The 461,373-nt window shown below is 58.9% G+C and carries 346 protein-coding genes, 3 tRNA genes, 1 other RNA gene and 1 pseudogene (1 of these 351 only partly in view); 205 read left to right on the top strand and 146 right to left on the bottom strand.

Going from position 1 to position 461,373, the window contains the following annotated elements:
* The 4 genes from KQI84_01755 to KQI84_01740 form a co-directional block, all read right to left on the bottom strand.
* Positions 1–503, bottom strand: the 5' portion of a protein-coding gene (locus KQI84_01755) for a hypothetical protein (GenBank protein MCB2153584.1). 70 nt of this gene lie to the left of the window's left edge; the window shows 503 of its 573 coding nt (coding positions 1–503); the start codon lies at positions 501–503; its stop codon lies beyond the left edge, outside the window.
* An 87-nt stretch (positions 504–590) separates the two neighbouring features.
* Positions 591–1,295, bottom strand: a complete 705-nt coding sequence (locus tag KQI84_01750; GenBank protein ID MCB2153583.1) for an outer membrane lipoprotein carrier protein LolA — start codon at positions 1,293–1,295, stop codon at positions 591–593.
* A gap of 92 nt (positions 1,296–1,387) precedes the next feature.
* Positions 1,388–4,042: a hypothetical protein gene (locus KQI84_01745; protein MCB2153582.1), complete on the bottom strand. Its 2,655-nt coding sequence runs from the start codon at positions 4,040–4,042 to the stop codon at positions 1,388–1,390.
* A gap of 83 nt (positions 4,043–4,125) precedes the next feature.
* Positions 4,126–5,262 carry a glycosyltransferase family 4 protein gene (locus tag KQI84_01740; protein ID MCB2153581.1) on the bottom strand — a complete coding sequence of 379 codons (1,137 nt, stop codon included), beginning with the start codon at positions 5,260–5,262 and terminating at the stop codon, positions 4,126–4,128.
* A gap of 190 nt (positions 5,263–5,452) precedes the next feature.
* Between KQI84_01740 and KQI84_01735 the strand changes: the two genes are divergently transcribed.
* Together KQI84_01735 and KQI84_01730 are read left to right on the top strand one after the other, a co-directional pair.
* Complete coding sequence (locus tag KQI84_01735) at positions 5,453–7,204, top strand: glycosyltransferase family 39 protein (protein ID MCB2153580.1); 1,752 nt, start codon at positions 5,453–5,455, stop codon at positions 7,202–7,204.
* 125 nt (positions 7,205–7,329) lie between these two features.
* On the top strand, positions 7,330–9,162 hold the full coding sequence (locus tag KQI84_01730; protein ID MCB2153579.1) for a PQQ-dependent sugar dehydrogenase: 1,833 nt from the start codon (positions 7,330–7,332) through the stop codon (positions 9,160–9,162).
* A 102-nt stretch (positions 9,163–9,264) separates the two neighbouring features.
* Here the strand turns inward: KQI84_01730 and KQI84_01725 are convergent, their stop codons facing one another.
* Positions 9,265–12,978, bottom strand: a complete 3,714-nt coding sequence (locus KQI84_01725; GenBank protein ID MCB2153578.1) for an SBBP repeat-containing protein — start codon at positions 12,976–12,978, stop codon at positions 9,265–9,267.
* A gap of 198 nt (positions 12,979–13,176) precedes the next feature.
* Between KQI84_01725 and KQI84_01720 the strand changes: the two genes are divergently transcribed.
* Entirely contained in the window at positions 13,177–13,689 is a 513-nt protein-coding gene (locus KQI84_01720) for a ferritin (GenBank protein ID MCB2153577.1), read from the top strand.
* A 25-nt stretch (positions 13,690–13,714) separates the two neighbouring features.
* Here KQI84_01720 and KQI84_01715 read toward each other — a convergent pair whose 3' ends face one another.
* Both KQI84_01715 and KQI84_01710 read right to left on the bottom strand, forming a co-directional pair.
* Positions 13,715–14,185 carry an HD domain-containing protein gene (locus KQI84_01715; GenBank protein MCB2153576.1) on the bottom strand — a complete coding sequence of 157 codons (471 nt, stop codon included), beginning with the start codon at positions 14,183–14,185 and terminating at the stop codon, positions 13,715–13,717.
* A gap of 103 nt (positions 14,186–14,288) precedes the next feature.
* Positions 14,289–15,632 carry a hypothetical protein gene (locus KQI84_01710; GenBank protein MCB2153575.1) on the bottom strand — a complete coding sequence of 448 codons (1,344 nt, stop codon included), beginning with the start codon at positions 15,630–15,632 and terminating at the stop codon, positions 14,289–14,291.
* Between the two features lie 124 nt (positions 15,633–15,756).
* Here KQI84_01710 and KQI84_01705 point away from each other — a divergent pair, with 124 nt between their 5' ends.
* Positions 15,757–16,242: a hypothetical protein gene (locus tag KQI84_01705; protein MCB2153574.1), complete on the top strand. Its 486-nt coding sequence runs from the start codon at positions 15,757–15,759 to the stop codon at positions 16,240–16,242.
* On the opposite strand, the gene KQI84_01700 is transcribed toward KQI84_01705, so the two are convergent.
* Positions 16,243–18,681: a hypothetical protein gene (locus KQI84_01700; protein MCB2153573.1), complete on the bottom strand. Its 2,439-nt coding sequence runs from the start codon at positions 18,679–18,681 to the stop codon at positions 16,243–16,245.
* Positions 18,682–18,765: 84 nt separating this feature from the next.
* Here KQI84_01700 and KQI84_01695 point away from each other — a divergent pair, with 84 nt between their 5' ends.
* Genes KQI84_01695 through KQI84_01680 form a run of 4 tightly spaced genes read left to right on the top strand, consistent with a single transcriptional unit; the run spans position 18,766 to position 22,352 of the window.
* A complete protein-coding gene (locus tag KQI84_01695) occupies positions 18,766–19,092 on the top strand; it encodes a DUF1844 domain-containing protein (protein ID MCB2153572.1) in 327 nt (108 codons plus the stop codon).
* Between the two features lie 23 nt (positions 19,093–19,115).
* Complete coding sequence (locus KQI84_01690) at positions 19,116–19,703, top strand: RNA methyltransferase (protein MCB2153571.1); 588 nt, start codon at positions 19,116–19,118, stop codon at positions 19,701–19,703.
* 8 nt (positions 19,704–19,711) lie between these two features.
* On the top strand, positions 19,712–20,617 hold the full coding sequence (locus tag KQI84_01685; protein MCB2153570.1) for a hypothetical protein: 906 nt from the start codon (positions 19,712–19,714) through the stop codon (positions 20,615–20,617).
* A gap of 10 nt (positions 20,618–20,627) precedes the next feature.
* Positions 20,628–22,352, top strand: coding sequence for a hypothetical protein (locus KQI84_01680; GenBank protein ID MCB2153569.1), 1,725 nt, complete (start codon positions 20,628–20,630; stop codon positions 22,350–22,352).
* A 10-nt stretch (positions 22,353–22,362) separates the two neighbouring features.
* On the opposite strand, the gene rnd is transcribed toward KQI84_01680, so the two are convergent.
* From rnd to KQI84_01655, 5 genes are all read right to left on the bottom strand, one after another.
* Positions 22,363–23,583, bottom strand: coding sequence for a ribonuclease D (rnd, locus tag KQI84_01675; protein ID MCB2153568.1), 1,221 nt, complete (start codon positions 23,581–23,583; stop codon positions 22,363–22,365).
* A gap of 19 nt (positions 23,584–23,602) precedes the next feature.
* Entirely contained in the window at positions 23,603–24,091 is a 489-nt protein-coding gene (locus KQI84_01670) for an FKBP-type peptidyl-prolyl cis-trans isomerase (protein ID MCB2153567.1), read from the bottom strand.
* 116 nt (positions 24,092–24,207) lie between these two features.
* On the bottom strand, positions 24,208–24,498 hold the full coding sequence (locus KQI84_01665; GenBank protein ID MCB2153566.1) for a hypothetical protein: 291 nt from the start codon (positions 24,496–24,498) through the stop codon (positions 24,208–24,210).
* 106 nt (positions 24,499–24,604) lie between these two features.
* Complete coding sequence (locus KQI84_01660) at positions 24,605–24,901, bottom strand: hypothetical protein (GenBank protein ID MCB2153565.1); 297 nt, start codon at positions 24,899–24,901, stop codon at positions 24,605–24,607.
* A 51-nt stretch (positions 24,902–24,952) separates the two neighbouring features.
* Entirely contained in the window at positions 24,953–25,681 is a 729-nt protein-coding gene (locus tag KQI84_01655) for a hypothetical protein (GenBank protein ID MCB2153564.1), read from the bottom strand.
* A 272-nt stretch (positions 25,682–25,953) separates the two neighbouring features.
* On the opposite strand from KQI84_01655, the gene KQI84_01650 reads away from it, so the two are divergent.
* From KQI84_01650 to KQI84_01595, 12 genes are all read left to right on the top strand, one after another.
* Positions 25,954–29,106, top strand: coding sequence for a S8 family serine peptidase (locus KQI84_01650; protein ID MCB2153563.1), 3,153 nt, complete (start codon positions 25,954–25,956; stop codon positions 29,104–29,106).
* A 173-nt stretch (positions 29,107–29,279) separates the two neighbouring features.
* The gene (locus KQI84_01645; GenBank protein ID MCB2153562.1) at positions 29,280–30,224 is read left to right on the top strand and encodes a carbamate kinase; all 945 of its coding nucleotides are present in this window, start codon (positions 29,280–29,282) and stop codon (positions 30,222–30,224) included.
* 202 nt (positions 30,225–30,426) lie between these two features.
* Positions 30,427–30,502, top strand: a tRNA-Trp gene (locus tag KQI84_01640).
* Between the two features lie 141 nt (positions 30,503–30,643).
* Positions 30,644–30,796 carry a preprotein translocase subunit SecE gene (secE, locus tag KQI84_01635; protein ID MCB2153561.1) on the top strand — a complete coding sequence of 51 codons (153 nt, stop codon included), beginning with the start codon at positions 30,644–30,646 and terminating at the stop codon, positions 30,794–30,796.
* A 117-nt stretch (positions 30,797–30,913) separates the two neighbouring features.
* On the top strand, positions 30,914–31,441 hold the full coding sequence (gene nusG / locus KQI84_01630) for a transcription termination/antitermination protein NusG (protein MCB2153560.1): 528 nt from the start codon (positions 30,914–30,916) through the stop codon (positions 31,439–31,441).
* A 66-nt stretch (positions 31,442–31,507) separates the two neighbouring features.
* Positions 31,508–31,936 carry a 50S ribosomal protein L11 gene (gene rplK / locus KQI84_01625; protein ID MCB2153559.1) on the top strand — a complete coding sequence of 143 codons (429 nt, stop codon included), beginning with the start codon at positions 31,508–31,510 and terminating at the stop codon, positions 31,934–31,936.
* A 93-nt stretch (positions 31,937–32,029) separates the two neighbouring features.
* A complete protein-coding gene (gene rplA, locus KQI84_01620; GenBank protein ID MCB2153558.1) occupies positions 32,030–32,725 on the top strand; it encodes a 50S ribosomal protein L1 in 696 nt (231 codons plus the stop codon).
* A 225-nt stretch (positions 32,726–32,950) separates the two neighbouring features.
* Positions 32,951–33,523 carry a 50S ribosomal protein L10 gene (rplJ, locus tag KQI84_01615; GenBank protein ID MCB2153557.1) on the top strand — a complete coding sequence of 191 codons (573 nt, stop codon included), beginning with the start codon at positions 32,951–32,953 and terminating at the stop codon, positions 33,521–33,523.
* 75 nt (positions 33,524–33,598) lie between these two features.
* A complete protein-coding gene (gene rplL / locus KQI84_01610) occupies positions 33,599–33,979 on the top strand; it encodes a 50S ribosomal protein L7/L12 (protein MCB2153556.1) in 381 nt (126 codons plus the stop codon).
* A 347-nt stretch (positions 33,980–34,326) separates the two neighbouring features.
* Complete coding sequence (gene rpoB / locus KQI84_01605; GenBank protein ID MCB2153555.1) at positions 34,327–38,622, top strand: DNA-directed RNA polymerase subunit beta; 4,296 nt, start codon at positions 34,327–34,329, stop codon at positions 38,620–38,622.
* A 64-nt stretch (positions 38,623–38,686) separates the two neighbouring features.
* Positions 38,687–43,066, top strand: coding sequence for a DNA-directed RNA polymerase subunit beta' (gene rpoC, locus KQI84_01600; GenBank protein ID MCB2153554.1), 4,380 nt, complete (start codon positions 38,687–38,689; stop codon positions 43,064–43,066).
* Positions 43,067–43,232: 166 nt separating this feature from the next.
* Entirely contained in the window at positions 43,233–44,387 is a 1,155-nt protein-coding gene (locus tag KQI84_01595) for a hypothetical protein (protein MCB2153553.1), read from the top strand.
* Positions 44,388–44,400: 13 nt separating this feature from the next.
* Here the strand turns inward: KQI84_01595 and amrS are convergent, their stop codons facing one another.
* Together amrS and amrA are read right to left on the bottom strand one after the other, a co-directional pair.
* A complete protein-coding gene (amrS, locus tag KQI84_01590; protein ID MCB2153552.1) occupies positions 44,401–45,480 on the bottom strand; it encodes an AmmeMemoRadiSam system radical SAM enzyme in 1,080 nt (359 codons plus the stop codon).
* Positions 45,477–46,859 carry an AmmeMemoRadiSam system protein A gene (gene amrA, locus KQI84_01585; GenBank protein ID MCB2153551.1) on the bottom strand — a complete coding sequence of 461 codons (1,383 nt, stop codon included), beginning with the start codon at positions 46,857–46,859 and terminating at the stop codon, positions 45,477–45,479. The genes amrS and amrA overlap by 4 nt, the downstream gene beginning before the upstream one ends.
* A gap of 197 nt (positions 46,860–47,056) precedes the next feature.
* Between amrA and KQI84_01580 the strand changes: the two genes are divergently transcribed.
* From KQI84_01580 to KQI84_01535, 10 genes are all read left to right on the top strand, one after another.
* Positions 47,057–48,154 (top strand): MCE family protein, encoded by a 1,098-nt coding sequence (locus KQI84_01580; GenBank protein MCB2153550.1) that lies wholly within the window; start codon positions 47,057–47,059, stop codon positions 48,152–48,154.
* 9 nt (positions 48,155–48,163) lie between these two features.
* Positions 48,164–49,831, top strand: a complete 1,668-nt coding sequence (locus tag KQI84_01575; protein MCB2153549.1) for a hypothetical protein — start codon at positions 48,164–48,166, stop codon at positions 49,829–49,831.
* Between the two features lie 227 nt (positions 49,832–50,058).
* Positions 50,059–50,898, top strand: a complete 840-nt coding sequence (locus tag KQI84_01570) for a tetratricopeptide repeat protein (GenBank protein MCB2153548.1) — start codon at positions 50,059–50,061, stop codon at positions 50,896–50,898.
* A 31-nt stretch (positions 50,899–50,929) separates the two neighbouring features.
* Complete coding sequence (locus KQI84_01565) at positions 50,930–51,892, top strand: roadblock/LC7 domain-containing protein (GenBank protein ID MCB2153547.1); 963 nt, start codon at positions 50,930–50,932, stop codon at positions 51,890–51,892.
* A 43-nt stretch (positions 51,893–51,935) separates the two neighbouring features.
* Positions 51,936–52,289: a roadblock/LC7 domain-containing protein gene (locus tag KQI84_01560; protein MCB2153546.1), complete on the top strand. Its 354-nt coding sequence runs from the start codon at positions 51,936–51,938 to the stop codon at positions 52,287–52,289.
* A 74-nt stretch (positions 52,290–52,363) separates the two neighbouring features.
* Positions 52,364–53,599, top strand: a complete 1,236-nt coding sequence (locus KQI84_01555) for a GTPase domain-containing protein (GenBank protein ID MCB2153545.1) — start codon at positions 52,364–52,366, stop codon at positions 53,597–53,599.
* A 58-nt stretch (positions 53,600–53,657) separates the two neighbouring features.
* The gene (locus KQI84_01550; protein ID MCB2153544.1) at positions 53,658–54,143 is read left to right on the top strand and encodes a roadblock/LC7 domain-containing protein; all 486 of its coding nucleotides are present in this window, start codon (positions 53,658–53,660) and stop codon (positions 54,141–54,143) included.
* A 58-nt stretch (positions 54,144–54,201) separates the two neighbouring features.
* Complete coding sequence (locus KQI84_01545; GenBank protein ID MCB2153543.1) at positions 54,202–55,518, top strand: DUF4388 domain-containing protein; 1,317 nt, start codon at positions 54,202–54,204, stop codon at positions 55,516–55,518.
* A gap of 50 nt (positions 55,519–55,568) precedes the next feature.
* Complete coding sequence (locus tag KQI84_01540; protein MCB2153542.1) at positions 55,569–56,720, top strand: response regulator; 1,152 nt, start codon at positions 55,569–55,571, stop codon at positions 56,718–56,720.
* Between the two features lie 204 nt (positions 56,721–56,924).
* Complete coding sequence (locus tag KQI84_01535) at positions 56,925–58,031, top strand: hypothetical protein (protein ID MCB2153541.1); 1,107 nt, start codon at positions 56,925–56,927, stop codon at positions 58,029–58,031.
* A gap of 74 nt (positions 58,032–58,105) precedes the next feature.
* Here KQI84_01535 and KQI84_01530 read toward each other — a convergent pair whose 3' ends face one another.
* The 3 genes from KQI84_01530 to KQI84_01520 all read right to left on the bottom strand — a co-directional run bounded on the left by KQI84_01530 (position 58,106) and on the right by KQI84_01520 (position 64,912).
* Positions 58,106–59,143 carry a hypothetical protein gene (locus KQI84_01530; protein ID MCB2153540.1) on the bottom strand — a complete coding sequence of 346 codons (1,038 nt, stop codon included), beginning with the start codon at positions 59,141–59,143 and terminating at the stop codon, positions 58,106–58,108.
* Positions 59,144–59,145: 2 nt separating this feature from the next.
* Positions 59,146–61,167: a carboxypeptidase-like regulatory domain-containing protein gene (locus tag KQI84_01525; protein ID MCB2153539.1), complete on the bottom strand. Its 2,022-nt coding sequence runs from the start codon at positions 61,165–61,167 to the stop codon at positions 59,146–59,148.
* A 175-nt stretch (positions 61,168–61,342) separates the two neighbouring features.
* Positions 61,343–64,912, bottom strand: a complete 3,570-nt coding sequence (locus tag KQI84_01520) for a hypothetical protein (GenBank protein MCB2153538.1) — start codon at positions 64,910–64,912, stop codon at positions 61,343–61,345.
* Positions 64,913–65,460: 548 nt separating this feature from the next.
* Between KQI84_01520 and pdhA the strand changes: the two genes are divergently transcribed.
* From pdhA to KQI84_01505, 3 genes are read left to right on the top strand one after another with little or no spacing between them, the layout of a single operon-like run.
* A complete protein-coding gene (pdhA, locus tag KQI84_01515) occupies positions 65,461–66,591 on the top strand; it encodes a pyruvate dehydrogenase (acetyl-transferring) E1 component subunit alpha (protein ID MCB2153537.1) in 1,131 nt (376 codons plus the stop codon).
* A gap of 51 nt (positions 66,592–66,642) precedes the next feature.
* On the top strand, positions 66,643–67,629 hold the full coding sequence (locus KQI84_01510) for a pyruvate dehydrogenase complex E1 component subunit beta (protein MCB2153536.1): 987 nt from the start codon (positions 66,643–66,645) through the stop codon (positions 67,627–67,629).
* Positions 67,630–67,661: 32 nt separating this feature from the next.
* The gene (locus tag KQI84_01505) at positions 67,662–68,945 is read left to right on the top strand and encodes a 2-oxo acid dehydrogenase subunit E2 (protein ID MCB2153535.1); all 1,284 of its coding nucleotides are present in this window, start codon (positions 67,662–67,664) and stop codon (positions 68,943–68,945) included.
* A 154-nt stretch (positions 68,946–69,099) separates the two neighbouring features.
* Here KQI84_01505 and KQI84_01500 read toward each other — a convergent pair whose 3' ends face one another.
* Positions 69,100–70,257, bottom strand: coding sequence for an EAL domain-containing protein (locus tag KQI84_01500; GenBank protein MCB2153534.1), 1,158 nt, complete (start codon positions 70,255–70,257; stop codon positions 69,100–69,102).
* A gap of 316 nt (positions 70,258–70,573) precedes the next feature.
* Between KQI84_01500 and infC the strand changes: the two genes are divergently transcribed.
* The 6 genes from infC (at position 70,574) to KQI84_01470 (ending at position 77,902) form a co-directional block, all read left to right on the top strand.
* Complete coding sequence (gene infC / locus KQI84_01495; protein ID MCB2153533.1) at positions 70,574–71,215, top strand: translation initiation factor IF-3; 642 nt, start codon at positions 70,574–70,576, stop codon at positions 71,213–71,215.
* A 93-nt stretch (positions 71,216–71,308) separates the two neighbouring features.
* Positions 71,309–71,503, top strand: coding sequence for a 50S ribosomal protein L35 (rpmI, locus tag KQI84_01490; protein ID MCB2153532.1), 195 nt, complete (start codon positions 71,309–71,311; stop codon positions 71,501–71,503).
* Positions 71,504–71,569: 66 nt separating this feature from the next.
* A complete protein-coding gene (rplT, locus tag KQI84_01485) occupies positions 71,570–71,968 on the top strand; it encodes a 50S ribosomal protein L20 (protein ID MCB2153531.1) in 399 nt (132 codons plus the stop codon).
* A gap of 333 nt (positions 71,969–72,301) precedes the next feature.
* Entirely contained in the window at positions 72,302–74,602 is a 2,301-nt protein-coding gene (locus KQI84_01480; GenBank protein ID MCB2153530.1) for a choice-of-anchor D domain-containing protein, read from the top strand.
* A 171-nt stretch (positions 74,603–74,773) separates the two neighbouring features.
* Entirely contained in the window at positions 74,774–77,602 is a 2,829-nt protein-coding gene (locus KQI84_01475; GenBank protein ID MCB2153529.1) for a valine--tRNA ligase, read from the top strand.
* 18 nt (positions 77,603–77,620) lie between these two features.
* On the top strand, positions 77,621–77,902 hold the full coding sequence (locus KQI84_01470; protein MCB2153528.1) for a hypothetical protein: 282 nt from the start codon (positions 77,621–77,623) through the stop codon (positions 77,900–77,902).
* Here KQI84_01470 and KQI84_01465 read toward each other — a convergent pair.
* From KQI84_01465 to pepF, 4 genes are all read right to left on the bottom strand, one after another.
* On the bottom strand, positions 77,899–78,732 hold the full coding sequence (locus KQI84_01465) for a TIGR02757 family protein (protein ID MCB2153527.1): 834 nt from the start codon (positions 78,730–78,732) through the stop codon (positions 77,899–77,901). The genes KQI84_01470 and KQI84_01465 overlap by 4 nt on opposite strands.
* Positions 78,729–80,894: a diguanylate cyclase gene (locus KQI84_01460; GenBank protein MCB2153526.1), complete on the bottom strand. Its 2,166-nt coding sequence runs from the start codon at positions 80,892–80,894 to the stop codon at positions 78,729–78,731. Before KQI84_01460 ends, KQI84_01465 begins: the two co-directional genes overlap by 4 nt.
* A 1-nt stretch (position 80,895) precedes the next feature.
* Entirely contained in the window at positions 80,896–83,676 is a 2,781-nt protein-coding gene (locus tag KQI84_01455; protein MCB2153525.1) for a carboxypeptidase regulatory-like domain-containing protein, read from the bottom strand.
* Between the two features lie 156 nt (positions 83,677–83,832).
* Positions 83,833–85,641, bottom strand: coding sequence for an oligoendopeptidase F (pepF, locus tag KQI84_01450; protein MCB2153524.1), 1,809 nt, complete (start codon positions 85,639–85,641; stop codon positions 83,833–83,835).
* A gap of 177 nt (positions 85,642–85,818) precedes the next feature.
* Between pepF and KQI84_01445 the strand changes: the two genes are divergently transcribed.
* The 3 genes from KQI84_01445 to KQI84_01435 all read left to right on the top strand — a co-directional run bounded on the left by KQI84_01445 (position 85,819) and on the right by KQI84_01435 (position 90,885).
* Entirely contained in the window at positions 85,819–87,747 is a 1,929-nt protein-coding gene (locus tag KQI84_01445) for a hypothetical protein (GenBank protein MCB2153523.1), read from the top strand.
* A 162-nt stretch (positions 87,748–87,909) separates the two neighbouring features.
* Positions 87,910–88,236: a hypothetical protein gene (locus KQI84_01440; GenBank protein MCB2153522.1), complete on the top strand. Its 327-nt coding sequence runs from the start codon at positions 87,910–87,912 to the stop codon at positions 88,234–88,236.
* A gap of 144 nt (positions 88,237–88,380) precedes the next feature.
* Positions 88,381–90,885, top strand: coding sequence for a glycosyltransferase family 39 protein (locus tag KQI84_01435; GenBank protein MCB2153521.1), 2,505 nt, complete (start codon positions 88,381–88,383; stop codon positions 90,883–90,885).
* Between the two features lie 10 nt (positions 90,886–90,895).
* Here the strand turns inward: KQI84_01435 and KQI84_01430 are convergent, their stop codons facing one another.
* Complete coding sequence (locus tag KQI84_01430) at positions 90,896–91,660, bottom strand: class I SAM-dependent methyltransferase (protein ID MCB2153520.1); 765 nt, start codon at positions 91,658–91,660, stop codon at positions 90,896–90,898.
* A 256-nt stretch (positions 91,661–91,916) separates the two neighbouring features.
* Here KQI84_01430 and rpsO point away from each other — a divergent pair, with 256 nt between their 5' ends.
* The gene (gene rpsO / locus KQI84_01425) at positions 91,917–92,186 is read left to right on the top strand and encodes a 30S ribosomal protein S15 (GenBank protein MCB2153519.1); all 270 of its coding nucleotides are present in this window, start codon (positions 91,917–91,919) and stop codon (positions 92,184–92,186) included.
* A gap of 396 nt (positions 92,187–92,582) precedes the next feature.
* Positions 92,583–94,871 carry a polyribonucleotide nucleotidyltransferase gene (locus KQI84_01420; protein MCB2153518.1) on the top strand — a complete coding sequence of 763 codons (2,289 nt, stop codon included), beginning with the start codon at positions 92,583–92,585 and terminating at the stop codon, positions 94,869–94,871.
* 57 nt (positions 94,872–94,928) lie between these two features.
* Here KQI84_01420 and KQI84_01415 read toward each other — a convergent pair whose 3' ends face one another.
* Entirely contained in the window at positions 94,929–95,312 is a 384-nt protein-coding gene (locus KQI84_01415; protein MCB2153517.1) for a hypothetical protein, read from the bottom strand.
* A 149-nt stretch (positions 95,313–95,461) separates the two neighbouring features.
* On the opposite strand from KQI84_01415, the gene KQI84_01410 reads away from it, so the two are divergent.
* The 8 genes and pseudogenes from KQI84_01410 to KQI84_01375 all read left to right on the top strand — a co-directional run bounded on the left by KQI84_01410 (position 95,462) and on the right by KQI84_01375 (position 101,119).
* Positions 95,462–96,811, top strand: a complete 1,350-nt coding sequence (locus KQI84_01410; GenBank protein ID MCB2153516.1) for a sigma 54-interacting transcriptional regulator — start codon at positions 95,462–95,464, stop codon at positions 96,809–96,811.
* A gap of 171 nt (positions 96,812–96,982) precedes the next feature.
* On the top strand, positions 96,983–97,552 hold the full coding sequence (locus KQI84_01405) for a hypothetical protein (GenBank protein ID MCB2153515.1): 570 nt from the start codon (positions 96,983–96,985) through the stop codon (positions 97,550–97,552).
* Entirely contained in the window at positions 97,542–98,036 is a 495-nt protein-coding gene (gene tsaA / locus KQI84_01400; GenBank protein MCB2153514.1) for a tRNA (N6-threonylcarbamoyladenosine(37)-N6)-methyltransferase TrmO, read from the top strand. The genes KQI84_01405 and tsaA overlap by 11 nt, the downstream gene beginning before the upstream one ends.
* Positions 98,033–98,914: a DUF89 family protein gene (locus KQI84_01395; protein ID MCB2153513.1), complete on the top strand. Its 882-nt coding sequence runs from the start codon at positions 98,033–98,035 to the stop codon at positions 98,912–98,914. Before tsaA ends, KQI84_01395 begins: the two co-directional genes overlap by 4 nt.
* A 98-nt stretch (positions 98,915–99,012) precedes the next feature.
* Positions 99,013–99,405, top strand: a complete 393-nt coding sequence (locus tag KQI84_01390; protein ID MCB2153512.1) for a DUF302 domain-containing protein — start codon at positions 99,013–99,015, stop codon at positions 99,403–99,405.
* Positions 99,406–99,421: 16 nt separating this feature from the next.
* Positions 99,422–99,667 (top strand): annotated as a pseudogene (locus KQI84_01385) (zinc ribbon domain-containing protein).
* A 4-nt stretch (positions 99,668–99,671) separates the two neighbouring features.
* Positions 99,672–100,655 carry a radical SAM protein gene (locus KQI84_01380; protein ID MCB2153511.1) on the top strand — a complete coding sequence of 328 codons (984 nt, stop codon included), beginning with the start codon at positions 99,672–99,674 and terminating at the stop codon, positions 100,653–100,655.
* A 35-nt stretch (positions 100,656–100,690) separates the two neighbouring features.
* A complete protein-coding gene (locus KQI84_01375) occupies positions 100,691–101,119 on the top strand; it encodes a PaaI family thioesterase (GenBank protein ID MCB2153510.1) in 429 nt (142 codons plus the stop codon).
* Positions 101,120–101,122: 3 nt separating this feature from the next.
* On the opposite strand, the gene KQI84_01370 is transcribed toward KQI84_01375, so the two are convergent.
* Positions 101,123–101,803: a DUF4365 domain-containing protein gene (locus tag KQI84_01370; protein MCB2153509.1), complete on the bottom strand. Its 681-nt coding sequence runs from the start codon at positions 101,801–101,803 to the stop codon at positions 101,123–101,125.
* Between the two features lie 359 nt (positions 101,804–102,162).
* Here KQI84_01370 and KQI84_01365 point away from each other — a divergent pair, with 359 nt between their 5' ends.
* From KQI84_01365 to KQI84_01350, 4 genes are all read left to right on the top strand, one after another.
* The gene (locus KQI84_01365) at positions 102,163–105,462 is read left to right on the top strand and encodes an efflux RND transporter permease subunit (protein ID MCB2153508.1); all 3,300 of its coding nucleotides are present in this window, start codon (positions 102,163–102,165) and stop codon (positions 105,460–105,462) included.
* Between the two features lie 181 nt (positions 105,463–105,643).
* Positions 105,644–105,877: a ferredoxin gene (locus KQI84_01360; protein ID MCB2153507.1), complete on the top strand. Its 234-nt coding sequence runs from the start codon at positions 105,644–105,646 to the stop codon at positions 105,875–105,877.
* A 100-nt stretch (positions 105,878–105,977) separates the two neighbouring features.
* On the top strand, positions 105,978–106,754 hold the full coding sequence (locus KQI84_01355) for a hypothetical protein (GenBank protein MCB2153506.1): 777 nt from the start codon (positions 105,978–105,980) through the stop codon (positions 106,752–106,754).
* Between the two features lie 7 nt (positions 106,755–106,761).
* Positions 106,762–108,102 (top strand): YchF/TatD family DNA exonuclease, encoded by a 1,341-nt coding sequence (locus KQI84_01350; protein ID MCB2153505.1) that lies wholly within the window; start codon positions 106,762–106,764, stop codon positions 108,100–108,102.
* Here KQI84_01350 and KQI84_01345 read toward each other — a convergent pair.
* The 6 genes from KQI84_01345 to KQI84_01320 form a co-directional block, all read right to left on the bottom strand.
* Entirely contained in the window at positions 108,064–109,779 is a 1,716-nt protein-coding gene (locus KQI84_01345; GenBank protein MCB2153504.1) for a hypothetical protein, read from the bottom strand. The genes KQI84_01350 and KQI84_01345 overlap by 39 nt on opposite strands.
* Positions 109,780–109,801: 22 nt before the next feature.
* Positions 109,802–111,469: a hypothetical protein gene (locus KQI84_01340; protein ID MCB2153503.1), complete on the bottom strand. Its 1,668-nt coding sequence runs from the start codon at positions 111,467–111,469 to the stop codon at positions 109,802–109,804.
* A gap of 6 nt (positions 111,470–111,475) precedes the next feature.
* Complete coding sequence (locus tag KQI84_01335) at positions 111,476–113,152, bottom strand: hypothetical protein (protein ID MCB2153502.1); 1,677 nt, start codon at positions 113,150–113,152, stop codon at positions 111,476–111,478.
* A 6-nt stretch (positions 113,153–113,158) separates the two neighbouring features.
* Positions 113,159–114,838 (bottom strand): hypothetical protein, encoded by a 1,680-nt coding sequence (locus KQI84_01330; GenBank protein MCB2153501.1) that lies wholly within the window; start codon positions 114,836–114,838, stop codon positions 113,159–113,161.
* A gap of 104 nt (positions 114,839–114,942) precedes the next feature.
* Entirely contained in the window at positions 114,943–115,413 is a 471-nt protein-coding gene (locus tag KQI84_01325) for a hypothetical protein (GenBank protein MCB2153500.1), read from the bottom strand.
* A 28-nt stretch (positions 115,414–115,441) separates the two neighbouring features.
* Positions 115,442–116,296 (bottom strand): DUF4388 domain-containing protein, encoded by an 855-nt coding sequence (locus KQI84_01320; GenBank protein ID MCB2153499.1) that lies wholly within the window; start codon positions 116,294–116,296, stop codon positions 115,442–115,444.
* A gap of 226 nt (positions 116,297–116,522) precedes the next feature.
* On the opposite strand from KQI84_01320, the gene mqnC reads away from it, so the two are divergent.
* Positions 116,523–117,635 (top strand): dehypoxanthine futalosine cyclase, encoded by a 1,113-nt coding sequence (gene mqnC / locus KQI84_01315; protein MCB2153498.1) that lies wholly within the window; start codon positions 116,523–116,525, stop codon positions 117,633–117,635.
* On the opposite strand, the gene KQI84_01310 is transcribed toward mqnC, so the two are convergent.
* The gene (locus KQI84_01310) at positions 117,636–119,402 is read right to left on the bottom strand and encodes an SLC13 family permease (GenBank protein MCB2153497.1); all 1,767 of its coding nucleotides are present in this window, start codon (positions 119,400–119,402) and stop codon (positions 117,636–117,638) included.
* Positions 119,403–119,565: 163 nt separating this feature from the next.
* On the opposite strand from KQI84_01310, the gene KQI84_01305 reads away from it, so the two are divergent.
* The 3 genes from KQI84_01305 to KQI84_01295 are packed head-to-tail and all read left to right on the top strand — an operon-like array spanning position 119,566 to position 123,981.
* Positions 119,566–120,267, top strand: a complete 702-nt coding sequence (locus KQI84_01305; protein MCB2153496.1) for an ABC transporter ATP-binding protein — start codon at positions 119,566–119,568, stop codon at positions 120,265–120,267.
* Positions 120,264–122,645 carry an ABC transporter permease gene (locus tag KQI84_01300; protein MCB2153495.1) on the top strand — a complete coding sequence of 794 codons (2,382 nt, stop codon included), beginning with the start codon at positions 120,264–120,266 and terminating at the stop codon, positions 122,643–122,645. Before KQI84_01305 ends, KQI84_01300 begins: the two co-directional genes overlap by 4 nt.
* Positions 122,646–122,649: 4 nt before the next feature.
* On the top strand, positions 122,650–123,981 hold the full coding sequence (locus tag KQI84_01295; protein MCB2153494.1) for an efflux RND transporter periplasmic adaptor subunit: 1,332 nt from the start codon (positions 122,650–122,652) through the stop codon (positions 123,979–123,981).
* On the opposite strand, the gene KQI84_01290 is transcribed toward KQI84_01295, so the two are convergent.
* The 3 genes from KQI84_01290 to KQI84_01280 form a co-directional block, all read right to left on the bottom strand.
* Positions 123,974–124,969 (bottom strand): hypothetical protein, encoded by a 996-nt coding sequence (locus KQI84_01290; protein ID MCB2153493.1) that lies wholly within the window; start codon positions 124,967–124,969, stop codon positions 123,974–123,976. The two genes, KQI84_01295 and KQI84_01290, sit on opposite strands and share 8 nt — an antisense overlap.
* A gap of 108 nt (positions 124,970–125,077) precedes the next feature.
* The gene (locus KQI84_01285) at positions 125,078–125,458 is read right to left on the bottom strand and encodes a YkgJ family cysteine cluster protein (protein MCB2153492.1); all 381 of its coding nucleotides are present in this window, start codon (positions 125,456–125,458) and stop codon (positions 125,078–125,080) included.
* 153 nt (positions 125,459–125,611) lie between these two features.
* Complete coding sequence (locus KQI84_01280; protein MCB2153491.1) at positions 125,612–126,994, bottom strand: right-handed parallel beta-helix repeat-containing protein; 1,383 nt, start codon at positions 126,992–126,994, stop codon at positions 125,612–125,614.
* A gap of 182 nt (positions 126,995–127,176) precedes the next feature.
* On the opposite strand from KQI84_01280, the gene KQI84_01275 reads away from it, so the two are divergent.
* Positions 127,177–127,701 carry a hypothetical protein gene (locus KQI84_01275; GenBank protein ID MCB2153490.1) on the top strand — a complete coding sequence of 175 codons (525 nt, stop codon included), beginning with the start codon at positions 127,177–127,179 and terminating at the stop codon, positions 127,699–127,701.
* A 57-nt stretch (positions 127,702–127,758) separates the two neighbouring features.
* Complete coding sequence (locus tag KQI84_01270; protein ID MCB2153489.1) at positions 127,759–128,112, top strand: hypothetical protein; 354 nt, start codon at positions 127,759–127,761, stop codon at positions 128,110–128,112.
* Here KQI84_01270 and dnaB read toward each other — a convergent pair whose 3' ends face one another.
* Positions 128,113–129,516 carry a replicative DNA helicase gene (gene dnaB / locus KQI84_01265; protein ID MCB2153488.1) on the bottom strand — a complete coding sequence of 468 codons (1,404 nt, stop codon included), beginning with the start codon at positions 129,514–129,516 and terminating at the stop codon, positions 128,113–128,115.
* A 208-nt stretch (positions 129,517–129,724) separates the two neighbouring features.
* Between dnaB and folP the strand changes: the two genes are divergently transcribed.
* From folP to KQI84_01250, 3 genes are all read left to right on the top strand, one after another.
* A complete protein-coding gene (folP, locus tag KQI84_01260) occupies positions 129,725–130,597 on the top strand; it encodes a dihydropteroate synthase (GenBank protein MCB2153487.1) in 873 nt (290 codons plus the stop codon).
* Positions 130,598–130,661: 64 nt separating this feature from the next.
* On the top strand, positions 130,662–130,898 hold the full coding sequence (locus tag KQI84_01255; protein MCB2153486.1) for a CDGSH iron-sulfur domain-containing protein: 237 nt from the start codon (positions 130,662–130,664) through the stop codon (positions 130,896–130,898).
* Between the two features lie 15 nt (positions 130,899–130,913).
* Entirely contained in the window at positions 130,914–132,128 is a 1,215-nt protein-coding gene (locus KQI84_01250) for an iron-containing alcohol dehydrogenase (GenBank protein MCB2153485.1), read from the top strand.
* 36 nt (positions 132,129–132,164) lie between these two features.
* On the opposite strand, the gene KQI84_01245 is transcribed toward KQI84_01250, so the two are convergent.
* Positions 132,165–132,572, bottom strand: coding sequence for a hypothetical protein (locus KQI84_01245; protein ID MCB2153484.1), 408 nt, complete (start codon positions 132,570–132,572; stop codon positions 132,165–132,167).
* Between KQI84_01245 and KQI84_01240 the strand changes: the two genes are divergently transcribed.
* The 6 genes from KQI84_01240 to KQI84_01215 all read left to right on the top strand — a co-directional run bounded on the left by KQI84_01240 (position 132,571) and on the right by KQI84_01215 (position 139,961).
* Positions 132,571–132,888 carry a hypothetical protein gene (locus KQI84_01240; GenBank protein MCB2153483.1) on the top strand — a complete coding sequence of 106 codons (318 nt, stop codon included), beginning with the start codon at positions 132,571–132,573 and terminating at the stop codon, positions 132,886–132,888. The genes KQI84_01245 and KQI84_01240 overlap by 2 nt on opposite strands.
* 361 nt (positions 132,889–133,249) lie before the next feature.
* Complete coding sequence (locus tag KQI84_01235) at positions 133,250–134,143, top strand: hypothetical protein (GenBank protein ID MCB2153482.1); 894 nt, start codon at positions 133,250–133,252, stop codon at positions 134,141–134,143.
* A complete protein-coding gene (locus KQI84_01230) occupies positions 134,140–135,498 on the top strand; it encodes a hypothetical protein (GenBank protein ID MCB2153481.1) in 1,359 nt (452 codons plus the stop codon). Before KQI84_01235 ends, KQI84_01230 begins: the two co-directional genes overlap by 4 nt.
* A 170-nt stretch (positions 135,499–135,668) precedes the next feature.
* The gene (gene argF / locus KQI84_01225) at positions 135,669–136,613 is read left to right on the top strand and encodes an ornithine carbamoyltransferase (protein MCB2153480.1); all 945 of its coding nucleotides are present in this window, start codon (positions 135,669–135,671) and stop codon (positions 136,611–136,613) included.
* Between the two features lie 210 nt (positions 136,614–136,823).
* Positions 136,824–138,668: a glutamine--fructose-6-phosphate transaminase (isomerizing) gene (glmS, locus tag KQI84_01220; GenBank protein ID MCB2153479.1), complete on the top strand. Its 1,845-nt coding sequence runs from the start codon at positions 136,824–136,826 to the stop codon at positions 138,666–138,668.
* A 372-nt stretch (positions 138,669–139,040) separates the two neighbouring features.
* The gene (locus KQI84_01215; protein ID MCB2153478.1) at positions 139,041–139,961 is read left to right on the top strand and encodes a hypothetical protein; all 921 of its coding nucleotides are present in this window, start codon (positions 139,041–139,043) and stop codon (positions 139,959–139,961) included.
* 198 nt (positions 139,962–140,159) lie between these two features.
* Here KQI84_01215 and KQI84_01210 read toward each other — a convergent pair.
* The 6 genes from KQI84_01210 to KQI84_01185 form a co-directional block, all read right to left on the bottom strand.
* A tRNA-Glu gene (locus tag KQI84_01210) sits at positions 140,160–140,237 on the bottom strand.
* Between the two features lie 138 nt (positions 140,238–140,375).
* A complete protein-coding gene (locus KQI84_01205; GenBank protein MCB2153477.1) occupies positions 140,376–142,514 on the bottom strand; it encodes a S8 family serine peptidase in 2,139 nt (712 codons plus the stop codon).
* Positions 142,511–143,719, bottom strand: coding sequence for a hypothetical protein (locus KQI84_01200; protein ID MCB2153476.1), 1,209 nt, complete (start codon positions 143,717–143,719; stop codon positions 142,511–142,513). The genes KQI84_01205 and KQI84_01200 overlap by 4 nt, the downstream gene beginning before the upstream one ends.
* Before the next feature lie 68 nt (positions 143,720–143,787).
* Complete coding sequence (locus KQI84_01195; GenBank protein ID MCB2153475.1) at positions 143,788–145,947, bottom strand: hypothetical protein; 2,160 nt, start codon at positions 145,945–145,947, stop codon at positions 143,788–143,790.
* Between the two features lie 294 nt (positions 145,948–146,241).
* Positions 146,242–147,450 carry a tryptophan synthase subunit beta gene (trpB, locus tag KQI84_01190; GenBank protein MCB2153474.1) on the bottom strand — a complete coding sequence of 403 codons (1,209 nt, stop codon included), beginning with the start codon at positions 147,448–147,450 and terminating at the stop codon, positions 146,242–146,244.
* 23 nt (positions 147,451–147,473) lie between these two features.
* Entirely contained in the window at positions 147,474–148,601 is a 1,128-nt protein-coding gene (locus KQI84_01185) for a hypothetical protein (GenBank protein ID MCB2153473.1), read from the bottom strand.
* Positions 148,602–148,866: 265 nt separating this feature from the next.
* On the opposite strand from KQI84_01185, the gene KQI84_01180 reads away from it, so the two are divergent.
* Positions 148,867–150,084: an ammonium transporter gene (locus tag KQI84_01180; protein ID MCB2153472.1), complete on the top strand. Its 1,218-nt coding sequence runs from the start codon at positions 148,867–148,869 to the stop codon at positions 150,082–150,084.
* 14 nt (positions 150,085–150,098) lie between these two features.
* Here KQI84_01180 and KQI84_01175 read toward each other — a convergent pair whose 3' ends face one another.
* Together KQI84_01175 and KQI84_01170 are read right to left on the bottom strand one after the other, a co-directional pair.
* Complete coding sequence (locus KQI84_01175) at positions 150,099–151,820, bottom strand: hypothetical protein (protein MCB2153471.1); 1,722 nt, start codon at positions 151,818–151,820, stop codon at positions 150,099–150,101.
* A 47-nt stretch (positions 151,821–151,867) separates the two neighbouring features.
* The gene (locus KQI84_01170) at positions 151,868–153,046 is read right to left on the bottom strand and encodes a glycosyltransferase family 4 protein (GenBank protein ID MCB2153470.1); all 1,179 of its coding nucleotides are present in this window, start codon (positions 153,044–153,046) and stop codon (positions 151,868–151,870) included.
* A 196-nt stretch (positions 153,047–153,242) separates the two neighbouring features.
* On the opposite strand from KQI84_01170, the gene lepA reads away from it, so the two are divergent.
* From lepA to KQI84_01150, 4 genes are all read left to right on the top strand, one after another.
* A complete protein-coding gene (lepA, locus tag KQI84_01165; GenBank protein ID MCB2153469.1) occupies positions 153,243–155,054 on the top strand; it encodes a translation elongation factor 4 in 1,812 nt (603 codons plus the stop codon).
* Between the two features lie 126 nt (positions 155,055–155,180).
* The gene (locus KQI84_01160; GenBank protein ID MCB2153468.1) at positions 155,181–155,471 is read left to right on the top strand and encodes an HU family DNA-binding protein; all 291 of its coding nucleotides are present in this window, start codon (positions 155,181–155,183) and stop codon (positions 155,469–155,471) included.
* A gap of 20 nt (positions 155,472–155,491) precedes the next feature.
* Positions 155,492–156,328 carry a ribonuclease HII gene (locus KQI84_01155; protein ID MCB2153467.1) on the top strand — a complete coding sequence of 279 codons (837 nt, stop codon included), beginning with the start codon at positions 155,492–155,494 and terminating at the stop codon, positions 156,326–156,328.
* A gap of 66 nt (positions 156,329–156,394) precedes the next feature.
* A complete protein-coding gene (locus KQI84_01150; protein MCB2153466.1) occupies positions 156,395–157,492 on the top strand; it encodes an N-acetylmuramoyl-L-alanine amidase in 1,098 nt (365 codons plus the stop codon).
* On the opposite strand, the gene KQI84_01145 is transcribed toward KQI84_01150, so the two are convergent.
* The 4 genes from KQI84_01145 to KQI84_01130 form a co-directional block, all read right to left on the bottom strand.
* Positions 157,475–157,978: a hypothetical protein gene (locus tag KQI84_01145; protein ID MCB2153465.1), complete on the bottom strand. Its 504-nt coding sequence runs from the start codon at positions 157,976–157,978 to the stop codon at positions 157,475–157,477. The genes KQI84_01150 and KQI84_01145 overlap by 18 nt on opposite strands.
* Positions 157,975–160,497, bottom strand: a complete 2,523-nt coding sequence (locus tag KQI84_01140) for a hypothetical protein (protein ID MCB2153464.1) — start codon at positions 160,495–160,497, stop codon at positions 157,975–157,977. The genes KQI84_01145 and KQI84_01140 overlap by 4 nt, the downstream gene beginning before the upstream one ends.
* Positions 160,498–160,570: 73 nt before the next feature.
* Complete coding sequence (locus KQI84_01135) at positions 160,571–161,278, bottom strand: ComEA family DNA-binding protein (protein ID MCB2153463.1); 708 nt, start codon at positions 161,276–161,278, stop codon at positions 160,571–160,573.
* Positions 161,279–161,287: 9 nt separating this feature from the next.
* Positions 161,288–163,096, bottom strand: a complete 1,809-nt coding sequence (locus KQI84_01130) for a protein kinase (GenBank protein MCB2153462.1) — start codon at positions 163,094–163,096, stop codon at positions 161,288–161,290.
* A 450-nt stretch (positions 163,097–163,546) separates the two neighbouring features.
* On the opposite strand from KQI84_01130, the gene KQI84_01125 reads away from it, so the two are divergent.
* Complete coding sequence (locus tag KQI84_01125) at positions 163,547–164,803, top strand: beta-lactamase family protein (GenBank protein ID MCB2153461.1); 1,257 nt, start codon at positions 163,547–163,549, stop codon at positions 164,801–164,803.
* Here KQI84_01125 and hisH read toward each other — a convergent pair.
* Entirely contained in the window at positions 164,788–165,432 is a 645-nt protein-coding gene (hisH, locus tag KQI84_01120; protein MCB2153460.1) for an imidazole glycerol phosphate synthase subunit HisH, read from the bottom strand. The genes KQI84_01125 and hisH overlap by 16 nt on opposite strands.
* Positions 165,433–165,455: 23 nt before the next feature.
* Positions 165,456–166,919, bottom strand: coding sequence for a glycosyltransferase (locus tag KQI84_01115; protein ID MCB2153459.1), 1,464 nt, complete (start codon positions 166,917–166,919; stop codon positions 165,456–165,458).
* Between the two features lie 220 nt (positions 166,920–167,139).
* Here KQI84_01115 and KQI84_01110 point away from each other — a divergent pair, with 220 nt between their 5' ends.
* Positions 167,140–168,243 (top strand): class II aldolase/adducin family protein, encoded by a 1,104-nt coding sequence (locus KQI84_01110; protein MCB2153458.1) that lies wholly within the window; start codon positions 167,140–167,142, stop codon positions 168,241–168,243.
* A gap of 11 nt (positions 168,244–168,254) precedes the next feature.
* Here KQI84_01110 and KQI84_01105 read toward each other — a convergent pair whose 3' ends face one another.
* Positions 168,255–169,181: a ribokinase gene (locus KQI84_01105; GenBank protein MCB2153457.1), complete on the bottom strand. Its 927-nt coding sequence runs from the start codon at positions 169,179–169,181 to the stop codon at positions 168,255–168,257.
* A 421-nt stretch (positions 169,182–169,602) separates the two neighbouring features.
* Here KQI84_01105 and KQI84_01100 point away from each other — a divergent pair, with 421 nt between their 5' ends.
* Positions 169,603–179,361, top strand: a complete 9,759-nt coding sequence (locus KQI84_01100) for a hypothetical protein (protein ID MCB2153456.1) — start codon at positions 169,603–169,605, stop codon at positions 179,359–179,361.
* Between the two features lie 104 nt (positions 179,362–179,465).
* On the opposite strand, the gene KQI84_01095 is transcribed toward KQI84_01100, so the two are convergent.
* The 3 genes from KQI84_01095 to KQI84_01085 all read right to left on the bottom strand — a co-directional run bounded on the left by KQI84_01095 (position 179,466) and on the right by KQI84_01085 (position 181,412).
* Positions 179,466–180,203 carry a hypothetical protein gene (locus KQI84_01095; protein ID MCB2153455.1) on the bottom strand — a complete coding sequence of 246 codons (738 nt, stop codon included), beginning with the start codon at positions 180,201–180,203 and terminating at the stop codon, positions 179,466–179,468.
* Between the two features lie 233 nt (positions 180,204–180,436).
* Complete coding sequence (locus KQI84_01090; GenBank protein MCB2153454.1) at positions 180,437–180,952, bottom strand: DUF1697 domain-containing protein; 516 nt, start codon at positions 180,950–180,952, stop codon at positions 180,437–180,439.
* Positions 180,953–181,142: 190 nt separating this feature from the next.
* The gene (locus tag KQI84_01085) at positions 181,143–181,412 is read right to left on the bottom strand and encodes a hypothetical protein (GenBank protein ID MCB2153453.1); all 270 of its coding nucleotides are present in this window, start codon (positions 181,410–181,412) and stop codon (positions 181,143–181,145) included.
* 219 nt (positions 181,413–181,631) lie between these two features.
* Between KQI84_01085 and KQI84_01080 the strand changes: the two genes are divergently transcribed.
* From KQI84_01080 to KQI84_01070, 3 genes are all read left to right on the top strand, one after another.
* Positions 181,632–181,781 carry a hypothetical protein gene (locus KQI84_01080; GenBank protein MCB2153452.1) on the top strand — a complete coding sequence of 50 codons (150 nt, stop codon included), beginning with the start codon at positions 181,632–181,634 and terminating at the stop codon, positions 181,779–181,781.
* Between the two features lie 87 nt (positions 181,782–181,868).
* Positions 181,869–183,155 carry an AmmeMemoRadiSam system protein B gene (gene amrB, locus KQI84_01075; GenBank protein MCB2153451.1) on the top strand — a complete coding sequence of 429 codons (1,287 nt, stop codon included), beginning with the start codon at positions 181,869–181,871 and terminating at the stop codon, positions 183,153–183,155.
* 102 nt (positions 183,156–183,257) lie between these two features.
* Positions 183,258–183,980 carry a zinc metallopeptidase gene (locus KQI84_01070; protein ID MCB2153450.1) on the top strand — a complete coding sequence of 241 codons (723 nt, stop codon included), beginning with the start codon at positions 183,258–183,260 and terminating at the stop codon, positions 183,978–183,980.
* Positions 183,981–183,986: 6 nt separating this feature from the next.
* On the opposite strand, the gene KQI84_01065 is transcribed toward KQI84_01070, so the two are convergent.
* Positions 183,987–185,804: a carboxypeptidase-like regulatory domain-containing protein gene (locus KQI84_01065; protein MCB2153449.1), complete on the bottom strand. Its 1,818-nt coding sequence runs from the start codon at positions 185,802–185,804 to the stop codon at positions 183,987–183,989.
* 256 nt (positions 185,805–186,060) lie between these two features.
* Here KQI84_01065 and KQI84_01060 point away from each other — a divergent pair, with 256 nt between their 5' ends.
* Entirely contained in the window at positions 186,061–187,626 is a 1,566-nt protein-coding gene (locus KQI84_01060; protein ID MCB2153448.1) for a Sapep family Mn(2+)-dependent dipeptidase, read from the top strand.
* Positions 187,627–187,641: 15 nt separating this feature from the next.
* Here the strand turns inward: KQI84_01060 and KQI84_01055 are convergent, their stop codons facing one another.
* Positions 187,642–188,094 (bottom strand): DUF2203 domain-containing protein, encoded by a 453-nt coding sequence (locus tag KQI84_01055; GenBank protein ID MCB2153447.1) that lies wholly within the window; start codon positions 188,092–188,094, stop codon positions 187,642–187,644.
* 131 nt (positions 188,095–188,225) lie between these two features.
* On the opposite strand from KQI84_01055, the gene KQI84_01050 reads away from it, so the two are divergent.
* The 5 genes from KQI84_01050 to hflC all read left to right on the top strand — a co-directional run bounded on the left by KQI84_01050 (position 188,226) and on the right by hflC (position 192,925).
* Entirely contained in the window at positions 188,226–189,041 is an 816-nt protein-coding gene (locus tag KQI84_01050; GenBank protein MCB2153446.1) for a biotin--[acetyl-CoA-carboxylase] ligase, read from the top strand.
* Between the two features lie 7 nt (positions 189,042–189,048).
* Positions 189,049–190,338, top strand: coding sequence for a beta-lactamase family protein (locus KQI84_01045; protein ID MCB2153445.1), 1,290 nt, complete (start codon positions 189,049–189,051; stop codon positions 190,336–190,338).
* A 114-nt stretch (positions 190,339–190,452) separates the two neighbouring features.
* Positions 190,453–190,629, top strand: a non-coding RNA gene (ssrS, locus tag KQI84_01040) — 6S RNA.
* A gap of 149 nt (positions 190,630–190,778) precedes the next feature.
* Positions 190,779–191,777: an FtsH protease activity modulator HflK gene (hflK, locus tag KQI84_01035; protein ID MCB2153444.1), complete on the top strand. Its 999-nt coding sequence runs from the start codon at positions 190,779–190,781 to the stop codon at positions 191,775–191,777.
* Positions 191,777–192,925 carry a protease modulator HflC gene (hflC, locus tag KQI84_01030; GenBank protein MCB2153443.1) on the top strand — a complete coding sequence of 383 codons (1,149 nt, stop codon included), beginning with the start codon at positions 191,777–191,779 and terminating at the stop codon, positions 192,923–192,925. Before hflK ends, hflC begins: the two co-directional genes overlap by 1 nt.
* 34 nt (positions 192,926–192,959) lie before the next feature.
* Here the strand turns inward: hflC and KQI84_01025 are convergent, their stop codons facing one another.
* Genes KQI84_01025 through KQI84_00995 form a run of 7 tightly spaced genes read right to left on the bottom strand, consistent with a single transcriptional unit; the run spans position 192,960 to position 201,070 of the window.
* On the bottom strand, positions 192,960–194,324 hold the full coding sequence (locus KQI84_01025; GenBank protein ID MCB2153442.1) for an NAD-dependent succinate-semialdehyde dehydrogenase: 1,365 nt from the start codon (positions 194,322–194,324) through the stop codon (positions 192,960–192,962).
* A gap of 44 nt (positions 194,325–194,368) precedes the next feature.
* A complete protein-coding gene (gene gabT / locus KQI84_01020) occupies positions 194,369–195,664 on the bottom strand; it encodes a 4-aminobutyrate--2-oxoglutarate transaminase (GenBank protein ID MCB2153441.1) in 1,296 nt (431 codons plus the stop codon).
* A 14-nt stretch (positions 195,665–195,678) separates the two neighbouring features.
* Positions 195,679–196,860: a thiolase family protein gene (locus tag KQI84_01015; protein ID MCB2153440.1), complete on the bottom strand. Its 1,182-nt coding sequence runs from the start codon at positions 196,858–196,860 to the stop codon at positions 195,679–195,681.
* Complete coding sequence (locus KQI84_01010) at positions 196,857–198,158, bottom strand: ArgE/DapE family deacylase (GenBank protein MCB2153439.1); 1,302 nt, start codon at positions 198,156–198,158, stop codon at positions 196,857–196,859. The genes KQI84_01015 and KQI84_01010 overlap by 4 nt, the downstream gene beginning before the upstream one ends.
* 25 nt (positions 198,159–198,183) lie before the next feature.
* Positions 198,184–198,852, bottom strand: coding sequence for a hypothetical protein (locus KQI84_01005; GenBank protein ID MCB2153438.1), 669 nt, complete (start codon positions 198,850–198,852; stop codon positions 198,184–198,186).
* A complete protein-coding gene (locus tag KQI84_01000) occupies positions 198,849–199,541 on the bottom strand; it encodes a CoA transferase subunit A (protein MCB2153437.1) in 693 nt (230 codons plus the stop codon). Before KQI84_01000 ends, KQI84_01005 begins: the two co-directional genes overlap by 4 nt.
* Positions 199,538–201,070 (bottom strand): aminotransferase class III-fold pyridoxal phosphate-dependent enzyme, encoded by a 1,533-nt coding sequence (locus KQI84_00995; protein MCB2153436.1) that lies wholly within the window; start codon positions 201,068–201,070, stop codon positions 199,538–199,540. The genes KQI84_01000 and KQI84_00995 overlap by 4 nt, the downstream gene beginning before the upstream one ends.
* A gap of 471 nt (positions 201,071–201,541) precedes the next feature.
* Between KQI84_00995 and KQI84_00990 the strand changes: the two genes are divergently transcribed.
* Genes KQI84_00990 through KQI84_00980 form a run of 3 tightly spaced genes read left to right on the top strand, consistent with a single transcriptional unit; the run spans position 201,542 to position 204,230 of the window.
* The gene (locus tag KQI84_00990) at positions 201,542–202,009 is read left to right on the top strand and encodes a PTS sugar transporter subunit IIA (protein ID MCB2153435.1); all 468 of its coding nucleotides are present in this window, start codon (positions 201,542–201,544) and stop codon (positions 202,007–202,009) included.
* Positions 202,006–203,094 (top strand): hypothetical protein, encoded by a 1,089-nt coding sequence (locus KQI84_00985; protein ID MCB2153434.1) that lies wholly within the window; start codon positions 202,006–202,008, stop codon positions 203,092–203,094. Before KQI84_00990 ends, KQI84_00985 begins: the two co-directional genes overlap by 4 nt.
* A complete protein-coding gene (locus tag KQI84_00980; GenBank protein ID MCB2153433.1) occupies positions 203,091–204,230 on the top strand; it encodes a glycosyltransferase family 4 protein in 1,140 nt (379 codons plus the stop codon). The genes KQI84_00985 and KQI84_00980 overlap by 4 nt, the downstream gene beginning before the upstream one ends.
* On the opposite strand, the gene KQI84_00975 is transcribed toward KQI84_00980, so the two are convergent.
* Positions 204,163–204,981 carry a class I SAM-dependent methyltransferase gene (locus tag KQI84_00975; protein ID MCB2153432.1) on the bottom strand — a complete coding sequence of 273 codons (819 nt, stop codon included), beginning with the start codon at positions 204,979–204,981 and terminating at the stop codon, positions 204,163–204,165. The two genes, KQI84_00980 and KQI84_00975, sit on opposite strands and share 68 nt — an antisense overlap.
* Positions 204,982–205,101: 120 nt before the next feature.
* Here KQI84_00975 and ppk1 point away from each other — a divergent pair, with 120 nt between their 5' ends.
* On the top strand, positions 205,102–207,390 hold the full coding sequence (gene ppk1, locus KQI84_00970; protein MCB2153431.1) for a polyphosphate kinase 1: 2,289 nt from the start codon (positions 205,102–205,104) through the stop codon (positions 207,388–207,390).
* Positions 207,391–207,401: 11 nt separating this feature from the next.
* Here the strand turns inward: ppk1 and KQI84_00965 are convergent, their stop codons facing one another.
* The 4 genes from KQI84_00965 to arsS form a co-directional block, all read right to left on the bottom strand.
* On the bottom strand, positions 207,402–209,144 hold the full coding sequence (locus KQI84_00965) for an NADPH-dependent assimilatory sulfite reductase hemoprotein subunit (GenBank protein ID MCB2153430.1): 1,743 nt from the start codon (positions 209,142–209,144) through the stop codon (positions 207,402–207,404).
* A gap of 94 nt (positions 209,145–209,238) precedes the next feature.
* Entirely contained in the window at positions 209,239–210,450 is a 1,212-nt protein-coding gene (locus tag KQI84_00960; GenBank protein MCB2153429.1) for an aspartate aminotransferase family protein, read from the bottom strand.
* 105 nt (positions 210,451–210,555) lie between these two features.
* On the bottom strand, positions 210,556–211,056 hold the full coding sequence (locus KQI84_00955; protein MCB2153428.1) for a hypothetical protein: 501 nt from the start codon (positions 211,054–211,056) through the stop codon (positions 210,556–210,558).
* A 19-nt stretch (positions 211,057–211,075) separates the two neighbouring features.
* Complete coding sequence (gene arsS, locus KQI84_00950) at positions 211,076–212,074, bottom strand: arsenosugar biosynthesis radical SAM protein ArsS (protein MCB2153427.1); 999 nt, start codon at positions 212,072–212,074, stop codon at positions 211,076–211,078.
* A 162-nt stretch (positions 212,075–212,236) separates the two neighbouring features.
* On the opposite strand from arsS, the gene KQI84_00945 reads away from it, so the two are divergent.
* Positions 212,237–212,713: a tryptophan-rich sensory protein gene (locus KQI84_00945; GenBank protein MCB2153426.1), complete on the top strand. Its 477-nt coding sequence runs from the start codon at positions 212,237–212,239 to the stop codon at positions 212,711–212,713.
* 3 nt (positions 212,714–212,716) lie between these two features.
* Here KQI84_00945 and KQI84_00940 read toward each other — a convergent pair whose 3' ends face one another.
* Together KQI84_00940 and KQI84_00935 are read right to left on the bottom strand one after the other, a co-directional pair.
* On the bottom strand, positions 212,717–213,691 hold the full coding sequence (locus tag KQI84_00940; protein MCB2153425.1) for a flippase-like domain-containing protein: 975 nt from the start codon (positions 213,689–213,691) through the stop codon (positions 212,717–212,719).
* A gap of 130 nt (positions 213,692–213,821) precedes the next feature.
* On the bottom strand, positions 213,822–214,931 hold the full coding sequence (locus KQI84_00935) for a DNRLRE domain-containing protein (protein MCB2153424.1): 1,110 nt from the start codon (positions 214,929–214,931) through the stop codon (positions 213,822–213,824).
* A 257-nt stretch (positions 214,932–215,188) separates the two neighbouring features.
* On the opposite strand from KQI84_00935, the gene KQI84_00930 reads away from it, so the two are divergent.
* The 18 genes from KQI84_00930 to KQI84_00845 all read left to right on the top strand — a co-directional run bounded on the left by KQI84_00930 (position 215,189) and on the right by KQI84_00845 (position 234,217).
* The gene (locus KQI84_00930; GenBank protein ID MCB2153423.1) at positions 215,189–215,395 is read left to right on the top strand and encodes a hypothetical protein; all 207 of its coding nucleotides are present in this window, start codon (positions 215,189–215,191) and stop codon (positions 215,393–215,395) included.
* A 193-nt stretch (positions 215,396–215,588) separates the two neighbouring features.
* Entirely contained in the window at positions 215,589–216,926 is a 1,338-nt protein-coding gene (locus tag KQI84_00925; GenBank protein MCB2153422.1) for a nucleotide sugar dehydrogenase, read from the top strand.
* A 4-nt stretch (positions 216,927–216,930) separates the two neighbouring features.
* Complete coding sequence (locus KQI84_00920; protein ID MCB2153421.1) at positions 216,931–217,935, top strand: GDP-mannose 4,6-dehydratase; 1,005 nt, start codon at positions 216,931–216,933, stop codon at positions 217,933–217,935.
* Between the two features lie 229 nt (positions 217,936–218,164).
* The gene (locus KQI84_00915; protein ID MCB2153420.1) at positions 218,165–218,539 is read left to right on the top strand and encodes an acyltransferase; all 375 of its coding nucleotides are present in this window, start codon (positions 218,165–218,167) and stop codon (positions 218,537–218,539) included.
* Complete coding sequence (locus KQI84_00910; GenBank protein MCB2153419.1) at positions 218,540–219,850, top strand: oligosaccharide flippase family protein; 1,311 nt, start codon at positions 218,540–218,542, stop codon at positions 219,848–219,850.
* Positions 219,851–220,129: 279 nt separating this feature from the next.
* Positions 220,130–221,317, top strand: coding sequence for an oligosaccharide repeat unit polymerase (locus tag KQI84_00905; protein MCB2153418.1), 1,188 nt, complete (start codon positions 220,130–220,132; stop codon positions 221,315–221,317).
* Positions 221,318–221,426: 109 nt separating this feature from the next.
* Complete coding sequence (locus tag KQI84_00900) at positions 221,427–222,545, top strand: glycosyltransferase (protein MCB2153417.1); 1,119 nt, start codon at positions 221,427–221,429, stop codon at positions 222,543–222,545.
* A complete protein-coding gene (locus KQI84_00895) occupies positions 222,542–223,183 on the top strand; it encodes a putative colanic acid biosynthesis acetyltransferase (GenBank protein ID MCB2153416.1) in 642 nt (213 codons plus the stop codon). Before KQI84_00900 ends, KQI84_00895 begins: the two co-directional genes overlap by 4 nt.
* Before the next feature lie 74 nt (positions 223,184–223,257).
* Entirely contained in the window at positions 223,258–224,106 is an 849-nt protein-coding gene (locus tag KQI84_00890) for a glycosyltransferase family 2 protein (protein MCB2153415.1), read from the top strand.
* Positions 224,107–224,156: 50 nt separating this feature from the next.
* Positions 224,157–225,158, top strand: a complete 1,002-nt coding sequence (locus KQI84_00885; protein MCB2153414.1) for a GDP-mannose 4,6-dehydratase — start codon at positions 224,157–224,159, stop codon at positions 225,156–225,158.
* Positions 225,159–225,173: 15 nt separating this feature from the next.
* A complete protein-coding gene (locus KQI84_00880) occupies positions 225,174–226,139 on the top strand; it encodes a glycosyltransferase family 2 protein (GenBank protein ID MCB2153413.1) in 966 nt (321 codons plus the stop codon).
* Complete coding sequence (locus KQI84_00875; protein MCB2153412.1) at positions 226,136–227,413, top strand: glycosyltransferase family 4 protein; 1,278 nt, start codon at positions 226,136–226,138, stop codon at positions 227,411–227,413. The genes KQI84_00880 and KQI84_00875 overlap by 4 nt, the downstream gene beginning before the upstream one ends.
* A gap of 15 nt (positions 227,414–227,428) precedes the next feature.
* On the top strand, positions 227,429–228,655 hold the full coding sequence (locus KQI84_00870; protein MCB2153411.1) for a glycosyltransferase: 1,227 nt from the start codon (positions 227,429–227,431) through the stop codon (positions 228,653–228,655).
* A gap of 24 nt (positions 228,656–228,679) precedes the next feature.
* Complete coding sequence (rfbF, locus tag KQI84_00865) at positions 228,680–229,453, top strand: glucose-1-phosphate cytidylyltransferase (protein MCB2153410.1); 774 nt, start codon at positions 228,680–228,682, stop codon at positions 229,451–229,453.
* The gene (gene rfbG, locus KQI84_00860; GenBank protein ID MCB2153409.1) at positions 229,453–230,532 is read left to right on the top strand and encodes a CDP-glucose 4,6-dehydratase; all 1,080 of its coding nucleotides are present in this window, start codon (positions 229,453–229,455) and stop codon (positions 230,530–230,532) included. Before rfbF ends, rfbG begins: the two co-directional genes overlap by 1 nt.
* 21 nt (positions 230,533–230,553) lie before the next feature.
* A complete protein-coding gene (locus KQI84_00855) occupies positions 230,554–231,510 on the top strand; it encodes an NAD(P)-dependent oxidoreductase (GenBank protein ID MCB2153408.1) in 957 nt (318 codons plus the stop codon).
* A 56-nt stretch (positions 231,511–231,566) separates the two neighbouring features.
* On the top strand, positions 231,567–232,883 hold the full coding sequence (gene rfbH, locus KQI84_00850) for a lipopolysaccharide biosynthesis protein RfbH (GenBank protein ID MCB2153407.1): 1,317 nt from the start codon (positions 231,567–231,569) through the stop codon (positions 232,881–232,883).
* A 41-nt stretch (positions 232,884–232,924) separates the two neighbouring features.
* A complete protein-coding gene (locus tag KQI84_00845) occupies positions 232,925–234,217 on the top strand; it encodes an NAD(P)-binding protein (GenBank protein MCB2153406.1) in 1,293 nt (430 codons plus the stop codon).
* A gap of 3 nt (positions 234,218–234,220) precedes the next feature.
* Here KQI84_00845 and KQI84_00840 read toward each other — a convergent pair whose 3' ends face one another.
* Positions 234,221–238,114: an N-acetylmuramoyl-L-alanine amidase gene (locus KQI84_00840; protein ID MCB2153405.1), complete on the bottom strand. Its 3,894-nt coding sequence runs from the start codon at positions 238,112–238,114 to the stop codon at positions 234,221–234,223.
* A 502-nt stretch (positions 238,115–238,616) separates the two neighbouring features.
* Between KQI84_00840 and KQI84_00835 the strand changes: the two genes are divergently transcribed.
* From KQI84_00835 to KQI84_00815, 5 genes are all read left to right on the top strand, one after another.
* Positions 238,617–241,988: a S8 family serine peptidase gene (locus KQI84_00835; protein ID MCB2153404.1), complete on the top strand. Its 3,372-nt coding sequence runs from the start codon at positions 238,617–238,619 to the stop codon at positions 241,986–241,988.
* A 68-nt stretch (positions 241,989–242,056) separates the two neighbouring features.
* Positions 242,057–243,925: a hypothetical protein gene (locus KQI84_00830; protein MCB2153403.1), complete on the top strand. Its 1,869-nt coding sequence runs from the start codon at positions 242,057–242,059 to the stop codon at positions 243,923–243,925.
* A gap of 98 nt (positions 243,926–244,023) precedes the next feature.
* Positions 244,024–245,103 carry a hypothetical protein gene (locus tag KQI84_00825; GenBank protein ID MCB2153402.1) on the top strand — a complete coding sequence of 360 codons (1,080 nt, stop codon included), beginning with the start codon at positions 244,024–244,026 and terminating at the stop codon, positions 245,101–245,103.
* Positions 245,104–245,358: 255 nt separating this feature from the next.
* Complete coding sequence (locus KQI84_00820) at positions 245,359–247,983, top strand: endonuclease (protein ID MCB2153401.1); 2,625 nt, start codon at positions 245,359–245,361, stop codon at positions 247,981–247,983.
* A 181-nt stretch (positions 247,984–248,164) separates the two neighbouring features.
* Positions 248,165–250,801: a hypothetical protein gene (locus KQI84_00815; protein ID MCB2153400.1), complete on the top strand. Its 2,637-nt coding sequence runs from the start codon at positions 248,165–248,167 to the stop codon at positions 250,799–250,801.
* 56 nt (positions 250,802–250,857) lie between these two features.
* Here the strand turns inward: KQI84_00815 and KQI84_00810 are convergent, their stop codons facing one another.
* Positions 250,858–253,581 (bottom strand): S8 family serine peptidase, encoded by a 2,724-nt coding sequence (locus tag KQI84_00810; protein MCB2153399.1) that lies wholly within the window; start codon positions 253,579–253,581, stop codon positions 250,858–250,860.
* Between the two features lie 178 nt (positions 253,582–253,759).
* Between KQI84_00810 and KQI84_00805 the strand changes: the two genes are divergently transcribed.
* Positions 253,760–254,245, top strand: a complete 486-nt coding sequence (locus tag KQI84_00805; GenBank protein ID MCB2153398.1) for a hypothetical protein — start codon at positions 253,760–253,762, stop codon at positions 254,243–254,245.
* Here the strand turns inward: KQI84_00805 and KQI84_00800 are convergent.
* On the bottom strand, positions 254,242–255,987 hold the full coding sequence (locus tag KQI84_00800; GenBank protein MCB2153397.1) for an ABC transporter ATP-binding protein/permease: 1,746 nt from the start codon (positions 255,985–255,987) through the stop codon (positions 254,242–254,244). The two genes, KQI84_00805 and KQI84_00800, sit on opposite strands and share 4 nt — an antisense overlap.
* A gap of 412 nt (positions 255,988–256,399) precedes the next feature.
* On the opposite strand from KQI84_00800, the gene KQI84_00795 reads away from it, so the two are divergent.
* From KQI84_00795 to KQI84_00770, 6 genes are all read left to right on the top strand, one after another.
* The gene (locus KQI84_00795) at positions 256,400–257,719 is read left to right on the top strand and encodes a glycosyltransferase family 4 protein (protein ID MCB2153396.1); all 1,320 of its coding nucleotides are present in this window, start codon (positions 256,400–256,402) and stop codon (positions 257,717–257,719) included.
* Positions 257,720–257,858: 139 nt separating this feature from the next.
* Complete coding sequence (locus tag KQI84_00790; protein ID MCB2153395.1) at positions 257,859–259,112, top strand: hypothetical protein; 1,254 nt, start codon at positions 257,859–257,861, stop codon at positions 259,110–259,112.
* Complete coding sequence (locus KQI84_00785; GenBank protein MCB2153394.1) at positions 259,109–260,599, top strand: O-antigen ligase family protein; 1,491 nt, start codon at positions 259,109–259,111, stop codon at positions 260,597–260,599. Before KQI84_00790 ends, KQI84_00785 begins: the two co-directional genes overlap by 4 nt.
* A gap of 51 nt (positions 260,600–260,650) precedes the next feature.
* Positions 260,651–261,787 carry a polysaccharide export protein gene (locus KQI84_00780; protein MCB2153393.1) on the top strand — a complete coding sequence of 379 codons (1,137 nt, stop codon included), beginning with the start codon at positions 260,651–260,653 and terminating at the stop codon, positions 261,785–261,787.
* A 54-nt stretch (positions 261,788–261,841) separates the two neighbouring features.
* A complete protein-coding gene (locus KQI84_00775) occupies positions 261,842–264,145 on the top strand; it encodes a polysaccharide biosynthesis tyrosine autokinase (protein MCB2153392.1) in 2,304 nt (767 codons plus the stop codon).
* Positions 264,146–264,162: 17 nt separating this feature from the next.
* Entirely contained in the window at positions 264,163–265,554 is a 1,392-nt protein-coding gene (locus KQI84_00770; protein MCB2153391.1) for a 1-acyl-sn-glycerol-3-phosphate acyltransferase, read from the top strand.
* On the opposite strand, the gene KQI84_00765 is transcribed toward KQI84_00770, so the two are convergent.
* The 5 genes from KQI84_00765 to KQI84_00745 all read right to left on the bottom strand — a co-directional run bounded on the left by KQI84_00765 (position 265,551) and on the right by KQI84_00745 (position 270,656).
* Positions 265,551–267,092 (bottom strand): hydantoinase B/oxoprolinase family protein, encoded by a 1,542-nt coding sequence (locus KQI84_00765; protein ID MCB2153390.1) that lies wholly within the window; start codon positions 267,090–267,092, stop codon positions 265,551–265,553. The genes KQI84_00770 and KQI84_00765 overlap by 4 nt on opposite strands.
* 2 nt (positions 267,093–267,094) lie before the next feature.
* Positions 267,095–267,904, bottom strand: coding sequence for an SDR family oxidoreductase (locus KQI84_00760; GenBank protein MCB2153389.1), 810 nt, complete (start codon positions 267,902–267,904; stop codon positions 267,095–267,097).
* On the bottom strand, positions 267,901–270,102 hold the full coding sequence (locus KQI84_00755; protein MCB2153388.1) for a hydantoinase/oxoprolinase family protein: 2,202 nt from the start codon (positions 270,100–270,102) through the stop codon (positions 267,901–267,903). Before KQI84_00755 ends, KQI84_00760 begins: the two co-directional genes overlap by 4 nt.
* Position 270,103: 1 nt before the next feature.
* Positions 270,104–270,511, bottom strand: a complete 408-nt coding sequence (locus KQI84_00750) for a secondary thiamine-phosphate synthase enzyme YjbQ (GenBank protein MCB2153387.1) — start codon at positions 270,509–270,511, stop codon at positions 270,104–270,106.
* Between the two features lie 68 nt (positions 270,512–270,579).
* A tRNA-Val gene (locus KQI84_00745) sits at positions 270,580–270,656 on the bottom strand.
* Positions 270,657–270,887: 231 nt separating this feature from the next.
* Here KQI84_00745 and KQI84_00740 point away from each other — a divergent pair.
* On the top strand, positions 270,888–274,511 hold the full coding sequence (locus tag KQI84_00740) for a hypothetical protein (GenBank protein MCB2153386.1): 3,624 nt from the start codon (positions 270,888–270,890) through the stop codon (positions 274,509–274,511).
* A 52-nt stretch (positions 274,512–274,563) separates the two neighbouring features.
* On the top strand, positions 274,564–276,231 hold the full coding sequence (locus KQI84_00735) for a glycosyltransferase family 39 protein (GenBank protein MCB2153385.1): 1,668 nt from the start codon (positions 274,564–274,566) through the stop codon (positions 276,229–276,231).
* An 87-nt stretch (positions 276,232–276,318) separates the two neighbouring features.
* Here KQI84_00735 and KQI84_00730 read toward each other — a convergent pair whose 3' ends face one another.
* Positions 276,319–277,788 (bottom strand): hypothetical protein, encoded by a 1,470-nt coding sequence (locus KQI84_00730; protein ID MCB2153384.1) that lies wholly within the window; start codon positions 277,786–277,788, stop codon positions 276,319–276,321.
* A gap of 477 nt (positions 277,789–278,265) precedes the next feature.
* Between KQI84_00730 and KQI84_00725 the strand changes: the two genes are divergently transcribed.
* Positions 278,266–279,885, top strand: coding sequence for a NupC/NupG family nucleoside CNT transporter (locus tag KQI84_00725; GenBank protein ID MCB2153383.1), 1,620 nt, complete (start codon positions 278,266–278,268; stop codon positions 279,883–279,885).
* Here KQI84_00725 and KQI84_00720 read toward each other — a convergent pair.
* Both KQI84_00720 and queA read right to left on the bottom strand, forming a co-directional pair.
* A complete protein-coding gene (locus KQI84_00720) occupies positions 279,837–280,553 on the bottom strand; it encodes a queuosine precursor transporter (GenBank protein MCB2153382.1) in 717 nt (238 codons plus the stop codon). The two genes, KQI84_00725 and KQI84_00720, sit on opposite strands and share 49 nt — an antisense overlap.
* Complete coding sequence (queA, locus tag KQI84_00715; protein MCB2153381.1) at positions 280,540–281,604, bottom strand: tRNA preQ1(34) S-adenosylmethionine ribosyltransferase-isomerase QueA; 1,065 nt, start codon at positions 281,602–281,604, stop codon at positions 280,540–280,542. Before queA ends, KQI84_00720 begins: the two co-directional genes overlap by 14 nt.
* 147 nt (positions 281,605–281,751) lie before the next feature.
* Between queA and KQI84_00710 the strand changes: the two genes are divergently transcribed.
* Genes KQI84_00710 through KQI84_00700 form a run of 3 tightly spaced genes read left to right on the top strand, consistent with a single transcriptional unit; the run spans position 281,752 to position 285,046 of the window.
* On the top strand, positions 281,752–282,837 hold the full coding sequence (locus KQI84_00710; protein ID MCB2153380.1) for a glycosyltransferase: 1,086 nt from the start codon (positions 281,752–281,754) through the stop codon (positions 282,835–282,837).
* On the top strand, positions 282,831–284,414 hold the full coding sequence (locus KQI84_00705; protein ID MCB2153379.1) for an undecaprenyl-phosphate glucose phosphotransferase: 1,584 nt from the start codon (positions 282,831–282,833) through the stop codon (positions 284,412–284,414). Before KQI84_00710 ends, KQI84_00705 begins: the two co-directional genes overlap by 7 nt.
* Complete coding sequence (locus tag KQI84_00700; protein ID MCB2153378.1) at positions 284,303–285,046, top strand: SDR family oxidoreductase; 744 nt, start codon at positions 284,303–284,305, stop codon at positions 285,044–285,046. Before KQI84_00705 ends, KQI84_00700 begins: the two co-directional genes overlap by 112 nt.
* Before the next feature lies 1 nt (position 285,047).
* Here KQI84_00700 and KQI84_00695 read toward each other — a convergent pair whose 3' ends face one another.
* From KQI84_00695 to KQI84_00670, 6 genes are all read right to left on the bottom strand, one after another.
* Positions 285,048–286,184: an undecaprenyl/decaprenyl-phosphate alpha-N-acetylglucosaminyl 1-phosphate transferase gene (locus KQI84_00695; protein ID MCB2153377.1), complete on the bottom strand. Its 1,137-nt coding sequence runs from the start codon at positions 286,182–286,184 to the stop codon at positions 285,048–285,050.
* A gap of 89 nt (positions 286,185–286,273) precedes the next feature.
* Entirely contained in the window at positions 286,274–286,588 is a 315-nt protein-coding gene (locus KQI84_00690; protein MCB2153376.1) for a hypothetical protein, read from the bottom strand.
* Positions 286,585–287,013, bottom strand: a complete 429-nt coding sequence (locus tag KQI84_00685) for a hypothetical protein (protein MCB2153375.1) — start codon at positions 287,011–287,013, stop codon at positions 286,585–286,587. Before KQI84_00685 ends, KQI84_00690 begins: the two co-directional genes overlap by 4 nt.
* A 9-nt stretch (positions 287,014–287,022) precedes the next feature.
* Positions 287,023–287,304 carry a DUF883 family protein gene (locus tag KQI84_00680; GenBank protein ID MCB2153374.1) on the bottom strand — a complete coding sequence of 94 codons (282 nt, stop codon included), beginning with the start codon at positions 287,302–287,304 and terminating at the stop codon, positions 287,023–287,025.
* Positions 287,305–287,506: 202 nt separating this feature from the next.
* The gene (locus KQI84_00675) at positions 287,507–288,637 is read right to left on the bottom strand and encodes a peptidylprolyl isomerase (GenBank protein MCB2153373.1); all 1,131 of its coding nucleotides are present in this window, start codon (positions 288,635–288,637) and stop codon (positions 287,507–287,509) included.
* Positions 288,638–288,858: 221 nt separating this feature from the next.
* Positions 288,859–290,619 carry a hypothetical protein gene (locus KQI84_00670; protein MCB2153372.1) on the bottom strand — a complete coding sequence of 587 codons (1,761 nt, stop codon included), beginning with the start codon at positions 290,617–290,619 and terminating at the stop codon, positions 288,859–288,861.
* 541 nt (positions 290,620–291,160) lie between these two features.
* Between KQI84_00670 and KQI84_00665 the strand changes: the two genes are divergently transcribed.
* A complete protein-coding gene (locus KQI84_00665; protein ID MCB2153371.1) occupies positions 291,161–293,449 on the top strand; it encodes a pre-peptidase C-terminal domain-containing protein in 2,289 nt (762 codons plus the stop codon).
* 79 nt (positions 293,450–293,528) lie between these two features.
* Here KQI84_00665 and KQI84_00660 read toward each other — a convergent pair whose 3' ends face one another.
* From KQI84_00660 to KQI84_00625, 8 genes are all read right to left on the bottom strand, one after another.
* Positions 293,529–294,500, bottom strand: coding sequence for a threonylcarbamoyl-AMP synthase (locus KQI84_00660; protein ID MCB2153370.1), 972 nt, complete (start codon positions 294,498–294,500; stop codon positions 293,529–293,531).
* Positions 294,497–297,208: a [protein-PII] uridylyltransferase gene (gene glnD / locus KQI84_00655; protein MCB2153369.1), complete on the bottom strand. Its 2,712-nt coding sequence runs from the start codon at positions 297,206–297,208 to the stop codon at positions 294,497–294,499. Before glnD ends, KQI84_00660 begins: the two co-directional genes overlap by 4 nt.
* A gap of 22 nt (positions 297,209–297,230) precedes the next feature.
* On the bottom strand, positions 297,231–298,100 hold the full coding sequence (gene lpxI, locus KQI84_00650; protein MCB2153368.1) for a UDP-2,3-diacylglucosamine diphosphatase LpxI: 870 nt from the start codon (positions 298,098–298,100) through the stop codon (positions 297,231–297,233).
* Between the two features lie 17 nt (positions 298,101–298,117).
* A complete protein-coding gene (gene fabZ / locus KQI84_00645) occupies positions 298,118–298,591 on the bottom strand; it encodes a 3-hydroxyacyl-ACP dehydratase FabZ (GenBank protein MCB2153367.1) in 474 nt (157 codons plus the stop codon).
* Positions 298,581–299,450, bottom strand: coding sequence for a UDP-3-O-acyl-N-acetylglucosamine deacetylase (lpxC, locus tag KQI84_00640; GenBank protein ID MCB2153366.1), 870 nt, complete (start codon positions 299,448–299,450; stop codon positions 298,581–298,583). Before lpxC ends, fabZ begins: the two co-directional genes overlap by 11 nt.
* A complete protein-coding gene (locus KQI84_00635; protein MCB2153365.1) occupies positions 299,447–300,085 on the bottom strand; it encodes an OmpH family outer membrane protein in 639 nt (212 codons plus the stop codon). Before KQI84_00635 ends, lpxC begins: the two co-directional genes overlap by 4 nt.
* Before the next feature lie 45 nt (positions 300,086–300,130).
* Positions 300,131–302,440 (bottom strand): BamA/TamA family outer membrane protein, encoded by a 2,310-nt coding sequence (locus tag KQI84_00630; GenBank protein ID MCB2153364.1) that lies wholly within the window; start codon positions 302,438–302,440, stop codon positions 300,131–300,133.
* A gap of 166 nt (positions 302,441–302,606) precedes the next feature.
* On the bottom strand, positions 302,607–302,936 hold the full coding sequence (locus KQI84_00625) for a hypothetical protein (GenBank protein ID MCB2153363.1): 330 nt from the start codon (positions 302,934–302,936) through the stop codon (positions 302,607–302,609).
* A 300-nt stretch (positions 302,937–303,236) separates the two neighbouring features.
* Here KQI84_00625 and KQI84_00620 point away from each other — a divergent pair, with 300 nt between their 5' ends.
* Positions 303,237–304,139, top strand: coding sequence for a hypothetical protein (locus KQI84_00620; protein ID MCB2153362.1), 903 nt, complete (start codon positions 303,237–303,239; stop codon positions 304,137–304,139).
* A gap of 44 nt (positions 304,140–304,183) precedes the next feature.
* Here KQI84_00620 and KQI84_00615 read toward each other — a convergent pair whose 3' ends face one another.
* Positions 304,184–305,152: a hypothetical protein gene (locus KQI84_00615; GenBank protein MCB2153361.1), complete on the bottom strand. Its 969-nt coding sequence runs from the start codon at positions 305,150–305,152 to the stop codon at positions 304,184–304,186.
* 162 nt (positions 305,153–305,314) lie between these two features.
* On the opposite strand from KQI84_00615, the gene KQI84_00610 reads away from it, so the two are divergent.
* Positions 305,315–305,785: a putative molybdenum carrier protein gene (locus tag KQI84_00610; protein MCB2153360.1), complete on the top strand. Its 471-nt coding sequence runs from the start codon at positions 305,315–305,317 to the stop codon at positions 305,783–305,785.
* Positions 305,786–306,049: 264 nt separating this feature from the next.
* Here the strand turns inward: KQI84_00610 and KQI84_00605 are convergent, their stop codons facing one another.
* Positions 306,050–306,658: a hypothetical protein gene (locus KQI84_00605; protein ID MCB2153359.1), complete on the bottom strand. Its 609-nt coding sequence runs from the start codon at positions 306,656–306,658 to the stop codon at positions 306,050–306,052.
* A gap of 148 nt (positions 306,659–306,806) precedes the next feature.
* On the opposite strand from KQI84_00605, the gene KQI84_00600 reads away from it, so the two are divergent.
* From KQI84_00600 to KQI84_00580, 5 genes are all read left to right on the top strand, one after another.
* On the top strand, positions 306,807–307,703 hold the full coding sequence (locus KQI84_00600; protein MCB2153358.1) for a DUF4292 domain-containing protein: 897 nt from the start codon (positions 306,807–306,809) through the stop codon (positions 307,701–307,703).
* 42 nt (positions 307,704–307,745) lie between these two features.
* Entirely contained in the window at positions 307,746–310,364 is a 2,619-nt protein-coding gene (locus KQI84_00595; protein ID MCB2153357.1) for an MMPL family transporter, read from the top strand.
* Between the two features lie 70 nt (positions 310,365–310,434).
* Positions 310,435–311,538, top strand: coding sequence for a CAP domain-containing protein (locus KQI84_00590; GenBank protein MCB2153356.1), 1,104 nt, complete (start codon positions 310,435–310,437; stop codon positions 311,536–311,538).
* 99 nt (positions 311,539–311,637) lie between these two features.
* Positions 311,638–312,960: a cyclic 2,3-diphosphoglycerate synthase gene (locus KQI84_00585; protein ID MCB2153355.1), complete on the top strand. Its 1,323-nt coding sequence runs from the start codon at positions 311,638–311,640 to the stop codon at positions 312,958–312,960.
* Positions 312,961–312,962: 2 nt separating this feature from the next.
* On the top strand, positions 312,963–313,454 hold the full coding sequence (locus tag KQI84_00580) for an AAA family ATPase (protein MCB2153354.1): 492 nt from the start codon (positions 312,963–312,965) through the stop codon (positions 313,452–313,454).
* Between the two features lie 11 nt (positions 313,455–313,465).
* On the opposite strand, the gene KQI84_00575 is transcribed toward KQI84_00580, so the two are convergent.
* Genes KQI84_00575 through KQI84_00565 form a run of 3 tightly spaced genes read right to left on the bottom strand, consistent with a single transcriptional unit; the run spans position 313,466 to position 315,878 of the window.
* Positions 313,466–314,500 (bottom strand): agmatine deiminase family protein, encoded by a 1,035-nt coding sequence (locus KQI84_00575; protein MCB2153353.1) that lies wholly within the window; start codon positions 314,498–314,500, stop codon positions 313,466–313,468.
* A gap of 57 nt (positions 314,501–314,557) precedes the next feature.
* On the bottom strand, positions 314,558–314,995 hold the full coding sequence (locus KQI84_00570) for a hypothetical protein (protein MCB2153352.1): 438 nt from the start codon (positions 314,993–314,995) through the stop codon (positions 314,558–314,560).
* A gap of 4 nt (positions 314,996–314,999) precedes the next feature.
* Positions 315,000–315,878: a carbon-nitrogen hydrolase gene (locus KQI84_00565; GenBank protein MCB2153351.1), complete on the bottom strand. Its 879-nt coding sequence runs from the start codon at positions 315,876–315,878 to the stop codon at positions 315,000–315,002.
* Positions 315,879–316,000: 122 nt separating this feature from the next.
* Between KQI84_00565 and KQI84_00560 the strand changes: the two genes are divergently transcribed.
* The 5 genes from KQI84_00560 to KQI84_00540 all read left to right on the top strand — a co-directional run bounded on the left by KQI84_00560 (position 316,001) and on the right by KQI84_00540 (position 320,874).
* Entirely contained in the window at positions 316,001–316,357 is a 357-nt protein-coding gene (locus KQI84_00560; GenBank protein MCB2153350.1) for a hypothetical protein, read from the top strand.
* 380 nt (positions 316,358–316,737) lie between these two features.
* Positions 316,738–317,325: a hypothetical protein gene (locus KQI84_00555; GenBank protein ID MCB2153349.1), complete on the top strand. Its 588-nt coding sequence runs from the start codon at positions 316,738–316,740 to the stop codon at positions 317,323–317,325.
* Between the two features lie 224 nt (positions 317,326–317,549).
* Entirely contained in the window at positions 317,550–317,993 is a 444-nt protein-coding gene (locus KQI84_00550; GenBank protein ID MCB2153348.1) for a hypothetical protein, read from the top strand.
* Complete coding sequence (locus KQI84_00545) at positions 317,990–319,144, top strand: hypothetical protein (GenBank protein MCB2153347.1); 1,155 nt, start codon at positions 317,990–317,992, stop codon at positions 319,142–319,144. Before KQI84_00550 ends, KQI84_00545 begins: the two co-directional genes overlap by 4 nt.
* Positions 319,129–320,874, top strand: coding sequence for a hypothetical protein (locus KQI84_00540; GenBank protein MCB2153346.1), 1,746 nt, complete (start codon positions 319,129–319,131; stop codon positions 320,872–320,874). Before KQI84_00545 ends, KQI84_00540 begins: the two co-directional genes overlap by 16 nt.
* On the opposite strand, the gene KQI84_00535 is transcribed toward KQI84_00540, so the two are convergent.
* The 5 genes from KQI84_00535 to KQI84_00515 form a co-directional block, all read right to left on the bottom strand.
* On the bottom strand, positions 320,819–321,181 hold the full coding sequence (locus tag KQI84_00535) for a hypothetical protein (protein ID MCB2153345.1): 363 nt from the start codon (positions 321,179–321,181) through the stop codon (positions 320,819–320,821). The two genes, KQI84_00540 and KQI84_00535, sit on opposite strands and share 56 nt — an antisense overlap.
* A gap of 94 nt (positions 321,182–321,275) precedes the next feature.
* On the bottom strand, positions 321,276–321,668 hold the full coding sequence (locus tag KQI84_00530; protein ID MCB2153344.1) for a hypothetical protein: 393 nt from the start codon (positions 321,666–321,668) through the stop codon (positions 321,276–321,278).
* Positions 321,669–321,686: 18 nt separating this feature from the next.
* Positions 321,687–322,520, bottom strand: coding sequence for a hypothetical protein (locus KQI84_00525; GenBank protein MCB2153343.1), 834 nt, complete (start codon positions 322,518–322,520; stop codon positions 321,687–321,689).
* A gap of 90 nt (positions 322,521–322,610) precedes the next feature.
* Entirely contained in the window at positions 322,611–323,753 is a 1,143-nt protein-coding gene (locus tag KQI84_00520; protein ID MCB2153342.1) for a hypothetical protein, read from the bottom strand.
* A gap of 43 nt (positions 323,754–323,796) precedes the next feature.
* Entirely contained in the window at positions 323,797–324,516 is a 720-nt protein-coding gene (locus KQI84_00515) for a hypothetical protein (GenBank protein MCB2153341.1), read from the bottom strand.
* Positions 324,517–324,954: 438 nt separating this feature from the next.
* Here KQI84_00515 and KQI84_00510 point away from each other — a divergent pair, with 438 nt between their 5' ends.
* The 6 genes from KQI84_00510 to KQI84_00485 all read left to right on the top strand — a co-directional run bounded on the left by KQI84_00510 (position 324,955) and on the right by KQI84_00485 (position 330,498).
* Positions 324,955–327,138, top strand: a complete 2,184-nt coding sequence (locus KQI84_00510; GenBank protein MCB2153340.1) for a sodium-translocating pyrophosphatase — start codon at positions 324,955–324,957, stop codon at positions 327,136–327,138.
* A gap of 125 nt (positions 327,139–327,263) precedes the next feature.
* Positions 327,264–327,533 carry a CopG family transcriptional regulator gene (locus KQI84_00505; GenBank protein MCB2153339.1) on the top strand — a complete coding sequence of 90 codons (270 nt, stop codon included), beginning with the start codon at positions 327,264–327,266 and terminating at the stop codon, positions 327,531–327,533.
* Positions 327,530–328,435 carry a zinc ABC transporter substrate-binding protein gene (locus KQI84_00500; protein ID MCB2153338.1) on the top strand — a complete coding sequence of 302 codons (906 nt, stop codon included), beginning with the start codon at positions 327,530–327,532 and terminating at the stop codon, positions 328,433–328,435. The genes KQI84_00505 and KQI84_00500 overlap by 4 nt, the downstream gene beginning before the upstream one ends.
* The gene (locus tag KQI84_00495; protein ID MCB2153337.1) at positions 328,432–328,881 is read left to right on the top strand and encodes a hypothetical protein; all 450 of its coding nucleotides are present in this window, start codon (positions 328,432–328,434) and stop codon (positions 328,879–328,881) included. The genes KQI84_00500 and KQI84_00495 overlap by 4 nt, the downstream gene beginning before the upstream one ends.
* Positions 328,874–329,605, top strand: coding sequence for a metal ABC transporter ATP-binding protein (locus KQI84_00490; GenBank protein MCB2153336.1), 732 nt, complete (start codon positions 328,874–328,876; stop codon positions 329,603–329,605). The genes KQI84_00495 and KQI84_00490 overlap by 8 nt, the downstream gene beginning before the upstream one ends.
* A complete protein-coding gene (locus KQI84_00485) occupies positions 329,602–330,498 on the top strand; it encodes a metal ABC transporter permease (GenBank protein ID MCB2153335.1) in 897 nt (298 codons plus the stop codon). The genes KQI84_00490 and KQI84_00485 overlap by 4 nt, the downstream gene beginning before the upstream one ends.
* Positions 330,499–330,510: 12 nt before the next feature.
* On the opposite strand, the gene KQI84_00480 is transcribed toward KQI84_00485, so the two are convergent.
* From KQI84_00480 to KQI84_00455, 6 genes are all read right to left on the bottom strand, one after another.
* On the bottom strand, positions 330,511–331,845 hold the full coding sequence (locus tag KQI84_00480) for a hypothetical protein (protein MCB2153334.1): 1,335 nt from the start codon (positions 331,843–331,845) through the stop codon (positions 330,511–330,513).
* 204 nt (positions 331,846–332,049) lie between these two features.
* Positions 332,050–332,613, bottom strand: coding sequence for a 2-oxoacid:acceptor oxidoreductase family protein (locus tag KQI84_00475; protein MCB2153333.1), 564 nt, complete (start codon positions 332,611–332,613; stop codon positions 332,050–332,052).
* Complete coding sequence (locus KQI84_00470) at positions 332,603–333,361, bottom strand: 2-oxoglutarate oxidoreductase (protein ID MCB2153332.1); 759 nt, start codon at positions 333,359–333,361, stop codon at positions 332,603–332,605. Before KQI84_00470 ends, KQI84_00475 begins: the two co-directional genes overlap by 11 nt.
* Positions 333,358–334,422 (bottom strand): 3-methyl-2-oxobutanoate dehydrogenase subunit VorB, encoded by a 1,065-nt coding sequence (locus KQI84_00465; protein MCB2153331.1) that lies wholly within the window; start codon positions 334,420–334,422, stop codon positions 333,358–333,360. Before KQI84_00465 ends, KQI84_00470 begins: the two co-directional genes overlap by 4 nt.
* Before the next feature lie 64 nt (positions 334,423–334,486).
* On the bottom strand, positions 334,487–334,741 hold the full coding sequence (locus KQI84_00460; GenBank protein ID MCB2153330.1) for a ferredoxin family protein: 255 nt from the start codon (positions 334,739–334,741) through the stop codon (positions 334,487–334,489).
* Positions 334,742–334,786: 45 nt separating this feature from the next.
* Positions 334,787–335,464 carry an ATP-binding protein gene (locus tag KQI84_00455; protein MCB2153329.1) on the bottom strand — a complete coding sequence of 226 codons (678 nt, stop codon included), beginning with the start codon at positions 335,462–335,464 and terminating at the stop codon, positions 334,787–334,789.
* Between the two features lie 235 nt (positions 335,465–335,699).
* Between KQI84_00455 and KQI84_00450 the strand changes: the two genes are divergently transcribed.
* Together KQI84_00450 and KQI84_00445 are read left to right on the top strand one after the other, a co-directional pair.
* Positions 335,700–336,230 (top strand): hypothetical protein, encoded by a 531-nt coding sequence (locus tag KQI84_00450; GenBank protein ID MCB2153328.1) that lies wholly within the window; start codon positions 335,700–335,702, stop codon positions 336,228–336,230.
* Positions 336,231–336,313: 83 nt separating this feature from the next.
* Complete coding sequence (locus KQI84_00445) at positions 336,314–336,748, top strand: acyltransferase (protein MCB2153327.1); 435 nt, start codon at positions 336,314–336,316, stop codon at positions 336,746–336,748.
* An 18-nt stretch (positions 336,749–336,766) separates the two neighbouring features.
* Here the strand turns inward: KQI84_00445 and KQI84_00440 are convergent, their stop codons facing one another.
* From KQI84_00440 to KQI84_00425, 4 genes are all read right to left on the bottom strand, one after another.
* Positions 336,767–337,756, bottom strand: coding sequence for a beta-lactamase family protein (locus KQI84_00440; GenBank protein MCB2153326.1), 990 nt, complete (start codon positions 337,754–337,756; stop codon positions 336,767–336,769).
* 52 nt (positions 337,757–337,808) lie between these two features.
* Positions 337,809–338,933, bottom strand: coding sequence for a D-alanine--D-alanine ligase (locus KQI84_00435; GenBank protein ID MCB2153325.1), 1,125 nt, complete (start codon positions 338,931–338,933; stop codon positions 337,809–337,811).
* 82 nt (positions 338,934–339,015) lie between these two features.
* Positions 339,016–340,425, bottom strand: a complete 1,410-nt coding sequence (locus KQI84_00430; GenBank protein ID MCB2153324.1) for an MBL fold metallo-hydrolase — start codon at positions 340,423–340,425, stop codon at positions 339,016–339,018.
* A 176-nt stretch (positions 340,426–340,601) separates the two neighbouring features.
* The gene (locus tag KQI84_00425) at positions 340,602–342,449 is read right to left on the bottom strand and encodes a hypothetical protein (protein MCB2153323.1); all 1,848 of its coding nucleotides are present in this window, start codon (positions 342,447–342,449) and stop codon (positions 340,602–340,604) included.
* Positions 342,450–342,952: 503 nt separating this feature from the next.
* Between KQI84_00425 and KQI84_00420 the strand changes: the two genes are divergently transcribed.
* Entirely contained in the window at positions 342,953–344,239 is a 1,287-nt protein-coding gene (locus tag KQI84_00420) for an aminotransferase class I/II-fold pyridoxal phosphate-dependent enzyme (GenBank protein MCB2153322.1), read from the top strand.
* Positions 344,240–344,241: 2 nt separating this feature from the next.
* Here KQI84_00420 and KQI84_00415 read toward each other — a convergent pair whose 3' ends face one another.
* Together KQI84_00415 and KQI84_00410 are read right to left on the bottom strand one after the other, a co-directional pair.
* Entirely contained in the window at positions 344,242–344,760 is a 519-nt protein-coding gene (locus KQI84_00415; GenBank protein MCB2153321.1) for a (2Fe-2S)-binding protein, read from the bottom strand.
* Positions 344,760–345,764, bottom strand: a complete 1,005-nt coding sequence (locus KQI84_00410; protein MCB2153320.1) for an FAD binding domain-containing protein — start codon at positions 345,762–345,764, stop codon at positions 344,760–344,762. Before KQI84_00410 ends, KQI84_00415 begins: the two co-directional genes overlap by 1 nt.
* A 360-nt stretch (positions 345,765–346,124) precedes the next feature.
* On the opposite strand from KQI84_00410, the gene KQI84_00405 reads away from it, so the two are divergent.
* The 5 genes from KQI84_00405 to KQI84_00385 all read left to right on the top strand — a co-directional run bounded on the left by KQI84_00405 (position 346,125) and on the right by KQI84_00385 (position 353,999).
* On the top strand, positions 346,125–349,355 hold the full coding sequence (locus KQI84_00405; GenBank protein ID MCB2153319.1) for an N-6 DNA methylase: 3,231 nt from the start codon (positions 346,125–346,127) through the stop codon (positions 349,353–349,355).
* A 3-nt stretch (positions 349,356–349,358) separates the two neighbouring features.
* Positions 349,359–350,288 (top strand): restriction endonuclease, encoded by a 930-nt coding sequence (locus KQI84_00400; GenBank protein MCB2153318.1) that lies wholly within the window; start codon positions 349,359–349,361, stop codon positions 350,286–350,288.
* Positions 350,289–350,384: 96 nt separating this feature from the next.
* The gene (locus KQI84_00395; GenBank protein ID MCB2153317.1) at positions 350,385–351,665 is read left to right on the top strand and encodes an insulinase family protein; all 1,281 of its coding nucleotides are present in this window, start codon (positions 350,385–350,387) and stop codon (positions 351,663–351,665) included.
* Positions 351,662–352,822 carry a magnesium/cobalt transporter CorA gene (gene corA / locus KQI84_00390; protein MCB2153316.1) on the top strand — a complete coding sequence of 387 codons (1,161 nt, stop codon included), beginning with the start codon at positions 351,662–351,664 and terminating at the stop codon, positions 352,820–352,822. Before KQI84_00395 ends, corA begins: the two co-directional genes overlap by 4 nt.
* 103 nt (positions 352,823–352,925) lie before the next feature.
* Positions 352,926–353,999, top strand: a complete 1,074-nt coding sequence (locus KQI84_00385; GenBank protein ID MCB2153315.1) for a pyruvate dehydrogenase kinase — start codon at positions 352,926–352,928, stop codon at positions 353,997–353,999.
* On the opposite strand, the gene KQI84_00380 is transcribed toward KQI84_00385, so the two are convergent.
* The gene (locus KQI84_00380; GenBank protein MCB2153314.1) at positions 353,996–354,376 is read right to left on the bottom strand and encodes a hypothetical protein; all 381 of its coding nucleotides are present in this window, start codon (positions 354,374–354,376) and stop codon (positions 353,996–353,998) included. The two genes, KQI84_00385 and KQI84_00380, sit on opposite strands and share 4 nt — an antisense overlap.
* 126 nt (positions 354,377–354,502) lie before the next feature.
* Between KQI84_00380 and KQI84_00375 the strand changes: the two genes are divergently transcribed.
* Genes KQI84_00375 through KQI84_00360 form a run of 4 tightly spaced genes read left to right on the top strand, consistent with a single transcriptional unit; the run spans position 354,503 to position 356,752 of the window.
* On the top strand, positions 354,503–354,751 hold the full coding sequence (locus tag KQI84_00375) for a sulfurtransferase TusA family protein (GenBank protein ID MCB2153313.1): 249 nt from the start codon (positions 354,503–354,505) through the stop codon (positions 354,749–354,751).
* A complete protein-coding gene (moeB, locus tag KQI84_00370) occupies positions 354,751–355,602 on the top strand; it encodes a molybdopterin-synthase adenylyltransferase MoeB (protein ID MCB2153312.1) in 852 nt (283 codons plus the stop codon). The genes KQI84_00375 and moeB overlap by 1 nt, the downstream gene beginning before the upstream one ends.
* A complete protein-coding gene (bshB1, locus tag KQI84_00365; GenBank protein MCB2153311.1) occupies positions 355,595–356,308 on the top strand; it encodes a bacillithiol biosynthesis deacetylase BshB1 in 714 nt (237 codons plus the stop codon). Before moeB ends, bshB1 begins: the two co-directional genes overlap by 8 nt.
* 24 nt (positions 356,309–356,332) lie before the next feature.
* Entirely contained in the window at positions 356,333–356,752 is a 420-nt protein-coding gene (locus KQI84_00360; protein ID MCB2153310.1) for a GNAT family N-acetyltransferase, read from the top strand.
* 51 nt (positions 356,753–356,803) lie between these two features.
* Here the strand turns inward: KQI84_00360 and KQI84_00355 are convergent, their stop codons facing one another.
* The 6 genes from KQI84_00355 to KQI84_00330 form a co-directional block, all read right to left on the bottom strand.
* Positions 356,804–357,688: an alpha/beta hydrolase gene (locus KQI84_00355; GenBank protein ID MCB2153309.1), complete on the bottom strand. Its 885-nt coding sequence runs from the start codon at positions 357,686–357,688 to the stop codon at positions 356,804–356,806.
* 7 nt (positions 357,689–357,695) lie between these two features.
* On the bottom strand, positions 357,696–358,751 hold the full coding sequence (locus KQI84_00350) for a KamA family radical SAM protein (protein MCB2153308.1): 1,056 nt from the start codon (positions 358,749–358,751) through the stop codon (positions 357,696–357,698).
* 446 nt (positions 358,752–359,197) lie between these two features.
* On the bottom strand, positions 359,198–359,998 hold the full coding sequence (locus KQI84_00345; GenBank protein ID MCB2153307.1) for a histidinol-phosphatase: 801 nt from the start codon (positions 359,996–359,998) through the stop codon (positions 359,198–359,200).
* A gap of 86 nt (positions 359,999–360,084) precedes the next feature.
* Positions 360,085–360,324 (bottom strand): NifU family protein, encoded by a 240-nt coding sequence (locus tag KQI84_00340; protein ID MCB2153306.1) that lies wholly within the window; start codon positions 360,322–360,324, stop codon positions 360,085–360,087.
* An 83-nt stretch (positions 360,325–360,407) separates the two neighbouring features.
* Entirely contained in the window at positions 360,408–362,528 is a 2,121-nt protein-coding gene (locus KQI84_00335; protein ID MCB2153305.1) for a hypothetical protein, read from the bottom strand.
* A 233-nt stretch (positions 362,529–362,761) separates the two neighbouring features.
* Entirely contained in the window at positions 362,762–363,919 is a 1,158-nt protein-coding gene (locus KQI84_00330; GenBank protein ID MCB2153304.1) for a DNA replication/repair protein RecF, read from the bottom strand.
* Positions 363,920–364,106: 187 nt separating this feature from the next.
* Here KQI84_00330 and KQI84_00325 point away from each other — a divergent pair, with 187 nt between their 5' ends.
* Positions 364,107–364,523 carry a BrxA/BrxB family bacilliredoxin gene (locus tag KQI84_00325; GenBank protein MCB2153303.1) on the top strand — a complete coding sequence of 139 codons (417 nt, stop codon included), beginning with the start codon at positions 364,107–364,109 and terminating at the stop codon, positions 364,521–364,523.
* Positions 364,524–364,586: 63 nt separating this feature from the next.
* Here KQI84_00325 and KQI84_00320 read toward each other — a convergent pair whose 3' ends face one another.
* Positions 364,587–365,534 carry a tetratricopeptide repeat protein gene (locus KQI84_00320; GenBank protein ID MCB2153302.1) on the bottom strand — a complete coding sequence of 316 codons (948 nt, stop codon included), beginning with the start codon at positions 365,532–365,534 and terminating at the stop codon, positions 364,587–364,589.
* A gap of 364 nt (positions 365,535–365,898) precedes the next feature.
* Here KQI84_00320 and KQI84_00315 point away from each other — a divergent pair, with 364 nt between their 5' ends.
* The 4 genes from KQI84_00315 (at position 365,899) to KQI84_00300 (ending at position 372,752) form a co-directional block, all read left to right on the top strand.
* Complete coding sequence (locus tag KQI84_00315; protein ID MCB2153301.1) at positions 365,899–368,547, top strand: hypothetical protein; 2,649 nt, start codon at positions 365,899–365,901, stop codon at positions 368,545–368,547.
* Positions 368,548–368,595: 48 nt separating this feature from the next.
* Positions 368,596–370,221 (top strand): O-antigen ligase family protein, encoded by a 1,626-nt coding sequence (locus KQI84_00310; protein MCB2153300.1) that lies wholly within the window; start codon positions 368,596–368,598, stop codon positions 370,219–370,221.
* Between the two features lie 220 nt (positions 370,222–370,441).
* The gene (locus KQI84_00305; GenBank protein MCB2153299.1) at positions 370,442–372,346 is read left to right on the top strand and encodes a GspE/PulE family protein; all 1,905 of its coding nucleotides are present in this window, start codon (positions 370,442–370,444) and stop codon (positions 372,344–372,346) included.
* Positions 372,347–372,419: 73 nt separating this feature from the next.
* Positions 372,420–372,752 (top strand): hypothetical protein, encoded by a 333-nt coding sequence (locus KQI84_00300; GenBank protein MCB2153298.1) that lies wholly within the window; start codon positions 372,420–372,422, stop codon positions 372,750–372,752.
* A 4-nt stretch (positions 372,753–372,756) separates the two neighbouring features.
* Here KQI84_00300 and KQI84_00295 read toward each other — a convergent pair whose 3' ends face one another.
* Positions 372,757–376,632 (bottom strand): protein kinase, encoded by a 3,876-nt coding sequence (locus KQI84_00295; protein ID MCB2153297.1) that lies wholly within the window; start codon positions 376,630–376,632, stop codon positions 372,757–372,759.
* A 452-nt stretch (positions 376,633–377,084) separates the two neighbouring features.
* Between KQI84_00295 and topA the strand changes: the two genes are divergently transcribed.
* Positions 377,085–379,937, top strand: a complete 2,853-nt coding sequence (gene topA, locus KQI84_00290; GenBank protein MCB2153296.1) for a type I DNA topoisomerase — start codon at positions 377,085–377,087, stop codon at positions 379,935–379,937.
* 14 nt (positions 379,938–379,951) lie between these two features.
* Positions 379,952–381,364 carry a DNA photolyase family protein gene (locus KQI84_00285; protein MCB2153295.1) on the top strand — a complete coding sequence of 471 codons (1,413 nt, stop codon included), beginning with the start codon at positions 379,952–379,954 and terminating at the stop codon, positions 381,362–381,364.
* On the opposite strand, the gene KQI84_00280 is transcribed toward KQI84_00285, so the two are convergent.
* From KQI84_00280 to KQI84_00265, 4 genes are all read right to left on the bottom strand, one after another.
* The gene (locus KQI84_00280; protein ID MCB2153294.1) at positions 381,348–382,691 is read right to left on the bottom strand and encodes a flippase-like domain-containing protein; all 1,344 of its coding nucleotides are present in this window, start codon (positions 382,689–382,691) and stop codon (positions 381,348–381,350) included. The two genes, KQI84_00285 and KQI84_00280, sit on opposite strands and share 17 nt — an antisense overlap.
* 15 nt (positions 382,692–382,706) lie before the next feature.
* Positions 382,707–383,525, bottom strand: coding sequence for a phosphatidate cytidylyltransferase (locus tag KQI84_00275; GenBank protein MCB2153293.1), 819 nt, complete (start codon positions 383,523–383,525; stop codon positions 382,707–382,709).
* Between the two features lie 90 nt (positions 383,526–383,615).
* Positions 383,616–384,449, bottom strand: a complete 834-nt coding sequence (locus tag KQI84_00270) for a LamG domain-containing protein (protein MCB2153292.1) — start codon at positions 384,447–384,449, stop codon at positions 383,616–383,618.
* Positions 384,450–384,518: 69 nt separating this feature from the next.
* On the bottom strand, positions 384,519–386,849 hold the full coding sequence (locus tag KQI84_00265) for an NAD(P)-binding domain-containing protein (protein MCB2153291.1): 2,331 nt from the start codon (positions 386,847–386,849) through the stop codon (positions 384,519–384,521).
* A gap of 188 nt (positions 386,850–387,037) precedes the next feature.
* On the opposite strand from KQI84_00265, the gene KQI84_00260 reads away from it, so the two are divergent.
* Together KQI84_00260 and KQI84_00255 are read left to right on the top strand one after the other, a co-directional pair.
* Positions 387,038–387,526, top strand: coding sequence for a low molecular weight phosphotyrosine protein phosphatase (locus tag KQI84_00260; GenBank protein MCB2153290.1), 489 nt, complete (start codon positions 387,038–387,040; stop codon positions 387,524–387,526).
* Complete coding sequence (locus KQI84_00255; GenBank protein ID MCB2153289.1) at positions 387,523–388,422, top strand: fructosamine kinase family protein; 900 nt, start codon at positions 387,523–387,525, stop codon at positions 388,420–388,422. The genes KQI84_00260 and KQI84_00255 overlap by 4 nt, the downstream gene beginning before the upstream one ends.
* A gap of 71 nt (positions 388,423–388,493) precedes the next feature.
* Here the strand turns inward: KQI84_00255 and KQI84_00250 are convergent, their stop codons facing one another.
* A complete protein-coding gene (locus tag KQI84_00250; GenBank protein ID MCB2153288.1) occupies positions 388,494–392,555 on the bottom strand; it encodes a hypothetical protein in 4,062 nt (1,353 codons plus the stop codon).
* A 275-nt stretch (positions 392,556–392,830) separates the two neighbouring features.
* On the opposite strand from KQI84_00250, the gene KQI84_00245 reads away from it, so the two are divergent.
* Positions 392,831–393,064, top strand: a complete 234-nt coding sequence (locus tag KQI84_00245) for a fructosamine kinase family protein (protein MCB2153287.1) — start codon at positions 392,831–392,833, stop codon at positions 393,062–393,064.
* A gap of 264 nt (positions 393,065–393,328) precedes the next feature.
* Here the strand turns inward: KQI84_00245 and KQI84_00240 are convergent, their stop codons facing one another.
* The 10 genes from KQI84_00240 to KQI84_00195 form a co-directional block, all read right to left on the bottom strand.
* Positions 393,329–397,468, bottom strand: a complete 4,140-nt coding sequence (locus tag KQI84_00240) for a hypothetical protein (GenBank protein MCB2153286.1) — start codon at positions 397,466–397,468, stop codon at positions 393,329–393,331.
* Between the two features lie 667 nt (positions 397,469–398,135).
* The gene (locus KQI84_00235; protein ID MCB2153285.1) at positions 398,136–398,771 is read right to left on the bottom strand and encodes a M50 family metallopeptidase; all 636 of its coding nucleotides are present in this window, start codon (positions 398,769–398,771) and stop codon (positions 398,136–398,138) included.
* 93 nt (positions 398,772–398,864) lie between these two features.
* Positions 398,865–399,209 (bottom strand): hypothetical protein, encoded by a 345-nt coding sequence (locus KQI84_00230; protein MCB2153284.1) that lies wholly within the window; start codon positions 399,207–399,209, stop codon positions 398,865–398,867.
* Between the two features lie 28 nt (positions 399,210–399,237).
* Positions 399,238–400,500: a hypothetical protein gene (locus KQI84_00225; GenBank protein ID MCB2153283.1), complete on the bottom strand. Its 1,263-nt coding sequence runs from the start codon at positions 400,498–400,500 to the stop codon at positions 399,238–399,240.
* Between the two features lie 59 nt (positions 400,501–400,559).
* Positions 400,560–403,598 (bottom strand): DUF2339 domain-containing protein, encoded by a 3,039-nt coding sequence (locus tag KQI84_00220; protein MCB2153282.1) that lies wholly within the window; start codon positions 403,596–403,598, stop codon positions 400,560–400,562.
* A gap of 144 nt (positions 403,599–403,742) precedes the next feature.
* Positions 403,743–404,618: an aldo/keto reductase gene (locus KQI84_00215; GenBank protein MCB2153281.1), complete on the bottom strand. Its 876-nt coding sequence runs from the start codon at positions 404,616–404,618 to the stop codon at positions 403,743–403,745.
* 55 nt (positions 404,619–404,673) lie between these two features.
* A complete protein-coding gene (tyrS, locus tag KQI84_00210) occupies positions 404,674–405,960 on the bottom strand; it encodes a tyrosine--tRNA ligase (GenBank protein ID MCB2153280.1) in 1,287 nt (428 codons plus the stop codon).
* A gap of 158 nt (positions 405,961–406,118) precedes the next feature.
* Positions 406,119–407,990 (bottom strand): S1 RNA-binding domain-containing protein, encoded by a 1,872-nt coding sequence (locus KQI84_00205; GenBank protein ID MCB2153279.1) that lies wholly within the window; start codon positions 407,988–407,990, stop codon positions 406,119–406,121.
* A gap of 80 nt (positions 407,991–408,070) precedes the next feature.
* Positions 408,071–408,718: a 1-acyl-sn-glycerol-3-phosphate acyltransferase gene (locus KQI84_00200; protein ID MCB2153278.1), complete on the bottom strand. Its 648-nt coding sequence runs from the start codon at positions 408,716–408,718 to the stop codon at positions 408,071–408,073.
* A 125-nt stretch (positions 408,719–408,843) separates the two neighbouring features.
* Positions 408,844–410,736: a hypothetical protein gene (locus KQI84_00195; GenBank protein MCB2153277.1), complete on the bottom strand. Its 1,893-nt coding sequence runs from the start codon at positions 410,734–410,736 to the stop codon at positions 408,844–408,846.
* A 361-nt stretch (positions 410,737–411,097) separates the two neighbouring features.
* Here KQI84_00195 and KQI84_00190 point away from each other — a divergent pair, with 361 nt between their 5' ends.
* The 12 genes from KQI84_00190 to KQI84_00135 all read left to right on the top strand — a co-directional run bounded on the left by KQI84_00190 (position 411,098) and on the right by KQI84_00135 (position 418,828).
* Positions 411,098–411,769 (top strand): hypothetical protein, encoded by a 672-nt coding sequence (locus KQI84_00190; protein ID MCB2153276.1) that lies wholly within the window; start codon positions 411,098–411,100, stop codon positions 411,767–411,769.
* Between the two features lie 44 nt (positions 411,770–411,813).
* Positions 411,814–412,152, top strand: a complete 339-nt coding sequence (locus KQI84_00185; GenBank protein ID MCB2153275.1) for a hypothetical protein — start codon at positions 411,814–411,816, stop codon at positions 412,150–412,152.
* A gap of 18 nt (positions 412,153–412,170) precedes the next feature.
* Positions 412,171–412,797 carry a hypothetical protein gene (locus tag KQI84_00180; GenBank protein MCB2153274.1) on the top strand — a complete coding sequence of 209 codons (627 nt, stop codon included), beginning with the start codon at positions 412,171–412,173 and terminating at the stop codon, positions 412,795–412,797.
* A gap of 78 nt (positions 412,798–412,875) precedes the next feature.
* Positions 412,876–413,217 (top strand): hypothetical protein, encoded by a 342-nt coding sequence (locus tag KQI84_00175; protein MCB2153273.1) that lies wholly within the window; start codon positions 412,876–412,878, stop codon positions 413,215–413,217.
* Between the two features lie 212 nt (positions 413,218–413,429).
* Positions 413,430–413,975, top strand: a complete 546-nt coding sequence (locus KQI84_00170) for a hypothetical protein (GenBank protein MCB2153272.1) — start codon at positions 413,430–413,432, stop codon at positions 413,973–413,975.
* 86 nt (positions 413,976–414,061) lie between these two features.
* The gene (locus KQI84_00165; protein ID MCB2153271.1) at positions 414,062–414,571 is read left to right on the top strand and encodes a MafI family immunity protein; all 510 of its coding nucleotides are present in this window, start codon (positions 414,062–414,064) and stop codon (positions 414,569–414,571) included.
* Between the two features lie 61 nt (positions 414,572–414,632).
* A complete protein-coding gene (locus tag KQI84_00160; protein MCB2153270.1) occupies positions 414,633–415,592 on the top strand; it encodes a hypothetical protein in 960 nt (319 codons plus the stop codon).
* Positions 415,593–415,861: 269 nt separating this feature from the next.
* On the top strand, positions 415,862–416,332 hold the full coding sequence (locus KQI84_00155; GenBank protein MCB2153269.1) for a hypothetical protein: 471 nt from the start codon (positions 415,862–415,864) through the stop codon (positions 416,330–416,332).
* A 197-nt stretch (positions 416,333–416,529) separates the two neighbouring features.
* Entirely contained in the window at positions 416,530–416,775 is a 246-nt protein-coding gene (locus tag KQI84_00150) for a hypothetical protein (GenBank protein MCB2153268.1), read from the top strand.
* A gap of 129 nt (positions 416,776–416,904) precedes the next feature.
* Entirely contained in the window at positions 416,905–417,198 is a 294-nt protein-coding gene (locus tag KQI84_00145) for a hypothetical protein (GenBank protein ID MCB2153267.1), read from the top strand.
* A gap of 96 nt (positions 417,199–417,294) precedes the next feature.
* The gene (locus KQI84_00140) at positions 417,295–417,597 is read left to right on the top strand and encodes a hypothetical protein (protein ID MCB2153266.1); all 303 of its coding nucleotides are present in this window, start codon (positions 417,295–417,297) and stop codon (positions 417,595–417,597) included.
* Positions 417,598–417,823: 226 nt separating this feature from the next.
* Positions 417,824–418,828, top strand: coding sequence for a beta-lactamase family protein (locus KQI84_00135; GenBank protein ID MCB2153265.1), 1,005 nt, complete (start codon positions 417,824–417,826; stop codon positions 418,826–418,828).
* Between the two features lie 220 nt (positions 418,829–419,048).
* On the opposite strand, the gene KQI84_00130 is transcribed toward KQI84_00135, so the two are convergent.
* Complete coding sequence (locus KQI84_00130; protein ID MCB2153264.1) at positions 419,049–420,707, bottom strand: hypothetical protein; 1,659 nt, start codon at positions 420,705–420,707, stop codon at positions 419,049–419,051.
* 380 nt (positions 420,708–421,087) lie between these two features.
* Here KQI84_00130 and KQI84_00125 point away from each other — a divergent pair, with 380 nt between their 5' ends.
* The 13 genes from KQI84_00125 to KQI84_00065 all read left to right on the top strand — a co-directional run bounded on the left by KQI84_00125 (position 421,088) and on the right by KQI84_00065 (position 441,977).
* A complete protein-coding gene (locus tag KQI84_00125) occupies positions 421,088–425,317 on the top strand; it encodes a VCBS repeat-containing protein (GenBank protein MCB2153263.1) in 4,230 nt (1,409 codons plus the stop codon).
* Positions 425,318–425,764: 447 nt separating this feature from the next.
* Entirely contained in the window at positions 425,765–427,630 is a 1,866-nt protein-coding gene (locus tag KQI84_00120) for a 2-oxoacid:acceptor oxidoreductase subunit alpha (GenBank protein ID MCB2153262.1), read from the top strand.
* 21 nt (positions 427,631–427,651) lie between these two features.
* Positions 427,652–428,623, top strand: coding sequence for a 2-oxoglutarate oxidoreductase (locus KQI84_00115; GenBank protein ID MCB2153261.1), 972 nt, complete (start codon positions 427,652–427,654; stop codon positions 428,621–428,623).
* Positions 428,624–428,625: 2 nt separating this feature from the next.
* Positions 428,626–431,136 (top strand): ferredoxin, encoded by a 2,511-nt coding sequence (locus KQI84_00110; GenBank protein MCB2153260.1) that lies wholly within the window; start codon positions 428,626–428,628, stop codon positions 431,134–431,136.
* 8 nt (positions 431,137–431,144) lie between these two features.
* On the top strand, positions 431,145–431,993 hold the full coding sequence (locus KQI84_00105) for an RnfABCDGE type electron transport complex subunit B (GenBank protein MCB2153259.1): 849 nt from the start codon (positions 431,145–431,147) through the stop codon (positions 431,991–431,993).
* On the top strand, positions 431,974–436,404 hold the full coding sequence (locus tag KQI84_00100) for a 4Fe-4S binding protein (protein MCB2153258.1): 4,431 nt from the start codon (positions 431,974–431,976) through the stop codon (positions 436,402–436,404). The genes KQI84_00105 and KQI84_00100 overlap by 20 nt, the downstream gene beginning before the upstream one ends.
* Positions 436,401–437,744: an electron transport complex subunit RsxC gene (gene rsxC, locus KQI84_00095; GenBank protein MCB2153257.1), complete on the top strand. Its 1,344-nt coding sequence runs from the start codon at positions 436,401–436,403 to the stop codon at positions 437,742–437,744. The genes KQI84_00100 and rsxC overlap by 4 nt, the downstream gene beginning before the upstream one ends.
* Positions 437,741–438,772, top strand: a complete 1,032-nt coding sequence (locus KQI84_00090) for an RnfABCDGE type electron transport complex subunit D (protein ID MCB2153256.1) — start codon at positions 437,741–437,743, stop codon at positions 438,770–438,772. The genes rsxC and KQI84_00090 overlap by 4 nt, the downstream gene beginning before the upstream one ends.
* Positions 438,773–439,492, top strand: coding sequence for an FMN-binding protein (locus tag KQI84_00085; GenBank protein MCB2153255.1), 720 nt, complete (start codon positions 438,773–438,775; stop codon positions 439,490–439,492).
* Positions 439,479–440,111, top strand: coding sequence for an electron transport complex subunit E (locus KQI84_00080; GenBank protein MCB2153254.1), 633 nt, complete (start codon positions 439,479–439,481; stop codon positions 440,109–440,111). The genes KQI84_00085 and KQI84_00080 overlap by 14 nt, the downstream gene beginning before the upstream one ends.
* Positions 440,108–440,695, top strand: coding sequence for an RnfABCDGE type electron transport complex subunit A (locus KQI84_00075; GenBank protein MCB2153253.1), 588 nt, complete (start codon positions 440,108–440,110; stop codon positions 440,693–440,695). Before KQI84_00080 ends, KQI84_00075 begins: the two co-directional genes overlap by 4 nt.
* Entirely contained in the window at positions 440,692–440,922 is a 231-nt protein-coding gene (locus tag KQI84_00070; protein ID MCB2153252.1) for a hypothetical protein, read from the top strand. The genes KQI84_00075 and KQI84_00070 overlap by 4 nt, the downstream gene beginning before the upstream one ends.
* 167 nt (positions 440,923–441,089) lie before the next feature.
* Positions 441,090–441,977 carry an FAD:protein FMN transferase gene (locus KQI84_00065; GenBank protein ID MCB2153251.1) on the top strand — a complete coding sequence of 296 codons (888 nt, stop codon included), beginning with the start codon at positions 441,090–441,092 and terminating at the stop codon, positions 441,975–441,977.
* A gap of 53 nt (positions 441,978–442,030) precedes the next feature.
* On the opposite strand, the gene KQI84_00060 is transcribed toward KQI84_00065, so the two are convergent.
* Positions 442,031–443,614: a sigma-54 dependent transcriptional regulator gene (locus KQI84_00060; GenBank protein ID MCB2153250.1), complete on the bottom strand. Its 1,584-nt coding sequence runs from the start codon at positions 443,612–443,614 to the stop codon at positions 442,031–442,033.
* Between the two features lie 260 nt (positions 443,615–443,874).
* Here KQI84_00060 and KQI84_00055 point away from each other — a divergent pair, with 260 nt between their 5' ends.
* The 9 genes from KQI84_00055 to KQI84_00015 all read left to right on the top strand — a co-directional run bounded on the left by KQI84_00055 (position 443,875) and on the right by KQI84_00015 (position 456,352).
* A complete protein-coding gene (locus tag KQI84_00055) occupies positions 443,875–444,795 on the top strand; it encodes a sulfite exporter TauE/SafE family protein (GenBank protein MCB2153249.1) in 921 nt (306 codons plus the stop codon).
* 102 nt (positions 444,796–444,897) lie between these two features.
* Entirely contained in the window at positions 444,898–446,130 is a 1,233-nt protein-coding gene (gene coaBC, locus KQI84_00050; GenBank protein ID MCB2153248.1) for a bifunctional phosphopantothenoylcysteine decarboxylase/phosphopantothenate--cysteine ligase CoaBC, read from the top strand.
* 87 nt (positions 446,131–446,217) lie between these two features.
* Positions 446,218–446,601 (top strand): VOC family protein, encoded by a 384-nt coding sequence (locus KQI84_00045; protein ID MCB2153247.1) that lies wholly within the window; start codon positions 446,218–446,220, stop codon positions 446,599–446,601.
* Positions 446,602–446,665: 64 nt separating this feature from the next.
* Positions 446,666–447,730, top strand: coding sequence for a hypothetical protein (locus tag KQI84_00040; protein ID MCB2153246.1), 1,065 nt, complete (start codon positions 446,666–446,668; stop codon positions 447,728–447,730).
* A 93-nt stretch (positions 447,731–447,823) separates the two neighbouring features.
* Positions 447,824–448,684 carry a hypothetical protein gene (locus KQI84_00035; GenBank protein MCB2153245.1) on the top strand — a complete coding sequence of 287 codons (861 nt, stop codon included), beginning with the start codon at positions 447,824–447,826 and terminating at the stop codon, positions 448,682–448,684.
* Between the two features lie 73 nt (positions 448,685–448,757).
* Positions 448,758–450,281, top strand: a complete 1,524-nt coding sequence (locus KQI84_00030) for an oligosaccharide flippase family protein (protein ID MCB2153244.1) — start codon at positions 448,758–448,760, stop codon at positions 450,279–450,281.
* Between the two features lie 42 nt (positions 450,282–450,323).
* Positions 450,324–451,925 (top strand): hypothetical protein, encoded by a 1,602-nt coding sequence (locus KQI84_00025; GenBank protein MCB2153243.1) that lies wholly within the window; start codon positions 450,324–450,326, stop codon positions 451,923–451,925.
* A gap of 188 nt (positions 451,926–452,113) precedes the next feature.
* The gene (locus KQI84_00020; protein ID MCB2153242.1) at positions 452,114–455,623 is read left to right on the top strand and encodes an immunoglobulin domain-containing protein; all 3,510 of its coding nucleotides are present in this window, start codon (positions 452,114–452,116) and stop codon (positions 455,621–455,623) included.
* Between the two features lie 54 nt (positions 455,624–455,677).
* The gene (locus tag KQI84_00015; protein MCB2153241.1) at positions 455,678–456,352 is read left to right on the top strand and encodes a type VI secretion system tube protein Hcp; all 675 of its coding nucleotides are present in this window, start codon (positions 455,678–455,680) and stop codon (positions 456,350–456,352) included.
* A 71-nt stretch (positions 456,353–456,423) separates the two neighbouring features.
* Here KQI84_00015 and KQI84_00010 read toward each other — a convergent pair whose 3' ends face one another.
* On the bottom strand, positions 456,424–460,479 hold the full coding sequence (locus tag KQI84_00010) for a DUF11 domain-containing protein (GenBank protein MCB2153240.1): 4,056 nt from the start codon (positions 460,477–460,479) through the stop codon (positions 456,424–456,426).
* Between KQI84_00010 and KQI84_00005 the strand changes: the two genes are divergently transcribed.
* Positions 460,478–460,789 carry a hypothetical protein gene (locus tag KQI84_00005; GenBank protein MCB2153239.1) on the top strand — a complete coding sequence of 104 codons (312 nt, stop codon included), beginning with the start codon at positions 460,478–460,480 and terminating at the stop codon, positions 460,787–460,789. The two genes, KQI84_00010 and KQI84_00005, sit on opposite strands and share 2 nt — an antisense overlap.
* Positions 460,790–461,373: the final 584 nt, after the last annotated feature.

The raw sequence follows: 461,373 nt of genomic DNA, 5'->3' as shown, positions 1-461,373 counted from the left end.
ATCAGGCGAGCAAAATCACGCAGCACGCGTTCTTTCCCGACCGGCTCCGGCTCGTAGCTTACGCGGCGTTTGTCGCTATTGAAGCCCCCGTATGCAATAACCTGACGCGCACCGCCGATGACAGGCATTCCCGGGACATTGCGCTTCACTTCGACCGTTGCCGTAATTGTGTACTGCGTTGACTCGGGCAAATCGTCCGAATCCAGGTAGGGGCTCTCCTCGACGAAATCATCGATGGTCACGTCGATGATTGCATCCGCCTTCTCCGGGCGAACCAGGTCCAGGCGCCCGTCCGCGAGAAATTCTTCCTGGGTGTAGACCGTGGCGTCCTCTTCGATCTGCGGCTCTGCAGAGCGATTGATGAACATCGGCACGGACACCGAGCGAATCGACGGGGGCAGTGTGCGCTGGCGCGGAATCCGGGTACACCCGGTCATCATTGCTGCGGCCAGTACGGTCAGGATTGCCATCGTCAGCAGGGTACGGAGCGAGTGCCGTTTCATCGGGAAAAATCCTCGGTTTTCGAGAGAGTCATCACGTTCTCCGAGGCCTTTGTCGCGGGTTTAGCGGACTGGTGCCAGCGAAATCTCTCAATACGTGATCACTTCCACGTCGTCACCCCAGTCCGGCTCATAAGTCTCCGGCGGGATCTTCGCGTTGAACTTCACCTCTTGGAGGGTCACCGTGACCGTGTCCTGCTCTTCCTCGAGGAAGATCTCCTTCGGCTCCAGCTTCTTCCGATCGAACGTTACTGTGATGCGCTGGTAACCCATTGTCCGCTCCACATCGCGCGAGACAAAGGCGATGCTGACGAGATTCTCGTCCTCCGGCTGCTTTTCGGCCATCCGGACATTGAAGACATCCAGAATACGCTCTGTCTCTACGCCGAATCCTACCAGCAACTGGTTGATCGGGGCGGAATCTTCATTCTCGACCGGGTACTTCTCGACCTGCTGCAGGCTGGGCGTGTAGCTCAGAATCGCGTCTTTGAACATGTAGAAGCGAATCTCGGATGGCTCGAAGTAGTCCGCCCGGAAGTGATTCGGCTTGGTGTACCAGAATTCGCCGTTGCTCTCCACCTCTTCCATGAACATCGGGTTGACCCGAAGCTGATGGAACTTCCCCCACAGCGTCTCGATATCCTTATTCTTGGCCTCGATCTGCTTCAGGAACTCGACGGCGTCATTGCCCTTCGGGGCCGGGGTCGGCTCCGGCGTCGCCTCATCTTGCGCCAGAATCGGAACTAAGAAGAGTAAAGTCAGTGCTGTACAAAAAACCAGAGAGAGTCTGCGCATACCTGTTTATCCTTAGTCTTATCCCGTGCGCTACGGCCCCAGCGTCCACAAACTCCGTGCCGTGCTCAACCATTTCGACACGACGGCCGCGCTTAAAGTTCCTTCACCGTCTTCAATAAGACCTGTGGATGGACAGGACGTTTGGCCAACTCGTCGAATTCCGGCATCTGAACAATCCACCCGTCCGGGTCTGCCGACACGGAAATTGGCCGATCCCGCGTCACGAAGGTGATGGAAACCTCCTCGCCGGCCGTAACGTCGAATTCGCGCCGAATCTCGTCCGACTCGGTACTCAGGACAACCGGCACCGGCATACGGCCATCGCCTTCGTTCTTCAAGACCACCCGCGTCGTGTATTCCAGCTCCCGAGTCTCCGGATTCTCAGCCAGGATCACCTGCGCTTTGCTCAGATCATACTGCGGCACGACGCCGTCTCGCAGCCACTGGTCGAAGAACCAGCCTAAGTCCTTCCCGGCCGTCGCCTCGGCGGTCTGCTTTACTGCCGCCAGCGTCAGGATCTTCGCGCGATTCTGATCGATCAGCGTCCGAAGGAACTGCGCGTACTCATCGTCGCCAAGGACGCCACGCAGCATGTGATGGAAGGCCAGTCGCCGCTCCTGCGGGACAGGGACCAGATTCGGTGGGCGATCCGACTTCAACATCGGCCCGCGGAAACCCGGTTCCTGCTGCGGCGTCAGATCGAAGGGGAATCGCCCTTCTCTGTGCTGCCAGTCCCACGGTACGAAGATGAAATCGCGACCCATCCGCGTCATCAGTCGTGTCTGGCCGCGGTTGAACGCCAGGCCGTCGAGGTACTCAATCCACGCATCCCGGAGCAACTCCGGGTGCTCGAATCCGGCGAAGCTGCCAGCGAACATCCGAGTCACGGCGCCGAAATGCAGCCGTGCGAACGCCTCGTCGAACTGCCCCGCCGTGGGATTCTCGTAGTCGCTGTAGTCCTCCAGCACTTCATTCAGCCGATCCAACTCGGCGGAGCTGATCGCCATCGGATCGCGCGGATTCGCCTGGGGGACTTCGTAATAGACCAGCGGTGCCGGGGGTTGTCCAAATGCCCGCCGCAGGCGATCGAATCGTCTCGCATAGGCTACTTCCAGGCCCTCGGCCAGTTCCTTGTGTTCGGGGAAGACCACGAATTGAACATCCAGCGACCCCTCAGCCGCGCGGACGGTTACCAGTTCCGCGGCGAACAACCCACGCGGCACATCTGCCGCACGCGACTCGACCGTCTGTCGGCCGTTTTGCCGGAAGGTGACTGCTGCGCCAGCGAACCATCGCCGCGGTTCCACATCCGGCAGCGCGATCTCGAACGGCGTTCCTTGCTCGGTGATGTTGAAATTCTCGAACGCATAATCGATGGCGGCACCTTCGCCATACCAGTAGGGGAGGGACTGGAACGAGGCGAACACCGGATGGCGCGTGCGCTCCCAGAGGCGAAGTGCAGAAGGCTTGGGCTTCAGCTGGAATGTGACTTCCGTGCCCGAATCCGGAGACAGTGGGGGATCGAAACGAAGCGCGTACGCGTACATCTTCGGCGACGTTGCCGTCGGAACGACTTGTACCTCGCCGCCATCGCGGTCGATGCCGACAAGATCCACCGTTGGCCCGAACGTGACAGCCGCGAGGACCTGGGGCTGATCGTGCAGGGCGTTCAAGGTCAGGCTGACGCTGTACGGCTCGGCCGGGTTGTCGGGAATATCAATATCCCGGCGCATGATTCGGGGCGGCAGGAGCTGCCCGCGGGTGGCTGCAGAAGGCTGCGTCAGGAGCGTCCAATCCGGATCGAACTCCGGAACCGGCCGCATGGTCGCATAAGTCGCAACGGCCAACAGACCCGCCAGAATGAGCACGAACGCACCCGCGAGGCTCGGCAGTGGCGCCCTGAAACAGCGTCCAACGAAGCCTAACGCACGCCGCGCCGATGGTAGGAACGAGCCCTTTGGTGGATCGAGGCGACGCAACGGCGTTGCTGGGCGAACCCGGCGGACCGTCAGAACTGCCAGACCCAGGAACAACCCTGCGGCGAGGAGGCAAACTACGGCATCTTGGATCAGCAGCGAAGACGGGACGAGCAGCCCGAGACTTCGAGACGCTGTCGTGAGGATTTCCTCCGGGTGTGACAGCATAAGCCGGTGCCAGACGACTGGAACCAGCAGGATTCCGCCCGTAATCAGCGCCGCCCCATCGTTTGGCAGGAATGACCGCATGAACACGCCTGCAGATGCACCAGCAAGGATCAAGGGCGCCAAGACGCAGGCAAATAGGACCAAAGAGGGTTCCACCAGCAGCTTCCCATGATCGTTGAAGGGAGAGGCGAACGGGAAGATGGTGACGACGGCGGCGGGAATTAGCAGAGCAGCCGCGACGGCCAGACACCGCGCCGCTTGAACCGATAGGCCCGGCAGCGGTCGCGCGTCGAAAGCTCTCCGTGCGAAGTGCCGATCGAGTTGGCCGACCAGGTCGACGCCCAGAACCAGAGCCGCGGTCGTGAAGAAGATGGAGAACGCTCGGATGCCAATCTCACCACCGGGAAATGCCACTGCGGCGCCGGGTCCAAACGACATCCCGGAATCCATTATGTAGGCGCCAATCAGCGACACCAGCAGCGCTGCCCGCCACCGCCACGCCCGAATCAGCCGTAGCCAACACAGCTTCCACAGCCCCGCAAACGGGAAGATCGCCCGTCGCAGCGGGCTGGACTCGGGAACTTGGCTGTCCGGCGTCTGCATGAACCGATTGTCCTCAACACCTTGTACGCGCCGTGCGAGGAAACCTTGAGAGTTGATTTCGGCTGATTTCTGGCGGCGGCCCGTCAGATTAACAAGTTGTAAATATCACGAATTCGCTCGGCCGTGTCCATCCAGTCGAACCCCGTAATTCGCTCGTGCCCGGCGGAAACCAGATCCGCCCGGAGTCCCTGATCCGTCAGCAGCCGCGCCATGCCGTCGGCGATGTCGTCCAGATCGTCCGGATCGACCAGCAGCGCCGCCTCTCCTGCGACTTCGGGCAAGGAGCCGCTCCGGCCCGCCAGCACCGGAACGCCGGCGGCCATCGCTTCCAGAATGGGGAAGCCGAACCCCTCGAACTTCGTCGCGAAGGCCAGGGCCTGCGATCCGGCCAGGAGCGCGCGCTGTTCTGACTGCTCCACTTGGTCGAGGACAATCACGTCGTCCTTGATCCCCTTTTGGCGCACCGTGCGCTCGATATCGCGGAAGAAGCGATCGCGTTTCAGAATCAGTGCAAACTGCAGGTCTGCAAACTGACCATCCTCCTGTCGTTTCAGCCGCGCGAACGCCTTTAGCATCGCCGGAATGTTCTTGTTCGGACGCGTCGAACCGTAATAGAGGAGGTAGCGTTCCTTCAGGTGGAACTTGCCGCGGATCGCCTCGATCTGGCCTTCCGACGGTGGCTCCTGCTTCGACTTATCGAGCCCGGGATGGATGACGATCAGCTTCGACACGGCCCCGGGGAACAGTCGCGCCACATCGTCCCGCGTGCTGTAGCTATCGCAGATGATCCACTTCGCCTTCGACAGCGTATTCGGATAAGCCCAGCGGTAGAACATATTGTACGCCCACTGGATGTAGCGCGGCCGGCGGCTGGAGAAGTGCGGGTCGATCAGCGGCTGCACATCGTGGATCGTAACGATCAGCGCGCCGTTGTAGAAGACGGGCGCAATTGGGTATAGCGCGTGGACCACGTCCGGCTGCATGTCGCTTAGCAAGTCCTGGTAGCGGAAGTAGCTGGCAGTGCTGACCGGCCGGGCTCGGTAGGAGAGCAGTTCGAAGTTCTCGCCCAGCGTCATACTCTCCCGGAATCCGGGCCGCACGACCACCTGGTATTCGTTTTCCTCGTCCACACGCGCCAGATGCTCCACCAGCAGGCGACTATAGGTCGCAATGCCGGAGAACGTTCCATCCAGATATCGCGCGTCGATTAGAATCCGCATACCGATCCCCATGGGGCCCGAGGGCCCAAACTGGATTCGAGGCAAACACGACCACTGAATCGGCGGCAACTGAAGATGGCCCGAATCGCCTTTACGCCGTTCCAGGGCCTTGCGCATGGTTCGGCCGGAAAGCGGAACCGGACTTGCTCTGATCCGCACCTCTCCATCTGCCAGGTAGGACGCTCAGCCCATGAACCAGCATTTCAAGTCCCTCCTCCTCCTCGCCGTCGCCGGTTTGATCCTCTTCTTCATCGGATCGCCCTGGACGGGTTTCCAGGGTACCGACGAACTGCGCTACGGCCAGATCGCCAAGGAACTCGAGCCGGGGAGAGACCTGTTTCTGCTACACTTCAATGGCGAGCGTTACAGTGACAAGCCGCCGCTCTACTTCTGGACGGTGGGCCTGTCCTACGAAATCTTCGGTGGGGTCTCGGCATTTGCGCTACGTGTGCCGGGATCGCTTTCCGCAATCATGTGTGCGCTCCTTACTTATGGAATCGCGTGGTCGCTGTTCAAGCGGCGCGATGTTGCGATCCTCGCGGCGCTGACGCTGATGGTCATGGGGCGATTCGTCTGGATCGGCCGATGGGGTCGACTGGACATCATGATGTGCATGTTTGTCTATGCCGCCATGTTGTGCTTCGTCCGAATCTACTTCCACAAAGCCGGTGGCTGGGCGAAGTTCTGGTACTGGACATTCCTTGGGCTTGGATTCGCCATAAAGGGGCCCGCCGCCCTCGTTGCGGGAATCGGTGGCGTTGCAGTGTTCCTGCTGTGGCAGCGCGAATTCAAAGCCCGCGCTCGCGAACTGTGGAGTTGGAGCGGCTTCGCGGCGATGATCCTGGTAAATGCAGTCTGGATTCTGCCGATTGTGCTCTTGGGCGACTCCGCCTCCAGCCAGGACATGATCGTCGAGCAGAATCTCGGCCGAGTGATTCGTCCCGATCGCCACGTCGAACCGATCTGGTATTACCTCGAATCGACCTGGCACAACATCTTCCCGGCGACCCTATTTCTGATTGCCGGCGGAGTGTACTGGTTCCGTCGCCGCAAGACGGACGGCGGGCGTCCGTTCGGCGACTTCCATGCAGCCTGCCGATTCCTGATCGCATGGGCGCTGTTCACGTTCTTCTTCTTCTCGCTCTATCCGCCGAAGCGCCCGCAGTACCTCCTTCCAGGATTCGGAGGAGCGGCGATCTTCACCGCGTTCTTTGTCGACTTTCTCAGCAAACGCTACGAGGAGAAGCACGGCGACGCGATGCCGAACAGCAAGTACTACCTGCTGCCGGGCATTCTATCCATCATTCCGCCGATTCTTGTTGGCTTGGCGGTGATCTGGCACGAACAAATCTTCTCGCTCGCATCCCGTTTCATCTCAGCCGGCAGCGAGGCGGCTGAGAAACTCGCCGAGACGCAGGCCGAGTATGGCAGCGAAGCCCTGCACTTGCACATCGCCGTTCAGGTTGTCGGTACGCTGCTCGCGCTGGGGGCGGGAGCATTCATGGTTCGCCTGCTCCTGCGCCGCCGGATCGTTGCGGCGTACGGGACGCTCGTTGGAATCGTGTTTGCGGGCTACCTGGCGCTGTTTGGATGGATCATTCCGCCGACGCTGCAGGATGACGAAATTAAGGACGCCGACCACCGCGTCGCCGAATTCCTCAAAGAACAACCCGACCTGCGCGTAATCGTGTTCGGCGATGATAAGCCCTACTTCAATGTCTACGAGGAGTTCCTGATCACTTACTTCGACCGCCGCGAGGATGATGAGTTCGTCGCTTACATGGAGAAAGTGATGCCGCAGGAGCGACCGATCCTGCTGATCATTCGCCAGGATTACCTTGGCCGCATCGATGAGTTCGATCTCTCGCCGTTCGAGCCCACCGTCGACATGCCGATCCGTGGAGATACATTCACCTTCTACCGGCAACGCGCTCTGGACTGAGTGCTGCCCCGTGTCAAACGACACATCGCCGCTGGACCTTCTTCTTTAGAATGCGTGTGTCAGGCTGAAAGCGAAGAACCGGTTTTCGCCATGCCTGCGAAATCACGCATTCCGGAGGAACCTCCATGCATCACCACCGAATTGGATTGGGTATGTTCGCATTATGCCTGGGTCTCGCATCCAGCGCGTCGGCTGCATCCGATTATCAATGGACTTTCAATGACAATGGCTTCACGGACTACGTGTTGACCAGTGTGTCATCCGAGCAGGTCTTCAGCGGTACCCTGCCGGCCAACGACCCGACGATCAACCTGATCGTCGGAAAGCGCTATGAGGTCACGGTCGTCAACTACATGCCGCACCCTTTTGAGGTCCTGGCAATGGGCGATACGGCGGCAGGCGATACTGTGATTCTGTCCATGTCCGGCGGCGGAACGCTGCAGTCGGATGCAGCAATCAACTGGACCTACAATGGAGCCGGCGTGGCCGAATTCACCGTCACGTCTGCGCTTGTCACTGCAATGGAAGGCACGGCCAGTCAGTCGCCGGGCTACCGTTGCGAAATTCACGCGGCCGCCATGCGCGGGGACTTCGAGATCTTCGGTAACGGCTCGCCGATAGCCGATCCGATTCCCGAGGCAATCCCAATGGGCTCCGTCGCGATCGACCTTGAACCTGTGGCGACAGGACTTGCCTCTCCACTTGGAATGCTGGATCCAGGCGATGGAACCAATCGTGTCTTTGTGTACGATCAGGGAGGCACGGTAACGTTGATTCAGAACGGAACCCCCGCCGCCACGCCATTCCTGGATGTCAGCAATCGACTGATCGACCTTGGGATCGTGAATGGGGTCAATATCGGCTACGACGAGCGGGGCCTTCTCGGGATGGCCTTTCATCCGAACTTCTCATCGAACGGATTGGTCTATACGTACACCTCCGAACCGGTCGCCGGATCTGCGGATTTCAGCACCATCCCCGGTGGGGATTCTGCGAATCATCAATCCGTTATCGCTGAGTGGCAGGTCTCCGCGGGCGATGCCAACGTGATCGACGAAGGCACACGCCGCGAGATCCTTCGTGTCGACCAATCAGAGTTCAATCACAACGGCGGAGAGATCGCTTTTGGCCCGGATGGGATGCTCTACATTGCATTCGGCGACGGCGGGGGAGCGGACGATCAGGATGGAGGCAGCTCGCCGGGCGGCATTCTCACCACCGGCCACGGCGAAGGCGGCAACGGCAGCGACCCAAGCACCATCCTGGGCACGATTGTTCGCATCGATGTTGCCGGGAGCGACTCGGCGAATGGGCAGTATGGAATTCCCGGAGACAATCCGTTCGTTGGGCAGGCCGGAATGCTGGATGGAATCTACGCCTATGGCTTCCGGAATCCCTTCCGCTTCAGCTTCGATACGGCGAACGGAGACTTGTACGTCGCAGACGTCGGACAGAATCAGGTGGAGGAGATCGATCTGGTGACCGCCGGCGGCAACTACGGCTGGAGACTGAAAGAGGGCTCCTTCTATTTCGATCCCGCCGATGCATCCACGGCCGGCTTCGTGACGGATGTGCCCGCCGAACCGCTTCCTGCAGGCCTGATTGACCCCATCGCCGAGTACGACCACGACGAGGGAATTTCAATTATCGGCGGCTACGTCTACCGCGGAACAGATGTGCCGGATCTCGATGGAAAGTACATCTTCGGCGACTTCGGGACCTTCAGCACTCCCACCGGTCGGCTCTTCTATCTCGACACCGGAAACGAGATCAAAGAGCTGCAATTCAGCTCAACGCGTCGTGATATTGGAATCTGGATCAAGGGCATGGCGCAAGACAGCGCCGGCGAAGTCTATGTCCTGGGCTCCACCACACTTACTCCATTTGGCAGCACGGGCGTCGTTTACAAACTGGCGACTCCGGCCCCTGCTTCCGTAACGGGATGGATGGCTTACTGAGACCCCGGCTTTGCAACTGCCCTCGAAGCGAAACCGCGGCACGTTGGTTTGAAGCCAACGTGCCGCGGTTCTGTTTTGCTCTGGGAGGATTTGGGGGAAGTGTTACTCTTCCAGCGGCTCCCGCAAGGGCAATGGATCGTAACCCGCCTTACCGATTGCCCACTTCACAAGCACATCGGCATCGACAGAATCCACCTGGCCGTCAGCATTGATATCGTACAGCGGATCGTAGAAGACAAGCGCGTCATCGGTAGTCGCACGAGCCAACTGGATTGCGTCGGCCATATTGACGTGTCCATCGCGATTGAAGTCACCGAAGAGCGGTCGCTCTGCCGGATCCTTCGGCGATGTTCCGATCGCAAGCTCGAGCTCATCACTGAACCCATCGCCATCGGTGTCGCGCCTGCTGGTCGGATACGGGATCGTGCCGTGCACATAGGGTGAAATGAATCCGACATCGGACAGGCCCGTGTCCTCGCCGTTGTTCGCGTAGTAGCGACGCAGCGAACGCACGTACCAGCCCTTGTTGCCGGGCGTTGGCGTGTATGTGTGCTCGAACGAGATCGGAGTGCCGACGCTTTCCACCGGCTCACGATCGCGGCCGTTATCGGCAACAAGCAGTTCCGTCTGAATCGCGCGATCATCACGTGTCGTGAAGAACGACTGCTCGTACAGATAGTAGTTGTAGTCGTTGGCAGATCCCGTCGGACGCGAATCGGTGAAGCGGATCGTCCAGGAATCGTCGGGATTCCGGGTTGCGCTCACATTGTCAACCGAGGTCGACGGAACCTTCGCTGTACCAGTCTCAGTGAAGACGACGGATCCCGATCCACCGACACTATCGTATCCGGTAATCACGTAGACATAATCGCCTTCGAACGAACTCGGGTTCCCGCCGTCATTCAGTGGCAGCGAGAAGACATCCGTATAGCGGTTCTCGGGCGGACCGGCCGGGGCCCTCGGCACGGCTCCCACGTCGAAGGTCTGCGAATAGAAGGGCGCGCCCGGTGTTGCTGACTCGGCTACTGTCACGACATACGAACCGACATTGCGATCGAACTCGTCGCGGAACACGACATAAGCCTGGCCCGGCGTGTTGATAATGAAGGCGCTCACGAACTCCAGGAAGTTTGTCGCCACCACCTGAACATCGTCGATGTACCATCCGACGTAGTCGTTAATCGTATCATCGACGGTATCGAAGTCGAAGCGCAGGCGGATCTTGCGATTCGCATACGGAGTCAGGTCGACTCGTGCCTCGGTCCACTGGGGATTAGAGAGGAAATTCTCCGAGATGGGGAAGAAGGCTCCACCATCGACCGACAGCCACACGCTGTACATGTCGTAGCCCGCATAATCCTCTGTCTCCACGTAGTTCTGGTAGACGAGCTGAACACAATCGGCGCTCGGAAGCTTGATTTCGTCGATCATCTGGAGCGAACCGGCGGAGATGCCGCCGCTCTCGTAGGTACATTGTCCTTCGATGTTGAATGCGAAGGCCGAATTGCCACTCGTTGCCGGCGGAGTGATACAGACCGAGTTCTCCTGGCGATGCCACAATCCCGTCATCGACCAGTTCGTCACCGGCGATGTTTCGACATCGTCGGTGTAGATGATGTATTTCGGATCCTCGCAGGGAGGAATCGGTGTCGGCGTGGGGCTGACCCCGTACGGGTCGATTTCCGCGACAAAGGCATCAGCCGTTCCCATCAACGTGTCCTGTGCTTCGTTAACTAGCGGCAAGTCGCTGGAAGTTGTCCGGCCGCATATAAAGACCGATCCCGATGGCCCGAGGGCGATCCCCAGGCCCTCTTCGGAGAGGCTTCCTCCGTAGTAGGAACTGAAGAGGATGTCTGTGCCCTCGATGTAGTAGACCTGTGCGACGAACGCATCGGTCGGTCCGTTCAGATTGAAAAGGAATGGGTCCAATGTTGGGAAGTCTGATGATGCTGTTGTTCCGACTAAAGTGGCATATGACCCATCGAAGGCGATGCCATTCCCCTGGTCTGCGCCTGAGCCGCCAAAGAAGCCGGATGTCTGCACAAAGCTCTCTCCGCCAAAGTAATCCACGGCCGTCAGGAAGGCATCAGTGACGCCGCCGCCATAGCCCGCTTGCAATGGACTCTGAACAGGGAAGTCAAGGAACGAGCCGGTCGATCCAGTCATGCAGGCTTCGTACATTCCACCAGAGGCTACACCATTGCCTTCCTCGGGACCCGAGCCGCCGACAAACGTCGACAGGACAACCGTCGGAGTCACTGTCACATCCCCGCTGACCACGAGCATGAAGGCGTCAGACACACCCCCTCCGTAGCCTCCCTGAATCGCTGCAGTCTGTGGGAGATCAGGCGAGGACGTTGTCCCCGCAAATGCCATCACGTTACTGCCGGAATTCCAATCTACTGCATTCGCCAGGTCGGCACCCGATCCACCGAAGTAGGAGGAGAAGTAGACCTGCGCGGCAGCCCTCTTCCCGCCAGCCGGAGGGCCGAGGACGATGGCAAAGCCATCGGTGCCGCCCGTTCCGAATGTATCCTGGATCGGGAACAAAGTGGGGAAGTCGGAAGAAGCAGTCTCACCTGTGATAACAAATCGCCCAGTGTCTCCTGTGGAGACGTCTGTTCCGCGCTCTGCGCCGGAACCACCGATATACGAGGAGAAGAACAGCGTCGCTCCATCGTTGGACAAGACAACACCGACGGCGTCCGAGGCACCCTGAAGCTCCGACTGAATCTGAAGAGCAAGTGGGAAGCTGGTCGATTGGGTTGTGCCGGAGACATACACGACCCCGGTATCATCAAGATCGATCCCCGTCCCTTCGTCGATGCCACCGACCTGGCCGACATAACTGACCCAGCGCACCGCGGCGGGATCGCTGCCGTTTGGCCCCTCGATCTGGGCCACGAAGATGTCCGATGCGGACACAGAGCCGCGGCCCTGCGGCGGAGAGGGGGGAGTGACCACACCAGGACTCGTCGGGATATCGCTGGAGAACGTTGTCCCCACAACATAGGCGACATTGTTCGAATCGACCACGATGTCTTCGGCCCAGTCCACATTGGAGCCACCCAAGTATGTCGAGTAGACGAGCACCGGGTCGATGGTCAGTTTGTAGTCCGGATCGTACTCACCCAGCTCGAAACCGACTGTCGAATCGTCAAGAGTCCGATAAGCGACCCGGACCGGAACGATGTAACCGCCGATTTCCTGGAAAGCGATCGGGGCGTTGAAGTGGATCTCGCCATCGCCGAGTTGCACGGACAGCAGGCCGTCAGATTCGATGGACAGTGCGTTCGCACCGTCGAAAGCCAAGGCGATCTGGCTCGGATCGACGCCCGGGGCGATTTCGAAGTCGTATTCCAGATCTTGTCCCTTGCCGTAGAACATCACGTCGATGCCCGGATAAGCCTCGCGATAGGCAATCCGCGACCAGGTCGGAACATGCGTCTTCCATTTAGCTGAATCGTTGCCCATGAAGTAGTTCACGTGACCGCCGTGCGATTCCACGCCATCGAGACGTGGATTCGGCGCGCCATTCTGGAACCGAATCGCGACTTCCGAGAACTGTCCTTCGTCATCCCGGAGCCGGAGGATCGGCCCCTGGTCCTCGAAGAACATCATGTAGCCTGGACCACGGGCGTAGAAATCCGCCGACGAGGAGATCTGGCCTTCGTTCGCTTCGAACCAGAGGGGCGGCTCGAAGTCCTTGACGTTGGCGTCGGCAAGCACCAGCGCCCCTGGCGCACTGGCCACAATCAGGGCTAGTGCGGCCACGGCCCTGAGGATTCCTCCGAGAGAATTCATTCGAGGGGTCATCAACCATTCTCCAATCTGGTCGCGATTTCGCATAGGTTCCATATTACCGGCCGGACTGACCGGGAAAAGGGTCATTTTGATCGGTTTTGAAATTCGTCTTTCTGCACGCAAAAATCCAGCCTGTTTGCTTGATTCCTACTCGCTTACGGGCCAGCCTCTCGGCTGTACACTTCGTCCCAAATCCTTCAGGAGGTTCACATGGATCAAAAGGCACTGATTTCCGACGCCATGCAAGACTCGATTAATCAGCAGGTTGCTAATGAACTATACTCTTCGAACGCCTATCTGTCCATCGCTGGATATCTGGATTCACTCGGTTTGAGCGTGATGTCCCAGCGATTCTTCGAGCAATCCGACGAAGAGCGCGCCCACGCGATGAAATTCGTCCACTACCTTCTCGAGGTCGGTGGCGATCTCGTCATCAACGCCATTCCAGAGCCTGCGAACAAATTCAAGTCCGTCCGCGAGGCGGTGGCTGCTTCCCTGCAGCAGGAGAAGGAAGTGACTCGCCAGATCAACCAGATGATGACCCTTGCTCGAAGCGAAGACGATCACGCCACCGCGAGCTTCCTGCAGTGGTTCGTCGATGAGCAGGTCGAGGAGATCAGCACGATGAGCAACCTTCTCCAGGTCGTTGAGATGGCGGGAGACAACCTCCTTCTGGTCGAAGATCGTTTATTGAAAATTCAGACGATCGGCAACCAGACTTAATGTCGTTTCGAGGTCCGGGGGCCCGTCAGCGCATTGTCGCCAGGCGGGCCCTGGCAGCCTCGATCATATCCGGCAGAGCCGCCACCTCCGTGGCCAGCTTCCCCGGATCGATCCGATACCCCAATCTCACGAGATCCAGCCGGTCTGCGTCCCAACAGGTGCAGATCGTTCGGCTCTTGTGTGACTGCATGTCGCTATGATGGCGACAGGCTTCCACAAGAACAGCCAACCGATTCCGATCCAGCCCCATGTATTCCTCGTTGAGCTCGATCGCCAGACGAGCAGCTCGTTCCCCATGTTCGGGGTCTACATGCTCATTCTGGCGGGCCGCATCGTGCAGGTAGGCAAATGCTCGAATGACGTGCACGTCGCCTCCCGTCTCAGCAGCCAGCATCAACCCGTTGGACTCGACACGCTTCCAATGAGAGATCCCATGCAGTCCTTCGCCATTTCTGAAGTGGCGCTGACACAGGACCTCTATCAGGCGAGAGTTCATCGCACCATCCCGTAGAGATTATGAAGTTCATCGGATGTTGTCCCTGGGGGCTTCCGTCCGCAAGGGAATAGAGAACCGCGACGCAGGTTGGGCGGGGTGGTGCTCAGTTCAGCGACGGCCCATCTGACGGTGGGGGAGGCTCCGGCTGGCGGGAGAGGTCCACCTGTAGTGGCGGGAAGGTCAGCTCCGAACGCCGATAGCGCCGGTACCATTCGCACGCTCGTGCGAGCAGAAGAGTCTTCGCCAGTGCCGCGCGAGCAGGGTCGCCGGTGCGGACACGCAGAACGTGCTTCAGGACGAACCGTGGCGCCTCGTCGGGAACGATCTCGGGAGGGGCTTCCGCCAGCAGATCCATCTGAAAGCCGACTCGTTCGCCGCGTTCCGCCGCGAGGCGCTGAGCTTGTGCAAAGCGCCGGATTTGCTCCGTCAATTCGTCCATCCGCTTCAGAAGAACCGCGCAGCCCTGCTTGTCCAAATCGAACTCGAAGGCCTCGTACAACCACCGCGTTCCTTCGTCCTCGGCGCCGGAAAGATCGCTGGCGATCACAGACGACTTCCAGGACAGGACGCGCAATTCCTCGTCTGCAAAGGCCTCCGCGAACACCTCGGCGCTGAACTTGCCACTACTCAGCAGGCTGTAGCTCTTCAGGCAATCGGCCATCAGCCCCTCGGCCGCCGCGCGTGCTGCAATGCCCAGCTTTGTTTCCGGGTCGCCTTCCTGGAGCAGGAACCACTCCTGGTGGAGAGGCCGCAGGCGAGCGTCGAGAAATCGCTTTGGATCGGGAGAATGTGCGCTCAAAGCGTAGTCGCCTATCGACGTATCATGAGCAGGACCGACGTGATTCTCTTCGGCAAGACGCGCTAAGTGCAGCCACTCGAAGAAGCGCCACATCACGCCCTGCGTCAGGTCGAGCTTCGACCCGATCCGGGCGCTCCAGAGCTGTGTCCAGTCGGCCAGTTCGCGTGCGCGTTGCCGAAGCGCCTTACGCGGGAACGCCGTCAGCGATCCACGGGAGAGCGACTGAAGGTCCAGCAGCGGCAGCAACCGCTCGTCAATCTCCTCGTGATCTTCGGCGGCCAGCAGAATGTCCTCGCTCGCCCGGTCGATCAGGTGGGCGCCCTGATGCCCAAGAAGGAGCAGGTACCGGGCAGTCAGTCCCTCCTCCGCGACAGCGCGGAAGATCTGGCGATGCCGGACCGTCAAGTCCTCGTAGGCCTTGAAGCATGGCGACAGGGACGGGAGGTCCTCTTCCAGGGCCATCAGCAGTAGCGAATGCTCGTCCGGCAGCGACAGCGCCAGCCACACGGCCTGGCCCGCTATTCCGCGGCCGCCGTGCCGGAATTTCCGAGGTGCGCCGGGCGCGCTCAGGCTCCAGCCCAGGTGCGACAGCACCGAAAGGAACTGATTCAGTCTCTTCTCAGCCGTGGGGCCCGATTGGTCCGTCACCGCGCTGACTCCTGAGGGATCCGGCGGCACAGTTCGGCCGCTCTGCATACGAGTCCATATTCTTCTGTTGGCAGCGTCAAGCAGGGGCTAGCAGGATCGGCCCAGAAAGCGAAGGGGGCACGCGTTGGTTCGTCTTGTACTGTGGTCAACATTCCTGCTGCTTCTCCTGATTCTCTGGGGGCGCGAGATTCTAGTGCTCGGAGCCGCCCAGCGCGAGAAAGAGGAGACCCGCTTCGAGAATCGCCGATTCCGGCGCCGTACTACCGGGCTTTTCGTTCTGCTGCTGCTCGCCGGATGCTACGATCTCAGCAACTACCTGGATCCCTACCTGACGGCGCGCGGTGCGATTCTCTACTACGGGATGTGCTTCATCATCCTGATTTGGCTGTTGATCATCGCGACGCGAGATGTTCGCGCGGAGGCAATCCATTATATGGAAGAGCAGAATCAGGTCACGCTCCAGGCATTGCTGGAACTCGAACGTCGAGTCGCTATGCGAGACGATCCCGATTGGCAGCGCATCCCTCCGCTGGAGTTCCCCAAGAAGGACGAGGACGAAGCAGAGGAGCCCGAAGCAGAGGCCTTGGAAGAGGTGGAGCCGAAGGAGTAGTTACTCGGCAACTTCCTTGCGTTTCCTCACTGGCCAGAATCCCCCAACCAGCAATCCCAGGAAGAGCAGTGCCGAAACCGGCAGCATCGTCCGCGACATTGCGGGCAAGTGATACGTGCGCTCCACCTGCCACTCGCCCGCCGGCAAGGCCATCGATCGTCCCTCTCCCTCAACGGTCTGTCCATCCGGGCCAGTCGCCACGATTCGCCAGTTCGGGTACTCGATCTCGGCGAAGTGCACCGTCATTCCCTCGTCCGGAACGACAACGCGGAACGCAGTTCGATCCGGTGTGCGTTCCAGTTCTGCGATCTCGACAGCCGCACGATTCTCTATGCCCGGCCACTGATCGTCCGAGGATAACCACGCCCAGCCCACCGCGTGCGGATTCTCCCAAATCTGCAGACCGTACGGCATCTGCTTCTTGAACTGCAGGCCGATCCTCTCGAGTTTCTCCCGTGCCGGTTCCCCGTCCGGGAATATGCCGTATGTCAGCAGCACTGTAGCGTTGTACGCATCCAGATACGTGCGATCGTCAACTTGCGGCAGGAACATGAAAGCACTGAGTTCGCTGTCCGGCGGCACGTTCAATCGGCTCGCATCGTACAGATGGCGGAAGTCCTCGACGTAGCTCTTCAGCAGCAGCGGTTGATACCCGCGCATCGTCTCCAATCCGTAAACTGCAGGTCGTTCACAGGCGATCTCGCGCGTGTACTCGTCGACTCGGTAATCCAGCATGCTGTTCGTGTAAACGAAACGGCCCTCGGGCGAAGCTCGGAGTTCATCAACCAACGGCGTCTCGGGATAGAAGAAATCCTGGAAGTCCGCCGCAGCGATTTTGTGATACACGGCCTCCGATTCGATTTCCATTCGATCCAGCACCTGAGGAATCGGATCGCTGAACGGTCCCCAGAATCGCAACAAATCAAGCAGCACACCAGCAAAGAGTAGCCCGATCGCCACACGCCGATTCAGCTTCCGAGCGATCAGAAGTCCCCCGGCAATCGCCGTGACGACGACCATCGAGAGTCCCCATTCGAGCGAATTGCTCGCCGTCGTCAGGATGTCCTCCTTAAGGCCCGGGGGAAGTCCCGGCAGGCGATCGCTCAACCCGAGCACCTCCGCCAGGGACGGCACGATTCCTCGCGCCACTGCGAACCCAATCGCGAACACCACTGCAATTGAGGCGCCCGCGATCGCCAGGCGCTTGCGCTCTTCATCGGGCGCGTCCTCATCGGACATCTGGAGGAGCCGTTCCAGACCGAACGCTGCGAACAGAATGATCGGCCCGACAGTCCAGAGTTGCCAGCGCGCGGGCACGCGGAACAGATCGAATCCTGGGAGGATGGAATAAAGAACCTTGTAGACGAACGTATTGCGGCCTAACGCCACAAGCAGCCCGAATACCGCCAGCACCAGGCCCGTCGCAAGCCATCGACGATCCGCGGATTGCTCGAGGCTTAGATCGGTTCCTCCCAGTCGTTTCCAGCCAACAACCAGTCCCAGTGCCGCCAACATCAGCGCAGCGATCCCAACGTAGGCATTCGTTTCGTGAAAGCCGGTGCTGGAGCCCCAATAGAACATCTCGTTCGTGCCGGTCATGAAGAAATCCGGCGCCAAATCCGTGATCAATGTTCGGGGAGACAGGGAATCAGACGTCAGATAGTTCCAGGCCTGCTCGGCACCGCGGCCGACACCCAATTGCGCATACACCCAACTGGCCGCGAGTTGCGGCAGGCTGATGATCAGGGTGACCAATCCCGCGATCCCGAAATGCACGACGGTCAGCAGCCGTGTCTTCGCCGTGCCCGGCTCGGCGATGGCCCGCCCAAGCACCCAGATGCCCAGCCCCATCCAGGTGATCTGGACGAGTTGCGGCGCACCGGCCAGAAACTGCAGTGCTCCCAGCAGCGCCAGTCGCGCGGTCGCACGTTTGTTCGCCTGGCCGCACAATTCCGCCTCTGCCCACATCCATGGAAACCACGCCAACGAGTAGATGAAGATTGCGATACCGGATACGAGGCGAAGCATCAGATACCCGCCGCACATCCAGAGGATGCCCGCCAATAGGGCTGGAATCAGCGAGACGCGAAGTCTGGCCAGGCGATAGAACCCCAGGCCTCCGCCCAGCAGGTGCAGAAGCAACACCCACGTCATGGCCCGCTCCAGCGGCAGCCCCAGCCAGAACAGCCACTTGGGTGGATACAGTACGCCCGCTTGAATGTCGCCGAAATACGGAAAGCCGGACATCGTGGAGGAGAACCAGCCGGTCGAGAATCCCTGGGCCAGCCAATAGGCACGGCGCGGGAATTCATTGTTCACAATGTCTCCGCCACAGAAGACCTGAGTTCCCCACACCGTACCCCCATGGAACAGGAGCAGGCAGAAGAACAAAACTCCAAAGACAGCAAGGCCGCGTTTGACGCGGGGCCGTTGATTCATGAATAGTCTCGCCCTGGGCGGATGGCGCCCGATGAAGTTCGGCGCCTGTTTTGGCGCCCCAACCCACGCGACGGCAACGAGAAGATGGCAACTCCTGCAAACCCCGGCGAGATGAAACCTGCTTTCATCACCATTGTGCAACTCCACCAGATTCAAGGAATGCTGCACCTCGGGGTCATCGCCGATCCCGCCACGGGCAAGCCTCGGCCGGTCGACTTCGGTGCTGCGAAGTACGAAATCGGCCTCCTGCGCATCCTGCGACAGAAGACCCAGGGAAATCTGGACGAGGAAGAGGAACGCCTGTTGGACCAGGCCATCGAGGCGCTCGAGACTGCGCTCGCAGAAATCGCCGGCCCGGATGCCAAGTCCACCCGCAAGCGCCGGATCGTTCTGCCAGGCGAAGAAGAATAACACCTCCGAGAATCCCCAACGCCATGCCCCTTCACATCGCACTCGTCCATCATCCCACCGTCGACAAACGCGGCAACGTCGCCGCGACTTCCGTCACGAACCTCGACATTCACGACCTGTCTCGCATCGGTCGCACCTACGGCGCGGATGGCATCTGGATCGTTCATCCTTACGAGAACATGCAGCGTTACGTGCAGAAAGTCTTCGGCCATTGGAAGGACGGGTGGGGCGCGGCGTATAACGTCACGCGCAAGGAAGCACTCGAGGACACTTACCTGGCGACGGACTTGCCGGAACTCGAAGAGCGCATGGAAGAGCTCTATCCCGGGAAAGAAATCGTCTGGGTCGCGACAAGCGCCCGTAAGGCTGTGAATACGCTGTCCTACCAGGAAATGCGTGACTGGCTGGACGATCCGGACGATGAGCGCGTGTTCGTGCTGATCTTCGGGACGGGCTGGGGATTGCACCCCTCCGTCATCCAGGAAATGGACTACGTTCTGGAGCCCATTTACGGCCCGACTGAGTGGAATCACCTTTCGGTTCGCGCTGCGGCGGGAATCATCATCGACCGTCTGCTCGGACTCGGCAGACCGCGCCAGTCTCAAGGATAGAACTCGTCATGAAAGCCCTCGCGGTTTTGAATGGCTCGACGTTGCACAAGTTCCATCGGGGCATGCCGGAGGCCATCGATCGCGCTTTGCACGAACAACACCCCAAGAGCGAAGTTGCCATCTCGCGATCTCTGGAGCACATGCTGCAACTGATCGGCCGTGGCGTTGAGCGTGGCTTCGAGTTGATCCTCGTCGGCGGGGGAGACGGCACGCTCTACCACACGGTGAATCTGCCCGGGATCGAGCGTGTTGTCGTGGCGCCGCTTCCGCTAGGAACGGTGAATGCCTTCCTGCGGGCGGCTCGCGTCTCCGTGGACGACCCCATGGAAGCCCTTCGCCAGCTTCTGGCGGGGGATGTCGCCGAATGCTCTCCCGCAAAGGTCAATGATCGCCGCATTGCGTGCTTCGCGTCCATCGGTTACGACGCGCGGGTCGTCCATCGGAACTCGCCAAAGCTGAAACGAATGATTGGCGGCGCATCTTATGGCCTGACAGGATTGGGAGAGCTCGCGATATCGCCGCTCGCTGCGCGCTCCGGGCGCATTCGATTCGACACCGATCGGCGCGTGTTCCGCGCGGCATCCGTCGTCATTTCGAAGATTCCTGTCTACGCGGGCAGTCGCTGTTTCGCCACCACCGCTGTCGACCCCTATCTGCAGGCCGTCTGGACGCGTCATGACAACCCGGCTTCACTGCTCGCAATGGCCGGATCGTTGGCCCTGAAACTACCGGAAAAGGATCACGTACTTCCCGGAGTCGGTCGCATCGGGGCTTTCTCTCGCGCGCGCTGGCGCAGCGAAAAACCCGCCTGGGTGCAACTCGACGGAGAAGCGATCACGCTCGACGACAGCCGCGTGATCGACATTCGAATCGATCCGGTGAAGCAGAGATTCCTCATGCCGAAGCGATCTTAATCGAGGCATCATGGGCACCGAGATTCCGAATGATTCCTCTTTATCGAGTCCCGACAAAGACAAGCATGCTGCTGTTCGTTGGCTTGGCATCCTGACAGTCTGCTTCATATTGCTGTATGGCATCACATGGCGAGTGCAATTCAACGGCGATTCGCAAGCTCATCTGTACTCTGCAGCCAGTCTGGCCTGGTCTTCCGACTTCGAACTTTCCGAGTACGATTCGATGCTCCGCGATCGCAACGGCGGGGCGCTTCCGTACTTCGTCTTCGAGTCTGGTGACCATCTATTCTCCATCTTCAACTTCACGCCAGGCCTGCTGCTTGCGCCCTTCTTCAAGCTCGCTGGCCTGTTTGGGGAGACCGTTCACAACGATATCGTCATTTGGGGGCATATTGGGCGCTTCGTCGGTATGTTGTTCCTCTACTTCGCCGGGGTCTGTGTGTGGCTGCTGCTGTGGAGGCGCATTGGCCCTCTGCCGGCATCTTTGGCACTCGTTGCACTCTGGTTTGGCAGTTCGTTCTGGCCGCTTTGCGTGGATTATCTCCAGCACCAGCCCGCCGCCTTCTTCAGGGCAGCTGCACTCCTGACGATCTTCGGAATGACATCGGAATCGAAGGCCGGGATCTGGCGAAGCCTGGCGGCGGGCCTGCTGTTTGCAGTCGCCGTCCTCTGCCGTTATCAGACCGCGCCCGCAGTGGCGTTCGTGGCAATTGCCTGCGGCTGGTGGGGACTTGGCACCGCCAGGGAACGCATCGCTTTCGCAGCCGGTCTCCTCGTTCTTGTACCGTTGACGATGCTCTATCATGCCTTGGTCTTCGGCAGTGCTCTGCGCATCGGGCCGACGTTGTGGCTGCAGTTCTCATCGCCGTTTTTCTACACTCTGAGCGCGCTCCTTGTGAATCCCAGCAAGGGGATCCTGCCGCACAGCCCGTGGGTTGTTCTGCTTCTCTTCGCGTTCATCCGGCCGAAGGGCGCACTCCCACTCAATCGGCGAGATAATGCGCTTCGGCTAATCTGCCTTCTTTCCATTCTGCCAACGCTCTTTCTCTACTCGAAGCTCAATGGCTGGTTTGCCGGCTGGTCTTGGGGGTGGCGCTATCTGCTGGATGCGGGGCCGGAGATAGCGATCCTGTTTGGGATCGGCGTGGCACGGTGGTGGGGGAACCGAATCCTTCGCGCCAGCGCTCTTGCCCTCTTGACGATCGGCATTGGGATCCAGGGACTCGGCGCATTCACTTACGATGGAGATTGGCACGCAAAACACGACCTCGGCATCGGTCCCAGCCAAGCCTGGCTCTGGCAGGTTCGGGACAGTCAGATTCTCTATCAGCTTCGCCGCGGGAAGGTCTACATAACCACGAGGCCAATTCAATGGAGAGATAACCCCTATGATTCCCAGGGCCTCTACGGTCGAGAGCAGTGGGGCGAGACGTCGGTCAGTTGGACCGCGCCGCAGGCCCATTTCATGTTCCTCGCGACGGAGAATCCCGCCCGTCTCCACGTGTTCTCGCCGTCACTTCCCGATGGCGTGAATCAATCCATGACCATTTCTGTGAATGGGAAACAGTGTGGGGTATATATGCTGCAGCCGGGTAATTGGAACGACATCGAACTCCCTCAAGTCCCCTTCCAGCACAGCGCTCTTCTGGATATCGACGTGCAACCGATATTCCACGAGGATGGGCCGAGCGGACGTGCGTTGGGAGTCGCCCTTCGCCTCGAGCAGATACGCTGAGAAGGGACCATCACTTCTCGTCAATGACGAGGCGGTCGCGGTCCTTGATGCGCAGGTGCATGCGGCCGTCCAGCAGCGCCAGCAATCGTTCGCCGATCAACTCGCGCCGCCAGCCAGTCAACACAGGCAGTTCGAGCCCCTTCAGCTTGTGGCGGTTATTGATCAGCGTGGTCAGTTCGCTGGTCGTTGCCAGAAGCGGCGCCGCGATTTGCTCTTGCTCGGCCGTTGCGCGCAGAAGGGCCTGGAAGACTTCGACAAGCCCAACAGGGATGTCCGGGCGAGACGTGACGTTCTTCTTCGGCCATTTCTCCGAAGGCAGTTCCTTGGCCTTCTTGATGATTGGCAGAACCTCGTCGAGCACGCGGAAGATCTGTCCAAGCGGCGCGTGCCGAGCGTCCTTCACCTCTTGCCGCGAATCCGGCGCGATGCGCGCCAACGCAACCAGGCCGTCATCGGAGATTACCTGGCGGCGCGGCACATCGCGCTTGCGTGCCTGGGCTTCGCGCCACGCGGTCAGCTCACGCAGAATCGCCAACTTCTGCTCCGAGAGCTTCACCCAATCCTTCACCGAGCGATAGCGCTCCTCGTCCAGAACCTGCTCGTCCTCGGACGCTTCGTCGCCGCGGCGCGATTGTTCTTCGCGATACCACGCTTCGCGCCCCATCTCTTTCAGGCGCTTCAACAACTCCTCGCGCAGACCGTGGAGATACAGCACATCTTCGGCGGCGTAGCTCAATTGCGCAGCCGAAAGCGGACGGCGCGACCAGTCGCTTACCGTCTGGCTCTTCTTCAATCGCACGCCGAGCAGTTCGCGCACCAGGTTGACGTACGAAACCTGCGCGCCGATGCCGATCATCGCGGCGGCGAGTTGCGTATCAAACAAAGGACGAGGCACTTCGCCCAGATGTCGGTGCAGGATTGAAAGATCCTGTGATGCGGAGTGGAAGATCTTCTCGCGCTTCGGATCCAGAACCAGCTTTGCCAGCGGCTTGAGATCATCGATTTTGCGGGCATCGATCAGACCCGGCGGCGTACCGTTCTCGCCGGCGATCTGGATCAACTCGAGCGATGGATAGTATGACTTCTCGCCGATGAACTCCGTATCGAGCGCAAGGATCTTGCTCGCTTCCAGCTTCGAGCAATACTCGACGAGCGCGGCGTGGTCTTCGATGATCAGGTACTTCGGATTTCCTTCGGTCTTTTTCGACTTCGGTGCGTTTCGCGGGGTCATTCGCTTTTCCTGACGGGAGCTATTGGGCATCGAGCACTTCGACTTCGAACGTGAGCGTGGCATCGGGAGGAATTCGCGGTGGCATGCCGCGCTTTCCGTAGGCCATGTCGGCCGGGATTGTCAGTTTTGCTTTTGAACCGACGTGAAGTCTCGCAATTCCCTCATCCCACCCCTTGATGACCTCTCCTCTCCCAAGACGGAATTCCAGCGGGCTCCCCCAATCGTAAGAGCTATCGAACTTCTCGCCGTTCTCCAGCCAACCGGAGTAGTGCACCTTCACCGTATCGCCGGGCATCAGAATCCGATCGCTGCCCGGTTCGATAAACTCGACCTTCACGCCACCAGGGGTTGTGACATCCTGAGGCGTCGGTTCCGGAGTCGGCTCCGGCGTCGCTGTCGGGGCAGGCGTTGGCGCTGGTGTCTCGACAACTGTCGTCGTGGCGCGCTCTTTGGCGGCGGGCGCTTCCGATGCCGGCTCCTCGCCGCCCTTGCAGGCAGTTGAGCTCATCGCGGCTAAGGCAATAAGAATCAGTGCAATGTGTTTCATTGGCAATCCCAGCTTTCAGGCCCTTCTAGCCCGAATGCCGCCGAGCCGCAACGGCAAAGAGGGGGAATGCCGCCCAGTCAGTTGGGGGAGGCCAGGCACCACTCCCGGACTTGCTGATGTCGGATCAGGCGCCACGCCGACTTCTCTGGGATACCTTCATTCATGAGGATCGTCATCAACGCACCCAGCAGTTCGTCCTGCTTCACCAGATCCGTGATCCACATCAGGTACTCTATTTTGTTTCCCGGCCAAATCACCTCGACCGGCAACTTCAACACTTCGGCTAGTTGATGCCTTCTCTTCAGAATTTGGTCGCTTGAGGGAGCGGAGGGCTCAGTAATTCGATCGAGGAACTCCTCATCGCTCATCGGCCTCCTCCCTCTGATCTTCCAAAGAACAATCCTTGGGACTCCAAACCAAACTACAAGGACCGCAGCGATGAAGAACAGAAAGTGGGGGGAGCTAATTGACATCTCAATCCTCCTCCGATCGCCCATATGCCTGCCCGAGATCATGGTGGTGTAATCGCGCCTGTGCCCACACGTGGATCACTGCCTGCAACCCGATCACGAGTGGAACCGTTACAATTGGTTTCATTGCGGACCCGCCGTTCAGGAAGCCCAAGCAATAGAAAACCCAGGAGACGGCGGCGAATCCGGACTTCTTTAAGATGTAATAACCGAGCGAAGCCAGATCGAGTGCGAACCCGGCGATCATGAGTCCCCAAAGCAGCGGTTGCGGGGGATGAAGAGTCCCCAGGCAGGCGGCCAAGACCAGACCTCCGATCCAGATTGCAATCGATGCTCGCTGATTGTTCATCACTCAATGCGTGGCGCGGCCGCCCGTGCGAAAGCGGCCGGTTTGGAGGAACTGGCGGGTGAGATCCGCCGTTCGTTTCAGAAGCACCAGTTGCGTGTGGCGGGCGCGCACGAGGGCGAAGTCGCGCATTCCCGGCAGAATTGTCTCCTGCACGCCGACCGTGAAGTCGTTGTCGCCCGGGATGAGCGGATTGAAGCCCTTCGAATGGCTGATCCCGCCGGCGATGATGCCCAGGCGGGTCGCGCGGGGGAATTGGCCGGCGCGTTCGCACAGTCCCGCAGTCCCGCGGCGCAACTGCATCGCGGCGCGTCCCCAGATCAGCGGGAAGAACGGCCCCGTCTTGCTCCACAGCCAATCGGCCATGAAAGCTCCGCGATTCGGCGCGCCAATCTGCACGACAGAACCCAGGCGAGGCATTTCGTGGTGATTGACCGCCCAACGCAGCAGAATCCCCCCCAGGCTGAACGTTACCACATCGATGTCGTCCTCGCCGAGCTGCCGCAGATACGCCGCCAGTAACTCTGCATTATCCGGAATGTCGCGCCGATAGGACGCGTAGCTGAACACGCGCGTGCGATAGCCTGCGCGGCGCAGCCTCCACGCCAGCAACTGCATGATGAGGCTCGGATTGAGCAGGGGAGGCACCAGAACGACGAGACGTTTTGGGGCCTTGGAATCGGATTTCTTTGCGACGGCCCGACGCCGCCGGCGGCCGGGGAGTGGCAGGATCATGAGAGCGCCCTGTTGCGAGCAATACCAGCTTCTCGCCACCCTCTCCACACCGGTGCACAGCGGCAAGGGGGAAGTCGGTGGAGGCGTCTCGCAAGGCTCATCTGCGTCCCCATTTTGCTGGCGTGAAGATTGCCCATATCTTGTGCAGTAGTCTCAAATCAGCCGCTTGTCAGTCCGAGTCACGTGAGCGGAAGACTGGCAATGTTGAGGTTCGGCATTTTTCCTCAATGGTCGTCGGGCGGCGACAATTCTCTGTTCGGGGTACTCCCTTCATGCAGATCGGCCCAAACTTCCATGCTTTCCGCCTCACCCGATTCCTTCTGGCGGCACTGTTGGCGCTGCCTTTCGCTGTCGGATCCGCCGCTCAGTCCGAGGGTCAGGCTGCCTGGTTTGTCCAGTTGGAGAGTCCGCCGACCGTGAAGGTCTACGTGGAAGCGCTTGCTGAGGCAAAGGCGGCCGACCGGGACGATGCGGAATCTCTCGCTGTAGCCCGGGGTGTGGATGCGTTGAAGCAGATCAAGGCGGCCCAGGATCGTGTTGCCGATAAGCTACGAGCTGTTGACCCGAACCTCACCGAACTCTATCGCCTGCAACGCACGCTGAATGGCATCGCGATTTTTCCGAGCGAAGGCAACATGCCTGCACTGGAGAAAATCGATGGCGTGAAGGCAGTCCTGCGGATTGCGGCGGCCGTTCCTCACAACTCCTCGAGCGTTCCCTTCATCGGCGCCCAATCCGTTTGGGAGAGCTACGGCTATACCGGCAGTGGCATCAAGATCGGCGTAATCGACACAGGCATCGATTATCGGCATGCGGATTTTGGCGGAGATGGGAACCCGAACCCAAACGATCCGACCATTCTGGATGGAGGATTTCCCTCAGCGAAAATCCCGGGCGGGATCGACCTTGTTGGCGATGTTTACGATAATGTCAACGTCACGACCCCCAGTCCGGATCTGGATCCCGTCGATCTGTGGGATCACGGGACGCACGTCGCAGGAGCGATCGGCGGCTTCGGCGTAACGTCAACCGGTGACACTTACACAGGCACGTACGATGCCTCGACCAATCTGGCAGACATGCGAATCGGCCCAGGCGCCGCGCCGGAATCGCTTCTTTATTCCATCAAAGTCTTTGGCCCCGCCGGCAGCACTAACTTCGCGCCGGCGGGCATCGAGTGGGCAATCGATCCGGACGGTAACGGCGACTTCGCTGATCGGATGGATGTGATCTGTCTTGCTCTCGGATCTTCTGGAAGCGATCCGGAATTTGAACCGACTGCAATGGCAGCAAACGCTGCAGTGGATGCCGGCGCAATCGTCGTTGCCGCAGCCGGCGACGTGGGCGACGAGCAGTACATCGTCAGCACTCCTGCCGCGGCTCGCAAGGTCATCGCTGTAGCCAACTCACAAGATCCCGGCGTCACAAAACCGCAACTCCTCGTCGATGCTCCGCCTGCGATCGCTGGCCTTTATGAAGTGGGTGGATCGAACTTCACTCCTGCGCTGACTTCGCCCGGCATTACTGAGAGGGTGGTCTACGTCGAGCCTCACGATTCGTGTTCGTCGCCGACAAACCCCGCGGATCTGACCGGTCATATCGCACTCATCGACCGTGGCGGATGCCGTTTCGACGAGAAGGTTGCAATGGCCCAGAGCGCAGGAGCAATTGCTGCCATCATCGTGAACAACTCCGGCGATTCGCTGGTTGATATGAATGGCGAGCCGGGAATCATCACGATTCCCGCGTTTTTTCTCGGCCAGTCCGATGGCCAATTGATCAAAGATGAGTTGGCGAACGATCCGCTGAGCGTCATCGCAACGTTCTCGTCAGATTACGACATCCCGCAAACCGATCTTGTCTATTCAGGAAGTTCCCGAGGACCCGCGCGACAAGGGATCATGAAGCCCGACGTCGCCGCACCCGGGGTGAATATCACTTCCGCCGCAATGGGCACAGTAGACCAGCCCCTCGTTCGGATCGGGACGTCACAGGCCGCGGGTCTAGCAGCCGGGGCAATGGCGTTGTTGAAAGAGGCCCATCCCGATTGGACGCCGCAGGAACTGAAGGCGCTCCTGATGAACACGGCGTATCCATTCATGCCGGTCGAACTGGGCAACTCGACTCCGCGCTACGACCCCGCGCGCATTGGAGCCGGCCGGATCGACATCGCGAAGGCGCTCTCCACATCAGTCATCGCGTACGCCACCGATAACCCCGATGGAGTGCACCTTTACCAACGAAACCTCGAGGTTCCCCCCGGGACCAAGTCATGGACTCAAAGCGTAACCGTGAAGAACCTTGGCGCCTCTGCGGCTTCATTCATCGCTTCTCCGGATCTGGCGGACGATTTGCCGGGCGTGTTTGTTTCGCTTCCATCGGGTGTGGTTGTGGATGTCCCTGCTGGTGGAACAAAGACCATCGACATCCGCATCGAGGGACTCCAGAGCCAAATGTATTACCCACTGCCGGGTGCCATGTCGCCGCTAGCGGGTGGAAATCCTCGGTACTGGTTCCCGGCTGAATCCGGCAACCTTGTGATGAAGGACGCGTCGAGCGACATCCAGCTTCCGTTCTATTATCCGATCCGACCTGTCGGCGCGGTGAGGACTTCTCTAACGAACTTCCCCCTGGACGATCAGCACACAACATTCACGCTGCCTCTCACTGGGACCCCGATGTTTAACGATTCATCGATGACTCCCAATGCCGATGCGATCTCCGTGATGTCGCCGTACGAACTGACCTTCCAGAGTCCTCGGAACACAATCGATCCCCGCAAGACAAGCTGCGACCTGAAATACGTTGGCATCCAGCGTCTCAACGGTCAGGACGGCCCGAGCACCGCCTTGATTGCCTTCGGCATCGTAACTTGGGGGGATTGGGGATCACCTGCCTATTCACAGACCAGGATCTTCATCGACTCCGATCTGGACGGAACAGATGACTACATGATCAGGTGCAGCCTCTTCTCCGCAGCCCTTTTGGTCAATGAAGTCATCCGGCTTTCCGATGGCGGAAGCACATGGCTCAATTACCTCTCCGGCCAGCCAACGACAGCACTACACCTCTGGCCCTACAACACGAACGTGCTCCTGCTGGAGTGCAATGGAGCCTCGATCGGTTTGTCGGATACTCATCCGAAGTTCAACTACCGAGTAGAGATCGAGGGCTACTTGACCGGGCATTCGGATTCCACACCAACCCTGCACTACGATGCGAAGAATCCGGGACTGACCTTTCCGGACCGGTTTGTCTTTCCGAACATGACTTCCAGCATCGACGTCACATACGACCGAGCGGCATTCAAAGCGAATGCCTCGGAGGGGCTCCTGATGATTCACCATCAGAACGGAGAAGGAGCACGCGCTTTGATCCTTCAGCCCGCGCCCCCAGGTCCGGGAATCGGCTGGATGTACTACTAGTGCCGAACTGGCTCAGCAGAGCATGATTTCTGGCCCCCGTTCCGTTTTCTCAGCGAACGGGGCCCGGTTCATTTACGATTCCCTGACGAATGTTCTTGATCTCCCGCCACATGTTTTAAGACAGTCGACGACTTGATTCGCGAGTCCTGAATTTGGAGTGTCTACCGATGGGAATGAAGAAACTACTGATCGCGCTGGGCGGAAACGCCATCGTGGGCCCCGGCGAGAGGGGTACGCTGGAGGAGCAGTTCCAGCACACCGACGAGACCATGACCGAACTGGCTCAGTTGATTAAGGAGGACATGATCGAGTCCTTCATCCTGACCCACGGCAACGGCCCGCAGGTCGGAAACATCATCACGCGCAGCGAGTATTGCACGAAAATCCTGTACCCGTTGACCGTCGACGTCTGCGTCTCGGACAGCCAGGGCGGCATGGGATACATGATTCAGCAGAGTTTGCGCAACTGCCTGAATCGGCAGGGCTTGGACGCCCCCATCGCAACGATCGTCACCCAGGTCCTTGTCGATCCAGACGACCCGGCCATGAAGAACCCCACGAAGTACATCGGCTCCTTCATGACCGAGGAAGACGCCAAGAAGAAGCACGAGGAAGAGGGCTGGATCGTGAAGGAAGACCCAGGCCGCGGCTGGAGGCGCGTCATCGCCTCGCCGGAGCCCAAGGCGATCATCGAGCTCAATTCCATTCGGAAGCTCTATGATGCCGGCGCGACGGTCATCGCCTGCGGCGGGGGAGGAATTCCCGTCGTTCGGAAGGGCACCGACCTGCACGGCGTTGACGGCGTGATCGACAAGGACCTCGCCTCGGCGCTGTTGGCGAATGAACTCGGCATCGAGACCTTCCTGATCATGACCGGGGCCGACGGCATCTACACAAATTACAAGAAGCCCGACGAGAAGCACCACCCGAAGCTTTATGTGTCAGAATTGCTCGCTCTCGTTGCAGAAGGGCACTTCCCGGCCGGCTCGATGGGGCCGAAGGTCAAGGCAGCCCTCAAATTCATCGAGCGCGGTGGGAAGCGCGTCATTATCACCACGCCCGGAAATCTGGCCGCTGCCTTGCGTGGCGAGGCCGGGTCTGAGATCCTGCCCGACTGATCCTCGAGTCGGGCTCGAATCGGCAGGTCCCGTCCCTTTCGCTCCGGCGATCCGCAAAGAAGGAAAAAAAGCTGGGGATTTGGGGAGTTTCTGCTTGCGTGGGGGGGGCAGGTGCGGATAGAAAGCCGCGCCTGATCGGCTGGTGGGGAGATTTCTGCGGGGTTTGAAGCCGGTTCGATCGGGTCTGAAGTCTAAGAAATTCAGGGGTGTAGCTCAATTGGGAGAGCAACGGTCTCCAAAACCGTAGGTTGGGGGTTCGAGCCCCTCCGCCCCTGCCAAAATTCTGAATTCAAACCGTGCTCGGAGCGCCCCCGCGGCGGCCCGAGCACTTTGATGCAAAGGAAAGTCTCGTGAGCACCAAGGCGGCCGTCGGCGGATTCGAGAAAATCAAACTCTTCAGCAGCCAGGTGCGCACCGAAATGGCCAAGGTCAGTTGGCCATCGAAGGACGATTTGCGCACCTACACGATCGTTGTGATCGTTTCGACTTTCGTCATTTGTGTACTGATGGGCGTTTGGGACAAGCTGCTCTCGAAGGCTGTGGAAATCGGCTTCAAGATGCTGGGCGGCTGACGGCCCACTGATTGCAGCACTGGCGGGGGTGGGGTCTGTTTGACCGGCCCGAACGGGAAGTTTCACCAGCGGCCACCGCCGTCATCCTACGCGAAGATTAAGGACTGTGAAGTACTTATGAAGTGGTTTGCCATCCACACTTACTCGGGCTTCGAGAAGAGCGTGAAGAAGGACATCGAGCATCGCGCCTCGGTGGAAGGTCTTCGCGATAAGCTGGGCGAAGTCATCGTTCCCGAGGAAAAAATCGTTGAAATCAAAGAGGGCAAGAAGCGCGAGCACGCTCGCAACATCATGCCCGGTTACGTTTTCGTCCAGATGGAGGAGAACGAAGAGCTGTTTAAGCTGACCGAGGAAATCAAGGGTGTCTCCGGTTTCGTCGGCGCCGGCGGAGCACGCACGCCGCTGAGCGATGAAGAAGTCACGAATATCCGCGGTCTGGTCGAGGAGAAGAAGGACAAGCCTCGCGCCGAGATCAAGCACCGCCTGGGCGACCAGGTGAAGGTAATCGAGGGCCCGTTCGCGAGCTTCGTGGGCACCATCGACAATATCGATTACGACAAGGCGAAGTTGCGCGTGATGGTCTCCATCTTCGGACGCAGCACGCCGGTGGAATTGGACGTTCTCCAGGTCGAGAGCGTTTCCTGACCCGACTTTGACCGATTTTGGGCTCCCTCGAGGAGCCGCTAAACTTCAGGAAGAGATAGACCCGTCATGGCGAAGAAGAAAGCGATCGCAACCATCAAGTTGAACTGCCCGGCCGGCCAGGCCACCCCGGCTCCGCCGGTTGGTCCCGCCCTCGGTCAGCACGGCATCAACATCATGGACTTCTGCAAGCAGTACAATGCTCGCACGAAGGACAAGGCCGGCCTGGTGATCCCTGCGATCATCACCGTCTATTCGGACCGCAGCTTCAGCTTCGAGCTGAAGACCCCGCCCGCACCGACACTGCTCCTCAAGGCTGCCAAGCTCAACAAGGGCTCCGGCGTCCCCAACAAGGAGAAGGTCGGCAAGGTGACCAGCAAGCAGGTGAAGGAAATCGCCGAGCTCAAGATGGTCGACTTGAACGCCGCAAGCGTTGAAGCCGCCATGCGCATGGTCGAGGGCACTGCCCGTAGTATGGGAATCGTCGTCGAGGGCTAATTGCCCCGGCGTTCATTCTATAAATTCATTCCAACCTTCGGTGGGAGGTCGTCCGCATGACGGAGACCGCCTGGACCACGGGAGAAAGCACAAATGCCTAAGCACGGAAAGAAGTATCGCGAGAAGTTCGAGCAGTACGACAAGACCGAGCTCTGTGAAGTTCGCCCGGCTGTTGAGTTGCTCCGCAAGCTCTCTTACGCCAAGTTCGACGAATCCGTTCAGTTGGACGTTCGTCTTGGCGTCGATCCCCGAAACGCAGAACAGCAGGTTCGCGGCACCGTTGCCCTGCCCCACGGCACTGGCAAGACGGTTCGCGTCGCTGTGTTCGCGTCGGGCGACAACCTTCGCGCGGCCGAAGAAGCCGGCGCCGACGTGGTCGGTGGCGAAGACCTCGTCAAGCGTGTCCAGGAAGGCTTCCTGGATTTCGACGCTGCGATCGCAACGCCCGACATGATGCGTCACGTCGGTCGCCTCGGCAAGGTCCTCGGCCCTCGCGGCATGATGCCGAACCCGAAAGTCGGCACCGTGACCCCGAACGTGGCGGACGCCGTCCAGAACCTGAAGGCCGGCCAGGTCGAGTATCGTCTCGATCGCTACGGCATTGTCCACGTTAGCGTGGGTAAGATGAAGTTCACCGACGATCAGTTGGCGGAAAACGTCGACGCGCTGCTGGATGCTCTCCTGAAGGCGCGCCCCTCGGCCGCCAAGGGCACGTATATGCGCTCCGTGACGTTGAGCTCAACCATGAGCCCCGGCATCAAGATCCTCCCGCCGGACCGCAAGGCCTGATCGAACGACTCTGGAATTCCCCCGGCGCCTATTCCGGCGCCGGGGTCACAAACTCGCCAAGCGAGGCCTAAGACAGCAGGTGAACGCAGCGGTGCGTTCCTAAATCGGGCGACCGGCCCAAGCCTGCCGAGGCTCGGCTCCTCCTGATCCCCCATTTTGCGGGGACTGGTGTCCGGGCGTCTCAACAGAAGGCCCCGGGCATACAGAAAGGAGGTGAGAAAGAAAATGGCGAAACCTGGAAAAGCCGCGAAAAAGCGTCGAGGCCGCTCTCCAAAAGTCCGCGCAATCAGCGAACTGGAACGATTGTTCCAGGACGGCGATGGTCTGGTCTTCTTTGATAACAAAGGCCTGACCGTCGAAGAAGCGACGGAACTTCGTGCTCTCCTGCGCAAGGAGGGTGCGACCATGAAGGTGGCTAAGAACACGTTCATCAAGCGTGCCATGGCTACGGCCGGCATCGAGATGAACGGGCTGGAAGACAAGCTGACCGGGCCGACCGTCGTCGCATTTGGTCTGAAGGATGCGGTGTCGCCGGCCAAGGTCCTGAGCAAGTACGCGGAAGACCACGGCGAGCGCTTCGAGATCAAGGCCGGCCTGCTCGGCGGCGAAATTCTCGATGCCAAGGGCGTGGATGCACTATCCAAGATGCCGAGCCGCGAAGAGCTGCTCGGACGGATGCTGGGCAGCATGCAGGCCCCCGCTCAGAACGTCGTTTACGCTCTCAACCAGACGGTATCGAAGGTCGTTTACGCCGTCTCCGCCCTGCAGCGTAAGCTGGAGGAAGGCGACGCCGCGTAAGCTCCACAGAACTTTCAACAACTCGACGCAAGATATTCAAAATCAAGCTTTTGCATACATAGGAGATTGCAGAAAATGGCTATCACCAAGGAAGAAATCGTTGAGGCAATCGGCCAGATGCCTCTGATGGAAGTGGCCGAGTTGGTCACGCTTATGGAAGACAAGTTCGGCGTTTCCGCCGCTCCGGTCGCCGTTGCCGGCGCAGCCGCCCCTGGCGCTGCCGCCGCCGCCCCCGCCGAAGAGAAGACCGAGTTCACGGTCGTTCTGAAGGACGCTGGCAAAGAGAAGATCAAGGTTATCAAGGAAGTCCGCGCTATCACCCAGCTCGGCCTGAAGGAAGCCAAGGATCTCGTCGAAGGCGCCCCGAAGGAAGTGGCCAAGGACGTGTCGAAGGAAGACGCCGAGAAGTACAAGAAGCAGCTCGAGGCCGTTGGTGCGGTCATCGAACTGACCTGATGCTGTTCCGGACCGGGGGTCCGGCGGGTGTTTGGCACCCGTCGGCCCCCTGTCCATTTCGTTTGGCCGGAAATTTGCTTGATTATACGTCGGAGTACGCCCTTTGGGATTGACAGGACTTGCTTCACATCTTGTCATGATCGACGGGCTAACGCGGCACACAGTCAGTAAGGGTTCACGCTTGTCCCTTGTCAAAAAGACGTTGTTAAACAGCCAAACAGTAATCGGATAACCCGCTGATCCGCGCCTGCGAGGGTGCTGGAGCCGCGGCCTTTTTGCGTTTCAGACAGATTTTCCGCCTCGTGCGGTCCGATTGCTTTCACCTCGTCTCACCCTAGGAGCTTCACATGGCAACCGCTGTCAGCGAATCGGCGCGAAAGAACGGGCGACTTTCCTTCGCGCGCATCCCAGAAGTGATGGAAATGCCCTACCTTCTGGAAACTCAGAAGCAATCCTACTCGGATTTTCTGCAGTTTGAAGTCCCACCCGATCAGCGGGAAATGAAGGGGCTGCAGGAAGTTTTCCGCTCGGTCTATCCGATCTCGGCCCCGGGCGATCCTTCCACTCTCGATTTCGTCGAGTACACATTCGGGACTCCCAAGTACACGGTCAAGGAATCCATCGACCGTGGGATGACCTACGCTTCGCCCCTGAAGCTCAAACTTCAGCTCATTGTCCGCGAACAGAACGAAGAGACCGGTCAGGTCGAGATTCGCGACATCAAGGAGCAGGAAGTCTACATGGGTGAGATTCCCCTGATGACCGAACAGGGGACTTTCATCATCAACGGTGCCGAGCGCGTGATCGTGTCGCAGTTGCACCGTTCGCCGGGCGTGTCGTTCTCGACCGCAACGCACCCGAACGGCAAGCTCACCTACAGTGCGCGCATCATTCCGTACCGCGGCGCCTGGGTTGAGTTCGAAATCGACATCTACGGCGTCATGTACGTCATGATCGATCGCAAGCGCAAGATCCTGGCGACGACCTTCCTGCGCGCCTTTGGCTATCGCGACGACGAAAAGCTGGCTGAAGAGTTCTTCGCCACCGAGTTCGTCGACATCGAGGACTTCGTCGCCGGCTTCACCAGCGTCGAGGATCTGCAGGAGCATCTCGGCACCGAATACGCCGAGACAGTGGTCGACGATGGCGGCAAGATCGTCATCGACCACGGCCAGAAGGTCACGAAGAAGTCCCAGGAAGCCCTGCGCCAGGCGGGCGTGGACGAGGTTCAGTTGAACCTGGCCGAGGGATACGAGTCGCTCGTCGGCCGCGTGCTGGCCGCCGACGTGGTGGACGAGACCACTGGTGAGATTCTCGCCGAGACCTGGGACGTCATCACGACGTCGATGCTGCGCCGCTGCTCGCACGCCAACATCAAGGCTCTGAAGGTGCTCTTGCTCGACAACCCGGAAATGCCTGGGCCGATGCTGAGCACGATCCAGAAAGACAAGGTCCGCACCGAAGACGACGCCGTCATCGAGTTCTTCCGCAAAATGCGCCCGGGCAACCCGGTCAGCGCTCTCGCCGGAAAGCGCCTGATGGAGGAGATGTTCTTCGACGAGCGCCGCTATGATCTCGGCGCAGTGGGCCGTTACAAGATTAACAAGCGCTTCTATAACGCAGGCACCGGCACAGGCGATCTGAGCCAGCGCCTGCTGAGCATGGAAGATCTGCTTCACGTGATGAAGCACCTCTCGAAGCTGGCCGCGGAAGAGGTCGAGGTGGACGACATCGACCACCTGGGCAACCGCCGCGTCCGCTGCGTGGGCGAGCTGCTTCAGAACCAGATCCGCATGGGTCTGGCGGAGATCGAGAAGACGGCGCGCGAGCGTATGTCGATCGTCGATCTCGAGAACATGCTGCCGCAGAACTTGATCAACGCGAAGCCGCTGGTGACCGCGGTGCGCGACTTCTTCGGTCGCAGCCAGTTGAGCCAGTTCATGGACCAGACGAACCCTCTGGCCGAACTGACTCACAAGCGCCGTCTCTCGGCCCTTGGTCCTGGCGGTCTGTCGCGCGATCGCGCGGGCTTCGAAGTCCGCGACGTTCACCATACGCACTATGGACGTATCTGCCCGATCGAGACGCCGGAAGGCCCGAACATCGGTCTGATCAGTTCACTGTGTACTTACGCGCGCATCAACCCGTTCGGCTTCATTGAAACCCCCTATCGTAAGGTCGACGCCAAGCACGTCTCCAACGATGTGATCGACTACCTGACGGCGGACGTGGAGGACAGCTTCACGATCGCTCAGGCCAACGCGCCGCTCGACGACGACGGCCAGTTCGTTCTGGATCAGGTTCTCTGCCGTCGTCAGAGCGATTACCCGCGCGTCAAGCCCGACGAGGTCCAGTTCATGGACATCTCGCCGAAACAGTTGGTTTCCGTCAGCGCCGCGCTTATTCCGTTCCTGGAGCACGACGACGCGAACCGCGCGCTCATGGGCTCCAACATGCAGCGCCAGGCCGTGCCCCTTCTGTTCACGGAGTCGCCGCTTGTCGGTACGGGCATCGAACACAAGGTCGCCCAGGACTCCGGCGTGTGTCTGATCGCCCGCCGCGCTGGCGTGGCCGAGAAGGTTACCGCCGAGGAAATCATCATCCGCACCGAGACCGGTGAGACCGATACCTATCGCCTCGAGAAGTACAAGCGCTCGAACCAGAACACGTGCATGAACCAGCGCCCGATCATCCATGAGGGCATGGACATTGGCGAAGGCCAGGTGCTGGCCGACGGCCCGGGCACGGACATGGGCGAACTGGCCCTCGGCCGCAACGTGCTCGTGGCGTTCATGAGCGCCGGTGGCTACAACTTCGAGGACGCTATCCTGATCTCCGAACGCCTCGTCCACGACGACGTGTTCACCTCGATTCACATCGAAGAGTTCGAGATCGATGCCCGCGACACCAAGCTGGGCAAAGAAGAGATCACCCGCGACATTCCGAACGTTTCGGAAGAGGCGCTTTCGAAGCTCGACGAGACGGGCCTTGTTTACATCGGCGCGAAGGTCGATCCGGGCGACATCCTGGTCGGCAAGGTGACGCCGAAGGGCGAGACCGAGTTGAGCTCGGAAGAGAAGCTGCTGCGCGCTATCTTCGGCGAGAAGGCCGGCGACGTGCGTGATGCTTCGCTGAAGGTTCCGCCCGGAACCAACGGCATCGTCATCGATATCAAGACGTTCTCGCGCAAGGAGCGCGGCGCCAAGACCGAGCGTGAAGACCGCGCCCGGATTCAGGACGTCGAGCGGACGCGCGAAGAAGAAATGCAGAACCTGTGGGCGGAGTTCGACGAGCGCTTGGTCAAGCTGCTGGTTGGCCTGGACAAGGAAATCGTCAACTTCGAGACCGGCAAGGTCGAAATGAAGCCCGGCGACAAGCCGAGCCCGTCCGCGATTGCCTACATTCGCCACAGCCTTCAGACGGGTATGCTTCCCGTCGACGGCAAGGTCGGCAGCGAAATCAAGCGCCTGTACCAGGATGTTCGCGCCCGCGAGATGGATATCGACGATCGCGCGAAGAACTCGGTCGATCGCATCAAGACCGGCGACGAGTTGCCCCCGGGCGTGATCAAGCTCGTGAAGGTCTACGTTGCCAGCAAGCGCAAGATCAGCGTCGGCGACAAGATGGCCGGCCGCCACGGCAACAAGGGTGTGATTGCCAAGATTATGCCGATGGAAGACATGCCGTTCCTGCCGGATGGCACTCCCGTCGACGTCGTTCTGAACCCCCTTGGCGTTCCTTCCCGAATGAACGTGGGACAGATCCTCGAGACGCACCTTGGTTGGGCTGCTGAAGAGCTTGGCAAGCAGATCTACGACATCTGCCAGCGCTCCGGCGCTGCTGCTGCTCGCATGCAGCTCAAGGAAGCCTTCGCGATGCCGCAGGAGCTTGTCGACGACGGTGCCGACCCGAACGAGTTCTATGATCTCGGCGAGCGCCTCGACAAGATGAAGGACGAGGAAGTCCTCGCCTTCTCCGAGTCGATGAAGAAGGGCTTCCGCCTGGCGACGCCGGTGTTCGATGGCGCGAAGGAAATCGAAATCTGGTCGCTGCTCGAGCGCGCCGGCCTTCCGACCAACGGTCAGGCCACGCTGTTCGACGGCAAGACCGGCGATAAGTTCGATCGCTCCGTCACTGTCGGCCAGATTTACCTGCTGAAGCTCGCTCACTTGGTCGACGACAAGATGCACGCTCGCTCGATCGGTCCCTACTCGCTCGTCACGCAGCAGCCGCTGGGTGGTAAGGCGCAGTTCGGTGGCCAGCGCTTCGGCGAGATGGAAGTCTGGGCGCTCGAAGCGTACGGCTCGGCCTACACGCTTCAGGAACTGCTGACCGTCAAGTCCGACGACGTCAACGGCCGCACGAAGATCTACGAGGCCATCGTCAAGGGACAGCACTCGGTGACACCGGGTATTCCCGAGTCGTTCAACGTGTTGGTCAAGGAACTCCAGTCTCTCGGACTCAACCTCGAGTTGCTGGTCGAGGAAGATGAACTCGAAGAAGAGGATGTCTTCTCCGCAATGGAAGGCGTCGAAGACGACTCGTTCCTCGATGATGAGGAATTCGGCCTGGACGACGATGAAGTCCCCAGCCGTGCGGGTGGCGGAGACGACGATGACGACTCATCCGAGGAAGAAGAATGACGGGGCGCTGCTCGAAGCGAACCAGGACCTCAGACCTTGTCCCTACCTACAAGGGGGTTAAGTAATGTTGAAGCAAGATACGAACAGCGGTGGTAACGGAGCCACAGTGCCGGCGAACTACCGGACGATCCCCGTTGGCGTCGAGGGCGCCATGGACGACGTAAACCTGAACGACGTTTCTGCAGTCGCTCGGATTTCGATCGCCTCCCCGGACCAGATTCTGGATTGGGCACGTCGGCACCGTCGTCAGACGGAGCGCTCCATCGACGAACTCGAGCAGCGGTCCTTCGGCGAAGTCAAGAAGCCGGAAACGATTAACTACCGCACGTTCAAGCCCGAGAAGGACGGCTTGTTCTGCGAGCGCATCTTCGGCCCGACGAAGGACTGGGAGTGCGCCTGCGGGAAGTACAAGCGCATTAAGTACAAGGGTATCATCTGCGATCGATGCGGCGTTGAGGTGACCGAATCCAAGGTCCGCCGTATTCGCATGGGCTATATCCAGCTCGCCGCCCCCGTTTGCCATATCTGGTTCTACAAGGGCACGTCCTCGAAGATCAGCAACCTGCTGGACATCAGCGTCCGCGATCTCGGCAAGGTGATCTACTTCCAGGAGTACATCATCGTCGACGCCGACGAGGAAACCGGCCTGAAGACGAAGGAAGTCATCACGGAAGAGCAGGCTCGCAAGTACCGCGAGCAGTACGGCGACAAGGTCAAGATCATGATCGGCGCCGAGGCCGTGGTTGAATTCCTGAAGCGCATCGACGTCGAGGACCTGGCGAACCGCCTGGCCGTCGAGATGCGCGAGGCGAAGTCGGCTCAGAAGCGCAACAAGATCATCAAGCGCCTGAAGGTCGTCGAGGCGTTCCGTGGGTCCCCGAACCGTCCCGAGTGGATGGTGATGGAAGTGCTGCCGGTGATTCCGCCGGATCTGCGTCCGCTCGTCCACCTGGACGGCGGCCGCTTTGCGACCTCCGACCTCAACGACCTCTATCGTCGCGTTATCAATCGTAACAACCGCCTGAAGCGCCTGATCGAACTGCGCGCCCCAGACGTGATTCTGCGCAATGAGAAACGCATGCTGCAGGAAGCCGTCGACGCGCTGTTCGATAACAGCCGCCGCGGCCGCCCGACCAAGGGCCATAACAACCGCCCGCTGAAGTCCCTCAGCGATATGCTGAAGGGCAAGCAGGGCCGCTTCCGTCAGAACCTTCTCGGCAAGCGCGTCGACTACTCGGGCCGTTCCGTGATCGTCGTTGGTCCGGAACTGAAGTTCAACGAATGCGGTCTGCCGAAGCGAATGGCTCTCGAGTTGTTCGATCCATTCATCATTCACGAACTTGAGAAGCGTGGCTATTGCACGACGATCAAGTCTGCAAAGAAGTTGATGGAGCGCGAGGATCCCGTCGTCTACGACATCCTCGACGACATCATCAAGGACCACCCGGTCCTCCTGAACCGCGCCCCAACCCTCCACCGTCTCGGCGTCCAGGCTTTCATGCCGCGCTTGGTGGAAGGTAAGGCGATCCGTCTGCACCCGCTCGCTTGCGCGGCTTTCAACGCCGACTTCGACGGCGACCAGATGGCCGTTCACGTTCCACTTTCGATCGAGGCGCGCCTCGAATCGAAGATGTTGATGCTTGCGGAGAACAACATTCTGGCTCCGTCCAACGGACGCCCGATTGCGACTCCCAGCCAGGATATCGTCCTCGGGTCCTTCTACCTGACGAAGCTGCGTCACAACCAGCAGGCGGGCGAGTACCGCGAGGTTCGCAAGGTCAAGGGCGGCAAGACGCAGGAGTTCAATCGCTATCAGTTGACGCAGGAACGCGACAAAGATGCGAAGTTCGACGAGAAGACCGAACTGGTTAACACGTCGGGCGTCTACTCCGGTCCAGCCGAAGCCATCATGGCTTACGAGCACGGCAAGGTCACGTTGCACGCGGAAATCAAGGTTCGCTTCAAGGACTATAGCGAGCCGGGCGATACCCGCTGGGCGTTCACGTCCGTCGGCCGTCTGCTCTTTGCCGAGCACCTGCCGAAGGAAATCGACTTCCTGACCAATGCCAACGAAGTCATGACGAAGAAGACCCTCGGTCATGTTGTGGCGCTCGCGCACAAGCTTTGCGGCCCGCAGCGCTGCGGTCAGGTTCTCGACTCGATCAAGGACCTCGGCTTCTTCTTCGCCAAGGCCGGCGGTATCTCCATTTCCATCGCGGACATGGTCATCCCGGCCTCGAAGCAGGACATTCTTGCCGAAGGCCAGAAGCGCCTCGAGCAGATCAACCGCGACTACGCCGCCGGTAACCTGACGGACGAAGAGCGCTATCACAACGTGATCGCGATCTGGACGCAGGCCACGGACGACGTAACCCGCGACCTGATGAAGTCGCTGTCCTCCGACCAGGACGGATTCAACCCGGTCTACATCATGGCGCACTCCGGTGCTCGTGGTAACAAGGACCAGATTCGCCAGTTGGCCGGTATGCGCGGCCTGATGCAGCGTCCGTCGAAGAAGCTGACTGGCTCCATCGGTGAAATCATCGAGTCCCCGATTCTCGCCAACTTCCGCGAAGGCCTGACCGTGCTGGAGTACTTCATCTCCACACACGGCGCGCGAAAGGGCCTGGCGGATACGGCTCTGAAGACCTCCGACGCCGGTTACCTGACGCGTCGACTTGTCGATGTTGCCCAGGATCTGATTATCACCGAAGACGACTGCGGCACGCAGAATGGTATTCTCGCCACGCCGATCATCGACATCGACGCCAAGGGTGAGAAGATCCTCGAGCCGCTGCGCGAGCGTATCACGGGCCGTTGCCCGGTGCGCGAAGTGCGTCACCCAAATACAGACGAACTGATCTGCGCCCGCGGCCAGATGATCACCGAGCCTATCGCTCGTCAGATCGAAGACGCCGGCATCGAGCGCCTTGAGATCCGTTCCGTCCTCACGTGCGAAACCCGCCGCGGCATTTGCCGCAAGTGCTACGGCCGCGATCTGGCCGTCGGCGATATGGTCAAGTTCGGCGAGGCGGTCGGCGTTATCGCTGCCCAGTCCATCGGCGAGCCCGGCACGCAGTTGACCCTGCGTACGTTCCACACCGGCGGTGTGTCGATGGGCGTGCTCGAAGGCTGGTACCAGTCGGACGTCAATGGTCACATCCGTTTCCTCGACCTGCGCTTCATCGAGACGCAGCGCGGCGAACGCATCGTGACGAACCGTACCGGCTCAATCAAGGTCTACAACGAGCAGGGCGATGAAGTGCAGAACCTGCCGAACATCCCGTACGGTGCCCGGATCCTGAAGGCCGACAACGACCGCGTGACCCGCGATGACCGCATTGTCGAATGGGATCCGACGTCGACTCCGATTATCGCGGAAATGGACGGCGTCCTGCGCTACGAGGACATCATCGACGGTATTTCGATGCGCTACGACATCGATCCGGAAACGGAACACCGCATGATGGTGATCACCGAGCACCGCGAAGAGCGTCACCCGCGCCTCGTCATCCTCTCCAACTCGGAGAAGGACGAAGACGGCGAGCCGAAGGTGCTGGCGCACTACTCCCTGTCCTCCGGCACGATTATCGGCCGCGAGGCCTCGGATGGCTCGAAGGTCTTCGCCGGCCAGATTCTCGGCCGAGTTCCGAAGGCTCGCACGAAGAGCCGTGACATCACCGGCGGTCTGCCCCGTGTCGATGAACTCTTTGAAGCCCGCAAGCCGAAGGAATGTGCCTTCATCGCGGACATCGAAGGCATGTTCGAGATGCGCGGCGTTGCCAAGGGCATGCGTCGTTGCGCGATCATCGCAGAGAACGGCGAAGAGCACACCTACTCGGTGCCTCTGAACCGTAACTTCCTCGTTCGCGATGGCGAGCGCGTGCAGGTGGGCGATGTGCTCACCGACGGCGCGCTGTCGCCGCACGACATCCTGCGCGTGAAGGGCGAGAAGTCCGTTATGGAGTTCCTGCTGCAGGAAATCCAGGAAGTCTATCGTCTGCAGGGCGTGCACATTAACGATAAGCACATCGAGTGCATCATCCGCCAGATGCTGAAGAAGATCGTCATCGAGGATCCGGGCAACACGCGCTTCCTCTTTGGCCAGCAGGTGGACAAGTGGATGTTCCAGGAAGAGAACGACCGCGTGATCAAGAACGGCGGCGAGCCTGCCGTCGGTCGTCCGAAGATGCTTGGCCTCACCAAGGCCTCGCTTGAGACGGAGTCCTTCATCTCCGCCGCGTCCTTCCAGGAAACCACTCGCGTGCTGACCGATGCCGCGATCCGTGGCCGTCGCGATTACCTGCGCGGCCTGAAGGAGAACGTCATCATGGGTCTCCTGATCCCCGCTGGCACTGGCCTGCCGCGTTATCGTAACGTGGAAGTCCTTCCCGCCGAGGAGCCGAAGCCGGCCGAGCCGGTCGAGGCAGCGACGGAAGAATAACCCGCGTCCTCGCACAATCCGATCAACCAATCGACCGCTGGGGCATCATGCTCCGGCGGTCGTTTTTTCACAAATGACGAAGTCACCCTTTGCGTCACCGCGGGGCCTTGGCGTATACGCCGAAACTCGCGTGGAAACAGGCCCACTTTTGGAACGGAATACTTTGATGAAGCACACCGACGTGATCAAACAGGCATCCGAAGCTCTCAGCCAGGCGCTGGCAAGTCGCCAGGATCCCCCCGTGGCTTTTGCCGGCCTCGATGGATTCATCGACGAGATCGTTCAGGTTGTCGACAAGCGCACAGACTTCGAAACCTACACGGCGATCCCGACGATTTCCGATTACGCAGCTCGCCTTGCGGGCGCGGCCGGGAAGTCCACAAACATCGAGTTTGTCCTGCAGCAGGTGAAGATGGGCGGGAACGGACCGCTGATGGGCGATGCGCTGGGCCGCCTCGGCAGTCGCGTGCACTACGTCGGTGCGCTTGGCTATCCCGTGATGCACCCGGTGTTCGAGCCGCTTGGCGACTACGGTGAGGTTGTCTCTATTACGAATCCCGGCGTGACGATCGCCGCAGAATTCGAGGACGGCAAGATCATGCACGGGCGCCTCGAGAGTCTGGCCGAGATCACCTGGGATAACCTGATCGACCGCATGGGCGGCATCGAGGTGATGAATCGAATGCTCGCCGCGACGGACCTGGTTGCGATGGTCAACTGGACGATGATTCCGCACATGACAGACGTATTGCGCGAGTTCTCCTCGCACGCGAGCGGCCTCGGCGAAGCGGAGCCAAAGCTCTACTTCTTCGACCTGTGCGATCCGGCGAAACGCACGCACCAGGATATTCGCGACGCCCTGGAGGTCATCTCCGGGTTCAGCCGGGGTGCGGGCCAGACGATCCTTGGCTTGAACGAAAAGGAGAGTCTCGAAGTGTGCGACGCGCTGGAACTGCCGCACGGCGATCACGATCACGCCGGACTGCTGGATCGCGCGAAGCGCCTCTGCGACCAGACCGGTATCCCTGAGATCGTGATTCACCCCACGCATTCCGCGGTCGCCTTCGGCCCGGCGGGGGAGGGCGCAATCGATGGTCCGTTGTGCAAGAGTCCGAGATTGACCACCGGCGCCGGCGATCACTTCAACGGCGGGTATTGCTTCGCTCGCGTGCTCGGGCTGCCGCCGCAGCAGGCGATCGCGATCGGCAAGGCCGTCTCGGGCTTCTACGTTCGCGAATGCCGTGGGCCGAGTGCTGAGGAAGTTGTTAGGTTCTGCGCAAAGTGGATCGCAGAGGATCTCGATCCGTGGGTTGGAGTGTGAGGATCTACTGCGTCTACATGCCGATCCTGACGGGCTGACGTCTCCGTCCCCACTTTCCAGGACTGTCTTCGAATACGCCGGCAATCTTGTGTGAGCACTTCGCACATTGGTTGCCGGCGATTTTGAACTCTCCTAATTCATACCAGTCGCGTTCTATGACGCGCGCGCCGCAGTTCGGACAATACGTGCTGCCGCCGCGTGGATCGTGTACATTCCCTGTATAAACGTAGTGGATCCCCTTGCTCAGCGCGATCTTTCGTGCGCGCGATAGAGTCGATGCCGGCGTGGGGCCACGATCCTGCATTTTGAAGTCCGGATGAAACGCGCTGAAGTGCAACGGAACATCCGGCCCAAGATTCTCCGCAATCCAGTCCGTCATGCGATCGATCTCTTCCGAACTGTCGTTCGCATCGGGAATCAGAAGCGTTGTGATCTCGAACCAGACGTTCGTCTCGTGCTTCAGGAATTTCAGCGTATCGAGAATCGGCTGCAGCTTCGCGAAGCACACCTTCTCATAGAAATCTTCTGTGAACGCCTTCAGATCAACGTTCGCAGCGTCCATGTGCTCGTAGAATTCGCCGCGCGCTTCCTCGGTGATGTAGCCCGCTGTCACCGCCACGGTCCTGATGTTGCGCGCGTGGCATTCCCTGGCGATGTCGATGGCGTACTCGGCAAAGATGGTTGGATCGTTGTAAGTGAATGCAACCGAGCGACAGCCCAATCGAGCCGCAGTCTCGGCAATCTGATCCGGCATTGCCTCGTCGGAGAGTCGCTGCATTTCGCGAGACTTGCTGATGTCCCAGTTCTGGCAGAACTTGCACCCCAGGTTGCAGCCGGCGGTCCCGAAAGAAAGGATGCTTGTGCCGGGCAGGAAATGATTGAGCGGCTTCTTCTCGATCGGATCCACGCAGAAACCACTGCTGCGACCGTAAGTGGTCAGCACGATCTTTCCGCCATCGTTCGCTCGGACGAAGCAGAATCCTCGCTTGCCATCCGCGATCTTGCAGTATCGCGGACACAGATCGCACTGCACGCGCCCGTCCTCCAGCGCATGCCACCATCGACCCGGATAGTTGCCCTCAAGTTCCGTCACGCGGGTCGCTCCTCCTCGAACTTGTCGACCTCAAACCGCTCGATCTGGACCGACTCGCCCGGTGGAATTCCCGCTTTGCGCCGCGTTGCGCTGACTTGCTTTTCCACGGTATCCAGGGATTCAATCCCCGGCAACATCACGGCGCGGCGCCCATGCCCATCGCGGATGATGACGCCAAAGCGCTCCGGGTCGAGAGCAGCGGTTCCCTGCACAACCTCCGGCGGATGCAGCACGCTGACTTCAAAGTGGAGATTCGGAAGTTCTCCGACTTCGACTGGTGGAAAGCGATGATCGTGGACGGCGGCCGAGATGGCGCGCTCGACGGTTTCAAGGACGACATTCTCCTGCTCGCCGACAAGGCTGCCGATGCATCCGCGCAGATCGCCGTCCATCGTGTGGATCGTCACGAAGACGCCGGCGCGACTGGCCAGATAGCCGCCAATTTCAATCTCAGGATGGTAGCGCTCGCGACGTTTCAAGTAGGCCTCGACAGTGCGTCGTGCGACCGTTGGGAGAATCTGGCCTGACTGCTTGGAATCCGCATCGGTTGTTTCTTTTTCGGGATCGACGCTCGGCTCGCGGAATGCTGCCACGCAGTAACCGACCCCGAAAGGACCTTCATAGCTCAAGACCTCGCGCGCCTTCGCATCGTAGCCGATCGCCGCCATTGCAATGACGGAGGAATCTACCACGTCCTCGCCGGCCAGATCCTGCAGCTCGACGTCAAAGTCCCGCACGCCGTAGAAGTCGCCCTGGCGTACGAGCTTCACGAAACGATCATCGAATTGCTGCGCGTCCGGGTGATAGCCGCCGGGTGCATTCGGTTTCAGGCGATGGCTCATGTCGCCGCTGGCCATCACGGCCAGTCGCCGTCCCATTTCTTCCGCGACCGCAGCGATAGCCTTGCCGACGTCCTCCAGTTGATTCTCGCCGGGATAGTTCAGACTGAGTATCGTCGTTGGACCGTCCCAGCCGGCTTCCGCGATGTAGTAGAGGGGCACCATTGCCCCGTGATCCAGTTCATCTTCTGGGATTCTCCAGGTGCGCACGCCGAAGTCGTCCGCTCGATTGATCAGTCGGGCGATAAAGTGCTCGTCATTGGGCAACTCGACGGCAGATTGGGGTGTGCCAAACTGCGCCAGAGACCCGCGGAGCGTCTTGCCCGCCCAGATCCCGAACATGCCGCGTTTTCTCGGCGAGTGGGGTGAGATGAGCACCAGGCTGTCCGGCGCGGCGGCCAACAGCCGCTTCGAGAGGGCCGCCATAGCCTCCATTGTATGTCGGGCATCCTGCTGGCGGGGGCCTCCGACGCCTGGCACGATGATCGGCGGGTGCGGCATCAGGCCTGAAAACGCAATGGATGGGGCTGGGTGAGACATTGTTTCGCGCTCCTCCTCGGAAACGGGGATTCCGGCGGAATCAGATGCTCTTCAAGGCTTCTTCATGCCTTTGCTCGGGTGGAATCTCAATTCCAATCCCGCAGGAAATGGCCGCGAAACGCGTCTTGCTCTTGCGTTCGACGGACCTGTGGATGGAATCTTTTCGCCTGTATTGATTGCACAGGAGGTTTTGCACCGTGCCGAATTCGTCCGGTATAGCTGTCAAAGTTGGTATTTTCGTTGTCGTTGCGATGATTCTGCTGATCGCTTTCAGCGTTCGCGTCTCGGATGGATTATTCAAGGAAGATCGCTATCACGTCGTTGCCCACTTCGATGACGCCGTCGGCCTGGAAGTCGGGTCGGACGTTTCCCTTCGTGGCGTCCGAGTTGGCAAAGTCGAGCAGATGGGCTTTGATACGGAGCGTCGCGACGTCAAGACGCAGCTTCTGATCGATAAGAATATCGCCCTTCCGACCGATAGCGTGGCGCGCGTCGTCCGCAGCGCGTTCCTTGGCAATGCCACCATCGTGATCGGCTACGGGGAGGACACGAAGACGATCGCCGAAGGCGGTGAAATCCAAACGGAAACCGTTCCGAGCCTGGCGGATCTGGCGGAGAATTTCGCCGAGATCAGCGAGGATGCGAAGACCCTGGTGAAGTCGCTGAACGAGCAGCAGGGCGACATTCTCGCGAAGATCGAAACAGTGATCGACGAGAATCGCGAGAACATCAAGACCACCTCCGAGTCCTTCGCGCGCGTTGGTCCGAAGATGGAAGAACTCGTCGCTCGTGCCGATGAAATTGCCAGCGACATGCAGGGCGGTAAGGGAACCCTTGGTCGCCTTTACCAGGACGATCAACTCTACGAAGATCTGCGTGGGCTCTCGAATTCACTCGAGAATATCACGGCGGAAATTCGCGATGGCGACGGTACGCTTCATCGTCTTGTCTACAACGATGAGCTTGCCCAAAAGGCTCAGGAATCGTTCGAGAATCTCGGCAAAGCCGGCAACGAAATCCAAAGCCTTCTCTCCGACCAGCGCGGCGATCTTGAAGACCTGATCGCGTCGCTCTCCGATGTCGGCCCGAAGCTCGACAAGGCAATCGGAGACATCGAGATCATGACTCGCAAGATGAATAGCGACGAAGGGACGCTCGGGTTGTTGATTAACGATCCGTCTCTTTACCAGGACACGAAACGAGCTGTGAATCAGGTCGGTGAATCTTTCGAGAGCAGCGAAGAGCAGGGCGTCATTCGATCCTTCCTGGGTGTTGTTTTTGGCGCGCTGATCTGATCGACAGGAATGCAACCGGAGACGAACAACTACCGGAAAGTGCTGATCGCCGTGGGTGTACTCGCCACGGCGATTCACTTTGGTTATGTGTTGCTTGCGCCCATTCCTTTTCAGGAAGCGCGCAACATTGTCGACGATGCGTACTACTATTGGGTAATTGCACGAAAGTTCTGGGGCACAGGCTTTTTCACGTTCGACGGCATTCACCCAACAAGCGGATTCCAACCACTCTGGCAATGGATTCTGCTTCCTTTCGGCCTGCTTAACAAGACGCTGCAACTGCGGCTTTCAATGCTACTAGCCGCCGCATGTTTTCAGGCTTCCGCGTGGGCACTTGTTCTTGTCCGCGATCTGCCGGAGCGCTTTCACAAGGCAGCAGTGATTGCCGCATTGCTGCTTTGGATTAACGTGAGATTGATTTTTGAATTCGCAAGTTCGGGCATGGAGTTCGGACTCTACATGCTCGTTGCAACGTGCGCGATCTTGTCCGCGGCGAAAGTCTTGTGGACGGACGATTCGCGACGCGCATGGTTTGCCTCTCTGTGCATGACAACCGCACTTCTTCCTCTCGCAAGAGTCGATGGCCTGGGGCTCTCCGGACTGATTTGGTTGTGGGTTTTGATTCGATCGAAGAACCGATTGCCAGTCGTGATCTTCGGCGCGCTTTCGACGCTTCCTTTCATCGCGTGGCTGCTTGCTAACCAGGCCGTGTTTGGACTCGCGCTTCCAGTCAGTGGACTTGCGAAACAGATGAACCAGATGGCGGAACTTCGCGCCGACAACATCGAGCAATGGAGTGTCGCGTGGTGGGGGATGGGTATCAAGAAGACCGCCATTCTCTTTATCGGAAACGTCCTTCGATTCTTCAGCGGATTCATTCCTCCCGGTCCATGGCCAAGGGTTGTCCTGGTCGGCGGCGGCCTCTTCTTCTCCGCCGTTGCTGCCGTTGCCGGATGGATTCTGCATCGTCGAAGGAATGTCGCCTTGCCCATTTGCGATGCAGACGCACGGCGAGTAGCCGAGCCAATACTCGTGCTGCTCGCGTTCAGTCTTTGCCAAGTGCTCGTCTACAGTTTCACCATTCCGGGCAGCACCCACTATGCGCAGTGGTACTATGGGCCGTTCTATCTCGGAATTGCTCTGGCGGTGGGGTGGTGGTTGGGAACAGTGCGAGTCGACATCGCCGCAAACGCAGCGTCGGGATTGCTGATCTTCCACCTGGCGGCCATGTGCATTCTCCCGCAGCCGATCCAGATCGCCAATCCCGGTTTGCGAAAGGCCATCGCAGCGTTGGAGGCTCAAAACCCGCCGGAGGGCACTCGAATCGGCTCCTGGAATGCAGGCTTGGTGGCATTCCTGGCGCCCGACAGCGTGCAAGTCGTGAACCTTGACGGCCTGGTCAACTCCGTCGATTTTGCCCGTAAATATGTGGGGGATAAGGACTTACGTCCATATTTGAGCCAAGAATACATCCGTTACCTGGTAGACTACTCGACTGGCGAAGACGCAGAAATGTGGCGCCAAATCCTTGCGTTTCGGATGGGAACCTACAAGACTGGCGGGGAACTCAATGTCTCGATGGTCTATTTGGGAGACGTCGAGGAAGGAACGGAAGCAGAACCACGGCGATATTTCGTGCTGGAGGTGCCACCGAGCGCCACTGAGCGCGGATTTTGACACGCGGTTAGTCGACTTCGCGCCAGGGGTTTTTCCACCCCCGCGAAAACCTTTGCTTGCGTCCTTGACGGGAAGGTGGGCTTTTAGCCTACGGAAACCTTTGAAACTGGGGTATATGGACTTGTGAGAGAGTTTGGCGGTACCGGGCGGTGAAGTCCATTCGCCCGAATGTCAGCGGGTCCATAGCCCCGCTTGACGCGGCAGGCCCTTGAGAGTCGACTGAGGATATGGCGGCGAAACCGAACGACTTGGCAAAGTTGGAAGCGGACTTCCTATCCGGAAGAAACCCGCTCGCGTACATTCCGCTCTGTAATGCGTTGCGTCGGCAGCGCCAGTACTCCCAGGCGCTCGATACCTGCCAGTTGGGTCTGTCCCGCGATCCGAACTCGATTGCCGGGCGAACGCTTTTCGCTCGACTGCTGGCGGACATGGGGCGTTACTCCGACGCTTTGCAGGAAGTTCAGAAGGTCGAACCCATGGCGCCCGACGCGATGGGCCTCATGGTGGAAAAGGCGCGTTGCCTGATTAAGATGCGCCGCACGCAGGAAGCGGCGGAGACGCTCCGCATGCTGGATCAGCGCAACCCGATGGACCCGCAGGTTCAGTTGCTCAACTCTCAACTGCGCTCTCTGCAGGGCGAAGACTATCGCCAGTCGCGGGAAGTCTCGACCGCAGATGTTTCCGTGAATCTTCCGCTCGAAGATATTGTCAGTTCTCTGATGCAGCAGTTGAAGACACTCGGGGTCATCAAAATGGTTGCCGCCCTTGACCTTGATTCCGGAAAAAGCTGTGTAGAAGGTGAGTTGGATATCACTGGGGCGGCGGAGATGAATTACCAGGAGGTCGCCCTGGCCTGCGATGAGCTGGACCAGGGGACCGTTCGTTATCAGGTGTTGGAGATGGTCAAGGCGCAGGTTCTGATCGTGCGCCGCGGCCGGAGAATGATTGTGGCAGCGGCTGATCCGGAGGTCAACTTCGGCAAGCTGCACCACCGGGTGTTCTCAGCCAGTCTGCGGATGATTACCGAGTCCGCAGCGGCAGGCGCCCGACCAATTGCGCAGGACTAGACGGAGTTCCGCCTAAGGAAAGGAACAGCGAATGATTCCCGTCAATCGGCTGACTGCTCTCGTTATCATCACGTTCCTCGGACTGGTTGCCATTCCGATGGCGTTTGCCTCGACGCCCGTCCTCTTTGAGAGCGCAGCGGTCATGGTGCCCGTTGTACTGGTAGCGGAGCTGCTGATTTACTTTATTCTGACGCTCGTCACGAATCCGCGGATGACGATCCCGACCGTCGCCGTCCTGGCCGTCACCATGGCTTTGGCGCGCGCCGTCGCCTCGGTGATCGGGGCCGGGATTGCCAGTTGGATTCTCGGGACGCAAGGCACCGGGGCGGGGGCTGAAGTCAGCTACCTCGTCGCCTGGGCCGGAAATCCGATGAGCGTCATCTCGCAGGCACTGCTGCTGGTCCTGGTGACGCCTCACATTCTGGAGTCCGCGATTCCTGAACTCGTCGGTCCCGAACTGAGAGAGAAGCTCGGTTCGACGACCCCCATCGAGCGTCCCACCCAGAAGGGCGGGGGAACGGCTCATGTGGACACGATGCCCTCCGGCGGATTCATCCAGTCGTTCAGCTATGACGAACTGGCGGGCGTGATCAAGAAGAGCCATGGACTCGAGGGCTTCCTGATCTACAACAGCGAGGGACTGATTGTCTGGCGCGACTTCCCGCTGCGGATGGATCTGGATCGCCTGGTGGCGAAGATCACCTCGCTGCAGCGCCAGATGGGCGCTGTGGTGGAAGATGCCGGCTTGACCCGGATGCGAAAGGTGATGGTAGAGTCCAAGGAGCACTTGATTTTCATCACGGATCTTAATCAGAATTTCGGTCTGGTAATGGTGTATAACAGCCAGGTATCGCCCGAAGATTGTTACACCCGGTTGGCGGTGATTTCAAAATCCGCCCGGGAGTTCTTGCAGTGGAAGTACCCTTCTTTGCCGGTGACGGCTTCGCTGTTCCAAAGCGCGGAGTCTGCCGTCAAGATTACACCGGGAGCCTGACGAACCGGGAACTGCCATCTCTATTCCTTCCGGAGTTGATGCGATGGAAAGAACATTAGCGGAACTGAACAAGACCCCTGGGGTGATTGGCTCCTTTGTGGTCGCTCCCGACGGCATCATCGTCGCGTCCGATTTCGCCTCGGAGCTCAACGATGAGATGATGGGCGCTCTGACCAGCTCCATCATCAACTCGACGGAGAAAGCTACGAAAAAGATGGAACAGGGGGATCTTGTCTCGTTCATTGTCGAGACGGATCGGAACAAGCTGTTCTTCAATTCGACGCGTTCGGGTTTCCTGGTCTGTGTGGCCACGCCCGAGGCCAACCTCGGGTTGGTCCGTGTCGAAATGCGTTCGGCCTCCGAAAGGCTGAACAATCTTGGAATTGGGGTGCACTGAGAAAGCCGGGAGGCTACGTGCGCCGTATTACGTCTGGAAACGCCACCCCGTAGCGAAGGATCTTTCGAGAACAAATGGCAACACTCAATTACGCGTTCAAAGAAATCTCTTGTAAGATCGTGTATTATGGCTGCGGTCTTTGCGGGAAGACCACAAACCTGATCCACGTCCACAAGACCGTGCCGGGCAAGTTCCGCGGCGAGCTGGTCTCTCTGGCCACGGAGCAGGACCGCACGCTCTTCTTTGACTTCCTGCCCCTGGATCTTGGCGAGGTTAAGGGATTCAAGACCAAGTTCCAGCTCTACACCGTTCCGGGCCAGGTTTACTACAATGCCACGCGTAAGCTGGTTCTCCGTGGTGTGGACGGTATCGTCTTCGTCGCCGACAGTCAGCGGGATCGTCTTCAGGAGAACCTCGAGTCCCTCGAGAACCTGAAGCAGAACCTCGCCGAGTACGGCTATCACCTGCAGGACCGTCCGGGTTCCGATGATGACGGCGTGCCCTGGATTCTGCAGTTGAACAAGCGCGACATGCCGCAGATCAGTACGAAGGAAGAGATTGTCGAGGCCCTCAGTTGCGACGGCATTCCGACAGTCGAAGCCGTCGCTGTGACCGGCGTTGGCGTGAAGGAAACGCTCAAGGGCATCAGCTCTCTGGTGATTCAGAAGCTGAATACCGGTGGTGGCGCCCTTTCCGGCGGCAGTTCCTCGAAGTCTGCCGCTCCTGCCGCCTCCGCGGCGGCCTCAGCGCCGGCTGCGCAGGATGATGATGACGAGTACGGCGCGATCGAAGAATCGGATCTGACGGATGAGGCCCTTGAGGCTCCCCAGCCGCCAAAGGCTGCTCCGCCTGCCCCGGCGCCCGCTCCCGCCGCGAAGGAACCGACACCGGCGCCGACTCCGGCGGCTGCCGAGCAGCAGAAGTCCGCTGCGCCGGCATCCAGCGGCCCCCCGACCCTGAATATTTCTCAGCGCTGCGATGGTCGTTGGCGCGGGATGAAGACGGGAAGCGGCAATCTGACGATCGCCAATATTTCCGGTTCGACCGAGTACCAGCTCACTGGTGTGTTGTCCTTCATGGGCGTCTTCAAGAGGACCTGGAGCAAGAAGCTCATCTTCAAGGGCTCCGAAATGAAGAACTACGAAGGACAGGACACGAGCTTCTTCCACTTTGAATCAACGGGCGGCCAGGAAGGGCCGATGGTGAACGTTTGGGTTCAGGACAGTATTGAGAAGAGCCTCTTCGCCCGCTATCTGGGATTTGGCGGTGAAGTGGCCGTCCTTCCCGAAGGCAAGAAGGACACCCCCTGAAGATCAGCACCCGGTTTTGCGCCTTTGTAGCACGTGATGCACAGAAAGGACCCGAGAGATGGCCAAAGCTCCACTGATTCTTACCAAGACCGAGATCACGCAGATCCATCGGACTCTGCTGCAGATGCTCAAGCAGTCCGAGGCCAAGTGCGCCATTCTGGTCGACGCCGATGGTAAGTGCCTCGCCAAGAAGGGCTTCACGCAGAATATCGATACCGATGCTCTGGCTGCCCTGATCGCCGGCTCCTTTGCATCTACTCGTGCCATGGCCTCCCTTGTTGGAGAGTCGGACTTCTCCGTGCTCTTCCACCAGGGCGAAAAGGACCACATCCACAACATCCTCGTCGATGACGACACGATCTTGACCGTTATCTTCGACGATCGCACCACCATCGGCATGGTTCGCCTGTACTCGAAGGAAGGAACCAAGGCCATTCGCGAGACGCTGGATGCCGCTCGCCACAAACGCCTCCCATCCGGACGCCAAGTGGATATCGAGCGCGACGTGGAAGACCGCCTGGACGATCTGTTCAAGACCGACTGACGCTGCCATTCGCTTCATCGAGATCCGATAAGCGGGCTGAGCCCGGAGTTTCTGGACTATGCAAGGTAGTCTTAATCAAGTTCCGCTTCCCGAAGTTCTCCAGTTTATCAGTATGGGGAAATCGTCGGGAATGCTTCATCTGCGCCGCGGAAACACGGAGATCACTCTCTATATCCAGGCGGGTCGCATCATCAACTCCTCCTCGATCGAGCGCCGTCGCCGTCTCGGCGATCTGCTTGTCCATCGGGGATTGTTGAAGCGCAGCGAACTGGCCCAGCTTCTGAACCTGCAGCGCACAGTCGAATCCGACAAGCGCCTTGGCCAGATTCTGGTCGAACGCGACATCATTTCCGAAGACACGATCCGCGAGACTCTTCGTCTGCAGTTGGAGGAAGAGATCTGGAATCTGTTTGCCTGGGACGATGGCGAGTTCAAATTCGAGCAGGTCGATGAATCTCGTCTCGGCGATGCGATTGTCACGATCGAGATTGAACCGCTGATTCTGGAAGGCAGCCGCCGCAACGACGAGTGGCAGAAGATTCAGGCCGTCATTCCGCACGACGACCTGGTACTTTCGCCGGTCGAAGTCGGGGACAGCTTTCAGCGCGATCTGAATCTGCGGCCGCAGGAATGGCGGGTCCTGGCTCAGGTAAACGGGCAGTTTACCGTCAAGGCGATCGTAAATCGCTCGAATATGGGGCGCTTCGAGGTGCACCGGATCCTCAGCCAGTTCCTGAAGACTGGATTGCTTCAACACGCAGACGCTGCAAAGAAGAACGGTGCGGAAAAGAAGACTGAAGGTTCCGGCGAGGAAGTGAAGTCGGAAGCCGCACCACAGGCGGAAGAGCAGGCAGCCGGCAAGAAGGGCGGGCTGCTCGGTCTGATCGGCGGTGGCAAGAAGCAGGAAAAGAAGTCCGTGCCGCGCCAGGCGATGGATTTCATTTCTCCGATCGGCCTGATTGCTCACTTCACGAATGTTCTCGCCGAACGACTGATGGATCAGAAGGAATACTCTCCGGCGGAGAATGACGAGAAGCTCTACGAGCAAATCTGGCGCGACCTGCTGCAGACCTACACGAAGGCAGACATGGTCGAAGTCCATCGGAACACCGTGGATACGCGCCAGATTGAGACGTTCTTCAGTTACTGTGAATACACCGAGCCCGTTGATGAATGTTACGAAGACGCGCTTGAGGGCTTGTTGAATCTGCTGCAGATCGCCTTCCGCGTATTCGCCCAGCGAGTGGGGGAGCGGGCCGCTTCGCGGGTCGTGCGGGAGTTGCTCGACGAGATGGGCCCCAGGGCCACGGTTCGCTTCCGTGGTCCCTTCCCACTGGTCGAACGCGTGCAGAATATTCTGCGCCTCGTGGCCTGAGGCCTCGAAAACCGATTCCGCCCCTGTAATGGGCGAAGGAGCATCTTCCCATGCCGGGTGAACGGCTTCTCGTTGTCGACAATTCCGCTACCGTCCAGGAGGTTACCAAGGCCGTCCTGGAGGAGCATGGTTTCCGCGTTACGATCGCCAGCAACGGACTCGCTGCGCTCGCCCATCCCGAGCTCGAGCAATACGACCTCATCATGGTCGATAGCACGCTGAAGGGCATCGATGGCCTGGAAACAACCCGTCAGATCAAGACCGACAAAGAGACCTACAAGATTCCCGTTCTGCTTCTGATTCCGGAAGACAGCATCGATCTGTTGGAGAGCGTTCCGCTGAAGGGCGCGACCGGCTGGATCGCCAAGCCATTCACGCCGACTCGCCTGCTGACGAAAGTCGAGGAAATCCTCGACGAGCAGCGCCTGCGCCAGAAGTCCCGCGAGTACCTGGAAGAAGCCGCCGAGCGTCACATGCAGGCGGTTGCCGAGCAGAAGATCCAGGCCGCCGTCGAGCGCAAGATTCAGATCATCGTCGAGCGCGCCATCCAGTCGATCGTCTCCATCATTGACCAGCGCGCCCGCCGCGAGGTGGAAGCCCGCGTGACGTCCCTGACTGCCGAAAAGGAGCAGGAACTGGTCAAGATGACCGTGCAGGAAGTCGCCAAGTCGATGGTCGAGAAATTGGCCGAGCGCAAGGTGACCGAGGCCATGAGCAACATCCTGGTGGAGCAGACAGAAAAGACCGTCAAGCGCGCCGCCGATGGCATGTTGCCCGGCATGGTGCGCGAGCGTCTGAAGGAACAGATCGAGAACGTCCTGCCGCGCGAAGTCGAGAATCGCGTCCAGAAGGCGGCTGAAGAGCGTGCCGCAGAGATTGGCGAGAACATCGTCGCCATCATTCAAACTCAGGCGCAAAAGCTCGTTCCCCTCGTCGCCAAAGAGAAACTGCCGGAACTGGCCGAGAAGCAGATGGTCGACCTGGCAGAGAAGAAACTGCCGAAGATCATCCAGGACTCGGCCCGTGCAGCCGTCGGCAATGAGATGAACTCGACGTTGAAGCCCTTGATGGAGCGTGAAACAGCAAAACTCCGGAAGCAAACGCGCTCGTGGATGGTGATCTGCGTGATCATCGTCGTGTTGTCCTGTGTCGTTGGGACATTGCTGCCTCTCATCGCCCAGAGGATCCTTCCTGGCATGTAAGGGATGTACCAATCGGAGTTCGGATCGTACGTTGTGGTACGCCCTTCATCGTACACTCCGTGGTAGGTTCTCGTCTAAATCAAATAAAATCAACTGTTTCTCTCGATGCCGATACGAATTCTCGTGTCGGCATTGAACTTTCTTCATCCTGCTGCAGATGCCGCTGCTCAGTATGGCAAGCTCAAGGATCACAGGAGAAAGATCATGAAACGCGCTACCAAGACTATCACTGCCATCGCTGCTTCGCTCTGCTTGGGCTTCATTGGCTACGGCTTCGCTCAAGGTCCGGACGACGCACCGAACCAGGACGCACAGAACAACGCAGGATATGCTGCTCCCGCTCCGTGGACTCGCGGCGCAGGCCCGCAGCAGGGCAACTACCAGCAGGGCCGCCGCGGCTACTGGCAGCAGGGCGCCGGCATGCAGGGGCAGCAGAATTGTGCTCCCGGAATGCAATGCCCGCAGGGCTTTGGTCCCGGGATGCAGGGACAGCCACCTCAGGGCTTCGGCCCTGGGATGCAGGGTCAACAAGGTTTCGGACCTGGAATGCAGGGACAAGGCTTTGGGCCGGGAATGGGTGGACAGGGATTCGCGCCACCGCGCATGCAACGACCGGGATTCGCCCCTGGGATGGGCGGTTGGGGCCAGGGCCGTGGTCAGCGCGGCCAGCAAGGCGGACCGCACTTCGGAGAGCGGGCATGCTTCTGGGATGACGAGGAACTCGTCGACGCCATCGGCCTGACCGACGAGCAGGTCAACTTGCTCCAGAAGAGCTACGACGAAACCGAGAAGGCTTTGGAAGGCTTCGAAGACGAGACTCCGGCCGACTACCACAACGCGATCAAGGAAGCGTTGGACGCCGACGCCCCCGATCTGGCCGAGGTCAACGCCGCCATCGACGCCATGACCGATTCGCAGAACGCCAAAATGAAGGCGCTGCTGGGACATCGCGTGGTCGTCAAGAACGTCCTCACGGAAGAGCAGGAGCAGGAACTGCAGGACTACCGTCGCGATCGCGTCCGCGATAATCGCGACCAGATGCGCCAGGCCATCCGCGAAGTCCGCGATCTTGTTCGCGACCTGGCGAAGGACGGCCTGAGCGAAGAAGATCAGGCGGAGATCGATGCCGCTCTCGAAGATCTGGAACCGCAGGTGCGCGAACGCGTGGAGAATCGCCTGGAACGCATTGAGCAGCGGTTGCAGGGCGGCGCCCCCGCAGCGCCTCGGTTCCAGCAACAGAATAACTGGCAGCAGGGGGACAATCCTCAGGCACCCGGCGCGCCGGAAGCTCCTCGCCGCAATCGCCGTTGAAGCTTCTGCTTCTGTCCGTAGTACCCCTGGGACCTCCGCCCCCGATCACCGTCGGGGGCGGAGGTAGTTAAGCGCTACTCGCAAAGCGTGAAGGAATCGCCGATCTGAGTGGCAATCTTCTTCTGTGCTGAATCGCCAGGAGTCATCATCACCGCGAGGAAAATCAGATCGTTTCCCTTTGTTCCAGCGATCTGCAGTGTTTGCAGTGGGAACCCAAAGAGATCGCCCTCGTACCACGTCTTCTGACCGAGTCCGCAATCGAGCTTGATCGCTTCGGTACTGAGGGACTTACGGAACACGCCACCCTGAGCCAGCGATTGTTGCACGGTGCCCTTCAGCTCTTCCTGGGTCATGGGCTTCGGAACCGGGAAATGCACAACGCGAACCTGCGGAACCGGCGCCATCCTTGGTTGAAAAACCTGAATCGTTTCGCCGCGCACTTCGCCTTGATTCGCAACCCAATCGCCCGGAATTGCGAACGTGTGGGAATACTTTGCGTGCTCGATCTGCTTCCAGCCCTTGGGAATTGCACGCGGAGTCGCGGCGACAGTCGCGGCGGGTGTAGCAGCGACTGCGACCTCCGCCTCTTCCGCTTTGAGATCCGGGCCGATGTCTTCGATACTGATTCCCTCGGGCAGATCATCCGGCAGTTCGAGCGTCCGTTGCGAAAGGCCCTGCAGCTCGAAGATCGAAGATTGCATCACTTTGGCGACCTTCCAGCCATCGCCTGTGCGCGCGATGATCATCACGTAAGTCAGCTCCTGATCGAAGCTGTCCGAACCATCGGGCATCGAAACTGTCGATGGTACCGTGACCCAAAGCCCTCCCATGCTGCCGTCGTCATCGGTCTCGAAGCGTGTCGCTTCGACCCCATGTATCTTCACGTCCACCGCATCGAAGGTTGTGGTGTATCCCTGCTCCAGCTCCTCCATCGACATTCCCGCCGCGGGCTGTAGCAGAGGACGGAGTTGCTCGAAGTCCTCTGCCTCCACGGCGGCGTAGTAAGCATGTGCCAGTTGATCGAGTTCAGACGGGATGGCGCTCTCCGCGCCAATCGCGACAGGCGTCAGAGAAAGGAGGGATGCAGCAATGAGCCTGAATGAAGTCGACATGATCAATCTCCCTTCCTATAAGCCCACATCGGGGCGCGTCGCACTGCCAGGACCTTGTTCCCGTCATCATCCGAAATCACAAACCGGAAGGTTGCGCGGAATGACTCCGAGTACGAGTGCGCGATTTTCTCGTTCTCGCGATGGACTTTGTAGACGGCCTTCATGTTGGCGTAGATCACCTTGCCCACTTCCGCGGTTGGTGTGCTTTCCACGCCGAAGGTTCCCAAGACGCCATCCACGACGCCGAAGACGCTGTCGACACAGTTCACAATTTGATCGCCTGTGTGGGTTGGACTGTCCTTGGGCTTTCGACTCTCATCCTGAATCAACGCGGCAACATCGCCGGTCGTCTTGACCATCTTCACGCCATTCACGCCCATTCCCATGATTTCGCTTGGGTCGCCCTTGCCAATTTGGGTGAACAAACGACTCTTGCTTTCGCTATTACGTGCTTTTGAGACGACGCTGATCTGGTCAAAGGTCTTGCCTGCTGCAGTTTCCGTGCTCTTCTCAGCGACATACTTCAGATTTGCTTTGGCGCACTCTTTAAAGAGACTCGGTGTCTTCTTTATGTTGTCACTCAGCTCTGCGGGAGGCCTGTAGAGGAATTTCAGGTCCCCATCATAACATCGCGTCACCACCCAACCTTCATACAGGCCGGTCTCAGTCTCGAGTTTGATGTCGCCAGCAAATTGAATGGCCACTTCAAAGGCGCGTGAATCCGGATCCGTAACGATCAGGTGCGATCCGGGGCGACTTTGGAAGTCTCCCGCGTGCGTTGGTGGGATCGAAAGGCGCTTAATATGCGGGAATGGACTTTCGATTGCGATCGTCGTCCGGCAACTCTTCTGCGTCTCAACATCCATCACTGTGAGTTCAACAGAAACCGGGAATACCAGGCGATCCGCGTCTTCCATGATCGCCATACGGCGGTTCTTCCAAACCGGCATCTGCAGGTAGAGCTTCACGCGCCCATTGCCGTCGGTGTAGTAGTTCGAATCCGCCGACGTTTGCATCATGGGCGTCGTCAGCAACTCGGTGTTCTTTCCTTTGCAGTCGACGAGTGAATCCCAATTCAGTCCAACGGAGAGCTTCCGATTCTCCAGTGGCCGTCCATCTGCCGTTAGCTCCACCTCGATGAGCTGACTCTTCCCATTCGCAAACAACTCCTCCTTCGAGACCTGCTGAACCTTCATGCCGGTCATGTTGGGGGTCATCTCAAACCAATCATGAATGTGCCATTCCCCAAACCCATTCTCCAGATTGATGCGGATGGAGAATTCCCCCTCCGAATCCGTGATCCCCGTTTCCGAGTACTCGACGATCTCGATTTCAGTGCCCGGAATGGGTTCCCCCTCATCGGTCATGACACGACCTGTCACCCAGATCGATTCGGGGATCGACTTTGTCCGGTAGGTGTCTTCGTAGACTTCGTAATTCGGATGCCTCGCAACGATCGTGACTTGATCGACGGCATCATCGATCACAGCCCCGCCCATTGGGATTCGAAAGTCGCCGGATACACCGCTCTCGCCTCCGTAGTCCGGCAAATAAAATGTCCCCACAAGGATTCCTTCGATCTCATCGGCTCCCCATGTGCCCTCAAACGGAGTGAGCAGAATGCTCCCAGGACCCTCCTGGCGACTATGCCAGAGCACTTCCCCTTCGTAGCGATGCCCGGAGTTACCGGCGCGTTTGCCGATGAACTCCAGGCTTTCGTACGAGTGAAAGGTCTCGTTGCCATCTTTCCTCCGGATCATCTCCCTCTTCAGTTCGAAGATCAGTTTGTCGCCGTCAGCCTTCGCCTCGATCGGCCACGTGACTCGTATCTCGGGGTAGGGCAGCCTCGGAAGCGTCCACAACTGATCGCCGTGCCTTTCAACCCGCCAGGGCGGGGCAAAGTCGGTCAGGTAATCGCGATCGAGGCGAATGTACGTATCGGGTGGCTTCTTTACTTCTGCGATCGTGCGCCAAGGGCTGCAAAGCAGAAGCGCTGCGCCCGCCAGTGCCATCCAGATCCTCATGGGGCCCCTCCCTCCAGAGATCGAAATGGAGCTACGGACCATAGAATTCCGGATGTGGAATCGAAGGTGCAAGCTTAACAGGACCGTTGAACGGTTTGCCCGAATTGCCCCTAACCCAAAAAGGCCCTCCTGCTGGAGGGCCCTTTCGGTGTCGGGAGGGAAACGCCAAGTGCCGTCAGTGAGTCACCAACTGCGGCAGGGGCGTAGGGGTGGGCGTCGGAGTGGCTATCAACAGGAACGGATCCGCAAGATATGCGGCCCCTGTTCCGCTCACTGTGAAATGCCAGTCCTGCCCGTTGTTGTTATCCCAAGTGCCGGCGCCATTCTGGAACACGGCATCGACCTGCGATGCGTTTGAAGGCACCGTCCAGTTATACTCCCAGAAGCCATCGGCGTTCAGGGACATCAGATGATCGAACGTGTCGACTTCGGACCAGGCGTTGATTCCGATGTGTAGGTACACGTTGCTTGCGCTCGCTAGCGGACCACCCGCGGCGTCGTACAGGACGGAGATGACTTCGCCGGCCTGCGGAGGTGAAGGTACGGTCGCTGCACGGTCGGGAATCGGTGTCGGCGTCACGCCGCCGCTGGTTGTGAAGTGCCAGTCGGAACCGCCGTTGTTATCCCACGTACCGCCGGAGTGGAACACGACATCGATCACATCGGCGTCCGTCGGAACGGTGTAGGTCAGTTCGAAGAACCCACTCGCGTTCAGCGTCATCGCTTCGTCGAGCACTCCGCTCCAACCGTTGATGCCATAGTGAATGTTGACGGAGGCACTGCCATCCAAAGGACCGCCACTCGGATCGTAGAGCACCGTTACAGATTCACCGGGCACCGGGGTGGCGGGGGAGACCGCGGCGCGGCCGTCGATTGGTGTGGGTTCGGGAGTCGGCGAAGGCGTTGGGGACGGAGTCGTCGCGCCACTCGTTGAGTAGTGCCAATCGGTGCCTCCGTTGTTATCCCAGGTGCCACCCGAGTGGAAGACGAGATCGATTTGCGTCGCGGCCGTCGGGACGGTGTAGCTGTACTGCCAGAAGCCCTGAGCATTCTGAGACATGGTCAGATCCTGCACGCCAGTCCACCCGTTGTAGCCGTAGTGGATCGAAACAGAACCCATGCCTGCGAGAGGTCCGCCTGCTGCATCGTAGAGCACCGTGACGGTGGAACCGGCAACCGGCGGATTCGGGCTGACCGCCACGCGGCCATCGATTGGCGTCGGCGAAGCTGTGGGGCTAGGCGACGGAGAAGGCGAAGGCGTGGGCGTGGGGCTAGGCGAAGGTGACGGAGACGGTGATGGACTCGGCGAAGGCGTGGGCGACGGTGACGGTGACGGAGAAGGTGAAGCTGTTGGGCTTGCAGTCGGAACCGGGGACGGAGTCGGTGTCGGGCCATCGCCCGCCACGGTCGTGACATGCCAATCGGCACCACCGTTATTATCCCAGATTCCGGCGCCGTTATTGAAGACCAGATCGATCACTCCGGCATCCGTCGGAACGGTGTAGGTGACTTCCCACTTGTTATCGCCAAGCGAGCTCATCGCGGGATCGGGTGTGATGACATTCAGCCAACCGTCCTGGCCGATGTGTGCGTAGACTTCCGCCGCACCGGCAAGTGCACGGTTCGATGCATCGTAAGTAATCGTGACGCTTTGTCCGCGAACGGGAGGCTTCGGATCGGTCACGACGGCAGTCGTGCCTTCCGTCGAGCCGCTGCCATCGCCAACGTAAACGTGCTGGATGGGAGAGCGAGAAACGTTGCCCTTCGCGTCGACGGCTTCGACGTAGTAGTCGAGCAGAACGTCACGATAATCGACCACTTCGGCCGCAAAGTGATACGGCATGTGTGCGGGCAATTCGTAGTAATCGAGGCCAGGCTTGTCGTAGACGTTTTCGGCTGGGAACACGCGGCCGCTCATCGGAATGTCGACCCAGTTGCCGACTTCGTTGCCGCCGGCGAAGGTCTCATTCTGGTTGGAGCTCAACGGGTTCGAGCCGTCATTGTCGACGCGCACTTTCAGCGTCGCCGTGACCGGGCCACTCACGTCAGAGATGAACGTCCAGATGTGGAAGTCGCCGTCGTCGATCGTCTGCTTGTACTGGAATTCGACGCCGTAGTTCAGGCTGCCGGGATTGTACGGGAAGCGCTGCGGCAACCAGATGGTCGGCGGGGTCGCATCCTGAGACGCATCGCCGATGATCGGGTCGACGTGCTCGTAGACTTCATTTACGCCGATTGTGCCCTTGATTTCGAGATCCAGCGGCGTGCCGTAGTAGACGTTACCGGAATCCAACGCGCCGAGGTAGTAGTGCCACGCGCGATCGACGGCGTGCGTCGAACCGTCAGGATGCAGGATCTTGCTGAAGTCCGGCGAATGGCCGCTGATCTGTTGAGCCGTCAGCACACGGTTGAGGGCCTCGGTGAACAGCGCCATCTCGCGGGGCTTCTCGTGCCACCCGTTGACGGGATCGTGCTGGCCGTTTGCATCGAGCAACGGGAAGTTCCAGTTAATGTACATCGGGCTGCCGAAGTCGCCATCGGCGTTCACCCAGCCGCCGTCCTCGACGTGAATCACTTCCGAGGAATCGGGTGGGAAGTCCTGCAGATACTGCTGAATCGAAGTCACTTCATTGCCCTGCGACGCGGCGCCGCCGGCAAGATTCGGAACGCATTCGTTGTAATAGCTGTAACCGCCGCCGAAGGCATTGTCACCATCGTGCGCCAGCACGACGAGCGACGGTTGATTCGGATCGTTGCGGTCGTTCAAAGCCGTCAGGAATCCGGCACCGAGACATCCGTAGCCATCTTCCCAACCATAGCCCTGGTCGGATGGAACGACGATCGTCTTGTGCTCTTGCCCGGTTTCCGGATCGACGTACTTCGCGTACGCGGGCTGGTAGGACATCGGGTTCGCCTGAACCGGCGCGCAGCCGCGGCTGATCGATGTACGGATAAAGGACTCGCCGTTCGGATTGATCTGGTCGGCCGCGTTTGGCGGGGCGCAGTTGACGCCGCCGGATCCCAGTTGAAGCGGGAAATCCGGGCAGGCGCGGGCAACGTGCTCGCCGGAAACGATCGCCCAATCGATCCCCAGGTCGTTCATGACGGGGATCAAGCGCTCCGAGAAACACATTTCCGTCGGGAAGAAGCCCTTCGAGACCGCCGCGGATCCGAATTCTTCCTTCACCTTCTCCTGCGCCAGGCGAAGCTCCATATAGACGGTTTCGTCATTGTGGAGCGCCAGCAAGGCGTGGTGGTACGAGAAATTCACGATATCGAGACGGTGATGGCCGCCCGTGGTTTCCCAGTTGTTAGCTTCAGCCAGTGGATCTTTCCAGCCGGGACTGTAGCCCAACTGCCAGGCATTGCCCATACTCTCGACATTCTCCATCAGCGCTCCGGAGTAGCTCGTCGTCGCACCGGAATTGGCGTATCCCCCGATCGCCCCCAGTGCATCGCGCATCCGATACTGATATGCGGCCACGCGGTCTTCTTTGCCGAAGATCTCGCGCAGATTGTTTTCCGGATAAGCCCGGCCGGCGTCCTTGGCCTGGATCGATTCCCAGGCGTATTCATACCGATCGTCGCCGTTTTCCTGCTGATCATTCCAATAAATCGGTTGGTGCATGTGCCAGTGCCAGGTCACCTGAGGATTGGTGTTCTGGGCGGGCGCTGCGGCCGCTGCGAGGAGAATCCCGCCCGCGACTGCCATGCATTGAAGACTTGGTGCGCATCGCGTCTTCATGTTTCGGCCCCCTTTTGGTTTACAATCGAGACTTGCAACACAATCCGAGTATGCAGAATGGGCGTGGCTGGTCAATGTATTAGCCTTGGATTTCTGAAATTTATTGGAGCGGTTGGATAAAAGGTTTTATTTCCACTCCAATCTCGGATGTGCCTGGTCCATCATCAATGCGCCTGATTGTGCACGCCCCATCTGCCATCTCGGATGCAGTGTTTTGAGGCATCCCAAGCAATCCTCTTTCGCCCAGGTCGGCGTGACATCCGCAGGCCGGACGAAGGGAGAATCGGCTGCCTAATCGGTGTTTGAAGGGCACAGATCACGAGTGCTTGCAGATCGTGTCAAGTTGTCACAAACTGGTCTGAAAATCGCTGTTGCATCGGGCCTGAGGGGACTCCTACGGTACCCGCCGCGCGACGGTGAAGACCCCGGATCGCGGCGCAGTCGGTTGGCGCCGCCAGGAGAAACACGGTCGTTTTCCCGCAAGAAAGCTGAGATTTTCGCCCGGACGATCGGGCTTCAAACCAACCACTTCGATTGGTATATTGTTCATGGCTACATCTAAGACTCGTTCCACGAAGGCCAAGGGCGCCAAAGCTCCCGCGGCCAAGGGCTCTGCGAAGAAAGCTGCAAAGGCTCCGGCCAAGAAGGCAACGCGCAAGGCTTCGGCGCCGACTCCTCGGCCCCATGTCGATCTGCCCAAGGAGAAGCTGGTCGATATCTATCGCCAGATGCTTCTGATCCGTCGTTTCGAAGAGCGCACGGCCCAGCAGTACCAGATGCAGAAGATCCACGGTTTCTGCCATCTCTACATCGGCCAGGAAGCCGTTGCTGTCGGCAGCGTCGCGGCGCTCGAAGAGAAGGACCTGATCTTCACGACCTATCGCGATCACGGCCATGCCCTGATCCGCGGAATTACCCCGCGCGAAGTGATGGCCGAGCTCTTCGGCAAGGCCGCCGGCTGCAGCAAGGGCAAGGGCGGCTCCATGCACCTGTTCAACGCGAAGGCCGGCATGATGGGCGGCAACGGCATCGTCGGTGGACACGTTCCGTTGGCAACTGGTGCCGGCTGGGCAGCGCGCTACAACAAGACCGGCCAGGTGATCGTCTGCTACATGGGCGAGGCGGCGATGAACCAGGGCGTGTTCCACGAGAGCCTCAACATGGCGTCGCTGTGGAATCTGCCGGTCGTCTACATCGTAGAGAATAATCGCTACGGCATGGGCACGGCAGTGACGCGCGCGAGCGCCGAGCCGCAGCTCTATATGCGCACGGCCGGGGCATATCGCATCCGCGGAGTCCAGTGCGATGGCATGGACGTTCTGGACGTGTACCAGACGATGCAGCAGGCCGCCGACCGCGCTCGCAACACGGGACGTCCGACGTTCATCGAGGCAATCTGCTACCGCTATCGCGGCCACTCGATGTCCGACCCGGCCACAACGTATCGTACTAAGGACGAGGTGCAGGCCTGGCGTGCTAAGGATCCGATGGATCGACTGCGCGAGCAGTATCCGGATCTGATCACCGACGCGCTGGTGAAGAAGATGGAAGACGAGATCAAAGAGACCGTCATGGACGCCATCAAGTTCGCGGACGAGGCGCCTCAGCCCGACCCGAGCGAACTCTACACCGACGTCTACCTCGATTATCCGGGATACCCCGGCCCGACAGACAACTAACTCCGTCCCCGACGGGAAGCTCAATACGGTTCAGATATACTGGAGATTTCCATGGCAGAGATTACGTACCGCGAGGCGCTGAACCAGGCCCTCGCCGAGGAGATGGAGCGCGACGATCAGATCTTCCTGATGGGAGAAGAGGTCGGCCAGTACCACGGCGCTTACAAAGTTTCGCAGGGACTGCTCGATCGCTTCGGCGACCTTCGAGTCGTCGATGCGCCGATCACGGAAGCCGGCTTTGTCGGCCTCGGCATCGGTGCCGCGCACGTTGGAATGCGTCCCGTGATTGAAGTGATGACGTTCAACTTCGCAATCCTCGCACTCGACCAGATCATCAATAACCTGGCGAAGCTGCGCTATATGTCCGGCGGACAGTTCACTGTTCCGATGACGCTTCGTGGGCCGGGTGGCGCGGGCGGCGCGCTGGCCAGCCAGCACAGCCAGTCCCTCGAGCAGCAATACGTTCACATTCCAGGCATCAAGGTCGTCATGCCCGGAACGCCGCGCGATGCGAAAGGCCTTCTGAAGTCCGCCATCCGCGACAACGATCCGGTCATCTTCATCGAGGCCGAGAAGCTCTACAACTTCCGCGGCGAAGTGCCCGAAGAACCCGAATTCCTGATTCCTCTCGGCAAGGCGGACGTGAAGCGCGAAGGCGACGATGTTACGATCATTACGTGGTCACGCATGCTGACGGCTGCGGTCCTGCCTGCTGTCGAGGAATTGACAGCCAAGGGCATCGACTGTGAAGTCATCGACCTGATGACACTCAGCCCGCTCGATTGGGATACGGTCCTCGCGAGCGTGAAGAAGACGAATCGCGTTGTCGTTGTCGAAGAAGGCTGGCCGAAGGCAAGTGTCGGCGCCTGGGTGGCAGGCGAAGTTGCCAGCCGCGCGTTCGATTACCTGGATGCTCCCATCGAGCGTCTGGCGGCGAAGGATGTTCCGATGCCGTATGCCTACAACCTCGAAGAACTTGCTCTGCCGATCCCGGCCGATGTCGTCGCGGCGGTGGAGAAAGTCTGTTACGTCGACTAAGCGAATACGATCCCGGGAAGGATATCGATACGATGGCAAGTCCCATTCAGTTGCTCCAGCTTTCTCCGACAATGTCGGAAGGTACGATCGTGAAGTGGCATGTGAAGGAAGGCGATCGTGTTTCCGCTGGCGATGTTCTGGCGGAAATTGAAACCGACAAGGCTGTCATGGAGCAGGAAGCGTTCGACGACGGCACGGTGCTGAAGCTCATGGCTTCCGAGGGCCAGGCAGTTCCCGTCGGGCAGGAAATCGCCGTGATTGGCGAGGAAGGCGAGGATGTCTCTGACATCAAGCCATCGCCGACTGAGAAAAAGGAAAAGGAACCTGCTCCCAAGCAGGATGACGAGCAGCCAATCGTCAAGCAGTCGAAGGCTCCCGAAGTCGACCTGCGACGTGCGCCCGAACCCGCCAAGGAGACGCCGAAGCCCGCCGCGAAGAGCGACAACGGACGGATCGTTGCGTCGCCGCTGGCGCGCAAGATGGCCGACGATCATGGTCTTGACCTCTCGGCAATTGACGGAAGCGGACCGAACAGCCGCATTGTGAAGCGGGACATCGAAGCGGCTCTCGGCTCAGGCTCCGCGAAGGCCGCCGCGAAGGCCCCGGCGCCCAGCTTTGCCGCGGCGATCGGTGGCGAGGACGAAGAGATCGCGCTATCCGGAATGCGCAAGACCATCGCGCGTCGCCTCGTTTACTCGCGTCAGGAAGTTCCTGCATTCAACCTCACCGTCGAAGTCGACGCCGAGCCGCTCGAGAAGGCCGTCGCAGTCGTCCGCGAGCGTTACCCGGAATCGAAGGTGACGTTGACGCACTTCATCATCAAGGCAGTTGCCGCCACGTGCATGCAGCACCCGTGGGTCCGCACGCAGTGGATCGATGGCAAACTGATCCGCAAGAACACGGCAGACATTTCGGTCGCCGTTGCGATCGAGGATGGGCTTCTGACGCCGGTCATTCGCAACGCGAACATGAAGGGCGTGATCGCGCTTGCCCAGGAACTTCGTGAACTTGCGGGCCGCGCACGCGAGCGCAAACTGGGCGAAGAAGATCTGACTGGCGGCGTGCAGACGATCAGTAATCTCGGGATGTTCGGGATCGATAATTTCGACGCGATCATGAATCCCCCCGAGTCCTCAATCCTTGCGATCGGCGCGGCTATCGAGAAGCCCGTCGTGCGCAACGGCGAACTCACCGTCGGCAAAGTTTTTACTGTAACGATGGGTTGTGATCATCGTGTTGTTGACGGAGCGGTCGGAGCGTCCTATCTTCAAGACCTGAAGGCAGCTTTGCAGGACCCGCTGCTGATGCTGGTCTGAGAAGAGCAAAGCAACCCGCAAACGAAGGACATTGGAGGTGGCGCGGGCCTTCAACGGCCCCCATCTCCATTAAAGAGCAGGGGTCCTGCCCCCGCTCCGACCGGCCTCCCAGCCCGCCCCTGGGAAGCCGGTTGTTCTTGTGAGGCCCAATCGTTTAGTTCTGTAGATGCGAGCGCAGGGACTCGAGCAGCACGACTCCCTGATAAAGCCCATCCCATTGGACAAACAGGATTTCCGGTAATCGCGATTGCCCGTGCGAATCTTCGACGAGATGGCGAAGAACATCCGCCGGTTCTTCGTGCGCGCCGGCAATTGTGATCGACGCATCCAGAAGATCGCGCGCGATCGCATCGTCTTCGCGAGACTCAACATCGCAACGATGAATCAGGCCCGCCGGCCGGGCTTCGTCCAGCACGGGAATTCCTGGCAACTCTGGGTGATTCGCCAGCAGTTCCTTGATTGTCGAGAGCGGAGTCCGTCTCGTCACAACCGGCGCAGGAGTCATGAGATCGCCGATGCTCTTCCAATGGTCTCGTTTGCGAACCACTGGTGCTGAGACTTCAAGCTCGGGAAGCAGGCGGACGTCAACCTCCGGCGGGTCGCCGGGTCGACCGAACAGAAAGCCTTGGACGTACTGAGGACGCAGGGGTCGGATGGCATGAAGCTCCTCCATCGTCTCGACACCTTCAGCAATGAGCTGGATGTCAAACTCCCGGGCCTTGCTGGCAAGATCGTCCAGGTGCATGCGCTTGATTGCGCGCGAAGGAAGATCGCGGATAGCGTGGCGACCGATTTTCAAGTAGTGCAAGGCGGGGAGGCGTCGACAGACTTCCGCGAACTCGCGTGAATCGGGCAACTGATCGAAGGCGACGATCACCTCGAACGGCTGGAGGCTCTTGAGCGCCGATGAGAGGAGCGTCATCTGCGCCGGCGACAGGTCCCGCGGGAGCCTCATGATCATCTGAGTCTCGGTCGGATTTGCGCGTGTCTCGTTCAGGAGCTCGCGGACCTCATTGACAAATGTCTCATCCAGCAGGAGGTCCGATCCGGAATTGAGCCAGAGTTTGACCCCTGGGTCGTGAAAGCGGAAGCGATCCACTGCATGCCGGATGGCGGTCAGTTCGAATTCCGACTGAAGATTCTCTTCTTGAGCGGCGTGCAGCAGGGGGAAGCTGGAATCGGGAAATGCCCCTTCCGGCCCGCGGGCAAGGGCTTCCCAGGCGTGAATACAGCGGAGTTGCACGTCCAGAACAGGCAGGAAATGAGTCTCCAGTCGCCCTGAGCGTAGGATTTCACGGACCGATGTCGTCATGGCGAGCCCGTCATGCCTTGGGAGATTGGCGCAAATCGGTCTTCCGCATGAGTTGAAGGTAGCCGCGCCCAGCCCCAACCGTCAAGAAAATCGGCGTGTCACGCAAGCAGGAGAATTCGTGACGAGGAGCAAGAATCCGGGCTTGACAGGGGGCACCACCTGTCGGGAGTATCGCGCGCCCCTTCAGAGAAGAAGAGGCCGAACACAAAGTAGAAGCTCTCCGCTTCTCACCCGCACGCGCCCAGGTGGCTGCAACCGGGTTGGACAAACAAGCAGAATTCTCCCGGGTCGTGGCAAGTAGAGCGGCGCCTGGGTTATGTTTGTATGCGGAGAGCCGATCGATTCGGTGCTCCGCTTTTTTTGTTGGGATATCGCCAGTCAAACGGAGGAATCAGCCATTAAGCCTACCGCTCGCATCAATGATCAGATACGCGCAAAGTCGGTCCGCCTTATCAGCCAGGAGGGTGAACAGCTCGGCGTCGTTGCAACCGAGGATGCCCTGCAGCGCGCCAAGGAGGCCCAACTGGACCTTGTCGAGGTCGCTCCCAATGCCGACCCGCCGGTGTGCCGCATCTATGACTACCGAAAGGTGATGTACGAGCAGAAACGGCGCCTGAAAGCCTCCCGGAAGAAGGCCAAGTCGTCCGAACTGAAAGAATGCAAGATGCGCGTGACGATCGATGCCCACGATCGGGATACGAAGTTGCGCAAAGTTCGTAAGTTCCTGGAGAACGGCGACAAGGTGAAGTTCACCTTCCAGTATCGCGGGCGCGAAGTCACCAAGCCGCAGTTGGGACAGCAGCTTGTCTCGGCAGTCCTGAAAGAGCTGGAAGACATTGCAGAGATGGAAAAGCCGCCGAGCCAGACCGGCAAGTTCATGCACATGATTGTCACCCGGCGGAAGGATTGGAAGCCGGAGCAGGCAAATCAAGAAGAGGACAAAGCGGCCACCTCGTAAGAGCGAGCCGAACACCTGGCAGACCGGAATTGTCTGCCGGCCGGTTTCCCCGGAAGCCGGATAGAACGATCTACGCCAAGGGAGTTTCCCAAAATGCCGAAGATGAAAACCAAGGCCGCAATGAAGAAGCGCATCAAAGTGACTGCTTCCGGCCGGATCAAGCACAAAAAGCAGGGCCTGCGTCACATCCTGACGAAGAAGGACGCAAAGCGTAAGCGCCACCTGCGCAAGCACACCTACGTCGACGGCTCCGATGAGGGCCGCCTGAAGAGGATGTTGAACCAGTAACCCCGCACTCTCGCCCCGGTTCCCCAGGGGAATCGTTTAGACGACATATCACGGAGGCAGACTGTCATGCCCAGAGCAACAAATAACCCCGCATCGCGGAAACGTCGTAAGAAAGTTTTGAAGCAGGCCCGCGGCTTCTACAGTGGACGCCATCGGTTGTTCCGCACCGCCAATGAGAACGTCATGCGCGCGCTGCAGTACGCCTTCAACGACCGCAAGCAGAAGAAGCGCGAATACCGCCGTCTGTGGATCGCTCGCATCAACGCCGCTTGCCGCCAGAACGGCATGGCTTACTCGCGTTTGATCAATGGCCTGAACATGGCCGGTGTTGAGATCGATCGCAAGATGCTGGCTGAGATCGCCATCAACGACCCGAAGGGCTTCACGTCCCTGGTCGAGCAGGCTCGCACGGCTCTGAAGTCCTCGAAGGAACCCAGCGCCGCCCGCACAGTGCCGACCCTGTAAGAATCCGCTTCATCGCACTTGATCACCGGCCCGGGGACAGAGCGTCCCCGGGCCGGTTTGCGTTTGGCGGGCTCCGGAATCTGCTTGTTACCGATAGGAGGGACAGATAGGATAACCTACACATGGCATCAAAGGAGAGATGCATCGCACCATGGCATAAGGTGTGGACCAACGGTTGATACGATAACATTTGATAAGGGTATCACCATGCAGTGCCACCGCTTTTCACCTGCATTACTTTTGTTCCTGGCTGTTTCGATACTATCGCATCCCGCATTCGCAGCAACTTCTTCGACGTCCTATACATTCAGGGGGATTACTCCGGGAGGGACGGTGCAGGCTCACGAGAGCCGCGTGCTTCAGTTCCCTTACACCTCCCCGAATGATCGCAAGAGCTTCGTCGAAGCGACGGCCGAGCAGTACAGCGCCATCTCCTCGCCTTCGGCGAGCAATGATGACGAGTGGGTAACCGTCGATCCGACGCCTCCGGAGGCGACCTTTCTTCAACTCGATATGGTCGTTCAGGAGTCCGTCGATCAGATCACATCGATCGAGTTCACGTTCGAGGGCTATTCGAGCGGGAACCAGGATCGGCCTCACCAGATCTGGATTCAGAAGGCGGGCCAGGCAGATGCCTTTGCGGCAGACTCCTGGGTGGCCTTGGAGCCGAATCTTGTGATCGATCGGCAAACTACGACGGAACTGATTCGAGTCGTGCCACAAGCCATGACGGGTTTCACCAGCTTTGCCGATTTCATTAATTCCGAAACCGGCGTGATCCGCTGGGGCGTCTTTGCGCAACGCATCAACTCCAGTATCGGAAAGCAGATGCACGTGAACTACGTTTCCATGAAGGTCTCCTACGAGTCCGATTTGGACATGACGCGCAGTGGCCTGATTGGTTTTGGCCTGGTCCCGATCGGCCAGACGAGCATCCCGCCCGTGCACTCGAACATCATCAGCACATCGGGATCGCTTCGAATCGACAGCATCGAACTCAGCGGCCCGAACTCTGCACAGTTCATTCTCGCCCTCGATAACCCGGTCCCGATGGTTCTGCTCGAAGGCCAGCAGACTGGGATCGATTTGACGTTCGCTCCCAATGCCAGTCCTGCCATCGGCAAAGGTATTCAGACGGCGCTTGTCACGGTCACGACCGACAGCGAGATCGAACCAGAGAACATCCTGCGCCTGGAAGGCACAGGCGGAGCCCAGGAGATCCTCGTGAGTCCGGAGGTCTTGGACTTCGGCGACGTCGATGCTGTCGGAACGGATGGGAATCCCACCAAGAGCCTGGGCGTGGATATCGAGAACACGGGAGTCTTGCCGTTGACCGTCGATCAGCTCCAGATCGTCGGGCCGGATGCCAGCGAGTTCACGATCCTCAACAATGTCACCGGTCCGATTGAACCGGGCGTCATTGTGACGATCGGCATAGAGTTCGATCCCGATTCGCTCGGTCCCAAGACTGCTGAACTTATTATCACCCATGACGTTTATCCTCCACCCGAACCGCCGACGTCGGTGCCTCTCCTCGGCAACGGGGCACAGGTTTGCGATACGATCTCGACCGATCTCTTGGACTTCGGTATACGAGATATCGACGCAGGACCGACAAGCACGCAGGACGTCACTTTCGCTTACTGCAACGCGACGATTATCACCGACATCGTGATCGCAGGCCTGGCCGCCGATCAGTTCAATCTCCAGTCATTCGTTGCCCTGCCGGCCGCGTTCAATCCAGGTGACGTATTGAGCGTCAGTGTGAACTTCGATCCGGACTCAGTGGGGGAGAAACACGCAGTCCTCCAGGTGATCCCACAAGACACGATGACATCATCCGGACTTGTCGCTCTGAATGGCATCGGGATCATTCCCACACCAACCCCATCTCCGACGCCGACGCCCACTCCGTTGCCGACTCCTCAGCTTCTGATCAATGAGGTCGACGCGGATACGCTTGGAACCGTCGACCGCGCGGAGTTCATCGAGATCTTCAATGGCGGATTCCCGAACACTCCGCTGGACGGTTTCGCGGTCGTGGTTTACGCGGACAATTCCTCGTCCCCAACGGTGACTCAGACGTTCGACCTGGACGGCGAGTTTACTACCATGGATGGCTACTTTGTTTTGGGTGGAGAGAACCTTTCAGTGACGCCGGCAATTCGGCTTACCACAAATACGCTGCCGAACGATGGTGCAGCGATCGGGCTCTACCACGCCGACGCGATCGATTTCCCCGTCGGGTCGGCTCCGACAACCGCGGCACTCGTCGATGCAATCGTTTTCGTGGCTGGAACGGGAACGGTCTCGCAATCCTCGCCCATCATGAACCTCTTGAATCCGGGCCAGCCCGTTGTGGACGAATCCGCCGGCGGCGACGTCCAGGGGCATTCCAGTCAGCGATGTCCAAACGGCTGGGGCGGCACTCGGAATACAGACGCCTACTCGCAGTATCCGCCGACAGTTCGGGCACCCAACTCGTATTGCCCAACGCCCACGCCGTCTCCCACTCCATCGCCGACACCCTATGACACTCAGGGCGTGGTGGAAATGATCGTCGGAGAGCGCAATGCAGATCTGAGGGCGGACCAGAACGATGATGCGCTGATCGATTCTGCCGATATCCCATAACCACTCGTCCAGACCGTTTGTCCACGTACGCCCTCCCATTGCGGGAGGGCGTACGGCTGTTGGCCGCTCCCCAGTTGACGCCCCCACCCTTGCGCGCGTACTAATCCGATTCCGCCGGGCATTGACCGGCGCATCGACCTTCTGACAAGGAACCCCGCCGTGACTGCCGAGTTGCCGAAACATTACCAGCCTCAGGAAACCGAAGCCCGTTGGGGCGCGTTCTGGGAGGAGAATCGCTTCTTCCACGCCGACCCGAAGGCCGAAGGCGAGCCCTACTGCATCGTTATCCCGCCGCCGAATGTGACGGGTGTATTGCACATGGGCCACGGGCTGGACGAGACGATCCAGGACACCCTGATGCGTTTCGAGCGCATGCGAGGCAAGAATGCCGTCTGGGTTCCCGGGACGGATCACGCGGGCATCGCGACGCAGCACGTCGTCGTCGAGAAGCTCCGTCGCGAAGGCAAAGAGCCCTTCGAGATGGGCCGTGACGCCTTTGTCGAGGAAGTCTGGAAGTGGAAGAAAGACCACGGCGATCGAATCGTGAATCAGCTCCGCCGCCTGGGGTGTTCATGCGATTGGGACCGCGAAGCGTTCACGCTGGACGACACGCGTGCGCGTGCGGTGCGCGTTGCCTTCAAGCGCCTCTACGATCGCGGGCTGATTTTCCGCGGCGAGTACCTTGTGAACTGGGATCCCGTTCAGAAGACGGCGCTCTCCGACGACGAAGTGGAATACGAAGACGAGAAGGGCCATCTGTGGCACCTGCAGTATCCGCTCGAGGATGGTAGCGGTCATGTGACCGTTGCGACGACGCGCCCGGAAACGATGCTTGGCGACACGGCCGTGGCGGTGAATCCGACCGATGAACGTTGGACGGGCCTGATCGGCAAGAACGTGCGACTGCCGTTAGTAGATCGCCTGATTCCGGTCATTGCCGATGATTTCGTGAAGAAAGACTTCGGCTCCGGCGTCGTGAAGATCACACCGGGCCACGATCCGAACGACTTCCTATGTGGCCAGCGCCACAATCTTGAAATGATCAACGTCATGACCGATGATGCGCGCATCAACGAGAATGGCGGGAAGTACGAAGGGCTGGATCGCTACGAAGCGCGCGAAGCGATCGTGCGCGACTTCAAGGAACTCGGGTTGCTGGAGAAGATCGAAGAGCACGATCATCGCATCGGTCGCGGCTATCGCAGCAAATCCGTCATCGAACCGCGCCTTTCCAAGCAGTGGTTCGTGAAGATCAAGCCGCTGGCAGAAAAAGCCCTCGCTGCTGTTCAGCAGAAGGACATTCGCATCATCCCCGCGCACCCCTACGAGGACATTTATACGAACTGGATGACCAACGTGCGCGACTGGTGTATCAGTCGCCAGTTGTGGTGGGGGCACCGCATTCCGATCTGGTATCGCAAGGACGATCCCTCCGTCGTCGTGTGTTACGATGGCGAAGGCGATCCGCCCGAGGTCGCGGCCGAGCCGGATGCCTGGGAACAGGAATCCGACGTGCTCGATACGTGGTTCTCATCGGCGCTTTGGCCGGCAGCGGTTCTTGGTTGGCCAGAGGAAACCGACGATCTGAAGAAGTGGCATCCGACGAACGTTCTGGTCACTGGCCACGACATTCTCTTCTTCTGGGTCGCGCGCATGATCATGTTTGGCCTCGAACTGATCGGCGAGCGCCCGTTCCGCGACGTCTACATGCACGGGCTGATTTTCGGGAAGACATTCTACGAGAAGAAGGGCAGCGATTATAAGCTGATCCCGCCGATGGAAGCGCGCGAGATGGAGGCCAGCGGCAATCTGCCGAAGAATGTGTTGGCCAAGTGGGAGAAGATGTCGAAGTCGAAAGGCAATGTCATCGATCCGATCAACGTGATCGAGGAATTTGGAACCGATGCGCTGCGACTGACCGTGGGCGCTTATGCAGCGCTCGGTCGCAACATCGACCTGGATTGGACGCGCTTCGAAGGCTATCGCAACTTCGTGAACAAGCTCTGGAATGCGTCGCGTTTCGTGATGATGGTGACGGAGCCGTTGACCGGCGACGAATTCCGCGGCGGCGTGCCAAAGGAGCACCTGCGCGTCGAGGACCGCTGGATCCTCAGTCAGCTTGCGCAGACCATTGCCGGCGCCACAAAGCACCTGGAGGACTACGAGTTCGATCGCTACGTCGCGACGCTGTACGATTTCGTCTGGCGGAATTACTGCGACTGGTACCTGGAACTTGTGAAGGCGCGCGTGTACGGCGACGATCCGGATACCGCGTGTGCGGCGCGGATCGTTCTGGTAACCGTGCTGGAGCACATCTGCCGCCTTCTGCATCCCGTGATGCCGTTTGCGACGGAGGAAATCTGGCATATCCTGCGTCAGCGCTTGACCGGCAGCGAGGCCGACGAGTTGGCACCTGCAGCCCCGGGACGTTCCGTCGAGACGCTCGGCTTCCCGGATACGTTTGAATCCCTCGCCCTGGCCGTTGGCGCCTGGCCCGTGAATCACGACCAGGCCGTGGACGCGGAGGCGGATGCCACGATCCAACTGCTGCAGGAGGCCATTGGGGCCATCCGGAATATCCGCGGCGAGATGCGTATCCCGCCGGAAATGAAGGTCGAAGTTCTGATCGAGCACCGCGACGCCGTGGCCCGCCGGCGCCTGGAGCTTGGCGCGCCGGCCATCCGCCAACTGGCTTCCGTCAGCGAATGCACGATCGGCGAAACAGTCGAGCATCCCGAATTTGCCTCGACCTTCGTCAGCGGCGACCTCACAATTCTCGTGAAGCTGCCGCAGGAGCTTGTCGAGCAGGAGCGCCAGCGCCTGGAGAAGGAACTCGCCTTCTCCGAGAAGGGCTTGATCGCCTGTCGTAACAAGCTCGGGAACGAAAAGTTCACCTCGAAGGCACCCGCCGACGTGGTTCAGAAGGAACGCGACCGGCTGGCGAAGCTCGAGGCCGACGTCGACGCAATGAGAAGCAAGCTGGAATCGCTGCAGGCCTGATTCTCGGAGGAACCGCAAATGTCCGTGATGATGATGATCGCCATCTTGGTGCTGGTTATTGGAGGAGCCGTAAACGTCGGGGGTGGAGTCTGGTTTCTGGTCGAGATGTTCAAGACAAACGTCTGGTGGGGACTCGGCGGACTGTTTACATGCGGAATCGTTCCTCTGATCTGGCTGATTATGTACTGGAAACGTGCTTGGCCACCATTCGTGTTTCTAATTGGCGGCTTGATTCCAATTCTGGTCGGCTCCTTTGTCCTGGCTATTGAAACTGCCGGGCAGAGCTCTGGGACGTTCTAGCCGAATTCTTCTTCCGTCAGCTTTAAGATTCCCGGTCGCGTCAGCGCGAAATCGTAGCGGCAGGGATCATCCGGCGAGATGCGCGCGAACGCGTCCGTAATTTCCAAAGCCGTCTTCAGATCCGCGTTGGGCCGTGTCGTGATTCCCAGGACCGTCTGGGACACGCGCAAGATATGCGTATCTACCGGCATGACGAGCCGCTTCATCGACACATCCCACAATCCCAGGTCGACACCGTCTGCCGGGCGGCACACCCAGCGCAGGAACAGGTTGATGCGCTTGCAGCCGCTCTTCCCGGCGGGGGAGGTCAGCAGCATGTGCGCGCCCGAGGGGAGTTCCGAGTGGTTGCCGCCTGTGCGCTCCAACACCCGGCGTCTTGGTTGCAGTCTGCCCGTGTCTGTCGATCGCAATGCATCGACCCAGCGCTCCATCGTGGGAAGAACGTTCGGCTCGTTCTCATCGAGTGCCCGCCAAAGGTTGCCGAGTGAACCGTGCTCACGCAGCGCACATCCGATCCACGCCAGGTAGACCCGCAAGTCTTTTGCATGAACCCAGCGGTAGACGAATCCGCGATAAGCATTCCGCCAATCCGCCGGCTGGCGGTCGGCAATCGCCTTCGCCGGATGCGCTCCGAGCGGTTTGAGAATGCGATCGAGCGTGCGGAGGATCGCTGTCACATTGCCGAACGCGAACGACGCTGCGATCAATGCGGCGACCTCCTGGTCTGCAGGATCATCGTACCGATGCGCGACGCCGAGTGGATCGCGATCGAGGAACTCTGGTCTGTGGAATCGATGGTAGAGATCTTCGAGCTTGTCGTGCAGAGTCATGAGTGACGAACCGGAACAAGTGGGCGCGATTCGCAATCTTCAACCCATTGTGCTAGAAACTCGACAATTCCCGGATCGAAGGAGCGACCGGCCTCTTCGCGGATGATGGCGACGGCGGCCTCTGAAGAGATCGGTGTCGAGTACGGACGCGGCGAGGTCATCGCATCGTAACTGTCGCACAGCTTCAGCAAGCGCGCCCCGCGCGGAATGTCCTCACCGGCCAACTCGCCAGGATAGGCAGGGAATTCGCACTTCGTGTTGCCGTCCCAGCGTTCATGGTGCGAGCCCACCAGGTTCACCGTTTCGCCCATGTAGTGCACTTCCTTCAGCAAGTCCATGCCGACTTTTGTGTGGGCTTGTACGAGTTTGTACTCGCGGGACGAGAGCGGACCGGGACGTGACAGGATGGAGCCCGGAATCGAGATCTTTCCGACATCGTGCAGCAACGCCGCCAGCGCAACGCACTCAACCTCGTCGCGTTCCCAGCCGGCACGACTTGCAACGGACACGCAGAGATTCATCACGCGGAGCGCATGCGAATGATAATGCGGCTCCTTCTCGTAGAGCACGCGCAGGATCTTGCTGAGATAGTGATTCCAGTTATGCAGCTCTTCGGGCGGCGTGATCACCAACGTCTGCAGCAGCGAGCGACGAACCTGCGCTTCCTTTTGCGCATAGAGCGCCTTGTCAGCACTCTCGAGCAACTGCTCCGCTTCTTGTCCACGCGCAGAGCGCAGACCGCACGACAGGCTGTAGTGCCACTTCTCGCGATCGAGAAGCTCGGCGCGCTTGCGGGCGACTTCGATAATGCGTTCCTTGACAATACCGGCCTGCGTTGCATCCGTATTCGGCATCAGGACGACAAACTCGTCGCCGCCATAACGAGCGACGAAGTCCGTCTCGCGGATTGCTTCCTGCAGCACGTGGGCCGTGGCGATGATTGCCTGGTCGCCGGCCAGGTGGCCGTATGTGTCGTTCATGTGTTTGAAGCGATCGATATCGATCATCAGAATCGAGAGCGGCTGGTCGTAACGCGCTGCACGCAGAACCTCTCGTCGAACGGTCACGTCAAACGCGCGACGATTTGCGAGGCCTGTCAGACCATCCTGATCTGCAAGACGTCCGATTTCTTCGATCAGGCGTGCGGCTTCGATCGTGGCGCCAATGTTATTCGCGAAAAGCTGCAGGAAGATCAGGCGCTGCAGAGTGATCTGCGCGCGGTTTTCTCTGTGGTCGGCGTAGATGACCCCCTTGGGGTGATTGCCGACGATCAGCGGCAGGCAAAGCGCGTGAAAGCGCGGCCGCGCCGGGGCCTGATCGCTGCGCGGAATCGGATCGCGCTCGGAAATCTCCGTCACCCATTGCGCACTGGCCTGGCGGAATGTCTCTGCCAGGATTCCAGCATCCTCCAGGATCGGTACTTCAATCACGCGATGCAACTCATCGCAGTTATGTGAGGCAATTCCCACCAACTTGCTTGCGCGCTTGTCGAACCACAAGATGACTGAACGATCCGCACCCAACCGCTCGACCATCACCTCCGCGGCGGCTTGCGCGAGGGATTCCGCCGACTCCGTCCCCTGCAAGTACGTCGTGGCCTCGAAGATCTCCTGCATGTCGTTGCGTTCAAAGCGCACGCGCTCGAACTCGTGACAGACCGTGATGACTTTTCGCGCTGCGCGTGCGATTCGACCAAGCCGGTCCCAGCCCTTGCGCAAAGGCTCGACTTGTTCGGGGACAAGTTCCGCATGCAGGACGCCGCACGTCTCGCCACCTTCTTCGAGCGGAATCAGCAGGCTATTGTCGGGAATCGACTTTGGAGCCTTCCACTTCTTGTCGCCTTCCAGAATCTCGGCCTTGGCACCGACGAGCGTTGGGACCCCCAGGAGAAACTCCGGATGCGGGTCCGTATCTGTCACCGGATGCGGCCGATCGACGCTGACAATACCACGCTTCTGCGCCAGTTGAATCCGCACACGGCTGTTCGTCGGATGGGAGAGCGTCAGGCGAAGAATCGGCAACGACGAGCCAATGGCCTCTTCGATCGCGCGCCCCATCTGCTCCATCAGCGAGGCATAATCGTGAGCCAGGAGGATGCTTTCGTGAAGACGAAACTCCTCTTCCGAATCCAGCTTCCGGATCATTTCAGACGACTCGTTCATGCTACTCCTGGGGCACCATCTCAAAATCGTAGATCGTTGTTTCGCCTGCCGGAGCAATGAACTGCGCGGCGAATTTCTCGTGCGAATCGCCGGCAATGTTGTGAATCGCGATCATCGCGATGTCCCCCGGCGGCACCATATCGGCCCGATACTTACCTTCGCGGTCGCTGTAAACCAACCAATTATTGAAGTTAATCAGCACATTGGAGATCGGATTCCCCGAAACGGAGTCGGTCACTTTGCCCTCGATGATCGCAGCGAGCGGCAGCGCGACCTCCGCAACGTCCGACGTTTCCCCCGGTGTGATGGGGATTCCGCGCCGGCGAGTCGCTACTCGGCCGGACAGTCGGAACTGCAGATCGATCGTCGTCTCCGGCAGACCGGATAGCTCGAACTCTCCGGTCGGTCCCGTGATTGTGGAGAAGGACAGCGAATTCAGCGGATGGCTGCCCGACGATCCGTCTGGTGGCAGGGCCTGAACCGTGACGCCCTGCAACGAACCGCCGCCTTCTTCCGCCACGACGTAGCCCTTTACTGTCCCGCCCTGCGAAATCACAACCTGTCCCAGGTCAATCACCGATTCCGTCGGGGCGATATAGACGTTCGAGATCTCCTCGGTGCCACCACCGGAGACGCTGATTGTCAGGTTCGCCGTTCCGGAGATCAGGTAGGGCAACGTCATCACGCCTTCTGAGGTGCTCATCTCGGATTCGTAGCGCATCCGGATCTCATTCTTCTGTCCGCTGACCGTGGACGGCGATTGGTCGAGCACATTGATTCCCACCTGGAATCGACGGATCGGATCGCCATTTGTATCGATGAGATCGGCTTTGATGGAGTGACTCATGTCGTAGAGTAACACGACGCTTTCGCCGCCCGGCTGCGCACCAACGTATCGTTGACTGAGCGGCACCCAAAGGTTCCCTCGGAATGTCGAGCCGCTGATGTCGATCGAGTACGTTCCCTCCGTCACTTCCTCGAAACTGAATCGTCCCTGGCTGTCGGAGTTCTGCAACGCTTCCTCAGACGAGGAACAATCGAGGCACTTGATGTAGACGTTCTGGCTCGGCAGACCCTTGCCTTCATCGGTGATGATCATACCCGCCAGGCGACCTTCCTTAGGCTCACTGGAACTCTCCATTTCCACGTCGCCGATATCCATCGTCGGGCCGGAAACGATGTACTGCTCTTCCTTCGTAACGTAATCAGTAGCCGTGAAGCGCAATGTGACCGAGCCAGGTTCGATCGCGGAGAGTTCAAACACGCCGTCCGCCGTCGATTCATTCGAGGGAAGCTGATAGTTGAAGCGCTGATAGATGCCGCCCGTGTTGCTGAAGCCGCCAATGACCTCGACAAGAACGTAATCGATCGGCGTCGCATCGGCCGTAACAACACGGCCCGTGATCTTTGTGCCCGTCGGCAGGACAATATCGCCCACAACGCCATCGGAACTGGCGGGATCGATCGTTTCGCTGTAAGCCGGGACGTATCCTTCGCGATAGGCGCCTGCGCGAACATTGCCGCCGTCCTCCGGCAGCGAACTGAACAGGAAATCACCGCCGGCTCCGGTTGTCTTGAAAGGCTGCGAAGAGTACGTTCCCCCATAGACAGATCCGGGACTGAAGAGAGCAACAAGGGCGCCACTCACAGCGAACCCGTTCGCATCGACGACTCGTCCGGAAAGAGTCACGGCCGGAGTCAGACGAATCTGGATGTGATCGTTGTAGTCTGCGTTATCAGAAACCTCGAAAGACGTGTCGCCCGGGCGGAATCCATTGGCGATGACTTTCGCGGTATAGCTGCCGGGATCGAGCGGAAATAGCTCGAAGTTCCCATCCCCGTCGCCAAGGACCTCGCCCAAGCCCTTCTGTCCTTGCCAAATTGAAACCGAGGGACTCTTCACACCCTCGCCGGTCATGTCGTTGACGACCTGACCGTACATCGGCGGCAGGTCCGGGATGACGAAATCTTCGCTCGTATTTGACTCACCCGATCCCAGCGAAATGAGTCGCTGCGGATTCGGCATCGCCGGGTAGACCAGGCGCAGCGTGTAATCGCCCGGGTTCAGCGGCGGGAAGTAGTAATTCCCGTCCGAATCGCTCGTGACTTGCTTCCAGTAGTTGTCCGCCGTCAGTTGTAACTGCGCATCGGCGACGCCGGATTCCCCCCGCAGTACACGCCCGCCGAGAGTCGCTTGCTCATCCGTCGGAGTCTCCGTCGGCGTCGGTTCCGTGTCGTCTTCCGAACCAACATCGCCTTCGGCGCTACCACCCTGATCATTCGCATCGTTCCAGTCGGAGTTTCTGTGATCTCCGGTCGGAATCGTGGATGGATCGTTCTTGCTGTCGGGGCGATACTGCCCGGGCAGCGGATTCCCGTTCTTGTCCAGAGCAATCCCAGCGCCATTGCCAGTGCCGGATCCGCCTCCGCCTCCCGGCAGGGGAGAGCCGCCGCCGATTACCGGGCCGGTCTTGCTTTCTTCGCCAGGTGCTTTCTCGGTCGAACTCCCCGCATCTTCCGTCGAGGCTTGACCACCCGACTCCCGGTCTTCGGATGCCGAGCTGCCACTGTTACCGTCGCGAGAATCCCCCCGGCTGCCCCCCGATGAACTCGGGCGCTTGATCCCGGATCGCCAGTCGGACCCATCATCGGTGCTCCCGTTCGAGGCCAATTGCGCGACTGGCTGCTCTACGCCGCGAGAGCGAATGACCGCTACCACGGCAAGGCCGAGGGTGGCCACAACCAGGGCGATAACGACGTACTTGAAGTTCTGATTCTTCATACAGGCCTTTCCTGCTCCGGATCGTGCGGATTATGCGGAGCCCCATGGCCGCCGGTCAAGCCGCGCCACGGCCTCTTTTTGTCCTCGTTTGACAACAAAACCGGGGAGACGGTTCGCGCCTCCCCGGTTTCGGACAAGAGTTTTTGGGACAGCCGCTTATCCCAGCAGCAATCCGCTCAGTTCCTTCACCGACTGGCCGAAGGACTCGAAGGCGTTGGTCATGACCTTGCGATCGGTCAGATCCACGCCGCCCTTCTTGACCTGGTCGAGCGGATCGGCGCTGCCGCCGGACCGCAGGAAGTCCAGGTACATATCGCGATGCTCGGGGTTGTTCAGGATGCGCTGCGAGAAGACCTGCGAGGCGCAGAATCCGGTCGCGTACTTGTACACGTAGAAGTTGTAGTAGAAGTGCGGGATGCGCGACCACTCGTGGCTGATCCGATCATCGGCCTTGATGAGCGGGCCGTGGAACTTCGCGTTCAGGTCGTAGTACGACTTGCTGAAGTTCTCCGCCGTCAACGGTGTGCCGGAAGCATCCATCTCGTGGATCATGCGCTCGTACTCGGCGAACATGGTCTGGCGGAAAACGGTGCCGCGGAACTGCTCGCAGCGGTGGTTGAGCAGATAGGCCTTAAACTTAGGATCGTCAGTCTTCTTCAGCAGGTAGTCCAGCAGCAGGGCCTCGTTCGTGGTGGAGGCGATTTCCGCCACGAAGATCGTGTAATCGGCGTAGCGATAGGGCTGGGTCTTGTGGGCCAGCAGGCTGTGCATCGAGTGTCCGAGCTCGTGGGCCAGCGTGAACACGTGATCCAGCGTTCCCTGGTAGTTCATCAGCACATACGGGAAGGAATCGTAGCAGCCGCCCGAGTAGGCGCCGCTGCGCTTGCCCTTGTTCTCGTACACGTCGATCCAGCGATCCGTGAAGGCCGTCTTCAGGGCGTCGGTGTACTCCTTGCCGAGCGGCTCGCAGGCTTCGAGGACCCACTGGCAGGCTTCCGCCCAGTCGACCTTGATGTCGAAGTCCGGAACGATCGGAACGTACACGTCCCACATGTTTAGTTCGTCAACGCCGAGAATCTGCTTCCGAAGCTCGAGGTACTTGTGGAACTTCGGCAGGGCCTCGTGAACCGAGTCGACGAGCGTGTCGTAGAGCGAAACGGGCACATTGTCCGGATGCAGCGCAGCCTCGAGGGCCGAGTCGAAATGGCGCACCCGCGCGTTGAAGTTGTCCAGCTTCACGGAACCGGCCAGCGTCGAGGCCAGGGTGTTCTCGAAGCCGATGTAGGTGTCGTAGAATGTCTTGAAGGCGCGCTCGCGAACGCTGCGATCGCGGTTTTCCAGGAATGTGATGTAACGGCCCTGGGAAAGGGGGCGTTTCTTGCCCTTTTCGTCCTCAACATCCGGGAAAGTCATGTCCGCATTTGTCAGATAGCCGAAAGTATTGTACGGATTGCGGAAAACTTCGCCGGCGGTGGAGATCAGGGTCTCTTCCGCATTCGACAGGGTGTGCGGCTTGTCGCGTACCAGGACGTCCATCGAGCGCTGATAGGGCTTCAACGCCTCATCCTCGCGCCAGGCCTTTAGCGTCTCAAGCGACTGCGTCAGAATCTCGGGGCGAACCCATGCAGTTTTGGCGGCCACCTCGGTGTACTTGGCCATGATGCGTTGGCTGCGGCCCTGATTGGTGCTGTTGCCCGTGTCCTCGTCTTCCCGATGGTGGGCGTACGAGTAAAGGCGCTCGATCGCGCGGCCCAGGGCATCCTCGGCCTTGAAAGTCTCAGCCACAGCAGCAGGGGACGTCAGCTTGCCCTGCAGTGCCAGGATGGGCTTCAGAAGTTCATCGATTTGGGAGAACTCCTTATCCCAGTCCTCCGGTGTGGCGTACAACGCTTCGAGATTCCAGCAATTCTCGGGGGCCTGTTCTTCGCGGGTCAAAATCCGCTCTTGTTCAGGTGCAATAGTCATGATTCTTCCTTTATACGGGTGGAGTACCGGGAGGTTTTGTCATAAGGGCCTTCCCTTCTGCGAAACCCAGGGCCGATCGGGCAAGAGTTTTATCCTCACGCTATCGTGGACAGGGGTGGCTTGACCCGCACGACGTCTCGGGTTCTTTTACACGCAGCCTGCCAGGAAGAAAAACTCGTGCCTCGTCATTCTACGTTTGGCAAGTGGATCGCCTTCACCGGACTTGTCGCCGGTTTGGCATTTCTGACGATCGTGGATATCTACGATCTGGATTTCGGATTCTACCTGGCTGCGGGGCGGCAGGCGCTGTCCGGAGGGCTGGAAACAGAGTTCTATCGACTGCATGCCTATTCGGATATTCCCTGGAAGTCGCCATGGCTGCTGGCGGCTCCATTGTTCGCAATCGCCTGGAATCTCGCCGGCCCCGCCGGGCTCGTGATCCCGAAGGCCATCGGCTACTCGACCGGCTTCCTGCTGGCATTCCGTGGCGCCACAAATCGCAGAAGTGCGCCCTGGCTGGCAGCCGTGGTGACAATTCTGCTCGCTGCAGCCGTTTCCCCCCGCTTCGTCGAGCGCCCCGGTTTATTCTCTGCCGCTCTGCTTGGAGCAGTTGTTTGGATGGGCTCGTCGGATCGCTGTCGCGACTTCGCCCAGCGGCGCACCATTCTCGCCGCGGCGGGCATCGGGTTGCTATTCTCGATCTGGGCATTCCTGCACGCGGAGTGGTACATTGGACTCGGCGTGCTCGCGTTCCTCGCCATGCAGGTAGATCTGCCAGCGCGAAAGGTCATCACGCTCTGCCTCCCCGCCGCTGCGATTCCGTTCATTGCTTTCGCCTTGATTCACCCATCGGGCGTGCTGCCGCTGCTCGGCCCTTTCAAGCTCTTCATCGGCGGGGGAGTGGACTTCGGCATTGCCGAGTACCAGCTCTCTGCCTGGAAATCGATGCCGGGTGCGCTCGCGATGCTGATTGCGTTGGCCGCGACGGCGGTATGGCTCTGGCGCAGGGATCGTCGCTGGGAAGCCGCACTGATTGCTGGAATGATCGCGCTGTCCTCGGTCATCCCGCGGGCCGTCTTGCCGACTGCGATCGTGGGATTGCCGGGGTTGGTGCAGGCCATCTCTGCATTGCCCAAGATTCCCGAGAGCGTTCCGAGGCGCGCGGAGGTCCTGGTCGCCCTGCTGTGTGTCTTGATCGGTTGGGGATCCGTACAGGTGACGCCCTGGCGACAAAGCGGACTTGGGCTCGATCCAACGCTGGACGTTCGAGGGATCGGACAAGTCCTCGATGAGGTCCCGGAAAGTGAAGGGGCCGTGCTCGCCTCTTACGGCTGGACCAGTGTCCTTCTCTCCCAGCCCTCCGTTGCGCGTCTCGGAGTCGTCATGGATGGTCGCCAGGAGGCCTATTCCGAGGAATACATTCGTGACGTTTACGTTCCCCTTCTCACGCCCGGCGAGGGCTGGGTGGAGAAACTCGCAGATGCTGGGATTGGCTTTTATTGCGAGCCATTCTCCGGCAGAGCACAGGAGAAGCGCCTTGTCGGCGACTTCGAGGCCATCGGGTGGGTCCTCGTCGGCTGGGATAACTCCAGCCGATTAATTGCAAGTCCTTCAGTTGCCCAAGACTGCAAACTGCCCTCCTACAGATTCGATCCGGACCGACTCGATCAGTATGCGCCGACGCCGGCGATTATGGAAGCCGCGGCGACCGAGATCATCAGGCGAGTGCATGAGCTGGAGGAAGCAGGCTTGCCCTCAACGCGCGGGCGCCTGGCGCATGCCTATCTGGCGATCCGCCTGGGTCGTCTCGACCAGGCGGCGGATTCTCTCGATAGCGCGGGCCGGCAGGAAGGACCGCGGTACGGGCGCTACTGGGTCCTGCGAGCCGAGTTGGCGATCGCTGCCGGAGACTACGAGGCCGCCGAGCCAGCCATCGGTGAGGTCGTTCGCCTCGGCGATCCCGCCCGCGCCCACGTCCTGCGCGCAGAGATCGCCCGCCGCGAGGGGCACCTGGAAGTCGCGCGGCGTGAACTGCAGGCGGCCATTGAGTCCAATCCTGCGCTTGAACAGGAACTGACCCGGGCGGCTGATTCGCTAAATGACTAGGGTCTTTGGCAACCCTCCTATCGAGGATGCGTGACATGAAACGAGTTGGGGCAATCCTGACTATTGTGGCCTTCTGCACACTCTCAGGAGTTGTGATATTCGCATAGCAGCCAGCGACTCGGACACAAAGGTGGGCCATCGCCGGAGGAGTACAATATGTACATGAATCCGCTCGAATGCCCGGTCGTGGACTTCGAGAACTACATGGTCCTGGCCATAGTCCTGGGTAAGTCCTTCAATTGCGTAGAAATTCGGGTCGCCTCCATCGAGGAATCGGCAGACCGAGTTTCTGTAACATCCGATCCGAAGACTCACCAGACAGGCTGGATCGATAGAAAACAGCCCAAGGACGACGGCAGTGTCTATCCGTACGGGTCCTTCATCGTCCCCAGATCCCCCAAGCCCCTCATCGTCATGGAGGATGTTCAGGGAATGATCGGCGGCGAGCCAATCTGGAAGGAGCGCGCAAGACTGTCGCCTCTGTTCTGATACATTGTCTTCGAAGCATGGCTGGTCATCTGAGCCCGGTAATTGCTCTCCCTGATCCTCTGGGGCCGCAGGACGGTCCCTGGCCTCGACTAAGCGTAAAAAACATTCACGATCGGGGTCATTTGGGATGGGCAAGGTTACCCCATGATTCAAGAAAACAGGTTGCTCGCTTGGGGACGGCGGGATTGGAGGACGATCGGGCTTCTGGCCGGGATCTGTGCTCTAGTCTGGATTGGGACCGCTGGGCTCTGGGATCTGCGCGGGCCGGATGAAGGCCGCTATGTCCAGGTAGCCAAGGAAGTGGGCCAGGGCCGCAGCCCGTTTCAACTGACCATTTACGGTCAGCCCTACGACGAGAAATCGCCCCTGCCATTCTGGTTCCTCGCGGGGATGTTGAAGCTCAGTGGCGGCAAGGTCTCCACCTGGACCCTCCGAATTCCTTCGATACTCTTTGGTGTTCTGGCAGTTGTGCTCTCCTTCGTCATTGGCCGCCGGTTATTTGGCTATCGGGCCGGGCTGATGGCGGCGCTTGTGCTGATGACAACCGGTCAGGTCCTGGATGACGCACCAAAGGCCCAGTTGGACATGATGTTCACCGGGGCCTTGATGATCGCGATGGCGATCCTGCTGACGAGATCGCGCGAGAAAGTCATTCCGCTCGCCCGAGCCTTGGTGATGTGGGCTGCCCTGGTGGCCGCGACATTCATCAAGGGACCCCTGGCGCTGATTATCTTCGTTTCTCCCATCATCGCCGAATCGATCGCGGAACGGTCTCTGAGACCAGTGCGTGAGACTCGTCTGCTCGGTGGAGTGGCTGTTCTGGCTGCGGGCATCGCGCTGGTTCTCGTGATGTTGATTCACGCGAACGGATTGGAGTTCATCCTCAGTCAGATCCACGAGCAAACGGTCGAACGTTTCCTGAATGGCTCTCACGGCGCTCCATTCTACTTTTACCTTACGCACTTGTGTACGAGCATCTTCGTACCATGGGGGATCCTGTTGATTCCTGCTGGAATCATCCTGTGGCGCACACGCGGCAAATGGCCGACCGGAATGGCCGGAATTGTCGGATGGATTGTGATTCCGTTCATCGTACTCAGCATCGCGCACGGAAAACGGAACGCCTACATGCTGCCGTTGATGCCGGGAATGGCGCTCGTTGTCGGATGGTGGCTCGATCGAGCAGTTTCCGAAGGTCAACGCTTCCCGCGCGTGTCGTTTGCGATCTCCATACTGGAGATTGTAACGGGCGGGCTGCTCTTCGCGGCGGCCGTCCTTGCAGCCTTTCGCCAGGACCTCTTCTGGTCCGTGTATTTCTACCTCCGTGTGCCGAACACGATTGCAATGGCCGGGATCGGTATTGCCGCCGTTGCCGTTGGGGTTTGGTCGTTGCGGCATCGGGCACACCTGACTCATGTGATCTACGGATCGGTGGGCTTTGTACTGTTGCTCGGATTGGCGAATTACACGATCGTGAAGCCGTCCACCGATCCGCAAAGCTCGACACGCGCATTCGCAGCGCGGCTGGCTTCTCTGGCGCAAACCGAAGGTGTACCACCTGTTGTTGCCGCATTTGACGATGCTGCCAAACCGGAGTTCCATGTCTACGGCGACTACTCTGTGAAGTCCTATTCACACTTCGATCAAGCCTACCTGGACGATCCGGATTTGCCGCAGGTTGTTGTCCTTGAAGAAGACGATCGAAAGGATGTTCCCTTCGACGAACTGAAGGCGAATGGTTTCATCGAGGCCTTCCACGAAGTTTCCTCGTCCGATCTGCTGTGGGTATTCTTGCGAGACCCGAACGCAGCCGTTGAGCCTGCCAAGAGTTCAATCCAGATTGCATTTGCCGGCGACACAGCGTACGCGGAAGATGAGAACTCCAGCGTTCAGAATGAGGTCGCCGAATATCACGACGTGGAGCCGATTGATGCCTACTTCCTTCTTGGCGATATTCTCGAAGGCGACAAGGGTTTCAAGAATGTGTTGCAGGACGAGTTTCTTGTTCCCTTCAAGCCTGTTCTAGATCGCGACATTGAAACCCTCATGGTTTTGGGAAATCATGATCAGCGCGACGGAATGGAGAGGGACATCCTCGACTTTCCAGGCTTTAACATGCAGGGTCAGGATCACTACGCCAAGACATTTGGCGACGACCTGGTGACCTTCTTTGTGATCAATTCCGAACGGCTCGAACGCCATCCGGAGCAGGTTCAGTGGTTGCGAACTTCTCTCGCGAATTGCGACTCGAAGTGGAAGGTTCTGCTGATGCATCACCCGATTTCCGCGAGCAAGATCTCTCATGGAGCCGACAGGGGAAATGCGCGTATCCTGATGCCCATTCTGACGGGGGAGCACGACGTGGATTTTATTCTGTCCGGTCACGATCACATGTACGAGCGCCGCCGGGTCGAGCCGGGACTGGTACAAGTGATTGTGGGGAACGGATGCAGCACCGAGAAGGAGCCATTGCCGCCAGATCCCGAGCGCGAGGCCGGATCAACCAACAAAGTCGGCTTTGCCGTTGCGAGCATCACGCCCTATCTTTTTGAAGTCGAAGCGCTCGACACCACAGGCCAGGTTTACGACCGGGCGACGTACGTCGACATGGACGATCCGGACGATGTGATTGAGCTGTCGATGAACTGATCGCTACGGGCTACTGCTTCACGATGCACATCGAGTAGCAGCAGTAGAACGCCGGATCGATCTCCTTGTGATTCGGGTAGTACAGAAACTCGATCCGAATGTCGGCGTCGAGCTTACTCAGCACGCGATCCACAAACGACTGGTAGCTGTAGTAGCGGTGGAACTGGCAGCCGGAGACTTGATCCTGCTGAACGATTTCCTGGTGTTCTCCGCCGATGTAGAAAGGAATCACCAGGATTCTCCCGCCCGGGCGCAAGATACGCAGTGCCTCCTGCATGAATCGGCTGTCCGAATCCCCCTCAAAGTGCTCGAAGGAGCAATGCAGAGTGATGGCGTCGATGCTGTCCGATGCCAATGACATCTCCGACCCGTTGGAGCCGAGCGCCGCAATGCGCACGTCGTCCTTTGTACTCGATTGGTCGATCCGGGGATAGTCGACAAACTGCAGACCGGGCTCGTAGAAGAGATCCTGCCGAATGACCGTTGAACCGAATCGCTCGGCCACGTAGTTCGGGAAAAGACTCATGCAACTGGCGACATCCATGTAGACCGACTTCGGGCCGAACTGAATCGCCTGCATCGTCAGGTAGTATTCGAGGAGTTTCTCGCGATCGGGCAGGAAGGAATGCCACCCGCCTTTCTGCGGAATGTGGCAGTAGATCGAATCGCGCGCCTCAACAAAGGCCGCGATGTCCGCCTCGAACCTCTCGAAGTCGGCCTGGTCGATCGGCGAATCGATGTGCTGGATGGGGACGTCTGTCGGCAGGTTGATCATGGAAGTGCGCCTCTTGTGAGCGAGCTTCAACGGATGTATGAGCGCCCCGCGAGCGTATCAAGTGCGATCTGACGGAGGGCGTGGCCGAATCCTTGCTCCATCGAGCCTGGGAGAGCCCCGCACACGCGTTCACAAGACCCTTGACACGGCGGGGGAGTGCGAGGACTCTCCGGGTCGCCTGCTGCTCGGGTGTCGGCTTTCTCCGGCCGCATCCTGGGGGCATGGACAAGATTCTCACTTTGGAGACAGTGAAAAGATGTCGATTACCGCAGAACGTAAGGCCGAATTGATCAAAGAGTATGGCGTAAAGGAAAACGACACGGGTTCGCCGGAAGTCCAGGTGGCCGTGTTGACCGAGCGCATCAACAATCTGACCGAGCATCTGAAGGTCAATCAGAAGGACTTCCACAGCCGTCGCGGCCTGCTGAAGATGGTTGGTAAGCGCAAGAGCCTTCTGGACTACCTGCGCAACACCGAAATCGCGCGCTACCGCGCTCTGATTGCCCGACTTGGACTGCGTAAGTAAAAGAGCCTTGGAGTCCGCATTCCCTCCCACACCCAGCAATACAGTGCCAGTCCATCGGCACGGCGCGCGCCACGCTTTGGCGGCATGCGGAGTGGTGTCGGATTGCACATGGACGCCAGCGGCAAAGCGGAACGGATAACCGGTGCGCCTCTCCCTTCGGGGACCGAGGCGCACCTTGCTATTTTCAAGACAGGAGCATTCACCCCTAACCCTCGACACAGACTTCCGGATCGGAGCCGCTAGGGAATCGCCCGGGGAATGGTCTCGGGATTTTCATGCTCCATCGGCGAACAGATTCTTCGATGGCGAATGTAAATTCCGAGGAAGACGCCCCGTGTCGCTTGGATTCCGGCTCCTCCGATTCGGCACATTGAATCAAGGAGTGACAAAGAGCTAATGAGCGTCACAAAGATCGAACAACGCGAAGGTTTGAACTTCGTCGAGACAATCGCCCACGTCCCGTTTGGCGAGGGCACCGAGTTGGAACTGAGCACCGGTAAGGTCGCGAAGCAGGCCAACGGCGCCGTGCTGGCGAAGATCGGTGGCACGGTTGTGCTTGCCGCTGCCGTCATGAGCGACAAGCCCACGGACAAAGACTTCTTTCCGCTGATGGTCGACTATCGCGAGAAGTTCTACGCCGCGGGCCGTATTCCCGGCAGCTTCTTCAAGCGCGAAGGCCGCCCCGGCGATAAGGAGAGCTTGCGTGCTCGCCTGATCGACCGCACGCTGCGTCCCCTTTTCCCGAAGGGCTTCAAGTACGAGGTGATGGTCTTCATCACCATCCTGGCGCTTGACCAGGAACACCCCGCGGAACTCGTCGCCATGTGCGCCGCCAGTGCCGCCATTCACATCAGCGACATCCCGTTCAAGAAGCCCATCGCCGGCGTGCGTGTTGGCCGTCTTGATGGTGAATTCGTCGTGAACCCCAGCTTCGAGCAGATCGAGAAGCTGGATATGAACCTGATCGTCGCTGGCCATCGCGAGGCCATCAATATGGTCGAGGCGGGCTCGAAGGAAGTCTCCGAGGCGGACATCGTTGCCGGCCTCGAGTTGGCTCACTCGAACATCCGCACGATCACCGAAGGCATCGATGCCCTGCGCGATAAGACGGGTAAGCCGAAGATCGAATACGTCGAGCCCGAAGCGGATGCGGACCTGGTTGCGAAGGTCGAGAAGCTAGCCGCCCCGCACATCAAGGAAATCCAGGCGACGCACGAGAAGAAAGCCCGCGACAATCGCTTCAAGCAGGCCATTGAGGAGATTCTGGAAGAATTGGGCGAGGACTACGCAGAGCGCGCTGGCGAAGTCGCCTCTATCTTCGGCGAAATCGACGAGACGGCGATGCGCCGCCGCGTTCTCGCCGAAGGCATTCGTGCCGACGGCCGTAAGCCGACGGAAATCCGCCCAATCTGGTCCGAGATTGATACGCTGCCGTCCGTTCACGGCTCGGCGATTTTCACGCGTGGCCAGACCCAGGCGCTTGCCGTCTGTACCCTTGGCACCACCGATGACCAGCAGATGGTCGACGAAATGTCCGGTGTGGGCTGGAAGCGTTTCTACCTGCACTACAACTTCCCGTCGTTCTCGGTCGGCGAGGCTCGTCCTCCGCGCGGCCCGGGTCGTCGTGAAATCGGTCACGGTGCCCTCGCCGAGCGTGCCGTCGAAGCCATCCTTCCCGACAAGGAAAACTTCCCGTACACGATCCGCCTGGTTGTCGAGATTCTGGAGTCCAACGGCTCCTCCTCGATGGCAACGGTTTGCTCCAGCTCGATGGCGCTGATGGACGCCGGCGTCCCCGTCTCGCGTCCGGTCGGCGGCATTGCGATGGGCCTGATCGCGGGCGAGAGCGACGATGAGTTGGCGATCCTCAGCGACATCCAGGGCATCGAAGATCACTGCGGCGACATGGACTTCAAGGTCTGCGGTACGACCGAGGGCATCACGGCGCTGCAGATGGACATCAAGATCGATGGCGTGACCAGCGACATGCTGGCCCGCGCTCTCGACCAGGCTCGCGCCGGTCGCCTGCACATCCTGGACAAGATGAATGAGTCCATTGGCGAGCACCGCGAAGAGCTGAAGCCGCATACGCCTCGCATGACGATCCTCAAGGTCCCGACCGAGAAGATCCGCGAGATCATCGGTGGTGGTGGCTCGACGATTCGCGGCATCCAGGAAGAGACTGGTGCGCGCATCGATATCGAAGACGACGGCACGGTCTACGTGACCGCGACGAGTGGCGAGTCTTCGGACGCGGCCATTCAGATGATCGACGAGATCGTCCGCGAAATCGAGCCGGGCGAAGTCATCACGGGCAAGGTCTTCCGTGTAATCGACTCGGGCGCCATCGTGCAGCTTGGGCCGAAGAAGGACGGCATGATCCACATCAGCGAACTGGAACACCACCGCGTGGACAAGGTCGAGGACGTCGTGAACGTCGGCGACGAAGTCACCGTGAAGGTTCTGGACGTCGACAAGGCCCGCGGCCGCATTCGCCTGAGCCGCAAGGCTCTGATCGAAGCACCGGAAGGTGCCGCATCCTCTGACGAGGGCGGCAACCGAGGCCGTGGCGATCGTGGCGATCGTGGAAACCGTGGACCGCGTGGTGGCGGCAGCCGCAGCGGTGGCGACGATCGTCGCCAGCGTCGTCCGCGTCCTCCGCGCAAGGATCGCGACGGCGAATAATCGCCCCGCGAAGTAGCAGGAAAGCAATCGGCCCGGCAGATTCGTCTGCCGGGCCGTTCATTTCTCAGGAATCGGAGGATCGCTCCGCACAAGGTCCCACTGCTTCTCGCCGAAGTAGCGTTCCAGTCGGACTTTGATGCGCTTCTTCCCCTTGGGCCCTTTCGCCACCGCGACAAAATGCGTTCTCTCGGCACGCGTGCTCATGCCGGATCCTTTCGAGAAACCCATGATACCGAACGGTGAGACAGACACTTCTTGCACGATGCCAGTCTCCGGGAACTCGCGACCGACCAGCATCGCCTCCAGTTGCTTGTGGGCATCGGAGCCATCGATGGAGAAGTAAATGATGGGCCACCCTATCACCATCAGCACTCCCACAATCCCCGCAGCGATGAGGAACTTGTTGAATTGCTTATCGACGATGGAGTGGCGTGTGCTCACTTCTCGTACCTCTGAGATCACGGTTCTCCTCTGATCGCGCCTTTGGCACTTCGGAGAGCATAGGCGACTGTTATTCCCACCTGCAACGCCATTCGACTTGAATCGGAAGAGGCATTTCCGGATTCTTGGAGCACGGAGGCACGCCCTGCATGGACGATTTGACCGAAGCGATTCTCGAAAGCATCTCAGACGGGGTCTTTACCGTGGACGAGAACTGGCGGATTACGTCGTTCAATCGTGCGGCGGAGACGATTACTGGTGTCCCGCGTGAAGAGGCAATCGGGCGGTTCTGCTCCGAAGTCTTCCGCTCGAGTCTCTGTGGAGCCGATTGTGCGCTCCAGAAGACGATGATGAATGGTCGCCCAATCGTGGGGGCGTCGGCATACATCATTGATGCGGAGGGGAATCGCATTCCGATCAGCATCTCAACCGCAGTTCTTCGAGATGCTAAGGGGAGTATCTCCGGCGGCGCAGAGACGTTCCGCGACCTGACGGAAGTGGAGACGCTTCGCCAGGAATTGGAAGGCCGCTTCCATGTCGGCGACTTGTCGAGCCGCAGTCCCGCAATGCAGCGTGTCTTCGAGGTTCTCCCTGCCATCGCCGCCAGCCCGAGCACGGTACTGATTCTCGGCGAAACCGGAACGGGAAAGGAAGTCGTCGCGCGGACGATTCACTCACTCGGCCCACGGAGCAATGGCCCGTTTGTGGCCGTCAATTGTGGTGCTTTGCCGGATACGCTGCTGGAGTCCGAACTCTTTGGCTACAAGGCCGGTGCCTTCACCGGAGCGCAGCGAGACAAGCCGGGACGCTTCGCGATCGCGCGCGGCGGAACGATCTTCCTCGATGAAATCGGCGAAGTCAGCCCAGCCCTTCAGGTACGACTGCTGCGCGTCTTGCAGGAACGCACATTCGAACCGCTCGGCAGCACGCAGACCGAACGAACCGACGCGCGGATCATCGTGGCGACAAACCGCGACCTGGCTGCGCAGGTTCGCGACGAGACGTTCCGCGAGGACTTATTCTACCGCGTGAATGTCGTGAGCGTCGATCTTCCGCCGCTGCGGCATCGCAAGGAAGACATTCCGATGCTGGCCGAGGCATTCGTGCAGCGCTTCAACAGCATCCAGCAGAAGGCCATCGAAGGACTTGATGGCGAGGCGTTATCACTCCTGATGGCTTACGATTGGCCGGGCAACATCCGACAGTTGGAGAACGTCATCGAACGCGCCTTCATTCTCTGTTCGGACGGCGTGATTCGCATCGAGCACCTTCCGGAAGACCTGACGGCGCGATCGACGAAGCGCCAGGATTCGCCCGACGTTCAGACAGCGCACGATATGCTGGACGCGGAAGCGATCCGGGCGGCGCTGGAGCGAAACGACTTCAATCGTCTGGCGGCCGCGCGCGAATTGGGCATCCACAAAACGACGCTGTTCCGGCGCATCAAGCGGCTCGGGATTGAGCTTCCGACGAAGGACGGTCGCTCGAAACCACGGTAGCGATCGCGCTACTCCGGGCCTTTCCCATGGTAGCCTTTTGGCTACTCTGCGTCTGCTCTCTGAGTTTGCTATCATCAATACTTACAATCATGTACGTGATGCTGCAGGCTGCCGTTTTGTATGGTCTCATCCTTGCAGCTATCCAGGCTGCCAGCCCTGGAGGGGACACCCATGACGACGGCAGCCTTTGCCATCTGGGAGAATCGCATCGCACCCGTGTTCGACACGGCCCGACAGCTCCACATCGTTCAGATGAGTTCTGGAGATGTCGTGGCCGAGTCGCAGGAGGCACTTCGGGAGGAAGTGCCTCTTCAAAGAGCGAATCGACTGCTCGGGCTGGGTATCGAAACGTTGGTGTGCGGTGCGATCTCTCGGACTCTGTTTCAGGTGATTCAGAGCGCAGGGGTTCAGGTCATCGCGTTCATCGCGGGAGACCTGCCGGACGTCGTGGAGGCATGGCAGGAGGGGAGGCTGGAGGAGGAGCGCTTCGCTATGCCGGGTTGCTGTGGGAAACCGCAGCGTCGTCGCCTTGGAGGAGGCGAGGAGGAACCCGGCCGCGGGCGAAGGGGTTACTGGAATCGGCAGTGTGGAGATGGAGGGACTGCCGAAACGATCTGCGTGTGCACGCATTGCGGACACACGGAGCTTCACCAGCGCGGCGTCCCGCACTCTGGGCGAATGTGCCCGGAGTGCGGGATGCCAATGACCCGCATCGCAGGAGTTCTGATCGATGAGCTGTAGCGAGTACGTTTGCCAGTCGATCGGGATCATTCACAGCGAGCATAGCACTCCGGAATCCACTCCCGTGCAGCCCGCATACGCGAAAGGCTGCGTCGGAGTCGTCGAAGTCTCCGAAGAATTCGCCGAGGGACTCCGCGATCTTGATGGCTTCTCACACATCTACCTCATCTACCACTTCGACCGCGCAGACACCCCGAGACTTATCCTGAAGCCGTTTCTTCAGGACGTCGAGCGCGGCCTCTTCTCAACACGAGCCCCGGCACGCCCGAGCGGAATCGGAATCAGCATCGTTGAATTGCTCGGTCGCGACGGAAACAAACTGCACGTCGATCGACTTGATGTTCTGGATAGAACGCCCCTGCTCGACATCAAGCCCTACACCGCGAAGTTCGATTGTATTCCAAACACGCGCAACGGTTGGCAGGACGAAGTGGATGAACAAACCGCACAACTCAGGGGCAAACGAGGTTACGTCGCCACGTGAAGACTTTCCTCGACTGTATTCCCTGCTTCGTTCGCCAGACTCTGCAAGCGACCCGAGAAGTGAGCGCCGATCCTGAAACCCAGGAGCGCATGCTTCGCGAGATCCTCCGCTGGACCAGCGAGATGGATCTGAATCAATCGCCGCCGGAACTTGGACAGCGCATTCACCGTCGTCTCCGAGAACTCATCGCTCAGGACGATCCCTATCGTGAAGCGAAGGAGCGCCAGAACCGCATGGCACTTCGAATTCTCGACGAAGTCCGGGAGGATGCCTTCAGAGGCAATGCGTTCGAGTTCGCTGTTCGCCTCGCAGCGGCAGGAAACAGCATCGATCTCGCTTTCGATCCTCTGTTGTCGGATGGCGCCGTGCGCACCGCCGTGCAGCGTTCTTTGAAAGGCGTCTTTGTCGGAGACATCGATGCATTCCGACGAGTTGTTGAGAGCGCAAAGGACATCCTGTTCCTGGCAGATAATGCCGGAGAAATCGTCTTCGATCGCTTGCTGATCGAACACTTTCCGCCCGGCAAGACTACAGTTGCCGTCCGCGGCGCACCGATCATCAACGATGCAACACACGAGGACGCGAAGGCCATCGGGTTGGATCGTTTGGCGGAGATCATCGACAATGGATCGGACGCCCCGGGAACGATCCTCAGCGATTGCAGTCCACAGTTCCGCGAGAGATTCGATAGCGCGGACCTGATTATCGCCAAGGGGCAGGGAAACTACGAAACGCTGAGTGAAGAACACGGGCCGCTTTACTTCCTGTTCAAGGCGAAGTGCCCGGTCATTGCGGACCATGCGGGACTACCGCTCGGAGCCCACATTCTGGTGAAGAACAAGAATCACATGCCAAGAGGAGGCACCGTCACTCAATGAATTGCACATCAAGAAAGGGTTGGCTCATTTGCGGGGGAGTATTCTCCGCGGGAACTCTCGTTGGAATCGTTATCATCGGACTTGCCGCGTGGATGCTGATGCCGTCCATGATGCTGACCGTTCACGAAAGTCCATACAGCATCGATGAAACCTGCACGCGCCTGACAGAATCGATCGAGGCAAACGGTTGGAGTTCGCCCGCCGTCCGCAACATGAACAATGCGATGAGCAAGGAAGGCGTCCAGATGGAATCGCCCGTGCGAATTGTGGAACTCTGCAAGGCGGAGTACGCCCGCGAAGTCCTGCAAAGCAATCCCGAGGTGGCGACACTTATGCCGTGCGCCTTCGCGGTATATGAAAACCAGGGCAAAGTCTACGTCAGCGGAATGAACACGGGCTTGATGGGAAAGATGTTCGGCGGAACGATCGCCGAAGTCATGGGCGGCAGAGTCTCCGCTGACGAGGCTCGAATTCTCAGTTGCCTGGAATAAATGAAAGGAGCGCCGCGTGCCTCTCTACGAGTACAGGTGCAAGTCTTGTGGGAACGTGTTTGAGGTCAGTCACTCCATGAGCGCTTCGGGCCCCGAAAGCTGCCCGACATGCGGCGGAAAGCCCGAGCGCCTGGTCAGCGGCGGAGCCGGCATCATCATGTGAGGCTCCGCTGGGGTGGGGGAGAGCTGTTCATTCGAGCAGACAGGCCGGACTTGCTGTGGCCGGGACGAGAGGTGCGGGCATTCCTCCTGTGGAGGTTAGGATCATGCCACGCACAGAATACCGATATCTTTACGGCCCCGTGTACTCGCGGCGCCTGGGCAGTTCCCTCGGCGTCGATGTCGTGCCGCACAAGGTCTGCAATTTCGACTGCATCTACTGCCAGATCGGCCGGACGACACTCCTGACCATGGAGCGGCGCGAGTACTTGCCGATTCGCGATATCCTCGAAGAACTCGAGGAGAAACTCTCGAAGCCGATGGCGTTGGACTACGTCACGCTCTCCGGATCCGGTGAGCCGACGCTGAATTCGGGCATCGGCGAACTGATCGATGGAATCAAGAACCTTACAGACACGCTTGTGGCCGTGCTGACGAACGGCACTCTGCTGGGCGATCGCGACGTGCAGAGCGATCTGCGGCGGGCCAATTTGGTCCTGCCATCGCTCGATGCCGGAGATGAGGAGACTTTCCGCCTCGTCAATCGCCCGCACCCGGATCTCCATTTCGATGCAGTGATCGACGGGATGGCGGGGTTCGTTCAGCAGTTCAACGGCAAGACGTGGCTCGAGGTCATGCTACTTGCCGGTATCACGGGACTGCCCTCCGAGGTGAAGAAGATCGCCGAGATCGTGAATCGAATTGCACCGGATCGCGTTCAACTAAACACCGCAACGCGCCCGGCCTCGGAGAAGTCGGCGCGGCGCGTTTCCGCTATGGACCTTGAAGCGTTGAAGTCGTTCTTTGATCTGCCGACGGAAGTCATCCGCAAGGACTTCGATCATGCCCCAACGCCGGCAGAATGTTCCGCCGACTTTCGCGATGAAGTTCTGGCGCTGCTGCGCCGACGACCATGTACTTCGGATGACATCGCGGCCGGGATCGGCGTACACTTCATCGAAGTCCTGAAGATCATCGACGCGTTGATCGACGACGGCGAGATCCAGATCAAAGAAACCGACGGGCGGGCCTATTACGTCGCTGAACGGCGGCCGAGTTCCTGTGACTTGCGAAAGCCGACAGGTCAGTGAGTCCGCAACACTCCGAACCCGATGGGAGGCATCAGTTGAAGAATGGCAAAGAGACGGACGAGAGCACTTCGCTGAGTTGCAAGTTCGGTCACGACTGGTGCATCATGTGCGGAGAGAAGAATCCCTCCTCATTGCATCTGTCGTTCAAGCCGGAGTCGGTCGACTGTGTCCGAGCGGAGTTCCATTGCGAGGAACGCCTACAGGGCTACACCGGCATCCAGCACGGCGGCGTTGTTTCGGCCCTGCTGGACGCGGCCATGACTCATTGCCTCTTTCACAAGGGGATCCGCGCCGTGACAGCGGAGTTGAACGTGCGATTCCGCCACTCTATCCCCCACGATGCGATCGTAACGATCCGCGGCTGGATCACCTCCGCCAACCCGAGGCTCTATCGCCTGAGGTCCGACATCCGCATCGGCGACCGCGTGATGGCGACCGGCGAGGCGAAATTCATGAGGACCTGAACGTCACATGTCCCATTCTTGGTCATCCGACAAACCCTCTTCTACCAGCCTCCTGATCCGATGGATGAGCTCAGGGTCATCCGCCAGTTGCTCGCGGATGGAAAACAGAAGAGGTAAGTCCTCCTGCATTTGCTCCATAGATCCGTTCTTCCGCATGTATTCAATGTACGAGTCAATGTCGCCATTGTACAGGATTATCAGGTAGTGAAAGGCTATGTAGCTTCGTGTTAGCCATGCCTGATCTTCTTCCCACTTCCTCATTACTCCGGCTTGGTGCTCCAGTGCTATCTCCCTTAACTCACTGACATTGTCCGGTAGTAGGAATGAGTGTTTGAAGTCGAACGGGATTCGTGCAGCTCTCATCATCCGGTCGCCATCCAGGAACCCCTTCGCTAGAAGATACTCCCGAACATCTAGCCATCTGACTACTTGCTTGGCTTCGTCGACTTCTACCAGGATCACTGGCACGGGCGATAGTAGCCAGTAACGCACGCTCGCCGACTTGACGTGGACCACTTGCCTTTCACGAGCGCTTTTTCCCGCTGTCCCCTTGATCTGTGCCTTGATCAGCGCACCGGTCACGGACGTATCCTCGACGATTTCAATCTCACAATCGATCCCATAATCAGGTTGCAGTATCCTCAGGATCCAGTGGGGCGGAAGTGTGGACCGAAGTATCTGCACGGCATTTTCCCCTGTGACGTGACTCGCTGGACGTTTGGGCAGATCTTGGTGGGTCACAATACATCCTCCCAAGGGGGCATATACTCCAATGCTGCGATTCCTCGCATCGGGCTCCAGCTGCGTTTCACATCTATGACGCTTCTCTTCCTGTTCACAAGTCGAACTCAATGGAAATAACGCAACCATCAGCCACCCCCCGATTTAGAATGTCATGGAGAAACAATATAAGGAAATCAGTGGTCTGCGCTATGCCCGCAAAGATTAGAGTGAGCGGCGAAGGTTTCTCGCATGGCCGCGTATAACCGGGAGCAAGAGGTGCCGCCTGCGGCTCCCTTCAGTCCCGGACGCCGTGTGAACCCATGTCGCTGACCAAATTCGCTGTCGCTGCTCCCGTCAAAGTCACCATGATCTTCGTGGCCGTGCTGCTGCTCGGCTACATTTCCATGACGCGTCTGCCCACGAACCTGTTTCCGGACATTCGTGCGCCGAAGGTCACGACCACGATCCGGACTCAGGGGCTCTCCCCGGTCGAGGTCGAGCGGCGAATCAACGAGCCGCTGGAGCGCCAACTCTACACCATCCGCGGCGTCGTGGACGTCGAGACGATTGCCCGTTCAGACAGCGCCGTCATCATCACGGAGTTCACCTGGGACACGCCCCTGGATTTCGCCTTCCTGGATGTGAAGAAGGCCGTTGCGGACCTGCAGCGCGACCGCCAGCAGGAGATCGAGAGCGTCTCGGTCCTGCGTTACGATCCGAATGCGGCGCCAGTCATGACCGTCGGCCTCGTCGGGCCGAAGGGTTCCGACCTGGAAGACCTGCGGCGCCTGGCAGAACAGACTCTCAAACCCCGATTTGAACGCCTCGAAGGCGTTGCGAACGTCGTCGTCTCCGGCGGCGTGCAGCGCGAGATCCGCATCGCGCTCGATCAGACGCTCCTTTTGACTTACGGGATCGATGTCCAGACCGTGGCGAATGCGCTGCGACAATCGAATGTGAACGCTTCCGGAGGCTACGTGTCCGAGGGCACGCGCCGTTTCCTCCTCAAGACCGTCGGCGAGTTCCAAGACCTGGAGGACGTCCGCTCCGTTGTTGTTTCCCGCCAGGGTGAGACGGCGATTCTGCTCGAAGACGTTGCCCACGTGACTCTCGAGCCGAAGGAACCAAAGGGCATTGTGCTCGTGAACGGGCGCAAAGGAATCGGCCTGTCCTTCTATCGCGAGGCGGAGAGCAACACCGTCGCCGTGGCGGATCGCGTCAAGGGCGAGATTCGCACACTGCAGGGCTGGGCCACGCCCGAAGAACGCGACGCACCCAAGCAGCCGCGTCGCGGCGGGATGGGACCGGGCGGTCCCGGCATGATGGCCATGCAGCAGACCAGCACAATTCTTCCGCCGGACACGTCGCTGATTGTCTCCAACGATCAGTCGGAATTCATCCGTGCGGCCATTCGCGAAGTTCGCAACAACGCCATCCTGGGCGGTCTTCTGGCCGTCGCCGTTTTGCTGCTGTTCCTGCGCGACATTCGCACGACCCTGATTATCGCTATCGCGATCCCCGTCTCGATTATCGCTACGTTCAACCTGATGTACTTCCAGGGCCTGACGCTGAATCTGATGACGTTGGGCGGCCTCGCCTTGGGCACCGGTATGTTGGTGGACAACGCGATCGTTGTGCTGGAGAACATCTTCCGATTACGCCAGGAAGGAAAAGACGCGAAGCACTCCGCCGGCGAGGGCGCCAAGCAAGTCTCCGGCGCAATCATCGCCTCGACGCTGACAACGGTCGTTGTCTTCCTGCCGATCGTTTATGTGAAGGGCGTCGCGGGTCTGCTCTTCAAAGAGCAAGCCCTGACCGTCGCATACTCGCTGGTGGCATCGCTGATCGTGGCGCTGCTGCTGATTCCGATGCTTGCGTCGCGTTTTCTCTCGTCACCACCGAAGAACCTGATGACGTCCGATGCCGGGACAGAGGACATGCCGCAAGCCCGCCGGAACTGGTACACGGGCGTACTGAGGTTGGCGCTCAAGGTGCGATGGCTCGTGCTGCTTCTGGCATTTGGTTCGCTCGGAATTACCTGGGTGCTATTGCAGCAAATCCCGCAGGAATTCCTGCCGCGCACGGAACAGCGCCAGATTGGAATTCGCCTCGTCATGCCGAGCGGCACGCCGATCGAGGCAACCGAGCAGGTCGTTGAAAATGTTCTCGGTCAGGTTTCTCAGTACGAAGAGGCCATTCCGAACGTCTACGCCCGGGTGGGCGAAAGCGAGGGAGACGTCAACGCCAACACCGAAGATCCGGACGGCCCTAACACGGCGGACATTTACGTGACGCTGCACAATTGGGATCGCCCGACGACGGTCGCGCTGGCTGCGGGACTTGGCAATTTCCGTTCGACCGAGCTGATCGATGCCCTGAAGCCGGGTCTGGAATCGATTCCCGATCTGAAAGCCGAGTTCCGCCTGCAGCAAGGCTCTGTGTTGGACCTGATCGGCTCGTCGAAGGCGCCGCTGCTCATCGAAATCAGCGGCGAGGAAATCGAGCAGTTGACGCGTCTCGCCGAGGATGCCAAGCAGCGCCTCGAACACACTGACGGCTTGCTGAACGTCCGCACGAATATCCTGCAGGGCTCGCCGGAGGTCCGCCTGCGTTTGGACAAGACGCAGTTGGCCCGCCTGGGACTCGAGGTCGAAGGCGTTGCAGCGGCGCTGCGGCGTCGGATCGATGGTGAAGTCGCCGGCCAGATCAAGCGCGAATCCGGCGATGTGGATCTCCATGTCGAAGTCGACTACGGCACAGAAACACTCGATACGCTTGGCGACATCATTCTGAAGACGCCAACAGGCGCGACGGTACCGCTGCGGACCATCGCGGATTTCCGTATCGAGCGCGGACCGCGCGAGATCGTGCGTCGTGGCCAGGAACGCGTCGCCCAGGTTATGACGGACCTCGATAACATCAAGCTTTCCGAAGGCATCGCCCGCGCCCGCGCGGCACTCGACGATATGCATCGGCCGGTGGGCTACAGTTTGCGATTCACAGGCGAGGAGGAGCAACGCGCGGAGGCCTTCGAGCGACTCGCCTTCGCCCTGATGCTTTCGATCATGCTTGTTTACATGGTGATGGCATCGATCTTCGAGAGCTTCCTGCAACCACTGCTGATCATGTTCACCATCCCATTGGCCGGTGTCGGCGTCGTCGGCGGGTTCATCCTGACGGGCCAGACCTTGAATGTCATGGGCCTGATCGGCGTTGTCATGCTCGGCGGAATTGTCGTGAACAACGCGATCGTGTTGCTCGATTGCGTGAACCAGGTGCGCCAGCACCCCGGCATCGATTCGCGCGAGTCGTTGGTCATCGGATGTGAGCGTCGGCTGCGCCCCGTGCTGATGACGACGGCGACGACGCTGCTGGGACTTCTTCCGCTGGCGCTGGGCGTTGGCCAGGGGGCGGAGCTTCGCCAGGCGATGGCGATCGCTGTGCTCGGCGGCCTGGTTTCCTCGACGGTCTTGACGTTGATCGTGATCCCGGTATGTCAGAGCTATCTGGACTCCGCGTTGCGGATCGTTCGGGGCTGGCGCGGCCGGCATCAACTGGCAAACGGTGCTTCCAGCGCATCGGTTTCACAGCCTCCCGCCGAGCCCGAGAGCGGCGGCTGAGAACGCTAGAATCGGATCGCTTGCTCCATGTCGATTCCGGCATGGATGTCGCTCGAAACCTGTCGAAATTCCCTGTTGCCCCACATCGCCTCGGGTGGAAGGGTACGTCCGAGCGAGGCAAGGGAGCTTCGTAAGAAGGGCCAAAACCCCAATATTATGACCATATTTGGAGGCCGATCCAATGGCTGACAAGGACGCAAAACTTCCCGAAAATGCTGCGGGAAAGTTCTATGTAGATGACCAGTGCATCGATTGCGATGCGTGCCGTGCGACAGCACCTGACAACTTCGAGCGCGACGAGGAGCAGGGTTACTCCTACGTCAGCAAGCAGCCGGCGAACGACGCCGAACTGCAACTGTGCATCGAAGCCATGGAAGGCTGCCCGACCGAGGCTATCGGCGACGACGGCGAGTAAGCATCTCGATTGCCCCCTGCAAGTTGGATGACGCCCCCCGCTTCTCAGGGGGGCGTTTCCATGCTTGCAAAGACCAGACTCACGCAGGACAACGGCCGCTATGAAGCGAGCAGGACTCCTCATTCTCATTCTCATCTTTCCGCTGATCGCCAGCGCCGGCGGGTTGTTGCCGGTGGCCGTGGACGATTTTACCTCTGGGACGAATGCCGGCTTCGGTGGAGCCTACTTCCCAGGCAACGTGTTGACTGGCCCGCACGGCGGAGACCTGCCGCCTAACGTGCCGAACGATTCCGCCGAAGATCTGCTCTCTCTCGGCGATGGCGGCTCGATCGTTTTGGCCTGGCCTGCCGACAACGTGATCGTCAACGGACCGGACGAGGATTTCACGGTTTTCGAGAACGTCCTCGTGAACAACGGCGACAGCGTTCCCTTCATCGAAACCGCGACGGTCGAGGTCAGCCAGGATGGCATCAGTTGGACGCTGTTCCCGTTCAACTTTCTTCCCCCGGATGGCTTCGATTCAGGCGATCCTTTCGCGATTCCGCTGCTGGCGGAGAACTACGAAGGGCTGGCAGGCACGCAGCCGACGCTTGTGACCAACTCGAATGGGATCGATCCCGGAGATCCGAGCGTCAGCGGGGGAGACGCGTTTGACCTGGCGGATGTCGGTCTGGGCTGGGCGCGTTACGTCCGGTTGACCGACACTGGCACGCCCGGGGCTTCGTCCGAGATGTCCGGTACAAACGGCGAACCGATTTACGATTCGGGGCTGACCTTGGCCGGTCCTCCGACAGCCGGGTTCGATCTGGATACGATCGTTGCAGTAAACTACGGCGCACCCTCGGCGGCGAGCGTCTCCGACTGGAGCCTTTACTGATCCATCGATGCCATTCTTCTTCGACACGCACGCCCATGTGCAGAACGAGAAGTTTGCCGCCGATCGCGAGGCGGTTCTGGCTCGAGCGCGCATGGCCGGCGTACGAAGGATCCTGAATCTCGGGACACGACTGGCGGACAGTCGCGAGGTCGTGGAACTCGCCCACAAGCACCGTGACTGCCTCGCGGCCGTTGGCGTTCACCCAACCGATCTCGACGCGTGGTCGGAGGCTGAAGCCAAGGGCCTGATGCAACTGGCCGAAGACCCCCAAGTCGTTGTCTACGGCGAGATCGGGCTCGATTACTACTGGGACAAATTCGAGCGCAACTTCCAACGCGACATCTTCCGACGCCAGCTTGGCATGGCGCGCGAGTTGAGGCTACCCGTCTCGATGCACTGCCGCGGCGAAGGCTGCTATGCGGATCTGATCGAGGATCTGCGTGCGGAGCGCGGCGAAGAAATCGGCGGCGTTGCGCACTGCTTTGGCGGAACGATGGACGAGGCGAAAGCGCTCGTCGACATGGGATTTGCACTGGGGGTGGGCGGAACCTCGACCTTCCCGAAATCCGACGACATTCGCGCGATCCTGAGGACAATCGGCATCGATCATCTGATCATCGAGACCGATAGCCCATACCTGTCGCCGCAACCGAGACGCGGCAAACGCAATGAACCGGCGCACGTCGTTCATACGGCCCAGGGGCTGGCTGATCTTTTTGGATTGGACCTACGCGACATCGCCCACTTGACCTGGTGCAATGCCACGGGCGCATTCCGCCTGCCGAAATCCGCGCGGCTGATGCCGCTGGAAGTTCGTGGGGATGCGTTGTGCATTCACCTGACAGCAATGTGCCCGGAGAAACGCGGCCATCGCCTCGAACGTGTTCTGCGTTCGAGTGAAATCATCCCGAAGCTGGGTCGCGAAGACTTCGCTGCCTGTAGCGAAGTCGTATTCTGCGAGGCAGGAGAGCCGTTCGTTCGCATCGATACGATCGCCGAAGTCGGCAAGGCGCTCCGCGATGCCGGCAAGCGCGTCGCCGTTCGTGCCGACGGTTTGGCCGAGCAGCACCTGCGCGAACCACTCGACTTTCGAATCGCATCGGACTGCGTCGATGCTCTGCGTGTCGTGCTGAACGCCCACGACGCCGAAAGCTACGCACGCTTCTGTCACCCCGGGGAAGCCGCATCCGCCTTCGAGGCCATCCTGCAATTCATTACGCACGCGAAGCCGCACTTCGACGACATCGCAATCACCTGCCTGGACGCTGATGACGTCGATGCCGACGCCATGCGAAAACTAGGGACGGAGTTAGGCGTCGCCGTCGAATTCGAGAACGCTCTCGACTGAGTCTTCCCTGAGAATAGACAAAACCGCATGTTTTGGATGGTCGCGCAAGTGGCGATCGTGGATTGCTTGCATCCAATTCCAGAAACGAAAGCCGATGATGCTGTTCAGCGTGACTCCCGGAATGAACAACAACACCCACGCCCAGAACAGTAGCCCATCTGAATTGCTGGAGTCGCCATGAACAAGCATGGAGAGGGAGAGAACGAAAATGAGCGAGAGGCACCACCACAGGATTGCAACCCAAAGGGCACCTCGATACCGGAGCAAAACCGCGGCGCAGATAATGAGCAGTACCGCCTGACTGGAGATCGTTCCTAAGAGAGTGGCCAGCGTGACAACGATGAACTCTTCGATGTTGAAGATACTGCGAGCCAGTGAGAAACCGATAATGAGCGTCGTGGGAATGAGCGAGTATAGGAGGAATGGGAGCGCGAATCGACGAATCGTAGGGATCAGGCCGCCGGCAATGGCAGCCAATCGATCCTGTCTCGCCTGCGTGAATCCATATACGGCCAACGCCATGGCGGGCCAGATTGTCAGATTGGTGATGAAGATGACCAGGAACTCGCCATCTCGGAAATGCTCAAAGAGTTGTGTCTGCGCGAGTGCAATCAGTAGCAGGAACCCGCCCGTTCCCAGCAGGGAAGAGAAGAACGGGAAGTAAGAGCGGCCGGTGCGGGCGTGGAGTTCCTTGTTAGCCGCACGTCGCAGACCCGCTTCAACTCGACAGGCCGCTTCGTTCGCCAGCCAGGACTTCTCTTGCAACTCGACGGGCTCGAGGGATCGGAAGTATTTTTCGCCGGCCAGAAACCCTGCCCCTCGCAGTATCCGGATCGAGAGCAAGGCCACCAGAACGATTTCCACGAGCAGGGCGAAGTTCAGAGTGCCGATGAACACGTACTCCTCATGGCGATTGGCGGCATTGACAACTTCCAACAGGAAGAAGGCCGGTCCCAGGATGCAAGCAAACCCAACCATCCATGGGATGCCAAGCCACAAGGAAGCGATCATGGGAGGCAGGAAGAAGAGCCGGACAAGTTTCTTGCGCCAGCAGAGCCAGCAGCGAACGACCGCCAGAAACGTCCAGGCGCAAGTTACAGTCGCCGCAATGTAGAACATCAAAACGACCGGGATAATCGCCAGCAGGATCTCGGCATCATTGTCGAGACCTTCCTCGACGATGTACGCGATCGGAATCGAGGCGGCCGAGAGCGTCAGGCCGATCAACGGCGGAATCATCAGGATGATGAAGGCCTTTGTCCCATTCCACACGGCGCCGAATGCGATTTCATCCCGCGACATCGACGTGACGGCCAGATCGGTCAGTTGATCCGCGTCCCGACAGCCGTGCGCGAACAGAACGAGGCTCAAGTATGGCACGACCAGCGACGACCCCATGACCCCGAAGAACATGTAGACCGCAAGTGGCATCAGCGTGTTCCAGAGCTGCGAGTAGCTGCTGCCGGTGCTGAAAATCATCGCCAGAAGCCAGCCGCCCCAAGGGAGGATCAGGCCGCCCAATGCCGTTGCGCAGAAGAGAAGGAAGAAGAGCGTTCGCGATCCAAGACTGCGGCTGCGCGCGCGCCCATAGATGACCAGCGGATTGTCATGCCGGTCGCGCCAGTACCCATGCAGGCGCCGCAGGTAGGCCCTATCTTCCGCATTCGGTACGAACACTGGGATCACCCCTCGGGGACGTTCAATCGAGCGTCACAATTTCATGCCTCGGTCTGCCGCGCAAATGGAGATCATGGATGTCCTGCAGCCAATCCCACAGGCGGAAGACGAAGAGGTAGTATACCCAGGCCATCAGGATCGAAGTCGGCAACTCGATCAGGAAGGAGATCAGCCATCCGTGGCTACCTGTCGAGGAGGAGAATAACGGCATTCCCAGGAGAGGATCAGATGCGGAGGGTCCAAGTCCCGCCAGGAGAACTCCGAACCAGATTGCGACGGATTGGATATTCAGACCATTGCGATGCCACACAACGGCGGCGAGGAAGAGCAGGAGCGCCTGGGCGGCCAGGATAGCAAGCGAACAGAACACGATACGAATGATCATCCGCGGTTCATGCCACGCAGGAACGCCGTACCAGAATGCAATCCAGCAAGCTGTTGGGAAAGCCGCATAGAGCCAGTAGCGTTCGGCCCGATGGGAAATCGACGGAATCAGGCCGCCAACGAGCAGTACAGACTGTTGACCTCTCAGTTTGTTGCTAAGAGCGGAAGCCAGAAATGCCATCATCGGCGCAAGCGCGAGGCATGCGAACCAATGAGGTTTGGGCTGGCCAAACGCGTATGGATGGTAGAGGCGCATGACAAAAACCTGGAATCCTGCCAGTACTGCGAGGACTAGCATCGTGAGGATGAGTGTTCTGATTGGAGAAGGACGTGCAGGCTGGAGGATCTTCGCTAAGTCCACGCGACGCTGCTTGCGCTCTCGGCGGCCGGCGATCTCGTTGGCGATCCAGGATCGATCCTGTAGTCCCTCCGGATCTACTTGACGGAAGTACTTGCTGCCCGCATTGCGGCACGCTCCACAAACTACGCGCGGCGTAATGGCGATCGCGGGGAGGACTATCCCAATAATCGCAGGAATAAATGGCTGGAAGAATAGGCTGCTCGGATCGCGGGGGAGCAGGGCCCTTATCATCACGGAGCACGCAATGTTCAAGAAGAGCAGGAGGGAGACCCAGGCTAACATTATCGCAGATGTTGTCAGGAAAGTCACCCAGGAGCGATCACGATTTGTAGGCCAGATTCTGACAGCAATACATAGGGCCCAAATCGAACAAACTGCCCCTGCACTCCCAGAGATGATCAAGGAAAGAACGGCCGCGACCAGGGGCGATGCAATGCTGTCCTTTAGACCAAAGGCAGGCCTCAGAACAGCGCAAGATGCGATGGTTAGGAATGCTGGAAAGACCAGCACAATCAGTCTCTCGACGGCTGGCACGATCGCGCCGAATGCAAGTTCCTCCCGGGAAAATGCGGAAAGGTCCAATTCGGCCAAACCATCTTCCCGACTTATGTTGATGCCGTAGAGGGAGAGACAAAGGGGTGGCAAGAATAGGCCCGCAAGGAGCAGGAAGAGGACGGCTTTCGATTCGGCGGCGTTGACCAGAAGAACTGGCGACGGCAACCACATCGTCGGTTCGAATGTTATCGCATCATAGGCTAATCTGCCCAGCGGATACAAGAAGCCAAGCACGATCGAAAGAAGGACCAGCACGATCCCAATCACGCGAAGCCCGACCCGTCGCCCACGTATCTGACCATACATCACCATCGGATTATCGCGGCGATTGCGCCAGTATTGCCACAGGCGGCGAAAGCAGGCTCCATCTTCTTCGGAGAGAAGGCGCATGGGGACTCACTCGATCTCCACGATGGTGTGACGCGGAACCCCGCGCAGGTGCCGGTCGTGGATGTCCTGCAGGGAATCCCAGAGGCGGAAAACAGAGAGGTAGTAGATCCAGAAACCGGCCAGTGGCAGTGCCGAGAAGAGGATATTCGGCCACGGCAGCAGCCGTGGGTAGGCCATCTGGACGTCGGCTTGCGTCATTGCCAGAGTCACGAGTGTGAGTAGGATGGCGTAGGGGAGAAACCAACGGCTTTGATGGAAGCGCAGCCAGAATACCGCCGCACTGCAGGTGAGAACGAGCTGAAGTCCGAGGAAGCCGATAGCGCCTGCACCCCAGAGGATGTAGAAGTGCGTTGCCATGCCCGCGGCGGGTTCTTCCATCGAGAAGTAGGATCCAATCGCGATCAAGATAGCGATAGGCGGCATGATTGGAAGAGCAAGGCGAAGGATGGTCTGGAGAAGTCCACCGGCGATGATGGCGATAGGCTGCTTCCGGCATCTTCTCCATTCCAGAAGAAGCAGCAAAGCGACCGGCGCCCAGACTGTTTGCGCACCGTTGAGGATCTGGCGATCCGATGCCTCCAGGAGCACGAATGATTCCTTATTCACGAGCAGAGCAGGGATGAGAAGCCCCTTTCGAATCACCCAGGTGCAGAGCAGGATCAGAACGGCAGAGAGAATCACTGCAATCGTTTCAGAGCCAAACGTGATGTGGAGTCGGCGTTGGAGTTCTCTGCTGGCTGTGCGCCGTTTGAGCGGTTCGAGGCGTCCGGCGGCTTCATTCGCGAACCAGGAGGCGTCCTGGAGGTTCTCCTCACTGACCCCTCGGAAGAATTTCGCGCCCGCGTTTCTCCCGGCGCTGCGAATCATGCGGCAGGCCATGACAAGAGAAAGGATCATCAGGACGCCGGTAACAATGAGCATTGGAACGGCAACCTGGACTACATCTGTGACGTCGTAAGCAACCCGGAACGTGGTTGTCGTGGCGGAGAGAACGATGATTCCAAGCAGCCACCCAACGGATATCCATATGACTGTCACCACAGTCGAGATGAGAAGGGCTTTCCACCAGGACTGCGTCCATCCAAGCCAGCACCTGGCCGCGTTCAACAACCCCCAAGTGCATCCTACTAGTATTCCGATGGTCCACAGCAATACGCGCGTTCCATGTCTCCACATCATCCAGACATAGTAGGGATTCCCCCTGTTTGCACTGAGATGGGAAAAAGCAAGGATGGCGACGATCAGGTATCCCAGCAGAATCGGGATGAGAAGCAACACGTACGCGCGCAGCCCGTACCAGAGGGCACCGAAGGCAATCTCGTCCGCAGAGGTTCGTGTCAGGTACAACTCGGACAAAAGGGCCTTCTCATTTCGACCGGGTGAGAAGACGCGCAATATGAGAATCGGCACGAGCAGACTGAACGCAAGTACGGCCATACTCAGCAGCGCAAACCACTGGAGATAATCATAGGAACCTTTTCGCCACAGTGTTATCGATGCTGCGAACGGAAGGCACAAGCCGATCGCCGAGGTGATGCTCAGCATCTTGATGTTCAGGATGTGATGTCCAAGACGACGGCCGCGGAGTTTCGCGTACATCACCATCGGATTATCGTGGCGATCGCGCCAGTATTGCCACAGGCGACGGAAGTAGGCTCCATCTTCTTCGGAGAGAAGGCGCATGGGGACTCACTCGATCTCCGCGATGGTGTGACGCGGAACCCCGCGCAGGTGCCGATCGTGTACTTCTTGAAGCCAATCCCACAGGCGGAAGACGGAGAAGTAGAGAGCCAGCAGGCCGATCAATGTCGGTGCGGAAACGAGCATGAGGATCTCGCGATCCGAGTACCCGCCTGCGCCCACCGTAAAGAACTCGATCACTAACAGAAATGATGCGGAGAAGGATAAGAGAAAAGGCAGAAAGATCAGCGAGCTCCTCCAGCGCAGCCAGCAGAGCGACGTAAGGAGCAGGAACAGGATTTGAAAGAGAAGAGACAGAATTCCCTCGAATAGGAAGAGGAAAACTCTCCACTGGTAGGTTGGCACAACAGCGAAGATCGTGATTCCCGCGCAAAGCAGCGAGGGGATTTGCGCCCAAAGGAGGAAGCGCATGGCAAGGTTGCTTGTGCCTCCGATCAAAGCACCGGAGACGAGAGGGATGGAGCGCCCCTTGATGTGTACGGCTGCCATCGTGATTGCAAAGAACAGCGACGGGAGAACCGCCTGAACGGCGAAGGCGAAAATCGCGAGGAGTTCGTAGTCTCCAAAGGACCAGCTGCGGCCATTCGCCGACGGGACCTCGGGCGGCAAGGCGGCCTTGTGCATCAGGATGGCGAGCAGACCGATCAGGACCATCGACAGGCCAAGCGATGCGGTAATCATTGTGGGCGACAAGTGGAGTCGCTTCCCCTGCTCCTTCAGCGCGGCGCGTCTCTCGGCCTTTTCCAGTCGACTTGCGGCTTCGTTCTCCAGCCATGAACGATCCTGCAATTCGACTTGATCGACCGCGTAGAGGAATTTGGCGCCGGAGTGACGTCCCACCTCCCGCAATCCGTCGCGGATCGTGGCAGCCAGCAGGATCACCAGCACAACAATGGTTATGAATCCGCCAACCAATTCGGCAGACTCAGATGGAAAGTCCATGAATTCCTGGAGGAACACGGCAGGGCCGCTGAAGGTCGCGAATAAGACGGCAAGGCCTACAAACATGCGACAGAACGCGACGATCGGAGGAATCAGGATGCTCTCTACAAGCCGATCCTTCCATACCAGCCAGCATCGAATTGCGATCAGCAACGCCCAGATCCACATGGCGGTCGTTGCGAGCACCAGCATGACCAGTCGCTCCGTATTCATCCATCGGTCCTCGAAATAATAACGAGCGAGCATGGAATCATGAGCGCTGGAGAGGACGATCATCGCTGCCGCTGCATAGCCCAGAAAGAGCGGGAGCATGACGATCAGGTGGGACCGCAACCCCAGCCAGACAGCGCCAAATGCCAACTCGCCTGAGGATGTGTTCGTTGTACGGAGTTCCGAGAGAAGGTGTTCGCAGCGACGCCCGGGCGCGAATGTGTGCAGACTGATCGCAGGCAGGATTGATACTACAGGTGAGAGAAGGAGACTCAGAAGCGTGAAGTGCTCCAGCAGTCGGGATACTGACATGTTGATTCGGTACAGGAGGAAGACGAGCGGAATGGAGAAGCCGAGGACCGATGTAATCGTGAGCAGTTTGATATTCAGCGCACGATGGCCGAGACTTCTGCCGCTAATAACCCCATACATCACCATCGGATTATCGTGGCGATCGCGCCAGTATTGCCACAGGCGGCGGAAGTAGGCTTTGTCGCTGGCTGAGATTGCGAGCACCCCGTCCCCCGGTCGTGGTGTGGCGCGGCAAGGAATACGATTACCCTAACCGCAGCGCATCAAGCGATCCTGCGGAGCTATCTCAGCAGTGATTTTGTCGGTTGTCAATCCTGGCGCGCCTGTGGAGGAGGCGGCGGTGGGTCATCCTCGGGCGGCGGTTCCGCCCACAGGGCCTTCGAGTTCGGGAAGTACATGCTGCCCCACGTCTGGTCGGGCTTCTTCCACGGACTGACGCCCTTGGCGAAATTCGGATAGAGCGAACGGCAGGGGATGTAGTCGACGACGCCGAAAATGCCGGACAGGCCTTTGAACAGCAGGTAGCTGACATTCAGGCCGATTCCGGCGTCGAATCCTCCGCGCCAGGTCCAGCCAATGTTCGCCCCCGGCGTTGGGTTGGGGTTGCTTGCATCCGCCCACATCTCAAAGACGTTCGTGAGCGACATCAATGGCGCATCCACGATGTCGCGGACTCCGGTCAGTGGAGTCAGCGCGACCTTTCCTGCGGTTGGCATCGAGGCACAGCCTGTTGCCCAAAGCACAAGAATTCCCAGGATTGCGGTTCTCAGAATCGCCACAGTCGGCCTCCGGCGGTGGGGGTTGAAATCAGAAATCCAATTCATCGAGATCCGAGTCGAAGTCCGAGTCCACATCCGACTTTGAGACTTCGCCCGAAACGGGGATGTCGAGTTCTTCGAAAATCTCCGAGAGCGATTGGCTGACGTCTTCAGCAGTCGGCGCCTCCGGTTGGCCCATGAACTCGATGGAATCCCGCTCGACCTCATCGTTAATCCGGGCGCCCTCGAGCATGACAGACATGACCGGCTGATTCACGGTGTTCTTCGACGTCAGGCAGCCGTTGTGAACACGAATCTCGGGGGCCTTGACGGCGAACAGCCGATTGAAGGCTTTCACGCCTTCAATTTCGTCGATCGTCTCGGCATGAACAATGTTCCCATTGCGCATGTAAATCGAACCGATCACGCCTTCGCCGCAGATTCGGATCGTCTTCGGAACGCGCTTGTCGCCGTAAAGCTGCAGTAGATCCGCCAGCTCCAGCCCCAGGATGTCGGTCATGTGCATCGAGAGGATTGAGAGCAGGTTGCGGAGCTCGTCGCGACAACGGCTCAGCTCATCCTCCGGGTGGGGGATGACCTTGACCGCTCCCTGGGCCAGCAAGGCAGGCTCGTATGCCCAGATGCTCTCGGTCAGGCACACGACCACTTCCCACCAGGTCGTGCGGTCCTGGATGTAGTGAGACACCTTTGCCAGGTCGGTATTCGGGTCCATGCTCATCACGAGCAGGCCCGAGCGGCTGGTGCGCCAGGGCTGGTCTGTCAATTCCTGGACGATCCGAATATCGCCCGGCAGCCCATCGTCACCGAGCATCGAGATGATCGTGGCGGACGTCGTGGGCGTGAATCCGCTGAAAACCAGGGCTGTGAGACTGCGGTGTGCCATAGGGCGTGCTCTTCTGCCGATCGATCTTGGAAGCGAGGGCGATTCATGCCTGACGACGCACGAAATCCTGCCAGCACGGGCATCCGGCGCCAATGCGAAATTGCCTTTTCCCTGGCCTCGCTCCTGCTAGTGCCCTTAGAAAACACGGGCCCCGGCAACGGGGTCAAGGGCATGCAGCCGGAAAACCGGCCTCCAGGCAAGAATCCAGGAAGAATGGGACCTCAAAATGACGGTAGCGAGCATCCAGGCACAGATTGATGAGATTCTGGCGATCTGCAACAAGGGAGAGCGGCGGATTACGGACGAGGAAGCGCTCGTTCTGTTCCAGCACGCCCAACTTCCGGAGCTTTCCGTGGCGGCCTCGGCGGTGCGCCGGCGCATGAATCCCGATCCGATTGTCACCTACATCGTGGATCGGAATGTCAACTACACGAACGTCTGTCTGGCCGACTGCGACTTTTGCGCGTTCTTCCGCAAGCTCAACGACCCTGAAGCCTATGTCCTCTCGCACGAGGAACTCGGCCAGAAGATCGCTGAGACCCAGGACCTGGGCGGCGATCAGATTCTGCTCCAGGGCGGCATGCATCCGCGGCTCAAACTGGAGTGGTACGAGGAGATGCTGGGCTTCATCAAGAAGGAGTTCGGCATTCATCTGCACGCATTCAGTGCACCGGAGATTCATGCTTTCTCGCGCATCAACCGGATCGGCTATGAGGAAGTCCTTGGGCGCCTCCGCGAGGCGGGGCTCGACTCGATTCCCGGCGGGGGAGCGGAGATCCTGAGCGATCGCGTGCGTAACGAAATCACGCGCGGTAAGTGCAGCACCGAAGAATGGCTCGAGGTCCACCGCACCTGGCATCGCCTGGGCGGACGATCAACTGCCACGATGATGTTCGGGCACGTGGAGTCACTGGAAGAGCGCATCGAGCACTTCCGCCACGTTCGGGAACTGCAGGATGAGACGGGCGGATTCACCGCATTTATCGATTGGACGTTCCAGACGGAAAACACGAAGCTCGGCGCTGAGCGAAACATCCGCGAGGTCGGCTCCTGGGATTACCTGCGCACGACGGCCATCGCACGGCTGTATCTGGATAACATCCAGCACGTGCAGGCCTCCTGGGTCACGCAGGGTGGCCGCGTCGGACAGATCAGCCTCTTCTACGGCTGCGACGACATGGGATCGATCATGATCGAGGAAAACGTCGTCCGCGCAGCCGGTGCGGAGTTCCGCATGACGGAGGAAACGTTGCGCAATTTGATCTCGGAGGCGGGATTCACACCGCGCCGGCGCAATTTCTTCTACGAACTGCAGCCGGAGCCGACGCTAATCGGTTGATCAGAAGGCCCACCAGAACGGGATCAGGACGATCGCGAGCGCTCCGACTCCGAGGGCCAACGGCACCCCGATCTTGATGAAATCGCTGAAACGATAACCACCAGGACCAAAGACCATCAGGTTCGTCTGATAGCCGATCGGCGTGATGAAGCTGGCCGATGCCGCCACGATGATCGCCATCACAAACGGCATATGGCTGACGCCGAGACGTTCCGCCGCGGCCATCGCGATTGGGAAGACGAGCACGGCAGCCGCGTTATTCGTCAACAACTCCGTGAAGACTGCCGTCAGGACATAGATCGCAATCATCGTCAGCCACGGGCTGGATCCGCCGAGCTTGATCATAAAATCTGCGACGAGGTCGGCCGTTCCGCTGGCGTCGATCGCCTGGCCTATTCCGAAGGCAGCAGCAATTGCCAGGAGCACGGACCATTCAATGTTCTGGCGGGCATTATCCATCGACGTGCAGCCAGTGAGGAGCATCGCGGCGGCCGCGAGGAGGCTCGCTTCCAGCATCGAGAAGAAGCCAACGGTGACGCTGAGTACCATTGCGCCAAGAATCCCGAACGCCAGCCACGAGCGCTCATGTCGTGGCGGCGTGTATCCCTCGACGCGGCTGACGAGATAGAAGTCGAGAGAGTGTCGGCGCTGGTCCATGAATGACGGAAGGGCTTCCAGGAGGAGCGTGTCGCCAGGCTTCAGGATAATGTCGCCGATCTTCTTGCGGATGCGCTCGCCGTTTCTTGCGACGGCGATGACGACGGCATTGTAATGCGTGCGGAAGCGCCCTTCGCGGACACTCTGGCCGATCAATGGCGAGGTGTGTGAGATCACTGCTTCGACGAGGATTCGTTCTCGGGAATGTCCGCTCAGTTTGAAGAGCTGATTCGTGGCCGGCTTCAGGCCGGGTATCTTCTGAAGTTCCAACACAGAGTCGACCACTCCAACGAAGAACAGGCGATCGCCCTCTTCCAGGACTTCGACAGGAGCAACCGCCGGGATCGTACGGCCCTTTCGTTCGATCTCCATCAGGAACATATTCGGCAAGTGGCGGAGTCCGGCCTGCTCGATGGTCTTGCCGATCACGGGACTGCCGTGTTCGACCAGCATCTCGAGAACGTACTGACGCGGATCGTCCAGAGCGCTGACCGGGGGCTGGCGGTCCGGAAGCAGCCACCTGCTCAGTAGCAACATGAAGCAGAAGCCGATGATCGCGATGGGCAGGCCGATCTTCGTGATCGTGAACATGCCGAGGCTTTCCCCGGTTTGCTCGATTAGCAGGCCATTCACGACCAGGTTTGTGCTGGTGCCGATCAACGTGCAAAGACCACCGAGAATGGCCGCGTAGCTGAGCGGAATCAGGAGCTTCGAGACGGGAAGGCGGAGTTTCTTTGCCCAGTCCATCACGGCCGGCATCATCATCGCCACGATCGGCGTGTTGTTCAAGAAGCCGCTGAAGAAGGCGACAGGTGCCATCATGCGCACCTGTGCAGCAGGGAGCGACTTCGGCCGACCCAAGAGCCCATTGACCAGGTACCAGACCCCGCCTGTTTCGCGCATCCCTGCGGCCACGACGAAGAGCACGCCGACGGTAATCATACCCTGGTTTGCGAAGCCGGTCAGGGCCTGCTGGGGATCAACGATCCGCAAGGCCAGCAGAACCGTCAGGCCGCCAAGCAGGATCAGGTCGGGCGCAAGACGTGTGAGAGTCAACGCGCCGAAGATGGCGACGACTGTCCCGAGAGTGATGGCAATCTCGACGCTCATTGTGGATCCTTGCTGAAGTCCTATCAATGCGATAGGAGGTTGAACGACGGACGGTGTCAACGCCATGCCGAACTGCGTCATGGAGAAACCGGGATTCCGGTTGTGCCTCTTGGCCGTGCCCGGGACTATCCCTTCTACTGTAGAATCTCGGGATTGGCCTTCGATGTCATTGATATCCGTTCGCAACGCCAGCCGCGTCTATCGCATGGGCGAGGTGGATGTGCATGCCTTGAAGGATGCTTCCATCGAAATCGAGGAGGGCGAATTCCTCGTCGTGGTCGGTCCGAGCGGCTCAGGCAAAAGCACCCTCCTCAATCTCATCGGCGGGATGGACCGCCCGACCACTGGGACTGTGCATTTTCGCGACCAGGATCTGACCACTGCCGTCGACCGCGATCTGACGCTCTATCGGCGAAACCAGATCGGTTTCGTGTTCCAGTTCTACAATCTGGTCCCAACATTGACGGCCTGGGAAAATGTCGAAGTCGCCGTAGAGATTGCCCAGGAACCAATCGATCCGACCGAGGCGCTTGAGCGCGTTGGCTTGAAGGAACGGGCCGGACATTTCCCTTCACAGATGAGCGGTGGCGAGCAGCAGCGTGTTGCGATCGCCCGCGCACTGGCGAGCAATCCGCCATTGCTTCTTTGCGACGAGCCGACCGGTGCCCTTGATTTGGAAACGAGTCGCCAGGTTCTGACGCTGCTTCTTCGCCTGCGCAACGAGATGGGTAAGACGGTAGTCCTGATTACGCACAACAATGCCATCGCGGGAATTGCCGATCGTGTGGCTCACATGCGCGACGGCGGGATTTACTCGATCGAGAAGAACAAGAACCCAACGGCCCCCGAGGACGTCGTCTGGTGATCGGAATTCTCCGCAAGAAGATCAGGCGCGATCTCTTCCAGCGGAAGGGCGCCTTGATTACGTTGATCGCGATCTCGACGATCGGCGTCGCGGTCTTCATCGGCATGACGTCGGTTTGGCGCGACTTGGACGGTGCACGCGCGCGCTATTACTCCAAGTATCGTTTGACCGACTTCGTCGTGGACATGAAGCGCGCACCGGCCTCGTCAGTGAAAGCCCTCGAAAGCCTGCCGAATGTGCGCGAAGTGTACGGTCGAGTGGCCGTCGCCGCTCGCCTCGATCTTCCGAGCGTGCAGGAACCCCTCTCGGGCACGGCGATTTCTATTCCCGAGGAACCCAGGCCGGTCTTGAACGATCTGATGCTGAAGCGCGGAACGTGGTTCTCGTCGCGTGAAGCAGAGGAAGTCATTCTAAACGATGCGTTTGCCTCTGCAAACAACCTTCGCCCCGGAGATCGCTTGAAGGTTCTGCTCCTCGACAAGCAACACGATCTGCTGATTGTCGGGACCGCCATGTCGCCGGAATTCGTTTACCTGCTTCCGCCCAGTGGGGGCATTGCCCCCGATCCCGCGCGCTTCGGCGTGCTGTACCTTTCGGAGCCCCTCCTGCGCCGTGCAGCGGACATGGAAGGTGCCTACAATCAAGTTCTCGGCAAGGTACATGATACGCGCGACGTTGCGTTGGACAATACACTGGACAACATTTCTCGTCATCTCGATTCATTCGGTGTGCTGAACACGATTCGCGCAATCGACCAGCCATCCGTGCGATTTCTGGCGGATGAATTGAGAGGTCTGAAAGTCTCGGCCACGATCATGCCGAGCATTTTCCTGGGCGTGGCGGCGCTGATTTTGAACGTCATGCTGGGGCGGATGGTCGTGCAGCAGCGTTCAATCATCGGGACGCTTCGGGCCATCGGATACTCGCGATCTAGCGTCTCTCTGCACTACATGGCTTATGGCCTGACGATCGGAGCGCTGGGTGGCTTGCTCGGAGCCGCCGGAGGCGTGTTGATCCAAGCGGGAATGCTGGGGATCTATCGTGGCTTCTATAATCTGCCCGACATGCGGCTGCACGTGTACTCCGTGAATATCTGCGCCGGTGTATTGATCAGCATCGTGTTCGCGATTCTGGGGACCATTCGCGGCGTGCGGTACGCGGCTCGATTGTCGCCTGCGGAGGCAATGCGCCCTGCACCGCCCGAACGCGTGCGGCCGATCCTGATCGAGCGCATTGGGCCGCTCTGGCGGCGTTTGCCGTTCCAGACGAAGATGATGCTGCGCGATCTCTTCCGGAACCCATTCCGAAGTCTTGTCGGAATTCTTGCATCGATTATCGCGACAGCACTCATTCTCTCCACGCTCTCGATGGTCGATGCACTCGACCTCATTGTAACACGTGAGTTTGTGCAGGTCATGCACCAGGATGTCACTGCGGGATTGCGCGATCCCGTCGGACGCGAGGTCCTGGAGGAAGCACAGACCCTGCCCGGCGTCGTTCAATCCGAACCGGAGCTCGGCATCGTCTGTGACCTCTCAAATGGGCCGTTGGACAAGCGCACTTCCATCACCGGGATCTTGCCCGGAGCGCGGCTGCATACGCCGTTGGATGCACACGACAATCCGGTGCCGATCCCGGAATCGGGACTTGTACTGACAAAGAAATTGGCGGAGATCCTTGATTTGAAGGCCGGCGATCGCGTGCGTTTGCGTCCGTTGATTGGAACCCGCCAGGAAACGACTGCGCCCGTCGTGCAGATCGTGGATTCGTATCTCGGGCTTGGGGCATACGCCGATATGCGCTACCTGTCGCGACTGATTGGCGAAGAGTGGGTTTCCAACTCGCTTCTTCTGAAGACCGAGCACGGCGATGGAAGGGATGGACTCGTCCGGGAATTGCGTCGCCGTCCAGCAGTCGTGGGTATGTCCAGTCGCCTGCGTGCGCTGCACCAGATCGACGCCACATTCGCAGCCAGCATGGGAGCGATCCTGTCGATACTCGTGCTCTTCTCGGGAGCAATCGCGTTCGGGAGCGTCTTCAATGCTGCACTGGTTGCCCTCAGCGAACGCCATCGAGACATCGGCACATTCCGCGTCCTTGGGTATATGCCGAATCAGATCGCGCGCATCTTCGCGGGCGAGAGCCTTGCGCTGAACGGTGTCGGGATTGCGCTTGGACTTCTTGCTGGGGTCGGCCTGGCTCACTTGATGAGTATGGCCTATAACACCGAACTCTATCGCTTCCCTACGGTTATCTTGCCGATTCGATTCTTCGAGGGTGCTGGGCTGATGATTCTGTTCGTCAGCCTCGCACAGCTTATCATCTTCCGTCTTGTCCGGCGCTTGAACTGGCTGGAAGTGCTGAAAGTGAAGGAGTAGACCGATGAATTACCCTGCGATTCGCCGCGTATTGCTGAGTGCTCTTGCATGCGCCATCCTGCTCTGTCTGTCGGCGTGCAATCCCGGCCCTGACGTCACTGCCATCGCGCCACGGGAAGGGACGATCCGCCAGTCGTTCTCCGAACCAGCACGCACACGCCTGGAAAACCTGTATCCGATCTCGATGCCTGTCGATGGACGCATTGGCAGGATCGAACTGGAGCCCGGCGACCCGGTGCGGAAGGGAGATATTCTCGTCGAGTTCGATCGCGTGCCGCTGGAACTCGCCGTGCGCGAATCCACCGCTGCCGTTTCCGAATTAGAAGCGCGCCTCAATGTGCAGGAAGACAACAGTCTTGAAAAGACCGCAATGGTTGAGACGCAGGCGACCGTCGATGCTTCGAAGGAGATGCTGAAGGCAGCGGATGAGGAAACGGATGCGCAGCGGGCACGCCACGAGCGAGCCGCTAAACAACTGGATCGCATGAAGGCGTTGGCCGATGACCAGGCCATTTCGCAGAGCGAACTTGACGACGCGGAACTCGAAGCCGAGACGGCGCTGATTTCCTATCGCAGCGAGCAGTTCAAGCGCGCCGCGATGAATGCGCTGATGACCGCCGTGGAATCCGGCCCGCGCTACATCCGCGACTGGATGAGCCAGAAGGAACTGCGCAAGATCGAGACGACGCATCGTCTGGAGCAGGCACGCGCAAGGCTTGAGAGCGCGAAGCACACCCTGGCACTCGCCGAGATTCGCTCGCCAATCGATGGAGTCGTTCTGCAGCGCCACCAGCAGGGCGATCAGGCATTCGCGGCCGGACAAGTGCTGCTGACACTCGGCAACATGGACGACCTGGAGGTCATTGCGGATGTGCTGACGCAGGACGCGATGAAACTGGAGCCTGAAGCGAGGGTGGAACTCACGGCATCCGGACAGAAAGAAACGATCAAAGGCAAAGTCAAACGCATCGAGCCGGCGGGCTTTACGAAACTGTCATCGCTCGGCGTCGAGCAGCAGCGCGTGAACGTGATCGTCTCGCTGGAGGATGCTTCGACGAATCTTGGGGCTGGCTATCGCCTGCAGGCACGATTCTTCACGGGACAGAAGGATGGAGCTTTGATCGTGCCGCGCTACAGCGTTCTGCAGGCTGCCGATGGCAGCTACTATGTTTACCGGATTGTCGGAGGAAAACTCGCCCAGACGACCGTGGAGGTTGGGTTGCGAAATGATCTGGAAATGGAAGTCGTGAAGGGCCTCTCGGCGGATGATCGAATTGTCGAGACGCCCGATGCTTCCATGAAGGACCAGCAGTCTGTCAGCGTGATCGCTAATTGAGAACCGAGCGCTGGCGCAGGTACTCCCGGATCATTTCCATGTTGCGCGGTTCGGGCAATCCGTTCTCGTTGATGACGACCGGGTTTCCCGTCAGGCTGAGACGCTGCCGCCAATCGTTGAAGAACAGCGAAATCCCATAGCCTCGGTACAATACGTGATCCTCGATTTCTGTCGGTAGCGGATCCAGCAGCTTGCCGTTTACCTGGATCGGCTTTCCCGGATCCAGGTAGTATCCCTCCAGAGATAACCAGGGCTGCACGCGCGTCGTGTCGATATAGTGAACGCGAACGAGCGCATCGGGAGTCCCCCATTGAGAAAGAATCGCACGATGAATGCGTGAGACCTCTTCCGGGTCTTCATTGTGCAGCAGTACCTGGATGTATTGATTCGGCGTGTTCGCTTCTTCCACGTGATTCAGAATCTCGAAAGAGGCATCATCCAGAATCGCCAGACCAGTGGGCGGTGGGGGAGTCGTCTCGGGTTCTCCATTTTCGACGGCCACACCTTGCGGTTCCGGAGCCACAGGTTCCAGAATCTCAATCGTCGGCCTACGGAATGACGTCGAGCGGGGAAGCGACGCAATGGGAGTCGACTGGCGGATGTGGGCCGGGGCCGCTGCCGCCGAAGGAGAAGGCGACTCGTTCGAGAAGAGGTCCGGCCTGGAAAGGCCCAGGGTCAGAGCAACGATGAGAATAACAACCCAGCCGCCGGTTCCAAACATCAACGCAAGATACAGACATCCCATCCCGGCAGGCTGGCGTCCGGCGATGTCTTCGGCACGGCGAGCCTCGCGCAGCCAGACAAGGTTGAAGAGCAGACCCGGCAGGAAGCACAGGGCGTAAAGGAACAGGCTGGTCGCTGCAGGACCCAAATAGGATTTCTGGGCAGCGACGACCCGTTCGATTCTAGAGTCCAGGTCTTGCTCGTCTCGCTGCATCGGTCCGTCATTCGCCACGGGTATCTTCCCATTGTTGGGACTCGATTGCATGCTAGATCATAGACTCCCGTCGATACAAGCCTTTTCTACATCCGTCTATGGATAGTGCGAGCAATAACGGATTCCAATCATTCAAGTGCAACAGGGGCAACGCGATTTCTATGCCGCAGGGGTGATGTCGTCATCCGGGGCGGGGCGCCAGTCTGCAAGAGTCAGAGGAGGGAGATTGTGCGCGGCACGGGCCTGGTCGCAGCGCGGATTGTGGATACCATCCAGGAAGGATGGAGGGAAGTCGCGACAGACATTGGCCCGATTCGGATGGATCGAGCAGAACACCGCCGTTCCGATCTCGCCCTGCAAAGCGATGCATCGTGGCGAAGACTGGTTGGTGCCTTTCATCACGCGATAGACTGGCGTCAGGTCTTCGGTCATTTCCACCGGGACTCCGCCGGGCGTTTCGTCGCTGGCCTCTCGCCAATAGAATGAGGCTCTGAAATGGGCGCAGCACGCGCCGCAGGTGATGCAGGGATTGACTTCCACTGGTGGATGATGGCCTCGCCGAAATGTGAGATTCGCCCGAGAGCAATCGCGTCCGGGCGAATCGCAATGTCGACAAAGCCACTCCGCAATCAAGCGGAAAAGCACTTCGGGGGACTGACTGAGTTTACATTCGAGTTGCTGTCGATCCCGAACTCAACGCGCAAAAAGCGACGAGGAACTGTCCACATCCGTTTCGGTTCCATTGCCCTGGAATCTGACTCTGTCCCTCTGATACTCAACGCCGCTGTTGAGTTCGACGAGAATCCCAATCTTGTTGTCGACGATCGAATGGGTTCCATCCCCCAGATGGATATAGGACCCGCGTGTCGCGTAGACGCCGGCCTCGCCGTTTCCGTGGAAGTGCCCCAGAGTGACCTTTGCCTGTGAGCCCACCGAGCACGTGAGACCGCTTCCGTAAACCTTGTTCCCGTTGTTGAACAGATTGCATTCATAAAGACGAGCAGTAGAGCTCTCTAACTGGAGCCCGTGCAGCGCCGACCCCTCGATGGTTGTGTTCCGCATCATGAGCTGGCTTCCATACATGACGTTGAGCCCTGATCCCGTCGAGTCTTTGATCTTACAGTCAGCAAGGTAGCCGGAAGAACTGGTGGATACCAGGATGCTTGTTTCGTTTCCAATGAACCGGCATCGAACCACGGAGGGAGCGCTATTCCGTTCGGCCTTGATCCCGTACCGGTTTCCTTCGAACTCGCAGTCGACTACGTTCATCCGGGAGAATACTGATCGGATTGCAGACTTGCTGAATCCCTCAAAACGAAGTCCTCGGAAATTCACTCCCACGGAGACCCCCTCGAGAACAAACGCCTCGCTCTGCTCGGTGCCCGCTGGCCGCAAGACAGCTTCGCCCGTCGAATCGGGGTTCTTCTCGATATGGACGTAGATTCGATCCCCCAGGATCACGTTGTTTCGGAGCGTAACGCGCTCCTGGTAGACTCCATCTGCCAGTTGGATTCTCGTTGTCTGGCGAATGACCGGAGGGAGCGCATCCACCGCTGCCTGAATCGTCTTCTTTGCGCGATGCGGGGCTTTGCCCGTATTATTGTCATCCCCCGTGATCGGGTCTACGTAGAGGATAATATCGTCACCCTCTGCTTCCTCGAACGCACGCGGGACATGTACAGGTCGGTCCGACGGAAGTTGCTGAATCCCTTCGCCGACATCTACCCAGACACGCATTTGGAGTGGGAATTCCTCATCCGACAGAAAGCCGGGCAGCGGATTCATATTGCTCAGGGTGACATCGCCAATTTCGACAAGGAACTCCCCATCCTTCACCTCAACCGGAACTCCCTGTTCGGGGGGCAGCTCGGCGTTGGGGGCACCTGAGTTCGTCCACAGGAACGTCTGATCGGTTCCATTCTGCTGGTAGATACCGAAGTAGAATCGGGCCATCCCTGAATAGGGCTGACCGTCTTCTTCCAGGCGGCCCTGATATTCGAATGTCTCTCCAGCCCAGCCGAATGAGGCGAGAAACAGCAGCAGGATGGCGGAAATAGTGAAGCATCTGGCGGTCACGGCGATGACTCCCGGGAGTTTGCGTTGAGGGATGTAAACCTCGCAGTGGCAATTCTTTGTAGGCAAGGGTAAATGACAGGGAAATCCTGCGGATCCCCGCCTCAGCGCTTGACGGGGTAAACTGGGGGCTAAGAGACTCAGTTTTAGTCAAGTATGACGATACTCTTTTGGCGGCAATCCCGATGAATCTCGTGCATCCGGGTGTCATCCCATTCTTCCTTGGGCTGATTCTGATATGGCTCCTGGCCGGGGCCGTGTTGAGGCGGAACTACCCCAAGGCATTCCCTGATGTCTTGCTGTTGATCGCCGTCTTCGGCGCGATCCTGGGCATGGGTGCGATCAGTTCCCTTGGCGGCCCCGCGGTTTTGGTCATCATCACGTGGTGGGCGCTGATCTCCTGCACCTCCATCATCGATCTGCGCGAACTTCCGCGGGACGAGGCTGCGCGGGTAAACGGCGTTTACTTCCACAGTTGCTTCCTGATCGCCGGCATCTCTGGCGGGCTGTTGATCCGTTCCCCATTCCTCTCTTCAGCAGAAGTGTATCAGTCCTGGCTGAATTGCTTCCCCGACCTCTACCTGACGACATTGGCCGCGATGGGATTCATTTCGCTTCCATTCGCACTGTTAGCGGCGTGCGTTGTTGTCTGCCGTGTCATGAGGGCTCGCGCCGCCGAAATCGCGCTCCAGGAACAGAATCAAACTTGACGTTGTAGCCATCGTCGGGCTTTCAGGAATCAAGAATCGGATTCCGGAAGGGGCCGTATGGCTAAGCGTCGCAAACGTTCCTCAAAGACATCCTCCCGCGGGCTTTTCTTCCCCGTCATTGGTGTATTGCTGCTGATGGTTCTTGCAGTGGCGGGGGGCTATGCGTGGCGCAGTTACGCTCCGCTTCCATTGCCCGGCGACACGCCGCTGTCCGGCGACGCATCAATGCCAACGGGTGACATTGCCCTCAAAGCGGAAGTGCGCGCGGCCATGCGCCGTGCCGAGCAGGCGGAAGAAGAAACCGATCGCTTGCGGCGCGAACTGAATCGCCTCTCAAGCGAGCAGCAGCAAACCGAAGCCGAACTCGCCGATATGCAGATCAAGGATGTCCTTGGCGAAGCGGAATTCTGATCAGTCTCTCAACGCATCCACAAACAGCGTGAAGTCCGCCAGGAAGAGCACGTCAACCGTTCCGATCGGGCCGTTGCGGTTCTTGCCGATGATCAGTTCGGTGGGGATGGGAAGCGACTTGTCGGGCATCCGACCGTCCTCGTCCTTCTGCACTTCGACGCGATCGCGGTGCACGAACATGACGATGTCGGCGTCCTGCTCGATGGCGCCGGACTCGCGCAGATCGCTCAGCATCGGGCGGGCCGACTTCTCCTTGCCGCTTCGAGATTCGATGTTTCGGGAAAGCTGACTGAGCGCCAGAACCGGGACGTTCAATTCCTTCGCCAGCGCCTTCAGTCCGCGCGAGATTTCACTGACTTCCTGCTGTCGGTTCATGTCGCGACCGCGCCGCTCGGGACCTTGCATGAGCTGCAGATAGTCTACAACGATCAACGCCAGATCTGGACGCTGGGCCTTGAGACGGCGGGCTCGCGATCGCAACTGCATGATGGAAATGGCCGCCGTATCGTCGATGTAGATCGGGAGGTCCATCATATGAGACGCCGTCTCGCGCAGCGTCTCCCATTCGCGCTCCTTGATCTGTCCCTTGCGAACGCGATGGCTGGGCACGCGGGCTTCGCTGCAGAGAAGGCGCATGTTCAACTGCTCCGCGCCCATTTCGAGTGAGAACATCGCGACGGGTCGATTGCCGACCGCTGCGACGTTCCGCACGATGTTCAGCGCAAGCGCTGTCTTGCCGATGGAGGGACGGGCAGCAAGAATTGCCAAGGCGGAAGGCTCGAGCCCACCGATCAGTTTATCCAGGTCCTTGAAGTAGGTCGGCAGGCCCGCCTTGGGCTGCTTCGTCTCGTACAGGTGCATGATCTCGCCGATGGTATCTTCCATCAGCTTCTCGACCGACTGGAAGCGGCCGGAGTGTGTTTCCTGGCTGACCTCGAAGATCAGCTTCTCAGCCATCTCGATCTGCTCGAGAACCTCGCGGCGCTCCTCCGACGACTCATGCAGAATCGTATCGGCGGCGCTCATCAGACGGCGCAGGATGGACTTCTCCTGAACAAGGCGCGCGTGCTCAGGCGCGGCACTTGTCGAGAGGACAAACTGCTCGAGGTTGGCCAGATAAACGTAATTGCCGACCTGGTCGAGCTTTCCTTCGCGCCGCAGCATGTCCGCCAGCATCGTCAGTTCAACCGGCTTGCCCGCGTTGTGCAGCTCCAGCATCGAGGTGTAGATGATCTGGTGACCGGGCTGGTAGAAGTCTTCGATCTTCAGAAAGCGACTGATCTCGCCGAGTACGTCGTTATCGAGCAAGACGGCACCGAGGACCGCGCGCTCGGCATCCAGATTGTGAGGATGCTGGCGCTCGGGGCGTGGGCTGGACGAGTGGGCGGGAACAGGTTCGGACATGACCGGCAGCCTTGAAAGAGAATCTGTGATGGGAGGGCCGTTGTGTGGCGGCAGCCGTTGGGATAGGAAGTGCGAACGCGTCTCGTCAAGCCGGAGTGGGCCTCCAGTGGCAGGAAAATCCTTGTTGCCGAACCTCTCCCCAGGGATTCACCTTCGACCCACATGTTCTCCACAGAGTTTTCCCCAGAGTTATCCACAGGAGCCCCAGATGACCGCCAATACCGAGCCTGCGACGTTTCGACTCGGAACAGTTCGAATCGGGCCCAAGGACCCTGTTCGGCTGCTCGCGATTATCAACGTCAGCCCGGAGTCGTTCTATCCCGGCTCGGTGGCGCTCGGGCGCCAGGCCGTCCGCGATCGCGCCGAGCAGGCTGCGAACGAGGGAGCCGACATTCTCGACATCGGCGCGATGTCGACCGCTCCGTATAAGGAGACCTTCGTAACCGCCGAACAGGAAGCCGAGCGTCTGGTCGAGGCCATTGAAGCAGCCCGTGAGGCTTCTGGCCTGCCAATCTCAGCAGATACGGCAAGGGCGTCGGTGGCCGCAGCGGCACTCACTGCCGGTGCAACGATCATCAACGACGTCTCCGGTTTGGCAGGGGACCCTGAGATGGCGGAACTGGCTGCAAAGCGCGGCGCCGGCGTGATCCTGATGGCGAACGAAGACCGCGTCATCGAGGGACCGGATGCGGCGCCTCCTCACCAGGTTGTCCGAACGATTCTGGCCGACGCTGCCGAGCGCGCACGCAAGGCGGGGATTCCGAAGGAACATATTGTAATCGATCCGGGGATTGGGTTCTTCCGCAGTCAGCCGGTCCCCTGGTACGATTGGGATATGGATGTTCTCCAGCATCTTCGCGAACTCAATACCCTTGGTTTTCCTCAGCTTGTGTCTGTTTCGCGCAAGTCGTTTATTGGCCACCTGTTGGGCCGGAAGCAGGCATCCGATCGTCTGCCAGGGTCGCTCGCTGGGGCGATCTGGTGCGCCAACCACGGAGTGCGCGTCATCCGCACGCATGATGTTCAGGCCACTCGGGACGCGTTGCGCCTGTGGGTGATGCTTTCTCAACATCCGGCATAGCACGCGGCCTGGATTTTGCACTTCGGCAGCGGGCATGCTCATCCTCCTGGAAAGGAAGTCTCAAATGGCTCCCGAAAAAGTCCCCCAGAAAGCTCCTTACGTGATCGATGAAGAGCCCGGCCGCAAGGCCTGGTGTTCATGTGGCCTTTCCGCCAAACAGCCCTACTGCGATGGTTCCCACGCGGGAACTGGAAAGCGCCCGATGATGGTTCAACTCGACGAGGCGTGCAAGGTTGCCTGGTGCGGATGCAAGCACTCCGAGAAGGCGCCCTTCTGCGACGGCTCTCACAACAAGCTCTGACCTGGGAGGCGAGCAATGCAACCTTTTGAAGTTTACATCCCGACCCGGATCAAGTTCGGTCCGGGGCGAATCCTCGAGGTTGGCAAGATCGCAAGCGACCTCGGGAAGAAAGCCCTCATCGTGATCGGGGGCGGCTCCGTGAAGCGCATCGGCGCGCTGGACAAGGTGCAGGCCAGCCTGACGTCCGCCGGCATCGAATCGACCGTCTTCGAAGGAATCGAGCCGAACCCACGGCACACGACAGTGAACAAGGCGGGCAAGCTGGCCTACGCCGAGGGCGTTGATCTGATCGTGGCGCTGGGCGGTGGCTCCGTGATGGATGCCTCGAAGTTCGTCGCCGTCTTGGCGAAGCAGCCGGAGACCGACTCGTGGAGTCTGACCTCGCGGCAGCCAAACGAGGGAAAGGTCGGCGACCCGCTGCCGATCATCGCAATTCCAACGACCGCTGCCACTGCCAGCGAAGTGACGCCCTTTGCCGTGCTCTCGAACGAAGACATCAAGGGCAAGGCCCCGATGGCCCATGAGAAGGTCAAGCCCATGGTGGCGATTCTCGATCCGGAACTCCACACGTCGCTGCCGGAGAAGACCACGGTGGATGGTGCGGCCGACATCATGAGTCACGTCTTCGAAAACTACATCGCCGGCGGAAACGATTCGATCCTTGCTGATCGCTACACGGAATCGGTGTTGAAGACAGTGCTGGAAGCGACACCAGCCGCGATCGACGATCCGGGCGACCTGAATGCACGCGGCGATCTGCAGTGGGCCGCGACGTTGGCGCTCAACGGCATGCAGGGCGTCGGCCGTGCACCGTCCGGCTTCCCGATGCACAATATGGAACACGCCCTCTCCGGACAGGTGCCGGATCTCGCTCACGGCCGCGGGCTGGCGGTGCTGTATCCCTCTTACTTCCGTTGGATGATCGGGCACGGGCGAGCAGTCGATCGTTTCGCACGCCTGGGCCGGGAAATGTTCGATGTTGGTGCGACCGACGATCGTATCGCGGCCGCCGAGTTCATCGATTGCTTTTCTCGCTGGCTCGAATCCGTTGGCTTGTACGAATCGCTTGTCGACGCCGGTGTGCCGGAGGATGCCTTCGAACCTGCGGCGCGCTACGCGGCGGAGGCTTACGGAGACGGCGAGTCGATCTCCGCGGCCGGTCCCGTGACAGTCGACGACATGGTGGAGATTTTCCGGGGAACACGGCGGCAATCTCCTGCCGCTGTTTGAGCGAAGGCCTATCTCGAATCAGCTATGCTGGACCGGTCAGGCCTTCTGGCCGGTCCCTTCGTTGCTGGCAGGGGAGCGGCGATAGGCCACCGTCATACGAATCGGGATCGCAAGGATAAGGACGGCCCAGAACAGGAAGAAGAGACAGGACGCTCCAATTATCAGCAGTTCGCCGAAGTTCGAGATCCTTGTGCCAATGATCGTCATTCCTGCGGCACACAGGTGACCAAGCGCGAAGCCCCCGAATGAACACCAAGCCAACAGAAGCACCGGCAGGGATGGGCGTCTGGCGACAAGGCGCGAAAGGAAGAAGCCACCGGCGTGAATTCGCTTGATCGGATCGATCGTCGCGTAGGCCGTGAGCGGGGCATTGCACTTCCAGCACATATCCCGATCCGGTTCGTTCTCAGCCAGGCAGTTGTAGCAGATGGGCATATCAGCCATGCCGGACTCCCTCCGTGATTCTCTTCCGATTCATCCGCCAACACAGAAGAGCATTGTACGTCATCTTGACCGGGTACGCGATCACCAGAAGAGCGCCCAGCACCGCCATCGATCCCATCAGGAGATTGAAGGGCATATCTTTGCCGGAAGAGAGACTGTCGACAATCCCGGTGATTGCCATGTGTATCCACATACCGGCGAATGGGGTGACGAACAGCCAGGCAAGAATGATAATCCAAACGGGGTAATGCCGATTCCGGATTTCGTGGAGAAATTCGCCCTGGGCTTTGATCTGATCCAGTGGATCGACGCCTGAATAAACCCTGGCCTCTGTTTCCGCACGAAACCGGACTCTGGATTCAGCATCGCAGTCCACGGGAACGGATTCGAGCTCTATTGACTCTTGGTCTTCCATCGATCGGGCCTCTGGAGTCTCTTACGGCCGTCGACACCGGTTATTCAACCTGGAAGACGGGAATCCCCTGAGACGATGACCCGATTGCAGACTCTGTGCTTCGTTGAAATGGGCCGAAATGCGGGCAATTTGGCTTGTCATAGGAATCTGACTTGCATACCCATGCACCCTGATTAGGAAGTTGGGGAAAACGATATTCGGAACTTCAGATACTCTGCTGTTCCGCTTCCTAACCCAAAACACCCGTTTAAGGAGTCACCCAATGCGCAAGAGTTCTCTGTTAATGGGACTGGCTTTAGCCGGTCTGACACTGGGCTTCGCCGCGACCGCTTCGGCACAGTGCCCGAGCACCATGAAGGCAGAAGGCGCGGCCACCGAAACGAAGGCTGCCTGTCCCTTCACTGCCGCCCAGGCAAAGTCGGAAGCCAAATCCGGCTGTTCTATGGAAACCAAGTCGACCGCGAACTGCGACGGCCATGCCAAGGCCAAGTCTGCCTCGCACTGCGAAGGTGAAGGCAAAGCGGAAGGCGCCTGCGAAGGCCACGCCAAGGCTGGATGCGAAGGCATGGACCCCGCTAAGTGCGGCGAGCACGCTGGGCAGAAGGACTGCTCTGGCACCTGCGACGCCAGCAAGTGCACCAAGTCGACTGTCTCGCACGCTTCTGCCGGTATCTGGACGTTCGTGGATGCCGAAGGCAACGTGGCCGAGCCCTCCGCCGATCAGGTTGCTGCAATCCGCGAAGCGCTGGCCTCTGTTGAGGGCCCGCAGCTCAATTTCGCCTCCGTCGAAGCCGCCGATCCCGCCGATCTCTCCAAGGGCTTCCGCGCCCGTCCCGTGATTGCGTCGGCCGGCATGCGCGCCGCCTTCACCGAAGAGGCCGAGCAGGAGCTTCGTAAGCGCATGGGCGATGCGAAGTTCGAAGACATGATCCGCGAGGTTGCCCCGAACTGGCGCCAGTTTGGTGAAGTCGAGATCATCGAGCGTCCCGACGGCGTGATCGAGCACCGTCTTCCCGAGGGAAGTCTCGTCAACTTCGCCGTCGTCGATATCGACAAGAACGGCAACGCATCGTTCAGTTGTGTCACGAACAAGGGCGAGGCCGAGGCATACGAATGCCGCCACCAGCACACCACCACCGAGGAGAACGCCGAATGAAGACGCTGAAGAATCTCACTATTCTTGGAGCCGGTCTCCTCTGCGCGGGCGTCCTTGCCCTGCCCGCTTCCTCGTCCGCGGTGACTCTGTCCGCAGATTACTCCACGGAAGGCGCCAGCGAAGGCTTCAATGACGCTACCTATGGTGCTTCCCGCAAGACTGCATTTGAAACAGCTCTGGCCAATTGGTCTGACATTCTCGAAGGCCCGAACAACGTCTCCATCGTTGTCCAGGCTCAGTTCAATCCCCTGGGTGGCGGCGGTATTCTCGGCTACGCCACCTCCGGCAGCAGCTACTACCAGATTGCCAGCGGCGAGCCCAGCACACTCTACGGCCCGTCCCTGGCCAAAGCGATCTCCGGCTCAGACATGAATGGTAGCACTCCGGAAATCTACATTGTCTTCAACTCCGATATCGACGCCGGCGCCGTTCCTGGATTCTCCTGGTACTACGGCACCGATGGGAATCCCGCTTCCAACGAGTTTGACCTCATCACAGTCTGCATGCACGAGATCGGCCACGGTCTCGGTTTCTCGGACTTGATCAACGACACCACTGGTGCCTGGGCCGCAGGACTTCCGGGAATCTATGACCGGATGCTGACAGAGTATGATGGTGTGGACACTTACACGCCGCTGACCTCAATGACGAATGGCCAGCGTTACTCTGCCATCCGAAGCACCAACCTCTACTGGGGGGTGCCCGATGTTGACGGCAACGGAACGCCCGACCTGGCTCCCGCAATGGTGGGTTACTATGGGGTTCCCGGCGAGATGTACGCTCCCAGTTCCTTTGAACCTGGCTCGAGTGTCTCGCACTGGGATACCAGCTTCAGCCCGAACGAGATGATGGAACCCGCACTCACCAACGGCCAGGGCATCCACGATCCGGGCTATGCCGTCGAAGCCTTCGAGGACATTGGTTGGGTGCAGGCGGACAGCGCTTCGCCCGACGTCAGTTTCCCCCGCAACGTCTCTGCCCAATCCGTGGATATCTACGAAGACTCCAACGCCGGCGATACCACGGTCCAGATTCCCGTTCTCCTGGGCGCACCTCCATCCGGAACGGTGACGGTTCCATTCACAATCACCCCGACAACCACCGATGGAGCCGAAGAAGGAACGGATTTCAATGTCATCACTCCCTCGCCGTTGACATTCACCGCCGGCGATCGCGTCGAGTATATCACGGTCGAAGTGACTCCCGACACCGACTACGGAGAGAACGACGAGAGATTTGTGATCATCCTCGGAACCCCAACCGGTGGGACCCTCATTACCGCCGGATTTGCAAACATGTTCACGGTCACGATCGTCAATAGTCCGAATGACGTTGAAGACTGGTCGATCTACTGACCCGAGCTCTGCTCAGAGACAGACCCCCAAGCCCGTCGGCCAGTGCCGGCGGGCTTGGTTTTTGGGCGGAGTCCTAATCGGGGTTGCCACCGCGGCCCCTCGTCCCTCAGACCACTGCTTCCCGGCTTGACGGGGCGATTGATGAACACTATTTCGTGGAGTATCCGACCATGCGCGACTTGATTTCGATCGGCGATCTGACACGCAGCGACGTGGATGAGTTCCTGGGCGTCGCCGCCAAGCTCAAGAAGGAATGGAAAGAAGGCCTGGCCGCGGGCAGGCGCCAGCCGGCTCATCTGGACGGACGCGTCCTTGCCATGATCTTCGAGAAGCCCTCGTTGCGTACGCGATGCTCCTTCGAGGCCGGCATGTTCCAACTCGGCGGGCATGGGATCAACCTGGCTGCCACGGAAATCGGCCGCCTTGGTCAACGCGAGAGCATCAGCGATTTGGCCCGCAACCTCGAGCGCTGGTGCCAGATCATCCAGGCTCGCGTGTTCTCGCACGAAGGCGTCGTCGAACTCGCCAAGTGGGCCTCGATTCCTGTGATCAACGGCCTGTCGGATTTCGAGCATCCGACCCAGATCATGGCCGACTACCTGACGATTCTGGAGCACCGCGGTTCATTCGATGGCCTCAAGCTGGCCTGGATCGGCGACGGCAACAATGTCGCCCATTCCTTGATGATGATGGCGTGCATTCTGGGTCACGAGATGGCTCTGGCGATTCCGGAGGGCTACGACCCCGATCCGCGGGCCTGGGCGATTTGCGAGAAGCTGAATCCCAAGGCACGCGACCTGGTGAAGATCGTGCGCGATCCGAAGGAGGCTGTCCAGGGTGCCCAGATTCTGTACACGGACGTTTGGGCTTCGATGGGCCAGGAAGAAGAGAAGGCCAAGCGTGAGAAGGACTTCCAGGGCTTCCAGATCAATTCCGAACTGGTTGCTGCCGCTGCGCCGAATGCGATGGTGTTGCACGACATGCCGGCACGCCGCGGGCTGGAGATTACCGACGACGTGCTGGACGGAGATCGCTGCCTGGCTTTCGAGCAAGCTGAGAATCGCATGCACACGATCAAGGCCGCACTTTGCTGGTGTTCTGGCGTGAAGGTCTGATTCCAAAGGTTTTAGCGGGATTTGGCAAGACGGTCCAAGCAGGCCTTTTATCAGGGAGTCCGGGGGCGACCTTTGATCCCTGGAAATTCATGTTGATTTGGACCGGAACCGGCTTCCAGCCTGCGGGGGTTCGCTAGACCGGACCGGAAGCGCCCGCGCAGGATCGGGAGAGCGGCGGCGAGGCACTCTAAACGAATATGAGGTTCGAATATGTGTGGTATTGTCGGCTGCGTTGGCGTTGAGGACACGTGGAATTGCCTCATCGGCGGCCTGAAACTTCTGGAGTATCGGGGCTACGATTCTGCTGGGATGGCCATTGTCGACGAGAAGGGACTTCATGTCTCCAAGTCGGTGGGAATGGTTCGTAACCTGGAAATCAACGGCCGACGGCTGCCCGCTCACGGGTCCGTCGGTATCGCTCATACACGTTGGGCCACTCATGGTGGCGTGACCGAGAAGAATGCGCACCCGCATGTGGATGCGAAGGGCGAGTTCGCCGTCGTTCACAACGGCATCGTCGAGAATCACATGGCGCTGCGCACTGCCCTGGAATCCGAAGGCGTCGACTTCCAAACGGAAACCGATACCGAGATCATTGCTCACCTGGTCGCGCGTTTCTACGAAGGCGATCTGGTCGAAGCCGTTCGTCTTTCCTGCAAAGAACTGCGCGGCACCTACGGCATTCTTGTTGTCAGTGTGAAGGAGCCGGAGAAGATCGTGGCCGCCCGAATGGGCAGCCCGTTGGTGCTCGGCATCGGCGGCCAGGGACACTACGTGTTCGCCTCCGACGTGCCGGCAATGATTTCGCGCACCAGCCAGGTCGTTTATTTGAACGACGGCGAAGTCGTCTCCGCATCTCCCGAGGGCTATGAGATCTTCTCGCTCGACAAGACGCCGATTACGCCGAAGGTCGAAAGTCTCGACCAGAAGCTGGAGTCGATTTACCTCGGCGACTTCGAGCACTACATGCTGAAGGAGATCTTCGACCAGCCGATCGCGCTCACGAACACCATGCGCGGACGTGTTCGTCCAGAGGCCAGCGATGTCCACCTGGGCGGCGCTCGTCTGACTGTCGATGAAATCCGTAACCTGCGCCGTGTGATCATCGTTGCGTGCGGAACGTCCTGGCACGCGGCCCTGATCGGTAAGTATCTCATCGAAGAGATTCTGCGCATCCCCGTCGAGGTCGAGTACGCGTCCGAGCTGCGCTATCGCAATCCGATCGTCCGTCCTGGCGAGGATCTCGCCATCTTTATTTCGCAGTCCGGCGAGACGGCGGATACACTGGCCGCGTTGCGCGAACTGAAGCGTAAGGGCGCGCGTACGCTCGGCATTTGCAACGTCGTGAACAGCACGATCGCTCGCGAAGTTCACAGCGGCATTTACACGCACGCCGGCATCGAAATCGGTGTCGCTTCGACAAAGGCATTCACCGCCCAGGTTGTGACGCTGCTGTTGCTGACCGTACACGTCGGTCGGCAGCGCGACATGTCGAGCTACTTCGCAGATGACGTCATTCAAGACATGCTGAAGGTGCCGAATCTGATCGATCACATGTTGGCAAAAGAGTGCCTGGAGCAGATCGAGAAGATCGCCGCCGAGGTCGTCGACTCGGGCGTCCGGAACTTTCTGTACCTCGGCCGCGGCGTGAACTTCCCGGTCGCGCTCGAAGGCGCTCTCAAGATGAAGGAGATCAGCTACATCCACGCGGAGGGCTATCCCGCTGCGGAGATGAAGCACGGTCCGATTGCACTGATCGACGAGAACATGCCTGTCGTCGTGATCGCGCCGAAGGATCGCATCTACGAGAAGGTAATGAACAACATCCAGGAACTGCTGGCGCGCAAAGCGAAGATCATCGCCGTGACAACCGATGGCAACACGGAACTGGAAGACATCTGCCAGCACGTGCTCTATGTCCCATCCGTCAGCGATCCGGTGATGCCGTTGCTGACCGTCGTGCCGCTTCAGCTGCTGGCCTACTACACGGCCTGCCTGAAGGGCCTGAGCGTTGACAAGCCCCGAAACCTCGCAAAGAGCGTGACGGTGGAGTAGAGGCGCTGCTGCAGGAATCAACCACAACAAACGAAGCCCCGGACGGTTCCTCCGCTCCGGGGCTTCTTACATGGACAAAAAAAAGCGGCCCGGCTTGTGGCCGGACCGCAAATTCGGTGGTGACCCGTACGAGATTTGAACGTACCATTGGGGAGGAATAGCCTGTATTTGCAGCGCTTTTGCCACCTGAACCCATTTTAATCGGCTCAAAATGGTTCAAGTTTCCGCTCCTGATCTGCGAAAATGAGGCTCAGTCAGCATTTGCCTTGTGTCTCGTCGTTTCCTAATGGCAGAAGCAGTATGCAATCGATTCCAGCACAGCGTCAGGGATCGTGTTCACGTTGGAGAATCTTTGTTCAGAGGGGATGAGAAATGGGCGACGACAAACCTACCTGTTTCATAGTAATGCCTATCAGTGTCCCTGAGCATAGGCTAGAAGAATATGGGGGACATAAGGATCACTTCAAGCTTGTTTGTGAGTACATCCACTGCGCTGCGGTGGAGAAGGCCGGGTTCCTCCCCATACCTCCCGCTGCAGACACAACAGTCAATATCAACGCAGAAATTGTCAGGCAGCTCTGCGAGGCTGACCATTGTCTAATCGATATGTCTGCGTGGAACCCGAATGTTCATCTTGAATTGGGAATTCGGACGGCGCTGAATAAGTCGATTACTCTTCTTAAGGACGACAAGACAGAAGAGCCGCCTTTCGATGTGAAGACTATTGGATACTGTGATTACAGCAGCAACCTCCGCCCCCAAGCCCTCAAGGCCTCTGTCCAAGCAATATGCGAGAGATTGGAAAGGGACAAGGCGATTAGAAAGGAAGGAAATCCGATCTGGAAATACTATGGGATAGAGATGTCTGCCGTCCCCGCTACCGTCAAAGGAGAAGACGCTCTGGCGGCGAAATTTCAGAACGCACTAGAAGAGCTGCGTTCAGAGGTTCTTGCTTCAAGGCGAACGAGCGCTGCAGCGTTGAACGTCGAAACCTCAGAGGGACCGTGGACCAAAGAGAACGTCACTCTCTTGGGGGCGCTTCACAAATTTTTAGAATCGATTTCTGAGACGAGTGTTGTAGCCACGGGACTCACGCACAACTCAATTGGCTTCAAGATTGACTCGGATATTAGTGACCCGGATGAGGAGAAGTTGTCACGCTTACTGAATTCGTTCTTCCTTGAACATACGGTGAAGGAAATCTCGGTTGATGCTCCGCTGCATCGATACTTCTATGTATTGCAGGATGATGGTAAGTGGGTACTCTACAGACTGCCGAGACGCCATCTCTAAAGAGGGTAGGCAGGTACTGCTTACCGGCTCCAAGCATTTGGTTTAATACCCAATTACGTTCTTGAAACCGCCCTTGTGGGTCTATCGCTCGATGGAATTGGGTTCTTGCACCGAGAATCCCCCAGAGGGTCACTCTGGGGGATCGGCGGTAAATTGGCTCAAGTCTTTGTTGTAGAGAGCTGATTTTGCTAGACTTAGTGGTGACCCGTACGAGATTTGAACTCGTGTTGCCGCCGTGAAAGGGCGGTGTCCTAGACCGGGCTAGACGAACGGGTCACGGTCTTTTCCCTTGGCGAGGGCGGATAGCCGCCGCAAGGGACGGGGAATATACGAGGTACCTTGGGGCTTACGTCAAGCACGGTTTTCGACTTTTTTCTTCCCGAAATCACCGCCTTGCGGTGACGCGACATCCAGCTAGCGAAACGTCCATCCGGAAATCGCCGGCCCATCGGATTCCTGGGCACTTCCACTGATCGCAATGGCATAGCCCTGGGGCCCATAAACGATGGTTTCTGCGGTGACTTGAACGGCGAATATCCCGGGTGTCCCCGCGGGGATTGTAACCCCCTCGACGTTGTTGATGCGATCCGCATCGCCCCCGGGCTGCGATAGACCTGTTGCCGCATCGTAATTGTTGCCGCGATACGTCGTTCCGTCCGACAGGTTGATGACTGTCAGATCGAGGTCGTTGACGAGCGCGAGACTCGCCGCAGGATCGGCCGGATAATCCGACCACACGAGCATGATCCGCGTCGGAAGAACGGCAGTGCTGCTCTCATCGATATAGTATGTGTCCGCCGGGCCATCTGCGTCCGCGAAACCCCTGCGTTCATCAACAACGATCAGTTGCCGATCGTCGCCTTCGAACTGCAGCGAATTCTCCAGGTGAATGCGTCCCCAGCCCTGGTACTTGTTCGGGGGAAAGCCACCTATTGGGATGCTGGTCATGTTGACTGCGCCCGCAAGCAACGTCGCCTTGATCAATGCAGCAGAGGGCGTGAAAGCATTCTCGGGCTGCTTCGTGCCCGTGGGGTACCAGCCTTCGGTGAAGTACTGACGAACAAGCGCCGCGCTTCCAGCGGAAACGGGCGAGGCCATGCTGGTGCCCTGGGCGATGCTTGTCTCGCAATTCCCAGACACCGCATTGTCGTCGTTCAGGGCTGTGCGCGTCTGGCCTGGAGCTGTCAGATCAGGCTTGATGCGTCCATCGGATGTCGGGCCGCGACTGGACCACGTGGTTATATCCTCGTAGTCATTTCCGGACAAGGTCGGCGATTCAGTCGCTCCCGCGGCCACGACGTTCTTCGCCGTGGAGGGACTGCCAACGCTACCCGATGCGGGCCCATCGTTTCCGGCGGCGCAGAAGATCAGGAATTCCGGATTTCGCCACGTCGCGTCATCCATGTCGGCGGTCGGAAAGGTGTACGTGTTGTGCGGAGTGTAGTTCTCGCGATCGCCCCAACTATTATTGTGGATGTTGGCACCTTGGGCAACAGCCTGATCCAGGAATGGCGTGAGGTCCACGACCGGACATCCGAGTGCCTGCAGATCTCCGCAATTGTCCACCGCATAACCACCATCTTGCACGATCAACTGGGCAAGCGGCGCCATACCATTTGAGGCATTGCGCGCAAGTGGGTTATTGATCCATGCACCCAAAGCGTTTCCGGCAACCCATGTGCCATGATTCTGACTATCCCAATCGCCGTTCCCGGGATTGAAATCGCCGGAATACAGAAAGTCGTAGATGATTACAGTGCGCCGCGTCAGATCGGGAGTGCCCGTGCCCGTGCCCTCCACGGTCGGAGGAAGGCTCATGTCCGCTTCGCGGTGATAGCAATTGTCGGGATCAAGCCCCGTATCGAGAATGGCGATAATCTGACCTTCTCCGTGGATCCCGCGATCCCAGATTGGCCTCCCCCCGCTCGGCGATCCTGCCTGCGTTATAGGGGATGCGTTGTCATTCAGCAGTCGCGCGCTGCCGCCTGGTTCGATTGTATAGACCGCGCGCTCGGCGCTGACAGACGCGAGAAGCTCCGAGCGTTCCCCGGCCGGCACGGTGACTCCAAGTCGATATTTGCCCGGCGTATTTGACCGATTTGTGATCCTGCCGCCGGCGGAGAGGACCGCCTTCTCGGCTGTCGATGAATCTTCGACAAGTCCGATAACCAATTGGATCGGTAGTTCCGGATTAAGTTCGGAGAGGGCATGCAACTCCGGTTGGATCTTCCATTCCGGCTGGAGAGTCATAGCGGTACGAGTCGTGCGCAGCCATTCGTTCGCACGTGTGGGTGATGCGACGCGTACGAGGAACGCCCCCCTCGGGATGTACGCGATAACATCCAGCCCGGCGCTCTTCATGTTTGCCCGCACATCCGGAGAGACCCCGAACGAAGGCTCAACGATCAGGAGATCTCCTTCTGCGGCGGTGGCTGCTTTCGGATATGTCAAAGCGGCCTCGGAGATATCGCTGTCGTTGTAGAGCACTTCGCTCTCAGCAGGAGAGGTCGCGAGGATGGCAAGCAGGAGTGTCGCCGCAGACAATCTCATCATGTCGCATCTGCCCCTTTCTCCGCCGAGGACGGTGATTCATTGCGAAGCATTTCGGTGCAGCTAGGAGGGCCAACCTCCTTTGGAGGATGAATACGGCGCAGATGACTCAACCGCAGCCGTTCCATCTCCACTTCATCTCCGGCGAGGAAGGCTTGCACGAAGGGAATCGCGTACTCCGCCTTTCGCATGGCATCGCGCCGGTTGCGCTCCCACGATTGCTTTGCCCAGCGACCGAGCATTGCGAGCAGGAACGCCAAGCCGATCAGGAGCACACCCACGATCAACTGAGGAACACTCTGCTGCAGATGCCCCGCGATGATCTCGCCCAGCATTCCCCGTAAGTTCAACCAACCCGTGGCGTGATTGATGGGCGCGATGACGAGCTTCACAAAGAGCACGGCTCCCAGCACAAGAGCCACCAGCCAGCCAACGCTCAGCAACGTGACTCCCATCATCACGAGCAGACCGGTGAGGGCGCGTTTGCCGGCCAATTCCAGCGTCGAGAGCGTGAAGAGCTCGTGCATGCGACCGGCTACTTCTCGAGCGGCATTCCGGGCACCCATCCAATAGACGAACGGAAGGGCGGCGATCATCACAACAAGCATTGCCAGCAGCAGCACGTAGTCGCCCACTGTCAAGCCGCCGGATGCGAGAATCAAACGGACGGCGATATACAGCGCCATCACTGCGATGGCTACGATGATCCAGCAGATGCTGCCGAAACGCCAGTTGCGGTAGCGATTCTCAAGGAGCAACGCCTCCGCATATTCCGACGGCGTGGCGGGAGTCGTCGCAAGATCCAGAAGTGCCCGGCGATGAAGCGATGAACCCAGCACGCCATCGATCCAGCGGGGGAGAGCGATGCGGCGATCAACTCTCCGCTTCCGATAAATCTGGAGCGCGATCGTCAGGAACGATCCGATCAGAAGTCCGATGCAGCCAAGTGTGAAGAACATCACAATCGTTGCGACGATCATCAGGGGAACCAGGAATCCGGCCAGCCAGGGCAGCATGTCGGGGGTTCCATCATCCGCGCCGCCTCCGTCGAACTTCGGCATCCGGAATCGGGCGGCACGGCGGCGGACCAGGAACGCCTGGAATAGCCCGTTCGTTTCCGCCGCGGCCAGAAAGGGATCGCGGCGGACAAGCCATTCAGGAAAGCAGGGTTTGGGGTCGCCCGGTTCTGTCCGGTCACGATCGCTCATAAAGGGGCGCTCCGCTTGGCCAATTGTACCAAGCGGAGCGCACCGGCCGTCAAATGTCCAGCAGGGCTTTACAGGTTTGCGCGATACTCCAGCATTACCGCGTTCAACTCCGAAACGCTGATCACCCCGTTGCCGTCCGTATCGGCGGAGGGCGGAGCGGGGTCACCGTAGCGATAGGCCGCGACGACCGCGTTCAGCTCCTGGAGATCGATCACGCAGTCCCCATTCTCGTCGCCCGGGACTCCACAGCCGCCAATGGGCGTCGGTGTCGGGGACGGCGAGGGCGTCGGCGTCGGGACCGGAGTCAGCGTCGGCAGCGGGTTGCTGTAGGCATCGAGCACCGCATCCAGTTCCGCCTGGTCGATGACCCCATTGCCGTCCGTGTCGGCGCTCGGGGGCGCCGGGTAACTGACCGGATCGCGATAGGCATTCAGAACGGCGGTCATCTCATCCAGATCCACCACGCAGTCGTTATTCTCGTCTCCAGGCAGATCGCACGGACCTGCTGGAGTCGGTGCCGGTGTCGGCGACGGGGTTGGAGTAATCGAAGGCTCCGGGGTAACCGGCGGGATGTCTCCGCGGTAGTTACCGATCACCGCGTTAAGCTCATCAACGCTGACCACTCCGTTGCCATCCGTATCGACGCTGGATGGAGGCGGAATCTCGCCACGGAACGCGAGGATTGCCTGGTTGACTTCGCCCAGATCCACTGCGCAGTCGTGATTCTCATCGCCCGGCTGATCGCACACAGGCGTCGGCGTTGGAGTCGCAGTCGGAGTGTCGGTGGGCGTCAGACTTGGAGTCGGCGTGGGAGATGGACTCGGTGTTGGAGTCGGCTCGTTGTCGATAATCGTCAACGTATGTGTGTCCGGCGAACCCATGTGAGCGTTTATGGGATTCGAGAGTTGCAGAAGAACCGTCTCGGGACTTTCCAACAGAGAATCGTCGACGATGGAGAGCAGAACATCCTGCGTCACGACGCCCGGCGCGAACTCCAGTGTGCCGGTACCGAGGAGTGAGTAATCGTCCGGCGAGACGGCTGTCCCGCCCGCGATCACTGCGTAGTCCACGTAGGTCCACAGAGGGTCTGCCGGGTGATCGAGCGTCACCGTGACTGTTGTTGTTCCAATCGACTCACTCACCATCGAAGTTGTTGTGGCGAACGACACGTAGGCCACGGGCACATCGATCGCATTGATCTCGCCCTCGATGCGGTAGTCGTACCAGACCGAGAGGAGACCGGAACCTGAGAAATTCTGTTCGCCGAAAACTGCGCCGTAGACCGTGCGCTTTCCGGAGGTCTGGATTTCTCCCCACGACAGGAAGAAGCCACGGTGGTTGATGTACATTGTAGTATCGGGCGCAACGGTGCCGTCCGGCATGACGACGAATGGATTCCCATCCGCATCGAGAATATCCTGGTTCACGACAGGGTTTGCGTTGCCCTTGAATTCGACATCGTTTGCGACGAAAAGCAATCCGCGGCTGTGCGTCTGGCCGGCCTGACTCTGAACAAGCGCCATGTTCGACTTATCCGCTGCCGGGGGCTGTTGATCGATCGTATCGATGAATGCGTATTGAAGATATGGATGCCAGTAGTCCGGATCGGTTGGAAACACGCTGAACCAATCATCGAATGGCTGCAAAATAATCTGCCCATATGTCGGGCTTGCCGGATCGGGATCCGTTCCCCAGACATCGCCTGAGATGTCCGCCCAATAGTAGGGGAGATTCTTGGAAAGGAAGACGTCCTTCCAGTGAGCGTACTCATAATCAGGCAACGTGATGCTCTGGTGCTGGTAAAGGTGCTCGTAGTTTTGCGGAGCCGTTGGAATCGCATTCAGGTACGGCTGGAAGTAATGCGGTTCTGTCGACAGAATTGGCGTGGTGCTGTAGCCGGATGAATACTGGCCGTTCGCATAGCGCGTCGTATTACTGTAGTAAAGCGTCCCTTCAGTGCGAACGCGCAGCCAGGGATCTTCCAGGCTGTTTGATAACTTCCCGACCAGTGGATTGGGCAAGACGACGCTTCCCTTGGAGCTCAAATCGCCCCAGTGGATATCGAATCCACCGCCGTAGGTATTGGTGTCCCATGCTGTAATGGCTGGGAACTTCTCCTGGGCCGCCGCGTGCGATGCACCGACCGACAGGGTCGCGCCGATAATCAAGCCAGCTAACGCAAAACGAATCACTCCGGAGCAGAATCTTGAATCAGACCTTGAATTCATGGCAACAACTCCTCCGCTGAAGGACATTGTACTGTTCGGCCGATCACCTGTGCGATTCTGGGGTTGGAAACAGCGCAAATGGCTGCAAGACCCCGATATATATATGCGGCATCGACCAGATTCCCACTGCGACTACCCTACTTGCCGCTTGGCATCCACAAATCGATTGGATGGACTTTTTGTCATACTGTTAATGGCGATCGGGAGGAGGGTTTTTACAACAAAACCCCGGGGGACATAGAAAACGACCCCGCTCAGGGAGCGGGGTCATTCATCGATTGTTGGGAGTATCGCTCAAACGTCGATGTGTTTCTGAAGACTGAACATGTCCTTATCGCCTCGGCCGCTGAAGCAAATGACAACGACCTCACCGGCCTTCACTTCTGGTGCCATGCGAATGACTTGCGCAACCGCGTGTGCCGTTTCGAGGGCGGGGATAATCCCCTCCAGTTCAGAGATTCGGCGAAGAGCAACGAGGGCTGCATCATCCGTGATGCTGACATACTTTGCCCGTCCTGTATGCGCATACATACTGTGCTCGGGCCCGACGCCGGGATAGTCCAGCCCGGCGCTGATGGAATGCGCCGGCGTGATCTGGCCGTCCTCATCCTGAAGGACGAAACTGCGGGAACCGTGGAAGACACCCACTTTGCCGGAACCGATTGAAACGGCGTGCTGACCTGTTGAGAGACCAAAGCCTTCCGCTTCGACTCCCCAGAATTTCACCGCATCATCATTATAGAATGGATGGAACATTCCCATGCTGTTCGATCCGCCACCGACACACGCCACCACATGATCCGGCAGACGATCTTCGCGTTCCAGTATCTGTTCGCGCGTTTCTTCGCCGATGACCGATTGGAAGTCGCGCACCATCATCGGAAAGGGATGCGGACCGACGCACGAGCCAATGATGTAATGCGTATCGTCGCAATTGGACATCCAATCGCGCATCGCTTCGTTTGTTGCGTCTTTCAAAGTCGAACTGCCGCTGGTCACTTCGCGCACTTCGGCACCGAGCAACTTCATGCGGAAGACGTTCAATTGCTGACGCTCGATGTCCTCGGCACCCATATAAACGATGCACTGCAGACCCATCAGTGCGCATGCCGTTGCCGTGGCAACTCCGTGCTGCCCCGCGCCTGTCTCGGCAATGATACGATTTTTGCCGAGGCGCTTTGCCAACAGCGCCTGGCCCAGCGTGTTGTTGAGCTTGTGCGCGCCTGTGTGGAGCAGATCCTCGCGTTTCAGGTAAATGCGGAAGTGCCCGCCGAGAGCTTCTTCGAGCCGGCGCACGCGCGTCAGCGGAGTCGGTCGGCCGGCATACTCGGTCAGGAGTTGTTCCAGGTCCCGCTGGAACTGCGCATCGCTTGCCACCTTGGCGTACTCCGCCTCCAGATCGAGCAGCGTCTGCATCAATGTCTCGGGCACATAGCGTCCGCCGAACAGGCCGTACTTGCCGTTCGCGTCGGGGCGCGCGGGCGCCGGCGTCGTGTTGGTCATGCGGAATCCCTTTCGTTACGATCCTACTGTGTTGGCGGGGCGGTGATCACATCGCCGGCATCCGCAGTGCCATCGGTGTTTAGGTCATAGGACTCGGCGTCTCCCGGCATGATGCCGATCAGGAACATGGCGGCTTCATTGCGGGCGATCGCAGAGTGCTCGACCAGGATGTTCTGGGTTGCAGAATTGTCAAACGCCACATCGAAGACGTTGAGGCTCTGGCCGACCAACGTCGAGTTCGGAGGCGTGTTGTCGTATGCTCCCAGTTCGATGCTGAAGGTCTGGCTCATCGTCGCCGATGTTCGGAAGTCAAGATACATCGCGCGGCCCATCGAGAACGTTGTCGAGCCTGGAAGGTCCGCCGCATGCACGTAGCGATAGTCGAATCCGCCGGCATTGAACGGGGCGCTGCCGAGATCCGGTTCGAATGATGGCGCTTGATCAGGAGCCCACTCTGCCGATCTGACACCGAGGAACTCGACGGAGTTCTCTGTGGCGCTTACTTTGATGTGGGCCTCGGCGAGGTCTTCCGGCGCCTGCGACATGTCGATGGCGACGGTGAATGGCGAGTTGTTGTATGACGGATCGCCGTACACGAGGGCCGTCGCCAAAGTGACCGGGACCGAGATGTCGTAAGTCTTCTCGCCGGCTACGATCGCTTCATCGTCTTCTGTCAGATTGTAGGTGATCGCCGGCTGCTCGCCGAAATCGGGGCTGATGCGCTTGCGAGGCGTCAGGGTCACCTGTGAGTTAGCGGGGGAGTCCAGAACGCGGAATGTAATATCCGCCAGATCCTGATCGAGTTTCGTCTGAGTTCCAAAAAGATCGATGGCAGAGTACCCACGGTCGGCAGTTACGCCGGGATTTCTGGGATCGGATGTCAGGGCCGGACTGACGGTCGGAGAGAGGGAGAATCCACCCGAAACCGAACTGGCGGCAGTGACTTCAAGCGATGTGCTGTCGTAGACGATATCGAATGCGTAGCCGTAGACGGCCTCATCGGCATTCACGACGCTGGCGCGGACCGTGAATTCCTGGCCTGGCGCCAGTGACGCGTGGTCCGGCCAGGCGAAGTCGATTCGCGTCACCTGGCTCCAGCCGGACGCGGCCATCATTGCAAAGATCAGAAGAAAAGACAGACGCCTCACCATTGGATCACTCCCGGTCAATTCAGAGGGCTAACCCTCAGAGGGAGAGCGTTTCCTGTCAGCAGTGGTTTGTCAACGGGACCCTTGGCGTCGGGATGTTCTCTCCTCATCGCTCTGCGGTCGGCCTCCTCGGTTGTCGGGGCTGGCGGCCGGCTTGCGGAATTCATTGTGTCATATTTTTCCTGAATTCCATTATGTTTTGTATGGACACCCACCGCCCGCCTGGAAATCGTTTTTGTTTGTTCAATCTAAGGAGGGAGTTTCACGAATGGGATTCGATACTGGCAGTACTGCTTTCATGCTGGTTGCGACCAGCCTGGTAATGCTGATGACGCCGGGATTGGCCTTCTTCTACGGAGGGCTGGTGGGACGGAACAACGTCATCACAATCATGATGCAGAGCTTCGTCTCGCTCGGCATCACGACAATCCTTTGGTTCTCAGTCGGATATTCGCTGTGCTTCAGCGGCGATGTCGGCGGAATCATCGGCAACCTCGACATGGCCTTCCTGCAGGGCGTCAACCTTTCGGATGCACTTTCGCCGACCAATAACATCCCTCTGATCGTATTTATCGCGTACCAGATGATGTTCGCCGTCATCACGCCGGCGCTGATCACGGGAGCCTTCGCGGATCGCGTGACGTTCAAGGCCTACCTGATTTTCCAGGTTGCCTGGCTGCTCTTGGTGTACTTCCCGTTCACGCACATGGTGTGGGGTGGCGGAATCCTGGCGCAGTGGGGCGTTCTGGACTTTGCTGGCGGAATCGTCGTCCACGCGACCGCCGGTATGGCAGCTCTTGCCTCGGTCTTCTTCATCGGCAAGCGCCACGCCAAGCCCAGCGGGCCGCACAATATTCCGCTGATTGCCTCCGGCACCGCATTGCTCTGGTTCGGATGGTATGGCTTCAACGCCGGCAGCCAATTGCGCGTCGACGGGATTACGGCCCTGGCGTTCTTGAATACGGACATCGCCGCATCATTCGCCGCGATCGTTTGGTTGGCCATTGAGTGGCGTGATACGGGCAAGCCGAAGTTCATCGGACTCCTGACTGGCGCCGTAGCAGGCCTGGCGACCATCACTCCGGCGGCCGGCTTCGTCAGCATGAGTGCCGCTGCAATCATCGGTATTCTATCTGGCGTGATTTGCTACTTCGCGGTGAAGATGAAGAACAAGCTGGCGTGGGACGATGCGCTTGATGTGTGGGGCGTGCACGGCGTCGGTGGCGTTCTGGGCGTGACTTGCCTGGGCCTGTTTGCCAGTACCGCCGTCAATCCCTCGGGTGCGAACGGACTCTTCCACGGCGGGACGCACTTCTTCCTCGTGGAGATGGGCGCGATCATCTTCGCAGCCGCTTACGCGTTCTTCATCTCCTACGGCATGCTGAAGCTGATCAGCTTCATCACCCCGGTTCGCGTTTCCGATTCCGCCGAGGACTTCGGACTGGATCTGGAACTGCACGGAGAGCACGCGTACGACACAGCCTGATCGAAGCTTGAGAATCAATCTGAAGCGTTTGAATCTTCCGCCGCCTCCATCTCACGAAGGAGGCGGCGGATTTCTTCGCCCAGCATGTCCGCGCGCTGGAGGGCTCCCTCAGAGATCGCGACATCATAGTCCGGGATCTGTGTACGACGGCCTTCGAGCAACTGAATCTCGAATTGGCGCGCCACGGATGGAAGCAATGCAGCAGCTCGCTCAGCAGCCGGCGTCTCGGCGTAGTGAGTCAGGATCATGTCGATCAGATTCCAGGCTTCCTGCGGGTGGTCCATGAAGTGCGCGCGCTCTGCCTGCTGGTAGAACGCCTCGGCCTGATACGGCCGCCGCTGCTGTTCCATCGCGATCTCTTTGCGGGCGGCTTCCGCCAGTTCCACGGCCTGCTTCTGCACCGGGGTCTCGTGATCGGGATTCAGCGCGATCTTGTTTGAAATCTCGATCACATCGAACAGCAGACCCTTGTCGTAGGCCTCGATCGCCTGGTCGAGGAGTTCCATATCACGTTCGGCGCGCATGACCGAGAGTTGCTCATCCACGATCTCACGGAATTGCTCGTTCTGACGGACCTGCTCGAAGACCGGAAGGCTCAGTTCGAACAGGTCATGTTCCAGGCCCCATTGCGCCAACTCGAACAGCGCGATCGGATCGTCGGGATCGACTTCCTCCTGCTTGACTTCGAATTGGGCCGCATTGAGCAGGCGATTCAACTCCGGTGTGCGTGTGTCCTCGTCGACCGATTCCAACAGCCGCAGCGCCCATCCCGCATCGCCATCGTTGAGTGACCGCGCCGCTTCCGAGCGAATCAGACGATTGCTGGCGCTGAGCGATTCGATCGGCATGATCGGAACCAGCCACGTTTTGAGCCATCGCCGTGCATTGCGTTCCTCTTGGTGGAACTCGGCCCAGGTGGTCAGTTGGCGCAACGTAACGAGCGCACGATTGCGGGCAACCTCCGGGACCTCCGGCCAGAGATCCTGAGCGATGATCTGCAGGGCGCGTTCGTAGTCATCGCGATCGCGGGCCGCGGCCGATTCGGAGAGTGCGACGAGCGCCTTCTGCCCTTCCGCGCCCTCTGGATTGAGAAGGCGGAAACGCTCGATGTTCCCAACGGCCTTGTCGTACTGGCCGCCGTCTGCATTTGCGCGAATCTGGCGGCGGAGGAATTGCTCGGCCCAGACCAGTGCTCGCGGATTCTCGCGCAAATAGTCGATTCCAACTTCATCAAGGAGTTCCGCCGCGTCTTCTTCGGCGCCCAGTTCCGACAGAATCCGGGCGAGCGTGACGTTGCCCGGTTCTGTCAGGAATTCGGCACCGATCAACTTGCGAACCTGGAAGCGGGCCTCGACGCGGCGATCGCTTGACATTTCGGCCGCTGCGCGAACCAGCGTCGACTCGTTGTCGACGAGCGCCTTCTCCAACTGCCCCTTGTCGCCCTCCAACTCCGCGGCCTCCAGGAGTTGGATGACGCCTTGCGCCAGTTGGCCGCCATGCAGCGTCTGGGCCGCCTTCAGAACGGCGTTTGCGTTTGGATTCTCGCGATCGATGCGTTCGATGGTTGATCGAGGGAGTTGCAGCAGACTACCCGACGTGCGGATTGTCACGCGACTGTCGGTCTCTTGTGTCACCACCCCATCGACGGTCAGCCCATTCTTAAGGAAGATCGTATCAGCGTGCAGGATCGACATGAGGAGTGTGGCGCTAAGGCATGTGGGCACAATAATCCGCATCCGCCTTGCGCGGCTCCAATGCCGATCATCTCGTGTCTTCCAGTGCCTCATACAGATTTCTTTCCCATCAGTCGCTCATAGAGCTCTTCCAGGCGGTGGGCCTGCTTTTCCCGATCGTGATAATGACTGATCGCGCGCCGGTTTGTTTTGGCGATCTCAGGGCGCTCATCCCGACGAGAGAGCGAACGGCGGATTGCCTCAGCCAGCGCATCCGGATCGCGCGGGGCGACGACCTCCAACTCCATCCCGTGGCTATCGCGCAGGACAGGCCCCAGATCGGGACATCCGCCCGCGACGGCTTGCGAACCACAGGCCAGACCTTCCAGGACGGTGCAGGACAACAGATCGGTGTAGGGGACGCTCGCGAAGACATCGCTCGTGCGGTAAAGTGCGGCCATCTCCTGCGAATTCAGCCGTTGGGGAATCTCGATGACCCGCCGCGCATCGGTTCCCAAGGCCAGCTTCCGGCTTTTCCAGTCCTTCAACACGACTGGATCCGTGCGCGACGTCAGCACGGCCAGATGCAAATCGGGGATCTCCGGCGCCAGGCGCGCGAACGCATCCATCACGTCGAGGCTGCCCCAGTAGTCCTGCCCCTGATAGGCCGCGAGCCCCCTTGGGCTGAAGAGAATCGGCGCCTCTGCTGAAATCTCAAGGGCGCGGCGCCAGTCGGGATCTCCCGCTGACGGTTCAGGGCGGAAGACGTCAAGGTCTACGCCCCAGGAGAATCCCCACGCCAGTCGGGGAGTGATCCCGAGCGTTCTTGTCAGGAAGGGGCCGATCGTTGGGAGATTGCAGGTTATGGCATCGGCGCGGCGGATGGACTGGCGCACCAGGAAGGCCTCCGTTTTGCCGGCTTTCCAGCCCGTGAAGACGTCGCTTCCGAAAGGCTCGACAACCGTGCGGGCATCCGGAAGGGCTCTCACGGCCGCCCAGCCGTTGTTCAATGCATCGAATCCATGAACGATGTCCGGTTTCCAGGCCTTCAAGACCGGCCGAACAGCCCAGGGGGCAAAGAACTCCGCGGACCGGCGATGCCGGAAGAGACCGAAGGCCACGGCGTTCAAGGCCTTCGACCAGCGCGGTGGAAGCCACTCCGCACCGGGGATTGGCTCTGTCGGCTCGTCCTGCGTGACCAAGGCCAGCTCGTGTCCGCGGGCCGTCAGCCATCGCGCCCACCGTTGCAGGTGGGTATTGCTGGCGACTCCGATGAAGGCGATCCGCATGCGAATGGTCCTGGCGCAAGGTTGCGGGCCTTTCCAACACGATTCGTCCACCGGGCCAATGGGATTATGGACTCATCGGGGAGCAGTCACTAACAGAAGCCGTTGACTTTCCGCCGGGCCTGACTATTGCATAACCCGCCCCTGGGAACGGGCAGCCGCCCATCCCGCCCTAAATCCACTGAGCAGAAAGACCTCCGTGCCCGGTACGTCCTACGACAAGATTCGGAATTTCAGTATCATCGCCCATATCGATCATGGGAAGTCGACCCTTGCCGATCGCCTCCTGGAGGAGACCGGTACGTTGACCCAGCGTGAGATGCGCAGCCAGGTGCTCGATTCGATGGATCTCGAGCGCGAGCGCGGCATCACGATCAAAGCGCAGGCAGTGCGGCTCTTCCACCGGGCGAAGGATGGCGAGATCTACCAGTTGAACCTGATCGATACACCGGGGCACGTGGACTTCACATACGAGGTCTCGCGTTCGTTGGCAGCCTGCGAAGGTGCCGTGCTCGTCGTCGATGCTGCTCAGGGCGTTGAGGCGCAGACCCTCGCGAACGTGTACCTGGCGCTCGAGAACGACCTCGAAATCGTGCCGGTGATTAATAAGATCGACTTGCCCAGCGCGGACCTTGAGTCGACGCGCGAGCAAATCCGAGACACGGTTGGGCTCGATCCGGATCTCGCGATTCCGATTTCTGCGAAGACCGGCCAGGGCTGCAAGGCTCTCCTGGATGCTGTCGTCGAGTGCATTCCGCCGCCGCGTGGTAACCCGGACGCGCCATTGCGCGCGCTGATCTTCGATTCGTTGTACGATGTCTATCGAGGCGTGGTGTGCTATGTGCGTGTGATCGATGGCGCGCTGCAGGCTGGCGACAAGATTCGATTCATGCGCGGTGGGTTGGAATACGAAGTCACCGAAGTCGGTGTCATGACGCCGGCACAGGCAAAGGTCGAGTCGCTCGATTGCGGCGAAGTTGGTTATGTCGTCGCCGGCATCAAGACGATCAGCGACGTGCGCGTTGGCGACACGATCACACACGCCAGAAAGCCTGCGGCAGCGGCGCTTCCTGGCTACCGCGAAGCGCGTCCGGTCGTGTTTGCCGGCATGTATCCTTCGGCCGCGGACGATTACGATGCATTGAAGGAAGCAGTTGAGAAGCTTCAGCTCAACGACGCGGCGCTGCACGTTGAACCGGAAGTGAGTGAGGCCCTCGGCTTCGGCTTCCGTGTCGGCTTCCTTGGTCTCCTTCACATGGAGATCATCCAGGAACGCCTCGAGCGCGAGTACGATCTCGATCTCGTCTTCACCGCACCCTCCGTGAATTACCGCATCACGAAGACCAATGGCGAGACGATGTTCATTGAGAACCCCTCGAAACTGCCACCCCAGCAGGAGATCGAGACGGTCGAGGAACCATACATCACCGTGAACATCTACTTCCCGAAGGACTACATGGGGAACGTACTGCAGCTTTGCGAGGCCAAGAAAGGCACGCAGATCGAGATGCACTTCGTGACCTCGGATCGCGTGAAGCTGACCTACGAGTTGCCGCTGTCGGAAGTCGTCACGGACTTCCACGACAAGCTGAAAGCCATGACCCAGGGCTACGCGAGCTTCGACTATGAAGTCTCGGGCTACAAGAAGGGCAACATGGTGAAACTGGATGTGCTGATCAACGGCGAGCCGGTGGATGCGCTGTCGGTGATCGTTCACCGGGAAGACGCCAGCCCGCGCGGTCGGCTGCTGTGTCAGAAGTTGAGGAAGATCGTTCCTCGACAGATGTTCAAGGTCGCGATTCAGGCGGCTGTCGGCGGCAAGATCGTCGCCCGCGAGGATGTCTCGGCCATGCGCAAGGACGTGACGTCGAAGTGCTACGGCGGCGACATCACACGAAAGCGCAAGCTGCTGGAGAAGCAGAAGGAAGGCAAGAAGCGCATGAAGCAGATCGGCCGCGTGGAAATCCCGCAGGAAGCGTTCATGGCCGTTCTGAAGCTGGATGAGGAGTGACGGCGCCCCGGAAGAAAGAACTGTCCAGCTTTCTATTGACCTGACGGCGCACGAGTTATCTCCTGCATGTCGACATTCAAATCCCCGCAATTGATCCCTGGCGGGGCGACACCGGAGCGAAGATCGATGACGAAGGCCGAAGTCGCCAACCTCGTAATGAACAAGACCGGACTGGCTCGTGCAGAGGCCTATGAAGCCGTCGAAATCTTTCTGGACGCCATCAAGGATGGGCTGAAATCGGGCGAAAAAGTCTCGCTCGTTGGATTCGGAACCTTCCTGGTGAAGAGCAAGAACGCCCGTAACGGCCGGAATCCGCGGACTGGCGAGCAGATCTTCATCCCCGAGAAGAAGGTCGTGGTCTTCAAGCCGGGCAAATCCTTCCGCGAGAAGGTCAACGGCGACACCCCGACCGAATAAACCGCCCCGAGGCCGAGATTTTGGCCCCACGCGTCAAGAAAGCCACCGCCGCAAAGCGGCCCACCATTCGTCCCGAACGGGACTGGTCCTCTCAACACGGTAATTGTCTGGTCGCCGGAATCGATGAAGCCGGCCGCGGCCCCCTTGCGGGTCCTGTGGTGGCGGCCGCCGTCATCTGGGACCTGGAAGCAAAGCGCCCATCAGGGCTGAACGATTCAAAAAAGATCCCCGCTGCAACCCGCGAGAAGCTCTACGATCAGATTCAACGCCGCGCGTTAGCCTGGGGTGTGGGCATTTGCCACTCGCACGAGATCGATGTGATGAACATCCTGGAGGCGACACGAGAAGCTGCGCGTCGGGCGGTAGAAATGATGGCCACCCAGCCCGGGGCGCTTGTTACGGACGCGTTGACGTTGCCGTCAGTTCCTCTGCCCCAACTTCCGATCATCAAGGGCGACTCCAAGTCGTCCAGCATCGCCGCGGCATCCATCCTGGCAAAGGTCACACGCGACCGCATGATGGATCGCTATCACGAGGAGTTTCCCCTTTATGGTTGGGATCGGAATCGTGGCTACGCGACGGCCGATCATTACGAAGCGCTCGAGAAGTACGGGCCCACTTCGCTCCATCGAATGACCTTCAATGGAGTGGGGTTCTTCAGCCAGGAGCCGCTTCGCTCGCAGTGCTTCCATCGCCTGATGAAACTGTTGGATGCGACAGCGCCCACGCCGGACGCGTATGCGGCAATCCGAAGCCAGGTCGAGGATTCCCGGGATACATTGCCTCCGCTCGACTTCGAGGTACTCATGCAGGCGATCGCAGAGCGCGCCGAAAGATTCCTGCAGTCCGCTCGCTAACGACTTCTTGCCTTTGTAGGACCTCTCGGGATTGAATCCGTGCAATCTGCTCGGAGTATTCTCCCCGTGAAAGCCCTTTTCCTGTCCCTCTTGCTCTCCGTTTCCGCCCTTTTTCTCGTGAACTGCTTCAGCGATGGTTCGCCGGACATTCCGCTCGATCCCCGCGCCGATGAAGGATGGGCCATGTTGCCGCCAATTCCAGATGAATTGCCTCCGCAGGCGCGACTGCTGGCCGATCTGACAATCGTCCTCGACCCAGGCCATGGGGGAGATGTGGGGACGGAGTACGAGGAGAGCGGATACAAGCGCGGCCCGACGGGACTGCGGGAAGCCGTCGTGAATCTGCGCACGGCGAAGAAGCTCCAGGAATTGCTGGAGGAAGCCGGAGCGAATGTGATCCTGACGCGAGCCGACGATCGTTTCGTGAGCCTTACGCTGCGCGCCGACATCGCGAACCAGGCGAACGCCGATCTGTTTCTCTCCATTCATTTCAACGCAGGTCCGCCCGATGCGAACTACTCGTCGGTCTGGTACCATGGCGATGGAGATACGCATCCTGCGAGTCTGGATCTCGCACGTGAACTGAGCGATAGTCTCGCGTGGACGTTGCGTCCGCCGCAGGCCATGTCGTCCGGCATCTACAGCGATCTGCTGATGTACGACGACGGCTTCGGCGTCCTGCGTGAGGCGAACATGCCCGCGGTGTTGGCGGAGTGTTCGTTCCTCTCAAACCCGACCGAGGAACAGCGCCTTCGATCCGAAGAGTACACCGAGCGCGTGGCGTGGGCGCTGATGCTGGGGCTGACGCAGTGGGCCTCGAACGGCGTGCCATCGTGGCGAGTGGAGTCGATCTTCGCGGATCGGCGGCCGAGTGATCGGCGTGCGCTCATTGTGGAGTGTCTGGATGGAATGAAAGAAGGCTGGGGCAAGGAGGTCGCGCGAATTCGTGTCTCCACGATTCAAGCATCGATCAACGGCAAGCCCGTCGAGCGCACTGAGTGGCGAGGCAATCGTTTGTGGCTTTGGGACGATCTGCTGTTCGACGAGAAGATCGATCGAACGCTTTCGATTCAGTTCGAGAATCGCACGAAGAACTCCTCAATCACGCCACCCATCACGGTTCCAGCGGGGGAGCAGTGGGGAATGTCAGTCGTCGCCCAGTGACTTCTTCGCGATGATGGACGACGCGGGCGTCAGGTCCTGTCCCGACCATGAACGCAATCCGCCTCGATCCCGCGAGACGATAACACGTACATCTCCTCGCGCTTTGGCCGGCACTTGAAAACGACAAATTTCGGCGTCATCGGCGAATGCCGCGCCCGGTGAGAGTTTCTTCACACCAACTAGCAGTTGAGCTTCGTGTCCGCCTGCTTCCGGAACCGGTGTTCCCCGCCGCGGCGTACGTGAAATCTCATACCGCGGAACCACCTTGATGTTCAGTAACAGGCCCGAAGAGTCGGTTGTGCGCAGGATGAATGCGGCCTGAGCAGCCGTCGGGGTCGAGTTTTTGTCTGTGTGGTGTACCAGGACGAATTCGCGAAACGCATCGCTGCCGGGTTGCTCCTGCAATTCAAAACGGCTCTCTGCGAAGCCCCCAATCGGGAGCAGGATAAGCGTCAGCAACACAGTGGCTATCCGAGGAATGCTCACTCGCCATACCCCTGCATCCGGAATTTGACGCGAGTCACAGTCGTGGGACTCCCAATCGTCTTCTCATCGGGTTTCTTAGATTCAAGCAACGCGAAGCCGCGACCGGAATACGGCATGATGATGTTGTCGCTCCGATCCCGAATCGGCTGGCTACCGTTTGCTATCAGGAAGTTTCCGCGTTCGTTATCGTAGATCGAGACATTAAATTCTTGGCGGGTGGTGTCGTGTTCTTCACGTATGATGGGTTGCACGATCGAGCCCGCGAGCCCCCCATAATTGAAGGGCATTTCGTACGAAACGACGCCCTGGCTGTTCTGCATCTCCAGGTCGCCGTTGTCCAGGATGGTGAAGGGTGCGTTTCGCGTGTAATCGTGGAGTCGCACCTGCACGATCTCTTCCGGGACCCTGAAATCGCCCAAGGGTGGAGCGAGATTCAGTTCCACCATCACGATCTCCGAACGCATCCCAAGGTCACGTTCAAATCCGCCGATGTTGACTGTCAGGTCCTCGGACTCGGAAAGCCCGACAAACCAGAAACGTCCATCCTCCGGCGGAAAGAGCTCTCCCGTCAGGCCGGGATTGAAAATCGTGTTAAGCACCTTCTCGGCGTTCTCGCGGTTGATGGCCTCGTCGGTCTTGCCGTGACTGTAATCGGTCATGCCGGCCACTGCCGTAGAGAATCCGCGCCAGGGGGAGGTCGCCGCAGAAGGAGATGGGCTCATCCAAAGCTCCAGGTCTCTTCCTTGGAACGAACGCGATTCCTTATTCCGAAGCTCACCGATGAAATGCACGCGCCCACCAAAGAACAGACCCGCAGCGTAGAAGTCTCTTCCAGTGTTGTTGATCAGGTCGCCCTCGATCAAATAGGAATCATTCGTATCGTAGAACTGGAAGCTGCCATCAAGTGCCCCATCCAGTTTACGGGGGCCGCGGGTCTGCAGCATCGCCGTATCGAATGTCCGTAATGGCCAGCGCCGCGCATTGACTTGCGTGCCATCGTAGAAGAAATCCGGAGATTGACCCGTGAGCCCGAGATCGGCGCTGCCGGCGGCTGCCCCGAGATCAATCAGAGCCGAGCGTTCGAGGCCCTCCATTTCGAACCAACGATCCGAATCGCCGATGGCCGTCTTGGGATCGTCGGACCAGAAAGAGTAATTCCCGGCGCTGGGGACAAAGATACCAACGTACGTTTGATCGTTGAACGTGTCCTGTCCTTGAGTCCCCTGCATGATGGCCATTTCCCGGGCGATGTACTTGCCGCCCTTGGAAAGCGTACCGATCGTGTAAATCAGCCCAGAGAAGATCAGGACGATCAACGGCACGGTCAGCCATGCCCATTGGATCCAGTTGCGCTTGTTGAGGATGAAGAAATTCACGGGACCCACGATGACGGTATAGAGCACGCAGATCATGATGATCAGCGCCACGTTTGGCGGGCGAGCGGTCCCCTTTGCGATCAGGCGCAACTCGCCGAGTGTCTTTGGCAACGCGTAGCGCCAATCGACCACGTTCCGGATCGGTTGTACTCCCATCCAGTAGGGAGCAAACAGGTTTCTGACTTTCTCAGGCAAGGTCTCCAGATCGAATGCGATAAACAGTATCTGACCACGCCCGTGGGGGCGCCGTACAAGCAGGGGAATGTCCTTTCCCCCTTCGACCAGGACACTCGCACCTTCCCGGACCGTTGCCCTGCTCACGAGAACAGCGTTCTCTTCCAGCAGGCTCGTGTCTTCATCGGCTTCCACCATTCCATTCTCGCCGATGAGGAAAGGCGCGCTGCTTTCTGTCATCACAGGAAGCAGATCTTCCGGCACTCCGCTCGCGTAGGAATTGGAGTTCGATCCACCGAGGAACACGAGCGTTCCTCCCATGTTGACCCAATCGCGAATCGCATCGACGGATTGCGAGGTCAAACGACCTTCCGGCCAGCGAGGGAATACGAGGATGTCGACAGAATCGTAGCCGGCCCAGTGATCGGGGAAGTGCTGCGTGGACATATCGGCCTGCTTGATGAAGTTCACTGCGCCCGAGCGCGGAACCGGGAAGTACAACCGCGCCAATTGCTCCGAGACCGTGACCATCAACACGTCGTTCTTCAGCAAGGGTTGAACATCCAGCGGAATAACTTGAATGCGCCGGCCGCTGGATGCGCGCACTTCGAGAGAAGGGCGCTGCACGGACGTGTTCTCCGGGAACTTGGCATAGACAACAAAGCGCTGCGTCGAGAAGGCCGGCACTGTGACGTCGCGGGTGAATTGGTACTGGCCGCCGCGAGTTGAGAAACTCTGCGTCTCGATGATCAGGCGCCCCTCAAAGTCCAGACTTGTATCGCCGGGCTTGCCCTCGCGTGGGCGATTATCGATGGAGACCACAACCGGCGCCCACTTGCCGGGGCGGTAGTAGCCGCCGTATCCCGCCACCGCGTTGATGGTCAGATCGGCCGCCTGGCCGATGGAGACACCAAGTACAAACAGTAAGAGGAGGCCGAGGAGGCGAAGGTGCTCGGAGTGCCGTTGCATTGAGTGAGGATCTCCACTGCGCGGGGAATCGGCCGCCCATCATCATCAACGGCTGCCGCGGAACTCTACCGAATCAGTCGAACACAAGTCGATAGCGGTTTTTCTCAATTGTCTTCGGGCCGATCCCAGAGACTCTCATCAAGTCTTCCGGATGCCTGTAAGGTCCATTGGCTGTTCGGTCGACCAATATGTCCTGAGCGCGCTTTTCTCCAATACCCTCAAGGGTTTGCAGCTCCGCAACAGTCGCTCGATTGACATGGATGATGGGCAGGGGAGTTTCTGTCGGCACTGGCGTGGGGACAGGCGTGTATCGCGGTGCTGTCGGGGTTGGAGAGTATGCAATCTCCCGCCGGGGAGTCGGTGGCGGCTCGACATTGGACGCCAGGATCATCGGTCGGAGGCTCTCCAACGTCTTTTCACCGATCCCTGAAACCCGGCCAAGATCGTTCACAGTGCCGAACGGGCCGTTCTGCTCACGATCGGCCACGATGGCCTCCGCGCGCGTCGGCCCGATGCCGGGAAGAGCCTGCAGGACTTCCGCGCTCGCGCGATTGATGTCGATTTGCCCCTCGATGACGGAGTCGTCGATGCCTTGGCTCTCAGTCGGCTCCTCGACCGCCAACTCCCGCCAGGCAGTCGGGGAGATTTCCTGAGGACTGCCGGATATTTCGATCCGACGGTCCTGATCGACTCGAACCTGGTGATAGATGATTCCTGCGAAAATGAGAGCGATGGCGGCAAAACCGACGAAGTGCTCGTTTCTGGTGATGCCGCGGAACATAGAATCAGTTTATTCCGAGCGGAAGGAGTTTGCCGGCCGAGGAAGCGAACGATCCAGAATCTGGGCCAGGATTCGATGTGCGTGTGCGAAGGACGAGAACTCCCCGCGACGGGCGCGCTTGACCATTTCGCGAAGTTCCTCAAGCGGATCGGCAAGAATACTCGGGCGTTCCGGCGTTGAATGAGGAACCATTGCCTTTTCGATCAGGAACTCGATGACATCGGCGAACTGCGAGAGATCCATCTGGATCTCGTTTTCCTGCATGCCGGAGGGATTGCCTTCGCGGGGCGTCTGGTCTGGATTCGGACGACGAACAGGCCACGGGTGCAGGCTGAAGTCATGCACTTTGATCAACTGGTCGTGCCCGACCATGATATTCTCGGGCCGCAGGTCGCCGTGCATGATTCCGTGGCGATGTGCGGCGGCGATTCCGGAAGTCACCTGGAGCAGAATGCGCAGAATCAGCGGAAGCCCGATCTGCTCCATGCGCTGCGCCATCATGGCGAGGCTGCCCCCGGAGTGGTACTCCGTGACAACGCGAATCACGCCGCCATAGCAGTCGGCGTACGTCAGCTTCGAAACGTTCGGATGGTTGATGAGCGAGATGGCTTGCAGGCGCTGGCGAAGGACATCGCAATCGGGATGCTCTGTTGCGACGCGGGAGATCTTTACCGCAACCGGGCAGTCGAGCATCTGGTCCACGCCTTCGAACACTGCAGAGGATGCGCGTTCGCCCACCAGACGCGTCAGCGCGAGACGAGAGGCTACTGACGCAGCGGAACGCACCGAGTGGCGATACTCGCGAGTTCCACCGCCGAGAGCCAGATGACCGACGATGACCTCATGCTCCGAGAGAATCGTGGCATCATCGGAGACTCGATCGGGTTCGTTTGTCGAGGGATCTTCGAGGAAGCTTGCCTGGCTCTCGTCGAGCGCCTTTTTGATGAACTTGCTTGGCGTCCGTGTATCGGGCTTGGGCGCCGGCGCGGCGGCCAGGCGCACGATCTGGTGCAAGTACATCAGACGCACAGGCACGTCGGCCAGGATCTGTTCGCGGTTTGCTGCGATCTTGTAATACTGGAGAGCCGCTTCGAGATCGCCGTAGGCTTCGAAGGCGCGAGCAACGGCGGCGATGAACTTCGCATTGCCGGCGATTGGTGAGTCTTCCGGGGCAACGGCGTCTGCAAGAGCCTTCGCGTCCTCGGGGTGATCTTCGTCGAGCAAAGCTTCGATCAGGCGAAGGCGGAGTTTCTCTTCCGAAGGAGAAGCGGACAGCGCATCGTTCAGGCGGGGAATCGCCTGATTGTCCATCCCGAGCGCCAACTCGACTTGCGCGAGCCGCAGCGGGGCGTCCGCCTTCAGGAGGGCTGCGCGTTCACGGAGCAGATCGCCGCGGGAGCGCCAGCAATCCGCAGCCTTCATGTAATCCCCATCTGTGCTGGCCTTTTCGGCTTCTTCCGCAGAGGGGATATCGCGATGCTTCTCTTCTTCAACCGGTGCCTTCGCCCAGGGATAATCGGTCTCTGTGCTGTCGTCTGGGTCCTTCGAGGATGGCTTTGGAGTCGATTTCTTCTGTTCCTGAGTGGCAGACGCGGATTCTGCTGCGGGTTTCGCGGCCTTGGGAATTGGAGCCGTTTCGGCATCGGCTTCAACAACCCGGGAGTCCGATCCGGACTGTTGATCCGGGCGGGGTCGGGATTGCCAGATAATGAGTGCAGTCGCCACAAGCAGAAGGACAACCGCCGCACCAATCATCAATGGGGTCGCTACACCCGACGGCCACAATGCCAATAGAACTACCGGATCGGTAGCTGGCATGAGGGCTGTTGAGCTCAGGATGATCATGAATTAGTAACCATCATGGCCTGCGAACTGGCGCGGTTGGAGTGCATCAATCCCATTCTGACCATCTTCATCCGTGCAGAGTCTAACAGCACTGGTGCCCACAATTAGGGATAGTGTCAAGCCTGCGCTGTCGAATCCACAAAGCCTCCACCCGGTCCTTTTCGTGGCAATCTGCCAGAAAAGGATGGATTTCGAGGGGTGACACAGATTCTAGTCTGTCCCTGAATGCCACGGTCGCCCGGGGTTGGGCTATCGAAAAACGCCATTTCGAGAGATTTCCTGCACAGATCCATGGCGCATGACACCATCCTCAAACTCCAGAGGTCTCAATGCTTCGGCCTGTCGTTGGCCATTATCGCCATTTTGACATTGATTTTGACTGGTTGTCGATCGGTGCCTGTCCCGCTGGATACCGCCGAAGAGGTGAGCCTGAACGAACGACTGGATCAGTTGGCGCATGAAGCAGACATCCCTGGCGCAGCCTTCGCCGCAGTTGGACGCGAAGGACTCCTTTGGCACCATGAGTTCGGACTGGCAGGGGAGACCGCTGACTGCAAGCCGACCATCGACACACAATTCGCACTCGCCTCCTTCAGCAAAGTCTTCGCGGGAGTCGTGATTCTTCAACTGGTCGAGAAAGGACTGCTTTCACTCGATTCATCGGCTTCCGAGCTTCTCGGTCGCTCGCTGGAAGATCCGGAACTCACGTCTGATCCTATTACCATTCGCCATCTTCTCACCCACACATCGGGGTTGGCTGTGGACGAGGAAGGTTACCTGGTCCAACGCCTGCCGGCCGGCATTCACTACGAGTATACCAACGAGGGGTTCTCTCTCCTGGCAGAGATCATTGAACGTGTGGAGGGAAATCCCTACCAGCAAATCGTCCGCGATCGAGTCTTCTTGCCGGCCGGCATGGAACGCAGCCTCGTGCTTGCGCCGGAAGTCGCCCCGCCGAAGGAGTGCGCCGTCGCGATCGGATTCGATCGTTCAGGGCGACCTCTGGAGTCTCCGGTCGAGCGTCTGCCGCTCGGGGCAGGCCGCGCATATTCGACATCATCAGATCTTTCGGCGTTTCTGCAGTGCTTCCTGAATGGCGGCGGTGCGATTCTCTCTGCCGCAAGCAGTGAGTCGATGACCGTCCCGCAATCGGGCGGACTGGACACGCCCCGTCTTCTTGTCTGGGAGCCTCTGCTCGACCAAAAGAGACGACTGGTTGGGTATCATCACGCGGGATCTTCGGATGGAATCGGCGTCGATGTTCTCGTCTACCCGAAGAAGCAACTTGGGATCATTGTTCTCACGAATACGATGTTTCATCCGTCATTCCAGCACGCCGCGCGCAACGCGATCTACGAAGCCTTTGCGGGCGATTCGCATCCGGTGCCACCCGCGCCGCGCTGGCTCTCACCCGACGAAGCAGAAGGACACTATCAGCGTGACGACCGCAAGATCCGCGTGTTCCAACATGATGATGTTTTGCTCGTACAATTGCCGGGGCGCGCACCGCAGAGACTGGCAGCCGTGAGCGCCGTCGAGTTTACTCCAATGCCGATTCACCCCGGATCGCAGCTCGAAACTGCGCTGGCACGAGCCTCCGGCTCCATCATGGAGTTCATCCGGTTCGACGGAGAGGTGACGGGACTGGTTTGGGAAGACGAGTATTACGAACGCGAATGACTGGCGGCCATTTCCGAGAAGTTCTTGAGGATGGTGAGTCCGACGTTCTGGCTCTTCTCCGGATGGAATTGGCAGGCAAACAGGTTCGCCTTGCGAAGCGACGCAGCGATCGATCCGCCATAATCCGTCGTCGCAGCAATCACCGTCTCGTCCGTTGGTGTGACGTGGTAGCTGTGGACAAAGTACACGTATGCGTCCTTGTCCAGGCCTTCAAAGAGGGGGTTCGAAGGCTGAGTGAACTGAAGGCTATTCCATCCCATGTGTGGAATCTTCAGTCCCGGTCGCACGAGCCGAGGGCAAGTCCCGGGAATGACGCCAAGCCCTTTGATACCAGGGTCTTCCTCGCCCTCATCAACGAGAACCTGCATTCCAAGACAGATCCCCAGAAAAGGCCGACCGCCTTTTGACGCCTCGGTTGCACGATCGCGCGCGACATCGTGAATCCCGCGCGCGTTCATTTCCTTCATGGCATCGCCAAAGGCTCCGACACCGGGCAGAATCACCGCCGGCGCGGCTGCAATCGCCTCTGCGGACTCGACGATTTCCACGTCGGCGCCAAGATGCTGAAACGCCTTCTCGACGCTCCGCAGATTCCCCATTCCATAATCGATAATCGCTATGGAGGCCATTGCTCTTCCCTTGGGTGAGGTGATTACTCGGGTTTCCGGCCGACTCCGATTACGCTGTTGTGCGAATGGAACGGAATCTTCTCCAACTGGCGGATGATGGGCATTCCCATTTCAAACAGCCGCATCTGGCCGGTTGAAATGGAGTTGCGCCGCATGATCTTGCCGGAGATTCGCCAGCCCAGTCCGCCGACTCGATTGAAGCCCTTGGTCTCCACGACCTCAAATCCGGCCTCTTTCAGTCGGTCGGCCAGATGCTTCTTCGAGTAGCGCAGGAAATGGCCCAGTTCCTTGTCGATCGGCGAGTAAAGATCCGGGTCGTGCGGAACCAGGATCACCGCATAACCGCCGGGTTTCAGCACTTCATAGAAGTTGCGGAGAACGGTCAGGTCCTGCTCGATGTGCTCCATCACGTTAATGCACAGCACCGAGTCGAAGGGCTTTCCATTGGCAGCCTCGACAAGGTCTTCCTGTTTCGTCAGGTCGGCTTGGCGAACCTCGAAATTGCCGAGGTGCGAGAAGGACTGGCGCAGGCGCTCGACGTAGAAATCCTCATAATCGAGACAGACAAGGCGTTCCTTATCGAGAAGGAAATCCGTCAGGTTGCCGATGCCGCTGCCGGCTTCCAGGACTTCGTCGCCCAGGTAGTCTTCAACTTGCGACATGAGCCAGCCATTGAATTTCCGGGCACGGCGAATGGACTGCAGAATGATGAATCCCGCGTGGCGGGTGTATTGGTGATCGAAGAATCGATAACGGAGCATGGCGCGAATGGCATGCACAGCGTCCATGGGGCCGATCTTCTTGCCTTCGGCGTATGTGCGACCGCGATAGGCGATCGGGACTTCGTAAATGCGCGCGCCCCAGCGAGCAAGCTTCGCCGTCAACTCCGGTTCGAGATCGAAGCCTTTGCTGCGAATCACGAGGTGCTTGAGAATGTCGGCGCGGATCAGCTTGTAGCATGTCTCCATGTCCGTCAGATTCAGATCGTTCAGGACATTGCTCGACAGCGTCAGGAACTTGTTTGCCATGGTGTGCCAGAAGAACATCGCCCGACGATAGCGCCCGGTCAGGAAGCGCGAGCCGAAAACAGCGTCCGCGATGCCGTCTTCGACGGGAACCAGCAGCGCCTGGTAGTCGTTCGGATCGTACTCGAGATCCGCATCCTGGATAATCGCCCAATCGCCCGTCATGTGAGCAATCGCTGTTCGGATGGCTGCGCCTTTGCCGCCGTTCTTCTTGTGAAGAATCACACGCACATTGTCCTGCTGCTTCCGATAGGACTTTAGGAATTCGCGGCTGCCGTCCTTCGAGCAGTCATCGACGATGACCAGTTCGCGATCGCATGGCAGGGGGGCTTCCTGCACACGGGTGAGCAGGCGCTCCAACGTGCGAATCTCGTTGTAGACGGGGATCAAAATACTCAGCTTCCGCACACGGCTCTTGCCGGTGGCGGGCTGTTCGGGAGTCTGGGCGGGTTTCGTTTCCATGGCGGAAAAACATTCCCGGGAGTCCGCCCGAAGAGCAAGCCCGAGTTTCCAGGTGGCAGCTTTTGCGCCCGTGTCCCTCAGATTTCCCATCCCGCCTGCCTGGCCAATTCGGCTGGATGCCAACTGAAGGCACGTATGCGCTTGTGTCGCTGCCTGGAATCGGAAAGGATGACGCGTCTCGCGGGGCTTGCGGAGAAGAACCTCAATCGGGCAAAGAGAAATGCGCAAAGTCATCACTGGCCAGGAAATGGACGACCTGATCAAGGCGGGCAAGTCCTGGAAAGATTTGCCGGAGGATGCCATCCTCGCGCCCGCTGCGGAGGACTTGGCCGCAGAACTCCCGGGCTATCCCGGACGAGAGCGCCAAGTGCCTGCTGAGGCTCAGCCGACTCACTCCTGGACCCCGACCCCGCCTCCTGCTCGGAATCCGGCACCCGCGGCGGGTCCGCCCTGGGAAGCTGTGACGGGACAATACGATGCATTCTATCGATCCGACTTGAACTTCCGCCGCAGCGAGGAAATCTGCGACATCGGTCGGCGGATGTGGGCGCGCGAATATGTCGATGGCAACGGTGGCAACATCAGCATTCGTGTTGGGAAAAACCTGGCGCTCTGCACGCCGACGCTGGTCTCAAAAGGCTTCATGAAGCCCGAGCACATCTGCCTCGTCGACCTGGATGGCGAGCAGAAGGCCGGCACGCTGCGTCGCACGAGCGAGATCCTGATGCACCTGGAGATCATGAAGGCGCAGGAGAACGCCGTGGCTTGCGTGCATTGCCATCCGCCCTACGCGACGGCATTTGCAGCCGCGGGAGTGCAGCCGCCGAACAACATCCTGCCGGAATACGAGATCTTCATCGGCCAGGCGCCGATCGCAGATTATGTGACGCCCGGCACCTTGGATATGGCGAAGAAGGTTGCGGCGCTTTCCGGCGATCACAACACGATCCTGATGGCGAATCATGGCGTCGTCGCATGGAGCCACATCTCTGTCGAGGACGCCTACTTCAAGATGGAAATCCTCGAGGCCTACTGTCGTACGATCATGGTGACGACCCAACTGGGCCGCATGCCGAATCGTTTCACGCCGGAACAGATGAAGGCGCTATTGGACATCAAGCAGACGCTTGGAGTGCCCGATCCACGATTTGGGCTGCAGGTCGATCGTCTTAAGGCCGACGATGAGCAGTGGCGACCTGGAGTGACATGCATTCCCAATCCACCGGCTGACTGCAACTGCCCCCCGTCGGATGAGTTGGACCCCGAGGCGGCCGAGTTGGTGCGCGCCGTGACAGCGAAAATCATGGAACGGCTGCAGTCGTAGCCCCTCTGCCTTCAATTCCTTTGCTTTTGAATAAACTCCATCACCTCGGCACGCGTGGGGATTGATGACTGAGCGCCTCGCTTCAGAGCCGAGAGTGCCGCGGCATGATTGGCGAAGTAGATCGCCTCGCGCGCGTCCTTACCTTCTGCCAGAGCGACTGCATAGGCGCCCGCAAAGGTGTCGCCTGCACCGACCGTGTCCACCGGTTCAATCTTTGGCGCAGGAACGCTGAAGGCATCATCTTCGGTGATGCACATCGCGCCAAGAGCACCGCGCGTAAGAACCGCGCAGCGAATGTTGAACGCCAACAAATCCTTCCCGTGCTTCGCAAGTGCCGCCTCGTCCTTCGAATCGCCCCCTCCAGTGATCGAGCCGAGTTCCGTCTCGTTCAGAATGATCGTGTCGATCGGGAGCCGCCTCTGGAAGAACTCCACGTTCATCGGGGAAGGATTCAGGATCACTTTCTTACCAAATCCCCGAGCCCGTTCGATAATCGCGACATTTGCCTCTGCGGGAATCTCGAATTGCAGGAGGATGTACTCCGCCTGGCGAATGGCTTCCTCCACGCTATCACCGAGTGGTGTCAGGAATGCGCCATTTGCTCCTGGTGCCACCACGATCGTGTTGGTTCCCTGAGCGTCTACCGTAATCAAGGCGCAGCCAGTTGGGCGTGCGTGAGATGTGCGCAACCCACGCAGGCCAATGTTTTCTTTGCGCAGATGATTCGTGTACATCTGCCCGTCCGAGTCAGAGCCAACGACGCCTCCAAACTCGACTTCCCCGCCAAGACGCCTTGCCGCGACGGCCTGGTTTGCTCCCTTGCCGCCGAAATGGCGTTCCACATCGCTGCCCATCACAGTTTCGCCGGGCTTGGGAAGAGACTGCGTGGCAAGCACGATATCGATGTTTGCGGAACCGAGGACCAGGATTCGTTTCATTGATTCGATCAAACTCGCTTGAGGTTGGATTGAAGGCTGGGGAAGTCACACCGATTTGTATCAGCCCGATCATCGCGAGATGATCGCTCCATTGTGAAGCGGGCCGCAATGATCGAAACTGGAGCGGGTTCCCGTCGTCGGACCTGCTTCGCGCTGAATCTGGCTTCTTTGCTGCATATATGAACATGTTCCACTGAGCCGTGACATCAAACCCTCACAAACCATCACTTGCGGGTTTCTGGACTCTGCATCCACAAAATAAATCCGATGGACACCGATCGGTCCATCGGATAGAAGAAACCAAGTCTCGCCAAATGGGATTGGGTCCGCTTGCACCCCAACTCGCATACCTGCGGGGATGCGCTGCTTGTGGAGTAGCTGTGTCGGCGAGCGTCTTTTGTTGTCCAAACAGGAGGGAATAATGATGTCTTCCGAGACTTTCTCTGGGCGCCGTGGGGCGTTCACGTCTTGCTTTGTCAGTCGTGTACTCGCTTTGACTGCAACTCTCATCGTTATCAGCTTCGCAGGTGCCTCTGCTCAGGGAGACCTGGTCGTTGATGCCGACCAGGACTGGCCGGAGGGCACATACGCCTACGACAGCCTGACGGTGACGAACAGTGCAACGCTTCGAATCGCCGGCGGTTCCTCTGTTACCGTCGCGGGCGAATTCAGTATCGCGACCGATAGTGCCGTTGTCCTGCAAGGCAAAGACGCCAGCGCGCAAGTTGGCGGGCTCTGGGTCGGCCAGGGTGTCTCGATCGAGGCGAATACACTGGACGTCGCGACCGGGGGTTTCCTCTCTGCGGACGGGCAAGGCTACACCTGCCCCGGAATGCAGTCGGACGGCAACGGCCCCGGCGGCGGAGCTAACGGATACGGAAACACTGGTGGCGGTGGTGCCTACGGCGGCGATGGGGGCAGGACTCTTCCCGGGGTTGTGGCGGCACACTACGGATCGCCTCTCGAACCAATCGATCTTGGCTCGGCCGGTGGAACGGGAGATGAAGGAGCCCCCACCGGTCACGGCGGCGGGGCGATGCATCTCGTTGTCCACGATCTGCTCACAAACAACGGAACGATCACGGCCAATGGAAACAGCGCATCGGGCGATTGCGCGGGTGGGGCTGGCGGATCGATCTGGGTCGAGGCGGCACGTCTTGGCGGCTCGGGCATCTTCCAGGCGGAGGGTGGCGGCACCCAATGGGGCTCCGCATCCGGCGCCGGAGGACGAATCGCGGTCTACTACACCTCGAATGAAGGATTCGACGAGGCTGCCGGCTTCTCCGTTCAGCCTGGAAGTTCAAGTGGCATCAATGGCCAGGAAGGAACCGTGATCGTCATCGACGAATCGGTGACTGGAAACGCGGTGCACTTCGCACATCGCTATCTTCTGGAAGAGGATGAGACGTTCACCGCGCAAGAAATCGTGATCGATAATAGCGCTCTTGTCGAAGTCGGTGGTGGTGCCCAACTCACGGCGACGGGCGATCTCACTGTGAACGGCGCCGGAACCATCCTTTGCCGCGGAAAGAACCGAACGGCCCAGGTGGGCGGACTGTGGCAAGGCGAGGGAGTTGTGATCTCCGCGAACAATCTGACTGTTGGCGATACGGGAATCATCACGGCCGATGGCCAGGGATACACATGCCCCGGTATGCAATCGAATGGCAATGGCCCGGGGGGCGGCACCAACGGCGTTGGAAACGGCGGTGGTGGTGGCGCTTTTGGCGGCGATGGCGGCAGCAGCCACTACGGCGTGGTCGCATCGCACTACGGCTCTCCGACGATGCCGCTTGACCTGGGATCGGCCGGTGGAACCGGGGATGAAGGAAGCCCTGTCGGTCATGGTGGCGGTGCAATCCGTCTGACCGTCGGCGATCTCCTGCTGAACAATGGAACCATCAGCGCAAACGGCGCGGGCGCTTCGGGTGACTGTGCCGGCGGGTCCGGCGGGGCTATTCTTGTCGAGACGTCCAGACTCGATGGCACAGGCGTCTTCCAATCCATCGGTGGAAGCGCCCAGTGGACCACGGCCTCCGGAGCAGGCGGACGCATTGCCGTCTACTACACAACCAACGAAGGTTTTGATGAATGGGATGGCTTCAATGTGCTCCCCGGTGCGGCAAGCAGCCACCTCGGACAGGAAGGCACCGTCATCGTCGTCGATCAGTCTGTGCCCGGCGATGCCGTGCACTTCGCCCATCGGTACTTGCTCGAGGAAGGTGAGGAATTTGTCGCCGAACAGATCCTGATGGATAACGATGCACTGATCGAGATCGGCGGCGGCGGACACCTGAAGGCAAATACCGACATGGAGATCACCGAAGCCACCGTCCTGTGTCGTGGCAAGAACCGGACAGGAATGGTCGATGAAAGCTGGCAAGGCGAGGGCGTGGTGATTTCGGCCCGGAATCTCACCGTGGCCACAAGTTCGACGATTACTGCCGATGGCCAGGGTTACACCTGTCTCGGGCGCCAGACGCAGGGTAACGGCCCCGGTGGCGGGGCAAATGGAGTCGGCAACGGCGGTGGCGGCGGTGCCTACGGGGGCGATGGCGGCATCAGCAATGCCAGCGCAATAGCCGCGCATTACGGCTCGCCCACATTGCCGTTGGATCTGGGATCTGCCGGCGGTGCTGGTGATGAAGGCAGTCCCGTCGGACACGGCGGCGGAGCAATCTACCTTTCCGTTGAAGAACTTCTGAGGAACGACGGTCTCGTCACCGCAAACGGTGCGGGTGCTTCGGGAGACTGCGCGGGCGGTGCGGGCGGCTCGATTCTCGTCGAGACGAACCGCCTGAACGGCTCTGGCCTCTTCCAGGCAGTTGGTGGTGGCACGCAATGGGGGACTGGTTCCGGCGCAGGGGGCCGCATCGCAGTCTATTACGAGGTGAATGTCGGATACGATGAGAAGGCAGGATTCTCAGTCGATCCAGGTTACTCTGACTTGCATGTCGGACAAGAAGGAACCGTCATCGTTGTCGACCAATCGGTAACGGGCGATAGAATGCACTTCGCACATCGCTACCTCTTGGAACCCGATGAAGTGTTCGGCGCACAAGAAATCATCATCGACAACGAAGCGATGTTTGAAATGGGCGGCGGCTCGCAACTCGTGGCGGGAGGACCACTCTTGCTCAACGAGAATTCGACAATCTGGTGCCGCAGCAAGAACGCATCGGCCCAGGTCTTGGACCAGTGGATCGGCGAAGGCGTCACAATCTCTGCCGCAGATCTGACAATCGGAGCCGGTTCGACAATCACTGGCGATGCTCAAGGCTACACCGCCCGGCCGGCATACAACACGGCGGGCAATGGGCCGGGTGGCGGACTTGCCGGCGCAGGCAACTCAGGCGGCGGCGGAGCGTATGGTGGGGATGGCGGCGTAAATCACTTCGGGTTGTCCGTCCTGCATTACGGTTCGCCGATGGAACCGACGGATCTTGGTTCTGCAGGCGGAAATGGTGATGAAGGTGTGCCGACCGGCCATGGCGGTGGGGCAATTCACATCCTCGTTGATAGTCTCTTCACGAACGACGGCCTTGTAACGATGAATGGCGGCAGCGGCGCTGGCGATTGCGCGGGTGGTTCCGGCGGCTCGATCTGGGTTGAATCAGATGAACTCGACGGCGTTGGGCTGTTCCGCGCGGAAGGCGGAGGAACCGAGTGGGGAACGGCCTCGGGAGGCGGCGGCCGCATCGCGGTCTACTACAGTGCAAATAGCGGTTACGACGAGACCGACGGATTCTCCGTCGATCCCGGATTTTCTTCTGCGCGGGTTGGCCAGGAAGGCACCGTTATTATCGTCGATGAGACTCTGAGTGGCGGTCGTATGCACGTCGCGCACCGATTCTTCCTGGAGGAAGATGAGACATTTGCCGCGGGTGAAATGCTGATCGACAACGAAGCGACCTTTGAAATGAGCGGTGGTTCGCATCTGAAGCTCTCCCGCGGCGACATCGCAGTCGAAGGCAACGCAACGATCCTGGCACACGGGAAGAACCGCACGGCAATGGTCGGCGGAGTCTGGGCCGGAGCCGGCATTCAGATCACTGCCTACAACTTCGCAATCGATGCCGGCGCCACCATTAATGCCGACGGTGAGGGCTATACATCACCAGGCAGACAGTCCGTCGGCAATGGACCTGGCGGCGGATGCAACGGCGTCGGAAGCGGCGGCGGTGGTGGCGCATACGGTGGCGACGGAGGGCTTGGCTATTGCACGCCCGTCGCACTGCACTATGGATCGCCGCTCTATCCGATGGATCTTGGTTCCGGCGGTGGTGCCGGTGATGAGGGCACTCCGAGTGGCCACGGCGGCGGCGCCGTCTATCTCAAAGTCGTCAACACTCTCACGCTGAACGGAACAGTCAGTTGCAATGGCGCCAGCGGCACACAGGATTGTGCAGGCGGCGCGGGCGGTTCGATTCTTGTCGAGACAGACACGATCAAGGGAAGCGGCCTGATGCAGGCCGTGGGGGGAGATACGAACTGGTCCACTACCCCAGGCGGTGGCGGCGGGCGAATCGCCGTCCACTACGATCACAACACAAACTACAGCGGGAGCGCTGGCGCCGACGTGAGTGGCGGGGCGTCTCCGACACCGAGTAGATACGGCCAGCAGGGCACCGTCGTCTTCGTCGACGAGAGCGTGCCCGGCCTCGCGATGTATTTCCCGCACCGATTCTTCCTTGAGGAAGATGAGCAGTTCACGGTGTGGTCTGCTCAAATTGAGAATGCATCGGAATTCGAGATGGCGGGCGGATCTTGGCTCGATGTCCTCGATGAGACACGGATAATTAACGGCTCGACGGTGCTTGCCCGTGGCAAGAACCGCACGGCGCTCGTGAATGATGAATGGGCCGGTCAGGGCGTCAAGTTGACAGCCCGGAACTTCGAACTCGACGAGACATCACTCATTACTGCGACTGGACAAGGATACATAAGCCCTGCGCGCCAGTCCAACGGCTACGGTCCCGGCGGTGGTGGATTTGGAAATGGGAATGGCGGCGGTGGCGCGGGCCACGGTGGCTACGGCGGGGCCGGTAGTGTTGGAGTGCCCGGCCTTCCCTACGGATCGATGTACATTCCGCTGGATTTGGGATCCGGCGGCGGAACCGGAGATGAGGGAACGCCGAGCGGCCACGGCGGCGGAGCAATCGAGATCGCCACAGGCGAGACCCTCACGATCGACGGCAATGTGGAGGCCAACGGCCTTGCCGGCTCCGGCGACTGCGCCGGCGGGTCGGGCGGTTCTGTCCTTCTTAATGCCGCCAATCTGACGGGAAGCGGTTTTGTGACCGCGATTGGTGGAAATGTGGAGTGGCAGTGTGGTGCCGGTGCCGGTGGCCGAATCGCGGCCTATTCAAAGGATGGAGACTTCACTGAAACACAGTTGAACGTCTCCGGCGGCACTGGCGGGCAGAATCCAGGTGAGGAGGGTTCGATCGTCCTTTCTCCCGATCCATACATTGTGTGGACCGCGCCGAACGACTGGGTGCTCCACGATACGGAAGAAATTACCTGGAGAGTCCTTGGTACAGGCTGGGGTATCAGTTCGCGACTCCGGGCGTATCGCACGGGTTGGAGTACCACTGTTGCCAGCGGATTCTCCGACGAAGGCTCGGCGATGTGGGATACAACAAGCGTCGCCGATGGAGTGTACCAACTGCAGGTATCCGTCAGGGACACATCAGGCCACTGGGTGACCGACAGCACAATGAATGCGTTGGTCAATAACTCACTCGAGTGGCACAGTGGCAGCATATCAGGCAACGAGTTCTGGTCAGCGGACAAGGTCCATTGTGTTGAAGGAGACCTGCACCTGACCACGGGATCGGTTGTCACTCTTGCGAGCGGTGCGGTCGTGAAATTCACTCAGGATTCGGGAATCACCGTGGAGTCCGGCGCGATCCTCGATGCCTCGGCAGCTTCGCGCGCGCAGATCATTTTCACGTCCCTCAAGGATGATGAGGCGGGCGGCGATTCGAATCTGGATGGCGGCGCAAGCCGTCCGCTTCCAGGCGATTGGGTCGGTATCACTGTTGAGTCAGGCGGCCAGTTCCTGAGGAACGAAAATGTCGAACTCCGTTGGCTGCGTACGACGCACAGCGGCATTCTGGCCGACTCGGAACTCTGGAGTAAGACCTCCATCCATCACATCACGGGGGTTATCACGGTTCCGTCCGGCATCACGCTGGAGATCGCCGAAGGGGCCATCGTGAAGTTCGATCCAATGCTCGAGATCGTCGTTCAGGGTGGAGGAAACCTGATCGCCAACGGTACGCTCGTGAATCCTATAACGTTCACGTCGATTCGGGACGATTCTATTGGTGGAGACACAAACGAGGATGGCGATGCGACAACGCCTGCGCCGGGAGACTGGCGTTGGCTGCACATCGATGGAGGCACAGCCACACTTGAGCATGTCCGGATTACTTATGGCGCGGGTTCGCCCACTGGAAACTGGGATTCCACCGGCGCGATTCGATCCGACGGCAACGCTCTCATCAATGTCTCCAATAGCGAGATTCTCGATTCACTCTTCAATGCCGTCATGATCCAGGGCGGCACGGCAATCTTCGAGAATTGTCTGATCGTAAATTGCGAGCGCGGACTGCAAACTCAAATCGGCGACATTATCGCGCGGCACTGCACGATCGATGATTGCCGCCACAGCGTTCTGGCACATGGTGGAAAGATCGAACTCTACAACAGCATCATTTCCAATTCGCTCGAAGTTGGCCTCGCGGTGTGCTGTGGCTCGCCGCCAATCGATATGCGCTACTCCAACGTTTGGAGCACGCAGGGCATCAACTTCAGTGGAATGGAAGACATTGTCGGGACCAACGGTAATGTGTCCGTCGATCCGGAGTACAAGAACGCTACAAGGCGAGATTACGGCTTGTACTACGTGAGCCCAATGATCGATGCCGCGGAAGGCGATGAGGCGACTCAGCACGATTTCTACGGAAGCCCACGCTACGATGATCCGCGCACTCCAAACACGGGCACGGCGATGCTGGACGGAACGTTCCCCGATATGGGAGCGATCGAGTTCGTCGAAACGGCGCCATCCCCACTGGATCTCGTTGTGACGTCGATCATGGGACCGTCCGATGTCGTGGCCGGTACAACAACGACACTCCGCTGGACGATCTCCAATCTGGGCTCGGAACCTGTGACGGGGCCGTGGTTCGATCTCCTGGGCGTTTCCGATTCGACGAATCCGGATGATCCAGGAGTCGAGATTGGCGAAGCGCAAGTCGGCGAGGGGCTGACGCTCGCTCCCGGAAAGACGACATCGGGCATGATGAGTTTCCTGATGCCTGCGGCCATCCCGGGTGCATACCACTGGCGAGTTCGCACAAACAGCCACGCAACCGTCTTCGAGGGCGCGAACCTGGTTAATAACAATGCGCTCTCGATTGCACCTGTAAACGTTGACCTGCAGCCACTCGTTGTCGATGGCAGTGCAATCGAAAGCATCTTCACCGAAGTTGATCGCCGCGAGTGGTTCCGCGTTGATGTGCCCGGCGGAGTCGATGTGAAGGTTTCCGTGACCCGACTGGGAGATGCGACGACCGCGCTTTACGCATCGCGCTACGATATTCCGTCGTCGATTGCCTATGAAGTCGCAAGCGCAGAGTGGGGCGAGTCGTCGCCGGATCTCTTCCTGCCGAGCAGCGCAAATCCCACCACCTGGTTCATCACGATGAATCCGGAGACTCTCGCCATAGGCGTCGATGAGTACAGCATCGCAGCCGTCTCGTTGCCCTTTGGCGTGGAGGCATGTTCGCCGTCCATCGCGGGAAATCTTGGCAACACAACGTTCGATATCCGAGGCGCCGGATTTGAATCGGGCATCGGCTGCAAACTGGATCACGGCGGTGCACAGGTCGCAGCCACTTCAGTCGAGGTGCTCGATTCGACTCACCTCAGAGCGACGTTCCCGTTGGCCGGCGCGACACCGGGGGCCTACGATTTGCGAATCGAGAAACAAACAAGCCAGGACGCGCTTGCGAATGCCGTGATCGTTCAGCGCGATGGCTCTGCAGATATCTGGACCGATATATCCGGACCAGACACGATCCGGCGAGGCCGAAAAGCGACTTATACACTCCGTTACGGAAATCGTGGAAATACCAACGCCTATGGTGGTGTCATCTACCTGGCAAACATCCCGCCATCGTTTGGCCTCTCTCCGGACTCCTCGTTCGGTGGACACGGCACCTATGGAAGCCTGGGATACTACTCACCAACAATTGTCACAAACAGCGATGGGATGCAGATGGCGGGGCCGATTGTCCTTCCAATGCTTCGCCCCGGAGAAACAGGCAGTTCCTCCTTCACAATCAAGCCATCAAACAACGGTGACTTCCAATTGGCCATCTACAACCTTGCCCCATCTCTAGACGCCGCTTTCTGTCCGGCATGTCCTCCGACTCGGTCCGACAGCTACAGGGATGAATTCTGCGACTTCCCGGAGGATGAATTGGAGGCCCTCCGCGAAGCCTATCGCATTGCACAGGAACACTGGTATCAGAACAACTTCCTCATGAAGTTCTGGAACACGGCATGCGTGGGTGCTGCGGATGATCTGCGCACCAAGTTGCACACGGAGGGTTCTGTTCCCGGCAATCCACTCAATGGATGGAGTGTCACACGTATTACAAAGAACGGTCTTGGCATTGGCCACACGACCGTCATGCTCACCTCGCCCAATGGGAACTCGTACATTGTTGACAATTACGTCGAATCGACGTTATTGCCTCTCGATGACGCCGGTCCCGATGAGTGGATCGTCAACAACGACTGCTACCAGACGTGGCAGGCCAACTTCTGTGCCTTCCTGCATCTGGAGAACCTCATCATGGGGACTGATCCGGATAACACCTACACCTGGAAGCGGTTGACGCAGAACGATACGGTGACCTGCCCACTTCCCGAGAAGAAACCTAACAACAAGAGGATCAAGGTCATCTCGGCGGCCGATCCAAACGACAAATCGGCTCCCTCCGGCGTCGGAGACGAAGGGTTCATCTCCGGCAACGAGCCGCTCGTCTACACGGTGCATTTCGAAAATGTGACATCGGCGACAGCCTCGGCCCAAGAGGTCATTGTGACTGATCAGATCGACTCGGCGCTCGATTGGTCCACGCTGGAGATCGAGGAGATCGGGTTCAACGATGCGATGATCGTTCTGCCGGCAAGCGCACAGGTCTTCACAACGCAGACTCTCGTCAGCACCGATCCGAATCCAGTCGAGGTCGCGGTCTCTTTCGATCAGGTTTCGGGCATCATGACTCTCGCGATGCGTTCGATCGATCCCAACACGCGCGAGTTGGTCGAGGATCCTCTCGCGGGATTCCTTCCGCCAAACGATGAGCAGGGAACCGGTGAGGGCTACATCCGATTCCGGATCGATGCGTTGCCGGACCTGCCGGATGGAACTCAAATACTCAACCAGGCGAACATCGTCTTCGATCTCAACGATCCGATACTGACAAACCTGACGGTGAACACCATCGACAGTCAGGCGCCTGACAGCGGACTGACGGCTTTGCCTGGAGAAACGAACAGCAGCACGGTAGAACTTGAATGGACGATGGACGATGGCCCGGCCGGATCGGGAGCCGCCTTCGTCGATATCTATGTGTCAGAGGACGGCGGCGAACTCAATCTCTGGCGTCGCCGTGTATTTGGTGGGACGGCCAGTTATTCCGGCGAGCTTGGCCATACGTATGGATTCGCGACGCGTGCCTCTGACAATGTGGGCCTTCAGGAGCCGATTCCCGACACGATCGAGACATCAACTCTCTTGAATGCTCCGAGATGCGAGGTGACCCCAACCAGCATCGACTACGGCACGATGACGCACTCCGCGACGAAGCAGGAACTGCTCACGATCAAGAACACCGGGTCCGAGGAACTGCAATTCACCGGCGACGGAATCACCGTTACCGGCGCCGCGGCGGCCAGTTACACTATCATCCAACTGCCGTCACTCGATCCCATGGCCGTCGACGAGGAGCGCACGGTCTTGCTCCGCTGCAATCCTTCCGACTTCGGCCAACTCGACGCACAATTGGTTGTCACCACCAATGACCCCGACCACCCGACCGTTACCGTCGATCTCATGGCTCTCGCAAATAAGAGCAACCAGTGGGTCTTCCAGTAGCGGTGGGGGAGCAGTCCCGGAACGTTCAGAGAATTCGGCCCCCCTCGAGCAAACGAGGGGGCCAATTCTTTCTTCAGGACTGAGCAACTGAGAATGCTGAAGCTTCAGTGCCGCTTCGGGGCGCGCAGACGGCGCGCAGACATGCGATAGTGCCTGGGGGGCCGACGCAACATCTGGCTCAAAGTCGGCATCATCGCCGCATACCATGCATCGTATCCTCTTCCGCTCGGGTGCAATCCATCAACCGTAATGCCCGGGATGAGATTCCCATCGGGATCCAGGAAGATGTGGCCGATATCCAAGTACGTGACCATTGGGTCCTCGCCCAGGTGACAGATGATCTGATTCACCTCTTCCACTCGCTGACGGATCGGGTTGTCTTTTTCTTCACGAGGAAAGATCGCCAGAAGCAAGATCTTCGTCATGGGCAACTTCTGTCGGACGATCTGCACGATCTTAGCAACCCCCGCGGCCGCCCACTCCGGCTTCTCTGTTGGATACAGGCCAATGTTATTCGTGCCGATCAAGAGAACGAGAACTCGGGGATGAATTCCCTCCAGCTCACCATTTTCAATTCGCCAAAGAACGTTCTCCGTCGCGTCTCCCATGACTCCAAAGTCGGCAGGATAGTGTTGAGCGAATCTCAGCCAGGAATACTCACCGAGCTTTGGCCACAGATCCAGCATCGAGTCGCCAAGAAACAGCAGATTGATTGGGCCATCCGTCATTCGATACAGGAACTGCTGATGCCGGTCGGGGTCTTTCTCTTTCGGCGTGATGGCGTCGCTAGGAGTTCTGGGGGCTGGCGTCGCGGCATCCACAACCACCGGGTCGTTTGGCATTGCATAATCTCCAGAATCTGATTTCGTCAGGATTGAATCGTGCGCAATGCAGACCCGTTGCGTCAAGTGGATAGCTGTAATGCAAGAGTCACGTGCAGGGCGTTCTCATTGTCCCAATTTCTTCGTTGCGCTGCGGTCGGCTGCCTCGGTCACGTACTTCAGTACGTTCCCGTCGGCCACCGCCTTGCGCGCCTCGACCTTGGCACAAGCAGAAGTCTGAGAACGATCTGGAGCTACTTCAGCACGGCGGTGATCTTCTCGATCGTATTCCACGTTCTCGTTGTGGCGGGCACGCCGAAATGCTTCTCCACGACTTCGTTCGGGTAGATCAGCCTCTTCCCGATCCGCCGCCGAAGGCTCAGGACAAACGGACCGATCTGATCGACGAGCCGAACTTGCCAGTCCTCTCCCGCGGGTACATCGATTGGCAACTCTGGGCTCTTCTTCGGCTTTGCTGCCAGAATCGTTGCCGCCTTGATCCATTCATCCGGCAAGCGGCCGAATCGGTCCGCAGCAGCCAGCTTCGATAGACCCTCCGCAGAACACACAATGACCTCGGCCTCAACCGGCAGCGCCTCGCTGATCTCGGATCGCAGTTTCGCCGCTGCCAGGCGCGACCGCACCACATACGTCCCGGCCGCACCGATGCTCGTCATCTCGAGATGACTCAGTTCCTTTGTCAGTTGCGATGGGCGGAACGACTTTTTTCCACCCACATTCACGCCGCGAAGGAAGACGATCGAGGCCATGCGCTGTCCCCTCTGGGAATCCCGATTCTGAGAGCACTGCAGCAAACTCGCCCCTCGTGCGCAAGGTCGGATCATCGTGGGGAGAGAAATCATGAAACATCTGATTCTCCTAATGCTGGGCGTATTGACTTTCTTAAGCCATGGCGGGATGGTCCTGGGACAATCCCTCGCGATGGATGATGAACGCACCTCAGCCCTCATCCAGCGTCTTGCCGTGACCCCACCGATCATTATCTACACTAGAAAAGCGCCCTGTCAGATCCTCCGGACAAGAGACCGGGAGGACTGGGAACGGCAATCTCTTCGGCAAGTCTCCGTTCTCTTCGCCGCATGGGAGGACGGAACCGTAATCTGGAATGATGATCGCCTGCTTGCCTGCGGGGGATGGAGGGCCGGGTTGTTGAGCAAATCGGAACTCTGCGAACTCCAGAATCGACTCATCGACTGCCATCGTCAGCATGAGCTCTCATCGGATTCCCATCTCCTCATCGTGCCAGACGCAGCCTTTCGAATACTTGTTGTGCGTCCATCGGAAGAAGGATTTCTGCTCGCGACTTGCCACATCGAACCGGAAGCTTTGTCTGAAGAGATCGTTGGAGATCCCCGAAGTGGATTAGTCTATCTCTGCTCATCAGACTGCGCGGACCGAGAGACTTACCTTCAGCGGGAGCCGGAGGAAGTGCGGAGTTTCCACGACCTGTGGATTGAACTGACCGCAGTCCTTGATGAAGCCATTCCGAAGGATGAGCGTCTTCTTCTGTCTGGTCACGTTGGATACGATTACCGCACCCAGGGCGTTTATCTCGTCGAATTCGCGCCGAATCCATGAGTTTCCGTTGCCAGTGCCGCGCCGCGGTGCCTGCAATGGGCGCCCGCGTCCGCCGAGGCGGCGCCTGATGCCCCTGGAGGTTTTGATTTGAACGAATTCCCTGTTTTCCCACTCGATACGCCCGCCGTCCGTCCGGTGGAGATCGTTCCCGCGCAGGCCGGCGAGCAGACCGTCCTCGTAGTGCGCGACCCACTGAACGTCATTGAGGGTCTGATTGCTCTGCAGCCCGACCCGCTTCTGATCTTCTTTCTCCAGTTCGCGGACGGCCAGCACACGCTCCAGGAACTCGCGACGGTTGCCGGAAAGGAATTCGGAACGCCGATCCCGGTCGAGATCTTGCAGAACATGGCTCAACAACTGGACGAGGCGTTGTTGTTGTTCTCCGAGCGCTTTCAGCAGAAGTGGGAAGAGCGGAAGCAGCGTTACCAGGATGCACCGACGCGTCAGTCTGTCGTCTTCGTCGAGGAAGATCGCCTGAAGATGATGAAGGACCTGGGCGAGGAGTTGCGCCGACACGGGATGTCGCGGAATTCGCCTCCCGCGAAGCTGGAACTTCCCCACGCGAACGTGCGCGCGGTTCTCTCTCCGCACATCGACTACCAGCGCGGGGGAGAGGCTTATGCCTGGGCCTACAAGGCCATTGCCGAGCACACTCGCGCGACGACGTTCATCATTCTCGGAACGCTTCATTGCGACGCGACGCATCGCTTCATCGCAACGCGCAAACCGTTCGAGACGCCACTCGGCACCGTCGAGGTGGATACCGAGCTCCTCGATTCACTGGCCGAAGAGTTCGGCGGCGAGTTGTACGCGGAGGAGTATCTGCACGGCGAGGAGCATACGATTGAATTGCAGGTCGTCTACCTTCAGCATGTCCTGAAGAACCGTCCATTCAAGATTGTGCCGATTCTTGTGTCCTCGTTTGAAGACCTGTTGGTCGATGGAGGATCGCCGAAGACCGAAGCGGAAATCCAGGATTTCGTCGAGGCACTTCGCAAAGTCCTGCAGCGCGAAGGCGATCGCGTCGTTCTGATTGGCGGCGTGGATTTCTCGCACTGCGGCCCGCAGTTCGGCGATCAGGAACTGAACAGCGATGAGTTTGTCCAGGCTGTGGGGGAGCGCGATCGCAACGCGCTGAAGCACATCGAGGCCATCGAGCCCGACGCGTTCTTTGAGTTCTTCCGCGATGACGCCAACGCTACGCGAGTCTGTTCGATTGCTCCTATATATTGCCTCTTGTCCGCGCTCGATGGCGATCATCAGGCTAAGTTGCTGCGCTACGACCAGAACAACAGTTCGGACCGCACCTGCATGGTCTCGTTCGCCTCGTTCGCATTCATGCCGAAGGCCCCGAAGATCATCCTGGCCACCTGACCTGTTCGATTTTTGTTCGTATGGGCACGCCTTTCTCTAAAGAGCATGACGTGGCGGGGCAGTATGACCTCCCCCAGACCAGATTAGGCCGAGGGTTTGACAATGATATTCTTTGATCCGCTCTACATCGTTTTGGTGTTGCTGCCAGGCCTCGTGCTCGCCGGCGGGACGAGTCTCCTTGTAAAATCTCGATTTAGCAAGTATAGCAAGGTCCAAAGCTCTTCCGGCGTCACTGGGGCACAGGCGGCTCACGAGATGCTGCGCGAAGCCGGTCTTGGCGACGTGGTGGGCATCGAGCGCGTTTCCGGGTTCTTGTCGGATCATTATGACCCACGCAGCAAAGTCCTGCGGCTGTCGCCGACAGTCTATGATGGGCGCAGCGTGGCGTCGCTGGGCGTTGCCTGTCACGAAGCAGGACATGCCGTCCAGCATGCTCGCAAGTACGCCCCGCTGGCTGTGCGCAATGCGATCGTGCCGGTGGCCGCCTTTGGATCCAATCTCTCCTGGGGAGCCATCTTCATCGGGATGATCATGATGATGATGGGCATGGTTGCTTTCGGGAAGATGATCGCTCTCGTTGGCGTAGTCCTGTTTGCGGCCGTCGTCGTGTTCCAGATTGTGAATCTGCCCGTCGAGTTCGATGCTTCCTCTCGCGCAAAGAAGATGCTGCCCAAGCTCGGACTCATCTCCGGGCCCCAGGAAAGCGCGGCTGTCTCGAAGGTGTTGGGAGCAGCGGCGATGACCTACGTCGCCGGCACCGTGACCGCGATGCTGACTCTGCTGTACTTCATGATTCGGCTGGGTCTGTTGGGCGGCCGCGACTGATCTCGCTCAGTCGTCGAGCGGATCGTGCTCGCCGTCATCTCCCGCAATTAACTGCAGGTCATTTACTCCGCCTCGGGCCGGAAACGGCCCGGCGGAGTTCGCTTGTTCTTCATCATACGCGATCAGGTAGAAGACCCCCTGCGGAACGCGATTGAAATGGAACCGTCCGGCGGCTTCGATTTCAGCCCGGGGCGTGAAGACATCCGTGTCGTTCCACCTGGTCAAGAACACGTAGCCATCGATGAATGGGTGCCCGTCTTCGGTCAGCACCTGGCCGGACAATTCCTGGGCGACATCCAGCTTGAAGTCCATATTTGCAAGTCCAGTAATGAAAGGCAACTGCACGACTTCCTGGACGGGGGCGACCTTCAGTTCCGAGGCGCCGATTTCTTCTCGCAGCTCCCATTCCCCGGCCAGTCCTTCACCAAATGAACTGCGCTGGCGGAGCGTGAAGTTTCCGGATTGCATCATTCCGACGACCTCGAGCGTTCCCTCCAAGTAGCCAGACGCGCCGTCCCATGGGGCTTCGTAGTTGATCGGCGCGCCGAATCCGTGATCCCCCTTGTCGTATCGCCGCATTCGCATCGTGGTGCCATCGTACTCGATCGCGAAGGTGCTCGAGAAGCCCTTCGGCCAGAGCTCGACGTTGCCCTTGTATTTGTTCGACTCCGCGCTCGGCTGAACAACGAGGTCCGCAATGCTCCATGTCGGTTCGAAGCTGGGCGGCAGGGCGGTGAGGATCAGTTCTTCTCCCGGTGGGAATGGACCGATTTCCCATGTTCCATCTGCCGATGCCTGTGCCTGCGGCGCTCCGGCGGCTTCTTCGCCCGCCATGATGATTGAACCTGCCGCCGGCGTTCCATCCGGCAGCTTCACGGTTCCTGCAAGTGACACGCCACGATCGATCGTCCAGTCGATTGGCCTCTCGCCGATCTCGTTCGGATCCAGGGGCAACCGGGTCGGAAGGTAGCCCTTTGCCTGCAGAAGAACCTCCGCCGCGCCTTCCTCGATGACCGCCGGAATGCCCACGATCCTTGCGACGCCTTCTTCGTTGGTTACGGCGTTCTTGCCGCGGTCGCGATACTCGAAGGTCACCAGCGCCTCCGGCACGGGCTGTCCCCCCCAGTTAACCACACGCCCGATCAACTGGCGCGAGCTCTTCATCGTGATCTCGAATCCTTCGAGGACTTCCGGTTCCTGGGATCTGATCTCGAGCTGCTCGGTCGCGTAGCCATCCTTCGTGAATTGCAGCCGCGTGAATCCGGGCGGGATTCCGAAGCACTCCCAATCGCCATCCTCGTCGCTCTGTTGCGGGCGAATTCCGGGTGCCTGGATGTAGACCTCCGGCAGGGGATTGCCCTCTGTATCATGCACTGTTCCGCGCGCCATCGTGCCCGGCTGAAGGTTCAATTCCAGCGAAAGCGGCAGGTCTTCTCGATTCACGACCTCAATCTTCAGGCCCTCGATGAACCGAGGCGAGACGGTGTAGAACTCAAGGCCGAGCTGCGGGAAGTCGTACTCACTCAGATCGAAGGTGAACATTCCCTCCGTATCCGTGTGCGTCTGAAGATAGCCGACTTGGCGGCGGATGCGCATGTCGCTGACTTCCAGGTGAACCGTTACGCCTTCGGCCGGACCGGCGGGGCCGCGGACGGTTCCGTCGACGCGATAGCGCGTCTGCTCCAACTCCGGTTCGACGCCCAGGTCCATCTCCTGGGCAAAAAGGGATGTAACCGAGAGCGCGAAAATCGCACAAAAAAGCAGCGAAATCGCCGTTCCAGGTCTCTGCTGCGCGCCCAAGGTGTCTGTCATAGGATTCCGCATGCTCACCGGCCCATCCTCCCGAATTCCACGATGGACTCTATTGATGCGCACTTGTGAGACGAGGTCAAATGGCGTTTGACCCTTGAAAATGACATCTTCACCCGTGGTCTGCCCGCGGAGTACGATATCCTGGACAACTTCGGAAATCCCATCTGCAGGTTAACCTTGATCCAGCATGATCGTGGCTCCCATGATGCTTCCCTTGGTGGGTTGAGAAGCCCTCAGGACTTTTTAACGACGAGGAGAGACAGAATCCGTGGAGTCAGCCCCGCGAAGCACCGAGAACCCGGCGAACAAGGCCCTCGCCCCCCAGCAGATCAATGAGCTGGTAGCGGCCTTCATGGAAGAGCATCGCGACGAGTTGCTCGCGGACAGCACTCGGATCCTGCAGTTTGAAACGGTCAGCGGCGGCAGTCCCGAGCAGGAAGCGAAGTACCAGGAGCAGATCCCTGCGTGCTTCGAGTGGTTGGGCGAGCGCGCCCACGCTATGGGTTTCGAGTTCCGCGTCGTGGATAATCTGGCTGGCGAAATCAGTTGGCCGCACCCCGATCCGAATGCTCCCATCTACGACATCGCGACACACATCGACGTCGTAACGCCAGTGGGCGAGTGGACCTATCCGCCGTTCAGCGGCGAGATTGCGGACGGCCATTTGTGGGGACGCGGCATCCAGGATGACAAGGGGCCACTTATCCAGTCGCTCTACGGATTGTGGGCTCTGAAGGAAGCTGGGATCCAACTGCCCTGCACGGTGAATATCGTCATCGGCACCACGGAAGAAACCAGCGATTGGGGCGACATCGCCCGGTACCTGGAACTGAATCCCGCACCCAACTTCGCTTTCACGCCCGACGCGAACTTCCCGATCATCAACGGCGAGAAGGGCATGATTTCCGTCCAACTCGATGCCGACTGGACCGATGAAGGCCCACACGCCGAGACGGGGATGGAGTTTGTCAGCCTGATCGGTGGCGAACGCGAGAACATCGTGCCGAGCGTCTGCGAGTTGACTTTGCGTTTCCCCGCGGACAAGCGCGCCGAGGTCATGAAGGAACTTGTTCGCGCCACCACCGAGTACACGGTCGAACACAGCGGAGCGAATATCACGCTGCTGCCGAACAAGGAACGCGCACTGGGCGACGGGCGTTGTGAAGCCGTCGTGACGTTCCTCGGCAAAGGCACGCACTCCTCGACGCCGGAGAAGGGCCACAACGCCATTCTTGATGCGCTCGACTTCATGAAGTCCATCACCACATTCCCGGAGAGCGTTCGAAAGTACGCGGGCTTCCTCTACATCGCAGGTTCGGACCTGACCGGAACCAATCTCAATCTGCACGCCAGCCATCACTTCATCGGCGACACGACCGTCAGTCTTTCTCTGCTAGAGATGGACGCCGAAAAGGGACGCTCCGTTTTGAACGTGCGCCCGACTATGGGGCTGCTGACGGCGGAAACGCTGAAGCGCTGCGCCGAGGCCGGTGCAGAATACGGACGCGTCACGGGCCTGGAAATCAAGGCCTCCAAGCGCGGCAAGGCCAAGGACGCGATCTTCCTCGATCCCGAGAATGAAGCCGTCGCTCCGTACATCAAGGCGCTGCAGCAGGGCTATGAATTGGTGACGGGCGAGAAGGGCGAATTGAAGGCGACCGCCGGAACGACCTACGCCAAGGCGATTCCCAATTGCTGCGCTTTCGGACCGATTCTGTCTGGAGTCGAGCCCGAGTTGGCTCACCAGGCTGACGAACGGATGCCCGTGGAATCCATCATTCGCAATGCCCGGATCTACGGGACAGCGATGGGTCTGCTGGCAGCGACCGAGTAACGATCCAGAATCCAATCACTCCGCATCGAGTGGGATGGGCTGGCGCCCAGAGAAGCCGGCGTGCAGATCGTGATACCAACCGATCTCATCGCCGTCCGCTAGTTCATAGCACAGAAGAACTTCGCGTTCCCCGTACAACATATGCGGGAAATCGATCAGTCCACGGCGGACGTCCTGGATGAGGATTCCGCGCTCGACCATCGAGCGCAGGATCTTGTCCGCCTCTTCATGCCTGCCTTCGACGGTGCGGGGGAGAGGCAACTGATCGATTGGGAGGTCTGGCGCGGCGGGACCCTCGATGACCATCGAGCGGGCACGTTCCGATGCAGGGCGAACGGGGCGCATTTCCTCCATTTCGATCAGGATCGGCTGGGAAAGCAGATTGTGAATCCGGCGCAGCAGCGCCTGGACGCCCGGCAGAAGCTCCTGCGCCTCTCGAACTGTGAAGTGTTTCTTGAATTGGGTCATGCCCCGAATCCTCGTCGCAGTTTTTCCGGCCGCAGGTGAATGCATGGCTTGCCGTGGCGGCGTAACTTTGATCGAATGCAAGGAAAGCGCCGGTTCTAAGGATGCGGCGAAATGCCCCTACTGACAAGCAAATGCCCAAACCGAAGATAACAATCGACCAGCAGAATCCGCCGACTGCCGAACTTCAGGCGTTAGCGCGCTCAATACACAACCTGTTCCCGCAATGGGACTTACGCCTCCACAAGGAACTCGATTCGACCAATGCGGAAGCCCGCCGGATGGCTCTGACGTTGGGCGGAATCGCGTGGCCGCGAGTATTCCTGACTGACTTCCAAACTGCCGGCCGAGGCCGCCAGGAGCGCCAGTGGGTTGCTCCGCCGGGTTCGTCGCTGCTGGTCAGCCTCTCCGGACCTCGCAAGATCTTCCCTGAACCGACCAGCGCCCTTCCCTTGTGCGTCGGGCACTGGGTCATGGAAAGCCTTCAGAATATTGGCCTTACTGGCGCCGAGCTGAAGTGGCCCAACGATGTTCTGGTGGACGGAAAGAAGATCGCAGGGATCTTGTGCGAGACCGCCGGCGAAGGAATCGTGATTGGGTTCGGGCTGAATCTGAGGCAGACCGAGGAGGAACTTCCGAAGATCGACGACGGCAAGCCCCCAGCGACCTCGGTTCGCGCAATCTTAGGTGAGCAATTCCCCGGTTGGCTGCCGTGCGCGCTGACGATTCTCGGCTGGGTGCTGGAAGCCATTGAGCATCCGCCGCAGACTCGTGCTCTGCTCGAGGAATACTGTGAAAACTGCGCGACCCTTGGCACATCCGTGACCTATCAGGATGCCCGTCACGGTCGTCAAACCGGCGTTGCAAAGGGCATCGATCCAACCGGCGCGCTTATTGTTGATGTGGAGGGAATCGGCCGCCGATTGGTCGCAAGCCCCCTTGAGGACTGAATTCCAAATGATCCGTGCTGGCACGCTAATTACTCTCTTGATGATCTTCGTGCTCGGGGCGCGGGCGGAGGAATCCGAGTATCTCCTCGGCGGCACAGCCCCCATCGATCCGGAACTCAAGGCCCAACTCGACGAGAACAGCGACCTGATTCGCCTTGGGCTGAACACGGATCGAATGCTCGTTTCGCGCATTTCACCTCGCGAGTTCATCGAGGCCGTCCTTCTCCTGACAGATTCCGTGAAGGATAGAGAGATTCCCGGTGCAGTCCTGTACGCAGACGGGATGATGGGCGACAACATGCCGATCGGAATCGGCTATCTGATCACAGAGCCTGAGAAGCAGCCGACGGAATGGTCGACGCTGTACGAAGTCGGATCCCTGACGGGTGTCATGACGGTCGTGCCCTTTGCCTTGGGCCTAATCGAGAGCGGCGAACTGGCACTCGACGACCACGTCGAGCAGTATTTGCAGTGCTACAAGGGCACTCCCATTGGCCAGATTACGATCGAGCAACTCATGCGGCATAGCTCCGGTCTGCCCGGGTTCGTGAGATTGCCGAACAAAGTACGCGATCGAAAAGGGCTCTTGGATTTCATCCATACAATTCCACTCGCAGATGATGCCGGCCAGCGCGTCGAACACAGCGGACTGAATTTCCTTCTGCTTGGCTTGATTATCGAGAACATCATCGGCCAGCCCGTCCAGTCGTACGCGATTGACGAACTCCTCATGCCGATTGGCATGGCGAACACGGTGCACGACTTGCCCGTTCATTGGCGCGGGCGCACGGCTCCGGCGCAGTACAGCGATTGGCTGGGCCGCATGGCCTGGGGCGAGGCTGCAGACCCGACGGCTTACATCCTGGGACCGTCGGCAGGAAATGGTGGACTGATTACGACAGCAGACGACGCGGGTATATTCGCGAAGCTGATGATCCATTCTTACAAGGAAGGCCTCGACGACCTCTTCACGAGCGATACGCTGCGGATGGCGCTGACGCCCGATCCGACGTTGGAGGGCGGAGATAGTCAGGGGCTTGGGTTTGCGCTCGATGGCTTTGGAGATGGCAGCTTCGGTTGGACGGGCGACACGGGCAGCGCGATGTGGGCCGATCCCCACACAGGAACCGTTCTGGTGCTCCTCTCGAATCCAAACCACCCCAAGTGGGACGGCCCAATCGACGAGCAATATATCCGGAAGGTGCTCGGAATTGTGCGCAAGGGCGTGATGCAGCGCGGGATGATCACGAAGCTGCTGGAAGGAGCCATCCCTTGCACCATTGCAGAGTCGCCGTAACGTGACACGGTGAGGCCCGTCTGCGCTCGAATGCAAGGGAAACCGAACGCGTCGATTGCAGTTGCCAAAGGGCCCGTTTGGTCGGAGAATTCGAATGTCCCTATGGGACGGAAGAGCTTCCTGCGACGTTGGTTCGGCCCAAGGTTTTCAGAGCCAATGTATACTACTGGGGAGCCTTTTGTGATGGCGGATTGAATGCCCTCTCAGTCAGGGAATCATGAGGTTGTCATGCGGGCGCCCACCTTACCTTGAGGTTCTAAGGCCACGGCTGGACGGCGAAGCGGGACCTTTTCAACGCCCCCCGGGAGGGATGACCTCCCGGGGGCGTTTCCATTCTGGGCCGCCCGAATCCCATCCTTGCCTCCGTCCGGTGAATAAAGGCAGCCTGACCGCCGTACAGTGAAAGTAACCGCACGCTTCTCGTGTTCGGAGGTCTCTATATGCGTACACCAGGAAATCAGGACTTCCCCCAAGTGGTGGACATTGCTCGCCACGGGAGGGCGGTCGTCAAGGGTCTGGTGGCCCTGATTGTCTTGCTCATTCTGATCATCGGCGGGATCAGCTCCGTCTATACCGTCGAACCCGAAGGCCGCGCGGTCGTTCGGCGCTTCGGCAAGGTCATCGGCGTCTCCGACCCGGGGCTGCACTTCAAAATCCCCTTCGGCATCGATCGGGCCCAGTTCGTCCCGACGGAGCGTATCCTGAAGCAGGAATTTGGATTCCGCACCGTCGAGGCCGGTCAGCGCACGCAGTACTCGCAGCAGAACTTCAGCGATGAATCGCTAATGCTCACTGGCGACCTGAACGTCATCGATGTCGAATGGGTCGTTCAATACAGAATCAGCGATCCCGTGAAGTACCTGTTCCGTGGCGTTCGCGATCCGGCAGAGGCCATTCGTGATGTCTCCGAAGCCACCATGCGCCGCATCATCGGCAATCGCCTCGGCAGCGATGCGCTGACGGTCGGACGTGTTGAGATCGCCAGCAAAGCGCAGGAAGAGATGCAGGCGCTACTGAAGTCTTACGACTCAGGCATCGAAATCCTGCGCGTTGAGCTGCAGGACGTCACGCCGCCGGACCGCGTGAAGCCCTCCTTCAACGCCGTCAACGAATCGCGCCAGGAGCGCGAGAGGATGATCAACGAAGCCGAGCGACATCGGAACGAGGTGATTCCGCGCGCTCTCGGCGAAGCGCGCCAGACGATCGCCGAAGCGCAAGGCTACAGCGTGGAGCGCATCAATCGTGCGAAGGGCGAAGCCGCTCGATTCCTTTCGATTGTTCGCGAGTATCGCGGCGCACCGGAAGTCACGCGCCAGCGTCTCTATCTCGAATCCATTGATGAAGTTCTGCCGAAGGTTGGCCAGATCTACCTGATGGAAGAAGGACAGGCCGGCCCCTTGCCCATACTGAATCTCGATTCCGCCAAGGAGGTGAAGTGATGGCTGCCGTTCGTAAATCGACCCTCCTTGCCACTGTCTTCTTCGGTATTGTTGGCCTTTTCGTCCTGATTACACTGGGATCCGCAATGTACTCAGTCGACGAGAAGGAGCAGGTGATCATCCTGCAGTTTGGCGCTCCCGTCGGTGAGCCGATCGACGATCCGGGACTGCACTTCAAGAAACCATTCATCCAGGAAGTCCGCCGCTTCGACAAGCGACTGCTGACCTGGGATGGATTCCCGAATGAAATCCCGACAAAGGGTCGCGAGTTCATCTTCGTCGATACCACCGCGCGCTGGAAGATCGTGAAACCGCAGTTGTTCCTCGAAAGCGTGCGAGATGAGCAAGGCGCGCAGTCGCGCCTGGACGACATCATCGATTCTGTCGTTCGTGACGAGATCTCCAGCCTGGAACTGGTGGAGATTGTCCGCTCGACCACCTGGGATGTTGCGCGGGCAGATCTGGAGCGTGACCAGGTTGTCGTGAGCAGCGAAACCGACGAAGAGACGCTGACTCGCGAAATCCGAATCGGACGCGAAGGGCTGACAGAGCGAATCCTGGAGAAGGCGTCGGCTCAAACGCCAACTATCGGCATTGAACTCGTCGACTTCCGCATCAAGCGGCTGAATTACGTCGAGCAGGTTCGAAAGAAGGTCTATGATCGGATGATTTCGGAACGCGAACGCATCGCAACGCAGTTCCGCAGCGAAGGTGAAGGGCGCAGTGCGGAAATCCGGGGTGAGACCGAGAAGAAGCTGCGCGAGATCCAGTCTGTTGCGCAGAGAAAGGCCGAGGAAATCAAAGGCAAGGCCGATGCGGAAGCGACGCGCATCTATGGCCAGGCTTTCAGCAGCGATCCCGAGTTCTACGCTTTCCTGCGCACCCTGGAAAGCTATCCAACGACGATCGGGTCTGGAACAACTCTTGTCCTTGGAACGGACACTTCCTACTTCCAGTACCTAAAGGAACTGGGTTCGATTGGCGACCTTGAGAATGCGCCTCCGATTCCAGATCTTAAGGACATCATCGGCGATGACAAATCGGAAGAAGCGGATCTGCCAGAGTTGCTCGATGGCGAAGTCGACCTGCTCGGCAATGACGCGGCGTCGAACGAAACCGAAACAAGCGCCCCCGCCAGTGGTTCCTGACGGGGGCGTGAAGCAGGTTGGCTGAAGCTGAGCGTTACCGAATCCAGACGGTCTTCTGGTTGACAAATTCGAGGATCCCTTCGCGCGAAAGCTCGCGGCCGAAGCCGGATTCCTTGATGCCGCCGAATGGCAGGCGAGGATCGGACTTCACAAGGCCGTTCACGAAAACGGCGCCGGCTTCGATCTCAGGGATCAGTCGCTTGGCGCGATCCGCATCTTCCGTCCAGAGGCTCGCACCCAGGCCGAAGTCTGTGCGATTGGCGACTTCGATCGCTTCGGCCTCGTTCTTGACCGCGATGATCGCAGCCGCGGGACCGAACAACTCCTCATCTGCAGCAGCCATGCCGGGACGAACATCCGTCAGGACAGTCGGCGGATAAAAAGCGCCCTTGCGTTCGGGAACGCAGCCGCCACACGCCGCCTTCGCTCCAGCATCGATGCTTCGCTGGACCTGTTCTGCCAATTCATCGCGAAGGTCCGGCCGTGCCTGCGGTCCGACATCCGTCTCATCCGACATCGGATCGCCCATCACGCGCCCCTTCATGATGTTGGTGAAAATCTCTGTGAACTCATCCAAAACGGCCTTGGTCACGATGAATCGCTTTGCTGAGATGCAGCTCTGGCCGCTGTTCAGGCAACGCGAGGCTACACCGACTTTTGCGGCGGTCTTGACGTCTGCATCGTCCAGGACGATGAACGGATCGCTGCCACCGAGTTCGAGCACGCAGGGCTTGATGGCACGTCCGGCAGCCTCGCCGACCTTGCGCCCGGCCTCCGTGCTGCCAGTCAGCGTGACGCCCTTGATGCGCTTATCGCCGATGATTGCGCTGGCCTGCGACCCGGAAACGAAGATTGATTGAAAGGCATGTTCGGGGAACCCTGCATCGCGAAAGAGTTCCTCGATCTGCATTGCACAACGAGGCACGTTTGAAGCGTGTTTCAGCAGAGCCACATTGCCCGCCATTAGCCCCGGAGCAGCAAAGCGGAACACTTGCCAGAAGGGGTAATTCCAAGGCATGATGGCCAGGATGGGGCCGAGCGGATCGTAACGAACGAACGATTCCGAGGCATCCGACTCGGCACTCACGCTCTTCAGCATCTCTTCCGCATTCTCGGCATAGAAGCGACAAACCCACGCGCACTTCTGCGCTTCGCCCTTGCCCTCTGTAACGGGCTTGCCCATTTCCAACGCCATTGTTCGCGCGAATTCTTCGGCACGTTTCTCCAGCGCATCGGCGACTTTCATCAGCCCCTCCGCGCGGCGTGCGAACGGGACCTTTCGCCAATCCTTGTGTGTCGCGACGGCTCGATCCAGCGCCGCATCGATCTGCGGTTGCTCCAGATATGGGTACTCCTCGACCAACTCATCGGTCGCGGGATTCAGTGTCTGGTATGGCATTTTGGAGCTCCTTTACCTTTTCAATAAGTAGGGACGGAGATAAATCACCCAGCAGATGCGATGGCGTCCGCCAGGATGTCGAGGGCGCGGTCGAGTTGGTCGTCGGTGATGACCAGCGGCATCAATGTTCGGATGACATTTCCGCTGGCGGTCATCACGAGTAGGCCCTTCTCGCGAGCCGCCACTGTGATCCGTCCGGCCCGAGCTGTATCCGGCGCCTTCGTCTCGGGATCGATGATTTCGATGGCGCACATCGCACCGAGGCCACGGACATTGCCCACCCAGTCGTGCGCCTGCAGATCGCGGAATTTCGAGAGAACTTTCTTGCCGATCGCATTCGCGCGCTCCGGCAGAGCTTCCTTCTCCATCACATCCAGCACGGCATTCGCGGCAGCACATGCCAGCGGATTGCCGCCATACGTTCCGCCGATCCCGCCAATCCCGGGAGCGTCCATAATCTCAGCAGTGCCTGTCACAGCGCTGAGTGGCATGCCGCCACCGAGTGACTTCGCCATCGCAATCAGATCTGGGACAATGTCGTAGCGCTCGCAGGCGAACATTGCCCCGCAACGTCCGAAGCCGGCCTGCACTTCATCGCTGACGAGCACGATCCCGTGCTTTGTGCACTCCTCGCGCAACATGGCGAACGCCACCGGATGGATCGGGTAGAATCCGCCTTCGCCGAGCACTGGCTCGACAATGATGCATGCGATGCTCTCCGGCTCGATATGATAGTGGAACAGGCGATCGAGTGCGCCACGGCATTCGGCGCGAACCTCGTCGTCCGTGCGCGGGCGATCGCTAAAGAACGGCTGGTAGGGGAGACGATAGACTTCCGGAGCAAAGGGGCCAAAACCGGCCGTGTAGGGCTTCACTTTTCCGGTCATCGTCATTCCGAGAAGCGTGCGTCCATGGAAGCCACGTTCAAAACTAACGACACCGGCGCGTCCCGTATAGGCGCGAGCAATCTTCACACAATTCTCACCCGCTTCTGCGCCGCTGTTGAAGAATGCCGTCTTGTTCGGACCCGGCATGGGGACCAATTCATTCAGACGTTCTGCCAGGCGCAGGTACTCGTCGTACATGGCCACGTGCCAGCACGTGTGAATGAAGCGGTCGGCTTGCCTCTTCACCGCATCCACAACGGCCGGATGATTGTGCCCGGAGTTTACAACGCCGATTCCGCCGCAGAAGTCGATGTACTCATGGCCCTCAACATCCCAGAGCAGCGCGCCTTCTGCGCGGTCGGCGAAGATCGGCCCCACATTGAACGGCCCGCGCGGAACAGCCGCCTCGCGCCGCTTCATTAGTTCTGCATTCGTCAACGTACCCGTTGCCATTATCTATTCCTTTCTCAGTTATCCGACAATTCGCGTTCCAACATCAGGGCCATACCCTGGCCACCGCCGACGCAGAGTGCCGCGATTCCTCGGTTCGCGCCGCGCACGCGCAGCGCATTCACCAATGTCACGACCAGCCGTAACCCTGTCGCACCGAGCGGATGCCCAAGTGCAATCGCGCCGCCGAAGATATTCAGGCGATCGCGTGAAATGGCGACACCATCCTGCTCCATCTTTCGAAGAGCCGCCAGAATCTGCGCGGCAAACGCCTCGTTGATTTCCACAAGATCGACATCTTCGATCGCGATGCCTTGTTCTTTCAACAGACGAGGGATCGCGATGGCTGGGCCGAGACCCATTCGCTTCGGAGCCAAACCCACCGTCGAGACGCCGGTGATCCAAGCGTCGGGAGCGCCAATCTTCTGTGCCGTGCCCTTTGAGACGGCCAGACACGATGCCGCTCCGTCATTCAAAGGACACGAATTCCCGGCGGTTACGCGCCCGTCGCGTCGGAAGACCGGACGCAACTTGGCCAACTTGTCGATCGAAGTGTCCGGCCGGACGCATTCATCCACTATAGAATCAGCTTTCGCAAGCAACGCCGCGCCGGCGGCGGCGGATTCATCAGCGAATTGCCCAGCCGCCTCGGCTGCACGCCGATGGCTTTCGCAGGCAAACGCGTCCATGTCCTCGCGCGTGATAGAGAACTCATCGGCCAGGATCTCTGCCGTTTCGCCCATCGGCGGATCGCCGACTTCTTCGGTTGCCATGCGAATGCGTAATGCACGCGGTTCTGCGTAGCTGTAGGGCCGTGAAGTCTTCTCGAACATCCATGGGGCACGACTGGCGCTCTCCACGCCTCCGATCAGAAGTTGATCCGCGAGGCCAGCGTTGATCTTGGCCGCAGCGATCGCGAGCGTCTCCAGGCTGGAGGCGCACTGGCGATCGATTGTCGCTGCCGGTACGGATTCGTCGACGCCGGCTGCGAGCGCGGCCACTCGCGCGATGTTGCCGATTCCGTTTCTCACGCAGCCAGTGAGAACATCTTCCGGTGCGGGCGTTGGTATGGACTTCAGCGTCTCGCGAAATGTCGCCGCAAGCAACTCATACGGCTCGAACTTCGCCAGCATTCCGCCGAGCTTTCCCATCGGCGTGCGATTCAGACCATACAGGGCGATCGGTTCGCGCAGTTTCATGCTCCGTCCCTCTTTCTCAGCCCACACCATTGTTCAATGAAAGTCACCATGACCTCGGCGACGCGTTGCATGGAATCGATGCTGACTTTCTCATCCGCTGCATGGATGTTACGGCACTTCGGGCCATAGCATGTCGCCGGGATATCGTAGTTATTCGTGAAGAACCTCACGTCCGTCGTGCACGTTGCCCGCAATGGCACCGGCTCGACGCCTCGCCATTCCTCGTGGGCGTCGCGTAGGGTCTGCCCCAAGTCGCAGTCGGGATCGAACTTCGCCCCTTCAGCGTGGAAGCCGATGAACTCAACCGTGGGCGGGTACTCTGCCAGCCAGGGATCCTCTGCGGCGGCCTGGGCGACAGTCATCTGGATGGCCTCTTTCAGCTCCTCCACAGTATCCGTGGGGAACAGCCCGAGGCGGAAGCGCGTGACGCACTCGCCAGCGACGGTGCTCGCCCAATCGCCTCCCTGAATTGTGCCGACGTTCAGATTGATTGGATGCTCGATTCCTGCGTACGAGGGTGGGATGTGTTCCGGCTGATTGAGCTCGGTCTCCAGCTCTCTAAGAGCCTGAATGATCACCCACATCTTCTCAATCGCATTCACTCCGCTGCCGGCACCGAGGACATGCGTTGTCTTGCCGAGAATGCGTACATCAAACCAGATCACTCCGACCTGGCGCAGAAGAATCGTCTCGTTGAAAGGCTCAGGAATCAGGCACCCATCTGCCGTGTAACCATCCGCAAGGAGAGCCAACGTTCCATTTCCCGTGCACTCTTCTTCGAGCGGCGACTGGAAGATCACCTTGGAGGCCGGTTCGAGCCCCATATCGCGTAGCGCTGCCATTGCCCAAAGGAAACACATCGAGCCGCCCTTCATATCCGCCGCGCCGCGGCCGTACATCCACTCCTCGCCATCCTCTTCGTTCTGCACGACCTTTGGCTCGAATGGCGGATTCGACCACAGCGAAATCGGCTCAGGACTCACCACATCGACGTGCCCGTTAAAGACCAGCGATTGCCCTTCGTTTGTGCCGGGATCGTGAACTCCAATGACATTCTGGCGGCCCTCATAACTCCAATCGACCGGCGAATAGCCGGGCAACTTGCTGATCTTGTCGTGATCGACCGGGAGCATCTTCGTCGCAAGGCCAAGTTGCTCATACAGCGCCGCCACGTGTTCCTGTGCGCTTTGCTCATTGCCCAGCGTACTCGCCCGTCGCACCCACTCCGTCAGTGAATCGACCGCCCACGAACGCCGTGACTCAAGAGCAGCTCGAATTTCGGTTTGCTCCAGTTTCATCGCACTTCCTTTCGTCAAGCTCGTCTCACCACGGCTCGAGATCGTCAGCGACGCGGACATCCGCCGCGATGCCCTCCAGCGCCGTCTCTTCCGTGTGGTCGGGGTGCACGCTGCACAGCGTCATCCAGCCGTCGATCCGCCGGAAGAGCGCGCGGTCTGTCACCAGTGTGTCGACGCACTGTGGAGCCGTGAGTGGCAGCGTGCATTCGGGCACGAGCTTGCCGCGCCCCTTCTTGTCCAAATGGCGGCTGACGACGAGCACGTGATTCGCCTTCTGCGCCAGTTCCATTCCGCCTCCCATGCCGGGTGTCAGCTTGCCCGGAATCATCCAGTTTGCCAGATCGCCACGCAGGCTGACCTCGAATGCACCGAGGATTGCCATGTCGAGATTACCACCGCGAATAATCCCGAAGGATGTTACGCTATCGAAACAGGCCGCGCCATCTATCAAGGTGCAAGCCCTTCCGCCCGCATCGATGATGTCGTTGTCCGGGGTTCCATTCTCAAGCGGCGTTCCCATCCCGGTGAAGCCGTTCTCGGATTGGAACACCACATCGACATCCGCTGGCAGAACACCTGGAACGAAAGTCGGCATTCCAATGCCGAGATTCACGACCATCCCGCTGCGCAGCTCTTTCACGGCGCGCCGGACGATGATCTCTTCCTCCGTCCCCATTTTCTTCCAGAAGCTCATGACGACGCCTCCTGCTGGTGCCGGCGGGGCTGGGCCTGGACGACGTAGTCGACGTACACGCAAGGCAGATGCACGCTCTCCGGTTCGAGTTCACCGATTTCCACGATTTTCTTCGCTTCAACAATCACGCGATCACAGGCCGTTCCCATGGCGACGCACATGTTGCGATTCGAGCCGCGCCACCAGGAATTTCCCGCGCGATCGACCTTATCCGCGCATATGATGGCGACGTCGCCGCGCAACGCCCGTTCCAGCAACACTTCGCGTCCGTCGAGTTCCACACGCTGTTTGCCTTCCGCCACAACGGTTCCGATTCCAATGTCTGTCAGGAAGGCCGGAATCCCTGCGCCGCCGGCTCGAATTCGTTCCGCAAAAATGCCCTGCGGCACAAGCTCGCACTCGACTTCGCCGCGGTTCATCTGATCGATAAATTCCGGGTTCAGTCCGATGTGCGTGGCGATCAGTTTCCTAACCTGGCCGTTGCGCAGGAGCGCACCGATTCCAAGGCCGGGTTCGTTGGCGTCGTTCTTGACAAGCGTGAGATCGCGGATCGTATCCGGTCGATCTGAGAGGTATTCGAGGATGGAGAAAGGCACGCCGCCTCTTCCGAATCCTCCAACCATGATTGTCTGTCCGGATCGAATTGTCGATTCGATCGCGCGCTCGAGTCCCTCTGTACGATCAATCACAGCAGATCACTTTCTTCGACCAGGTCGACGCCCTTGAGATCGTCTGCACCTTCAGACATCTGAGCCGACACGTTGACGGACAAGTCTGGCTGGATGTCTTCGATCTTGCCGATGGCATAATCGGGCAGATGCTCCGCGGTCTCGTAGCGGTGGACCGTACCATCGTCGACATCCGCCGGCTCCGGCTCGAGGAAACGTTCGAGCAGTCTCATCAAGCCCTCCATGGTCCTGTCAAACCGCAGGATCAATTCCTCGATGCCAGCCTCATCCACAATCAGCGGCGGCGCGAGAAGAACATGATCGCCGGAGAGTCCATACAGCGAACGTCTCGGATAGATCAGCAGGCCCTGTTCACGGGCAATGTCCGTGGCTTCCAGCGCAACACGCCAGTTCGGCGGGAACGGCTCGCGCAGACCGCGATCGCGCACGAACTCTACGCCCGCCATCAACCCGCGCCCTCGGATATCGCCGATGATCGGGTACTTGGCCTTCATCTCCCACAGGCGCTCGTGCATGATCGTTCCCATCTTCTGGGCATTTTCAACGAGTCCATCGTCGACGATGGTCATCACGACTTCGCGCGCGATTGCCGCGGACAATGGATTTCCTGCATAGGTATGTCCGTGCATGAATCCGCCGGATTCCAATACCGGCTGCACGACTTCCTCGCTGGCGATGCACGCGCCGATCGGCGTGTAGCCGCCGGACAGCCCTTTCGACACGGCCACCATGTCAGGCGTAATATCCCAGTGCTCGTACCCATAGAAAGTCCCAGTGCGTCCGCAGCCGGTCATGACATCATCGACGATCAGCAGGATTTCGTACTCGTTGCAGATGCGCTCCACCATCGGGAACCACTCGTCCGGCGGAACGGCCGCACCGGTCGATGCGCCGCCGATGGGCTCGGTAATGAAGGCGGCGATGTTCTCCGGCCCCCAGACGCGGATTGTGCGCTCCAGATCACGCGCACACGCCATGTCGCAACTGGGGTACTCTTTCTGGAGAGGACAGTGATAGCAGTACGGTGCCGAGACCTTCGGGAAGTGCAGTTGAAGGCTGCGGAACGGGATGTTCAGCGGAGCGTAAGCCGTTGCCGATAGCGCACCCAGCGTTGCCCCATGATAGGACGGTCTGCGTGCGATGATAAGGTTCTTTCCCGTGCGCCCGACCGACCACCAGAATTGACGTGCCAACTTGATGCAAGACTCGACGGCTTCGGAACCCGAGTTGACGAAGAAAACGCGATTCAGTTCCGGCGGAGATAGACGGGCCAGCAAGTCTGCGAGCTCGTTTGCCGGCTCCGACTCGAACTGTGTTCGATAGGCAAACGCGATCTTCTTCATCTGCTCTTCGGCTGCCTTGATGATGCGCTTGTGCCCATGACCAAGATTCGTGGAGATCGCGCCACTGCAGCCGTCCAGGTACTGGTTGCCTTCTTTGTCGTAGATGTAAATCCCTTCGCCATGATCGGCGATCGGCAGCGGCTTCGGATCCTGGTAGAACAGGGCCGGGCGCTTGTGACCGGGGATACCTTCAGATTCGACCCACTCGCTGGGATAGACCTCGCGGCGGGGAGTGCGATGACCAATCTTCCCAAGAGACACGTGCGGCAATCCTTCTCGCAATAATCTTCCGCATCGCGACAGACACCTCCGCGACACGGTTCGCACCTACCTGCTCCGCTTGTAGGGGCAATAGCAGGCAGGTTTCAAGGCTTTATGACAGTCGCTTGAACTCTATTTTGCGCCTGTCCGGTAGCGATCGGGTTTGATGGGCATAACGTTATTGATTCCAGTGGTTTACCGCCAAGGTCTGGCTCCCATTCTGTTTGCGGCTGCGATGGGGTTGAAGCTCTCTCCGATCGGCCTCGACAGACCGCATCTCGGCCCTCCACCGGAATCGCTTGTGCTGGACCCATCCTGCTCCCGCTTGACCCTCGGGGGGCCTCCCGCGCACTATCCAGGAAATTCACTGGCTCTCCAAGAGGCGGAAATCAACCGATGGCTATTGATCCAAAGAAAATGTTCTCACCGTCACGCGTGGCGGATTTGAAAAGCTCTACCAAGGAGGACGTCCTGCGTGAATTGGTCGATGTCCTCGGCAATTCCGAGCAGGTCACCGATCGCAAGGAACTCCTCGACCGCATCCTCGAGCGCGAGAAGACCCTCTCAACCGGAGTTGGGATCGGTGTCGCGCTTCCTCACGTCAAGATTCCATCGATCAAGGACTTCGTGATCGCCGTGGGGCGCAGCTTCCAGGGCGTCGACTTCCAGTCGATCGACGAGAAGCCGGCCCACATCGTCGTGATGATCGGATGCAACGAGTCCCAATCCGGCGACTACCTGAAGGTTCTCAGCAAGCTGGTCCGTGCGCTGAAGGACGGCGATTTTCGGAAGAAGATCCTGATGGCGAAGACGAATGAGGAGGTCGTGGACCTCTTCATCGAAGCCTATGAGGCCATGACATGACCCAGGACGAGGGGACCGCCGGCCGGGAAGGCGCTTCCCAGCGCCGTGTTGCCCTCGTCACTCTTGACTCGACGGACAAGCAGATTGCCCAGCAGGCGGAGCCCCTCCTGCGGCTGGCATTCCCTGGAATCTGGTTCACCATTACCACGTTCAGTCGTCAGCAGGACGGCGATCTGAAGCGCCATGCGCGCCGCGTGCGCGCTGCCGGTCTTGTCGTCGGTCCGGCTACCGCATCGATCAGTCCTTCCGACGATTGGAGCCTAGCCACCGGTGGCGCCGTTTATGGCTGGGTCGCTCCCGGGCGTGGGGGGGCTCCGCGGTGGATTCTGACACCGGCGCGCGGCGAACTGCACGACGGCCTGGAACTCTCGACCATTCCTTTCAAACTCCAGCGACGCAGCCGGCGTTTGCGCCAGCGCAAAGCCGATGGGGGAGCGGCAGTTATCGCGCTCGACCGCCGCAGCCTGTCCCTCTGCGGCGAGATCGCTGCGCAGATTGCCGCGACAGCCACGGAGCCCGTCGGACTGGCGTTTCCCAGTGTGCACTGGCCGGCCATTTACGAAGAGTGGCGTGCAGCAATTGTCCAGGGACTTGGCGCTCGCTTGATGGCTGAGAGCCGCACTCTTTCGCCGGAGGAAGCAGCATGTTTGCTCGTCGCCGGCGAACAGGCTCCCACTGTCACGATTACAACAGGGATGACGGCACCTCCCATCGCCGGCGCATGGGCCGCGCTGCATACTCCCGCGCTTGTGCCCCGCATCCTGTGCGGTCCCCAGTTGCGAGCGGCTCAGGTAGGCCACACCGGACTGCCGCGCGACCGCCAGCCCGGGCCGGTAGGCTTTCTGGCTGCTGCTGCCGCAGTCCTGTTCCTCCTTGGCCGACGAGCAGAGGCGGCCAACCTGTACGCGGCGCTTTCCGAGCTTGTTTCCGATCACGAGCGTTGTCCTGTCGAGGCCGGTGGGGGAGCACCCGCCGAGGAGACAACGAAGGCCATTCACGCGCTGTTGATGAAGCACGTTGTTCCCTTGGGTTCGGAGGACGATTCGGAGCCGGCTCCTGAGTCTCTCGAGGACGCCCAGGCGTGAGGCATCTTGTCATCGACGCGCGCACGATTCGGCCGGGCGCCACGGGTGTTGGTCATTTCGTCGCGGGGTTGCTCATGGGCCTCGGTGAGACGGCCAGCGCACATGGATGGCGTGTCACGGCGCTCCGGCTTGCCTCGGAAACCGCCGGTACCTCCTCGTGGGTTGAAGACACTTGGAATAATGTCACCGGCATCGAGGTCGTCGATGTATCGGCCGACTACGAAGTTCACCCTCAGGGCGATTGGTGGCTGCAGGCTCGCATCGGCGGGTTGATGAAGCGCCTGCATGGAGATGTGCTTGTCAGCCCTGCCTTTGTTGGTCCGGTTGGGCCGCGTCCGTTTGCTCGATTGTTGATGATTCTCGATACGATAGCCTGGGAATGCCCGGGCAATTATCCGCGGAAATTCGCCTGGTACCTCCGCACAATGACGCGTTGGAGCGCTCGCTACGCCGATCACGTCGCGACAATTTCGCCGTTCTCAGCGAAGCGGATTCTGCATCTTGGCATCTCTGGCAAAGGCCCAATCGGAATCGTACCTTGCGGAATCGATCCGCAAGTCTTCTGTCCTCTCAAGCCGCGCACCAACAACGACCATCCGCGACTTGTGTACGCCGCCTCCATTGAACCGCGGAAGAACCACGAAATCCTATTCCAAGCGCTGCGAGAAGCGCCCTTGCGTGAGATTGTGCCGGAGCTTGTGCTCCTCGCGCGAGCGAACAAGGACCAGGAGCTCTTCCTCCGGAGAACAAGTGCAGGAATCTCCATCCGTCGCGTTGAACCCGCAGACGCCTCGGAAGTTGCCGAATTCACGCGCCAGGCGGATTGTGCCGTGTTCCCCTCACGCTTCGAGGGCTTTGGTTTGCCGGTGATCGAAGCCATGGCGTGTGGAATGCCGCTCGTCGCCTCGGACATTCCGACAAACCGCTGGCTGACCGGCGATGGGAGAACGGCGAAGCTGGTTGATCCAGACGATTCGCGCGAATGGGCAGCGGCAATAGCAGACGCCTTGAAACGAGGGACGGAGACAGTGAAACGCGCTGAACTCGGAGTTCGTCGCGCGCAGCAATTTACTTGGCAGAATGCCGCTTTGCGTTTGCTTTCCGAGGCCGATGTTTGCCTTCGCCGGGCGAAATAACAAGCACTCCAAACCAGGCATGCTTGCGGAGGGACGGAAGAGCCCGAAACAGCACGCGATCGATTCTCAGAAACACACCTTCCAGAATGCGCGCGATCTTCGGGTGGGGGAGTGCGAATTGAAACGCGGATGCGAAAAAGCCGAGGAAGTACATCGGTTCGAGCCGCGCCTGGCGTGACTTGCCCATGCCTTTGCGAAGCGTACGAAACTCGGCGGGACGGAAGTAAGTTGTGATCTCTGTCCAGATTTTCGGCGCCAGCAGTCTCCGATAGAGATTCACAAATGGATTGCGACGCATTGGTTCGATGAAGGCAGCGCGACCATCGCGCGCGAGAACGCGTCCACATTCGCGAGCGGCGTGTGGCAGATCCGTGTGAATGAGGACGCTCTTCGTGAAAAGTCGCTCGACGGCGCCGTCAGCAAACGGAAGCGTTTCGCCTTTTGCCACCACGAAGTGAATTCGATCCTCGAGCCCGAGCCGTCGGACGGTTTCGCGGGCTGCCTTCATTCGCGGAACGCTGAGATCGCTGATGACGACTCGCGCCCCGCGGCGTGCCAACAAGATCGCACCCAGCGCAAGCCCTCCGCCCAGATCCACCGTCCACTTGTCTCGCAGCGGTTCCATCGCGTCCAGTGCCAGCCGCACGTCGGCCGTTTCATACAGCGCAAGCTGCCGCTCCGTATCGACTTGAGACTCCTCGCGGCCGAGGTTCGCGGCGTCCAGGGTTTCGCTCCAGTGTCGGGCGTTCATTTCCCAACGATCGGAGCCCGCCCCGCCCGGATTCACTTGCCATTGCCTGTCTGCCGAAGCCATAATACTTGCCGTTTCACACTGTAGATCAGTTGAAGAGTTTGTCAGGAGGACGTCAGAATGGCTTATCGGGATACCAAGCACTTCGTCGACCGGGAACTCTCCTGGCTCGCGTTCAACAAACGCGTGCTGGAAGAGGCCCAAGATCCCGCAACGCCGTTGTTCGAGCGCCTCAAGTTCCTTGGCATTGTCGCCACGAACCTTGACGAATTCTTCATGGTGCGCGTCTCGGGGGTGCAAGACCAGATCTTCTCCGGCGTTCGTCGGCGCACGCCTGCGGGGCTTTCGCCTTCCGAGCAGTTCAACCTCATTCATCAGGAAGCGCACGCCCAGGTCGATGCCCTTTATGATTGCTTTCGCGAAGAAATCGTTCCGCGGCTGGCTGATGAACGAATCCTGATCATGCATCCGTCGTCGCTATCGCGCAAGATGCAGAAGCACACTCGCGAGTTGTATGCGAAGGAGATTTTCCCCGTTTTGACACCGCTGGCTGTGGACTCCGGACACCCGTTTCCGCGTCTGAAGGGTCTGTCGCTGAATGTCATCGTTCACCTGGAAGGATCAAAGCGCGTTCGCTCGGGCGAGCCGATGATCGCAATTGTCCAGGTGCCTTCGGTGCTGCCTCGCTTGATCGAGATTCCACCGACGCAGGGACGTCGACGATTTGTTCTTCTGGAAGATCTGATTATCGAGAATCTCTCTTCCCTGTTCCCAGGACTGAAGGTCAAAGAGGCCGTTCCCTTCCGCGTGACTCGCGATGCAGATATCGAGTACAAGGAAATCGACGCCGAAGATCTCCTGAAATACATCGAGACGGAAATTCGCGAGCGTGAACGCGGCATGGCCGTCCGATTGCAGATCGGGCACAAGGCGTCCGAGCTTCTCACTGGGTACCTGATGCGGATGCTCGGGCTGAACGACCTGCAGGTCTATCGCGTGAACGGGCCGATCGCCGTTTCCGAACTTTCGGTTATCTGGGGACTGGACAGCTACGACCATCTGAAGGTCGCGCCATTCCAGCCAAACATCCGCAAGAACCTGCGCCGGCACGGCAGCATGTTCAGTCGCATCCGTCGCCAGGACATTCTGCTCCACCATCCGTTTGAATCATTTGCACCGATTGTCGACTTCATCCGTGACGCGGCAAACGATCCCCAGGTCCTCGCCATCAAGCAGACACTCTATCGCACGAGCGGCGATTCGCCGATCATCAAGTCGCTGATTCGCGCCGCTGAGAACGGCAAACAGGTCACGGCCCTGGTTGAACTGAAGGCCCGATTCGATGAGGAAAACAACATCGTGTGGGCGCGCCAGTTGGAAGAAGCCGGCGTCCATGTCGTGTACGGCCTCGTTGGTCTGAAGACGCACTGCAAGGTCGCCCTCGTGGTTCGCAAAGAAGGCGACGCAATCCGTCGCTATGTCCACATGGGAACCGGCAACTACAATCCATCGACAGCGAAGCTATACACGGACCTCGGCATGTTCACTTGCGACCAGGGGTTCTGCGAAGACGCGTCGGAACTGTTTAATATGCTTACGGGCTACTCGCATTCGCCGCGTTGGCAACGCATCATCGTTGCCCCGGAGCACCTGCGCGAAAAAACGACGGCGCTCATCGCGGCCGAGCGCGAAAAGGCCGAACGCGGCAAACCCGCTCGCATTCGGGCCAAGATGAACTCGCTCGTCGACCCGGACATCATTGTTGAGCTCTATCGCGCCAGTCGTGCCGGTGTGCAGATCGACATCAACATCCGCGGTATTTGCTGCCTGCGCCCCGGCATCAAGGGCATCAGCGAGAACATTCGCATTTGGTCAATCGTCGATCGCTTCCTGGAGCATAGCCGCATTTTCATCTTTGGTGAAGACCCCGACACGAAGGTTTTCCTCTCCTCGGCGGATTGGATGGACCGAAACATGGATCGGCGCATTGAGGTCATGTTCCCAGTCAACAACGCGGATCTGAAAAATCGTCTGATCAACGAGATCTTCGCATCATGCCAAAAGGACAACGTGAAGGCGCGCTACATGAATTCGGATGGCAAATACCGCCGACCGAAACTCCGTTCTGGCGAACAACCCTTCCGCAGCCAGGAAGAACTCTTGATGGTAGAAGCCGTCGAGAGCAGCGGAGAAAAGTGGGAAGGTGCTTTGCCACCGGAGGAACTTGCCTCCGAACTGAGCAAGCGACACAAGGGTGGAAGGCGAACGACTTCCAAGTCCAAGGGGAAGCGCGCGCAGCGCACGCCGAAGGTCAAGAAAGAGACTGCGGCCAGTAAGGCAAAAGAGCTGCCGAAGGAAAAGGCCGCCGAAACGGCGGCCCAGCAGAACTCCACGACGAATGCAAAGTAAGACAGAATCCGTCAGGCCGATTCCGCAACACGTTCAGCGAGTTTCTCCGCGCCGATGCGATGAGACCAGTCGCCAAAGGTCTCACCGTCGGCGCGTTCGCTCTTCCAAATCGAGATGAGCCGTGAAATCGTGGGGGCGAGCTTGTCCTCGGGCAGCGTCTCGATCATCAGCGTGTTCATCCGAGTGCCTGTCTGGCAGCCACCAACATAGACGTTGTACTTGCCCGGGCCACGGCCGATCAGCCCGATCTCCGCTGTTTCCGGACGGGCACAACTGTTCGGACAGCCGGTCATGCGGATGGTGATCTCGGCGTCGCTGTGCCCGGCATCCTCGATGGCCTTGATGATCGCCGGCATCGCGCGTTCCGCCTCCGAAAGCGCCAGCCCGCACAGAGGCAGGGCAGGACATGCCATCTCCAGCTTTCGCAATTCCGAGATGTCTTTTCTCGTCGGGATGGAATACTGCGCCAGCATCTCGTTGACCGCATTCACATCCGCGTCGGCGATGCCGGACAGAACGACATTGTGATGCGGCGTCAGGCGGACCGACGGTTTGAAACGTTCAATGATTGCGCGCAGCCCGCTCTTGAATTGAAAGCTTCCCTCGAAGTCCCGTACGCGACCGTTCTCGACCCAGATTCCGATGTAGTTTTTTCCATCGGCCTGCTTGTGCCAGCCCAGATAGTCAGGCTGGCGTTTCGGAACAATGTTCTTCGCCGCCGGAAGATCGTTGCCGTAGTACTCAGCGACCTTTGCGCGGAAGGCATCCACGCCCATTCGGTCGATCGTGTACTTGAGGCGCGCCTGTGTGCGGTCTTCCCGATTGCCGAAATCGCGCTGCACCTTCACGACAGCCTCGACGATGGCGATGAGTTCATCGGGCGCAGCAAACGTTATGTGCGTCCCAAGCCGAGCGTAAGTATGCGGCTTGCTGTGACTGTGCCCGAGGCCACCGCCGCAGAGCACCTCGTAGCCGACGATTCGTCCTTCAGAATCCAATTGCGCAATCAGGCCAAGATCCTGTGTGTACACATCGACGGAGTTATCAAACTCCGTGGCGATACCGATCTTGAATTTGCGGGGCAGGTAGGCGTCTTTGTAGATCGGCTCCTCGACGGGCTTGCTCGGGGCCTTGGATTTGAACGTCACAGTCCCGTCGGAGTTTACTGTCACCTTCTCATCGTCGAGCCACAGGTCAAAGTAGGAACTCGACTGAGGCAGAAACCGGTCGCTGATTTCCTGCGCAATCGTGACCAGTTCCGACGCGCAGTTCGCAAACGCTGGATCGACGTCCGCGATGGCAGGAGCCATTACGTTGCGGACAACATCGCCACACGCACCCCTCGTGTGCATGTCGGCCAGCCGATTCAACTCGTGAATCAGCGTGCGCAGGTTGCCCTTCACGACGCCGTGAAACTGAAATCCCTGCCGCGACGTGATTCGCATATCGTCCTGGCCAAGGGACGTCGCAAGGTTGTCACAGATCAGGTATTGTTCCGCACTCATGAGTCCGCCCGGCGTCTTCGTGCGAACCATCATCTTGTAATCCCGCCCGAGACCCGCCTTGCGGCGTTCACGGCGAGCGTCGCGATCGTCCTGCTGATACGTGCCGTGATGCTTCAGCAGTTGAATCGCATCTTCCGAGAAGTGATCCGTCGGCTGCTCGAGTTCATCGGGTATCGGACCGTAGAGTCCGTTGCTGGCGAGCTTGATATGCTCGACTTTGCTGAGCTTCTCGTTGTTGTCCTGCGTCATGGTGCGATCCTTCCGGGTCTTTGGGCGAACAAATCCTCTGGGGCTCGAATGTGTCCCATGGTTGCCCGCGAATTCAGGCGAATGTTCGCCGATTTCAGCTACTGAAGTCGGTCAAGGAACTGCGCAGCTTTACCACCGCTTCGTCGATATCATCGCGAGTGATGATCAGCGGTGGCAGGAAACGAATCACGCGATCGGCCGTGCAGTTGAAGAGCATTCCATGACGACGGCCGATGGCCACCATGTCCATGGACGGCTTCTTCATGATCAGGCCAAGCATGAGTCCCTTTCCGCGGACGCCCTCGATCAGATCCGGGAACTCAGACTTCAGTTCCTCCAGCTTCCCCCAGAAGTAGCAGCCCATTTCGCCGACTTGGCGAAGCAGGCTGTCCTCGAACAACACATCACACACTGCCAATCCAGCCGCGCAAGCCACCGGATTGCCACCGAATGTGGAACCGTGCGTTCCTTTGGCAAGGTGCTGGCCGTACTCGTCCTTGACGAGAAGCGCACCCAGCGGCAGCCCGCCGCCGATGGCTTTTGCGATCGGCACGATGTCCGGCTCGATGTCGAGGTGCTGGTAGGCCATAATGCGACCCGAACGACTCATGCCGCACTGCACTTCATCGACAATCAGTGCCGCCCCGCGCTCGGTGCAGCGCTCGCGCAGACCTTCCAGGAATTCCTGCGTGCACGGATGGATTCCGCCTTCGCCCTGGATGGTCTCGACGAGCACGCCGCCGACCTCGTCGCTCCAGACCTTGTCGACACTTTCCAGGTCGTTCAGCTTTGCGAACTCGAATCCTGGTGTCAGCGGATCGAATCCCTCGCGAACCTTCTTGGACCACGTTGCAGACATTGACCCGAGCGTTCGACCGTGAAAGCTGCCCTCGAACGCAATCACCTTGTGGTGACCTGTGCCGCGAGTATTCCGAGCCCAGATGCGAGCGGTCTTGATGGCAGCTTCGGTCGCTTCCGTTCCGCTGTTGCAGAAGAAGGCGCGCTCCATGCCGGTTGCTTCGGTCAAGCGCTCTGCCAGGCGAATCTGCGGCTCGATCAGAAATGCATTCGAGCAGTGGATCATTTCCTTTGCCTGGCGCGCGATCGCCTCGACGACGGCCGGGTGCGAATGCCCCACGTTGTTGACGGCGATGCCGGCCAGGAAATCGAGGTACTCATTCCCGTCCGCATCCCAGCAACGCGCGCCTTCGCCGCGCACGATCGCGAGGTTGCGCTCGCCGTAATTACCCATCAGGACGTGCGCCGCGCGCTGGGCCAGATCCGAGTTTGTCGATGTCGCTGTCATGATTCTCCTTATTCCCTACCAACCTGGTAGGCATTTGGCCCTAAGTGCCCCGGGCCACGAAAGGGAAACCCGGACTATGACGGAGGGAAAAACGGGCGGGCGCTCTCAGGCTGCCCCGATGCGGGCGTACCAACTGTCCGCGACTGTTGTTTCGAAGCGACCGCTTTGCAGTTCATCGAGCTGCCCAAGCAGGTGATCGAAGACCACAGTTTCCGGCGTGATCCGCCCCTCATTGCGAAGCTCCTTGAACTGGAGATTATTCATCATCGAGACACTGCCATCGATTCTGACGGCCAGCCGAGGGGCGTTCAGCATTCGTTGTCCGAGCTGATTCTCGAATCCCAGCAGAACGTGCGTCAGTTGATCCTTCGTGCAGCCGGAGACGTCGCCTTCCGCCGGAACGTATGCGATCGCGACGAAGTGCCCGTCCTCGAGCAATTCCGCGTCGCCGGCGGAGACAACGCCGCCCTCTTTCCACTGATCGATCAGCGCCCGGAGGACCTCGAGCAGAGGTGTCGCTTGTTGCGAAGAAAGTCCACCCTCGATCGGAACGATCCGAAGAACGGCCTCACCTGGGAGGCCCGACAGAACTTCCAGTTTGGTCATGATGATTCTCTTTCCCGTATCAGGTCAGTGCTCCGCCACAGGACGATCCGCAACCCGCCGTGCATCCCAGACAATGATCGTCTGTTGCGATGTTCAGAGCGGCGACCTGCTCCGCCGTCATGTCGAAAATGCTCTTACGCTCTCCGCCGCCCAGCGGCAAGGAGAGCATCTGATTGAAGTCGCAATCGTACAGATACCCTTCGTGATCGACTGACAGGTACGCGCGGCACATGAGCCCTTCGATGGCGCCTGGATTGAAGGCTTCCTCCAAGCGCTCCATGTACTCATTCAATTGGCCGGCGCGCTGCAGATCGCTACGGAATCGTCCAATCGGCATGTTCGTGATCGTCAGCAAGTTGTTGAATCGAACCCCGAAATCTTCCCACAGCCGCTTCCGATAGTCCGCTTCAAGCACGGCTTGGGAGGGAGGCAGAGACGGACCGCCGGGATTGTAGACCAAATCCAAGCGACGCCGCTCGCCGGGCTGGGATTCGCCTTCAGAGATGCCGAATCCTAGCTCGTTCAGCATGCGCAATCCATCGATCGAGCCGTGGAAGACACCGTCACCGCGTTGCTTGTTCACATTCTCCGCCGTGTAGCAGGGGAGAGATGCTACAATATCGACTTCACTCTCGGCGAGAAACTCCGCCAGACCCTCCTGCCCGGGTTCGGACAGAACCGTCAGATTGCATCGATCGATCACTCGTTTGTCGCGCGCACGCCCCGCCTTGACCAGATATCGGAAGGCTGGGGATAACTCTGGCGCACCGCCCGTCAGATCCACCGTGTGGATCGAGGGCGTGGCGTCCAGGAACCGGATGCAGGCCTCGGCGACCTCCCGAGACATCAACTCCGTCCTCGTCGGGCCGGCGTTCACGTGGCAATGGCGACAAGTCTGGTTGCAGAGACGCCCGACGTTCAACTGCAGGACTTCCAGCGGACGGCGCTTTAGCCCCTCGCCGCATCCTGTCAGAAGAGCGTCAAAGCGATTGGTCTCGTTTTTCGTCGAATTCGGCATGAATTGTGGTTTCTTCCCCGCAAGATCCTGAGGCGAGGAGTAACAAGAATTGCGCCGCCCTGAGCTTGTTGCCCTTGTGCCGGTGCGGGGCTGCGCCCGAAGCTCTCTCAAAGGACATTTGCGGGCCCCTGAAAGTCAACCGCCCGCTGGGGAACTGTGCGAATGAAAAACAGGCGTGAGTGGATTGGTCTGGGAGTTTTCTTCCTGGCTGTCTTGGTGGCAGCCCTGATCGGCGGATACTTCACCTCCCTGTCGGTCGACGATTGGTACCGCGGACTCCGCAAGCCGGGGTTCACCCCGCCAAACTGGGTATTCGGGCCGGCGTGGACCATTCTCTACATCCTGATTGCGATCGCCGGCTGGCGGATCTGGATCAGACGCGGCTATGACGGCGCGCGGCGGGGGATGGCATACTATGTCGGCCAACTGGTCTTGAATGCCTCGTGGTCAATCTACTTTTTCGGCATACGCAGTCCGTTCATGGGTCTGGTTGTGATTCTCCTCCTCATCGCTGCGATCATCGGGACAATCAACCAGTTCCGCCTCTACGACAAGACCGCGGCGTGGCTCCTGGCGCCCTACCTGGCGTGGGTCTGCTATGCGACCGCACTGAATGCGGCGATCTGGATGATGAACTGAGATTCAAGAGTCGGCGGTGGATGTCCGAGCAGCCTTCGCCATCGTGAAGTACCGTCCCACGAACGCAAGTCCCGCCGCAGCCGGAACGACGTAGCGCAGCGACACCAACAATCCCACACCCACCAGCAAGGCGCGGGGGTTCGCTGCAGATCCGAAGATCGCGACGATCGCCCAGTCTCGGACTCCGATCCCTGCAACGGCGATCGGCAGCAGTCCTGCGAAGATTGCGATGGGTACGCGCGCCAGCACGCCGAACAGGCCCGCATCCGCATGCATGGCCTGGAAGAAGCAGTAGATCTGCAGCAGGTGCAGCAGCCAGATGATGAAGCTCCACACGATGATCTTGCCGCGACGATCGCCTGAGGCGTGAATCACTTGCATCACGCGCGGCCCCGCCTCCAGGAGATGTTCGATCTTCTGGAACTTGCGGTTTCGCTGCACAAACCCGGGCACGACTGCATAGAGGATACTTCGACCGCGGGGGATGAAGTAGACCGAATAGACGACCGCGATAATGACGAATCCCAGCCCCAGCGTAGCCAGAACCCACCAGGCCAGATTCGGTGCCAGTATCCATCCGATGATCATCCAGGCACTCAGCGCGGCGAGATCCATCAACTTCTCGAACACTACAATCTGAATGCCGTCCTCGAGGCGGCAGCGCCCCTGGCGGAAGAGGAAGACGCCCTTCGCCAAGTCGCCCAGTTTGCTGGGTAGGACCAGGTTCAGGCAACTGCTCGCCAGGACCTGGCGGCCGGCTTCGCGCCAGTCGATCGGAGCAACCGGGCGCGCGATCAGCGTCCAGCGATACGCAATCGCGAATGTCTGGGGCAGGAAAAACAGCAGTGCGACCGTGAACCAGATGAGATTGGCTCGACTGATCAGGGACCCAAGAGTCCGGACGTCAACGCTGGCGATCAGGACGCCCAGCAGCGTTACGGAAACCATGATCGCGATCGCGCGTTTTTTCCACTTCATGGGCGATTGCCTCCAGGCCCAAAAAGCGTTCTAGCGCAGACCGATCTGCCGCAAGAGCAAAGGCTGGCAAAACAAGACCGGCGGAGGCCGAAGCCCCCGCCGGGAAATGCGAAACTCTCATGGAGTTCGGTCAGTAGGCCTGCCAATTCTCGACATTCGCGAGGGAACTCTCGTAAGTTACAGACAGATGAGGCTTCGATCCATCCGCCGCGCCGGATTCGGACGAGTAGTACCGGATCGCGTTCTGGGAAGAACCCTCATCGCCGATCAGTATCCAACCGTAATTCGAGGTCGATCCGTCAATCCAGTCCTGAATGTCGGCAACCATCTGTGCGCTGGTCCAGGTGATCGTGTTGCCAACGGCCGAGTTATTGACGTCTGCCGAGGCGCTTTCGGTTCCGATGTAGTCGCCACCGTCCGTAATCCAATCGACACCGCCCTTTCTTGCCTCGAACCAGGTCGCATCATCGTTTTGGGCGGTTGCACCGTTGCCTTCCGGATCGGGGGCATCCACGGTGCCCTCGCCCCAATCGGTCGTCGCCACGTGGAGCTTCTGGGTCGTCGTCGTTTCCCAGGACGGATCCATCGACACGGTCATCGTCAGGCTTGCCGAGAGGATCGTTGAGCCTGGGGGAATGCTGGAGAGATCGTAAGCCAGGAAGCCGCGTCGCGCGGAAGAGGAACTATTGTTCCCGACGAAGATATGCTGGCCACCGCCATTTGAGAGGTCGCCGGCCTCGTAGATCGTCGTGTCGCGCGTCCCGGAGTAACTGTCGACGCCTTCCTCGAACGCAGACGTAGTCGGCGTCGTGCTGGCGATCGTTAACTGCGGGTCGTTCTGGCCGGAGAATTGGCCGTTGTAATAACTTCCCCCGCCATCTGCGTAATATGTCACCCGAATCCGCCCTTGGGCCGTATCGATGTTCGGAACTTGCCAAAGGATGCTGCCGTACTGATCGGCTGCTCCGGTGTAAGGAATTCCGCCCTCAAGCAGCGTCCAACTCCCGCCATCGTTGCTGGAGAATTCCACGTCGATGTAGCCTGGACCGTGCGAGATGTAGACGTTCCAATCGATATCCACGAGTTGCCCGCCGTGGAGAGTCGCCGTGCCATCCGGCGAAAGGAGATCCATGTGCGCCGATGCGGAGGTGGGGGAGAAGAAGATTGCCAGTGAGAAGATGAATGAAAACGCTAAGATCGCCCGTCGCTTGATTACCAATCCCAAATGAAAAGCGGACATGAATGCCTCCAACAGAGTGATGTAGAACATGCTGTTTTGACCATCGGAGCGAATAGCGATCCAACGAATAACCTCCAAAATCCCCAGTTTTCGACATCTGAAGCTGTATATGCAGGTTCGTTGAAGTAGAAATGCAGAATGGAATAGCGGTTTAGCCCCTCAAAGCCGGAAATGACTCGATCTGGGAAATGGACTTTTGTCAAAATTGCCATGAACAAGTGTTGACAGCATGGCCCTCGCGGAATCATGTTTTCGGTATGAAGACCTCGGATCCACAATCCTCCAGTCGCACTTCCGCCTCCCGTTCCGGAGGATCGGCGCCGGAGCGTCCCGTATTCGAGGAGCAGGCCCCGTGGGTGACGGGGCTGATTCTCTTCGCCAGCCTACTTCTGGCCCTGCCAGCCTTTCTTCAGGTTGTTGGTTGGATCGAGAAAATCTGGCTTAATCCGACCGATTGGCGCTGACCCCCCACGTTCCTGTGGTTGAATTGGACCGCTTCCCTCTCGGACAGCGGTAATCCGCGTTGACGCCGAGCGCCCGCGACCCCGAATTGAGGGGTTTCAGACAGGGTTGATCGTGCCGTCCTCTCGCGGATCTGAGAGACACCTGTCCGCAAATGTGAGACAATAAGTCCTTTAGTGAAAGAGATCTTCAGCAATGACCCAGAGTGTTTCCGCAAGCGCACGCGACGAGATGATTGCAAAGATTCAGCAGAGGAAGGCAATCGTCGGTGTCGTCGGCCTTGGATATGTCGGGCTTCCCCTTGTCATCGAGTTCGCCCGCCAGGGCTTTGACGTCGAAGGCTTCGATATCGATCCGCAAAAAGTCGAGTGCCTCGCCGACGGACGCTCCTATATAAAGCACATCTCCAACGATTCGATCGCAGAGCTGAAGAACACCGGCCGTTTCCACCCAACCACCGATTACTCGCTGGTCACCCGGTGCGACGCGATTCTCCTCTGCGTGCCGACGCCTCTGACGCGGAATCGTGAACCGGACATGTCTTACATCGAGATGACCTGCGAGGCCGTGGCGCCCCACATGCGCAAGGGCCAGATGGTCTGCCTCGAATCGACCACCTACCCAGGGACGACCGAAGAGGTCATGCTTCCGATCCTGGAGAAGGGCTCCGGATTGAAGGCAGGCGACGACTTCTACCTCGCGTACTCCCCGGAGCGCGAAGATCCCTGCAACGCCAAGTTCTCTACTTCAACGATCCCGAAGGTGGTAGGCGCCATGACGCCGGAAGGCCTCGCGATCGCGACAGCGCTCTACGATGCCGTTGTCGTCAGCACTGTTCCCGTCAGTTCCTGCGCCGCGGCGGAAGCGACCAAGTTGGTCGAGAACATCTTCCGCTGCGTCAACATCGCGATGGTGAACGAGCTCAAGGTCGTCTTCCATAAGATGGGCATCGACATCTGGGAAGTCATCGACGCGGCCAAGACCAAGCCGTTCGGCTTCATGCCGTTTTACCCAGGTCCCGGTCTGGGCGGTCATTGCATTCCAATCGATCCATTCTATCTGACCTGGAAGGCACGCGAATACGATATGCCGACCAAGTTCATTGAACTGGCCGGCGAGATTAACACGCAGATGCCCTACTATGTCGTGCAGCGCACCATGGAGTCGCTGAACGAACATGCAAAGGCATTGCGAGGCAGCAAGCTGCTGCTGGTCGGATTGGCCTACAAATCTGACGTCGACGACATGCGCGAGAGCCCCACGCTCAAGTTGATCGAGCTGTACGAGCAGGCCGGCGCGGTTGTGGACTATCACGATCCGTTCATCCCTGAGATCAAAGAAAACCGCGAGCACCCAAACCTGACTGGTCGCAAGAGCGTGCCCGTCGAGAAGGCCGGCGAGTACGATGCCGTGGTGATCTGCACGGCCCACAAGGCCGTCGATCATGACAAGCTCGCGCAGGTCGCCAAGCTCGTTGTCGACACACGCAACGCCTTGGGCGGCTCGCCATCGGACAAGGTCCGTAAGGCCTGACGTCATGAAAGTTCTGGTTACCGGCACGGCCGGGTTTATCGGATTCCACCTCGCTCAATCGTTGATTGATGACGGTCACGAAGTCGTTGGCGTTGACAATTTCAACGACTACTACCCGGTCGTTCTGAAGCGTGCCCGCCACGATTTGCTCGAGGCGCGCGAGGGGTACGTCGGCTACGAAATCGACGTGGCAGAACATGCTCGACTTCTGGAGATCGTTCGGACCGAAAAGGTCGACACGATCTGCCATCTGGCAGCGCAGGCGGGCGTCCGCTATTCGCTGCAGAATCCTTTCGCCTATCAGAAGTCGAATCTGGAAGGCTTCCTGAGTATCCTCGAAGCGACCCGACAGGCGGAGCTTCCCCGCCTCGTCTACGCCTCCAGTTCCAGCGTCTACGGCGGGAACAAGAAGATGCCGTTCAGCGAGGAAGATTCGGTCGAGCACCCGATCAGCCTCTACGCCGCGACAAAGCGCGCCAACGAATTGATGGCGCATACCTACACGCACTTGTACGGTTTCCAGTCGATCGGCCTCCGGTTCTTCACTGTTTACGGACCATGGGGACGCCCGGACATGGCCATCTGGCTTTTCACCGAGGCCGTGTCCCGTGGGTTGCCGATTTCGGTGTTTAATCACGGCAAGATGGAGCGCGACTTCACCTACATTGATGACATCATCGCCGGGGTGAAGGCATCGCTGACGGCCGACACGCTCGATAAATACGAGATTCTCAACCTGGGCAATCACCAGAGCGAGAAGCTCATGGACTTCATCAACGCAATCGGGAAGCACCTTGGCAAAGAGCCCATCATGGAGTTCAAGCCGATGCAGCCTGGCGACGTGCCGGCGACCTATGCCGATATCAAGCGCGCCAGCGATAAGCTCGGCTTCTCGCCGGTGACTGGGATGGACGAAGGCGTCGGTCGCTTCGTGGCATGGTACAAAGAGTGCAATGGACTGACCGATCAAGTCTGGCAGGATCGCCAGGAAGCGAAGCGCTCGCGGTAGTTTCGAGCCGTATCCTCTCCGCTGTGGGAGCTGCAGCAGTATGCCCAGTCTGTCCCGACTGTTTCACGCGACAACGCTCCGTCTGAGGACGCTAGCGAATCGTCGAGTGACTTTTGGAAAGGACTGTCGCGTTGCCCCTTCCGTCCGATTCAAGGGTGCAGCCTCCGCCGAGTTCGGAGATCGATGCGCCCTGCGCGACTATGTGATTTTTCCTCATTGTCGGAAGAAAATGCACTTCGGCGACGAGGTTTCGATCGGCATCTTCTCGGTCATCGACGGCACCGGCGGGCTTCGTGTGGGCAGTTACGTTCGGATGGGGCCGGGGGTTGTGATTTACACGCACAATCATAACATCGAGCGAACAGACATCCCGATTTCTCACCAAGGGCTGACGCCAGGTCCCGTGACGATCGAGGACGATGTCTGGCTCGGAGCGCGTGCGACGATTCTTCCCAATGTGACCGTCGGGCGAGGCAGTGTTGTCGCTGCAGGCGCCGTAGTGACCAAGGACGTTCCGCCCTTCTCGATCGTCGGCGGAGTCCCCGCCAAGGTGATCGCGAAGCGCAAAGACTCCGATTCCGCTCCCGGCGAGGCAGCAGAGTAGATGGCGTTCTCTTTCCGAGCAGTCAAGCTCACCACCTTCGCCAACCTGTCGATTCAGTTCGCAACATTGCTGTCCGGCGTTCTTGTTGCCCGTCTTCTCGGTCCGGAGGGACGCGGCCTCTACATGACCGCGATTCTCTATCCCAATATCGTTGCGGGGCTGGCCGCGTATGGCTTCGTTCCGATGCTCGCCCGAGAGGCGGCAAAGACGAACACCCGCGAGGAAGGTCGCCGGATCATCGGGCGCGCCGTTGCGCTCGCCCTGTTTCAGGCGTTCATTGGAATCATCGGTCTGGCCGTCATTATCTATTTGGTTGGGCTGCCTCCGGACGACGAAGCCCGTCGGCTCTCGTTCATTTACGGCGCCGCCTGGATACCTTGTAATCTCCTGGGGCTGTACTTGGTGGCGATCGATCAGGGGCAGGGCGCCTGGGGCCGCCACAGCTTCTTCCGTTTCATCACCTATCCACTGTATATTTCTCTCCTGCTGATCTTCTGGCTGACGGGGCTCTTCTCGCTTCCTGTTGTTCTGATCTCGCTCTGGTCGGCGACCGTTCTGTCGGTCATTCTGAGAGTGATCTTCATCTTCCGCGAGTATGGATTCCCCAAATTCGATGAGTTCGCTTATCTGGGACACCTGAAGAGCGCCTTTCCATACGCCGGCGCTTTGTACAGCACGCTGGTGGTCACACAGTTGGACGGCTTTCTGGCCACGGTGCTCTTGGGGAAGGCCCCACTGGGCCTCTATGCGGTCGCCCTGACCGTCGCGCAGTTGCTCAATCCTTTCTCGAAGGCCTTTGGTCTCGTCGCTTTCACGGATTCGGCGAAAGCCGAACTGGCCGGCAGCGATCACCAGAAGCACATCTTCGCCGCGCGCTTTCGCCTGATTCTTCTTGGCTTCCTCTGCATGGTCATCGGAATGGCTTTCACGATGCCCTTCCTGATTCCCCTGGTTTATGGAAAAGAATTCGTTCCGTCCGTGATGATTTTCTTCGTGATGCTGCCGGGAGGATTCTCTATCAGCATTGGCACGATCATCGATGAGCGATTCCGCGGGAAGGGCCTGCCCCAATACGGCATGAAGTCCATGTGGGTGGCAGCGATCGCCTCGGCGATTATTGCCGTCAGCCTCGTCAATTGGCTCGGCGCGCTGGCGCTCGCAGCGGGCTTCTCGGTCGCCCAGGCCGCCCGCACAGTCTTGCTGCTGCACTGGTTCTGCCGACACGAGGAAATCGAGTTCTCCAGTCTGGTGATCCCGCGAATCGCGGACTTGCAGCAAATCCCCTGGCGGAAACTCCTGCGGATCAGGTGAGCCGCCCGGAAGCTGGCAGCTTATCTGCTTGTAGTCGAGAAACCGGTTGTCACAGAGCCCGACCAAGGTTCAGACATCGGGACGCAAACTCAACGAACGGAATTCTCTTCGCGCGCTCGCATGGTTGATTTCTTTGCATACGCCCTGCTCATCGAGTCCCTTCTCCTGATCTGTTGGGGGTTCATGCGGCCAAATCGCGTGTACCAGTACCCCTTCCTCGTTGGTTGGGTGTCCCTGCTCTGGATCGTCCCTTCCTTCTTCAGTGAAGGCATGAAGTCCATGCCTCAACATGAAGTCCTGATGACAGAGATCATGACGTTCCTCTGCGTGGGTTCCTGCTGGCTGGGGCACGCGCTGCGACCGCGGCCCGGATGGGTAAAAACCGAAGGCAATCCAGGCGATCCCAATCGGCTTTTCCTCGTGGGGCTGGCGATCGGCGCCGTGGCGGTCTGGGCATATGCCATGATGGGCATGCGTACTGGCGGCGGCGTGACAGGCCTGTTCAAGGCCGAGGGATCGTACGAGGCAGACTGGGAAGGTGGACTGGTTGTTCTTAACCTGTTTGGTTCCTTCCTTTATCCAGCCATCGCGATTGTTCTTATTTCGGCTCTTCGACGTCCACAGGTCATTCGTTACCTGGCCTTTGCGGCAATGTGCATCATTCCCTTGGCGGTTATGGTTTTCCTCGGACGGCGTGGCTCCTCTCTCGCCTTCCTCCTCATGATCATGACCGTGGTGTACTTCTACAAAGGATGGACGATTCCTCGATGGGTTTTCGTCGCGGCAGCGCCGACCCTCTTGGTTGCCTTCGTGATTGCTCCTGAGTACCGCGCCCACAGCCAGATCGGCGGCGACTGGAGTCAGATCCGCAATATCCGGGTCGCCGATACCATGCAGAAGTTCTCCGAGGAAGGCTCCGTCGAGGTCATGGGTGGGGTTTATATCATCGGAGCCGCACAAAAATCGGGACAGTACCGTTACGGGATCGACTACTACAACGGAATGGTTCGCTTGTTCGTGCCCCGATTCATCGTGGGCGAGGAATTCAAGCAGGGACTGATGTTCGATCCCGGTCAGCGCGACAAGAACACCGTCCAGTATTACTCCTGGCAGCGTGAGTTCTACAACTTCCCGTTCGGGCCGGCCGTGGCGTTCGAACAGGGCGCCTGGTTTGGCTGCCTGGTGTATATTATCATCGGCGCCGTGATGGGGACTCTTTGGGAGCGCTCTCGCCGCGGGAGTGTATTCTCCCAAGTCTTCTACGTTTCGATCCTCCTCCGATCGCTTGTTGTTCTGGTGACTGATCAGACGCACATGCTGGCCTACCCGACGTACTTGTTGATTTTCGTGGCCCCACCGCTGCTTTGGGCAATGCACCCCACGCGACTGCGGCGGCCAAGGCGGCGGCGCCGGAGAGCTCAGCATCATCACGTACCTCAGCTTGCCGCGGCCCATTCCAAGCCTTGATCCCAATGCCGACCAGATACGATCTGTGACATCTGCCCCTGCGAAATCCCCAACAATCCGCGTCGTCTCCGACGGTTGCTCCCGCCTCCAGGGCGGGCTTTTCCATTCTGTGCGACGGCTGTGGCAGGCAGTGTTCGCCAGCGGCGTTCCCGTAAAGCTCAGCTCGGTCCGCGATCAATTCACGGACGAGGACATCGTTCACTACAAGCCCCTCGACGTAGCGGCCTTTCCAGATATCGGACCTCGGGCATTTGGCTACTCCCCGGCGCTCAAGCGCCATCTCCTCGATCACGATGAGACATACGATATTCTTTCAAGTCACGGAATCTGGTCCTACTCCGGATGTGCGGCGTATATCGCCAGCCGTCGGCGCCGCGTCCCCCTCATCATTCATCCACACGGGATGCTCGACCCGTGGGCAATAAATCGATCCAGGATGAAGAAGAAGGCGATCGGTCTCGCCTTCCAGAACCGAGCATTGCGTCACGCGCATGCGATCCGTGTCCTCTGCCAGTCTGAGGCGGACAGTGTCCGGGCGCTCGGATTCCGAAACCCGCTGGCGGTGATCCCCAATGGGGTCAATCTCTCCGAGTACGAGAACCTGCCCGATGCTGCTCGTTTCGAGGAGCGTCACCCGGAGATCAAAGGTCGCCATAAGCTCCTGTTTCTCAGTCGTGTGCATCCCAAGAAGGGCCTGGAACCGCTTATCACGGCCTGGGCTGCCTCAGAGGCGGGGGAGAAGGGCTGGAGTCTGATCATCGCAGGCCCCAACCAGATCGGACACCGCGAGCAGATGGAGGCCCTGGTTTCGGACCTAAACCTTTCCAATTCAATCATCTTTGCCGGCCCGCTTTATCATGAAGAGAAGAGGGAGGCGCTCGCGGCAGCCGACGGCTTCATCCTTCCATCCTTCAGCGAAGGCTTTCCGATGGCGCTCCTTGAGGCAGCAGCCTGTCGGTTGCCGATCTTGATGACCCCGTTCTGCAACTTCCCCGAACTTGCAGATGCCGGGGGAGCCGTTTCGGTGCAGCCAACATCCCAAGAGCTGGAAACAGGGCTCCGAAAGCTGCTCGAGATGTCGGCCGAAGAGCGGGTGGAAATGGCTGGAAAAGCGCGAACACTCGTCGAATCCACCTATACGTGGGACATAATCGCAGAGGATATGGTCAGAATGTGCCAGTGGGCTTGCGGCGGTGGCGATGCACCTGCGAAGGTCCGGCTCGATTGAGCACACAGAAGAGAGGGACACTGGCCATGGTGCCGGACAGCAATCTGCAAGATCTCGCCCCCCCGGATAATGTCCAGATGGATTCGGACCAGCCGAGTCCACATTCGCTGGCGAATAAACTCGGACGCGTCCTTTGGGGGATAGTCCGATTCTTGCTCTTCCGGCCCAGTCCGAGGATCCTGCGCCGATACCGTGTCTTGATTCTAAAGCTCTTCGGGGCCGATATCGATTGGACCGCAATCGTGCATCCAAGCGTTGACATCTGGGCCCCCTGGAATCTCAGCATGGGCCCACATGCTTGCCTGGCACCTCGTGTGACTTGCTATAACGTCGACCGGATCACGATCGGCGATACAGCCACTGTATCGCAGAATGTGCATCTGTGCGGTGCCAGTCATGACTACAAGGATCCGAAGTTCCCGCTCATCTACGGGCCGATCTCCGTTGATGCGGGGGCTTGGATTTGTGCCGATGCATTTGTGGCAATGAATGTGCGGATTGGGAAGAACGCCGTGATCGGGGCGAGGTCTGTGGTCACCAAGGATATGCCGGAGAACATGGTTTGCGCCGGCTTTCCATGCGTACCCATCAAGACGCGGTTCGAGAATCCTGAGGATGGAGAAGAAGTCCGTAAGTGACAGCTCCCGTGACTGAGGCCACTCCAAACACCGATACGGCCGAGGCCCCTGCCGGGCTGCGGCCCAAGGGGCTCGTGCCCGTCAGCATCATCGTACCCGTGAAAAATGAGGAAGCGAATCTGCGCCGCTACCTGAAGAGTCTGCTTTGGGCGGATGAGATCTTCGTTGTGGACTCGCAATCCACGGACAAGACCGTGGAAGTGGCCGAGCAGCATGGCGCCCAGGTTGTGCAGTTTCACTTCAACGGCACGTATCCCAAGAAGAAGAATTGGAGCCTTGAGAATCTTCCCTTCCGGAACGAGTGGGTTCTGATTGTCGACGCCGACGAGGAAGTTCCGAAGGCGCTGGTCAAAGAGATCGCGCAGGCCATCAAGTCCACGGAGTACGATGGCTACGATATTCACTTCCGCTACTTCTTCATGGGCGGCGAGATCAAGCACTGCGGCTATGCGGATCTTCGCGTGCTTCGGCTGTTCCGCCACAAGCTTGGTCGCTACGAGAAGATGCCCACAAAGGCTGGTCAGAATTCCGGCGATAACGAGGCTCACGAGCACGTTATTCTTCAGGGCAAAATGGGCAAGCTGAAGAACAGCATCAAACACTACCCCTATCCCAGCATCGCCGTCTGGGTTGAGAAGCACAATCGCTACTCGACCTGGGAGGCTGACCTTTACGAGCAGTTCCTTCGCGGCGGATTCAAGGAAGGCGAGAAACACCTGGATCGGAAGAAGTACATCAAGCGGCGGCTCAAGCAGGTCTTTCTGCGTCTGCCGTTCCGTTTCGTCTTTCGATTCATCTATGCGTACTTCTTCCGGCTCGGCTTTCTGGACAAGCGTCAGGGATTTGTGCTCTGCTTCCTACTGATGTTCTACGATTTTATGGCTTGGGCGAAGGTCTACGAAGCGCAGGCGACAAAGAAGTGATCTAGGAAAGTTTCATAGAAGAACTCACCAACGTGATTCGAGGAAAGACCATGCAGAAAACGCAAGAAAAGACGTATCTCCTGACCGGTGGGGCCGGCTTCATCGGTGGCCACCTGGCGCACTACCTTCTCAAGCAGGGCCATCGCGTGATCGTCCTGGACAACCTCTCGACGGGTTCCTACTCCAACATCGAGGATCTGGACCAGGAATATGGCCCCGACGGCCGCTTCCGCTTCATCTTCGATACGGTTCTTCACGATTCGATCGTTGAAGAGTTGGTTCGCGAGTCCGATGCGATTTTCCATCTCGCTTCCGCAGTCGGCGTGAAGCTCATCATGGACCAACCCGTTCAGACCATCGAGACGATCGTTGGCGGTACCGAGACGGTTCTTCGCCACGCTGCGCGCTATCGTAAGAAGACCATGGTTTTCTCGACGTCCGAGGTTTACGGCAAGTCCACCGACGTGCCGTTCCGCGAGGAAGGCGATCGCCTCGAAGGCCCGACCACGCGCCATCGTTGGGCATACGCCTGTGCGAAGGCGCTGGATGAGTTCATTGCGCTGGCGCATTGGAAGCAGAATCGTCTGCCCGTCATCGTCGTGCGTCTGTTCAACACCGTTGGCCCGCGCCAGACCGGCCAGTACGGCATGGTGGTTCCGAACTTCGTGCGCCAAGCCATGAACAACGAGCCCATCTACGTCTACGGAACCGGCGACCAGAGCCGTTGCTTCTGTCACGTCCACGACGTTGTTGAGGCTGTTACTGCACTGATGGATACGAAGGGCTGCACCGGTGAAGTCTTCAACGTCGGCCACACGCGAGAGATCACGATCATGCAGCTCGCCGAACTGGTGAAGAAGATCACGAAGTCCGACGCCGAGATCAGAACGATCCCGTATGAGGAAGTCTTCAAGGGCGGTGGTTTCGAAGACATGCAGCGCCGCATGCCGTGCGTCGATAAGATCAAGGGCGCGATCGGTTGGGTGCCCAAGCGTACCCTCGAACAGATCATCGCTGACGTTGCCGAAGAGATGCAGCGCGACGCCAACTGATCCGAGAGCACATTCATGCCGGTGAAGGACCCGAAAATCTCGATTGTCATTCCCACTTACAACAGAGGTGGGATGCTGGCCGATTGCATTTCTTCTGCAACGCGCCAGGAAGGCGATTTTGAGATTCTGATCATCGACAACGCAAGTCAGGACAATACCCGCGAGGTCGTCGATTCGTTCGACGACCCGCGGATTCGTTATGTCTACTTCAATGAGTTGGTGAACATCTGGGGGAATCACAACCGCGCGATCGGGCTGGCTGAAGGCGATTACATCGTCTACCTCCACAGCGACGATGCCTTCGGGGATATCGACAATCTGTGGAAGGTCTTTGAACTGGCGACTGAGGAAGACTTCCTCGCGATGCCTGCTAAGGTTGGCTTGGAGGGAACGCCGACGAAGCTGGAGAAAATCAGCTTCTATCAGATCCTCGGGGCGGCTGTGGGCGGCGCCGAACTGACCGCTGCGCCGTCCGGCATGATCTACTCGCACAAGGTCCTGAAGGAATTCGGTGGTTTCCGCATCGAGTCTTTCAACGCGGATCGCGAGCTTCTGATTCCCGCCGCACAGCAGGGCGTGCCGACCTACACCTTCGACGGGTGCTTCATCAAGAAGGAGACCTGGGACGGGAATCTGACGATGAAGGCCTCACGGACCGGTGAGTCGCACATGCACATCACCGATTGGGTGAAGCGCTTCTTTGCCGGCCGCGACGATCTGGATGAGATCCTGGCCGGGTTCGTTCGCGAGTGCGAGCGCCACCAGGTGATGAAACTCTTCCGCTATTTCCACCACGCGGATATGACCAACGAAGCCGCGATGTTGAAGAAGGAAGCGATCCGGCAGGGCAAATGGCAGCCCAAGACACCGGATTATTACCATGCAGTTCTCGATCGCACCGTCGGTCTTGGCATGTACCTGAAGATTTTCCGATTGGGCAAACGCATGCAGGCGGTGGCCAATCGAGTGAAGCGACAATGAGAATTGCCGTTCACATGAATGGAGCACGCCGCAGCTACGCGCTTCCGACGATGCTTCACCGCGCCGACTTGCTCGATGTGCTGGCCACCGATGTTTATTGCCGCGGTCCTTGGCATCGCGCACTTCGCCAGGCGACAAGACTCTCAAAATCGCCGGCCTTGGGAAGCCTGATGGCGCGTCACCAGGCGCTTCTGCCCGACAGGAAAGTGCTGCAACTCGGGTGGGGCGGCGTGAAGTCCATCCGCGAACGTCGTCGCGCTGCGACGATCATGGATTCGCTGCGAATCAATGCCGAGGTCTCTCGGGAGATCGCTGGGCTGCTTCGGTCGCGGGCAGACAAGTTCAATGTGCTGTATTGCTTCGCACTCTCAGCTCACATTTGTCGCGAAGTCTTTCCTGACAAGTTCATCGTACTCGACCAGATGCACATTCCGATCAAGAAACTCATTCCCGAAATGCGCGAGGAGTTCCGGCGATACGGCGATTGGTTCCTTGAGGACGCGGGCGACTACGACAACGTCGAACGTGAGATGGTGCAGGTTGAGGAGAAAGATCTTCGTTCTGCCGATTTGATTCTCTGTCCCTCTGCCGCCACGCAGCGCAATTTGCTCGACAGCTACTCTTTCGATGACGATCGCGTGCAATTCTGCCCTTACACGAATCCCCTGTGGTTGAATCATCACGGCCATCCTCGTTCTGACGACAGGCAGGCAGAGAAAAAGGCGGACCGGGAAGGCAAGCTACGCGTCTTCTTCGCAGGTACGGTCGGCGTTCGAAAGGGCGTCGTGTACCTCTTGCAGGCAATCGAGAAACTGGACCCTGCTTCCGTGGAGATCCGCATAGCCGGTAGCAATAAGTTGCGTCCGGAAATCACTGCAAAGTACTCCGACCGCGTTGAATTCCTCGGCCGTTTGCAGACGGATGAACTGGCAAAGCAATACGATTGGGCAGATGTGTTCGTCTTCCCAAGTCTGGGCGAGGGATCCGCCGGGGTTGTTCAGGAAGCCATGGCGTTTGGGCTTCCGGTCGTCGCCACGTTTGAATCGGGCGCCGATATGGAGGACGGGCGAGAGGGCTTTGTTATCCCGGAGCGCAACTCCGACGCGATCGCCGAGGCTCTGCAGAAGTACATCGACGATCGAAGCCTGCTGGTCGAGCACGCCAAGGGTGCGCTGGCATCGGCTCGCGGACGGGAATTGGAACCTGGGGCGGAGAAGCTCCGGGCTGTGCTGAGCCGGGCGTTCGCCGAACGCCGCAAGGCCATCTCAAGCTAGGACGATTTGCACGGAATGACATCTCCGCTCGCCATTCTGTTCCACCGTATCGGGCCTTATCATCAGGCCCGCTTACGCGGTGCTGCGCGTCATGGCGAAGTGGTGGCTGTGGAACTCTCCGCGACAACGAAGACCTACGCCTGGGATCATGTGGATCTGCCGGAGAATGTCCGCCGCGTGACTTTGTTCAAGGACTCCGACTCTCGCGATCATTCGATGGGGGAAGTCGCTCGTCGGCTCGACGAGGCATTGCGCGATTTGAAACCATGCGCCCTGGCCGTGGGCGGCTGGTCGGACAACGGCGCTTTGGCGGCGATTCAGTGGTGTTCCAGGAAAAAGATTCCGGTCATCGCCATGTCTGACAGTCAGGAGATCGATGCGCCGAGGCATTTCGTGAAGGAATGGGTGAAGCGTCGCCTTGTCGAGCTCTTCTCCGCAGGCATCGTTGCCGGCGAGCGCCATGGCGATTACCTCGTGCATCTGGGCCTCAAGGCAGACCGAATCGTCGGCGGATACGATGTCGTCGATAACGATTACTTCCGAAGCAAGGCAGAGGAAGTCCGAGAGAATGCCACGGCTGTTCGAGAGAAGAACGGCCTGCCCGAGCGGTACTTCCTCTCGTCCTGTCGCTTCGTGGAGAAGAAGAACCTCTTCCGTCTGATGGACGCTTTTGCGGCTTACCGGAAGGAGACTCCACCGGACGCGGCCTGGGACCTGGTGATGGTGGGGGATGGACCGCAGCGCGAGGAGTTGGTTGCGCATCGGCAGGCGTTTGGGCTGGAATCCGCGATCCATTTTCCCGGCTTCCAACAGATCGACACTTTACCCGAGTTCTACGGCCTGGCGAGCGCCTTCGTCCTGGCCAGCACCGTAGATCAGTGGGGGCTCGTCGTGAACGAGGCGATGGCCTCGGCGCTTCCGGTCCTGGTTTCGCGAAATTGCGGGTCGTCCGAACTGGTCGAGGAGGGTAGAAATGGCTTTGCATTCAACCCCCGCGACACGCAAGACATCGCACGTTGCCTGAAAGCGGTGTCCGGAGCCGACGCGGATCCCGTCGCGATGGGGAAGCGGAGCCTCGAGATCGTCGCAGGCTATTCACCGGAGGTCTTTGGGGAGAATATCTGGAAGGCCGCGGAAATCGCGCAGAAGGCGCCTCCGCCCAAGGGAAGCATGATCACGCCGGTGCTCTTTCGGGTGCTGGACTGGGAATATCAGAAGCTGCGCGGTGACACCGCTGGTTGATCGCTCTTAAGGAAAGAACACGTCATGAAGACCATTATTCTGGCCGGCGGATTCGGCACTCGTCTCAGCGAAGAAACAGTTCTTCGTCCCAAGCCCATGGTGGAGATCGGCGCCAAGCCGATCCTTTGGCATGTGATGAATATCTACGCCGCAGCGGGTTTCAAAGAGTTCATCATCGCGCTTGGTTACAAGGGCGAATACATCAAAGAGTACTTCCTTCACTTCTACGAGTTGAATAACGATCTGACGATCAACTTGGCCGCCGGCGAGAAGGTGATTCGCTCCATCAAGCAGCCAGACTGGTTGATTCACCTGGTTGATACGGGTCTGAAGACGCAGACCGGAGGACGCGTTCGGCGTTTGAAGGAGTGGATCGGCGACGAGACGTTTATGCTGACGTACGGCGATGGTCTGGCGGACGTTCCGGTCGACAAGATTGTCGAGTTCCACAAGTCCCACGGAAAACTTGCAACGGTGACGGCTGTGCGTCCGCCGGCTCGATTTGGCGGCATGCGATTTGATGACGACCGTGTCGCGGAGTTCCTCGAGAAACCCCAGACGGGTGAGGGCTGGATCAACGGCGGCTTCTTCGTTCTCGAGCCAGAGGTCATCGATTATATCACCGAGGGCGATCCTTCCATCTGGGAGCGCGGGCCCCTGGAGAGACTTGCAGAAGACGGACAGTTGATGGCCTACAAGCACCAAGGCTTCTTCCAACCGATGGATACCCTTCGCGAGAAGGAGCTACTTGAACGACTCTGGCAAAGCGGCGAAGCGCCCTGGAAGATGTGGTCCTGATGAATCGCGCATTCTGGAACGGCAAGAAGGTCTTCCTGACCGGGCACACGGGTTTCAAGGGCTCCTGGTTCGCCCTCTGGCTCGCCGATATGGGCGCATCGGTGACGGGTTACGCGCTCGCTCCTCCGACAGAGCCGAGCAACTTCGTTGTATCCGGTGTGCAGGAAACGCTGGCTCGCCACCACGAAGCGGATTTGCGTGATCACGAAGCGCTCGTTGCGGCCGTTCGTGAAGCGAAGCCGGACGTCGTGTTCCATCTCGCTGCGCAGCCGCTTGTGCGCCTCAGCTATCGCGAGCCGCGCGAGACATTCGATGTCAACGTGATGGGCACTGTGAATCTGCTGGAGGCTGTTCGCCTCGCCGATCATCCATGCACAGTCGTGGTCATCACCAGCGACAAGTGCTACGAGAATCGCGAACACATCTGGGGCTATCGCGAGTGCGACGCGATGGGCGGCTACGATCCCTACAGCGCCAGCAAGGGCGCGGCAGAGATCGTCGTATCATCTTACCGCCGTTCGTTCTTCCATCCGGGCAAGGTCGCTGAGCACGGTATCCACCTGGCATCTGCGCGCGCAGGAAATGTGATCGGCGGAGGCGATTGGGCTGTCGATCGCATCGTCACGGACATGGTGCAGTGCCTTTCGCAAGAGCGAGCCGTGGAGATTCGCAACCCGCAGGCGATTCGTCCCTGGCAGCATGTTCTCGAACCGCTGAGTGGCTACCTCCTGCTCGCCGAGAAAATGCATGGCGGAGAGAACGCGGAGTTGTACTGCGACGGGTGGAACTTCGGCCCTCTGCCTGGCAACGAGGCCACCGTTCGCAGGTTAGCCGACGCGTTTGTCGAAGAGTGGGGGAGTGGCAGTTGGGATGATCAAAGCCACGGCAACCATCCGCACGAGGCCGGCATTCTCCGGCTCGCCATCGAGAAGGCGATCTCGAAGCTCGACTGGTATCCCCGGTGGAATTTCGGCGAGACGATTCGCCGCACGAGTGCCTGGTATCGACGCTATTACGCCGGCGAGCAGGCCATGCGCGATGCTTGCCTCGCCGACATCCAGGCTTACGAATCCGCCTGAGAGAGAAGGACGAAAACGAGAATGACAGCATCTGGACAGAATCGCAAAGCCTTCGTGACCGGAGCTTCCGGTCTGATCGGCAGCGCACTCGTTCATCACCTTGTCGCCAATGGCTACGATGTGACGGGCGCTTACACGTCTGACGCGCACCTTTATCGTCTGGATGCCGTGCGCGATCGGATTCGTGTCGTGCGGATGGACCTCTGCGATCCCACCTCCATTGATGCTGCACTTGAGAATTCCAAGCCAGAAATCGTGTTCCATGTCGCCGCCGCCGGCGTGCATGCCGAGGGTGAAAGCGACCGCATCATTCGTGTGAATGTTGAAGGCTCCGCTGTCTTTGCGCGAGCTGCTATTCGTCATGGGATTCGCCGCTTTGTTTACACGGGCTCCGGTCACGAATACGAACCGCGCGGACTTCCGATGGACGAGTCAGTACCCCTGCGGCCGCTGAATTTATACTGCGCGAGCAAGTCTTCCTGCTGGCAAATGCTCGACTACCTTTGCCGCCACGAAGGGTTTCCCCTGGTGACGGTTCGCCCCTTCAGCGTCTTCGGTCCCATGGAGCGCGAGACGAAACTGATTCCGATGGTTGTACGCAAGAGTTTGGCGGGGGAGACGATCGAACTGACCAGCGGGCTCCAGATTCGCGACTACGTATTCGTGGATGACGTGGCGGATGCGCTGCGCCGTTGTGCGGAAGCACCGGAGAGTGCAGTCCTCGGCGAAGTGTTCAACGTCGGTGCCGGCCAGGATCGCGCGTGCTCCGTTCGCGAGATGGTTATGCGAACGATTCAACTTGCTGGCGCACCGGCCGACCTTGCCCGCTTCGGAAAGGCCAGCCGTTCGCGGCACGAAGCTCCCTACTTCGTTGCCGACTTCACAAAGATTGCATACCGCCTTGGCTGGTACCCGACGACGGCGCTTGTGGATGGCCTGACGGCGACCATCGATTACATTCGCAGCCAGGCGGAGTAGACACAAACGACCAACTATGAGCGCAGAAGCCACGCGCTCGATGAACGAGGGAATCAATGTCCGACGCAAAAGCACTGAGAGAGAGAATCCTGGGCCTCGTGTCCGAATACCAGGCGGCGAATTGGCCTGAAAAGCCGTTCACTCCCGGCCAGGACCGCGTTCCTGTTAGCGGAAAGGTATTCGATGCGGAAGACGTCCAGTACCTGGTCGACGCATCGCTCGACTTCTGGCTGACCACAGGACGTTTTGGCGACGAGTTCGAGAAGAAGTTGGCCGAGGAAGTCGGAACGCGCTATGCCCTGCTCGTGAACTCGGGCTCCTCCGCAAATCTCGTGGCCCTCGCCGCTCTCACATCGCACTTGCTGAAGGATCGTCGACTGCGTCCTGGCGACGAAGTAATTTCCGTCTCTTCGGGATTCCCCACCACAATCAACCCGATCATCCAGTTGGGAATGATCCCTGTTCTCGTCGACGTGGAGATTCCGACCTACAACGTCGATGTCGCGAAACTGGAAGCGGCCATCGGCCCGAAGACGCGGGCGATCATGATGGCCCATACGCTGGGGAACCCGTTCAATTTGAAGGTTGTGAAAGCCCTGTGCGAGAAGCACAATCTCTGGTTGATCGAGGATGACTGCGACGCGCTGGGTGCCGAGTACGAAGGCAAACGCACGGGCACCTGGGGAGACATCGCGACGGTTTCCTTCTATCCCGCCCACCACATTACAATGGGCGAAGGCGGCGCCGTCATGATGAGCCAGGGCATCATCAAGCGCTCGGCGGAATCATTCCGCGATTGGGGGCGCGACTGCTGGTGCCCGCCTGGGCATGACAACACCTGCGGCAAGCGATTCGAGTGGCAACTCGGCGATCTGCCCCAAGGCTACGATCACAAGTACATTTACAGCCACATCGGTTACAACCTGAAGGCGACCGATATGCAGGCCGCCGTCGGTGTGTCGCAGTTGAAGAAGCTGCCCGGCTTCATTCAGCGACGGCGAGAGAACTTCGCGTTCCTGAAGGAAAACCTGAAGCAGTTTGAGGAGTTCCTCATCTTGCCGGAAGCGACGCCGAACAGTAATCCATCGTGGTTCGGTTTCCCGATTACCGTGCGCGAAGGCGCCCCGTTCAGCCGCAATGAACTGACCGGCCACCTGGAATCGAAGAAGATCGGCACGCGACTGCTCTTCGCCGGAAACCTGATGCGCCAGCCGGCGTATCAGAACGTCGAGTATCGCATCGCCGGCGAGACACCGAATGCGGACATCATCATGAACCGCACATTCTGGATCGGGGTTTACCCCGGAATTAACGATGCGATGCGCGAGTACATGGTCGACATGTTCCGCGAATTCATTTCGGCGCGAGTCTGAAACAGACGGCGGCTCTCTGGTCGTCATACAGGGAATGGCTTATGAAGAACGTGACAATTCTGGGCGCAGGCCTCTCGGGTCTCGCCGCTGCTCAGAAGGCCACGGAGCTGGGCTGCGACGCTCATCTCTACGACAAGAATTCGTATATCGGTGGACATGCTCAAACGCATGAGACCGACGGATTCCTGTTCGACGAGGGCCCTCACGTTTCGTTCACGAAGAGCGAAGAAATTCGCGACCTGTTTGCGGAGACATTGAAGGGCGAGTTCTACGAGCACCGTGCGAAGTTGCCGAACTACTGGCGAGGCCATTGGGTGAAGCACCCCGCCCAGACGAACCTGCACGGTTTGCCGACAGAAGTTGTTGTCGATTGTGTGCATGATATGATCGCCGCTCATTACGAAGAGGCAGGGCCCCTTCGGCACTATGCAGACTGGTGCCGACAGAGTCTTGGCGAGACCTTCTCTCGGGAGTTCACGGACAAGTACACACGGAAGTACTGGACCGCCGAGCCATCGAACATGTCGACGGATTGGGTTGGCTCGCGAATGCACCGCCCATCGATTCGCGAGGTGCTCCGAGGGGCCGTCGCGCCGCAGGACGTAGATCATCACTACATCTCGCTGTTCCGTTACCCGAAGAAGGGCGGCTTTGGTCAGTACGTCAACTCCGTCGCCGGTCATGGTACGTTCCATCCCAGTCACACAGTCTGCCTGATCGACCTGGAAACGAAAACGCTCGAGTTCGAGGATGGGAAGAAGGTCTCCTTCGAAGAACTTGTTTCCTCGCTGCCGCTACCGGAATTGATCCGCCGAATCAAGGATGTCCCGAAGAATGTTCTCGATGCTGCGAACGAACTCGTTTGTACATCGCTGGTGCTTGTGAATGTTGGTGTGAAACGCCCAGCACTCGAGCCCGAATCGCACTGGCAATACTTCTACGACGAGGACATCCTGTTCGCGCGCGGGAATTTTCCATCGATGCTTTCGCCGGCCAATGCGCCCGAGGGATGCTCAAGCTTCCAGGCCGAAGTGTATCACTCGCGCTATCGCCCGCTGGAAGTGCAGGATGTGCTGAACCGGGTTCTGGAAGATGCCACACGCATTGGCATTCTTCACGAGGATGACGAGATCGCTGTCGCCGTCGAGAAGCGCATTCCCTATGCGAACGTGTTGTTCGATCTGGGGCGCGCGAAGAACCTCGCGATCGTCGAAGAATACGTCAAAGAAAAGGGCATCCACACGTGCGGTCGCTACGGCGAGTGGAAGTATTACTGGACCGACGACTCGATCTTCAGCGGCCGCCGCGCCGGCGAAAGCGCAGCGGCCAAGTAAGACTCAGTTCAGACTCGCGCGATACGCCACTACGACCGCGTTCAGTTCGCTCAATGTGATAATTCCGTCCGGTGTCGTATCGGCACTTGCCGGAGCGGGCGCCAGGCCACGGAACGCAATCACCACAGCATTCAGTTCCTGAATCGTTACAAATCCGTCCCCATCTTCATCACCCGGCAAGAGCGATAGGGGCGTGTGCTCGGGCCCGGAGTACAGATCGTCGATCAGGATCTCGATGTTGGTGGTTGAGTTTGTTGCGGCTGGACGGAACGTCAGGGCCTCCAGCACCCCCCAGGTTCCATCCAGCTGCCCATTGCCTGTGATCGCATTCCACGACGCATTCGGAACATCGAACCATGCGTAGTGCCAGTCTCCAGGCACGAGTCGGACTGTCGCATCCATTTCCTCGACGGCGCCGGTTCCGCCTCCATCATCGCCGGTCGGACCATCGCTATTCGATTCGCGAATCCATAGGCCCATATCGATCTCGCCGCCCGTCAGTTTGTAGTAGACCGAAACGCCGCGATCGAGGCGGATTTCTGGATTTCCTCCGATGGTCACGTTGCTGGTCGTCAGGCGAACGAATCCCGCAGTTGGACTGTTCAGGTCAAACACCACTCGCTCCGCGTTGGAACCGTCGGAAGTGCCAATGCTTGCATCCAGGATCGCATTGCTGTTCGTCACGATAACGGAGGCGTCGTCGGTAGATGTGTTAATCCCCGCAGTCGATCCCGAATAGTCCGGATCGCGGAACCTGGCCTGCGTCCCCGCGGTGTAAGTCTCGAAATCATCAATCAACTCGTTGTCTGTCGCAGGAGTTGGCGATGGCGTCGGCGTAGGAGTGTCCGACGGAGTAGGCGTTGGCGTGTCGGATGGTGTGGGCGACGGCGTATCCGACGGCGTCGGTGTTGGTGTATCTGACGGAGTTGGAGTTGGCGTATCAGATGGTGTAGGCGTTGGAGTGTCGGAAGGTGTCGGAGAGGGCGTGAGTGATGGCGTGGGACTCGGACTTGGAGTCGGTGTCGGCACGACGGCCAATCCGAAGAAATCCACCGCGTCCTGCATCAATGCTTCGCGATCGGCAGCATCCGCGATCAACTCGAATGGGAAACCCAGGTAGATCGAGTCGCTGGCGCCATCGTATGCCACGGCGGCCGTCCCACCGGTGCCTCCTACGTAAGTCAAGGCCGCGATGGAGCCGCCAGTCGTTCCGAGGCGATCCGGATACTGCGCATCGTATCTCGCGCCCGCCCCGACGGAGAAGTCCATTGTGCCCAGCGATGCAAACGGCCCACCGGCTGTTCCGGAGACCTGATAAGTGCCCGCGTCGTCGCCGACGTAGGTCGCACGCAGATAGTTCGCGAAGAATGTCTGGTCCGCAGCCGATCCCAGATTCGCCAGATCCCAGGCCACTTCGGCCCCGGAAACAAAGAGCGCCTTGCCTCCTGCGTTCATGTAGCTCGAAACGAGGCTTTGTTCGGTGGAGGAGAACGTCTCGTCGGCCGTTGACTCTTCGCCACAGATCCAGAAGACGGCCGCATAGTCGGACAGCGTCACGGAACTGTTCTCTACGGCCTCGTTCGATGCGCTGCTGATGCGAACGCCAGTCGGGGCGAGTGCACTTGCGTGCTCGACGGCATAGTCGAACGCCTGGAAGTTGCGCCAATCGCAGCGCTGCAGATCGGTGCCGGCATTCGTGATCGTTTCGCGCGGCACCAAGGCAGACCCGTTCCGATCGAATCCGTTGACGATCAGAACGCTCGCGCCGCCGTCGCTTGCCGCAAGAGTCTCGGTCGGGAAAGACTCACCGCCCGCGTTTGTCGCAACCACGCGGAAGTACGTTGCGGAGTTGACGGAAAGACCGCTGACGATCAACTCTGTGCCGGTGACGACGGCTCCATCATCAAACCCAAAACCATTCGAACTCTTTTGGACTTTGTAGCCCGTTGCCTGATCGCCGAAGTGGATATTCGTAAGATCCGACGGCGGGGGAGACCAGCGCAGTCGGGCCTGTCCGCTGCCAAGCGATTCGACGCGAAAATCCGTTGGCGTTTCAGGAGGATACACTGCGGAGTATCCGTCGCGCTGAGCGAAGTAATCGATCGCTCCGTGCGTGATCGCACGCGCCATGATATGGCGGAACTCTGGCTCTGCATAGGCGGCCGCATCGCTCGAATTGTCGTGAAAGAGTCCCTCGAACAGGAAGCCGGGCAATCCGCTGCCGAGGTTGTCCTGGTTGATCTCGCTGAAGCCGTAGACGTTCTTCGCTCGAACCGTCCATCCGGGAATCCAGAGGTCTTCGACAGCGTTGTAGACTTTGTCATGCATCAAGTACTGCAGCGTTTCCGACGCGGCGCTGGCGTTTGTGTGGCGGTATGTCGTGAGGCCGCGTGCGGACCCGTCTCCGCTGGCGTTCGTATGCCATGCGAAATAGATGGCGTCCTCGACCGAGCCATCTTTCTGGCTGTGTTCCCAGCGCGCATATTGGGGACGATCCGACCACCCGCCGGCTTCATCGTCATCGCCGGAGTACAGCGTTCCACTGTAGCCGAAGCCGTTGAACTGCAGGTAGTTTACGGCCTCCTCTTCCCAGCGAGGGCGCCCGCTTACTCCATTTGTGTGACGAGCCACATCGCCCATTCCGCCGCCCCAGCGCACGGCATCCGAAGACACATTCGTTGCGCCGGTATCGCTACTCGAATTCGTCAGAACGACCTGTCGTTCCGTCGCAGGTGCACCGGCCTCGAAGTAGAAATTGCCGAGCAGGTTCCACGTGTAGCCATCGATCGTTTGATCCATGCGGATTTCGGTGACGCCGCCGCTGTGATAAACCAGGTACTGCGCGTCATGCGCACGCGCGCTGTAGGCCGACCAACTCGCATACACGTTATAGTAGCCGTCTGCCGGAATCGTTGCTGTCCAGGTGGCCGTTGCAGTTGCTGCGCCAGTCGTGATGTTTGCCAGACGATTCTCACCGCTTCCCTGATTGAAGGGATTGATCGTCACGCCTTCCCACGAGGCCGTGGTCTTGTGTTTGAAGCCGTTGTACGAGGAAGCATACCAGGAGCCCGTCTCTGCGTACTCGGCGTCTGCATTATCGACGATCACCATGTTCGTCTGCAGGTCCATTTCGCGGACGGTTTGCACCTTGGCGCCGGCGTTACGCAGCGCCGGAATGACGTACATATCGATGAACTCCGGCGAATCGAAATCCTCCAGAATCCCATAGGCTGCGCTGCGCTGCACGCGCCACCGGTCGCCCGTCCATGTGAAGTCGTCGAACCAACCGTGAGACTGATTGATGTAGATGGTCTTTCCCGAGAGGGAGCCGTTGGCCCAGCCGGGATTGATCGTTGGCGCGGCTCGGTGGGGATCTTTATCCAGGCGTGTCGCTTCCTTATCCGTGGCGTAATCCGGAGGCGGGTTCCACTCGGACACCGGCTCGGCTTCCAGCAGGCTCTGAACATCCACCCATTTCCCCGCCTTGGGATCCGGAACCATCAGGATATAGCGAGTAGCACGGAGTTTCATCGACTCGGCCTCTCGGATCAGTGAGCGACCGGCCGCATCGGCCCAAGCGGCGTCGAAATCATCGCTGGCGAGGAATTCGGGCTGGACCGCCAGATAGAGACGCAGGGTCTCTCCCTGGGCTCCTTCGCGAAGCGCAAGAGCTTCCCCTGCCTGCCCCCAATAAAAAGTACGATCCTCAATAACATCTTTGGCATATGGAAGCGCACTTGAGTCGGAGAGGAGAGCAATGCTGCAAACTGAATCTGTCGGTGCAGCCTCAGCATACATAGCCGGCGGCGGATCGGCCTGGACAGGCGCCGCCAGGGGCAGCATTCCTCCCCAGATTCCCAGCAGAACCGCATGAATTTGATATTTGCGATGAGTCATAGTCCCCTCCACCTCGCGCCCTTTCTTTATTTCTGTTTCTCAGCGGCCAAATCTACCGGAAATGGGTAAAAAATGTACCGAAACAAGGCATAAAGCTACTTGGAGCAGTTATGCATGGGGTTAGGGAGTTGCAAATTGGCGAAGCCACGGTGAACATGGATCAGTTAGTAAAGGCCGATGGCTGAAACTCCGCTTCTTCCTCCTCCCGATGCACAGTTGAGAATCCCGAGTGCAACAAGACCGGTCCAAGCATGGGGTAGACTCTGCATGTCACCCCGTCGCTTCAATCGGTATTTGGAGAGAACTTGTGGATTTGGCCCTGTCCGGTGAAAAAGATTCTTCTTGCATGGTGATGGGTTCATACGAGACACAAGCCATAATAATATAAGGGAATCTTCTCCAGAAACGGCAGCTCAGACATTCGCCCATTCAAACGGAAGTTCTGATGCGGCGAATTCACATTTTCTTTCGAGGCATCGTGCCGAGAACAAGGAGTAGGGTAATGCGAACGAGATTATTTGCGGGGATCATCAGCGCACTTCTGCTGACGGGGGCGTTCGCATTCGCCGAACCGGCTGCGAAGCTTCCCCACTTTGAAGTACCGGGAATGCAGGCATTGAAGAGAATGCCGGCTCGTCAGGCCCCGCCTGCCAGGCCGATGGATGTCGTTGACAAGAACGACTCTTATCTGGTGGGCGGTGAGAGGATCCACCTTTTCCGCGCACCTTCGGAATTTGCCGTTCAATTCACGCCACGCACGGACCTGGGTTCGGCAATTGCCAAGTTGCAGACCCAGCGCTCCGTTTCGGATTTCAAAGAAGTCGGCCGCTTTGGACCTTCCAATGTCTTGATCGGAGGGTTGCCTGAAGGGTCCAGCAACCTGCGCGCAAACGCCGACTTCGTTTCCGCCCTGGGAAGTCAGCAAGGCGTTCAGCGCGTTTACCCCGTCTACGTTGCTGAAGATGGCAATCGGATGATTGCCACCGACATCGTGACCGTCTGCGTCAGGCCCGGAACCGACATCGATGCCTTCGAGAGGAAGGTTCAGAGGATTGCCGGCTCCGGACTGGTCATTGAGAAACTCCCGCGAAGCGACATCGAAGGCTACAACATCCAGCTTCAGAATTGGGATTCACAGGATGCGCTCGACGCGAGCCTGGAAATCTCGCAGTGGTCGGAAGTCGCCTGGGCAGAGCCGGACTTCATCCGGCAGATTGACTTCCACTTCACGCCGAACGACCCAATGTACGGCGACGAGCAGGTCCTGCACAACACCGGTCAGGACGGCGCTGTCAGCGATGCAGACATCGATGCCCCCGAAGCCTGGAACACGACAACCGGCAGTTCCAGTGTCGTGATCGCGATCATCGACGAGGGTGTCGATGTGGCCCACGCGGACCTGAACTGCGATACGGTGAATGACTACGATTTCTACAACAATGACAACGACCCGAGCCCCTCTGGTACTGAGGGACACGGAACCGGCAGCGCCGGCGTTGCAGCCGCCATCAATAACAACAACTACAGGATTTCCGGTTCGGCCGGCGGGTGCACGATTCTGTCAATTAAGGTGGCGGAGACCTATTTTGCCTCCAGCACTGTCCTGGGCAATGCTATCACCTACGCGGCTGATCACGCCGACATCCTGAGCAATAGTTGGGGCGGTGGTTCGGCCTCTTCGTCGATCAACACCGCGATTGACTACGCCGTGACCAGCGGCCGCGGGGGACTTGGTTCTCCCGTCTTTGTGTCGAGCGGCAACGGTGCTTCGACGTGGTACTACGGAGGCGGACGAAGCCGTTGGAAGTTCTCGGATATCGGCCTCGCCTCCGGGAGTTATTACTTTGGCTTCTCTTATGAAACGGACGCAGCCCTGACTGCCGGTGAGAACTGCGCACGCGTCGACAATGTCTGCCTCCTGGGCAGTGACGAGTACACCCCCTACTTCCAGGAAGATTTCGAAGGCGCGACCTTCCCACCGACCGGATGGGGTACGCAAGGCGACGCAAACTGGTACAACGATACAACCAACCATCTGACAGGCACCGGCGGAGCGAAATCCCCGCGCTCCGGAGCCATCGGCGGCAACCAGTACTCGATGCTTGTGACTCCGCTGACTGCTGTTTCCGCCAACGATACGATGGCGTTTGCTTACAGTTGCGCATCCCGTTCGGGCGATGTCCTGGCGTGGTACGTTTTCAATTCTGACGGTAGCTTCAATACTGGCTACTATGTCAGCCAAGGCGGCTATTACACACCGACGACTGCTGTTGCTTATCCCGCAAGTTACGCGAATTCGATCGCTGTCGGTGCTTCGACCGACTGCGACTATCGCTCCGACTACAGCGAGTACGGATCGGCTCTCGATTTCGTCGCGCCAAGTAATGGCGGCTGGCACGATGTGATTTCCCTCGATCCAACGGGTTCGGTGGGATGGACGAGCACCGACTGGAAGCCCCAGTTTGGCGGCACCTCATCTGCCTGTCCGACAGCGGCCGGCGTTGCTGCCCTGATGCTCTCGGTCAACTCCAGCCTGACTGCTGCAGAAATTCGCACCCTGATGCGCCAGAGTTGTGACCAGATCGGCGGCGTGACGTATTCGGGGGGATTCAATACCTACTACGGATATGGGCGGATCAATGCCAACCTTGCGGTGCAGAACGCTGCTCCAGGTACGCCGACTCCGAGCCCGACCCCGTCTGACACGCCGACTGCCACGCCGTCGGACACGCCGAGCCCGACCCCAAGTGACACTCCAACACCGACTCCTTCGGATACGCCAAGCCCGACGCCGAGCGATACGCCGACTCCGACTCCGTCGGATACGCCGAGCCCCACGCCCAGTGCGACCCCGACCCCCTCGCCCACGCCGACCCCGTCCGCGTGCGGTTCTGAGCTCTTCATCAGCGAATACGTCGAGGGCACTGGCAACAACCACGGCCTTGAGATCTACAATCCGACTGGATCGGCGATCGATCTCTCGACCTACAGCATTCGGCTTTACCTGAACGGCTCCTCGACCGTGAGCGAGTCGACCACGCTGTCTGGCGGGCCCATTGCCGCGGGCGGAACCTATGTGGTCACCTATCATCAGGCCGATACTGCGCTGAAGAATCTGGCGGACCAGACCTGGAACAAGCTGACCTTCGATGGAAACGACGCGATCGAACTCGTGAACGGTTCGACGGTTATCGACTCGATCGGACAGGTCGGAGTCAACCCTGGCACCGAATGGTTGAACAATGGCGTTGGGACCGCTGACGAAACCCTCCGCCGTTGGGCGACCATCACCGATGGAGATACCAACTCCGGCGATGCGTTCGATCCAAGCGCAGAGTGGGTGAGTTTCCCGGTCGATACATTCTCGGGCGTCGGAAGCCACACGGTCGATTGTGTCACGCCGACACCCACCGATACGCCGACTGCGACGCCTTCCGATACGCCGAGCCCGACGCCATCGGACACCCCGAGCCCCACGCCCTCCGATACGCCGTCGCCGACTCCCTCGGATACCCCGACGCCGACCCCATCGGACACGCCGAGCCCGACTCCTTCCGACACCCCGTCACCGACGCCGTCGGATACGCCGAGCCCAACGCCCTCTGACACCCCTTCACCCACTCCTTCGGACACGCCGACGCCCACACCGTCGGATACACCGACGCCAACCTTGACACCGACGCCAACACCGGCTCAATTGGCTGGTGATGCCGATGGAAACGGAGAGGTGAATCTATTTGAGTTGAATGCGGTCGTCTTGGGATATCGCGGAGTGGGCCCTGTGCCGCCCAGCGCCGATATCGATCCGACCGATGGCGTCATTTCGATCAGTGAACTGAACGCTGCCGTTCTTGCCTATCGAGGCAGCATCTAATGGAACGAGAGGATGAGATGCAAACTACCAGGTTTACAACGTGCATCGGGAGGAAGTGCCTCGGTCTTGTGGCCACTCTCCTTCTTCTGGTTGGCATCGCCGGTGCCACGACAATCGACATTGGCGAGGAACGAGTTGATCCGGGCGGTACCGTTCAGGTCCCTGTAATCTTCTCGAACACGCCATCCCCGGCCATTATCAGCGCCTTCGAGTTTCGTGTGACGTATGACTCGACGAATCTCGGTTTGCCCACGGCCGTCGCGGGCGCGGACCAAGCCAATCTGACGACATTCATCGATGTGACGGCCAATCCCGATGTCATTCGCGTCTCTGGCTTTGTGCCAAGCGCCCCGAGCATTGGCGACGGCGAGATCCTTCTTCTGGAGTTCACACTCGGAGCAGGCGTCCCTCTCGACCAGTATCCGCTCGTGATTTCGGCGGAAGAAGTTCGCGACACCGCCAATGATCTTCTTGCGGCGGACATCGTGGACGGCGCTCTCTACGTCGGCACAAACGTCATCATCGGAAACGGTGGAGGACAGCCAGGCGATTCGGTCGATCTGGCCGTAACCTTCGTGGGGTCGCCCAATCCCGCCGATATCAGCGCCTTCGAATACTACGTCACCTTCGACGCCGCCTGGGCCGATCCAGTCGTTGCCGTTGGGGCCGATCAATCGAATCTGACAACTTTTATCGATTCCGTCTCCCCAGGCTTCGTGCGTGTCACCGGCTTCATTACCGGCCCGCCGAACGTTGGCGATGGGCACATTCAAACTCTGACCTTCACGATCCCGGGCGCCGCGGCCAGCGGCACCTACCCGATTCAGATCTCACTGTTGGAAGTGCGTGACACGCTCAATGCAGTTATCCCGAGCGCAGGCGTCGATGGTAGCATCTTCGTCGGCACCACGATCCAGGTTGGCTCTGCCAGCGGACTGCCGGGTAACGTACTGACGGTTCCGATCACGCTGACGAATGCACCGGATCCTGCCATTATCAGCGCCTTCCGAATCAACATGAGCTCCGACGTTGCCATCGGTCTGCCGACGGCAGCGGCCGGTCCTGATCAGGGCAACCTGACTCCGATTGTCGATGACCTCGGTGGCGGAACTTACCGCGTGACAGGCCTTGTCGCCTCGTCTCCCAACATTGGCAGCGGACACATCATGGACCTTAGCTACACCGTGCCGGCCGGTCAGCCCGACGGCGTGTATCCTCTCGGCATCGTGGCCGTCGAGGTGCGCGATACCAGTAACACGCTGATCGGTGCGCAGGCCCTGCCCGGCGAACTGGTGATCGAGCAGTGCGACTCTCGCTTCGATTTCGATAACGATGGCAAGCCGGACGACTGCGAAGATGGTACATTCACGGTCCTCATGGCAGGCGGCAGCACATGGACGAACTACTGGCTGCCCGACTCCGATGGCGACGGTCTGCTCGACGGTGAGGAAGCCCTCGCAGGCCGTCTCTCTACCACACCGACGCTCGTCCTGACCGACGCTCGTAAGTTTGACACCGACTTGGACGGCTTCGGCGACGGCATCGAGTACTACGTCCTCGGCACCAACCCGCTGGACATCAACGATCCGGACACAAGCCTGCCCGCCTACGCTGATGCGGACGGTGACGGTGCTCCGTTCCTCGTCGATCCGGACGACAGCGATCCGGACTTCGACAACGATGGTTACATTGATGGCTACGAGTTGGCGCATCGCACGAATCCATCCGATCCCAGCAGCAAGCCGCCACTGGGCGACGGAAACGGCGACGGATTCGTGGATAACGTGGACCTGACAGAGACCTTGAACTACCAGTTGGGTAATTCCGGACTACCTTCGGCGCCCGGCAACACCGATCTGACGCTGGATGGTTGGGTCGATAACACCGACAGCACCAAGCTGCTCAATTACACGATCGGTAACTCGACATTGCCATAAGGAGCGATTCGGCAGCGGGCTAGCTGCCCGCTGCCGCACTCAGGAACATGAAAGCTTGCATCAAGATTTTAGATAGGTCGGGAAGGAGTACCACCGCAATGGAACGAACACTCAAACTTGGAACACTCATGCTCTTCCTGGGCATCGCACTCTGCCTGCCGAAGGTGGCATCGGCTCAGTGTTTTGCTACTCCCTGCAGCGGCAGTACTCCTTCGAGCTCGCCAGGCGACTACCTGATTCAGGGGTTGTACCTGAATGCCTCTCAGGCGGAATTGCCCGGAGGGCCGACCGCGCCTAGTCAGACATTCTACGTCCGACTTGTCGCGAATCGTGGAACTGGCACGCGCGGGATTGATAGTCTGAGCTTCCTGCTCTTTTACAATCCGACGTTGGCTGAGGAGCCGATCTTCGGCAAAGAGCGAACCGCGGAGAATGGCTTCGGCGGCGCCACGATCGGCGTCAGCACGAATCCGATTCTCGAAGGGCAAAATCCTTCCGGCCTGGTGGATCCGCGTTTCACGGACAATGATCCGCAGACCACCCACTACAAGGTGATTACGGCCGCCTACGATACCTGCTATCCGTTGCTGCCGAATCATCCCCTTATCGGTGGGCCGATTCTGACTGACCCGATCATGCGCATTAAATTTGTTACCTCGGCCGGCTTCGCCCCACCGCTCGTGATGGGACTGAAGGATAACCCGGATTCCTCGCGTCCTCTGCAGGAAACCTGCGATGAGGGGGCACGGCGCGCGCCTTACCAATCGAACCCGGCCCAGCACACATTCAACAACACGCAACTGCTGGCCGTCGATATGATGAGCTTCAAGGCTGTGGCCACGGGTGTTGGCGATCCGATCAATGTGACTTGGGATACCGCGGCAGAGATCGACAACATCGGCTTCAATCTTTATCGCGCTACCGTCGATGGGCCTGCCTTCTCACTTGGCGAGCAACTCAACACCTCCATGATTCCGGCCGCAGGTGATGCCACCAGCGGAGCCAGCTACTCCTTCCTGGATGACAAGCCCTTGGCAGCCGGCGAAGTCCGGTCTTACGTCCTGGAAGATGTCGACCTGAACGGCATCTCGACCATGCACGGCCCCGTCTCGACCGAGGCCTTCGGTGCAGGTAGCGACGTCACCGGTGTGGACGACTGGCAGATGTACGACTTCTAATTCTCAGGCCGCTTGCCGGCCGAGATGCAGTTTTGGAGGGGGCCGAGGAGACTCGGTCCCCTTGTTTTTGTTGATGCTCGCTGTGGTATGGCATGCTTTTCGTGAATTGTGACAGAACTCCGAGAGTGCCGAAAAAGTCCGGAAAAAGATACAGCTTGCCATGGGCGGCACCGGGTAGGACATTCCCATGATAAACTGTAAGGATTGGGTATACGAAAGTCCCTCTACCGCATCATGAACCAGGAGGTTCCCCCCATGAGGAACGATAAGCGATTTGCAAGAGCCCACTTCTTCCTTGGGCTTGCCACACTCCTAGGAATGGGAGGCAGCGCGATTGCTCAGTGCACATACAACTCGCTCTGGGACCCTCCGGCTGGTTATTACTCGACAGCGGACACATCGAGCGCGTCCGCTCTTCGAACCTCGCTGCACGCGATCATCGATGGTCACACGCGCTATCCCTATACCTCCTCAGCGACTGACACCTGGGATATCATTGAAGAAGCCGATCAGGACCCCTGGAACTCCAGCAATATTCTCGATATTTACCTCAACGACTCGATTCTGAAGTCAAACCACGTCTGGAATCGCGAGCATACCTGGCCCAAGTCCTACGGCTTCCCCAATGAAGGCGACGAACCGTACACCGATTGCCACATGTTGCATGCTTCGGATGCCGGCTACAACAGCTCGCGCAGCAATCTGCCGTATGGCTTTGCTCCCGGTGGGAACGAGAAGCCGACGCTCCTCTACAACGGCATCGGCGGCGGCAGCGGCACCTACCCGGGCAATTCCAACTGGAACGATGGCACGAATTGGGAGACCTGGGACTACCGCAAGGGCGACGTCGCCCGCGCCGTCCTCTATATGGATGTTCGTTACGAAGGCGATTCCGGAGAACCCGATCTCGTTCTGACGAATAACGCATCGCAGATTGTCACGACGAGTTCGTCTCCCGCTTACATGGGTATGCTGAACGACGTCCTGCAGTGGCACATCTCTGATCCGGTCGATAACTGCGAGCTGCGCCGAAATTACGTCGTGTACACCTATCAGAATAATCGTAATCCGTTCGTCGATCACCCGGAATACGTCTGCATCATCTGGGGAGCCGAGACGCCTTGCTCTGGTGTTCCGACGCCAACACCAACGCCTACATCTACATCAACTGCCACGCCGACGCCGACGCCGGGCGGCGGCGGCACGGGTACAGTGTGGATCAACGAGATTCACTACGACAATGCGAGCACCGACGCAAATGAAGGCGTCGAAGTTGCCGGCCCGTCGGGATTCGATCTCACCGGGTGGTCGCTCGTCCCATACAATGGCAACGGTGGTGCGCAGTACTCAGCCACCTCACTCTCCGGCACCTTCCCCTCAACGGCCGAATGCGTTGGGACTCTGTTCTTCAGCATCGGCGGCCTCCAGAACGGGTCGCCCGACGGCGTTGCCCTCGTCGATGATACGAACACGGTGGTGCAATTCCTCAGCTACGAGGGATCATTCAGCGCTGTTGATGGTCCTGCCTCGGGCATGACTTCGACCGACATCGGCGTCAGCGAAAGCGGCTCCTACGCCGATGGCTCGCTGCAGCTTGGCGGCACGGGCAACCAGTACTCGGACTTCTCCTGGCAGTCAGAGATGGGCAGCACATACAACGCCGTGAATACGAATCAGACATTCACGAGCCTCTGTGCGACGCCAACTGCGACCGCGACTCCATCCGATACGCCGACAGTGACGCCCACGAGCACGCCGAGCCCGACGCCGTCTGACACTCCGACCGCGACTCCTACAGACACTCCCAGTGCGACTCCGAGTGATACGCCGACTCCCACACCGTCTCCGACGCCTGGCGTGGGAGGGACGCTCTGGATCAATGAGATTCACTACGACAACGATGGTGCAGACGCCAATGAGGGCGTCGAGATTGCCGGTCCATCCGGGTTCGATCTGACTGGTTGGTCGCTTGTCCCGTACAACGGGAATGGCGGCGCGGCGTACTCCACCACGCCATTGTCTGGCACGATCCCATCGACGACCGAGTGCATCGGCACGGTCTTCTTTGGAATCCTCGGATTGCAGAACGGATCGCCCGACGGTGTTGCTCTTGTTGATGACACCGATACGGTGATTCAGTTCCTCAGCTACGAAGGGTCGTTCACAGCAGTCGATGGCCCGGCATCAGGCATGACTTCCACAGACATTGGCGTGACCGAGTCCGGTTCCTACGTGGGTGGCTCGGTGCAGTTGGGTGGCACCGGCAGTCAATACTCGGACTTCGCGTGGCAGGCCGAGATGGCGAGCACCTTCGATGCGGTGAACACCAACCAGACATTCGCGAGCATCTGTCCGACGGCGACACCTTCCGACACGCCGACTGCCACGCCGACGGACACACCATCTCCGACGCCTACGGACACCCCGTCGCCCACACCCAGCGATACACCCAGCCCGACGCCGTCGGACACGCCATCGCCCACTCCGAGCGACACTCCCAGCCCGACCCCGTCGGATACTCCTTCTCCGACACCGTCAGATACCCCGTCGCCCACACCGAGCGACACGCCCAGCCCGACGCCTTCGGACACGCCATCGCCCACACCCAGCGATACACCGAGTCCGACACCGTCGGATACACCGTCTCCGACTCCTTCGGATACACCTTCGCCAACACCGACAGCGACACCTTCACCGACGCCGGCGGGCCTGCCGGGGGATGAAAACTCCGACGGCGACGTGAACCTGTTTGAGCTGAATGCTGTTCTCCTTGCGTATCGCGGTATGGGACCCGTACCGCCCACCGCCGATACGGACAACAGTGGCGACATCACGCTCATCGAGCTGAATGCGGTCATCCTTGCGTACCGCACGTACTAACGGTCTTGGCGGAGGCTGAGGGGGAGTGAGGCCGAGACGCCCGGGGGTCCTGTGGGATCCCCGGGCTCTTACGTTTAAGGCACTGAATTGCGCTGACATGGCGCAAGGAATGAGCATAGACTTTGAAGTCGAAACGACACAATTCCGCACGTCTCAGCAAGTTTGCATGGAGGACCCCGTCATGGCTCGAAAGAAGACCCGATCTATCCGGCGAATCACCGCAGGTTGCGTGGCCGCGGCCTTGTTGGCAGCCATCCCCGCCACCGCCTCGGCTCGCGTGATCCTGCAGTGGTTTGAAAGCCAATGGTACACGATGGAGCGCAAGATGCCGGATGCCTTCATGACTGGCTATGGAGCCATTTGGACGCCTCCGATTGCGAAGGCAGATTCCGGCGCGTACAGCGTGGGATTCGACGTCTACAATCGCTTCGATCTCGGTTCGCCTGACTCTCCGACCCTTTATGGAACCGAAGCGAAGTTCGACGCGTTCGTTGACGAGGCGCACCGCGCGGGGGTACTGGTTTTCGCCGACACTGTTTTCAATCACAATGGATTCCGCGATCTGCGTACGCCCGGTTTCGAGGCGGCGGGCGATTATCCGGGATTCATGTTATCCTACGGCGGCGACGCGGATGGAGACTTCCACAATGCATCTTCCGACGGACCGAGTTGCGAAACAGATGCATGGCAATGTCGCCTGGCCGGTTTGATCGACATCGCCCAGGAGAAAAACCACCAGGTCGTCCGTCAGCCTGCAGAGGCGGGGGCGAATAACATCCCCAATGAACCAATCGACGTGAACAACCGGCGCTTCTATCCGGACGTCGATCCGGATCCCAGCGATGTGTTGACCTACTCTGGTTTCAACCTGACAAATCCGCTAAGTGGCGATCCGTATGCAGAAAATGCAACAGGCCTGCTGCTGCGCTATGCTCAATGGCTGGTCGAGGTGAAAGGCGTCGACGGTTTCCGTCTCGATGCCGTGAAGCACACGCCCGATTGGTTCTTCAAGAGCTTCTACGATGCCTGGGTCTACAACAACGGAACGGATTTCTGGGGTGACCGGGTGACCCCATTTTCATTTGGCGAAAACGTCACGAGCGATTGGGGCGCATTGGCGACCTATGTCTGCAAGAACGGGACGGGCAATTGCGATACGGGTGCCGCTCCGGCCGGCAATCGCGATGCGCTCGATTTCGCGCTGTACTTCACAATGAAGAGCGTGATCGGTACGGATAACTTCCCACAGATCCTCGACAGCAGCTTCGATGGATACGATGGCAGTGCAACCGATGGAACTCTCGGCGTGCAGTTTGTCCAGAGTCACGACGGTGGGGGATTGGGCGATCCGCCGTACCTCTCGAACATGGCGTATCAGTACACGCTCTCGCGCCCGGGTTTCCCGACCGTGTACTTCAATGCGGAGGAATTCGGCACCGGTCGCGACTTCCCATCGGATGGACGAGGGGATGCTCTCGGCGGGCGATATGGGAACACGATTACGAAGATGTTGGAACTGCACAACGACTACATCGCGGGGCGAACCAACAATCCATTCTCGGAGCGCTATCGTTCTGTCGATATGGTGGCTTACGAACGCGAGAACAGCGCTATCATTCTTCTCTCCGATCGAGGCGATGCGGGGCACGATGCCTATTGGGTTGAAGTTCTGAGTAGCGAGTTCCGCGATCGCTGGCTTCAGGAGCAGACCGGCAATGCAGCCGATCCTTTTGTCGATCCATACGATGACATTCCCGAGTGGATCTACGTCCCGACAAACGGGTGGGTTGAATTCAAGGTCCCTCGAAATCTGAACTGGGATAACCAGGAGCACGGCCGCCCGTACTTGTTCTACTCACTGCCTCGGCCCGAGGCGACACTGACCGTGACGAACAAGTCATCGACTCTCCCTGCCGACCCAGACACGCCGGACAACAATGGTACGCAGCGTCTGACGGAAGTGGATGTTGTGACCTCCGACACGGCCGTGCTTGTCCTGCAAACGGCTCAGCCGGACGGAACGAACTTCCCGCCGGCCGAAGACCATGCCATGTTGCGTTGGAACAACAACGTCGATGTTAACAGCAACCCAGGGCTCGATTTTGCCGGCAACGCCCCGAACACATCGGACAATATCCTGCGCGGCTACGAAGATTTCGATAATGCGTCTCCACGCGCATCGGGAGGCACGGGGACATTCACTCAAGCCGTCGATCTCGATCGCGAGGGAATCATCGAGGGCCTCAATTACGTTTCAGCAGTCGCCTTCTTGCCGCGGCCTTCCTGGGCGCCAACGACATATCGTACTGTGCGCAAGGTTATCTACGTGGATCGCGTACCGCCCCCGATGGGCCTGATGTATCCACCGAACCCGACGGGCATGCATGACATCGAAGAGGGCGCCTACGAGTTTGTCTTCAAGAGCGAAGACCAGACGGCGAATTCTGTGCATGTGTTCCTCGATCTGCCACCCGGAGAGGAGCCCGTCCTCGACGCCGGCAACAAGGCATCCTGGTGGGATCGCGATGTGTTCCGCTTCGCATTCAGTGATCTGCCGAACGGCCAGCACACGATTACGGTGTTTGCCTTCGAAGAGACTGGCAATCGCAGCCGTACGACATGGACGATCGGTATCGGCGCGCAGAAGGCGGGCGATGAGGACTACAGCGGTCGCGTGACTCTCGGCGAGTTGAACAGCGTCCTACTCGGATTCCGTGGGCTCGGACCAATCCCGCCCAGTGCGGACACGGACGATAGCAACTCCATCTCTGTCTCTGAACTGAACCAAGTGATCGTGAATTACCGCGGTACGCCGTGATCGACTGGGAATAGGAATGAGAAAGGAGGGACGGAGTCAAATCCGGCCCTCCTATCTCATTGGAGAATCCACCATTCGGCTACGGCCGATGGAGTAAAGCCCGTGAACCCGGCGGAGCCATAGGCGGGGTCCGTGGCAATCGGATTGCCGTCGCCATCTTCGACTCCAGTCACTGTTAACATATAGCCCTGGCCGGATGTTTGTGCGGCTGTCTGGACATTGTAGGTATTCCCACCGGCGGGAATTACGCCCGTCACCGTGAGAGTTGCCCGCGTCGATGTCTGGATGGAATACGCGCCTGCGTTCAGGACCGAACCCGGACCGCTTTCGCTCATTGCGGAATCGAATGTGACCACGACTGTGGTCTCATCAAGCGCAGCGACGGAATCGATGGTAGGCGTGTTGAGCACCAGCACATCGATTCCAACCGAACTCATGGCCGGCGAAGGTGCATCATCAGTTGCAGAAACCGTGAGTGTCTGTGTTGCCGCCGCATCCGCATATCCAGGCGCCAGTTGCAGGATGGCAGTCGTTGGGTTGTCCGAAGATTCAGGAACCAAGGAAGCAAAGCTGGGAAGTGTACCAGAAGTCAGCGCAACATTCTCTGTCGGGTTTGAATCATCGGCCGTGATGATTAGACCAACAGAATCGCCCTCATGGAGAGTGCAAGAGGCCTGTGCTAGAATCTGCGGCGCGTCGTTCGTAACTTCGAAGCCGTCGACGAGAACTGCCTCGTCGCCGCCTGGCATGAAAGCAACGACATCATACAGTCCGTAATCCAGTCCACTCAGATCGAAATTGCCGAAGGCCTTCTGGGGGGCGTTGTATTCATTTGTTGCCGCGGCATGGGTGACTGCTCCGCGGCGAAGCTCCAACTGCGTTCCGACTTGGAAGTCAGAACCATCAAGTTCGACTGAAACCATGGAGTAGGCCACACCATCAGCGGGCAGGACACTCGAAATGCTAGGTGAGGCCGCCGCCGCGAGGGATTGTCCTTCCGCGATTAGAGAGTACCACTGCTCGCCGTTTGTGAGTGTGCTCTTGTGCGAGACAGTGACTGTGTACGTTCCTGCCGTTGTTCCGGAGGGCACGATCACCTGCTCGATCGTATCGACAACATTGTCTCCGGTCGTTGCATTGTCTGTCGGATTGTCCGGATCGAGAATGAACGGGAAGAACGTTCCTCCCGGACCAACGACGCGCAGATCCAGATCGTTCACAAGCGCCGGCGTTCGCGAGTCCACGACCAGCGGCAGGGGAGAGCTCGGCGGATCAGTCCAACAGATCGTGACAACCAGATCGTTCGATCCATCCCACACGAGATGGAATGAATCAGTGCCGTTCGTCGTGTCCAACACACCTTCGACGAGATGGAAGCCGCCGGGATTCGTTGATTGGCTCGTGACCACATCGGCGGCGCGCACGCCGTCGGGCAATCCCCATCCGTATTCATAGTCTGGTCCGGGCCGTCCCATGTCGGTCGCTGTTCCCAGCATCAGCGCCTTGATCGTACTGGCGCGAATCGCCGCTCCGCCCAGCTTCTGACTCGCCTGATCGAGGAGCAGAATTGCTGTCCCCGCCGCGTTGGGGCAGGAGAATGACGTACCACTGGCGGACGACGCATACGCGGTATCGCTGCTTGAAATGGGCGTGCGCAATTGTTGGCCGTTCGCGACGATGTCCGGCTTCACACGTCCGTCATCGGCAGGCCCCCAGCCACTGTAGGCTGCCATGGCGGCGACGCCTGGATCGCGCAGCCCCCCGGTCACGGCATCTCCCACGGAACCAACCGCAATGATGTTCTTTGCGTTCGCATTGTCGATCATCGTGTCGAATCCGCCGGCCTCGTAACCGTCCGCGAACGGCGCAGTCGCCAGCGTGTACGTTGTCTCGACCCAGTCGTCGGCAACGTAGTCGTAGAAGAAGAACATTCCAGTGCCATCTGTCGGGCCGGTGTAATGGTCGTCGCGATCGTTGCCGCACGCCTTGAACATCAGCCAGTACGGCGCGGAATAGGCCAGATCATCCACGATGTTCGCGTCTTCTCCGTACCGGCCGAAGTACGCATCCTCCCGATCGCCGGTTCCATCCTCTTTGAAATTCGCCCCGAACCAGTGCCATCCGGAGGAGCCCGAGTAGCTTCCGTTTTCCCATCCGTGCAGAAGTCCATAGGAGTGATTGGTAATAGGCAGGTCCGCGGCCATGTCAGCAGGGCTGGCCGCCAGGCGCGGAGCCATTTCTGCGTAATCATTCAGGTAATCGTAGCACTCCGCAAACGCCATCGGAGCCATCCCGAGCGATCCTGCATCGACGCCTGCAGAGATCATCGTGCCGGCAACGGCGGTCGCGTGGGCGCTGATCGGCGTATCGTCGCCGATGATGATTCGCGTTGAGCTCGTCTGATTGAATTCCTGATGCGTTGGGAGTGCAGTCCCGCCATCCCAGACGCCCGAGATGGTGCCAGTGCCTTCGAGATTGTACGGTGCCTGCTGGAGGAGATCCGCGCCCGTTGAGATGGCAGCGTTTGTGTTCAGTGTTTGAACGTAGAGTGGTCGCCCCTTCGCATCGCGTCCGATTAGTTGGAACTGTTGGCCGTCCGCAGTCTCTCCGGAGATACGCCATCCCGACTCCTTCGCGCGCGTGACTGCTTCGTGCCTCATCAGATCGGCGCGCTGCTGCAGCCTCACTGTCTGTTCCGCACGCTTACTCTGCGCCCAGGCTGTAGGGGAAATCGAAATCATCAGGCAAAGCGCCGCCAGGCGGCACAGGAATACACGCATCGGAAGAACTCCCGGATCGAGGATGAACTGTTCCCAGGATGGGGCCGCGAGGTGCCGTTTGGCAAATGGGAAGTCGTGTCAGAAGTGGGGGAGGTTGCGGGTTGACGACAGGTGTGCAACTCGTCAGGATTGCGTCAATCAGAACGAATCAGGTTCATTGTCTGGAGAGATGGGATCCATGAAGAAGTTCCTCATCGGATGTCTGGCCGCAGGATTGCTCTTTGTCGTGCTCATTGCAGGCATTGTCGGGTTCCTCTTCTTTCGCATACTTCCCACGGTGAGCACTTCGATCGATGTTCCGGGGCGGGTGCAATTGGATGCGGAGTTTCCGATGGTCGTCTCGGCCACGAATCCACACACCCAGGCCGTCACACTCAGCAGTATCGACGTCGACAACGAACTTCTCGACGGTTTTCAGGTCATCTCAATCGACCCGGCTCCACAGAGTTCGATGCAAGTAATGTTCTTGGATCAACGAAGTTGGGTCTTCAATCGCTCACTGGAGCCGGGAGAATCCATCGACGTGACGTTCATTCTTCTTCCCGTGCGCGAAGGGCGATTCCAGGGCAGCATCGATACCTGTAATCCAAACCAGGATTTTGTTTCTCAGTGGGTGGATGTGATCGTCAGGCGAGAGCGATCTGCTCCGCCCCCAGCGCACTAAGGCGAAGGGGCATTTACTCCTACAAATTCACAGAAGTGCTCCGAAGATTTCATTAATTCGTCGAAGGCGCCGCTCGCTGCGATCCTGCCATCGGACAGGAGATGGATCGTGTCGGCTTCGCGAATAAGCGAGATGTCATGGCTCACCAGCAGGATGGAGAGTCGTTCGCGCAAGCCGTGCAGTGTTCGCATCAGACGCACTGCTGCAGCGGGGTCCAGGCCATGCGTCGGTTCATCCAAAAGCAGCAAGCGCGGTCGGCGCACAAGCACACGCGCCAGGGCAAGGCGTTGGCGCTGACCGCCGGATAGCTTCGCTCCGCCCTCGCCGAGTTCCGTTGCCAGCCCGTTCGGCAGCGAATTGAAGAAGGCCTCCAACTCCGCCAGTCGCAGAGCCTCAATGAGCTGCTCGTCGGAGGCGTTGGGTGCTTCCAGTCGGAGGTTCTCTGCCAATGAACCCGTAATCAACTGCACGTTCTGACTGACGACACCGATCTGTCGACGGATGCCGACGATGTCCAGATCCGTGAGTGAATGCCCATCAAAGAGGATTGTTCCTTTCTCCGGGCGCAGAATGCCAAGGATGGTGAGCAGCAGCGTCGACTTCCCTACGCCACTGATCCCCGCCACGGCAGCAATCTCACCGGGGGAAAGCTGCAGACTGAGATCGTTGAGAACAGGTCGTTCCTTCTCGTAGGAGAACCACAGACTCTCGACTGCCAGATTGCCTTGGAACTCGATCTTCTCTGTTCCCTTGTAGGATTCATCCGGCTCTTCGGTCAGGAACCCGTGAATGGCCCCCAGGGTTTCATCTGCTCCAACGATTGTCGGCACGGTGTCGAGCAGCGACTGCACCTGGGCATTCAGCAGCGCCATGCCGCCATAGAAGGCCACCAATTCGCCGCCGGTCATCTTGCCTGCCACGATGAAGGACGCGCCGACGACAAGGACTGCCAGGGAGCCGATTCTGATCGCATTCGACTGCGCAATGCCGGCGGCCGTTGCGAACCACCCCATCGTGCGGTGTGTGCTGCGCACCTGGTTGATCTCGGCTTCACGGACGTTTGCGTCTTCACTCTGGATTCCCGCCTGGCGCAACAAAGGAAGTAGGGTCAGCGTGCGACCGATGCCGGAACTGAAGGTGGCAAATGCATCCCGGAACTCGTGATGCCGGCGGCGGAATGCTCGAGCCAGATAGCGCGTCCCGATCAAAATCGGCAGGTAGGCGAGAATCGTCACGCCGAAGAGCAGCGGTTTGAGATCAACCAGAACCCATGTAAACCCGATGATCCCGGCGGCGGCTGGGATCGATGCCGACAGGAAAGCGCCCGAGGCCTGATCGAGTCGCGCTGTATCCGTGACGATCAGGGCATGGAGTCGTCCGGAGTCTGCTGAGCAATGATACTGGTGTGGCAGATCGTGCAGGTGACGCGTCATCCGGTCACGCAGACGACCCGTCGCGGTCTTCGTGACATCCAGCAGAAGATGCCGACTCAGCAATGTAAGCCCCGCCGACGCCAGAGAAAGCCCCACCATCATGGCGCCGACAATCACGACTTCGGCTGTCTTGCCGGAGGGGAGGGCATCGTCCACAAACCGCCGAAGAAGCAGTGGAAGGGGCACAAGCGACAAGCCCTGCAGGATCGAAACGACCCCGCCCCCGGCGAGTTTGTGGCGCACGCCGGTATGCAGGCGCCAATAGAAGTGCCACGGCCGTGGATCGATGGGCTCGGCGGTGCGGGGCATGAACGAAGCGGACTCCTCAGTGGGTACAGCCGATGATTGTCTCTAACTGAACCCGATGCGCTGATGGCGCAAGCCCAAGGGACAGGCAATGAAATCGGACAGAGTCTATCTGCTATTACTCAAGTGCTTCAATCGCTCCGCCTCGGGTTGGACCCGGATTTGCATAACGGTCCAAACGTCCAATGGCGATCTAACCCTTTGTTTCGCAGTTTTGGGGGACGGAGAATGACGGAGAAGAGCAGTCAATGGGGTTGACCTACGTGGGTAGTGGGGCGGTATGCTCCGGCCATGCAGTAGGCACGGGAATGCACTGCTCGCTCTGGCGTTACATGCAGGGTGACACGGGAACATGGGGTGCGCCTGGGGAAGAAGGGCGTGCGCAATATTGCCAAGGCAAAGAGCCTCGGGACTTATGAGATTTCTTTTCGTCAATCAGTACTACGCGCCGGACTTTGCAGCGACCGCGCAGCAACTTGCGGACTTGTGCGAACAACTGGCCGAATCTGGTCACGAAGTGCATGTTCTGACCAGTCGGTCTCTTTACGATGGGCGCAAGATGGAACTTCCGCAGGAGGAAGTCCTCAACGGCGTTCACGTGCATCGCATCGGGCTCCTGAAGGGCGGCCGTGCCCGGTTCCGCGATCGTCTCAAAGATTACCTTTCGTTCTACGTAAAAGCATTCTGGAAGGTTCACTTCCTGCCGCGTGCCGATGTCATCGTCACATTGACCACGCCTCCGATGATTTCGCTGCTGGGAACCTGGCTTCGAATCCTCCGGCGGACGCGTTTCGTCTATTGGGTCATGGACATTTATCCGGACATCGCTTTGCGCGCCGAGGTGCTATCACGTGTCGGTCCGATTCGACTGATCTGGTCCACGCTTGGGCGCATCAGCTACATCACGGCAAACAAGATCGTTGTCCTCGGCGAAGATATGAAGCGGACCCTGATGGCCAAAGGCGTCGGCGATGGAAAGATTGATATTATCCAGAGTTGGTCCTGCGGCCAGAGCGTGCATTCCGTTTCCCCCACGGAGAATGAGTTCCGGAGGGAGCACACGGATGACGGACACTTCACATTGATGTACTCCGGCAACATGGGAACGTGTCACACGTTCGAGGCCTTCCAGGAAGCCGCCGCGAAGCTTTGCGAAGAAGATGAGATGGATATCCAATTCCTCTTCATCGGCTCCGGAAAGAAGGAGTCGGAACTCCGCGATGCACTGGGTAAGTACGAGGGCCACGTGAAGTTCCTTCCGTACCAGGATCGGTCGAGACTGAACCAGTCCTTGTCCGCCTCTGATGCGCACCTCATCACGCTGGATGCGCGCTACGATGGACTGCTTGTTCCGAGTAAGCTCTACGGCATCATGGCGGCTGAGCGTCCGGTTCTCTTCATTGGCAGCAAGGACTGTGATATCGCCCGCACGATTCGCGAGGCGGGATGCGGAATCCAGGTCAACCAGGATGATCCGCAGGGTGTGATCGACGCCATCAATCGGATGGCCGATCGTCCGGAAGAAACCAGGGAAATGGGACGTCGGGGAAGAGAGTACTTCGAGCGGCACTTTGATCGACCGATTCTTTGCGATCGATTCCGCGAGCTTCTGGAGCAGGAAGCCCAGAAGCCCGGGATTCGCGGAGTGCGTCGACTGGCTCACAAGACCTTTGGCCACGCTCATCCGCAGCGGCGCCAGGTGGAGCTCGATGAGCCTTCGCGCGTTTGCGATTGATATCGGTTGATTCTGCCGACCTGATTCTGCGCTTCTGGGGGCTCGACAAGATGTTGAGCCCCCAGTGCTGACAAAAACGAATGGTTTTCGATCCTTGAGTTCCTCGACCGGTACCCCGTCCCTTCCCATCCCCAGGATTATGCTCTCTCTGATCGCCATGGCGATCGTGGTCGGCTGGTCGATGTCCCAGGCGAGCCGGATGCAAACACGTATCGCCTGGGCGGAGGCACGTCGAGAGAATCCCACCGCAGTTCTTGAACGCGACGAGCCGGCTCCAACGGCGGATGGCAATCTGCTGTTGGCCAATGAGCGCGGTCGAATCCTGTTCCCTCCGGATCATCAGGGGGCTATCGAGTCGACGCGTCGAGCTCTGCTGCTGGATCCATTGGAATCTTCGGCCTGGATGATCCTGGCAAGAGAGAAGCTACTCCAGAACCACATGGACGAGGCACGCGCTGCTCTCTCGCGATCCGATGAACTGGAGCCCCGTTACCCAGGCCAACGCGTCGAGGCGATCCGGCTCTGGAGTCTCTTGGATGAGCCCAATCGGGCCATGGAACTCGCCCGCCAGATTTCGCTGCTCGGAGACGAGTACGCCGCCGCTGCGGCCGCCGAACTTATCGCTACGGGACGCGAGCCGTCCTCCGTCTTCAAGATTCTCCGCCTCGATGAGCTCCCCCCGGACGAGAAGCTGATGGCAGCCAGGGCAATGGCTGCTGCAAATCCCGGCGCGATGGCGCCTGTTCTGGCCACCTTCACCAACGCTGAGCTGGCAGACCACGATTTCGGCAATCAGTTTGTCGAACTCTTGTATTCACCTATGAACATAAAGGAGATCGAGCGGGTCTGGGCGCTTCACAGCACACGCCTTATCGAGGAGCAGGGGCTACTCCTGGCCGATCCGAATCTCACATACCCTCCGTTCGAGCACTCCTTCCATCTCGGCTGGCAGCAGCCGATGCAGTCGACCACCGTAATCAGCCGCTGGCAGCCGGCGGAGTCGGAGATTCGAGATACCGGGGCTCACATCGAGATGCAGTTTACGCGATCTGCCAAGGAGCAGATTCGTTGGATCTTCTATCGCCTTCCGATCCCTCCGGATTGGTCTGGAACGATTGAGTTGCGTGTCCGCATCAGCCCCGCCGCCAGCGCAACATGTCGTCTGGGCACAGGCAGAGGCGGTCAGGCGAGATACAGTGCGCCTTCGGACACGACCGAAGAGGGCTGGCAATGGCTTCGCCTTCCGATCACTGCGACGAAGTCAGGCCGTGTTGCGGATCTGATCTTCGAGCGGAATTTCAGAGGTGGGCGCTCGATTGACTTAGATGACATGCGCGTCTCCATCGATGAGCTGAGGGTCAGCCGCGGCACCGACGAGGAGGGGACGCCGTGATTGAACCGACTGCTCCTCCCTTGAACGCTCCATCGCGGAAGTCCAAGTACTCGCGGGGACTGCCCCCCTGGATTCTGACGGGCGATGCCTTGGCGGAACTGGTCATCTATGCGATCCTTGTAGGCGGCATGGCATCGCACGGGTATGCCGAGTTGGGAATTTATCGAGTCCTTGCATGGCTCGGGTGCGGTTTGCTTGGGGTCTGGGCCGCTATCGGTATTTGGCTGAATCGCTGGCGGGGGAGTCACCTGCGAACCTCGCGGTGGATTCTGTCCGCTTTTGGCGTCATGATTGTCTGGACGGGCTTTCAGACGATCCCGCTTCCCGCAGGGCTGGTGATGGGACTCAATCCGGCCTGGAAAGAGATTCAGCAATCTTTCCAGAGCACCGGTCTGGAATTTCCGACCATGATTCCACTCGCGCTGAATCCGGACCGGGCGATCTGGTCCTGGGATCAGTTGGTGGCGGCGGGATTGTTCTTCGCGGGAGTCGCTCTTCTGACGACCAGGCGCCGTTGCTCGAATCGACTGATTATCGCCGTCGCGTTGGTTTCACTGACCGAAGGCATCTGGGGGTTCCTCAGGTTTGCAGCCGGCGGGCAGCCGCATGCAATCGGAGCTCTGTTCAACCCATCTCATCATGCCGCCCTCGTCCTGGCCGGAATACCGCTGTTCATGGTCTGGACGATCGATCTCTCGCGCCGTTCCGAGGTCTTCAGCGGCGGTCTCTTCAGCGGATCGAATCCTCTCCTGATCGCTGTCGGCGCGGGATTGATCGCCATGATGGGCTGGGCAACATCATATTCTCGGGGTGGACTGGTGCTGGGTGGTGCGGTGCTGCTGATCTGGGTGATTATCGAGGTCTGGGGAGCTCGCAACGAAGGGCCAAGGGACGACGCTGAATCCGTCCCGTTTTCATTGACCGCCGTCGGGGTGGGGGGCACCATCCTGCTTCTCCTTGCGGTGGCCGGTTTGGTGTATTCCGCCTCTCTTCTGGAGGGGATTTCATCCCTGCAGTGGGAGACCGGCGAGCGGCAAGGACTGGGGCGATTCGAGCTCTGGCGCGCAACGCTGGAGGGTCTGGGCGATAGTCCGTGGACGGGCCTTGGGCTCGGCGGCACGGAAAACGCTCTGACACGCTATAGCGTCATGCCGATGCGAACCGATCCGATCTGGTCGCACGGCGACTATGTGCAGATCTTGGCGGAGCTTGGAATCCCGATTGCCCTTGTGGTAGGACTGCTGTTCAGTAAGGCCTTGCTTTCCTTCTGGCGGGATACCCGACAGAGGTGGGAGGCTTTTGAATGGCCTGACCGCATCATGACCCGAGCCGCCATGGCCGGGCTGATCGCACTACTGATACACGCGGGAGTGGATTTCCACCTCCGAATCCCACTTGTGGGTTTTGTAGCATTGATTTTGTTGGCTTTATCAATAAACGATGGGCCTCTGTTCATCGTCAGCAATTCCTCCTCCGGGCGGCGCTAGCGCCATTCCCGGGGGCGGTTTTACTTTGTCTCAAAGGTGATTGACCAAATCATGACACTTGGCACCTGGAAACGCATTTTTCCCCTGTTCGCGCTGCTTCTCGTCGCGAGCGCTTCGATCCTGACGACCGGCTGCGCACGTACTGCCAGCGATCCGGTGATCGGTCCAGCCATCGATCTGAGCGAGCAATCGACTCCAGAATCGCTCGAACGACTCATCGCCAGTGCGGAGATGCAGATCAGTCGCGGTGAACCCTATTACATCGGACCTGGCGATGTGATCGCGATTCAGTTGATCGGACGCGAAGACATCCTGACGGATCGCGACGATGAGCCGGGAGTGGAATTCAAGGTCACCGGCTATCCGATGCTGGCGCTGCCGTTGATTGGCGCGATCAAGGTGCATGGCAAGAGCGCCGAAGAACTCCAGCAGGATCTTCGTGTGGCCTATCGCGAGTACATCAGCGATCCGCAACCCGTCGTCGTGATCAAGGAATTCAATCGCAATAAAGTTTCTGTTCTGGGATCAGTCGTGAAGCCCGGGCGGTATCAGATCGAGTTCGGCGATACGCTGATCGATGCCATCTTCAAGGCCGGCGGATTGAGCATGGGCGGCAGGACAGGCGGCATGGCGCCCGGTCGCTACTTGAAGCTCTATCGCCAGAAGCTATCGCTTCGCCAGGAGGCCAGCATGTCTGTCGACGACTTGGTCCAACTGATCAGTGAGGACGGCAAGGTCCTGCCTCGCGACGAATACGTTATTCCTATCGAACAGTTCGTCTTCCACGGCGTTCTTGACTACAATGTGCCGCTGCTGCCGAATGACATCATCTATGTCCCGCCCGCAGGTACTTGCATGGTTCAGGGCAAGGTCTGGGACCCCGGTGTGACTTTCCTGGGCCCCAGCGTGATGACCGTGACCCAAGTGATCGTGGAACGCGGCGGCATGCGTTTCGGCGGCGACTCCGATATCGAAGTCGTGCGCAGCGGTCGCGACGGCCAGCCTGTTTCTTACTTCATGAATGCGCGCGCAATGTTGTCCCGCGATACGGAAGACTTCGCCTTGCAGGATGGTGACCAGGTTTTCATCTACGGACATCCAGTCCGCATGTTCCTGGAGTGGTTCGCGAAGTTCTTCCAGGGCTCGGTGAAGGCCGGTGCTTCGGCGACCTATAACCCGGTCGGCTGAGGCCAGCCCGAAGTTCATCCCTGAGGGAATATCAGTCGAGGAAAGGCAATACTCGTGAGTAATATCGATCATAGGAACGCAGATGAAACGCCCTCTCGGAACGAGGGGAGAGGCACGGGACTGCGTTCCGAGTTTGACGAAGGCGGAGGATTCGACGTCCGCGAATACGCCGGGATCTTGTGGCGGAGAAAATGGATCATTCTCTTCTCCGTCCTGATCTTCATGTTCATCGGCGTTTTCCAACTTAAGAAGTCGACGCCCATGTACTCCGCCTCGAGTATGATCAAGTACGAGCCGACCTCGACGCAGATCGTCGAATTCGGCGAGATCGGCCGCTCCGTCAGCTACGTCGACGAGATCAAGACGCAGGTCGAGATGATCCGCAGCCCGCGTGTCACCAAGATGGTGATCGACGCGCTGGGATTGATGGATAATGTGAAGCACACGCCGCGCGAACTATCGCCGGTTGAGAAGGTGATCGCCTGGACACAGGAACAGATGCGCAATATCCGGAAGATGGTCATTCCGCATCGCCCGGTTCCTGTCGACCCGAAGGAGTTGGAACTCCAGGGTGCGATTGCGAATCTGCAGAGCCGTGTCGGCGTTCGCCAGCACCTCGAGACGAAGCTGATTCGCATCTCCGTGACGCACCCCGATCCGATCCGCGCCGCACGCATTGCCAATGAATACAGCGTCCAGTACATACGGAGCCTGAACGAGGATAAGAGCGAGTCCTATCGCTACGCGATCACGTTCCTCCAGAATCAGATCGATGATACGAAGGATCGCCTCGAAAATGCCGAGAAGGCCCTCTACGAATATAAGGGCGATTCGGACTTGCGCGTGATGGAGCAGAATCTCTCGATCGCAGTCGAGACGATGAGAACTCTGAGCGCGAGCATCGAGGATACGAAGAACGAGATCTCGATGTACGAGGCAGAGGCCAAAGCAGCCGAGGAATCCGAAGTTCGCAGTTATCTACTGACAGAAGATCCCACCTACGTGGCGTTGTCGGAGAAGCGCAACGAACTCGAAATCGAACGGATTGCGATGGCCGCGGAGAACGAGCCGGATTATCCGCCGCTTCGTCGACTTGAGCGTCAGATCACCGCTCTTGCCGACCAGATCACCAGTGCCACGGGTCGCGTGCGTACCGAGGCGGCGGGTCGTGCAAAACTGGCCAGGATGCGTCTCGATGCTCTCCAGGATCGTCTTGGCGAAGCAGAAGAACTCGTCCAGCGTCTGCGTGGAGAGATGGTGCAGTACAACGTGCTGCAACGCGAAGTCGACTCGACGAAGGAACTGTACGATTCACTTCTGTCGCGTTTCAAGGAGATCAACGTCTCGGCCGATATCGAAGGGTCGAACGTAACGATTTTCAGCGAAGCCGGCGTTCCGCGCTTCCCGTCGTCGCCCGACTTCACCACGACCATGGTGTTGTTCACGTTCTTCGGTGGCTTTCTTGGTGTGGCGCTCGCGCTTGGTCTACACAAGCTCGATCGCAGCATTCACACGCCGCAGCAGGTTGAGACTGAACTTGGTCTGGCAAGCCTCGGCATGGTGCCTTACCTGGGTGGGACATTCAAGATTCCGCTCGTGAGGCGTCGCCAGCGCCGCCGGATTCAGTTGATCGACGACTCCGGCTCCATGTCCGGCCAGGCGGAAGCTTTCCGCTTCCTTCGCACGTCGCTTCAGTATTCAACGGCTGGGCATTCGCCACAGGTTATCGTCGTGACGAGTTGTTTCCCACGTGAGGGCAAGTCGACCGTCGCCTCGAACCTCGGCATCGTGTTCGCCAGCCGCGGAGAGAAGACTCTTCTGATCGATGGCGACTTGAAGCTGCCGATTACACATCGCTGCTTCCAGATCAACAAGCGCCCGGGTCTCTCTGATATTCTGACAGGCCAGTGCGAATGGCGCGAAGCGCTGCACACCGACGTCAACGGCGGCCTGGATGTCATTCCGGCCGGGCATGATTCCCCCTCCCCGGTGGAACTGCTCGAAAGCGATGCGATGATGAAGTTGATCACGGATCTTCGGAAGGAATACAAGACGATCATCATCGACTCCGCGCCACTGCACGGAATGGCCGACTCCTTCGTCCTCGGCAAGAAGGTCGACGGCGTCTGTCTGGTTGCCAACATCGGCCGCACGCGTCGCGATATACTAGAAAGCGTAACGGACTCGCTTACCAGCATGAACGTTCGCATCCTTGGCGTTGTGTACAACAACCAGGTGAAGCGCAGCCAGAAGTCGACTGCCTACTACTATGGTTACGAGTACGGAAAGCGCTACAACGTGCGCCACCGCCGCGGCTATCGCGAAGAAGAAGAGACGGAGTCGAACGACAACAACTGATCCAAGGACGGCAGCGGATGAAGGCTCTACTCATACTCCTTGTGCGCCTTGCCGTTGCAGTTTTCTATCGAAGAATCGATGTGTCCGGGCTGGAACGTCTGCCGCGTTCCAGCCCGGTCTTGTATGCAGCCAACCATGGCAATTCACTGGCTGATGGGCTTGTACTGATGGCGAAAATGCCACGACCTCCGGCGTTCGCATCGGCTGTGTTCCTGTTTAAGAAGCCTGTACTCGGTTGGTTTCTGCGCAAGCTCGGGTGCGTGCCGATTCATCGCGCGATCGATGCGGGTGCGGATCCCTCCGATAATCGGAAATCACTGGCAGAGCTCGGCGACAAGTTGCGCACAGGGCAAACGGTGGCGATCTTCCCGGAAGGTATCTCGCGACACGAACCGAAGGTGCAGAAGATCAAGGTTGGGACGGCAAGGCTGGCCTTTGGTGCGGAGGAAGCTGCCGGCTGGAATCTCGATCTTCACGTGGTGCCTGTTGGCCTGCAGTGGGAGGACTCTCCGCGATGGCGCAGTGCCGCGCGCATCGTTGTTGGCGAGCCCATCGCTGCAACCGATTATCTGGAGACATACAACGAGCACCCACGGCGCGCGATGACCGAGTTTACGCGGGATCTGGAGTCGCAACTTCGGAGTCTCTCGCTTCACGCCAATTCGTGGCAGGAGCGCACCGAGGCGATGCTGGCAGCGCGTTCGTACATCGCAGAATGGAATCGTGGCGCGGTCAAGCAGCCTCCGGCGATCGATTCTCCCGAACAACAGAGCCAGGCAGGTTCATCGACCGCCGAGCTTTTCCTGGTGTGGCGTAAGCGGGCGGAAACACAGGCGCCCGAAGATGCCGCGCGTATCTCCCGCCGTCTCACGAGGTTCGGTCGTGCATTGGATGCTCTCGGATTGCGGCCGGATGAACTCGACTCGGCTTCCTCGATGTCGCGAGTCGCAGCACGACTTGCGATGAGATCCGCAATGTGGATCATTGGGCTTCCAATTGCCGCATGGGGACGAGTGAATGCCTACATAGCCGAGCGAGCTGTCGTTGCATTCGAGCGTCGGTTCAACCCGGATGGCATCGTTGCGCATTCGACCTGGTTGCTCATTCCGGGGCTTGTGATCGCCCCGATCTTCTTTGCGATCCAGTCGGCAATCCTGATCGCGCTTCTGATCTGGTTTGGAGTCTCGTGGTGGCTATCTATTCTCGCCGGATTAGTATACTTCGTGTCGCTGCCAGGTGCGTGGATTGCCAGTTTGCGCTTCCGCGATCTGCGCCAGGATGGAATTCGTTGGGCGCGCGCCGCAAAGATCCTGCAGGGGCGAAGGCGCCTGATTCCGCGATTGCTCAGAGAACGTGCAGCCATTTCGCGACAGGTCGAGAGCCTGATTGGGACACTGTCCGAGTCCTAAGTCTTCGAAAGTCCATATCCGCCGCCTCCCGGCGTTTCAACAATCAAGCGATCATTCACTTGTAATTCGATGCTCGCACTTGGACTCAGAGAGCAAACGCTACCATCGCTTTTCACTATGCGCTGACGGCCGATCTGTCCGGGCTCGCCACCTTCCATACCGAAGGGACGTTCGACGCGGTGCTGTGTCAGGAGGGAGACCTGCACTGGTTCCAGGAAGCGCAACTCGCGCACCGCTCCATCTCCGCCGCGAAATTGACCAGCCCCACCGGATCCCGTTCGAATTGCGAAGCGCTCAACACGCACCGGGTACCGATGTTCGAGAACCTCCGGATCGGTGATGCGCGTGTTTGTCATGTGGGTATGCACCGCGTCGGCTCCACCGAAACCAGGGCCTGCTCCTGCGCCGCCGCAAAGCGTCTCGTAGTATCCGAATCGTTCATTCCCGAACAGCGTGTTGTTCATCGTGCCCTGTCCGCATGCCATCAGGCCAAGCGCCTTGATGAGCGTATCGACGAGACGCTGGCTCGTCTCTACATTGCCTCCAACAACGGCTGGCGGGGGAGAGGCTTCGAAGTCTGGATTCAACATCGAGCCCATCGGAATGCGCAGCGTTACGGGCGCGAGGAGCCCTTCGTTCAATGGCAGCGGCTCATCGACGAGCAGGCGGAGGACATAGATCACGACGCTGCGCACGATGGCCGGAGTTGCATTCAGATTTCCAGGATGGATTGGTGCAGTGCCTGCGAAATCTATTATGGCGTCTCCATCGGAGACTTTGATTCGAACGCGCAACGGGGATCCGTCATCGAGACGTTCTTCTGCTTCGTAGACTCCGTCCCCTCTTCTACGCAGCGCCTCGCGCATCCGGCGCTCGGCTCGCGCTTTTAAGGCGGACATTGCTCCAGTCAACGCTGTGATTCCGTCCTGTTCTGCCAATGCACGCAAGGCCTCGGTGCCGCGATGGTTTGCTGCCACGGCCGCAGCCAGATCGGCGAGATTCTCCTCAATCAGACGCGTTGGATAACGTCCGCCCGTTAAGATTGATCGAATCTCATCCCACTGGGCTTTTCCCTGTCGGACAAGCAGGCGAGGAGCGATGATCACGCCTTCCTCATCAAGAGCAGTCGCGCTCGGGGGCATGGATCCCGGAGTCGCGCCGCCGATCTCTGCGTGGTGCGCGCGCGTTGCCACAAAGCCGATCAGTTCACCCTGGCAGTGCACCGGCGTCACAATTGTCACGTCGGGCAAATGCGAACCGCCGTAAGCGGGATGATTCGTGATGGCCACATCGCCGGGCTGCAGATCCAGAGCAGCTTGGACCTGCTGAACACACAGGCCAAGTGCACCGAGGTGAACGGGAATGTGCGGCGCATTCACCACCAATTCACCACGAGCATCCAAGACCCCACAGGAGAAATCGAGCCGCTCCTTCACATTTGTCGACATCGCAGTGCGGCGCATCAGTTCGCCCATTTCCCAGGCAATGGCGCGCAGGCGATTCGTGAATAGCTCGAGTTGGATCGGGTCGGCGTGCATGACTATTTCTCTCCGATCGGGGCTAATACCCAAGCCGCCAGCCGCGTGACCCATGAGCGAGGAACGAATCGTTGGATCTGGATCGCGGCCCGGTTCTTCCAGCCAGGAACGTAGACGCTCTTGCCGCGACGATATACTAAAAGGCATTCGCGAACGGTGTCGCCCACATCCGCAAAAAGGCTTTCCTGCTGCATTCGATACGGCGGCCCGGCGTTCAGGTGGAACTCTGTCCTTGTCATGCCCGGACACAGCGCCATCACGCGAATCGGAGTTCCATGCAGTTCTTCGCGCAGCGATTCGGAGAACATATAGAGGTAAGACTTCGTCGCACCATAAACGCCGGTGTAGGGACAAGGCTGGTACGCCGCCAGCGACGCGAGGTTGATGATACCTCCACGCCCGCGCGCGAGCATTCGCTCGGCAATGGATCGGGCCAACAACGTAGCGGCGACGATGTTTACATGCAGCATGGCTCGCGTGGCTTCATTTGTATTCTCGACGATCGCCCCGTGAAAACCAAAGCCTGCGTTATTGACAAAAAGCGTTGGCACGATCCGTTTCTCATCCAGGAATCGCAGCAGCTTGTCCACGCCCCCTGGCTCTGCCAGATCGGCTGTCTCGATCAGCACGCGGACTCCATACTTCGCATGCAGTTCATCCCCGAGTTCCTTGAGTCGGTGACGTCGCCTGGCGGTGAGAATCAGGTGGTAGCCGTCAGCCGCGAGTTGCCGCGCAAATTCCGCACCGAATCCGGCCGATGCACCCGTGATGAGCGCAATGCGTTGTCTGCGAGCCTTGCTGCTTCGCGTCATGGTTCTCTCCTCAGAACGATGGCTCTTACCGCGTCGATGCTCGCAGTCCAGCCCGATTCGACGACGGTGGCGCTGTGTGCTTCGAAGATCAAGGCAGGACCGATAACTTGCGCTCCTGCTCGCAGCTCGCTACGGCGATACGTCGGAACTTCGCCGACGCTCCCTGCCGGCTTTGGCATGTATGCAATTGGAACTGTTGCGTTCTGTACTTCAGTACGCGGTCGCTCGGACACCACCAACCGGAGAGAAACGACCTCCAGCGGGCGCGACTCCGGGCGATAGCCGTAGAGAGCCTCGTAGCGGCGTTCAAAGTCCTTCTGAAGGTCACTGGGATCATCCAATTCGATTGCGAGCGTCGCGTCTTGACCGGCGAATCGTACGTTGGCGATGCGCCGGCGGATGACAATGCGATCGCGCACGAGCCCCTCGCATTGGAGGGCTTTCATCGCCTCTTCTGCCAAGTCGTCCAGCCAGGTAGTGATTGATTCCACGATGTCTGCAAGTGGAGCAAGGACTGAGCGTTCTGCAAACCGTTCAATCATGGCATGACCCAGACCAACCGCACTCAGAAGGCCGGCGTCTTCGGGAACGAGGATCGTGGTAATGCCAAGAAGTTCTGCAACGCCACAGGCATGCTGTGCACCTGCCCCGCCGAATGCGACCAGCGTGTGATCGCGCGGGTCGTAGCCCTTTCGGACGGAGACACGGCGAATCGCTTCCGCCATGCGCTCGTTTGCGATCGCCAGGAAACCCTCGAGAAGTTCTCTTTCCGACATCGTCGTTCCGGTACGTTCGCACAGCGCGCGGAGTGTCTCTTCGAGCCGCTGCTGGGCGTCGTCCGGGAAGATCGGAATTTCGAAGGCCGCAGGATTCAATCGTCCGAGCAGCAAGTTCACGTCGGTCAGAGACAGCGGCCCGCCTGCGCCATAGCACGCAGGACCCGGCGACGCGCCGGTGCTTTCCGGACCGACTCGTAACCTCTCGCCATCGAATTGACAAACGGATCCGCCGCCGGCCGCAACTGTCTCGATTGCAAGCGCGGGCGCTACAAGGTGTGCGTCGCCGACGTCGTGCTCGAAGATGTACTCGAAGTCGCCGTCCCAGCGCGACACGTCGGTGCTCGTACCGCCCATGTCGAAGCCGATCAGTCTTGTGAACCCCGATTTCGTTCCGGCACTTGCGATTCCCGCAACCCCGCCCGCCGGCCCGCTGAGCAGACTGTCTTTCGCACGATAATCCTTGGGCTGAACCAGACCGCCTGCACTGGTCATAACATGCAGAGTGCGAAGGCCGGGTCCCGCCTGGCTAGCAACGTTCTGCAGATAGGCATCGATCACAGGCGAGAGGTAGGCATTCACAACAGCCGTCTGAGCGCGCCCGAGAATGCCAATCTGTTCAGCCAGATCGCTCGACGCGCAGACGTATCGAAAGCCACGCTTACGCAGGCGATCTGCCAGCGTACGCTCGTGCGTGCTGTTGCGATGACTATGCAACAGAGCCACTGCCGCGGATTCGATTCCTGCGTGGAGTAATCTCTTGATGGAGTCATCAAGGGCTTCGACATCCAAATGCTGCAGAACAGAACCGTCAGCCGCCAGGCGCTCTTCGATCTCAATTGCCTCTGCGTACAGCGGCGCCGGCTTCTTGATCTCCAAGGCAAACAAGTCGGGACGTTGCTGTGTGCCAATTCGCAGCAAGTCGCCAAAGCCACGTGTGATGAAGAGCGCGGGTGGAGAACCGCGCCGTTCGAGCAGCGCGTTTGTACCGCGAGTCGTCGCCAGGCGAAGCGTAAAGGAGGGAATGGATCCGTTTGCGGCAACCCCCAGAGCGACACGAGTGGCCAGGATGGGGGCTTCGTCCGGGGAGCACAGTTCGAAGGCATCCCCAGGCTTCAGCTCAAGCGGGCCGTCGATAGAAAGCTCGCTTTCATTCGGATCAAATCCGGAGACGCGCGCTGCTAAAGCTGATTCATCCAACCGCGCGCAAGTGAACCCAACTGGAAGATCCTTCGGCAGGCCGGCCAGTCCTTCGACACGATAGCGCCCGCCTTCGAGAACCTCCGTCACACGGCCGCGCAGCGCGCTGCTACTCAGGACCTTTGCCCGGCGGACTTCGCCGGACGGCGCGATAGCCAGGCAGTCCGTGAAGGTTCCGCCAGTATCGACCCAAACACTCCAGCACGAGTTCTGTTCGGTCAAGTTACTCGCCCACGTGAATGACGATGTTTCGCGATCCGCTTCTCCGCCGATGTTCCCACAGATAGATTCCCTGCCAAGTGCCGAGCGCAAGTCGCCCGCCCAACACCGGGATCGACAGCGTCGTGGATGTCAAAGCGGCCTTGATGTGCGACGGCATGTCGTCCGGCCCTTCCATCGTGTGCGTATAGAGCGGATCGTCTTCCATCACCAGTCGGTTGAGCCAATTCTCCAGATCGTGGCGGGCGGACGGATCGGCATTCTCCTGAATCGTCAGGCTGGCGGATGTATGCTGCACCATGACCGTGCAGAGCCCTTCGCTGATGCCGGACTCGTGCACGACTGCCGCGACCTGGCCGGTGAACTCATGCAGCCCCTGTCCGGAGCCCTTGACGCTGATTCGTTTGACCATAACGTGATCCTCTGCCGTCGAAATCGAAAAAAGGGCCTCTCGCGGAGGAGAGGCCCTGGAAAGCTCGGTGGTGGGTGGTACAAGAGTCGAACTTGTGACCTCCGGCATGTGAGGCCGGCGCTCTAACCAACTGAGCTAACCACCCCCCGAAACGAGGGGAATCTATAGTGACCTCCCCCGGGCTCGGGCAAGGCCAAAGTGGGGGAGAACGAGGATTTTGCCGATTCCCGATCAATCATACTGCCCTCCAGGCCGATGACGCGATGAATTCCCAGATTCCCATTGTAGCACGGAAGAGGGGGCGTAGATTCGACACCGCGTTATTCATTTCCGCGAACTTTCATTGTCGACCATTCTCGCGTTTGGGGAGATTGAGATGAGACGCTGGTTTCCCATCGTCCTTTTAGTAGGGGCGCTGCTCGCTGTTTCCTCCGATTCTCAAGGGGGCCAGATCAGTGTCACGTGGATCGCCGACAATGGGTGGGGGGCTCCCTCCAGTTGGTCCCCGGCCGTTATCCCTGACAATAATCCATCAACGACCTGTTTGGCCATCATCGATGCGAATCCAGGCACGAATGCTCTTGCGGTATTGTCCGGGTCCTACACGATCGATGGGCTGGACGTGGGCGCGGGGGATTCGCTTCAGATAGGCGCCGGATCGGTACTGAGCATCGTCTCCGACTCGTTCACGAATGATGGTTCGGTCGACCTGCCTGGCGGCGCCAGTCCCGCAATCTTGGAAGTGTCAAGTGGCAGCACCATCCATGGTACAGGGCAGATCAGCCTCTCCCAATCCTCCGTTCTCGCGGCAACCGGCGGAACATCTTGGACGATCGGGGCTAGTCAGACGATTCGCGGAAGCGACAGCGCGGAAGTTCGGAAGCCGACGAATCTCGGTGAGATCGTCGGCGAATCGCCCGGCGCTCTGCGAGTGAACGGTGGAGCGAACCAGGGGCTCATTCAGGCCTCATCCGGGGGGCAGATCTCACTCGAAGGCACGATCGACAACACGGGTGGAGTGATCGATGGAAACGCGGTCTCGACTGCAGATATCACTGGCGGTGATATCTCGAACGGCGCGCGCTTTCAGGATTCCACAATTCGTGGCGTTTCGCTGGAAGTCTACAATCAACTCAACCCCGGAGATACGCTGCATCTGGATGGCGACATCACCAACAACGGAACGTTGCAGGTCTTTCAAGGGTTCATCGATGCCGCAAGTTCCTCGATCGTGTCTGGCTCCGGCGAGTTTTATCTCGACAGCGCAGTGCTCGATGGGACTTCTGCACCATTCGTTAATGGACCCAGCCACACGATGCGAGGTGGGCTCGGCACTGAGTTGCGCAATCTCCACAACCTGGGACAAGTTGCAGGGGAGAACCCGGGCGATCCTCTTCGCTTTATTGGTGGTGTCAACCAAGGGACCATTCTCTCCAATTCCATAAACGCGGTCTCTTTGGAAGGGACAATCGATAATACTGGCGGTGTGATCGAGGGCACAGTCGTTTCGCTGGCAGATATCACCGGCGGAACGCTTGCCAATGGCGTCAGGTTTCAGAATTCCGTCATTCGAGATGTGACCCTGGAGGTTTTTACTGAAGGGCAACCTGGCGACCAACTCACTCTCGATGGCCAAGTCACGAACAATGGTACTCTCCAGGCATTCGGCATGACCATCGCCACGAGTGGCACGGCTCTGCTCTCAGGTCCAGGCGAGTTCATTCTGGATGGGGCGACTCTCGATGGAACTTCCGCCCCCTTGACCAACGGCCCGACTCACACGATTCGCGGGGGCAACCTCGCCGAGGCACATAACGTTTACAATCAGGGGACAATTGCCGGCGAGTGGCCGGGATCGCCTCTGCGAGTCATCGGCGGGTCGAACGTAGGAGTTTTTCAATCTTCTGGTTCGAACTCACTGACGCTCGAAGGGAGCATCACAAATACCGGCGGGGCGATCGATGGTCCCGCTGTGGCATTGGGCAGCATCACGGGGGGAACATTGAGCAATGGGGTCCGCTTTCAAGACGCGGTCATTCGCGATGTGACCCTTGAAGTATTTACCGAGATGCAGCCTGGGGATCACCTGACACTCGATGGCGAAGTAACGAACAACGGAACACTGCAGGCTTTCAATGCCACCATCGCCAGCAGTACAACAAGCCAACTTCTGGGAATCGGCGAGCTGATAACCGATGGGACGATCATCGATGGAACCGCCGCGCCATTATTCAACGGCCCCGGACACACAATCCGTGGGGGAAATCTCGCCGAACTGCGAGATCTTCGGAATCTCGGAACCATTTCGGGCGAGTGGCCGGGGAGCCCTTTGCGAATGATCGGTGGGACGAACGAGGGAGTCATTCAGTGCATGGCATCGAACGCGCTTACTCTCGAGGGCGTCATCGACAACACAGGTGGCGTAGTTGATGGCTCGGCTGTAGCGCTTGGAGATCTGACGGGCGGGACCTTGTCCAATGGAGTTCGTTTCCAGAATGCTGTTGTCCGCGATGTGACGCTGGAAGTCTTCACGGAAGCGCAGCCGGGCGATTCGTTGATTTTGGACGGGGACCTGGTGAATAACGGAACCCTTCAGGCCTTTGGCGCCACGATCGCAACGAGCAGTTCAACAGTGCTGTCAGGTCCGGGAGAACTTATTCTGGATGGCGCCATCCTCGATGCGAACACGGCCCCTCTGTTCAACACAGCGAGTCACACGATTCGGGGAGGAAACTACTCCGAGATTCGAGGCATAAGGAACTTCGGCCTGATCCAAGGCGATTGGCCCGGAGCACCATTGCGTGTGTTAGGTGGAATAAACCGGGGTTTGATTACTGCCTCCGGTTCCGATGCCCTCTCCGTGGAGGGCACCATCGATAACAACTCGGGAACTATCGATGGGCCGGCTAATATCTATGCTATCGTTGCAGGAGGTGTGATCGCCAATGGAGGCCGGTTCACGAGCGCAACTCTCAACTCCGTAGCACTGGAGATCACCAATGAAGTCCCGGATGGGGGAACGCTGGTTCTCGATGGTGGCGTTACAAACAATGGCACACTGATGATGTCCGGACTCACGGGTTTGACGCTGGCAAACGCGACTCAAACGCTCGATGGCCTCGGAGAAATCCTGATGGACGGAGGCATGAGCATTGATGCCGCCCCTGGAGCCATCCTGACTCAGTCATCCTCTCATCGGATCCAGGGCAACGGGGCAATCCTTCATGGTGCGGGCGGCTTCCGGAACGAAGGGCAGATCGTCGTCGATTGGGGGACGATGACCGTTCAGCCGGGCGCTGAAGGATTCGTGAACGCGGGCGTGCTGCAGGTCTCTTCCGCCGGAGTCCTTGAGTTTGTCGGGGCTGGAGCCACTCAAGAATCAGGTTCGATGCTCGTGGAAGGGGCTGTGGTCGCTCCTGCTGGAAGCCTCCTGATCCAAGGCGGCACAATTGGCGGGAATGGTAATGTCCAGGGAACTCTCGAGCTTGCAGGAGGAACTGCGGCGCCAGGCTTGTCAGCGGGAACTCTGACAGTGGACGGGGATTACTCGGAAACTGCAGCGTCGGCACTCGAAATCGAGATCGGCGGCTACGTTCCCGGGCTCGAGCACGACTTGATGGCAATCACAGGGAACGCGGGCTTCGCCGGAAACCTGCATGTCCAAGTCATCGATGGCTTCGTGCCAGCTTCAGGCGATGAATTCACGGTCGCAACGTACAGCTCCCACTCGGGCTCTCATTCCAGCATCCTCGGGAGCAATCTTGGTGGGAATCTCTACCTGATTCCATCCTATGGGGCGACGAGACTCACTTTGATTGCAGCTTTGGCCGGAGATCAGAATGGTGACGGAGAAGTCGTGCTCTCAGAGTTCAATCAAACCGTTCTGGCATTTCGCGGTCTTCGTTCTGCTCCACTGTCCTCCGACCTGGATGGGAATGGGATCATTACAATCGACGAACTGAACGCTGCGTTGCAGAGTTACCGCGCAAGTTTGCACTGACCTCTCACATTTCCGATTTCCCTCGTTCGCCCGTCTCCTCATAGTGCCGGGCATGAAGACGGACGAGCCACGAAATTCGCCAACCGCCACACCGCCCCCGATCGCCCGTTGGGAGTGGATCGCGCTTGCTGTGATCACACTCGTGGGAGGGCTCCTGCGTTTCTGGCATCTTGATGTCCTGCCGCCGGGCTTGTGGTACGACGAGGCGATCAATGGACTCGATGCATGGGGGGTCATTCACGGTCATGGATTCCCGATCTTCTTCATGACGGAAGGGCACCCCCGCGAGCCGCTGTACATGTATCTCGAGGCGATCGGCATTCTGGTCGGCGGGCCCAATGCGACGGCAATTCGAGCCGTCAGCGCAGCGATCGGCACGCTGACAATCCCGGCGGTCTGGTGGATGTCGCGACAATTCATGGGGCCGCGGGATGCGCTCACCACTGCTTGTGTGTTCTCGTTCATGCGTTGGCATGTTCATTTCTCCCGCCTGGCTTTCCGAACGATTCTGACGCCGTTCTTTGCGGCGCTGATCACAGGCTTTCTGTATCGGACAATCAGGAAGCGCAAGCTCCTCGATGCGATTGCTACGGGAGCCCTGCTCAGTCTGTCGCTGTACACGTACCTGTCGATGCGACTGTTTGTCGTTGCTGCGCTGATTGGGATCGTTCTTGGAATTGTCTGGAAGCTCAAAGTAGATGGCGCCCACTGCAGCCGGCGCGCATCCGTTGCGGGGATTCTGGCCGCGATCATTGTTTTTCTTCCGCTCGGCATCGACTACATCGCGAATCCCGAGCACTTCAGTGGACGCGAGAAGGAAGTCTCGTTAATCAGCCAAGGGCCTGAGGGTTGGGCGCGGATTGCTCGGCAGGCGCGCGATGTTGCGCTCATGCCGGCCTTTCGAGGCGATCACGTTGGCAAGCACAACATCCCTGGGCCACCGCGGTTCGTGCAGAGCATTCTCTGGTCTTCGGACGGACCCGACTCCGCAGCGCGTTGGATTGATCGGAAGCGTTCCGGTGCCCCCGAGATGGATCCCCACGGCACAGGCATCCCCGTTTTCGATATTGTCACCGGACTTCTCTTCTACTTCGGATTCGCGGTCGCCTGCAAACGAGCCTGGCGCCGACAATGGCCGGAGGCCTTTCTGATCGTCTGGCTTATCGTGGGGTCGCTCGCATCGGTTCTCTCGTTCGGCGCGCCGAATATGCTGCGACTGCTGCTTCTGACTCCTGCCGTGGCAGCCGTCTTGGCGCTGGGTCTCGAGGCCATCCTTGCCTTCGCAGAGACCCGAACAAATCGGCACCTGGCCGCGGGCATCCTCCTCGTATTCCTCGCATGGTTCGCAGCGGGGGAGATGCTGCGCTACTTCCGAACCTGGCCGGACCATCCGGCGACCGATCACGAATTCAACAATACCTTTGCCGAACTGGCACGGGCACTTCGTTCAGCAGATGACGCGCCGGAAATGATCATCGTGCCGGACTGGATTCTCAATTCCCCAACCTTCAAGTTCGAGACGCTCGCATTATCCGCGACGCGTTCGGATGCAGACATCCCCACCGATCTTCACGGACGCATCTGGGTTGTCGCGCCCCAATCTCCGTGGCCTCCAGTTGCCCCATTGAGCATTGGAGATGTAGCGGCAAAGATTGTTCAGAGCCTTGATACCCCAGAAGGCGATCGGTGGGTTTCAATCGTAGAAGTTCGTGTCCCCTAAAAAGAAACCTCCCGATCCAGTGTGGCCGCTGGATCGGGAGGGCCCCCTAGAACTTCCTATTGCTCGGACTGTAAAGCCGAAGCCTTCTCAGTACTGCATCCAGTCGCTCACAGCGCTGCCACTTGCTGCTCCAGTGACTTCCAGGCTGTTGAAGTAATACGCCCAGCCCGCATCGGACGCGCTGCCGCTCGGTGCAATGTTATCCGCGAAGAATGCCAGGTTGTCGATGACCTGGCCGCCCGATGGCGAGGCGAGCGATCCGGAGACTGTATAGACGGCTCCATCCCGATAGCTTGTCACGACCGCGGTGTACGTCGACGCTGTGTCGAGTGTGAACTCGACCAGGAACCCCTCCTGGGACCAACCCAATCCGGTATCGGTCTGGCCGGCACCATCGCTGACGTAGAATCCGCTCCCACCACCGAGGAATTCGATGGAGAGCAGTTTCTCATTGCTTGCGTTCCGCAAAGCCGCACCAACCAATCCACCATTCTCAACGAAGGAGTAGTCCATCTCAAAGCTCACGGTTTGTCCGACAGCCAGCGCGGTGCTCAGCGGGCGAACCGCCTCGGCGATTTCGCTGTCTGATGCGCAGATGCCCCACGCTGTTCCCAGATCGCCACCGGGCGTATTGATTCCACGGCCGCCAGTGCTGCCGTTTGCGCGAGAATCGCCTGTGAAGGCGAGCGCATTGGTTCCGGTCGAAAGCACCCAGGCACCAAAGCCACTTCCGCCATTCAGCGCCGTTGAGAAGCCACCGTCGTAGGCCGCGTCGTCTGCGTCATCTGCCGCAACAATCGTCGGAGTGTCCGTGTTATCATCCACTTCGATGCTATTGAAGTAGTAGAACCAGCCCTGATCGCCGCTGGAACCGGATGTCGCCACGTTGTCGCACGTGAAGGCGACCTGGTTGATGGACTGACCTCCGGCAGGGGAGGCGAGCGTGCCCGACAGATCGGTCACCGAGCCATCATTCAAGCGCAGAATAGACGCAGAATAGGTGGACGCGCTGTCGAGCGTGATCTCAACCTCGAATCCGTCGGAGGAGTAATCGATTCCGGTGGCTGTTGTGCCGCCAGCGTCCACTGCATCGAAGCCGCCGCCGCCTGTGAACGTCAGTGCCATCACCTCTTCGCCGCTTGCGTTCTGCAAACGCGCACCGATCACGCCGCCGTTCTCGATGAAGCCGTAGTCCATACCAAACCGAAGTGTGTGTCCGACTTGCACGGCGCTATTGAATGGCAGGACCGCGGAACTGGCATCGCCGTCGGAAGCCGACAGGCCAAAGGCGCGCCCGGTGTCGCCACCTGGCGTATTGATGCCCATGCCGGCCGCGAACCCATTGGCGCGCGAGTTTCCTGTGAATGCCAGAGCATTCGTGGCGGTCACAACGGTCCAGGCGCCACAACCAGTGCCTGCGGAGATTCCATCACTGAACCCACCATCGTAGGCCGAGTTGTCGGCGGAATTACTGACGACAAGGGCAGCAGATGCGGAGCCGGCAAGCAGCCCACAGCCCAGCGCCATAGCGAGAGTCTTGCGTGTACGTTTCATCATAATTCGTCTTGTCCTTTCTGGAGGTCCTTTCTTGAAGTGTAAGCGCTTTGACAACTTCCTCGTGATTCTCTGCTGCTCGGTTCTTTGACGCATAGCCTTGGAGGGGTTGATTGTCCGAAATGGCCTGAGAAACTCGGCAGACAGCGATTTCATTTGGACCGCATTGCGCTCCCAGGTCAAGTGTAAAAGTGCTTTAACTAATCCGGGCAAAACGCGAAACAAGATGCAGATAGATTCGCTTCCACCGGCAATGCAGCCGTGCGTGAATTAAGTCAAAGCGCTTACTATTACTATTTGGCCTTGCAATTGCACCCATTCAGGTTTTGCCCGATCATCACGAGTGCACACCCCCTGCGTTCCCCGTTCCATTCAAAACCCAAGACTTTGCTTGCTCCCGTACGCCGAGGAAGGCAGTCAAACAGGCTGGCTTTGTTCAGGAAACGTTACGAGGCGGGCACCCGCCGCAGGAGTAGTGAATTGTCTCGGATTATTCCGTTCTTCGGCATCCTGGTCATGATGGCGATCTGTCTGGCCATGAGCAAGGATCGCAAGGCAGCGCTGAAGCGCTGGCCGCTGATGGCTTGGGGACTGGGGCTTCAGCTCATCTTCGCGCTGATCATTTTGCGCACGACGCCCGGCGAGTGGTTCTTCACTCTCATGAATAACGTCTTCATGAAGGTCATCGAGGCGACGCAGGCCGGTTCGGAGTTCGTCTTTGGCGAACTCGCGAAGCCAGGCGGTCAGGGCAAGTTCGGATTCTACTTCGCGTTCAACGTCCTGCCGACGATCATTTTCTTCAGCGCACTGACCGCCATCCTTTATCAGTTGGGCATCATGCAGCTTGTTGTGAAGGGCATTGCCTGGGTGATGGCCGTCACGATGAAGACGAGTGGTGCGGAAACACTGTCGGCATCCGGCAATATCTTCGTGGGACAGACCGAAGCGCCGCTGATTGTGCGGCCGTTCGTTCCGACCATGACTCGCAGCGAACTGATGACGGTGATGACCGGCGGTTTCGCCACGGTGGCAGGCGGTGTGATGGCGGCCTACGTAGGGATGCTGTCGAAGGACATCCCAGGCATTGCGGGCCACCTTCTTGCGGCCAGCGTCATGTCGGCTCCGGCCGCGCTGATGTTTGGCAAATTGATTGTGCCAGAAACGGAAACACCAGAGACGCTCGGCAAGGTAAACATCGATATGCCGAAGCAGTACGACGGCGTCGTCGATGCAGCGGCCGGCGGGGCTGGCGAAGGCGTGAAGCTGGCTCTGAATGTTGGCGGCATGCTGATCGCCTTCCTGGCGTTGATCGCCGTGTTGGATCTCGTGATCGGCCTGATCGGTGGCGCGATCATGTTCCCGTTTGGCGACGGTGGATTCCACCTGCAGGAAGCCTGGAACTTGAAGACCATCGTTGGTTACATCTTCTCCCCGCTCGCATTCATGATGGGCGTTCCCAAAGAGGAGATGGTTCAAGCGGGCCGCCTGATGGGCTTGAAGACGATCGCAAACGAGTTCGTCGCGTTTGCCGATCTGCAAAGCATGGGTGAAGTACTGAGCCCCCGGACGCGCGTGATCATGACTTACGCGCTGGCCGGGTTCGCGAATATCGGTTCCATTGGGATCCAGATCGGTGGCCTCGTCATCATGGCGCCGCAGCGTCGTGCGGACCTTGCGCGACTTGGCTTCGTGGCGTTGATTGCCGGAACGTTCGCGGCGAATTCCACGGCCTGCGTCGCCGCGATTCTCTACGATGAGGCGAAAGACCCCTCCGAATTGACCGTCTCATTCGAGGTGCCCGAGGCGACGGACTTAACACCGCTGCTCTCCTGGTCGGGCGACAAGGAAATGAAGTACGAAGTCTATGTCTGGGAGCAGGGGACTGATCATCCGGACCAGCCGACAACCGTGGTGGAAGGCTTCTCCACGGTGCTCGACACGCCGCTGAAGCCCGGCGCGTCCTACTACTGGTACGTTGTCGGAAGGATCAAAGATCAGCCGGATTCTTTCAAGAGCCAGCGAGAAGAATTCAAGGTGCCGGGCGAACTCAGTCAGCCGGCCGAGGAAGCGCCGGCCCCTGAACCTGTACCGCGAGAGTGACCCGCCATTCGGCATGCCAGGTAAATGAACGGCGTGTCGAGAATTGCGACGACGAGTTTGAGGACATAGGTCGTCACAAAGATGCTCACAACGACTGATGTCTCAAAAACTCCGATGAAAGCGATCGAGCAGAAGACGACCGAGTCGATCGCCTGACTGACAATCGTCGACAGATTATTCCGCAGCCACAAATGACGACCTTTGAACCGGGCCTTCCAGTAATGGAAGGCCCAAACGTCATGGAACTGGCTGACCATGTACGCGATGAAGCTGGCGGCGGCCACGCGGGGCAGGAATCCGAAGATCGCCTGCAGGTGCGGATCGACGAAGTCGGAACTGTCTGGCTGGAACTGCAGCGCAAGTTGCATGTAGACCGTCATGATCAGCAGCACGACGAATCCGATGATGACGCCCTTGCGCGCCGCCGACTTGCCGTAGACTTCCCCCAGGATGTCCGTCGCCAGGAACAGGCTGCCGTACAGGATGTTCCCCAGCGTCGCCGTCATGCCAAAGAGTTCGACGGTCTTGAGCACCTGGATGTTGCACAGTAAAATGCTGTACGCGATGGCGATGTAAAGGCCCGTGCGTCCGAAGAACCGAAACAGCACGAGCAGCACGCCGAGATCCAGAATCAGAAACAGGAACCAAAGAGCTTCATTCGACAGCATCGGCATTCCCTTGCGGTAGAATCAACATCGCGTCGCCGTAGGAGTAGAATCGATAGCGCTCGCGGATCGCTTCTTCATAGAGATCGAGCAGGCGTTTGCGCCCGATCATTGCGGCCACGAGGCAGAGCAGCGTCGAACGGGGTAGATGGAAATTCGTGATCATCCCATCGACGATGTGGAACTTGTAACCGGGAAGGATCATCAGGCGCGTCTTCTCGCAACCTGGAACAACCTCTCCAGTCGCGCCGGCGCTCTCAATTGTTCGAACGGAAGTGGTACCGACGGCAATGACTCGACGCCCTTCCGATTTTGCGCGGTTGATCGTCTCCGCGACCTCGGGGGAAATCTCATATTCCTCGGCGTGCATCGGATGATCTTCGATGCGATCCACGGCAATGGGCTGGAAGGTCCCGGCGCCAACATGAAGCGTCACCCGCGCCGTCTCGACTCCCATGTCGTTCATGGCGGCGAGCATCTCGTCGGTGAAATGCAACCCGGCGGTCGGCGCTGCCACAGAGCCTTCGCGATCGGCGTACACGGTCTGGTAGCGTTCACGATCTTGGGGCAGCGATTCGCGCGCTCCACGTCGTGCGAGAATATACGGCGGCAGCGGCATGTGCCCGAGCCGATCCAGGGCCTCGCGGAATTCGCCTCCGCACTCGAAGCGCAGAAGGCGCTCGCCGCCTCCCAGATCTTCCTCGACTTCCGCGGCGAGCCCTTCGCCGAAAACGATCCGTGAACCCACTCGCAACTTCTTACCAGGCCGGACCATCGCCTGCCATTTCAGATCGCCGGCCGGCTCGAGCAGAAGCACCTCGCACTTGCCGCCGCCCGGCTCACGATGTCCGAACAGGCGCGCCGGAATCACGCGACTGTCGTTCATGACCAGAAGATCGCCGGGGCGCAGATACTCGGTCAGGTCACGGAACTGGCGATGTTCCGAGCCCGCGCCGGGCGGAACCACGAGCAGACGCGATTCATCGCGCCGCTCGCTCGGGTGCGCGGCGACCAATTCTTCCGGCAGGGTGTAGTCAAAATCGCTGACGTTCATCGGTGTTGGCAGCTTGCTATTGCGCCCTTCTCTATTGGCTTGGCGAACCGTCCCTCTTGACCTTCCCGGCCATCCGCGGCTTTCCTCCATCTCATGACGAACGGGGCAAGCATCGAGCAGCTTCAGGATTTTGCGTGTGGGCGGCGCGTGGCACTGGTCCACGACTGGCTGAATGGCATGCGTGGCGGCGAGAAGGTGCTCGAGCATGTCTGCGAGCTCCTGCCCGACGCCGATGTGTACACGTTGCTGTACGAGCCGGGCAAGGTCAGCCGCACGATCCGTCGAATGAACGTCATCGAATCGCGCTGGGCCGATCGTCTCCCGGCGCTGCGACGCCACTATCGCAAGGCTCTGCCGATGATGCCGCGGGCGGTGGGGGAGTTCCCGACCGCCGACTACGACCTCGTGGTCGCCACCTCGCACTGCGTTGCCAAGGGCGCCCCGCCGCCCCGGCGAGGCACCATGATGGCCTACGTCTTCACGCCCATGCGATACGTGTGGGATCACTTCGAGGACTATCTATCGGGCAAAGCCATTCAGGATACGGCCCTGAAGCTGTTTCGCGGCCGACTGCAGCGTTGGGATGCCGCGACGGCTCAATCCATCGACGCGATTGCCGCCGATTCCGCCCATATCGCGCGGAAAATCGAGCGGTTTTGGGACCGCCGCGCAAGCGTGATTTACCCCTCTGTGGATCTGGAGTTCTTTGTCCCCTCCGAAGATCCTCCGGGCGATTACTTCCTCGTGGTCTCTGCACTGGTGCCCTACAAACACGTCGAGCGCGCCGTCGAGGCCGCCCGGCTGGCCGATGTGAAGCTTGTCGTCGTCGGTGACGGTCCGGAACGGGAGGCTCTGCAGGCTTCGGCCCACGAAGGCGTGGACTTTCGAGGCTGGGTCCCGCAGGAAGACCTTCGGGACGCGTATCAGCACTGCCGGGCGCTGCTGTATCCCGGCGTGGAGGACTATGGAATCGCCGCGCTCGAGGCCCAGGCCTGCGGCAGGCCGGTGCTTGCCTTGCGGGCAGGCGGCGTGACTGAAACTGTCGTGGAGGACAAGACGGGGCGGTTCTTCGAAGGAGAAGATGCAGAATCTTTGGCCGAATTGTTGACGGGGTTTCAGGAAGAGGACTATAGTCAATCTGAGGCGAGAATGCACGCGTGTAAATTCTCTCCCGCGAATTTCCGTCATGAGCTCGCCCAGTGGATACTCCAGGAAGCCCAACTGCGATGCTGAACCATCGGTCCAAGGGAACCGAATTCCTTCTGCTGCAGACCGTGGCCGACCTGATGGCGGTTCTCGTGGGGTTATCGTGTGCCTATTGGCTGCGATTCCATGCCGGGCCCATCGCGCCGTCCGGCGGCTGGGATCCATGGCTCTACATGGAGCAGCTTCCATGGGCCATGGGGCTTTGGTTCCTTGCTCTGAATCTGACGCACAATTACCAGAACCACCCGCGCGTGATCTCTTTCAACCGCGCTCGGCGGCTCTTCAAGGGATCGGCGCTGGCGATTGCGCTCATTGTCGTTCGGAACTACTTCTGGCGCGTGCCTGACATTGCTCGCCTGATGTATCCGTACACACTCATTACGGTGACGGCCTGTCTCCTGATCGGGCGATTCCTCCTGCAACGCATCATCGTGCGCTACTTCATGGGGCGCAGCCTTCCGCGGACGCGGGTTCTGATCATCGGCCTGGGGACGACGGCGATTCGGCTCGCCGCACGCCTGCGCTGGCGTCCCGAGTACGCCTACGAGCAGGTCGGCTTCGTCGCGTCGGACGCGAAACGCGTTGGTCAAACGATCGGTGGCGTTCCCGTGCTGGGCACAACGGAGGACATCCGCCGTTTGCTGCGCGAGCATCACATCCAGGAAGTCTTCGTCGCGCAAAGCGAACTGCCTCACGACAGCCTGCTGCGTCTCTTCATGGAAAGCGAAATGGAAACGGTCCGCGTGAACGTGATTCCCACGCTGACGGAGATGATGCGCACGCAGATTTTCTACGACGAGATCGCTTCTGTTCCCATCTACACGCTGCGTGAGACGCCTCTCCAGGGCTGGAATATTCTGATCAAGCGCGGATTCGATATCGCCGTTTCGATGATTGGCCTGTGTGTTCTGATTCCCGTGTATCCGATTCTCGCGTTCCTCATCAAACGCAGCTCTTCGGGGCCTGCCGTTTACCGTCAGGCGCGGCTTGGCGTGGATGGCCAGGAATTCACGATCTACAAGTTCCGCACGATGCCGCTGACGGCGGAGCCTGAAGGCCCGCAGTGGGGGAGTCAAGATGACGCGCGCGCTACGCCTATCGGCCGATTCCTGCGGCGCTGGAACATCGACGAGTTGCCGCAACTCTGGAACGTCCTGCGCGGAGACATGAGCCTTGTTGGACCGCGGCCCGAGCGCCCGTATTTCGTCGACAAGTTCCGCGAGGCAATTCCCCGATACATGGCCCGGCACAAAGTTCGCACCGGCCTGACAGGGTGGGCTCAAGTCCATGGCCTCCGCGGCGACACATCGATTTCGCAGCGTCTGCGCTACGACATGTATTACATCGAAAACTGGTCGCTGTGGCTGGACATCAAGATCCTGATCATGACATTCCTGGGCCCGCGCAGAGCCCGCCGTGTGCGCCGCGGGAACACTCCGCCGCCTGTGTTATGGCTGGACGATGACGATCAAAACGAAAGCGAGAACTCCCCATGCCCCAAGGAAGTCGAGACCTCCACGGAAAGACCGCCTGGATCACAGGAGCCAGCCGAGGAATCGGACGAGCAGTCGCTCTCGCCTTCGCACGTGCCGGGGCGCATGTAGTCCTGGGCGCTCGGAATGCCGAGCAGATCGAGACTGCAGTCGAAGTCCTGAAGCAAGAAGGAAACGCCGCCACCGCAATCGAACTGGATGTCTCTTCCTGGGAGAATTGCCAGGAGTTTGCCAGCAAGGCCATCGACGCAGCAGGCAATCCGGATTTTCTCATCAACAACGCAGGCGTCGGCGTCTTCCGCCCGATTGACAAGTTCGAGGATGACGAATTCGAGCGTCAGTTCCGCGTCAACGTCTTCGGGACATTCTACATGACGCGCCTGGCCGTGCCCCGGATGAAGGAAAACGGTTGGGGTCACATCTTCAATGTCTCGTCGTTGGCGGGGGAGAATCAGGCGAAGATGGGCTGCGGGTATTTCGCGAGCAAGCACGCCGTGCACGGGTTTACGAAGTCCCTGCTGCAGGATGTGCGGGAGGACGGCATTCGCGTGACGCTGGTTTGCCCTGGGTCCGTCGATACGCGTTTTCACCACGAATCTCACCCGGGCAGTCACCAGAAGGATCAATCGTGGATGGTGGCACCGGAGCAGGTCGCCGAGACGATTCTGCACGCGGCATTGCTGCCGGATCCGGCGCTGGTGAGTAAGCTGGATATTCGTCCGGTGACGACTGACGGGAAGTAGTTCAGCCGTTGACGTTTTCGCCGGACCGCATCTCGTTTCGGCGCTTCTCCATGAAGCTCAAGTATTCGATGAGCATCAGGACGCCAATCCCAAGTACCCCAACGTTCGCTAGCAGCAAGACGGAGCGTCCCTGGGCCAGCAGCACAGAGTTGATACCCAGGAAGAACGTGACGTACAAGAAGACGAGAACCACGCGCCGTTGGCTGAGCCCGACGTCCAGCAGGCGGTGGTGCAGATGGCGGCGGTCAGCTTTGAAAGGATGGCTGCCGGTCAGGATGCGCCGCGTGAAGGAGAATACCGTCTCGAACAGCGGCAGTCCCAAGGCGATCAACGGCAACAGGAGCGTCAGGAGCGCGGGGGCCTTGGTGCTGCTCACGAGCGAGGCCGCTGCCAGGATGTAGCCGATCGACATTGATCCGCTGTCGCCAAGGAAGATCCTTGCCGGGTGCCAGTTGTGGAAGAGGAAGCCAAGGCAGGCGCCCGCGGCGACGACCGGCAGCACGAGCCCGAGAGTCAGGCCCTGTCCGAATGGTGCGATCATTAATCCCACTGCGGCGAGACTGAGCGAGGCGATGAAACAGACACCGCCCGCCAGGCCGTCCAGACCGTCGATCAGGTTGATGGCATTCATCAGTGCCGCGAACCAGCCTACCGTCAGCAAGAAACTCGGCAGGCTGCGAATGACGGCTGCGATGAGACTCGCGTTGCCCTGAGCGATCAGGCCGAGCGGCTCGCCGAATCCGACCGTGACACGCTCGATGCGCACGCCGGCAAACCACAAGCCCGCGGCGACGCCCAACTGGCAGCCCAGCTTCACAATCGGCCGCATTCCGGCCACATCATCCCACAGTCCAACGAGGAAGATCACCAGAAGCCCAATGATAAAGGCGAAGATCAGTTGTTGGTTGCCTGCCACGTACAGCGGATTCATCCAGCCGAGCAACGCCACGCCGATCAGCATGGTCAGGCAGATGCCCAGCCCTCCCAGGTAGGCGATCGGCCTACTGTGGATCTTGCGGGCATCGGGATAGTCCAGAATGCCGGTCTTATGGCTGATTACGCGGGCCAGTGCAGTGGCCACGACGCCGATCAGCGTGCTGGCAGCGAGGAGTAGTCCGCAGGCGGCTGTGGGTGACAAGAAGCAGTCCTTCTACCGGAAATGGGTTCGGCCGGGAGTGTGGGTAGTCGGAAGCCTCGGGGTCAAGCGCGAGAACGCGGCGCGTGGCCTTATTCGGCCGCTTCTCCACCGGCGACATCGCCGAGATTCTCGGCCAATGCCTTTGCGATCATCCCGATTCCCACTCGACTTCCGACTCGCAGACCGCGTCGTGCAATGGCGGATCCGCCGGCCACGCAGAGCAAGAATCCCGCCCCGGCAGCCAAGCCCAATCCAGTCAGTGGATGGCGGCAGGTGAAGTCCTTGAAATCAAGGCTCTTAGCCGTTCCACCGGCCTTCTCGAGGCTGCTGTTGAGTGCTTTTCGCGCCACGAGTCGCTCGGCCTGGGCGTCTCGGATCGCCTGACGAGATGCTTCGAGACTCATAGTCGGGTCCTCTCCAGGTGGATCTTGATCCCCCAGGCCGGCAACAGGTGGAGGATCATGATGGCAAAGGGAGCCGCCCAGGGAACCGGGCAGTAGGTTTCAATGACGGTCCAGATCGTCACGATCAGAAACACCCAGGCGAGAATAAGCAACACGAGCATCGTGACCGTAAGTGCAGCGCGCAGAAAGATATAGCGCGACCCCTCGACTGTCATTGTGCGCAGGTATCGCCACTCGGCCTTCGCGAGGCCCAGGAAATTCTCCCAGACGGGCAACAGGGATGCTTTCAGGCGCTCGAGGTATTCGAGCACCTCGCCCATGCCGCCATCATCCGGCGGCGGGTCGGGCGCGGCGGACTGAGATGTGTCCGTACCGGGCCCGGTCCCCCGCGGATCAGGCTGATCGGATTGCAGGTTGTCATCCATGGGTGAGCGTCAGTCTCGACGGCCCCTGAGCAGAGCACCCACAAGAACGCCGGCTGCAGCGGCAATGGCGATGCACTTCCCGGGGTTTTCTTTCACGTAACTCCCGACGGCATCCTCGACGTCCTTCAGGCTGGAGCCCTCCACTTTCTCCCAGGTTTCATGCACGCGCTCGGAGGCCTTGTGATAGCCTTCCTGGGCTTTGCCCTTCAGTTCGTTGATCTTCTCGCGGGCCTGTTCTTTCACCTGGTCCAGTCGTTTTTCGTCCGCCTTGCCGACCGTGACTTCGTCCATGATGATTCCTCCTGATTTCAAGTGAGGGTTTCAATGGTCGCTTTGCGACCCCTTCCCAACCTGTACGGCGCCAACTCAAGAATAATCAAAACAAGATGAGGTTCCAAAGGCAATGGAAAGTCTCACTCCCCCCAAAAAGCGCCCGCCGGGACAACTGTTTGCTGTCCCGGCGGATCGAATGAGCGTTTTGAATTGGGAAGAATTACTTCACCTTGATGAGTTCCACCTGGAAGACCAGTGTCGCGCCGCCCGGCATTCCGGGGCGACCGCGGTCGCCGTAGGCCAGGTCTGATGGGATGATGAAGATCCACTTGCCGCCTTCTTTCATCATGCCGACGCCTTCGGTCCAGCCGGCGATTACTCGATTCAGCGGGAACGACGTGGACTGCCCACGATCGTACGAGCTGTCGAATTGCTCGCCGTCGAGGAACTTGCCCCAGTAGTTGACTTCGACTTCATCGGTCGGCTTGGGCGATGCGCCCGTGCCTTCCTTGGCCTTCAGGTACATCAGGCCGGAATCGGTCGTCTGGAACTTGCCACCGAATTCCTCTTCGTACTTCTTGATAACGGGTTCGAGCTCTTTCTGCTGGGCCATAGCGGCCTCCTCTTTCGCTTTTTCGATAGCAGCCATCTTGGCATCGACTGCGGCCTGAACTCCATCGGACACCTTGTCCAGGAGCTTCACGTCCTCAATCACAACCGGCGTTTCCGGGGTGACGGCCTGGGGCGAGGGGTACTTCGGATGCTTCACCACGGGGGTATTCTCGATCTTCTTCACGACGTCCATCCCCTCGACAACTTTGCCAAAAACGGCATAGCCGGCGCCATCGCGAGGCACGTCGAGGAAATCGTTATCGTTCACGTTGATGAAGAATTGATCCGTGGCGGAGTCGGCCTGGCCACCGAGGCGAGCCATCGCGATCGTGCCCTCTTTGTTCTTCAGGCCGTTCTCCCACTCATTCAGAATCGGCTTGTGGTCGCCCTCTTTGGCCTTCTTGTCCATGTCGACATTGAAGCCGCCGCCCTGGATCATGAAGTCCGGCATCACGCGGTGGAAGATCGTTCCCTTGTAGAATCCATCCTCGACGTAGCCGAGGAAGTTCTGTGTCGAGATCGGGGCCTTCTCGCCGTCCAGTTCGATCACGATATCGCCCAGGGTGGTTGTCAACTTGACGCGGGGCATCATCGTCGGTTCGGCGGATGTTTCGGTCTTTGCCGTCTCAGCAGCAGCCTCGGCGGATGCGGCAGGTTTGGTGTCGTCCTGGGCCAGGGCCGGAGCAGAGCTCAGCCCTAACAACAGTAATCCCAGGCTTACAGATTTCAGCAGTGACATGTTGTCAGCTTCCTTTCGTCGTTCGGATTCGAGTTTTGGCGCATTCATGGGCCATCGTGCGCATTTGGCGGCCGGACGCAAGGATTCCCGTCGGGCAGCTCCCCATTGGGGGCAAACTCTATACCAGGACCGAGAGTGTCCCGACGGAGTTTGCAGAAAGGGCCGCAACGCTCTGTGCGCTGCGGCCCTGTTGGGGTTTCTCGAATCTGAACGGTCCGGCGTTACTCGGTTGGGATGACGCGATGGCGGTCGTGGGACCAAAGCAGCAGAAGTTGGGCGTCCAGGAAGTCCACATCGTTGTCGCGATCCATGTCCCACTTCTCGTCGTAGGTGAGAGTGCCGCCGTTGCTCTTCGCGGCACGGTACATGGAAATGCCATCAAACGCATTCACGAGACCATCGCCATCGTAATCGCCGAAGTCGGGTCGCGAGCTGGGATCGCCAGGGAGGGACCCCAACTTCTCCTCGATCTGATCGGTAAACCCGTCCCCATCCGTGTCGGTGGGATCGTATCCAGGGAGGGGCTGCTCGGCATAGGCGCCGCCGACAATCTCCGTCGGGATCTCGACCGCGCTGTCGGCAACCGGATCGTAAACAAGTATCTTCGTATCTCGAAGTGTCCCGGACGGAACCGGGAGGCCCTTCAAGCCATAGGCATCCGTCGCGCCGAAGACGAGCTTCCCATTATAGAAGCCGAGTGGGATCGTCATGTTCCGATCGACGTCGTACTCATTTGTGGTGGCAACGAGTGCGGATCGACTGGAGGGAGGCTGATACTTCAGAACCATGGATGTATTGCGGACCGGGGTGTAGGTTCCGCCGGCAAGATCCAGGGCATTCGCGGCGGGGATGGAACCAATGAAGAGAGCATCTTCACCCTGTGGCCGCAGTCCGAAGATCGGCATCAGGTCTTGCGCCGGGAACGAGAGGTGTTGCTGGGCCCCGTTCGTGCCGACAACAAGCGAGCCGGCAGTGTGCGTGATGGTGTCGCCGTTGGAATCTTCGAACGAGAGAAGAGTCGGGGGGAAAGTAATCTCGGAACTGCTCGGATTCACGCTGATAATAGCACTTCCAGAATTGTCCAGCGTGTTCGTTGCCGTGTCCAGCGAGTAGACCCGGTAAGCATCATTGATCAGGATGTACATCGGGAACGGAATCGTTGTGTACGTTTGGAATCCGTAATAGCCCGAGTAGATCAGCAACTTGGATGAATCGGTCGGCGCAATTCCCGGGGGAGGCAGCAGCGTCATGCTGGTTCCGTCAGGGTAGGGGAACGAACAGAACGTACCAGGCTGGCTGGCTGAATCGTTCTGCGTCGGTGGGGGAACGTTGATTGTGTGCGTCACCGCCGGCGGATTCGCCCGACAATTGACCGCTTTGACCGTGAAGTCTTCAAAGTTCACGAAGTAGCCGTAGTCGCCGCTTTCGGTCAGCCAGAAGGGACCGGGGCCGCTGCCTGTATCGATGACTGTGACCTGTGTCAGGGTGCGATCGGGCTGCACATCATAGACGAACAGGTTCTGTTCTTTGCCCTCCATGACATAAACGCGATCGCCCTGCTCAGCCACAGTGACACCAACTGGTTCGACAGCGTCTTCGTCCGAAGAGGGATAGCTGAGTGTCTGGAATGGCGCATCGGGCGTCTGACTGTTTCCGAGCTTCGTGATCACGTCGTCCGTGTCGTACAAATACATGTAGCCTGTCGGCAGGCTGGCGTTTCCGTCCCCGCCGACGATGACGTATGCGACGTCTCCGTTGGGGCTGAAGGAAGGCGCCGTAGGGTCTGCGCCGGCGCTGTGGTTGGTGTATTGCCAACCGCTCGCCGGGCCCACAACGCTCTGCGTCTTCAGGTCGACGACCACCAGCCTGTTGCCTGTCTTTGGAGTATCCGCCGTAGATCCCATCATCCAGCCGTAGGGCTGAGCGCTGAGCGTTGCAGCGGCTGCCACGCACAGGATACCTGCTGCGAATTTCTTCACCATCTTCCCTCTCCTCACATAAGGAAATGACGCGCTGGAGCGCAATCCTCCAGCGTGACGCATTTTGAGTTCATCTGAACGGCGTGAGTTTTTCAGAAGAACCGCATTGGGGCAAGAGAAGTGTGGTTCCAAAGCCACACGGATCTTTGTGTGCCAGGACGTTGAATTTGCTGGTGGGATGAATTTTACGCCGAGAATTAGACTGTTCGAAATATTGAACAAAAGATCGCTGTCTGAAAAATTTTCCGGATATTCCGTGCTAAACATGCATTCCCAAATGCGGATGGGATGCTTCGTCTTGTCTAAGGTTCAAAAAAATGCGAAGAAGTAAATCCAATCTAGATTATTGATAAACAAGACTTTGGGTCCTTTCTCATTCTGCCATATGCTGATTTGGAGCGGTTTGGGTGGAAAAAAAGTTAAAAATTCGTATTTTGCGTCTTGACATCCGACCGAGCTTGGAGCACATACACCATCTTATTCCGATTCTCGCTCGTCTTCGGCCGATGTTTCCGGAACCACCCCCCAAGGAGGCCCGCAGTATATGATCTTCCCCCGAACAATTCGCATGGGGCGCGTTGCCGCCCTCTCGGCTCTTGCCGCAGCCCTGGGATTCGTCTCGGCTCCCAGCCAGGCCGCCGATCTCGATCTCGCTGGTCCGAGTGTCATCCAGCACGACCATGAAGGAAGCCCGGCATGGGTGCAGGAAATGCTCGCTCGTCCCCAGGACTCGAAAAAGATCGCCCGTGATAACGGGACCGATTGGTGCCAGACGGAAGTCAAGTTCGCCCTCGACAATCCCTTCTATTACTCCTCCCGCGCATGCGCGACGGAAGGCCCCTGCGATACGCCCTCGACGCGTGACGGTTACGTCCCGGGTTCCGGCGATCCGATTCAGGTCGTCCGGCTGAAGTTCAACGTGTTCCGCAGATCCAATGGATCGGGCGCCACAGCCACGACGTCGGATATCGCTGCCCAGGTCTCCCAGTTGAATAACGACTACGGCCCCAGCGGCATTCAGTTCACCTACACTTACGAATTTATCGACGACTCGCTGTATCGCGATTTCGCCGACTCCGAAGAGTCAGCGATGAAGAACGCGTATGCCGACAGCCCCGGGACGCAGTTGAACGTCTACGTCGTGAATATCCAGTCCGGCTACCTGGGCGTTGGCACGTTCGCTTGGGAAGCGGACGCCACGAGCAACGGCGGCGGCTTGATTGTCGATGACAACTACTTTGGCTCCGGCCAGAAGACAGCGACCCACGAGATCGGTCACTGCTTTGGTCTTTGGCACACCCATCATGGTGTGACGGAAGTCACTTCCTGCTCCGCATGCTGGGAACGCGCCGATGGCGTGAACGGCGACACGACGGGTGACTTCTGTTCCGACACGCCGCCGACGCCGGTGAATTACAACTGCGCTCCTCCTGGGGGGACGGATTCGTGCAGTGGGACTTCCTGGGGCGCCACCGCTCCGGAAAACTATATGGGTTACGCCGACGACGCTTGCTATTCGGAGTTCACGCCGCAGCAGGCCGGCCGTATGCGCTGCTGGATCGCCTCGGAACTCAGCGGTTGGGTTGACGGCGGCAGCAATCCGACACCGACGGCCACGGCCACAGCGACTGCCAGCCCGACACCGACGCCCTCGAGCAACGTGCTCAGCAGCGGCGTGACGGTTAGCGGCAGTGTCGCTCAGGGCGCGTGGGATCACTACACGATCTCCGTTCCGTCCAATGCCTCTCAACTCCAGGTCGTCATGACCGGCACGAACGACGCCGACCTTTACATCAAGCAGGGCAGCGAGCCGACGACGAGCTCCTGGGACTTCCGTCCGTACGTCAACGGCTCCAGCGAGACGGTGACGGTCAACAGCGGCTCCAGCCCGGCCCTGGTTCCCGGAACGACCTATTACGTTTCGGTGCGCGGCTATAGCTCCTCGACGTCGTCCTACAACCTGACGCCGACGATCACGACGTCCTCGCCGACGCCGAGCCCGACTCCAAGCCCGACGCCTTCCCCGAGCCCCAGCCCCTCGCCGTCCCCGAGCCCGACGCCGACGCCTTCTCCGTCCCCGTCTCCAAGCCCGAGCCCCACGGCCAGCCCGAGCCCGTCTCCGAGCCCGACGCCCTCAAGTGGCGACCTGAACGTGAGCGGTAGCGTGAACAAGAACGCTTGGGATCACTACACTCTCTTCGTTCCTTCGAATGCTACGCAGTTGCAGGTTGTGATGACCGGCACAAACGACGCCGACCTGTACATCAAGCAGGGCAGCCAGCCGACCTCGAGCTCCTGGGACTTCCGTCCCTACCTGAGCGGCTCCAGTGAGTCCGTTACGGTCAGCGGCAGCTCAAGCCCCGCGCTTGTTCCCGGCACGACTTACTACATCTCGGTGTGCGGCTACAGCTCTTCGGCCTCGTCCTACAACCTGACCGCATCGGTCACGACGAGCGGCAGCTCTACGCCAACGCCGACCCCGACCGCCACGGCAACGCCCGAACCGACTCCTTCCGGCTCGCTGACCAGTGGCCAGACGGTCTCCGCTTCGATCGCGTACCACGAGTGGGTGCACTACTCGATCTTCGTGCCCTCCGGCTCCGGCCAACTGTCGGTCGTGATGAGCGGCACCGGTGACGGCGACCTGTACGTGAAGCAGGGCAGCCAGCCAACGTCGAGTTCCTGGGACTTCCGTCCCTACAAGTGGGGCTCCGCTGAGACGGTGACGGTAAACAGCAGCAGCAGCCCGTCGCTTGTCCCGGGCACGATGTACTACATCTCGGTTTACGGCTACAACGCCTCGAGTATCAGTCTGACGGCAACAGTCAACTGATTCGCAACACCTGACTGAGCTGGGCAGGACCCACTAAGCTGCTCCATCGGCGATCCCCTCCGGTGGAGCGGCTTTCTTTTTAGTCGGTTGCGCTGGCGCGGCGAAGGCGATCGTGGATGGCGGTCCAGTCGTCTGTCACTGGAGGTCGCTCAAGCCAGATCTCGTGCGCACCGCTGGCCTGGCATTCCCACAGGACACGATAAAGAGAGGACGCGAATCGGGCCGGATCTGCAGGCAGAATCCCGACCAGTGAATGATCTCCCGAAAAAGTGGGGACGGAGTCAAGGAAGACACGAGAGACTTCCGTCGCAGCAGTCAGCATCTCGTCCCGCGACTTGATGTGCAGTGGAATGCGAGGGGCGTAGTGCTTCGTCAGAAGGCCAGGCGATCGTAGCTCGGACTGTTGATCGGCAACGCCCTCTGCGACGGCAGTGCCGAGCGCCGATTCCAATGCGGCACGATCGATCATACCGGGGCGGAGAATTCGCGGCTCATCTTGTGACAAGTCAATGACAGTCGATTCGATACCGATCCGACAGGGGCCACCGGCGATCACGGCATCGATGCGTCCATCGAGATCGTGGATCACATGATCAACGTCGACGGGGGAGAGGTGTCCGCTGACATTCGCGCTTGGTGCCGCGATCGGCCGCCCGCACTGCGCGAGCAACTCCAGCGCGGCGGGATGATTCGGTGCACGGAATCCAGCAGTCTTTCCTCCGGCCAGTGCCGCTGAGGAGAGATCCGGCCCGGCAGGCACAACAATCGTCAGCGGGCCCGGCCAGAACCTCTCGGTTAGCCGTTCGGCCGCATCGGGCCAGGCTGCCGCAAATCGTTGAGCAGCGGAGCTGTGGTTGACGTGGATGATTGTCGGATTGTGGGAGGGGCGTCCCTTTGCGGCGTAGATCGATCGCACAGCTTCATCGTTTGTCGCATCGGCGCCGAGCCCGTAAACCGTCTCGGTCGGGAACGCCACGAGGCGACCACCACGAAGTAGCTCGGCCGCACGGCTCAGATCGGCTGTGCTCGTGCTCAACCGCAAGGTCTTCACGACGCGCTCTCTTCTTCGGCTCCGATGGTGCTGTCGGGAGAAACGACCTCAAGCAACTCCTCGCGGAACGCTTCCGTCTTCGCGTCCTTTTCGAGGCGGTTGTTTTCCCAGTCGGTGATGTAGAACACGTCGACGCCCTGGTAGCTTTCCGTCGCGATCAGGGCCAGGTGGATGTTCAGGCGATGCTGATCCAACAGCGATGTGATATCGTACAGGAGCCCAGGGCGATCGGGTGCCTTAACCTCGAGGACCGTGTAGTTCTCCGTCGAATCGTCGTTCGAGATGGAGACGGACGGCGGGAACTGATCGAGTCGCGCCGCGGAAATCGGCTGTGCCCGGCGGGGGAGAAGATCCTTCCACTTCCCCGGGCGTTCGCCGAGGAGGACCTGGTTCAGTTTAACGCGCAAGCGCTCAAGGGCACCGATGTCGCTGGGAGGCTGACGATCGGCATCCTGGATCTGGAACACGTCGACGCAGACGCCGTTCTTTGCCGTGTAGATCTGCGCGGACAGGATGTTGAAACCGCGCGATGCCAGTGCGCCGCAGAGATTGCAGAAAAGGCCGGGGTTGTCCGATGCCACGCAGTGCAGAATTGCATAGCTGCTGCCGGGCGCCTGTTCCAATTCCCAGGTGACGAGTTCCTGCTCATTCAGGCGCTGCGTCATGCGAACGTGGCGAGCGACGAGTTGCGGCGGAGTGGAGCGGCGATAGCGACTTGGCATGTCGCGCAAGAACTCCTCAACTTCCTCCCGCCGCAATTCGCGAGAACCTTCCTCGCCGGTAGCAGGATTCTCCTGAACTTCCTTCATCACCTTCTCGGTCACAGAGCGATGCGACGGCGCGGATCGACGGATCTTCTCGCCTTCGCCGCGCAGGAAGTCCATCGCGCGCTCGAACAACGAGGACAGTAGTGATCCCCGCCAGTCATTCCACGATTGCTCGGAGACGGAACGTAGATCGCAACAGGTCAGGACATACAGCATTCGCAGCAGTTCGGGATCGCTGATGTCTTTAGCCAGCTCTTCGGGGACCTTTGGATCTTCCGGATTTCGCCGAAGCGCCATGAAGCTCATGCGCTGATGATTAAGCACGAGTTGGTAGAGAATCTCAGTCTCTTTCTTCGTCATGCTCAAACGTTCGGCAATGCGCTGGATCATGTGCGATCCGCGGATAACGTGACCGCGGCCTTCGCCCTTGCCGACATCGTGAAAGAGCAGCGCAAAGACAAGTAGATCCCAGCGCAGCAGGTCGCGCGCGACGCTGCCAGCGTGGCTTCGATAGAAGCCGTTTTCATGGTCGACCAATTGGCCGGCACACTCAACCGAGCGAAGCAGGTGCTCGTCGACGGTGAACTGGTGGTAGTAGTCGATGCGAGGCAAGTTACGGACGAGTGCGAATTCCGGCAGGTATGTGTCGAGGAACCGGCACGCATGCATCTGCCTCAGAGTCGCGATGCATTGCTTCGGGTTGCGCAGAATCCCAAGGAAGCGATCGCGATTCAGCGGCGAGCGACGATAGGCTTCATCGATCTCATGCAGATGCTGCTCGACGAGATTCAGGGTGAAATCATCCACGAGCAACCCGCGTTGGGCGCAGACCGTGAAAAGGTGCATCATCCAGTCCGGATTGCGGACCACGGTGTTTACTTCGCGCGGATCGACCCACACCAGGTTGTCGCGCGTCCAGAACTCGCCTTCGATGCGGCGGCGACGGAGTCTGCCGGCACGTCCGGCTTCAGACTGTGACTCTTCGCTCGACAGGCGCTTGAGCAGTCGGCCCAACAACCGATCGATCGCGCCGACATGCTCGTAGTACGAGCGCATCAACTGCTCTTCCGGAAGAACGTGTGCCTTCAGATCGTGCCCCAACTCGGGGGCCAGCTTCATCTGGCGCTCGAAGTTCAGCGCGTCGGTCTTGCGTCCTTCCATCAAGTGCAATCCATTGCGCAATTCCAGCAGGAAGGAATGGGCTCGGCGCAGGGATCGTTCCTCGCGCGTAGTCAGCAATCCCTTGTTCGTCAGAATCGAGAGAGTTCCCTGGCCGAAATGGCAGAACGCCGCCCAGAGGATCACGTGGAAATCCCGCAACCCGCCCCGTGCATCCTTGATGTTCGGCTCGAGAAGCAGCAGCGTGTCCGAATGCTTCAGATGTCGGCCGTACATCCGACTGAGGATCTGATCCATGACCTTGGATGACTTTCGTGTCACGGTCTCGATTCGCAAATGGTCCTGTAACTGCTGCGCAATCTCCTCGTTGCCCCAGATTGGATGAATGCCCGTCATCGAGGTTGTGAAGTCGAGATCCGAGCAAATCTCGCCGTAGGCCTGCTCCAGCGTCTTGATCCCGTACCCGAGATCGATCTTCAGATTCCACATCGGATACAGGAATGCGCGGATGAACTCCTCGCAAACCTCGGTGGGCTCTTCACGGAAGAGGAACAGCAAATCGATGTCGGAGTGCAGATTGAGTTCGCGGCGGCCATATCCGCCGGTCGCGATCAATACGCACCGTTCCGTCACTTCCTTGAACTCGGGATTCTGACGGATCAGGTCGTTGATGTGTGTCTGGATCAGTCGATCGATGTCTTCGCTGTAGCGGCGGACGACTTCTTTACCGGAGCGATGCCCGTGCTGCTGAGCAAGACGATCGCGTGCTCGTGTGAGGCGTGCTTCGAGGGTGGTGGCTTCTTCCGTTTTTTTTGTCGTCATTCAGACAGGCTCGCAGTTGCCGTTAGAAGACAGTTTCACGATCGGCGTCTTCATCATGGGCGTAGATGGAAATGCCGTTCTTCTCGGCTTGGGCCACGGCCAGCGCGCGATCGAAGAAGAGAGACTTGCCGGCCGTCACACACAGTGCCGCCGCTTTCACGTGGGCCAGGTTGTTGATCGTTGTGATGCCAATGACCGGCACATCGAAACGCATATCCTGGCGAGGCTTCGAGACCTTGACGATGACGATGCCCGGGCCGCCCAGTTCACCGGCGCGTTTGATCAACTCGTCCGTGCCTTCGATTCCCTCAACGGCCACAACGATCTGATTCTTGACGGCGATCGTCTGGCCGATGTCGAGGCGAGCGATTTCCTTTGCGATCGGATAGCCAAACTCGATATCGCGCCGGACTTCATCGGTCAGCGGCTCATTCTTTGTCAATATCCCCGGCTCGGGCATGCAGGACTTGAGGAACATCGTCGAGTCCAATACCTGGATGCCTTCCTTCTCGATTTCCTCGGTAGCCGCACGCAGCAGCGAGTCAGCCTTCTTGTTCCGGAGATTGCCAATGATCTTGAAGATGCGGGGATCCAGACTGATCTGTCGCAGCAGCACCTTGTGCGGCACACGGCCGGCCATGATCAGGTGGCGGATGTCGTGCTCGCGGCAAACTTCAAAGAGACGCGAAAGCTCCGTCAGCTTGAGCGTATAGACGTGGGATGCATGGGCCTGGAGCCGATCGCTTGCCAGACCGTGAATGCCGATCGCAATGACTTCCACGCCTGAACCACGTGCGCCCTGGGCCAGGAGCAGCGGAAAGTCACCCTGGCCGGCGATCAGGCCGATTCGCTGGGGCATCGGTTCCGGTGATGTATTCGAAGTGAGAGCCACGATTTTCTTTGCTATCCTCAACTACCGTTAGCGTCGTTGTTCTGTTTCTGGAACGCGAACATCAGCGTGCACTCGCAGATGACTTTCTCGTCCACCTTGATGTGGCTGATGAACTTCCCCGTCCGCGACTTCAGATTTGTGATCTTGCCCCAAACCTTCAACTGGTCGCCCGGTTCAGCGGGACGACGGAATTTCGCCGACTCGACGCTCATCAGGTAGGCGATCTTGCCGCGGTTCTCTTCGCGCGACAGAATCCAGCACGCGCCGACCTGGGCCATCGTTTCAATCTGAAGGACGCCGGGAAAAACTGCGTGCGCAGGGAAGTGCCCCGTGAAGAGCGCCTCATTGGCGGTCAAATTCTTGATCCCCGCGATGTAGTCCTCGCCCATGTCGGTGATGCGATCTACGAGAAGGAAAGGATAGCGATGCGGGATAATCTTCTGGATGACTTCTACCCCGAATGGCGGGGTGAAGGCAGGATCAAGCGTCACGATTCAGCTCCTTTGCAAGCGCTTGCGCAAATCGAATATGGCTGCGGTGTCCGGCGCGCCAGGCCCAAAAGTGCCCCCGAAGGGGCCGGCCGATCAATGCCAGATCGCCCAGCAAATCGATCACTTTATGGCGAACGACCTCGTCCGGGAAGTTCAGCCGGTCGTTCAAATACCGTTCGCCGTTGAAGACGACAGCGTTATCCAGGTTTCCGCCTTTGGCAAGCCCGGCTTGCTTCAGACCCTCGATGTCGCGCTCCAACGCAAATGTCCGAGCCGGGGCGGCTTCCTTCAGGAAGCTCTCCGGCGTGATCTCCAGGCTGAAACCCATCGAGCCCACAACCGTGCCCGGGAATTCTACAAAGCAACTGAGCCGCAGGCCGTCGTGAGGCGTGGCAACCAGTTCCGCATCCCCGTCGGTCACGGCGATCGGCTTATCGATCACGAATGGAGCGACCTCAGCTTTGAGCTTCGTGCTGCCGGTCTTCGTCAGTCCCTTCATGTACTTCTTCGAGCCGCCATCCAGGAAAGGCGGCTCAGGGCCGTTCTGGATGACTCGGGCATCGGTGATCTCCATCGCGGCCAGCGCGGCCATGACATGCTCGAGTTGCTGGAACAACTGCTTCTGCGGCCCGCGAAGGACCGTGCGGCGATCGCATTCCTCTGCGACGGCGTGCTCGATCGTCGCAGGCAGCGATGGCCAATCCGCGCCGGCCTGCTCGAATGTAATGCCCGCATTCGCCTCGGCCGGGTGAATCTCCAGCCGACAGGGCGCACCTGTGTGGATGCCGGCGCCTTCAAACGTCAACTTCTCCGCCACCGTTCGGCGTGCGAGGGGTTTGTGCGTCTTCGATTTGCTCATGGGATCAGCGGCAATTCAGCTCTTGGGGTTTGCACGGGCCGCTGCCCGGGGACCCGTTCACGGATGCCGGAAGTTTCCTCGTCGTCGGACTGAACTTCCGTTCCGAAGAGTTCCATAATCTCAGCTTCGCGTGCGTCGACCTCGGAGATGACGGCAGGCGTCAGATCGACGGCCTTGTTGCCGTAGATCACGACCTCGCCGCGCAGGACCATCGCGTAGCCTTGCTCCTCGGCCACGTCGGCGACGATCTGCATGATCTTCTGAAGCACTGGCTCGATCTGGCGTTCGCGGACGCGCATTTCCTGTTCGAGCTCGAACTGCAGGCGATCGATTTCTTCCTGCAGGGCCGAAAGGTCCGCACGACGCGATTCGCGTTCGGATTCGGCAAGCACCCGCTCCTGCCGATCCAAATCGAAGCGCTGGCGCCGGAACTCGCGCTGCTTTTCGTCGATCTCACGTGCAATCACTGCCAGTTCGCGATCTACGGCATCGAGGGCTGCGCCAATGGCACGGCTGTTCTCGATGATCAATTCCACATCGACGAATCCGACTTTCTGGTTCTGTGTCTGTGCGTTTGCCCCGACGGTCAGCAGACAAACGAGCGCCACAAGGGCGAGCGAAGCGATCTTATTCATTCAAGTCTTCCCAATGATCCTGTGTTGGTGTTCGCTCGTGCAGTCTTAGAACGCAGAGCGAATCTGGAAGTGCAGCACGCGCGTCTGATCGTGACTCTTCTTCACAACCGCGCCGGCCAGATCGATGTCGATCACGATCGCGCCCATGTTGAACGACACACCGGCGCCCGCACCGACGCGGGGCTTGCCGAAACTTAAGGCGTCAAACTCCAACATGCCGGCGTCGACAAAGACGCGGCCACTGACGACGCGACTGAAGCGATGGCGCAGCTCATGACGCTGTGTCAGCATTGTCGAGCCGCCGATCACGACGTCATCCTCGCCCTTATCCTTTGGCCCAGCGCCGTGGTACTTGAATCCACGGAGCGTCGAGGAGCCGCCGATGAAGAAGCGCTCGGAGATGCCGATGTGATCCGCATCGTAAGGCTGGATTCCGACCCGGTGACCGTACATGTAGACCCAGTCCTCAGCCAACTCCTTGTACCACTCGAACTCATGCATGAACTTCAGCATTGCGCCGCTGGCATAGCCGGTCTCAACGCCGCCGGACAGCAGATAGCCCGACGTTGGCCACCGAATCGAATTGCGCAGATCCTTCTTCAGCATACCGCGCAACGCAACAACGCCGTAGGACGACATGGACTCTCGCAGGTCGTCATCATGACGTTCCAGACGCACTTGCTCGACGCGCAGGCGCGCCGCACCGCTGACGTATTCGCTGAAGGGATGTTCCAACTCTGCGGAAGCGCCGTATTTACGCCATGCATAGCCTTCGAAGCGCGAATAACTGCGATAGAGATCGAGGGCCAGAGAGTCTTCCGAGTCGCCGATGTAGCGTTCGAGGTAGCCGATGTTGAAGAACGTCGTGCTCTTGCCGAGCGTCACGTTCGCCTTTAGCACGCGGGCTTCGCCGAACAGGTTCGGGTTGATGTAGTTGAACCCGACGGCTGGTCCGGATTGCTCGCCGACGCCGGCAGTCACGGCAAAGAACCCAGCGCCCGGATCTTCCTTCACCTGGACAACCGCATCGTTGACCTGCGGATCGCGCGTCGGCTGGCGATTGATGTTCACGGTATCAAAGAAGCCAAGACGGCGAAGGCGCTCTGCTGAACGGACCTCGTCCGCGGTTCGGTACTTCTCGCCAGGCTTCAGCTTCAACTCGCGCCGGATGGTTTCCTCGGAAACGCCGGGCGAGGTCCAGTTGATGAACTCCTCGAGCGGGTTCAGGTCGAATTGGTATTCGTATTCCTGCTTCTCAACCATCACCTGGCCGACGTACACGACCTGGTTCTCGGTGATGGAAATCTCGATCGAGACACGGCCCTTTTCGGGATCTTTGATGAACTGCGGCTCGAACTGGGCATTGACGTAGCCCTGGTTCCCATAAAGGAGGCGCAACTTCCTCAGGGCCTCATCGAACTCGATTCCACTGAAGTAATCGCCGACCACGTGCCTGAAGGGGCGGTTGACCTCTTCATCCGTAAAGAGCGTGTTTCCAAGGATTCGGACTTCGCCGACGCGGTAGCGGGGACCCTCTGTGATGATGACAACAGGAGAGACCCAGGCTTCCTTGGCATCGTAGATGAACTCGCCCGGGCGAGCCGTCGCATCCAGGTAGCCATCGCGGTGGTACTTCGCTTCCATCGCGCCGAGGTCATCGGCAAACGCGCGGTCGTCGTAGTAGTTATTGAAGAACAGCCAACTGCCGGAGTTGACCGCCAACATCTTCAGGGTGATGTCACAGAAGTGGTGGTTTCCGCGGATGATCAGGTCCTTGATGCGGATCTTCTCGCCCTCGTCGATGTTGATCAACACGTCGACGTGGCCAGGCTCATCGGCCGGATTGACCTCGAGGCGAACCTCGGTGGTCTTGTATCCGCCGTCGGCGTAGAAATCGCCGATCGAACGCGGAACGGTTCCACGGGCGCCCAGCGGCAGAATGTCGCCTTCGCCGAAATCGAGTTCGCGCTTCAGGCGTTCTTCGTCGTACTTCAGATTGCCGACGATGGAGATCCGGTCGACGATCGGGTTCTCCGTGAGCTTGATCCGGACGACCGCGCCTTCGTCGGTCTTTTCGGCGGTGAATTCCGAACGGAGGGGATCGAAGTACCCTAGACGATAGACGGCCTCCCGGTCGCGCCGGAAGGACTCGGCCATAAACGGCTGGTTTTCTTTGAGTTCCATGACGCGGGCAACTTCGTGTTCCGCCACCCGTTCCAGGCCGGTGATCTCGATCCGGATGATTCGCGTGCCATCCGGAGGCAGGTTGTCCTGGGCCACGGCAGGGGAGAGCGCCCCAAACAAACACCCCAACACCATCATGATGAACCACGCAAAGAAGCGTCTCTGCTGCACGATCAGGCCAAGCCTCTGTCCAAGAATTGCCGGGCGTAAATATCCCCAGCCCTCGACGCCCCTTGGCGCCGAACAGAACCGGGTAGGCCGTCGCGCCCCTGGAGAGCAATGGGAATTCGGCTCTGGGCAGTCGCAATGCCTCGATTTGATGGGCATAGTATGCGAATCAGCGCCGGCGAATCATGATGATGAAGCCGCCGATGAACGCGAACACGATGAACCCCAACAGACCAAAACCAATGGCGCCGCCACAGCCCCCCGTCAGAAGGCCGTACCCGCCAAGGAGAATCGTCCCCGCAACGGCGAGGCCAAACTGAAGGGCATGGTCCGTCAGGCGGGAATTGAAACCAACCTTCTCGGTCGCCTTGTGGAATGGCTCCAACTCATCCTCGATGGCCTGCAACGTAGACTTCGGCCGAGCAGGTGGCGCCTGCTCTTCCATCCCCGGCTGGGGCGGCAACGGGGTCGGCGGCGGTGTTGGACATTCGTTGGACATCTGGTATCCTCCCTCGGAGATACTCCCTGGCTACATCTGTTTATGACTGGCCGTCAACGGAACATACCGCGGGACGGGACACCTGTTTGGATTGCCTCATCGCTACAGGTGTCGCAGGAGTTGGCGAGGCAACGAGGGGAGAATGCCATGGTTCTGACCGATTTTCACGACCGCACCACGCGGGCCATCGCTATCCTGCGATCGCTCGATACGCTTCCACGAGACCTGTCTTGAGGTCCTTTTTCGATATCACTCATTTTCGAGAGATCAACTCCTGAGCCAACCGGAAGGCCTCACCCAATGGGACGTCAGATCGACTACTTCATGACTGCGAAGGACATCGAGGAGTTCCGCAGGTTCCTTGCGAAATGGGACGACGGGATCTTCCTGCCGGATCGATTTGATGAGGATGCTGTTGTTCCGGTCGATGACATCAAGGAAGCACGCTTCCTGACGAGGAAGCCGTTCCTGAAGACCGTGAAGCTGAAATGCCTCCCCAATGAGGGATGCTGGGTGATCGATGACGATCCTTGTTCGGCGATTGAAGCCGTCGGATTTTGCCCATCCCCTCTGACCGAGACATCGATCCGGAGGGGGAGGATGTCCTTCGATTCCGTCTATACGAGCCCCCAAGGCAGCGAATTCAATTCGAAGAGCCCTGAGTTTGTTCAATGGGCAGACTCGCTGTTAGAATGGATGTTCGAGTACTGCGAGATGTTGGATGATTCTACTCATACTGGTCCGGATGCGCATCACTGGGCCGAGGGAAGCGCTGCGGCAATAGTGCGAGGCGTTGAACTCGTTGCCGGCGCAAAAGGGAAGGATCAGTACGAAGGGATGAACGAATACTACTGGCACGACGGGATATTGCTGGGTATCTCGATCTGCGGAGGACGCGATTGGATCGAGTGCGTAGAAATCGACGTTAATCTTTACGGAGCGATCGATGGAGGAACTCGATGGAGATTCATCTTCAAGGAATGTCTCGAGTGCCGGTGTGCTCTTCACGGCAATCTTGCCCACCCAGTAACCATTCAGAGCGCAGGCCTCATTGGCCACTCAGATCTGCTCCAGGATGTCTTGAACAAATGGAAGTCAGCCGGTCTCTCCAGGCGAGATGTGATTCACTTCCGGATGATCGACAATAATGCAGGCCAAATCGATCTGATTGCGCGTGGCTGGGAGAAAGTCTCGCTCGAGTAGACCAATGAAGTTCCCAAGAACTCGATTGGAAGCCTGCCGAGCTGTTACGCCGAAATCGCCTCGGCTGTTGAATCAGCCGGGAGTTCGGGTGATATTGCGGGCGCGTTGATCTGGAATGCGCCAATTACTTCAGGTATCGAGTGGCACGCGATAAACTCTCTTCGCTCGGTGTCGAAGATTGTCAGGAACCAGCCTCCCAGATCGTGGCGCGTGACGTTCTTGCTGCAAATCAGGATGTAGCGATCTTGCACCACATCCAATGACGCCACGTACGTCTTGAAGGCTCGCGCAGGAAGGAAGTGGCGCGCGGCATTCAGTTCCTTCAGAAAGTTAGGGCGGCTGCTGAAGTCGGAACCGAAGAACACGCACCCGTTCAATCGAACACAGTCTGTATAGCCAGCCAGGCGTTTCTCCTGGCATCCGCGGAACTGCAGCGTGCCGTCGTCCGTCAGTTCCCAAATATCGAGTCGCTTAACGGAATCGCCCGTCGTGACGTAGAACAGGCCGCGCACTCCGGTGGGATGGATCAGGTGGATGTGGCGCAGGCCTTTGATGCGATTGTAGTAGTCTTCAATCGTGCAGTCCTCCTGCGTCACGACTGCAAGGCGCCCGGACGCATCGCCGTACTCGCCGAGGATCAGGTAGCCGTCCTGCTCGACGATCGATTGGCGGCGGCACATTTTGAAGTCCTCAGGGATTCGATCGATCGCATAACGGTCCCCATAGCGCGCGACGAGATCTTCGCGAAACAGCACGTGAATGCCGATTCGGTTTCGACGATGAGAATCGATGAGATCTTGCGCTACGCGACGGATATCGTCGGCCACGAAGGATACTTCGCGCTCGACCAGCGGGGAGGGACGGAAGCGGATGAATGAATAGAGCCCGTGCAACAGTTCCAGGACGCGCCCCTGTCGAATCACCATGCAGAAGAAACGCAGAAGCGAAGTCACTCCTCCGCCGCGCCGAAATTCATCAAAGCACTGAGTAATCGTTTGGCGATTCGCTCGCATCCCGCCGCCTCCAATCCCCATCAGCCGGCATTGCGTTGATCGCGTTTCAGTCTGTGCGAGTTCGCTCCATCGTTTCGCATTCGGCGGAGAGGTCAATCGCAAAGCCGGATGGGCAATTCGGCTTGGGTGATCGATGTCTGTCATGGAATAACTGCCCCTATCATGAGCGGTTCGTCCCACAGTCTACCGATCAGAATCGTCTCCGGCGGCCAGACCGGCGTGGACCGCGCGGCGCTGGATGTGGCGTTGGAGTTGGGCATCCCCTGTGGCGGGTGGTGCCCGAAGGGACGGTGCGCGGAGGATGGGCCGCTACCGGAGCGATATCCCCTGCACGAAACTCCGTCTGAGGAGTACGCTCAACGCACGGAATGGAACGTGCGCGATTCCGGCGGGACACTGATTCTGGCGCGGGGGGAATTGACCGGTGGGACGGCCCTGACCGTAGAACTGGCGAGGCGCTATGATCGCCCCTGCCTAGTCATGGATCTTTCGGCTGATTGGGCGTTGAACGAAGTATGCGCCTGGATCGAGGAGAATGAGATCCATACCCTGAATATCGCAGGCCCACGTGAATCCGGGCAGCCCGGAATCGCGGATCAAGCGATGCGCTTTCTGCGCCTTCTCCTGGCATAACGAATCGGGAATCCTGACTGCTGCGCCAGATGCGCGTGCGTCATAGACACGTATAGGTTCTACGCATGGTCACATTTGGCTTTACACTCGAGCATTGGCGTTCGAGACTGCAGGCACTCTTGGTCGAGTTGGTGTGTCTTCTCTAACGAGAGCATGTGCGAGTAGGGCCGAGGTAGGAGTGTGCTCGCACGCAGTGGGGTACTCGCCCGGGGCCACGGCTCCGGGCGAGTGCTTTTCACGGCGACAGGTCCGCATTCCTGTTTCCTACTCCTTCAGGCGAAACACATCGCCGCTGCTTGCGGCCCCATTTGTAGGGTCGAAGGTCCATGTTGAGAGCGTGCTGATATCTGAGGAGAGATTCTGTTCGAGGACCTCTGGGGTGAGATCTAAGTCCAGGTCCGGCCCTCGAGAAACGAGAATCCACAGATTCCCATTCTTCCAGTATCCATACGGGAGCGTTCCTTTATCGTGAGAACGCGTGAAGACCCGTCCGTTGTGGTAGAGGCGAAAGCGGCCTTTGTCGGAATACGGATCCAGAAAGAACTGCAGATCGGAGTCGAGGTAGGGTTCTACGAAATGCCGCTGAAGAGGAAAGTCCTCCCCATCAACGATGGGGAAGTATGACCTGTGATCGACCCAATAGGACTCGATCGCAGTCGCGATGGATCGCATATCCGATCTGGCCCTCTGGGTGGCGTTCCGGCTCCCGGTTCCCAGGAGTTCTCCGATGTCGTCCGGGAAGAGCGCGCAGAGCACTACCAGCAATATAGCCAGGAGGATCAAGGCGCATCCAAGCCCAGGGATCGCAAGCGCGCGTCCGCCCATCCAGCGGAGTGCTGGAGCGCCCTGGTAGTCTTCGGATTTCCGTGACACTTGACTCCCTCACTTCCATCGGATTGGACACATCCACGATTCAACCCAGCCCTCCCTCAGGCAATCTGAATTGCCAGGGGTCTAATTCGGCGAATGTCCTCCCAGGCGGCTTGACATTCATGGGCTCGGCCGGGGAGAAGTCGGGGCGATGAGGATGAATTCCCGCCAAGGACGCCTGTTTGTGCGCCGAATCCTGCTTCTGATTGCTCTCACGACGGCTGTGGCTTTGATGGCTGGCTGTCGGGCAGAGCGGACATTCCATTCGCCGTATGATATTGAAGACCAGCCGCGTACGCTGGAGCGTGGGACGATTGCGGAGGTGCATGCCCTCATGCGCGAACGTGCAGTCGATCATCCGACGCTCTGGTCTGGCGGCAAGATTGTGATCAGCGTGCAGGGCGAACGGAAGAAGCAGTGGTTTGACATGACGCTGCTGTTCCGATCGCCGGACGCGATTCGCTTGCGGGGTTCCCGCATACCGATCGGGACGTTGTTCGAAGTGATCATGAATGGCGATTCGGCGTGGGTGTATCTGAACCGAGAGAAAGAACTCTACGCCGGTCAGCGGGCCGACCTGAGCAAGGTGTCCGGCGTTACCGGCGCCCTTTCGCTGCAGGATATGATGGCGGCAATTCTTGTGAATCAGGACTTGCTGCGTCGTCTGGACGAAGGCGGACGCTGGACGGTGTTGCCGACGCAAAAGGATGTGCTGCTGGCGAAGTCGATCGAGGACGGGCGCCAATTGATCTGGCGTCTCCGTCGCAGCGATGGGCTGGTTCGCGAAGTCGTTCTGCGCGGTCCGCAAGATCGAATCGAGATGCGCGTCTCTTACTGGGACTATGCTCTCGAATCCGATGCGACGGAGCCATTGCCCGAGGAATTTGTGATCGGCCTTTATGAGGACCAGTTGAACTTCGACGTGGAGATCGACAAGTACAAGATCAATCCAGCGCTGGTCGATGCCGTGTTCCTGCCGCCGAAGGCAGAGAAGGTCTTCCCGATGGAGATGTTGAGCCAGCGGGATGCAATCGAAACCGATGAGTGATGCACTCAGGGGTTTGAGCCCTCGTTTGAGCCTGCGAGCCCGATGACCCAGTTTTCCGTTCGCCACCTGTCCCGCTTCGTTTCGCGCCACCCGAACTGGTGTTTGTTGTTGGCGGCGATCTTCTCCGTGGCCTCGATCATTGCCATCCGTTCGTATCTGCGCATCGAGATGGACCTGACGGCGCTGTTGCCGGAGAAGTCGAAGGTCGCCCAGATTACTCAATCGGCACTGCGGGACTTCGAGTCGTTCGACTTCATGTTTGCGGTCTTGGAAGCTGATGGACCTGGGCACGAGCCTGAATTGAAAGCCGCCGCCGAGGAACTGGCCGTCGCGCTGGAGGATCGACGCTTCGTTCGAAGCGTTACTTACCGGATTACTCCCGAGACCCTGGAGATGGGCACACTCGAAGGTGACGCGCGCGCGATCGCCGTGCTGACCGACGAGGACTGGGCGGTGATGGAGCGGAAGCTCTCGCCCGAGGAAATCGAGCGTTCGATGGTGCGCCTGCGTGGCTTGCTGAACGCGCCGTTGCCAAGGCGCAGTCGCGAGAAGTTGCTGCAGGATCCGTTGAACTTCACTGAGGTCCTTCGCGAGCGGATCAAAATCAAGAGCGGTCCGCTGAAGGTCAATCTCCGCGACAGCTATTTCATGTCAAATGACGGCGAGATGTTGCTGATGGTGATCTGGCCCGTGCGGCCGGCTACCGATCTGGCCTTCGCAAACAAGTTCCAGGACTTCCTGGAGGGCTCGAGACGCGGAATCTTCCTGCGCAACCCGGAGTGGGCACGGCCGGACAAGCCCGTCGGCAAGAATTTCCGCGTTCGGTATTTTGGATCCCACTACGAGGCGATCTCCGATGCACAAGTCATCAAGGGCGACCTGATTCGCACCTCGATCGCGTCGTTTGCGGCGGTCTGTCTGCTGTTCATTGTTGCATTCCGCAGGCCAGAAGCGCTGGTATTCGTCGCGATCCCGCTACTGCTTGGCGTGCTCTGGACGCTTGGGTTGACGAGTGTGCTCGTTGGTCGCCTGACGCAGGTCACGATGGCCTTTTCGGCGATCCTATTTGGCCTAGGTATCGACTTCTCTGTCCACTTATACAATCGCTATCTCGAGGAGATCCGTCGCGGTCATCCAAACCGTGAAGCAATCCGCCACGCCGTCAAGGAAACCGGTCCGGGCATCATCGCCGGCGCACTGACGACGGCCATCGCGTTCTTCGGCATGATGGTGACCAGCTTTGTCGGGTTCCGCGAACTGGGTCTTGTGTCAGGTTTGGGTATTCTCTGCTGCCTGGCTTCCGTCCTTCTCGTCTTGCCGGCGCTGCTCCTGTACTTTGGACAGGGACCAGTCGGCGTGTTTACGCAGCGGCCGATGAGTACGCTCGGGCTACGTCGTTTCTACTTCATGGTGATGGCGTACCCGCGGATCACCGTTGTTGGCGGATTGACGATTTGCCTGTTCCTTGGATTCCAGGGGCGTGGCGTGACGTTCGAGGACGACTTCCGAATGTTGAAGCAGCCGAGCGACGAGTACCTCGACTTGCGTGAACGAATCGAACAACACTTCGAGGTCCCTTCGAACCAGATCGTCGCGATCATTGAGGGCAGCACGATCCAGGAAGCGCTGGAGAAGAACGATCAGCTCTTCAGTAATATCTACGCTGCGGAGACGCTCTTTCCGCTCGTTGCGAAGGACTCGCTGCGGTACTTCCTTCCGTCCGCCAAGACGCAGCAGGTGCAATTGGAACGTATGGCCCGGCAGGATCTTCCAGGCATTAGAGCTCGACTTGATGCTATCGGTGCCGACTTCCAGATTGCGCCTGCAGCATTTGATCCATTCATGGAGCAATTGGCCCGCTTCCAGGAAGCGGCACAGGTCGCCTTGCAGAAGAATTCGATGCCAATCAATCTGGCCAGTCTCGCGCGCCAGGAGAACCGCGCGCTCGGGCAAATCGCCCAGCGCTACATCTACAAGTCGGAGCAGCGTGTAGGAGAAGAAGGCAAGGAGCGCTGGCGAATCGCGACGCAGATCTACCCGCCGGAGGGCGAATGGGTGAGCTCCGTTCCCGAAGCCTTCATCGATTCATTGGGCGTCGGCGTCGAGCCTCCCCCTCAGATTACGGGGTCGGCGATTCTTCAACAGGAACTCCGCACGATCATCATGGGTGATTTGGCGATCGCTGTCCTGGTCGTCATTGGCGCGGTCTTTCTCTACCTGTTGATCTACTTCGAGAGTTTCGTGCGTGCCCTGCTGGCGATCACACCAGTTCTTCTGGGACTCCTGTGCATGCTTGGCACCATCAAGCTGCTGAACATGCATCTTCACTATCTGAACATCATCGCCATGCCGATGGTTGTCGGTATCGGCGTGGACGCCGGCGTGCACTTGCTGCAGCGCTTCTATGAGCGCAATCGCCGCGATTTGCGGGCGACCGTTACGCGCACCGGGCGCGCTGTGCTGATTACCGGGATGACGACGATTTTTGGATTCGGGTCGCTTGCGCTGGCGAACTTCCGAGGCATCCGAGAGCTCGGTGTCTTCTCGATCGTAGGAGTTGGCTTTACGCTGCTGGCCTCTCTGACGATTCTTCCCGCATTGCTGCGCATGACCGATCCAAAGGTGCCCTACGAAGGCGGTCCAGGCGACACGATCGGCTAGTCCTCTGTCGGGAATCGAGCTTGCTAGACAACGCCACACGGGCTCTAATCCGAGCAAGAAAGGCGCTCCCATGACTTTCCGACCATTGGGCCGAATCTGCACGATCTTCTTTGCTGCTGCAGCGACTGTTGTTTCAGCCGAAGCACCGGATGTGATTCTCGGGTCGGCGCCAATCATCGAGAATCCCCCCGAAGCCTCCGCCGCAGATTCCATTGCCCGCGATGGAGGAATCTCCGTCGACAATCAGAATCGTGCGGCCGTCATCCAATTCTACTACACCTATTACGTCGGAACGGCAGACGTCCCCGCCAATTGGACGGGCAGCGTTGCTTCCTGCGATCCGGGAACCGTGGATGCGGCCTACCAGGATGCAACGATGAAACGAATTAACTACTATCGTGCGATGGTCGGCCTGCCTGGAAACGTCACTCTGCGTTCGGATCTCAGTTCCAAGGCCGACGACATGGCAGTGATGATCAGCGCGAACGAGAATGAGCCACTCAACCATGCGCCGCCTACATCCTGGACCTGCTGGACGCAAGACGGTTACGACGCCGCCCAACGTTCCAATCTCGTCAGAGGTGCCGACGGGGTCGCCGCCATTGATGGATATATGGAAGATCACGGCGCCGGCAATACCTACGTCGGGCACCGCAGATGGACTCTGTATCCCCGTTCATTGACGATGGGAGTCGGAGATGCGCCGACCGGGACGATATCTCCACCGCGCGCAGGTTGTCTTTGGGTGATTGTGCCGGAGGACTTCGGTTCGCGTCCCGCGTCTCCAGAGTGGGTCTCGTGGCCACCGCCGGGATACGTCCCGTACCAGGTTATCAACGCGAAGAATGGAAGCACATCGCGCTGGTCCTTTTCAATGTACTCCGCCGACTTCACAAACGCCGGTGTGATGATGGACCGGGAGGGCACAAACGTCCCGGTGACCGTTCAGCCAATTTATCCGGAATTCGGTTCGAGCACGATCGTCGGTGATAACACAATCGTGTGGGAATTCTCGGAGACCGACTTCACGACCTCCACGGACGTGGAGTACAACATCCACATCACGAACGTGGTCGATCAATACGGAGCTACACGGAACTTCAATTACACGGTGACCATCATCGATGCGTCCGGGACTCCTCCGGGCGCTCCGAGTGGCTGGATGGGGCACTGATACCATTTGAGCAACACGGGGCCACGATCTTCCTTGACTCCTAATCGGACAAGGAGGACTCCTGTTGGTTGATTATGACACAACTGACGGAGGGAAACCGTGCGTAAACAGAAGGTTATCATCATGGGAGCCGCCGGACGCGACTTCCACAATTTCAACACGTACTACCGCAACAACGACAATTTCGAAGTCATCGCCTTCACTGCCACCCAGATTCCCGATATCGATGGGCGTGTCTATCCGCCGTCGATGGCCGGCGAACTCTATCCCAAGGGCATCCCGATCGAGGCCGAGGCCAACCTGCCGAAGCTGATCCGCGAGCACGATATCGACCTCGTGGCTCTCTCGTACAGCGACCTGCCGCATCAGTACGTGATGGAGAAGTCGTCGTTGGTGAATGCCTGCGGAGCGGACTTTGTGCTGCTCGGGCCGCGCCACACGATGGTGAAGTCGAAACTGCCCGTGATCGCCATCACCGCGGTCCGCACAGGTTGCGGCAAGAGTCAGACGACGCGCCGCGTTCTCGATATTCTACGCGAGCGTGGGAAGAAGGTGATCTCGATTCGCCATCCTATGCCGTACGGTGGCGACCTGGAGAAGCAGAAGGTCCAGCGGTTCGCCGATTACTCCGATCTCGATAAGCACGAGTGCACGATCGAGGAGCGCGAAGAATACGAACCGCACATCGATCGCCAGGCCGTGATTTACTCGGGCGCGGATTATGAGGCGATCGTTCGCGAAGCCGAGAAGGAAGGCTGCGATGTGATCCTGTGGGACGGCGGCAATAACGACTTCCCCTTCTACAAGCCAGACCTGTGGATCACCGTCGTCGATCCGCATCGTGCTGGCCATGAGTTGACCTACTACCCGGGCATGGTGAATCTACTGGCCTCCGATGTGATCGTGATCAACAAGGAAGACACAGCGGACTACGACGCGATTCGGGAAGTGCGTGCGAACATTGCAAAATACAATCCCAACGCAGTCGTCATCGACGGTGCGTCGCCGATTCTCGTGGACGATGCACACACCCTGAAGGGCAAGCGCGTTCTAGTGGTCGAAGATGGTCCGACCGTCACGCATGGTGAGATGCGTTTTGGCGCCGGTCACGTTGCGGCACAGCGCTTTGGCGCCGGCGAGATCATCGATCCTCGCCCCTTCGCCGTGGGTTCGATTGTCGACACGTTCGCGAAGTACAGTCACCTCGAACATGTTCTGCCGGCAATGGGCTACGGCCAGAAGCAGATGAAGGAACTGGAAGAAACGATTAATGCATCCGACGCAGAGATCGTCGTGATCGGCACCCCGATCGATCTGCGCCGTATCATCAAGATTAATAAGCCCGCTGTCCGCGTTCGTTATGAACTGCAGGAAATCGGCAAGCCAGATCTGGAAGATGTCCTGGGCGACTTCTTGAAGTAAGCATGATCATCGTTGTGATGGGAGTGACCGGTTGCGGCAAGACCACGCTTGGTCGAGCGTTAGCAGCGCGGCTGGTCATTCCCTTTCACGACGCCGACGATCACCATCCAGAAACCAACCTCCAGAAGTTGCGCCGCGATGAGCCTCTCGATGATGCAGACCGGGAGGATTGGTTGCGCATAGTCGCGAGCCATATCGCGGAGTGGAAGGCCGACGCGGGAGCCGTGCTGGCCTGTTCCGCCCTGAAGGAAGCGTACCGCAACGTCCTGCGCGAAGCAGATTCACATATTCATCTTGTCTACATCGAGTGTACGAGAGAAACGATCGATGCGCGACTTCGCCATCGGAAGGGACACAGTCTGGTCGGGCGATTCGACCGAATCATCGAGGGGCAATTCCGCGATCTGGAGCCGCCGCGCGACGCTATTCGAGTGTCGTGTCTCTCCTCAGTTGAAGCTGCCGTGGAAGAAGTCCTGGGGCATCTGAACACATGACTTCGAACTCGTCACTTGTCACTCGCCACTTTCGCCCGAGGCTGCTGCTGCGAGATGCAGTGTAGCGCGCCGAGTCCCCACACGAGTTCCGAACACGGGATACCGACGATCTCTCGATGCGGGAAGAGGCGCTTCATCGTCTGCAGCGCCCGCACATCATTCGCACATTCATAAGTCGGCACCAGGACGACGTCGTTTGCGATCAGGAAATTCGCGTAGCTGGCCGGCAGGCGCGTGTCTTCGTAGATGACGGGCGAAGGCATGGGCAGCGTCTCCACGAGCAGCGGGCGGCCGTCCTGGTCTCGCATACCGCGCAGTCGACGCAGGTTCTCCTGCAGGATGTCATAGTTCTCATCCGCGGGATTCTCCTCGATCACGGTTACAACTGTCGTGGGGTCGACGAAGCGAGTGAGATCGTCAATGTGCCCGTCCGTATCGTCGCCGACGATTCCATCGCCGAGCCAGAGGATGTGTCGCACTCCCAGGTAGGCCTTCAGGTACTCCTCGATCTGCTCTCGCGTCAGGTGCGGATTGCGATTCGGGTTCAGTAAACACGCCTCGCTGGTCATCAGAGTTCCGCGACCGTTCACATCGATCGAGCCGCCTTCCATTACGATCCCGGGCGACCACATCGGGAATCCGTACATCTCGGCGATTTTTGTGGGGACCTGATTGTCGAGCCCATACGGCGGGTACTTGTCGCCCCACGTGTTGAACTCCCAATCGATCGCAGCAAGTTCGAAACCTCCATCGGCCGCCGGACGGCGAACAAAGATTGGTCCGCAATCGCGCATCCACGAATCATCCGTCGGAATGACGATCAGTTCCACGTTCTCGTTGTACGCACTGAAGTGGCGCAGTGTCTCTTCGGCCTGGCCACGCAGTTCTTCGTCGCGCACGAGAACACGAACCTTCTGGTGCGGCATCAGGGCCTTCACGATCTGTGCATAGATGTTTGGAATCACCGGCAGCAGTCCGGGCCACGAAGACTCGCGGTGCGGCCACGCCAGCCACATGGCCTCCTGGGGCTCCCATTCGGCCGGCATCGAGTATCCCAATCCAGCGGGGAGTTCAGAGTGCTTCAGCGCATACGGAACCATGTGCTATCCTTCGATCGCTTTCAAATGAACCGCCAGCATGACAAGCAATGTCCCATCCGGATGTTCGCAGAGACGGGAGGAAGTCCGAATACTCGTTCCTTCAATTTGCAGCGCCTCGTCGCCGTCGGAGAATACGAACCGGTCTTCATTTGGCAGCCACGTCAGAGGTCTCGCAGCTGCGACGCTCGCCTCCTTCGTGGCACGGTCTAGCATTCCCACCAGGCAATCGCACCCAACTTCGCGGATTTCGACGGCGGCTTCGGATGTGCGAAAGCCCCAACTGTTGCGGGAGGATCGCACTTCGACGAACGCGCCGGCCGCGTCGTGCCAGATCATCTCGCCGATTCGATCCTCGCCTGCGCGGACCTCGACGATGCGAGAATCTACTTCATCGATGGCGAATTCAAGCTCCCGTGTTGCAACATCGGCGAGAGACTTCACGGCGTCAGTCCACGAATCTCTTGGTGATATCGCCGTAAGCGTCGATGCGCCGGTCGCGCAGGAACGGCCAGTGCTGGCGCACACGTTCGCAACGCGCGAGGTCGACTTCCACGATCAGGTTCTCTTCCTTCTCCGCATCGGCCCGCGCGATGATGCGGCCTTGCGGATCCGCGACAAAGGACTGGCCCCAGAACTGGATGTTGCCCTCGATGCCGACTCGATTGACCGCCGCGACGTATAGGCCGTTCGCAATCGCGTGGCCGCGTTGGATGGTTTCCCAGGAATCGTGCTGCACTTCGCCGTACTTCTCTTTCTCCTCCAGCAGCCAACCGATCGCAGTGGGGTAGAAGAGAATCTCCGCGCCCCGCAGTGCCGTCAGGCGGGCCGCCTCCGGATACCATTGATCCCAGCACACCAGCGCGCCGAGCCGCGCGAACTTCGTATCCCACGCCCGAAATCCCAGATCGCCGGGCGCGAAGTAGAACTTTTCGTAATAGTTCGGATCGTCCGGAATGTGCATCTTGCGGTAGAGCCCGAGCACTTCGCCGGTCGCTTCGAAAATCACGGCCGTATTGTGGTACACGCCCGCGGCGCGGCGCTCGAAATGCGAAGAGACAATTGAGATGCCCTTCTCCTTGGCCACCGCGGCAATGCGATCCGTGGTTGGGCCGGGCAGGGGCTCGGCAAGCGCGAAAAAGTCGTGGTCTTCGCTCTGGCACGGGTACGGGCTGCGGAAGAGCTCTTGCGTACAGACCACCTGGGCGCCGTCATTGGCGGCTTCGCGGATCTTCGCGATGGCCTTGTCGACGTTCTCCTCGGCGTTGTCCGAGCAGGCCATCTGAACGAGGCCGAGGATGACTTTGCGGGCGGGATCTTTAGGCATTCGCGGGGCTCCTTGAGGGAAATCAGCTTGCGTGTCGAGGCACCGGCTGTGCTTGTCTCGAAGACTCATTTCGGAGGCGAGAGAAATTCGTGCCGCCGCCGAGGGAACTCCAGGAGTTTTTCATGTCCGACGCCCAGAAACCAAGCATGGATTTCGTCGAGGACCTGCGCCGCGCGCTAGCGACCGCGCAACAGGGCTTCCGGGATTACAATCGCGCGGCCTTCCCCGAGCGCCCCGCCGAGTTCTTCGCCCTCGAACTGGCAGGCGAGGCAGGGGAGATCGCCAACAAGGAAAAAAAGGTTTGGAAGGGGCGCGACATCCCGCTGGAAGACCTGGCGGACGAGGCCGCCGATGTCGTGATCGCCGCGGTCAACTACTCGAACGCCCGCGGGATCGACCTGGCGCAGGCCGTGGCCGACAAGCTCCACGAAATCGAACGCCGCCGTCTGAGGGACAAGGAAAAGGGGCTGCCGCTCTGAAGTAGACAGGATTCACAGGATGAACAGGATTCAGAAGAAGAGACTCATGTCGGCCGTACGACCCGTCCGGCATCCTTCCTGTATTGTGAAGAATCGAAGCCGATGAAGGACCGCACTCACTTCCCCATGTACTATCCCCCCCCCCGAGATTTGCCGGAGTCACTCCCCCTTATCTCTAATCTTGTCCATCTTGTAAATCCTGTCCACAATTGCGCTGACAGGCTTCGCTTCAGCGTGACAATGTGAAGGGGTTGTCGCTTTGAATTGGTAGGGGTATGATGAGATTCTGGATACACCCGGTACTTCGCCACTTGATTGAGACGCTCAGGGTGTCCAGATGGACCTTCAAGACCCCTCTATCTCTCGCCTTGGGAGCGTTCTTGCTGGCATTGGTGGCGCCGGTTATTGGTTACAGCCGCGGGATGATGTTGATTCTCCTTCTCGTGGCGCTGGTTCTTGCGATCATTGCTCTTGTGTACGGGCGGATCTCCAAGAGGCAGAGGGCAGAGGTCTCTGGGATGTCGGTTCTGACGTTACTTTTCTCGGCTAACGCCGTGATTCAAGGCCCAGTCTGGCCGGAGATCCATGAGGCGCGCGATAGGGCGAAAACCAATATCGAAAAGCAACGTCTGCGCGATATCGGCCAGGCCATCGAGGCCTTTCGACGCGACAATGAAACACTCCCCCTCTTACTCACCCCTGAACTGACGACGCCAGTATCGTATCTCAAAGAGCCTCCACGGGACGGGTTTTCTCGCGAGGGAAGCGAATTCCTGTATCTTCATACTGATACGGACTGGGTCCTTGTCGGACAGGGGCAGGACAGGAACCTATCGACTGTATGGCGAGATCGAGAGATTCTACCCCTCCATGAGTTAAACGCACTCTCCTATGATCCGACCAATGGGAGCATCTCGGAGGGCGACTTGATCTTCAGCAGCATGGAAATGAAACGTTCCACGCGATGAGTTTGAGGATGTATTGGATAGGATTCACAGGATGAACAGAATTTGAGGCAGGTGAAGTATGAAGTAGAAGAACCTTCCTCCGGCTCCACCGACTGCACGGCACGAGCCGACCTCCATTCCGTCCCTTCACTTGGAATCTTGTCCTCCTGTCCACAATTCCCCTGACAGGCCTTATCCGGGCGCCCAGGCTTCAAGTACCGGGCGCGGGAGGAGTGCTTGTCCAGATGAAGAATGATCCCTTGATCTACTCGGCTGCCGCCTTTGTCGCCGCAGTGGCGGCAATCTCTGTGGAGTCTTACCCTCCGCTGTTGGTGTTGGCGGGACTGGAGACCATGAGTATCCAAGTGAAGGCCTATCGGAAAGACCACGGTGTGAATACGGCACATCTGACTCCTGAGCTCACTACGCCGGTGGCGTACTCGCAGGACATGCCTTACGATCCGTCTTCGAGGGATCCAATGCGGGCCCCCTATGGGTACATTGCAACGGAACAAGACTGGCTTCTGATTGGTCGTGGGCCTGATGAGCAGTTGTCGCCAGTGTGGAAAGAAGGCACGATTCTGGACGCAATGGACTTGATTCTGCTCTCTTATGACCCGACCAATGGGATTGATTCGACGGGCGATCTGTTCTTCTCCCGTTCCGACGTGAAAGGAATGCACGAATGAAGCGAATCAAGAAGCGGATTGGGGCCTATGTGCTCAGCACGGTGCTGGGTGCGGGCCTTTTCTCGGCTGTTGGGGCACAGCCCGCCCGGCTGCGAGTGCCGGACGTCGAGTTGCCCGCCGCGGCGACGGCCCCTGACGTCGAGGCGCGCTCGGTAGAAATGCAGGCCGTTGTCGAGGACGAGAGCCCTCAAAAAAGCACTTCCAGAATAGTATTACAAATCAAAGAGATACAGAAGTCTACACTGCCGATTGTGGCGAAGGAGAGACTGCTCTTTGAGGCCGCGCAGTTTCTCGGAGACGCCGGAACCACCGATGCCGTTCCGACGCTGCGGGAGCTGTCGCGCCAGCCGGCTGAGGCGACGTTCACGATCCCCGACGAGCGCGAACCGGTGACTCTGGCTTACTACGATTTCCCCAGAGCGGCGGCGATCGCGGCCGACAACATCGAATACCGGGACGCAAAGGCACAGTTTGTCGCACGGTTGAGCCAGGATGCTCCCGCGGCGGTCCTCCAGGCCGCCCTGGATCAGGACGAGCCCGCACGCGTTCGGGGTGCCCTGGACGCGCTGGAAGATTCGGACGTTGCATGGCAGAAGCTGATCGATTCGCCGGAACTTGCGGCCGGCAAGTCGCGACCTGTGTTGGGGGCACTGATTGTCTCCGCCGAGCGCCAGAACCGCGGTGATGTGTTGGTGCAGTTGGCTCGCACGCTGGATACGTCTCACGCTCAACTGGCAATGCTGGCCTACGGACGCGTTCGAGAAGTTGTGGGCGTAGGAGCAGAGGACACACTGAGAATGATCGACGAACGGCCGCAGGTCCTGGGCGCGGTCGCCCTCGGGACGTTGCATGCCAACGATGCAACGCCAGAGGTGCAGGGAAGATTGAAGGAGTACCTCGGCGATGCCGACCTTGGCGCGGACGCCGTAGCCGCCTTGCAGCGCATGGATGATTCCGTTGCCCGCCAGATCGCATTCGACGTGCTTGCAGATTCGGCTGGAGGTGTCGCCGAACGGCGCGCCGTGCTTCTGCTGATGCGGGACAATACCGAATCCGCCCGTGAAGCACTCTCTGAATACGCAAATCGACCCGCGGAAGCCGCCGCGGACGCAGCCCTCAAGAAGAAGGTGACTCAATGGCTCGCAAACTGATCGGCCTCGCGGCCTGCATGATATTGGCTGCGGGGTTCGCCTCGGCCCAGGTTTCCACTTACACCGAAGCCGGCCTTGGTTATCCCGTGCCGATCCCAGTGAACTCGACAACGCCGGTGGAAGGCTTCCGTTCGTATTCGTCGCTCAACACACGCACGGGCGACCTGGCGCTGGCGAACGACTTCATTACTGAGTATGAGCTTGGTACCACAATCGATGGCCGCACCATTTACGCCTATGTGATTGGCGACAGCGACAGTGTCGGCGTGGATGGCACGATCGAGGCCTCGGCGGCGGTCAACGGGACGATCCATGCCCGAGAGTGGGCATCGCCGGAAATTGTGACGCGGCTGCTGGAGTACTTCGCAGATGGGTACGGCACAGATCCGATTGCGACCTATCTCGTTGATCAGAACAACCTCGCGATGGTCCCAGTTTTGAATGTTGATGGGTTCCTGCAGACGCAGCGCTATCCGAGTCAATACATCGACTCGACGGATGGCCGCGAGCGTCGCAAGAACATGAATGGCGTCGACGAGGATTTGGCGGGCACGACATCGGATGCCTATCTTGGCGTCGACGTAAACCGCAACTTCCCCGTTGGCTGGGCGAACTCGAGCAGCAATCCATCCAGTTCCTCTTACCACGGCACGTCGGCCTCTTCCGAACCTGAGGCTCAGGCGTTGCAGGCATTGGTTGGATTACTTGGCCCCGAGCCGAATCTGCGATTCTATGCCGACATGCACGGGGCGATCCCTGCAATCTACATCATCTACAATGGCGACACGGAAGTCGAAAGCGCCGCTGCGCAACTGCTGGGGCGCATGCAGAACACGTATCGCGCGATCAATGGCATCTCAAACAGCTACCAGACGCTCGTTGTTTATCCCGGCGATGAAATCGGCGCGACCGACGAGTACTTCAGCCACACGTACAACATTCCGAGCTACACAATCGAGTACCCGACACCGCGCTATCGCGTTCCTGGCTCTGGGCCAACCTTTGTCTTGCCTGACGACGAAGTTGAAGAGGTCACGCACGAGAACATCCAGGCTTTGCTGCTGGCCATGATGTATACTTCCGGTCCTCCGATTGTCGAAGACCTCAAGGTCTGGCAGGATGCGAATTCCGATGGGGAGATCGACGTTGGAGAGATCGTGTATCACTCCAACTGGAGCCCCGATTCTGCCGGAGGCACGACGCGTTCGCGAATGGTCTCCACCAATGAAGAAGTCGAATACGGCAAACTGTTCAAGGTGCTCGTTCAGTTCAACAAGCCCATGCGCCAGCAGGTTGGTGGTGTTCCCGCAAACTGGCCCGGCCAGGCCATCGGGATTCATCCAACCGCGCGTTTGACTCTGCAGACAAACGATCGCGCGACGACGACTCAGATTCTTCAGCCGGTCGATGATGGTTGGCAGGCAGTCGCTTCCACCCCAAGCTCGCCGGGCTTCGAGCGCTACAAGTACGATACATGGATGTGCTACCTGGATCTGCGCAGCGTCGGTATCGGCGAAACGAATCCCCAATCGGTTGCGCTCGAGATTACCACACAGGATCTCTACGGGCACGAGTTGGATGCACAGCCCGCGACGGTTGCGGACTTCGATGGCGGCTGGATCGGCTACGAGGATTCCACCGGCAATGGCGATTCCGGCGGCACAGACGAAACGTTCACTCTGTTCTTCGATTATCCCGCTTCGTCGGTAGAGGGATGGCAGTGCTACTGAGCGATGTCGCCTCATCCACTGCATGAACAACCTCGATGAAGTGTTTTGCGACATTCGAGCCTTCGGGTTCGTACACCAGCTTTAGATCCAATTCCGGATCGAGTTCGATATCCGGCAGGTCTCTGCGCTGCATAAAGTAGATGTAGAGCGGAGGCTTGCCGCTTGTTCTGATGTACGCGGCACGGTACTGCTCGAAGAATCTCGGCTCGCGGGCCAGGTCTCTGGAATTGAAGACTCTCTCAGGAAAGTGATCCCACGGCAGCAACTCCCATCGGCCGGGTTCGGCAAGCATCAAGTACTCAGGCATCAGCGCGGCCACCCGTCCTGAGTGCACGCGTCCCCAGATGATGGGGTTGCCCCTCCTGCCCAGCTTGACTTTTCCCTCTCTCGCCGTCTCCTTGTCATTCAATCCCCATGCGTCCAGCGTATACGCGTCGGAGAAGTAGGAAATCACCCCTGCCACGTCGGAGTAGACGATGTCCTCTTCGTCGGTGAATGTGCCCAGTGCCGACTGCGATCAGGACTCCGGCCAGAATACTCGCAGCAACCTGGTTGGCGCGGTTGGGAGGCAGGAAGCGTCGCGCACCTTCGATCAGGAGCACGCCCATCGAAAACAGGCCGCCAGCAAGCAGATAGAGATAAATGCTCATCACAGGCATTTCCATGCGCCCCAATGGCATCCAGTCCAGCGGAAGCCTCAGCAAATACGTTTGGAATCCGGTGTAGATGAGCAGGAGAAGGATCGGGACTGCATTGCGCTTCCACGCATCGACAACGAACCCAAAGGCGATCACGAAGAGGCCGGGAAGCCCTTACAGGAAACCTGCAAAGCTCGAGTAGGGCGTGAGTCTCTCAGCGCCCGTGCTGCTGATCTTTGCGTAGAAAGGATTCGGAAGGAGTTCGCCATAATATGCGATTCGCCCTGCTTGATATAGGATGTAGATGATCGTCGGGATCGCTGCCAGTTTCACGTAGGCCCAGAACTTCTTCTTCAGCCACAGCCATTGGAACAGCATTGCCAGACCGCAAAGCCCGAATATCAGTACACCATCGATCCGGGCGAGGGCCGTCAGCATGAAGAACATCATCGTGATCCAGTTGGGCTCTCCTCGTCTGATCCAGAAGAAGACGCCCATGGCGACCAGGAGGCTGACGAAGATCGTCTCCATTCCACTGACCGCGTAGTAGGCGTAAGGAGTGTAGGTCGCAAGAAGCACGATCCACAGAATACGCCGGGCTGGATGAGAGATAGCGCGAAGCAATTCGGGCGGCTCTTCGCACCGTTGTTTCGCAATGAAGGCTGCCCCCAGAATCATTCCCAGGAAACTCGCCGCACCAATGAACTTGACGATCGGAGTGATGTCGCGAGTCGCGCCCGCAAGCAACTGAATAACCGCCAGCAGAAGGGTCCAGAGGAAGTTGCTGTATCCTTCGACCATCTCACCCATCGAGTTGTAGGTGAGGCCATGCCCACTGGTCAGCATCTTCGCATAGCGCGCGGAGATGTAGTAATCGTCGATGACGAAGTTCCAAGGTGGGATCAGGCTCTGGAACGCCACCGCGAGTCCAAAGACCGCAATAATCGGCAGCAGCCAGCGTTCGAGCGCTGCGTCGGTCTCGTGCGAAGTTGGACTCTCGACTCTCATGCGGAGTGCTCGGCCACTCTCGTTTGGGTTCAATAGAATGGGCTCTCTACCGAAGCAGAGAGCCCAACATCAATCGACATTATCAGGAGCTTAGCGACCGGGAGGACGTCCGCCGCCACCACCGCGCGGGCCGCGATTGTTGTTCGGGCGCTCGGGGAGTTCAATTTCCGGGATCTCGATTTCCGGCAGATCGTACGGCATCTCGGGCTCCTGGAATTCATAGCTCTCGAGATCGCCGATGTTGAGGTCCCGGCCGCCGTCGTAGCTGAAGAGATACTGGAAACCGCCCGCCAGGGGTTGTTCCGACAGGGCAGGCTTGAGTTCGCTTTCCGGAGCCTCGTCAGGCATCTGCAATGCGGTGGAAGTCAAGGGCATCGGGATGGCCGCGACGATGTAGCGACCGGCCGGCAGGGTGATCCGTCCGGTGCCTGTCATGCCGTAGCTGTCGTATGGCGACAGCAGATACTCGCGGCTCATGGGGCCACTGACCAGGAAGCGGACTGGATGTCCGGTTGCATTGAGCAATTGCACCTGGGCCGTCTCGGCGTCGATGCGACCGATGACCTTGGGTGGAGAGAGCAGGATCGTGTCCTGGCCCGCCAGATCGCGGACAGTCGAATCGAGTGCCTCCTCTTTGTCGCGGACTTCTGTGCTGACCCAGCGATCCTTGAAGAGAACCAAACCCTTCGCGCGCTGATCGGCGGCGAATTTCTCGCCTCTCTGCTGCGGGGTCATCCACTCGCCATTGTATTCGACAAGGCCCTTGGCGGATTGCTCACGCGCGAAGGCCTCTGCGGCCGGAAGCCACTCGCCTTCGTAGTTCACGAGTCCGACAGACTTCGGTTCGACCCATTCACCACCAAAGTAGACAAGCCCCTGAGCCATCATGCGCTCGCGCAGTGCCTCCGGTGTCTCGACAAGTTCGAAGGAGAGTTTCTCATTTCGGGCGGGGTAGAGCTGGGCCAATTGCGGCAGAGGACGATAGAATCCATCCTTCTGGACAGTGATCCAGACGGAATCGCCGTATCGGCCGTATTCGCTCAGGGGAGTCTGAGATTTGCCGGTGGATTGAGACGACCAGACACGGGGAGGCCACGGACGCCAATCCTGCAGTCCGTCAGGGGACCAAAGGACGGTCGCCCCTGGCGGCGTCGACTCTACCTTCAGCCGAGTGCACGCGGTCAGGGGGAGAATTGAAACAATCGCGATCAGTAGGAGGAACTGCCGGCACATTATGTTTGGGGGCTCCAGGTGAAGGATGAGCGGCCCGGGTGCCTCAGGCTTCCGCTTCTGCCTCCGCCTTTTCTGCCTCGTAAGTCTCATCCTCACTCAAAATGCGGCCGCAGTTTTCGCAGGTTTCGATTCCTGCATCTTTGTGCAGCGCAACGAGCGGATTCGGCAGAATGGCGTAGTGGCACCCCATGCAGCTTCCATTACGTACGCCGACCACCGGGTCCAGGGGCCAGCGGTTTCTTATACGCTCATACAGCCTCAGGGCTTCATCATCGACCTTCGCAGCGACCTTGTCGCGGTCCTTCTGCAGGCTGTTGAGGCGCTTTTTCTTGTCATTGACCTGTTCGCGGATGCGCTCGCGCTCGGTGCGGGCATCCGCCTTGGCTTCGCCCAGGGCCTTCTCGGTGACGCCCTGATTGTCTTTGATCGCCTGTTCCTGATTGATCAGCTCCAGGCCCTGCTCCTCGAGCCGCTGGATGTTCTTGCGCAGCGCTTCGATCTGGTTCGAGATGGCCCCGTATTCTTTGCTGGTCTTTACCTGCATTTGCTGAACCTGGTATTTCTTCAGCTTCTCGCTGCTCAGGCGGAGCTCCTGCTCGATACGACGGCGGTCGCCATGATAGCTCTTCGCAGCGGCGTCGGCCTGGTCGAACTCGTCCTGCTTGGCGCGCAGGGTGGCTTTGACCTCTTCCCAGATGCCCGGATACTGATTGAGCTGTTCTTGCAGCTCGATCATCTCGCGATCCAATTCCTGCAGTTCCAAGAGCACTCGGACTTCTGGGTACATAGCTGCTTACGACCTTTCTCGTCGAATAGGGACATGCTGCTGCTTCCGCCAGGGGCAGAAAGCGCAAAACCGGCGGATCCAGACGTGCCTGTATCAAGCATCGGTTTGCCGGAAACGACGGGGATCAATCCAAGCTGACCCCGCGAAGCCGGGGGAGCTTCGCGACCGTCGCGACAACTTGACCCATCGGACCCCATGGTCCCTTGCCGCTTCAAGCGTTTTCTAGGCAACAAAGTACAGGGATTCGCCCTCTCCATGCCTCACGGGCTGCCACAGATGGCGGAGAGTCCAGAATTTTACGGTTGCGGCTCAGCCAAGTCCGTCTCCAACGTCCGGGACGAAAGCTGGGACACATTTGAGGAAACACCCAGGATATTTTTTACCGAATCCATTCATTGGAGCAAGGTGGAACTTATGAGTATCGAAATTGTCATCGCAGCGGTCGCTGCCATTCTGGCTCTGCTGTTCGTCGTCTATCTCGTAAGAGACGTCCTAAAGGCCCCTCGTGGCAACGAACTGATGATCGAGATCAGTGACGCCGTACAGTTGGGCGCGAAGGCATTCCTGCGTCGCGAATATATGTACATCGGAATTTTTGTCGCCGTCATCTTCGTCCTGATCACGGCGGCCCCATTCATTGCCAAGGGCGAGGCCATTCATGACAGCCTTGGCTGGCAGACGGGCCTTAGCTTCATCATCGGTGCCCTGGCCTCCAGCGCCGCGGGCTTTATCGGAATGAACATCGCCACTCGCGCCAATAGCCGTACGACGGAAGCCGCGCGCAAGGGCGTTGAGGACGACAAGGATCCAGAATCCGGTCTGAAGAACGCCCTCTCCGTCGCCATCTCCGGCGGCGCGGTGATGGGCATGAGCGTCGTGGGCATCGGCCTGCTTGGCCTGATCGTTGTGATCTTCATCGTTGATATTCTCTCCGGCGATGCCGGCTGGGGAAATCACTCCGGCTGGATTAATGGTTATGCTATGGGCGCGTCGCTCGTTGCCCTGTTCGCGCGCTCCGGCGGCGGCATCTTCACGAAGGGTGCCGATATGGGCGCCGATCTTGTTGGTAAGGTCGAAGCCGGCATCCCGGAAGACGATCCCCGTAACGCCGCGACGATCGCCGACAACGTTGGCGACAACGTCGGCGACGTGGCCGGCCTCGGTGCCGACCTGATGGAGTCCTACATCGAGTCCATGATCGCCGCGATGGCATTGGCCGTTGGGCTGAACATCGTTGCGCCGAACCTCGCTGACAATCTGACGGGTGGCATTGGCGATATCAGGATGTCGATGCAGGTCCTGCCTCTGGTTCTCGCCGCGGTCGGTATCGTTTCTTCGATCATCGGTGTCGCGACGGTGAAATTCGCACCCGGCAAGAAGGTTCAGAATTCTCTGATGAACGGCACCTACGTGGCCGCCATCCTGGCCATCGTCGGAACATTCGTCGCCACCAAGATTCTCCTTCCCGATGGTTTCTCGATCGCCTCAGTTGCCGACAAAGATATCATTACATACACTTGGTGGCAGATTGCCCTCAGTGCGACCGTTGGCGTTGTCGCCGGTTCGCTTGTCGGCTTCTTCTCGGAATACTACACCTCTGCGAAGTATTCGCCTGTGCAGAAGATGGCGAAGAACTGCCAGATGGGTCCCGCAATCACCGTGACTGACGGTCTGGCCGTCGGCATGAAGAGCTGTATGTTCCCGATCATCTCCCTCGCTATTGCCATGCTGGTCGCCTTCTGGTGCGGCAACTTCTACGGAATCGCCCTGGCGGCCTTCGGTATGCTGGCGACGACCGGCATGATCGTCGCCGTCGATAGCTATGGCCCAATCGCCGATAACGCCGGTGGCTGTGCGGAAATGGCTCATCTGGATAAGGGCGTTCGCGAGATCACCGACAACCTGGACGCGGTCGGCAACACGACGGCGGCCATCGGCAAGGGCTTCGCCATCGGTTCGGCGGCTTTCGCGGCACTTGCGCTGCTGGTCGCCTTCATGGCGGCCGCGGGGATCGAAGGTGCCGACCTGAGCAGCCCGAGGGTCATGTTCGGTCTGCTGCTCGGCGGAATGATGCCGTTCTTCTTCTCCGCGCTTCTGTTCGACGCGGTCTCGAAGGCTGCGTTCAAGATGATCGACGAGGTCCGTCGCCAGTTGCGCGAAATCCCCGGCATCATGGAAGGCAAGAACAAGCCAGACTACGCCCGTTGCGTCGACATCTCGACCGACGGCGCGATCAAGGGCATGCTACTCCCCGGCGGACTCGCCATTCTTGCCCCACCGGTCGTCGGCCTCCTCTTCGGTGGCGAGGCGCTGGCCGGCTTCCTGATCGGCGCGCTGATCACCGGCGTGATGCTCGGCCTGATGAGCGCCAACAGTGGCGGCGCCATGGACAACGCCAAGAAGTACATCGAAGAAGGCAAGGTCACGGACAAGGACGGCAACGTGCAGGCCAAGGGCTCTGAGGCCCACAAGGCCGCCGTTATCGGCGACACCGTCGGCGATCCGCTGAAGGACACGGTCGGTCCCTCGATCAACATTCTGATCAAGCTGATGGCTGTTATCTCCCTGGTCCTGGCCCCGCTGTTCATCAGCAGCTAATTCCCAGAGACTCAATCAAATGGTAAAGCCCGCCCGAATCGCTCGGGCGGGCTTTTTTTCCCTTGCCCGCGGAGGGGGTGATCGCCTCAATACCCTCGGTATTACGAAGGAATACGGAGGCTGAGATGGCCAAGAAGGAAGAAGTCATCACATTCAAGGTCGACCGAGCGCTGGCCGAGGCGATGAGCGGAATCTCTAATCGATCCGCATTCATTCGTTCGGCGATCCTGTCGGCTCTCGACAACACCTGTCCGCTCTGCAACGGAACGGGCGTGCTGACCCCGCGGCAGGCGGACCATTGGCAAGAGTTCTCGACCCATCATCATCTGGAGGAGTGTCCGGACTGCCACGAGCGCCACATCGTGTGCGACTCGTCCCCGGACTGCGACGCATGATTCGGTTTTTCTCTTCACTGATCTTCACAACTCTCCTGGCTGGAATCGCAGCGGCAGAACCGTCGGTTTACGTCGTGGCGACGACGCCGTTTCTGCAGGACATCGCCCGCAATGTCGGCGGCACGCGAGTCCAGGTCGATTGCCTGGTGCCGCCCTCGGCCGACCTGCATCTGTTCGAGCCATCTGCCGCGGATGTTGAAGCGCTCGTGAACGCTGACCTCGTGATCATCAACGGACTTGAACTCGAAGGCTGGATTGAGAAGCTGATCGCGAACTCCGGTTTCAAAGGTCAGGTGGTGACCGCCTCCGACGGCATCGAAGTGTTGTCGACCGCGATGGAAGAAGACCACGATCATGACCACGCACACGAGCACGGCGCGTCGGATCCGCACGCGTGGATGAATCCGCGCAACGCGATGCGCTACGCGGAGAATATCTGCGCTGGCCTAGTCGCCGTGGATGCGGAAGGGAAGCCGGACTACGAGTCATTCGCGCATCTCTACATCGCTCAATTGCGAGTTTTGGATGGATGGGTTAAGCGCGAAGTTTCGAAGATCCCGACCGCGCGTAAGGTGCTCGTGACGGAACATGCAACGCTGCATTACTTCGCGAAGGCTTATGGATTCGAAACGCGCTCGCTGCGCGGCATCACAACGCGCGACGAACCGGATGCGCAGGCGATGGCAGAACTCGTCGACTACTTGCGGGCGCACGGGGTTTCGACTATCTTCACGCAGGATGGGCAGCGCCCACGCTCACTCGGGCAGTTGAAGGACGAACTGGGCGATCTGCAGACCGTTGACCTCTACGTGGGAACTCTCCAGCCTCCGGGTCAGCCCGTGGACTCCTACATCGCGATGATTCGTCACGATGTGCGCCTGATCGTCGGGAGTCTTCAATGAGGCGATTCGGTTTTACAGGATCGGCATGGCTTCGCGTCCTGGGCGTCGCAGCCTATGCGGCAATCGCCTCGATTGCCGTGTGGGCCGTCGAGTCAAAGTCCGTTGCTACGTCACCGGAACCGACGGCCAAGACACCGTCGGCAATTAGGCTGATTCACATCGAAGCCGAGAGCACATTCGCCGTCTCTGAATGGACCGTGACGCTCGATGGCAAGCCGATCGCAGCCGACTCTACTTCGGAATCGACGTGGACCGGCGCCGTGAAAGTGGCTCCCAATGCGCAATTGCTGGTCGAGGCGCGAAGTGATGATTTCTTCTCGGATTTCGGCCAGGCTGTGCATCTGAGAATCGAGCAGGATGGCCACGCGACTGAGGAGACACACTGGGGGAAGGGCGAAATCACAATCCTTCGCAAAGTGGGGACGGAGGTCGCGCCCGATGAATGAGGAGATCCTTCGATTCCAGAACGTCACAGTCTGCTATGGTGATTCGCCGGCCGTGCATCACGTCACCGCGACAGTTCATTGTGGAGCTCTAACGGCTCTCCTGGGGCCGAACGGCGCCGGGAAGAGCACACTGATTCGCACGATCCTGGGCTGGCTGCCGCTGACGACGGGAAAGATTCTGATCGGCGACGATCATGCGCATCATCAGTTGCCGCGAATTGCGTATTTGCCGCAGCGCAGCGAAGTGGATTGGAGCTTCCCGGTGACGGTGCGGACGATTGTGCGGCAGGGGAGATACCCTTCACTTGGAAGCTGGCGGCGCTTCCGACCGGAAGATCACGAGATGGTAGAAGCTGCGATCGTCGAGATGGGAATCGAGGATCTGGCAGAGCGCCAGATTCAAGAATTATCCGGCGGCCAGCAGCAGCGCGTCTTCCTTGCGCGCGCATTGGCGCAAGGTGCGGATATCTTCCTTCTGGACGAGCCTTTCACCGGACTCGACCCAGGCGCACGCGACCACCTGATGGAAACGCTGGCGAAATGGCCGACACTCGATCGCACGGTGCTTGCCGTCGTGCACGATCTCGACCTTGCGCGGCGCGGATTCCAGAGCGCGCTTCTCCTGCGAACACATCTGATTTCTGCAGGCACGATCGATGAAGTTCTCTCTCCCGAGCACGTGCGCGAAGCCTACGGGTCATCCTTCGTGGAGGCGGGCACATGACTGAGTTTTTCGAGCCATTTCAGTATCAGTTCATGTGGCGCGGGCTGCTGATCGCCATCTTTCTTGGAATCAGTGGAGGCCTGCTCGGCTGCACGCTTGTGCTGCGACGGATGGCGCTGATGGGCGATGCGCTGGCTCATAGCCTTCTGCCGGGGATGGGTATCGCCTTCCTTCTCTTTGGCTCGGGCATCTGGTCGTTGTTTCTGGGTGCACTTGTATCCGGACTGCTGACTGCTCTCGGCAGTGGCATCATTAGCCGCCTGACCCGGCTGCGGGACGATGCGGCTTTCGGTGCGTTGTTTGTGATTTCGTTTGGACTTGGTATCGCACTGATCAGCAGCGCACGCGCGCGCGTGAATGTCGATCTGATGCACTTCCTGTTTGGGAATATTCTCGGAGTCGGATCACAGGATCTGTGGCTTGCGGCGGGCGTCAGTACGCTGACGCTGCTCGCATTCGCTCTCTTCTATCGTGACATCCTGATCGAATCTTTCGATCCTGTGTTCTATCGCACGGCCGGTCTGCCGCACGGCGCGATTCACCTGGGACTGCTGGCGCTGATTGTTGTGAATCTCGTAGCGGCGCTCCAGGCCATGGGAATCGTTTTGGCGCTGGGCCTGTTTCTTCTGCCGGCTGTAACTTCGTATCTCTGGTGCGAGCGTTGGGGAACGATGCTGGCCTTCTCGACGGTTGTTGCCGTCGTCGGCAGCACAACCGGCCTACTGCTCAGCTATCATCTGCGCGTATCGAGCGGACCTTGCGTGGTCATCACGCTGGGCATCGTCTTCTTTGTCTCGGCATTCCTGAGCCCGAAGCATGGCCTGCTGAGCAAGTACCGCAGACCATCTCGCCACCGTACCGAAGACGATGGCACGTACTGTCCAGAGCACTAATGCGAGGCGATGTTACTGGCCTTCCTGGCCCATTTCACGAGTTGCTTCCTTGTCTTTGTCGTAATCGCGCTTGTTCTTGTAGTAGATCTCTTCGATCACCCACTGGCCTCGATCATTTGCTCGGATATTCATCTCCGCGATCATAAAGACATCGTTGTTCACACCCTTGAAGTCGACCTTCACGGTTCGCGCATTGCCGGATCCACGAACAACCGGCATCGCTTCGGTCATGTGGCTGGCTTTGCCGTTCTGCTCCATGTCTTCAATTTCGGCAAAGAGTCTCTCGGTCTGTGTCGTCGCTTGTCCGGTGGTGTAGGCTTGTGCGCCGGTCACATCGCGTTGACCGACAAACTCATCCAGATAGAGCGTCATGATTCCATAAGGTGTGTCGCGCGATCCAGACGTGGTGAACAGGCCTTTGACGGCGAGCACCGACAAGAGCACGCAGATGATGATGAACAGCGAAAGTCCGATCTGAATGAGCCACTTTCGATTCTCGAACATGTATTGTTGGAAATTCGATCGCTTCGCCGCGTCCGTTTTCTCTTTGAATTCCTTCAGGTCTTCCTTGATGTCGTGTTTTACCCAACGCTGGACGCCCAACTCCGCAAGGCGAGGTTCGGAGAACTCGCCGTTCCGCGATTGCAGGTTGTTGGCGATCACCGTGGCGAGGCGCTTGTGCGGGACGAACTGCTTCAGCGCATTCGGCTCGTGCGGAATGTTGAAGTTTCCGGCCTGCAGTTCTAACCACAGCCAACTGAAGGAGTACAAATCTGCGTGGATATCATGCGGTTTTCCGGACGTATCAAGCTCCTTCGCGTGATACCGGCCGCCGGCGATCGTTCGAGATGCCAACAAGGAGCGCGGCGCGATCGGAATAATCTTCCATGGGGCCTCCTGGCTCCCCGGACAGTGAATCAGGTTGTCCGGCGTGATTCCGACTGGCGCCATCTCGTACACGTCCGCCTGGTGTAAGCCACGCACGATCGAGTATGCCCAGCTCCCCTGCGAAACGGGATTATCGATCATATCAGGCAACGCCGCGCGCAGTGTACGTCCCCCGGGATCTTCGACCAACAGGTGGGGGAGCGGTTCGGTCGGCGAAACATGGAGCACACGTGCCAACTGTGGAACTTCCGCGCCGGCCATCTTGTTCCAATTCACGAGCCCGTCGCGTCCGTCCATGAGCATCTCGGCGCCCTTCGGCGTCGTGAAGGCCACAAGGATGACCGTTCCGTGCTTGTCATGTTCGGCGCGCCAAATCTCCCCCCAGGAGTCCTCCGCCAGCAACTCCTTCGGAACCGCCTTGGAGTCGGGAATCTGTTTACCAGGCTGCAGTTTAGCCATGATGGACCTCCTGAAACGCGATCATTCACCAATCCTCAAGAATAACCTGCAATTTGAACGAGTGCCCCGAACGACTGCAAAGGGAATCGAACATGATGACTGGAACCGTGGGTCTCCCCAATGCGGACGGGGTGCAGCGATATTCCGCCGCACCCCGCAATAGTCAGATGAGAATCTGCCAGCAAGTCGCCGGCTTCTCCGGGATCAGTGCTTCGCCAGTTCCGATCCGTGAACGGCCTCGGCGCCGCGTTTCAGAGCTTCGAGGTTGAGCGGAATTAACTCCGCCTTCTTCTGCCCGAACACTTTCTTCAGGGCTTCAGAAACCGTCTCGACCTTCACGATGTGAGTCAGGTGCAGGTACGCGCCAAGCATCACCATGTTGGCGGCCTTCACGTTGCCCAGTTCCATCGCGATATCGTTGGCTGTGATGTAGTGGACTGCGACATCCTTGCGTTCGGCTTCCTTGTCGATCAGCGAGCAATTGATCAGCAGGTGCCCGCCCTTCTGCAACTCGGGCTCGAACTTCACCAGCGACGGCAGGTTCATCACGATCACGGCGGTTGCATCGTGCGAGACCAATGGGCTTCCGATGGGATCGTCGGAGATCAGGACATGGCAGTTTGCCGTGCCGCCTCGCATTTCCGGTCCGTAGGAAGGAACCCACGAGACGTGTTTGTTCTCAAGCATACCAGCGTAGGCAATCAGTTGGCCGAGCGACATGATGCCTTGGCCACCGAAACCGGCGCAGATGATCTTCTCAGTGCTCATCGGATTTCTCCTTCCACGGATCGCGAAGATTGCCGAGTGGATAGTACGGGATCATGTTCTCAACGAGCCACTCGAGGGCCTCTTCCGGCGTCTTGCCCCAGCCGGTCGGGCAACTGGAGAGCACCTCGACGATTCCGAAGCCGTGGCCTTCCAACTGACACTTGAAGGCGTTCATGATGGCCTTCTTGGCCTTCTTCACGTGGCGCGGATCATGAACTGAAACGCGCTCGACGAAGGCCGCGCCATCGATTGTCGCGAGCATCTCGGCGACGCGCAGCGGCATGCCGCAATGTTCAGCGCTGCGGCCATAGGGCGACGTTGTGGCCTTCTGCCCAATCAGCGTTGTCGGTGCCATCTGCCCGCCGGTCATTCCATAGATCGCGTTGTTGACGAAGATCGTTGTGATCTTCTCGCCGCGATGAGCGACGTGAACGATCTCCGCTGTGCCGATCGAGGCGAGATCGCCGTCGCCCTGGTAGGTGAACACGGTCTTGTCCGGCAGCACGCGTTTGATGCCCGTCGCAACGGCCGGCGCGCGGCCGTGAGAGGCCTCGCTCATGTCGCAGTCGAAGTAATTATAGGCCAGAACCGAACACCCAACCGGCGCGACGCCGATCGTATCGCCGAGGACGCCGAGTTCCTCGATGCATTCGCCGACGAGACGATGAATGATGCCGTGCGTGCAGCCCGGGCAATAATGGAAGTGCGCATCGGTCAGCGCATGGGTTTTCTCGAAGACGACGCTCATGGCTGCTCACCTCCCATAATAGCTTTGACCTTCGTGACGATTTCTTTCGGCACCGGGATCACACCGCCGGCGCGTCCATAGAAGTGCACTGGCAAGCGGCCCTCATTGGCGATCTTCACGTCGTCGAGCATCTGGCCGAGACTCATTTCGACCGTCAGGAGCGCCTTCACGCTCTTTGGCAGTTCCCGGAAGACCCCGTAGGGATATGGCCAGAGTGTGATCGGTCGAATCAGGCCCGCCTCGATTCCTTCTTCCTTCAGTATCGCGATTGCATTCTTCACGATTCGCGACGTTGTGCCGTAGGCGACCAGGACGATCTCCGGCGACTCCATGTTGTAGAGCTCGTAGCGAATCTCGTTGGCCTCGATTTCCTTGTGCTTCTTGTCGAGACGCATGTTGTGTTCTTCGAGTTCGTCCGGATCCAGGTAGAGCGAATTCACGATGTTCGGCTTCCGCTTTCCGCCGGTGCCTGTCGTGATCCAATCCTTCTTTGGAAGGGGACGTTGCTTCGGCTCGTTGAACTCGACCGGTTCCATCATCTGGCCGATCATTCCGTCGCCGAGCACCAATGCCGGGATGCGATACTGATCGGCGATGTCGAACGCTTCGATCAGAAGATCGACGGCTTCCTGGATACTCGCAGGTGCGAATGTGAACGTGCGATAGTCGCCGTTTCCGCCGCCGCGAGTCGCCTGAAAGTAATCGGCCTGTGTGGGCTGGATGCCGCCAAGTCCCGGACCGCCGCGCATCATATTGACGATGACGCAGGGCAGTTCGGCGCCGGCGATGTACGAGATGCCTTCTTGCTTCAGCGCGATGCCGGGCGACGACGATGATGTCATCACGCGCGCGCCGGCTCCTGCTGCACCATAGACCATGTTGATCGCGGCGACTTCGCTCTCCGCCTGCAGGAACGTGCCGTTAACCTTCGGCAACTCGCGCGACATGTACTCGGGCAACTCGTTCTGAGGCGTGATCGGATAGCCGAAGAAGAACCGACATCCCGCCTTGATGGCGGCGGCACCGACGGCCTCGTTGCCTTTCATCAAAACTTTGGACATAGGGAATACCCCCCTCCTTTATGTGGTGGGTTGAAGAAAAAAGCTCCCGCATGCGGGAGCAGACTCAGTGAACCAGTGCGCCGGCGAGGTGGTCGCTGGTTACGCGCTCGACGGAAATGACGACGTCCGGGCACATCAGCGCACAGAAGGCGCAACTGGTGCAGGACTCCTCGTCACGAATGGCTACGGGATTGTAGCCCTTCATGTTGAACCGGGACTTGTCCAGGAACAGAAGGTCCTTGGGACAAGCGTTGACGCACAGGCCGCAGCCTTTGCACCGATCCTCGTCGAAATGCAGAACACCGTGAAACTTTGCCACGTTTCTTTCCTCCCTATGTGGAGTTGTCGACGGGATGCAGGATCGCTACATCCAGTCCTCTCGCATGTGGATCTGTATTGGGAGGATCGCCCCCTCAAGATCCTTGGCCGGCAGGTCCCCGGCCAGGCGCTGCATGACACTGACATAGCGAATGGGCAGACCCAGTTTGTCAGCAGCGCGTTTACAAACTCGCTGACCGTGCAGCACTAAGTCAACGGACGTTTGCAATAAAATGTGGCTATTGTTGATCATAGCGGTCAGGGGTGCCCCGACCGTTTCGGCTATGGCTTCAGCGTGGGCAACGACGCCCTCCGGATCCCGGGTCTCGGGACGGAAAGCATTGACCACACAGAACATATCGTAATCGCCCGGCTGCATGAACCGCCGGTATCGGGCCAGGGCTCTGGCCCCGGCGGAATTGCCTCCCACATCCAGAATCACATCCCAACTGATGTCCTGGAGCGGAACGGTGACCTCCGCGGGGATGGCTGGTAAATCGACGCCTTTATCGATACCGAGAGAGTTGCCTATCACCCAGATATCCGCAGCCTCGAGCAGCGCGCGCTTCTCCCGCGAACGGAAGAACGGATTCACGACGTCCAGATCCACAAGGGCGACCTTCCGCCCCGTGGAGGCGAGCATCAGGGCGTAATTGACGGCGATTTCCGTTTTGCCGCTGCCGTAGTGCCCGATGAAGACGCGAATCCGGTTGTCCGCCGCGATTTCCGCGGGACCGATAACGCTGGCGTGCGCCAGCGCCTCAAGAGGCTGGGGAGTTAAAGATTCTGGCAAAGGCGACCTCCGCATCCACCTGTGTCATAACAAGCAATACCCGCCGGGCCGTGGCTTCTCAACCAGAATCGACATGCTGGAATGGATGGAATCGGAGCCGAACTCCACTTGCCTCGATTCGCTGGGCGGGCGATCAAGAGTCCAGTCAATCCACGGAGGGCTCCAGTTGCCGTCGCTCGTACACATCTACCGCATTCAGGCCGCCTTTGGGCCGGAGCAGGTCTTCAAAGCTCTTCGCCTGGTTTGCGATCATCCGGAGCAGCGGGAAATCGACCCGCAGTTCGAATTCGAATGGATTGACCGCCGGATTGCTCTGTCAGCGAACTCCTCCGAGGGCGTGGATGCCTGCGTCGAGCACTTCATGACCCAGACGCGGAAAATGGGCGCCACGGAGGATGCGTTCTACCCAGGCAAGGTCGAGGAGAAGGATGGTCGTTTCATTCGCCCGATCGGTGTTGCCGTGCATGATGCGCCGACCTTCGGCGAATTGATCGGCAAGAGCCTTGTCGAGATCGGTCTGCGTGGTGTGAAGCTCTTCGATTCGGCGGAGGGAACGTTCCTGACTCTTCGCGTCAGTGGGATGGCAAAACAGATCGACTACCAGTCCCTGATCCAGTCCTTTCCGGTTCCGGGCTACATCCAGATCAAAGACGAAGGCAAGATTCCCGAAAATAAGCTGCAGGAGCTGCACAAGTGAGTCGTCGCCCGGTTCCTTCGCGTATTCGCAATCTCCTCGGAGTCCCCAGTGGATGCCCGACGCGATTCTACGTCCTGTATCGAATGGGTCAGTGGGTCGGCATCAACCGTCGCGTGCCCTGGCCGGTGCACTTCACCAGCCAGGTCAACCATCCCCAGCGCGTGAAGATCGGCCGCGCGACGTATCCGGGCGACTCGCCGCATTGTTACCTGAACGCCTTCAACGGCATCGAGGTGGGGGACTACTGCAACCTCGCCCCGGGTGTCGGCCTGATCAGCGCGAATCACGATGTCTACGACAACACCAAGTGGATCAAGGGACAGCCGATTCGCCTGGGGGCACACTGCTGGCTCGGCATGAACGCGGTCGTCTTGCCCGGCGTGCAATTAGGCGACTACACAATCGTCGGCGCGGGGTCGGTTGTGACGAAGAGCTTCCCCGACGGCTACGCCGTCATCGCCGGCAACCCCGCAAGAGTCATCCGCACACTGGATCCCGCGAAGGTGGCGATGAAGTAGAAGCCATCGGCTCAGTGGTCAAAGCCCGAGAGCGTTCTCGATTCTCGGATACAGGTGCCACAACGCCTCGCCGGTATTTCCGAGCATGGTGACAACCAGGCCTTCCTCGATCCAGTATTCCGATCGCAGAGCAACTCCGGGGTCGCTGCCCACGACGAAGAGGCGGCGAGTCTGGCCCCCGGACCGATCAAGCCAGACTCCATAACCATAGTGCGTCGTGGGAGAGTCGGCCTGTACGTGAGGGTGGAGCATCCGTTCCGTCATCTTCGGGCCGAGGAGTTCACCGCTGACCAGGGCGCGCCAGAAGCGCTGCATGTCCGGGGCAGCCGTGAATGCGCCTCCATCTGGCGCCCCCACAGCAGGTACGGCAAAAATGTTGGTTCGCCAGGTCCCGTCACCGTTCGGGATGTATGCGGACGCAGTTCCTTTCGGCAAACAGTCCAGGGCGAAGTAACCCGAATCCTCCATGCCGCTTCGGTCGAAGATGTTCTTCTGAATGTATTGAGCGAACGGGATCCCGGCGGCTTTCTCGACGGCAAGGCCCAGCAGGATGAAGCCGGCGTCGTTGTAGTCGAATCGCTCGCCCGGAGGGAACTTCATGGGTTTGTTCTGAAATAGCGGAAGGAAGTCTGCGGGCCGCCGCACACGGTAAGCCGGATAGTCCTGCCAGATGGCTTCGTAGCTGGGATTCACGTCTTCTTCGAAGTAGGAAGTGATGCCGGAAGTGTGTGTGAGCAGGTGATGCAGCGTGATATCCGGACTGAAGTTGGGAAAGTCGGCGTCCACGCATTCGGACAATCGCGTTTCAAACGTCAGTTTGCCTTCCTCAATGAGTTGGCAGATGGCGAGGCCGGTGAATATCTTGCAGCCGGATGCCATCTGAAACCGCGTATCGATCCGATTGGGAATCGATTCCGATCGAATCGCATCGCCGCGGCAGAGCTCAAGAATCGTTCCGTTTGCATCGGCAATGGAAAGCACTCCCGAGAAAGGCTCGGGAGACTGCATTTCATCAATAAGTGAGATGATCTTGTCGCGATTGATTCTCACGCCAGTCCTTCTACAACTCTCCGCGACGGGCCTTCGCTTCGATCAGGCGTTCGAAGGTGCCTTCGATCATGCCGGTCAGGAGCGTGGTCATGTTGATGCCGAGGGCGGCGGCGCCTTGGGGCAAGAGTGAGGTCGGCGTGAGGCCCGGGATGGTGTTGGTCTCGAGGTAAACGGGCTGGCCGTCTTCGCGGACGATCATGTCGGTGCGCGACATCGTGTGGCACCCGAGCAGATCGTGGGACTTCTCGGCCATTGTGTAGATGCGGTTCAGAATCTCGTCCGGCAGGTCGGCGGGCGTGATCTCTTCCGTCGCCCCGGGCCGGTACTTCGCATCGAAATCAAAGAAGGCCGAAGACTTGGGACGAATCTCCGTCGGCGGGCAAACGAGCCGACCGCCGAAACTCTCCGCCAGGTCGAGCACGGCGCAGGTGACTTCGCGGCCGCGGATCAGTTCTTCAACCAGAACCTCGCTGTCGTGTTCGAAAGCGCGATTTACCAGTCCCCTAAGTTCATCCGTGTTGTTCGCGAGGCCCGCGGCGAGGCTGCTGCCTCCCGCGTTCGGTTTCACAACCAGGGGCCAGCCAAGCAAATTGCCCGCGGCTTCGATCTGGTCGTCGCGGTGTGCGGGGGTGCTGGAGGCGGTCATTGTCATGTGTCGGCCGACACGAATGCCATGGGCGCCGAGGAAGTCCTTCGTCCGCCGCTTATCCATCGCGAGGGAACTCGCCAGGACGCCCGATCCGAGGTACGGGAATCCCAGGAATTCGAGCATGCCCTGCAGCTTGCCGTCTTCACCATAGGCGCCGTGCATGATGGGGAGAATGACATCCGGGCGCCATTGCTGGAGGCGCCCCAGGCCTTCGGCAGGGGAGCGCCGCGTCAGGTACCCGACGGGGCAGAGCTCCGGCATGTCGAGCAAGTCGAAGAGCTTCTCGATGCGCGAGGGAGGCGTTTCGCCTGTCCATTCCTCTTCCGGGAAGATCCAGTTGCCATCCTCGTCGATGCAAGCAACGCGCACGCGATACCGGTGCCGATCCAGCGCATGGGCAGCGGCACGGGCAGAGGTCAGGGAAACGACGTACTCGGCGGACGGACCGCCACACATCAGGACGACTTTTCTCGGCGCTTCGGACATACAGAGACCCTCCAGGGCAGGCTCACTGCCCGATGAAGCGGGAGGAGTTGGACAGCATCAAGAAGAAAATGACTTCGGTGGATTAATCGAGTTCGATCTCGTCCCCCCGAGCCGGGCAATGGACCTCGACGTTGAGGTGTTCGCGCAAGTAGGCCGCGAGGGGTTCCTGCTGGCTGACTTCGCCGTGGACCAGGAAGATCTTCTTCAGGCGCTCGCCGCGCTCTTTCACGCGGAAGGCGAAATCCTTCAACTCGTGCTTGTCGGCGTGCGCGGAGAATCCGTTCATCACGGCTACTTCAGCGCGGAGGGGATGCTCCTCGCCAAAGATGCGGACCTTCTCGCGCCGCTCGACGATCCGGCGGCCGAGCGTATGTTCCGCCTGGAAGCCAACGATCAAGACGCAGTTCCTTGGATCCTCGATCGAGTTCCGCAAGTGGTGGAGGATCCGGCCCGCTTCGCACATTCCCGATGCAGAGATAATGATACAGGGCTCGTTGAAGTCGTTCAGTGCCTTGCTCTCTTCAACATTCTCCGTGTAGCGCAGCAGCTCGAAGCCGAAGGGGTTCGGGTCGCTCTGCATGATGTCCTTAGTCTTACGATTGAAGCACTCGGGATGCGAACGGAACACCTGCGTGACGTTGTTCGAGAGGGGGCTGTCGACGAAGCACGGGATGCTTGGCAGTTCCCCGTCATTGAACAGATTGTTGAGCTGATAAACAATCTCCTGGGTTCTGCCAACGCTGAACGCCGGGATGATGATCTTGCCTTTGCGATCGGCGACGCGCTTGACCAGATCGCGCAGCCCGGCGCGCAGATTAGCAGTCGGTTCGTGCTCGCGAGCGCCGTACGTCGACTCCATGATGAGGTAGTCGGCGTCGCTCGGAATCTCCGTATCGCGCAGGATCGAGTTTCCACCACGGCCGAGATCGCCACTGAAGACGAGGCGCTTGTTGCGACCGTCTGTTTCGATATCCATTTCAGTAATGGCCGAGCCCAGAATGTGGCCAGCTTCAAGGAACTTGCCGCAGAAGTTCCGCGCGAAGCAGAATTCGCGGTAATAGCCAATAGTCACGAAGTGGGGGAGCACAGCTTCGGCGTCTTCCATCGTGTAGAGGGGCTCGACCGGATCCTGGCCCTTGCGTTTGCGGATCTTGCTGACGAACGCGGCGTCCTTCTCTTGAATGTGCGCGGAGTCCATCAGCAGCACGCGCGAGAGATCGCCGGTTGCGTGAGTGCAGTAGATCGGACCTTCGTAACCTTCGCGAACAAAGGTCGGGAGATTTCCGCAGTGATCGATATGCGCGTGGGAGAGAATCACGCCGCTGACCGTATTCGGTGGCATCGGGAACTCGCCGTTGTATTGCTCGGCAAGTTTACGGCGCCCCTGGTACAGTCCGCAATCCAACACGATTCGATGCCCACCGGCTTCGATGACGTGCATGGATCCCGTGGTCGTTTGTGCGGCTCCCCAAAATTTCAGCTTAATGGTCATGATCTTCCCCCGGATTTTCAATTCAGTGCTCTGACTATTCAGGATTCATCGAACCGGGGAAGGGCGTCAATGAAAGGCCGCGTGTCGGGAAAGCGCAGACTGCGCAAAAAAGGCGGGGCCGGAAGCATGGCGCCTCCGGCCCCTGGGGGGGGATCGAGCATGGTGCTTGGGAAGTCCTATTCGATCTCTTGCCAGTTCTGCACACGGGACGCGCCTGTCGAACCACTCAGGAAGGCGGGACCGTGCATGGTCTGCACGAAGTTGATGTCCACATCCTCGATGAAATAGCCGCGATCTTCATCCGGGGAAGTCAACTCGAGAGGATCAACGAACGTGTAGACTGCACCGGAGGTCGCGTTGCCCTTTGCGGGAACGATGGTCAGGTTGAGGCGTTCGCCAACGGAGTAGCTGGCGCGGCCATTCTGGACAGACGTGTTGGCGCGATAAACGTGGAAACCGGCGTTCTGATACTCAGCGGCTGTCGTCCAGGTCACGATTGCCTGAGAGGTCTGCGGATCAACGGATGCTTCGAGCGAGACCACGTCCACGACGAGGACTGAGCACGCTCCGCCGCTCGGACCTGCGACGCCGGTAACGCCCTGTGTCGCTGTGCCCGCATTTCCTGGGGTTCCATCAATGCCCGCAGAGACGTTCGGATCGGAGCTTGTTCCAGGAGGCCCTCCCGGTCCCGCATCGCCGCCGGTTGCGGAGCCACGAACGCCGCCACCGCCTCCGGTGCCTGCATCGATCGCGTTCAGCGCATCTCCGCCGGGTCCACCTGGACCGCCATTGCCGCCGACAGCCATTCCGCCATCACCGCCATCGCCGCCGTTGCCGTGGTGATAAATCAACTCCACCAACGGATCGCGTCCGCGACCGCCTGGTCCACCGGGACCGCCGGCGCCGCCGAAGCCGCTACCACCGGCTCCGCCGATGCCACCATCGCCGCCGAAGCCGTCGGTGTAATCGCAGCAGCGCCCGCCGGACCCGCCGAGACCGCCGTTGCCGCCGGTTCCAGTTCCGCCGTTTCCGCCGATACCGCCATTGCCACCGTTGCCGCCTTCAGTGCCGCCATTAGTGGTTGCGTTTCCACCGGCTCCACCGATGCCGCCGTCGCCGCCGACCACCCCGGCGCCAGTTCCACCGGGACCGCCGAAGCCGGCATCAGCTCCGGTCTGCTGGCATGTCAGGCCGGAACTGCCCTGGATTCCCTGGCCTCCGGTAACATCCGCGCCGGTTGGCCCGGGGCCGCCATCGCTGCCGCTCGCGCGGGAGCCGCGCATCTTTGCATTTCCGCCATCTCCGCCGGCACCGCCGCTGGTTCCACTCTGGCCATCGACGCCGTCGCCACCGTGTCCGCCGTTTCCACCGTAAGCGACGGTGGGGCTGTTCACGATCGACTCAACAATGAAGGCATCCGCGCAGAGTTCAACGTCGCCGCCTTTGCCACCGACAGCAGACGGACCGCCATTGCCACCATCGCCGCCGATTGCAGCGCCTTCGAGAATGATCCGAGGCGCATCGAGAATGATCGAGGAGCCATCGCCACCAGGGAAAGCACCAACGGCACGGGTCGACGATTGGTCGAAACTGCGGCCTTCGCCTCCCACGATGAAGCCGTGGAGCACGATCTCGTCCTTCGACACGAGTTGGATAGACGGAGCATCGACCGCCGAAGCACGATCGGAATCTGTTCTCGCTTCTGCGGGAACGGCCATGATCGTTCCATCGATGACCAAGCGATCGGTCGTCTGGATATTGAGATCGCCGTCAATGAAGAGCGTGGCGCCTTGTTCGATGATAAGAGACCTGACGGCGAGGTCGCCCGAGGCGACGTAATCGGAATCCAGATGAACTACGGCCGCCCGATCAATCCCGTTCAGGCGGGGGAGTTTGGCGAGAGTAACCGCCGCCTGCCCATCCCAGTTTGGCAGACTTACTTCTGCTGCGGCTGCAGGGGCAGGCGTAAGCAGTCCCATCAGACCGACGGCAGCGCCGGCCATAAGAATCTGTCGACAGAGCATGGAGCACCATCCCTTTTCAAGGTCTGTAGGTATGTGAGGTGCCCTGGGACTTCTTGATGACTCCGTCGGAACCCCCAACCCCGAGGGTATCACGGACCCAACCCCAATCCCAGGTCGCACGGTAACGGGGACGATCTACACAAGAATCGTGGGAAGAATGCCCAAGGTTGTGTCATAAATGTAAAAAGTCGATTGGACCGCGTCGGTTCTCGGAAAACTCACTGAATTTGCGAGGGTTCCCAGCCAAGCACGATCTCGCTGCGAGGAAGGCTTGGGCTGCGAAGAAGCTGTGCATTGCACAGGATTTGTTCACCGAGCGGACAAAGTGTTACCCACTCGTCTCAGAGCTGCCAGTCATGCCAAACGCCGCGGTGATGGACCCCGGGCGCCTCGGAAATCTCCCTGGAAAAGGATTGCGTTGTGTCATAAACGCGCGGCATTCTCCGCTTGTTTCCCAGGTGCGTTCAACTCGCCGCATTTCAATCTCTCTCAGGGGTTCTGCCATGAAGAATAAGAAGGAATATTTCCAGCATCCCCAGACGCACGTGATGATCGATGCGTACGATCCTCATCTCAGCGAGGGCTCGGTTGTGCCCCCGGTTTTCCGGACCAGCACCTTCGTTTTCCGCAATTGTGCGGAAGGGAAGCGCGCATTCCGGCTGGCCTACGGTCTCGATCCTGCCAATCCCGGCGAGGTCTCGCCGCTGATCTACACGCGCGTGAACAATCCGAACGCGGAAATCGTCGAAGATCGCATCATCGCCTGGGATAAAGCTGACAGCGCGGCGCTGTTCTCCTCCGGCATGGGGGCGATCTCCTGCCTCTGCTTCAGTTTCCTGAGGCCGGGCGATTCCTTGCTCTTCGCGGACCCTGTCTATGGGGGGACGGAGTTCCTCTTCCGGCATATCCTGCCCGACTTCGGCGTGATCACGAAGAGCTATCCTGCGGATGCGAAAGAAGATGAAATTCGCGCGGCGGCGGAGGGGATGAAGAACCTGAAGCTGATCTTCATGGAAACGTGCGCGAACCCGACGATTACGCTCACGGATATCCGCGCTGCGCGGCAGGTGGCGGACAGTCTCGACAGCGAGCCGCTTGTCGTCGTCGATAACACATTCATGGGACCGGTATTCTGTCAGCCTCTCGACCTCGGAGCGGACCTGGTTGTGTACTCCGCCACGAAGTTCATCGGTGGGCATAGCGATCTCGTGGCGGGTTTCATTCTCGGGCCGAAGGACCTGATTACCGGGACAAAGGCGACTCGGACGATTTTCGGCGCGAGCCCGGATCCGGAGACCGCGTGGCTGATTGGGCGATCGATGGGGACGCTGCATTTGCGCATGCAGACGCAAAGTACTTCGGCGCAGAAGATCGTGGAGTTCCTCGAGTCCGATCCCCGCGTTACGAGCGTTCGATTCCCGGGGCACGCGTCGATGAGCGAACACCAACTGCGGCTCTATGAGGAGCAGTGCAGCGGTCCCGGCTCGTTAATCAGCTTCACCGTCGATGGCGGGGAAGAAGACGCTTTCTGCGTGCTCGATAGCCTCGAAATCTTCCACCTCGCCGTGAGCCTCGGCGGCATCGAATCATTGGCCGAGCATCCTTACACCATGACGCACGCAGAGATGACCCACGAGCTCAAGATGGAGGCAGGCATTACGCCGAATCTTGTCCGCCTGAGTGTTGGACTCGAGGATACGTCCGACCTGATCGACGATGTGCGTCGTGGTCTGGACAAGATGGAAGCGCTGCGGAAGACGAAGAAGATTGAGAAGGCCGGAGTGAGCTGAGGCTACTTCGCGCCCACCTCGCTTTGGCTATCCCGCAGGATGCGGCCTGCTTCCTGTACTGCTTCAATGATCTTTGAGTAACCCGTGCAACGACAGAGGTTTCCGGAGAGGCCAGTCAGGATCTCCTCCTCTGTCGGATCCGGGTTGCGATCGAGCACCTGCTTGGCGGCCAGGAGCATCCCAGGGATGCAGAATCCGCACTGGCAACCGCCCGCCTTGACCAATTCTTCCTGAAGCGGATGGAGATGGCGAAGCTCGTCAGCCATGCCTTCGATCGTTGTAATTTCCTCGCCGTTGAAGCTGTGTGCGAACAGCAGGCAAGAGCATGCCGCGCCGCCACGAACAAGCACCGTGCAGGCGCCACACTCACCGACGCCGCAGCCTTCCTTGGTTCCCGTCAGCGCGCATTCGTCTCGCAGCACGTCGAGCAATCGCGCACCCGGTTCCACCATCAGATCGTAACGCTTGCCATTCACAAACAACAGCAGGGGCTTCTTGGTCGTCGTGACCGTATCCTTCATCATGATGTGGTGACCTCGCTAGGTGCATCGACCGGCGCATCGACGCCGGCGGGCTCGAGTCCGATCAGATCGCGCAGGAACAGGCGCGTGTAGTTTGTGCAAAGCATTAGCTTATAATCGCCACTGCCGCGCACATCGTCGATGGGCGAAATATCCTGGGCAACAGCCTCGCAGGCCGATTCGATCAACGTTGGAGTCAGTTGCTTACCGCGAACCATTTCTTCCGTCCGATGGCCGCGCTTCGTCGTCGGCGCCGCAGAACCGTAGGCGAGTCGAATGTCAACGACGGTGTTGCCCTTCATGCGCGCCCAGCCGGCAACGCACGCGATAGAAATCACCTGGGCCAGGCGCGCGCCGGCCTTATAGAACATATTGATCGTGTACTCTTGATCGGAGGTTGCATCCAACGGCGCGTGCCGCGGAGTGACGTTGAGGCGGAACTCATCCGCCGCCGTCAGCAGCTTGCGCGGATTGGCGGGATTGAAGGATGTCATGGGGACGGAGATCTCTTCGATCAACTCGTCCGGCTCGATTCGCGTGCGACCTGGTCCGACCAGGAAGTCCTCGATCGCCAGCGTCCGGCTGCCGCGAAGGCTCGTCAGTTTCACCACGGCGCCAGCGACCATCAAGGCCGGCACTGTATCGGCGGCGGGGGAGGCGTTCGCCAGGTTGCCGCCGAGGGTCCCGACGTGCTGCATCTGCGGACCGCCGAGCCATTGGCTCGCGCGCCATAGTGCCGGAAAGTGCTCGTGAATCCAGGCGTCGCGAATGCACCGCTCCGCCGTGACGGCCGCGCCGAAGACAAAGGCGTCCTCGCGGCGCTCGAAGCGGCGCAATTCCGGCACGCGCGACAGGTCGAGGATCGCCTTCGGCGCGACGATTCCATCGCGAATTTTGACGAGCAAATCCGTGCCGCCGACCACCGGCCGGGCATCGGCGCCCCACTGCTGCTTCAGCTCCAGCGCCTCGCCGAGCGAGCGCGGCTGGAAGAACTCCTGAATCATGACGGCATCCTCTCTAGCCGAATCGAGCCGCAAACCCCGCCCGCGGCCCTCAAGACTGAGCATCTTTGCCAAGGCGCCCAGGGAAGTCAAAGAAAAGCAGCGGGGGGCTTCAGTGATGGATTCCCGTAGAACTTGCCTTTACCCTGATGCATCTGTCAGGCTAGTCAGGACTTCCTGCTGCTGCTCTTCACCAACTGTCCGATAGGTTGCTGCCCCGTGAGCCGAATCTTGAAACCCCTGTTTCGTCCCGAAGTCCTCCGGGATCGACTTCGTTCCTTCGAGTCGTCCGAAAACCTGGAGAGGGCCAAAGAGAAACTCCTGCCGCTCCACAGCCTTCTCGCTTCCCCGGGAGGAATGGCCATGGGCGAGGAGAACCTGAAACCAGGCTTCCTGGCCGACATTTTCGGGGAAGCTCTCGGCTATCGGACTCCAAACCAGTCGCCCGATGGATTCACACTGGTGCCTGAGTTTCGCATTCCGGGCTCTCAGCAGTTTGCTGATGCAGCCCTGGGACCCAAGCCTCAAGATGGTCGGAATGTCGTCGTCGCGGTCGAAATCAAAGGGCCGTTGGATCCTCTCGATATCCCGCATGGTGGCCGCCGGCTCTCCGCAGTCATGCAGGGATTCGATTATGCGATCAACTTGCCGTGCGATTGGATCCTCGTTTCCTCCATGGTCGAGACGAGGCTCTACTACAAGGGAGCGGATCGCTTCACCTGCGAGCGCTTCTTTCTCAGCCGATTGGTCGAGAGCGAATCGGCACTTCGCCGATTCCTGTTCATCCTGGGAGCCAGTCGGGTTATCCCGGAAACGGGTCGCAGTCACCTCTATGATTTGCTGGAAGAATCCCGCATTGCCGGCGAGAACATCACGAAGGCCTTCTACCAGGAATACTCGCAGCAGCGATTCGATGCATTCGTACGTCTCACCCAATCGAATCCGGAACTTGAAAGACCTCCGCTTCTCTCGGCGACCCAGAAGATCCTCGACCGAATCCTCTTCTGCTCTTTTGCCGAGGACCGCGGGCTTCTTCCGGCGGAGACTGTGCGCCACGCCTTCGAGTACAGTGATCCCTACAATCCGCACCCGAAGTGGGAGAATTTCAAGGGACTCTTCCGCTCGATCAACGAAGGCAATCCGCAACTGAATATCCCGCGGTATAACGGCGGGCTCTTCGCTCCGGATGAGTGTCTGGACGAACTCACCGTGCCCGATGAAGTGTGTGGGGTCTTCAAGCGACTCGCCGACTATGACTTCCGAGCCCTGGAGGTTGCCGAGCAGGAATCTCTCGATGATCTGCAGCAGATTGAATCCATCGTCGATGTCGAAATCCTGGGGCATATTTTCGAGCAATCGATTACGGACCTCGAGCGCCTTCGTCTCGAACTGGAGCAGGAGGGCACGATCGCTCCACCCTCTGCAAAGAAAGCGAAGAGCCGTCGCAAGCGAGAGGGGGCATTCTACACTCCCAAGTTCATCACGCGATACATTGTCGAACATACTCTGGGGCCTGTATTGGCGGATCGTCTTGAATCCCTCCGGCTCAGGCACATCGCCCGGGCCCGGGGTACCGCCACTCAGGCCCTGGAATGCCCGACATCCTATGATCTCGAAGAATTGAACAATCCGCAACGGGAAGCGCTGATTGCGTTCTGGCTGGACTGGCAGGAGGAACTGGGCCGCGTGCGAATACTCGACCCGGCGTGCGGGTCCGGCGCCTTCCTGATCGAGGCCTTCGATCAACTCCTTGCAGCCTACCAGGATGCCAATGCCCGGCTGGAAGCTCTGAGGGGGCAGGCCGAGCTCTTTGATCTGAACCGTCAGATTCTGCAACAGAACCTCTATGGCGTCGACTTGAACGAAGAGGCCGTCGAAATCTGCCGCCTCTCTCTCTGGATCAAGACCGCGGAACGAGGCAAAATCCTTACTGATCTGGATCACACCATCCGAGTCGGGAACTCGATCATCGCCGATCCCACCGTGGACCCGCGGGCTTTTGATTGGCGGACGGCATTCCCCGAAGTCTTCACAGAGGGCGGCTTCGATGTCGTGGTCGGCAACCCACCATATATTCGCCAGGAGTGGTTAGCCCCACTGAAGCCCCACCTGGAGCAGCATTACGAGATCTACTCCGGCACCGCGGACTTGTACCTCTACTTCGTGGAGAAGGGGCTGGACGTACTCAAAGCGGGCGGAAGGCTGGGCTTCATCACGAGCGGCACATTCTCTCGTGGCAACTTCGCCAGCACCTTCAGAAAGTGGCTACCGACCACTGCGCGCTTCACATCCCTGGTGAACTTCGGCGAGAATCAGCCTTTCGAAGATGCCGAAATGGTCTACCCCACGATGTACACGCTCAAAAAGAATACGGAGCCTGCTCAATTCCCGACCCTCTTCATCCACGAGAAAATCCCGGACTCGATCGAGGAGGAGATGAAGAACGAAGGTCTCCCCTGCGACGAGTCGGTCTTCGACGAGTCGGAATGGAAGTTCCAACCTCGTGCGGTAACCGATCTGCTGCACAAGATTGTGAAGGCCGGGAGGCCGCTGGGGGAGGTGGTCGGCGGAGGAATTTACTACGGAATAAAGACAGGCTTGAATGACGCCTTCATTGTCGATGGAGAGACACGAGATCGATTGGTCGCGGCTGATGCGAAATCCGATGAGATCATTCATCGGATCCTTCAAGGTCAGGATCTACGGCCGTGGTACCAGATCTTCGCAGATCGGCATTTGATCTTCACGAGGAGAGGGATAGACATCGCAGAGTACCCTGCAGTTCGAGAGTATCTGGAGTCTTTCCGGGAGAGATTGGAGCCACGTCCGCCCGACTGGGCCGGCAGGACGAGTGATTGGCCGGGGCGGAAGCCTGGAAGTTACCGTTGGTATGAACTACAGGATTCAATCGATTACTATCAGGAATTCGACCATCCGAAGATCATCTGGCCAGATATTCAGAAACTCCCACGTTTCTCGTGGGATGAAGACGGGCTCTACACAAATGACAAGGGCTACATCTTGATCCCTAAATCTGGTGCGGAGCTTGCTCTCCTGCAGTCCCGCCTCACTTGGTTTTGTATCTCTCAGTTCTGTCTCCCTCTTCGTTTGCGTGCTGGTCTTTGGCAGTATCAGTCCAAATTGCAGTTCATCGAACGTCTCCCGATCTCTGAAATGGATGATGAATGCCGCAGCCATCTCTCCTCTCTGGCGGCGGATATCACAGTACTTGCCCGCGAGCGCCTTGGTCTGCACAGGGCCACACGCCATCGAATCGAAGCCGATCTGTGTCCTGAGGGCGGGAAGTTGAATACTGCCCTGACGAATTGGTGGGACCTGGATTTCTCGGCATTTCGAGAGCAGATCAAGAAGGCCTTCAAAGCCGAGATCCCCGTGCGCGAGCGCTCGGGGTGGGAGGATGCCCTGGCCGAGTGGCGCGGCGAGCATGGTCGACTGACAGGCCGGATCATCGATCTGGAGGAGGAACTCAACGATCGTGTCTACCATCTCTACGGCCTGACCAGCCAGGAGGTACGGACGCTCGAGGACTTCCAGAAGAAGACGAAGACGTTCTATCCATTTGGTGAGGTTTGAGGAATGCCAAAGTACCAGGATCGCCGATCAATCTTCGATCGCTATCTGGGAAGACTCTTGAGCAAGCTCTCACGGCTGTCCGACCTGAGTCTTCTCACTCTGAGCCTGCTGCTGCTTTCGCCTGCTGTTGTCCTCTGGGTTCTTGTTCGCCCGCCGATCTGGTGGGTGATGATTTCTGTATCTGCCTTCCTGAGTTCATTCCTGCTCCTGTTCCTGGCGCTCCTGGCTCAAACGATCAGGTACAAACACGATTTCCTTCTTCGTCAGAATCGTTCGATGGAAACCGTTCTGTCGCTGCAATGGAATGACTTCGAGCAGTTCGTAGAAGCTCTGCTGAAGATCGAGGGATACGAGGCCACCAGGCTGACGGCCGATGAGGCTTGCGCAGATGGTGGAGTAGACATCATTGCAACCAAGGACGGCAAGACCATGTTGGTTCAGTGTAAGCACTGGATGAGGGAGCGCGTCGGGCCGGAGCCTGTTCGAGCGTTGTTTGGGGTGATGCACCGGGATCATGCGGACGAGGCCCTTTTCGTCACGAGCGGTCGCTTCGCGGATGTGACCGAGGAGGAATTCAAGGACGTTCCGGGGATTACACTCCTGGACGGGGCCGGGCTCATGGCGCGGCTTGAGGCCGCAAATGATCGACTCCCGGCGGAAGAGGAGAAAGACGGGGGAAGGATCTGGACGAGTGCCGAACACATCGTCCGGAAAATGATGCCCCAGGCCGAGCCTTCCATTATCCGCGTTCCGAAGTGTGATGATTGCGGAGCCACCATGGTCTTGGGATTCAGCAGGAGGAATGCAGAGAAATTCTGGGCGTGTCCGAACTGGCGAACCAGTTGCAAGGGGTCCACCGTATCCTTGCGCCCCGAGCATGTCGAAATCCTTGATCCAGGGAGAGGCCAAAGGTCTCGTCCGACTCAAAGATGATCGGTCCGCCCCCTCCCCGGCCTTGACAATCCCCGGTGGGCTCTTCGCAATGGGCGCAGTGCCCCGGACGGGGCGAATTTCTGTTTGGGAGTCTCCATGTCGGCGGTCCAGCGGGTGACGCTTTCTAGTGGGTTGCGGGTTATTCACGAGTTCGTGCCGGGCAGTACATCGGTGGCGGTGAGTCTGACCGTGGTGCGCGGTGCGCGCCACGAACCGGATCCTTTGGCCGGCATCACGCATTTCATCGAGCACATGTTGTTCAAGGGCACCCGCAAGCGCGACCTCTACGAGATCGCGCGGGAGATCAATCACCAGGGCGGGTCGATGAACGCGGTGACGTCGCACGATTACGTGCGAGCCTACACGCGGGCGATCAATGCCGACCTCGAGGCCGCCTTGGAGTTGCTCGACGACATGTTCTGGGGCAGCACATTCCCCCCTGAGGAGATCGAGCGCGAGCGCGGCGTGGTTCTGGAGGAAATCGCAGAGAGTCGCGACTTCCCGGAGGACCTGTGCTTCGAGAATTTCCAGTCGAAGCTCTGGGCGCCCCATTCGCTCGGGCGTCCGATCCTGGGGACCGAGGAAACGGTCAGCACTTTGCGGCGCGAGGATCTCCTGTTCTACTGGGAGAACATCCGCACTCCTGCAAACTCGGTGCTCTCGATCGCCGGCGGGGTGGAACTGGAAGAGGCACTGGCCGCTGCGGAGCGCATTTTCTCTCACGATTCGGAGGCAACGGAGGCCAATCATCACCCACCGGCGGGGGAGCCCCGTTCGGGGCGGACGGTCGTGCGACGGCGGCTTGAGCAGGTGCAGTTCTGCTTCGGCGTGCCTGCGATTCCGCGAAAGCACCCGGGGCGCTATGTGTTGGCAATGCTGGACTCGATTCTGGGCGGCGGCATGGGATCGCGTCTCTTCAATGAAGTGCGCGAGCGCCGCGGTCTGGCCTACACGATCGCCTCGTCGGCCCAGACGATGCTGACCGAGGGGCAACTCTGCATCTATGGAAGTTCCTCCCCCCAGAAGATCGGGGAGGTTCTCGCTGTTTGTCGCGAACAGATCGCCGATATGTGCTCGAACGGTCCGACACAGGAAGAGCTGGAGACGGCGCGCCAACAACTGGAGCGAGCGATCTTGCTGGCGCTGGAGAGTAACGCCTTCCGCTCCGGACGAAACGCGGAGCGTGAGGTCTACGGAGAAGAGCATGCCTCCGAGGAGGTCGTGCTGGCCCGACTGCGAGAGGTCACGACGGAGCAGATTCGCGAGATGGCCGTGGAACTGTTTGTCGGCGTTCCGATGACGATCAGCATGGTGGGCCCGGTCCCCGGTCGAACGACGATCGAAACGGTTCGCTTGCCGGAAGGAGTGCTTGGATGAACGTTGGTCTGAATACGGCGCAGGAAATCGCCTCGAAAGGCACACGCGCCGTCAAGAGTGCTCTGAAGCTGGGAATCACCGCTCCGACGACCGTGCGGCGGCTGATCTCTCCCGTCTCGAAGAAGGCCGGCCTACCGCCGGGATCGCTCGTCCATGTGGGGCCGGAGAACAAAGAGCCCATCCGCATCGATGTTTTCGATTTTGCCGCCGAGGCCATCGAGGAACGCGACGATGTTTCGTTGGAAGATGCCATCGTCTTTCCGGAGAAGGGGAAGAGCCGCTGGGTCAATGTCGTCGGCGTTCACGATCCTGCAGTGATCGAATCGATCGGGCAGAAGCTGGAAGTGCACTCGCTGGTTCTCGAGGACATCATGCACACGGAACAGCGCCCGAAGATGGAGGACCACGAGCGCTATCTGTACGTCGTTCTGCGAATGTTGCAGTTCAATGACGAGCACCAGGCAGTCGAGAGCGAGCAGATTAGCCTGCTGCTGTTTGACAATCTGGTCGTGTCTTTTCAGGAAGCCCCCGGCGATGTCTTCGATTCGGTTCGAGAACGCCTACGCCTGGGGCGCGGGAAGCTGCGCAAGAACGGCGTGGATTACCTCAAATACGCCCTGATGGACGCGATCGTAGACCACTATTTCGTGATTCTCGAACGCTTCGGCGAAGTGACCGAAGACCTCGAATTGCTTGTTCTGAGGCAGCCCCGTCCAGAGACGGTTCGAGCGATCCAACGGCTGAAGGGCGAGATGATCCTGATGCGGAAGTCGGTCTGGCCGCTGCGCGAGGTGATCTCTGGACTTGAACGCGGCGAGAGTAAACTGATCAAGAAGGAGACGCGCCTGTATCTACGCGATCTCTACGATCACTCGATTCAGGTAATCGACGCGGTCGAGACCTTCCGCGATGTACTCTCTGTCCTGATGGACCTCTATTTGTCCAGCGTCAGCAATCGCATGAACAACGTCATGAAGACCCTGACGGTGATCGCGACGATTTTCATGCCGCTGACCCTGCTGACGGGCATTTACGGAATGAACTTCCAGTACATGCCGGAGCTGGCCTGGAAGTACAGCTATCCTGTGTTAATGGGCATCATGGTGGCCGTTGCTGGGGGGCTGGCTCTGTTCTTCAAGAAGAAGGGCTGGTTTTGAGGCCGCGCGGAACTCGGGCGATGAGAATGCTCTACATCGTTGACAGCGTGGAGGGCTGACGGCATCGTTTTCCCGGCTGAACCCAGGAGGCCGTGAGACGCCAATGCCCATTGAGATGACCAAAAAGCTCGCCGACGAGATTACAATCTATGCGCGGCGAAAAGAGACCCGGCTCACCATCAAGCAGCTCTTCGACTTCGGCGCGGATCCCTCGCCGAAGGTCCTGCTGACGTCCGCTCAGTATCTCCACACGGAACTGCCGATCCGGATCGCGAAGCGCATCAAGGAACTGGAGACAGCGCCTTACGGCCTGTCCGATATGCCTTCGGTCAAGCGCATCCACGAGTGGTACGTTGAGACGTTCATCGACCTGCTGGACTTCCCGCATCCGAGCGCACCAGAGGATGACGAGGCGTTCTCCGATCTGATCGAGCGCATCAAGAACCGGCACAACACGGTCGTCTCCACAATGGCGCAGGGCATTCATGAGCTTCAGCGCAAGCTCGGGACGAAGGAACTGGGCGATCAACTGCCGGCATTCCTCGATCGATTCTACATCTCGCGTATCGGCATTCGTATGCTGATCGGACAGCACGTTGCCCTTCACCAGGCGCAGATGGACTGCGATTGGGTTGGGATCGTTTGCGCCAATTGCCGACCGGCCGAGATTGCTCGCGATGCCGTGGCGCATGCTCGCGACGTTTGCGTGCGCAGCTACGGTGTGGCGCCTCCGGTCGGTATCTATGGAAGGACCGATCTGCGATTCACGTATGTCGTGTCTCACTTGCACCACATGCTGTTTGAATTGCTGAAGAACTCCATGCGAGCCGTTGTGGAAACCCACAGCGAGGAGGACTTCCCCGAAATCAAGGTCATTATCGCCGACGGGCAGGAAGACATTGCCATCAAGATCTCCGACGAAGGCGGCGGCATCCCTCGCAGCGGCATGCCCCGCATCTGGACGTACCTTTACACGACAGCCACCCCGCCACCTGAGAATGCCATGTACCAGACCGACTTCGACCCGATGGCGGGCTATGGATACGGTCTGCCGATCAGTCGCCTGTATGCGCGGTACTTCGGGGGGGACTTGCAGGTGATCTCAATGGAAGGTTACGGGACGGACGCGTATCTTCATCTGAATCGTCTGGGCGACCAGGAAGAGGCGCTGCCCTAATACAGCCCGAGCAATTCTCCGAACTTCGGCGTATCGGAGTGGAGCGTGCAGAAGACGTCTCCACCGATCGTATAGTAGCGTCCACCGCCCGGGCAGGCGGGGATGCTGCCCATCACGCGTTGCATTTCGGGCACTGACAGACGGGTTGTGCCGCTGTTGATCTGGGCTTCTACGACTCGAGACATTGCGGTGCGGCGATTTGCGGCACAGACGGCGCTCTTTGCGCGATCGATACGCTGAACCGGCCAGGGCTTGGCACCCGGAGCGCCTCCCGGCCCCCCGCCCATGTACATGCCGGATAGGATCCCGACGATCGCCAGGGCCATCAGCATCGAGAGCAGTACGAATCCGCGTGGAGTTTTTCGGCGAAGAAACATCGCTCATTCCCTCTATTCACCCTTAAGCCTAGCGACGAATGGAACAGTTGTCACGCGGAATTGCCGTGGACTCCGCCTGGAGTCGGTTGCACGATCATCCGCGGGAACCAGCAAAGGACAAGGCCCATGAGCAGCAAAGACAACATCGCCGCCAGCCTGGACATTCGGCTTGAGATCTGTCCGATGACGTTCGTGAAAACGAAACTGGAACTGGAGGAGTTGGAGCCGGGTGACTTGCTCGAGGTCTTCGTGCGCGAGGGCGAGCCGCTGGAGAATGTGGCGCGTTCGGTGAAGGATGAGGGACACACGGTGCTGGAGCGCAAGCCGCTGGGCGATGCAATCTGGCGGCTACTGATCGAGCGGGGGGAGGACTGATGGCATCGGCCGGGCGACGCTTCACGAACGAGCAGATGGAGCGCTATGCGCGCCACATCGTCCTGCCCCAGGTTGGCGGCAAGGGACAGTGGAAACTGCGCGATGCACGCGTCTTCATCGTTGGCGCCGGTGGACTTGGCAGTCCGATCCTCATGTACCTGGCAGCCGCAGGCGTTGGTACTATTGAGGTGATCGACGACGATCGGGTGGATCTGTCGAACCTTCAGCGCCAGATCATCCACACGACCTCGCGAATCGATGAGTTGAAGGTCGAATCGGCTCGTCAGGCCATCGCGGACATTAACCCGGATGTTCAGGTTATCACGCATGCGGAGCGCCTCACAAAGGCGACCGTAATGGAGCGCCTCTCGAATGCCGATGTCATCGTCGAGGGAAGCGATAACTTCCCGACGCGATTCCTGGTGGCGGACGCGGCGTATTTGCTTCGCAAGCCACTCGTCTCCGGCGCGATGTTCCGCTTCGAGGGGCAGGTTACCGTGTTTCCCAACGATGGCGCGCCGACTTCACCCTGCTACCGCTGCCTGTTTCAGGAACCGCCTCCGCCGGGGCTGATTCCAAGTTGCCAGGAGGCCGGGATCTTTGGCTCGGTCCCTGGCGTCATTGGAAGTCTGCAAGCGACGGAAGTGATCAAATTAATCGTCGGAATCGGCGAGCCGCTTTTTGGGCGATTGATTGTCTTCGATGCGCTGGCGATGAAGTTTCGAGAAGTGAGACTGCAGCGTGATCCGGACTGTCCGCTGAACGGGGACAATCCGACTATTACAGAGCCAGTCGAATACGAACAGACTGGATGCAATTTCAATGCGGAGGGAAGTGAATCGAATGGTTGATGCAATGTTCATCGGGGCTCACCCGGACGATGTGGAAATCCTGGGTGGGGGATTGGTTGCCCGCATGGCAGCCGATGGGAAGAAGGTCGTGATCGCGGATGCGACACGCGGCGAGATGGGAACACGTGGGACTCCGGAAGAGCGTGATGAGGAGGCGAGGACCGCCGCGGAGATTCTTGGTGTGACGCGCATCAATCTGAACCTGCCGGACGGGCGCATTGCAGAGGATATCCCCGCGGCGACTCGGCGCGTTGTGGAGGCGCTCCGCGTGCACCGCCCGACGTTGGTTTTCACACACGAGCCCGGCGATCATCATCCGGATCACAATGCGGTTTCGCAGGCCGTGAAGTTCGGGTTCTTCCAATCCAATGTCCTGAAGTACGACACAGGGCAGGAGCGTTTCAAACCGAAGCGGCTGTTCTACTTCATCGGCAGCCGCGATCGTTGGCCGGAGGAGCCGTCGTTCATCGTAGATATTACCGACGTCTTCGAGCAGAAGATGGAGTCGCTCCGAGCCTTCAAATCGCAGCTTCAGAATTCTGCGTACAAGGGACCAGCCACTTACATCTCGGGCAATTTGGGCTGGCACATGATGGAAGCACGAGCGAGCTTCTTTGGCACACTAATCGGCGTGAAATACGGGGAGCCGTTCCGAGCGAACGAGCCCCTTCGCATCGACGATCCGCTTGCGTTGTCAGGGCTATAATCCATCCAGGAGGAGGATGGTAAAATGAAGATCACGTCAGCGACCGACGGCGATCGGACTGCTATTCTCGAACTCCATCGCGCCTCGATTCGAGGGCTTTGCGCTCCATCCTATTCTGATGAAGAGATCGCGGCATGGACCGACCCGCTTCTGCCTGAGAGGTATCCGGTCAATGTCCCTGACAGGCCGATGCTTGTCGCTAAGGACGAACGGGACGGCAGGTTGTTGGGCTTCAGCATCGGCGGCGACTGCGAGGTACTTGCTCTCTACATTCATCCCGGGGAAATCGGTCGTGGTGTCGGGCGGAGGCTCTTGGAATCTATGGAAGAATTTGTCTGTCGCCCGGATTGCCGCCAGCTCGAGCTAAAGGCGACGCTGAATGCCGTCAGCTTCTACGAGAAACACGGATACAGAGTGGGGGAGCGGGTCTGGCATGAATTGTAGGGAGGTGTGAAGCTGGCTTGCGTGCAGATGACGAAGGACGTGGGCTGAGCTCTATTCGTTGCTCATCAACCTCAGAATCTTCTTCCGTGACATCTCAATCACCCAATTGTGATCCCCACCTTGAACGCGATGGAATTTGATCATGCTGGGGTGGCGATCGGCGAGTTCCTTTCCCATGCGGAACGGCACGATGTTGTCTTGCGTACCGTGGAAGATGTGGACGTCCGGCGGGTCGACTCGTTCAGCCAGTTCATCCAGACGAGCGCGATTATCGTAGCGATCAAGCAGCGTGTAGCAAAGCGGCCAACCCACTGTGAGTCGGGCCATGTCGGCAAGGCTCGTGAAGGGCGAGATCAGGATGATCCGACGAGCCGGATGGCGCGCCGCGAATTGCAGGACGGACGCGCAGCCCATCGAATGCCCCACGTGGCTCACATCCTGCCCCAATTGCTCCGGGGACATCTGCAGGCGGCTTGCCAGTGCATCGAACGCCCCTTCTGTCGCCTCGAGCATCTTCTTGCCAGAGGCTTTGCCTTCCGAAATCCCATACCCTGGATAATCGACGAGGAGGAAGCCCGTTTCGTCGTCATCCACATCGACGATGAGATCCGCCCAGTCCAAGGCAAGCGAGGCATTGCCGCCGATCATGATCCAGAGGTGTTGCGGGGGAGCGCTCGGATCGCCTTTGGGCGGTTGGTAGAATGCTGTCTGCTTCCCGGAAGTGGTCGCAAACTCCAGCTCGATCATGTTGGGCGGGAAGCCCATGCGGTAGGAACGTTCGTACGGCCGCGGAAAGTAGATCATCCCGTGTTGGAAGAGCAACAGTCCGGCAACGACCAGCAGAAGAAAGGTGATGAGTGTCGTCATGATGAGGAACGCAATCCGGCGAAGTCGTCGCGGCAACGGAGCGGCTTGCTCGGGGACTGCTTCTTCCATTGTGTGATCACCCGATACTCGCCGGCTCCAATTGATCCAACCAGAACGCTTCGTCGTCGCGCTTCAGGATTATCACCCGACTCTCGTTCTGAGGGTCAAGGGCACGGTGGTAGCGCATGTAGATACGTTCGTCATCCAGCCCGATCATCTCGATCTTGCCGGTCGCGTGACTCATGCAGAACCGAACGCGCCGGGACAGGCCCGATAAACCCTGGCGGGCTGCGTCGAACAGCCGGAAACTCCGCACCAGGGGGAGTTCGTAGGGTGCATTACCGGCCGTCGGACGCCCCTGGAACACGTAATACTGGGGGGCACCGAGATAAGTCATCGTCGTGAATAAATCCCGGAGAGTCTCGACGTCGTCATTCACGCCCTTGATGAGCGGGCACTGATTGACGACGCGAGCATTGCAATGCTGCAGCGTCTCGATGCCCTGCTTGGCGGGATCCGTCAACTCGTTCGGGTGATCGAAGTGGGCCATGATGTAGATGGGGCGCTTGTACGTCGAGTTGTCGCGGATCAGAGCCTGAAGATTCTGGTCGTCGAGAACTCGCCACGGATTGAATGCGGGCATCTTTGTGCCGATTCTCACAACCCGAACATGATCGATTTCATTCAGTTGGTCCAGGATTCTCTGGAGCTTCCCGGTGCTCATCAGCAGCGGATCGCCGCCGGTCAGAAGCACATCCGTGACCTCTGTATGCTCGCGGATGTACTCGATACCGGGTCCGACATCTCGGGTCGTCTCTTCATTATCATCCATGAAGAGCCTTTTGCGGAAACAGTAGCGACAGTAAGCGCCACACACATCGTTGCAGAGCATCAGAACCGTGTCGTGGTATTTGTGCTGAACTCCGCGAGCGACCGTGACGGCCTTCTCGTTGCTGGCATCCAACTGCCCCCAGTCCTCGAGTTCCTCCTCGCGGGGAATGATGAGCTGACGGATTGGATCTTCCGGATCGTGCCAGTCAATCAGGCTGAGATAGTAGTCGTTTGCTCGAAAGATGTATTTCTTTGAGACCTTTTCCAGGGCTTCCCGGGCGTCGTCGGGGATGTCCGGGATCTGGCGGGCCGAGCGAACGTATTTGACCTTCGTGTTTGCCTTCAGAAGGCCGTGCTCAATGTCGGTTTGATAGTGCATCTGGCTCATCCTCTCGTGGAATTCGTGCGGGGGGTGAGTCAGCGGGACTTCAACAGATCTACAAGAACGAGAAAACGGTCTTACCCGGTTTGGTGGCCAATGGGCCTTTACGCTCCAACAGAATCATAGCCAATCGTACCGCTGTTGCCAATCCAAAACCCCGAATCGGCAGAAGTGATCTCAACAGGTGTCTGGGTTTTCTTTCCGACACATGCCGCGTGTGCGATTTCACCAAATCCGGCAAAACGAGACACTCGGGCGCGTCAGACGCCACGTGATTTCTGCTCTCAACTGGGGAACTCGTCAAGCCGAGGTTTCTTGGGCATGGACTTGGGGCAATTTCTGGAAGAAAGCCCCAAACCACGCAATCAGATGCAAACGGGCACTCGCGTACGATTGTCGAAGCTGAAGAGCTCAGTCACTCCGCACTCCCGCAGAATTGTCAGGACCTCGTCGCGATACCGGCCGACTTCCGCGGGACGGTGCGCATCGCTTCCGATTGTCAGGGGAACCCCGGCGCCGGCCAGCCTGCGGATGATTGGTATCGAAGGATAGTACTCTCCGACGGGTTTGTCCTTGCCAGCCGTATTGATTTCAACCACTGCGCCGGAATCGAGGATGACTGGGATCAGTTCCTCCACCAGGCCGTAGTAGCCGTTTCCGGGGAGGTGTCCGAATTTCTTCGGCAGGTCGAGGTGGGCAACGATATCGATCAATCCCCATCCCAACATTGATTTCAGCGCCTGGAAGTACTCTTCGTAGACTGCATCGACATCGCGGCCATCCCATTCTTCGAGATGATCCGGATGATCGAAGATCCAGTCCCCGAGATTGTGCACTGACCCAATGTGGAAATCGAACGGGTAGTTGGCCGTGAAGCTTCGGGCAGTCTCGAACTGCTCGGGCACGAAATCGACCTCGATACCGATGCGCAGGTTGATGTCGTCATCAGCCAGTTGATCCCGCAGTTTCTCCAGGTCCTCCTCATAGGCCCGGAACTCATCCCACGTCGGGGCGATCGGCGGATCGTCTTCGTACTGGAACATCCAAGGCGAGTGCTCCGCGAAGCCGAACTCGCGGATGCCGAGAGCGCGAGCTTTCTCGACGAATTCCTCGGGCCGGCCTTCGGCGTGGTGGCAATATGGCGTGTGGTTATGCAGGTCAACCATGAGACGCGCCTCTCAACACAAAGAAAAAGGGACCGACGGCACATCGGCCGTCGCTCCCGTGATTGGAGATTCTTGTTCCGGCTGGTTCAGATTGCCTCGACGGCTTCGACTTCGGGGACCTCTTCCATGATGCGCCGCTCGATGCCCATCTTCAGGGTCATCAGCGCCGATGCACAGCCAACGCAAGCGCCCTGCAACTGGATGTAGACGACATTGTCTTCAATGCGACTGAAGGCGCAGTCGCCACCATCCGCCTGAAGGTACGGGCGCAAATTCTCGAGGATCTCGCGAATGCGAGCTTCCTTTTCCGGGGTGATCTCGGCCATCGGGTTCTCCTGCTCCGCTCATTGGGTTATGTGATTCATGCAGCACATGCCGCTGATACTGACATTGGCAAGTAGTGCGCCAATTACTCCTCCGGAAGACCGCAGAACAACTCGTTCTCCCACCGAACATTCAGGTGATCCATCTCCCTCGACCACATGTGACCACAGGAGTTTGGAATGTGCTCGTCCTTGCGATCGAACTCCTGACGGAAGCCTGCCGTGCGCAAGTGCACAGCGGCGACGCGGCGGGCGGCGCGCTCGACGACGTTCAAATCCGTATCGCCGACCTGCGACCGAACTGTCACTCGCCAGAGCTTCGGTTCCACGCCCAGTTTGTCGATTCCGTGGCGTTCGTAGGCGCTCTGGAAATCGAGCAGTTCGGTCTTGAAGACTTCGAAGAGCTTCTCGGCCTCCTCTTCCATTTCGTTCCACTTAAACGCATGAATTGCGTGAACAACGCCGAGGGTCATCATGGCGACGTTCTGATAGGTCGCGCGCTGATCGATGTGCTCAGGCGCGAAGGCCGCAGAGTTCAGACCGAGGTGTGCATGGTAAATGGCCTCGGCGGCGGCGCCGCAGCAGAGGATCTCTTCATCGGTCAGATCGTCGGTTTCCGCATCTTCGGGCAGATTGCGCAGCAGGCACTCGCGGGCGAACTCATCCAGGCGAATGTCCGCCTCGCTGTAGATGTGGTGGATGAAGTGTTCCTTCCAGTGAATGCGTGCGTGGCGAACGAGGAACTCCTCGATGTTGCGCATCATCACCGGAACGCGGCGGATCGGAATGATCTCGCGCATCAGGCCAAGCATGCCACCCATGAATGTGCGCGGCTCGCCGACGATCGCGCGATGAACGTTCATCAGCGACTCGCGCAACGCAGGCTTCCAGCACGGGCTCCCTTTCGACTTCTTCACCGCACCATCGGGGGTGCGTCGGGTGTACGGACGGTTCTTGCCGAGGAATGGTTTCGGGTTGAAGCCTTCGGTTTCCTCGATGCCGCGGAAGCGAACCATTGAGCCCGGCACGTCGGCGTAGGAATTCCAGCATGTCATGTCGCGCAGCGTGGTGCGTCGCGGCTCATCCTCATCGATGCCATGCACGGCGAGCAGCTTCCTGCGAACAAAGACATCCGGCCCGCAAGGCTGGTAACCGAGTTCCGTCAGCTTGATCAGTTTCTGCTCAAAGTTCTGGCATGTCTTGAATGTCGAGAGTAGCGTCATCAGCGGCTCGAAGTGCGACCAGAGGTGATCGATGTTCTGATCGCGCAGAACGGCATCGACCTTTGCAATCGTTCGATCGAGCTGCTTCTTCGTGGAAGGGTGCCCCTGCACGACCCAGTCGCTAAAAAGGCGCTCCTTGAAGACAATCGTCACAATGTCGCGCGTCGTCGGTGCGGGACGCAGCGTGTTCCAGCGCTTCATCAGGACGTCGGTCTCGCGCTCCTTCGATTGCTCGCAATCCAGCAGGAGAATCAGGTGGTATGGCGTAATGTTCTCTTCGTCGCAACGCTTGACGAATTCCTCGTGCAGGATCTGCAGAACCTTGGATGAGAAAGCCCCTTCCGGCAGCCAGACGGCGCACATGAAGTACTTCTCGCCATGGATCTTCGCGACGCTGCGGTTATACTTCTTCAGGACCGGCCAGTAGAATTCGAGGGCGATTCGGACCAGAAGGCGAATCTCGAAGTCATGCTTGTACAGCGGAAGCAGCGAATTGAACGGCGTCGTCACAACCGGCGTCGCGTGCCCCATATCCCAGAGTTCGGCGATGCGACTGTAGACGTTATCCGCCGTCTCGTAATCCAATTCGATAATGCGATTAATCGTGTCCGGGTCCAGACCCAATCCCATAAAGGAAACGGCGCCGCGCTCGGAGAAGTTCTCCTTGTTGGCGCGCTCCAGCACGGCCGCGACGGTTTCCAGATGCTTGGCCAGCTTGCGGATGAACTTCACCTGCAGTTCGGTCGCGTTCTTGCCGGTCAGGTTCTCCTGGTTGAATTGCGCGGACAGGGGGGCGATCCGCTCGATGTATTCCTTGGGGGCGGAGAAGTCGTCCATCAACTCCTCGGGATCCTCTTCGAACAGATCCAGGGGGAGACGATTCTCCATATCGACACGCGAGCCAATCGGGTAGCTATACTCCACTTGAATGGGATGGAGGCGATTGGCGACCTTTTCGGCGGCGGCCCGTTTGGGCGCCGTCATGACTCCTCCCTCGGCGTCTGAATTTGGCGGTTTGCGAACCGGTTTTCGAGCCACTTTTCTCTCTCGGGGGACTGCAGTGAGTTTCGGTACATCTGCCTTCGACCACAGGTCCTTAGGCACTACTACTGTTGGAGCGATCCCTGGGGGTGAGCAAGTAAATTCTTGGCCCCGAGATTAGGATTCGCCGTGTTTTTTGGGCTGGATTTCTAAAAAGCGCTTTATATGTACTGGCATTACACCTGCGGGCTGTCCGGAACGACATCCCCGCCGTTCACCAGAAAGCGCCTGTCGATCTCGATCCCAGCTTCAACCAGGGCCGCATCGGTCGCCGTGATGAGCGTTTGCACGGGGCGCTGGCCAAGGAGCGACAGGAAGAGTTCCGCGCGCCGGCGGTCGAGCTCCCCGAAGATGTCATCAAGGAGCAGCAGGGGGGTCTCGCCGCTAGATTCGGAGAGCAGTTCCAATTCGGCCAACCGGAGCGCGACCACGCACGAGCGCGTCTGCCCCTGGCTTGCGTAGGTGCGGGCGTCCGATCCATTGACCTCGAAGCGAAGGTCGTCCCGCTGCGCGCCGTCGCGGGTCGAGCCGCGGTCGAGATCTCCTGCACGCGCCTGCTGCCAATACTCGATAAGCCGCTCCGTCAGTTCTGTGACCTGTACTGCAAGGATCGTTTCCGCCGTCAGCTTTGCCTGTGCCGGGAATCCGGGCTCGTAGATGACGCGTAGTGTTTCGGTTCCCCCGGTCAGATGCTCCATGGGTGCTGCGATGGCCGCATCCAGCTTGACGGCAAGTTCCGCGCGGGCCTTCAGCACGGAGGAGGCATTCTGCGCGAGTGTCGCCTCGAAGGCCTCGTATTGCGGATCCGATGAAGGGCGCCCGCGGCGGAGAAGAGCGTTGCGGCTGCCGAGTGCTCGGTTCGTGGCGGCTAGAATCTGCAGGTAAGACGGGTTGGTCTGGCCGAGCAGCGAATCCAGAACGCTGCGGCGCAGCCCGGGGGGACCCTGCACGATCTGGAGGTCTGCGGGCACGAACAGCACCGTGTTCAGTCGCCCCCACAATGACGTGAGGGTCCGAAGCGTATTGCCGTCCAGCCAAACCGTTTTCCCGCGCGGCTCGATTGCGAGGCGCAGCCGGTGGCGGGCCCCCGAGCGGCGGAAATCTGCATCGACGGCCGCGAAGCGCGTCTCCTCCTTGGCCGTCCAAGCGATGCACTCGCGGTCGCGCGCGGTCCGGAAACTCCGGCCGGTTGCCAGGAATGCGATGGCCTCCAGGATCGTGGTTTTGCCCTGGGCATTGGCGCCGGTGAACAGATTCACGCCTGGGGCCAGTTCAATGACGGCCTGCTGAATCAGGCGGAAGCGCTCGATTTGTAGCCGTTCTAGGTGCATCATGGCTCTCCCGGCGCAAAGCCTGCCCATGGCGGGGGAGGCGGACCAGAGAAATCTCGTCGGCCGGTGCGTGGGAATTCACTCGGCTGCACTAATCCGGCCGCGCGTGGCACGAAATACGCGAAACCGGGATGCGACGGCGGGGATTCTGCCCTTCGCTATTATAGACTTATACTCAAGGAAGGTAACGATGTACGATCCGATGCTGGTTGACCCGATGCGTGAGGAAGTCCGCGAGGTCGGCTTTCAGGAACTGACAACCGCAGACGATGTGGATACGGCTCTGAAGGGCGGAGGCACTGCCTTGGTCTTCGTGAATTCGGTCTGCGGCTGCGCCGCCGGCGGAGCGCGCCCGGCCCTGCGCATGGCGCTGCAGGAAGAGGGGTCGAAACGCCCGGAGAATCTCTACTCGGTTTTCGCCGGAATGGATCGCGATGCAACCGATCGAGCCCGTTCGTACTTCGTCGGCTACCAGCCGAGTTCGCCCTGCATGGCCCTTCTGAAGGATGGCGAAGTCGTCCACATGATCGAACGCCATCACATCGAAGGCAACATGCCCGAAGCGATCGCGCGCAGCCTGGTCTGGGCCTTTGGCGAATACTGCTGATGCCCGCCCGAGCTGACTCAGAATGAAATCGCCCCCGTCGACGCTGACGGGGGCTTCTTCGTGTCAGTTCTGTTGTTGGCGTTTTCGTTGTGCGATTAGTGATGAGAGATTCTGCCAGATCTCTATGATCTTGTCTTCGTCGCGTGGGACGAGGTTCTCGTGGATCTCCAGGGCCTGCTGGAACAACTCCTCCGCTTCGTCCAATCGATTCTGCGAGGCACAGAAAACGGCCAGTGAATTCAAGCTCCGCGCGGCTTCCGGGTGATTGGGCCCAAGGACCTTACGGCTGATTTCCAGCGACTTCCGGCAGATTCGTTCAGCTTTGTCAATCTTGCCTCGCGCGTGATAGAGCAGCGCCAGGTCGTTCATGCTCTTAGCAATGTCCGGACGCTTGGACTTGGTCGCGTCCTTCCAGATCGTGAATTCCTTGCGGAAGAGCTCTTCCGCTTCGTCCAGCCGCTCTTGCCGAAGCGACAGCAGAGCCAACTGGTTTAAGATGCGAGCGACGTCCGGGTGGTTCGCGCCGAAGCGACGTTGATGAATCGTGAGTGCTTTCTTGTAGTACTCCTCGGCCTTCTTGTAATTGCCCAGATTGCGGTGGGTCGCTCCCAGCGCGCGCAAACAGCGGACGACCTCCGGGTGTTCCTTGCCCATCGAGATCTCCCAGACCGCCAGGGATTCCTCGAGGATCGGCTGGGCATCTGCATCGCGCCCCATGGCCAGGAATAGATCCGCCAGGTCTTCCATACCCTTGGCTACGGCAGGATTTTCGGGACCCAGGGCCTCTTTCGAGAGCTCGATCGACTCACGGAACATCTTCTCTGCCTCTTCATACCGGGCAGACTTCGCATACAGGCGAGCCAGGCTATCGATGACAAGAATAGCGCTCTCACTCTGGTGCTTAGAGAGACGAAGTTCATCCAACGCCTTATGCCAGAGTTCCTCGGCGCGGGCGTAATTGCTCTGCTTCAAGGCCATCTGGGCCATCTGGTTCAGGTCTCGCCACCCCATCGGGCACTCCTTGCAGCGAAAATGCTGTTTCGGCCAGATATTGAGACGAAATCCACGTCCGGGGGCGAGGGGAATCTCGATATGCAGCAAAGGGGATTCACCACGGAAGGCGTGAAGAACATGAAGAAGATTGCGGTCGGGAGATTCAGTGGGTTTCTGTATCGAGAGGGCAAACGGGTTTGACTTCTGTACTCCCACCCAGCGCTCGCCTTCCAATTGTCCTCCCCAACATCCCCAGCTTTCCTGCCAATCCAAGCGAACTTCGCTTGCCTCTCCCGCCGGTTGTCAGCAGTTTCAACACCAGGACAACGAATCGAGACCCCTGACGGGGCACGATTCGGCCAGATTCTGTGCGGATTGCGCCATGAAATCGTTCTCGCTCTCGACCTTCTTGCGGATGGCATTCGGCCTGGCTCTGACGCTGGGACTCTTTGCGGCTCCGGCTTTGGGGCAGCTTCAACTCGGCGACATTAATCGTGTTGTCGACGACGAGGCAGCCGAGCCCACTCCGGTGGCTCCGCCCCCGAGCTCGACCGAGTTCCAGGAAGTCACCCAGATGGGAGAGGCAGGGCAACGCGCCGTCATCCAGTCGAGCGAGCGCATTATCACGGAAGGCAACGTCGCCTACGGCATTGGTCGTACGGTGGTGTTCTTCAAAGACTACCGCATCGCCGCCGATCGCATGGTGATCGATCTGGTTACTCAACAGGTCCAGGCGGAAGGCAACATAACCCTGACCGGCCCGAAGCAGGAAATCCGCGCCAGTTCGCTGCGATACGACTTCCGCCACAACGAAGGCGCCGCATTCGATGTCGAGGGGCGCTACGGGCGTCTGTTCTTCCGGACCGATTGGGACGAGGAAGAGAATGGTCCGTCGTTCCGCCGCATCAACGAGGACGAGGCGCTTTTCCGAGGAGCCACGTATACGGCGTGTAACTTCCCAGTGCCGCACTACTACATGGCTGCGTCGGAAGTGACGTTGATGATGGATGAGCGCGTTTTCATGAAGAACGCGGTGCTGTGGGTGCGCGGTGTGCCCGTGATGTACTTCCCCTTCTACACGCGCGGGCTGCACGGCGGATCGCCGTGGTCGGTCGAGATCGGCCACATGAGCGACTACGGCTTCTACACACGCATCGGTTACCAGGTAACGCACGAAACAAGGGTCCCGAATTGGGAAGACCCCTCTCAGTTCCAGACTCGTTCCGAAGGCAAGCTGGCATTAAACGCCGACCTCTTTTCAGGCGGCGCCGTGGGCGTTGGATTGAAGTATCAGTATCAATACGACTTCAATCGCCACCTGGGGGAATTGCAGCTCTACGGCGTGCGCGATCGAGTGCGCGATGTCGAGACGGAAGACGAGGAAGATCGTTGGATCTATCGTCATCGGCACAACTCGATGTATGGGAAGACGATCTTCCAATTGAACGCCGACTGGATGAGCGATCCGGACATTTATTACGACATCATCGATCACTTCGAAGAGATCGAACGTGGTCGTCGGCCGGAACGTCGCGCTCGTGCCGCTGTTACCTATGTGGAACGCGATTGGGTCGCGCGCTTCATGGCCGAAGTGAAGGATCGCATCACGCTGGATCTCTATCAGGACTATACCGAGCCGTTCTCCGACGACCTGGTCTATGAACCCGATCCGGATTTCACTCGTGAGAACGACATCGATACAGAGGGCGTGGATCGGGACCGCTACGGGCGTGTGAGCGAAAAACTCCAGGGACGCTTCGCAACGCGTCTGCTGCCGTTCTTCCAGACGCCTCTCTATTGGCGCGTGGAGATGAACGCGCTGAACAATCTCGATCCCGGATTCAATGAACTGAAGCGCAACGACAACGAGCGCATCTACGGTGGCGACTTGTACGCTTCGCTGACGCATCGATTGCGCCTGGACGGGCAAGGACGCTTCACGTGGCTGAACACGGTCGGCGCCGGTATCGGCTACTATGAACGGACAAGCGACGATCTCATTGCCGGTCATCTGGTTCCGAACGGTGGCGGCCCCTTCACGGTCGGCGGTCAGACCTTCCGCGATCGCGAAACGATTTTCCTTGGTGCCAGCACAGAGGCTCTCTCCTATCGCGACGTCGATCCGCTCTATCTGTGGGTCGATTATACCAGTCGTCTGAATGCGCGCTTCACGGACACTTTGAATGGTTACGTGAAGTACACGATTCGCGAAGGCACCGACGATGGCGTCGGACCATTCTTCGAAGAGGCCGGACGCGTCGAGGCGTTCGAGGACGTATATGACTTCCCGATCGATTATCACTGGGTCGAAGCCTACCTGAACTACCACCTGCTGTACCCCGATCTGGATATGTACTTGAAGGGCGGTCACAATCTGCAGGGTGGCAGCGATCGCTTTGCGAACGAGAAGTTGCGTTACGCCGGCGGCGGCATTCGCTATCAGAACTCGACCGGTGAATTCACGGCCGATGCTTCGGTGTTCTATGAGGACCGTCAAATTCGGGATCGCCATGATCCGATGGAGTACGTTCGCTCCGAGCTCTACGGAGATCTGACGGCGCGCTACATGCCACGGCACGGACGCTATTGGGCCCAGTTAAGTGTCCATGGCTCCGATGTCTTGGACGAGGACCCAGTGGTTCTCGCTGCCCGGCGCCGGGCGCGGTTCGACGAGAACGAAACGGAGATCAGCATCTCCCCATTGATCGGACGGCAGTTCGGTCCGAAGTACGCCGTGGAACTTTCAGGCGAGTACAACACGCGTCTCGACGATTGGAAGGAAGCCGGCGTGACGATCGTGCGCGATCTACACGATGCGGACCTTCTGCTCTATGCAGGTATCACGCAGGACACGTACGTGAATCAGGACGACAACGACGACGATCCGAATGACGACAGCATCTCGAAGGAAACGGAGTTGGACTTCCGGGTCAGCCTGAAGTTCAAGCAGCCGCGTGAACAGGCCGCTCTCGGCGCCGTCTCTATTCGCACCTTGCGCGAGCAATCTCGCGAAGGCAGCTTCGTCGACTAAGCCCAGGGCCTGTCCCGCGAAATTCCACCGACAGAATTCCGCTCAACTATGCCGACGACCACTTCGGACAATCCCATTTTTCGCATCGTGGGATTCGTGGGGGCGGCGTTGTTGGTACTGCTCGCGTTTGGAGTTCCACTGGCGGTCGCACCCCCCGCACTGATCAAACTCCAGACCGCCACGGCAGAGATCAAGATCGTTAAGATGCTGGTCTCCCGATTCCTGGTGGCGATTCTGCTGATTGCTGCGTCAATCCGACTCCTTGCACCGGAAGCGTTGGAATCCTTGCGGCGCGTGGCGCTGCCGTTGATTCTTCTCGGAGCATTTCTTGGCTCGGCACTACTCTCTGCCATTCTCAGTCCCGATCCCGCTTACAGTATGCGGTCGTTACTGACGCTGGGGATGCTGGTACTTGCGGCGGCCGTCGCTCCGCTATTTCTGACAACGCCCAGACGCATTCGACTTGTTCTGTATGGCGCAGCGGCTGCTGCGATCGTGGTCGCCGGCGTCGCGGTCATCTCGGGGGCCGGATGGGGAGGGCTGAATGCTTTCATCTATGGAGCCGATCCGCTTGCGATTCTGAAGCAGGGCCGTGGCGCTGAGATGGGCGTTGTCGAAGGTGGAACGATCCGCGGCGCAACCATCGCGACGTTGGGGAATCCGGAGTACACTGGGACGTTCATCGCCGGCGGCTTTCTCCTGACTGGATCATGGGTCCTGGACGGATGGGGGAGTAAGTGGCATCGAACCTGGCCCGGATGGACTGTCGGACTTGGAGCGATGGCCCTGATGGGGATGGCGATCGTGGCGACCGGGACGCGCGGTGCATGGCTGGTGGTACTGGCAGGGTTGACCGTGCGTTGGGTCGCGCAATTGAGGATCCGCGGCTGGATGATCGCAGCGGGACTCCTGGCGATCATCCTTGTCAGTTTCCTGCTGAACATCTTTGCCGGCTTGCTGATATTCGCAATTGCCTGTGGAGCGGCCCTTGCGCATCAGGTTCGCACGGGACGATTCATTCCTGTCTGGCAAGCAATTCAGAAGCGCACGCGTGTGTTGCTGGTCATCGGACCAGCCATCGCGCTGATCGTGCTAGTCGCCTTCAGCATTCAGGGTCCCTGGAATCCTCGTGGGCTGGACATTCTCGGCCGCTTCTCTTCCGGCACATCGACCCAGGACAGATCGGTTCGTGAGCGCCTGCTCTTCTACATGTTGGCCGGCGAGATGGCCGCCGAGCAGCCGCTCCTTGGTGCCGGACCGGGGTTCTTTGCTCCGCGCTACCACCGGACTCTGGCGAAACTGGCTGCAGAGGATGAGAGCGGGGTTCTGCAATACTCGCGGCTGATTGCCGGCTCGTGGTTCGCGGAGAACACGCACAACGACTACTTCCAGACGGCTGCCGAACAAGGGTTTCTTGGGCTCGCGCTGTTTCTGGGAGTAATGACGGCGTTATTCCGAGGCCTGATCTTCCGGATCCGCAGAGGGCCGCCGGAGTTGGCAGGGCCCGCGCATGCCCTCGCGGTGGTGCTGGCGGGGTACTTGACCATGATGCTGACCAGTTTCCCTCTGCATGAGGGCGCGCGACTGGCCACGTTTTTTGTGTTTCTTGGGACCGCAATGGCCTGTCTGGCCTTGGTTTACGAGGAGCCTGCACCAGCCGATAAGAGCTGTTGACGGAATCCGGCGGACTACCCGATATTGCGGGGTGCCGCGCCCCGGCCCGGGATCGGAATTCCGGTTGCCGGGTACATCCAATTGTGACAGCGTATGCACAGGTCTTCATTTCCCCAGATCGCAGGTGGTACCGGGGCGTCATGGAGATCGTTGGCTGATCGACTAGTCGACTGGATTGCCGGATGAGACTGAACCGCTCTCTCGAAAGAGGATGGAGATAATGGGTCTGTTTGGAATTGGAAAATCGAAGGAAGGTCCGAAGGTCCCCAAGAAGGAAGAGGCCGCACGCACGATGGATGGGGCCGTCGAAGGGACCGACCCGCTTGCGAACGTCCCAGAGAATGAACAAGCGGCACCCGCAGGGCCGAAGCGCAAGGTCCCGACGAAAGAGCAGCGCGAGTACTTCGATGCAATGAATCGCGCCACCCGCCCGGGCATGAAGTCATCGCTGGCGGTCATGCTCGAGGAAAGCGGCCTGGTGAATCAGGAGATGATCCAGGACGCGATGGAAAAGGAAGGCGCGGCTTCGCTGAAGCGTTCGCTGATCCAGACCGGACAGCTCAGAGAAGAAGACATCATGGACGTCATTGCCGAGAAACTCGGCATGGAGACCATCGATCTCCACGAAGTCCCGATTGATGAAGATCTGATTGCGCAGATCAGCAAGAAGGTTGCGAAAGACTACCAGATTTTCCCGGTCTCCTACACGGACGACGAAATCACCATCGCGATTGCCGACCCTTTGAACATCCAGGTGATGGACGATCTCGAGCGCATCCTGTCGAAGAAGGTTCACGGCATGGTGGCGCGCGAGGAAGACATCGAGCGTTACTTCAAGCGTTACTACGAAGGCGATGAGATTGCGGACCTCTATCAGGAGGCCACGAACTCGCTGCACGAGCAGGAAGCGGAAGCACGCGAAGCTTACGTGACGATGGATATCAATGAAGACGAAAATGTGCCGCCTGTGGTGCGATTCGTTGACCTGATCTTCAAGCAGGCCGTCCATGACCGCGCATCTGATATTCATATCGAGCCGAGTCGCTACGGCGTGACCATCCGGTTCCGTATCGACGGTGTGTGCCACGAAGTTCCTTCTCCGCCAAAGAAGTGGCAGAACGCGATTATTTCTCGACTGAAGGTGCTGTCCGGAATGGACCTGGCCGAGAAGCGCATTCCGCAGGACGGTCGTATCAAGCTCAACTTGCCGGACCGCAAACTCGACCTCCGTGTCTCGGCGCTTCCCGCCATCTACGGTGAGTCGGTCGTCATGCGTATTCTCGACCAGTCCTCGGTTATCCTCGGTCTGGAGGACGTGGGCTTCCTGCCGGACAACATTCGCATTTTCAAGGACCTCATCACGACCCCCAACGGCGTTATCCTAATGACCGGTCCGACGGGATCCGGAAAGACGACGACTCTGTACTCGGCCCTTGCGACACTGAACACACCGGAAACGAAGATCATCACGATCGAGAACCCGGTGGAGTACATGCTGGATGGTGTGAATCAGATTCAGGTGAACGAAGAGGTGGGATTGAACTTCACAACGGGATTGCGCTCCATGTTGCGTCAGTCGCCGGACGTGATCCTCGTCGGTGAGATTCGTGACCAGGAAACTGCTGAGATCGCTGTTCGTGCCGCTCTCACCGGCCACTTGGTGTTCTCGACCCTCCACACGAACGACGCCCCTTCCGCCACGACACGCCTGGTCGATATGGGTGTGAAGCCGTTCCTTGTCGCTTCATCCATCCAGGCTGTTATCGCTCAGCGCCTGATCCGTCGACTGTGCGGACACTGTAAACGCCAGGAGCATCGGGACATCAAAGATGTTCCGGGCATTGGTGCGGCGGAGCAGGATATCGAGAACGGCGCGGATATGTGCTTCCCGGTCGGCTGCGATCGCTGCTCTGGCGCCGGGTATCGCGGCCGTACCGCCATCCACGAGATCTTCGTCATGGATCCCAAGCTTCGTCAGCTCGTAATCCGCGGCGAGTCCTCGTCGCGTCTGAAGAATCTGGCCACGAAGAACGGCATGCGCACGTTGCGCATGGATGGCTGGAAGAAAGTCATGCTCGGCCACTCATCGCTCGAGGAACTGGATCGCGTGACAGCCGCCGACTAAGCGGCGAAAGCTACAGCAATGAACCAAGAGCTGTCCTTCATCGGACAGCTCTCCTTTTTGAGGTTACTCCCCGATGTCTCAACCGATGGATTCAGAGGATTGGAGCTTCCTGCAACTGGCGGATCTGGCGTCGGACGCCGGCGCGGACAAGTTGCACCTGCGAGTTGGAGTTCCTCCGCTGATGCGTGGTTCGGACCGAGAACTGGTTCCGGTAGACGAGCAGCTTGCAGAACTGACGGAAGCTCGCCTGATGCGGGAGCTCAGCGTGTTGGTCGAGCCGGAGCTCTGGCCGGAGTTCGAACAGATCGGCGAGGGCGAATGCCAAGTGATGGGCGGACCTCGTGGATTCGTGAGGCTGACTCTCTTCCGAAACGCTGGTTCGTGGTCAGTTGTGGCTCATCTGTAGCAGCCTACTCCTCTCCGGGCTCCTGAAGGCTCTCTCGGATTTGTTCCTTTAACTTCTTGATTTCCTCTGGTGCCCCTTCACGTACGGGCGCGAGGAGTTCTTCGCTTTCCAGATACTTCGCGTCATCGAAGCCGTGATCGACCGCTTGTTTGAGGGCGGCGATGGCCAGATCAATGTTGCCACGCTGCGCTTCGACGATAGCGAGACCGAGCGCGAGTTCCGGCAGCATTTCCTCGGCTGCAAGCGGTGCTTGACCCGGTTGCTCGAGAGCTTCAAGGGACTCTGCGATTCCCAGACGATAGCTTTCCGCGGCGGCATCGAGATCTCCAACTTCGCGTTCTTCATATCCCTGGAGCGAGCGCGTGTTGAGGAGCCCGTAGACTGAATACGGATTACTGGGACTTGCCTCGACAAGGCTCAAGTAGTGGGCGAGCGCCTTCTTGCGCGTGGCAAGTGCTTCCTCGCGATTCTCAAGCCGCCATTGAATGCTGGCTGAATCGGCGAGTGCGGATGCGAGGTTGCTTTCCGCATCCAGATTCGATTGATCGTCGGCCAACTGAGACTCTGCCAGTTCGATCGCCAGGTTGAAGTAATGCAGGGCGTGCTCCGGCCGCTCCATCGCATCCAGAGCTTCGCCTCGGGTCAGATAGATCATAATGAGCATGCGCTGGAATTCCTGGTTGGCCGGTTCATCCTTCACCAACTGTCGACAGCTCTCAGTCGCCAGATCGTATGCTTCGAGGGCGTCTTCCTCTCGGCCGATCTCCTGCAGCACTGTTCCGATATTCATCTGCGTAGCAATTACATCGAATTGCAGTTGGTAGTTTGCCGTGTCCGCATCGGACAGGCTCTTCAGCACATCGGCCGATTCCCAGTAGGCCTCGATCGCTTCATCGTAGCGACCTTCCGACTTCAGCGTGGCAGCCAGATTGGTCAAGCCAACGGCCACATCGCGATGACGAACGGCATTCGTTGGATCGTTCTCCAGCATCTCGCGACGGATCTCGAGTGACTTCCGAAGCGCATCTTCGGCGGCGTCGTACTTCTGTGCCGCCTCCAGAATGAGCCCCTTGGCATTCAGACTGGCCCCGAGATGGCGCAGATACTGGGCATTCTCGGGGGCGGCTTCGACCAATGAGCTGTAGATGCCCTGAGCCTTGTTCGCATGCAGGAGCGCCTCGTCGCCTTGTCGCTGATTCACAAGCAGATCTGCCAGGAACTGGTGCGCTCGTCCGAGATCAAATCGCCACAGCATATTCTCCGGATCTCTTGCGACGAGGGCTTCCAGAACATCGATGGCATCTTGATAGCGATCGCGCGCCGGGGTGATTTGTCCGGAGATTTCTTCGAAGACGGCCAACTGCAGATCGAACACACCCAATCGGTGTTGCCAGTCGAGATTCGCCGTATCGGCTTTGGCGAGCGGCTCAAAGACATCGAGGCACTTGCGACTGTAATCCAGGGCCTCCTCCATGCGACCGCCCTGGCGAAGCAGCCCGGCGTATTCGGAATAGGCACCGGCGAGGCTATGGAGGAGATTCGGATTCGTGGGATCCTGTGCCGAAAGTTCCTCGATGATGGCGAGAGCATCTTCCTGTGTCTCGATCGCGTCCGCCAGCAGCCCGAGCCTCTCCTGAATGTCCGAGAGCTGCGATTCGTATTCCGCGAGCCGGCTGCGGTCGGCGGTGCTGTCAGGGTTCTCAGCCGTGAGGCCACGCTGAATCTCCAGCGCATTCTGTTGCAGCTCTGTGGCGGTTTCGAGATTGCCGGCATCGAGTTCGAAATCCACACCTTGAGCCAGGCGCTCTGCGAGGGCACGTCTTGTTTCTGCATCGTTGGCAAGTCCGTTGAGCATTTCACGGGCCTGACGATTGAGATTCAAGGCCTCATCCAGTTCGCCTTGCATGTAACGGACATGCGCCACCTGGCCAAGGATTGTGGCGTAGTCGCGCTTGTACGAGAGATTCTCGGGATCGCTCTCGATCAATTGTCCCATCAGGTCTTGAGCTTGTTTGAAGGCATCGTCTGCTTCGGACAACTTGCCCTGATTCAGAAGGACCTGCCCGATCTGGCGGAGCGAAAGCACGCGCTGTTGCCAGGCGGTCGGGGTAAATTCTTCCGCGGGTAGATCCTCGAAGTAATCAAGTGACTTCATCGCCACTTGGTCGAGAATATCGAGCCGATTGAGAGGCTCCAGTTCCTCGCGAAGATCGACGAGCATGAAGCTCATCAGATCTTCCGCACGCCGACGCGAATCGTGCGCGAGATCGCGCTCGCGCTCAGCCTCGGCGGCCTTCTTCCTCGACTGACCAAGAGCATTCTCAGCCAGTTGTCGGCTGATATCGGCTTTCTCCCGTTCATTCTGTGCCATGATGGCTCGGCGATATGCAAACACGGCCAGGAACGCCAGGACAACGCAGAGCACGACAGTTGCTCGGATCAGCACGCGGCGCTGAGTTTGATGGTGCCGCGAACGCCGTTCCGCGGCTTCGACATTGGCGAAGAGCGCAACGGCCTCAGGCGTGTGTTCAAGTCGTTCCGCCAGCACACGCGCCAACATCAAGTCGCCGTTCCGCAGAGCGAGTTCCGTATGGCCCTGCAGAACGCGATCCTGGAGTTGGCGGGCTGCGCGGTTTTCTCCCCACAAACCGATCGCGCGCGCCAATTCGTTTTCACACTCTCCGAAATCGCGGTAGCTCGCCAATCCGGCACTCAAGCGTCGTTCGATGGTGCCAACAATCGCTTCCGACTCACGACGTTTCGATGCGCCCGATTGGAAGTCGCGAAGTGCCTGAAGAAACGCCTCAGCTGACTCGAGCCGTTCGGCACGGTTGGGCGCGAGGGCCCGGCTGCAGAGTTCCGCCAGTTCCGCCGGAATCTCCCGATTTGGGGCACGCATTTGGGCGGGAGTCACTTCACCAAGCATGGCCTGGCGGAAAGCGCCTTGTACATCCGGGGCGCCGTGAGGAAAGCGCAGCGTCAGCAGATAGTAGAGTGTTCCACCGAGAAGGTACACGTCGGTCCAGGGGCCGATATTCTTTGCCGTGTCCTCTGTTTGTTCCGGCGCCATAAAGGCGACGGTCCCGCAGGGGTTAGAGGCACTCTCCAATGTCATCCCGAGCCGGGCATCGATCGGACGATCTTCGGTCGAGTTCGCGCGTTCCAGGTCGTAGATGACAGAGAGTCCCCAATCCATGAGGAGGACTTCGCCGTAATCGCCCACCATAACTTGCGAGGGCTTCAAGTCTCGGTGAATGATGCCACGCGAATGAGCGAAAGCGACGGCCTGTGCCGTATCGATCAGAATTGGCAAATGGCGATCGAGGAACTCGCGCGGGGGTAATTCGGCATCCGCAATCAACAGCTCATCCCAGGGACGACCACGGACGAGTTTCATCGCAAGCATCGGACGTCCCTCGTCATCCACACCGAGGTCGTAGATCGGAACGATGTTCGGGTGGTCGAGGCGCGCTGTCGTGAAGGCTTCCTGCCGGAACGTGATTTCCATCTGGCGGGATGAACCAGGATCGTCACGCGATTCAAGGAAGCGATCCTCGCGGAGGCGCTTGATCGCGATCACGCGGCCGAGAGAGGATTGCAGCGCCTGCCAGACCTCGCCGAATCCACCCTTGCCGATGACTTCCTGCAACTCAAACGCCGGCAGGTCTGCCTGCACTTCTTCAGTCTGCTTGCCTTCGCCCTGGCTGGCGGAAACCGTCCATCGGCCGGGACTCAATGTCGTTTGAAACGCCAGGCTGGTTGTCTGCTGAGCATTCTCGGGCAGCCGGATTGTCTTCGCCGGATCGTAGGACGTCGCGGGGTCTTGCGGCAGATCTGCCGGCAGATCGGTGGGGATGTTCTGGTCATCCGGTGCGGGCATGAGGCGCTCTCGGTGGCGATCGTGGCTCGAAAAGACAATGTTGCGACGGAAGGGCCAGCGTGGCAATGGCGAAGCGAAAGGGCGAGTCGCGATGCAGCAAAGCGCCACGTGCGGTGCATAGTGACCCGGTGGTTTTGGGCCGTGAGCGGGGGAGGGCCGGAAAGCCAACACCGAGTTAGGTCTGCAGGGCGGGGACAGCAGACCGCTCGGAGCGATACAGTTTCAGGAATCGGCAGGCCGTTACGTATAAGCCTGAAGAAATTGGACTTGGAGTCTCGATCCTCAATCTCGATCTCGCGGTATTCGTGCCGACCGACGAATTTCCCCTTGCCACAGCCGCCCGCACTTCGCTTCGCCTAGGCGTCCCCGTGAGTCTCCCTTTCGGGAATTGCGGCCCGACCTTTGCGCCCGGGCAGGCGGGGAGACCAATCCTACGAATCGCCGAGCAACTCATGACCGCACTCGTTATCGTTGAATCACCAGCCAAAGCTAAGACGATCAGCCGCTTCCTCGGAAAAGACTATAAGGTGACGGCGTCCTACGGCCATATCCGCGATCTGCCGGAAAAGGCCGATGACATCCCCGCCGACATTAAGAAGAAGAAGTGGGCGCGCTACGGGGTGAACCTCGAAGAGAACTTCGAGCCGATCTATGTGATTCCGAGCAGCAAGCAGAAGTACGTCGAGCGCCTCAAAAAGGCGATGCAGGGCGCGGAAGAGCTGTTGCTCGCAACTGACGAGGACCGCGAAGGGGAGTCGATCAGCTGGCACCTTTTGCAGGTCCTGGCACCGGACATTCCGGTGAAGCGCATCGTCTTTCACGAGATCACGCCAGAGGCGATCCAGGCGGCCCTGGCGAATCCACGCGATGTAGACGAGAACCTCGTGCGTGCCCAGGAAAGCCGGCGGATTCTCGATCGCCTGTTCGGGTACTCGCTCTCGCCGGTGCTGTGGAAAAAGGTCCAGAGCGGCCTGAGCGCAGGCCGTGTGCAGTCCGTGGCGGTCAGGTTGATCGTCGAGCGCGAGGAAGAGCGTCGCGCATTCAAGACCAGCGAGTATTGGGATCTCGAGGCGGCGTTCCGCTCCTCGCAGGGCGAGTTCAAAGCGACGATGGCAAAGCTGGCCGAGAAGCGACTGGCCAGCGGCAAAGATTTCGATGCGACGACCGGCGAACTGAAGAACCGGAACGTCGTCCTGCTGGGGCAGGATGATGCGGAGGACATCGCCGGGCAGGTGGCGGAGAACGTCCCCTGGATCGTGACTCGGGTGGAGGAGAAGCCTGCCACACAGCGGCCCTCGCCGCCGTTCACGACCTCGACGCTGCAGCAGGAAGCCAACCGCAAGCTCGGCTTCCAGGCCAGCCGCACGATGAAGACGGCACAGCGCCTCTATGAAGGTGTCGATCTCGGCTCCGGCGAGCGCATCGGTCTGATCACCTACATGCGTACGGACTCGGTGACGCTGTCGAACCGCGCGCTGGAAGAAGCTCAGGTCGAAATCAACCGCATGTACGGCGGCGAGTACGCGCAGGGCGCCCGCCCTTACAAGACGAAGACGCGCAATGCGCAGGAAGCGCACGAGGCGATTCGTCCGACGCAGTTGAGCCGTCGGCCGCAGGATGTTGCGGATTCGCTGACACGCGATGAGTTGCGCCTGTATGAATTGATCTGGAAACGCACAGTCGCCAGCCAGATGCCCGATGCGAAGCTGAAGCGCACGATCGTGGATATCACGGCTAAGGATGGCCAGGGACGCGACGTCATTTTCACAGCCAGCGGCCGGAAGATCGTCTTCCCCGGTTTCCTGCGAGCCTACGTTGAAGGCAGTGACGATCCGGCAGAGGAACTGGGCGACAAGGAGTCGCTGCTTCCGCATCTGGAACAGGGCCAGGAAGTCCATCGCGAGCAGAAGAATGGTGTGGACTGCGCGCTGACGGATGTCGCTCCCAAGAAGCACGAGACGACCCCGCCTGCCCGATACACGGAAGCGTCGCTCGTGAAGAAGCTGGAAGAAGAAGGTGTGGGGCGTCCTTCCACCTATGCCTCGATTATCAGCACGATCCAGGATCGGGGGTACGTTTACTCTCCGCCTCGAAGCAATCAACTGGTGCCGACGTTCACGGCGCTTGCAGTGACGGATTTGTTGCGTCGCCACTTCCCGGGGTACGTCGATCTCAAGTTCACGGCTCGCATGGAAGAGGAACTGGACGAGATCGCGACCGGTCGTCGTGAGATGGTCGAGCACGTTCGCGAATTTTATCGTGGCGAAGAAACGAACGGAAACCCGGGTCTGGAGAATCTGATTGCTCGGGAAGAGCCAAAGATCGACTTCCCGCAGTACAAACTCGGCGAGGATCCCAAGACGGGGATGCCGATCGCTGTGCGAATCGGACGCTATGGTCCGTTCCTGATGCGCGGCGAAGGCGGTGATGGCAACGTGGCTGATGTTCCGCGCCAGATTCCGCCAGCCGATCTGACTGTGGAGAAGGCTGCTGAACTCATCGAGAAGAAAGCTGCCGGACCGCGGGAACTGGGCGAGGATCCGAAGACCAACAAGACCGTCTATGCAGCGCGTGGGCGATTTGGCGCATACGTTCAGTTGGGCGAGACGGCGAAGGGCAAGGGCGCGGAGAAGCCCCTGCGTGCTTCCGTGCCGCGCGGCGAGGACGAAGAGTCCATCACGCTCGAACATGCGCTCGAGTTGCTGTACAAGAAGGAAGAGGGGAATCGCGAACTCGGTCAGGATCAGGAAACGGGCATGACGATCTACCTGGCTGAAGGGCGTTATGGTCCCTACGTGCAATTGGGCGAGGGCAGCGGCAAGGCCAAGCCCAAGCGCGCCTCGCTGCCAAAGGACATGTCGCCAGAGGACGTAACGATGGAGATCGCGCAGCGACTTCTCAGCCTCCCCCGTGTTCTCGGCAAAGACCCTGAGTCCGGTGCGGATATCATGGCGAACGTTGGGCGCTTCGGTCCGTACGTTCAGAAGGGTCGTGACTTCCGTTCGTTGGAAGACAGCGACGATGTTTACACGGTCGGCCTCGATCGTGCGCTGGAGCTTCTGGCGCAGCCCAAGAAGGGCGGTCGCAAGAAGGCAACGGGCGGAGCAAAGTCTAAGGCCAAACGCGCGCCGCTACGGGCTCTGGGCAAGTCGGACGATGGCCGCGAAATCGGCGTCTTCACCGGTCGCTACGGTCCGTATGTCTCCGATGGGAAGCTGAATGCTTCGCTGCCAAAGAGCATGACGGAGCAGGACGTTACACTTGAACAGGCCCTGGAGTTGCTGGAGAAGAAAGCCAAGAAGTAGCGAGGGCTTTCTCCATGGCACCAACCATCCTGTGGTTCCGGCGCGACCTGCGTCTGACAGACAACTCTGCATTGATCGATGCCGTCGAGCGCGGCGAATCGATCATTCCGATCTACATTCACAAAGAATCCGAGTCTCGGTGGAGCCCCGGCGCCGCATCGCGCTGGTGGCTTCACCATTCGTTGCAGTCATTGCGCGAGGCTCTCGAGGCTCGCGGTTCACGCCTGATCCTGCGGCGGGGGAATGCGCTCGATGTCCTTCGAAGCCTGATCGACGACACCGGCGCAGAGGCCGTTTTCTGGAATCGGCAATATGAACCCGAGACCATTAAGCGCGATACTCAGATCAAGAGCGCTCTCAAAGAACAAGGCATTGAGCCGCGGTCGCATAATGCGGCGCTGCTGTGGGAACCGTGGGCGATCGAGACAAAGCAGGGAAAGCCCTACCAAGTTTTCACGCCATTCTGGAAAGCGTGTCAGTCGCAAGCGCCGAGTCGCCCCGAACGCGAGGTACGCAAGATTCCGACACCGAAAGACTGGCCAACATCTCTTCATCTTGAGGAGCTCTCGCTCCTTCCGAAGATCGATTGGGCAGCGGGATTTCGCGCGGACTGGACGCCTGGTGAGAAAGGTGCGAAGGCTCAGTTGCGCAGATTTGTTCGCGACTCCCTCGAACGCTACTCCGATGGACGCGATCGTCCGGATATGCGGCACACGTCACGGCTTTCTCCTCATTTGGCGTTTGGAGAGATCAGTCCGCGTCATGCGTATTGGGAGGCCCGAGACGCTGGCCAGGACGCCACGAAGTTCTTGAGCGAAGTTGCATGGCGCGAGTTTGCATACCACCTGCTGTATCACTTCCCCGAGACCACAGATCAGGCTCTGCGTCCCCAGTTCCGCGAGTTCCCGTGGGCGGAAGACGAGAAGATGCTGCGTGCATGGCAGCGGGGGAGAACAGGCTATCCGATCGTCGATGCCGGCATGCGCGAGTTGTGGCACACGGGTTGGATGCACAACCGGGTGCGCATGATTGTGGCATCGTTTCTGACCAAGGACCTGCTGATTCCCTGGCAACGCGGCGCGGAATGGTTCTGGGATACGCTGGTCGACGCGGATCTTGCCAACAATACGCTAGGCTGGCAATGGACGGCGGGTTGTGGGGCCGATGCCGCACCGTACTTCCGAATCTTCAATCCTGTATCACAGGGGGAGCGGTACGATCCCGATGGCGCGTATGTGCGGCGCTGGGTTCCGGAGTTGAGGGACCTTCCGAAGAAGTACATCCACCAACCATGGGCTGCGTCCCCAGGTGTGTTGGCGCAGGCGAACGTGAAACTCGGAGAGAACTACCCAAGGCCGATCGTGGACCATGCGAAGGCGCGGATGGAAGCGCTGAATGCGTACGAGAAGATCAAGAAGAAGTCGTAACGGTCTGAGTTTCCTGCTCCTCGTGCACCGCCTGGGCTTCGCCCGCGGACACATGGATCTTTCCGGCGTAAAATAGCCCGATAACCGTAACGAGCCCCCACTGCATGAAATGCACGACGATTGTGTAGCCAAGCGCCAGTGCGCGACCTTCCGCAGTGTTCTCGACAACGCCGGTGATGATCAGCGACAGAACGCCGCCGACTTCGTATAGCCCCCAGTAGCCCGGGGCAGCCGGAATCAGAATCGCTATGCAAGTGATAATCAGGAATGCCATGCCGGTCGTCAGGGTCATGTCGATTCCCGGGACGGCGTAGCTCATCAGCCAGAAGGACGCGCCGGTCAGGAACCAGACCATCAGTGAATGGAAGATGATCTGCGTCGCCAGCCACGGCTTCTTCATTGCGTCGAAGCCCTTGGCGAAGGTCTGGAAGAGTTCGCTGACCTTCTCCTTGATGCCGTGAGGGATCAGGGGAATTGCGAGGATGATCTTAAGGGTCAGGTTGCGGAATTGCTCGAACATCATCGCGACCGATCCAAGGAAGAGGATCGCAATGAGTTTCGATGTGCCCGAAACGATCTCACGAAGTCCATCGGGCGTGATGACGCCGGATGCCCCGAACGTGTACTCGTCCTTCAATTCCAATTGGCCGTGGATCAGGATGAAACCAGCAATGGTCGTCAGCACAATCACAACGGCGCCAAGGACCGTCAGCTTCCGTGACTGAGCGAGCGTCAGGTAGCGATCTTTCTCGATGCGCTTGCGCTCGAACAGATACCAGCCGCCCATGACGAGCGCAGCAAGAACCCCCAGCGCAATCATCCCGCACTTCAGGTACATGCGAAGAGTCTCGCCGGGTACGACGCGAGTCGTGTCGTAGGAAAGCGAGACGCCGTTATCGAAGTCGAAGAAGAACGGGGCCAGCATGAAGAGGCCGAGGAGCGTCATCGAGTCCAGAACGCGTTCCAGGAAGACGGTCGAGAGCCCGGTCGTGAACGGAATCTTCTCCGTTTTCGTCAGAGCGAGAGGACGGGCGAACTCACCAGCACGGGCCGGGAAAATCGAGTTGAATCCAAAGCCGATCATCATCGGCCCGAACAGCGACCAGCTCTTGATGCGGCGGGTTGGTTCCAGAAGATTCTGCCAACGCAGGGTACGCCACCAGAAGCTGATCCATGTAATAATCAGGAAGGGAATCGACCACCACCAGGCGATGGACTTGAAGGATTCGACCAAGGCCTTCAAATCGATTCGGCTGAACGCGAGATACAGGAAGAAAAGGCTGATGAGGCCCGCGATCACTGCCGAGATGATTTTCTTCTTCGTCATGGTCGACTCAGTTCGTTACAGGACCTGCGGTTGCACAAGGTAGAGGTAGGCGTAGAGCGGAAGCGTCAAGAACAGCACGGCATCGAGCATATCCAGCCACCCACCGTGCCCCGTCAGCGACGATCCGCTGTCCTTCACGCCGGCGTCGCGCTTGATCATGGACTCAACCAGATCACCGACCTGCGTCAGAATGCCCGCGCAGATTGAGAAGACGATCAGGTGGACGGATCCGACATCCCCGAAGAAGTGCGGGAAGAATGCCAATGCGACGATGCTTGGGATCAATGCTCCAATCAGCCCGGCCGTGGAGCCTTCCCACGTCTTGCCGGGGCTGAGACGCGGGAAGATCTTGGCGCGGCCGAATCGCTTGCCAACGAACAGGGCGAGCGAGTCCGTGGTCCAGACGATGGTCAATGTCAGCAGCAGCCACGCGCGACTTGCCGGCGAGGCGACAAACAGATCGATCAGGGCGCCGACCGGAAGGCCGACATAGAGCATCGCTCCCATCGTGGCGCCGCAGTCGCGCCATGCACCTTCGATCGGGTCTTTCCCGAGCCGGATCGCCATGGTGACGATCATCCCGAGCCCCAGAACCAGAAAGCTGGCTTCGAGATTCTGCTTCCACCCAAGGACTCCAAGTCCCAAAACGACAAGCATCGCCACCCTGCGAAACAGGTGTGTCCCGCGTGGCCGATAGATCGCCGCCAGCTCCTCCACGCAAAGTAATCCCGCGCCGCCAATCAGCAGTACGGGGGCCCAGCGCAGGAACTCGAAGACGTATCCCAGCGCCACAATGGCCAGCAGAATCAGGGCTGTCACAACGCGTCTCGTCACGGCAGTCGCCTCCCAGCGTGAAGGGCCCCACGTTGACGGCGTGGCGCTGGGAAGGGCAAGCGTTTTGGACAGTCGGGCGGTGGAAAGAGATTAAGGATTCTCGGCGCTTCCCGACCCTGGGACCATCCGAAGATCGCTTTCAAAGGAGTTCGTCGGCATCTCCTCGGGCTCTGGGAAAACTGGAGCCTCGGACTTCACCCAAGTCGCACTGTGGATCTCGCCATCATTGTGGTTCGGGCTGTGATCGAACAGTTTGCTGCCTTGGCCTTCATCGAACTTGTAGTAGGCGGCCAGACCCTCTTCGTCGCCTTTGAGCTTGAACCACATCTCCTTGCGGATCTGCTCGACCGACCGGGAGTAACCCCAAATTCGCAGTTCATCCAGGCGTCCGGCATAGAATTCCTGGTCCATGATCGGGCCGGTTCCCAGGATGAGGTCCACCGGAGGATCGTGGAGCAGCACGGCTTCATCGTGCTTCTTGTAATCGACGACCTCGCCGTCGATCATCAGGAAGCAGTAGGTCTTTGCATAGACCGCAGCCACGTGGTGCCAACGATCGGAGCGCTCTTCCGTGATCCTGAAATCCGAGACCGTCTGATCTTTTCCGGACCCGTAGAAGCGCCCTTCGAGGAAGTTGTTCTGGCCCTGGCTTGCAGAGAGCATGTAGCCCTTTTGGTAGTGGCCAACTTTGCGGACGATTCGGGACACGAAATGCTGTGGATCTTCAGATGGCTTGACCCAGCACTCGATCGTGATCTCGGCGGGCTCCAGGGATTCGGATCTTGGAATCTGAACGTAGGACTTTGTGCCGTCAAAATCGAGGCAGTAGTTTGGGACCGAGGATTTGGGGTCGGACGGCTTCTGGGCAAGCAGGCCCAGTGGCGCAATCAGTACCCCGATCAGTAGCACCATCCATCGTTTCATCAGTCTTCTCCCCTCTCGATAGCTGTCGGCATATTGACAGGTGACGAAGCGGGGAGCAAGCGCCGATTTTCAGGATTGTTCGGGTGGACTGGATTCCCTCATCAGGACGGGACTGGCAGCCAGCTTATCCAACTTGATGACATTGCCGTCTTTATCGACCTGACCGAACTGCAGCACGCCCGTCGGGCACATCTGAACGCACGCCGAGCACCGCACGCATTCGGGATCCTCCATGGCGATGCCACGGTTCGCGAAGTTCATCACATCGATGCCCTGGTGGCAGACGCTTGTGCAAACGTTGCAGGAAATGCACTTCTTCTTCTCCGGGATGATGCGGAACCGGCTGAATTTCGCGAAGATATGCATCAGGGCCGCCAGCGGACAGAAGTGTCGGCACCAGACACGCCCGGAGTACCAGAAGTAGAATCCCACGCCGATCACTCCGGAGAGCGTGACGTCGACGATCCACTTGTAGTTCACGACGTTGTGGTGGATTTCGGTGCGCAGATAGTAGCCCTGCGCATCGGTGATGTTGACGTAGTGCTTGCCTGAGAAGGCGTAGTCGAAGATCGCTCCAGCCACGGAATGCGGCCAGATCCAACCGGCGATCCGCACAAGCATCAATGCCACGGCCAGCCACAGAATGACTTGCCCAACCATGTTGAGTTTCGACCAGAAAGGGCCGTGCGGCATTTTCTGGCGATGCGTATCGCCGAGAGTCTCCGCCAGCGCGCCGCAGGAACAGATCCATCCGCAGTACGCGCCCTTGCCCCAGAAGTAGATCATTCCGGGGATCAGAACAAACGTTTGGATGCATCCGATCACGAGCCACCAGACCATCGGCTGATCGGTGAAGAAATTGTAGAGAAACAACGGCCAGGCAAGAATGAATCCACTCGTGCGCCAATACTGCCGCCCCTGCGCAGAGCCATCGACTGGGAACAGCGCGTCGGCAATCCCTCCAAGGATACCGTGGTCGAACATTCCATTGTGACCCAACCAGGGCAGAATGATCTCCGGCAACAGAAAGAGCGGTAGAACTTGAATCGCAATGAGTGCGATGGTTTGCCACTTCACGTAGGGCGTTCTTCGACGGCGAATACGTTGGATCCCGAAGACAGTGACAACGACGCTATAAACGAATGTGTAGTAAAATGCCGGAGAACCGAGCGAGATTCGGAGCGTTCCCAGGAGTGTACTCGGGTCGGAAAAGGAATCGGGGAGCAGCGTGTTGATGTTGAAGGGAAACCAGCCCCGAGCTTGCCAGAGCTCGCCAAAGAAGCCCCCCGCCTTCCAATTGTAGAGCCAGACACAGAAGAGCAGGAAGGCGGCGAACGTGGCGATACGCATCGGTCGCCACTCGCCCTGGATCGGGATCCCGGAATGGCGGAAAAAATCCAGTGGTGCTTCTCGCCCGATCTGCACTAGAGTCGAATCATTGGCGATCGTGATCGTCTCTCGCGATTCCGAATGGAGCAAGTCCACGCGATCGTTGTGGATGTGCTTCACAGTCGTCTGGAAGAGAGGGAAGATCCGGCCTGGCAATGGCGTATCAGAGAACAATGCGTGTGCTCGCTCGACATTCTCCGGCTTGGGCCGTGTGAGCTCGCGACTGCGATAGCTGAGAGTTACTTCGCCGCCGGCCTCGGCAATGGCGATGGCTGCTTCGGCTGCGCTGTCTCCGCCACCTAACACGAGCACCTTCTGTCCGGCAAACGCGGCGGGATCGTACAATTGGTGGAAGACCTTTTCGAGATCTTCCCCGGGCACATTCAGATGTCGGAAGTCGCCTGTTCGTCCGATGGCAACGATGACACGGCGAGCCTTGATGCTCGCGTCCGAATCGGAGCGCACGACAAGCAAATCGCCCGACCGCTCCACGTGCGTAGCGCGGAATCCAGACTGGATTTGAAGATCGCTGCGCTCCAACTGCAGGCAAAGTTCTTTGAGCAAGTCCTCTTTCACACCAGCGGACACATTCAGATCGCCCGTCGGCTTCATCTCGGTTGGGTACAGATAGATGGGCTTCTTCTTCGGGAAATCGGCGATCGTCGCGAAAGGCTCTTCGGCCTCCAGAATCACGTAGGACAGGTTGTGCTTTCGGCACTCCATTGCGGCCGAAACACCCGCGACGCCGGCACCCAGGATCGCCACATCGACGGCACCTTCGGGAGTCGCGGACGCTTTCAGCTTCGGATCCTGAGCAATGGTCCGAACGACCTGCGTCCCCGATTCCTGAGAGAACTTCAGCAGGGGAACCCCCGCCAGGTCCCCAGCGACGTAGAGTCCCGGAATAGCCGTCGATCCATCGTCGCGCACGACGGGAAGGCGCTCCACGGTCCCCTGGGGGTACATGGTGTGAAGCCAATGTGTGATTTTCTGGAAGGGGTTTGAAGACATTACACGGTCTGTCGATTCAAAGGTGATTTGGACCCACTTGGTGCAAGCAGCCCGCACGTTGCAAAGCCAATTGCGGGCCGCCGAGGCTGAAGTGCTGCTTTTCTCCGCCTTGACCCACGAGGAAGCAGTGTCTCAGAGTCCTGCCGTCGTTTGACTGAATCCGTTTTCGGAATACCTGAGGAGTTGAAATGGCTGAGAAAAAGCGCGTCCTGTTTGTCTGCATGGGGAATATCTGTCGCTCTCCGGCGGGGGAGGGAATCTTCAAGAGCCTGGTGGAAGAGCGTGGATTGGAAGGTCGAATCGAGGTGGATTCAGCGGGCACAATTGCCTATCATGTCGGCGAATCCCCCGATCGTCGCATGCAGGCAGCAGCCAATCGCCGCGGGTATCAGTTGGACAGCCGCGGCCGCCACTTCCAGCCGCCGGACTTCGAGACGTTCGACTTGATCATCGCCATGGATCGCAACAACCTGCGCGACATCCTCAAGCAGGACCCGAAGAAGCAATATCACGACAAGGTTCGCCTGCTCTCGGACTTCCACTCGCGAGCCGATCAGAAAGATGTCCCCGATCCATACTACGGTGGCGAAGCGGGGTTTGAACTCGTGCTCGATCTGATCGAGGAGGCATGCGAGGGAATCCTCGAGCACATGCTGCAGGAAGGGACAGAGTCGTGAGAGCCGATGCGCTCCATAAGGCTGCGGAGGAACTGATCGTCCGCGTGACTGGCCGCGAAGCACACGTCCAAACATCCGGCGGTGCCGGTGGAGGCTGCATCAATAACGCCGAGGTCCTGGTGCTGCAAGATGGCAGACAGTTCTTTCTGAAGTCCAACCCCGCACCACTGCCGCACATGTTCGAACGCGAAGCGGAGGCGCTGGCCGCGCTTGCTAAGCCGGGAGTGATTCGCGTTCCTCGCCCGATTGGGACCGGCGGCGGAAGCGGATCCGTGCCTCCGTTCATCGTCATGGAGCACATCGTACCTGGATCGCGCTCGAAGAACACGATGCGTGAATTCGGTCGGCAGTTTGCGAAACTGCACCAGGAAACGAGTTCCAATCGATTCGGTTTCGATCACGACAACTACCTTGGCAGCACGCCGCAACCGAATGGCTGGATGGATGATTGGGTGGAGTTTTGGCGCGAGCGCCGCCTGGGATTTCAACTCGATCTGGCAAGACGCAACGGGCTTAGCGATTCGCGCATGCAGCGCGCGGGTGAACGGATGATGGCTCGGCTGGATGAGTTGATCGGCGAGCCGGACGAGCCCGCCTGCCTTCTGCACGGCGATCTGTGGGGCGGCAACTACCTCGTCGACGAGAACGGTGATGCGGTCCTCATAGACCCAGCCGCCTACTACGGCCGCCGCGAAGCCGACCTCGCCATGACGTTGCTGTTCGGTAATTTCGGGTCGGACTTCTACAAAGGCTACGAAGAGGTCTGGCCACTGGCAGAAGGTAGCTCAACACGCCTGGACCTCTACAAACTCTACCATCTGCTCAATCACCTGAACCTGTTCGGCAGCGGCTACCACGGAAGTTGCATGCAGATTCTGCAGCGGTATGCTGGGTAGGTGCAGGAGAGCATCGCCGCGGGTTCCATACAGACCCACTCCCCACTTGAGCAGCGGGTATCCCTGTCAGCCTATTGATTGAGGACCTTCCAATCCTGGATGCCGCTGGCGTCGTCATCTTGGATCGTGACAAGTCCAGTTCCAGTGATGATGGATCCGTTTACCGCGTTGGAGAGAACAACGCTGAAGTTCTCTTCGGGTTCCCAGAGAACGTCGGCTTGAATGTCTATACTGATCGTACCAGTGACGAAGGATGGATCGATAGTAAGGGTCCCCTGAGTAGCCTGGTAGTCCTCCGTGCTGACGGCTGATCCATCCTGGGTCTCAAAATCGACTTCCACGGGATAGAAGACAGGTTTGTCGAGTGATACGGTCAGAGAGATCGTGTGACCCACGTCGCCTTCCGGGATGGACAAGCTGTTGATTGAGATTGTTGGGATGTCGCCAACGATAACGGTGGCGGCGTTAGTGTCGTACACGAGGTTGATGCTTTCCGATCCCGAGTAGCCGATGATACTGACAGTATCGAATGTTGATGCCCTACTGGAATAGGTGATCACATCAAAGGTGTCGTCCAGGGCGGGGACAAAGCCATTGCTGAAATCGATATTCGCCGTACCGCCGAGTGTGGCTGAGCCTGAGATGTCGAGGAGATCGAACTGGGAGCCCTGGACATATCCCTCGATCTCAAGGTTTAGGCTGGAGAGGGCGTCCTGTTCGTAATCTCCAGTCACGGACAAGGTGCCAGGCGACAACCCGGGCGAAACGCTTCCGCCGGAGGAGAGGATTGACCCCAGAATACTGCCATTGCCCGACAGGTCGCCCCCCACCAGGAGAACACCGCTGGCAGCGGAGATTGTGCCGTTATCCAGTGTGACGAATCCGCCCGCTTGCTCAAATGTGTCGGCCGTCACGAATTGCGAACCGGATGCAACGATGAGGTTACCCGCAGTACTGAAAGCACTGCTGGTGGAGAGCAACTGACTGTTCATCAGGGTCAGCGATCCCGAGGCCGAATTCGTTGATAGTTGGCGCAGGGCATCCTGGCTGGATTGATCGATGATCTGGGCACTGACACCATCCAGCTCGACTGTCGCGCTGTTGGTATGAATGAGCCCATCCCTGATCTGCAGAGTTCCTGCGACAAGATAGGTGCCATCCCGGAGTTCATGCGTCGTTGCATTGAGGTTCTCAAATCCCGTCCCGGGAACCGCATCGATGTTGAGCACGTTTCCAGCGGGAGCGCTGAGAGTGCCGGTGCTGTGAAAACCCTTCGAGCCGGGAGCGACACGCAGGGGAGTGGCTTGGTCGGCAATGAGAGTCCCCTCATTTTCAAAATGCCCGCCGGAGATCGCACCGACGCCTCGGATGGTATGGTTGACTCCGTTCGTAAACGCATCGCTCTCAGAGGGGGACAGATCAGAGATTGTGAAGATGTCGTATGTGTCGCTGTTCAAATAGAGCGTTCCGTTTCCGGTTAAGTCGACAGTATCGTACATGGTCACATAGGTGTTGGCGGATGTGCCATTCATGGTCCAGGTGCCGTTGTTGACAATGCTGTCGAAACCGGCAAAAGAATCGCCGTCATCCTGATTCAGAACGCAATCAAGCGTAACCCCCTGTGCTGTGATGCTGCCCTCCGCCTCGACGGTTCCTGTTCCGGCTGTCGTGAGCGTACCCGTGGTGAGTTGCACCGAGGACAGATACAGCTTCGACCCGTCGAGAACTTCGATGTTTCCGAAGTTGGAGAAGTAGCTGCTGGCCAGCTCAAGTCCACCGGATCCGGTTGCACGCAGAGTTCCTCCACTATCGGAGAAGATCCCACCGCCCAGGGCAATGATCAACCGTCCCGATGCATCGGCCAGGATTGTTCCTTGATTGATGAAATTCCCGCCCACGGTAATACCGCTGATCTCGCCCGTTCCGCGGATCGTGTGATTGGCGCCGTGAGTGATTTGATTGGGGGCGGCAGAGAGGTCTCGGTAGTGAATACTCGCGTTGTTCTGATTCTGCAGCACGATCTCGCCAGTCCCATTAATGGCGACAGTATCGTAGGCGGACAATTCCGTCGTGGAACCTGAAGAGCTGATGGTGTACGTGCCGTTGTTTGTCAGTTGGTTTTGCAGTGTGACGTAGATGCCATTATTGTGATTAAACGCGCCTGCCAGAGTAACGGTATCCAGTGTGACAGACCCTTCCGGTTCAATGAAACCTGTGCCTTGGGTGGAGAGTTGCCCGTTTGTGAAGTGCGCGGAGCCATTAAGGTACAAGGCGGAACCGTCGAGCGCCTCGATATTGCCGAAATTGGAGAAGTAGCCCCCGTAGAGTTCCAGTCCTCCCGAACCCGTCGCCTGGACAGTCCCCGTGTTTGAGAATATGCCTGCACCCAGGGATATCCTCAGCCGGTTGGACGAATCAGCCAGAATCGATCCCTGATTGATGAAGTTCCCACTCTCGCCGATGGCGGTGATCTGACCCGTGCCGCGGATCGTGTGATTCGCGCCTTGAGTCAGCTGGTTCGTCTCCAGTGGGTTCAGATCTCGGAGGTAGAGCCTCGCGAAGTCCTTGTTCTTAAGGAGGATCTCCCCTGTCCCATCCAATGCGGCTGTATCGTAAACCGTTATCTCTGTTGTTCCTCCGGAAGAGTTGACATTCCAGGTCCCATTATTCGTCACGCCGTCAAAGAGGGTAACGTAGTCGCCGTTATTATGGTTGAATGTTCCCCCAAGCGTGACGTTGTTGAAAGTGATGGAAGATTCGGTTTCAATGGTTCCTGTCCCTTGGGTCAGGAGTTCTCCGTTCGACAGGGTGGCAGATGTGTTCAGGTAGAGTTTCGAGCCGTTCAGAATATCGACGGTGCCGAAATTGGAGTAGTATCCGCCTGAAAACTCCAGGCCACCCGAACCGACAGCCTGAACCGTTCCCGTGTTCGAGAAGACCCCTGCACCCAGCGAAAAGGTCAGCCGCCCTGTCGCGTCGGCGCGGACAGTTCCCTGGTTGACGAAGTTCCCACTTACTCCGACGCTGGAAACAGATCCCATTCCTCTGATCGTGTGGTTGGTCCCATTGGTTAACTGGTTGGGCTCCAGGTCATTGAGATTGCGCAGGTAAATCTGGGAATACGTTTGATTCTCCAGAACAATCTCACCACTTCCCAGAATTTCTGCTGTATCATAGATCGTGATTTCTGTCGCCGATGAACTGCCCTTGACGTTCCATAGTCCGTCGTTCGTCATCTCGTCGAAAACCGTGATATAGTCCGCATTATTGTGGTTCAACGTCCCCGCGAGAGTCATCCGCTGAAATGTCCGTGAACCGGATTCCGTCTCAATGGTCCCGGTGCCTTGAGTCGTCAATGTGCCCGTGCTGAAGGTCGTGGATCCGGACAGATACAAGACCGAGTTGTCCTGGATTTCCACATTGCCGAAGTTCATGTAGTAGCCACCATTGAACTCCAGGCCTCCAGAACCGGTGGCTTCGAGTCTTCCGCCATCATCGCTGAAGATGTTCAGCCCGGGAGAAAAACGAAGTCGCGTCGACGCATCCGCGCGAATGAGTCCTCGATTTACGAACTCCGTCCACCCAAACACGCCACTTGAATCGATCGTTCCCGTACCGCGAATCGTGTGGTCCGTATCATGAATAATCCGGTCCTGAATCCCGGCTGAAGAGTCGGCAATTCTCAATCGATCGTTCGTCTGATTGTTCAGGACGAGTTCGCCGCTTCCGGTCAGAAGGGTGTCGTCGGCCAGCACAAGCGCAGTGATTGAGGAGGAGCCGCCCAGGCTGATTGTCCCATTGTTGGTCACCGATGTGCTACCATCGACCGTCAGAGTATTTCCGTTGGAGAAGGTCAGCTCATCTCCGGAGTCAACGGTCAGGTCAATGATGGTGGCGTTCTGGTTCAGCGTAACGACCGAGTTGGTTCCTGTTGAGCCATCGTCAATCTTGACGCTGTAGGTCGTGGAAGCGTCATTATCAGGAACGGTAGCGACGTCCCAACTGGCGGCGTTGGACCAGGTGTTCGTCGACCCCTGCCAGACGGCTGTGGTCAGGTCGGCCCCGACATGCTGACCGAGCAAGACACATAGGGTGATCAGAATGGTAAAGCACCATTTATCAGTAGTCCTCATCGCAACCCTCCTGACGCGGCGTCGACGCGAATCGATAACAGCTTGGTGAATATTCGTATATTACCAAGGCTACTTCCTCTGTTCCCAGAGGCAATCTTTTTTTGGGTGAGGAACAGATCTGCAGCCCCGAGGACTTGTCTCTCTGGCCCCGTGCGATCTCGCGGAGAAAGGCCGCGGCCGATCTCATGACTTGAAGCGCCGAAGTATCTTGCAAGAGTTTGAGGACTTGCGTTATTGTCTCAGCAGGCGATCTGTGAGACAGCGATGCGGTCCTCATCGACACGGCCGCGTACTGCGGCCGCCGCGAAGCCGACCTCGCCATGACGTTGCTGTTCGGTAATTTCGGGTCGGACTTCTACAAGGGCTACGAAGAGGTCTGGCCACTGGCGGAAGGCAGCTTAACACGCCTGGACGTCTACAAACTCTACCACCTGCTCAATCACCTGAACCTGTTTGGCAGCGGCTACCACGGCAGCTGCATGCAGATTCTGCAGCGGTATGCGGGGTGAGGGATGTGTCCTCAAAGTCCAGGGTCAGCCGCTTCATTCGGCTACTTTCTTCTTCTTGGATCCTCGTTTGAAGTATTTGCGACTTCTCCGTAGAGCTATCGTTCAGCATGGTAGATATCGCCGCCGAAAGCTATCCTCCAGTCTGATCACTAATTTCACATCCTTGTCGTCTCGGCGGGTCCCGTCAACGGTCCGCCCTTCCGGCACGTCGAATCTCATCATCGTCGCCCTGATTGACCGTCGGAATTCTTCGCCCCAGGGATCTCACAGAGCGATCGCTGTAATCTGCACATAGCGAGCGACCAGCTCATCGTCTGATGTGGATGTATCAACCTGCAGCCTGAATTGATATTCGCCATCACAGGTAACGCCGACAACCCTGTGAAAGGAAACCGACTGCCACTGATCCCTGTGTTGATCGAAGTGCTCAAGAGTATTCGTTCCCGCCTCGCTGATCGCAGGGCAATCACCTGCCGGTGAGCTGAATCGGAATTTGACATCATCGGTTCCCGAGCCACCTCGAATCTCAAAGCTGAACGAAACCATCAGCAGAACCTTCTGTCCCGCCTGAAGCGAGAGGGTGGTGGTCGGCCCCAGGTCAACATAGGTACTGGTCAAACCGGCATCGACCACGTATTCTGCTGCATTGAAAGTTGAATCCTGAAAGATGGGTTTTGAATATTCAAGGTTGCCGGATGTATCTGTCGCCATCAGGACAAGGCCAGGCGCCGGAGATGTGCCAGCCACCTGTAGACTCCCACCCATCTGGAGATTCCCATTTACCTGCAGAGAGTTCTCGACAAGCAACCCGGTGGGAGGCTCGGAAACGGTTTCCATAATTGTCAGAGAATCATCAAGCAGGGACGCGACATAGATGTAACCCGAATCAACCTCGACATAGCGTGCGCCATCCAATGCGTCGAAGGTTCCATCATTATCTCGCGCGACACTGATTGGAGCAGGAATCGTCGGGTCAGATACATCGATCAGCGTTAAGGAATCGTTACCCTCCGAGGCAACATAGGCGATGTTGCCAACCACAACAATATTGGCTGCCTGAAAGAGATGCGGGAATCCACCTACATTGTCACGGGCTACACCAAGTTGAACGGGAGCGGCGGGATTGCTGACATCAATACAGGAGAGAGTGCTGTCATTGAAGGCAGCAACGTAGGCTATCGTTCCCTGAACAAATACATCGTAGGCTCCATTTAAGCCATCGAAACCATTAACTCCATCTTCAGCAACTCCCAGCAAGCTTGGAGAAGCAGGGTTTGAGACATCAAGAATAGAAAGGGTGTCAGCAGTGTCGGCGGTCACATAGGCAGTCGTTCCAAGCACAAAAACGGAGCTGGCGCCATCTAAAGGGAGTGGAGCAATTGAGTGCAAAGCTGGATTGGCCGGATCAGAAACATCGATGAGGTTTAATGCATCATCTGCTTCGGCAGCAACATAGGCGACTGACCCCGAAACGAAGACATCCCGGGCTCCTCCCAATGATGTGAATACACCCACACCATCTTTTGCCACTCCCAGTTGAGAAGGACTGGCGGGGACGGAAACATCAATCATGGTTAATGCTGAATCAGCTCCCGCTGTAACATAAGCTACTCCGCCTGCAACAACAACAGAGTTGGCTCCTGCCAGATCGGTAAACCCACCAACACCATCTGTTGCGACACCCAGGAGCGTGGGATTGCTTCGGTCAGTGATATCGACAATTGTCAAAGAGGCGTCATCCTCGCTGGTAACATACGCTGTTGTTCCCTCAACAAAAACGGCGCTGGCTCTGTTTAGCGATGTGAAAGATCCCACGCCATCAACTACCGTTCCTAATTGAACGGGGACGGGCACGACGCTTCCCCCCAGAGGGCCCACATGCAGCGGCGCATAAGGCGCTGTGTTGCCGATCCCGGTCCGTCCCAAAGCATCCACATACACGACATCCGCTGGTGTTCCATCGGCGGCATCCAGCGAATGACCATCGCCAAAAGCGGATCCTGCCAAGGGTGATAAATCGGCGCTTAACACCCCGTCTCCATCCGTCAGCTCCAGACTTGTATTATTCAGTGTGAAGTTCGTATTATGAACGCCTGATAATCCAGATCCGTCGCCGGAAAAGGCAGACGCCGTGACTGTTCCATTCACTTCCAGCTTGGATGAAGGGGTACTTGTTCCGATACCGACGTCGCCCCCTGAATCAAGCACCAGTTGATCTGTCTGGTTGAATTTTCTTAAGATCAAGTCGGAATTGGAATTATGATAAATCACTGAATTCGAACTGCCCTGGGAAATCTTTAAGCCGCCCTGCTCGCCCTGAAAAGGACTATAGCTGTGAAGAATCGTATCAGGAGCATCGATGCCAATGCCAACCTGCCCCAGGGGATCGGTGGATATACCGGGAATCCCTCCGTTGCCCTCACGTTCGATATGGAAATTTCCACTGTCTGCTATCTTGATGTGATAGCGACTGGCGCCGTCCTTCATATCCACTTCGACATTTCCATTGGGCTCTCCCATCCGAATGTAGGAGCTGACACCGCCATTATCCGGCAGCTCGGCTTGAATGGTTCCAGCCACTGTCAGTGGATCGCTGGCTTCTGTTCCGATACCGACAGAGCCGCCAATGATGGCATTACCGCGAACATCAAGATCGTTGCGCAGCAGCGTATCGCCAACAACCTCCAGCCCGAGATTCCCCGGCGACAGCCCCAGCACGCAAAGCGCGTCATCATCTTCAGCGGCGACTAGCACAGAATCTCCGGAAACAGCGATCTCGAGTGGTTTGTTGAGAGCATCAAAGGTTCCCGTTCCGTCCTTGGCCGTTGCAATCAGCGCAGGATTGGCAGGGTCCGACACGTCGATCATTGTCACTGCATCATCCGTTACAGCCGTCACATAGGCGATCGAACCCACAACGTCGATGTGTGCCGCTCCCTGCAACTCGGTAAAGTCGCCCACGCCTTCTTTTGCCACGCCGAGAAGAGCGGGTGTCGCTGGAATAGAGACGTCAATCATGGAGACCGCGCTGTCCAGCAAGGAAACGACATAACAGATGCCGCCGTCGACATGAAGAGCAGTCGGAAAGCTCAGGTCGTTGAAGCCCGCAATATCATCAACAAGGACTGACAATTGAGTCGGCGTTGCCGGATTGCTGACATCCAGAATTGTCACCGAATTGTCCAGGGAGGAAACAAAAGCCGTCCCTCCTGAGACAAAGACATCAGAAGGCGTCACCATATGGGTGATGGTCCCGACTCCCGAAACGGCAGCCCCAAGCTGGAGCGGTGCGGCGGGATTGGAAACATCCAGGATGATCAGAGTCGAAGAAGCGCCAACATAGGCTCGATTGCCGGAAACAAAGAGAGCCCTGGCATCCGTCAGCCCGGAGATCCCCCCCACGCCATTGGCAGCAACGCCAAGCTGTGCGGGAGCGGTGGGATCAGAAACATCGATGATCGTCATGGCATCGAGCGAGGTCCCCCCAATCACATACGCCCGGTTGTTGCTGACAAAAACCGACTGGACATTATTAAGATTCGTAAAACCGGCCCCATCGACAGCTTCGCCCAACAAAGCCGGCGCCATGGGGTTTGAGATATCGATAATTGATAACGTGTCATCGACGCGCGAAGTAATAAATGCCTTCTGATTGCTGACAACCAGGTCTTGTGGACTCGAAAGTCTGGTAAACGCTCCCACTTCATCCTGAGCGGCCGCAAGCTGGCGCAGGGAGAAGGAACCTGAGGGGCTGCTTGAGCTGACACTCAAACCCGCTGTGGGTTTATTAGAACCCACCCCAACCCTGCCATCGGCATCCACAAAAACAGCATCAACAGGAGAACCATCCGCCGCGTCGAGAGAGTGCGCATCGCCGAAACTACCGGTCAGCCCGGAAAGATCCGCACTCAAGGTCCCTCCCGCATCGGTCAGTTCAAGGTTGGTTCCATTGAGCGACAGCGCCGTATTGCGTTCATTGGTTGGATCGGCATCGGCATCGTCGACGGCATCATTGAGAACATTCTGAGCCGTCCCTGCGTTTTCTGCGTAGATTGAGTAGGATGCCGGCTTCAGTTCAACTCGGGGATCGAGGCTGATGAAGGAACCACCACTAGGATTGGCCACCTCGATTCCCAGCCAGCGGGGTGATCCGTCGAAGACATCCCCGAAATCCAGATCCGTCTCGATGATGCCATCAGGCCAGGCGTGGCTCGAAACATTGATAGGGCCGGCGACCACTGTCGGCGAGGTGGCGGAATCATAGAGGGTGAAGCGCAGATCCACGTTGTTTAGAACAGGAATCCCCGCATTTTGCAGTCTTCCCTGGTAGCTGAAGGCCGTTCCGGGATCTGCGGCAGCCACATGGCAAAGGAGTGGGGGAAGAAGAAACGTCAGGAGCGTCATCAGCACTCCGTTCCAGGTGACAAGGCCATCTTGTGACGCTCGAGTAGGGGAAAAGAACCGATTCATGGGGAAAAAACCCTCTGTGAAGGATGAGAGACTGACCGGGCTCTACGCAGGAAGGGGCAAACGTTGTACTTAGGCAATAAGTCTTGGCACGTTCTGTCAATGTTTCATTCCTCTTTTCTCATCGATGCGGCCCTTCTCCCGAAGTATAATCCCGCACAGTTCCACCCCGAGCATTCCCCCATTTCGACTCTGGATGTTCCCAGTCTCCTCCTGCAGGCCTGGATTCGATCCGCCACAGTTTCGCCTGGGGGGAAGGGGTCGTTGCCAAGCCATTCCACTAAGCGGGGGAGCAGATTCGGAGCTGGGTTACACTTGTTGTTCTCCCATTTGAGGACGATGTACTTGTTTACACCGGGAATATCGGCTAGTTCCCGTTGCAGCAGACCGCGCTCAAAGCGACACTTCCTAACGTGATCACCCCAAGTGGTGACTTCTTTAGGAATCCTTGAATCTATTGGTTTTGGCACTGTTTTAGTGACATGGCAAAACGGCATCACCACCACCCGGCAGCGGCTACCACGGCAACTGCATGCAGATTCTGCAGCGGTATGCGGGGGTAAGTGTGGGGAGGCAGGGCGGAAGAAGCCCTTGGCCCGCAACGTCATGCATGACCGGCGCAAGTTCGGTCGATGCCTTTATCGGACGGTATCACATTCTGTATCTTCTTCTTTCGCCAAACCCGAACGAGTAGGGTGTGAAACAAGAGCACATGGAAGATCAGAGCGGAGAAGTACACCCAATAAGAAACCCCCAAGTCTCTTGCGGCAATCAATGGTTCCGGGACCTCGCCGCCCAAGAACACTGCGTGTCGTAGACCAGCTAAAGGAAGTGTCGAGTAGAGTATGATATCCCATGCAAAGGGAAGCGAGAACGTGATCGTCAGGCATGTTGACCAATGTGCTTCTCGCAGAAACGGCCACAGAATAATGAGATAGGCCGCGATTAAGGTGCAGCCAGATCCCATAAGAGATTCGACGCTCACTTTCCAATCCGCATTCAATCCGGAAATGCCGCATCCCCCGAGATTGCATGGAAACTCGTCAATCAGGGAGAAGCCAAGATCGGGAAATAACTCAATGCCGGGGAAAAGCCAGATGTGGTCAATCCGTCCTCCTAGTAGAATCGCTGTAGCACCATGCCCGAATTCATGGAAAAACCCTGTGGCGGGCAATCCCAGAAGCAAAGTTAGGATCACAAGGACGGCGATCTTCTTGAGATTGAACTCTTGAATAATCATGGAAGTTCAACGTGCTACTGAGGGTATGAGTTGATCCCTGCGCTTCTGCACTGGCTTCCCAGGGAACTCACCAAAGTTGGCCATCAAGAGATCCTACAGCCCGTACTCTTCGCCTTCGTCTCCCACTACCTGTGCGCCGAGTTGCTTGGCGAGGTCGAGAACTCGCACGCGGAACGTGCAGCCGGATTCGTCCCAGTTTTCGGGAGGCTCGAATGAAGCGGCTCCCCGCGATGACCAGCGCAGTCCAACCGAGCTGTTGGAGCTTTCGAAGATGGCATCGCCGGATTGTGCGGGGAAGCGGATCTCCTGTCCGGTTGCCGGATTGACCACAACGGTATCTTCTTCGTTCAAGTCGATCCCGCTGATTCTCGCGATCGCCGCCTTCCATTCGTCCAGAGTGATTGGCTCTTCCCGCTCGATGTGCAGTTCATATCCCATTTTCTTTACCTTGAGAAGGTGATTTGGTCTATTCCAATTCCACCGTGGCGTACAATGCGTAGGAACTCTCGCGCGACGTCCTGGAAGACGAGCCGAGCAGGGGGCCAACGTAGGGGATGCCGCCGACGATTGGTGGGCCGGAACTGGAGGACGTTGTTCTCGTCGAAATGTTTCGCGCGAGCGTCACGGTCTCGCCGTCACGAATGCGGACGCTCGTAGAGACGCCGCCGAGGAAAGACCAGTTCCCTGAGCGTTGATCCAGGTCGAGAAGGACCCCGCGGCCGGAGGGGCGTGCGGAGACCCATGCTTCCAGATAACCACTTGGCCCATCCAATCGAAGTAGCGACTCACCGCCAAGCGGAACGCGCACGAATGTCTCGGACTGTGATTGCACCTGACCTTCGGATTCCAGTGCGCGCAGACGTCCTCTGAAGCGATCCCCTGCATTGCCGACTCCAACGCCGAGTCCGCGGCCACCTCCGGACACGCGCACACTGGGATCGTCCGGCGACGATCCGTCGCTGCGATAGGTGACTTTGGTAGAGAGCGCCTTCAGTGCGCTCGCTTCGCCGCGAACGAGATGCAGCGTCACCAGCGCGGAGAGTGGCTGCTGATCCTCGTACGCTTGAATGCTTTCGTAGGGATCGCCATGACCACCATCAATCAGCTCATGCGGTGTTGCCTCAAACGCGATCGGAACGGCTTCGCGCGCCTTCTCGGCCGCAGCCATCGCATCCTGAGTGCGATTGTATTCGAGCAGAAAGGCTTCGGCGAATGCGGCTGTCTGCGGCGAGGGAGATTGCACGATGATCTCTGGGGGACTGACGACTCCGGAAATGCGAGTCGGGGATTTCTCGCCGGGCTTTGTTGGTTGCAGGGGAGGAACGCGGTCATGCCGACGGAAGAGAATCTCGATGGATGCGTCTTCCCGGGTTGTGACAAGAATGACATCGATAGTTCCCAATGCCACCTGGTTGCCTGACGCGAGATCCGCGCGATGTGGCCCTTCTTCGTCGATGAACATCAGCGTGGCGTCTTGTGCCCCGGCCCGGATGGCGAGCAGGAAGAGGCCTTTCCCGAAAGAGAGACTCTCGTCCGGCCGCATGGAGAGGCGCGACCATGCATCCGGCAGCGGGCTCTTCAAGGCTTCTTCGTATGCGTTGATCGCCATGCGCAGCGATCGGCCGGCTTCGTCCAAGTCGACGCCGGGGGAGAGGCGGACGGAGACAGGCTCGGCGGCCAGCAGACCGGCGAGAATTGTGAAGACAATCACGAGACATGACCGGCGCATGGTGGGACCTCCGGGTGGATTCGAAAGTAACCTATCCTGGCGCCGCAGCCCTGTCGAGCCTACTTCGGCGGCGGCGCGAGGCGCTTGCGCAAGATGCCGTAGGCGATGCTTGCGCAGATTGCCAGCACACCGACGCCCAGGAACGCGATGGACTTGGTCAACGTATCTGCCTCGACGAGATCCCTCAGGAAGATGCGTGCAACCGACACTCCCAAAACGGCAAGCGCCGTGTGACGCATCGGGCGATCGATGAAGATGAAGCCGGCAACGAGGAAAGCCACGCCGACCGCCGCCCATGCTACGGTGATCATCTGCGCTGGGAGGAATTGACCAGTCGAAAGAGCGGAGAGCGCAACGATCGCCGCACCAACAGGCAGCCAGATTCGCATTGCCAGCGCGATTCCGCCGGAGATTCGGGTATCGGTTTCACCCAATTGCCAACGGCCTTGCGACCAGACGATCACACGCGAAGCGGCAACGATTTCGAGCGCAGAGAGAAGTCCGAAAAGGGCAAGCCCACCAATTTCGAAGCGGCCTGCCGTGTAGGCTCCAATTCCGAGAGCTGGCATCAGAGCAAGCATCAGGAGCGCAGGAGTCGTCGTCCAGGGACAGCGCCTGCTGCTGCCCAGCGCGAACACGCCGATTGCGATGGCCGTGGAAATGAAGAGCGCAGGTTCGCGGCTGTTCCAGTAAGTGAATGGTGCGAACAGAGCAACGAACAGGAACGCGATGGGGATTGCATACCGTAGGATACGGAGCGCGTGGGGACGGAGTTGCCCGGCGAACCAGAGGCCGGCGAAGATTGCCCCGAGAAGAATCGGAGAGAGAAGACCTTCGTAGGCGTCGCTTACCGATGTGAGGAGTGTCCCAATCAAGAGGGCGAGCAATCCAAAGAGCGTACCGAAGCGGAATGCACGACCGGCCGGATGGGCCTCGTAGGATTCCCATCGTGTCGTTCGCTCACCCCGTTCTGCCTCATCCTCGACAAAGCCTGGAATGAGCTTCGGAAGCACTGGGATTCGCTGAGCGAGTAGCTCCAATCCTATCGCGGCAAGTCCGACGATTGCGATTAACACTCCCTGGAAGTCTTCCGCGATCGATGAGCACACTTGCACCGACGCAGCCGCAGCAAGGAACACCGCCGGAACCAGCATCAGGTCGATCAGGACTCGACCGATGGAATGACGAATCGTGCGTCGAGCCTGGTTCCAAAGCAAGATGGACAGCACTGCCCAAGTGATGAACAGCAACGCAGGTCCTTGCTCGTCGATGAAGAAAGCGCATGATAGCATAGAAAGGCAGGCCGCCGCGATTGTCCAACTGGTCGCGCGAAGAACAGTGATGCCGAGCAGGAGCGCCATGCCGACAGAGCAGTAGATGGCAAGTTCAACGATATCCGGAGTTGCCGACGGGAATGAATGTATTGCAGCGATCAGAAGGGCGGTTGCGGTGATGCTGCGGAACTGCCCGGATGCTGCTTCCAGCCAAGCAATCAATCCGCTGGCAAATGGGTGAGGACCTGTAACCCAGACTGCTTCCCATCGCAGTGTGGAGGCCAGCAGAAGAAGGCCGGGAATCATCTGCGCGACCAACTGTGGGAACGTCGTCGTGGCACCGAAACCCGTGATCGATGTCACTGCCAGTCCGGCGCAAACGGCTGTCAGGGGACGCAGCAGGCGCAGCACGCGGGCACGGCTTGCGGCAATGGAGAGAATCAGTGCCTCGGCCGCCAGAACGGAAGCCTCTGTCAGCCCGCTGGTTGCAGCAACCAGACCGGCAGAGAGAAGCGCTGCAGCCGAGAGAATGTGGAACGTGAGCAGTGTTCCACGACGCAGAGCCGGAGCGACGAGACGAATAACCTCGACTGCCGTGAGTGCGAAGAGCAGGTACTCGACTTGTGGCCAGAAGACCTTCGTTTGCCAGACAAGGAAGAGCGACAGACCGGCAAGTCCCAACGAGTTCACAATCGCGAACGATGTCGAGTAGGGGAGAAGGCCGGGCTGCATGACAGGCGCAGCATCGTGCGTAGCGGCTTCATCGAAGGCTCGCTCCCGCGCGACCCAAACGCGCCCCCACCGCCAGAACGCGGCGGTGAAGATTGCGTGATAGCAGGCGAGCGCTCCGAGATGCGCGATGACCTCGCCTTTTGCATCGCCGAGCGGAAATAGCACCCACAGGATGAACGTGGCCAGATATGTTCCGGAAAGAGCCACCGCCGTGAGGGCTTTCCACTCGTTTCGCACGAGCAGAACTCCTGCACCCAGGGCGAGAATGCCAAGCGCCACGAGACAGAAGCTCTGGCTCGTTTGTGCGCTGACCAGCGCGGCGATAACGCCGAGAGACAAGCCCGCAATGGCGATGCTCTGAGACTTCCATCGTTCCGCCAGGACTGCTAGAGTCCCCACGAACGCGAGCATCAACGCAATCGATGGAATCACAGGGAAGACATGCATCGGCGGAATGTAGTGGGCGGCAAAGGAAACGAAGTAGCCCACCGCCAGGCCGATTGCCATCGTCAGTCGGCCAAGTCGCTCGTGACGACGCTGCACAAACCAGCCGCCGGCGACCAAACCGCCCATCAGTGCGTAGCCGAGCAAGACGCGAACAGGCTTACCAAGCTGTTCCGGCAACAGCGTCGCGCCGATGGCGGCTCCGACGAGAATCAGAACGCCGGCAACTCGCGGAAGCCAGACTGTGGCAAGGCGAACCTCCCAGGATTCTTTCGGCTCGGAGGGTTTGGCGGGTTCGGATCGCTTGAGTTTCTCGAAGAAGTCATCCTCGCCGAGGAAAGCCGGCACTGGTTTGGGCTTCGGCGCCGCCGGTGGATGCACGACTTTCGGAGCAACGGGCTTCGGAACGATCGGCTTGGGAATCTCGCGCAAGGGGATCGCCTTCGGCGTCTTGCGTTCCTCGGGAATGACCGTCGGCTTGGGCTTGAGGGCTGGCAGGTCCTTCGGTCGGAACGTGGGAACGCCGCGCTGGAGTGGCTGATCCAATTCCAGGCGGCCGATTCGGCGATCCAACTCGGCCAGGCGGACCTCGTGGCGCTGCAACTGGGCAGCGACCTCAAGTTCCGGAAGCGGGGCTACGGGAGGCATGACGGCGCTCCTTTTGGAGAGCTATAATGGGATACGGGAAAAGTGTCTTCCGAGTCGGTGCGGCGGTCAACCATATAATCAACGTTTGTTGACTAATAGGATATGCAGAATGATGTAGAGCGAGCCGGCAGGCTGGGCGAAGCTTCAGACCTGACCGATCCAGTCCTCGTCGTGGGACTTGAAGCTTTGGCGGAGGCGATTGTGGAGGTACTCGGGAAGCGGGCCTTGCTGGATCCAGCGGATGTTCTGCTTCAGATGTTCCAGGTTCGATGTTCCGCTGATCACGCAGTGGACGCCGGGCTGGAAGGCTGCGAAGCGCAGAGCCAGCTCGCCCCACTGCACGCCGCCAGGTGTCAGATCCATTGCTGCGGCGCGTTCCCAGTAGGGCTCGCAGTAATGGCCGACGGGGCGCTGCTCGAAACGCCAGAAGGCGTTCGCAAGAGGACGTTTGCCGATGACGCCCATGTTGCGCTCGCGAGTCTTGGGGAGCGCCTCATCGACGACGCGCTGGTCGCAGATGTTGACCGATGTCTGGATGGAGGCAAATGCGCCTGTTTCGAGCGCATAGGCGCGATGCTCGTTCTCGCCGGAGTATGCAGCGACGCGCACCTTGCCGGCATCGACGGCCTTTTGCAGCGCCTCGATGACTTCGCCACGTTCGAGCACGTCGCGTTCGCAGGAGTGGAGGTGCATGATGTCGATGCGATCGGTACGGAGCGTCTTCAGGGCCAGATCGATCCCGGCAGTCACACAATCTCCGGTCCAATCGTCATGGCCGGGGACAGAGTAGCCACATTTGCTGGAGAGCACGAAGTCATCTCGCCGGTGGGAGAGGAACTTGCCGATCATCTCCTCCGAGTCGCCATAACCGCGAGCCGTGTCGATCAGTGTGATGCCTGCATCGACGACTCCGTTCAGCAGTCGCTCTGCCTTGTCCTCATCCATGCCGGAGATATGCCCGGCTCCGAATCCCAGAGCAGAGACCTTCAATCCTGTCTGGCCGAAATCGCGCACTTCCATGTTTGTGGCTCCTGTGGTCGGTTAAGCGGAGCCCATAAGCGAATGGAATGCCTCTTTACGCGCTGACCTCGACAAGGCCGTACTTCTTCTTGCCGACGCGCAGCACATTGATCCGGTGCGGGAAGTCCGCTGACGAGAGCTTGACCTTCTCCACGGGCTCCTCGTTCAGGTACAGCCCACCCTGCTTGCGCAGGCGATCCGCTTCCTTTTTGCTGGAGACGAGACCGGCCTCTGTGAAGACCCTGAGTGTTGCGATTTCATCCAGGTCCGTGGCTGCGAAGGACAGCCAGGGCGTATCGGGGAAACGCGCCTGAACTTCTTTATTATCAAGCTTTGAGAGTTGCTCCGCCAAGCTCTCCTCAGACGAGCCAAAGAGCGTTTCGGCGGCGTCGCGAGCCTTCTTCGCTTCGTCCTCGCCATGCACGATTCTGGTGACTTCGAAGGCCAGTCTCTTCTGTGCTGCCCGGGATTCAGGGGCGCTCGAATGCTCGATCATGACGGTCGCAATCTCCTCCAGATCGAGGAGCGTGAAGAGCTTCATGTAGCGCTCAACATCCCGATCATCGGCCCGCACCCAGTACTGGAAAAAGTCGTAGGAGGACGTCCGTTCCTTGTCGAGCCAGACGGCGCCGGCCTCGGTTTTGCCGAATTTCTGGCCCGTAGCCGTCGTCAGCAGCGGAAATGTCAGCCCAAATGCCGGCTTCCCGATCGTCTTGCGAATGAGCTCGATTCCTGCCGTGATGTTGCCCCACTGATCGCCACCGCCGCACTGCACGCAGCAGTTCTCGTGCTCCATCAGGTAGCGGAAGTCGTAGGCCTGCAGCAGCATGTAACTGAATTCGGTGTAGGAGATTCCAGCGTCGCTGTTCAGGCGAGCACGGACAGATTCCTTCCCGAGCATTTCGCCGATCCGGAAGTGCTTGCCGACCTCGCGCAAGTAATCCAGAAACGAAAGCTCGGAGAGCCAGTCGTAGTTGTTGACGATCTTGGCGCCGCTCTTGCCGCTGAAATCGAGGAACAATTCGAACTGCTTCCGTTGCCCGGCGATATTTTCCTCGATCTGATCCAGGGTCTGCAGGTTGCGCTCGGCGCTCTTGCCGCTGGGATCGCCGATCATGCCCGTCCCGCCGCCGATCACCGCGATGGGGCGATGGCCCTGGCGTTGGAAGTGCATCATGCCCATCAGGGGCACCATGCTGCCAATGTGCAGGCTGTCGGCTGTCGGGTCGAATCCGATGTAGAAGCTAACGCTCTGCTTGGAGGTCAGTTCTCGGAAGGCCTCCACATCGGTGCAGTCCTGAATGAACCCGCGCTGCTCGAGAATCTCGTAGATATCCGCCATGGCTCTTTCTTTCCTGAAGTCAAAGTGTGGCTACTTCATTGCCGGAGGCTGTGTGCCGTCAAGGCGAAGGGGGCATTTGCGCGGCAGGTGAAGCATCCAAGAAGAAAGCCCCGCGTTGTGGTGGGCGCGGGGCTTTCGGAGTGTGCTCTTCGATGATCTTACGACTCGTCGTCTTGCTTCTCCGCGTCCTTCCGCGCCTGCTCCAGGGCTTCGCCGAACATCATTCCGCTCTTGGCGTCGCTGCCCTTCTTCATATAGGACTTCACCTGATCCCGCTCGACCTGACGAAGCGCATCGCGGCGGGAGAGGCTGATCTTCTGATTCCGCGCGTCGACCTTGACCACTTTGCAGGTGATCTCCTCGCCGGCATCCAGTGCCTTCTCTGGCAGTTCCACCCGCTTCTCGTCGATCTGGCTGATGTGCACGAGGCCCTCAAGGCCTGGTGCCACTTCAACGAACGCGCCGAAGGGGGCGAATCGCGTAACTTTGCCAGTGATCAACGTGCCGACGGGGTGCTCCTTCACAAACTGGTCGAAAGGAGACTCCGTAAGCTGTTTGATCCCAAGGCTGATGCGGCGCTGCTTCTTGTCCGTCTTGATCACAACGCATTCGACCTCTTCACCGACCTTCAGGACTTCCTTCGGGTGATTGATGCGCTTCTCCCAGGACAGGTCGGAGACGTGCACCATGCCCTCGATGTAGTCGTCCAGGCGGACGAAAGCGCCGTAATTGGTCAGCGAGGTCACTTTGCCCTTCACCTTGGTTCCGCGGGAGTACTTCTTGTCGGCTTCTGCCCAGGGATCCATCGTGATTTGCTTCAGGCCCAGCGACATCCGGCGGTTCTGCTTGTTGAGATCGAGAACCTGACAGGTCAGATCGTCGCCGATCTTTGCGAACTCCGAGGGCTTCTTGTTTCCCGGAGCCCAACTGAGATCGGAAACGTGCACCATACCGGTGACGCCTTCCTCAAGATGGATGAAGATGCCGTAATTCTGAATGGCGATCACCTTGCCGGTGACGATGGTGCCAACGCTGTACTTGTTGTCGATCGTATCCCAGGGATCGGGATTGATGCGCTTGCGAGAGAGCGTGACCTTGCCGGTCTCCTCGTCGATCTTGATGACCTTGACTTCGATCTCGTCGCCGGCCTTGACGATCTCCGACGGATGCGTGCCGCGATCATAGGAGACTTCCTCGCGCGGAATGAACCCGTCGATGACGCCGAGGTCGAGGAAAACGCCAAAGTCGAGCGCGCTCTTCACCTTGCCTTTGATAAGCTGATCTTCAGACAGGGAGTCGAGCATCTCGCGGCGCGCACTCTCGCGACGCTCGTACAGGAGACGACGGCGAGAAAGGACGGCGCGTTTGCGGCGAGGATCGTACTCGATCACGTAGGCTTCAATGTCCTGCCCGACCATGGAGTTCAAGTCCGGGATGCGGAATAGATCGACCTGGCTGGCTGGCATGAAAGCGGCCAATCCAATATCGACCATGACGCCGCCCTTGACGGTGGCTGAAATCCGACCGCGGACCGGCTCCTGAGACTTCAGCGCCTCGCGAACGGTGGCTTCCGCTTCGCGAACGCGAGCCTCGCGGTGCGAAACCCGGGGGCTGCCCTCGGAATCGCGACCGACCTGGACGACCTGGATCACCTGGCCGGGCTGAACATCCGGCTTTCCATCAATCAGCTTGAACTCGTCGAGGCGCACGAGAGCTTCGGCTTTGCCGCCCATGTCGACGAGGACACCGTCCTCGCGCACGGCAACGACCGGCACTTCGATGATTTCGCCACGAGAGGCATCTTCGCCGGCACCGGGCAGGTGCTGGTCAATGAGGGCGTCAAACTGATCGATTTCCTGCTGCAGTTCCGCGTCTTCGTCCTCGCCATGCTCTTCCTGTGGGGGAGAGGCGGGAGACTCCGATTCTGCGGGTGGACGGGCGGCGGCTTCGGCTTCGAAAGACGCCTTCTCGTTCTGCTCAGGATTGGTAGGTGTATTTTCCGGTTCCGGGCTGGTTCGTTCGGGGCTCATTCTTCAGAGAACTCCTTGAGGGTGGTAGCACGTCTGAGAGTGCGTTGTAGGTGACTGGGGGGATTGGTCCCCTATTCGAGTTAGAGTGCAGAAATCTCGGCAAACATTAAGTCAGAGACGGCGCGATACAAGGACTTTTTTTCCTGTTTCATGTCGACTCGGTCCTTTACCAGGAACGGTTTCCCGTAGCGAACACGCACTTTGGCCGGGCGGGGCCACTTCCCGCCGCCACGGGGCCATGCCTCGTAGGTGCCGCGGATTCGAGCCGGAAGAATCTGGGTTCCCGGCACAGATGTCGCCAACATCGCTGCCCCAAGCAGGAATTCCTGCATCTCGCCTGTCACGGATCGCTCACCTTCCGGAAAGAGGAGAACGCATTCCCCTTCGCTCAGGAGGTGAATGGCCCTCTTGATGGCCTTTCGATCGACAGGGAGTTCGCGATCGACCGGGAACGCACCGAGCGAAGCAATGAATCGTCCGAACCATCCGGTCTTCCAGAGCTGCTTTTTCGCCATGTAATGCATCATGCGCGGGAAGGGACCGCCCACGAATGGCGGATCCAGATCGCTGATGTGGTTACAGACGACCAAGACTGGGCCGCTCTTCGGGATGTTCTCGCGCCCGGAGATAGACAGGCGGTGGTAGATGGTCCCGTAGACCACCGCCATGAAGGAGATGAATCGGACCCACAGGGGCTTCTTCTTCGGAGGGGGGAAATCCATGGACAAGCTGCGGAGAACTCTCCTGTCAAGGCACCAAGAATTCACAGGACGCAAAGCAAAGCCCGGCCCGAGGTGGGACTCAAGCAGGAATTTCTGGGCCGGTACTTGAAGACTGCCTTCCAGGGATGAGTCTACCAGAAGTACCATCCCTGGGCCCCGAGGGGGGTGGGCGTCGGAGTCGGCGTCGCGCCACCCGGGAGCGGATCCGTCAACGTGCTGTCGTACGCACCCACCGTCAGCTCAAGGAAGGACACCGAAATCAGCGGAACGTTCGGAGGATCGGGCGCCACAACCACACTGTGGTTCGGCGCCGGCGAAGCCGTGTTCGTGAACGTAATTGTGCACAGCGTCAGGTTGTTTTGCGTAGTGTCGAGGTTACCCAGCGTAGCGATCGTCTTGTAGGTGCCCTGCGCATCGGTCTGCGGCTGGCCATTGTTGCTGAACCTCGGCGCGATGCCGCCAAGGTCGACGTCCACGATACCCGTCGGCTCCGTCGAAGCCGGATCGTAGTAGACGCGCAACGCGTACGATGCCACGGGATCCTCGATGTTGTTGCGCACCGCGATATCCACCGTAAAGCTGCCGTTCACCGCGTATGGATCGCCCTCAACGTTCGTCGTCGCGATGATCGCACCGTTCACCGGAGTCGGACTCGGCGTCGGAGTATCAGACGATGTCGGCGTCGGGCTCGGGGTATCCGAAGGCGTCGGGCTCGGAGTTTCAGTCGGAGTCTCCGAGGGCGTCGGAGATGGTGTCGGCGTCCCGCCACCAGGGAACGGATCCGTCATCGAACTGTCGTACGCGCCCACCGTCAGCGCATTGTCAGACGGCGCAATCAGCGGAATGTTATTACCATCTCGCGCCACCACCACACTGTGGCTCGGCGCCGGTGAAGCCGTGTTCGTGAACGTAATTGTGCAGAGCGTCAGGTTGTTTAGCGTTGTATCGAAGTTACCCAACGTATTGATACCCATGTACGTGCCCTGCGCGTCGGTCTGCGGCTGGCCACTGTGGCTGAAGTTCGGCGCGATGCCACCAAGTTCGGCGTCCACGATACCCGTCGGTTCCGTCGAAGCCGGATCGTAGTAAACGCGAAGTGCGTACGAAGCCACTGGCCCCTCGGTGTTGTTGCTCACGGCAATGTCCACCGTGTAGCTGCCGCTTGCCGCGTACGGGGCGCCCACAACGTTCGTCGTCGAGATGATCGCACCGATCACCGGAGTCGGACTCGGCGTTGGAGTATCAGACGGTGTCGGGGATGGAGTCTCCGTAGGCGTGGCCGTCGGAGTATCAGAAGGCGTGGGAGACGGCGTGTCAGACGGAGTTGGGCTCGGAGTATCAGACGGAGTCGGGCTTGGAGTATCGGACGGAGTTGGGCTTGGCGTGTCCGAAGGCGTCGCGGACGGGGTGGCCGTCGGCGTATCTGTCGGTACTTCACTGGGAGTCGGGCTCGGGGTAGGTGTCTCCGACGGAGTGGGACTTGGTGTTGGTGTCGGTGGGTTGCCGATGGTCAAAGTGCCCGAGGTGCCGATGCTGGGAACCTCGACATTGAGATTGTCTCGGACTTCCGTGTCGGTGACGCCGACCAGATAGTAACCGTCCGGCAGATCGCCAGGAATGGTGAACGTCAGCGTGGCAATCTCGCCGTTGGCGATGTCCGGGCCGCTGATGATGACGCCTGAGAGTTCGAATTTGTCTTTCCGGTTCGGGTCTTCCTCCGGGCTGATTCGGCTCAGGATCGTCACATTCGGCTGGTCGGCACCCTTCCCAGCGACTGGGTTCGTCGGCTGAGTCGAACCACTCGGAACATCGAGAAGACGCGGGTCAAAGTCCAGGAAGACGGAGAACGCAGAGATAACCCCGGGCTCCTCGGCGCCACTGAACGTGATTGACAGGGTGATATCATCTCCCGGGTTGCCGGCCCCATCGCCGACTGTTATCGATACCTCCGCCAGGCCCCAAACCGGGGTCAGCAGAAGAATTGCCATCAGAGCAATCGACAGAGACCAATTCCGTTTTTCCATCCTCACACGACCCTCCTGGAATTTCATTCGATCCCGGAATCCGTACCAACACGCCAAGACTGCCCGAAACAGCGGGCGTAAATCTAGTCAAATCTTGCCCATTCTGCCATAGAGTGTGGACTGCCGTGGAAAAGGGGCGAACAGGCAAGGAGCTCAAGTATCGCTCCAATCCCGGCTAAGGGGGCCGCGTTTTGCCTTGTGCCTGCCCGAGCGACACTCCGCAATTAGCACAGTCGTCAAACATGTGGGCTCGAAGTTCCGCCCGCCAGAGATGATCCGTCCGCGGGCCCAGTGCGGACCTATCCAAGTGGAAGACAAGGGAGAGAGAGATTCTGGCGGCTTTCACGGAGGAAGGAAGAGCATGGCACCACTCTGTACTCTGGGGGCCGTTCCAGCGGCGCCGGTTCTCGGGATGATACTTGTCTCGTCGTTCAGAGGAAACTCTGGACAGTATCAGGACCTGCTTCGGCTCTATGGGAAGTTCCTTGGGTACTCGCTTGCAGCCATCAGTGTCTATATCGCGGCAATTGGCATCGAAATTCCGCCCGTTGTTCATTCGATCCTGATCATTGCCGTTCCTTCTGCGCTCCTTCTGATCGATTCGATCCTGGGCGTGCGAGTGAAAGTTCTCGGATGTGCAGGATTCCTGGTCCTTTGTGGGGTACTTCTCTTCGTCTCAGACCCGGCTCATCTATCCCCAGAGCAAGCGAGCATCCAGTATGATTCTGCGATATCATGGCTATTCCGCGCCGGGATGATCTTGGTTGGCATTGGGTTGGCGTGTTACGTCCTGCAACATCTCTCTCCAAGCCAACGGATTCGGAAGCTGATCGAACGTGTGGGCGGGCCGATCCTTGTCATCTGTGTCGATCTGTGCTTCTTGGCACTTGTGGTCGCCTTGTTCGTGTTTGCGTGCTGTAGTCCGGTTTCACTGGCGGGCCAGATCCTCTTGGCGCTCCTGTGCACGGTGCTCCTTTTCACCCTCTTCCTGATAACGTATCTCACGTTCAAAGAGGTTCCGCGGGAGCGATGAATATGCAGTTGAGTTGCGCGTACTGAGAAAGGAGGGAATCCCCCGTGTTGAAGCTCGCCACATTCGGCATCCTGCTCTTGTTGGCTTGTGGGATCCTGATCATTTGGATCTCCATCATCGCCAAGTCCGAGCGCAGGAAAAGAGAGATGGAAGAACTGGGGACGGCTGTCATGTCGGTCGCCGTCTTCGCGTTTTCAGTTCTATCTGTCGTCCTCCTCATGCTGATTCTCTCCAGCGAGGTATACGGCTTCACCGCCAGACTTCTGCTGGGCATCTGCTGCGTGTTGCCGATCGGCTGGCTTGGCTTTCGAGTCATGAAGGATCTCATCAAGCACATTTGCACTCGCAATCGCCGTCAAGGGAGAACGAAGCCGAGTGCTTAGACTTGGTAGGTGCAGACAATGAAGACATCAGCAGGCTTGGGCATGACCCTCTCTACCGGCACCAATAGTGAGACGTTCCATCGCTTTGTGGTCCGGAGAATGCGTACACAAAGGCGCCTGGTAATCGGCTTTGCGGCCTTCGCAGCCGTGCTTTCGTGTGCGTTTTGCTGGGAAGTTCTCCGGCAGCCGCAATATCAGCATAACAGGGCCATGTGGCTGCTCAGCACAATTCCCGTCGCGGCGTTCATGTCCTACTGCTGGTTCTTTCTTGTGTGGGACCGGATGGCAATTGTGGGGAAGGATCCGTACTCCATCTGGATTGAGCCGCTGATGGTCGCGAGGGTGAGGTTATGCTTCCACTTTCTGGGCGTGATGCTTGGCATTCGGGCGATCTGGGTCTTGTGGCAGCACCCCTATCACCTTTGGATCGAAGGCCTGCTCATGATCGCGGGTTTTGTGGGCTCAAGAGTTCTCCTCAGCATGACAAGGCGGCTGGGAACCCGGATCGTCCTCGATCCTAATGCCCCTGTGGTGGAGTCCATCGGTTACGAGGGTGAACTCAGCCTGCTCTCGATTGCTCTTCTAATGCCAAAGGATTTCAACTCCTTCCGAAGGGTTCGGCAGAGTGAACGGGGAAGGGGCTGAGGGGTCACTATCGTTGCGGCGATGTAGAATAAAGCACTGGGTTTGGCGTATGGAGAAGGGAGGAAATCCACCATGACAATGAAGCGCAGACTCCGATTTAGAGACATTCTTGTTCATCTGGGCCTCCTGTCTGCGTTCGTCGGCATCATGGGAGGAATCGCCTTCAGTGCCATGATGCCTGAGGAGCGTGCAGAAGGGTGGCTCGCGACGCTCACCGCGGCAGGCCGAGTGATCGGGATCGGCCTTTTCTTGGCCGGATTAGGGATGATGACGATCGGGTCTCTCTTCGAGGCTTCCGTTGGTGTCGAGATGGTCCTCAACGCGCCCAAAGGGATTCACCGGTCAGAACTGCCGCAATTGCCGGAAGGGAACTCTGCCGATGCGCAGCGGCCCGGCGCGGCCGCTGTCGAGGAGAGATGACCATGACCGCAACATTCGTCGAGCAGATTGACAGCATTGGTGCAAGGTGCCAGCGCACGATGGCCACAGAGCAAGTTTCAAGGGGTGCGCCAGGTCTGGATATCTCCCAAGGCGATGAGCCAGCCTGATGATGTTTTGAAAGGCTATGGACTCTGTGGGGCTCGGTCACAAAGGCAGGAATACACCCAACGGAAAACCCAGAGAAGACCACGATGAACCTGGAAATCCGACATACGCGAACTTCCCTCTTCACGCCGGCCTCGGGGGTCATCTCGAGTCCGGATGGGGAAATTGATGTCAGATTCAAGAACTTCTGGCTTAGGGGAGTAGTCCTGAACGATGCAGCAAAGAGGCTCATCGCGCGAGTTGTTCGCAAGTCGCTACTCCACGGAATCTACGGCATTGAGACGCTCGATGGAAACTCGGCGACAGTACACAGGCAAGTCTGGGGAATTAATCCGGTGAGTGTCTCGGCCGCTTCCCTCGCGGGACATTCGACGACGCTCTCCGTCGCTTGTGATGAGACCGGATGGAGAGTCTACGGCGAAGCCGACATTCTGAGTGAGATCCGCTACCATTCTGGGCCAAGAGTCGAAACACTCCAATCGAACTTCAGTGCGTTAGCCCGAGGCGAGTTCTCCCCCCTGGCAATCGCGAGAGACGCTGATGTCGTGGTGCATTCCGAAGAGCTCCTGTCTTTTCTGCTTGCCCTCAACCTGCTCCTCTTGCGGTTTGACCGTGAAGACAGCGCAGCATAGGGGAGAAGAAGGGGGACTGGCGGCACCATATCGGAACGGTACCAGAATGAGTGAAATCGGGACCCAGACCGATCTTTGGATCGTGTATGTGGCAATACGGGGACAGGAGACTTCATCTTGCCCCGGAGATCGGCCGGGATGTTTCTGCAGACGTGGTGACAGAACATCGAGGACATCCATCATGGCACGGCCCGCTCGAATCGTCTTGCCAGGTGTTCCGCATCACGAGACTCACCGTGGGAACCGCTGAAGCCGACCTTCGTTGGAGGCGGGAAGAAAGTATCCTGTCCTCGAATTTGCTAATGGTTAGGGGCTATTGCGACATGTTCCATCGACTGAGCAGTGAAGAAAGATTTCTTGGACTTGTTACAGAGCTGGAGGAGTCTCTCTCGCCGGAGAAAGTCTATATGATCAGGGCAGATTCAGAGGCCGGCGAGTGGGGAGTTGCATACGACATGCTCATGGATCACCTCTGCGAAGAGGAGATACAGGTTACGAAGGCACAGTTCGAGCTGCTGCGACATCTTGCTTCTGTACTCCGCGAGGATTTTGATCGAGCGCTCGAACTCATCTCGCGAAATATCGTGGAAGGCTGAAGGGCGTTTACATCCCACAAGGGGAGTGACAATGGCGACGAGAGCAAGGAGTATCGACTCGGTGCACAGAAGATTGGCCGGAGGGGCGTTTCTCGTCCTGCTGATGCTTGCGTTCAGTTCGTGCTCACCTGATTACAAGCATGTGCGCGCGAACTTCTTCTCGTACATGCGATACTCTCCAGACGATCCGGAAACGATTCTCGTTTATGGCGCAGAGAGTGATGAAATCTGGGAAATGGATCGTGAGCTAAATGTCGTCGCGAAGTACCCACAAGGATCCGCGATCTGTATGGGTTCGGACCACATTTACTCGTTTCTTGGACGTGACCAAGAGACGCAACTCGTCAGGATCGAGGAGACGTCTCGGCAGACTGGTGAATCAACCACCTGGCAGCAGAAGTTCGGCGATGGACCTGCTGACGCATGCGACTGCAGCGCTCTTGTCATCGCCAGTGAGAAGACTCCGCTCGTGCGGGTCTTGGCGGGCGAGAAGTTCCAGGACTCCTGGGAATTCAATCTCCAATCTCCGGCGACGTTCTACCAGATAGGAGTTTCACGAAATGGGGAGTGCGCCTTCGTAGCGAATCGAATATCGAGGATCACGACAGTCGCTTCTCGCCGCGACGGCAAGATCCAGGTCGCGCGACTGCAACCACTTACCAAGGGCGACTATACGGCCTCAGACATGGCTCCGTCGGGCGACCAGTTTGCTCTGGGCGACTTTGGCAAGGTCCACCTCTGCGCGACGGATCCACCAGCTCTGCTCAAGGAGATAGAGTTGCGTGGACACAAAGAGGTTAGATGCTTGATGTACAGCCGTGATGGCCGATACCTTGTGGCGACGGACAAGAAATCAGTCCATCTGATCGATGTGCAGTCTGGGGAAGTGCTCTGCAGATATACGGCCCGCTCCGTGGATCAGGCAGGAATGGCAGTCCGAGGGATATTGCTTGGGGACCGAATCATTGTGTCATTCACGACCAGCCAGATTTGCAGTATCGATGTCGGAGGGAAGATGTGATCTGGGCGGCGTTTGACGGTAGGATACCTCTCTCTCGCCGCGGACATCTGCCGGGATGTTCTTGCAGAGGTGGAGACGTTCCAAGGACATCCCATAGTGGCGCGCAGCTTTCTCGCATCGTCTTGCCCGGTGTTCCGCATCACAGGACTCACCGCGGCGACCGCCCTCAGCCGATATTGGCCGACGACTTGAATAGAGGGGCATGTTCCCGATTTTCCTGAGACCTTGAGCAACTGAAGCAAGAATACAATATTGAATAGGTTCAAGACATGAAGAAGATCCTGACTCCATACCAGATCGTCCATGGTGGTCTCGAAGTGTTGAGATCGATGGCGTTCGCTTGCCTCTGGGTACCCATCGTGGCTGCATCTGTCGGTCCGGATCAGGAGCAAGGCCATTTGATGCAGGTCCCCTATGTTGTGGCGCTGATTCTGCTACCGAGCGCCCAGACCTATCTGGATGCAGTAGACCGATGGGGCTGGAATCCGCCGATGCTCACTCCACTTCTTGTCGGAATGAAACTGGCTCTCGCTATTGCCTTGTTTTCGGGCCTCGCTGCTGGCTACGTGCTGAGCGGTGGGCTGTTAGGGGATGAGCTAAAGCCCGATCTGATCGTGGTGACTCTTGCAGTAGGCCTCAGCCTGTGGTGGAGCGAGTGGCGTAAGCCGCAAGGCTCATCATTCAGGAGAGCAGCGCAGTTTATCATCCAGCCCTGGTCCACCACCAAAGAGGAGGAGTGATCTCCGTGCAATCGCGAGCCAGTGCTTCTCACGGCCGCCGACGCCGATCATGGCACAGCTTGCTCGCATCGCCGTGCCCGGTGTTCCGCATCACGAGACTCACCGCGGCAATCGTCGTCGGCCAAGCTTCGTCGATGATCTGAATGGAGGGGCATGCCCTCGAATTTCTCGATGATTGACCTGGGGGCTCTGACATCATGAAAATCGATGTTCCATACCATGTAAGGTACATCCTTCTTGAGGATCAGTCTTATCACCGGCTGGATATCTATGCACCCAATATCGAGAGTCTTCCACAGAGACTCAAAGAGCACAATCCGAGGCTCGAGCAAATAGAGATACTATCTGTTGAGGCGCTAAACCCGATGTACCCAGAGTGGTACTTCAGAATCAGTGAATTCAAGAAAGCGGTTCTAATCCTCCTGCGGATCCGCGATTGGTGAGTTGAAGTCGAGAGTATAGGCAGTCTCAGCAGCGCCTCTTGCGAGGAGGCTGATTGGCCGGTTCAGTTTAGGACGCCCTCAGGCGTATGAGCCATTAGAGTTGGTGCAAGTTTCCTCAGGAGAGAGACCATGAACAAGTTCAGATTCTGCAAATCGGAAGAAAGTCAGAAGTTCTTCAGCGAGATTGTTCAGATGTTGATGAAGTATGGAGAGAAGACGGAGGAGGAAGCCGTGGACTTGGTCTCGCGTTGTTGGAAGGACTGCGACGATATCGACGCAGAAGGTCCACTTATCTACCACGAGATACCGTATTACTATGCCATGTGTATCCTTCATCACCCAGTGCTGGGCGATGGTAACGTCGAGTGGTATCTCGACAAGAGTTATTGGCCGCCACCGGATCCTGAGGACTTTCTCCGCTGAATCCATGTATTCGAGGCTCGATGAAATCCATTGTCTGCTTGGCAATACGGGGACAGGATAAGGAAAGGTCATCATGGCGCGTGGAATCCTACCAGAATGAGCAAAAACGGACCCCAGACCGATCTTTGGATCGTGTACGTCGCGAAGCTGGCCTTCCTGGCTTATATTGCGGCCGTGTATCTTCTTGTCGAGCAGCTTGATGTGCAAGCTCTACAAGGGCTCCGCAGAGTGGAAGAGCCATGGCAGACAGGCGTATGGCTTTTGGGGCTGCTCATTCTGGACCTTGTGGTTGGTTTTCGGCACAAGGATGAGCCGCGAGTGTTGGGTCGGCTGTTGGTTCTCTTTATTGCACTCCTTGTCGCGCGACTTCTGATCGGTGCAGTTCTCAGCATCAACTAGGAGCTTCAGCAACAGAAGAGCAATTCGGAAACAGGATACTCTTTGCTCGCATCGTCTTGCCCGGTGATCCGTGCCACGTGACTCACCGCAGTTTTCTCGGCTTGCGCGAATGCTGGGCGTGGGCATGATTGGTGGGCAGTTATTCTCGCGGACTTGATGGGGTGGTTTGAAAGGTTCCTTGGACACTCAGAAGAAGAAGCGGATCATCCTTATCCTTCGGATCGTCATGCCCCTTGTGGCGATTGTCTGCGCGGTGGTGTTTCCTCCCTGGGATGGAATTCTGGCGTGGCTGGCGCCGTTGCCCGACACCGTTCAGGAACAAGTCGACGCCGCGGCGGAACGCGAGCCGGTTGGGATCATCGTTTACGTGGATCAGGCCGGTAAGCCACCCGCCCTGTACGCAGCCGGCTGGAAAGATCGGGCGAATCAGGTTCCCGCCGATCCGCACGCATTGTTCAAGATCGCCAGCATCAGCAAGCTCTATATCGCCGCCGCCACCGCCAAACTGGTCAGCGCCGAGCGAATTTCGCTGGACGATACGCTCGATGAGCTCTTGCCGGATGTCGCGGGGAGAATCGAGTACGCCGACCGGATTTCGCTGAGGATGATGCTGAGCCATCGCAGTGGAATTCCCAACTTCACGGATCAAAAGGGGTTTGAATGGGCGAAACCACGTGCGGATGGCGGCGGAGGTCTTGGGCTGATTCTGGACAAACCGGCGGACTTTGTGCCGGATACCGACCAGGAGTACTCCAACACCAATTACCTGCTGATTGGAAGAATCCTCGATCGGACATTGGGATATTCTCACCAGCGCTACATCAAAGAGGAAATCCTGGACCCGCTGGGTCTCGAACAGACTTTCGGCTCACTCAGCAATGTGAATCTCGATGATGTCGCGAGTGGATACCATATCCCCTATGAAGCGGATCTGAAGGAGATCAACTACGTCACTCCCGGAGGCTCCATGATCGCGACGGCGGAAGATGTCGGGGTTTTCTTAAGGGCCCTCAATGACGGTTCTCTATTCACTGAAGACGAGCGGGAGATCTACTCGTCCATTTACGAATACGGTCACAAGGGATGGTTGTTGGGTTACCAGAGCATCGCGCGTTATCACAAGGACAGCGACTCCGTGATTGTTCAATTTGTGAACACGACGGGCGGGGATACGGAACTGACGGCGCTGGTGGTTTATGGGCGCATTGTGAAGATTGTGGAGAAGCAGTAAGGGGGACGCCTCGCACGCGATATCGCGGAATTCCCGTGAGAAAATCGCCTGGTGAGACCAGTACATTAGGTCTAATTCGCACACGGCGAGCACGCTTGCACGGCGAGTCTCTGCGTCAGAACCGAAAGAGGAAGAGTCTCCCGGATCCGGCGGAACTGACGTTTGATGGATAGAGTGTCCTGTCCCAGATTATTCTGAAAACTGCCTTCCAGGAAGGAGTCTACCAGAAGTACCAGCCCTGGCTTCCGCGGGGTGTAGGCGTCGGGGTCGGCGTCGCACCACCCGGGAGCGGATCCGTCGATGTGTTGTCGTACGCCCCCACCGTCAGCGGATAGAATGACACCGAAATCAGCGGAACGTTACCATCATCGGCCGCCACCAGCACACTGTGGTTTGGCGCCGGCGAAGCCGTGTTCGTAAACGTAAGCGTACATAGTGTCAGGTTGTTCTGCGTCGCGTCGAGGTTGCCCATCGTGAAGAGATTCTTGTACGTGCCCTGCGCATCGGTCTGCGGAACGCCGAAATTGCCGAAACTTGGCCGGACGCCGCCAAGGTCGACGTCCGTGATACCCGTCGGCTCCGTCGAAGCCGGATCGTAGTAGATGCGCAAAGCGTACGAAGCCACGGGTCCCTCGATGTTGTTGCTCACCGCGATATCCACCGCGTAGCTTCCGCTCGCCGCATAAGGATCGCCCACAACGTTCGTTGTCGAAACGATCGCACCTGCAACCGGAGTCGGACTCGGCGTCGGACTCGGCGTACTGGTCGGAACATCCGTCGGGGTAGCCGTCGGTGTGTAAGAGGGCGTCGGGCTCGGCGTCTCGGACGGAGTCGGCGTCACCCAACTGACGAACGGATCCGTCAACGTGCTGTCGTACGCAGCCACCGTCAGCGGAGCGATCAGCACCGAAATCAGCGGAACGTCCGGAGGATCGGGCGCCACTACTAAATTGTGGCTCGGCGCCGGCGAAGCGGTGTTGGTGAACGTAATCGTGCACAGAGTCAGGTTGTTCTGCGTCGCGTCGAAGCTGCCCAACGCGGCGAATCTCTTGAACGTGCCCTGCGCATCGGTCTGCGGCTGGCCACCATCCCTGAATCTCGGCGGCATGCCATCGTTACTGGCGTCCGTGATACCCGTCGGCTCCGTCGAGGCCGGATCGTAATAGACGCGCAATGCGTAGGCAGCCACGGGATCCTCGGTGTTGTTGCTCACGGCGATATCCACCGTGTAGCTGCCACTCGCCGCGTATGGATCACCCACAACGTTCATCGTCGAAACGATCGCACCCGTCACCGGGGTTGGACTCTGCGTTGGAGTATCAGACGGAGTCGGGCTCGGCGTTGGGATGGGTGGTGTACCGATCGTCAGCGTGCCCGGAACACTGGTGCTTGGAACCTCGACATTGAGATTATCTCGGACTTCCGTGTCAGTCACGGCAACTTCGTAGTAACCATCGGGCAAGTCGCCAGGAATCGTGAACGTCAGCGTGGCAATCTCGCCGTTGGCGATGTCCGGGCCGCTGATGATGACGCCCGAGATCTCGAGTTTATCTTTCCGATTCGGGTCTTCCTCAGAGCTGATCCTGCTTAGGATCGTCACGTTCGGCTGCTCGGCTCCAATGCCGGCGACCGGGTTCGTCGGCTGGGTCGAACCCTTCGGAACATCCAGAAGACGCGGGTCAAAGTCCAGGAAGACTGAGAACGCCGAAATGATCCCAGGCTCCTCGGCCCCGCTGAATGTGATCGACAGTGTAATATCGTGGCCCGGGTTGCCGGCCCCCTCGCCGACTGTTATCGTAACCTCCGCCAGCGCCCAAACCGGAGCCAGGAGAAGGAATGCCAGAAGAGCAATCGACAGAGTCCAATCCCGCTTATTCATCCTCACGCAACCCTCCTGGGAACTTGTCAGATTCCAAAATCATCCCCAACACGACAAGATTGCCAGAAATAGCAGGCGTAAATCTACTCAAATCTTGCCACGAACACCGCAGAAGACCCACTTGTCAACGAATCACTTGGGGCAAGAGAACCGAAGCACTGGGCCGAATGGAGAATAGAGCAGGCCTGACGAGCGCTTCTTCACCCGTAAATCAATTGCCAAACGCATCGGGCTCTGGGTAGAATCCACTATACGCATATGACCGGCTGGCCCCGAGGGGATGGCGCCCAGCGTTGGGGCTGGGGGACGCACGATTTGGGATTCTGCTGGGAATAGGGCCGGACGACTGGCCGGCGAGATTCTCTTCATGGAGGCATGCCATGAGATTTCTCGCCCAAGGATGGCGCGCGCCAAGCCGCGTCCTCTCGATAGCGATCGTCTTCGCCGCAGCTTCAGTATTCGCTACCGATCCGATCTGGCAGCCTCCGATCCCCCTAGAGGTTGCCGCCCCCGGGAGCGACCCGATCAGCGCCGCGCCGATCTACTTCGATGGCGATGGCGACTTGGACTTCGCTGTGGGCCTGGCAACCGGTGGTGGCGGTAAAATCCTGCTGCTGACGAAGCGGACGGATTGGCTTGGATGGCGAGTGACTCCAGCGCCTCCGGGCGTTGCCGCAGATGCGGACGCGCCCTTTGCGAGCGATCGGGCGCCGCTGATCGTTCCGGTGCGTCCCGACTTTCTCTGCGCAGGCGATTTCAACAATGACGGGCGGCAGGATCTTGTCGCCGGCGCGAGGGGAGAGCGTACGCTGCACTTCTTCCTCCAGGACGAGCCCGGTGGTTTCAGTGCGGAGCAAACGCTCTCTGTGCCGGGCCGGATCGAAGCAATCGCTGTCGGCGACGTGAATCGCCACGATGGGATCAAGGATCTGGCGATTGCCTTCGTGGCCGATGGAGAGGGGCGCCTTCTTCTCTACGAATCGCCGGGCGGTGTGCTTTCTACAAAGCCGGATTCGATCAAGCTCACATTCGTTCCGAACCAGTTGGAGATCGTGTCGCTGGGGGAGAACCTGCGCGGCGATCTTGTGATCGCGGGCGATCACGAGCTGGCGATCTATCGCGGCATCGACCGGCAACTCACGATTTCGCAGGTGCGGCGAGCACATGCTTGGCCGCCGAAGCCTCTGGCGCATTTCCAGGACGATCCAATCGCTTCGATCGCAGTCGCCGATTTCCTCCGCGGCGGGGGAGCGGAGATTGCAGTGTCGTCGTTGGACGGAACGCTGCAGATTCTCGGTGCAGGTGAAGACACGATCGAGACGATCACCAGCACGATGATGCACGAGCCACCAACACGACTCACACCAACCGCCTGCATTCCGGGGGCGCGTTCGGAGTTGATCGTTTCGACGGATTGGATCCAGTTCGATTCGATGGAGCCGAACAAGTACGAAGGGCTCGCCATCACAAGTGCCGATGCCGAAACAACCTGGGAACGCGATCGCCGTGCAGCGACTGTCGGTCCGATTACAATGAGATCGGTAAGATTCCCCGTTTCCGATACGGCGGTGATGATTCCCGCTTTCCTCAATGATGATGCGCAGGTAGACTTCGTTATCTTGGATCCATCCGCAAACGCGCCGATCAGCATGCTGCTGACTCAACCACGCGCAACGTACATCGTGACGGACCCGAGTGACTCTCCCGACGCGGACCTCTCGGACACAGTGATGAATCCACCAACGTTCCGCGCGGCAATCGAAAACGCCAACAAGGATGCGGCTGCGGATGCGATCAGCTTCTCGTTGCCAGCGGGCACCGTATTGAAACCGCAGTCAGACTATCCAGCCCTGGTGTGGCCGGTCACGATCGATGGCCAATTACAGGCAGGCGATTTGCTGACGGATCAGATCACCTTGGATGGCAGCGACCTTGATGACGCGATGGGCATCGGCATCAAGAACAACTCGGTCGTGCGCCACATGAACATCACGCACTTCCCCGGCATTGGCTTAGCTCTTCTGATCGCCGATGGCACGAACTTCGTCGAGGGAAACAATTGCACCTTCAATGAGGGCGCCGGAATCAACATCAACTCGGACAGCAACACGATCGGCGGGATGACGACAACACCCGGACGCGAAAAGGGAAACTGGTGTGCCGGAAACTTCGGGACGTCTGGGCAAGGCATTGCGATCGTTGGCGGCGACATGAATATGGTGGCCGGAAATCTCTGCGGGACGACGCGCGATGGCGACGCGGTGTCTTCGAACACAACGGGCATCTTTGTGCGTGGTGTCGGGAATGTCATCGGCGGTGCATTTGAAGGAACCGGAAACTACGTGGCTGGCAATCAGTACTCCGGTATCGATCTGCAATCGCTCTTCGGTCACACGGACCAGGGCGTCCTCGTGATGGGGAATCGCATCGGGATGAAGGTCGACCAGACGGCAGGCCTGGGGAATCAGCAGCAGGGTGGTATTCGACTCAGTGGTGCCAGCGGCTCACAGATCGGCAGCACGGCTGCTCTTGGCGCGAACGTCATTGGAGGCAACGATGGGAACGGCATTTCGATGACGAACACTACTTCAGACAATCCGATCACAGATGTGGTGATTCAAGGGAACTATGTGGGTCTCGACTACGATGAGATGTTGGAATTGCCTAATCAGGCCGGCATCGGAGTGGGGGAGTGGGGGAACACCGTCGGGGGGTCAACAACCGGTGCGGGAAACATCATCGCCGCGAATCGCAGTTCCGGCCTCTACCTGTATGGCGAGGAGGGTGAACGGCCCAATCAGGTGTATGGGAATTTCATCGGGACAGACCGGTTCGGCTACAATGATCGTGGCAATGGCGGCAGCGGTGTTTATGTAACTGGAACATACAGCGTTATTGGCGGCGTCGCCGAAGGCGAGGGGAACGTGATCTGCTGGAACGGTGGGGATGGCGTTCAGTTCCGCTATTCCGGCGCGCATGAGAATTCGCTGGGAGGCAACGCGATCGGGACCGACAGCGTCGGCGATGCAGCGCAACCGAATGTACGCAACGGGGTGCACTTCCTCTGGGGAGCGCACTCGAACCTTGTCTTCGCGAATACAATCTCCGGAAACACTCAGAACGGCGTGAGTATCGAGCACGGATCCGACGATCCGGCCTCGAACAACTGTCATGACAATGCGCTGGTCGACAACTTCATCGGTGTGAACATCACCGGCGATAAGGCCATGCCGAACCAAGGCAATGGCGTCTACATCGATGAGTGTACCTCCACGACCATTGAAGGGACATCCTTGGGCGGTTGTGTGATTTCCGGAAATATCGGTCACGGGATCGAGATCCGGGGTGTGCTCTCAAAGTGGAACCTGATCAAGACATCAATCGTTGGATTGGACGAGACCGGAGGAGCAGCCATCCCGAACGGCGGGGACGGCATCTTGGTGACGCGAGGTGCCAAGGAGAACCGAATCGGCGGTCATGAGGAAAATGTTCGGAACATCATATCGGCAAACAAGGGAAACGGAATCCACCTCTCGCAGGAGCAGGAGTTGATCGCAGGTACCAACGTAGTTGAATACAATTACGTCGGAACCGACAAGACGGGCATGGTTGGAATCGGTAATGAAGAGAACGGCATTCTCGTCGAGTCCGGGGGAAACTTCTTCGGCGGTGGTTGGTACAACAGCATGCTGCTTGTTTCCGGCAATAAGAAGAACGGAATTGCTTTCATGACCGGCGATGCATCGGGCAATACAGTGGAGACCTGCATCATTGGTCTGAACATCGATCAGACCAACACAATTCCCAACGTCGAGAACGGTATCTTGATCGAGGACGGTATGCAGAACGATATCGGATTCGATTTCGTGGGCTTTCGCAAGCATGTGATTGCAGGCAATGGCCAGGCGGGAGTCGTCATTCGCGGTCGGAATGGGATTCCGCTGCTGAACGCAAAGAACCAGATTCACAATTGCCACATTGGAATCTCGTCCGATTGGGATCCAGCGGGAAACATCCAGCGTGGCGTGTTGATCGAGGACAGCTCGGGCAACTTGATTGGCGGGCACAACTGGATCTGGTGGAACTTCGGCGAAGGGATCGTCATTAAGGGAGCCGCTTCCATCGAGAACGAGATCGTTGGCAACTCGATCAAGGACAACGCAGGTCTCGGGATCGATCTTGGGCTCAACGCGGTGACGCTGAATGATCCGTTGGATGCCGATGTCGGTCCGAACAACTACGCCAATTTCCCCGTAATCGTAGACGCGCACACGACAGGGACGCTGAATCTCTTCCTCTCGGGAACATACGAAGGTCTCCCAAACGAGAAAATCGATATCGACTTCTTCTTGAATGAGTACTGCGACCCGTCCAACTACGGCGAGGGCTATGACCTGTTCGCGACAATCCGGGTGACCACGGATGCATCCGGCGAGGCAACGTTCTCCAAGATGTTCCCCTGCTGCGGCGAGCCCGATTGGTTCGTGACGGCGACGGCGACCGACAGCAAGGGCAACACCTCCGAATTCAGCGAATGCAAACAGATCTTCTTCATCTCGCCGGTGCTAACGGGCTGGATGGCCCAGGGGCCGGAGCCCCTGCCGCGGTAGGTCGCTGGTTCGGCGGCAATGGCCAGCTACAGGTGTCTCACTTCCTCCAAAGGCGAAAACCGTCCCTGGAGGAATCCGTCAGTCTTCGGAAGACAGGAATATTGCGATCTCGACAATCACGGCTCCGGAATATGGACACGGGTCTTTATTCCGTGGATGCAATATGTTGCGGTCAAATTCGGTCATTGACACCTAGTTTTCCACAGATACTGCACATTTAAAGCTTGGAAGTGACCGGGCTGCTGGGGAAGGCTCCTTTCGAGATCGGACACTGGAAAGAGCAATGTTTCCGACCAAACAGACGGATTCTTGTGTTGCATTCGACCGACATCTGCTCTAGCGCAATATTCCCATATGGGAGAAGAGTTGTCCGAATACTCCGAATTACCATCAAACCGAGGCACCATGAGCACAGGAAATGTCATGAATGAAGGCGCAAAAGAGGGCATGAGTCCCACACAGGAAGCCGGCACCATCCAGCGTGTCGACCAGCACATCGTCGAGATCATCTCCGACTCCGGCGAAGGTGCTCAGACCGCCGGACAGATGTTCGGCACCGTCAGCGCCCAGATGGGTAACAGCGTCTGGACGGTGGAGATTATCCCCGCCGAGGTCGAGCCCCCTGCTCGCAGCACGGCGGGCGCCAGCGGCAACCGAATCCGACTGGGTTCCTTTCCGATCACGAACGCCGGTAACCACACCGACATTGTCCTGGCTCTGAACGAGCAGGTTTTGAAGGGGCGTGAGGCCGCGGGCGAGTTCAAGAAGAACGCCATCATTATTCTGGAGAATGTCTGGGCCTCTTCGAAGGTCCCAGGCGTCGCAAAGGCTTACACGTCCACTGTCGCAGACCTCCGAGCAAAGGGATACCGTGTCTACGAGGTCCCGATGGAAGAGGAATGTCTGAAGCACACGGACAATCCGAAGCGCGGCAAGAATATGTTCATCCTTGGTATTCTTTGCCGCGTGTACTCGCGCGAGCTTGCCTACGCCAGAAAGGCCATCGCGGCGAAGTTCAAGAAAAAGGGCCAGCCGGTCATCGATGCAAACGTGAAGTTGCTGGAAGCCGGCTTCGAATATGCGGGCGGGCATCTGGATTTCCGTTTCGATGTCACCCCGATGGAATCTACGGAACCCCAGGTCGTCATGAACGGCAATACGGCGATCGCTTTGGGTGTTGTGGCGTCGGGCATGGACGTTTGTGCCATGTATCCGATTACGCCTGCGACCTCGGCCTCTCACTATCTCAGCGAAATCTTCGACGAGTGCGGCGGCGTTGTCCACCAGGCGGAGGACGAGATCGCCGCGGCTGCCTTTGCGATCGGCGCATCCTATGCCGGCAAGTGCGCTGTCACGATCACCTCGGGTCCCGGCATGGCATTGAAAACGGAGCTCATGGGCCTCGCCGTGATGGGCGAGGTTCCTCTGGTCCTGGTCAATGTCCAGCGTGGCGGCCCATCCACCGGTCTTCCCACAAAGGTGGAGCAGGGCGACTTGCTGGCGGCGCTCTTTGGAACGCATGGGGATGCGCCGAAGATCATCATGGCCCCGGCAACGATTGAAGATTGTTTCTACTCGATTATCACCGCTCGCAAGATTGCGGAGACGTTCCGCACGCTTGTGATCGTCCTCAGCGATGCCAATCTGGCCACCGGCCAGCAAATGTTCCCGCGTCCGAAGTTCAAGAAGGAATGGCTGGCTCCTCCGATCGATCAGAGCCCGGTGGATCCCAGCCACCCGCCGTTCGATTGGGATGAGAAGACAGGCCTGAGCCAGCGCCACATCCCCGGCCAGCCGGGCGGCATGTACGCGCTGACGGGTCTTGCCCATGATCGCGAGAGCCACGTTGCGTACGAGCCGGGCATCAACCAGCAAGGTTGCCGTTACCGCAGCTTGAAGCTGGCGGCTTTCCAGAAGACGTTGAAGACGCCGAAGGTGCATGGCGACCCCGAGGGCGATCTGCTGATCGTCGGGTGGGGGAGCACGAAGGGTTCGATCGAGGAAGCCGTCGATACGATGAGCAGCAAGGGACACAAGGTGTCCTCGCTCCATCTGACGTTCCTGCAGCCCATGGCATCCGGCATCAAAGAGATCATGCAGAAGTTCAAGCAAGTCGTTACGGTGGAGATCAACTATTCCGACGATCCGAATGACGAGTTGATCGACGATGACAACCGCCGTTACTCGAACCTCTGTCTCCTGCTCCGCGCCCGCTATCTTGTGGATGTCGACTGCTGGAGCCATGTGCACGGACAACCCATCAAACCCGAAGAAGTCGAACAAATGATCGAGCGCCGGCTTGGTGCCCGCTAAGATAAGAAGAGGATTCTCCCCATGTTTGGACTGAATACAGAGTGTGTCCTTAGCGACCCCCAGGAATACCTCGAGTTGGAAGATTACGCCGGCCGCGTTTCGCGCTGGTGCCCAGGCTGCGGTGACAATGGTATTCTGGCTGCAGTGCAGCGCCTGTGCCGTGACGAGCAACTGCCGCTGGAGAAGACGGTGTTCGTTTCCGGCATTGGTTGTGCCGCGCGCTTCCCGCATTACGTCAGCACCTACGGCTTCCACGGCCTTCACGGCCGCGCACTGCCGACCGCGCAGGGTGTCAAGATCCGTCGCCCGGATCTGAATGTCTTTGTCAATATGGGTGACGGCGACTGCTGCAGTATCGGTACCGCACACTGGATTCATGCCGTCCGCATGAACTTCCATATGGTCGCGATGCTGCACGACAACAACATCTACGGCTTGACCAAGAAGCAGGTTTCGCCGACGACGCCGAAGGGCTGGAAGACCAACACAACCCCCGGCGGCGCGTATTTGAATCCAATCAACCCGGTCAGTGCGACGCTCGGCATTACGAACGTGAGTTTTGTGGCGCAGGTCGTGGAGTGGATTCCCGAACTGCTGTTCGATGTGATCCGCCGCGCGTATCACCACAAGGGCTTTGCGTTCATCCGCATTCTGCAGCGCTGTCCGCATTTTATGCCGACCGGCTTTCAGTCGCTGTTGGCCGACCCGAATAACCTGATGCTGCTGCGCCACGACAATGGTATGAAGGTCAGCGACGATCTGGCTCGCGTGTACAAGACTCACGAAGACCATGATCCCAGCGATATGAACAATGCCCGCCGCTTGGCCGATCTGGAAGACAAGGTGCCCATCGGCATCTTCTACCAGAACGAGAGCATTCCCTGCTACGACGAGATTCGCCGCCCGCAGAAGATGCCCATCTGGCAGCAGCGCGAGCAGCTTCTCACCAAATCCTTCGACCGATTCGGAATCGCCCAGGGTGCCGATGCATAACCATGGATAAGCAACAAGACGTTGTAGAACAAAGCGAACTCCATCCCGACAGCCACAAGGATCTCCCCCCGGAAGGGACTGCTGCAGTCTCCGAAGGGGCGAGTATCATTGAGGAGAGCAAGGTCGCGCTGCCTGTTGAGCCGACTCCGCCGGCGATGGATAAAAACCGCGAGGCTGCCGTCTATCGTCAGCTTCTGGATTTCTTCCTCAACCGCCGTCGTCCGGATAGCCAGGCGGATGCGTCATTGCCGGTGCCGGCATTGCTGCGTCCATTCCGCGATCTGGATTCGCTCCGGCACGAGTTCCCATTCTGTGTAAAGCCGACGTGCGAGCAGCCCGTTGCTGAAACACTGATGCAATTGGTCGATCAGGCCATCGAGGGAACCGGCGAGGAAGGCGATGCGGCAGAGCGGCTGACGCGTCACTTCCATCAACTCGAGTGGTCGATCAAGCAACTCGATGGGAACAACCCCGGATCACCGATGGACAAGCTTCTCGATCCCGCGATCGAGCGCGTCATGTCGGCCACGAAACTGCCCGAGGCGAAGAGTCAGCAACTGCGCGCCGACCTGGAGATCGCCCGTCGCGCGCTAAGGGGCGCAGGCGATGTTCTGCCCTGCAACGCGGATGCGGCACGCCGCCTGATGGCGGCGGCGTTCTCCGCCGATTGGCACGCGCGTACTGCGCAGTGGAAGGACGAATTAGCGGAGATCATCGTCGGGCTCGAAAACCTGCTGTCGGCCGACGAGAGTCAGTCTGCAAATGCTGCCAGCCCGGATTCGTTGCGAGATTCTGTCGGTTCGGCCGATCTGGATTTCAACGCATTGTCCGATCTGCTCAGCGAAAGTCGACTCAGCCATCGCCTTCCGGAAGCCCGCGTGGCCCGCGTCGAGAAGACACTCGCGACGCTACGTCGCATCGCGCCGCTGTTTAATTGGTGCGGTTGCTCGGGAGGCGCCTCGAGTCTGCCGTTCGCCATGGAACCGGTGGTGAACGATTGCCTGGCGGCGATCGAGTGCTATCGCAATCGCATGGCCGAAATGGTCGAGTTCTTCAAGGCCGTGCAGGTCGCGCGACTCGATCTCGAGAATCGCTATCGCGAAGAGCTGCACGATCCGATCTTCGCAGCCTTCGATGAAGCCATGCTTTCGCAAGAAGAGAAGGCACTCTGTCCTCCGGTCCTCCTGATTGTGGAGGGAAGCATCGTTGGGAAGGGCCAGGTGACGGCGCTTCTCGATATGTTGACCAGCGATGCTCCGATCAAGGTCCTCGTTCAGGTCGACGATCTTCTTGCCGATCCGAATCGTCTGGCTCGCGTTCCGTTCGAAGCGAACTGGCTCGCGCGCCTGGGAACAATGGCGGCGGCCCTTGGCGACGTCTATGTTCTGCAGACGCCTGTCTCGCGATTCTCGCTGATGTACTCCGGCTTCATGGATGGCCTCAGCTACTCCGGGCCGGCACTCTTCAGCGTCTTCGCGTCGGCCCCCGAGAATACCACCGGCCTGCCGGTTTATCTCTCGTCCGCAGCCGCGTTCGAAGCCCGCGCATTTCCCGCCTTTACTTACGATCCAGCGAAGGGCTCGGCCCTTGCCGATCGAATAGCCATCGACATGAACTCGAAGGTCGACGCCGATTGGTCGTCGGAGGAGTTCTTCTTTGAGGTCAATGAAGGCGAAACACAGGCTGTCGAAGTCGCCATGACGCCGGCGGACTTCCTGCTGGCCGACAAACGCGCGGCGAAGTCCTTCTGGGATCTGCCGGTTGAGATGTGGCACCGCCAGATGGTGCCATTGATGCAGTACATGGACCGGACTCCGGAAACTCGTGAAGTCCAGATTCCGTATATCCTGGCAGTCGATGAACAGAACCGCGTTCATCGAATCGTCGTGTCGAAACCGATCGTGCAGGCCGTTCTTCAGTGCCGTGCGCAGTGGAGGCGTCTGCAGGAACTCGGCGGCGTGAAGAACTCCCATGCGGAGCGACTTCTGGCGCACGAAAAGCAGCGCCTGGAAGACGAGAAGCAGAACGCGATCGCATCTGTCGAAGAGAAGTTCAGTGCCGAACTGGATCGCAATCTCGATGAACTGACACAGGAGATCGTCGATCGCATCGCCGGGCAGTTGCTGAGCGAAGCTCCCGTTACAGGTGCTGTCACACGGCCAGCATCACCTCGCCCGGCACCGAACTCCTCTGCCGCCTCGGTCGAGGAAGCCGCAACGGAACCCGAAGCGGCACCGGTGGAAGAGGAGGAAGAATCTCTCTCCTTCGACGATCCGTACATCGAGACGCCGCGCTGCACGACGTGCAACGAGTGCGTGCAGTTGAACGGCGAGTTGTTCAAGTACAACGAGAACAAGCAGGCCTTCATCAACGACGCGTCGGCGGGCTCGTTCCGCCAACTGGTCGAAGCAGCGGAGAAGTGCCCTGTCCACATCATCCATCCCGGCAAACCGCTGAACCCGAATGAGCCCGGCTTGGATGGTCTGGTCGAGCGCGCAGCGAAGTTTAACTAGGGACGGATATGGAGAGTCTGATCGCCATAGGCTACCTTCTGGGGCTGACGACTATCCTCGCGGGCGTGCTTGCCGTGGCTAGCCAGAAGCTGAAGGTCTACGAGGATCCGCGCATCGATGTTGTCAATGACATGATGCCCGGGACCAATTGCGGCTCGTGCGGGCTGCCCGGCTGTCGTGCCTTTGCGGAGAACGTCATCGCCGGCAACATTCAGCCGAGTGGTTGCCCCGTCGGTGGGGCGGCAACGGCCCAGTTAGTCGCGGATTTCCTCGGCGTCGAAGCGGGCGAGGCCGAGCCGATGGTTGCTCGACTACGGTGCGCCGGTGGCTCTAATGTTGCCATCCAGATGGCCGAGTACCAAGGTCAGCCAACGTGTCGTGCAGCAGCATCCGTTGCTGGTGGAACGAAGGGCTGCCGTTATGGCTGTCTCGGCTTCGGCGATTGCGATGTGGCGTGTACGTTCGACGCGATCACGATGAGCGAGACCGGTCTTCCGATCGTGGATCCGGTGAAGTGTACATCCTGCGGCGACTGCGTCCGCGCGTGTCCGAAGGATCTCTTTGAAATCGTCCCGATGAAGCAGAAGCTCTTCGTCCAATGCAAGTCCGTACTCGAGGGCGACGGCATGCTCGACTTCTGCAAGGTCGCTTGCACGGCTTGCGGTCGTTGCGTTGCCGATGCGCCCCAGGGATTGCTGAAGATGGAACACAATCTGCCCGTCCTGAACGAGGAGTTGCTCTCGCTGCAGGATTCGAATGCCATAAAGCGCTGTCCCACCGGCGCTATCACGTGGATCGAAGGACAGCAATTTAAGTCACTTATGAACAGGCCCAAAGATGTGGTTTCGAAAAGCTAAATCGCCTGAAAAAGAAGCGCCTTGTCCCGGAGTCGCATCGACACTCGATGGGCAAGCGGCCGCCTGCGCCGTTGAACGGCTTGTTGCCGACGTGCTCGTAGTACAGTCCACGCCGGAATTGACGGAACTGGAAAGTGGATTGATTAACCTGGTTCCGGGCGAGAAGACCATCGAGTCCTCTGAGAATTCTGCCGGGGCGATCGGCACGCTCACGGGCGCCGCACTGACCGGTGCACGCGCGACTGCATTGGTCTCCGACCTTGGCTGTGCACAGGCCGAACTGACAACGGCCGTAGGAAAACACGCACCCTTTACGGTGCATCTGGCCTGCCATGCTTCCGAGCGAGCAGCAAGTACTTCCGCCGGCGGGCAGGATGATTTCTTTGGGGCTTGCGCCACGGGCGCATTCCAGTTCTTCGCTTCGACCGCGCAGCAGGCAGCCGATTTGGCGATGATCGCCCACCGTGTAGCAGAACTGTCGTTCATCCCTGGCGTATGCGGGCAGGATCTCGCAGAAACCGCACAGTCTGTGCAGTCGCTCCTACTTCCGGATGAGGCCCTGGCAACTGCGTTTCTTGGACATTCCAGCGATCGCATTGCGACGCCCAGCACTTCTCAGGAGATTCTGCTTGGACGTGAGCGCCGGCGTGTGCCGCGACTGATCGATGTCGATCATCCGGCAGGACTTGGCGGACTGATGGGCAGCGAAAGCGCCTCACGCGCTGCCGTTGGTCACGATATCTTCTTCCAGAATCATGTCGCTGAATTCATCGATCAGGCATTCCGCGAGTATGGTGAACTGACCGGACGCGAGTACGCCCCGGTGCAGGAGTACCGCGCTGACGATGCTCAATATCTAGTTGTCTGCATGGGAGCGATTGGGGGCGCACTCAGGGAAGTCATCGATCGGCTTCGCGAGCAGAAGATCAAAGCGGGCATCGCCTCGATCGTCACTTGGCATCCGTTCCCTGCGCAGATGTTATCGCATCTTCTGGCAAAGAAGAAGGCGATCACGATCCTGGAGCGCAGCGCACACGCTCCGATCACGCGCGAAGTGCGCGCGGCGCTTGACAAGGCAACGGAGAACACGCTGGCGCCCGCAAACGAGACACCATTCCCGGGCTTCGGCCGATTCGCGAAGCCGACTGATCGTCCGGCAATTCACACGGGATTGTATGGAATTGGCGGGCCGTTGCCTCGTTTCAGTGAACTGGCTGCTGCTGTCCGCAACATGTGCGGAAAGACGGCGGGCAAGCGCCTCTTCTATCTTGGCGATCTTGTAGCGGCGACGAACCGTCGCTACCCACACCTGCAGGCCGTTCAGCAGCGCCTGGCTCAGGCCTACCCTGAACTTCCTTCGCTCTGCCTTCCGAAGTCGTCGGATTCTCCGAGTGAAGAGACTTCTTCGCTTCGCATGGACTACCTGGCGGCGCAGGGCGGTCTCGCAGTTGGGAGTATCTTGGCCCAATCCCTGGCCGAAGCTTCGAACTGGGATGTGCGCACCTTCGCAGCCGGCGGTCTTGGATCGGATCTTCTTCCCGCTTCTCTCGTCATCGCATACGCAAGCGACGCCGATGTGGCTTCAACGGCGCCGGAGAAGTCCGACATCCTCCTGGTCGCATCGTCAAACCTCCTGGATGCGAACGAAACTCAGTCGTCCGTGAAGAAGCGGGCACATGTAATCGTGGCAACGGATTGCGATCCCAATTCCTTCTGGGCGGAGATGCCTCGGTCGACGGCACAGTGGATTTGCAAGAATGAATTGAAGATCACCGTCGTCGACGCCGAGAATATCTCAAGTGAAGCTTCCGATCAGCCGGCGTTCTTCGATTCGCTGGCCTGCTGGGCACTCATCGGCGCGGCACTTGGAACGCTGGTAGAGGATACGAAGCAGGCAGACGTTCGCAAGGCACTGCGCGAACGCCTCACGAAGTTGGGCGGGGAGCAGTTGGCCGCGCAGATCGCCGACTGTATGCAGCGCGCAGCAGAGGAAGCGGCGGAGCTCGTTTGGTCGGGCAAGGATCTTCCACCAAGCCCTGCAAATCCAGAAGGCGATGCGCCCTGGACGATCGGCGAAGATGGCGCCGACGCAACTGTCTTCAACCGCGCGCGGTTCTGGCATTCGGTTGGATTCCTCTACGATTCCGGCCAGCCTGAGCAGGCCGCGACGGATCCGCATTTGGCATCGGGAATAATCCCGGCGGGCAGCAGCGCTTTCCGCGATCTGACACCATGGCGTCTTCGCATACCGCACTGGCTGCCCGAGAACTGCACGGGATGTGCGTCGTGTTGGTCGCAGTGTCCCGACTCGGCGATGCCGTCGACGGTGAGTACGCCCTCGGAGCTGATCGAGACTGTGATGAATCGCTGCGATGGACTTGTGCAGCTTCAGCGCATTCAGAAACATCTGGCACAACAAGCCACAACGATCGTTTCCAAAGACGATCTCGGACAGTTTCTCGCATTCGGCCCGCTGCTTGATGAGGCCTACAAGCGACTCATGGATCGCATGAAGCCGAGCGAGGACGATCGCAAGGTCTTCGATGAGGAATTCGAAAAGCTGCAGGCGGCGACGCCGAACTACACGTTCAGTCGAACGGAGGAGTTCTTCGATTCGCGCGACAAGGATGATCGTCGGCTCCTGACCATTGCGATCGATCCGATGAGTTGCACGGCATGTGGCTTGTGTCTCGAAGTTTGTCCCGAGGGGGCCATCGAGTGGGCGGAGCAATCCGAGGAGATGCTGTCCGTGGGTCGCAAAGATTGCGAATTCCAGCGTGAAGTTCCAGCTGCCAGTATCTCGGATCTCGTCAGCGCGGACAAACCGCAGTCGCAATTGAACAGACTGCTCGATCCCTCTGCGTACTTCTCTCTGGTCGGTGGCGATGGTTCGCTGCCGGGCGATAGCACCAAGATTGCCGTCCATTTGATCACGGCGGCAATTCACTCGTGTGTTTATCCGCGTTACGCGGCACATGCGAAGCATCTGACCACGTTGATCGACCGCGTACGCGATCGAATCCAGGGGAAAGTCGATGCGACTCTCAAGATCAACGACTTCGAAGCCTTCCATCAGAAGATCGCGCAGTTGGAGACTTCTAATGTGAAGCCTGACGCACTGTTGGGTATCTTCGGTGACAACCGCGGAATCGAAGATCGCGATGTCGAATTACTGAAGCACCTCGGACATCTGCTGACGAGCCTCGAGAAGCAACAGCAGAGCTACTCCGGCACCGTTCCGTCGCGGACACCCTTAGTGTTAGCTATTGATCGCGACGGCGCTGCCTACTGGAATGCCACCTATCCATACAACCCACACCGGAATCCGTGGCTTGCTCAGGATGCCGGCGACATTGCAGGCATTGCACGCGGCATGATGGAAGGTATCCGGCAACAGATCGCTGGAGAATTGCAGATCGTGCAGGAAGCCGATGACCTTGTTGCCGCAGGAGTCGCGCAGGAAGTCGATGCCAAGCACCTCCTGCCCCCAATCGTTGTGCTTTGCGATAGTGCAAAGGCGAGTTCTGCATCGGTCGCGGCACTGCTGAAGTCGGAATACCCGGTGAATGTTGTTCTTCTCAACACAGATGGCGCAGATCCCAAGATCGATCTGCTGGCCTTGGCTCGCCGGTACGATGCGATCGCACTGCAAAGCAGCATCGGTGCGCCGGCACATCTCGTCGCTGGAGTCGTCGACTGCATGGAGTCCTCCCGACCGGCCCTCTTGCACGTCCATGCGCCTCACCCGGCGAGCAGCGGTGTTGCCCCGCAGAAGATCGTCGCTCATGCAGAAATCGCAGTTTCCGGCCGCGTTTTCCCGCTCTTCCGATATGCCTCGGGCAAGCTGCAATTGGGCGATAATCGCGCAGCCTCTGAGGATTGGGGAACGCATACTCTGAACGTCCAAAAGCCAGGCGGAGATGTTGAAGCTCTGGAAGTGGCTGCAACTCCGGCTGACTGGGCGGTGCAGGAAGCGCGTTTCCAGAACGGCTTCCGCAAAGCTCCGGCAGGGGAGCGCGGGATGCCGCTCGCAGAGTACCTTCAGATCTCGGAAGACGAGCGTTCCGGGCTGCACGCGTTTGTTCGTGGAGCCGATGCGCGTGGACGCCAGTTTCTTGCGATCCTGTCCCCGGAATTGATCGCATTCAGCGAGAAGAAGCTCGCCGAATGGCATGAACTGCAACGGATCGCATCGGGTAAGGCTCCCGCGCTTGTTGAGGAGCCCGCTTCGAGTCCCACGCCACCGGAGCCAGTTGTCGTTGCAGAGACACCGGAGGAAACCCGACAGAAGATCGTCCAGCGCCTGCTGGCACTGTCCGGCTACAGCAACGACCCGGACTTCTTCCGTCAGTCGCTTCGTGAATTCCTGGCGAACCGCGCAAGTGAAGCAGAAGTAGGGACGGAGTCATGAGCGCAAAGACTTTCCGCCACGGTGTTCATCCGCCGGAGAACAAAGGACTGACCGAGGGGCGCTTGATTGAGCGTATCCCGATGCCGGCCGAGGTGGTATTGCCGCTCAGCCAGCACTTGGGGGCACCGTCGGTCGCTCTTGTGAAAGCCGGCGATCGCGTTTATCGCGGTCAGTTGATTGCAAAGGCCGGTGGCTTTGTTTCGGTGCCTCTCCATGCATCCGTGACGGGAAAGGTAAAGGCGATCGAACTTCGGCATCACCCGTCGGGGCGAATGGTGGAATCGATTGTCATCGCAACGGATCCCTCATCGCCGCAGACTCTACATAATGAAGAACCCGTTGATTGGGAATCCATGCCGGCCGAGCAACTGCTGACAATGGTCAAGGAAGGCGGCTTCGTCGGTCTCGGCGGGGCGGCATTCCCGACGCATGTGAAGCTCTCTGTTCCCGAGGGCAAGCACGTCCAGTATTTCCTCGTTAACGGATGCGAATGTGAGCCCTACCTGACGACCGACCATCGCATCATGTTGGATTGGGCGGATGCGATCTTCCTTGGAATCCGCATTATCCAGAAACTGCTTGGTGCAGAGAAGACTTTCATCGGCGTCGAGACGAACAAGTGGGACGCTATCCGCGGCCTGCAAGACCGCGTGCCGGCGGATCTTCCGTGCGAATTGGTCCCTCTGGAAACGAAGTACCCACAAGGCGCGGAAAAGATGCTCGTCACGGCCGTTCTGCAGCGTGAGATCCCCAGCGGCAAACTTCCGCTCGATGCACAGGTTGTTGTGCAGAACGTTGGGACGGTAGCGGGAATCGGCGAGCTCTTCTCCTTCGGCCAGCCTCTGATCGAGCGCGTCATCACAGTGACCGGCCCTGGCATCAAGCAACCATCGACGCTTCTTGTCCCGGTCGGGACCGCTCTCCAGGAGATCCTCGACTACTGCGGTGGTATCACCGAGGACGCGTCTCAGATTCTCTTTGGCGGCCCGATGATGGGCACGCCGCAGTACGATCTGCGCGTCCCTGTTACAAAGGGCGTGTCTGGAATTGTGTGCCTGACTTCGAAGCAGGCAGCCGGACCGCGGCAGGAGTATGCGTGCATTCGGTGCGCCAGTTGCCTTGACGCATGTCCGGTGTTCCTGAATCCGACTCAACTCGGCGCGCTGGCCCGGATGGGGCGGTACGACGAGATGCTGGAGAACTATCATCTGATGGATTGCATGGAGTGCGGATCATGCTCCTATGTCTGTCCGTCGAACATTCCCCTGGTCCAGCGATTCCGCGTGGCCAAGGGAGTCATCCGTGAAGAGATGGCTCGGAAGAAGAACAACGCCGCATGAGTGCACAATCGCCCAAGCTGATTATCTCCACGGGGCCGTTCCTGAAGCGCCCGGTCGACACGCCCAAGGTGATGCGGCATGTGCTTTACGCGCTGGCGCCTGTCGTGCTCGTTGCGTTGTACTTGTTCGGAATCAGCGCGCTGATGGTGCTGTTGGCCTGTACGATTGGCGCCATGGGGACGGAGTGGATCATCACTGGCCGGCCTCGCTGGAGCGAAAGCACGCTGCGCGACGGCAGCGCACTGCTGACGGCAATTCTCCTTGCGCTGACCTTGCCGCCGGGCTTGCCGATCTGGATGGCGCTGATGGGTGGAATTGTCGCGGTCGCGCTGGGCAAGTATCTCTTCGGGGGACTCGGCAATAACGTCTTCAATCCGTCGCTGACGGGACGCGCCTTCCTCCAGGCCTCATTCCCCCTCGCGCTGACCACATGGCCGGTTCATTCGGGACTGCAGGACTTCTTCCGTCTGCGTGGCGACACGTTTGCCCTTCCGTTCATGCGTCCGGAGTTCGATGCCATTACGGCGGCGACGCCGTTGGCGAAGATGAAGTTCGAGGGCATCTCGACCCAGGCAAGTTCGCTCCTCCTCGGCAATATCTCCGGTTCGATCGGCGAGACGTGTGCGCTCCTTCTGCTCGCCGGGGGCATCTACCTTGGCGTACGCGGCTTCATCAAATGGCGCATTCCCGTCGGAATCTTTTTGACGGTCGCTATTTTGGCGACCTTGTTGCACTTGATTGACGCCGATAAGTATCCCGGACCCGTGCAACATCTGCTGTGTGGCGGATTGATGCTTGGTGCGATCTACATGGCAACCGACCCAGTGACTTCTCCCGTTACTCCCCGTGGGTGTTGGTTCTTTGCCGCAGGGATCGGGATTCTGGTCGTGGCAATCCGCGAGTTCGGCGGTTTGCCCGAAGGCGTGATGTACTCGATCCTATTCATGAACGCACTGTCGCCACTGATCGATCGTTGGACGCAGCCGCGCATCTACGGCGCGGTGAAATCGAAAGCGGAAGCTGCCTAAATGTCTGATATGGAACAACAGATGCCGCAGCAACAAGTCGTCCCGCAGGACGATTCGCCCAGTCCGTTGCGTCTGATCATGACGATGGCCGGTATTGGATTGGCCTCCGGCATCCTGATCGTGGCGACGTTCCAACTGACGTTGCCTTTCATCGTCGCCAACAAGGAGGCGGCGCTTGAGGCGGCCATTGTCGAAGTTCTCCCCGGCGCGACGTCTCAGCATCCGTTCGCAGAGGTCGACGGCAAGCTCGAACCCACCACCATGGATGCGCCGGTGCAGAAGAAGTTCTACGTCGGCTATGACGATGATGGCGAAGTTGTAGGCGTTGCCATACAGACTGCCGGACAAGGCTTCCAGGATACCATTTCTTTGATCTACGGCTACTCGCCCTCGAAGCACGCAATCATTGGTTTCAAGGTCCTTGAGAGTAAAGAAACTCCCGGCCTGGGCGACAAGATCATCAGCGATCCTGCATTCCTGTCGAATTTCAATGAACTGGCCATTCCTCTGACGGACGATGGGTCGGCGGTGAAGGAGAAGGTCAAGCTTGTGAAGAACGGGGAGAAGACGCAACCCTGGGAAATGGAAGCGATCACGGGTGCGACAATCTCTTCGCGTGCCGTCGCGACAATCCTCGGCACAGATACTGAATCGACAGTACCCGTCATCGAACGCAGCGTTGATATTCTGAAAAAGGGAGCGGACGATGTCTCCGAGTAATTCGCCCGCCATCAACCCGTCCATGGACGAGTTCATCAAGGGCCTCTGGCGCGAAAACCCTGTATTCGTGGCGCTGTTGGGCATGTGCCCGACACTTGCCGTGACAAACTCGGTCATCAATGCGCTGGCGATGGGAATGGCGACGACCTTCGTGCTCCTGATGTCGAGCGTCATGGTTTCTCTCGTTCGTAAGTGGATCCCGAAACAGGTCCGCATCGCCTCCTTCATTCTGATCATTGCGACCTTCGTGACAGTCGTTGATTACTTGATCCAGGCGATCAGTCTGGAAATCTATAACGCCCTGGGCGCCTTCATCGCGCTAATTGTTGTGAACTGCATCATCCTAGGCCGGGCGGAGGCATTTGCCTCGAAGAACAGCGTCGGCCGTTCTATTCTCGACGCGCTTGGCATGGGAATCGGGTTCACCATCGCATGCCTTTCGCTCGGCGTCGTCCGCGAGATTCTTGGAAACGGGACGTTTGCCGGTGTTCCGATCCTTGGCTCTCACTTCGAGCCCTGGGTCGTGATGGTCCTGCCGGGCGGTGCTTTCTTCGTTCTGGGCGGGTGGCTCCTGCTTTTCAATTGGATGCGCGAACGTCGCAAGGAGGCTGCTGCATGAATACCGATTCCCCATTGAAAATCCTCCTCCAGGCGGTGCTGATTAACAACTTCGTGCTCAGCCTTTTCCTGGGTATCTGCCCATTCCTCGGCGTCTCCAACAAGACGGACACAGCCGTCCGCATGGGTGCCGCGGTGACGTTCGTCATGCTTGTCAGTTCAATGTGTGCGTACGCGATTCACCAGATCCTCACTGCGATTAACGCCCCCTATCTGCACCTGATTTCATACATCGTCGTCATCGCCTCCTCCGTGCAATTGGTCGAGATGTTCGTAAAGAAGTTCAGCCCCGCTCTCTTCAGAGCCCTCGGCATCTTCCTTCCGCTGATCACGACGAATTGCGCGATTCTCGGCGTGGCGCTCTTTCAAACGAGCCGCGGCTACAACTTTGTCCAGTGCCTCAGCTTCGCGGTTGGTGCGGGCGCCGGGTTCACGCTGGCGTTACTGCTGATGTCCGGCATTCGCGAGCGCCTCGAACTCTCCGATATGTCTTCTGTCGTAAAGGGCGCTGCGATCACGCTGATGGTCGCCGGCATTCTGTCGATGGCCTTCATGGGGTTTGCCGGCATGGGAGGTGGCGAGTGATCTATCACCTGCTTATTGCCGTCGGGACGATCGTCGGCCTGTCGCTTCTGTGGTTGGGCGTCATGACTGTTCTGAGGAAGCAGAACCCGGAACTTCCCGCGGGTGCCGACATCATCGGCGACCGCTCTCATTGTCACGAAAACAACTGCGAGGGATGCGCATTGTCCTCATCCCACTGCGATCATGCCGGCGACCAGCGCCGGCATGCGGAAGGAAGCATGACATGACTCGTTCGAGCATCTTCGATTCACTGCGCAACTGCGACCGCCGAACGTTCTTGAAGACCTGCGGTGCGCTCGGTGTCGGTGCTATTGCCGGCGGCCTGCTGCAAGGCACCTTCAACATCGTCAAACTCGGCGATGGCCTTGAGAGCGTTTCACTCACGCGCGTCGCGATGGGCACGACTGTCAGCATCACGGCAGTCCACGCATCGCGCTCTCTGGCCCAGGAAGCGATCGGCCGTGCCTTCGAGGAAGTCGATCGTCTCGTTCCGCTCCTGAGTCGCCATGATTCTGCGTCCCCACTTTTTGCTCTCAACCGAGACGGTGCTCTCAAGGGTGCTCCGCCGGAACTGCTTTCTGTCGTCAATGAATCGCTCGCGTATCACAAGCTCACGGGCGGGCTCTTCGATGTGACGATTAAGCCGGTGATCGATGTGCTGGAGAGTGAGGCCTCGTCTGCTTCAGACTTCCATCGCCACATTTCTGCGGCACTGTCGCACGTTGGAATCCGGAACCTTCAGGTTGCCGACAAAGAACTGCGACTGAATGAGCGCGGAATGGGCGTGACGCTCGATGGCATCGCGAAGGGCTACATCATCGATCGGGCATCGGAAGTACTGACTCGCCACGGCGTGACAAATCATCTCGTGAATGGTGGAGGAGACATCCGCACGCGCGGCCTGAATGAAAAGGGCCGACCGTGGACCATCGCCGTCGAAGACCCACGCAAGCATGGCAACTACCCGCAGGTCTTGCACCTGCGCGACGGCGCTGTCGCAACGTCCGGTCGCTACGAAATTTACTACGACAACGCCGGCATTTATCACCACATCGTCGATCCGCGTTCCGGAATCTGTCCGCTCCAGAGCACCAGCGCCAGCATCGTCGCCGATACAGTCATGTGCGCCGATGCGCTGTCCACCGCCGCCTTCATCGCCGCCCCCGCAGCAGCCGTGAAGATGATCGATGCCCTGTCTGGCGTTGAGGCCTTCCTGATTGAGAAGGACGACCGTTGCCACTCCACGACTGGCTGGAGTGCCCTCCAGGCTCGCCGCGGATAGGATTTCAGAAGAGACAGGTCAGTAGATTCACGCCCCAAGGCTTCGCCGATACTCTAGCGGTGCTCGATATTGCGTGATCGTTCGATGCCAATGAAATCCTTCCGATCGATCCGGAGTTTGCGCATTCGCGATCGGAGCGTGTTGGGGTTCACGGATAACAATTTCGCAGCCCCGTTGGGTCCGTCTACTCTTCCTTGTGTGAGCTCAAGAGCCTTCTCAATGTGGAGGCGCGTCGCATCCTCCAACGTTGAGAGTCCCTCTTCTCCCTCGCGCTCCCTGCTTCTAGCCTGAGTTCGAAGCGGACTCGCCTGGGCCGTCATCCCCCGGCCAAGTGCGCGGGCGATCTCCAACCCACGACCTTCACCCAGAATTGCCGCTCGTTCGATCACTGAGGATAACTCACGGATATTCCCTGGCCAATCATAGCGACTCAGTATTCTCATGTCCTGTTGCGTCGGCTCGTGAAGGGACAACCCCAGACGCTCGGAGGCACGCCGTGCGAAGTGGCAAGCCAAGGGATAGAGGTCTTCCGCCCTTTCACGCAGGGGGGGGAGGTAAATCGGGAAGACAGCGAGTCGGTACCACAGATCCTCACGAAACGTCCCATGACGAACCATATTGGACAAATCGCGGTTCGTCGCCGCAACGATTCGCACATCGACCTGCTTGGATTGTTGCGCACCCACTCGCTCAAATATCCCGTCCTGCAGGACGCGTAGCATTCGGACCTGTGCGCCTGGGGGAAGTTCGCCGACTTCATCCAGGAAGAGAGTCCCACCGTCTGCTCGCTCGAACCAGCCCATGCGCGCGTTCGAGGCACCCGTGAATGCCCCCCGCTCATGGCCAAATAGCTCGGAATCGATCAGTTCCGACGAAATCGCGCCACAGTTCACGCGCAGGAACGGACCGCGGGCGCGCCTCGACCTCTCGTGAATGGCCCGCGCAACAACCTCTTTGCCTGTTCCCGTTTCTCCAAGCAGGAGCACGGGAGCATTCGTTTGGCCGACCTGGTCGACGCGTTCCATGACCATGCGGAAGCCGCCCTGTTCCCCTACGATCTGGACGGAGAGGGATTCCCTGCCCAAGCGCCTCAACAGGGAGCGACGATCCGCCTCGGCTGCTTCCCGCAACTGACGCAATTCACGCAGGCGACGATCATTGCCAAGTGCTGCGGCCAACGGTTCCAGGAGCGCGCCGAAAACCTCTTCGTCAGCATGATCAAACACCGCACCCTGAAGACCGTGCAGAATGAGAATCCCACAGAATTGCCCATCCAACAGCAGGGGTCCGGCCATTGCAGGTCGTCCGGTGCCCGAGCCGGACAGCAAACCTGCATACCGTCCTGCAAATTCAACTGGGGCCGGAGACGTTCGCGCCCTTCGTCCCTCGATCAAGGCGCGGAGGTCGGAAGGATGCAGATCATCCCGAGCCTCAACCTCTACCTGGGCCCCATCTGATGCGACAGATGCTACAGTTTCCAGTGCCCCCCCATCCGGACTCGTGGCTCGGACAATGAGTGAGCTATGGGACAAGCGATTTGCGACAATCGGTGCTATGCGCGATGCGGATTCAGCGATTTCGATGTGCCTGGCAGCCTCCTGCCAGATCTCGAGAAGGAACCTCTGAAACTGCTTCATTGCTCGGCCGCTCCCTTGAGATTTCTCTGAATCACACGAAATACAACGACTGATATCCGCTAAATATCGCGTCTGCCAATGGAAATCAGCACTGGATCATACCCGGCCACCTTGGGTCCAAATGGCCTATCCGCTCTAAAATCAATCATGTACCATCGAGCATATCCGTTCGATGCCCCTGCTGCGAGAGCTGGAGCGAATCTCGCCATATACAGAATCCGGGCGGGCATCCCCCTAGACACCGAGTTCGAGGAAAGCTCATGAGTTTTGTCGATCTGAGAAAGGCCGTGTTGTCATCTGCCAGAGGGCGCCGTCGTCGGTTAACCATCTGGGCAATCGCTGTTCTCCTGACGTCGATCGCCGTCATTGTTCAGGATCGCATTCCTGGCTTTGGCATCTTGCCGCCATGGGGAACCAGCCTGGGCGTAGCTGCGGTTCTCTTCACGTTCGGCGTCGCCATGGTCTGCGAAATGACAGACTCGAGTCTCGGTATGGGATATGGAACGACGCTCACCCCGTTGCTCCTGTTGGTGGGATACGAGCCTCTTCAGATTGTCCCTTGCGTGCTGCTAAGTGAATTGCTGACAGGCTTGACGGCGGCAGCCATGCACCACCGTGACGGAAATGTGGATTTCATTTCTGACCGCACGGCTCGTGGAACTGCGATTCTCCTCACCTCGCTCAGCACAATAGGCGCAGTAGCTGCGGTTGTCCTGGCTTTGAAGATTCCGAAGTTCTGGCTGAGCGCCATCATTGGTACGATCATTCTCTCGATAGGTCTGCTGATTGTCGCCACATATGGGCGAAGATTCCGCTACCGTCGAAGCCATATTGTGATCATTGGTGCGGTCGCCGCTTTCAATAAGAGCCTTAGTGGAGGGGGCTACGGCCCACTTGTCACAGCGGGACAGGTCGTTTCCGGACTGCCGGCTCGCCATGCAGTGGCAATCACCTCGCTGGCCGAGTCCTTCACCTGTCTCGCGGGCCTGTGCGTATACTTGATCGCGACTGGCGGCAAGATCGATTGGACACTGGCTTTCCCACTCTCGGCCGGTGCTCTTCTCTCAGTGCCGATAGCCACTCTGACTGTGCGAGCCATTCCAGAGGAAGCTCTCCGCTTCGCTGTTGGTGGATTTGCCGTCATCCTCGGAGGATTGACGTTGGCCAAGACGTTTCTGTGAGCTGCCGTGCAATTGCCATCCGAGCATCAGGAAGGCTGAGCGCACTCTTCCGCTCGATAACCCTTGCGCGCCCTCGCGGAGTGCTCGGATATTCCGGGTACTATGATTTATTCCGGCCTCCGACTCCTGCTTGGCGTTTCCAGTTCCATTGCCGCTTACCGCGCGTTGGATATCGCCAGTTCCGTTGTGAAGGGCGGTGGCGAGGTTCGCGCCATCATGACGCCGAACGCCACCTGCCTGGTCGCCCCTGCGGCCTTTGAAGCAATCACCGGCAATCGCGTCGTCAGCAGTTTGTGGGAATCCGCTGCTCCCGGCGAGATGGATCACCTGGCGGCCACGAAATGGGCGAACGTGTTTGCGATCGCCCCTGCCACGGCAGCGACGATCGCCCGACTGGCTCACGGGCTGGCGGACGATGCTCTCTCCACGCTGGCCGTCGCATGGCCCCGCCCGCTGGTTGTGGCGCCTGCCATGAACCCGACGATGTTCCAGCACGCGACAGTGCGCCAGAACCTCGAGACGCTGCGATCCCGCGGTGATCTGATCGTCGGTCCAGACCAGGGCGCGACCGCCTGTGGCGATGTGGGAATCGGTCGCCTGGCGATGGTGGACGATATCCTGATCTCGATCGTCGATTGCCTCCGCGAGAATCGGGAGTTCCCCGATCTGCGAGGCAAGAACGTGTTGATCACCAGCGGTCCGACTCGCGAATTCGCCGACCCCGCCCGGTGCCTCACGAATCCCGCGACGGGACGAATGGGCGTCGCGCTGGCCCGCCAAGCCCTCCGTGCCGGCGCCCGCGTGCGTGTGGTATCCGGCCCGTGCGAATTGAATTTCCCGCCAGGGCTGGCCTCGCTTGATCTGATCGTGACGGCGGAGCAGATGCGCGACACCGTCCTTGAGCACCTGCCGAAGTCCGATGCGGTGATCTTCGCGGCTGCGGTCAGCGACTGGCGCCCCGCCGAGCCGGCGACCCGGAAGGCCAAGAAGGAAGGCGCCCCGGAAGAACTGACCATGCGGCTGATTCGGACGCCCGATGTGGCCGGCTCTGCCGCCGAGCATCGCCTGCCGGGTCAGGTTTTCGTGGGTTTTGCAGCGGAATCGCACGATTTGGCCAAGCACGCGAAGGACAAGCTCGTCCGAAAGGGCTTCGATTTCGTCGTCGCCAATCCGATCACAGAGGCCGATTCGGGGTTCGGAACCGAAACGAATCGTGCGCTGATCGTGACTGCTGACAAGGTGCGGGAACTACCGCTGCAGACAAAGGATCGGCTGTCCGTCGAGATTCTGAGAGAACTGGCCCAACGACTGAGCCACTCCACCGACGGGGAATGACCATCAGGGCTTGCCACTCCTCCGGGCTTGGCTCTAGATTCCGAACAGAGTGGTATGGAAAGACTCGATTCCCTTTAGGATTCGCGAATGAAGATCAAGAAAATCAATGTTGTATTTGTCTACGTCGAGGATGTGGAGAAGGCCAAAGATTTCTACTCAAACGTCCTTGGATTTGGAAAGCCAGCGGTCGACAATCCGTTCTGGGTGGAATGGAAGCTGCCCGAGGGATCGGATTTCGCCATCTGCAAGGCCAGCGATGAGCGCCTGGAGGGCACGGTCCCGGCGCGCAGCACCGTGAAGTTCTCGATGGTTGTGGATGATATTCGAAAGGCCTACGCAGACCTTTTCGAGCTCGGTGTTCGGCTGGTTTCCGAGCCTCAGCAGGGCTCCGGATTCCTTTACCTGGAATTCCAGGACCTGGACGGAAACGTCCTTCGATTGTTGCAGTGGGTGAAGTCGGGAGAGGGTTGAGCAAGGCGCCGGAGATGGGGATCCCGGCAGGTGCGACGATACCGAAAACGGCAGGTTAGCCCTCATGTCCGCCCAGTGGAAGACGTACAGTGGCGTCATCCATGTTCACAGCGACCTGAGCGGGGGAGCGCCGCTCTCCCAGATCATCGACGAGGCCCGCAAGGCCTCGATCGACTTCGTCGTGCTTACCGATCACCAGGCCAAGCACGAGAATACCGACGAACTCGTCGGCTGGCAAGAGAACGGCCTGCTGGTGCTGGCGGGGGAGGAAGTCTACTGCTCCGACGGACATTTCCTGGCCTTCGAGACACGAGAGGACGTCGGGCAAGCGTCCAGCGTCCAGTATGGAATCGAAGAGGTCCGGCGTCAGATGGGCGTCGTCGTTGGCACTCACTACCATTTCGACAATGGCCATCGCCCGGAGGCAATTCCGCCCCCGGTTCCGATCAGCGATGTTGATATCGTCGAGATCTGGTCCTTCACCGATGAGTTCCTCGCACGCACGCGCGGGAATCGCGCCCTGCAGGCGCACTTCAAGCCTGAGCGCGTCGTGACGGGACCGCCAAGGAAGTTCGTCCGCGCCTGGGACGATGAACTCATGCTTCGGCAGGTTCCCGTGGTCGGATCTTTGAATCTCCACTGCCGCAAGGAACCGATGCTGGAGTGGAAGACCTTTTTCACCTGCGATGTCGGTTTCCGGACGTTGCGGACCATCGTGTACTGCCCGGAACTTCCTAAGTCTTCAACCCGCGCGCGGGACTTGATCTGGTCGGCGCTGCGCCAAGGCCATTCATACATCGGCAACGAGGCGCTTGGCCCCACGGGGCCTTTCAACTTCGCCTATGAAGATCCCGAGGGTGTGCTCTACCACATGGGAGAGACCGTCCCGTACGTTCAGGGCGGACACATCCAGGTCCAGTTGCCGGACGAGGCCGAAATCGTCATCCGGCACAATGCCGCACCCCTCTTTTGGGGTATGGGCAGCAACATCCGATTCCCCGTCACTGGGCCTGGGGTTTACCGGATCGAGGCCTATCGCGACCGGAAGGTCTGGATCTTCAGCAATGCCATCCGCATCATGACGGACGAAGCCCCCTCTCGCCCGACGACCGTTACGGATTTCACCTGACCCTCAGTCGCGGTTGACGAATCCAATCGGAACCGCTCCAATGGAGACGCTGGGAATGATCTCCCGACCGTCATTCTTTCCTGGGATTGTGCGATGGCCGAATCCGATGCCTATTATGAAATTCAGGTCCGAGTTACACTGACCAACGATGTCCAGATGGACGCCGTGCTCTTCCCGCTTCCATCTCATCGTCACGATCCGCCGGTAGATACCCTGGCGGGGTTCTTGAATCAGCGACGCGGCGAGTTCTTCCTGACTCGGTTGCAGGACGGTAGCCAAATGCTGCTGCCGCTGGATCGCTGTGCGATGTTCGAGATTTCCTATCAGACGGAAGAGATGATGCGCGCGATCGATCCGGACATCCGGGAGACGCAGCCGACTTCCGACCCCAACTCCGTCGCGTCGTACGCTCCTGTGATCATTACTCTGGCAACGAACCGCATTGTGCGTGGCGACCTTTGGTTCTTCGATTTCGATCCACATGACGAACGCAATGTCATGGCTGCCCTTAATCGTGAGGTCCGATATGTCTGTGTCCACGGCGAACGAGGCACTTACTTCGTCCGTCGCGACAGCATTCTGAAGGTCCAAATGCAGGGGCAGGCCATGCAGGGAATAACCAGCAAGTCCCATCCGGAGCACGTTACTCGCACATCCGGACTTGTTGAGATCGAGAGGTTCAACGAACAGGAGATGGAGGCATACGAATCTCCCAGCGCCGCTTCTCGCTCTGGCCTGGCACCTTCACCTCCGACTCGACCGCCAGCTCCACCCGCAAATCCTCCGCCGCCGGCCCCGCAGGAATTCCCCTTTATGCCCGGCAGCGGCTCTCGCGAAGTCAAGAAGCCGAGCTTCCAGGCTCCCCCAAGGCGCCCACTGACGCCGGCACCGGAGGCCGACGAGAAGAAGGAAGAAGAAGGCCCGCAAGGCGTCGACGAGAGGTTCTGGTACTGAGGGTGAGGCATTCGGACAACTTCTGCGCTGATTCCCCTGGACGTTCCTCACCGTTCCTCCTGAGAAACGGTGCATGACGGATTCGGCTTCCACACCGCCAGAGACACCGCCGCCCCCGGCACCAGCGGGGCGAAAGCTCGTCAGCGATACCTCCAAGCTGACCGGAGCCGTTGCCTGCAGTTATGGCATCAATCTGATCGGTGGCCTCGTCATTGCACGTATTCTGGCGCCTCGGCTGTATGGTATTTGGAAGACCGTGCAATTGGCCATGCAGTACAGCGCATTCGGCTATCTCGGCACGTCGCAGGGGATTGATCGCCTGGGGCCGTCGCTTGTTTCCGAACGCAAGAACGAGCGCTATCAGGAGCTTGTCTCCAATTCGCTCGGATTCAGCTTTGTTCTTCCAATCCTTGGCGCGGCGGCTCTGGTTTTGGCGGCGCTCATTACCCAAGGCGGTCCCGTGCGATCGGGCTGCCTTGCGCTCGCGATGCTGATCCTTGTGCAGCCGCTCAACGGGCACGCCGAGTCCATCCTTGGTGTTGAAAAGAGGTTCGGAGCCCGGGCCATCGCGATGTTGGGATCCACAACGGCGCGCGTTGTGATCAGCATCGGCGCCGCACTCCTGTTTGGGCTCGAGGGTGTCCTCGTTACGTTCGTAGTTGTTCTGGCACTCACCGCCGTTTACATGTGGCGCCAGAGTCAACTTCGCCTCCACGTGCAATTCCATTGGTCAATCTTCCGCCAGCTCTTCGCGATCGGCCTGCCGATGACCCTGCTAGTTGTCGGAGAGCAAGTCCTGATCACCGCCGACAAGTGGGTCGTGGCGGGCGTGCTTGGCGCGAAAGAAATGGGCCTCTATCAGATGGCGATCTTTGCGCAGCCGATTCTGATGCTCGGGCCATTCTCGCTCCGCCAGGTCATCAGCATCGATATCTACGACAAGTTCGGCAGAACGGGAACCTTGGAATCCGTCCGCGCAGTCTATGAGCGCTCCATCATGGCCATCGCCCTCGGCTCGCCCATCGTGATCGGCGCCGTGTACTACGGCGTGCCGTGGCTCATCAGTTGGTTGTTGGACGACTACGTTTCAGCCATCGGAGCCGTCCGGGACTTCGCAGTCCTGATCTATCCAATCCTCCTGATTCAGACGGCCTTTGCGATTCTCATCGTCGCGAAGAAAGAGAAGATCGCATTTATGGCACTGATTGCGACAGCGGGGGCTTGCACGTGCTTCAGCCTGGCCGCGACTCACGCGGGGGCGGGATTCCAGCAAGTGCTCTGGATCCACTCCGTGGGTTGGTTCCTTCTTAGCGGCGGAATCCTGTTTGCCGTGCAGCGACTCTTTGGCGATGGCGTACTCTGGACGCTTTGGCGCCTTCTGCGCTGGCTATTGCCAATGGCGTTTCTGGCGATCGAATTGCCCGCTGTCTCCTGGCTGATGACCCGCATAGGTCTCGAGTTGAATACCTTTCCTCACGCAGCGCTCTGTGGCGTTGTCCACACCATCGCTTGCCTGCCGATGCTTTATGGACTGGAACGCCGCACCAAAGCCGTCAGCCATGCGCTCGGTAAGATCAGGCAGAGGTTGGGGGTGTAGGGTTCGCCTTGCCGCAGCCTGACCGAGGAGATTCCATTCCCCATGAAGCAGCCCGCCAATAACGTTGCAATCCAATCGATTTCCCGCCTCATCCTGGTTGTTGCGGCGGGCTTCACCGGGCTGTTCCTTTTGGGATTCGCGACCACCCTGCCCTTTCGGCTCTCGGAGCCCGTGCCCCTCAGTGCCGTCGAACCGCAACCGGTGGTCGGTGCACTGCGCGTCGCACGGGGTGAAGTCCTCTATCGAGATTACATGGACGAGTTCCCCGTTGTGCCGCTCACATATGGTGCTCTGGAATATGAATCGATCGGCCTAATTGGTCGGGTGCTGGGTATTGAGACGACCACGGGGATGCTCCTGCTCGGGCGCTGGGTGACGTTCCTGGCGACGATCGGCTGTGTCGCTCTGATTGCTGTTCTCGCTCACCAACGCTCCGTCCCGTGGCGCTATGCCTTCATCGCAGGGCTTCCACTCTTCTGGTTTCCCTATATGGACGAGTGGCTCGTGAAGTTCACACCGGATACGCTCGCGCTTCTGGCCAGCCTCGGAGGCTGGGCGCTCGTTGGTCCGCCTGGAAAGAGGGGCAGCAGGAAGGACGTGGCACGTCTCTGCGGGGCGATTCTTCTATGGATCATCGTCTATCACGTGAAGCTGATCGTCCTGATCGGACCGGTTGGCTTTGCCGCCGAACGGCTCAGCGCGGCCCTCAGACAGCGCTCTGGCAAGTCTGTCCTTCCGGTCGCGATTGCCGGCTTTGCTGTCCTGGTGGGGGTCCTGCTCACATCGCTCTTGGTCAACGTGATGACTGATGGCATGTGGAAGCTGAATGCGGTGGATTCGACAGCGGCCTGTCGTTTTCGATTCGGCTATGTTGTCCGCAGCCTGATCAGCTTTGCGCCGGCGAGTTTCCTCGGTCCAAAGGCGCCGGTGATCTTTGGTGGCCTGGGCGTGTTTCTTGTCATGACCGTCTGGGCGATTCTGCGCACAGCACGCCAACCGCTCTACGGCGTCTTCCTCGCACTGCTGCTGGTCAATCTCCTCTTCCTGGCAAAGCAGGGGGCCAACATCAACTATCTGCTCGGAGCGACACTGGCCTGGGGGCTGGCGGCTGTTGTGGATGTGACCCAACGCCGGCCATTCGCTCTCTCCGTCCCTGAGATGATCCTGGCGGGGATGATCGTATCCCTGATCGCGCTGGACATGCCGTCGGCGCCGCGGATCACGAAGGAGATTTCGCTGCCTTCGCAGCAAGAGTTCTCTCGCGCGGATGAACTACGGAAGCAGATCGCGGACGACAAGGTTCTCGTTGCCGATCCCGTATATGGCATCACTCGCGAAGCGGCCATCCCGTGGGCCGACACGTATCACGCATCGCTCCTGGATGCGACGGGGACCGGGGTCTTCGATCCAATTTTCGCCAAGGTCGCCGCAGGCGAATACGACCTGGTGATTACAGGTCGGTTTGCCTACTATGGGGCCGTTGCGAACTATCATGACCTCCCAGTCTCTCCCCGAGGACTCTGGACAGCACTTCGCGCTTCCTACACACCGATCCCATTCGAGAAAGCCCCATCGAACTGGCTGGTATTCTGGGTTCCACGAGGCGCGCCTCAGGAGTCCCTCTTCGCTCCAGACGGGCAGTAGCGCACTGCACTTGGCAGGGGAGACCTCCCACTGTCACGCCGTTTGCTCTATTCGAATTCACTTTCAGGAAACCGGCTGAAATCAGCCCTTTCGGCGCCCCTGACGCGCCAATGGCTTCGAGGTGTGCAGAGACGCCACTCACTCCCGGATCATAGGGCCAATTCCGAACTCAGATGGGACGCACTCGTATGGGAAAATGGTTCTCATCCTATTCGCCGGTCCGGCAGATCCTCCTGTTCCTCGCGCTCCTCTTCCCGGTTACTTCGCTGGCCCAGTTCCAAGTGGCCCCCGCAGAGGTCTCCCTCAAAGTCCCGTTCGGCACCTCTGCTCCCGCGCAGACGTTGCGCCTGACAAATCCCTCTCAAATTAATCGCTGGTTTCAGGTCACAGTATCGGATGATTCTCTGATTGGCGTGACGCCAAGCATCGGCAATATCGAGATCGATCCGTGGGACCTCCAGCTCACCGTCTATACAGAGAATCTGTTCCCAGGTGAATACACTGCAAACGTCGAGATCTGGGAGGCCTTTCCCGCTCGCGGCGACCGAGGCGAAGTCCCCAATCTAATTGTTGCGGTGAGCGTGCAGGTTTATGTCCCAGGGCCGCCAGAGGTCTCGGACTACTACATTGATGCGAACTATCTTGAGGAGACTCCGGAAGGGTTCGTGATCGAACTCAATTCACCGACCACATTCTCCGTCTTGGTCGCAGGCACCCCGCCTTTCTCCTACCAGTGGCAGACATCCACCGATGGCGAGGTCTTCACAAACCTCCAGGAGGGTGCTCCGTTTATCGGGACAAAGTCTAACATCATGACGGGATCGGCGTTCCAGTCTGAGCATGCAGGATATTACCGATGCCTGATCACGAACTCGCTCGGGGCGACGGAGACCTGGGCGTGGCGACTCGACGTTCCGGCCCCGCCGGTGATTGTCACACAGCCGGAAGATGTCACCGTGACAGAAGGCGACTATGCAGAATTTCTCACGATCGGAAATGGTCGTCCTCCACTCAACTATGATTGGTATTCCCAGGCGCAGCCCGGCACTGAACTCGCTCCCGCGAACACCGAAATCTGGACGACAACAAACTGGGATATCCTGAGCACTGACTCCGTCCCTCTTGAGGCCGCTGGTTCGTACGCTTGCGTCGTATCCAACCAGTACGGGAGCACGACAACATCACTGGCGATGCTGGATGTCCTGCCACTTGTGGCCCCACAATTCGTGGAACATCCCACTTCCGCGACAGTTCCGCTTGACGGAGGAGCTTCGCTCTCGGTGGCCGTCACAGGAACCAGTCCGTTCGATTACCAGTGGGAGTACTCGATCTACGATACGGCCTTCTCGCCTTTGGAAGATGGACCTGGGATCTCGGGAGCAACGTTGCCAACGCTGACCCTCAACAACCTCACGTTTGATGCAGACGGATGGTACCGATGCGTCGTGACCAATCGCGGCGGCAGCACTGCCTCCAATCACGCGCGCGTGACAGTCGAAAGTCCGCCGGAGATTCTTGCCGACCCACAGGACTCGCAAACGCCAACCGGCGAAACGGCCTCTTTCTTCGTTAGAGCGCGAGGCACCTATCCACTGTCCTATCAGTGGGAGTTTGCATCCGATGGCCGGGCATTCGCCCCAATCTCCGATGGTTTGCGCTACGTCGGCACGCGCAGTCAGAATCTGAGTGTGTACGATTGCGATCCTTCTGTAGCTGGCGCGTATCGCTGTCAGGTCAGCAATGACTTTGGCTCGCTGTTCTCCGGTGCGGCCCAACTCACGACATACACCCCGCCACCCGAGTTATTCGTCGCAGAGCCTGAGCGTTCGTTCTTTGTTCGCGAAGGAGAGAACCTGCCTCCGGTGAGTTTCGTGTTGGAGAATATCGGTCAGGGGACGCTCAACTTCACCATCGCGACCGACGCGGCCGACACATGGATTCACTCAGTCGATCCTGCATCCGGAGCGATCACCACGTCGCCGGTCAGTGTCGAAGTCTCCTTCGATACGACTGGTTTGGCCATCAATGTCTATCAGGCCGTCCTGACGGTTCAATCGCCTGACCTGCCTCAGGACATGGAACTCTTCATCGATATCACCGTTGTCGATCCATTTGCGGTGACGAACCTGAATGATGACGGTCCCGGCAGTCTGCGCGATGCGATCGTACGGGCGAACAGTACTGAAGGCCCGCAAACGATCACGTTTGTCGTCAGTGGCACGATCGCACCGGAGACACCGCTGCCTGCGCTTTCCGATTCAACTGGAGGAACAACAATTCTCGGCAGCCTCGATGTCAAACTCTCTGGTCATTTGTTGAAGAACCGCGCCGACGGCCTGGTTGCGACCTCCGCTGAGAATGCGATTCGCGATCTGACGATCGTTCGATTCCCCGGCAATGGCGTGGTCTTCAGTGGGGCAGAAGCCACCGGCAACGTTGTGACCGGTTGCCATATTGGCATCGATGATGCCGAGGATTCGGGGAACCGCGGTTCGGGCGTTCTGATCACCGATGGCGCAATCGGCAACACCGTCGGTGGTAGCAATGGGACCCTTGTGAACACCATCTCAGGAAACTCCTTCTCCGCGATCACGGTGGCAGACGCAGACTCAAACAGTATCGAGGGAAATTCCATCGGCCTGCCGATTGAAGGCACGCGTCCGCCTGGAAACGAAGGTCATGGAGTACATTTCCTGCCCGTCGGTTCATACGACAATGTTGTAGGCGGCTCGACGGTCTTCGAACGAAATCAGAATCTCGGGAATCGCTTCTACTCAACTTCTGTCGATGTCTTGCAAGGCAAGAATATCGAGCTCCGCGCGATGGCTCAGGCGACCGGTTCAATTTCCTATCAGTGGTGGAAGGATGGCGTGCAGACGGCAACTGCCACGGCGTCGTATCCGATCACGGCTGCACAGAAGGCGGATCAAGGTCTGTACTTCTGTCGGGCATCCAATGCTGCGGGCTTTGACGATTCGGATCCGGTGTATGTCCGCGTCCTCTCCCGAGGACAGTTGATCGCGATCAGTCTCCTGCCGTCGTTTGCCGCGCTCGACGTAGATCTTGACGGTCTGCTGTCCTACGGTGAGGTCGCCGGCTTTGCGACGCGGCGCCTGGGGCAGGCCTCTCAGCGCGCAGCCGCCTTTGATCAGGCCGACTTCGATGAGATCGACACAAACGGCGATGGTTATCTCAACATTGACGAAGTCATTGCCGCGCACGAGTTCGATCCTGCCGATCTGAAGGTGAACGTCTCTCCTCCTGAAGTTGCTTCGGCCGATCAGGATATCGATGATGGCAACAGTGTTCCTACGGACATCAGGATCGAGAATGTGGGCTTCACGAGCCTCGATATCTCAACCACGCCGACTCTTGCCGGTCTGATCAACGAATTCGAAGTCACGTCTGATAGCTCCGAGACACGTCTTGGGCTCTTCGATTTCCGCGCCCTCGAACTTGCATCGAATCCATCGATACTCGGGCACAGAGTCGCGTACCTCATCGTGCAAACCGATGACTTCCTGTTGCCGACTCGTCCGGTGTTGTTGTCCGGATTCGGCTTCCAAACAACCGGCGAACTGCTTGACCAACTCATCGGAGTCGATCCCGCCCTTCGGCAACTTCCAGAGCAGGACGTTAACACAGACGCAGTTTTCGACGATGCAGACATTCAAACGAATATTCAGCAAGGCCACTAGATAAGTGGCATCAACTCTGTTCTCAACTCTCGCTTGATCGAAAGGACTCATCCAATGTCACACCACCGGCTGTTCAGACCGTACGCCCTTGCTTTTGCCCTGATACTTTCCCTCGCCCTCTGGAGTTCAGCAGGCGCGGCAGTGGATATGTTCCTGGAGTTCGGCAACCCGGACTCGCCTGGATCGGACCAGATTGTCGGCGAATCGCAGGACGAGCAGTTCAAGGATGCGATCGAGGTGCTTTCCTGGAGTTGGGGGGCGAGCAACGCCGGCACATTCCATTTCGGCGGTGGCGGCGGAGCGGGTAAGGCGAACATCCAGGACCTGGACTTCTCCCACCATCTGGACAAAGCATCACCCTCGATGATGAAGGCCCTTGCGAAGGGGGTCATGTACGACAGCGCGATCCTCAGTGTGCGAAGAGCCGGTGGCAGCAATACCGAAGGCCTCGTCTTTCTCACAATTGAATTGCAGGATGTCCTTGTGACATCCATCTCGAATTCAGCCAACGATGGCGATGATGCGCCCGAGGAAGACGTGAGTCTCACGTTCAAATCGGTCATCATGTCCTACATACCGCAGGATCGGTCTGGGAAGCCACTCGATCCGATCGTATTCTCTTGGAACGTCGCCACAAACAACGACGACGTGACCAGCACGGTCCCCGAGCCCGTCCCCGCCGGCGCGCCTCCAGTCTCGACTGGTACGGCCATCACTGTTGGAGACTGATCGAAAGCTATTGACCGCGCCCCCTCCGCATGGAGGGGGCGCTTGTCCTGTACGCGAGACTTCGAGCCCCATCACATCATGATGAATCCCTGCAGACCATTGATCTCCAGGACACCATCAATGGTATTCACTGGCGTGCCGTCCAGGGCACCAACGGCCTGAATCTTGTAGGTGCCACCGGAGATTTGCGCCGGATTCCACGGGCCCTCGACGTTCACTTTTTCCCCAGCTCCAATCGAAACTGGATCGACATAGATAGTCTCCAACCAAACGCCCTCGGAATCTGTAACAACAAACGCCAGCGTAAGGAGCTTCTGCTGGTCGGATGGATTCTCGATATCAACGGATAAGTACGATTTTCTTTCTTCAGGGCTCCACGACGCCTTGAGATTTGTCAGTTGAGTCGTCACCACGGAGAAGGCGGTCTGTGCAGTCACATCCCCGTTCATTCCGTCACTTAGACTCAGAGTCGCAGTGTACTGGCCAACGCCAGGAACACCCGCCATGGAGGATTGCAAATCATAAATAGTGCCGGGTGCCAAAGAAAGACTGAGCGTCTTCGTACTGAAACCGTCTGATGTCGCATCATCCGTAACGGCCAGCGTGCCATCCAGCATCACCGTGGTGTCCCCCATATTGAAAACGCGAGCCGAGAAGGATGGGGTTTGACCTGCAGTTATGTTGGCTTCGTCCGGGAGGAAATCGAGAATGCCGAAGGGCACTGGGGCTTCATAGGTGACCGTTACATCGATGTTCGGATACCACAAAGTCTCGTCTGTTGTAGGATTATGCCGCATTGGGAAGACGCTGATCAGATGATGGTTCTGCTCACCCTCGTGCGACCAGGCGATCTGTGAGGGGTACAGTGAGTCGATGTTTGTGTCGGCCGTGTAGTGAATCCCAGAGCGGGTCCAGGCGTCGACTTGCACAGTGGGGATATTGAATTGCCCAATGGTTGTTGTTGTGGCAACACTGGCCTCCAGGCTCAGGATCTTGCCGTCCGATGGCAGCGCGATACTGTGCTTCGTGATGGCTGGAAGCAACGGAGCATCCGGGATCGCTTGCTGCTGTCCATCGGCGATGGTGATCGTATCGAAGCCCTCAAAGTCCTGCTGCTGCCACGAAGGCGTCTGAACATTGAACGTTTGCTGGTACACATTGTCGGCCACGCGTGTGATCCGTCGAGGCTTGATCATCAGTTGGCGTTCTCGTTTCAACGAATCGGGCATGAAGTTCTCTGCCGTCTTTGCACGGCTCGGTCCACCAGGGTAATCCAGATTCTGCCACGGAATTCCGAAGAGATTGAACTCCGTCACCGTCTTTCTATCCAATTGCGTATTGTTGCCGACTCCGAATGGGAAGTTGATCTTGCCTCGCTGCAATGCGTACCCCAGTGTCCGCGACTGATATCCTGCAGAGAGGAAGTAGTAGAAGTTGTATTGGATCAGCAATTCCCCCCACTTGCAACTGTGCAGATTTCCCGGTGACCCATAGGAGAACCCCGACGCTCCGTAGTATGCACGCGCCCCATTGTGAATCACATTGTAGACCATAGAGTTGCTGGCCCCGCCCGGCCAACCGAGGTGCGGAACGGGAAGTCCGCCATGGCACCCAACGATCATCACGAGGGGATTGTCGTCGTCGAAGCGGTGGTACTTAGAAGGGATGTCCGCAGGTCCGAAACTGTCCTCGGGAATCGTCGCGCCCCTGTAGCCGTTGTGCCCTCCGATAAAGAACAGGTCCATTCCCCCATTCGATGCGGCCTGGAAAGAACTGGCCCAGCCGGAAGGATAGGGCTCGAGGACATCAATGGTGCGAGGGCTTTCAGTGTCGTTGAAGACCTGAATCCCCCTGCTACCCAACGAGCCAGGGACACTAATGAGATCCGGATACCCATAACCTGGGGGAGAACTGGGATGAGGTTCGTATCCAAGTTCCCATCCATCCACACTGGCCATGACAGCCCGCCCTGTGTGGCCGTTAACATTCAATCCCGCAAGGTAGAGTTGCAACATGTCTTCCGCAGAGTCGCCAATGATGCGCCCCACTTTGAGATCGACATTGCCTTCCTGCCAGAGACCGCCCACAGATCCCATGAACCAGTCGGCGTAGAAATCGTCGGTCAGATAGTAGCTGTTCAAGCACGTCGTCATCGCCGGATTCCCGGCTCCATCGTCGATCCAGTCCTTCTCTTCATCGACCGGATCTGCTAACCTGTAGAAAGGAAACTGTTCATCGTTCCCCACAATAAGCACATACTCGGGCTTGGGAGTGTAGAAGATGAATCGGTTGATCATGAACTGGTGATTGAGCCTTGCCCCTTCATTGGCGACGAATTCGGAGGCATAGCTGATTGTTGAATTGTTCCAGTTCCTGACCACGTTCTCATCGCGATACTGGTCGATGTAGTAGATCACGGCTCTCCAGTCGCGCGGCGCTGCTCCCCACCAATCCTCGCTGTGGATATAAAGATTCGCCAACAGCTCTGCCACATCGGCATCGTTATGGTCTCGGAACATGGTATTCCTGTTCACGAACAGAACGGTCTGGCAACCGAGCAGATTGCGGATCTGTCGCGGGAACTTGAACCACACCAGTTCCTCGTCGCTTGGCGAGTACACCTTCGCAGTGACATTCACCAGTTCCTGCTCGGCCAATGTGGACGGCATACGGAACCGAAAGATCAGTTGCTGATCGTAAACAGTCTCATCGATGTTGGTGACTGCTGAATAGGCTCCCCCTCCTTCATCCACGAATGGGACATTCACAGTGGATCCACCGAATCCATTGCGTCTACAAACGAACTCGGGTGCGCCCAGTTTATCGTCCGCGACGCTGATCTCCACACGAGCCGTGCTCTCGCTGTAGTACTTCGGTTCCACGGAACAACAAACCTCGACGATAGTCGCTCCGAAGTCGCCGAAGTCAGGATGCCGAACCTTGTTCACGACGGGGTAGTGATAGGACCCGTTGTGGAGCCACGCATCATCGATCCACAGACGGAGTTTCACCTTGGGAACCGTCACGTGGATATCATAGTCGGCCACCCCGAGCTCCTGTGACCCGGCTTTCACTTCCGCGACGACCTTGTGGGCTCCAGCCGTACCGACAGGAATCCTCGCGGCCGTCACCAGGCGCCCGTCGGGAAGCACTGGTGCCTGCCCCAAGAGGTTCTCGGGTGAGATCGAATCGAGATAAAGCGATCCCCAGGCGGGCTCGCCAGGAGAGCCCGTTGGAAGATCGCGGAACAGGAAGTTCGAAACCTCGCCTGGGGCAAAGTCATCTGTATCGCGAAGAACGGCTCGAGCCTTCACAACTTTGAGATGATAAGGCTCGGTGTACGAGAAGTTCCTGCCTCCATCGACCACGACAGTGAGTGATTGGGCCGATCGAACTGTTACCGTGACCTGTTCCGATGCGGTTCCCGGATTCTCGGAACTCCCCAACAGATCCGGCCCGCCATACACGTAGAGATTGTAGTCCTGAGGAAGATCATAAAGTCGAACCGACCATGTTCCCGCCTCGTCCAAATCGACGTTGTAGTAGTCGAGGTCCGCGGCAGGACAGATATACGCCTCGATAGGATCTCCAGTAGGAATGGAGGCGAGATTATTCGGCCCGTTCGGCTCCCACGAATCATCGGCGCAAGCCTGAATGACATTCACCGTCACTGTATCCGGTCTGGCGGATATGGCCTCCTGCTGATCGTCGAAACCTTGCACCTCCGCCGTATTCATGGCCGGAGCGACGGCCGATACACCAACTGCCCTGAAGGTCATGGAGAGAGTCGCGACATCACCCACCTCCAAGTCTCCAAAGGCCTCCGTAAGATCATTCCATACGAACTCTCCGATCTCCGCATTGCCGATATCGGGCGGCAGTGAGGCTGAGACATACTCAAGGTAGGCCGGGTTACACAGATCGGTAAGACTGAGCGACATAACGGTCTGTGGACCGCTATTGCTGATCGAAATCTGGAAATTGACCAGTTCCCCGATCACAGCCTCTCCGTCGGCGGGGGAGACCAGGCTCTTATCCACGACAACCGTCGTAGCGCCAAAAACAGATCCGCTGGAACAAAGGAGAAGACAAAGACCGAAGACTCGATAAAGGGAGAACCTTTTCATGATAGTGACCATGCTCCTGTTTTTTCGAAGACGTCCCGCATCCGTGAGAGAGAAATCACAGAAGATGAACGGGGGTATTCCGATCCTGCCCTCCCCAGCTATTCCGAACCAGAAGCAGGATCCTGCAATTTCGCAACAATTCGCTTTTCTTCAGGACACCATACTGCATCCCGCCGGTCCCACTGTCAATGAGTACGAATGCGCGACAAGACACACCGAGGGCTTGGGTACGACGCAGGCAACACTCGCAAAAGGAAAAACGGCCCGGAGAAAACCGGACCGTAAACAATTGGAACTGATGATTTTCTGAAATGGTGCCCAGGAGAGGACTTGAATCGCCCCCTCGGGTCCTCATAAATCCAGTGAGATCAGTCTAACACGAGACCAGGCAACACTCTACAGAATGCTCGCACCACGTTGACAACCCCCTCAAACCGCCCCTAGTGGGCCGAAAATGCACGAAATTGCACGGGCTGTCGGGCGGGTCCAACCCAGGTGCTCCGGCACGCCAAGGGAGCCACGTACCGCCGGCCCCTCTCCTCACGCTCTACCGCTGAACACCCCATCGTAAGCTCCTTTGAACAACATGATCAAAGAGCATGCATCAAGCATGGCCGGCCGTCCAGATGCGGTTCGTAGGACGGATACCTTAGTGCCATTCGGGTAACCGTCCTGTGAGGCACACGCTTGGAAGTGCTTGCGCCGGTGGAGAGCGCTGAGAGGCGCGGGACGATTTGGGGATGGGTGGCGCTGTTCGATTCAGTTGCGCGCGGCCAGCCAGTGGTCGGGCAGGAGTTCTTCGAGGCGTTGGATGTTGTGGCCGGGCAGGCGGGTGAATAGTAACCGTCCCACGAGGCACACGTCTTGAAGTGACTGCATCGGTGGAGTGCGGAG

This window comes from bacterium (assembly GCA_020444065.1).
GTDB lineage: Bacteria > Sumerlaeota > Sumerlaeia > SLMS01 > JAHLLQ01 > JAHLLQ01.
The sequence above is the reverse complement of the archived record's forward strand: the minus strand, read 5'-3'. Positions and strand labels throughout refer to the sequence as shown.

Excerpts from the sequence above, each read along its gene's own strand:
- KQI84_01750 (MCB2153583.1), bottom strand. The coding sequence starts at position 1,295 with ATGCGCAGACTCTCTCTGGTTTTTTGTACAGCACTGACTTTACTCTTC.
- KQI84_01745 (MCB2153582.1), bottom strand. The coding sequence starts at position 4,042 with ATGCAGACGCCGGACAGCCAAGTTCCCGAGTCCAGCCCGCTGCGACGG.
- KQI84_01740 (MCB2153581.1), bottom strand. The coding sequence starts at position 5,262 with ATGCGGATTCTAATCGACGCGCGATATCTGGATGGAACGTTCTCCGGC.
- KQI84_01735 (MCB2153580.1), top strand. The coding sequence starts at position 5,453 with ATGAACCAGCATTTCAAGTCCCTCCTCCTCCTCGCCGTCGCCGGTTTG.
- KQI84_01730 (MCB2153579.1), top strand. The coding sequence starts at position 7,330 with ATGCATCACCACCGAATTGGATTGGGTATGTTCGCATTATGCCTGGGT.
- KQI84_01725 (MCB2153578.1), bottom strand. The coding sequence starts at position 12,978 with ATGACCCCTCGAATGAATTCTCTCGGAGGAATCCTCAGGGCCGTGGCC.
- KQI84_01720 (MCB2153577.1), top strand. The coding sequence starts at position 13,177 with ATGGATCAAAAGGCACTGATTTCCGACGCCATGCAAGACTCGATTAAT.
- KQI84_01715 (MCB2153576.1), bottom strand. The coding sequence starts at position 14,185 with ATGAACTCTCGCCTGATAGAGGTCCTGTGTCAGCGCCACTTCAGAAAT.
- KQI84_01700 (MCB2153573.1), bottom strand. The coding sequence starts at position 18,681 with ATGAATCAACGGCCCCGCGTCAAACGCGGCCTTGCTGTCTTTGGAGTT.
- KQI84_01695 (MCB2153572.1), top strand. The coding sequence starts at position 18,766 with ATGGCAACTCCTGCAAACCCCGGCGAGATGAAACCTGCTTTCATCACC.
- KQI84_01690 (MCB2153571.1), top strand. The coding sequence starts at position 19,116 with ATGCCCCTTCACATCGCACTCGTCCATCATCCCACCGTCGACAAACGC.
- KQI84_01685 (MCB2153570.1), top strand. The coding sequence starts at position 19,712 with ATGAAAGCCCTCGCGGTTTTGAATGGCTCGACGTTGCACAAGTTCCAT.
- KQI84_01680 (MCB2153569.1), top strand. The coding sequence starts at position 20,628 with ATGGGCACCGAGATTCCGAATGATTCCTCTTTATCGAGTCCCGACAAA.
- rnd (MCB2153568.1), bottom strand. The coding sequence starts at position 23,583 with ATGACCCCGCGAAACGCACCGAAGTCGAAAAAGACCGAAGGAAATCCG.
- KQI84_01670 (MCB2153567.1), bottom strand. The coding sequence starts at position 24,091 with ATGAGCTCAACTGCCTGCAAGGGCGGCGAGGAGCCGGCATCGGAAGCG.
- KQI84_01665 (MCB2153566.1), bottom strand. The coding sequence starts at position 24,498 with ATGAGCGATGAGGAGTTCCTCGATCGAATTACTGAGCCCTCCGCTCCC.
- KQI84_01655 (MCB2153564.1), bottom strand. The coding sequence starts at position 25,681 with ATGATCCTGCCACTCCCCGGCCGCCGGCGGCGTCGGGCCGTCGCAAAG.
- KQI84_01650 (MCB2153563.1), top strand. The coding sequence starts at position 25,954 with ATGCAGATCGGCCCAAACTTCCATGCTTTCCGCCTCACCCGATTCCTT.
- KQI84_01645 (MCB2153562.1), top strand. The coding sequence starts at position 29,280 with ATGAAGAAACTACTGATCGCGCTGGGCGGAAACGCCATCGTGGGCCCC.
- secE (MCB2153561.1), top strand. The coding sequence starts at position 30,644 with ATGGCCAAGGTCAGTTGGCCATCGAAGGACGATTTGCGCACCTACACG.
- nusG (MCB2153560.1), top strand. The coding sequence starts at position 30,914 with ATGAAGTGGTTTGCCATCCACACTTACTCGGGCTTCGAGAAGAGCGTG.
- rplK (MCB2153559.1), top strand. The coding sequence starts at position 31,508 with ATGGCGAAGAAGAAAGCGATCGCAACCATCAAGTTGAACTGCCCGGCC.
- rplA (MCB2153558.1), top strand. The coding sequence starts at position 32,030 with ATGCCTAAGCACGGAAAGAAGTATCGCGAGAAGTTCGAGCAGTACGAC.
- rplJ (MCB2153557.1), top strand. The coding sequence starts at position 32,951 with ATGGCGAAACCTGGAAAAGCCGCGAAAAAGCGTCGAGGCCGCTCTCCA.
- rplL (MCB2153556.1), top strand. The coding sequence starts at position 33,599 with ATGGCTATCACCAAGGAAGAAATCGTTGAGGCAATCGGCCAGATGCCT.
- rpoB (MCB2153555.1), top strand. The coding sequence starts at position 34,327 with ATGGCAACCGCTGTCAGCGAATCGGCGCGAAAGAACGGGCGACTTTCC.
- rpoC (MCB2153554.1), top strand. The coding sequence starts at position 38,687 with ATGTTGAAGCAAGATACGAACAGCGGTGGTAACGGAGCCACAGTGCCG.
- KQI84_01595 (MCB2153553.1), top strand. The coding sequence starts at position 43,233 with ATGAAGCACACCGACGTGATCAAACAGGCATCCGAAGCTCTCAGCCAG.
- amrA (MCB2153551.1), bottom strand. The coding sequence starts at position 46,859 with ATGTCTCACCCAGCCCCATCCATTGCGTTTTCAGGCCTGATGCCGCAC.
- KQI84_01575 (MCB2153549.1), top strand. The coding sequence starts at position 48,164 with ATGCAACCGGAGACGAACAACTACCGGAAAGTGCTGATCGCCGTGGGT.
- KQI84_01570 (MCB2153548.1), top strand. The coding sequence starts at position 50,059 with ATGGCGGCGAAACCGAACGACTTGGCAAAGTTGGAAGCGGACTTCCTA.
- KQI84_01565 (MCB2153547.1), top strand. The coding sequence starts at position 50,930 with ATGATTCCCGTCAATCGGCTGACTGCTCTCGTTATCATCACGTTCCTC.
- KQI84_01560 (MCB2153546.1), top strand. The coding sequence starts at position 51,936 with ATGGAAAGAACATTAGCGGAACTGAACAAGACCCCTGGGGTGATTGGC.
- KQI84_01555 (MCB2153545.1), top strand. The coding sequence starts at position 52,364 with ATGGCAACACTCAATTACGCGTTCAAAGAAATCTCTTGTAAGATCGTG.
- KQI84_01550 (MCB2153544.1), top strand. The coding sequence starts at position 53,658 with ATGGCCAAAGCTCCACTGATTCTTACCAAGACCGAGATCACGCAGATC.
- KQI84_01545 (MCB2153543.1), top strand. The coding sequence starts at position 54,202 with ATGCAAGGTAGTCTTAATCAAGTTCCGCTTCCCGAAGTTCTCCAGTTT.
- KQI84_01540 (MCB2153542.1), top strand. The coding sequence starts at position 55,569 with ATGCCGGGTGAACGGCTTCTCGTTGTCGACAATTCCGCTACCGTCCAG.
- KQI84_01535 (MCB2153541.1), top strand. The coding sequence starts at position 56,925 with ATGAAACGCGCTACCAAGACTATCACTGCCATCGCTGCTTCGCTCTGC.
- KQI84_01530 (MCB2153540.1), bottom strand. The coding sequence starts at position 59,143 with ATGTCGACTTCATTCAGGCTCATTGCTGCATCCCTCCTTTCTCTGACG.
- KQI84_01525 (MCB2153539.1), bottom strand. The coding sequence starts at position 61,167 with ATGAGGATCTGGATGGCACTGGCGGGCGCAGCGCTTCTGCTTTGCAGC.
- KQI84_01520 (MCB2153538.1), bottom strand. The coding sequence starts at position 64,912 with ATGAAGACGCGATGCGCACCAAGTCTTCAATGCATGGCAGTCGCGGGC.
- pdhA (MCB2153537.1), top strand. The coding sequence starts at position 65,461 with ATGGCTACATCTAAGACTCGTTCCACGAAGGCCAAGGGCGCCAAAGCT.
- KQI84_01510 (MCB2153536.1), top strand. The coding sequence starts at position 66,643 with ATGGCAGAGATTACGTACCGCGAGGCGCTGAACCAGGCCCTCGCCGAG.
- KQI84_01505 (MCB2153535.1), top strand. The coding sequence starts at position 67,662 with ATGGCAAGTCCCATTCAGTTGCTCCAGCTTTCTCCGACAATGTCGGAA.
- KQI84_01500 (MCB2153534.1), bottom strand. The coding sequence starts at position 70,257 with ATGACGACATCGGTCCGTGAAATCCTACGCTCAGGGCGACTGGAGACT.
- infC (MCB2153533.1), top strand. The coding sequence starts at position 70,574 with ATGTTTGTATGCGGAGAGCCGATCGATTCGGTGCTCCGCTTTTTTTGT.
- rpmI (MCB2153532.1), top strand. The coding sequence starts at position 71,309 with ATGCCGAAGATGAAAACCAAGGCCGCAATGAAGAAGCGCATCAAAGTG.
- rplT (MCB2153531.1), top strand. The coding sequence starts at position 71,570 with ATGCCCAGAGCAACAAATAACCCCGCATCGCGGAAACGTCGTAAGAAA.
- KQI84_01470 (MCB2153528.1), top strand. The coding sequence starts at position 77,621 with ATGTCCGTGATGATGATGATCGCCATCTTGGTGCTGGTTATTGGAGGA.
- KQI84_01465 (MCB2153527.1), bottom strand. The coding sequence starts at position 78,732 with ATGACTCTGCACGACAAGCTCGAAGATCTCTACCATCGATTCCACAGA.
- KQI84_01460 (MCB2153526.1), bottom strand. The coding sequence starts at position 80,894 with ATGAACGAGTCGTCTGAAATGATCCGGAAGCTGGATTCGGAAGAGGAG.
- KQI84_01455 (MCB2153525.1), bottom strand. The coding sequence starts at position 83,676 with ATGAAGAATCAGAACTTCAAGTACGTCGTTATCGCCCTGGTTGTGGCC.
- pepF (MCB2153524.1), bottom strand. The coding sequence starts at position 85,641 with ATGACTATTGCACCTGAACAAGAGCGGATTTTGACCCGCGAAGAACAG.
- KQI84_01440 (MCB2153522.1), top strand. The coding sequence starts at position 87,910 with ATGAATCCGCTCGAATGCCCGGTCGTGGACTTCGAGAACTACATGGTC.
- KQI84_01435 (MCB2153521.1), top strand. The coding sequence starts at position 88,381 with ATGATTCAAGAAAACAGGTTGCTCGCTTGGGGACGGCGGGATTGGAGG.
- KQI84_01430 (MCB2153520.1), bottom strand. The coding sequence starts at position 91,660 with ATGATCAACCTGCCGACAGACGTCCCCATCCAGCACATCGATTCGCCG.
- rpsO (MCB2153519.1), top strand. The coding sequence starts at position 91,917 with ATGTCGATTACCGCAGAACGTAAGGCCGAATTGATCAAAGAGTATGGC.
- KQI84_01420 (MCB2153518.1), top strand. The coding sequence starts at position 92,583 with ATGAGCGTCACAAAGATCGAACAACGCGAAGGTTTGAACTTCGTCGAG.
- KQI84_01410 (MCB2153516.1), top strand. The coding sequence starts at position 95,462 with ATGGACGATTTGACCGAAGCGATTCTCGAAAGCATCTCAGACGGGGTC.
- KQI84_01405 (MCB2153515.1), top strand. The coding sequence starts at position 96,983 with ATGACGACGGCAGCCTTTGCCATCTGGGAGAATCGCATCGCACCCGTG.
- tsaA (MCB2153514.1), top strand. The coding sequence starts at position 97,542 with ATGAGCTGTAGCGAGTACGTTTGCCAGTCGATCGGGATCATTCACAGC.
- KQI84_01390 (MCB2153512.1), top strand. The coding sequence starts at position 99,013 with ATGCCGTCCATGATGCTGACCGTTCACGAAAGTCCATACAGCATCGAT.
- KQI84_01380 (MCB2153511.1), top strand. The coding sequence starts at position 99,672 with ATGCCACGCACAGAATACCGATATCTTTACGGCCCCGTGTACTCGCGG.
- KQI84_01365 (MCB2153508.1), top strand. The coding sequence starts at position 102,163 with ATGTCGCTGACCAAATTCGCTGTCGCTGCTCCCGTCAAAGTCACCATG.
- KQI84_01360 (MCB2153507.1), top strand. The coding sequence starts at position 105,644 with ATGGCTGACAAGGACGCAAAACTTCCCGAAAATGCTGCGGGAAAGTTC.
- KQI84_01355 (MCB2153506.1), top strand. The coding sequence starts at position 105,978 with ATGAAGCGAGCAGGACTCCTCATTCTCATTCTCATCTTTCCGCTGATC.
- KQI84_01350 (MCB2153505.1), top strand. The coding sequence starts at position 106,762 with ATGCCATTCTTCTTCGACACGCACGCCCATGTGCAGAACGAGAAGTTT.
- KQI84_01340 (MCB2153503.1), bottom strand. The coding sequence starts at position 111,469 with ATGCGCCTTCTCTCCGAAGAAGATGGAGCCTGCTTTCGCCGCCTGTGG.
- KQI84_01335 (MCB2153502.1), bottom strand. The coding sequence starts at position 113,152 with ATGCGCCTTCTCTCCGAAGAAGATGGAGCCTACTTCCGTCGCCTGTGG.
- KQI84_01320 (MCB2153499.1), bottom strand. The coding sequence starts at position 116,296 with ATGGCACACCGCAGTCTCACAGCCCTGGTTTTCAGCGGATTCACGCCC.
- mqnC (MCB2153498.1), top strand. The coding sequence starts at position 116,523 with ATGACGGTAGCGAGCATCCAGGCACAGATTGATGAGATTCTGGCGATC.
- KQI84_01310 (MCB2153497.1), bottom strand. The coding sequence starts at position 119,402 with ATGAGCGTCGAGATTGCCATCACTCTCGGGACAGTCGTCGCCATCTTC.
- KQI84_01305 (MCB2153496.1), top strand. The coding sequence starts at position 119,566 with ATGTCATTGATATCCGTTCGCAACGCCAGCCGCGTCTATCGCATGGGC.
- KQI84_01295 (MCB2153494.1), top strand. The coding sequence starts at position 122,650 with ATGAATTACCCTGCGATTCGCCGCGTATTGCTGAGTGCTCTTGCATGC.
- KQI84_01290 (MCB2153493.1), bottom strand. The coding sequence starts at position 124,969 with ATGCAATCGAGTCCCAACAATGGGAAGATACCCGTGGCGAATGACGGA.
- KQI84_01275 (MCB2153490.1), top strand. The coding sequence starts at position 127,177 with ATGAATCTCGTGCATCCGGGTGTCATCCCATTCTTCCTTGGGCTGATT.
- KQI84_01270 (MCB2153489.1), top strand. The coding sequence starts at position 127,759 with ATGGCTAAGCGTCGCAAACGTTCCTCAAAGACATCCTCCCGCGGGCTT.
- dnaB (MCB2153488.1), bottom strand. The coding sequence starts at position 129,516 with ATGTCCGAACCTGTTCCCGCCCACTCGTCCAGCCCACGCCCCGAGCGC.
- folP (MCB2153487.1), top strand. The coding sequence starts at position 129,725 with ATGACCGCCAATACCGAGCCTGCGACGTTTCGACTCGGAACAGTTCGA.
- KQI84_01255 (MCB2153486.1), top strand. The coding sequence starts at position 130,662 with ATGGCTCCCGAAAAAGTCCCCCAGAAAGCTCCTTACGTGATCGATGAA.
- KQI84_01250 (MCB2153485.1), top strand. The coding sequence starts at position 130,914 with ATGCAACCTTTTGAAGTTTACATCCCGACCCGGATCAAGTTCGGTCCG.
- KQI84_01240 (MCB2153483.1), top strand. The coding sequence starts at position 132,571 with ATGCCGGACTCCCTCCGTGATTCTCTTCCGATTCATCCGCCAACACAG.
- KQI84_01245 (MCB2153484.1), bottom strand. The coding sequence starts at position 132,572 with ATGGCTGATATGCCCATCTGCTACAACTGCCTGGCTGAGAACGAACCG.
- KQI84_01235 (MCB2153482.1), top strand. The coding sequence starts at position 133,250 with ATGCGCAAGAGTTCTCTGTTAATGGGACTGGCTTTAGCCGGTCTGACA.
- KQI84_01230 (MCB2153481.1), top strand. The coding sequence starts at position 134,140 with ATGAAGACGCTGAAGAATCTCACTATTCTTGGAGCCGGTCTCCTCTGC.
- argF (MCB2153480.1), top strand. The coding sequence starts at position 135,669 with ATGCGCGACTTGATTTCGATCGGCGATCTGACACGCAGCGACGTGGAT.
- glmS (MCB2153479.1), top strand. The coding sequence starts at position 136,824 with ATGTGTGGTATTGTCGGCTGCGTTGGCGTTGAGGACACGTGGAATTGC.
- KQI84_01215 (MCB2153478.1), top strand. The coding sequence starts at position 139,041 with ATGGGCGACGACAAACCTACCTGTTTCATAGTAATGCCTATCAGTGTC.
- KQI84_01205 (MCB2153477.1), bottom strand. The coding sequence starts at position 142,514 with ATGATGAGATTGTCTGCGGCGACACTCCTGCTTGCCATCCTCGCGACC.
- KQI84_01200 (MCB2153476.1), bottom strand. The coding sequence starts at position 143,719 with ATGAGCGATCGTGACCGGACAGAACCGGGCGACCCCAAACCCTGCTTT.
- KQI84_01195 (MCB2153475.1), bottom strand. The coding sequence starts at position 145,947 with ATGAATTCAAGGTCTGATTCAAGATTCTGCTCCGGAGTGATTCGTTTT.
- trpB (MCB2153474.1), bottom strand. The coding sequence starts at position 147,450 with ATGACCAACACGACGCCGGCGCCCGCGCGCCCCGACGCGAACGGCAAG.
- KQI84_01185 (MCB2153473.1), bottom strand. The coding sequence starts at position 148,601 with ATGGTGAGGCGTCTGTCTTTTCTTCTGATCTTTGCAATGATGGCCGCG.
- KQI84_01180 (MCB2153472.1), top strand. The coding sequence starts at position 148,867 with ATGGGATTCGATACTGGCAGTACTGCTTTCATGCTGGTTGCGACCAGC.
- KQI84_01175 (MCB2153471.1), bottom strand. The coding sequence starts at position 151,820 with ATGCGGATTATTGTGCCCACATGCCTTAGCGCCACACTCCTCATGTCG.
- KQI84_01170 (MCB2153470.1), bottom strand. The coding sequence starts at position 153,046 with ATGCGGATCGCCTTCATCGGAGTCGCCAGCAATACCCACCTGCAACGG.
- KQI84_01160 (MCB2153468.1), top strand. The coding sequence starts at position 155,181 with ATGACGAAGGCCGAAGTCGCCAACCTCGTAATGAACAAGACCGGACTG.
- KQI84_01140 (MCB2153464.1), bottom strand. The coding sequence starts at position 160,497 with ATGCAACGGCACTCCGAGCACCTTCGCCTCCTCGGCCTCCTCTTACTG.
- KQI84_01135 (MCB2153463.1), bottom strand. The coding sequence starts at position 161,278 with ATGTTCCGCGGCATCACCAGAAACGAGCACTTCGTCGGTTTTGCCGCC.
- KQI84_01130 (MCB2153462.1), bottom strand. The coding sequence starts at position 163,096 with ATGCCAGCTACCGATCCGGTAGTTCTATTGGCATTGTGGCCGTCGGGT.
- hisH (MCB2153460.1), bottom strand. The coding sequence starts at position 165,432 with ATGGCCTCCATAGCGATTATCGATTATGGAATGGGGAATCTGCGGAGC.
- KQI84_01115 (MCB2153459.1), bottom strand. The coding sequence starts at position 166,919 with ATGGAAACGAAACCCGCCCAGACTCCCGAACAGCCCGCCACCGGCAAG.
- KQI84_01110 (MCB2153458.1), top strand. The coding sequence starts at position 167,140 with ATGCGCAAAGTCATCACTGGCCAGGAAATGGACGACCTGATCAAGGCG.
- KQI84_01105 (MCB2153457.1), bottom strand. The coding sequence starts at position 169,181 with ATGAAACGAATCCTGGTCCTCGGTTCCGCAAACATCGATATCGTGCTT.
- KQI84_01100 (MCB2153456.1), top strand. The coding sequence starts at position 169,603 with ATGATGTCTTCCGAGACTTTCTCTGGGCGCCGTGGGGCGTTCACGTCT.
- KQI84_01095 (MCB2153455.1), bottom strand. The coding sequence starts at position 180,203 with ATGCCAAACGACCCGGTGGTTGTGGATGCCGCGACGCCAGCCCCCAGA.
- KQI84_01090 (MCB2153454.1), bottom strand. The coding sequence starts at position 180,952 with ATGGCCTCGATCGTCTTCCTTCGCGGCGTGAATGTGGGTGGAAAAAAG.
- KQI84_01085 (MCB2153453.1), bottom strand. The coding sequence starts at position 181,412 with ATGCTGACGATGGCAGTCGATGAGTCGATTCTGGAGTTCGCAGAGTTC.
- KQI84_01070 (MCB2153450.1), top strand. The coding sequence starts at position 183,258 with ATGATATTCTTTGATCCGCTCTACATCGTTTTGGTGTTGCTGCCAGGC.
- KQI84_01065 (MCB2153449.1), bottom strand. The coding sequence starts at position 185,804 with ATGCGGAATCCTATGACAGACACCTTGGGCGCGCAGCAGAGACCTGGA.
- KQI84_01055 (MCB2153447.1), bottom strand. The coding sequence starts at position 188,094 with ATGACCCAATTCAAGAAACACTTCACAGTTCGAGAGGCGCAGGAGCTT.
- KQI84_01050 (MCB2153446.1), top strand. The coding sequence starts at position 188,226 with ATGCCCAAACCGAAGATAACAATCGACCAGCAGAATCCGCCGACTGCC.
- KQI84_01045 (MCB2153445.1), top strand. The coding sequence starts at position 189,049 with ATGATCCGTGCTGGCACGCTAATTACTCTCTTGATGATCTTCGTGCTC.
- hflK (MCB2153444.1), top strand. The coding sequence starts at position 190,779 with ATGCGTACACCAGGAAATCAGGACTTCCCCCAAGTGGTGGACATTGCT.
- hflC (MCB2153443.1), top strand. The coding sequence starts at position 191,777 with ATGGCTGCCGTTCGTAAATCGACCCTCCTTGCCACTGTCTTCTTCGGT.
- KQI84_01025 (MCB2153442.1), bottom strand. The coding sequence starts at position 194,324 with ATGCCATACCAGACACTGAATCCCGCGACCGATGAGTTGGTCGAGGAG.
- gabT (MCB2153441.1), bottom strand. The coding sequence starts at position 195,664 with ATGGCAACGGGTACGTTGACGAATGCAGAACTAATGAAGCGGCGCGAG.
- KQI84_01015 (MCB2153440.1), bottom strand. The coding sequence starts at position 196,860 with ATGAAACTGCGCGAACCGATCGCCCTGTATGGTCTGAATCGCACGCCG.
- KQI84_01010 (MCB2153439.1), bottom strand. The coding sequence starts at position 198,158 with ATGAAACTGGAGCAAACCGAAATTCGAGCTGCTCTTGAGTCACGGCGT.
- KQI84_01005 (MCB2153438.1), bottom strand. The coding sequence starts at position 198,852 with ATGAGCTTCTGGAAGAAAATGGGGACGGAGGAAGAGATCATCGTCCGG.
- KQI84_00990 (MCB2153435.1), top strand. The coding sequence starts at position 201,542 with ATGGCTATTGATCCAAAGAAAATGTTCTCACCGTCACGCGTGGCGGAT.
- KQI84_00985 (MCB2153434.1), top strand. The coding sequence starts at position 202,006 with ATGACCCAGGACGAGGGGACCGCCGGCCGGGAAGGCGCTTCCCAGCGC.
- KQI84_00975 (MCB2153432.1), bottom strand. The coding sequence starts at position 204,981 with ATGAACGCCCGACACTGGAGCGAAACCCTGGACGCCGCGAACCTCGGC.
- ppk1 (MCB2153431.1), top strand. The coding sequence starts at position 205,102 with ATGGCTTATCGGGATACCAAGCACTTCGTCGACCGGGAACTCTCCTGG.
- KQI84_00965 (MCB2153430.1), bottom strand. The coding sequence starts at position 209,144 with ATGACGCAGGACAACAACGAGAAGCTCAGCAAAGTCGAGCATATCAAG.
- KQI84_00960 (MCB2153429.1), bottom strand. The coding sequence starts at position 210,450 with ATGACAGCGACATCGACAAACTCGGATCTGGCCCAGCGCGCGGCGCAC.
- KQI84_00955 (MCB2153428.1), bottom strand. The coding sequence starts at position 211,056 with ATGACCAAACTGGAAGTTCTGTCGGGCCTCCCAGGTGAGGCCGTTCTT.
- arsS (MCB2153427.1), bottom strand. The coding sequence starts at position 212,074 with ATGCCGAATTCGACGAAAAACGAGACCAATCGCTTTGACGCTCTTCTG.
- KQI84_00945 (MCB2153426.1), top strand. The coding sequence starts at position 212,237 with ATGAAAAACAGGCGTGAGTGGATTGGTCTGGGAGTTTTCTTCCTGGCT.
- KQI84_00940 (MCB2153425.1), bottom strand. The coding sequence starts at position 213,691 with ATGAAGTGGAAAAAACGCGCGATCGCGATCATGGTTTCCGTAACGCTG.
- KQI84_00935 (MCB2153424.1), bottom strand. The coding sequence starts at position 214,931 with ATGTCCGCTTTTCATTTGGGATTGGTAATCAAGCGACGGGCGATCTTA.
- KQI84_00930 (MCB2153423.1), top strand. The coding sequence starts at position 215,189 with ATGAAGACCTCGGATCCACAATCCTCCAGTCGCACTTCCGCCTCCCGT.
- KQI84_00925 (MCB2153422.1), top strand. The coding sequence starts at position 215,589 with ATGACCCAGAGTGTTTCCGCAAGCGCACGCGACGAGATGATTGCAAAG.
- KQI84_00920 (MCB2153421.1), top strand. The coding sequence starts at position 216,931 with ATGAAAGTTCTGGTTACCGGCACGGCCGGGTTTATCGGATTCCACCTC.
- KQI84_00915 (MCB2153420.1), top strand. The coding sequence starts at position 218,165 with ATGCACTTCGGCGACGAGGTTTCGATCGGCATCTTCTCGGTCATCGAC.
- KQI84_00910 (MCB2153419.1), top strand. The coding sequence starts at position 218,540 with ATGGCGTTCTCTTTCCGAGCAGTCAAGCTCACCACCTTCGCCAACCTG.
- KQI84_00905 (MCB2153418.1), top strand. The coding sequence starts at position 220,130 with ATGCCTCAACATGAAGTCCTGATGACAGAGATCATGACGTTCCTCTGC.
- KQI84_00885 (MCB2153414.1), top strand. The coding sequence starts at position 224,157 with ATGCAGAAAACGCAAGAAAAGACGTATCTCCTGACCGGTGGGGCCGGC.
- KQI84_00880 (MCB2153413.1), top strand. The coding sequence starts at position 225,174 with ATGCCGGTGAAGGACCCGAAAATCTCGATTGTCATTCCCACTTACAAC.
- KQI84_00875 (MCB2153412.1), top strand. The coding sequence starts at position 226,136 with ATGAGAATTGCCGTTCACATGAATGGAGCACGCCGCAGCTACGCGCTT.
- KQI84_00870 (MCB2153411.1), top strand. The coding sequence starts at position 227,429 with ATGACATCTCCGCTCGCCATTCTGTTCCACCGTATCGGGCCTTATCAT.
- rfbF (MCB2153410.1), top strand. The coding sequence starts at position 228,680 with ATGAAGACCATTATTCTGGCCGGCGGATTCGGCACTCGTCTCAGCGAA.
- rfbG (MCB2153409.1), top strand. The coding sequence starts at position 229,453 with ATGAATCGCGCATTCTGGAACGGCAAGAAGGTCTTCCTGACCGGGCAC.
- KQI84_00855 (MCB2153408.1), top strand. The coding sequence starts at position 230,554 with ATGACAGCATCTGGACAGAATCGCAAAGCCTTCGTGACCGGAGCTTCC.
- rfbH (MCB2153407.1), top strand. The coding sequence starts at position 231,567 with ATGTCCGACGCAAAAGCACTGAGAGAGAGAATCCTGGGCCTCGTGTCC.
- KQI84_00845 (MCB2153406.1), top strand. The coding sequence starts at position 232,925 with ATGAAGAACGTGACAATTCTGGGCGCAGGCCTCTCGGGTCTCGCCGCT.
- KQI84_00840 (MCB2153405.1), bottom strand. The coding sequence starts at position 238,114 with ATGACTCATCGCAAATATCAAATTCATGCGGTTCTGCTGGGAATCTGG.
- KQI84_00835 (MCB2153404.1), top strand. The coding sequence starts at position 238,617 with ATGCGAACGAGATTATTTGCGGGGATCATCAGCGCACTTCTGCTGACG.
- KQI84_00825 (MCB2153402.1), top strand. The coding sequence starts at position 244,024 with ATGGAACGAACACTCAAACTTGGAACACTCATGCTCTTCCTGGGCATC.
- KQI84_00820 (MCB2153401.1), top strand. The coding sequence starts at position 245,359 with ATGAGGAACGATAAGCGATTTGCAAGAGCCCACTTCTTCCTTGGGCTT.
- KQI84_00815 (MCB2153400.1), top strand. The coding sequence starts at position 248,165 with ATGGCTCGAAAGAAGACCCGATCTATCCGGCGAATCACCGCAGGTTGC.
- KQI84_00810 (MCB2153399.1), bottom strand. The coding sequence starts at position 253,581 with ATGCGTGTATTCCTGTGCCGCCTGGCGGCGCTTTGCCTGATGATTTCG.
- KQI84_00805 (MCB2153398.1), top strand. The coding sequence starts at position 253,760 with ATGAAGAAGTTCCTCATCGGATGTCTGGCCGCAGGATTGCTCTTTGTC.
- KQI84_00800 (MCB2153397.1), bottom strand. The coding sequence starts at position 255,987 with ATGCCCCGCACCGCCGAGCCCATCGATCCACGGCCGTGGCACTTCTAT.
- KQI84_00795 (MCB2153396.1), top strand. The coding sequence starts at position 256,400 with ATGAGATTTCTTTTCGTCAATCAGTACTACGCGCCGGACTTTGCAGCG.
- KQI84_00790 (MCB2153395.1), top strand. The coding sequence starts at position 257,859 with ATGCTCTCTCTGATCGCCATGGCGATCGTGGTCGGCTGGTCGATGTCC.
- KQI84_00780 (MCB2153393.1), top strand. The coding sequence starts at position 260,651 with ATGACACTTGGCACCTGGAAACGCATTTTTCCCCTGTTCGCGCTGCTT.
- KQI84_00770 (MCB2153391.1), top strand. The coding sequence starts at position 264,163 with ATGAAGGCTCTACTCATACTCCTTGTGCGCCTTGCCGTTGCAGTTTTC.
- KQI84_00765 (MCB2153390.1), bottom strand. The coding sequence starts at position 267,092 with ATGCACGCCGACCCGATCCAACTCGAGCTATTCACGAATCGCCTGCGC.
- KQI84_00760 (MCB2153389.1), bottom strand. The coding sequence starts at position 267,904 with ATGACGCGAAGCAGCAAGGCTCGCAGACAACGCATTGCGCTCATCACG.
- KQI84_00750 (MCB2153387.1), bottom strand. The coding sequence starts at position 270,511 with ATGGTCAAACGAATCAGCGTCAAGGGCTCCGGACAGGGGCTGCATGAG.
- KQI84_00740 (MCB2153386.1), top strand. The coding sequence starts at position 270,888 with ATGAGACGCTGGTTTCCCATCGTCCTTTTAGTAGGGGCGCTGCTCGCT.
- KQI84_00735 (MCB2153385.1), top strand. The coding sequence starts at position 274,564 with ATGAAGACGGACGAGCCACGAAATTCGCCAACCGCCACACCGCCCCCG.
- KQI84_00730 (MCB2153384.1), bottom strand. The coding sequence starts at position 277,788 with ATGATGAAACGTACACGCAAGACTCTCGCTATGGCGCTGGGCTGTGGG.
- KQI84_00720 (MCB2153382.1), bottom strand. The coding sequence starts at position 280,553 with ATGCTGTCGAATGAAGCTCTTTGGTTCCTGTTTCTGATTCTGGATCTC.
- queA (MCB2153381.1), bottom strand. The coding sequence starts at position 281,604 with ATGAACGTCAGCGATTTTGACTACACCCTGCCGGAAGAATTGGTCGCC.
- KQI84_00705 (MCB2153379.1), top strand. The coding sequence starts at position 282,831 with ATGCTGAACCATCGGTCCAAGGGAACCGAATTCCTTCTGCTGCAGACC.
- KQI84_00700 (MCB2153378.1), top strand. The coding sequence starts at position 284,303 with ATGCCCCAAGGAAGTCGAGACCTCCACGGAAAGACCGCCTGGATCACA.
- KQI84_00690 (MCB2153376.1), bottom strand. The coding sequence starts at position 286,588 with ATGAGTCTCGAAGCATCTCGTCAGGCGATCCGAGACGCCCAGGCCGAG.
- KQI84_00685 (MCB2153375.1), bottom strand. The coding sequence starts at position 287,013 with ATGGATGACAACCTGCAATCCGATCAGCCTGATCCGCGGGGGACCGGG.
- KQI84_00680 (MCB2153374.1), bottom strand. The coding sequence starts at position 287,304 with ATGGACGAAGTCACGGTCGGCAAGGCGGACGAAAAACGACTGGACCAG.
- KQI84_00675 (MCB2153373.1), bottom strand. The coding sequence starts at position 288,637 with ATGTCACTGCTGAAATCTGTAAGCCTGGGATTACTGTTGTTAGGGCTG.
- KQI84_00670 (MCB2153372.1), bottom strand. The coding sequence starts at position 290,619 with ATGGTGAAGAAATTCGCAGCAGGTATCCTGTGCGTGGCAGCCGCTGCA.
- KQI84_00665 (MCB2153371.1), top strand. The coding sequence starts at position 291,161 with ATGATCTTCCCCCGAACAATTCGCATGGGGCGCGTTGCCGCCCTCTCG.
- glnD (MCB2153369.1), bottom strand. The coding sequence starts at position 297,208 with ATGACGACAAAAAAAACGGAAGAAGCCACCACCCTCGAAGCACGCCTC.
- lpxC (MCB2153366.1), bottom strand. The coding sequence starts at position 299,450 with ATGAGCAAATCGAAGACGCACAAACCCCTCGCACGCCGAACGGTGGCG.
- KQI84_00635 (MCB2153365.1), bottom strand. The coding sequence starts at position 300,085 with ATGAATAAGATCGCTTCGCTCGCCCTTGTGGCGCTCGTTTGTCTGCTG.
- KQI84_00625 (MCB2153363.1), bottom strand. The coding sequence starts at position 302,936 with ATGTCCAACGAATGTCCAACACCGCCGCCGACCCCGTTGCCGCCCCAG.
- KQI84_00620 (MCB2153362.1), top strand. The coding sequence starts at position 303,237 with ATGGGACGTCAGATCGACTACTTCATGACTGCGAAGGACATCGAGGAG.
- KQI84_00615 (MCB2153361.1), bottom strand. The coding sequence starts at position 305,152 with ATGCGAGCGAATCGCCAAACGATTACTCAGTGCTTTGATGAATTTCGG.
- KQI84_00610 (MCB2153360.1), top strand. The coding sequence starts at position 305,315 with ATGAGCGGTTCGTCCCACAGTCTACCGATCAGAATCGTCTCCGGCGGC.
- KQI84_00600 (MCB2153358.1), top strand. The coding sequence starts at position 306,807 with ATGAGGATGAATTCCCGCCAAGGACGCCTGTTTGTGCGCCGAATCCTG.
- KQI84_00595 (MCB2153357.1), top strand. The coding sequence starts at position 307,746 with ATGACCCAGTTTTCCGTTCGCCACCTGTCCCGCTTCGTTTCGCGCCAC.
- KQI84_00590 (MCB2153356.1), top strand. The coding sequence starts at position 310,435 with ATGACTTTCCGACCATTGGGCCGAATCTGCACGATCTTCTTTGCTGCT.
- KQI84_00580 (MCB2153354.1), top strand. The coding sequence starts at position 312,963 with ATGATCATCGTTGTGATGGGAGTGACCGGTTGCGGCAAGACCACGCTT.
- KQI84_00575 (MCB2153353.1), bottom strand. The coding sequence starts at position 314,500 with ATGCCGGCCGAATGGGAGCCCCAGGAGGCCATGTGGCTGGCGTGGCCG.
- KQI84_00565 (MCB2153351.1), bottom strand. The coding sequence starts at position 315,878 with ATGCCTAAAGATCCCGCCCGCAAAGTCATCCTCGGCCTCGTTCAGATG.
- KQI84_00560 (MCB2153350.1), top strand. The coding sequence starts at position 316,001 with ATGTCCGACGCCCAGAAACCAAGCATGGATTTCGTCGAGGACCTGCGC.
- KQI84_00550 (MCB2153348.1), top strand. The coding sequence starts at position 317,550 with ATGAAGAATGATCCCTTGATCTACTCGGCTGCCGCCTTTGTCGCCGCA.
- KQI84_00545 (MCB2153347.1), top strand. The coding sequence starts at position 317,990 with ATGAAGCGAATCAAGAAGCGGATTGGGGCCTATGTGCTCAGCACGGTG.
- KQI84_00540 (MCB2153346.1), top strand. The coding sequence starts at position 319,129 with ATGGCTCGCAAACTGATCGGCCTCGCGGCCTGCATGATATTGGCTGCG.
- KQI84_00535 (MCB2153345.1), bottom strand. The coding sequence starts at position 321,181 with ATGCCTGAGTACTTGATGCTTGCCGAACCCGGCCGATGGGAGTTGCTG.
- KQI84_00525 (MCB2153343.1), bottom strand. The coding sequence starts at position 322,520 with ATGAGAGTCGAGAGTCCAACTTCGCACGAGACCGACGCAGCGCTCGAA.
- KQI84_00520 (MCB2153342.1), bottom strand. The coding sequence starts at position 323,753 with ATGTGCCGGCAGTTCCTCCTACTGATCGCGATTGTTTCAATTCTCCCC.
- KQI84_00510 (MCB2153340.1), top strand. The coding sequence starts at position 324,955 with ATGAGTATCGAAATTGTCATCGCAGCGGTCGCTGCCATTCTGGCTCTG.
- KQI84_00505 (MCB2153339.1), top strand. The coding sequence starts at position 327,264 with ATGGCCAAGAAGGAAGAAGTCATCACATTCAAGGTCGACCGAGCGCTG.
- KQI84_00500 (MCB2153338.1), top strand. The coding sequence starts at position 327,530 with ATGATTCGGTTTTTCTCTTCACTGATCTTCACAACTCTCCTGGCTGGA.
- KQI84_00495 (MCB2153337.1), top strand. The coding sequence starts at position 328,432 with ATGAGGCGATTCGGTTTTACAGGATCGGCATGGCTTCGCGTCCTGGGC.
- KQI84_00490 (MCB2153336.1), top strand. The coding sequence starts at position 328,874 with ATGAATGAGGAGATCCTTCGATTCCAGAACGTCACAGTCTGCTATGGT.
- KQI84_00485 (MCB2153335.1), top strand. The coding sequence starts at position 329,602 with ATGACTGAGTTTTTCGAGCCATTTCAGTATCAGTTCATGTGGCGCGGG.
- KQI84_00480 (MCB2153334.1), bottom strand. The coding sequence starts at position 331,845 with ATGGCTAAACTGCAGCCTGGTAAACAGATTCCCGACTCCAAGGCGGTT.
- KQI84_00475 (MCB2153333.1), bottom strand. The coding sequence starts at position 332,613 with ATGAGCACTGAGAAGATCATCTGCGCCGGTTTCGGTGGCCAAGGCATC.
- KQI84_00470 (MCB2153332.1), bottom strand. The coding sequence starts at position 333,361 with ATGAGCGTCGTCTTCGAGAAAACCCATGCGCTGACCGATGCGCACTTC.
- KQI84_00465 (MCB2153331.1), bottom strand. The coding sequence starts at position 334,422 with ATGTCCAAAGTTTTGATGAAAGGCAACGAGGCCGTCGGTGCCGCCGCC.
- KQI84_00445 (MCB2153327.1), top strand. The coding sequence starts at position 336,314 with ATGGGTCAGTGGGTCGGCATCAACCGTCGCGTGCCCTGGCCGGTGCAC.
- KQI84_00440 (MCB2153326.1), bottom strand. The coding sequence starts at position 337,756 with ATGCAGTCTCCCGAGCCTTTCTCGGGAGTGCTTTCCATTGCCGATGCA.
- KQI84_00435 (MCB2153325.1), bottom strand. The coding sequence starts at position 338,933 with ATGTCCGAAGCGCCGAGAAAAGTCGTCCTGATGTGTGGCGGTCCGTCC.
- KQI84_00430 (MCB2153324.1), bottom strand. The coding sequence starts at position 340,425 with ATGACCATTAAGCTGAAATTTTGGGGAGCCGCACAAACGACCACGGGA.
- KQI84_00425 (MCB2153323.1), bottom strand. The coding sequence starts at position 342,449 with ATGCTCTGTCGACAGATTCTTATGGCCGGCGCTGCCGTCGGTCTGATG.
- KQI84_00420 (MCB2153322.1), top strand. The coding sequence starts at position 342,953 with ATGAAGAATAAGAAGGAATATTTCCAGCATCCCCAGACGCACGTGATG.
- KQI84_00415 (MCB2153321.1), bottom strand. The coding sequence starts at position 344,760 with ATGAAGGATACGGTCACGACGACCAAGAAGCCCCTGCTGTTGTTTGTG.
- KQI84_00410 (MCB2153320.1), bottom strand. The coding sequence starts at position 345,764 with ATGATTCAGGAGTTCTTCCAGCCGCGCTCGCTCGGCGAGGCGCTGGAG.
- KQI84_00405 (MCB2153319.1), top strand. The coding sequence starts at position 346,125 with ATGGGCGAGGAGAACCTGAAACCAGGCTTCCTGGCCGACATTTTCGGG.
- KQI84_00400 (MCB2153318.1), top strand. The coding sequence starts at position 349,359 with ATGCCAAAGTACCAGGATCGCCGATCAATCTTCGATCGCTATCTGGGA.
- KQI84_00395 (MCB2153317.1), top strand. The coding sequence starts at position 350,385 with ATGTCGGCGGTCCAGCGGGTGACGCTTTCTAGTGGGTTGCGGGTTATT.
- corA (MCB2153316.1), top strand. The coding sequence starts at position 351,662 with ATGAACGTTGGTCTGAATACGGCGCAGGAAATCGCCTCGAAAGGCACA.
- KQI84_00385 (MCB2153315.1), top strand. The coding sequence starts at position 352,926 with ATGCCCATTGAGATGACCAAAAAGCTCGCCGACGAGATTACAATCTAT.
- KQI84_00380 (MCB2153314.1), bottom strand. The coding sequence starts at position 354,376 with ATGTTTCTTCGCCGAAAAACTCCACGCGGATTCGTACTGCTCTCGATG.
- KQI84_00375 (MCB2153313.1), top strand. The coding sequence starts at position 354,503 with ATGAGCAGCAAAGACAACATCGCCGCCAGCCTGGACATTCGGCTTGAG.
- moeB (MCB2153312.1), top strand. The coding sequence starts at position 354,751 with ATGGCATCGGCCGGGCGACGCTTCACGAACGAGCAGATGGAGCGCTAT.
- bshB1 (MCB2153311.1), top strand. The coding sequence starts at position 355,595 with ATGGTTGATGCAATGTTCATCGGGGCTCACCCGGACGATGTGGAAATC.
- KQI84_00360 (MCB2153310.1), top strand. The coding sequence starts at position 356,333 with ATGAAGATCACGTCAGCGACCGACGGCGATCGGACTGCTATTCTCGAA.
- KQI84_00355 (MCB2153309.1), bottom strand. The coding sequence starts at position 357,688 with ATGGAAGAAGCAGTCCCCGAGCAAGCCGCTCCGTTGCCGCGACGACTT.
- KQI84_00345 (MCB2153307.1), bottom strand. The coding sequence starts at position 359,998 with ATGGTTGACCTGCATAACCACACGCCATATTGCCACCACGCCGAAGGC.
- KQI84_00340 (MCB2153306.1), bottom strand. The coding sequence starts at position 360,324 with ATGGCCGAGATCACCCCGGAAAAGGAAGCTCGCATTCGCGAGATCCTC.
- KQI84_00335 (MCB2153305.1), bottom strand. The coding sequence starts at position 362,528 with ATGACGGCGCCCAAACGGGCCGCCGCCGAAAAGGTCGCCAATCGCCTC.
- KQI84_00330 (MCB2153304.1), bottom strand. The coding sequence starts at position 363,919 with ATGATGCACCTAGAACGGCTACAAATCGAGCGCTTCCGCCTGATTCAG.
- KQI84_00325 (MCB2153303.1), top strand. The coding sequence starts at position 364,107 with ATGTACGATCCGATGCTGGTTGACCCGATGCGTGAGGAAGTCCGCGAG.
- KQI84_00320 (MCB2153302.1), bottom strand. The coding sequence starts at position 365,534 with ATGGGGTGGCGAGACCTGAACCAGATGGCCCAGATGGCCTTGAAGCAG.
- KQI84_00315 (MCB2153301.1), top strand. The coding sequence starts at position 365,899 with ATGAAATCGTTCTCGCTCTCGACCTTCTTGCGGATGGCATTCGGCCTG.
- KQI84_00310 (MCB2153300.1), top strand. The coding sequence starts at position 368,596 with ATGCCGACGACCACTTCGGACAATCCCATTTTTCGCATCGTGGGATTC.
- KQI84_00305 (MCB2153299.1), top strand. The coding sequence starts at position 370,442 with ATGGGTCTGTTTGGAATTGGAAAATCGAAGGAAGGTCCGAAGGTCCCC.
- KQI84_00300 (MCB2153298.1), top strand. The coding sequence starts at position 372,420 with ATGTCTCAACCGATGGATTCAGAGGATTGGAGCTTCCTGCAACTGGCG.
- KQI84_00295 (MCB2153297.1), bottom strand. The coding sequence starts at position 376,632 with ATGCCCGCACCGGATGACCAGAACATCCCCACCGATCTGCCGGCAGAT.
- topA (MCB2153296.1), top strand. The coding sequence starts at position 377,085 with ATGACCGCACTCGTTATCGTTGAATCACCAGCCAAAGCTAAGACGATC.
- KQI84_00285 (MCB2153295.1), top strand. The coding sequence starts at position 379,952 with ATGGCACCAACCATCCTGTGGTTCCGGCGCGACCTGCGTCTGACAGAC.
- KQI84_00280 (MCB2153294.1), bottom strand. The coding sequence starts at position 382,691 with ATGACGAAGAAGAAAATCATCTCGGCAGTGATCGCGGGCCTCATCAGC.
- KQI84_00270 (MCB2153292.1), bottom strand. The coding sequence starts at position 384,449 with ATGAAACGATGGATGGTGCTACTGATCGGGGTACTGATTGCGCCACTG.
- KQI84_00265 (MCB2153291.1), bottom strand. The coding sequence starts at position 386,849 with ATGTCTTCAAACCCCTTCCAGAAAATCACACATTGGCTTCACACCATG.
- KQI84_00260 (MCB2153290.1), top strand. The coding sequence starts at position 387,038 with ATGGCTGAGAAAAAGCGCGTCCTGTTTGTCTGCATGGGGAATATCTGT.
- KQI84_00250 (MCB2153288.1), bottom strand. The coding sequence starts at position 392,555 with ATGAGGACTACTGATAAATGGTGCTTTACCATTCTGATCACCCTATGT.
- KQI84_00240 (MCB2153286.1), bottom strand. The coding sequence starts at position 397,468 with ATGACGCTCCTGACGTTTCTTCTTCCCCCACTCCTTTGCCATGTGGCT.
- KQI84_00235 (MCB2153285.1), bottom strand. The coding sequence starts at position 398,771 with ATGATTATTCAAGAGTTCAATCTCAAGAAGATCGCCGTCCTTGTGATC.
- KQI84_00230 (MCB2153284.1), bottom strand. The coding sequence starts at position 399,209 with ATGGGATATGAACTGCACATCGAGCGGGAAGAGCCAATCACTCTGGAC.
- KQI84_00225 (MCB2153283.1), bottom strand. The coding sequence starts at position 400,500 with ATGCGCCGGTCATGTCTCGTGATTGTCTTCACAATTCTCGCCGGTCTG.
- KQI84_00220 (MCB2153282.1), bottom strand. The coding sequence starts at position 403,598 with ATGCCTCCCGTAGCCCCGCTTCCGGAACTTGAGGTCGCTGCCCAGTTG.
- KQI84_00215 (MCB2153281.1), bottom strand. The coding sequence starts at position 404,618 with ATGGAAGTGCGCGATTTCGGCCAGACAGGATTGAAGGTCTCTGCTCTG.
- tyrS (MCB2153280.1), bottom strand. The coding sequence starts at position 405,960 with ATGGCGGATATCTACGAGATTCTCGAGCAGCGCGGGTTCATTCAGGAC.
- KQI84_00205 (MCB2153279.1), bottom strand. The coding sequence starts at position 407,990 with ATGAGCCCCGAACGAACCAGCCCGGAACCGGAAAATACACCTACCAAT.
- KQI84_00195 (MCB2153277.1), bottom strand. The coding sequence starts at position 410,736 with ATGGAAAAACGGAATTGGTCTCTGTCGATTGCTCTGATGGCAATTCTT.
- KQI84_00190 (MCB2153276.1), top strand. The coding sequence starts at position 411,098 with ATGGCACCACTCTGTACTCTGGGGGCCGTTCCAGCGGCGCCGGTTCTC.
- KQI84_00180 (MCB2153274.1), top strand. The coding sequence starts at position 412,171 with ATGAAGACATCAGCAGGCTTGGGCATGACCCTCTCTACCGGCACCAAT.
- KQI84_00175 (MCB2153273.1), top strand. The coding sequence starts at position 412,876 with ATGAAGCGCAGACTCCGATTTAGAGACATTCTTGTTCATCTGGGCCTC.
- KQI84_00170 (MCB2153272.1), top strand. The coding sequence starts at position 413,430 with ATGAACCTGGAAATCCGACATACGCGAACTTCCCTCTTCACGCCGGCC.
- KQI84_00165 (MCB2153271.1), top strand. The coding sequence starts at position 414,062 with ATGTGGCAATACGGGGACAGGAGACTTCATCTTGCCCCGGAGATCGGC.
- KQI84_00155 (MCB2153269.1), top strand. The coding sequence starts at position 415,862 with ATGAAGAAGATCCTGACTCCATACCAGATCGTCCATGGTGGTCTCGAA.
- KQI84_00150 (MCB2153268.1), top strand. The coding sequence starts at position 416,530 with ATGAAAATCGATGTTCCATACCATGTAAGGTACATCCTTCTTGAGGAT.
- KQI84_00145 (MCB2153267.1), top strand. The coding sequence starts at position 416,905 with ATGAACAAGTTCAGATTCTGCAAATCGGAAGAAAGTCAGAAGTTCTTC.
- KQI84_00140 (MCB2153266.1), top strand. The coding sequence starts at position 417,295 with ATGAGCAAAAACGGACCCCAGACCGATCTTTGGATCGTGTACGTCGCG.
- KQI84_00135 (MCB2153265.1), top strand. The coding sequence starts at position 417,824 with ATGCCCCTTGTGGCGATTGTCTGCGCGGTGGTGTTTCCTCCCTGGGAT.
- KQI84_00130 (MCB2153264.1), bottom strand. The coding sequence starts at position 420,707 with ATGAATAAGCGGGATTGGACTCTGTCGATTGCTCTTCTGGCATTCCTT.
- KQI84_00125 (MCB2153263.1), top strand. The coding sequence starts at position 421,088 with ATGAGATTTCTCGCCCAAGGATGGCGCGCGCCAAGCCGCGTCCTCTCG.
- KQI84_00120 (MCB2153262.1), top strand. The coding sequence starts at position 425,765 with ATGAGTCCCACACAGGAAGCCGGCACCATCCAGCGTGTCGACCAGCAC.
- KQI84_00115 (MCB2153261.1), top strand. The coding sequence starts at position 427,652 with ATGTTTGGACTGAATACAGAGTGTGTCCTTAGCGACCCCCAGGAATAC.
- KQI84_00110 (MCB2153260.1), top strand. The coding sequence starts at position 428,626 with ATGGATAAGCAACAAGACGTTGTAGAACAAAGCGAACTCCATCCCGAC.
- KQI84_00105 (MCB2153259.1), top strand. The coding sequence starts at position 431,145 with ATGGAGAGTCTGATCGCCATAGGCTACCTTCTGGGGCTGACGACTATC.
- KQI84_00100 (MCB2153258.1), top strand. The coding sequence starts at position 431,974 with ATGTGGTTTCGAAAAGCTAAATCGCCTGAAAAAGAAGCGCCTTGTCCC.
- rsxC (MCB2153257.1), top strand. The coding sequence starts at position 436,401 with ATGAGCGCAAAGACTTTCCGCCACGGTGTTCATCCGCCGGAGAACAAA.
- KQI84_00090 (MCB2153256.1), top strand. The coding sequence starts at position 437,741 with ATGAGTGCACAATCGCCCAAGCTGATTATCTCCACGGGGCCGTTCCTG.
- KQI84_00085 (MCB2153255.1), top strand. The coding sequence starts at position 438,773 with ATGTCTGATATGGAACAACAGATGCCGCAGCAACAAGTCGTCCCGCAG.
- KQI84_00080 (MCB2153254.1), top strand. The coding sequence starts at position 439,479 with ATGTCTCCGAGTAATTCGCCCGCCATCAACCCGTCCATGGACGAGTTC.
- KQI84_00075 (MCB2153253.1), top strand. The coding sequence starts at position 440,108 with ATGAATACCGATTCCCCATTGAAAATCCTCCTCCAGGCGGTGCTGATT.
- KQI84_00065 (MCB2153251.1), top strand. The coding sequence starts at position 441,090 with ATGGGCACGACTGTCAGCATCACGGCAGTCCACGCATCGCGCTCTCTG.
- KQI84_00060 (MCB2153250.1), bottom strand. The coding sequence starts at position 443,614 with ATGAAGCAGTTTCAGAGGTTCCTTCTCGAGATCTGGCAGGAGGCTGCC.
- KQI84_00055 (MCB2153249.1), top strand. The coding sequence starts at position 443,875 with ATGAGTTTTGTCGATCTGAGAAAGGCCGTGTTGTCATCTGCCAGAGGG.
- coaBC (MCB2153248.1), top strand. The coding sequence starts at position 444,898 with ATGATTTATTCCGGCCTCCGACTCCTGCTTGGCGTTTCCAGTTCCATT.
- KQI84_00045 (MCB2153247.1), top strand. The coding sequence starts at position 446,218 with ATGAAGATCAAGAAAATCAATGTTGTATTTGTCTACGTCGAGGATGTG.
- KQI84_00040 (MCB2153246.1), top strand. The coding sequence starts at position 446,666 with ATGTCCGCCCAGTGGAAGACGTACAGTGGCGTCATCCATGTTCACAGC.
- KQI84_00035 (MCB2153245.1), top strand. The coding sequence starts at position 447,824 with ATGGCCGAATCCGATGCCTATTATGAAATTCAGGTCCGAGTTACACTG.
- KQI84_00030 (MCB2153244.1), top strand. The coding sequence starts at position 448,758 with ATGACGGATTCGGCTTCCACACCGCCAGAGACACCGCCGCCCCCGGCA.
- KQI84_00025 (MCB2153243.1), top strand. The coding sequence starts at position 450,324 with ATGAAGCAGCCCGCCAATAACGTTGCAATCCAATCGATTTCCCGCCTC.
- KQI84_00020 (MCB2153242.1), top strand. The coding sequence starts at position 452,114 with ATGGGAAAATGGTTCTCATCCTATTCGCCGGTCCGGCAGATCCTCCTG.
- KQI84_00015 (MCB2153241.1), top strand. The coding sequence starts at position 455,678 with ATGTCACACCACCGGCTGTTCAGACCGTACGCCCTTGCTTTTGCCCTG.
- KQI84_00005 (MCB2153239.1), top strand. The coding sequence starts at position 460,478 with ATGATAGTGACCATGCTCCTGTTTTTTCGAAGACGTCCCGCATCCGTG.
- KQI84_00010 (MCB2153240.1), bottom strand. The coding sequence starts at position 460,479 with ATGAAAAGGTTCTCCCTTTATCGAGTCTTCGGTCTTTGTCTTCTCCTT.